General features: G+C 70.2%; 406 protein-coding genes, 17 tRNA genes, 3 rRNA genes, 1 other RNA gene, 3 pseudogenes and 1 riboswitch (2 of these 431 only partly in view). Of the genes and pseudogenes, 218 read left to right on the forward strand and 212 right to left on the reverse strand.

Annotation, left to right across the window (positions count from 1 at the left end; all coding sequences use genetic code 11):
• Positions 1 to 612, forward strand: partial view of a type I glyceraldehyde-3-phosphate dehydrogenase gene (gene gap, locus OHS59_RS21225; protein ID WP_328494998.1) — the 3' portion only. The gene continues 387 nt to the left of window position 1, outside the view; the window shows 612 of its 999 coding nt (coding positions 388–999); its start codon lies beyond the left edge, outside the window; the stop codon is at positions 610 to 612.
• 34 nt (positions 613 to 646) lie between these two features.
• Positions 647 to 1390, forward strand: coding sequence for a VOC family protein (locus tag OHS59_RS21230; RefSeq protein ID WP_328494999.1), 744 nt, complete (start codon positions 647 to 649; stop codon positions 1388 to 1390).
• A gap of 222 nt (positions 1391 to 1612) precedes the next feature.
• Here OHS59_RS21230 and OHS59_RS21235 read toward each other — a convergent pair whose 3' ends face one another.
• The 3 genes from OHS59_RS21235 to OHS59_RS21245 form a co-directional block, all read right to left on the reverse strand.
• A complete protein-coding gene (locus tag OHS59_RS21235; protein WP_328495000.1) occupies positions 1613 to 2503 on the reverse strand; it encodes an RNA polymerase sigma-70 factor in 891 nt (296 codons plus the stop codon).
• Positions 2500 to 3102, reverse strand: coding sequence for a carboxymuconolactone decarboxylase family protein (locus OHS59_RS21240; RefSeq protein ID WP_328495001.1), 603 nt, complete (start codon positions 3100 to 3102; stop codon positions 2500 to 2502). The genes OHS59_RS21235 and OHS59_RS21240 overlap by 4 nt, the downstream gene beginning before the upstream one ends.
• Before the next feature lie 92 nt (positions 3103 to 3194).
• Complete coding sequence (locus OHS59_RS21245) at positions 3195 to 3542, reverse strand: hypothetical protein (RefSeq protein ID WP_328495002.1); 348 nt, start codon at positions 3540 to 3542, stop codon at positions 3195 to 3197.
• 467 nt (positions 3543 to 4009) lie between these two features.
• Here OHS59_RS21245 and OHS59_RS21250 point away from each other — a divergent pair, with 467 nt between their 5' ends.
• Positions 4010 to 4873, forward strand: a complete 864-nt coding sequence (locus OHS59_RS21250) for a nitroreductase/quinone reductase family protein (RefSeq protein ID WP_328495003.1) — start codon at positions 4010 to 4012, stop codon at positions 4871 to 4873.
• A 74-nt stretch (positions 4874 to 4947) separates the two neighbouring features.
• On the opposite strand, the gene OHS59_RS21255 is transcribed toward OHS59_RS21250, so the two are convergent.
• From OHS59_RS21255 to OHS59_RS21265, 3 genes are all read right to left on the reverse strand, one after another.
• A complete protein-coding gene (locus OHS59_RS21255; RefSeq protein ID WP_328495004.1) occupies positions 4948 to 7134 on the reverse strand; it encodes a HelD family protein in 2187 nt (728 codons plus the stop codon).
• Between the two features lie 41 nt (positions 7135 to 7175).
• The gene (locus OHS59_RS21260) at positions 7176 to 7787 is read right to left on the reverse strand and encodes a TetR/AcrR family transcriptional regulator (RefSeq protein ID WP_328499296.1); all 612 of its coding nucleotides are present in this window, start codon (positions 7785 to 7787) and stop codon (positions 7176 to 7178) included.
• Between the two features lie 126 nt (positions 7788 to 7913).
• Positions 7914 to 8972: an aminoglycoside phosphotransferase family protein gene (locus OHS59_RS21265; RefSeq protein ID WP_328495005.1), complete on the reverse strand. Its 1059-nt coding sequence runs from the start codon at positions 8970 to 8972 to the stop codon at positions 7914 to 7916.
• Positions 8973 to 9297: 325 nt separating this feature from the next.
• Here OHS59_RS21265 and OHS59_RS21270 point away from each other — a divergent pair, with 325 nt between their 5' ends.
• Positions 9298 to 9993, forward strand: coding sequence for an HAD family hydrolase (locus OHS59_RS21270; protein WP_328495006.1), 696 nt, complete (start codon positions 9298 to 9300; stop codon positions 9991 to 9993).
• Here OHS59_RS21270 and OHS59_RS21275 read toward each other — a convergent pair.
• Positions 9928 to 10842, reverse strand: a complete 915-nt coding sequence (locus tag OHS59_RS21275) for a winged helix-turn-helix domain-containing protein (protein WP_328495007.1) — start codon at positions 10840 to 10842, stop codon at positions 9928 to 9930. The genes OHS59_RS21270 and OHS59_RS21275 overlap by 66 nt on opposite strands.
• Positions 10843 to 11011: 169 nt before the next feature.
• Between OHS59_RS21275 and OHS59_RS21280 the strand changes: the two genes are divergently transcribed.
• Positions 11012 to 11200 carry a hypothetical protein gene (locus tag OHS59_RS21280; RefSeq protein WP_328495008.1) on the forward strand — a complete coding sequence of 63 codons (189 nt, stop codon included), beginning with the start codon at positions 11012 to 11014 and terminating at the stop codon, positions 11198 to 11200.
• Here OHS59_RS21280 and OHS59_RS21285 read toward each other — a convergent pair.
• Both OHS59_RS21285 and OHS59_RS21290 read right to left on the reverse strand, forming a co-directional pair.
• Positions 11191 to 11898, reverse strand: a complete 708-nt coding sequence (locus tag OHS59_RS21285) for an HAD family hydrolase (protein WP_443061476.1) — start codon at positions 11896 to 11898, stop codon at positions 11191 to 11193. The genes OHS59_RS21280 and OHS59_RS21285 overlap by 10 nt on opposite strands.
• A 29-nt stretch (positions 11899 to 11927) precedes the next feature.
• The gene (locus OHS59_RS21290) at positions 11928 to 12806 is read right to left on the reverse strand and encodes a GntR family transcriptional regulator (RefSeq protein ID WP_328495010.1); all 879 of its coding nucleotides are present in this window, start codon (positions 12804 to 12806) and stop codon (positions 11928 to 11930) included.
• Positions 12807 to 13071: 265 nt separating this feature from the next.
• Between OHS59_RS21290 and OHS59_RS21295 the strand changes: the two genes are divergently transcribed.
• Positions 13072 to 13260, forward strand: coding sequence for a hypothetical protein (locus tag OHS59_RS21295; RefSeq protein WP_328495011.1), 189 nt, complete (start codon positions 13072 to 13074; stop codon positions 13258 to 13260).
• Positions 13261 to 13317: 57 nt separating this feature from the next.
• Here OHS59_RS21295 and OHS59_RS21300 read toward each other — a convergent pair whose 3' ends face one another.
• Complete coding sequence (locus OHS59_RS21300) at positions 13318 to 14169, reverse strand: winged helix-turn-helix domain-containing protein (protein WP_328495012.1); 852 nt, start codon at positions 14167 to 14169, stop codon at positions 13318 to 13320.
• Positions 14170 to 14434: 265 nt separating this feature from the next.
• Between OHS59_RS21300 and OHS59_RS21305 the strand changes: the two genes are divergently transcribed.
• Complete coding sequence (locus OHS59_RS21305) at positions 14435 to 14620, forward strand: hypothetical protein (RefSeq protein ID WP_328495013.1); 186 nt, start codon at positions 14435 to 14437, stop codon at positions 14618 to 14620.
• A 197-nt stretch (positions 14621 to 14817) separates the two neighbouring features.
• Here the strand turns inward: OHS59_RS21305 and OHS59_RS21310 are convergent, their stop codons facing one another.
• Both OHS59_RS21310 and OHS59_RS21315 read right to left on the reverse strand, forming a co-directional pair.
• A complete protein-coding gene (locus tag OHS59_RS21310; RefSeq protein WP_328495014.1) occupies positions 14818 to 16074 on the reverse strand; it encodes a GNAT family N-acetyltransferase in 1257 nt (418 codons plus the stop codon).
• A 72-nt stretch (positions 16075 to 16146) separates the two neighbouring features.
• On the reverse strand, positions 16147 to 16785 hold the full coding sequence (locus OHS59_RS21315) for an RsiG family protein (protein ID WP_328495015.1): 639 nt from the start codon (positions 16783 to 16785) through the stop codon (positions 16147 to 16149).
• A 203-nt stretch (positions 16786 to 16988) separates the two neighbouring features.
• Here OHS59_RS21315 and dtd point away from each other — a divergent pair, with 203 nt between their 5' ends.
• On the forward strand, positions 16989 to 17414 hold the full coding sequence (gene dtd / locus OHS59_RS21320; RefSeq protein ID WP_328495016.1) for a D-aminoacyl-tRNA deacylase: 426 nt from the start codon (positions 16989 to 16991) through the stop codon (positions 17412 to 17414).
• Positions 17415 to 17459: 45 nt separating this feature from the next.
• On the opposite strand, the gene ygfZ is transcribed toward dtd, so the two are convergent.
• From ygfZ to OHS59_RS21335, 3 genes are all read right to left on the reverse strand, one after another.
• Positions 17460 to 18452 (reverse strand): CAF17-like 4Fe-4S cluster assembly/insertion protein YgfZ, encoded by a 993-nt coding sequence (ygfZ, locus tag OHS59_RS21325; protein ID WP_328495017.1) that lies wholly within the window; start codon positions 18450 to 18452, stop codon positions 17460 to 17462.
• An 83-nt stretch (positions 18453 to 18535) separates the two neighbouring features.
• Entirely contained in the window at positions 18536 to 19024 is a 489-nt protein-coding gene (locus OHS59_RS21330) for a Fur family transcriptional regulator (protein WP_328495018.1), read from the reverse strand.
• Positions 19025 to 19039: 15 nt separating this feature from the next.
• On the reverse strand, positions 19040 to 19615 hold the full coding sequence (locus OHS59_RS21335) for an FABP family protein (protein ID WP_328495019.1): 576 nt from the start codon (positions 19613 to 19615) through the stop codon (positions 19040 to 19042).
• Between the two features lie 438 nt (positions 19616 to 20053).
• On the opposite strand from OHS59_RS21335, the gene OHS59_RS21340 reads away from it, so the two are divergent.
• Positions 20054 to 20416, forward strand: a complete 363-nt coding sequence (locus OHS59_RS21340) for a DsrE family protein (protein WP_328495020.1) — start codon at positions 20054 to 20056, stop codon at positions 20414 to 20416.
• A gap of 61 nt (positions 20417 to 20477) precedes the next feature.
• Here the strand turns inward: OHS59_RS21340 and OHS59_RS21345 are convergent, their stop codons facing one another.
• From OHS59_RS21345 to OHS59_RS21375, 8 genes are all read right to left on the reverse strand, one after another.
• Positions 20478 to 20741: a DUF3099 domain-containing protein gene (locus OHS59_RS21345; protein WP_328495021.1), complete on the reverse strand. Its 264-nt coding sequence runs from the start codon at positions 20739 to 20741 to the stop codon at positions 20478 to 20480.
• Positions 20742 to 20885: 144 nt separating this feature from the next.
• On the reverse strand, positions 20886 to 21173 hold the full coding sequence (locus OHS59_RS21350) for a DUF1416 domain-containing protein (protein WP_033324392.1): 288 nt from the start codon (positions 21171 to 21173) through the stop codon (positions 20886 to 20888).
• Positions 21174 to 21211: 38 nt separating this feature from the next.
• Entirely contained in the window at positions 21212 to 22057 is an 846-nt protein-coding gene (locus OHS59_RS21355) for a sulfurtransferase (RefSeq protein ID WP_328495022.1), read from the reverse strand.
• Positions 22058 to 22214: 157 nt separating this feature from the next.
• Positions 22215 to 22295, reverse strand: coding sequence for an Ms5788A family Cys-rich leader peptide (locus OHS59_RS44590; protein WP_356537092.1), 81 nt, complete (start codon positions 22293 to 22295; stop codon positions 22215 to 22217).
• Positions 22296 to 22570: 275 nt separating this feature from the next.
• A complete protein-coding gene (locus OHS59_RS21360) occupies positions 22571 to 23329 on the reverse strand; it encodes an LmeA family phospholipid-binding protein (protein WP_328495023.1) in 759 nt (252 codons plus the stop codon).
• 306 nt (positions 23330 to 23635) lie between these two features.
• A complete protein-coding gene (locus tag OHS59_RS21365; RefSeq protein WP_328495024.1) occupies positions 23636 to 24898 on the reverse strand; it encodes a hypothetical protein in 1263 nt (420 codons plus the stop codon).
• A 7-nt stretch (positions 24899 to 24905) separates the two neighbouring features.
• Positions 24906 to 25160, reverse strand: a complete 255-nt coding sequence (locus tag OHS59_RS21370; RefSeq protein ID WP_328495025.1) for a MoaD/ThiS family protein — start codon at positions 25158 to 25160, stop codon at positions 24906 to 24908.
• A 50-nt stretch (positions 25161 to 25210) separates the two neighbouring features.
• Positions 25211 to 26113, reverse strand: a complete 903-nt coding sequence (locus tag OHS59_RS21375) for an alpha/beta hydrolase family protein (protein ID WP_328495026.1) — start codon at positions 26111 to 26113, stop codon at positions 25211 to 25213.
• A 198-nt stretch (positions 26114 to 26311) separates the two neighbouring features.
• On the opposite strand from OHS59_RS21375, the gene OHS59_RS21380 reads away from it, so the two are divergent.
• On the forward strand, positions 26312 to 27142 hold the full coding sequence (locus OHS59_RS21380; protein WP_328495027.1) for a winged helix-turn-helix transcriptional regulator: 831 nt from the start codon (positions 26312 to 26314) through the stop codon (positions 27140 to 27142).
• A 23-nt stretch (positions 27143 to 27165) separates the two neighbouring features.
• Positions 27166 to 28185: a LacI family DNA-binding transcriptional regulator gene (locus OHS59_RS21385; RefSeq protein WP_328495028.1), complete on the forward strand. Its 1020-nt coding sequence runs from the start codon at positions 27166 to 27168 to the stop codon at positions 28183 to 28185.
• Between the two features lie 188 nt (positions 28186 to 28373).
• Here the strand turns inward: OHS59_RS21385 and OHS59_RS21390 are convergent, their stop codons facing one another.
• Positions 28374 to 30134, reverse strand: a complete 1761-nt coding sequence (locus OHS59_RS21390) for a trypsin-like serine protease (RefSeq protein WP_328495029.1) — start codon at positions 30132 to 30134, stop codon at positions 28374 to 28376.
• Positions 30135 to 30406: 272 nt separating this feature from the next.
• On the opposite strand from OHS59_RS21390, the gene OHS59_RS21395 reads away from it, so the two are divergent.
• The 4 genes from OHS59_RS21395 to OHS59_RS21410 all read left to right on the forward strand — a co-directional run bounded on the left by OHS59_RS21395 (position 30407) and on the right by OHS59_RS21410 (position 34078).
• The gene (locus OHS59_RS21395; protein WP_328495030.1) at positions 30407 to 31537 is read left to right on the forward strand and encodes a S1C family serine protease; all 1131 of its coding nucleotides are present in this window, start codon (positions 30407 to 30409) and stop codon (positions 31535 to 31537) included.
• A 46-nt stretch (positions 31538 to 31583) separates the two neighbouring features.
• Positions 31584 to 31772 (forward strand): hypothetical protein, encoded by a 189-nt coding sequence (locus OHS59_RS21400; protein WP_328495031.1) that lies wholly within the window; start codon positions 31584 to 31586, stop codon positions 31770 to 31772.
• A gap of 117 nt (positions 31773 to 31889) precedes the next feature.
• Positions 31890 to 32621, forward strand: a complete 732-nt coding sequence (locus OHS59_RS21405; RefSeq protein ID WP_328495032.1) for a response regulator transcription factor — start codon at positions 31890 to 31892, stop codon at positions 32619 to 32621.
• On the forward strand, positions 32618 to 34078 hold the full coding sequence (locus tag OHS59_RS21410) for a sensor histidine kinase (RefSeq protein WP_328495033.1): 1461 nt from the start codon (positions 32618 to 32620) through the stop codon (positions 34076 to 34078). The genes OHS59_RS21405 and OHS59_RS21410 overlap by 4 nt, the downstream gene beginning before the upstream one ends.
• A gap of 17 nt (positions 34079 to 34095) precedes the next feature.
• Here the strand turns inward: OHS59_RS21410 and OHS59_RS21415 are convergent, their stop codons facing one another.
• From OHS59_RS21415 to OHS59_RS21430, 4 genes are all read right to left on the reverse strand, one after another.
• On the reverse strand, positions 34096 to 35220 hold the full coding sequence (locus tag OHS59_RS21415; protein ID WP_328495034.1) for a CU044_5270 family protein: 1125 nt from the start codon (positions 35218 to 35220) through the stop codon (positions 34096 to 34098).
• Positions 35217 to 35894 (reverse strand): RNA polymerase sigma factor, encoded by a 678-nt coding sequence (locus OHS59_RS21420; protein WP_328495035.1) that lies wholly within the window; start codon positions 35892 to 35894, stop codon positions 35217 to 35219. Before OHS59_RS21420 ends, OHS59_RS21415 begins: the two co-directional genes overlap by 4 nt.
• Before the next feature lie 94 nt (positions 35895 to 35988).
• Entirely contained in the window at positions 35989 to 36660 is a 672-nt protein-coding gene (locus OHS59_RS21425; protein WP_328495036.1) for a histidine phosphatase family protein, read from the reverse strand.
• A gap of 124 nt (positions 36661 to 36784) precedes the next feature.
• The gene (locus OHS59_RS21430; RefSeq protein WP_328495037.1) at positions 36785 to 37252 is read right to left on the reverse strand and encodes a MarR family winged helix-turn-helix transcriptional regulator; all 468 of its coding nucleotides are present in this window, start codon (positions 37250 to 37252) and stop codon (positions 36785 to 36787) included.
• Positions 37253 to 37355: 103 nt separating this feature from the next.
• On the opposite strand from OHS59_RS21430, the gene OHS59_RS21435 reads away from it, so the two are divergent.
• Positions 37356 to 38570 carry an amidohydrolase family protein gene (locus OHS59_RS21435; RefSeq protein WP_328495038.1) on the forward strand — a complete coding sequence of 405 codons (1215 nt, stop codon included), beginning with the start codon at positions 37356 to 37358 and terminating at the stop codon, positions 38568 to 38570.
• A gap of 44 nt (positions 38571 to 38614) precedes the next feature.
• Here the strand turns inward: OHS59_RS21435 and OHS59_RS21440 are convergent, their stop codons facing one another.
• From OHS59_RS21440 to OHS59_RS21450, 3 genes and pseudogenes are all read right to left on the reverse strand, one after another.
• Positions 38615 to 38824, reverse strand: a complete 210-nt coding sequence (locus tag OHS59_RS21440; RefSeq protein ID WP_328499297.1) for a DUF397 domain-containing protein — start codon at positions 38822 to 38824, stop codon at positions 38615 to 38617.
• Positions 38825 to 38848: 24 nt separating this feature from the next.
• Positions 38849 to 39136 (reverse strand): annotated as a pseudogene (locus OHS59_RS21445) (helix-turn-helix domain-containing protein); the annotation flags it as partial.
• Between the two features lie 185 nt (positions 39137 to 39321).
• On the reverse strand, positions 39322 to 42282 hold the full coding sequence (locus OHS59_RS21450) for an NACHT domain-containing protein (protein ID WP_328495039.1): 2961 nt from the start codon (positions 42280 to 42282) through the stop codon (positions 39322 to 39324).
• A gap of 339 nt (positions 42283 to 42621) precedes the next feature.
• Between OHS59_RS21450 and OHS59_RS21455 the strand changes: the two are divergent.
• Positions 42622 to 43602: pseudogene (locus OHS59_RS21455) on the forward strand (pectinesterase family protein); the annotation flags it as partial.
• Between the two features lie 16 nt (positions 43603 to 43618).
• On the opposite strand, the gene OHS59_RS21460 reads toward OHS59_RS21455, so the two are convergent.
• The 4 genes from OHS59_RS21460 to OHS59_RS21475 form a co-directional block, all read right to left on the reverse strand.
• Entirely contained in the window at positions 43619 to 45409 is a 1791-nt protein-coding gene (locus tag OHS59_RS21460; RefSeq protein ID WP_328495040.1) for an ABC transporter ATP-binding protein, read from the reverse strand.
• Between the two features lie 135 nt (positions 45410 to 45544).
• The gene (locus OHS59_RS21465) at positions 45545 to 45679 is read right to left on the reverse strand and encodes a hypothetical protein (protein WP_328495041.1); all 135 of its coding nucleotides are present in this window, start codon (positions 45677 to 45679) and stop codon (positions 45545 to 45547) included.
• Between the two features lie 214 nt (positions 45680 to 45893).
• Positions 45894 to 47192: an LmeA family phospholipid-binding protein gene (locus tag OHS59_RS21470; protein ID WP_328495042.1), complete on the reverse strand. Its 1299-nt coding sequence runs from the start codon at positions 47190 to 47192 to the stop codon at positions 45894 to 45896.
• A gap of 74 nt (positions 47193 to 47266) precedes the next feature.
• The gene (locus OHS59_RS21475) at positions 47267 to 49087 is read right to left on the reverse strand and encodes a bifunctional metallophosphatase/5'-nucleotidase (RefSeq protein ID WP_328495043.1); all 1821 of its coding nucleotides are present in this window, start codon (positions 49085 to 49087) and stop codon (positions 47267 to 47269) included.
• A 236-nt stretch (positions 49088 to 49323) separates the two neighbouring features.
• On the opposite strand from OHS59_RS21475, the gene mshD reads away from it, so the two are divergent.
• On the forward strand, positions 49324 to 50289 hold the full coding sequence (gene mshD, locus OHS59_RS21480; RefSeq protein WP_328495044.1) for a mycothiol synthase: 966 nt from the start codon (positions 49324 to 49326) through the stop codon (positions 50287 to 50289).
• A gap of 140 nt (positions 50290 to 50429) precedes the next feature.
• Here mshD and OHS59_RS21485 read toward each other — a convergent pair whose 3' ends face one another.
• The 6 genes from OHS59_RS21485 to OHS59_RS21510 form a co-directional block, all read right to left on the reverse strand.
• A complete protein-coding gene (locus OHS59_RS21485; protein WP_328495045.1) occupies positions 50430 to 51077 on the reverse strand; it encodes an ABC transporter in 648 nt (215 codons plus the stop codon).
• Positions 51074 to 52606 (reverse strand): ABC transporter permease, encoded by a 1533-nt coding sequence (locus OHS59_RS21490; protein WP_328495046.1) that lies wholly within the window; start codon positions 52604 to 52606, stop codon positions 51074 to 51076. The genes OHS59_RS21485 and OHS59_RS21490 overlap by 4 nt, the downstream gene beginning before the upstream one ends.
• Positions 52603 to 53478 carry an ABC transporter ATP-binding protein gene (locus OHS59_RS21495; RefSeq protein WP_328495047.1) on the reverse strand — a complete coding sequence of 292 codons (876 nt, stop codon included), beginning with the start codon at positions 53476 to 53478 and terminating at the stop codon, positions 52603 to 52605. Before OHS59_RS21495 ends, OHS59_RS21490 begins: the two co-directional genes overlap by 4 nt.
• A gap of 64 nt (positions 53479 to 53542) precedes the next feature.
• The gene (locus OHS59_RS21500) at positions 53543 to 53734 is read right to left on the reverse strand and encodes a hypothetical protein (protein ID WP_328495048.1); all 192 of its coding nucleotides are present in this window, start codon (positions 53732 to 53734) and stop codon (positions 53543 to 53545) included.
• Positions 53734 to 54597 (reverse strand): zf-HC2 domain-containing protein, encoded by an 864-nt coding sequence (locus OHS59_RS21505; protein ID WP_328499298.1) that lies wholly within the window; start codon positions 54595 to 54597, stop codon positions 53734 to 53736. Before OHS59_RS21505 ends, OHS59_RS21500 begins: the two co-directional genes overlap by 1 nt.
• Positions 54598 to 54629: 32 nt before the next feature.
• Positions 54630 to 55172, reverse strand: a complete 543-nt coding sequence (locus OHS59_RS21510) for an RNA polymerase sigma factor (protein ID WP_328495049.1) — start codon at positions 55170 to 55172, stop codon at positions 54630 to 54632.
• A 147-nt stretch (positions 55173 to 55319) separates the two neighbouring features.
• Between OHS59_RS21510 and OHS59_RS21515 the strand changes: the two genes are divergently transcribed.
• The 7 genes from OHS59_RS21515 to OHS59_RS21545 all read left to right on the forward strand — a co-directional run bounded on the left by OHS59_RS21515 (position 55320) and on the right by OHS59_RS21545 (position 62592).
• Complete coding sequence (locus OHS59_RS21515) at positions 55320 to 55709, forward strand: GntR family transcriptional regulator (RefSeq protein ID WP_328495050.1); 390 nt, start codon at positions 55320 to 55322, stop codon at positions 55707 to 55709.
• Positions 55706 to 56671 (forward strand): ABC transporter ATP-binding protein, encoded by a 966-nt coding sequence (locus OHS59_RS21520; protein ID WP_328495051.1) that lies wholly within the window; start codon positions 55706 to 55708, stop codon positions 56669 to 56671. The genes OHS59_RS21515 and OHS59_RS21520 overlap by 4 nt, the downstream gene beginning before the upstream one ends.
• The gene (locus tag OHS59_RS21525; RefSeq protein ID WP_328495052.1) at positions 56668 to 57681 is read left to right on the forward strand and encodes an ABC transporter permease; all 1014 of its coding nucleotides are present in this window, start codon (positions 56668 to 56670) and stop codon (positions 57679 to 57681) included. Before OHS59_RS21520 ends, OHS59_RS21525 begins: the two co-directional genes overlap by 4 nt.
• Positions 57678 to 58463 (forward strand): hypothetical protein, encoded by a 786-nt coding sequence (locus OHS59_RS21530; protein WP_328495053.1) that lies wholly within the window; start codon positions 57678 to 57680, stop codon positions 58461 to 58463. The genes OHS59_RS21525 and OHS59_RS21530 overlap by 4 nt, the downstream gene beginning before the upstream one ends.
• Before the next feature lie 401 nt (positions 58464 to 58864).
• Positions 58865 to 61096 carry an RNA degradosome polyphosphate kinase gene (locus tag OHS59_RS21535; protein ID WP_328495054.1) on the forward strand — a complete coding sequence of 744 codons (2232 nt, stop codon included), beginning with the start codon at positions 58865 to 58867 and terminating at the stop codon, positions 61094 to 61096.
• Complete coding sequence (locus OHS59_RS21540; RefSeq protein ID WP_328495055.1) at positions 61077 to 62135, forward strand: CHAD domain-containing protein; 1059 nt, start codon at positions 61077 to 61079, stop codon at positions 62133 to 62135. The genes OHS59_RS21535 and OHS59_RS21540 overlap by 20 nt, the downstream gene beginning before the upstream one ends.
• 22 nt (positions 62136 to 62157) lie before the next feature.
• Entirely contained in the window at positions 62158 to 62592 is a 435-nt protein-coding gene (locus OHS59_RS21545; RefSeq protein ID WP_443061477.1) for an NUDIX hydrolase, read from the forward strand.
• A gap of 122 nt (positions 62593 to 62714) precedes the next feature.
• Here the strand turns inward: OHS59_RS21545 and OHS59_RS21550 are convergent, their stop codons facing one another.
• Positions 62715 to 62900 carry a hypothetical protein gene (locus tag OHS59_RS21550; RefSeq protein ID WP_443061478.1) on the reverse strand — a complete coding sequence of 62 codons (186 nt, stop codon included), beginning with the start codon at positions 62898 to 62900 and terminating at the stop codon, positions 62715 to 62717.
• A gap of 122 nt (positions 62901 to 63022) precedes the next feature.
• Here OHS59_RS21550 and OHS59_RS21555 point away from each other — a divergent pair, with 122 nt between their 5' ends.
• Together OHS59_RS21555 and OHS59_RS21560 are read left to right on the forward strand one after the other, a co-directional pair.
• A complete protein-coding gene (locus OHS59_RS21555; RefSeq protein WP_328495058.1) occupies positions 63023 to 63862 on the forward strand; it encodes a hypothetical protein in 840 nt (279 codons plus the stop codon).
• Positions 63863 to 63994: 132 nt separating this feature from the next.
• On the forward strand, positions 63995 to 64189 hold the full coding sequence (locus OHS59_RS21560; protein WP_328495059.1) for a hypothetical protein: 195 nt from the start codon (positions 63995 to 63997) through the stop codon (positions 64187 to 64189).
• A gap of 172 nt (positions 64190 to 64361) precedes the next feature.
• On the opposite strand, the gene OHS59_RS21565 is transcribed toward OHS59_RS21560, so the two are convergent.
• Positions 64362 to 64742, reverse strand: coding sequence for a metal-sensitive transcriptional regulator (locus OHS59_RS21565; protein WP_328495060.1), 381 nt, complete (start codon positions 64740 to 64742; stop codon positions 64362 to 64364).
• Positions 64743 to 64945: 203 nt separating this feature from the next.
• On the opposite strand from OHS59_RS21565, the gene OHS59_RS21570 reads away from it, so the two are divergent.
• Positions 64946 to 65566, forward strand: coding sequence for a DUF47 domain-containing protein (locus OHS59_RS21570; RefSeq protein ID WP_107015224.1), 621 nt, complete (start codon positions 64946 to 64948; stop codon positions 65564 to 65566).
• A 7-nt stretch (positions 65567 to 65573) separates the two neighbouring features.
• The gene (locus tag OHS59_RS21575) at positions 65574 to 66572 is read left to right on the forward strand and encodes an inorganic phosphate transporter (RefSeq protein WP_328495061.1); all 999 of its coding nucleotides are present in this window, start codon (positions 65574 to 65576) and stop codon (positions 66570 to 66572) included.
• Positions 66573 to 66866: 294 nt separating this feature from the next.
• On the opposite strand, the gene pstB is transcribed toward OHS59_RS21575, so the two are convergent.
• The 4 genes from pstB to pstS all read right to left on the reverse strand — a co-directional run bounded on the left by pstB (position 66867) and on the right by pstS (position 70997).
• Positions 66867 to 67643 (reverse strand): phosphate ABC transporter ATP-binding protein PstB, encoded by a 777-nt coding sequence (gene pstB, locus OHS59_RS21580; protein WP_328495062.1) that lies wholly within the window; start codon positions 67641 to 67643, stop codon positions 66867 to 66869.
• Between the two features lie 50 nt (positions 67644 to 67693).
• A complete protein-coding gene (pstA, locus tag OHS59_RS21585; protein WP_328495063.1) occupies positions 67694 to 68755 on the reverse strand; it encodes a phosphate ABC transporter permease PstA in 1062 nt (353 codons plus the stop codon).
• Positions 68752 to 69759, reverse strand: a complete 1008-nt coding sequence (pstC, locus tag OHS59_RS21590) for a phosphate ABC transporter permease subunit PstC (protein WP_328495064.1) — start codon at positions 69757 to 69759, stop codon at positions 68752 to 68754. Before pstC ends, pstA begins: the two co-directional genes overlap by 4 nt.
• Before the next feature lie 107 nt (positions 69760 to 69866).
• The gene (gene pstS / locus OHS59_RS21595) at positions 69867 to 70997 is read right to left on the reverse strand and encodes a phosphate ABC transporter substrate-binding protein PstS (RefSeq protein WP_328499299.1); all 1131 of its coding nucleotides are present in this window, start codon (positions 70995 to 70997) and stop codon (positions 69867 to 69869) included.
• 448 nt (positions 70998 to 71445) lie between these two features.
• Between pstS and OHS59_RS21600 the strand changes: the two genes are divergently transcribed.
• The gene (locus OHS59_RS21600) at positions 71446 to 73023 is read left to right on the forward strand and encodes an FAD-binding oxidoreductase (protein ID WP_328495065.1); all 1578 of its coding nucleotides are present in this window, start codon (positions 71446 to 71448) and stop codon (positions 73021 to 73023) included.
• Between the two features lie 369 nt (positions 73024 to 73392).
• Here OHS59_RS21600 and OHS59_RS21605 read toward each other — a convergent pair whose 3' ends face one another.
• Positions 73393 to 74094 carry a phosphatase PAP2 family protein gene (locus tag OHS59_RS21605; protein WP_328495066.1) on the reverse strand — a complete coding sequence of 234 codons (702 nt, stop codon included), beginning with the start codon at positions 74092 to 74094 and terminating at the stop codon, positions 73393 to 73395.
• Positions 74095 to 74276: 182 nt separating this feature from the next.
• The gene (locus tag OHS59_RS21610; protein WP_328499300.1) at positions 74277 to 75278 is read right to left on the reverse strand and encodes a bifunctional lytic transglycosylase/C40 family peptidase; all 1002 of its coding nucleotides are present in this window, start codon (positions 75276 to 75278) and stop codon (positions 74277 to 74279) included.
• Between the two features lie 184 nt (positions 75279 to 75462).
• Here OHS59_RS21610 and OHS59_RS21615 point away from each other — a divergent pair, with 184 nt between their 5' ends.
• Positions 75463 to 75741: a DUF397 domain-containing protein gene (locus tag OHS59_RS21615; protein ID WP_328495067.1), complete on the forward strand. Its 279-nt coding sequence runs from the start codon at positions 75463 to 75465 to the stop codon at positions 75739 to 75741.
• A 48-nt stretch (positions 75742 to 75789) separates the two neighbouring features.
• Here OHS59_RS21615 and OHS59_RS21620 read toward each other — a convergent pair whose 3' ends face one another.
• Together OHS59_RS21620 and OHS59_RS21625 are read right to left on the reverse strand one after the other, a co-directional pair.
• The gene (locus OHS59_RS21620; RefSeq protein ID WP_328495068.1) at positions 75790 to 76176 is read right to left on the reverse strand and encodes a DoxX family protein; all 387 of its coding nucleotides are present in this window, start codon (positions 76174 to 76176) and stop codon (positions 75790 to 75792) included.
• A gap of 77 nt (positions 76177 to 76253) precedes the next feature.
• Positions 76254 to 76901, reverse strand: a complete 648-nt coding sequence (locus OHS59_RS21625; RefSeq protein WP_328495069.1) for an SRPBCC family protein — start codon at positions 76899 to 76901, stop codon at positions 76254 to 76256.
• 491 nt (positions 76902 to 77392) lie between these two features.
• Here OHS59_RS21625 and OHS59_RS21630 point away from each other — a divergent pair, with 491 nt between their 5' ends.
• From OHS59_RS21630 to OHS59_RS21655, 6 genes are all read left to right on the forward strand, one after another.
• On the forward strand, positions 77393 to 77701 hold the full coding sequence (locus tag OHS59_RS21630) for a hypothetical protein (protein ID WP_107015212.1): 309 nt from the start codon (positions 77393 to 77395) through the stop codon (positions 77699 to 77701).
• A 192-nt stretch (positions 77702 to 77893) separates the two neighbouring features.
• Positions 77894 to 78739, forward strand: a complete 846-nt coding sequence (locus OHS59_RS21635; RefSeq protein WP_328495070.1) for a hypothetical protein — start codon at positions 77894 to 77896, stop codon at positions 78737 to 78739.
• Complete coding sequence (locus OHS59_RS21640) at positions 78729 to 80060, forward strand: hypothetical protein (protein ID WP_328495071.1); 1332 nt, start codon at positions 78729 to 78731, stop codon at positions 80058 to 80060. The genes OHS59_RS21635 and OHS59_RS21640 overlap by 11 nt, the downstream gene beginning before the upstream one ends.
• A complete protein-coding gene (locus OHS59_RS21645; RefSeq protein WP_328495072.1) occupies positions 80057 to 81616 on the forward strand; it encodes an SCO6880 family protein in 1560 nt (519 codons plus the stop codon). The genes OHS59_RS21640 and OHS59_RS21645 overlap by 4 nt, the downstream gene beginning before the upstream one ends.
• A 6-nt stretch (positions 81617 to 81622) precedes the next feature.
• Positions 81623 to 83047 (forward strand): ATP-binding protein, encoded by a 1425-nt coding sequence (locus OHS59_RS21650; RefSeq protein WP_328495073.1) that lies wholly within the window; start codon positions 81623 to 81625, stop codon positions 83045 to 83047.
• A 14-nt stretch (positions 83048 to 83061) separates the two neighbouring features.
• The gene (locus OHS59_RS21655) at positions 83062 to 84636 is read left to right on the forward strand and encodes a type IV secretory system conjugative DNA transfer family protein (protein ID WP_328495074.1); all 1575 of its coding nucleotides are present in this window, start codon (positions 83062 to 83064) and stop codon (positions 84634 to 84636) included.
• 10 nt (positions 84637 to 84646) lie between these two features.
• Here the strand turns inward: OHS59_RS21655 and OHS59_RS21660 are convergent, their stop codons facing one another.
• The 5 genes from OHS59_RS21660 to OHS59_RS21680 form a co-directional block, all read right to left on the reverse strand.
• Positions 84647 to 85201 (reverse strand): GNAT family N-acetyltransferase, encoded by a 555-nt coding sequence (locus OHS59_RS21660; RefSeq protein WP_328495075.1) that lies wholly within the window; start codon positions 85199 to 85201, stop codon positions 84647 to 84649.
• Between the two features lie 93 nt (positions 85202 to 85294).
• A 5S ribosomal RNA gene (gene rrf / locus OHS59_RS21665) occupies positions 85295 to 85411 on the reverse strand.
• 109 nt (positions 85412 to 85520) lie between these two features.
• Positions 85521 to 88643 (reverse strand): 23S ribosomal RNA (locus tag OHS59_RS21670).
• 317 nt (positions 88644 to 88960) lie between these two features.
• Positions 88961 to 90488: ribosomal RNA gene (locus tag OHS59_RS21675) — 16S ribosomal RNA — on the reverse strand.
• The 16S, 23S and 5S rRNA genes sit together here, the layout of an rRNA operon.
• A 691-nt stretch (positions 90489 to 91179) precedes the next feature.
• On the reverse strand, positions 91180 to 91728 hold the full coding sequence (locus tag OHS59_RS21680) for a MarR family winged helix-turn-helix transcriptional regulator (protein ID WP_328495076.1): 549 nt from the start codon (positions 91726 to 91728) through the stop codon (positions 91180 to 91182).
• A gap of 147 nt (positions 91729 to 91875) precedes the next feature.
• On the opposite strand from OHS59_RS21680, the gene OHS59_RS21685 reads away from it, so the two are divergent.
• Entirely contained in the window at positions 91876 to 93153 is a 1278-nt protein-coding gene (locus OHS59_RS21685; RefSeq protein WP_328499301.1) for an MFS transporter, read from the forward strand.
• Positions 93154 to 93186: 33 nt separating this feature from the next.
• On the opposite strand, the gene OHS59_RS21690 is transcribed toward OHS59_RS21685, so the two are convergent.
• A complete protein-coding gene (locus tag OHS59_RS21690; RefSeq protein WP_328495077.1) occupies positions 93187 to 94845 on the reverse strand; it encodes an ATP-binding SpoIIE family protein phosphatase in 1659 nt (552 codons plus the stop codon).
• A gap of 127 nt (positions 94846 to 94972) precedes the next feature.
• Positions 94973 to 96340 (reverse strand): NAD(P)/FAD-dependent oxidoreductase, encoded by a 1368-nt coding sequence (locus OHS59_RS21695; RefSeq protein ID WP_328495078.1) that lies wholly within the window; start codon positions 96338 to 96340, stop codon positions 94973 to 94975.
• A 379-nt stretch (positions 96341 to 96719) separates the two neighbouring features.
• Here OHS59_RS21695 and OHS59_RS21700 point away from each other — a divergent pair, with 379 nt between their 5' ends.
• Together OHS59_RS21700 and OHS59_RS21705 are read left to right on the forward strand one after the other, a co-directional pair.
• A complete protein-coding gene (locus OHS59_RS21700; protein ID WP_328495079.1) occupies positions 96720 to 97538 on the forward strand; it encodes a TetR/AcrR family transcriptional regulator in 819 nt (272 codons plus the stop codon).
• Positions 97539 to 97948: 410 nt separating this feature from the next.
• Positions 97949 to 99838 (forward strand): sigma-70 family RNA polymerase sigma factor, encoded by a 1890-nt coding sequence (locus OHS59_RS21705; RefSeq protein WP_328495080.1) that lies wholly within the window; start codon positions 97949 to 97951, stop codon positions 99836 to 99838.
• 52 nt (positions 99839 to 99890) lie between these two features.
• Here OHS59_RS21705 and OHS59_RS21710 read toward each other — a convergent pair whose 3' ends face one another.
• Positions 99891 to 103361, reverse strand: a complete 3471-nt coding sequence (locus OHS59_RS21710; protein ID WP_328495081.1) for a BTAD domain-containing putative transcriptional regulator — start codon at positions 103359 to 103361, stop codon at positions 99891 to 99893.
• A 162-nt stretch (positions 103362 to 103523) separates the two neighbouring features.
• Entirely contained in the window at positions 103524 to 105614 is a 2091-nt protein-coding gene (locus tag OHS59_RS21715; RefSeq protein ID WP_328495082.1) for an asparagine synthase-related protein, read from the reverse strand.
• 773 nt (positions 105615 to 106387) lie between these two features.
• Here OHS59_RS21715 and OHS59_RS21720 point away from each other — a divergent pair.
• The 4 genes from OHS59_RS21720 (at position 106388) to OHS59_RS21735 (ending at position 111901) form a co-directional block, all read left to right on the forward strand.
• Positions 106388 to 107812, forward strand: coding sequence for an MFS transporter (locus OHS59_RS21720; RefSeq protein WP_328495083.1), 1425 nt, complete (start codon positions 106388 to 106390; stop codon positions 107810 to 107812).
• Between the two features lie 410 nt (positions 107813 to 108222).
• Positions 108223 to 109434 carry an L-2-hydroxyglutarate oxidase gene (gene lhgO / locus OHS59_RS21725; RefSeq protein WP_328499302.1) on the forward strand — a complete coding sequence of 404 codons (1212 nt, stop codon included), beginning with the start codon at positions 108223 to 108225 and terminating at the stop codon, positions 109432 to 109434.
• A gap of 275 nt (positions 109435 to 109709) precedes the next feature.
• The gene (gene trmB, locus OHS59_RS21730; RefSeq protein ID WP_328495084.1) at positions 109710 to 110540 is read left to right on the forward strand and encodes a tRNA (guanosine(46)-N7)-methyltransferase TrmB; all 831 of its coding nucleotides are present in this window, start codon (positions 109710 to 109712) and stop codon (positions 110538 to 110540) included.
• 56 nt (positions 110541 to 110596) lie between these two features.
• Positions 110597 to 111901: a PrsW family intramembrane metalloprotease gene (locus tag OHS59_RS21735; RefSeq protein ID WP_328495085.1), complete on the forward strand. Its 1305-nt coding sequence runs from the start codon at positions 110597 to 110599 to the stop codon at positions 111899 to 111901.
• 89 nt (positions 111902 to 111990) lie between these two features.
• On the opposite strand, the gene OHS59_RS21740 is transcribed toward OHS59_RS21735, so the two are convergent.
• The 5 genes from OHS59_RS21740 to OHS59_RS21760 form a co-directional block, all read right to left on the reverse strand.
• A complete protein-coding gene (locus OHS59_RS21740; RefSeq protein ID WP_328495086.1) occupies positions 111991 to 112935 on the reverse strand; it encodes an aldo/keto reductase in 945 nt (314 codons plus the stop codon).
• 102 nt (positions 112936 to 113037) lie between these two features.
• On the reverse strand, positions 113038 to 114087 hold the full coding sequence (locus OHS59_RS21745; RefSeq protein WP_443061479.1) for a M23 family metallopeptidase: 1050 nt from the start codon (positions 114085 to 114087) through the stop codon (positions 113038 to 113040).
• A gap of 11 nt (positions 114088 to 114098) precedes the next feature.
• Positions 114099 to 114256: riboswitch (cyclic di-AMP (ydaO/yuaA leader) on the reverse strand.
• Positions 114257 to 114595: 339 nt separating this feature from the next.
• Positions 114596 to 115720, reverse strand: coding sequence for a PP2C family protein-serine/threonine phosphatase (locus OHS59_RS21750; protein ID WP_443061480.1), 1125 nt, complete (start codon positions 115718 to 115720; stop codon positions 114596 to 114598).
• Positions 115721 to 115924: 204 nt separating this feature from the next.
• Positions 115925 to 115998: transfer RNA gene (locus OHS59_RS21755), tRNA-Met, on the reverse strand.
• A 96-nt stretch (positions 115999 to 116094) separates the two neighbouring features.
• On the reverse strand, positions 116095 to 117234 hold the full coding sequence (locus tag OHS59_RS21760; protein ID WP_328495088.1) for a dihydrofolate reductase family protein: 1140 nt from the start codon (positions 117232 to 117234) through the stop codon (positions 116095 to 116097).
• A 103-nt stretch (positions 117235 to 117337) separates the two neighbouring features.
• Between OHS59_RS21760 and OHS59_RS21765 the strand changes: the two genes are divergently transcribed.
• From OHS59_RS21765 to OHS59_RS21775, 3 genes are all read left to right on the forward strand, one after another.
• Positions 117338 to 117853, forward strand: a complete 516-nt coding sequence (locus OHS59_RS21765) for a MarR family winged helix-turn-helix transcriptional regulator (protein WP_328495089.1) — start codon at positions 117338 to 117340, stop codon at positions 117851 to 117853.
• Between the two features lie 149 nt (positions 117854 to 118002).
• Complete coding sequence (locus OHS59_RS21770; RefSeq protein ID WP_328495090.1) at positions 118003 to 118632, forward strand: GTP cyclohydrolase II; 630 nt, start codon at positions 118003 to 118005, stop codon at positions 118630 to 118632.
• A gap of 78 nt (positions 118633 to 118710) precedes the next feature.
• Positions 118711 to 119154: a RipA family octameric membrane protein gene (locus OHS59_RS21775; RefSeq protein WP_328495091.1), complete on the forward strand. Its 444-nt coding sequence runs from the start codon at positions 118711 to 118713 to the stop codon at positions 119152 to 119154.
• Here the strand turns inward: OHS59_RS21775 and OHS59_RS21780 are convergent.
• From OHS59_RS21780 to OHS59_RS21795, 4 genes are all read right to left on the reverse strand, one after another.
• Positions 119147 to 119551: an AQJ64_40280 family protein gene (locus OHS59_RS21780; RefSeq protein WP_328495092.1), complete on the reverse strand. Its 405-nt coding sequence runs from the start codon at positions 119549 to 119551 to the stop codon at positions 119147 to 119149. The genes OHS59_RS21775 and OHS59_RS21780 overlap by 8 nt on opposite strands.
• Positions 119552 to 119649: 98 nt before the next feature.
• On the reverse strand, positions 119650 to 120579 hold the full coding sequence (locus OHS59_RS21785) for a transglutaminase domain-containing protein (protein WP_328495093.1): 930 nt from the start codon (positions 120577 to 120579) through the stop codon (positions 119650 to 119652).
• 145 nt (positions 120580 to 120724) lie between these two features.
• Entirely contained in the window at positions 120725 to 121033 is a 309-nt protein-coding gene (locus OHS59_RS21790; RefSeq protein ID WP_328495094.1) for a hypothetical protein, read from the reverse strand.
• Positions 121033 to 121293, reverse strand: coding sequence for a hypothetical protein (locus tag OHS59_RS21795; protein ID WP_328495095.1), 261 nt, complete (start codon positions 121291 to 121293; stop codon positions 121033 to 121035). Before OHS59_RS21795 ends, OHS59_RS21790 begins: the two co-directional genes overlap by 1 nt.
• 160 nt (positions 121294 to 121453) lie before the next feature.
• On the opposite strand from OHS59_RS21795, the gene OHS59_RS21800 reads away from it, so the two are divergent.
• From OHS59_RS21800 to OHS59_RS21810, 3 genes are all read left to right on the forward strand, one after another.
• Positions 121454 to 121750: a GntR family transcriptional regulator gene (locus tag OHS59_RS21800; protein ID WP_328495096.1), complete on the forward strand. Its 297-nt coding sequence runs from the start codon at positions 121454 to 121456 to the stop codon at positions 121748 to 121750.
• 195 nt (positions 121751 to 121945) lie between these two features.
• Positions 121946 to 122197, forward strand: a complete 252-nt coding sequence (locus OHS59_RS21805; protein WP_328495097.1) for a hypothetical protein — start codon at positions 121946 to 121948, stop codon at positions 122195 to 122197.
• Positions 122198 to 122200: 3 nt separating this feature from the next.
• Positions 122201 to 122956: a hypothetical protein gene (locus OHS59_RS21810; RefSeq protein ID WP_328495098.1), complete on the forward strand. Its 756-nt coding sequence runs from the start codon at positions 122201 to 122203 to the stop codon at positions 122954 to 122956.
• Between the two features lie 91 nt (positions 122957 to 123047).
• Here OHS59_RS21810 and OHS59_RS21815 read toward each other — a convergent pair whose 3' ends face one another.
• The 7 genes from OHS59_RS21815 to OHS59_RS21845 form a co-directional block, all read right to left on the reverse strand.
• Complete coding sequence (locus tag OHS59_RS21815; RefSeq protein WP_328495099.1) at positions 123048 to 123605, reverse strand: hypothetical protein; 558 nt, start codon at positions 123603 to 123605, stop codon at positions 123048 to 123050.
• Between the two features lie 132 nt (positions 123606 to 123737).
• Positions 123738 to 123810, reverse strand: a tRNA-Lys gene (locus tag OHS59_RS21820).
• A gap of 155 nt (positions 123811 to 123965) precedes the next feature.
• On the reverse strand, positions 123966 to 125501 hold the full coding sequence (locus OHS59_RS21825) for an amino acid permease (RefSeq protein ID WP_328495100.1): 1536 nt from the start codon (positions 125499 to 125501) through the stop codon (positions 123966 to 123968).
• A 105-nt stretch (positions 125502 to 125606) separates the two neighbouring features.
• Entirely contained in the window at positions 125607 to 127691 is a 2085-nt protein-coding gene (locus tag OHS59_RS21830) for a LamG domain-containing protein (protein WP_328495101.1), read from the reverse strand.
• Positions 127692 to 127872: 181 nt separating this feature from the next.
• Positions 127873 to 130113, reverse strand: a complete 2241-nt coding sequence (locus OHS59_RS21835; protein WP_328495102.1) for a DEAD/DEAH box helicase — start codon at positions 130111 to 130113, stop codon at positions 127873 to 127875.
• 334 nt (positions 130114 to 130447) lie between these two features.
• On the reverse strand, positions 130448 to 130966 hold the full coding sequence (locus OHS59_RS21840) for a hypothetical protein (RefSeq protein ID WP_328495103.1): 519 nt from the start codon (positions 130964 to 130966) through the stop codon (positions 130448 to 130450).
• A gap of 172 nt (positions 130967 to 131138) precedes the next feature.
• Positions 131139 to 131489, reverse strand: coding sequence for a metallopeptidase family protein (locus OHS59_RS21845; protein WP_189776386.1), 351 nt, complete (start codon positions 131487 to 131489; stop codon positions 131139 to 131141).
• Between the two features lie 136 nt (positions 131490 to 131625).
• Here OHS59_RS21845 and OHS59_RS21850 point away from each other — a divergent pair, with 136 nt between their 5' ends.
• The 4 genes from OHS59_RS21850 (at position 131626) to OHS59_RS21865 (ending at position 133557) form a co-directional block, all read left to right on the forward strand.
• Positions 131626 to 133179, forward strand: coding sequence for a metallophosphoesterase (locus tag OHS59_RS21850; RefSeq protein WP_328495104.1), 1554 nt, complete (start codon positions 131626 to 131628; stop codon positions 133177 to 133179).
• Between the two features lie 80 nt (positions 133180 to 133259).
• A tRNA-Glu gene (locus OHS59_RS21855) sits at positions 133260 to 133332 on the forward strand.
• A gap of 49 nt (positions 133333 to 133381) precedes the next feature.
• Positions 133382 to 133456, forward strand: a tRNA-Asp gene (locus OHS59_RS21860).
• 24 nt (positions 133457 to 133480) lie between these two features.
• Positions 133481 to 133557, forward strand: a tRNA-Phe gene (locus OHS59_RS21865).
• A gap of 385 nt (positions 133558 to 133942) precedes the next feature.
• On the opposite strand, the gene OHS59_RS21870 is transcribed toward OHS59_RS21865, so the two are convergent.
• The gene (locus OHS59_RS21870) at positions 133943 to 134533 is read right to left on the reverse strand and encodes a hypothetical protein (protein ID WP_328495105.1); all 591 of its coding nucleotides are present in this window, start codon (positions 134531 to 134533) and stop codon (positions 133943 to 133945) included.
• A 197-nt stretch (positions 134534 to 134730) separates the two neighbouring features.
• Between OHS59_RS21870 and OHS59_RS21875 the strand changes: the two genes are divergently transcribed.
• Positions 134731 to 135414, forward strand: coding sequence for a TetR/AcrR family transcriptional regulator (locus OHS59_RS21875; protein WP_328495106.1), 684 nt, complete (start codon positions 134731 to 134733; stop codon positions 135412 to 135414).
• A 23-nt stretch (positions 135415 to 135437) separates the two neighbouring features.
• On the opposite strand, the gene OHS59_RS21880 is transcribed toward OHS59_RS21875, so the two are convergent.
• On the reverse strand, positions 135438 to 136529 hold the full coding sequence (locus OHS59_RS21880) for an ABC transporter permease (RefSeq protein WP_328499304.1): 1092 nt from the start codon (positions 136527 to 136529) through the stop codon (positions 135438 to 135440).
• Between the two features lie 238 nt (positions 136530 to 136767).
• Here OHS59_RS21880 and hrpA point away from each other — a divergent pair, with 238 nt between their 5' ends.
• From hrpA to OHS59_RS21895, 3 genes are all read left to right on the forward strand, one after another.
• The gene (gene hrpA, locus OHS59_RS21885) at positions 136768 to 140772 is read left to right on the forward strand and encodes an ATP-dependent RNA helicase HrpA (RefSeq protein ID WP_328495107.1); all 4005 of its coding nucleotides are present in this window, start codon (positions 136768 to 136770) and stop codon (positions 140770 to 140772) included.
• 93 nt (positions 140773 to 140865) lie between these two features.
• A tRNA-Asp gene (locus OHS59_RS21890) sits at positions 140866 to 140940 on the forward strand.
• Positions 140941 to 141264: 324 nt separating this feature from the next.
• Complete coding sequence (locus OHS59_RS21895; protein WP_328495108.1) at positions 141265 to 141447, forward strand: DUF6274 family protein; 183 nt, start codon at positions 141265 to 141267, stop codon at positions 141445 to 141447.
• Between the two features lie 520 nt (positions 141448 to 141967).
• On the opposite strand, the gene bldC is transcribed toward OHS59_RS21895, so the two are convergent.
• Positions 141968 to 142174, reverse strand: coding sequence for a developmental transcriptional regulator BldC (gene bldC, locus OHS59_RS21900; protein ID WP_003949541.1), 207 nt, complete (start codon positions 142172 to 142174; stop codon positions 141968 to 141970).
• Between the two features lie 498 nt (positions 142175 to 142672).
• Positions 142673 to 143539: a hypothetical protein gene (locus OHS59_RS21905; protein ID WP_328495109.1), complete on the reverse strand. Its 867-nt coding sequence runs from the start codon at positions 143537 to 143539 to the stop codon at positions 142673 to 142675.
• Positions 143540 to 143772: 233 nt separating this feature from the next.
• On the opposite strand from OHS59_RS21905, the gene OHS59_RS21910 reads away from it, so the two are divergent.
• Positions 143773 to 144864: a Leu/Phe/Val dehydrogenase gene (locus tag OHS59_RS21910; RefSeq protein ID WP_328495110.1), complete on the forward strand. Its 1092-nt coding sequence runs from the start codon at positions 143773 to 143775 to the stop codon at positions 144862 to 144864.
• Positions 144865 to 145176: 312 nt separating this feature from the next.
• Positions 145177 to 145428 carry a DUF3073 domain-containing protein gene (locus tag OHS59_RS21915; RefSeq protein WP_143643689.1) on the forward strand — a complete coding sequence of 84 codons (252 nt, stop codon included), beginning with the start codon at positions 145177 to 145179 and terminating at the stop codon, positions 145426 to 145428.
• 210 nt (positions 145429 to 145638) lie between these two features.
• On the opposite strand, the gene purM is transcribed toward OHS59_RS21915, so the two are convergent.
• From purM to OHS59_RS21935, 4 genes are all read right to left on the reverse strand, one after another.
• Positions 145639 to 146709: a phosphoribosylformylglycinamidine cyclo-ligase gene (gene purM / locus OHS59_RS21920; protein WP_328495111.1), complete on the reverse strand. Its 1071-nt coding sequence runs from the start codon at positions 146707 to 146709 to the stop codon at positions 145639 to 145641.
• A 56-nt stretch (positions 146710 to 146765) separates the two neighbouring features.
• A complete protein-coding gene (purF, locus tag OHS59_RS21925; RefSeq protein WP_328495112.1) occupies positions 146766 to 148289 on the reverse strand; it encodes an amidophosphoribosyltransferase in 1524 nt (507 codons plus the stop codon).
• An 83-nt stretch (positions 148290 to 148372) separates the two neighbouring features.
• A complete protein-coding gene (locus OHS59_RS21930) occupies positions 148373 to 149257 on the reverse strand; it encodes an META domain-containing protein (protein ID WP_328495113.1) in 885 nt (294 codons plus the stop codon).
• Between the two features lie 96 nt (positions 149258 to 149353).
• Positions 149354 to 150151, reverse strand: a complete 798-nt coding sequence (locus tag OHS59_RS21935) for a maleylpyruvate isomerase family mycothiol-dependent enzyme (protein WP_328495114.1) — start codon at positions 150149 to 150151, stop codon at positions 149354 to 149356.
• Between the two features lie 111 nt (positions 150152 to 150262).
• On the opposite strand from OHS59_RS21935, the gene OHS59_RS21940 reads away from it, so the two are divergent.
• Complete coding sequence (locus tag OHS59_RS21940) at positions 150263 to 150847, forward strand: Uma2 family endonuclease (protein ID WP_328495115.1); 585 nt, start codon at positions 150263 to 150265, stop codon at positions 150845 to 150847.
• A gap of 97 nt (positions 150848 to 150944) precedes the next feature.
• Here the strand turns inward: OHS59_RS21940 and purL are convergent, their stop codons facing one another.
• The 3 genes from purL to purS are packed head-to-tail and all read right to left on the reverse strand — an operon-like array spanning position 150945 to position 154164.
• On the reverse strand, positions 150945 to 153203 hold the full coding sequence (purL, locus tag OHS59_RS21945; RefSeq protein WP_328495116.1) for a phosphoribosylformylglycinamidine synthase subunit PurL: 2259 nt from the start codon (positions 153201 to 153203) through the stop codon (positions 150945 to 150947).
• On the reverse strand, positions 153200 to 153904 hold the full coding sequence (gene purQ / locus OHS59_RS21950) for a phosphoribosylformylglycinamidine synthase subunit PurQ (protein ID WP_328495117.1): 705 nt from the start codon (positions 153902 to 153904) through the stop codon (positions 153200 to 153202). The genes purL and purQ overlap by 4 nt, the downstream gene beginning before the upstream one ends.
• Positions 153901 to 154164 (reverse strand): phosphoribosylformylglycinamidine synthase subunit PurS, encoded by a 264-nt coding sequence (gene purS, locus OHS59_RS21955; protein ID WP_055518089.1) that lies wholly within the window; start codon positions 154162 to 154164, stop codon positions 153901 to 153903. Before purS ends, purQ begins: the two co-directional genes overlap by 4 nt.
• 359 nt (positions 154165 to 154523) lie before the next feature.
• On the opposite strand from purS, the gene OHS59_RS21960 reads away from it, so the two are divergent.
• The 8 genes from OHS59_RS21960 to OHS59_RS21995 all read left to right on the forward strand — a co-directional run bounded on the left by OHS59_RS21960 (position 154524) and on the right by OHS59_RS21995 (position 159693).
• A complete protein-coding gene (locus OHS59_RS21960; protein WP_267028020.1) occupies positions 154524 to 154841 on the forward strand; it encodes a histone-like nucleoid-structuring protein Lsr2 in 318 nt (105 codons plus the stop codon).
• A 465-nt stretch (positions 154842 to 155306) separates the two neighbouring features.
• Positions 155307 to 155378, forward strand: a tRNA-Gly gene (locus OHS59_RS21965).
• 79 nt (positions 155379 to 155457) lie between these two features.
• Positions 155458 to 155530 (forward strand) — tRNA-Gly (locus OHS59_RS21970).
• Between the two features lie 162 nt (positions 155531 to 155692).
• Positions 155693 to 156733, forward strand: coding sequence for an ABC transporter ATP-binding protein (locus OHS59_RS21975; RefSeq protein WP_328495118.1), 1041 nt, complete (start codon positions 155693 to 155695; stop codon positions 156731 to 156733).
• Positions 156730 to 157536, forward strand: coding sequence for an ABC transporter permease (locus OHS59_RS21980; protein WP_328495119.1), 807 nt, complete (start codon positions 156730 to 156732; stop codon positions 157534 to 157536). The genes OHS59_RS21975 and OHS59_RS21980 overlap by 4 nt, the downstream gene beginning before the upstream one ends.
• A 121-nt stretch (positions 157537 to 157657) precedes the next feature.
• Positions 157658 to 158968 (forward strand): sensor histidine kinase, encoded by a 1311-nt coding sequence (locus tag OHS59_RS21985; RefSeq protein ID WP_328495120.1) that lies wholly within the window; start codon positions 157658 to 157660, stop codon positions 158966 to 158968.
• A complete protein-coding gene (locus tag OHS59_RS21990; protein ID WP_248778198.1) occupies positions 158965 to 159585 on the forward strand; it encodes a response regulator transcription factor in 621 nt (206 codons plus the stop codon). Before OHS59_RS21985 ends, OHS59_RS21990 begins: the two co-directional genes overlap by 4 nt.
• 35 nt (positions 159586 to 159620) lie before the next feature.
• Positions 159621 to 159693: transfer RNA gene (locus OHS59_RS21995), tRNA-Gly, on the forward strand.
• A gap of 83 nt (positions 159694 to 159776) precedes the next feature.
• Here OHS59_RS21995 and OHS59_RS22000 read toward each other — a convergent pair.
• From OHS59_RS22000 to ffs, 6 genes are all read right to left on the reverse strand, one after another.
• Positions 159777 to 160676, reverse strand: coding sequence for a phosphoribosylaminoimidazolesuccinocarboxamide synthase (locus OHS59_RS22000; RefSeq protein WP_328495121.1), 900 nt, complete (start codon positions 160674 to 160676; stop codon positions 159777 to 159779).
• Between the two features lie 107 nt (positions 160677 to 160783).
• Entirely contained in the window at positions 160784 to 162304 is a 1521-nt protein-coding gene (locus OHS59_RS22005) for a N,N-dimethylformamidase beta subunit family domain-containing protein (protein ID WP_328495122.1), read from the reverse strand.
• Positions 162305 to 162552: 248 nt separating this feature from the next.
• Entirely contained in the window at positions 162553 to 164469 is a 1917-nt protein-coding gene (locus OHS59_RS22010; RefSeq protein ID WP_328495123.1) for a hypothetical protein, read from the reverse strand.
• A 335-nt stretch (positions 164470 to 164804) separates the two neighbouring features.
• On the reverse strand, positions 164805 to 166064 hold the full coding sequence (purD, locus tag OHS59_RS22015) for a phosphoribosylamine--glycine ligase (RefSeq protein ID WP_328495124.1): 1260 nt from the start codon (positions 166062 to 166064) through the stop codon (positions 164805 to 164807).
• A 214-nt stretch (positions 166065 to 166278) separates the two neighbouring features.
• Complete coding sequence (locus OHS59_RS22020; RefSeq protein WP_328495125.1) at positions 166279 to 168717, reverse strand: DNA polymerase III subunit gamma and tau; 2439 nt, start codon at positions 168715 to 168717, stop codon at positions 166279 to 166281.
• A gap of 127 nt (positions 168718 to 168844) precedes the next feature.
• An RNA gene (gene ffs / locus OHS59_RS22025) (signal recognition particle sRNA small type) lies at positions 168845 to 168943 on the reverse strand.
• 71 nt (positions 168944 to 169014) lie between these two features.
• Between ffs and OHS59_RS22030 the strand changes: the two genes are divergently transcribed.
• The 3 genes from OHS59_RS22030 to OHS59_RS22040 all read left to right on the forward strand — a co-directional run bounded on the left by OHS59_RS22030 (position 169015) and on the right by OHS59_RS22040 (position 170037).
• A tRNA-Ser gene (locus tag OHS59_RS22030) sits at positions 169015 to 169102 on the forward strand.
• Positions 169103 to 169402: 300 nt separating this feature from the next.
• Positions 169403 to 169618 carry a type II toxin-antitoxin system VapB family antitoxin gene (locus tag OHS59_RS22035; RefSeq protein ID WP_328495126.1) on the forward strand — a complete coding sequence of 72 codons (216 nt, stop codon included), beginning with the start codon at positions 169403 to 169405 and terminating at the stop codon, positions 169616 to 169618.
• Positions 169615 to 170037 (forward strand): PIN domain nuclease, encoded by a 423-nt coding sequence (locus OHS59_RS22040; protein ID WP_328495127.1) that lies wholly within the window; start codon positions 169615 to 169617, stop codon positions 170035 to 170037. Before OHS59_RS22035 ends, OHS59_RS22040 begins: the two co-directional genes overlap by 4 nt.
• Positions 170038 to 170083: 46 nt before the next feature.
• On the opposite strand, the gene OHS59_RS22045 is transcribed toward OHS59_RS22040, so the two are convergent.
• Positions 170084 to 170536, reverse strand: a complete 453-nt coding sequence (locus OHS59_RS22045; RefSeq protein WP_328495128.1) for a PaaI family thioesterase — start codon at positions 170534 to 170536, stop codon at positions 170084 to 170086.
• A 94-nt stretch (positions 170537 to 170630) separates the two neighbouring features.
• Between OHS59_RS22045 and OHS59_RS22050 the strand changes: the two genes are divergently transcribed.
• Positions 170631 to 171101 carry a MarR family winged helix-turn-helix transcriptional regulator gene (locus OHS59_RS22050; RefSeq protein WP_328495129.1) on the forward strand — a complete coding sequence of 157 codons (471 nt, stop codon included), beginning with the start codon at positions 170631 to 170633 and terminating at the stop codon, positions 171099 to 171101.
• 13 nt (positions 171102 to 171114) lie between these two features.
• Here OHS59_RS22050 and OHS59_RS22055 read toward each other — a convergent pair whose 3' ends face one another.
• The gene (locus OHS59_RS22055; RefSeq protein WP_328495130.1) at positions 171115 to 172074 is read right to left on the reverse strand and encodes an AraC family transcriptional regulator; all 960 of its coding nucleotides are present in this window, start codon (positions 172072 to 172074) and stop codon (positions 171115 to 171117) included.
• Positions 172075 to 172236: 162 nt separating this feature from the next.
• On the opposite strand from OHS59_RS22055, the gene OHS59_RS22060 reads away from it, so the two are divergent.
• Positions 172237 to 173307 carry an aldo/keto reductase gene (locus OHS59_RS22060; RefSeq protein ID WP_328495131.1) on the forward strand — a complete coding sequence of 357 codons (1071 nt, stop codon included), beginning with the start codon at positions 172237 to 172239 and terminating at the stop codon, positions 173305 to 173307.
• Positions 173308 to 173377: 70 nt separating this feature from the next.
• Here the strand turns inward: OHS59_RS22060 and OHS59_RS22065 are convergent, their stop codons facing one another.
• The 5 genes from OHS59_RS22065 to OHS59_RS22085 form a co-directional block, all read right to left on the reverse strand.
• The gene (locus OHS59_RS22065; protein WP_328495132.1) at positions 173378 to 175324 is read right to left on the reverse strand and encodes a copper resistance CopC/CopD family protein; all 1947 of its coding nucleotides are present in this window, start codon (positions 175322 to 175324) and stop codon (positions 173378 to 173380) included.
• 153 nt (positions 175325 to 175477) lie between these two features.
• On the reverse strand, positions 175478 to 176335 hold the full coding sequence (locus OHS59_RS22070) for an SDR family NAD(P)-dependent oxidoreductase (protein ID WP_328495133.1): 858 nt from the start codon (positions 176333 to 176335) through the stop codon (positions 175478 to 175480).
• A complete protein-coding gene (locus OHS59_RS22075; RefSeq protein WP_328499305.1) occupies positions 176332 to 176811 on the reverse strand; it encodes a cupin domain-containing protein in 480 nt (159 codons plus the stop codon). Before OHS59_RS22075 ends, OHS59_RS22070 begins: the two co-directional genes overlap by 4 nt.
• Before the next feature lie 119 nt (positions 176812 to 176930).
• Positions 176931 to 177542, reverse strand: coding sequence for a GNAT family N-acetyltransferase (locus tag OHS59_RS22080; protein ID WP_328495134.1), 612 nt, complete (start codon positions 177540 to 177542; stop codon positions 176931 to 176933).
• Positions 177539 to 179728, reverse strand: a complete 2190-nt coding sequence (locus OHS59_RS22085) for a penicillin acylase family protein (protein WP_328495135.1) — start codon at positions 179726 to 179728, stop codon at positions 177539 to 177541. The genes OHS59_RS22080 and OHS59_RS22085 overlap by 4 nt, the downstream gene beginning before the upstream one ends.
• Before the next feature lie 158 nt (positions 179729 to 179886).
• Between OHS59_RS22085 and OHS59_RS22090 the strand changes: the two genes are divergently transcribed.
• The 3 genes from OHS59_RS22090 (at position 179887) to OHS59_RS22100 (ending at position 182074) form a co-directional block, all read left to right on the forward strand.
• Entirely contained in the window at positions 179887 to 180645 is a 759-nt protein-coding gene (locus OHS59_RS22090) for a siderophore-interacting protein (protein WP_328495136.1), read from the forward strand.
• Between the two features lie 24 nt (positions 180646 to 180669).
• Positions 180670 to 181275 (forward strand): HhH-GPD-type base excision DNA repair protein, encoded by a 606-nt coding sequence (locus tag OHS59_RS22095; protein ID WP_328495137.1) that lies wholly within the window; start codon positions 180670 to 180672, stop codon positions 181273 to 181275.
• Positions 181276 to 181402: 127 nt separating this feature from the next.
• Positions 181403 to 182074, forward strand: a complete 672-nt coding sequence (locus OHS59_RS22100; protein WP_328495138.1) for an HdeD family acid-resistance protein — start codon at positions 181403 to 181405, stop codon at positions 182072 to 182074.
• Between the two features lie 573 nt (positions 182075 to 182647).
• Here OHS59_RS22100 and OHS59_RS22105 read toward each other — a convergent pair.
• Positions 182648 to 182842 (reverse strand): hypothetical protein, encoded by a 195-nt coding sequence (locus OHS59_RS22105; protein ID WP_328495139.1) that lies wholly within the window; start codon positions 182840 to 182842, stop codon positions 182648 to 182650.
• Positions 182843 to 182941: 99 nt separating this feature from the next.
• Between OHS59_RS22105 and OHS59_RS22110 the strand changes: the two genes are divergently transcribed.
• Entirely contained in the window at positions 182942 to 183097 is a 156-nt protein-coding gene (locus OHS59_RS22110; protein WP_328495140.1) for a hypothetical protein, read from the forward strand.
• Between the two features lie 122 nt (positions 183098 to 183219).
• Here the strand turns inward: OHS59_RS22110 and OHS59_RS22115 are convergent, their stop codons facing one another.
• Positions 183220 to 184839, reverse strand: coding sequence for a helicase HerA-like domain-containing protein (locus OHS59_RS22115; protein ID WP_328495141.1), 1620 nt, complete (start codon positions 184837 to 184839; stop codon positions 183220 to 183222).
• A gap of 173 nt (positions 184840 to 185012) precedes the next feature.
• On the opposite strand from OHS59_RS22115, the gene OHS59_RS22120 reads away from it, so the two are divergent.
• Positions 185013 to 185309 carry a type II toxin-antitoxin system VapB family antitoxin gene (locus OHS59_RS22120; protein ID WP_003999914.1) on the forward strand — a complete coding sequence of 99 codons (297 nt, stop codon included), beginning with the start codon at positions 185013 to 185015 and terminating at the stop codon, positions 185307 to 185309.
• 267 nt (positions 185310 to 185576) lie between these two features.
• Entirely contained in the window at positions 185577 to 186191 is a 615-nt protein-coding gene (locus tag OHS59_RS22125) for a LytR C-terminal domain-containing protein (protein ID WP_328499306.1), read from the forward strand.
• Positions 186192 to 186277: 86 nt separating this feature from the next.
• On the opposite strand, the gene upp is transcribed toward OHS59_RS22125, so the two are convergent.
• A complete protein-coding gene (gene upp, locus OHS59_RS22130) occupies positions 186278 to 186913 on the reverse strand; it encodes a uracil phosphoribosyltransferase (protein WP_328495142.1) in 636 nt (211 codons plus the stop codon).
• Between the two features lie 256 nt (positions 186914 to 187169).
• Here upp and OHS59_RS22135 point away from each other — a divergent pair, with 256 nt between their 5' ends.
• From OHS59_RS22135 to OHS59_RS22175, 9 genes are all read left to right on the forward strand, one after another.
• Positions 187170 to 187352 (forward strand): hypothetical protein, encoded by a 183-nt coding sequence (locus OHS59_RS22135; RefSeq protein WP_328495143.1) that lies wholly within the window; start codon positions 187170 to 187172, stop codon positions 187350 to 187352.
• A 435-nt stretch (positions 187353 to 187787) separates the two neighbouring features.
• A complete protein-coding gene (locus OHS59_RS22140; RefSeq protein ID WP_107020535.1) occupies positions 187788 to 188342 on the forward strand; it encodes a tRNA adenosine deaminase-associated protein in 555 nt (184 codons plus the stop codon).
• A gap of 128 nt (positions 188343 to 188470) precedes the next feature.
• Positions 188471 to 188902, forward strand: a complete 432-nt coding sequence (gene tadA / locus OHS59_RS22145; RefSeq protein WP_328495144.1) for a tRNA adenosine(34) deaminase TadA — start codon at positions 188471 to 188473, stop codon at positions 188900 to 188902.
• Between the two features lie 99 nt (positions 188903 to 189001).
• Positions 189002 to 189086: transfer RNA gene (locus tag OHS59_RS22150), tRNA-Ser, on the forward strand.
• A 194-nt stretch (positions 189087 to 189280) separates the two neighbouring features.
• Positions 189281 to 189460, forward strand: coding sequence for a hypothetical protein (locus OHS59_RS22155; protein WP_267028048.1), 180 nt, complete (start codon positions 189281 to 189283; stop codon positions 189458 to 189460).
• Between the two features lie 112 nt (positions 189461 to 189572).
• The gene (locus OHS59_RS22160; RefSeq protein WP_328499307.1) at positions 189573 to 189866 is read left to right on the forward strand and encodes a Dabb family protein; all 294 of its coding nucleotides are present in this window, start codon (positions 189573 to 189575) and stop codon (positions 189864 to 189866) included.
• Positions 189867 to 190169: 303 nt separating this feature from the next.
• A complete protein-coding gene (locus tag OHS59_RS22165) occupies positions 190170 to 191048 on the forward strand; it encodes an RNA polymerase sigma factor SigF (protein WP_328495145.1) in 879 nt (292 codons plus the stop codon).
• Positions 191049 to 191292: 244 nt separating this feature from the next.
• Positions 191293 to 192192 carry an RNA polymerase sigma factor SigF gene (locus tag OHS59_RS22170; RefSeq protein WP_107020512.1) on the forward strand — a complete coding sequence of 300 codons (900 nt, stop codon included), beginning with the start codon at positions 191293 to 191295 and terminating at the stop codon, positions 192190 to 192192.
• Positions 192193 to 192349: 157 nt separating this feature from the next.
• Positions 192350 to 193072, forward strand: coding sequence for a hypothetical protein (locus OHS59_RS22175; protein WP_328495146.1), 723 nt, complete (start codon positions 192350 to 192352; stop codon positions 193070 to 193072).
• 81 nt (positions 193073 to 193153) lie between these two features.
• Here OHS59_RS22175 and OHS59_RS22180 read toward each other — a convergent pair whose 3' ends face one another.
• On the reverse strand, positions 193154 to 193351 hold the full coding sequence (locus tag OHS59_RS22180) for a hypothetical protein (protein WP_328495147.1): 198 nt from the start codon (positions 193349 to 193351) through the stop codon (positions 193154 to 193156).
• A 334-nt stretch (positions 193352 to 193685) separates the two neighbouring features.
• Here OHS59_RS22180 and OHS59_RS22185 point away from each other — a divergent pair, with 334 nt between their 5' ends.
• The 4 genes from OHS59_RS22185 (at position 193686) to OHS59_RS22200 (ending at position 198261) form a co-directional block, all read left to right on the forward strand.
• Positions 193686 to 194183 (forward strand): MarR family winged helix-turn-helix transcriptional regulator, encoded by a 498-nt coding sequence (locus OHS59_RS22185; protein ID WP_328495148.1) that lies wholly within the window; start codon positions 193686 to 193688, stop codon positions 194181 to 194183.
• A 23-nt stretch (positions 194184 to 194206) separates the two neighbouring features.
• A complete protein-coding gene (locus OHS59_RS22190; RefSeq protein ID WP_328495149.1) occupies positions 194207 to 196789 on the forward strand; it encodes an MFS transporter in 2583 nt (860 codons plus the stop codon).
• A 106-nt stretch (positions 196790 to 196895) separates the two neighbouring features.
• Positions 196896 to 197720: a YceI family protein gene (locus OHS59_RS22195; RefSeq protein WP_328495150.1), complete on the forward strand. Its 825-nt coding sequence runs from the start codon at positions 196896 to 196898 to the stop codon at positions 197718 to 197720.
• Between the two features lie 79 nt (positions 197721 to 197799).
• Entirely contained in the window at positions 197800 to 198261 is a 462-nt protein-coding gene (locus tag OHS59_RS22200; RefSeq protein WP_328495151.1) for a PPOX class F420-dependent oxidoreductase, read from the forward strand.
• Positions 198262 to 198506: 245 nt separating this feature from the next.
• Here OHS59_RS22200 and OHS59_RS22205 read toward each other — a convergent pair whose 3' ends face one another.
• The 6 genes from OHS59_RS22205 to OHS59_RS22230 all read right to left on the reverse strand — a co-directional run bounded on the left by OHS59_RS22205 (position 198507) and on the right by OHS59_RS22230 (position 207114).
• Positions 198507 to 199301 (reverse strand): TetR/AcrR family transcriptional regulator, encoded by a 795-nt coding sequence (locus OHS59_RS22205; protein WP_328495152.1) that lies wholly within the window; start codon positions 199299 to 199301, stop codon positions 198507 to 198509.
• Positions 199302 to 199380: 79 nt separating this feature from the next.
• On the reverse strand, positions 199381 to 200889 hold the full coding sequence (locus tag OHS59_RS22210) for an MFS transporter (RefSeq protein ID WP_328495153.1): 1509 nt from the start codon (positions 200887 to 200889) through the stop codon (positions 199381 to 199383).
• A gap of 96 nt (positions 200890 to 200985) precedes the next feature.
• The gene (locus OHS59_RS22215) at positions 200986 to 203217 is read right to left on the reverse strand and encodes a glycosyltransferase family 39 protein (RefSeq protein WP_328495154.1); all 2232 of its coding nucleotides are present in this window, start codon (positions 203215 to 203217) and stop codon (positions 200986 to 200988) included.
• Entirely contained in the window at positions 203214 to 204689 is a 1476-nt protein-coding gene (locus tag OHS59_RS22220; protein ID WP_328495155.1) for a glycosyltransferase, read from the reverse strand. Before OHS59_RS22220 ends, OHS59_RS22215 begins: the two co-directional genes overlap by 4 nt.
• Positions 204690 to 204703: 14 nt before the next feature.
• Complete coding sequence (locus tag OHS59_RS22225; RefSeq protein ID WP_328495156.1) at positions 204704 to 206377, reverse strand: sensor histidine kinase; 1674 nt, start codon at positions 206375 to 206377, stop codon at positions 204704 to 204706.
• On the reverse strand, positions 206374 to 207114 hold the full coding sequence (locus tag OHS59_RS22230) for a response regulator transcription factor (RefSeq protein WP_189776326.1): 741 nt from the start codon (positions 207112 to 207114) through the stop codon (positions 206374 to 206376). Before OHS59_RS22230 ends, OHS59_RS22225 begins: the two co-directional genes overlap by 4 nt.
• 192 nt (positions 207115 to 207306) lie before the next feature.
• Here OHS59_RS22230 and OHS59_RS22235 point away from each other — a divergent pair, with 192 nt between their 5' ends.
• On the forward strand, positions 207307 to 208683 hold the full coding sequence (locus tag OHS59_RS22235; RefSeq protein ID WP_328495157.1) for an outer membrane protein assembly factor BamB family protein: 1377 nt from the start codon (positions 207307 to 207309) through the stop codon (positions 208681 to 208683).
• Positions 208684 to 208755: 72 nt separating this feature from the next.
• Here OHS59_RS22235 and OHS59_RS22240 read toward each other — a convergent pair.
• The 8 genes and pseudogenes from OHS59_RS22240 to OHS59_RS22275 all read right to left on the reverse strand — a co-directional run bounded on the left by OHS59_RS22240 (position 208756) and on the right by OHS59_RS22275 (position 214183).
• Positions 208756 to 209678, reverse strand: a pseudogene (locus OHS59_RS22240) (amidohydrolase family protein).
• Positions 209679 to 209682: 4 nt separating this feature from the next.
• On the reverse strand, positions 209683 to 210030 hold the full coding sequence (locus OHS59_RS22245) for an antibiotic biosynthesis monooxygenase family protein (RefSeq protein WP_328499308.1): 348 nt from the start codon (positions 210028 to 210030) through the stop codon (positions 209683 to 209685).
• A gap of 170 nt (positions 210031 to 210200) precedes the next feature.
• Positions 210201 to 211115 (reverse strand): DUF2797 domain-containing protein, encoded by a 915-nt coding sequence (locus OHS59_RS22250; protein WP_328495158.1) that lies wholly within the window; start codon positions 211113 to 211115, stop codon positions 210201 to 210203.
• 129 nt (positions 211116 to 211244) lie between these two features.
• Positions 211245 to 212138 carry a hypothetical protein gene (locus OHS59_RS22255; RefSeq protein ID WP_328495159.1) on the reverse strand — a complete coding sequence of 298 codons (894 nt, stop codon included), beginning with the start codon at positions 212136 to 212138 and terminating at the stop codon, positions 211245 to 211247.
• Positions 212129 to 212704 carry a hypothetical protein gene (locus OHS59_RS22260; RefSeq protein WP_328495160.1) on the reverse strand — a complete coding sequence of 192 codons (576 nt, stop codon included), beginning with the start codon at positions 212702 to 212704 and terminating at the stop codon, positions 212129 to 212131. The genes OHS59_RS22255 and OHS59_RS22260 overlap by 10 nt, the downstream gene beginning before the upstream one ends.
• Positions 212705 to 212797: 93 nt before the next feature.
• Positions 212798 to 213109 (reverse strand): hypothetical protein, encoded by a 312-nt coding sequence (locus OHS59_RS22265; protein ID WP_328495161.1) that lies wholly within the window; start codon positions 213107 to 213109, stop codon positions 212798 to 212800.
• Positions 213110 to 213789: 680 nt separating this feature from the next.
• A tRNA-Arg gene (locus OHS59_RS22270) sits at positions 213790 to 213862 on the reverse strand.
• A gap of 230 nt (positions 213863 to 214092) precedes the next feature.
• Positions 214093 to 214183 (reverse strand) — tRNA-Ser (locus OHS59_RS22275).
• Positions 214184 to 214369: 186 nt separating this feature from the next.
• On the opposite strand from OHS59_RS22275, the gene OHS59_RS22280 reads away from it, so the two are divergent.
• Together OHS59_RS22280 and OHS59_RS22285 are read left to right on the forward strand one after the other, a co-directional pair.
• A complete protein-coding gene (locus tag OHS59_RS22280; RefSeq protein WP_328495162.1) occupies positions 214370 to 214831 on the forward strand; it encodes an SSI family serine proteinase inhibitor in 462 nt (153 codons plus the stop codon).
• Positions 214832 to 215076: 245 nt separating this feature from the next.
• The gene (locus tag OHS59_RS22285) at positions 215077 to 219600 is read left to right on the forward strand and encodes a PAS domain-containing protein (protein WP_328495163.1); all 4524 of its coding nucleotides are present in this window, start codon (positions 215077 to 215079) and stop codon (positions 219598 to 219600) included.
• A gap of 114 nt (positions 219601 to 219714) precedes the next feature.
• Here OHS59_RS22285 and OHS59_RS22290 read toward each other — a convergent pair whose 3' ends face one another.
• The 9 genes from OHS59_RS22290 to OHS59_RS22330 all read right to left on the reverse strand — a co-directional run bounded on the left by OHS59_RS22290 (position 219715) and on the right by OHS59_RS22330 (position 228979).
• A complete protein-coding gene (locus OHS59_RS22290; protein ID WP_328495164.1) occupies positions 219715 to 221373 on the reverse strand; it encodes a long-chain fatty acid--CoA ligase in 1659 nt (552 codons plus the stop codon).
• A gap of 179 nt (positions 221374 to 221552) precedes the next feature.
• Entirely contained in the window at positions 221553 to 222098 is a 546-nt protein-coding gene (locus OHS59_RS22295; RefSeq protein ID WP_328495165.1) for a SigE family RNA polymerase sigma factor, read from the reverse strand.
• Between the two features lie 247 nt (positions 222099 to 222345).
• Positions 222346 to 223230: a glycoside hydrolase domain-containing protein gene (locus OHS59_RS22300; RefSeq protein WP_328495166.1), complete on the reverse strand. Its 885-nt coding sequence runs from the start codon at positions 223228 to 223230 to the stop codon at positions 222346 to 222348.
• Positions 223231 to 223365: 135 nt separating this feature from the next.
• Positions 223366 to 224538, reverse strand: a complete 1173-nt coding sequence (locus OHS59_RS22305; protein WP_328495167.1) for a lipid-transfer protein — start codon at positions 224536 to 224538, stop codon at positions 223366 to 223368.
• Positions 224535 to 224933 carry a MaoC family dehydratase gene (locus tag OHS59_RS22310; protein WP_328499309.1) on the reverse strand — a complete coding sequence of 133 codons (399 nt, stop codon included), beginning with the start codon at positions 224931 to 224933 and terminating at the stop codon, positions 224535 to 224537. Before OHS59_RS22310 ends, OHS59_RS22305 begins: the two co-directional genes overlap by 4 nt.
• Before the next feature lie 17 nt (positions 224934 to 224950).
• Positions 224951 to 225979, reverse strand: coding sequence for an acyl-CoA dehydrogenase family protein (locus OHS59_RS22315; RefSeq protein ID WP_328495168.1), 1029 nt, complete (start codon positions 225977 to 225979; stop codon positions 224951 to 224953).
• Positions 225979 to 226977, reverse strand: a complete 999-nt coding sequence (locus tag OHS59_RS22320; protein ID WP_328499310.1) for a bifunctional MaoC family dehydratase N-terminal/OB-fold nucleic acid binding domain-containing protein — start codon at positions 226975 to 226977, stop codon at positions 225979 to 225981. Before OHS59_RS22320 ends, OHS59_RS22315 begins: the two co-directional genes overlap by 1 nt.
• A 164-nt stretch (positions 226978 to 227141) precedes the next feature.
• The gene (locus OHS59_RS22325) at positions 227142 to 228299 is read right to left on the reverse strand and encodes an acyl-CoA dehydrogenase family protein (protein WP_443061642.1); all 1158 of its coding nucleotides are present in this window, start codon (positions 228297 to 228299) and stop codon (positions 227142 to 227144) included.
• A gap of 368 nt (positions 228300 to 228667) precedes the next feature.
• The gene (locus tag OHS59_RS22330) at positions 228668 to 228979 is read right to left on the reverse strand and encodes a hypothetical protein (protein WP_328495170.1); all 312 of its coding nucleotides are present in this window, start codon (positions 228977 to 228979) and stop codon (positions 228668 to 228670) included.
• A gap of 410 nt (positions 228980 to 229389) precedes the next feature.
• Here OHS59_RS22330 and OHS59_RS22335 point away from each other — a divergent pair, with 410 nt between their 5' ends.
• The 3 genes from OHS59_RS22335 (at position 229390) to OHS59_RS22345 (ending at position 231114) form a co-directional block, all read left to right on the forward strand.
• Positions 229390 to 230256 (forward strand): bifunctional DNA primase/polymerase, encoded by an 867-nt coding sequence (locus tag OHS59_RS22335; RefSeq protein ID WP_328495171.1) that lies wholly within the window; start codon positions 229390 to 229392, stop codon positions 230254 to 230256.
• Positions 230257 to 230419: 163 nt separating this feature from the next.
• Positions 230420 to 230713 (forward strand): hypothetical protein, encoded by a 294-nt coding sequence (locus OHS59_RS22340; RefSeq protein ID WP_328495172.1) that lies wholly within the window; start codon positions 230420 to 230422, stop codon positions 230711 to 230713.
• Between the two features lie 95 nt (positions 230714 to 230808).
• The gene (locus tag OHS59_RS22345; protein ID WP_328495173.1) at positions 230809 to 231114 is read left to right on the forward strand and encodes a DUF7660 family protein; all 306 of its coding nucleotides are present in this window, start codon (positions 230809 to 230811) and stop codon (positions 231112 to 231114) included.
• Positions 231115 to 231178: 64 nt separating this feature from the next.
• Here the strand turns inward: OHS59_RS22345 and OHS59_RS22350 are convergent.
• Positions 231179 to 231265 (reverse strand) — tRNA-Ser (locus tag OHS59_RS22350).
• A gap of 41 nt (positions 231266 to 231306) precedes the next feature.
• Positions 231307 to 232884, reverse strand: coding sequence for a S1C family serine protease (locus OHS59_RS22355; RefSeq protein ID WP_328495174.1), 1578 nt, complete (start codon positions 232882 to 232884; stop codon positions 231307 to 231309).
• 278 nt (positions 232885 to 233162) lie between these two features.
• Here OHS59_RS22355 and OHS59_RS22360 point away from each other — a divergent pair, with 278 nt between their 5' ends.
• From OHS59_RS22360 to OHS59_RS22370, 3 genes are all read left to right on the forward strand, one after another.
• Positions 233163 to 233975 carry a glycerophosphodiester phosphodiesterase gene (locus tag OHS59_RS22360; RefSeq protein WP_328495175.1) on the forward strand — a complete coding sequence of 271 codons (813 nt, stop codon included), beginning with the start codon at positions 233163 to 233165 and terminating at the stop codon, positions 233973 to 233975.
• Between the two features lie 137 nt (positions 233976 to 234112).
• Complete coding sequence (locus OHS59_RS22365) at positions 234113 to 234742, forward strand: ATP-binding protein (protein ID WP_328495176.1); 630 nt, start codon at positions 234113 to 234115, stop codon at positions 234740 to 234742.
• 340 nt (positions 234743 to 235082) lie between these two features.
• A complete protein-coding gene (locus OHS59_RS22370) occupies positions 235083 to 236072 on the forward strand; it encodes a DUF5926 family protein (protein ID WP_328495177.1) in 990 nt (329 codons plus the stop codon).
• 253 nt (positions 236073 to 236325) lie between these two features.
• On the opposite strand, the gene OHS59_RS22375 is transcribed toward OHS59_RS22370, so the two are convergent.
• Both OHS59_RS22375 and OHS59_RS22380 read right to left on the reverse strand, forming a co-directional pair.
• Positions 236326 to 236679, reverse strand: coding sequence for a hypothetical protein (locus OHS59_RS22375; RefSeq protein ID WP_443061481.1), 354 nt, complete (start codon positions 236677 to 236679; stop codon positions 236326 to 236328).
• A 512-nt stretch (positions 236680 to 237191) separates the two neighbouring features.
• A complete protein-coding gene (locus OHS59_RS22380; RefSeq protein WP_328495178.1) occupies positions 237192 to 237857 on the reverse strand; it encodes a bifunctional DNA primase/polymerase in 666 nt (221 codons plus the stop codon).
• A gap of 473 nt (positions 237858 to 238330) precedes the next feature.
• Here OHS59_RS22380 and OHS59_RS22385 point away from each other — a divergent pair, with 473 nt between their 5' ends.
• From OHS59_RS22385 to OHS59_RS22400, 4 genes are all read left to right on the forward strand, one after another.
• Positions 238331 to 239842 (forward strand): PP2C family protein-serine/threonine phosphatase, encoded by a 1512-nt coding sequence (locus tag OHS59_RS22385; RefSeq protein ID WP_328495179.1) that lies wholly within the window; start codon positions 238331 to 238333, stop codon positions 239840 to 239842.
• 133 nt (positions 239843 to 239975) lie between these two features.
• Complete coding sequence (locus OHS59_RS22390; RefSeq protein WP_328495180.1) at positions 239976 to 241463, forward strand: aminopeptidase P family protein; 1488 nt, start codon at positions 239976 to 239978, stop codon at positions 241461 to 241463.
• A gap of 144 nt (positions 241464 to 241607) precedes the next feature.
• Positions 241608 to 242975, forward strand: a complete 1368-nt coding sequence (gene pdxR, locus OHS59_RS22395; protein WP_328495181.1) for a MocR-like pyridoxine biosynthesis transcription factor PdxR — start codon at positions 241608 to 241610, stop codon at positions 242973 to 242975.
• Positions 242976 to 243098: 123 nt separating this feature from the next.
• Positions 243099 to 244571, forward strand: coding sequence for an MFS transporter (locus tag OHS59_RS22400; protein WP_328495182.1), 1473 nt, complete (start codon positions 243099 to 243101; stop codon positions 244569 to 244571).
• On the opposite strand, the gene OHS59_RS22405 is transcribed toward OHS59_RS22400, so the two are convergent.
• The 3 genes from OHS59_RS22405 to OHS59_RS22415 form a co-directional block, all read right to left on the reverse strand.
• Entirely contained in the window at positions 244546 to 245388 is an 843-nt protein-coding gene (locus OHS59_RS22405) for a triphosphoribosyl-dephospho-CoA synthase (RefSeq protein WP_328495183.1), read from the reverse strand. The genes OHS59_RS22400 and OHS59_RS22405 overlap by 26 nt on opposite strands.
• 14 nt (positions 245389 to 245402) lie before the next feature.
• Positions 245403 to 246371: an intradiol ring-cleavage dioxygenase gene (locus OHS59_RS22410; RefSeq protein WP_328495184.1), complete on the reverse strand. Its 969-nt coding sequence runs from the start codon at positions 246369 to 246371 to the stop codon at positions 245403 to 245405.
• A 219-nt stretch (positions 246372 to 246590) separates the two neighbouring features.
• Entirely contained in the window at positions 246591 to 247043 is a 453-nt protein-coding gene (locus OHS59_RS22415; RefSeq protein ID WP_328495185.1) for an ATP-binding protein, read from the reverse strand.
• Positions 247044 to 247267: 224 nt separating this feature from the next.
• Here OHS59_RS22415 and OHS59_RS22420 point away from each other — a divergent pair, with 224 nt between their 5' ends.
• From OHS59_RS22420 to OHS59_RS22460, 9 genes are all read left to right on the forward strand, one after another.
• Positions 247268 to 248098 carry a hypothetical protein gene (locus tag OHS59_RS22420; RefSeq protein ID WP_328495186.1) on the forward strand — a complete coding sequence of 277 codons (831 nt, stop codon included), beginning with the start codon at positions 247268 to 247270 and terminating at the stop codon, positions 248096 to 248098.
• Between the two features lie 167 nt (positions 248099 to 248265).
• Positions 248266 to 249015 carry a YcnI family copper-binding membrane protein gene (locus tag OHS59_RS22425; protein WP_328495187.1) on the forward strand — a complete coding sequence of 250 codons (750 nt, stop codon included), beginning with the start codon at positions 248266 to 248268 and terminating at the stop codon, positions 249013 to 249015.
• Positions 249016 to 249188: 173 nt separating this feature from the next.
• The gene (locus tag OHS59_RS22430; RefSeq protein WP_328495188.1) at positions 249189 to 249863 is read left to right on the forward strand and encodes an SCO family protein; all 675 of its coding nucleotides are present in this window, start codon (positions 249189 to 249191) and stop codon (positions 249861 to 249863) included.
• Positions 249860 to 250438, forward strand: coding sequence for a copper chaperone PCu(A)C (locus tag OHS59_RS22435; RefSeq protein WP_328495189.1), 579 nt, complete (start codon positions 249860 to 249862; stop codon positions 250436 to 250438). The genes OHS59_RS22430 and OHS59_RS22435 overlap by 4 nt, the downstream gene beginning before the upstream one ends.
• Before the next feature lie 14 nt (positions 250439 to 250452).
• Positions 250453 to 252480: a copper resistance protein CopC gene (locus OHS59_RS22440; protein WP_328495190.1), complete on the forward strand. Its 2028-nt coding sequence runs from the start codon at positions 250453 to 250455 to the stop codon at positions 252478 to 252480.
• An 8-nt stretch (positions 252481 to 252488) separates the two neighbouring features.
• Positions 252489 to 253817, forward strand: a complete 1329-nt coding sequence (gene efeB / locus OHS59_RS22445) for an iron uptake transporter deferrochelatase/peroxidase subunit (RefSeq protein ID WP_328495191.1) — start codon at positions 252489 to 252491, stop codon at positions 253815 to 253817.
• A 68-nt stretch (positions 253818 to 253885) separates the two neighbouring features.
• Entirely contained in the window at positions 253886 to 254818 is a 933-nt protein-coding gene (gene pheA / locus OHS59_RS22450) for a prephenate dehydratase (protein ID WP_328495192.1), read from the forward strand.
• 537 nt (positions 254819 to 255355) lie between these two features.
• The gene (gene serS / locus OHS59_RS22455; protein ID WP_328495193.1) at positions 255356 to 256633 is read left to right on the forward strand and encodes a serine--tRNA ligase; all 1278 of its coding nucleotides are present in this window, start codon (positions 255356 to 255358) and stop codon (positions 256631 to 256633) included.
• Positions 256630 to 257487, forward strand: coding sequence for an HAD family hydrolase (locus tag OHS59_RS22460; protein WP_328495194.1), 858 nt, complete (start codon positions 256630 to 256632; stop codon positions 257485 to 257487). The genes serS and OHS59_RS22460 overlap by 4 nt, the downstream gene beginning before the upstream one ends.
• A 364-nt stretch (positions 257488 to 257851) precedes the next feature.
• Here the strand turns inward: OHS59_RS22460 and OHS59_RS22465 are convergent, their stop codons facing one another.
• From OHS59_RS22465 to OHS59_RS22485, 5 genes are all read right to left on the reverse strand, one after another.
• Positions 257852 to 258112 carry an SGM_3592 family protein gene (locus OHS59_RS22465; protein WP_328495195.1) on the reverse strand — a complete coding sequence of 87 codons (261 nt, stop codon included), beginning with the start codon at positions 258110 to 258112 and terminating at the stop codon, positions 257852 to 257854.
• A 148-nt stretch (positions 258113 to 258260) separates the two neighbouring features.
• Positions 258261 to 258980: an ABC transporter permease gene (locus OHS59_RS22470; protein WP_107020468.1), complete on the reverse strand. Its 720-nt coding sequence runs from the start codon at positions 258978 to 258980 to the stop codon at positions 258261 to 258263.
• Between the two features lie 11 nt (positions 258981 to 258991).
• Positions 258992 to 259903, reverse strand: coding sequence for an ABC transporter ATP-binding protein (locus OHS59_RS22475; RefSeq protein ID WP_107020467.1), 912 nt, complete (start codon positions 259901 to 259903; stop codon positions 258992 to 258994).
• Positions 259904 to 259955: 52 nt separating this feature from the next.
• Positions 259956 to 260873 (reverse strand): ABC transporter permease subunit, encoded by a 918-nt coding sequence (locus OHS59_RS22480; protein ID WP_328495196.1) that lies wholly within the window; start codon positions 260871 to 260873, stop codon positions 259956 to 259958.
• Complete coding sequence (locus OHS59_RS22485; protein ID WP_328499311.1) at positions 260863 to 261879, reverse strand: ABC transporter ATP-binding protein; 1017 nt, start codon at positions 261877 to 261879, stop codon at positions 260863 to 260865. The genes OHS59_RS22480 and OHS59_RS22485 overlap by 11 nt, the downstream gene beginning before the upstream one ends.
• A 282-nt stretch (positions 261880 to 262161) precedes the next feature.
• Between OHS59_RS22485 and OHS59_RS22490 the strand changes: the two genes are divergently transcribed.
• The 7 genes from OHS59_RS22490 to OHS59_RS22520 all read left to right on the forward strand — a co-directional run bounded on the left by OHS59_RS22490 (position 262162) and on the right by OHS59_RS22520 (position 269633).
• Complete coding sequence (locus tag OHS59_RS22490) at positions 262162 to 263010, forward strand: M24 family metallopeptidase (protein ID WP_328495197.1); 849 nt, start codon at positions 262162 to 262164, stop codon at positions 263008 to 263010.
• Between the two features lie 17 nt (positions 263011 to 263027).
• Positions 263028 to 264785 (forward strand): SDR family oxidoreductase, encoded by a 1758-nt coding sequence (locus OHS59_RS22495; protein ID WP_328499312.1) that lies wholly within the window; start codon positions 263028 to 263030, stop codon positions 264783 to 264785.
• A complete protein-coding gene (locus OHS59_RS22500; protein ID WP_328495198.1) occupies positions 264782 to 265681 on the forward strand; it encodes a metal-dependent hydrolase in 900 nt (299 codons plus the stop codon). The genes OHS59_RS22495 and OHS59_RS22500 overlap by 4 nt, the downstream gene beginning before the upstream one ends.
• A gap of 46 nt (positions 265682 to 265727) precedes the next feature.
• Complete coding sequence (locus OHS59_RS22505; RefSeq protein WP_328495199.1) at positions 265728 to 266684, forward strand: MerR family transcriptional regulator; 957 nt, start codon at positions 265728 to 265730, stop codon at positions 266682 to 266684.
• 122 nt (positions 266685 to 266806) lie between these two features.
• A complete protein-coding gene (locus OHS59_RS22510; protein WP_328495200.1) occupies positions 266807 to 267418 on the forward strand; it encodes an RNA 2'-phosphotransferase in 612 nt (203 codons plus the stop codon).
• Between the two features lie 158 nt (positions 267419 to 267576).
• Entirely contained in the window at positions 267577 to 268488 is a 912-nt protein-coding gene (locus OHS59_RS22515) for an LLM class flavin-dependent oxidoreductase (RefSeq protein ID WP_328495201.1), read from the forward strand.
• A 257-nt stretch (positions 268489 to 268745) separates the two neighbouring features.
• Entirely contained in the window at positions 268746 to 269633 is an 888-nt protein-coding gene (locus tag OHS59_RS22520; RefSeq protein WP_328495202.1) for a Cof-type HAD-IIB family hydrolase, read from the forward strand.
• 122 nt (positions 269634 to 269755) lie between these two features.
• On the opposite strand, the gene OHS59_RS22525 is transcribed toward OHS59_RS22520, so the two are convergent.
• From OHS59_RS22525 to hisC, 6 genes are all read right to left on the reverse strand, one after another.
• Positions 269756 to 270832, reverse strand: a complete 1077-nt coding sequence (locus OHS59_RS22525; protein WP_328495203.1) for a M23 family metallopeptidase — start codon at positions 270830 to 270832, stop codon at positions 269756 to 269758.
• 181 nt (positions 270833 to 271013) lie between these two features.
• Positions 271014 to 272594, reverse strand: coding sequence for a sensor histidine kinase (locus OHS59_RS22530; protein WP_328495204.1), 1581 nt, complete (start codon positions 272592 to 272594; stop codon positions 271014 to 271016).
• A 99-nt stretch (positions 272595 to 272693) separates the two neighbouring features.
• Positions 272694 to 276188 carry a thiol reductant ABC exporter subunit CydD gene (gene cydD, locus OHS59_RS22535; RefSeq protein ID WP_328495205.1) on the reverse strand — a complete coding sequence of 1165 codons (3495 nt, stop codon included), beginning with the start codon at positions 276186 to 276188 and terminating at the stop codon, positions 272694 to 272696.
• 102 nt (positions 276189 to 276290) lie between these two features.
• On the reverse strand, positions 276291 to 277295 hold the full coding sequence (gene cydB / locus OHS59_RS22540; RefSeq protein ID WP_328495206.1) for a cytochrome d ubiquinol oxidase subunit II: 1005 nt from the start codon (positions 277293 to 277295) through the stop codon (positions 276291 to 276293).
• 20 nt (positions 277296 to 277315) lie between these two features.
• Positions 277316 to 278821 (reverse strand): cytochrome ubiquinol oxidase subunit I, encoded by a 1506-nt coding sequence (locus OHS59_RS22545; RefSeq protein ID WP_328495207.1) that lies wholly within the window; start codon positions 278819 to 278821, stop codon positions 277316 to 277318.
• Between the two features lie 300 nt (positions 278822 to 279121).
• Positions 279122 to 280204 carry a histidinol-phosphate transaminase gene (hisC, locus tag OHS59_RS22550; RefSeq protein ID WP_328495208.1) on the reverse strand — a complete coding sequence of 361 codons (1083 nt, stop codon included), beginning with the start codon at positions 280202 to 280204 and terminating at the stop codon, positions 279122 to 279124.
• Between the two features lie 429 nt (positions 280205 to 280633).
• On the opposite strand from hisC, the gene OHS59_RS22555 reads away from it, so the two are divergent.
• The 4 genes from OHS59_RS22555 (at position 280634) to OHS59_RS22570 (ending at position 285532) form a co-directional block, all read left to right on the forward strand.
• The gene (locus OHS59_RS22555; RefSeq protein WP_328495209.1) at positions 280634 to 281746 is read left to right on the forward strand and encodes a LacI family DNA-binding transcriptional regulator; all 1113 of its coding nucleotides are present in this window, start codon (positions 280634 to 280636) and stop codon (positions 281744 to 281746) included.
• Positions 281747 to 281937: 191 nt separating this feature from the next.
• Complete coding sequence (locus OHS59_RS22560) at positions 281938 to 283143, forward strand: metallophosphoesterase (RefSeq protein ID WP_328495210.1); 1206 nt, start codon at positions 281938 to 281940, stop codon at positions 283141 to 283143.
• A gap of 183 nt (positions 283144 to 283326) precedes the next feature.
• Positions 283327 to 284199, forward strand: a complete 873-nt coding sequence (locus tag OHS59_RS22565; protein ID WP_328495211.1) for a hypothetical protein — start codon at positions 283327 to 283329, stop codon at positions 284197 to 284199.
• A 475-nt stretch (positions 284200 to 284674) separates the two neighbouring features.
• Positions 284675 to 285532, forward strand: a complete 858-nt coding sequence (locus tag OHS59_RS22570; protein ID WP_328495212.1) for a helix-turn-helix domain-containing protein — start codon at positions 284675 to 284677, stop codon at positions 285530 to 285532.
• 80 nt (positions 285533 to 285612) lie between these two features.
• Here OHS59_RS22570 and OHS59_RS22575 read toward each other — a convergent pair whose 3' ends face one another.
• Positions 285613 to 285813 (reverse strand): DUF397 domain-containing protein, encoded by a 201-nt coding sequence (locus OHS59_RS22575; protein ID WP_328495213.1) that lies wholly within the window; start codon positions 285811 to 285813, stop codon positions 285613 to 285615.
• 609 nt (positions 285814 to 286422) lie between these two features.
• Positions 286423 to 288303: a phosphomethylpyrimidine synthase ThiC gene (thiC, locus tag OHS59_RS22580; RefSeq protein ID WP_328495214.1), complete on the reverse strand. Its 1881-nt coding sequence runs from the start codon at positions 288301 to 288303 to the stop codon at positions 286423 to 286425.
• Between the two features lie 220 nt (positions 288304 to 288523).
• On the opposite strand from thiC, the gene OHS59_RS22585 reads away from it, so the two are divergent.
• A complete protein-coding gene (locus OHS59_RS22585) occupies positions 288524 to 289957 on the forward strand; it encodes a YibE/F family protein (RefSeq protein ID WP_328495215.1) in 1434 nt (477 codons plus the stop codon).
• Positions 289958 to 290006: 49 nt separating this feature from the next.
• Here the strand turns inward: OHS59_RS22585 and OHS59_RS22590 are convergent, their stop codons facing one another.
• The 4 genes from OHS59_RS22590 to OHS59_RS22605 form a co-directional block, all read right to left on the reverse strand.
• A complete protein-coding gene (locus tag OHS59_RS22590; RefSeq protein WP_328495216.1) occupies positions 290007 to 290447 on the reverse strand; it encodes an SsgA family sporulation/cell division regulator in 441 nt (146 codons plus the stop codon).
• 99 nt (positions 290448 to 290546) lie between these two features.
• Positions 290547 to 291344 carry an IclR family transcriptional regulator gene (locus OHS59_RS22595; RefSeq protein WP_328499313.1) on the reverse strand — a complete coding sequence of 266 codons (798 nt, stop codon included), beginning with the start codon at positions 291342 to 291344 and terminating at the stop codon, positions 290547 to 290549.
• A gap of 198 nt (positions 291345 to 291542) precedes the next feature.
• Complete coding sequence (locus tag OHS59_RS22600; protein WP_328495217.1) at positions 291543 to 291755, reverse strand: DUF5326 family protein; 213 nt, start codon at positions 291753 to 291755, stop codon at positions 291543 to 291545.
• 174 nt (positions 291756 to 291929) lie between these two features.
• Positions 291930 to 292247, reverse strand: coding sequence for a cupin domain-containing protein (locus OHS59_RS22605; RefSeq protein WP_210881421.1), 318 nt, complete (start codon positions 292245 to 292247; stop codon positions 291930 to 291932).
• A gap of 60 nt (positions 292248 to 292307) precedes the next feature.
• On the opposite strand from OHS59_RS22605, the gene OHS59_RS22610 reads away from it, so the two are divergent.
• The 5 genes from OHS59_RS22610 to OHS59_RS22630 all read left to right on the forward strand — a co-directional run bounded on the left by OHS59_RS22610 (position 292308) and on the right by OHS59_RS22630 (position 296043).
• Complete coding sequence (locus OHS59_RS22610; RefSeq protein ID WP_328495218.1) at positions 292308 to 292685, forward strand: phage holin family protein; 378 nt, start codon at positions 292308 to 292310, stop codon at positions 292683 to 292685.
• A gap of 9 nt (positions 292686 to 292694) precedes the next feature.
• A complete protein-coding gene (locus tag OHS59_RS22615; protein WP_328495219.1) occupies positions 292695 to 293186 on the forward strand; it encodes a low molecular weight protein-tyrosine-phosphatase in 492 nt (163 codons plus the stop codon).
• Between the two features lie 53 nt (positions 293187 to 293239).
• Entirely contained in the window at positions 293240 to 294376 is a 1137-nt protein-coding gene (locus OHS59_RS22620) for a cystathionine gamma-lyase (protein ID WP_328499314.1), read from the forward strand.
• 212 nt (positions 294377 to 294588) lie between these two features.
• On the forward strand, positions 294589 to 295494 hold the full coding sequence (locus OHS59_RS22625; RefSeq protein WP_328495220.1) for a LysR family transcriptional regulator: 906 nt from the start codon (positions 294589 to 294591) through the stop codon (positions 295492 to 295494).
• 66 nt (positions 295495 to 295560) lie between these two features.
• Positions 295561 to 296043: an NUDIX hydrolase gene (locus OHS59_RS22630; RefSeq protein WP_328495221.1), complete on the forward strand. Its 483-nt coding sequence runs from the start codon at positions 295561 to 295563 to the stop codon at positions 296041 to 296043.
• A gap of 68 nt (positions 296044 to 296111) precedes the next feature.
• Here OHS59_RS22630 and OHS59_RS22635 read toward each other — a convergent pair whose 3' ends face one another.
• Together OHS59_RS22635 and OHS59_RS22640 are read right to left on the reverse strand one after the other, a co-directional pair.
• The gene (locus OHS59_RS22635) at positions 296112 to 297938 is read right to left on the reverse strand and encodes a globin domain-containing protein (RefSeq protein WP_328495222.1); all 1827 of its coding nucleotides are present in this window, start codon (positions 297936 to 297938) and stop codon (positions 296112 to 296114) included.
• Between the two features lie 418 nt (positions 297939 to 298356).
• The gene (locus OHS59_RS22640) at positions 298357 to 298989 is read right to left on the reverse strand and encodes an HAD family hydrolase (RefSeq protein WP_328495223.1); all 633 of its coding nucleotides are present in this window, start codon (positions 298987 to 298989) and stop codon (positions 298357 to 298359) included.
• A gap of 76 nt (positions 298990 to 299065) precedes the next feature.
• On the opposite strand from OHS59_RS22640, the gene OHS59_RS22645 reads away from it, so the two are divergent.
• Together OHS59_RS22645 and OHS59_RS22650 are read left to right on the forward strand one after the other, a co-directional pair.
• Positions 299066 to 299602 carry a DUF2269 domain-containing protein gene (locus tag OHS59_RS22645; protein WP_328495224.1) on the forward strand — a complete coding sequence of 179 codons (537 nt, stop codon included), beginning with the start codon at positions 299066 to 299068 and terminating at the stop codon, positions 299600 to 299602.
• Positions 299603 to 299607: 5 nt separating this feature from the next.
• Positions 299608 to 300474 carry a GNAT family N-acetyltransferase gene (locus OHS59_RS22650; RefSeq protein ID WP_328495225.1) on the forward strand — a complete coding sequence of 289 codons (867 nt, stop codon included), beginning with the start codon at positions 299608 to 299610 and terminating at the stop codon, positions 300472 to 300474.
• 76 nt (positions 300475 to 300550) lie between these two features.
• Here the strand turns inward: OHS59_RS22650 and OHS59_RS22655 are convergent, their stop codons facing one another.
• Both OHS59_RS22655 and OHS59_RS22660 read right to left on the reverse strand, forming a co-directional pair.
• Positions 300551 to 300970, reverse strand: coding sequence for a GlcG/HbpS family heme-binding protein (locus tag OHS59_RS22655; RefSeq protein WP_328495226.1), 420 nt, complete (start codon positions 300968 to 300970; stop codon positions 300551 to 300553).
• A gap of 70 nt (positions 300971 to 301040) precedes the next feature.
• Positions 301041 to 302276: an MFS transporter gene (locus OHS59_RS22660; protein ID WP_328495227.1), complete on the reverse strand. Its 1236-nt coding sequence runs from the start codon at positions 302274 to 302276 to the stop codon at positions 301041 to 301043.
• 139 nt (positions 302277 to 302415) lie between these two features.
• Here OHS59_RS22660 and OHS59_RS22665 point away from each other — a divergent pair, with 139 nt between their 5' ends.
• Both OHS59_RS22665 and OHS59_RS22670 read left to right on the forward strand, forming a co-directional pair.
• The gene (locus tag OHS59_RS22665; protein ID WP_328495228.1) at positions 302416 to 302880 is read left to right on the forward strand and encodes a MarR family winged helix-turn-helix transcriptional regulator; all 465 of its coding nucleotides are present in this window, start codon (positions 302416 to 302418) and stop codon (positions 302878 to 302880) included.
• A gap of 60 nt (positions 302881 to 302940) precedes the next feature.
• Positions 302941 to 303393, forward strand: a complete 453-nt coding sequence (locus OHS59_RS22670) for a GNAT family N-acetyltransferase (RefSeq protein WP_328495229.1) — start codon at positions 302941 to 302943, stop codon at positions 303391 to 303393.
• Positions 303394 to 303511: 118 nt separating this feature from the next.
• On the opposite strand, the gene OHS59_RS22675 is transcribed toward OHS59_RS22670, so the two are convergent.
• Together OHS59_RS22675 and dnaB are read right to left on the reverse strand one after the other, a co-directional pair.
• On the reverse strand, positions 303512 to 304900 hold the full coding sequence (locus OHS59_RS22675) for a serine hydrolase domain-containing protein (RefSeq protein WP_328495230.1): 1389 nt from the start codon (positions 304898 to 304900) through the stop codon (positions 303512 to 303514).
• A gap of 73 nt (positions 304901 to 304973) precedes the next feature.
• Positions 304974 to 306455, reverse strand: coding sequence for a replicative DNA helicase (gene dnaB / locus OHS59_RS22680; RefSeq protein WP_328495231.1), 1482 nt, complete (start codon positions 306453 to 306455; stop codon positions 304974 to 304976).
• A gap of 459 nt (positions 306456 to 306914) precedes the next feature.
• On the opposite strand from dnaB, the gene OHS59_RS22685 reads away from it, so the two are divergent.
• On the forward strand, positions 306915 to 308252 hold the full coding sequence (locus OHS59_RS22685) for an MATE family efflux transporter (RefSeq protein WP_328495232.1): 1338 nt from the start codon (positions 306915 to 306917) through the stop codon (positions 308250 to 308252).
• Between the two features lie 202 nt (positions 308253 to 308454).
• Here OHS59_RS22685 and rplI read toward each other — a convergent pair whose 3' ends face one another.
• From rplI to rpsF, 4 genes are all read right to left on the reverse strand, one after another.
• On the reverse strand, positions 308455 to 308901 hold the full coding sequence (gene rplI, locus OHS59_RS22690; RefSeq protein ID WP_328495233.1) for a 50S ribosomal protein L9: 447 nt from the start codon (positions 308899 to 308901) through the stop codon (positions 308455 to 308457).
• A gap of 18 nt (positions 308902 to 308919) precedes the next feature.
• On the reverse strand, positions 308920 to 309156 hold the full coding sequence (rpsR, locus tag OHS59_RS22695; protein WP_003949403.1) for a 30S ribosomal protein S18: 237 nt from the start codon (positions 309154 to 309156) through the stop codon (positions 308920 to 308922).
• A 60-nt stretch (positions 309157 to 309216) separates the two neighbouring features.
• On the reverse strand, positions 309217 to 309843 hold the full coding sequence (locus OHS59_RS22700; protein WP_328495234.1) for a single-stranded DNA-binding protein: 627 nt from the start codon (positions 309841 to 309843) through the stop codon (positions 309217 to 309219).
• A 72-nt stretch (positions 309844 to 309915) separates the two neighbouring features.
• Positions 309916 to 310206 (reverse strand): 30S ribosomal protein S6, encoded by a 291-nt coding sequence (gene rpsF / locus OHS59_RS22705; RefSeq protein WP_328495235.1) that lies wholly within the window; start codon positions 310204 to 310206, stop codon positions 309916 to 309918.
• A gap of 275 nt (positions 310207 to 310481) precedes the next feature.
• On the opposite strand from rpsF, the gene OHS59_RS22710 reads away from it, so the two are divergent.
• The 3 genes from OHS59_RS22710 (at position 310482) to OHS59_RS22720 (ending at position 313263) form a co-directional block, all read left to right on the forward strand.
• The gene (locus OHS59_RS22710) at positions 310482 to 310796 is read left to right on the forward strand and encodes a hypothetical protein (protein WP_328495236.1); all 315 of its coding nucleotides are present in this window, start codon (positions 310482 to 310484) and stop codon (positions 310794 to 310796) included.
• A 238-nt stretch (positions 310797 to 311034) separates the two neighbouring features.
• Positions 311035 to 312156 (forward strand): peptidoglycan bridge formation glycyltransferase FemX, encoded by a 1122-nt coding sequence (gene femX / locus OHS59_RS22715; protein WP_328495237.1) that lies wholly within the window; start codon positions 311035 to 311037, stop codon positions 312154 to 312156.
• A gap of 75 nt (positions 312157 to 312231) precedes the next feature.
• A complete protein-coding gene (locus OHS59_RS22720) occupies positions 312232 to 313263 on the forward strand; it encodes an alanine racemase (protein WP_189771406.1) in 1032 nt (343 codons plus the stop codon).
• A gap of 150 nt (positions 313264 to 313413) precedes the next feature.
• Here OHS59_RS22720 and OHS59_RS22725 read toward each other — a convergent pair whose 3' ends face one another.
• On the reverse strand, positions 313414 to 314928 hold the full coding sequence (locus OHS59_RS22725; RefSeq protein ID WP_328495238.1) for a glycosyltransferase family 87 protein: 1515 nt from the start codon (positions 314926 to 314928) through the stop codon (positions 313414 to 313416).
• A 320-nt stretch (positions 314929 to 315248) separates the two neighbouring features.
• The gene (locus OHS59_RS22730) at positions 315249 to 316223 is read right to left on the reverse strand and encodes a hypothetical protein (RefSeq protein WP_328495239.1); all 975 of its coding nucleotides are present in this window, start codon (positions 316221 to 316223) and stop codon (positions 315249 to 315251) included.
• Between the two features lie 308 nt (positions 316224 to 316531).
• Between OHS59_RS22730 and OHS59_RS22735 the strand changes: the two genes are divergently transcribed.
• Positions 316532 to 316900, forward strand: coding sequence for a hypothetical protein (locus tag OHS59_RS22735; protein ID WP_328495240.1), 369 nt, complete (start codon positions 316532 to 316534; stop codon positions 316898 to 316900).
• Positions 316901 to 317126: 226 nt separating this feature from the next.
• Here OHS59_RS22735 and OHS59_RS22740 read toward each other — a convergent pair whose 3' ends face one another.
• Positions 317127 to 319835 carry a transglycosylase domain-containing protein gene (locus tag OHS59_RS22740; protein WP_328495241.1) on the reverse strand — a complete coding sequence of 903 codons (2709 nt, stop codon included), beginning with the start codon at positions 319833 to 319835 and terminating at the stop codon, positions 317127 to 317129.
• Between the two features lie 374 nt (positions 319836 to 320209).
• Between OHS59_RS22740 and OHS59_RS22745 the strand changes: the two genes are divergently transcribed.
• From OHS59_RS22745 to OHS59_RS22760, 4 genes are all read left to right on the forward strand, one after another.
• Positions 320210 to 320893 carry a PadR family transcriptional regulator gene (locus tag OHS59_RS22745; RefSeq protein WP_328495242.1) on the forward strand — a complete coding sequence of 228 codons (684 nt, stop codon included), beginning with the start codon at positions 320210 to 320212 and terminating at the stop codon, positions 320891 to 320893.
• Between the two features lie 44 nt (positions 320894 to 320937).
• Complete coding sequence (locus tag OHS59_RS22750) at positions 320938 to 322020, forward strand: inositol-3-phosphate synthase (RefSeq protein WP_328495243.1); 1083 nt, start codon at positions 320938 to 320940, stop codon at positions 322018 to 322020.
• Between the two features lie 80 nt (positions 322021 to 322100).
• A complete protein-coding gene (locus OHS59_RS22755; protein WP_328495244.1) occupies positions 322101 to 323366 on the forward strand; it encodes an MFS transporter in 1266 nt (421 codons plus the stop codon).
• Between the two features lie 114 nt (positions 323367 to 323480).
• Positions 323481 to 323954 (forward strand): LppU/SCO3897 family protein, encoded by a 474-nt coding sequence (locus OHS59_RS22760; RefSeq protein ID WP_328495245.1) that lies wholly within the window; start codon positions 323481 to 323483, stop codon positions 323952 to 323954.
• A gap of 123 nt (positions 323955 to 324077) precedes the next feature.
• On the opposite strand, the gene OHS59_RS22765 is transcribed toward OHS59_RS22760, so the two are convergent.
• Positions 324078 to 325544 (reverse strand): CCA tRNA nucleotidyltransferase, encoded by a 1467-nt coding sequence (locus OHS59_RS22765; RefSeq protein WP_328495246.1) that lies wholly within the window; start codon positions 325542 to 325544, stop codon positions 324078 to 324080.
• Between the two features lie 236 nt (positions 325545 to 325780).
• On the opposite strand from OHS59_RS22765, the gene OHS59_RS22770 reads away from it, so the two are divergent.
• From OHS59_RS22770 to trxA, 7 genes are all read left to right on the forward strand, one after another.
• Entirely contained in the window at positions 325781 to 328168 is a 2388-nt protein-coding gene (locus OHS59_RS22770; protein WP_328495247.1) for a DUF6049 family protein, read from the forward strand.
• A 46-nt stretch (positions 328169 to 328214) separates the two neighbouring features.
• Positions 328215 to 330428, forward strand: a complete 2214-nt coding sequence (murJ, locus tag OHS59_RS22775) for a murein biosynthesis integral membrane protein MurJ (protein ID WP_328495248.1) — start codon at positions 328215 to 328217, stop codon at positions 330426 to 330428.
• A 118-nt stretch (positions 330429 to 330546) separates the two neighbouring features.
• The gene (locus OHS59_RS22780) at positions 330547 to 332271 is read left to right on the forward strand and encodes a protein kinase family protein (protein WP_328495249.1); all 1725 of its coding nucleotides are present in this window, start codon (positions 330547 to 330549) and stop codon (positions 332269 to 332271) included.
• Positions 332272 to 332298: 27 nt separating this feature from the next.
• The gene (gene sigM, locus OHS59_RS22785) at positions 332299 to 333009 is read left to right on the forward strand and encodes an RNA polymerase sigma factor SigM (protein WP_328495250.1); all 711 of its coding nucleotides are present in this window, start codon (positions 332299 to 332301) and stop codon (positions 333007 to 333009) included.
• Positions 333006 to 333956 (forward strand): hypothetical protein, encoded by a 951-nt coding sequence (locus OHS59_RS22790; protein ID WP_328495251.1) that lies wholly within the window; start codon positions 333006 to 333008, stop codon positions 333954 to 333956. Before sigM ends, OHS59_RS22790 begins: the two co-directional genes overlap by 4 nt.
• A gap of 194 nt (positions 333957 to 334150) precedes the next feature.
• Positions 334151 to 335119: a thioredoxin-disulfide reductase gene (gene trxB / locus OHS59_RS22795; protein ID WP_328495252.1), complete on the forward strand. Its 969-nt coding sequence runs from the start codon at positions 334151 to 334153 to the stop codon at positions 335117 to 335119.
• A 43-nt stretch (positions 335120 to 335162) separates the two neighbouring features.
• Entirely contained in the window at positions 335163 to 335495 is a 333-nt protein-coding gene (trxA, locus tag OHS59_RS22800) for a thioredoxin (RefSeq protein WP_328495253.1), read from the forward strand.
• 99 nt (positions 335496 to 335594) lie between these two features.
• Here the strand turns inward: trxA and OHS59_RS22805 are convergent, their stop codons facing one another.
• The 9 genes from OHS59_RS22805 to rpmH all read right to left on the reverse strand — a co-directional run bounded on the left by OHS59_RS22805 (position 335595) and on the right by rpmH (position 342651).
• Entirely contained in the window at positions 335595 to 336212 is a 618-nt protein-coding gene (locus tag OHS59_RS22805; RefSeq protein ID WP_328495254.1) for a GNAT family N-acetyltransferase, read from the reverse strand.
• 325 nt (positions 336213 to 336537) lie between these two features.
• Entirely contained in the window at positions 336538 to 337641 is a 1104-nt protein-coding gene (locus tag OHS59_RS22810) for a ParB/RepB/Spo0J family partition protein (RefSeq protein ID WP_328495255.1), read from the reverse strand.
• Positions 337638 to 338711 (reverse strand): ParA family protein, encoded by a 1074-nt coding sequence (locus tag OHS59_RS22815; RefSeq protein ID WP_328499315.1) that lies wholly within the window; start codon positions 338709 to 338711, stop codon positions 337638 to 337640. Before OHS59_RS22815 ends, OHS59_RS22810 begins: the two co-directional genes overlap by 4 nt.
• Positions 338712 to 339085: 374 nt before the next feature.
• Entirely contained in the window at positions 339086 to 339802 is a 717-nt protein-coding gene (gene rsmG / locus OHS59_RS22820) for a 16S rRNA (guanine(527)-N(7))-methyltransferase RsmG (protein ID WP_328495256.1), read from the reverse strand.
• 139 nt (positions 339803 to 339941) lie between these two features.
• Positions 339942 to 340454, reverse strand: a complete 513-nt coding sequence (locus OHS59_RS22825) for a Jag family protein (RefSeq protein ID WP_328495257.1) — start codon at positions 340452 to 340454, stop codon at positions 339942 to 339944.
• A gap of 15 nt (positions 340455 to 340469) precedes the next feature.
• Positions 340470 to 341756 (reverse strand): membrane protein insertase YidC, encoded by a 1287-nt coding sequence (gene yidC, locus OHS59_RS22830; RefSeq protein ID WP_328495258.1) that lies wholly within the window; start codon positions 341754 to 341756, stop codon positions 340470 to 340472.
• Positions 341757 to 341759: 3 nt separating this feature from the next.
• Positions 341760 to 342125 (reverse strand): membrane protein insertion efficiency factor YidD, encoded by a 366-nt coding sequence (gene yidD / locus OHS59_RS22835; protein ID WP_328495259.1) that lies wholly within the window; start codon positions 342123 to 342125, stop codon positions 341760 to 341762.
• Positions 342122 to 342493, reverse strand: a complete 372-nt coding sequence (gene rnpA / locus OHS59_RS22840; protein WP_328495260.1) for a ribonuclease P protein component — start codon at positions 342491 to 342493, stop codon at positions 342122 to 342124. Before rnpA ends, yidD begins: the two co-directional genes overlap by 4 nt.
• 20 nt (positions 342494 to 342513) lie before the next feature.
• Entirely contained in the window at positions 342514 to 342651 is a 138-nt protein-coding gene (gene rpmH / locus OHS59_RS22845; protein WP_055512249.1) for a 50S ribosomal protein L34, read from the reverse strand.
• A 420-nt stretch (positions 342652 to 343071) separates the two neighbouring features.
• Here rpmH and dnaA point away from each other — a divergent pair, with 420 nt between their 5' ends.
• The 10 genes from dnaA to OHS59_RS22895 all read left to right on the forward strand — a co-directional run bounded on the left by dnaA (position 343072) and on the right by OHS59_RS22895 (position 356590).
• Positions 343072 to 344958, forward strand: coding sequence for a chromosomal replication initiator protein DnaA (dnaA, locus tag OHS59_RS22850; RefSeq protein WP_328495261.1), 1887 nt, complete (start codon positions 343072 to 343074; stop codon positions 344956 to 344958).
• A 1116-nt stretch (positions 344959 to 346074) separates the two neighbouring features.
• A complete protein-coding gene (dnaN, locus tag OHS59_RS22855; protein WP_328495262.1) occupies positions 346075 to 347205 on the forward strand; it encodes a DNA polymerase III subunit beta in 1131 nt (376 codons plus the stop codon).
• Between the two features lie 129 nt (positions 347206 to 347334).
• Positions 347335 to 348210 carry a phosphogluconate dehydrogenase (NAD(+)-dependent, decarboxylating) gene (gene gnd / locus OHS59_RS22860; RefSeq protein ID WP_328495263.1) on the forward strand — a complete coding sequence of 292 codons (876 nt, stop codon included), beginning with the start codon at positions 347335 to 347337 and terminating at the stop codon, positions 348208 to 348210.
• Between the two features lie 102 nt (positions 348211 to 348312).
• Positions 348313 to 349437, forward strand: a complete 1125-nt coding sequence (gene recF / locus OHS59_RS22865; RefSeq protein ID WP_328495264.1) for a DNA replication/repair protein RecF — start codon at positions 348313 to 348315, stop codon at positions 349435 to 349437.
• Positions 349434 to 349979 carry a DUF721 domain-containing protein gene (locus OHS59_RS22870; protein WP_328495265.1) on the forward strand — a complete coding sequence of 182 codons (546 nt, stop codon included), beginning with the start codon at positions 349434 to 349436 and terminating at the stop codon, positions 349977 to 349979. The genes recF and OHS59_RS22870 overlap by 4 nt, the downstream gene beginning before the upstream one ends.
• Positions 349980 to 350289: 310 nt before the next feature.
• Positions 350290 to 352350 (forward strand): DNA topoisomerase (ATP-hydrolyzing) subunit B, encoded by a 2061-nt coding sequence (gene gyrB, locus OHS59_RS22875; RefSeq protein WP_328495266.1) that lies wholly within the window; start codon positions 350290 to 350292, stop codon positions 352348 to 352350.
• Between the two features lie 42 nt (positions 352351 to 352392).
• The gene (gyrA, locus tag OHS59_RS22880; protein WP_328495267.1) at positions 352393 to 355008 is read left to right on the forward strand and encodes a DNA gyrase subunit A; all 2616 of its coding nucleotides are present in this window, start codon (positions 352393 to 352395) and stop codon (positions 355006 to 355008) included.
• Between the two features lie 18 nt (positions 355009 to 355026).
• Entirely contained in the window at positions 355027 to 355758 is a 732-nt protein-coding gene (locus OHS59_RS22885; RefSeq protein WP_328495268.1) for a DUF3566 domain-containing protein, read from the forward strand.
• 233 nt (positions 355759 to 355991) lie between these two features.
• Positions 355992 to 356065: transfer RNA gene (locus OHS59_RS22890), tRNA-Ile, on the forward strand.
• 171 nt (positions 356066 to 356236) lie between these two features.
• Positions 356237 to 356590: a VOC family protein gene (locus OHS59_RS22895; RefSeq protein ID WP_328495269.1), complete on the forward strand. Its 354-nt coding sequence runs from the start codon at positions 356237 to 356239 to the stop codon at positions 356588 to 356590.
• Between the two features lie 210 nt (positions 356591 to 356800).
• Here the strand turns inward: OHS59_RS22895 and OHS59_RS22900 are convergent, their stop codons facing one another.
• From OHS59_RS22900 to OHS59_RS22915, 4 genes are all read right to left on the reverse strand, one after another.
• The gene (locus OHS59_RS22900) at positions 356801 to 357139 is read right to left on the reverse strand and encodes a hypothetical protein (RefSeq protein WP_328495270.1); all 339 of its coding nucleotides are present in this window, start codon (positions 357137 to 357139) and stop codon (positions 356801 to 356803) included.
• A 440-nt stretch (positions 357140 to 357579) separates the two neighbouring features.
• On the reverse strand, positions 357580 to 358128 hold the full coding sequence (locus tag OHS59_RS22905) for a WhiB family transcriptional regulator (RefSeq protein ID WP_328495271.1): 549 nt from the start codon (positions 358126 to 358128) through the stop codon (positions 357580 to 357582).
• A complete protein-coding gene (locus tag OHS59_RS22910; protein WP_328495272.1) occupies positions 358125 to 359303 on the reverse strand; it encodes a BN159_2729 family protein in 1179 nt (392 codons plus the stop codon). The genes OHS59_RS22905 and OHS59_RS22910 overlap by 4 nt, the downstream gene beginning before the upstream one ends.
• Entirely contained in the window at positions 359300 to 359929 is a 630-nt protein-coding gene (locus OHS59_RS22915) for an RNA polymerase sigma factor (RefSeq protein WP_328495273.1), read from the reverse strand. The genes OHS59_RS22910 and OHS59_RS22915 overlap by 4 nt, the downstream gene beginning before the upstream one ends.
• Before the next feature lie 514 nt (positions 359930 to 360443).
• Between OHS59_RS22915 and OHS59_RS22920 the strand changes: the two genes are divergently transcribed.
• On the forward strand, positions 360444 to 360896 hold the full coding sequence (locus tag OHS59_RS22920) for a helix-turn-helix domain-containing protein (RefSeq protein ID WP_328495274.1): 453 nt from the start codon (positions 360444 to 360446) through the stop codon (positions 360894 to 360896).
• Between the two features lie 227 nt (positions 360897 to 361123).
• Positions 361124 to 361360, forward strand: coding sequence for a hypothetical protein (locus OHS59_RS22925; protein ID WP_328495275.1), 237 nt, complete (start codon positions 361124 to 361126; stop codon positions 361358 to 361360).
• Positions 361361 to 361574: 214 nt separating this feature from the next.
• Here the strand turns inward: OHS59_RS22925 and OHS59_RS22930 are convergent, their stop codons facing one another.
• Complete coding sequence (locus tag OHS59_RS22930) at positions 361575 to 362351, reverse strand: DUF6344 domain-containing protein (protein WP_328495276.1); 777 nt, start codon at positions 362349 to 362351, stop codon at positions 361575 to 361577.
• Positions 362352 to 362689: 338 nt separating this feature from the next.
• Here OHS59_RS22930 and OHS59_RS22935 point away from each other — a divergent pair, with 338 nt between their 5' ends.
• Both OHS59_RS22935 and OHS59_RS22940 read left to right on the forward strand, forming a co-directional pair.
• Positions 362690 to 362818 (forward strand): DLW-39 family protein, encoded by a 129-nt coding sequence (locus tag OHS59_RS22935; RefSeq protein ID WP_003999697.1) that lies wholly within the window; start codon positions 362690 to 362692, stop codon positions 362816 to 362818.
• Positions 362819 to 363184: 366 nt separating this feature from the next.
• Positions 363185 to 364504, forward strand: coding sequence for a hypothetical protein (locus tag OHS59_RS22940; RefSeq protein ID WP_328495277.1), 1320 nt, complete (start codon positions 363185 to 363187; stop codon positions 364502 to 364504).
• 38 nt (positions 364505 to 364542) lie between these two features.
• On the opposite strand, the gene OHS59_RS22945 is transcribed toward OHS59_RS22940, so the two are convergent.
• Together OHS59_RS22945 and OHS59_RS22950 are read right to left on the reverse strand one after the other, a co-directional pair.
• Entirely contained in the window at positions 364543 to 366021 is a 1479-nt protein-coding gene (locus OHS59_RS22945; RefSeq protein WP_328495278.1) for a serine/threonine-protein kinase, read from the reverse strand.
• Between the two features lie 131 nt (positions 366022 to 366152).
• On the reverse strand, positions 366153 to 366704 hold the full coding sequence (locus OHS59_RS22950) for a helix-turn-helix domain-containing protein (protein WP_328495279.1): 552 nt from the start codon (positions 366702 to 366704) through the stop codon (positions 366153 to 366155).
• 183 nt (positions 366705 to 366887) lie between these two features.
• Here OHS59_RS22950 and OHS59_RS22955 point away from each other — a divergent pair.
• Both OHS59_RS22955 and OHS59_RS22960 read left to right on the forward strand, forming a co-directional pair.
• Positions 366888 to 366960: transfer RNA gene (locus OHS59_RS22955), tRNA-Ala, on the forward strand.
• A gap of 546 nt (positions 366961 to 367506) precedes the next feature.
• Entirely contained in the window at positions 367507 to 367635 is a 129-nt protein-coding gene (locus OHS59_RS22960) for a hypothetical protein (RefSeq protein WP_328495280.1), read from the forward strand.
• A gap of 96 nt (positions 367636 to 367731) precedes the next feature.
• On the opposite strand, the gene OHS59_RS22965 is transcribed toward OHS59_RS22960, so the two are convergent.
• Entirely contained in the window at positions 367732 to 368445 is a 714-nt protein-coding gene (locus OHS59_RS22965; RefSeq protein ID WP_328495281.1) for a DUF5324 family protein, read from the reverse strand.
• Positions 368446 to 368782: 337 nt separating this feature from the next.
• Here OHS59_RS22965 and OHS59_RS22970 point away from each other — a divergent pair, with 337 nt between their 5' ends.
• Positions 368783 to 369310 (forward strand): peptidylprolyl isomerase, encoded by a 528-nt coding sequence (locus OHS59_RS22970; RefSeq protein ID WP_328495282.1) that lies wholly within the window; start codon positions 368783 to 368785, stop codon positions 369308 to 369310.
• Between the two features lie 137 nt (positions 369311 to 369447).
• On the forward strand, positions 369448 to 370344 hold the full coding sequence (locus OHS59_RS22975; protein ID WP_328495283.1) for a rhomboid family intramembrane serine protease: 897 nt from the start codon (positions 369448 to 369450) through the stop codon (positions 370342 to 370344).
• A gap of 381 nt (positions 370345 to 370725) precedes the next feature.
• Here the strand turns inward: OHS59_RS22975 and crgA are convergent, their stop codons facing one another.
• Entirely contained in the window at positions 370726 to 370980 is a 255-nt protein-coding gene (gene crgA, locus OHS59_RS22980; protein ID WP_055517312.1) for a cell division protein CrgA, read from the reverse strand.
• A 139-nt stretch (positions 370981 to 371119) separates the two neighbouring features.
• Here crgA and OHS59_RS22985 point away from each other — a divergent pair, with 139 nt between their 5' ends.
• The 6 genes from OHS59_RS22985 to OHS59_RS23010 all read left to right on the forward strand — a co-directional run bounded on the left by OHS59_RS22985 (position 371120) and on the right by OHS59_RS23010 (position 375949).
• Positions 371120 to 371899 carry a DUF881 domain-containing protein gene (locus tag OHS59_RS22985; RefSeq protein ID WP_328495284.1) on the forward strand — a complete coding sequence of 260 codons (780 nt, stop codon included), beginning with the start codon at positions 371120 to 371122 and terminating at the stop codon, positions 371897 to 371899.
• Positions 371900 to 372003: 104 nt separating this feature from the next.
• Positions 372004 to 372717 (forward strand): class E sortase, encoded by a 714-nt coding sequence (locus OHS59_RS22990; protein ID WP_328495285.1) that lies wholly within the window; start codon positions 372004 to 372006, stop codon positions 372715 to 372717.
• Between the two features lie 52 nt (positions 372718 to 372769).
• Positions 372770 to 372931: a hypothetical protein gene (locus OHS59_RS22995; RefSeq protein ID WP_328495286.1), complete on the forward strand. Its 162-nt coding sequence runs from the start codon at positions 372770 to 372772 to the stop codon at positions 372929 to 372931.
• A complete protein-coding gene (locus tag OHS59_RS23000; RefSeq protein WP_328495287.1) occupies positions 372928 to 373566 on the forward strand; it encodes an aminodeoxychorismate/anthranilate synthase component II in 639 nt (212 codons plus the stop codon). Before OHS59_RS22995 ends, OHS59_RS23000 begins: the two co-directional genes overlap by 4 nt.
• 98 nt (positions 373567 to 373664) lie before the next feature.
• Positions 373665 to 375071 carry a class E sortase gene (locus tag OHS59_RS23005; RefSeq protein ID WP_443061643.1) on the forward strand — a complete coding sequence of 469 codons (1407 nt, stop codon included), beginning with the start codon at positions 373665 to 373667 and terminating at the stop codon, positions 375069 to 375071.
• Between the two features lie 143 nt (positions 375072 to 375214).
• Positions 375215 to 375949, forward strand: a complete 735-nt coding sequence (locus OHS59_RS23010) for a class E sortase (protein WP_328495288.1) — start codon at positions 375215 to 375217, stop codon at positions 375947 to 375949.
• A 132-nt stretch (positions 375950 to 376081) separates the two neighbouring features.
• Here the strand turns inward: OHS59_RS23010 and pknB are convergent, their stop codons facing one another.
• From pknB to OHS59_RS23040, 6 genes are all read right to left on the reverse strand, one after another.
• A complete protein-coding gene (gene pknB, locus OHS59_RS23015; protein WP_328495289.1) occupies positions 376082 to 378073 on the reverse strand; it encodes a Stk1 family PASTA domain-containing Ser/Thr kinase in 1992 nt (663 codons plus the stop codon).
• 169 nt (positions 378074 to 378242) lie between these two features.
• A complete protein-coding gene (locus OHS59_RS23020; RefSeq protein WP_328495290.1) occupies positions 378243 to 379733 on the reverse strand; it encodes a peptidoglycan D,D-transpeptidase FtsI family protein in 1491 nt (496 codons plus the stop codon).
• Positions 379730 to 381166, reverse strand: coding sequence for an FtsW/RodA/SpoVE family cell cycle protein (locus OHS59_RS23025; protein WP_328495291.1), 1437 nt, complete (start codon positions 381164 to 381166; stop codon positions 379730 to 379732). The genes OHS59_RS23020 and OHS59_RS23025 overlap by 4 nt, the downstream gene beginning before the upstream one ends.
• A gap of 26 nt (positions 381167 to 381192) precedes the next feature.
• Entirely contained in the window at positions 381193 to 382770 is a 1578-nt protein-coding gene (locus tag OHS59_RS23030; protein WP_328499317.1) for a Stp1/IreP family PP2C-type Ser/Thr phosphatase, read from the reverse strand.
• A gap of 98 nt (positions 382771 to 382868) precedes the next feature.
• Positions 382869 to 383390: an FHA domain-containing protein FhaB/FipA gene (locus OHS59_RS23035; protein ID WP_328495292.1), complete on the reverse strand. Its 522-nt coding sequence runs from the start codon at positions 383388 to 383390 to the stop codon at positions 382869 to 382871.
• A gap of 10 nt (positions 383391 to 383400) precedes the next feature.
• On the reverse strand, positions 383401 to 384270 hold the full coding sequence (locus OHS59_RS23040) for a DUF3662 and FHA domain-containing protein (RefSeq protein WP_328495293.1): 870 nt from the start codon (positions 384268 to 384270) through the stop codon (positions 383401 to 383403).
• Between the two features lie 503 nt (positions 384271 to 384773).
• Between OHS59_RS23040 and OHS59_RS23045 the strand changes: the two genes are divergently transcribed.
• The 4 genes from OHS59_RS23045 (at position 384774) to OHS59_RS23060 (ending at position 386816) form a co-directional block, all read left to right on the forward strand.
• Positions 384774 to 384860, forward strand: a tRNA-Leu gene (locus OHS59_RS23045).
• Between the two features lie 409 nt (positions 384861 to 385269).
• Positions 385270 to 385734 (forward strand): hypothetical protein, encoded by a 465-nt coding sequence (locus tag OHS59_RS23050; protein WP_328495294.1) that lies wholly within the window; start codon positions 385270 to 385272, stop codon positions 385732 to 385734.
• 7 nt (positions 385735 to 385741) lie between these two features.
• Entirely contained in the window at positions 385742 to 385972 is a 231-nt protein-coding gene (locus tag OHS59_RS23055) for a hypothetical protein (RefSeq protein ID WP_328495295.1), read from the forward strand.
• 175 nt (positions 385973 to 386147) lie between these two features.
• Positions 386148 to 386816 carry an NAD-dependent epimerase/dehydratase family protein gene (locus OHS59_RS23060; RefSeq protein WP_328495296.1) on the forward strand — a complete coding sequence of 223 codons (669 nt, stop codon included), beginning with the start codon at positions 386148 to 386150 and terminating at the stop codon, positions 386814 to 386816.
• Positions 386817 to 386950: 134 nt separating this feature from the next.
• On the opposite strand, the gene OHS59_RS23065 is transcribed toward OHS59_RS23060, so the two are convergent.
• Positions 386951 to 387613 carry an FMN-dependent NADH-azoreductase gene (locus OHS59_RS23065; RefSeq protein WP_328495297.1) on the reverse strand — a complete coding sequence of 221 codons (663 nt, stop codon included), beginning with the start codon at positions 387611 to 387613 and terminating at the stop codon, positions 386951 to 386953.
• A 182-nt stretch (positions 387614 to 387795) separates the two neighbouring features.
• Here OHS59_RS23065 and OHS59_RS23070 point away from each other — a divergent pair, with 182 nt between their 5' ends.
• From OHS59_RS23070 to OHS59_RS23085, 4 genes are all read left to right on the forward strand, one after another.
• Positions 387796 to 388167 (forward strand): winged helix-turn-helix transcriptional regulator, encoded by a 372-nt coding sequence (locus OHS59_RS23070; protein WP_328495298.1) that lies wholly within the window; start codon positions 387796 to 387798, stop codon positions 388165 to 388167.
• Between the two features lie 225 nt (positions 388168 to 388392).
• Entirely contained in the window at positions 388393 to 389808 is a 1416-nt protein-coding gene (locus OHS59_RS23075; RefSeq protein ID WP_328495299.1) for a DUF2252 domain-containing protein, read from the forward strand.
• Positions 389809 to 390192: 384 nt separating this feature from the next.
• On the forward strand, positions 390193 to 391104 hold the full coding sequence (locus OHS59_RS23080; RefSeq protein WP_443061644.1) for a J domain-containing protein: 912 nt from the start codon (positions 390193 to 390195) through the stop codon (positions 391102 to 391104).
• 202 nt (positions 391105 to 391306) lie between these two features.
• Complete coding sequence (locus OHS59_RS23085; protein ID WP_328499319.1) at positions 391307 to 391636, forward strand: rhodanese-like domain-containing protein; 330 nt, start codon at positions 391307 to 391309, stop codon at positions 391634 to 391636.
• Between the two features lie 26 nt (positions 391637 to 391662).
• Here the strand turns inward: OHS59_RS23085 and OHS59_RS23090 are convergent, their stop codons facing one another.
• The gene (locus OHS59_RS23090) at positions 391663 to 392799 is read right to left on the reverse strand and encodes an acyl-CoA dehydrogenase family protein (protein ID WP_328495300.1); all 1137 of its coding nucleotides are present in this window, start codon (positions 392797 to 392799) and stop codon (positions 391663 to 391665) included.
• Between the two features lie 307 nt (positions 392800 to 393106).
• Here OHS59_RS23090 and OHS59_RS23095 point away from each other — a divergent pair, with 307 nt between their 5' ends.
• Genes OHS59_RS23095 through OHS59_RS23105 form a run of 3 tightly spaced genes read left to right on the forward strand, consistent with a single transcriptional unit; the run spans position 393107 to position 396221 of the window.
• Positions 393107 to 393946: a DUF5819 family protein gene (locus tag OHS59_RS23095; RefSeq protein ID WP_328495301.1), complete on the forward strand. Its 840-nt coding sequence runs from the start codon at positions 393107 to 393109 to the stop codon at positions 393944 to 393946.
• Positions 393943 to 395430, forward strand: coding sequence for an HTTM domain-containing protein (locus OHS59_RS23100; RefSeq protein ID WP_328495302.1), 1488 nt, complete (start codon positions 393943 to 393945; stop codon positions 395428 to 395430). Before OHS59_RS23095 ends, OHS59_RS23100 begins: the two co-directional genes overlap by 4 nt.
• On the forward strand, positions 395427 to 396221 hold the full coding sequence (locus OHS59_RS23105; protein ID WP_328495303.1) for a TrmH family RNA methyltransferase: 795 nt from the start codon (positions 395427 to 395429) through the stop codon (positions 396219 to 396221). The genes OHS59_RS23100 and OHS59_RS23105 overlap by 4 nt, the downstream gene beginning before the upstream one ends.
• Positions 396222 to 396284: 63 nt before the next feature.
• Here the strand turns inward: OHS59_RS23105 and paaN are convergent, their stop codons facing one another.
• Positions 396285 to 397976, reverse strand: a complete 1692-nt coding sequence (gene paaN / locus OHS59_RS23110; protein WP_328495304.1) for a phenylacetic acid degradation protein PaaN — start codon at positions 397974 to 397976, stop codon at positions 396285 to 396287.
• Between the two features lie 168 nt (positions 397977 to 398144).
• Here paaN and OHS59_RS23115 point away from each other — a divergent pair, with 168 nt between their 5' ends.
• Together OHS59_RS23115 and OHS59_RS23120 are read left to right on the forward strand one after the other, a co-directional pair.
• Positions 398145 to 399659, forward strand: a complete 1515-nt coding sequence (locus tag OHS59_RS23115) for a 3-hydroxyacyl-CoA dehydrogenase (RefSeq protein ID WP_328495305.1) — start codon at positions 398145 to 398147, stop codon at positions 399657 to 399659.
• Positions 399656 to 400246, forward strand: coding sequence for a TetR/AcrR family transcriptional regulator (locus OHS59_RS23120; RefSeq protein WP_328495306.1), 591 nt, complete (start codon positions 399656 to 399658; stop codon positions 400244 to 400246). The genes OHS59_RS23115 and OHS59_RS23120 overlap by 4 nt, the downstream gene beginning before the upstream one ends.
• An 87-nt stretch (positions 400247 to 400333) precedes the next feature.
• On the opposite strand, the gene OHS59_RS23125 is transcribed toward OHS59_RS23120, so the two are convergent.
• A complete protein-coding gene (locus tag OHS59_RS23125) occupies positions 400334 to 400819 on the reverse strand; it encodes an Lrp/AsnC family transcriptional regulator (protein ID WP_328499320.1) in 486 nt (161 codons plus the stop codon).
• A gap of 190 nt (positions 400820 to 401009) precedes the next feature.
• Between OHS59_RS23125 and pdhA (OHS59_RS23130) the strand changes: the two genes are divergently transcribed.
• The 7 genes from pdhA (OHS59_RS23130) to OHS59_RS23160 all read left to right on the forward strand — a co-directional run bounded on the left by pdhA (OHS59_RS23130) (position 401010) and on the right by OHS59_RS23160 (position 409242).
• Positions 401010 to 402185 (forward strand): pyruvate dehydrogenase (acetyl-transferring) E1 component subunit alpha, encoded by a 1176-nt coding sequence (gene pdhA, locus OHS59_RS23130; protein WP_328495307.1) that lies wholly within the window; start codon positions 401010 to 401012, stop codon positions 402183 to 402185.
• On the forward strand, positions 402182 to 403186 hold the full coding sequence (locus tag OHS59_RS23135) for an alpha-ketoacid dehydrogenase subunit beta (protein ID WP_328495308.1): 1005 nt from the start codon (positions 402182 to 402184) through the stop codon (positions 403184 to 403186). Before pdhA (OHS59_RS23130) ends, OHS59_RS23135 begins: the two co-directional genes overlap by 4 nt.
• The gene (locus tag OHS59_RS23140) at positions 403186 to 404688 is read left to right on the forward strand and encodes a dihydrolipoamide acetyltransferase family protein (RefSeq protein ID WP_328499321.1); all 1503 of its coding nucleotides are present in this window, start codon (positions 403186 to 403188) and stop codon (positions 404686 to 404688) included. Before OHS59_RS23135 ends, OHS59_RS23140 begins: the two co-directional genes overlap by 1 nt.
• 90 nt (positions 404689 to 404778) lie before the next feature.
• Positions 404779 to 405741, forward strand: a complete 963-nt coding sequence (locus OHS59_RS23145; RefSeq protein WP_328495309.1) for an NTP transferase domain-containing protein — start codon at positions 404779 to 404781, stop codon at positions 405739 to 405741.
• The gene (locus tag OHS59_RS23150; RefSeq protein ID WP_328495310.1) at positions 405738 to 407108 is read left to right on the forward strand and encodes a molybdopterin molybdotransferase MoeA; all 1371 of its coding nucleotides are present in this window, start codon (positions 405738 to 405740) and stop codon (positions 407106 to 407108) included. Before OHS59_RS23145 ends, OHS59_RS23150 begins: the two co-directional genes overlap by 4 nt.
• Positions 407096 to 408202 (forward strand): potassium channel family protein, encoded by a 1107-nt coding sequence (locus tag OHS59_RS23155; RefSeq protein ID WP_328495311.1) that lies wholly within the window; start codon positions 407096 to 407098, stop codon positions 408200 to 408202. Before OHS59_RS23150 ends, OHS59_RS23155 begins: the two co-directional genes overlap by 13 nt.
• A gap of 59 nt (positions 408203 to 408261) precedes the next feature.
• Positions 408262 to 409242 carry an NAD(P)H-quinone oxidoreductase gene (locus tag OHS59_RS23160; protein WP_328495312.1) on the forward strand — a complete coding sequence of 327 codons (981 nt, stop codon included), beginning with the start codon at positions 408262 to 408264 and terminating at the stop codon, positions 409240 to 409242.
• A gap of 123 nt (positions 409243 to 409365) precedes the next feature.
• Here the strand turns inward: OHS59_RS23160 and OHS59_RS23165 are convergent, their stop codons facing one another.
• Positions 409366 to 409761, reverse strand: coding sequence for a hypothetical protein (locus OHS59_RS23165; protein ID WP_328495313.1), 396 nt, complete (start codon positions 409759 to 409761; stop codon positions 409366 to 409368).
• A 146-nt stretch (positions 409762 to 409907) separates the two neighbouring features.
• Between OHS59_RS23165 and OHS59_RS23170 the strand changes: the two genes are divergently transcribed.
• Positions 409908 to 410495 (forward strand): PadR family transcriptional regulator, encoded by a 588-nt coding sequence (locus tag OHS59_RS23170; RefSeq protein ID WP_328495314.1) that lies wholly within the window; start codon positions 409908 to 409910, stop codon positions 410493 to 410495.
• Between the two features lie 86 nt (positions 410496 to 410581).
• Complete coding sequence (locus OHS59_RS23175; protein ID WP_328495315.1) at positions 410582 to 411124, forward strand: bacterial proteasome activator family protein; 543 nt, start codon at positions 410582 to 410584, stop codon at positions 411122 to 411124.
• Positions 411125 to 411248: 124 nt separating this feature from the next.
• Here the strand turns inward: OHS59_RS23175 and OHS59_RS23180 are convergent, their stop codons facing one another.
• Positions 411249 to 412895 (reverse strand): protein kinase domain-containing protein, encoded by a 1647-nt coding sequence (locus OHS59_RS23180; protein WP_328495316.1) that lies wholly within the window; start codon positions 412893 to 412895, stop codon positions 411249 to 411251.
• Between the two features lie 353 nt (positions 412896 to 413248).
• On the opposite strand from OHS59_RS23180, the gene OHS59_RS23185 reads away from it, so the two are divergent.
• Positions 413249 to 414814, forward strand: coding sequence for a protein kinase domain-containing protein (locus OHS59_RS23185; protein WP_328495317.1), 1566 nt, complete (start codon positions 413249 to 413251; stop codon positions 414812 to 414814).
• A gap of 122 nt (positions 414815 to 414936) precedes the next feature.
• Here the strand turns inward: OHS59_RS23185 and OHS59_RS23190 are convergent, their stop codons facing one another.
• From OHS59_RS23190 to OHS59_RS23200, 3 genes are all read right to left on the reverse strand, one after another.
• Positions 414937 to 415962: a phosphotransferase gene (locus OHS59_RS23190; protein WP_328495318.1), complete on the reverse strand. Its 1026-nt coding sequence runs from the start codon at positions 415960 to 415962 to the stop codon at positions 414937 to 414939.
• A gap of 45 nt (positions 415963 to 416007) precedes the next feature.
• Positions 416008 to 416442: a pyridoxamine 5'-phosphate oxidase family protein gene (locus OHS59_RS23195; protein ID WP_328495319.1), complete on the reverse strand. Its 435-nt coding sequence runs from the start codon at positions 416440 to 416442 to the stop codon at positions 416008 to 416010.
• A gap of 176 nt (positions 416443 to 416618) precedes the next feature.
• A complete protein-coding gene (locus tag OHS59_RS23200; RefSeq protein WP_328495320.1) occupies positions 416619 to 417281 on the reverse strand; it encodes a response regulator transcription factor in 663 nt (220 codons plus the stop codon).
• Between the two features lie 408 nt (positions 417282 to 417689).
• Here OHS59_RS23200 and pdhA (OHS59_RS23205) point away from each other — a divergent pair, with 408 nt between their 5' ends.
• Genes pdhA (OHS59_RS23205) through OHS59_RS23215 form a run of 3 tightly spaced genes read left to right on the forward strand, consistent with a single transcriptional unit; the run spans position 417690 to position 421370 of the window.
• Complete coding sequence (gene pdhA / locus OHS59_RS23205) at positions 417690 to 418862, forward strand: pyruvate dehydrogenase (acetyl-transferring) E1 component subunit alpha (protein ID WP_328495321.1); 1173 nt, start codon at positions 417690 to 417692, stop codon at positions 418860 to 418862.
• Complete coding sequence (locus tag OHS59_RS23210; RefSeq protein ID WP_328495322.1) at positions 418859 to 419839, forward strand: alpha-ketoacid dehydrogenase subunit beta; 981 nt, start codon at positions 418859 to 418861, stop codon at positions 419837 to 419839. Before pdhA (OHS59_RS23205) ends, OHS59_RS23210 begins: the two co-directional genes overlap by 4 nt.
• A gap of 10 nt (positions 419840 to 419849) precedes the next feature.
• Positions 419850 to 421370 (forward strand): dihydrolipoamide acetyltransferase family protein, encoded by a 1521-nt coding sequence (locus OHS59_RS23215; RefSeq protein WP_328495323.1) that lies wholly within the window; start codon positions 419850 to 419852, stop codon positions 421368 to 421370.
• A gap of 136 nt (positions 421371 to 421506) precedes the next feature.
• Here OHS59_RS23215 and OHS59_RS23220 read toward each other — a convergent pair whose 3' ends face one another.
• Complete coding sequence (locus OHS59_RS23220; protein ID WP_443061482.1) at positions 421507 to 422382, reverse strand: D-alanyl-D-alanine carboxypeptidase family protein; 876 nt, start codon at positions 422380 to 422382, stop codon at positions 421507 to 421509.
• Positions 422383 to 422606: 224 nt separating this feature from the next.
• Between OHS59_RS23220 and OHS59_RS23225 the strand changes: the two genes are divergently transcribed.
• Both OHS59_RS23225 and OHS59_RS23230 read left to right on the forward strand, forming a co-directional pair.
• The gene (locus OHS59_RS23225; RefSeq protein ID WP_328495325.1) at positions 422607 to 423269 is read left to right on the forward strand and encodes a GntR family transcriptional regulator; all 663 of its coding nucleotides are present in this window, start codon (positions 422607 to 422609) and stop codon (positions 423267 to 423269) included.
• A complete protein-coding gene (locus OHS59_RS23230; RefSeq protein ID WP_328495326.1) occupies positions 423266 to 424576 on the forward strand; it encodes an MFS transporter in 1311 nt (436 codons plus the stop codon). Before OHS59_RS23225 ends, OHS59_RS23230 begins: the two co-directional genes overlap by 4 nt.
• A gap of 147 nt (positions 424577 to 424723) precedes the next feature.
• Here the strand turns inward: OHS59_RS23230 and OHS59_RS23235 are convergent, their stop codons facing one another.
• Positions 424724 to 425548 (reverse strand): maleylpyruvate isomerase family mycothiol-dependent enzyme, encoded by an 825-nt coding sequence (locus OHS59_RS23235; RefSeq protein ID WP_328495327.1) that lies wholly within the window; start codon positions 425546 to 425548, stop codon positions 424724 to 424726.
• Between the two features lie 154 nt (positions 425549 to 425702).
• Between OHS59_RS23235 and OHS59_RS23240 the strand changes: the two genes are divergently transcribed.
• Positions 425703 to 426497, forward strand: coding sequence for a carbon-nitrogen family hydrolase (locus OHS59_RS23240; RefSeq protein ID WP_328495328.1), 795 nt, complete (start codon positions 425703 to 425705; stop codon positions 426495 to 426497).
• A 223-nt stretch (positions 426498 to 426720) separates the two neighbouring features.
• On the opposite strand, the gene OHS59_RS23245 is transcribed toward OHS59_RS23240, so the two are convergent.
• Together OHS59_RS23245 and OHS59_RS23250 are read right to left on the reverse strand one after the other, a co-directional pair.
• Complete coding sequence (locus tag OHS59_RS23245) at positions 426721 to 427215, reverse strand: LURP-one-related/scramblase family protein (RefSeq protein ID WP_328495329.1); 495 nt, start codon at positions 427213 to 427215, stop codon at positions 426721 to 426723.
• Positions 427212 to 428225, reverse strand: a complete 1014-nt coding sequence (locus OHS59_RS23250) for a GlxA family transcriptional regulator (protein ID WP_328495330.1) — start codon at positions 428223 to 428225, stop codon at positions 427212 to 427214. The genes OHS59_RS23245 and OHS59_RS23250 overlap by 4 nt, the downstream gene beginning before the upstream one ends.
• A 52-nt stretch (positions 428226 to 428277) precedes the next feature.
• Between OHS59_RS23250 and OHS59_RS23255 the strand changes: the two genes are divergently transcribed.
• A complete protein-coding gene (locus tag OHS59_RS23255; RefSeq protein WP_328495331.1) occupies positions 428278 to 428676 on the forward strand; it encodes a cupin domain-containing protein in 399 nt (132 codons plus the stop codon).
• A 277-nt stretch (positions 428677 to 428953) separates the two neighbouring features.
• Here OHS59_RS23255 and OHS59_RS23260 read toward each other — a convergent pair whose 3' ends face one another.
• The 4 genes from OHS59_RS23260 to OHS59_RS23275 form a co-directional block, all read right to left on the reverse strand.
• Positions 428954 to 429202, reverse strand: coding sequence for a DUF6458 family protein (locus tag OHS59_RS23260; RefSeq protein ID WP_328495332.1), 249 nt, complete (start codon positions 429200 to 429202; stop codon positions 428954 to 428956).
• A 111-nt stretch (positions 429203 to 429313) separates the two neighbouring features.
• Positions 429314 to 430669 carry a hypothetical protein gene (locus tag OHS59_RS23265; protein ID WP_328495333.1) on the reverse strand — a complete coding sequence of 452 codons (1356 nt, stop codon included), beginning with the start codon at positions 430667 to 430669 and terminating at the stop codon, positions 429314 to 429316.
• A gap of 110 nt (positions 430670 to 430779) precedes the next feature.
• Complete coding sequence (locus tag OHS59_RS23270; RefSeq protein WP_328495334.1) at positions 430780 to 432078, reverse strand: M18 family aminopeptidase; 1299 nt, start codon at positions 432076 to 432078, stop codon at positions 430780 to 430782.
• A gap of 237 nt (positions 432079 to 432315) precedes the next feature.
• Complete coding sequence (locus OHS59_RS23275) at positions 432316 to 434142, reverse strand: acyl-CoA dehydrogenase (RefSeq protein WP_328495335.1); 1827 nt, start codon at positions 434140 to 434142, stop codon at positions 432316 to 432318.
• Positions 434143 to 434444: 302 nt separating this feature from the next.
• Between OHS59_RS23275 and OHS59_RS23280 the strand changes: the two genes are divergently transcribed.
• Together OHS59_RS23280 and OHS59_RS23285 are read left to right on the forward strand one after the other, a co-directional pair.
• Positions 434445 to 434942 carry an SseB family protein gene (locus OHS59_RS23280; protein WP_055517152.1) on the forward strand — a complete coding sequence of 166 codons (498 nt, stop codon included), beginning with the start codon at positions 434445 to 434447 and terminating at the stop codon, positions 434940 to 434942.
• Between the two features lie 411 nt (positions 434943 to 435353).
• Positions 435354 to 436325: a pirin family protein gene (locus OHS59_RS23285; RefSeq protein ID WP_328495336.1), complete on the forward strand. Its 972-nt coding sequence runs from the start codon at positions 435354 to 435356 to the stop codon at positions 436323 to 436325.
• A 105-nt stretch (positions 436326 to 436430) separates the two neighbouring features.
• Here the strand turns inward: OHS59_RS23285 and OHS59_RS23290 are convergent, their stop codons facing one another.
• Both OHS59_RS23290 and OHS59_RS23295 read right to left on the reverse strand, forming a co-directional pair.
• Positions 436431 to 437444: a BRO-N domain-containing protein gene (locus OHS59_RS23290; protein WP_328495337.1), complete on the reverse strand. Its 1014-nt coding sequence runs from the start codon at positions 437442 to 437444 to the stop codon at positions 436431 to 436433.
• Positions 437445 to 437581: 137 nt separating this feature from the next.
• Positions 437582 to 439717 (reverse strand): ATP-binding SpoIIE family protein phosphatase, encoded by a 2136-nt coding sequence (locus OHS59_RS23295; protein ID WP_328495338.1) that lies wholly within the window; start codon positions 439715 to 439717, stop codon positions 437582 to 437584.
• Between the two features lie 200 nt (positions 439718 to 439917).
• Between OHS59_RS23295 and aspS the strand changes: the two genes are divergently transcribed.
• A complete protein-coding gene (gene aspS, locus OHS59_RS23300) occupies positions 439918 to 441681 on the forward strand; it encodes an aspartate--tRNA ligase (protein ID WP_328495339.1) in 1764 nt (587 codons plus the stop codon).
• A 155-nt stretch (positions 441682 to 441836) separates the two neighbouring features.
• On the opposite strand, the gene OHS59_RS23305 is transcribed toward aspS, so the two are convergent.
• A complete protein-coding gene (locus OHS59_RS23305) occupies positions 441837 to 442142 on the reverse strand; it encodes a hypothetical protein (RefSeq protein WP_328495340.1) in 306 nt (101 codons plus the stop codon).
• Between the two features lie 369 nt (positions 442143 to 442511).
• Between OHS59_RS23305 and OHS59_RS23310 the strand changes: the two genes are divergently transcribed.
• From OHS59_RS23310 to OHS59_RS23350, 9 genes are all read left to right on the forward strand, one after another.
• Complete coding sequence (locus OHS59_RS23310) at positions 442512 to 442682, forward strand: hypothetical protein (RefSeq protein WP_189771229.1); 171 nt, start codon at positions 442512 to 442514, stop codon at positions 442680 to 442682.
• Positions 442683 to 442769: 87 nt separating this feature from the next.
• Positions 442770 to 443024: a hypothetical protein gene (locus tag OHS59_RS23315; RefSeq protein ID WP_328495341.1), complete on the forward strand. Its 255-nt coding sequence runs from the start codon at positions 442770 to 442772 to the stop codon at positions 443022 to 443024.
• 1 nt (position 443025) lies between these two features.
• A complete protein-coding gene (locus tag OHS59_RS23320) occupies positions 443026 to 444729 on the forward strand; it encodes a B12-binding domain-containing radical SAM protein (protein WP_328495342.1) in 1704 nt (567 codons plus the stop codon).
• A gap of 3 nt (positions 444730 to 444732) precedes the next feature.
• On the forward strand, positions 444733 to 445644 hold the full coding sequence (locus OHS59_RS23325) for a multinuclear nonheme iron-dependent oxidase (RefSeq protein WP_328495343.1): 912 nt from the start codon (positions 444733 to 444735) through the stop codon (positions 445642 to 445644).
• The gene (locus OHS59_RS23330) at positions 445641 to 446468 is read left to right on the forward strand and encodes a hypothetical protein (RefSeq protein WP_328495344.1); all 828 of its coding nucleotides are present in this window, start codon (positions 445641 to 445643) and stop codon (positions 446466 to 446468) included. The genes OHS59_RS23325 and OHS59_RS23330 overlap by 4 nt, the downstream gene beginning before the upstream one ends.
• Positions 446465 to 447871, forward strand: a complete 1407-nt coding sequence (locus OHS59_RS23335; RefSeq protein ID WP_328495345.1) for an MFS transporter — start codon at positions 446465 to 446467, stop codon at positions 447869 to 447871. The genes OHS59_RS23330 and OHS59_RS23335 overlap by 4 nt, the downstream gene beginning before the upstream one ends.
• Positions 447868 to 450168: a JmjC domain-containing protein gene (locus tag OHS59_RS23340; RefSeq protein WP_328495346.1), complete on the forward strand. Its 2301-nt coding sequence runs from the start codon at positions 447868 to 447870 to the stop codon at positions 450166 to 450168. The genes OHS59_RS23335 and OHS59_RS23340 overlap by 4 nt, the downstream gene beginning before the upstream one ends.
• A gap of 150 nt (positions 450169 to 450318) precedes the next feature.
• Positions 450319 to 451341, forward strand: a complete 1023-nt coding sequence (locus OHS59_RS23345) for an intradiol ring-cleavage dioxygenase (RefSeq protein WP_328495347.1) — start codon at positions 450319 to 450321, stop codon at positions 451339 to 451341.
• A 270-nt stretch (positions 451342 to 451611) separates the two neighbouring features.
• Positions 451612 to 451995, forward strand: a complete 384-nt coding sequence (locus OHS59_RS23350) for a hypothetical protein (RefSeq protein ID WP_328495348.1) — start codon at positions 451612 to 451614, stop codon at positions 451993 to 451995.
• 13 nt (positions 451996 to 452008) lie between these two features.
• Here the strand turns inward: OHS59_RS23350 and OHS59_RS23355 are convergent, their stop codons facing one another.
• From OHS59_RS23355 to OHS59_RS23365, 3 genes are all read right to left on the reverse strand, one after another.
• The gene (locus OHS59_RS23355) at positions 452009 to 452485 is read right to left on the reverse strand and encodes a hypothetical protein (protein ID WP_328495349.1); all 477 of its coding nucleotides are present in this window, start codon (positions 452483 to 452485) and stop codon (positions 452009 to 452011) included.
• Positions 452486 to 452559: 74 nt separating this feature from the next.
• A complete protein-coding gene (locus tag OHS59_RS23360; RefSeq protein ID WP_328495350.1) occupies positions 452560 to 453141 on the reverse strand; it encodes a hypothetical protein in 582 nt (193 codons plus the stop codon).
• A protein-coding gene (locus OHS59_RS23365) for a sensor histidine kinase (RefSeq protein ID WP_328495351.1) crosses the window boundary here: on the reverse strand, positions 453138 to 453809 show its final stretch. The gene runs 882 nt beyond the window's last position; the window shows 672 of its 1554 coding nt (coding positions 883–1554); its start codon lies beyond the right edge, outside the window; it ends in the stop codon at positions 453138 to 453140. Before OHS59_RS23365 ends, OHS59_RS23360 begins: the two co-directional genes overlap by 4 nt.

Genomic DNA, 453809 nt, shown 5'->3' on the forward strand with positions numbered 1-453809 from the left:
CTCGCGTTCGGGGTCAACACCGACGCGTACGACCCCGCCGTGCACACGATCGTCTCCAACGCCTCGTGCACGACCAACGCGCTCGCCCCGCTGGCCAAGGTGCTCGACGATCTCGCCGGCATCGAGCACGGCTTCATGACGACGGTGCACGCCTACACGCAGGAGCAGAACCTGCAGGACGGTCCGCACCGCGACGCCCGCCGCGCCCGCGCCGCCGGGATCAACATCGTGCCGACCACGACCGGCGCCGCCAAGGCGATCGGCCTCGTGCTGCCGCAGCTCGACGGCAAGCTGTCGGGCGACTCGATCCGCGTACCGGTCCCGGTGGGTTCGATCGTCGAGCTCAACACGACCGTCGCCCGCGACGTGACGCGCGAGGACGTGCTGGCGGCCTACCTCGCCGCGGCGCAGGGGCCGCTCGCCGGTGTACTGGAGTACTCGGACGACCCGCTCGTGTCGTCCGACATCACGGGCAATCCCGCCTCGGCGATCTTCGACTCGGCTCTCACCCGCGTCGAGGGCCGCCATGTGAAGGTGGTCGCCTGGTACGACAACGAGTGGGGCTTCTCGAACCGCGTGATCGACACCCTCGAACTCCTCGCCGCGGGCTGACAGGAAACCGGGGCGGGTTCATAGGATCGCCCGCATGACAGTGCGACCCGCTCTGGTGAACATCAAGGCTGTTGACGACTCCGTGGTCGGCCGGTTCTGGGCACAAGCGCTCGGCTGGCACGCCGTCGTCGAGGAGCCCGGCGTGACCGCCGTGAAACCCGCCGGCTTCGACTGGCTGGACCCGGTCACCGTGTGCGTCGACGTCGTGGCGGTCCCGGAGCCCAGGTCGACGACGAAGAACCGTGTGCACCTGGATCTCGCGACCACCTCCGCGGCCCATCAGGCGGAGCTGGTCGCACGGCTGACGGCGCTCGGTGCGACGCCCGCCCACGTGGGCCAGGGCGATGTGCCGTGGACGGTCCTCGCCGATCCGGAGGGCAACGAGTTCTGCGTGCTGGAGCCCCGGGAGGTCTACCTGGACACCGGGCCGATCGCCGCGGTGGTCGTCGACTGCGTGGATCCGCGGGCCATGGCCCGGTTCTGGGGCGACGCGATCGGCTGGACCCTGCTGGAGGTGAGCGACGACCACGCGGTGTGGCGCTCCGACAAAGGGGTCGGCCCGTATCTTGAGTTCCTCCGCTCGCCCGACGTGAAGACCGTGCCGGACCGCGTCCATGTCGACCTGGTGCCGGACCCCGGTGACGACAAGGCGGCGGAGGTGGCCCGGTTGCGGGCCCTCGGCGCCACCGATCTCGACATCGGCCAGGGCGGCGACGTCCCGTGGACCTGCCTGACGGACCCGGAGGGCCACGAGTTCTGCGTCCTAGCCCGGTCCTGACGCCCAGTTTTGACGCCCAGTCCTGACGCCCAGTTTTGACGCCCAGTTTTGACGCCCGGTCCTGGCCTCCGGCCCTGACCTGCGGTCCTGACGCGGGGCCCGGGTGTTTCGGCGGCGGTCGCGACCACCGCCGAAACACCCGCCACTCCCCCGTTCCCCCGTTCCTCCGCTCCTCCGCTCCTCCGCTCCCCCGACTCCCCACCGCATCGGCTCGCGGCGGGACTACCTGGCGAGTTCCGCCGGCTCGTCCAGCCGAGTCAGCTTGTGCGGGTTGCGCACCACGTAGATCCGGGTGACCCGCCCGTTCTCCACCACGAGGCTCACCGCGGCCGACTCGCCGTCGATCTCGATGCGCACCGCGGGTGCGCCGTTGAGCCACACGGCCGTCGTCTCGGACACGGCCGCCACCTGGCTCACCCGCGCGAGCAGCGTGGTCACCGGTTCGAGCCCGTGGACCGGAGCCAGCGCGGCGGGCACCAGCCCACCCCCGTCGGCGATCAGGACCACGTCCGGCGCCATGATCTCCATCAGTTCCCGCAACCGCCCGGTGCGCAGCGCCACCAGGAACCGCCCCACCACGGCCTGTTGCTCCGACGGACTCACCCGCACCCGAGGCCGCCGGGCGGCCACATGCTCGCGGGCCCGCCGTGCGACCTGCCGCACCGTGGCCGCCGACTTCCCGATGGCCTCGCCGATCTCGCCGTACGGCATCTCGAAGACCTCGCGGAGCACGAACACCGCCCGCTCCGTCGGCCCGAGCGTCTCCAGGACGGTCAGCATCGCGATCGACACGCTCTCCGCGAGTTCGACGTCCTCGGCGACATCGGGGCTGGTCAGCAAAGGTTCGGGCAGCCACTCGCCCACGTACTCCTCGCGGCTGCGCGACAACGCCCGTAACCGGTTGAGCCCTTGCCGTGTGACGACCCGGACGAGGTACGCCCTCGGGTCACGGATCCGCGACCGGTCGACGTCGGCCCACCGCAGCCAGGACTCCTGCAGTACGTCCTCGGCGTCGGCCGCCGATCCGAGCATCTCGTAGGCCACCGTGAACAGCAGGGCGCGGTGGACGACGAACGGATCGGCGTCGGCGTCGGCAGCGGCATAAGCGGTCATGCCGTCGGCGCCACGCCGGACTTCTCAGGACGCGTGTCGGGACGCGTGTCGGGACGCGCGGCCAGGGGGATCCCGCACGCGTCGGAGAAGCCCTGTGAACTGATCCCGTGCGCCGAGTTGTTCCTGGTCGCCAGGTTGGCGAAGGCGATGGACGCGGTGAGTTCGACCATCGCCGCCGGGCCGAGCCGGTCGAGCAGGCTCGCGTACTGCTCGTCGGTGACGGTGAGCGGCGTGTTCGTCATGGCCTCGGCGTACTCCAGCACGTCCCGCTCCAGCCGGGTGAACACCTCCGACTCCCGCCAGCGCGGCACCTGGCTCGCCTTGGTCAGGTCCAGGTCCTTGTGCAGCGCCTGGAAGTAGTTGATGTCGAGGCACCAACCGCACCCGACCTGCGCCGCGACCGCCATGTGCGCGAACGTCTTGAGACCCTCGTCGGCCATGTCCCACCCGTTCACCTTGCCGCCCATCTCCGAGGAGTCCCGGGCGACCTCGGGGTTGTGCGCCGTCACCTCGAACGGTTCGGGGACCGCGCCGAACTGCTTGATCAGGTCTTCCCTCACCTCGGTGGGAAGTTCGGCCTTCGTGATGCGCAGTGCCATGGTGTCCAGTCCTCCTCGGACGTCTGCCGTTCCGGTTCGGCATGAAGACACCGGCGGGCCGCGGGATGTGACATCGCCCCGGCTCCGGTCCGCTACCAGATGATGATCCCGCCCCCGATGTCCGACGCCCGCCGGGCCGCGTCCTCGATGTTGTGCAGATGGCGGCTCACCTCGTCGGCGTGCTCGGCGATCCGCGCCAGGTGCGTACGGACCAGATCGCATTCGGCGAGGAAGGCGGCCACCTCGTCCGGCGCCACGGTGAGGTCCTCGGTGGCGAGCCGCGGAAGGAACCGCGCCCCCAGCGAACGGACCGGCTCCGATCCCCACACCTCGGTGCGCCAACGTTCCCGGCCCGCCGCGTCGGAGCATCCGGGCGGAACGTCCAGCACCTCGATGCCACCCTCCGCACGGGGCACATACACATCGACCGACAGACTCATGGCAGGGAGTCGACCACGGACGGGTGTCGGCGGTCCACCCTCGGCCAAGGCCCGAAAACAAATCATTGCCTGAATGCGCGAATTCCCTTAATGTTTTCGTCGTGACTGCCGGGTCGGCCATTGGCCAACAAACAGTAGGGTTCCCGGCCTCCGAGTGAGGCCCGGGCGGGCCAGAGGGCCGCCCTTTTTCCAGTGCGCGCGCCGAGTAGCCGCGTACCGTTCGCGCGCTCGCGACGGTCCGCCGCGCCGCGTCTGCGCCTCGCCATCAGCGTCCTCGCCACACCCGCGCTCCCTTTGCCGCGCCCACCCCATCGCGGGCTCCACCGCGGGTTCCACCACGGGTCCCACCGCAGGCTGAATCGAATTCGCCGCGCGGCGATTCCCCATGCCCTTTTCATTCCCCTTTCCGAAACGCACCTTTCCGAAACGCACCGAGAAGACCGATGAACCCGAGAAGAAAGAAGAGAATGCCCAACGACTTCAACCAGCAGATCATCGAAGAATTCCGGGCCAACGCCGGGGAGGTCGGCGGCCCCTTCGAGGGCGCCCGGCTGATCCTCCTGACCACCACGGGAGCCCGTTCCGGGGAGCGGCACACCACCCCGGTCGGCTACTACGCCGACGGGGACGGCGACGTGCTGGTCATCGCCTCGGCCGCCGGCGCTCCGAAGCATCCGGACTGGTTCCACAACCTGGTCGCGCATCCGCAGGTCACCGTGGAGAGCGGGGTGTTCACGTACGAGGCCGAGGCCGAGGTCCTGGAAGGCACCGCACGGGACGACGCGTTCGCCCGCGCGGTCGAGGCGGACTCCGGGTGGGCCGACTACCAGGCCAGGACCAGCCGTGTGATCCCGGTGGTCGTCCTCCACCAGATCGCGAGCGACGGTCCGCCGAACGTCAACGCCTCCTCGATGGGCCAGTACATGCAGGTGATCCACGACGCCTTCCGCCGCGAACTGGCCCTGATCCGCAAGGAGATCGGCGACGCGGATGCCACCCTCGGCGCCCAGCTCCGTATCAACTGCCTGACGTTCTGCCAGGGCCTGCACAACCACCACACCGGCGAGGACATCGCCATGTTCCCGTTCCTGGCCGACAGCCACCCGGAGCTCGGCCCGGTCCTCGACCGTCTGCGCGAGGAACACGAGCGGATCGCCGAGCTGACCGCGGAGCTGAAGCAGGTCATCGGCGCGGACCGGACGGACCCCGCGGACTCCCGGCACGTAAGCGAGGAGGTCGAGCGTCTCACCCTCGCGCTGGAGGCCCATCTGACGTACGAGGAGGCACAGTTGATCCCCGTACTGGACGCGCCGGCCGGGTCGGTCCACTAGGCCACGTCACCACCGGTGGACCCGGTGAGGCATGGACCGGCCCGCGGGGAAAGGGGGGACCCGCGGGCCGGTCCTCACTCGAACGGCAACGGCCGCGCGTGCACGACATCCAGCCTGGACACGGCCCGGGTCAGCACGACATACAGCCGATGCAACCCCCGCCCCGCCCCTGCCTCCGTCCCTGCTTCCGCCCCCGGCCCGTGCCCCTCCGCGATAGCGGCCGGCTCCACGGCGACGACGTGGTCGTACTCAAGGCCCTTCGCGACGCCCGCCCCCAACACCGTGACCCGGGCTCCGAGCCGGTCCACGTCGGCGGCCTCGATCCCGGCGGCGCCGAGCGCCTCCCGCACCCGTACGACGTCCGGGTCGGCCGCGATGACCCCGACCGACCCCTCGTACGCGAGCGCGCGGCGGACGCACTCGGCCGTCTCCTGAAGGAGGCCGGAGGGGCCCGTGGGGCGGATCCGCAACTCGCCGTCCTTCCGCAGGGAACGCCCCGGAGGCACCCCGACATCCAGCCGGGCCAGCACCCGGTTCGCCAGCTCGACCACCGCCTCGGGCACCCGGAACCCGGTGGTCAACGGCACCACCGACGCCTCGGGCTTCCCCAGGTGCGCGAGCAGCTCGCCCCACTCCCGCGCGGCCCACGGCGTGGTCCCCTGCGCGAGATCCCCGAGGACGGTGACCGACCCGAAGGCGGCACGCCTGCCGATCGCCCGGCACTCCATCGGCGACAGGTCCTGGGCCTCGTCGATGACCAAGTGGCTGTATCCGTCGGGGTGTTCGACCAGGCCGGCGACCTCGTCGAGCAGGACCAGATCGGCCGAGGACCAGCGGGCCGACTTCCACGAGCGGGGTGGCCGGGCCCACAGGACCGCCTTCTGCTCGTCCGGGTCCAGCACCCCGTCCGCCGCCGCGGCCAGCGCCGCCGGATCGGTGAGCAGCTCCGCGACGACCTCCTCCGGCCGCGCCTTGGGCCACACCGAATCGACGTACGCGCTGATGGGCCGTGCCCGCGAGACCTTCTGCAGCCAGGCGTTCGTCTGGGGCCCGGCCCGCCGTTCGGCCTGGTCCTGCACATACCGCACGACCCGGGTCCGTACCCGTTCGCGCCCGACGGCGTACGGCGGCTCCTCGGCCCGGACGCCCGCGACGATCCGTGCGAGCGTGCCGGCGGACACCCGCCAGCGGTACGAACCGTCGGGCACGGCGAGAGCGTCGGGGCTGTCGGCCGCGGCCGGGTTCACCCGGGCGTACAGGGCGCGCCGCAGCACCTCCGCCATGCGGGCGTCGTGCTTGACGACGGCGGTGCTCTCGTCGTCCTCCCCGCCGACCGGATGCCGGCCGATCTCGTCCCCGACGGTCGACTGCCGCACCCCGGTCTCGCCGAGCGCGGGCAGCACCTCCGAGATGTAGGAGAGGAAGGTGGGGTTCGGCCCGAGGATCAGCAGTCCGCCACGCCGGATGCGCTGCGGATGGGTGTAGAGCAGGTACGCGGCCCGGTGCAGCCCGACGGCCGTCTTTCCGGTGCCGGGAGCGCCCTGCACGCACACGGACACGGCGAGATCGGCCCGTACGAGGTCGTCCTGGTCCGGTTGGATGGTCGCCGCGATGTCACGCATCGGGCCGACCCGGGGCCGTTCGATCTCGCTCGCGAGAATGCGGCTCCCGGCCCGGAGGGTCTCCGGGCGAGGAGTCTGCGCCAGCGTCCCAGGGGTCCGCGGGCGTACGTCCGTGAGGTGTTCGTCCTCCAGTCCCGTGAGGTCGGCCGACTCCCCCAGGCTCCCCGGCGCCCAGCCGAACCGCCGCCGCACACCCACACCCTGTGGATGACGGGTGCTCGCCTGGTAGAAGGCGCGGGAGACGGGGGCCCGCCAGTCGACGACGAGGGGCGGGGCCGCGGGCTGCTCGCTGATCCGCCGCCGCCCGATGTGGTAGCTCTGCCCGGCGTGGTCGCCCGCGGTCCGGCTGTCCGTCCCGAAGTCCAACCGCCCGAAGAACAGGGGCCCTTCGGGCAGTTCGCGCATCTCCTTGGCCCGGCTCCGCAGCGCGTAGCCGAGCACTTCGGCGTCGGCGCCGGACGCGGACACGTCCTCTGCGGTGACGACGTGTTCCTGGGCCCCGTCGACCATGGAGGTGAGGGCGGCCCGGCAGATGTCGTGGTAGTCGCGTTCGCGTCGGAGGGAGGCGGCGAGGGAGCGATCGGGGGTGGGGGTCAGGGCTGGGACGGGGGCGGCGTGGGCAGGGTCGACAGACGTCATTCGGGCAAGGATACCGGAATAACGTAACCGAGTTACTTTTCTTACTCTGTCGCGTAAGCCCGGAGTCCCGCTCCCAGCCGCGCGAAGGCGGCCTCCGCCGCGGTGACGGCGTCCCGCCGCACCCGCTCGGCGTCCTCGCCCCGCGCCATCCGCCGCCAGTTGTCCATCGCCAGGATCCGCTGCACGGCGACCACCTGTCCGGCGGCGAGCCGTGCCTCCAGAGTCCCGCCGAGCGCGGCGGCGAGCGCGGCCTCGGAACGCTCCAGGTACTCGTACAGCCGGGCCACGAGAGACGGAGTCCCGTACAGCAGCCGGTGGAAGGCGAGAACCTGGGGATGGTCGTTGACCCCGGTCACGGGGTCGCTCCGCTCGATCCCGGCGAGGAAATGCAGACGCAGGGCGTCGATCGGGGACTGTCCGGGCGCCCGATCGCCGACCACCCGCGCGGCCTCGGCCTGGTGATCGGCGAACCGGTGCAGGACGAGGTCCTCCTTGGAGGAGAAGTACCGGAAGAGGGTCGGTTTGGAGATCTCGGCCGCGGCGGCGACCTCCGCGACGGAGACCCGCTCGAACCCCTTCTCCAGGAAGAGCGCGATGGCGATGTCGGAGACCTCCTGGTACATCCGCAGCTTCTTGCGCTCACGCAGTCCCATGGCGCCCGCGGCACCCACCGTGCTTCTCACACCGGACGCACCGCTCGCATCAGCCGCGCCCCACGCACCCGTCTCGCCCATGCCCCGAGCCTACGCATCTTCCGGACTCCCGCCCTCCCCTTGGGGTCAACCGGTTTGGAGACACGGCCCCTCCGCACGCTGCCGGTACCACCGGAGGAGGGAGACCGAGATCTCGGGCAGGCTCGGCACCTTCTCCAGCCCCAGCGGTTCCGCGGCGGCTGCCAGCACCTTCTGTATCTTGCCGCCCGCCCGGCCGAGGACACCGGTGTCCACGTCCGGCCCCGTGCCGAGCGAGAGAGACATACGGATGACGTCGGTGAAAACCGACTGGGCGCGTTTGTAGGCGAGCAGTTTCGGCAGGTCCTCTTCCCAGCCGGCCGAACTGCCGGGCGTGACGCCCTCGACCGTCTGGTGCCACCTCTCCTTCATACGGTTCTCCTGACCTCTCGGATACCGCATCAGGTAGAGGTGCGTCGCCAGTTCGTACAAGGGATCACCGACCATCGCCAACTCCCAGTCGATGGTCCAGAGCCGGCCTCCGGGATCGACGATGAAGTTCTCACGATGGAGGTCGGCGTGCAGCAGGCAGAAAGGGCGTTCGGTCAGCCCGGACACATGTTTTCTGAGGCGCTTGAAGGAGTCGCCGTCCACACCGAACGAGCCGAACAGTTCCTCGAAAGCGGGCAGGTTCTCCTGGTAGACACGTTCTTCGGTGAAACAGACGAGCCGCTCCAGGAAGTCCGAGGTGTCGCCCTCCCTCGCGCGGTCCCGGAGGTCGCAGCTCCTGTCCACCGCGAGCGCCTCGGATCTGACGCCGGCCAACTGCCGGAACACCCCGACGATCTGCTCCAGGACGGAGTCGGGAACAGCGCTGCCCGACCCGCACCGTGACCCCAGCGTCTCCCCCTCGATGAACCGCTGCAGACCGACCGGTCCGGCCTGGACGATCTCGGGGATGCCGTCGACGGTCCCCCGAAGGGCCCGCAGCAACTGCTCCTCGGAGGCGAAACAACGACGGTCGAACCAGAGCAGATTACTTCTCGGCTCACGGCACTTCACGCGGACCGGCGAATCCGCCTCCGCTCCGCCGGGCAGCGGAAAGACGTACGTTTCGTGGTGGTAGCCCTGAAGTGGCCCCTCGACCACGTCCGCGTCGCCACTCACCTCAACGGCTCGCCGCCGAGCCAGGGAAGCCGATTCGGGTGACATAGTTCGTTCTCTCGCATGTGCCGCACCGATGGTGAAAGAGGGGAGAGATTACTCTCCCGCGGTTGAGTATCACTCCAGGGGTCAGGTTGTCGACCGCATCCCTGCCCTGCCTGCGTATACGGAAGTCCGTTCGCGCAGAGGCGGGTGCCCACCCCGCCACGACAGTGCGGGGGTACGGAACACGGTGCTTCACACTGTCCCGGTGACGATCAGGTGGCCCTCGCACGGCAGACCCAGTGACAGACGGACCCTGCGACAGCTCCTGCGAGGTGCAGACGCGGTGTTCTTCGATTTCGACGGCCCTGTGTGCGACCTGTTCGGCGGGACACCGACCGCGCACATCGCCGAGGAGATCAAGGTCATGGCGCGGCTCGAATGGGGCGCTCTCGACCGTGCGGTCGAGGACTGCCACGACTCGCACGGGATCCTCCTGCGCCTCCGGGACGTACTCGACGGAGCGCCGGAACATCACGGCCGTGAGCCCCTGGCCCAGGCCGACGCCATCGTCACTCGGTACGAATACGCTGCCGTGGGTTCCGCCGTTCAGTGTTCGGACGTCGGACCCCTGCTGGATGCACTGCGCGATCTCGGCAAACGTCTGGCAATCGTGAGCAACAACGCCGAGGGCCCTGTCCTGCGGTACCTGGAGCGCACGAATCTGACGTCGAAGTTCGAAGTGGTCTGCGGCCGTGATCCGTACGAGCCGCGCCACATGAAGCCCCATCCCGACCCGGTGCGTCGCGCTCTGGCAGCCGTCGGCGTCCCGGCTACCGGCAGGGCCCTGCTGGTGGGAGACCAGCTGAGCGACCTCGCAGCGGCCAGAGCGGCCGGCGTCCGTTTCCTGGGACACACACAGGACGAGAGACTGCGACGGCGGATGAAGCAGACCGATGCGGACGGTGTGGTCGCGTCACACGCCTCGGTCCTGGCCGCGGCCAGGACCCTGGTGGGCGACGTCGGACGACACACTCCATAGAGAATCGAAATAGGTCTGCATGCTGTCCACGAAGAAGGAGCCCGGGGAGTTCGGATCCTCGTCGCTCACGTAGTGCATGAGGTTGGCGCCGACACCTTCGACATCCATGGCCGGCAGAACCTCGCCGTCCGCGAGCATGATCGGGCGATCGACCACCTGGTACAGCCCGAACAGCGCCTCCGAGCCGTTCAGCAGATAGAACTTGAAGTTCGGGACCACCGTTGTGTATCGGATCTGCAGATCGACCTCTGCCACGATCCCGTGGACGCGCAGCAGCTCAAGGATGTTGCGCAGCGAGGTGGTGGATCCGAGCACGATGGCCCGTACGTGCTTCGCCGGACGCGGGTCCGCCGGATCGTCCTTGGCCCGGGGAAAGGGCAGCTGCGCGTCCCCGGACGGCACCAGAACACGCATGGTGATGCGCTGCGGGGTGCGCCGGAGTTCGCGGCGCATCCTCTCGTTCTGCAGGCGGACATGGGTGACGAGGGATTCACCGGTCAGTGTGAAGACGTCCAGGCCGACCTCCGGCCGACTGAATGCCTCGGTCATGATCGGGCCGAGCGTCCTGGGACGAGGCGTCGTGTCCTGCGGGACCGCCGGTTGAATCCGCTGGGTCTTGACCACTCGTGATCCGCTGCCCTGCCGGGACTCGATGCGCCCCTCGGCAACGAGTGCCTTCACCACCCGCTGGACGGTGTCGCGGGAGACCCCGAACTCCTCGGCCAGCGCCCGCTGCGGCGGGAGGGCACTGTCCAGAGGGTAGATCTCGGTGATGATGCGGTTGCGCAGCTCCTCAAGGACGCGCGCGAACTCCTTGCCGCCTCCGTCACCACTCCGCTCTTCGCTCACACGCCGACCGTACCTCTCCCACCCATGGGCGGGCCGGTTTTAAGTCAACTCCACCGGCCAATCAGCCCGCCGGTTAAGGGATCTCCCGACAAGGGGAGACCAATTCAATACAACCAGTCCAATTGGACGGCTTGTTGATGGATTCGCTGAAGTGGATGGGGTGGGGAACATGCTCTTCTGCTTGCTGCTGGGTATCGGCGTCAAGTTCGCGATCACGCAACTGGTCCAGACACGGCTCGGTTTCGCGGGTCTGGTCCTGCTGGCCCTGCTGCTGGTGGGGGTACGGGCGGGGTACCCCCGATTGGCCTGGTGGTCGGCAGGCCTCTTCTTCCTGCTGACGCTCCAGCTTCAGGCCTGACCCCGCAGGACCTGCAGCACCGGTTCCAGCGAGCCCACGACATGCTCGGCTCCGGCATCCCGCAGCAGTTTCTCCTTCTGGCTGTTACGCGCGTAGCCGAGGAACTGGACACCGGCACTTCTCGCGGCCTGGTGGTCCGAGGGTGCGTCACCGATCATGAGGGTGGACCGCGGGGCGGCACCGAGGGCGTTCATGGCCCGGTTGAGGCAGTGCGGGTGCGGCTTGAGCTGGTCCAAGTCGTGGGTGCGGCCGTAGATGTTGGGCACGAAGCAGTCGGCCAGGCCGCGGCTCTCCAGGTAAGTGGCCGCCGTACGGGGCGAGTTGTTGGTCGCCACGGCCAGTCGCACGCCGACCGCGCTCCAGGTCCGGATCAGCGGGTCCGCGAATTCGGTGGGCCACGCGGAGGGCGCCGCCTTGAGTTCCTGCTGGGTGAGGCGGTCCTCCAGTTCGACCACGAGATCGCTGTGCGGATGACGGCGGTTGACCGCGTACAGGACCGCCATCGGGTCGGGGTGGACGCGCTCCTCCTCGGTGAGGAGTTCGCGGAGGCCCTGCTGTTCGAGCCATCTCACCAGGTCCTTCGCCACGTCCTCCGCCGAGTGCCCCGCGAAGAGCCGACAGATCGGCCCGTCGAAGTCGAACAGGACGGAACGGGCTTGCCCGACCACCGCGTAAAGGTTCTCTGTCTCTGCTGTCACCGGACCAGTCTGCTGCGTATCAGTAGTCACTAGGAGAGTGTCAGGTCCGTCGTGATGGTTTCCCAGAGCCCGTCGAACCACTTCTGGGACTCCTCCACGAACGCCGCGTCGCGCTGGCCCGACCGGGTCAGGAAGGAGAAGAGCAGGGACTCGGAGCCGAGGGCGTCGTACATCTCCAGGGTCTGGCTCTCGTACGGCTCCTCCCGGCGGGTGAGGACGTAGTAACCGATCAGCGCCTCCTGCCCGTTGAGCAGGTAGAGCTTCACGGGCGGGGTGAACGGCAGCGCGCGGAACGTGACGCGCACGTCGATGCCGTGCGAGGAGCGCAGGGAGCGCAGGTTGTGCCGCAGGACGTGCCCCTGGGCGTTGCGCATGTCCAGCCAGCGCTGGTGGACCGGGTCGTCGTCGGCGTCGCTGTCGACGGAGACGGGGAAGGCGAGGGTGATCTCCCGCGACGGCACCAGGATGCGGACGTCGATCGACTCGGGGCGCAGGCTGCCCTCGTGGATCCGGCGGACCGGGTCGCCGATGGCCAGCATCAGCGTCTCCGCCGTGTGACAGACGACGTCTATGCGCACGTGCTGCGCGGTGAACGCCTCGACCAGCCGCGGCGCCAGCGCCACCATCGTCGGCTGGGGTTCGTCCCGGGTGTGCGTGACCTCGGCGATCCGGGGCGGGCTGCCCTTGCTGACGTTGCTGAGCAGGCCGTCGTCCTGGAGGGCGCGCAAGGCCTGACGGACCGTGCCGCGCTCCACGCCGAACTCGTCGGCGAGCTCCGCCTGGGTGGGCAGGCGGTCGCCGGCGCGCAGGGCGCCCGCGCGGATGCGGTCCCGCAGGATGTCCGCGATCTCCTGCGGCGAGAGCTTTCTGCTGCCGTTCACTGCCACGTTCTCCTGGGTCACGACCAAACGCTACAACTTTGCCCCATCTAAGGGGAGTTGTTTGAAACTTGTTTTGAGATAGGTACCAACTGGGGATAAGTTAAGCATAGTTGGTTGCCAACTTGGTGAAGATGGCGGAAGTTCTCCTTCCTCTCGCAAGCAGTTGGCAAGTGGGAAGGCTCCGCGCCTCCTCGGCACCGGAGCACGGCTCGCGCACCACGGTTCTCCACCGCACCACAGCACCATCGCACTCCTCCCGCCCGCCCCCGCAAGACCCGAAGGAGGATCCACCATGCCCGCCATCGCCCTACTCTCCGCCCTCCTCGTCGTCGGATTCGAGCAGTTCGTGGAATGGCAGTACGGCCCCTGCGGCGCCGTCGGACTGCTGCTGCTCACCGTGGGCCTCAAGGTGAAAAGTCCCACCTGCAGCTCGATCGGAGCGGTCGTCCTCGCGCTGATGCTCGCGGGGCCGGCCCTGTGAGCTGCGGAAACAGCCCGCCCGCACGACGAGAACCACGCACCGGACCTGTGGGAGATCTCAGCCCGTGAGCACCAGCTCGGAGCTGATGGTCTCCCACAGTGCGTTGAACCACAGATGCGACTGCTCCACGAACGTCGTGGCCCGCAGTCCCTCCCCCTGCTCGAAGGCGAACAGCATCGACTGGGTCCCCTCGGCGTCGTACGTCTCCAGGTACTCACTGTCGAACTCCGCGTCCCGCCGCGACAGCGTGTAGTACGCGAAGAGCGCCTCCGCCTCGTTGAGCAGGTACAACTTCACCGGCGGGGTGAACGGCAGGGCCCTGAAGGTGATGTGCACGTCGATGCCGTGCGTCGCCCGTAACGCCAGCAGGTTGTGCTTCAGGACCTGGCCCTGGGCGTTGCGCTGGGCCAGCCACCGGCGCCGCACCCGCTCCCCGTCCTCCGTCGCGTCCACCGCCGCCGGAAAGGCGAGATCGATGTCGCGGGACGGCAGGAGCACGCGGACGTCGATCCTGGCCGGTTTCAATCGGCCCTCGTGGATGAGGCGCAGTGGTTCGCCCATCGCGAGCGTCAGGGAGACGGCCGTCAGGCACAGGGCGTCGATCTCCACGTGGGGCGCCGAGAAGGCGGCCGTGATCCGTGAGGACAGTGCCACCATGGTGGTCCGCGGAGGAGCCGCCGGCCCGGTCAGAGCCTTGTCCACGTCCTCTGCGACGGTCGCCGGACTCCCCTTGGAGATGTTGGACAGCAGGTTCTCCGACTGCAGTATGCGCAGCGCCTGCCGTACGGTCCCGCGCTCGACCCCGAACTCGTCGGCCAGCCTGGCCTGGGTGGGCATGCGTTCTCCCGCCCGCAGCTCACCCGACAGAATCCGGCTGCGCAGCTCGGCGGCCACCTCTCGGTGTGACATCTGTGGCCGCTGTGACCTGTTCCGCCCGTTGACGGCGACGTGTTCCGGGTCCACGGCCAAACCCTACAACTTCGCGCCATCTTTGGGCAGTTACAGAGAAGGTGGTTATGAGACGCATCCAAACGGAGATAACTTCATTGAAGTTGGTCACCAACTTGAGCAACATGGTCAGGCTTCCGGGGGGTTGGCTGCCAGAGTCGCACCAGGCGACCAGGCGGATCGGTCCCAGCGGGGGTCCGCCTCCCCGTCCCGAAGGAGGGACCGCATGCCGCTCATCGCCATCGTCGTAGCCGCCCTCGCCATCGGCCTGGAGCAGTTGCTCCAGAACAAGTACGGGGTGATGGGCGTCGTCGCCTTCGTCGCCCTCGCCATCGGCATCAAGGCCAAGAACTCAATGATCGGCGGCATCGGGGCAGTGATCCTCGTGCTGCTGCTCGCCCAGTCCGGCTGATCGGGCCTCACCCGCCCGACAGTCCGGCCGACCGGGTTCCCTTCCGGAGGGGAGCCGGGAGCCCGGTCGGCCCGCACCACCGCGGACAGGCACACCGCCCGCGGCAGCACGGAAAACAACTGAATCGCTACGGATGAACGGAACGAAGCAGCCAAGGAACGGAGCGGACGGAACGAACGGCGGAACAGGGAAGGGAATCAGAAGATGTCCGGGCACCACGGTCGCCTGGACGTACGCAGCAGGGCGTCGGCCACCAGGGCGGCGCCCGCTCGTTCTTCCCGGACCCGGCCCAGCGCCGCGAGCCGGACCGCGGACTCGCCCCCGAGCCACAGCGCTCCCAACTCGCCCACTTCCAAGGTGAGTTCGGCGCTCCCGGTGGTCCGGGTACAGCTCGCGCCCTCGGGGGAGGCATCCAGCCGGTACCGGCCCCCGGCCGACCCCTTCTCGTCGACCACCTCCAGGACGAGGGCGCCCGTCGCCCCGTACGTACGCGCTTCCAGCGCCGCCACGACGTCCAGGATCCGTACCCACAGCCAGTCCGCCTGTGAGGTGATCGCCGCCGCGCGCGGGTCCGGCAGCAGATGCGGCAGCAGATCGTCCGGAGCCCGCAGGCCCGTCTTCACGCCCGTGACCCAGTCGATCGAGCAGACGTACCGCCACAGCGCCCGTTCGGCGGCCGGCGAGACGGCGATCATGTCCGTGACCTTCGCGGTCTGCAGCGGCTGCTTCGCGTCCCCCCAGCGGTCGTCCACGGTGTACGTGAGCAGGCCTTCGGCCTCCCCCCGCGCACCGCGGTACACGGCGTGGAACGGCTCGGTCCACGTGACCCCGTGCCGTACCAGCGCACCGGTGGCGAGCTGCCACCAACGCTCGCTCCGGTCGATCGCGCCCGGCTGCGCCCGCCTGAACCGCTCGTACAGCTCCGGCCCGGTCTTGCGTACGTCGTCGCCGTCCACCAGATCGATACGGCCCCCGTCGTCGGGGCCGGCCAACCGGGGGTCGAGCCCCGACCGCGGGACGTCGATCGTCCACTCGGCGGCCGTCGTCGCCGGCCCGAACCCGTACCGGCCGTAGATCGGGTACTCCGCGGCGATCAGCGTCGCCACGACGTCACCGCGCTCCTTCGCGGCGGCCAGGTCCTGGGCCATCATCCGCGTCAGGACGCCCCGCCGACGGTGGGTCGAGGTCACGGTGACGCTCGTGATCGCGTCGGCCCGCACGGCCGCCCCGCCCACCGCCGTGATCTCCTGCGCGAACGACCGGAAGGTCCCCACGCACCGCTCGCCGTCGAAGGCCCCCAGCGTCCGCTCGGGCACGATGTAGGTGGCGCGGTCCGCGAGCTCGGCCTCCGACACGCTCGGCGGGCGCAGGAACCCGGTGTTCACCGCGCGGACCCAATCCGGGATCTCGTCGTCACGGATGGGCCGTACGTCGATGTCCTGGCGTGATCTCATGCGCCCACGCTAGGCATACGGTCCGAAGGCTGTCCTGCGGATTTCCGCGCCTCGCGCCCGGCGCCCGGCCGATCACATGAGCAGGTCGTCGACCTGGGCCTCGCCCTCGCGGTATCTGCGGGCGATCTCCGCGCTGCAGTCGTCGGCCGTCCGCTGCAACTGCTGCCGCCGCCGCGAGACCTGCTGCTCGTACCGCACGAGCCGCCCCATCGCGGTGCTCAGCTCCAGGTCCGTACGCGCCTCCAGGTCGGACAGCTCGACCTCGGAGAGCATCTCGGCGGCCAGCAGCCGGTACTCCTCGCTGTACGGCGTCCCCACGGTCACGTGCCGCGCCGACGAGCGGTGTCTGGCGGGTCCGTCCGTCAGGATCTCCGACAGCCGTGCGACGACCGACCCCTCCCCGGCGACCAGCGGCCCGTGGCCGTCGTCCCGGCCCTCCCGGGAGCCCGTACGCCGTCCCACCTCGGCCCGCAGGATGTCGATCCGCCCCTGCAACAGCCGCCGTACATAACTCAGATCGGCCTCGTCCCGCTGCGCGTCCCTGCGCAGGCCGCGCAGTTCGGGCAGGAGCAGGACGCCCAGCTCGGGCGTGGGCTCCGGCATCGGACTGTCCGTTCGCTGGGTGGGCGGACGCGGCGCCGACGATGACGGCGGCTCCCCCCGGATCAGCGAGACGAACCCGGGTGACTGCCCCGTACTCGGTGTGCTCATGTGCCTCAACCGTCCCCTCGACCGGCGCGTGTGAGCATCGTGCCACCCCAAGTGGCCGCTATGTGACCGAGTGCCCCCGATCGGCCCCAGATGGACTGTTAAGGATCAATAAGAAACACCCCGTACGGAGGTCGCACGGCGGCCGTCCCGAGGCCGTACGGGGGTGTGCCGCGGTCGGCGGGGCGCACGGCATGATGGTCCGCATGCGTGCGGTGGTGCAGAGAGTGGACGGCGCGAGCGTCGTCGTGGACGGTGAGACGGTCGGGGAGATCAGCGGCGAGGGACTGTGCGTCCTCGTCGGGGTGACCCACGAGGACACGAAGGAGAAAGCGGCCCAACTGGCCCGCAAACTGTGGTCCGTACGGATGCTGACCGACGAGAGGTCGTGCTCCGACATCGACGCGCCGCTCCTCGTCGTCAGCCAGTTCACCCTCTACGGGGACGCCCGCAAGGGCCGGCGCCCCACCTGGAACGCGGCGGCCCCCGGCGAGGTGGCCGAGCCCCTCGTGGAGGAGGTCGTGGCCCAACTCCGTTCGCTGGGCGCGACGGTGGCCACGGGCAGGTTCGGCGCGAAGATGCGCGTCTCCCTGACGAACGACGGCCCGTTCACGGTACTGATCGACATGTGAGCCCCGGGCCCGAGGGCTCGTACCAGGCCGGTCGGGCCCCGGAGCCTACGGCTCGACCACGACCTCCTGGGCGGCGGCCGTCGAGTCGGCCGTCAGCCGGGCGTCCAGGGGCACGTTCCTCTTGACGAGCGCCAGGGCGATCGGGCCCAGCTCGTGATGGCGTACGGACGTCGTGATGAAGCCGATCTTGCGTCCCTCGGCCCCCTCGTCCGCGAGGCGCAGCTCCGTGCCGTGCGGCGGCAGGTGGACCTCGCTGCCGTCCAGGTGCAGGAAGACGAGCCTGCGCGGCGGCTTGCCGAGGTTCTGGACGCGGGCGACGGTCTCCTGGCCGCGGTAGCAGCCCTTCTGCAGATGCACCGCGCTGCCGATCCAGCCCAGCTCGTGCGGGATGGTGCGGTGGTCGGTCTCGAAGCCGAGCCGCGGCCGGTGCTGCTCGACGCGCAGGGCCTCGTAGGCGAGGAGCCCGACGGCCGGGCCGTGCTTGACGGCGTCCGCGCCCCCGTCCTCGTCCCCGGCGAAGGACTCCAGATCCGCCCGCGGGAGGAAGACGTCCCGCCCGTACGGCGTCTCGCGTACGACGACACCGTCGGGGACCTGGGCGATGGAACCGGCCGGCAGGTGCACGACCGCGAAATCGCCGGTCCGGTCGGCGACCTCGACCCGGTTGAAGAACTTCATCGAGTCCAGGTACGCGATCAGCGCGTCCTGGGTGCCGGGCTCCACGTGCGCCCAGGTGGTCGTCCCGTCGTCGACGAGATACAGGGCGTGCTCGACATGGCCGTGCGCGGAGAGGATCAGCGCCTCGGTGGCCTGGCCGACCGGGAGCTCGCTGACGTGCTGGGTGAGCAGCAGGTGCAGCCAGCTGAGCCGGTCCGGACCGGTGACGGCGACCACCCCGCGGTGCGAGAGATCGACGAAACCGGTGCCGTCGGCGAGGGCACGCTGCTCGCGGAACAGGTCGCCGTAATGGGCGGCTACGCCTTCGTCCACTCCCTCGGCGGGAACGGCACCGGGCAGGGACAGCAGAGGGCTCTTCATATCCACACAGCCTACGACCGAGCGGTCGCCGATTTTATTTCCCGGTCCCGGCCGTATCCCCTGATACGGGGCGGATACGGGGCTTATTTCTCAGTGGTGCCGGGCTTCGCCGCGCAGTCCTCGCAGCGGCCGAAGATCGCGAAGTGCTTCATGTCGGTGACGAAGCCGAAGTCCTCGCGCAGCTTGGCCGTGAAGTCGGCGGCGACCTCGATGTCCGCCTCGATGACGTTCGTGCAGTCGCGGCAGACCAGATGGATGTGATGGTGGCGGTCCGCGAGGTGGTACGTGGGCGCACCGTGCCCCAGATGCGCGTGGGAGACCAGCCCGAGCTCCTCCAGAAGCTCCAGGGTCCGGTACACCGTGGAGATGTTGACGCCCGACGCCGTCTTCCGCACTTCCACGAGAAGGTCGTCGGGGGTCGCGTGCTCCAGGGCGTCGACCGCTTCGAGAACGAGCTGCCGCTGAGGCGTCAGCCGGTAGCCGCGCTGCCGCAGATCGCTCTTCCAGTCGGTACCGGCGTCAGGGCCGGTGCCTGTGTCCGTGCCTTCGGTGCTGCTTCCAGTGCTGACCACACCGAAAGTCTAGAACTACTTGAAGAAAGCGATCCCGTCGTCCGGCATGTCGTCCGGGAGTGCCTTCGCCCAGCGCTCCACGTCCTGCGGGCTGACGACCTTCTTGAGCTGCGCCGACATGTACGGGCGGAGCGAGACCTCGGGGGTCTGCTTCTCGCCGACCCACATGAGGTCGCCCTTCACATAGCCGTACAGGCGCTTGCCGCCGCTGTACGGGCCCGAGGCGGCCGTCCGTGCCACCGCGTCCGTGACGATGTCGACCTGGGGCTTCTTGGCGGCCAGCTCGCCGTACCAGACCTCCACCACACCGTCGTCGCGGACCATCACGACCTCGACCTTGCGGTCCTCGTCGATGCGCCAGAAGCCGGACTCCGACTCCAGCGGCCGCACCTTGTTGCCCTCGGCGTCGAGGACCCAGGTGTGCGAGTGGTACTCCAGGAAGTCCCGGCCGTCGTGGGTGAAGCTGACTTCCTGGCCGAAGTTGCACTTCTCTGCGCCGGGGAAGTCGTGAACACCCGCGCCGGTCCACTCGCCGAGCAGGAAGACGAGGGGGACGAGGTCCTTGTGCAGGTCGGACGGGATCTCGATCATGAGGTCGGCAGTTCCTTGGTGGGGGTCAGCGCTGGCCCTGGTACAGCTTCTTCACGGCGAGCCCGGTGAAGGCGAGAACGCCGACGCAGACCAGGATCAGCAGAGCTTCGAAGAAGTACTCAAGCACGGGGTGCTCCTCGGGTGACGCGGTGGTGGGCAGTACAGAGCCGGTCCCCACTCTAGACGGGCGGGGACCGGCTCTCTCTCCGAGGGCCGCCGGACGGCCGCCGGTCAGCCCGGAAGCCGGCTCTGCGGGACCACGGTCTGCTGGAACGGGACCGTCCTCGCGGGTCCGGCGCAGGGGCGCGCGCAGCACACGGCGGTCCTTCTTCACCTGTGCCCGCGGTGGCGCTGATCATCACGTCGCCCTTGTAGGCGGCTGCGGCCGGCCCCACGGCCGACGCTCCGGGTTGCAAGGGGGTTGATTACGATTCGGGGATGGCGAAGAAGCTAGTGATCAAGGTGACGGCAGGGGCCGACGCCCCCGAACGCTGTTCGCAGGCCTTCACGGTGGCGGCGGTCGCCGTGGCCAGCGGGGTGGACGTCTCGCTCTGGCTGACCGGGGAGTCGGCGTGGTTCGCGCTGCCCGGCCGCGCCGCCGAGTTCGAACTCCCGCACGCGGCCCCGCTGCCCGACCTGCTCGACTCGATCCTGGCCGGCGGCGGTCTCACCCTCTGCACACAGTGCGCGGCCCGCCGCGACATCTCGGAGAAGGACGTCATCGACGGCGTACGGATCGCGGGGGCGCAGGTCTTCGTCCAGGAGGCCATGGCGGACGGCACCCAGGCGCTCGTCTACTGAGGACCCCGGATCCGGTACCGAGAACCCCGGGCTCGGTACCGCGAACCCCCGCCCCGGACGGTCACTGGCGTCGCCGCTTCTTGCCGTCCAGCTCGTCCCACCACTCGTCGGACTTGTGGTCGCCCGAGGGGTCGTCCCACCAGCGGTCGTCGGGGCCCCGCCGGTTGGCCGTCATCGCCGCGAGCGGCGGGATCACCATCGCCACGACGCACATGCCGACGGCCACGGGGACCGACCAGAGCCGTACGACTCCCCAGGCCAGGACGAACAGCCCGACACACGTCCCCATCATGGCGAAGTAGACGTGCCGCCTTCGCGCGTACATATGTCCAGCCTAGACCGGTTCCGGGCAAGCCGAAGGGCCACACCCCGTACCGGAAAGCGTCCAACCCCCGGGGGTGCGGCCCTTCGGCCGTTCATACGGTGCGAACCGTCGGACGGTTCAGACGGTTCAGGTGAGGCGGGCGGTTCAGACGGCGATGGCCACTTCGGCCAGGCCGCCGGTCTGCGCGACGACCGTACGGTCGGCCGTGCCGCCCGGGACGAGGGCGCGAACGGTCCAGGTGCCCTCGGCCGCGTAGAAGCGGAACTGTCCGGTCGCCGAGGTCGGGACCTCCGCGGTGAACTCGCCCGTCGAGTCCAGGAGGCGGACGTAGCCCACCACCGGCTCGCCGTCCTTGGTCACCTGACCCTGGATGGTGGTCTCACCGGGCTTGATCGTCGAGGCATCGGGGCCGCCGGCCTTCGCTCCACACATGTTTCGTTTCCGTCCTTGAGTCCTTGGGGCCTTGAGGGTTACTTGTTGGCGCCGAGCTCGATCGGCACGCCGACGAGGGAGCCGTACTCGGTCCACGAGCCGTCGTAGTTCTTGACGTTCTCGACGCCGAGCAGCTCGTGCAGCACGAACCAGGTGAGCGCGGAACGCTCACCGATGCGGCACAGGGCGATGGTGTCCTTCGACAGGTCGACCTGCTCGTCCTCGTAGAGTGCCTTGAGCTCGTCGTCGGACTTGAAGGTGCCGTCGTCGTTGGCGTTCTTCGACCACGGGATGTTGCGCGAGGACGGCACGTGGCCGGGGCGCTGCGACTGCTCCTGCGGCAGGTGCGCGGGGGCGAGCAGCTTGCCGGAGAACTCGTCGGGCGAGCGGACGTCGACGATGTTCTGCTGTCCGATCGCGGCGACGACGTCGTCACGGAAGGCACGGATCGCCTTGTTCTGCGGCTTGGCCTTGTACTCGGTCGTGGCGCGCTCGGGCACCTGCGCACCGTCGACCAGGTCGCGGGAGTCGAGCTCCCACTTCTTGCGGCCGCCGTCGAGGAGCTTCACGTTCTCGTGGCCGTAGAGCTTGAAGTACCAGTAGGCGTAGGACGCGAACCAGTTGTTGTTGCCGCCGTAGAGGACGACCAGGGTGTCGTTCGCGATGCCCTTGCCGGAGAGGAGCTTCTCGAAGCCCTCCTGGTCGATGAAGTCACGGCGGACCGGGTCCTGGAGGTCCTTGGTCCAGTCGATCCGGATGGCGTTCCTGATGTGGTTCTTCTCGTACGCGGACGTGTCCTCGTCGACCTCGACGACGGCCACGTTCGGGTCGTCCAGGTGCTCCTGGACCCAGTCGGCGTCTACCAGGACGTCACTGCGGCTCATGCTCGTTCTCCTCCGGGGCAGTTACGGCGGGGCTGTGCGTCAGTGAGGGGTGCGGGTACGCGCTCGGCGGCCATGACCGCTCGGCGTACGCGGCGCGGGGGCGGCCCCGACAAGAGAGGTCGAAGGGCCCGGCTCGCGGAAGGACAGATGCTTCCGCTCAGAAAGTGCGACAGAGCATGGCGGCGACGCGGCACAGGTCTACTGCCCGCCGCTTCGTGAGGTCCGCCTGTTGCGTCATGCCGTCGATCGTAGGGACGGAAAGCCGGACATGTCACCGGCGTGTCGCATGCTGAGACGCGATCGTCCGCAATGTGGGATGCGAGGGAGCGCGCCCTGCCTCCGCACGCCCCCCGGGCGCGTGTAGCCCTTGTCACATCGCCCGCACATCTACTGGGCGGACGGGTCCGTCTCGCCTTTCGGACGGCCGGATGATCCGTACGGCAGCCTTACGGCGTCCGTTGCGGCCTTCGTTGCGGCCTTCGTACGGCATCCGTACGTGGGCCGTCCTGCCTTCTACCCGACGAGGCTGACGTCCGAACCCTTCACTCCGATGTCGACGCCCTTGGCCGCCGCCTCCACCTTGTCGAGCTTGATGCCGCCCGGCAGGCCGTCGATCTTCTGCTGGAAGTCGGTGATCAGACGGACCTTGTTCTCGGCGAGCTGCACGCCCAGGTTGGGCAGGGAGTCCGCGCGCACCTCGACGGTGTCGCCCTTGACGCTGACCGAGCTGAGCACGGAGACCGGGCGGGGGAGCTTCGTGCCGAGCACGGTGGCCTCCACCTCGACCTTGATCTTGCCGTTGCCGCCGTCGGAGAGGCCGACCACCTTGGCGGTGACGCCGGTCGCCACGTCCACGGGCTCGGCCTTGGCCGCCTTGAGGAGCTCGGCGTACGAGATCGTGGCCGTGCCGGTGGCGGTGGCGGCCTTCGCGGAGCTGTAGTCGCCGGAGAACGCGACGCCCCGCATATGGGCGGTGAGGTCGTCGATCCGGATCTTGGCGGGCACGTCGGCGCCCGTGCCGCCCGCCGCGCCGCTCGTGTCGGCCTCGTAGTCCTTGATGCCGACCTGCACCTCGTCCAGCTCGCCGCCGACCACCTGGGTGAGGAAGGGGAAGCCCTTGATCGATACGTCCGGGGTGGTGGCCAGGCCCTCGTTGGTCTTCAGCCGGTCCGCCGCCTCGTCCTCGGCGAAGCCCACGGCTACGCGGTCCGCGATGACGAAGAGTCCGCCCAGGACGATGGTCACGATCAGAAGTATTCGCAGTGCTCGCATTGTCTCCGTGTTCCCCCACCTCGGCGGTCTCCTGTGCGCGAGGGTAACCCCGTGGGGGAGCCGGTGGTCGGGGGACGGTTCTGTTGTCGATCACCTGTGACAGGGATCGCCCATGATCAGGCGTTTTCCGCCCCCGCCGCCCTTACCCTTCCCGTCACTGCATGGGGGCTCCGCCCCCTCGCCCCCGTATCGCGCTGCGCGCTCGTCCTCAAACGCCGGACGGGCTGAAACGTATTCAGCCCGTCCGGCGTTCGAGGACCGGGGGTTCGGGGGCAGCGCCCCCGAGTCAGTGGGGGCGAGAAAGACTCAGATCAGGGCCCGGCCCAGCAGATAGACCGCGGGGGCCGCGGCAGCGAGCGGCAGCGCCACCCCCGCCGTGAAGTGCACGAACTTCGACGGATAGTCGTAGCTGGCGACCCGGTGCCCGACGAGCGCGCAGACCCCCGCCCCCGCGCCGAGAACCGCCCCGCCCATCCCCAGATCGGTCACCCCGCCCACAGCGGCCCCGGCCCCCGCCGCGGCAAGCAGCGCCACAACCACCGACGCGGCCGTCGGCAACGGAAGCGCCCGCGCGAGGACGGCCGCCGCAACCGCCACCCCGCCCACGGTCACCGCATCCGGCTCCGCCCCCAGATACCCCGTCGCGATGATCGCCAGCGCCGCCGAGACGACCGTGGCCATCAGCCCGAGCATCCGCTCGTCGGCCCCGGCGTGGCTGCGCAGTTGGAGGACCAGGGTCAGCAGGACCCAGACGCCGAGCGTGCCGAGAATCGCGGCGGGCGCGTTCTCCCGCCCGGCCGCGAGCAGGGCCACGTCCGCGGTGAGCGCACCCGCGAAGGCGAGCGCGATGCCCTGCCGGGCGGGCCACATCCCGTTGAGCCGGAACCAGCCCGCCGCTGTCACCGCCTGGAGGATCACCAACGGCACGACCAGCGCGTACTGCCCAATCGCGGCCGCGCCGGCGATCAGCAGTCCGAGGACTCCCGTCAGCACGGCCGGCTGCCCGCCGGGCTCGATGATCGGCGAACGTCCCTCGGCACGGGCGCGCTGGGCGTCGGTGACCCGGGTGTTGCCCGTGACGGTGGCCGGACCGTAGCCGGAGCCGGCATCGCCGGGACCAGGGCCGGGACCGGGTGCGGGGGCAGGAACGGGCACGGGGTTTCCGCCGAACGGAGCCTGCTGGGCGTGCGGTTGCGACTGCGGCGCCTGGCCCCAGCCGCCCCCCTCCGCCGCCGCGGGCATCGGCTGCCCGACGACGCCGTACTGAGTCCCGGGCTGAGCCCCGTACTGCGACTGCGCTCCGTACGGCGCCTCTCCCGGACCCTGCTGCGGCAGGTACGCCGTGTCCGCGGCCGGAGCGGCCGGGCGGACCGACGGCTGGACCTGGGTCTCCCAGGTCTGCCCCTCCCACTGCTGGGTGTACTGCTGCTGCGCGGCAGCCTCGTCGTACTGCTGCTGCGCGGGCCACCCGGTGGGCGGTTGTTGCTGTTGCTGCTGATGCTGCTGCTGGTAGGGGTCGTAACCCTCGTACGGGCCCTCGTAGGGTCCCTCGTACGGCTGATCGCTCATGGTCCCGTCACCCTCCTGCGAACGGCGGGAGCACCTCGACCGTGCCGCCCTCGGCCAGCCGTACCGTCTCATGACCGCGGGTACCCACGGGATCGCCGTCGATGAGGAACGAGCATCGCCGCAGGACGCGGGTGAGTTCGCCGGAGTGTCGCTCGCGCGCCGCGTCGAGCGCCTGCGCGAGGGTCTCCGCCTCGTACGGCTCCTCGGCGACGCCTGCGGCGGCCTTGGCGGCGGCCCAGTAACGCACCGTGCCCTTTGCCATCTGATTCCTCGATCAACAGTGAAAGAAAACGGGTGACGGACCCCGTCAGGCTAGCCCGCGTGTGTGGCGGCCCATTCCCCGATGCGGGACAGCAGTTCGTCCTGCGCCGCGTTCTCGGCGTGGCCCATGCCCCGCTCCAGCCACAGTTCCGCGTGGTCGCCGGACGCGGCGGCCAGCATCCGCGGATGGTCCACGGGGAAATAACCGTCCTGGTCGCCGTGGACGATCAGGAGGGGAGTGGGGCCGATGAGGGGTACCGACTCCACCGGGGAGGAAGGGACCGGGTTCCATTCGCGGTGATGGATGCGGGTTCGCAGGCCGTAGCGGCCGACCGCACGGCCCACCGGCCGGGTTACCAGCCAGTGCAGGCGCCGCATAGGGGCCGTACCCCGGTAATACCAACGGGCGGGTGCGCTGACCGAAACCACCGCGTCCGAATGCGCTCCCGTGCGCCCCTCGTGCTCCTCATCGCTCTCCGTGTGCAGAGCCGCGTGCCGGAGCACCACCGAGCCGCCCATGGAGAATCCGACGGTGGCCACCCGGGTGTGACCGAGTTCTCTCGCCCACTCCACGGCCGCCGCCAGATCGAGCACCTCGCGGTCACCGACCGTGGAGCGCCCGCCGGAGGCGCCGTGCCCCCGGAAGGAGAACGTGACCACGGCCGCGTACTGCGCGAAGGCGGTCGCCGCCCGCCGGACGTGCGGGCGCTCCAGGTCGCCCGTGAAGCCGTGCGCCAGGACGATGGCGAGGTCGTCCGATGTCCCGGACGTGTCGGATGTGCTCGTTCCGGGCTGGTACGCGGCGTCGATCGTCACCCCGTCGGCGGTGCGCAGAAACCTTCGCAGCGCCCCTCGTGGAGATCTTTCCGAAGCACTTTCCGTACATCCACCCGCCGTCTCAGGTTCTGGACGAATGAAAGATCGCGTCACATGACCTGCCGGACCTTGGCTCATGTGGGCTATTCTCCTTGGCAGAGGACTCGGGCAGAGAAGCCCCCGGGTCCTTTTGCGCTTTCTGGAGCGTTGTATACGAACGCTGTATACGACGTTGAGCAGTGCCGAAAACGTCCTCGCAGGGACCGAGGAGGAACCAGACGTTATGGGCGAGCGAACCGTGCGTGACCGTAAGACGACCCAGGCAGGTGGGGTGCGATGAGTTCTCTGCTGCTCCTTACCAATGCCCTTCAGCCGTCGACGGAGGTGCTTCCCGCCCTCGGCCTGCTGCTTCACAACGTACGCGTGGCTCCGGCGGAGGGGCCCGCCCTCGTCGACACCCCGGGTGCGGACGTCATTCTCATCGACGGCCGGCGTGATCTGCCGCAGGTCCGCAGCCTGTGTCAGCTGCTGCGCTCCACCGGGCCCGGCTGTCCACTCGTCCTCGTCGTGACGGAGGGCGGCCTCGCGGCCGTCACCGCCGACTGGGGCATCGACGACGTACTGCTCGACACGGCAGGTCCGGCCGAGGTCGAGGCGCGGCTGCGGCTGGCCATGGGCCGCCAGCAGATCGTCAACGACGACTCCCCCATGGAGATCCGCAACGGCGACCTCTCCGTGGACGAGGCCACCTACAGCGCCAAGCTCAAGGGCCGGGTCCTCGACCTGACCTTCAAGGAGTTCGAGCTCCTCAAGTACCTCGCCCAGCACCCGGGCCGCGTCTTCACCCGCGCCCAGCTGCTGCAGGAGGTCTGGGGCTACGACTACTTCGGAGGTACGCGGACCGTCGACGTCCACGTACGACGGCTGCGCGCGAAGCTCGGCCCCGAGCACGAGTCGCTGATCGGAACCGTCCGCAACGTCGGTTATCGATTCGTTACTCCGGAGAAGGTGGACCGGGCGGCGGACGAGGCGAAGGCCAAGGCGGCCCAGCCAAAGCCGGAGGATGCGGACGAGACGGCGCACCTCGACGCGGCGGGTGCCGCGGAAGCCTCGGCCAAGGCCTCGGCGAAGGCACAGGAAGAAGCCGTACGACCTGCCCAGCGGTAGGTCCATCCGCGTAGACTCCGCGCGTGGCCAAGGTGACTCGGGATGATGTGGCGCGACTGGCGGGTACCTCCACCGCCGTCGTCAGCTATGTCATCAACAACGGACCCCGGCCGGTTGCCCCGGCCACGCGCGAGCGTGTACTCGCCGCCATCAAGGAGCTGAGTTACCGCCCGGACCGGGTCGCCCAGGCCATGGCGTCCCGGCGGACGGACCTCATAGGCCTGATCGTGCCGGACGCGCGCCAGCCCTTCTTCGGGGAGATGGCGCACGCGGTCGAACAGGCCGCGTCCGAGCGCGGAAAAATGGTGCTCGTCGGCAACTCCGACTACGTCGGCGAGCGCGAGGTCCACTATCTGCGGGCCTTCCTCGGTATGCGGGTCTCGGGGCTCATCCTCGTCAGCCACGCGCTGAACGATCTGGCCGCCGCCGAGATCGAGGCGTGGGACGCCCGGGTGGTGCTGCTGCACGAGCGGCCCGAGGCCATCGACGACGTCGCGGTCGTCACGGACGACGTGGGCGGCGCGCATCTCGCCACGCAGCATCTCCTTGAGCACGGGTACGAGTACGTGGCCTGTCTCGGCGGTGTCGCGGAGACGCCCACCGTCGGTGACCCGGTCTCCGACCATGTCGAGGGGTGGCGGCGTGCGATGCACGAGGCCGGGCGCTCGACCGAGGGTCGCCTCTTCGAGGCGCTCTACAACCGGTACGACGCGTATCAGGTGGGGCTGCGGCTGCTCGCCGGGCCGGATCGGCCGCCGGCGATCTTCTGTTCCACGGACGACCAGGCGATCGGGTTGCTGCGGGCGGCTCGGGAGCTGCGGATCGATGTGCCGGGGGAACTGGCTGTCGCCGGGTTCGACGACATCAAGGAAGCGGCGTTGACCGATCCGCCGTTGACCACGATCGCGAGTGACCGGTCCGCGATGGCCCGCGCTGCCGTTGATCTCGTTCTCGATGACGGGCTTCGGGTGGCCGGGGCTCGGCGGGAGCGGTTGAAGTTGTTCCCGTCCTCGTTGGTGGTTCGGCGCAGTTGTGGCTGTTAGCCGCGGGAGCGTTTGAGGGTGCGGGTGCGGGTGCGTCGTGGCTGGGCGCGCAGTTCCCCGCGCCCCTCAAGGCCAAAGACTGCGCCGTTCCCCGCGCCCCTGAAAGCCAAAGACTGCGCCGTTCCCCGCGCCCCTGAAAGCAGGCGGCCCCTGCCGCGTGGCAAGGGCCGGCCCGTGTTTCTGTGGGTCTAGAACAGCAGGTTGTACTGGTTGAAGCCGGTGCCGAGGCTGGTGCGGGTGGCGAACAGGTCCGACGAGGGCTTGTTCGTACCGCGGTAGAGCCAGAGCTTGCCCGCCGAGTCGCGGGTGATGACGTCGGCGATGCCGTCCCCCGTCACGTCGCCGTTGGAGACGTACGACGTGAAGTTCCAGCCGGTACGCGCCTTGATACGGGCCGACCAGGGGGTCTTCTCCTTGCCCGTGCCCCGGTAGAGCCACAGGGTGCCGTCCGTGGAGCGGACGAGCAGGTCGGGCTTGCCGTCGCCGGAGAGGTCGCCGTGGCCGAGGACCTTGACGTTCTTCCAGGCGCCCCCGACGACCTTGACCTTGCCGTAGAACTGGCCGTTGCCGCGGCCCGGGTAGAGGTAGACCGAGCCGTCGGCGTCCACCGCGACCAGGTCCGGGCGGGCGTCACCCGTCATGTCGCCGGGGATCGCGTAAGACTTGTAGCCGCCCCACACCGAACTGATCTGCATCCAGGTCCAGTCACCGACGGAGTGGTCCAGGTAGCTGCGGTACAGCTTGCCGTCGGTCCTGTCGCGGATGATCAGGTCCTGGTAGAAGTCCCGGTCCAGGTCGGCCTGCAGGGCCCAGGTGGCGGACTGCCAGCCGGTGCCCTGGTAGGCGCGCTGCGCGAGCGAGGTGCCCGTGCTGTTCTGCTGGAAGAGACCGCCCGAGGGCGTGCGCGCGAGCAGGTCGGCGCGGCCGTCGTACGACAGGTCGGCGTCGTCGATGCGCGGCTGGGCCGCCCAGGTGTACGAGCTGACCTTGGTGAAGACCGGGTAGGCGCCCTTCGCGGTGCAGCCCGCGACGCCCCAGGAGACGATGCCGACGATCTTGTTGCCGACGACCAGCGGGCCGCCGGAGTCGCCGTTGCAGGGGCTGTTCGTGCCCTCGTCGGCGCCGCTCGCGGGGGTGCCCGCGCAGGCCATCGAACCGGCGATGAAGTAGTCCCCGTCGAGGACCGACGCCATCGCGCTCTTGCAGGTCGCGTCGGCGACGAGCGGCAGGCTCGCCTTCTTCAGCTTCGTCGACAGGGTGGCGTCGTCGGCGCCGGAGGTCAGGCCCCAGCCGTAGACGGTGCCGGTGGTGCCGGTCTTGTAGAGCGCGCTGTCGTCGGACGCGGCCAGGCGCAGCGTCGGCACGTCCAGCAGCGGCCGGTCCAGGGTGAGCACCGCGATGTCGTTCTGCGTGGTGTCCGCGTTGTAGCGGGGGTGCGTCCACTGGCGGAACACGCCCGCGGGGGTGCCCGTCGTGTAGTCGTCGAGGTCGGTGGTGCCGGCCAGGACCGCGCCGTTGCCCACCCAGTCCAGGCCGGCGACGCAGTGCGCGGCGGTGAGGACCTTGTTCGGGGCGACGAGGGTGCCGCCGCAGAAGTAGCCGTCGCCGGTGGTCGGCTCGTAGTAGCCGAGCTGGACCATCCACGGGGCACTGGCGATGGTGGTCTCGCCGCCGCCGATGATGAACGGGGACTTCGCGGGCGAGGCGTCGACCGGGGTCTCGCCGGTCGCCTCGGCGGCGTCGACGATCCGGTCCCGCAGTTCCTTCGTCGCGGCGGCAGGCTTCACGGGCTGCGCGAGGCCCGCGTCGGGCAGTCCCCCGGCGGGACCGTCCGCCGCGGTCGCGGGCCCGGCCGCGAGGACGCCGGCGCAACTCAGCGCCAGCGCGAGGGCGGCCGCGGGGAGCGCCGTACCGGTGCGTCTCCAACGGCTGCGCAGAGCAGGTATCACTCAGGGCTCCTGAGGTGGTGGGGTGTGGACGTCCATGGCGGTGGCGTGTCCTGAACCCACCAAGCCTGCGGCCCGCAAACCCCTCCGCACACGCGCTTCACAGCAGACCGACAAGTGTTCGTCCGCCGCTTCCCTCACCTCACCGTGCGGCAACCCCTCGTTTCCCCGGTATCAGCGGGATCCGGCGTCTTTATATCGGGCATACGAGGTTCTGTCGGGCTTCTCAGGGAGCACTCAGGGAGCTCTCATGGTCGGGCGACAGAGTCTTACTCATGACCGAGAGCTTCCGCCGCAGCGGCGAGTACCCCCAGGGCGACCAGCAGCAGTCCGCGTACTCAGGACAGCCGTACGAGCAGTCGCACCACCAGCAGAACACCTCCTCCGTGAACCCGGAGTGGCCGCCCCCGCCGGCGTACCAGCCGGCCCCGGGCCCGACCCCGGCCTCGCACGGCGACGCTCCCACCGCGCTCCTCACCGAGCCGGTGTCCTCCGCGCCCGCCGCGCCCCGCAGGCGCGCCAAGGGGCCGCTGGCCCTGCTGGCCGCCGTGGCGATAGCCGCCGCGGCCGTGGGCGGAGGCACCGCGTACGCCTTCCAGGAGCTGACCGGCAACGACACCGCGGCCGGCAGCAGCACGAGCACCAGCGTGGTGCCCACCAGCAAGAAGGGCACCGTCGCCGGGGTCGCCGAGGCGGTCAGCCCGAGCATCGTCGAGATCGGCGCGACCTCGAACGCGGGCTCCTCCACCGGTTCCGGCGTGATCATCACGACCGGCGGCGAGATCATCACCAACAACCACGTGGTCTCCGGCGCCTCCCAGATCAAGGTGCAGCTGAGCAACGGCAAGTCGTACACCGCGAGCGTCGTCGGCACCGACAGCAAGAAGGACCTCGCGCTGATCAAGCTGGAGGACGCGCCGTCGGGTCTGACGCCCGCGACGCTCGGCGACTCCGACGCCGTCAAGGTCGGCGACGAGGTCGTGGCGATCGGCTCCCCCGAGGGCCTGACCGGCACCGTCACCAGCGGCATCGTCTCCGCGCTCGACCGGGACGTCACCGTCTCCACGGACGAGAGCCAGGGTCAGCAGCAACAGCAGGGCGGCGGCAGCGGCAGCGAGCAGTGGCCGTTCGAGTTCGGCGGCCAGGAGTTCAACGGCGACACCGGCTCGTCCACGACGACGTACAAGGCCCTCCAGACCGACGCGTCCCTCAACCCGGGCAACTCCGGCGGCGCGCTGATCGACATGAACGGCAACATCATCGGCATCAACTCCGCGATGTACTCGGCCGCCACGGACTCCTCGTCCTCGTCGAGCGCCGGCAGCGTCGGCCTCGGCTTCGCCATCCCGGTCAACACCGTCAAGGCCGACCTGGCCTCGCTGCGGGCCGGCGGCTCCGACAGCTGAGCCACGGTCACCCCCGACCGACCCGCCCCGGACCCCGGAGGTCGTCATGCAGATCAAGACCGTGTCCCACACCCTCGCGGGCGCCGACCCGGCCGGGTCGGCCCTGGCCCTCGCGGTGGCCCACGAGCTGCACGCGCCGGCGCCCCGCGCGCCCGAGATGGCCACGGCGCGGGCCGCGCGCGGCACCGCCCGCCGCAGCGGCGCCGCCCGCGCCCGCCGTACCGTACGAGGCTGATCGCTCCCGGGCCCCTCCCGGCTTCCCGGGCCCGGCGGCTCTACGAGAACAGCACTGAAACGTGCGAGGCTGAAAGCGCCCCGACCACGTCCCACCGCACCCGAGGAACTGACCGCGATGAGTCCCGCCGAAGGCGACCGTGAACCCCAGCGCATCCTGATCGTCGACGACGAGCCGGCCGTGCGCGAAGCACTCCAGCGCAGTCTGGCCTTCGAGGGATACGACACCGAGGTGGCGGTCGACGGCGCGGACGCGCTGGAGAAGTCCGTCGCGTACCAGCCCGACCTGGTCGTCCTCGACATCCAGATGCCGCGGATGGACGGCCTGACCGCCGCCCGCCGGATGCGCGGCGCGGGCACGACGACGCCGATCCTCATGCTCACCGCCCGCGACACGGTCGGCGACCGGGTCACCGGACTCGACGCGGGCGCCGACGACTACCTGGTCAAGCCGTTCGAACTGGACGAGCTGTTCGCCCGCGTACGGGCCCTGCTGCGACGCAGTTCGTACGCGGCCGCCGCGGTCGGCGCCCCGGCGGACGACGCGCTGACCTTCGGCGACCTGCGCATGGACCTCGCGACCCGGGAGGTCACGCGGGCCGGGCGGCCCGTCGAGCTGACGCGCACCGAGTTCACCCTGCTGGAGATGTTCCTGGCCCATCCGCGCCAGGTCCTCACCCGGGAGCAGATCCTGAAGGCGGTCTGGGGCTTCGACTTCGAGCCGAGCTCCAACTCCCTGGATGTGTACGTGATGTATCTGCGCCGCAAGACGGAGGCTGGCGGCGAGCCGCGCCTCGTCCACACGGTGCGGGGCGTGGGGTACGTCCTGCGGTCGGGCGGGGCGGAGTGAAGAGGGTCGTCCGCCGATTCACCTCCCTGCCGATCCGGGCCCGGCTGTCGCTCCTGGTGGCGTCGGCGGTGGCGTTCGCGGTGGCGGCGGTGTCGGTGACGTGCTGGTTCATCGTGCAGGGGAAGCTGTACGACGAGATCGACAGTGACCTGGAGTCGCAGAAGGCTCCGGTTCCGATCTCCCTGGCCCGGGACGCCCTCAGCAACTGCGGCCAGGACCCGACGGACACCACCGGCTTCCGTGGCCGGTCCGAGTACTACTCACAAGTGGTCCAGACGGACGGCACCGTGTGCGCGTTCGACGGCTCCGCGGGCACGGTCGAGGTCACCAGCGGCGACACGGACCTGGCCAAGGATCCGAAGATCGGTGCCGGCGAGATGCGCAACGGGACCGACAGCAACGGCCATGCCGTACGGGTGCTGACCATTCCGCTCGTCACCGACGGGCCCGGCGGCCAGTCCCTGGCCCAGGACGCCGCACTGCTCATCGCCTTCCCGCTCAAGAGCACCGAATCCACCCTCAATGAACTGGCTCTGCTCCTCCTCATCGTCTCCGGCATCGGCGTGGTCGGCGCCGGATTCGCGGGGCTCGGCGTCGCGCGTACCGGCCTGCGCCCCGTCGACAAGCTCACCGAAGCCGTCGAGCACGTGGCCCGTACCGAGGACCTCTCCGTCCGCATCCCCGTCGAGGAGGAGAGCGAGGACGAGATCGCCCGGCTCTCCCGGTCCTTCAACTCGATGACCGCCTCGCTCGCCAACTCCCGTGAGCTGCAGCAGCAGTTGATCGCCGACGCCGGTCACGAGCTGCGCACCCCCCTCACCTCCCTCCGTACGAACATCGAGCTGCTCACCCGCAGCGAGGAGACGGGCCGCCCCATCCCCCCGGCGGACCGCAAGGCGCTGCTGGCCTCGGTGAAGGCGCAGATGACCGAACTGGCCGCGCTGATCGGCGACCTGCAGACGCTGTCGCGGTCGGACGCGGGCACCCCGGCCGACCGCGTGCAGGTGGTGGCGTTGCAGGACACCGTGGAGTCGGCCCTGCGCCGGGCCCGGCTGCGCGGCCCGGAGCTGACGATCACGGCGGACGTGCACCCCTGGTTCGTCCGGGCGGAGCCCACCGCCCTGGAGCGGGCCATCGTGAACATCCTCGACAACGCGGTGAAGTTCAGCCCCGAGGGCGGCACGATCGACGTCGCCCTCAAGGACGGCGAACTGAAGGTACGGGACCACGGTCCGGGCATCCCCGCCGACGAACTCCCGCACGTCTTCGACCGGTTCTGGCGCTCCCCGAGCGCCCGTGCGCTGCCCGGCTCGGGCCTCGGCCTGTCCATCGTGGCCCGCTCGGTCCAGCAGGCGGGCGGCGAGGTGGCGTTGAGCCCGGCCGCGGGCGGCGGCACGGTCGCGGCGATCCGGCTGCCCGGCGCCCCGACCCCGCCGCCCACGCTGGACCGGGACTGACCGGGACCGACCGGGGCTCAGCCCGCCTGTGCCGGGGCCGAAGGGGTCTCCTTCATGCCGTCGACCACGGCGCGGTTCTTGATGGCCATGGTGAAGTTCACCGTGCCGGGCTTGACCACGACACCCTCTTCCTTGAGCTGCTTCACCTGGACGTTGCGCGCACCGAGGTAGACATGGGTCTTCTTGTCGAAGATCCACTCCTCGCGCTGCCCGCTGGTCTCGTCCAGCCGGGCCACCGCCACCCCGTGCCGGCCGGCCGCGTCCACCGCGTCGTCGACGACGACGACTCCCGGGATCTTCGCGGCGGCCTCGAACAGCGCCGGGTAGAGCTCCGCCGGCGGGTAGCTCTCGGAGAGCAGGTCACCGATGGTGGTGAAGGCCTGCTGGTCGGGGGTGTTCCCCTGGCCCTTGGTCTCCTTGTAGATCTTGGCCAGCAGTGCGTCGGGGTCGGTGGTCAGCTTGGTCAGGTAGTCGAACGACGGGCTGCCCAGGTGCGCCTTCGGGGTGTTGCCCTGCTCGTCGGGCAGGGTCAGGGTCTCGCCCTCCGGGCTCTCGTTGACGGCGGGGTCGATCAGCCAGCCCTTGACGCCGTCCGGGGAGTTCCAGATCTGACGGCGGTGCAGTTCCTCGCTGACCAGGCTGCTCTTGTCGTCGACGGTCTTCACGTGGGTGTCGGCCACCATGGACTCGATGTAGATGTACTGGCCGGCCTTCACGGTCGGGTGGTCGCCCTCGGCCGCCGCCAGGGAGATCTGGTCGAGCAGCTGGGGCACGCCCTTCGTGCTCGCGGTACCGACGTCGGTGGTCAGGGCGGGCCCGGTGGCGACTCCGCTCTCCTGTACGCCTTCATGGTCGCCGAAGGTCACGACTCCGGCGACGATCGCCGCGGACAGGCCGAACGCCATCGCGGGCAGGGTGATCGCGGGACGCGGCAGCCGGAACCGCCGCGCCTTCGCCGGTGCGGCCGGGGCCGCCGTGCGCTCTTCCCGCTGGACCTGCTCGTGGATCTGGGCCATCAGACGCTCCTTGTGGAACTGGTGACGGCCCGACGGCAGGTCGCGTGCCGTCCGGGTGAGGAGCTGTGCTTCCTGCTCCCACTCGGTCCCATCGGCAGAGTCCTGCCGGGGCGTGTTCGCGTTCATCGGTTTCCCTCCTGTGCGGGCCGGATCGCTTTTGCGTGATCGCCTCTTGTCTGTCGGGCGGGGCGGGGTCCTTCCCGATTTCCGCGAACTTTCTCGCCCGCGACCGCAAGCACGGGGTGTCTCAACTCCCCTTTGGGCAAGGAGAGTTGAGCCTCGGCGACCGTACGCAGCTTCTTGCGGGCCCGGGAGAGCCGGGAGGCGACCGTGCCGACGGGGATACCGAGCGCCTCCGCCGCGGCCTCGTAGTCCAGGCCCTCGCCCAGGCAGAGCGTGATGACCTCACGCTCCGGCCGGCGCAGGGTGGCGAGCGCGGTCAGGGCCGTGGCGAGCCGCCGGCGGTCGTCGAGCCGGCCGGCGACCTCGTCGGCGTGATCGGGCACGGCCGTCTCGGCCGCCGCCGCGGCGCCCGCGGCCCGGCGGTAACGCCGGTTGCTGCGGAACTGGTTGCGCGCGGTGTTGGTGGCGATGCCCAGCAGCCAGGGCCGCAGGGAACCGCCCTCCGGGTCGACTCTGTCCCGCAGCCGCCAGGCCTCCATGAAGGTCGAGGCCATCACGTCCTCGGCCGTCGACCAGTCCGCGGTCAGCCTGAACGCGTGGTTGTAGACCGCGCGGGCGTACGTGTCGAAAAGCTCGGCGAAGGCGCTCGGATCCCCGGCCCGTACCCGGGTTCGCATATGAGTGGTCACCTCTGTGAGCTGTGCGGAACCGGGGGTCGCCTTCCCGTGAGGTGCGTCACACCGGCTCGGGAGCGACCCCGTCACGACCGGGTCAGCCGTCGATGCCGCCGTCCACGGGCTCCCCCGTGGGCCCGCTCGCTTCGGGGAGGCCGCTCCCGGGGCCCAGCGACCGGCCTTCCCAGGTCCGGACGTGCCATCCGTCGGCGGGGGCGCCGTCGAGGACGACCACACCGGTGTTCTCCAGCGCGTGGGCGGCGGCGAACTCCACGTCGACGTTCCCGGCCCGGGCCGCCGTCCACATCCGGATGGCGGCGCCGTGACTGACCATCGCCACCGTCGGCACACCGCTGCCCGCGGCCTCCTCGATCACGGCGTCGAGCCGTCGCAGGGCCTCCACGCCGTTCTCCCCGCCGGGCATGCGCAGTTCGACGTCTCCGGCGGACCAGGCGAAAACGGTCCGCATGTACGTCTCGACGGCCTGGGCGTCGCCCCGCATCTCCAGGTCACCGGCGGACAGCTCCCGGATGCCGTCCCGCACGCGGACCTCCAGGCCGGTCCGGGCCGCCAGCGGGGCGGCGGTGAGCTGGGTGCGCAGCAGGGTGGACGCGTAGAGAGCGCCGATCTCCTCACCGGCCAGCGCTTCCGGGAGGGCGGCCGCCTGCTGCTGCCCCAGCGGGGTCAGCCCCGGTCCCGGTTCCGCGGTGTCCAGCAGGTGCTTGACGTTGGAAGGGGTCTGACCATGACGAATCAGCAGCAGGCGCATAGGAACGGTTCAGTCTCCGGAGTGGCTGGACGGGGGCTCCCACTCTGGCACTCCCGAACGGATTCGGCTCACCGCACCCCGCGCTCCATGATTCGGCGAGGGGCGCCACTCGTGCTGTCCTCGTTCAGTCGCGGCTCGCGGCCTGTTTCCTGGACCAGGCGGTGGCGTCAGCTCCGTATCGGGCAAGGAGGCGGGCGAACTGGATCCGCTCCTGCGGCGACCAGTCGGCGGTGATCTCCTGGAACGCTTTGCGCTGTTCAGCCGCGAAACGGCTGCGTTCGGCCTCGCCGTGCTCGGTGAGTTCGAGCACGGTGCGGCGTCCGTCGGACTGGGACACCGCCCGGCGCAGCAGCCCATCCTCTATGAAGGCGGCGACGGTCCGGCTGGCCACCGGCTGGGCGACGCCCATCTCCGCGGCGAGGCCACCGACGGTCGCCTCGCCCGGCGCATCGGCGATCACGTTGAGGACGAGGTTGCGGGAGAGGTCCTTGTTCGACGCCGGTGCGCGTCGCCGCATACGGGACAGCGCCGGCCCGATCTGGTCCAACGCCAGGTCGTCGGAGGGCTGCTCGGGGAGGGGCGCGCTACTCATGCGACTGAGTCTAGGCCCGGCCCGCACATTTGCATACCATCAGGTAAGTGCATAGCATCAGGTATGTAAATCTTGAACGAGCGAGGACACGAGGCGGATCACCATGGCGCTCACCGCGATCACAGGCGCGCAGATCTTCGACGGGGAGAAGGCGGTCGGCATACAGACCGTGGTCATCGACGGCGGGAGGATCGACCGCATCGGTGGCGAAGCTCCCGAGGGCAGCGAGATCGTCGACGGCGGCGGCGCCACACTGCTGCCGGGACTCATCGACGCCCACGTCCACTCCGCCCCGGGCTCCCTGGCGCTGGCCCTGCGGTTCGGGGTGACGACCGAACTGGAGATGCAGGGGATGAACACCCGGGAGAACCGGGCATCCGTCACCGCCGACGACACGCAGGCCGACGTGCGCTCCTCCGGCTTCGCCATCACGCCGCCCGGGGGCCACCCGAGCGAGCTGATGCCGGAAGGCTTCCGGCCCAAGTGGGACCTTCCCCCGGTGATGCCCCTGATGCCGTTCTCCACCACGCCCGAGGAAGCGGCCGCTTTCGTGCCGCAGCTCCTCGCCCGGGGCTCCGACTTCATCAAGTTCATGATCGACGACGGCAGCGTGGAGGGGCACCCCGGGCTGCCCGCGCTCGACCGGGCCACCGTGAACGCCGGCGTGGCCGAAGCGAAGAAGTACGGCGCCCTCACCGTGGCCCACGCGCTGACCTTGGAGGCCACCAGGATGGCCGCCGAAGCCGGCGTCGACGGCGTCACCCACGTGTTCATGGACCAGCCGCACACCGCCGAGATCATCGACCTGATCAAGGACGCGGGCATGTTCGTCATCCCGTGCATCACCCTCAACGCCTCGATGATGGGAATCACCGGCGGCGAACTCGCCGACGACCCCCGGGTCGCCACGCGTCTCGACGGCGACTGGGACCGGACCCTGCGCTCCAGCTACAACCGCTACCCGCAGGGCAAGCTCCACGACGTGTACGACACCGTGCGCGCGCTGGACGCCGCCGGTGTCGACGTGCTGGCCGGCACCGACGTCTCCATGCCCGAGACGTTCTTCGGCGGCCTGGCGCACGGAGCGAGCCTCCACCACGAACTGCAGTACCTGGTGGCGGCCGGCCTCACCCCCGCACGGGCCCTGCGCGCGGCCACGGCGACCACGGCCCGCCGCTTCCGCCTCGGCGACCGGGGCCGTATCGCCGAGGGCCTCCGGGCCGACCTCCTGCTGGTCGACGGCGACCCCGTCAGCACCATCGGCGACACCCTCAACACGCGTGCCGTCTGGCGCCGCGGCACCCGCCTGGCGGCGTGACCGGCCTGGAGACTCGCGTCAGGCAACCGGGCTGAGGTCGGGAGTCACTCCGACTCCCTCACCTTGCTCACGAACGATGCCCACGAAGCGGCGCCGAACACGACCGCCGGACCGTCCGGGACCTTGCTGTCCCGGACGGGGACGAGGCCGAGGCCGAGGTAACCGTCGGCCACCTCGACGCGGTTGTCGGCTCCCCCGTCGCTGTAGCTCGACTTGCGCCACGCAGCGGTGCTGAGGTCGGGGGTGTTCTTCATGACCTGTGGTCCTCCAGAACGCCCCAGTCCGGGCACACCGGGCGTGAACAGGTGCATGACCCGAGCCGTCGCCTCCAGCTTCATGAACTCCTTGTACCTGTCTTTGAACGCGTCGTGCCGTGCCACCTTCCAGAGCTGAACCAGCAGGTCACCAGACCCGTAGAAGCGGTCCAGGTCCTCCATGACCGCCATCTTGGACAGCCGCTTCCCCGCTTCCAAGCGGCTCAGATAGCTCTTGTCGTACGCCGTCGCCTGGGCCAGCTGCCCCAATGACTTGCCAGTCTTCTCCCGCAGGTGCCGGTGCCGACTCAGCGCGGCGCACGCATGACCGCCCCGCTCCGGCTGCTCCCGTGGACGACCCCGGAGGGCAAGCCCTGCTACCTGAGTACCGACAGCTCCGCCAGCAGGCTGTCCCGGCTCGCGGACGATCTGGAGGCGGCCCAACTGGACTCCGGCGCACAGGTCCTCGCGGGAACATCCTCTTGGTTTCGGCCGCCTCACGGGCCCGCCTCCCCGGGCGCGACGGCCGCAGAGGCGGGGGTGACGGGGCCGGAGGTGGGGCCGGAGGGCAGGACGGCGGGCGGGGTGCCTCCGCCGTGGCCGGTGATCGTCCCAGGCTCCTCCGCCGCCGCCAAGCTCTGCTGCAACCGCAGATGGCAGAACTCGTAATGTGCCCCCGACCGGCGCAGTACCCCGCGACGGTGGGCCTCCTCCAGGAACGCCATGAGCCGCCACGGCGCCCGGCCGGTCAGGGCCAGCCAGATCCTCGCCGGGCCCAGCCGGCCCCAGGCGCTCAGCGCGAGCGAGGACGTGCCGACCTGGACCCACACCTCGGTGTGCATGGTGCCCAGCGTGCCGCCGGGTGGCATCGCCGAGATCAGCAGCAGGCAGACCCCGCCCGTGAGGAGCGCGGCGATCGCGCTCCTGGCGAGCGTGGCGTCCCGGTCGGTGCGCAGGGTGCTGCGCGGGCCCGCCGCACGCATGGTGTCGGACGGGGTGTTCAGGGCCCGGTAGACGCCGGAGGCACAGCCCCCGATGGCACCGATCAGGACGCCGAACGCCACGAAAGGGCCCACCGCGTCCAGGACGACGACTCCGGCCGGACGGTGTACGAGCCAGACCTCGGCCTCGTGCGGCAGGGCGAGCACCAGGTTGTGGGCGTCGACGGATTTGTCCTTCCAGCCGTGAGGGCCGCCGGGCCAGTCGGTCACCCAGCCGCCGCCCCGCTCCTCGTAGATCCGCAGCGTCCCCGTGAACGTCCCGAGCTCCTCGTCCCGCGAGACCCGCGCGCCCCTTTTCACGGCGAACGGATCGTCGAGCCCTGTACGGCCCACCAGCAGGAACTCCCCGGGGACGACCGAGTGGACCGAGCGGACGGAGCGCTCGCCGTCGGCCGTCTGATTCTCATGGAGTTGCCAGCCTTCGATCACCTCACCGCTCGCGCGCGGCTCCGCCGACCGGATCTCGTACGCGGCGAAGGCACCGGCCACGCAGCCCACCAGCGCCCCCACACAGACCCCGATGAGCGTGCAGGCCACGAAGCCACGGAGCAGGCCCCTGCCGAAGCCGCGCAGTGCGGCACCCGGTCCGGTGTACGGCGCCGCCGTCCGTTCCCCGCGCCGCAGTCCGGCGAGGAGGAGCAGCAGTCCGGCCCCGAGACAGGTGAGGGCGGGGACCACCGCCGTCCGCCGCGAGTAGCCGTAGACCGCGAGACCGGCGAAGAGGACGACGGCGCCGAGCGCGCGCACGGTCCGCGGACCGCTCGGGCTGCCCGCCCACGGCAGACCCATCGGGAGGGGGCGCCGGGGCAGACCGGCGACGCCGAACATCATCGACAGGACCAGCCCGAAGCAGCAGCCGTTCAGGAACCAGGCCGGTCTCTGCGTGAGCACCGCGCCGAGCCGGGAACTCACCAGAGGCGGTACGAACAGCCCCATGCCCACCGCCACCACTGTGGCCGCGGCGGCCATCCTCAGGGCCAGCCGCCCCAACTGCCGTGGCCCCTGCGGACTCTGCGCCGTGGCGGGCAGCAGACAGGCCAGTCCGAAGCACAGGCCCAGCAGGATGCCCGCGTAGTTGAGGACGGTCGACGGCACGCTGTCCCAGTCGGCGACCACCCCGTGCCCCAACTTGGCCAGCGGTACCAGCAGCGCCGCCGAGGCGAGCAGCGCCAGTACGGCGGGGCCGAGCACGCGCAGCGCCCGGGGCATCGCCGCCGGGAACTCCCACCAGGCCAGCCGCCACGTGCCGGTCGTCCCGAGGTCGCGGGCAAGCCGGCGGAGCCAACGGTGCGCCGCGTCCGGACTCCAGGTGCCGCCGCCCCGGACCGCCTCGCCGAAGGCCGCCGGGACGCAGGCCGCCAGCAGGTGCTCCTCGACATGTCCCGCGGTGCGGAAGCGTTCGGTGTCCCGCAGTTCGAGCGGGTCGCGGGAGGCGTCCCGGTACACCGTGCGGGCCAGCGCCACCATCAGCGGTGAGGTCAGGACCTCCGTGAGGAGCGGGGGCGGGTCCGCCAGGACCGGGGTCCAGGGCGTGGAGCCGTGCGGGTCCGGTCGCGCGGTGATCTCCAGATAGCCGCGCGCGGTGGCGAAGTCCAGCGGTCGAAGCCGTACGACTTCGGCGGCGGTCAGCACGGCGCCGGCGTCCACGGCCCGGGCCCAGTCCTCCGTACGGCAGGTGAGCAGGACGGGCAGCCGGTCGTCGAGTTCATGGTTGATGTACCGCAGCACCTGCTCGTGCGCCGGTCCGGGGAGCTCGTCGAACCCGTCGAGCACGGGCAACAGGAGCCCGGCGTCGAGCAGTTCGCGGGCCATGGTGCGCTCGCCCGTGACGGCGGCCAGCGGCCGGTACTCCGCGGCCAGCCGGTCGGCCAGCCAGTCGCGCAGCAGCATGGACCTGGGGTCCCAGCCAGCCAGCGGGAACAGCACCGGCACCGGGTCACCGGGCTGCCGATCCGCGAGCAGCCTGAGCACGAACCGCACGGCGAGTACGGTCTTGCCCGCCCCGGGCTCGCCCAGGACGACCAGGCGGCGGGACGGCAGCGCCATGAACATCTCAACGATCCGGTCCAGCCCCTGGTCACCGTCGCGCGGCTCGGGCAGCGCGGCCCCGGGCCGCGACCGGCCGGCGAGCTGCGGGCCGACGCGCGACCAGTGGACGTCCAGCGGCTCGGGGTCGTACAGCCCTCGCAGCCGCGCCTCCTCCCGCCACTGGCGTTCCACCGCCTCGGCGAGTTCGTCGGCCGCCCGCTGCCGTCGGTCGGAGGCGGTGCCGGTGTCCGTCTGCTCGCGCAGCAGCTCCGTCAGGAACGCGCCGACCGAGACGAGCGCCGAGACCGCCGAGATCCACATCGACGTCCGGTCGGGACCCCCGCCGCCCGCCAGCGCGACGACCAGCGCGAGCAGCGCCGCGGCGCCCATGCCCAGCCCGAACCGCCGCCGCAACCGTGCCTCCCGCATGACCCGCCCCCGTCCGCCCCGGTCCTCCCAGGGGTGAACGAGGCGACAGGTGTCCGCGTACCGGCGTACCGGCCGCCGGGGGCGGGCGCACGGAAGCATGACGGGAGCACATGCCAGAGCTCGGCATCCAGCACCGGCAACCTCTGAACGGCCCCCCACGTGCCGCGGCAACCTTTCGCGCACAGGCGGCGACCAGCAACCGACCGGCTCCCTCCACCCCCACACGAACGGAAGCCGCCCGTGACTGTGAACCGCAGCAAGGCCCGCCCCCGCGTGCGCAGGACCGCCGTGGCCGTCGGCGTCCCGCTGGCCCTGGTCGCCTCCACCGCCAACACGGCGAGTGCCACGACCGCCGCCGCCGCGGCCACCACCCTCACCGTCGCCAAGGACGGCAGCGGCATGTACTCGACCGTCCAGGCCGCCGTGAACGCCGTCCCCGCGAACAACGCCTCGCGCGTGGTGATCTCCGTCAAGCCGGGCACGTACCGCGAGCTCGTCAAGGTGCCGTCCAACAAGCCGCACGTGACCGTCCAGGGCACCGGCGGCAGCCGCCGCGACACCGTCATCGTCCACAACAACGCGGCCGGGACGGCCAAGCCCGGCGGCGGTACGTACGGGACCAGCGGCAGTGCCACCGTCGCCGTCGAGGCCGACGACTTCCAGGCCCGCAACCTCACGCTCGCCAACGACTTCGACGAGGGCGCCAACCAGGGCCTCAGCGGTCACCAGGCCGTGGCCCTGCGCACCGCCGCCGACCAGGTCTTCCTCGACGGCGTCATCGTCGAGGGCGACCAGGACACCCTGCTCCTGGACACCGCCGCCAAGGAGAAGCTCGGCCGCGTCTACGTCCGCAACTCCTACGTCGTCGGCAACGTCGACTTCATCTTCGGCCGCGCGACCGCGGTGATCGACCAGTCCGTGATCACCCTGAAGAAACGCTGGGACGGCAGCTCGGCCGGTTACATCACGGCCCCCAGCACGGCCGCCGACCGCAAGGGCATCCTCATCAACCGCTCGGTCGTGAACGGCGACGTGTCCGCCGGGACCTTCCACCTCGGCCGCAACTGGCACGCGGGCGGCGACGCGACCCTCGACCCGCAGACCACCGTCCGCGAGTCCACGCTCAGCGCCGCCGTGCGGTCCACCCCGTGGGTGGACATGGGCGGCTTCTCCTGGAAGGACGACCGTTTCGCGGAGTACCGGAACACCGGCCCCGGCTCGGGCGCCGCGAGTGCCGACCGTCCCCAGCTGACCGACGCCCAGGCCGCCGGCCAGGAGGTCGCGGACTGGCTGGCCGGCTGGACGCCGACCGCCTCCTGACCCACGGGCCCGCTGCCTACGGGCTGGGCTGCAGCGGCCGCGTGGTCGTCTCCGCGTCCCCGGCCGCCTGCACGTCCGTCGGGAGCGGGCCCGCGAGCCGCGCGTACGTCCCTCCGCGTGCGAGCAGTTCCTCGTGCGTGCCCTGCTCCACCAGACGTCCGCCGTCCACGACGAGGATCCGGTCGGCGTCCGGCGCGAGCGTCAGATCATGGGTGATCATCACGGTCGTACGGCCGGACACCAGGCGCCGCAGCGGCTGTACGACCCGGCGGGCGGCGAGCGCGTCGAGCCCGGTGGTCGGTTCGTCGAGTACGAGGACGGGGGCGGCCCGGAGCATCGCGCGGGCGATGGCCACCCGCTGGAGCTGCCCGCCGGACAGCACGGCCGTGCCGGGCGTGATCAGCGTCTCGTACCCGTGGGGCAGCGCACGGACGAACTCGTGGGCGTCAGCTTCGCGCGCGGCCCGTTCGATCTCCTCGTCCGTCGCGTCCGGCCGCCCGCAGGCGATGTTCTCGCGGATCGTGCCGTGCAGGACGAGGGTCTCCTGGGGCAGCAGGGCGACGTTCTCGCGCAGGAACTCAAGGGGTACGTCCGCGAGCGGGACGCCGTCCAGGCGGATCACGCCCGCCGAGGGGTCGTAGAAGCGGGTCAGGAGCTTGGCGAGGGTGGACTTTCCGGCCCCGCTCGGCCCGGTGACCAGGACGAACTCGCCCGGCCGCGCGGTGAACGTCACCTCGTGCAGGCAGTCGCGCTCCGCGCCCGGGTAGCGGAAGGACGCGTCGTGGAAGGAGACCCAGCCCTGTACGGGCCACGCCCCGACCGGTTCGGCCGGGTCGGTGACGGCGGGCTCGGTGTCCAGGATCTCCTGGAGGCGCCGCGCTCCGGCGGTCGCGGCCGTCAGGGTCAGACCCAGTTGGCCGAGGTCGCGGATCGGCGGGTAGAGGTAGCCGAGGAAGGCGGCGAAGGCGAGCAACTGGCCCAGGGACATGCGGCCCTGCGCGATCTCCCAGGCGCCGAGCCCGATCACCGTGAGCACGCAGAGCGTCTCGACGACCTCGACGAACTGCTCGTACATCTCGCTCGCGCGGGCTCCGCGCACACTGGCCCGCAGCCAGGCGCGCGCCTCGCGGTCGAGCCGCTGCTCCTCCGCCCCGCGCCGGTTGTACGCCTGGGTGAGCACGATGTTGCCGAGGGACTCCTCGACGACCGAGGTGATCGCGCCGTCGGCGGTCCGCTCGTCCTGGGCTGCCGTCCTGACGCGGCCGGCGAAGCGGCGGGCCGCGACGAGGAAGAGGGGCGCGAGGAGGAAGGTGACCAGGGCGAGGTCCCAGCGCAGCCAGAGGGCCGCGACCGAATAGAAGACCGCCGAGAACACGGCGGAGACCGCTCCCACCGCGCCCGAGACCACCATCTGTTCGATGGCCTCGACGTCGCCGGTGAGCCGTTCCACCAGGTCGCCCCGGCGGTATTTCTGGAAGAAGTGCGGGGGCAGGTCCTGGACGTGGCGGAAGACGCCCGCGCGCAGCCGCAGCACGAATCCCTCGGCCGTGACGACGGCGAGGGAGTTGCCGAGGTAGCCGACGACCGCGCCGAGCACGGCCACCGCCAGCCAGGCACCGGCCGGACCCCAGAACGCGGCGAGCGAACCGGCCTTGAGCGCGTGGTCGGTGAGTTCCGCGAAGAGCAGGATGGAGGCCGTCTCCGCGAGCGCGGAAACGATCACGAAAGCGATGATCAGCAACAGCCGTCCGCGGTCGCCGCGCGTCAGCGGCCAGAAACGTGCGAATGCCTCCCGTACTTCCCGCATGGCGCTCAATTCCCTTTCCGTACCTGGGTCCTGCCCTGTACTGTCCCGCCCGGTTCTTTTCCATTTTCCGGGTCCGGGAAATGGCCGAGGCGGGGTCCCCGGATCGAATCCGGGGACCCCGCCTCGTGGCGTCGCCTACTTGTTGCCGACCGGGCGGCGGTTCTGCTGCTGCTTGGCGGCACGCTTCGGCGCGTGCTTCGCGGCCTGCTTCTTGGCGGCCGGGGCGGGCTTGCGGGACTTCTTGACCGGGGTGACCTTGTGGAAGCTCATGGGAATTCCTCTTTCTCTGTGATTGCTCTCTTGCGGTGGTTCCCTTTGCCGTAAGCCCTGTTCGGCTTCGACATGGAAAACACTACGGGAGCACGGGGACGGAAATCGCCAAATCCGCTGAGACCTCGATGAATTGCACCTGAGACGGTTTTCAGACGGAGGCGGGAACCACTTCCCTATTCACACAGAATTTATTACGCCGCTCATCCGGGGCTTATGTGTCCGCCGGTGCCCCGACGGCGAGTCCGGTGCCCGTCACCCGCACCCTGATCCCGTCCTTGTGGACGCGCACGTCCCGCAGCCGCAGATCGCCCTGGGGCGGCTTCGGCAGCCGGAAGCCGATGGAGAGGCGGTCGACGAGGGCCGGCCTGGTGAGGCGGGAGAGGCCGTCGAGGAGGGCCGGGTCGAAGCCGAGCCGCTTGAGGATCCCGGGGTTGTCCACGGCGAGGTCGATGAGGTTGACCTTCATGAGCTTGCGGACGAACCGCGGGGAGCCGGTGAACTCGGCGAAGTCGTTGTCGTCGCGCAGCGCCGCCCGCACCGCGCTGTCCGGCACGCCGAAGCGCTCGGCGATCGCCGGCACGGACAGCAGTTCCTTCGCCTTGCGCTTCTCCTTCGCGAGGCGGGCGGCGGACGCGCGGGTCAGGTGCAGGCCCTCGGACCTGCGGGTGCCGGGCCGGAAGGTGGCCAGGTCGCCGATGTCCAGGCGCATACCGCCGACCTCGGTCGAGATGCCGCGCTCGCCGTCCCGCCGGATCCGCGCGTCGGCCCGCAGCCGCAGATCGTGCCCGGCGACGGGCAGCGTGCCGCGCGCCCGCACCTCGTCGCCGTCGTGACCGGTGAACGTGACCTGTGACGCGCCCAGTTCACGGTTGAGGTCGTCGAAGGACAGCAGCACCTCGCCGTCGAGCGAGGGGATCCGCGCGCCGCGCGGCGAGGTCGGGCCGCCGTCGAGCCGGATGCCGGTGGCCGTGGCCGAGACCTTCGCCAGGGAGATCCGGTCCGCCGCCACGTCCGGGACGGTGACCGAGACGGAGTCGAGCCGCCGGTCGAGGACCTGGGTGACGAAGGGGAAGCCGTCGATCTCGACCTCGGGGGACGCGCGCAGGTCCAGCTGGTCCCGGACCTTCTCGGCCGCCGTGCGCTCCGCGTACAGGAGCGCCCAGCGGTCACCGAGGGCAAGGAAGGCGGCGAGGACGAGGACCGCGACGACGGCCTTCGCGGCCAGGGGCAGTGCGGCAAGGGGTCGTACGGAGAGGGGAGTTCGGCCACGGCCTCGACGCTGACGGCGGCGGCCGGTCCGGGCCCCGCGTCGACCGCCGGAGTCCTTGCGGTGGTTGGGGGGTGCCCACTCCGCCTCCGCCTCCTCCTCCGGTTCTTCGGCGGACGCGGGCTCCTCGTCGTGGAGGAAGTCCTCAAGGGGTCCGTTGTCGAAGGGTCCGTCGTCGAGGGCGGCGAGATCCTCGTACGGGTTCGGAGGGGCATGCGCCGCTATGGGGTGGGGGGTACGCATCGCCTGATTCGACCATGCGTACCAACCCCACCCGCAACTTCTGCCTGCGGTTCGCGATCTATCTCACGGCCGGGCTACTGGACGACGGTGATCCGGTTCGCCGCGGGCGGCGCGATCGGGTCCGACGCCGAGGAGTTGGCCAGCAGGTACGTCTCCAGGGCCGCGAGGTCGTCGTCGCCCACCAGGTCGTTCGTGCCCTGGCCCAGCGTGGTGAAGCCGTCGCCGCCGCCCGCGAGGAAGCTGTTCGTCGCGACGCGGTAGGTGGCGGCCGGATCGATCGCGGCGCCGTTCAGCAGAATCGAGTCGGTGACGACCCGGTCGGCGCCGCTCTTCGTCAGGTCGAGCGTGTAGGTGAGACCCGACGAGATCTGCAGCACCTTCGGCGAGGCCGCGTTCGTACCGCTGACCTGCTCCTTGAGTACCTGGACGACCTGGGCACCGGTGAAGCTCTGCAGGTTCACGGTGTTGGCGAACGGCTGGACGGTGAAGCCCTCGGCGTAGGTCACCACGCCGTCGCCCTCGGTGCCCTTGGACGCGTAGGTGAGGGGAGCCCGGATACCGCCCGGGTTCATCAGCGCGAGGTCGGTCTCGGGGTCCAGCTCCTTGCCGTACGCGAGCTGCGCGTCGGCGATCAGGTCGCCGATCGGGGACTCCGTGCCGACGTTGGAGATGTCACCGGAGATGTATCCGATGGGCTTGTTGCCGATCGGCGCCGCGAGGGTGTTCCACTTGGTGATCAGCTCGGTCATGTCCGGGGCCTTGGCCACGTCACGCGTCACCACGTGGTTCGCGGAGGCGACGGCGGTCCGGGCGATGTCCCCGGTCCGGCGGTCGTACGTCAGCGTCGTGTCGGTGTAGAGCCGCCCGAAGGACGCCGCCGAGGTGACCGTACGGGGCTTGCCCGACGGGTCGTCGATCGTGCACGCGTACGCGGCGTGCGTGTGGCCGGTGACCAGCGCGTCGACCTTCGGCGTGACGTTCTTCGCGATGTCCACGATGGGGCCGGATATGCCGTCGCCGCCACCGGGCGAGTCGCAGTCGTAGTTGTACGCCGCCGAGGCCGGGAGCCCGCCCTCGTGGATCAGCGCGACGACCGACTTGACGCCCTGCTTCTCCAGCTCCTTGGCGTACTTGTTGATCGTCTCGACCTCGTCCTTGAACTTGAGGCCCTTCACACCCTCGGCGGAGACGACACCCGGGGTGTCCTCCAGCGTGACGCCGATGAAGCCGACCTTGACGCCGTTCTTCTTCCACACCCAGTAGGGCTTGAGGATCGGCTTCTTCGTCTTCTCGTCGAGGACGTTCGCCGCGAGATACGGGAAGTCGGCGCCCTTGAACTTCCTGCCCGCCACGTAACAGCCGTCCGTGGGGTGGCAGCCGCCGTTCTGCAGGCGGCCCAGTTCCTTGGCGCCCTCGTCGAACTCGTGGTTGCCGACGCTCGTCACATCGAGGTCGAGCTTGTTCAGCGCCTCGATGGTGGGCTCGTCGTGGAAGAGCCCGGAGATCAGCGGCGAGGCGCCGACCATGTCACCGCCCGCCGCGGTGACCGAGTACTTGTTGCCCTGGCGGGCCTGGCGCAGATGCGTCGCCAGGTACTCGACACCGCCCGAGTCGATCGTCCTGGTGGTGCCGTCGGGCTGGATCTCGGTGACCCGGCCGGAGGAGCCGGACGGCGGCTCCAGGTTGCCGTGCAGGTCGTTGAAGGACAGCAGCTGGACGTCCTGGTAGCGGGACGGGCTCTGGTGTCCGTGCTTCTTCGCCGACTCGCCCGCGGACGCGGACGCCGACGACGGAAGCGCCGCGACCAGCGCGCCGATGGTGGCGACGCCCGCGACGCCCGCGAGGAGGCGGGTGGTGCGGCGTCTTGGGCGGTACGGCTGAGGTGTGGCTGACATGTGCCCCCCTGTGGGTCGGCTGATATGTGGGCCCCGTCCCGGCGCAGCCTAGAGTCAACGCGCGTAGCGCGACAGGGGGTTCGGGGTTACGGACTGGTTGCCACGAGGGGTTTTTCGCCACGAACCGGACAGCTCGCGCACCTGCCGCGCACTGACGTCCCACGGGCCCCGCACTCCCCCTGATGTCTCTTGCGGGCCACTTCGCCATGAACCGGACACGCCGTACCCTCGTACCCATGACCAGCGACGACACCGCACCGGCTGCCCGCAAGCTCTCGGCCTCGCTCGGCCAGGGCGGCATTCCCACGGCCCGCTCCATCGACGTCCTCACCACGCTGAGCCCGGAGCGGACCGAGGCCGTGCTGGCGCTCCTGGCGGAGGCCGCCCGGACCGACGGACAGCAGGCCGTCTCCGAGCAGGGCCGGCTGCATCTGCGCGGCGCCGCACGGGACGGAATCCGCCATCTGCTGCTGAGCTCCGAGGACCGGCTCGTCGGGTACGCGCAGCTGGAGGACACCGACCCCGTCGAGGCGCCCGCCGCCGAGCTGGTCGTCCACCCGGCGCACCGCGGTCACGGGCACGGCCGGGCGCTGGGCAGCGCGTTGCTCGCCGAGTCCGGCAAGCGGCTGCGGGTGTGGGCCCACGGCGGGCATTCGGCGGCCCGTCATCTCGCCCAGGTCCTCGGTCTCGCCCTCTTTCGCGAACTGCGCCAGATGCGGCGGCCCCTGACCGGCCTCGACCTGCCCGAGCCGGCGTTTCCCGACGGGGTGCGGGTGCGGACGTTCGTGCCCGGCGAGGACGACGCGGCCTGGCTCGCCGCGAACGCCGCCGCCTTCGCGCACCATCCCGAGCAGGGGTCGCTCGGGCAGCAGGACCTAGACGCGCGCAAGGCCGAGCCGTGGTTCGATCCGGCCGGGTTCTTCCTCGCCTTCCGCGGCGACGAACTGGTCGGGTTCCACTGGACGAAGGTCCACGAGGCCGAAGGGCTCGGCGAGGTGTACGTCGTCGGGGTGCGGCCCGACGCACAGGGGGGTGGCCTGGGGAAGGCCCTCACCACGGTCGGTCTCCGGCATCTGGCGGGTTCGGGCGTGCCTGATGCCATGTTGTACGTGGATGCCGACAACTTGGCCGCGGTGGCCGTGTACGAGCGGCTCGGGTTCGTCGTGCACGAGACGGATCTCATGTACCGGACCGAGTCCTGACCCTTTTCCTGGCCGGACGGGGCGGGGTCCCAGGGTCCGTTTCGGAGTACGGGCCGGTGGGGGCTTGTCGCGCCCCGCGGCGGAGCCGCAAATGTCACAGCCCCGCGCCCCTGAAGGGCCCCGCCCGAGCGGGCCCCTGCCTAGAAGGGGCCCAGCCTCAGCCTTGCTCGCAGGGGTTCCGCGCATGCCCTCGCCCCCGCTGCCGCCGCCACCGCCAGCAGCAGTGCCCAGCGGTCGTGGCTGGCTGACCAGTGGGGGTCGTCCGGGGTCACGAAGAGGGTCCAGCGGGTCGGCAGGAGGAGGAACGCGGTGGCGGCGGTGGCCAGCAGCCAGGCCGAAACCGCCGTTCCCGGCTCGGTGACCTGGGTGCGGCGTACGGTCAGGGCCGCCGCGGCGAGGGCCAGTGCCGCGGTGGCGGCGGCCTCCAGGGTGAGGGCACCGACCGGCGGCCGGGCCTCCTCCGGGACGAGGAGCACCGCCGCCGTCCAGCAGAGCGCGGCCCACGGGGCGACCAGCGCCACGCGCAGGGCGACCCGCAGCGGGCGCCGGGCCGGCACCGTCGAGGTGATGTGCCGGGCCGGGTCGTCCAGCAGGAACGCGAGGCCCAGGGCGAGGACCAGCGCGGTGGTCCGCAGCGCGTAGAGGCCGAGATACGGGTCCGGCGGGCCGGACCGCATGCGCGGGATGCCTGCCAGCAGCAGCCCCACGGCGGCGGCTGCCGCGAACGCGCGCCGGGGCAGCGCGTGCCACACGGGCGGCAGCAGAGCGCGTGTCGTGGCCGCCGTCATTCTTCCTCGCACGCGTCACCGTCCGTCGCCTTGCCCGCGGCCGGTACGCCCAGCAGTTCCGCCACCCGTGTCATCGACGTCCGGGGCGAGGTGAGCTCCGTCCACTTGGCCTTCACCTTGCCGGCGACGTCGTACCGCGGCTTCTTGAGCAACTCCACGACGATGCGGGTCTGTTCGGCGCTCATGCTGAACGGTTCGGTGGGTGACAGGACGAGGGCGCGGCCCTCGTCGCTGTCGTCGAGGCGGACGTGGCGCAGCGCGGACATCGGGTCGGACTCGCCGCCCAGCGCCAGCCACATGACCGTCACCACGCGGGCGTCGCACACCTCGCTGCCCGCCTTCTCGTCGCCCGCCACCAGCACGGACGCGACGGCTACGGCGAACTCGGGGACGCGGTTGCCGCCCCAGTCCGTGCCGACGGTCACGTGGCCGGGTGCGGTGGACGGGGAGATCAGGGTGTCGGACGCCAGCCCGTAGCGGGCGTCGAGGCGCTGTTCCACGGTCAGGCGCTCGCCGCCGGCCCTGCCGCCCGCGAGGTTCTGGACGCGGTCGACCACGGCGGCCCAGTCGGCGGTGCGGCCCGTCCACTCGGGGAAGGCGCAGTAGGAGGACCTGCCGTGCTCGACGCACGAGCGGACCTTCTCCGGGGTGACCGACGCCCGTTCACGGGCCGGCGTCGAACCGGACGGGGTGCCGCCGGACTGGCCGACCGCGCCGACCAGCGTGAGCGCGAGCGATCCCGCGACGGCCGCCTTGACGACCGTCGTGCGCCCGCCGCCGACCAGCACCGCGAGCAGGGCGACGAACAGGACGAGCCCGACGAGGTACAGGGCGTGCCAGGCGGCGGGGCGGGCCAGCAGGTCGGAGGGGAACGGGGAGGAACCGCTCTCGCTGACGACCGGGCCCAGCCAGGTCGCCCACGTGGACCCGGACGGACTCGCCACGAAGACCGACGCGAAGAGCAGGAGGACCAGGAGGACCGGCGCGGCGACGACCGAGGGGAAGAGGCGGGCGAGGAGGACGCCCACCACGCCGAACAGCAGGACCGTCAGCGGGCCGACGACGAGTTCGGCCGGCGAACCGTGCCCGACCGCCCCGGGCTTGAGCGCGGCCCAGGTGAACTGGACGGCCACGCAGACCGCCGTGAACAGGGCCACCGGGACGATCGACAGGACATGGGCGGCCGTACGCCGCCAGGGCTCGACGACCAGCACGTCGAAGTGACGGTCGGTGTCGCGTCGGCGGGAGCGCAGGACCGCCCGGTTGACGTTGAGCATGACGACCAGCCCGATCAGCATCGGCATGGTCTGTGTGTCGCGGTCGACGTCCTGGAGCACCGGGAAGTCGCCCTGGCGCTGCGTGGTCTGCCAGACGATCCAGGCCACGTACAGCACCGAGACGGCGAGGAAGGCGATGACCAGGCGCAGCTCGCGCGCCTCGAAGCGGGCGAGGGCGAACACGGCCGCCCAGGGGCGTGGCCGGTGCGTCGGCCCGGTGGTCCGCGCGGGTGTCTCGACTGCGGTGCTCATGCCGCCACCTCCGAGGACTCGCCGTCGAGGGTGAGCAGGTAGCCGTCCTCCAGGGTCGGTTCGACGAGTTCGGCGCCCGCCGGCGGTTCGCCGACGTTGCGGAAGGAGCCCGTACCGGTGCGCCATCCGGCCCACGCGCCCGGGTCGCGTTCGGCGCTGCTCCACACCCGGCCCGCCGCCCGTGCGGTCAGTTCGGCCGGGGTGCCCTCGAAGCGGACCCGGCCGCGGACCATGACGATCACCCGGTGGCAGAGCATCGCGACGTCCTCGGTCTGGTGGGTGGACAGCAGCACGGTCCGCCCCTCCCCGGCCCGGGCGATCAGCTCCCGGAACCGCATGCGCTGTTCGGGGTCGAGGCCGACGGTCGGCTCGTCGAGGACCAGGAAACCGGGATCGCCGACGAGGGCGGCGGCCAGCGCGACCCGCTGGCGCATCCCGCCGGAGAGCTTCTTGATCCGCTTGCTCCGTACGTCGGACAGCGCGACGGCGTCCAGGACCCGCCGCACCTCGCGGTGCCGGGCGGTGCGGTCCGTCAGCTCCTTCAGGATCGCCACGTAGTCGACGAACTCGAAGGCCGTGAAGTCCGGGTGGAACCCGGGTGCCTGCGGGAGATAGCCGAGCGCGCGCCGCACCTCCTGCCGGCCGGCCGACGTGCCCGGGTCGTTGCCGAGCACCGAGAACGCTCCCTTGTCCGGGGGCACGGCGGTGGCCAGGACCCGCAACAGGGTGGTCTTCCCGGCCCCGTTGGGCCCGAGCAGCCCGGTGACACCCTCGCCGAGCCGCACCGACACGTCGTCGAGGGCGGCCGTTCCGCCGTAGCGCAGGGTGAGCCCGGCGGCGGACACCGTCGGTACCGAAGCAAGGTCGGACATGCGTGACTCCAGTGGAAGAGGAGGAAGGCAAAAAGAACGAGGAACGGGAGAAGGGCGCGGGCCCTCACTCACCGCCCCCGCCCGAGGAATCGGAGGAAGAGGAGGAGAACGGACCCCGCTTGCCGGAGGAGGCGAAGGCCGAGAGGACCTCGGCGGCGAAACGGAGCACCCCGACGAGGACCGTGAGCAGGACCGAGGCGGTCATCAGCAGTGCGGCGCCGACCAGCTTGAACCGCCTGCGCCAGGCGGCCGACATCACGCCGGACCCCCGCCCTGGAAGCCCGCGAACGGGGTGTGCGCGGAGGTCGCGTCGAAGCGGTCGCGGCGGAGGTAGAAGAACCCGGCGGCGAGCACCGCGACCACGGCCGCGACGCCCTGGCCGGGCACCGTGTAGGGCGCGAGGGTGCCCTCGGCGCTCGTCGCCTGCCGCGCGACCAGCAGCACGGCGACCCACGCCCCGCCGACCAGGCTCGGCGCGAGGACCGGGCCCAGCCGGGGTGTCAGCGCGAGCCCCGACGAGGTCAGCGCGAGCGCGGGCAGCAGCCAGGCCATGGCCCGCAGTCCGTACGAGGGAAGCGCGAGCGACGCGAGGCCGTTCAGGACGAGCACGGCGGCCAGCACCGGAACGGTCCGGATCATCAGCAGCCGGAACCCGTGCATCGGAGACACCACGGTCATCTCGTACGTGGGGTCGAGCACCGGCCCGTACGACAGCGCGACCCCGGCGAGGGGCAGCAGCGGGGCGAGGGCGAGGAACATCCCCGGGCCGTCGGACGTACGGCCGGAGTTGGTCGCGATCACCGTGATGACGAGCACGGCCACGACCGCGGCCAGCCACGACCGGCGCAGCACCGGTGTCGCGGCCAGCAGGCGCGCGGTGTGGTCGGCCACCCCGAACCGCACGAGCAGCGACTCCATGAACCCCGGCCGCGGCACGTCCAGTTCGGCGTCGAGCCGCTCCCATCCCTCGTCCAGCGGGACCGGGTCGCCCACCTCGGCGAGCACCGCCCGGCAGCGTGCGCAGGCCATGAGGTGGGTGTCGGCCGACCAGAGCATCGGCGACGCCAGCTCGCCCCGTACGTACGCCCGGAGGTCGTCCTCCGCGACGTGCCAGGTCATGCCGCCCGGGTCGCGGGCCTCGTTCGTGTCGCTCATGCCAACTCCTCCCGCAGCTGCTTGCGGGCCCGAAGTGCCCGTGTCTTGACCGTCCCCGGCGGGATGCCGAGCAGGACGGCCGCCTCCCGGGTGGTCAGCCCGTCGATGACCGTGGCCTGGAGGACCGAGCGCAGTTCCGGCGACAGCCGGACCAGGGCGCCCGCGAGGTCCCCGTGCCCCACCCCCGCGAGCACGCGCTCCTCGGCGGACACCTCCTCGCGGTGCCGCAGCCGCGCGAGCGCCTGCCGCATCCGGCCCCGGGCGCCGTCGCCCCGCAGGGAGTCGATGAGCCGCCGCGAGCCGATGCGCCACAGCCAGCCGGCCACGTCGCCCTCCTCGCGGTAGCGGGCACTGCCGCGCCACACCGCGAGGAACGTCTCCTGCACGACGTCGTCGACCGTCCCCGCGTCGGAACAGCGGCCCCGCAGCCTCGCCCCGAGCCATGGCGCGTACCGCCGGTACAGCTCTTCGAAGGCGCGCCGGTCACCGTCCGCCGCGATGGCCCGCAGCAGCTCCCCGTCGCTTCTCGTTTCCCTCACGCCCCCTCATCGCACGAGCCCCACGGATCGGTTCACGCATCGGCCCGCACATCCTGGAAAAGTTTCCGGAACCCCGGATTCACCTTGACACGCACCCGGCCCTGCACCACCCTTTCACTACTCAATTAGTGAAAGGGTGGTTGTCGCGTGGTCGAGTACCGCATCGACCGGCGCAGTGGTGTCGCCACGTACGTCCAGATCGTCCAGCAGACGAAGCGGGCACTGCGTCTGGGCGTCCTCGAACCCGGCGACAAGCTCCCCACGGCCCGTGAGGTCGTGGAGGCCACCGCGATCAATCCGAACACCGTCCTCAAGGCCTACCGCGAGCTGGAACGCGAGGGCCTGGTCGAGGCCAGACGCGGCCTCGGCACCTTCGTGCGGCGCTCCCTGGGCTCCGCACCCGCCGACCACACCGCCCTGCGCTCGAAGCTCACGGCCTGGCTGGACGAGGCACGCGGAGAAGGTCTGGAGCGCGAGGACATCACCGCGCTCTTCACCGCCGTACTGGACGAGAAGTGCCCTGAGGGGGAGCGATGAACAGGGACGACGAAGGGACCGCGCTGGAAGCGGTCGGGCTGGGAAAGCAGTACCGGCGCAGGCGCGGCCCCGTACTGCGGGACTGTTCCTTCCGCCTGCCCACGGGCCGGATATGCGCCCTGGTCGGGCCCAACGGCACGGGCAAGTCGACCCTCCTCGCGCTGGCCGCGGGCCTGATACGCCCCACCGAGGGCACGGTGAAGATCCTCGGCACCACTCCCGCCCGGGCCCGCGAACGCTTCGCCTACGTCGCCCAGGCCAAGCCGCTGCCGCCCCAGCTCACGGTCGCCGCCACCCTGCGCCTCGGCGCCGAACTGAACCGCGCCCGCTGGGACCGGACGGCCGCGGAACGCATCGCGTACGGACCGGTGCACGGGGACACGTCCGGGCAGGCCGCACCGGGCCGGGACCCGGACGCGCTCCGCGAGGGCGCCCTACGCCCCGGCGACCGGATCCGCTCGCTCTCCGGCGGCCAGCGCACCCGCGTCGCCCTCGCCCTGGCCTTCGGCAAACGGCCCGAACTGATGCTGCTGGACGAGCCGATGGCCGACCTCGACCCACTGGCCCGGCGCGAACTCCTCGGCGCACTGCTGGGCGAGGCCGCCGAACGCGGCACGACCATCGTGATGTCCTCGCACGTCGTCGCCGAACTGGAGGGCGTCTGCGACCACCTGCTGCTGATGGGCGGCGGCCGGATCAGGCTCGGCGGCGAGCCCGAGCGGCTGCTCGCCGCGCACACCCTGCTCACCGGCCCGGCGCGCGACCTCTCGGGCCACACCGTCGTCGAGTCGCACTCCACGGGCCGCCAGCTCACCGCGCTGGTCCGGCGGCCGGGCGGCCCGGACAGCCCGCCGACCGACGGCTGGGAGACCGCCGCGCCCTCCCTGGAGGAGCTGCTCCTGGCCCACCTGCGCAACCCCGAGGCCCCGGACCTGTTCACCGAGGAGGACACGCGCCCGTGACGACTCTCCTCACCCCCGGGCGTCCGGCCCCCGCCCCAGGGACCGGCCTCGGGCTCGCCCGGTCGATCCTGCGGCTGCACCGGGCGGCCCTGTGGTGCTGGCTGCCGCTGGTGACGGCCCTCGCGGCGGCGATGCTGTGGGCGTACGGACCGGGCGTCCAGGCAGCCACCGCGGACGTCCGCGAACAGTGCCGGACGAACGTCGACGAGGGCTGCTACTTCCCCTCCGGCCCCTGGCTGAGCGGCTACAGCACGACCGTCGCGCTCACCACCCTCGTCGTCTCCTTCCTCCCCCTCCTGATCGCCGCCTGGGCGGGCGCGGCCCTCATCGGCCGCGAGCTGGAGAACGGCACCGCGCACCTCGCCTGGACCCAGTCCGTCTCCCCGGCCCGCTGGCTCGCCGCGAAACTCGCCGTCCCGGCGCTGTTCGTCACCGCGGGCACGGCCCTGCTGATCCCGCTGCACCGCCTGATGTGGAACAGCGGCGCCGAACTGCTCTGGACGGAATGGTTCGACGCGTACGACTTCCGCTCCAACGGCACCGTCGCCCTCGCGTACGCCCTCTGCGGCCTGGCCGTCGGCGTTCTCGCGGGCCTGCTCCTCGGCCGCGCGCTGCCCGCCCTGGGCGTCGCCTGCGCCGTCACGTTCGCCATCACCCAGTCGGGCGATCGGTACCGGCCGAGCATGTGGCCCACGGTCACGGTCTCCGGCACCGAGGCGCTGGAGCTGCCGGACAGGGCCCTCCAGCTCGACCGCGGCGTGATCACCGACGAGGGCGCCCGCATGGGCAACAACATGGCCTGCGCCGACACCGGCAGCGCGGCCGAACTGCGCAGCTGCCTGGCCCACAGCGGCCTCGACGAGATCTGGGCCACCTACCACCCGCGGTCCCACTTCTGGCCCCTGCAGCTCGTCGAGACCGGGATCGTCCTCGCCGTCGCCGCCCTCGCGGTCACCGCCGCGTTCGTCCTGCTCAACCGTCGTACCGCTGCCGCCGGAGCCGCCGTATGAAAACCGCGCCGTCGTTGAATACCGGACTGCCATGGGCCGTACTGCGGCTGCACCGCGCGGCGCTGACCGTGTGGGGCGCCTTCCTGCTGGCCGCCGTCGGCACGCTGGTCTGGGAGACCGGGATCACCGCTGACTCCGTACGGGAAGGGATGTTCACGTGCGCACGGCCCGACGGCCGCTGCCGGGTCGAGGCCCTGGTCAGCTTCGGCGGGGGGATCAGCTGGGCCTCCACCCTCGTCTACTACAGCTTCTTCGCCGTGGCCGCGTTCGCCGGCGGCGCGCTGACCGGGCGGGAGCTGGAGGCCGGCACCGCCCAGCTGGCCTGGACCCAGTCGGTCTCGCCGACGCGCTGGCTGGCCGCCAAGCTCGCGGTGCCCGCGCTGCTGCTGGTGGCCGGCGGCACGGTGTTCGTCCTCGTGTTCCGCTGGGCCTGGGCGGCCAACCGGGACCTGATGGGCGACGACTGGACCTTCAACGACGTGTTCGCCGCGCGGGGGCCCGCGCTGGTGGCGTACGGGCTGTGCGGGCTGGGGGTGGGCGCGCTCGCCGGGGTCGTGGTGCGGCGGGCGCTGCCCGCGCCGGCCGTCTCCTGCGGGGTGATGTACCTGGTCAACCACAACCTTGAGGTGCATCGGGAGGACCTCTGGCCGATGGGCGGGAGCGCCGTCCATCCCGAGTCCCACTACTGGCCGATGCATCTTGTGGAGACGGGGATCGTGCTCGGGGTTGCCGGTCTGGCCACCGGGGCCGCCTTCTTGGTGCTGCGCCGCCGTACGGCCTGAGATACGGGTGCCTACGGGTGCCTGAGGTGCGGATGCCTGTGCGGGGCCGCTGTGGCCGGCCGCGCGCACGCGGCGGAGCCGCACATGTCACGGCCCCGCGCCCCCGAAGGCGCCCCTGACCGGGCGCGGGCCCTTCCGGACGGCGCGGGTCGACACGTGGGGCAGCCATGTCGACGTCGGGGAGCCTCCCCCCGATATCCCGCACGTCATGTCTCCGTAACCAGTGATTCAGACAGGCTTGCGACCCTCTGGCAATGAACCCCGCCCCGCCCGAGCCCTCGCCTCCGCCGGAGCGCGAGCCCTCCCGCAAGAGGGAGAACGGGAGCCCGCACCTCCGCGCGGCGCTCCCGCCCGCTCTCTCCGACGCGCCTGTTTCCGGCCGGGCACGGAAGAATGGGTTCATGAGCCAGCCCAATGCCCAGGCACAGGTCCAGCACCCGCAGCCGTCCGTCGGCTCCATAGCCGCCCACCGCCCGCACACCGTGGCGGCGAACGTCTCCGACCTGGAGCCCGACCTCGACGCCGACCTCGACGAGTACGAGGATCTGGTGCAGGACGGTGTCCAGCTTCCGCAGGGCCGGTTCCTCGACCGGGAGCGCAGCTGGCTCGCGTTCAACGAACGGGTCCTCGAACTCGCCGAGGATCCCAACACGCCCCTCCTCGAACGGGCGAAATTCCTGGCCATCTTCGCCAGCAACCTGGACGAGTTCTTCATGGTCCGGGTGGCCGGTCTGAAGCGGCGCATCGCCACCGGCGTGGCCACCCGCTCCGCCTCGGGCCTCCAGCCCCGTGAGGTGCTGGAGATGATCTGGGCCCGCTCGCGCGAACTCATGGCCCGGCACGCCGCCTGTTACCAGGAGGACGTGGCGCCCCAGCTCGCGGAGGAGGGCATCCACCTCGTCCGCTGGAGCGAACTGTCCGAGAAGGAGCAGGCGCGCCTCTTCACGCTCTTCCGCCACCAGATCTTCCCGGTCCTGACACCCCTCGCGGTCGACCCGGCGCACCCCTTCCCGTACATCTCGGGTCTGTCCCTGAACCTCGCGGTCGTCGTGCGGAACCCGGTCTCCGGCCACCGCCACTTCGCGCGCGTCAAGGTCCCGCCGCTGCTCTCCCGCTTCCTGGAGGCCTCCCCGAACCGCTTCGTCCCCATCGAGGACGTCATCGCGGCCCATCTGGAGGAGCTCTTCCCCGGCATGGAGGTCCTGGAGCACCACACGTTCCGCCTCACCAGGAACGAGGACCTGGAGGTCGAGGAGGACGACGCCGAGAACCTGCTCCAGGCCCTGGAGAAGGAGCTCATGCGGCGCCGCTTCGGCCCGCCGGTGCGCCTGGAGGTCGAGGAGTCCATCGACCGGTACGTCCTGGACCTGCTGGTGAGAGAGCTGAAGATCTCCGAGGCGGAGGTCTATCCGCTGCCGGGTCCCCTGGACCTCACCGGCCTCTTCGGCATCGGCGCCCTCGACCGGCCCGAGCTGAAGTTCCCGAAGTTCATCGCGGGCACCCACCGCGACCTCGCCGAGGTCGAGTCGGCGTCCGCGCCCGACATCTTCGCCGCCCTGCGCGAACGCGACGTCCTGCTGCACCACCCGTACGACTCCTTCTCCACCTCCGTCCAGGCGTTCCTGGAGCAGGCGGCGGCGGACCCGGACGTGCTGGCCATCAAGCAGACCCTGTACCGCACCTCGGGCGACTCCCCCATCGTCGACGCCCTCATCGACGCCGCCGAGGCAGGCAAGCAGGTCCTCGTCCTCGTCGAGATCAAGGCGCGCTTCGACGAGCAGGCCAACATCAAGTGGGCCCGCAAACTGGAGGAGTCGGGCTGCCACGTGGTCTACGGCCTCGTCGGCCTCAAGACCCACTGCAAGCTGTCGCTCGTGGTGCGCCAGGAGGGCGACACCCTGCGCCGCTACAGCCACGTCGGCACCGGCAACTACCACCCGAAGACCGCCCGGCTGTACGAGGACCTGGGACTCCTGACCGCCGACCCGCAGGTCGGCGCGGACCTCTCCGACCTCTTCAACCGGCTCTCCGGCTACTCCCGCCGCGAGACGTACCGCCGCCTCCTCGTCGCGCCCAAGTCCCTGCGCGACGGCCTGATAGCGCGCGTCAACAAGGAGGTCCAGCACCACCGTGCCGGACGTCCCGCCCACGTCCGTATCAAGGTCAACTCGATGGTGGACGAGGCGCTCATCGACTCGCTCTACCGCGCCTCCCAGGCAGGTGTGCCGGTCGACATCTGGGTGCGCGGCATCTGCGCGGTGCGGCCGGGCGTCACGGGCCTGTCCGAGAACATCCGCGTACGGTCCATACTCGGCCGCTTCCTCGAACACTCCCGGGTCTTCGGCTTCGGCAACGGAGGCGAGCCCGAGGTGTGGATAGGCAGCGCCGACATGATGCACCGCAACCTCGACCGGCGTATCGAAGCGCTGGTCAGGATCACCGACCCGGCCCACCGGGCGGCCCTCAGCAGGCTGTTCGAGACCGGCATGTCCGACACCACCTCCTCCTGGCACCTCGGCCCCGACGGCGAATGGACCCGGCACGCGACCGACGCCGAGGGCCAGCCACTGCGCAACGTCCAGGAGATGCTCATAGACGCCCGGAGGCGCCGGCGTGGCACAGCAACACCTTGACCCGACGGCCGGACCCGTGGCCGGGGACGCCCTCGCGGCGTACCTCCGGGCCCAGGCCACGGAGTTCCTCCGCGCGCTGCGCCAGCACCGGGAGACCGGCGGCGCGGCGGGTGGGGGTCCCCCCGCGCGAGCGCAGTCGAGCGTGGGGGAGAACGGCTCGAAGGAGGCCGTGGACGCGGCGCGCGCCCTGCGCCGCTCGGCCCGCCGCATCAGCGGCACCCTGCACACGTTCCGGCCACTGCTCGACGAGGGCTGGTCGGAGGGCATGCGCCCCGAACTGGCCTGGCTCTCGGGCACCCTGGCCCGCGAACACGCGTACGGGGCCCGGCTCGATCGGCTGCTCGCGGCGCTGCACCGGCTCTCGGGCTCGGCGGCCTTCCCCACCCAGGCCTCCTCCGAGGTGCGGCCGGAGAAGGGCCAGCTGACCGTCGGCGCGGCCAAGGCCGGTGCCCTCCTGGAGCGCCAGCTGACCCTCGCCCGCACCCGCGCCCACTCGGCCGCGCTCCAGGCCCTGGGCTCCAGCCGCTTCCACGCCGTCGCCGACAACGTCGCCGTACTGGCCAGCGAGGTCCCGCTGACCGCGGGCGCGGCCGCCACGGGGCTGGGGCCCATGGCCGCGACCGCGGAGGACCGCCTCTGCGACGCCGTCACCGGGCTCCCCCTGGTCACCGCGGGCCACCCCTACAACTCGGAGGCCCTCGTCCACGGCCTCTCCGCCGACACCGCGCCGCAGCCCCAGGACGCCCCCTGGCACCAGGTACGCCTTCTGCTGCGCCTGCACCGCTACGCGCGCGAGGTCCTGTTCGGCGACGAAGTCCTCGTGGACGTCCGCCTGTTGAACGCCGGCCAGGCCCTGGACCGGCACCGCGACGCGGCGGAGGCGGCCGCGGCGGCGGCCTCGGCGGCCCGCACCCCACGGATCGCCCCGGCGACGGCGTACGCGCTCGGCGTGCTCCACGCCGACCAGCGGCACGAAGTGGAAGCGGCCAGATTCGCGTTTCAGCGGGCCTGGCTGAGGGAGACGGTCGGCACTCCGTGACCGACGGAGGTCACCACTCGCGATGGGAGGCCCAGTGCACACGACGAACCCGGACCCCGTTCTCGCGGCGGGCTGCGTACTGTGGCGCCGCTCACCGGCCGACGGCGAACTGCGGATCTGCCTGGTCCACCGGCCGAAGTACGACGACTGGTCGCACCCGAAGGGCAAGCTGAAGTCCGGCGAGGACACGCTCGCCGCGGCTCTGCGCGAGGTCGAGGAGGAGACCGGGCACCGGTGTGCGCCGGGGCCGCGCCTGGCGACGCTCCACTACGTGGCCAACGACCGGCCCAAGCGGGTGAGTTACTGGGCCGCCGAGGCGACGGAGGGGCGCTTCGTGCCCAACCGCGAGGTGGATCGGGTGCTGTGGCTCACGCCGGCGGCGGCCCGTACGCGGGTCACGCAGCCGCGGGACCGGGAGCTGGTGGATGAGCTGCTGGCGGTCCTCCGGCACGTGTAGCACGCATGCGGGTTGCAGCCGCGTGCGGCTGGTAGGGGTGGGGGTGGGGGTGTCGGCGCGTGTTCGACTGCGGGTGCGTCGGGGCTGGGCGCGCGGTTCCCCGCGCCCCTGAAGGGCGCGTCTCAGCGGGCCTCGGGCGGGAAGGTCCGGATGTGGTTCTCGGCGTCCGTGCGGGCCAGGCTGCGGGCTCTGCGGGCCGGACCGCTCCAGCCGCAGGTGCATCGCGCCAGGCAGAACGGACCCCGCTCGATCGTCGTCGTCCGGTGTTCCAGGGGAGTGATCTCTTCCTGTTGCGCCACGCGCCCCACCGTACCGATGCTTGGTAAACGCTTCCCCATGCCCGGGACCTGCGTGACAACACCTCCCACCCGTCGTTAAGCGGAACGACAGGCAGCCCGCCCAAGGACGTCCCGGCTGGGGGTAGCAGGCGATGGTGGAGCGGCAGCGGAAACGTAAGGACCGAGCGGTCGCGCTGGCCGCCGCGGCGACGGGGCTTTTGCTCTGCGCCACGGGCTGCTCGGGCGGCGGCGCCGCCTCCGACGACGCCCGGGCCGCCGAGGACCCGGTCGAGGTGCTCCACGGAGCGGCCGGGAACCTGGTCCGCGCCGGCACCTCCAAGGCGCGTACGTCCATGGAGATGGCCGCCGGCGGCACCCGCGTGACCATCCGCGGCGAGGGCGTCTACGACTTCGCGGGCCAGATGGGCCGGCTGAAGGTGCTCCTCCCGCAGGACCCGGCCGGCGACGACGGCCACCGCCCGATCACCGAGCTGCTCGCACCGGGCGCGCTCTACATGAAGAACCGCGGCGCGGGCGTGCCCGCCGACAAGTGGGTGCGCGTCGACACGGCCACGCTGTCCGACGGGAACCTGGTCACGGGCGGCGCGACCGACCCGTTCGCCGCCGCCGAGCTGCTGCGGGGCGCGCGGAAGGTGACGTACGTGGGCAGGACGTCGGTGGCGGGCACGGCCGTCCGGCACTACCGGGGCACCGCCGATCTCACGGTGGCCGCGCGCGACGCCTCGGCGGGCAACCGGGCGGCGCTGCGGGCGGCGGCGAAGGGCTTCGCCACGGCGAAGGTCCCCTTCGACGTCTACCTCGACGACCAGGGACGCCTCCGCAAGGTCCGCCACCGGTTCAGTTTCGTGAACGGGCAGCAGAAGGACACGGTCGCGGTGTCCTCCACCACGCTGCTCTACGACTTCGGGGCCGCCGTCGACGTACACCTGCCGAAGAAGAAGGACATCTTCGCCGGGCGGATCGCGGAGTGACGGAACGGCGGCGGAAGGGCGGCGGGACGGTGAAAGGCCTGAACGCGCGGGGCCGGAAATGGTCCGTTGGTGCCATGCGCTGTCCGTGGGCCGCTCCCTACTCTAGGAAGTCGGTGACGGCAGGAAGAGGTGATGTACGTGGCTCCGGCGCGCGGTACGGCAGTTCAGGACCACGTGGCCCTCGCCGAGATCGAGCTGTGCGGCGACCTGATCATCGCGGCCTCGGCCGCCCATGAGGACCGGCTCAGCCCCGACCGCATCGACGAGGTCCTGAAAGTGACCGAAGAACGCTCCCCCGACAACCAGGCCAAACCCCCCACCCCATAAGGGGCAGGCCCATAAGGAGCGCGGGGAACGGCGCAGTCTTTGGCTTCGAGGGGCGCGGGGAACGGCGCAGTCCTGTCGCTTTCAGGGGCGCGGGGAACGGCGCAATCCTGTCGCTTTCAGGAGCGCGGGGAACGGCGCAGTCTTTCACCGACCCCACCCCGCCCGGCAGGGCTCACGTGCGCAACAACCGGGCAATCGCCTTCGTCGCCTCCTCCACCTTCGCATCGATCTCGGCCCCGCCCTTGACCGCCGCGTCGGCGACACAGTGCCGCAGGTGCTCCTCCAGAAGCTGCAGGGCGAAGGACTGCAGCGCCTTCGTGGAGGCGGAGACCTGCGTGAGTATGTCGATGCAGTAGACGTCCTCGTCGACCATCCGCTGCAGGCCACGGACCTGCCCCTCGATCCGCCGCAGCCGCTTGAGGTGCTCGTCCTTCTGCTTGTGGTACCCGTGGATCCCGCGATCGTGATCCGTCACGATCGCCGCGGCACCAGCCTCCCCGGTGTCCCCGGTCTCCCCGGAGGGCGCCGTGGCGCCGGCCTCGGTGGTCGTCATCGCGTCCTCCTGCTGACTGATACCCCTACCGGGTATATCGTAACGAACTTTGCCGGGTATGGGGCCCTTGGCCAACGCCCTCGTGGGACCCCGTGCTGATCACTGTGCCCGATGGGCGACACTGGGGGGCGGCCGGTTAGCCGTGGCCGGATGATGCGCCTAGCATCAGCCTGACCGACACCGAAGCAATCCGAGGACCCCACGTGCGCTTTCGTCTGACCCCCAGGGAGACGAGCTTCTACGACATGTTTGCCGCGTCCGCGGACAACATCGTCACGGGCTCCAAGCTCCTGATGGAACTGCTCGGGGCGGACTCGTCCGGCCGAGCCGAGATCGCAGAGCGTATGCGGGCCGCGGAACACGCCGGTGACGACGCCACGCACGCGATCTTCCACCAGCTGAACTCCTCGTTCATCACGCCGTTCGACCGCGAGGACATCTACAACCTCGCTTCGTCCCTCGACGACATCATGGACTTCATGGAGGAGGCCGTCGACCTGGTCGTCCTCTACAACGTGGAGGAACTGCCCAAGGGCGTCGAGCAGCAGATCGAGGTACTGGCACGGGCGGCGGAGCTCACCGCCGAGGCGATGCCGAACCTGCGCACGATGGACAACCTCACCGAGTACTGGATCGAGGTCAACCGCCTGGAGAACCAGGCCGACCAGATCCACCGCAAGCTGCTGGCGATGCTCTTCAACGGCAAGTACGAGGCCATCGAAGTGCTGAAGCTCAAGCAGATCGTGGACGTCCTCGAAGAGGCCGCCGACGCGTTCGAGCACGTGGCCAACACGGTGGAGACCATCGCGGTCAAGGAGTCCTGACCCCTTCATGGACACCTTCGCTTTGATCGTGACCATCGGTGTCGCGCTCGGATTCACCTATACCAACGGCTTCCACGACTCCGCCAACGCCATCGCCACCTCCGTGTCCACACGCGCGCTCACGCCGCGTGCGGCACTGGCGATGGCCGCGGTGATGAACCTCGCCGGCGCCTTCATGGGCAGCGGGGTAGCCAAGACAGTCAGTGAAGGCCTGATCGAGACACCGCACGGCAACAGGGGCATGTGGATCCTGTTCGCCGCGCTGGTGGGCGCGATCGTGTGGAACCTCGTCACCTGGTACTTCGGCCTGCCGTCCTCCTCCTCCCACGCGCTGTTCGGCGGCATGGTGGGCGCGGCGCTCGCGGGCGGCATCGACGTCATCTGGTCCGGCGTCCTGGAGAAGGTCGTCATCCCGATGTTCATCTCCCCGGTCGTCGGCCTGGTCGCCGGCTATCTGGTGATGTGCGCGATCATGTGGCTCTTCCGCAGCTCCAACCCGCACAAGGCGAAGCGCGGTTTCCGTATCGCGCAGACCGTGTCCGCGGCCGGCATGGCTCTCGGCCACGGCCTCCAGGACGCCCAGAAGACCATGGGCATCGTGGTGATGGCCCTGGTCATCTCGGACGTCGAGGAAGCGGGCGACCCGATTCCGGTCTGGGTCAAGATCGCTTGCGCGGTGATGCTGTCGCTGGGCACCTACGCCGGTGGCTGGCGCATCATGCGCACCCTGGGGCGGAAGATCATCGAGCTCGATCCTCCGCAGGGGTTCGCCGCGGAGACGACCGGCGCGTCGATCATGTTCTCCACCGCGTTCATCTTCCACGCGCCCATCTCCACGACGCACGTCATCACGTCCGCGATCATGGGTGTGGGGGCCACGAAGCGGGTGAAGGCGGTCCGCTGGGGTGTCGCCAAGAACATCATCCTCGGCTGGTTCATCACGATGCCGGCGGCTGCGCTGGTCGCGGCGACCAGCTTCTGGCTCGTGAACGTGGCCTTCCTCTGAGCCTCGTTTCCCATCCCTGGGCCTGCGCCCCAGCCCCCCTTTCGCGCTGACGCGCTCGTCCTCAAACGCCGGACGGGCTGAAAGTTCCGCGGCCGAGCTGCGATCTCTCAGCCCGTCCGGCGTTTGAGGACCGGGGGTTCGGGGGCGGAGCCCCTGAGGCAGTGACGGGCGCAAACAAGCCAACGGGCCCACCCCCCGGAGAACCGGGAGGCGGGCCCTATCGGTCCCCGCGGTGGCACCGCCATGCAGCACCGCGAGGGGTCCAGAAGACGTACGAACCGAAAGAGCGTCGGCTCAGCCGAAACGCCCCGAGATGTAGTCCTCGGTGGCCTGCACGGACGGATTCGAGAAGATCCGCTCGGTGTCGTCGATCTCGATGAGCTTCCCGGGCTGCCCGACCGCGGACAGGTTGAAGAAGGCGGTCCGGTCGGACACACGGGCGGCCTGCTGCATGTTGTGCGTCACGATGACGATCGTGAAGCGCTCCTTCAGCTCCCCGATCAGGTCCTCGATGGCCAGCGTCGAGATCGGGTCGAGCGCCGAGCAGGGCTCGTCCATGAGCAGAACCTTCGGCTCCACCGCGATCGCCCGCGCGATGCACAGCCGCTGCTGCTGGCCACCGGACAGCCCGGAACCCGGCTTGTTCAGCCGGTCCTTGACCTCGTTCCAGAGGTTCGCGCCCTTGAGCGACTTCTCGACGACATCGCTCAGCTCGGACTTCTTGTAGCTGCCGTTGAGCCGCAGGCCCGCCGCCACGTTGTCGAAGACCGACATCGTGGGGAAGGGGTTCGGACGCTGGAAGACCATGCCGACCTCGCGCCGCACCGCCACCGGGTCGACCCCGGCGCCGTACAGGTTCTCGTCGTCGAGCATGACCTTGCCCTCGACGCGGCCGCCCGGTGTCACCTCGTGCATCCGGTTGAGGGTGCGCAGGAACGTGGACTTGCCGCAGCCGGAGGGGCCGATGAAGGCCGTCACCGAACGGGGCTCGACCGTCATCGAGATGTCCTCGATGGCTCGGAACGAGCTGTAGTAGGCACTGAGGCCGCTGATGTCGATTCGCTTGGCCATGGGGATCACTGCTTCTTTCGGGAAGGACTGCTGGTCGCTGGGTGGCCGCGTCAGCGACCGGTCTTGGGGGCCTTCCAGCGGGCGATGCCGCGGGCCGCCAGGTTCAGGATCATCACGAACGCGATCAGCGTGAGCGCCGCCGCCCAGGCCCGGTCGTACGCCGCACCGGAGCCGCCGCTGTTCGCGTACTGCTGGTAGATGTACATCGGGAGCGAGGCCTGCGGGCCCTCGAAGGGGTCCGTGTTGATGAAGGTCGAGCCCCACACCAGCAGCAGCACCGGAGCGGTCTCACCCGTGATGCGGGCGATCGCGAGCATCACACCGGTGGTGATACCGCCGATGGACGTCGGCAGGACCACCTTCATGATCGTGCGCCACTTCGGCACGCCCAGCGCCAGCGAGGCCTCGCGCAGCTCGTTCGGTACGAGCTTGAGCATCTCCTCGGTGGAGCGGACGACCACGGGAAGCATCAGGATGGTCAGGGCCATCGATCCGGCGAACCCGGAGTAGCCCATGTCCAGGATGATGATCCAGAAGCTGAGGACGAACAGGCCCGCGACGATCGACGGGATACCCGTCATGACGTCGACGAAGAACGTGACGGCCTTGGCCAGCTTGCCGCGCCCGTACTCCACGAGGTAGACGGCGGTCAGGATGCCGATCGGCACGGAGATCACGGTGGCGATGCCGACCTGCTCAAGCGTGCCGAGGATCGCGTGGTAGATACCACCGCCGGGCTCGGTGTCGGTGACCAGGCCCATCGAGTGGGTGAGGAAGTAGCCGTCGAGGACCTTCACACCGCGCTTGATGGTCTCCCACATGAGCGAGACCAGCGGGACGACGGCGAAGATGAACGCGACCCAGACCAGGCTGGTCGCCACCCGGTCCTTGGCCTGCCGGCGGCCCTCGACGCGCGCGGCGATGCCGTACGAGCCGGCCACGAAGAAGATCGCGGCCATCAGACCCCACTGGACACTGCTGTGCAGCCCGGCCGCGGCGCTGATGCCGAGGCCCAGGGCGATCGAGCCGACGGCGATCGCGTACGGGCTCCACTTGGGCAGCCGCGCGCCCTGCAGGGAGCTGGGACGCTCGTCGTTCACGGTCTGGCTCATGCGTTGGCCCCCGAGTACTCCGCGCGGCGGGCGATGATGAGGCGGGCCGCGCCGTTGACCAGCAGGGTGATGACGAACAGCACCAGACCGGAGGCGATCAGCGCGTCCCGGCCCATCTCACTGGCCTCACTGAACTTGCTGGCGATGTTCTGGGCGAAGGTGCCGCCGCCCGGGTCGAGCAGACTGGCGTTGATCTCGAAACTCGGGGAGAGGACCGTGGCCACGGCCATCGTCTCGCCGAGCGCGCGCCCGAGGCCGAGCATCGAGGCGGAGATGACACCGGAGCGGCCGAAGGGCAGCACCGACATGCGGATGACCTCCCAGCGCGTGGCGCCGAGGGCCAGCGCGGCTTCCTGGTGCATCAGCGGAGCCTGCCGGAAGACCTCGCGGCTCACGTTGGTGATGATCGGCAGGATCATGATCGCGAGCAGGATGCCCACGGTGAACAGCGAGCGCGGCGCGCCGCCCTGCCAGTCGAGGATGCCGGTCCAGCCGAAGTAGTCGTCCAGCCAGCCGTAGAGGCCGCTCATGTGCGGTACGAGGACGAGGGCGCCCCACAGGCCGTACACGATGGACGGCACGGCGGCGAGCAGGTCGATCACGTAGGCGATGGTGCCGCCCAGCCTGCGCGGGGCGTAGTGCGTGATGAACAGGGCGATGCCGACCGCGATCGGGACCGCGATGACCATCGCGATGATCGACGAGATGACCGTGCCGTAGACCAGGACCGCGATGCCGAAGCTCGGCGGGACGGCCGTCGGGTTCCACTCGAAGGTCGTGAGGAAGTTGCTCTCGTCCTTGCTGATCGCGAGCACGGAGCGGTACGAGAGGAAGACCGCGATGGCGGCCATGATCACGAGCAGGAAGATGCCCGAGCCGCGGGACAGACCGAGGAAGACTCGGTCGCCGGGCCGGGTGGCGCCGCGGGCCGCGCGCTTCTGCTCGGCGTCGGAGGGTGGGGAGAGAGGGGGAGGTGCTTCAGAGTTCTTGGTGGATATATCCATGAGGTTCTCCGGTCTGCGGGACCACACGCTGCGTGCGGCCCCAGGCGGCGGTGCACCGGACGGCGCGCGGTCCGGCCCCGGATCGGGGACCGGACCGCGCGCTCAGGTCAGCTCAGGCTCGCGACGGTCGTACGGACCTTGGCGATGATCTCTTCGGGGATCGGGGCGTAGTCGTTCTCGGCCAGGATCTTCTGGCCGTCCTCGCTGGCGATGTAGGTGAGGAACGCCTTGGTGGCGGCGAGGGTGTCCGCCTTGTTGCCCTTGTCGCAGACGATCTCGTACGTGACCAGGGTGATCGGGTAGGCGCCGTCGGCCTTGGTCGCGCGGTTCAGTTCGAGCGCGAGGTCCTTGCCCGTGCCGACGACCTTGGCGTCCGCGATGGCCGTGGTGGCGTTCTCGACGGTGGCCTCGACGGGTTCACTGGCGCCTGTGTTCAGCTTGGCCGCGGCGATGCCGTCCTTGGCGTACGACAGCTCCATGTAGCTGATGGCGCCGGAGGTCTGCTTGACCTGCTGGGCGACACCGGAGGAGCCGGACGCGGACTGGCCGCCCTTGGCCTGCCAGGCCTTGCCGCCCTCGTACTTCCACTTGGCGGGCGCGGCGGCGATCAGGTACTTGGTGAAGTTGTCCGTGGTGCCGGACTCGTCCGAGCGGTGGAACGCCTGGATCTTGAGGTTGGGCAGCGTGGCGTCCGGGTTCAGCTTCTTGATCGCCGCGTCGTTCCAGTTGGTGATCTTGCTGTCGAAGATCCCCGCGAGGGTCGTCGCGTCCAGGACCAGGTCCTCGACACCCGGGACGTTGTAGCCCACCGCGATCGGGCCGCCGACCATCGGCAGGTCGATGCCCTGGCCGCCCTTGCAGACCTCCTTGGAGGCGGTGACCTCTTCGGGCTTCAGCGCGGAGTCGGAACCGGCGAAGGCGACCTGGCCCTGGGTGAACGCGGTGACACCGGCGCCCGAACCCTCGGACTTGTAGTTGATCTGGACGTCCTTGCAGGCGGTCACGAACTGCTTGACCCAGGCGTCGATCGCGTTCTTCTGCGCCGAGGAGCCGTTGGCGAGGAGCTGGCCCTTGGCGTCGTCACACTTGATGGAGCTGCTGGCGGCGGTCGTGCCGCCGTCACTGCCGGAGCCGCCGCCGGTGTCGTCGGAGCCGCACGCCGTCAGCGCCAGGGCGCCGGAGACGGCGACAGCACCGAGGGAAAGGGCGCGAAGCCGGTTCTTGCGCTGAAGCTTCACTTTCGTGAGTTCCTTCCAGAAGCCACCGTTGCCGGCAGCGTGCGATGTCATGGAGCCTGCTGTTCATCGACCGGTACAGGCGCTCGCTTCCGTCCGCACCACGCACCGGGTAAGGCCGAAATTAGGCAGAACAGGTGAAGCCGCCGATGGCCGTGAGTGAACGCAGGGTGAACCCCTGCCGTCAGTGCGGTGAGGTCACGGAACGCTCACGGGGAGAACACGTGCGGGTCCCGGCTACCGGAAGCCCTTCCTTCGGTACTCCGACCCGATTCCGGCCCGTCTCTGCCCCGCTCACTCCCTCCTGGCCGGAACCCGCCGCCGCCCCTCCACACCCCTCACCCTCCCTGTACGCCCTCCCTTTACATCCTCATGGGATTGCCGGATGCGGCCTGTGGAACCCGCCGGGCGGTTGACCCGTCTCGTACAACGGGAGCACCGGGAGGCGCACATGCAACGGCGGACGTTCATAGGCGGCGCCGCCGCGGTCACGGTGACGGCGGCGTCGGCGTGCAGCGGCAAGGGATCGGGATCGCAGTCGGCCGCATCGACGCGCACGTCCGGCAGGACGACCGGGACGACCTCGGCCACCGCACCCTCCTCGACGGCCGAGGGCACCCCGGCCGCCGACCTGCGGGCACTGGCCAAGGACCTGGACGGCCCCCTGGTCCGCCCCGGCGACTCCGACTGGGCGGCGGCCCGCCAGCTCTACAACACCCGCTTCGACTCCCTGAAGCCCACGGCGGTCGCGTACGTGGCCGGCCCCGACGACATCCGTACGGCACTCGCGTACGCCCACGCCCACGGCGTCCGCGTCTCGATCCGCAACGGCGGCCATTCGTACGCCGGCTGGTCGTCCGGGAACGGCCGGCTGATCGTCGACGTGTCGAAGCTGTCCCGAATACGGGCGTCCGGCGACGAGGCGGTGATCGGCGCGGGCGCGAAACTGATCGACGTCTACCGCGCGCTCGCCGCGAAGGGCGTGACGATCCCGGCGGGCTCCTGCCCGACGGTGGGCATCTCGGGCCTGACGCTGGGCGGCGGCCACGGGGTGGTGTCGAGGGCGTACGGGCTGACGTGCGACAGCCTCACGCAGGCGACCCTGATCACGGCGGACGGCAAGCAGCTCACCGCGAGCGCGACCGAGAACAAGGACCTGTTCTGGGCGCTGCGCGGCGCGGGCAACGGCAACTTCGGCGTCGTCACGGAACTCCGCTTCAAGACGCACCCGGCTCCGCAGGGCGTCTCGGCGAACATGTCCTGGCCGTGGTCGAAGGCGGCGGCGGTCCTGACGGCCTGGCAGGAGTGGGGCCCCGACCAGCCGGACGAGATCTGGTCGTCGGCCCACGTCGAGAACGCAGCCGGCGGCACTCCCACCATCTCCGTCTCGGCGTTCTCCCTCGGCACGTACGGCGAACTCCAGAACGCCGTGGACCGCCTGGCCGACCGGATCGGCGCCTCCGCCCGCAGCGTCTCGCTCAGGCGCCGTTCCTACGAGGAGTCGATGGAGGTGTACGCGGGCTGCTCGTCCTTCTCGGCCGACGCCCAGTGCCACCTCCCGGGCCCGACACCGGGCCGCTCGCCCCAGGGAGCGCTGAACCGCGAGACGTACGCGGGCCGCTCGGACTTCTTCGACCGCTCGATCTCGGCGGCGGGCATACAGACGCTGCTGTCGCGGATGTCCGGGGTACGCGGCGGCACGGGCAGCATCGCGCTCACCGCCCTGGGCGGCGCGATCAACCGCGTCGACCCCACGGCGACGGCCTTCGTCCACCGCCGCTCGCGCATGCTGGCCCAGTACATCGCGGCCTGGCGCCCCGGCACGTCCGGCAGCACCTCGGAGTCCTGGCTGACGGCCACTCACACGGCGATGCGCCCCCACGCTTCGGGAGCGGCCTACCAGAACTACACGGACCCCACCCTCACCAACTGGCGCAAGGCGTACTACGGCCCAGCAGCATCCCGCCTGAAGACCCTGAAAACCCAGTACGACCCAAAGGACTTTTTCAACTACCCCCAGTCCCTCTAGCCCCCACAGAACCGCGGAGACCTACGCAGCCTTCGCCCCAGGGGCGCGGAGAACGGCGCAGCCTTCACCTCCAGGGGCGCGGGGAACGGCGCAGTCTTTTGCCTTCAGGGGCGCGGGGAACGGCGCAATCTTTTGCCTTCAGGGGCGCGGGGAACGGCGCAATCTTTTGCTTTTAGGGGCGCGGGGAACGGCGCAATCGTTTCGTCTTGAGGGGCGAGGGGAACGGCGCGACCAGGCCTCACGCCCCCACCCACCCGCACCGACCCACGGGCCGGTCCTCCAGGGGCGCGGGGAACGGCGCAATCCTTTGCCTTCAGGGGCGCGGGGAACGGCGCGACCAGCCACAACGGACCCGCAGCCCACAACTACCTACGCCGCAAGATCCCTCTCCGCAGGATCCACGTCACTACGAGACCCGGGAATCGCTTTCTCCCGCGCCCCCGCGGAGCGATCCGCCCGAACCAACCACCCCACCCGCCCAGACCGCTCAACCGCCTTGACCACAGGCATCAACAAAGCAGTCGCAAGCGGCGAAAGCAGCAGAACAACGGCCGTCCCGAGCGCGAATCCACCCACGACGTCAGTCGGATAGTGCACGCCCATGTAAATCCGGCAGAACCCGCCGAGCAGCGCGAGCCCTATCCCGACAAGCCCGAACTTCCGATTCGCGACGAACAGCCCGACACCCATCGCCATCATGAGGGTCGAGTGATCGCTCACGAACGAATAGTCGCTCTTGCCGCCGATGAGAACTTCGAGCCCCTCGTGGTCCACAAAAGGCCGGGGCCGCTCGACAAAGCCCCGTATCGGCACATTCACGAGTACGGCGACCCCGGCGGCCAGCGGCGCCCAGATCAGTGAGGCGACGGACGAGGCCGCATCGTCCCCACCCCGCCGCCGCACATTCCACCAGCACCAGAGCACCAGCAGGACCATGACGAGCAGGAGTCCCCACTCGCCCACGAACTCCATGACGCGGTCGAACCAGTGCGGCGCGTCTTTGGCGAGACCATTGATGTCGTAGAGCAAGTCGACGTCGGGGTTCGATCCGGAGTCGGCGAGTCCAGCCATGGTGCAACGGCTCCTTCGTCGTCATCTTTCCGACGCACCCACCGGATGCGTCGCGCCACAACCCCCGTCGTCGGCTTCAAGAACAGGAACGCACACTCCCCTTCAATACGTTCCGGCCTCCACCGAATGATCACGCAGACGTTATCGAAGAGAGATACATCGCTGCAGCTCAGGGGAGGGTTTCACACAGAGGTGGGCAATGCTTTCGCGCCATCTTCGGTCACGCGGGTCGCCCCGAAGTAGTCGGGGGTGTCGATGGAGTCGAACCGGATCACGGCCCCCGTCCGGGGCGCGTTGATCATGTACCCGCCGCCGACGTAGATGCCCACGTGCCGGATGGCCCGGGAGTTGGTGAGGTCGTCCGAGAAGAAGACCAGGTCCCCGGGCAGCAACTCGGACCGCTCGGGGTGCGGCCCCGCGTTGTACTGGTCGTTGGCGACCCGCGGCAGGGTCACCCCCACCGTCTCGTACGCGGCCTTGGTGAGCCCCGAGCAGTCGAAGCGTCCTCCCTGCTCAGCGGTGCCGTTGCCGCCCCAGAGATAGAGCGTACCGAGCTTCTTCTGCGCGAAGTAGATGGCGCCGGCGGCCTGCTCGGAGGGCCGCACACGACCGACCGGAGCGGCGAAGCTCTCCTGCAGCGTCGTGATCGTCTTCACGTAGTTCTGGGTTTCCTTGTACGGCGGGACGCCCCCGTATTTGATGACGGCGTACGCCCCCGCGTTGTACGCGGCGAGCATGTTGTGCGTCGGGTCTCCGGGCGCGTCCTTGACGTACTTCGCGAGCGTGCAGTCGTACTTCGCGGCCGATGGAATCGCGTCATTCGGATCCCACACGTCGCGGTCGCCGTCACCGTCACCGTCGATTCCGTGCGTGGCCCAGGTCCCGGGGATGAATTGCGCTATCCCCTGCGCGGCGGCCGGGCTCTTGGCGTCGGGATTGAACCCGCTCTCCTGATACAGCTGCGCGGCGAGAAGTGCCGGATTGATCGCGCTGCACAGATTGCCCCACTTCTGCACGAGCGGCTGGTACGCCGCGGGCACGGCGCCCTTGGCTAGACCGACGGCCCCCTTCCCGACACCGTTGGCGAGGTTCCCGGCAACCATGTAGACGCCGACCACCAGCACCATGACGAAGCCGAGCCCCGCCCCCACGGCGGCGGTCGCCAAGATCCAGCCCTTACGCACCGTCAACCGCCCCTCGCCGCACGGTAATCCGAACGTCAGTGTAGATGCGCGAGGCCCGCCGCGGAATGATCACCCACCGACCGCCCGGGACGGGGATACGGTTGTCACGCTCGGGACCACCCCACGCCTTCGGCGCCCTCGTCTCCGTACTCAGGAGAATCCGTACTCAAGGAGAAGCGGATCCATGTCCGACATCCCCTCGAACCTCACCTGGGAACGCGCCGCCCCGCCGGAGGCGACCGGCCCGGGCCCCTGGATCGAGCTCGCCTTCGGCGACCACGACCTCGTCTACATCCGGGAGACCAGCGCGCCGGAGACCGTCGTCACGACCACCCGGAAGAAGTGGGACGCCTTCGTACTGGGCGTACAGGCAGGCGAGTTCGACCACTTCGTGGAGGGCGTGGAGGGCATGGAGGGCTTCGAGGACGGCCTCGGGAACGAGCGGGGCGGCGCCAGGCCCTAGAGCCAGGCCCTAGAGGCCGATGCTCGAAGCATCAGCCTCACCGAAGCCCTAGACCGCCGCCCCCGCCGAACCGCCCTTCGCCACACCCCGCGCCCACAGCACCAGCGGCACCTGCAGCGGAAGCCGGGCCAGCGCCGCGGCCTTCTGGGGCGCCGGCCGGTGCCGCCAGTCCACGGCCATCTGGACATTGGCGGGGAACACCCCGACGAAGAACGCGGCGGTGGCCAGCGCGGCCACCCGCCTCGTACGGGGCACCGCCACCCCGGCCGCCAGCGCCAGCTCGACGACTCCGCTCGCGTACGTCCAGTTCCGGGGCGGCCCCGGCAGCGCCGACGGGACCATCGCGTCGAACTGCCGCGGCGCGGCGAAGTGGGCGGCCGCGGCGGAGGCCAACAGGCCTGCGAGCAGCAGGGGCGAGCGATCCGACCGTGACACGGTTCCTCCTCCGGGAGCCCATGAGGGCCTGTGACGGGGCTACCGCGCGAGGTTACTCGAAAGTAAGTAGCCGGATGTCAGGAGGGCTCCGCCCCCGTGTACGCCGCGGTCGTCCGGTCGGCCCTCGCGCGTGCGGCCTCCTCGGCCTCACCGCCGGCGACGCTCGCCGCATACCACCCCTCGCTGCTCAGCGTGACGAACCGGAGACCCTCCTCCGTCCCGAACCAGGCCATGGCCTCCTGGGGGTCGACGGCCTTGCCGGAGGACAGGTGGAGGGTGAGCCCGATGAGGGCCATGTCCCAGCCGACACCGACCGCCCCGGGCCCGAACTGCTCCCACTTCTCGTCGTCGTCCGGGGCGATGTGGTCCAGCTCGAAGCGCGTACCGCCGTCCGCCGCGGGGGTCAGCCGCAGCTCGATCCAGCTCACGTTCCCGTCGAACTCCCAGGTCGCGGTGAAGCCCTTCGGCGGATCACAGCGCTCGACGGTGCCGCCGGCGTTGCCCTCCAGCTGATACGTGCCGCCGGGGCGCAGTTCGCCGGTGACGGGCAGGAACCAGCGCGGGATGCGCTCGGGGTCGGTACAGGCCGCCCAGACGTCCTCTACGGCCGCGTCGTACGTCTGACTCACGCTCACCACGCGGGCCTCGCCCGCCTCACCCGCGTCGACGGCACGGCTGCCGACCCGACGCTGTACGGCGTTGATCTGATGGGTGACGTCGATCATGAGGCGCTCCTTCGCTTCGCACCGTGAGCCCTCGCCCCGGCACACCCCACTGTCCCGTCCGAGATAACCTTCACCAAGCACAAAACGGGTGGCGTCTACTCACCAGGAGACGCACGACCCGGGGCACATCGGCACGACGGACCGGCGCACTCGGGACGGAGTCGGGCTCGATGGACGGGCGGAATCGGCCACTATCAGTTGGCGTTCGCGTAAGAGGGGCTAACGACGGAACCACACCACAGGTTCCGCATCTACTTCATTGCCCGGCGTGACCTGCCGTGATACACAGAGTGACGATACGCCTCCCCCGTATACCGTTCTGCGCCCCCCTGAGGGGTCCCGCGAGCTCCGGTGACAAGGGATTCGTACGAAACCCGCCAATCAATGACGCCAAGTCGACATGCGACAGCATCATTGTCAGCGACAATAGCCGTGACCTCTGCGCAGAGTGGCAGAGGAGGCAGAACAACCCACTAGGGGCGGTGACTTACATGCTTTTCGCAGCCGAAAAGGGCGACATCAACACCATCATCGGCGGAATCGCTCCGGACTGGGGCCCGTTCGGCACCCTGGGCAACGAAGCCCGCGTGATGATCGAGGTCGTGATGGCGGTCGCCATCCTCCTGTGCCTCGGCATCGCGATCTGGGGAGCGGCGAAACAACGTATCGGCGCGACGGCCCTCCGCGACACCTTCAGCGCGGAACAGGGCAAGGGTCTGATCATCGCGGGTCTCACCGGGGTCTTCATCATCGGTTCACTGGGCACGCTCTTCACCATCGTGTACGGCATGGCCGTCTAGGCGGCCGCCGGTCCGGTGCCCCCGCACCCGGCCGGGCCCATTACGTCCTTCCTCTACCCCACCCGTCCGTCGTGCCCACCGGCTGAGGTTGCGTTTCCTGATGTCCAGTCACCACACCGCGCCCGCGCGGGAGCCAGCGGGGCTACCGTCGTATGACGCGGTTCAGCATGAGGTTGAGGGGGCGTACGCGGCATGAGTCTCGGCGACGAGCACGGAGCGCGCGGCGAGGACGGTGGGTACGGAGGTACCGGCCAGACGCGCACGCGGCTCCCCGACGGTGCCGGTGACGTCTACGGAGGGGCCCGACGCGGCGGCCGTTCGTCGTCGCGCAGCCTCGTCACGGTGGTGGGCGTCGTGGTCCTCCTCATTGCGGCCATCGCCTTCGCGAACCGTGGTGGCGGAGATTCCGGCTCGGACGACAACGGCGGCGGCAGCAAGGCGGACGCGGCCCCCACGGCCCCCTCCGGCGACCAGCCGGTGAAGTCGAAAACGGGCGGGATCCCGACCGGGTATGCGCAGGACGACCAGGGTGCGCAGAGCGCGGCGACCAACTACGCGGTGGCGCTGGGCTCGACCGACATGTTCAACACGGACCGGCGGCACGAGATCGTCGACACGGTGTACGCCCCCGATGTCGCCGCCGACCGCCGGTCCGGGCTGGACCAGGCGTACTCCAGCGAGAAGTTCCTGAGCAACATCGGCCTGGGCAAGGACGGCACCGCTCCGAGCGGCCAGACCTTCGTGTCACGCATCATTCCGGTAGGCACCAAGGTCAAGGCCGCGACCCCCGAGAGTGCCTCCGTGCAGGTCTGGTACACCTCGCTCTTCGGTCTCTCGGGCGACGGTTCCACGAACCCCGTGTCCGAGAGCTGGTACACGACGACGTACGAACTGAAATGGGTCGACGGTGACTGGAAGGTCACGGACTTCCAGCAGAAGGACGGGCCGGTGCCCGTCGGGCGCGACCAGAGGGCGTCCACGGCCGACGACATGACGAAGGCCGTCGAGGAGTACGGAGGGTTCACCTATGCCCGTTAGTCGTCGCGTACTCACGATCGCCGGGGCCGCAGCAGCCGTGCAGGCCACGGCGGTCCTGACGGCCACCCGTGCCTTCGCCGCGCCCACTCCTACGCCCAGCCCCGAGGGCAGCGACGACCCCTGCGACCTCATTCGCGGCCCCGCCAAGGACTACTGCGAACGCGGCAGCAACAATCGCAGCGGCCCCTCCCTCGACGACCCCACCACCACCCTCGACCCCCTCGCCTCCCTCGCCAAGGGCTGCGCCAAAGCCGCCTCCTGGACCATCGACAAGCTCAGCGACGCGGTCCAGAACACGGCGACGGTCGACTTCACGAACTCCACGTTCCTCCAGCAGTACGCGGTCGTCTTCGCCGCCTCGACGATCCTCACCCTCCTCCTGTGGCTGCTCGCGGTCGCCAAGCGCGCCGTGCGAGGCGTCCCCCTCAGCACGGCCATCGGCGAAGCCATCGGCTTCCTCTGGCTGACGGTGCTGGCATCGGCCTTCACCCCGCTCATCCTCTACACCGTCGTGTCGGCCACCGACGGCGTCGCCGAGGTCCTGGCCAAGACGACCGGCAACCAGACCGACCAGTTCTTCGGCAACTTCTCCGGTGCCCTGAACAAGGGCACCGACATCGGCGGCGGCCCGATCATGCTGATCGTGGTGTCCCTCGTGTCGATCCTGGCCGCGGGCGTCCTCTGGCTCGAACTGGTGATCCGTGCCGCGCTCCTCTACGTCGGCGCCCTGCTCGGCACGGTCGTCTACGCCGGCCTCGTCGACAAGAACCTCTGGGGCCACGTCCGCCGCTGGGCCGGCATCATGATCGCCGTCATCCTCGTCAAACCGGTCATCGTGATCGTGCTGGGCCTCGCGGGAGCCCTCTCCGCGGAGGACGGCCCGGACTCCTTCTCCGCCGTCGTCTCCGGCCTCGCGATCATCCTGCTCGCCATCTTCGCCAGCGCGATGATCTACCGCTTCGTACCGGGCTTCGGCGACGAGATCGCCAACGGCCGCAACAACCGCATCATGCAGGGCGCCGAGGGCAAGGCCGCGGCCGCCATCAGCTCGCCCGCCACCCTCGTCGCCCAGGGCATCAAGACCCACAGCACCCGGGCCGACAACAACGGCGGAGGCGGCGGCAACAGCGGCGCCCGCCCCTCGAACCCCGTCTCCGGCGGCGTCGCGGCCCACAGCTCACGCGGGTCCTCGGGCGGAGGAGGCGGTTCGGCCCCCGCCACCGCGCCCCCGCCCCGCTCCAGCCCGGTGAACACCCCCCACGCCGGAAACAACCGCAACGGCAACAGCAGCAACAACCGCACGGGAGGTGAAGGGCGTTGACGACCGAGTCCCACGTGTCCCACCAGATCACGCCCCGCCGTACATATCTGATCGGCCGCGCCCGGCCGAGCGCGATCGTCGGCCGCAACCGCGAGTCCGGCGAGATCGGGCTCATCATCGCGGGCGCGTTCCTCGGCATGATGTGCGGTCTGATCGTCCCCGTGCTCTCCCTGCGCATCGTGCTGCTCATGGGCTTCCCGATGCTCGCGCTGGCCGCGGTCTACGTCCCGTACAAGCGGCGGACCTTCTACAAGTGGTTCGAGATCAACCGCAGTTACAAGCGCAGCCTGCGCCGGGGCACCGCCTACCGCAGCAACGTCATGGAGTCGGGCACCCACGTCGACGGCCGCGAGGTCGAGATCGGCCCGCCCCCGGGCATCGGACGCATCTCCTGGCTGGCGGCGCCCTTCGGCCCGGACGAGATCGCCGTGCTCCTGCACGCCGACCGCAAGACCGTCACCGCCGCCATCGAGATCGAGGGACCGGGCGTCGGCCTGCGCGACAGCGAGGACCAGGAAGCCCTCGTCGACCGCTTCGGCACCCTCCTCAAGCACGTCGCGAACGGCGACGGCTTCGTCACCCGCATCCAGATGCTCGCTCGTACGCTCCCCGCCGACCCGGACGCCCACGCCAAGGACGTCTCCGTACGCGGCGACGAGAAGGCCCCCGGCTGGCTGCAGGAGTCGTACGAGCAGCTCTCGTCCATGGTGTCGACGAGCAGCGAGCAGCACCGCGCCTACCTCGTCGCCTGCATGCACTACTCACGCGAACTGGCCGCCGAGGCCCAGGCGATGGCCCGCGCCGCCCGTCCCAAGGGCGGCCGGAAGCTCGACAAGGACGCCGGGCTCGCCGTCGTCATGGCCCGCGAGCTCACCGACATCTGCTCCCGGCTCCAGGAGGCCGACATCCGGGTGCGCCAGCCGCTCGGCCAGGGCAGGCTCTCCTCGCTCGTGCACTCGATGTACGACCCGGACCACCCCATCGACCACATCCAGGCCATGACCAAGCGCAACGCCTGGCCGGCCGAGCTGGACGCCATGGAGCCGACCTACCTCCAGGCCAAGACCCGCGAATCCTCCACCCGCGCGCCCTGGTGCCACTCCACGGCCTGGGTGAAGGAGTGGCCGATGACCCCGGTGGGCGTCAACTTCCTCGCCCCGCTGCTCGTCCACACCCCGGACGTGATCCGCACGGTCGCCGTCACCATGGACCTCGAACCCACCGAGATCGCCATCGAGCGGATGCTGACCGAGAAGACCAACGACGACGCGGAGGCCAGCCGTCAGGCCAAGATGAACCGCACCGTCGACCCGCGTGACGTCGCCTCCCACAACCGCGTCGACCAGCGCGGCCAGGACCTCGCGAGCGGCGCCGCCGGCGTCAACCTCGTCGGCTACATCACCGTCTCGTCCCGCAACCCCGAGGCGCTCGCCCGCGACAAGCGGACCATCAGAGCCTCGGCCGGCAAGTCGTACCTGAAGCTCGAATGGTGCGATCGCGAGCACCACCGCGCCTTCGTCAACACGCTCCCGTTCGCGACCGGCATCCGGAGGTAGGACTTCATGCGGGATCCGCTGTCCGCCCTCACGGAAGGCTTCACCTCCTTCCTCTTCGGCAAGGTCGAGACGACCCGCCCACCGGTGCGCACCTCCACCGGCCAGGCCCAGGCCGTCTACCTGCCGACCGCGGCCCCCGGCCTCGGCGACTCCGGCGTCATCATCGGCCGCGAGGTCTACTCCGGGAAGGGCTACATCTACGACCCCTTCCAGCTGTACGGGCAGCAGCTCCCGGCACCCCACTGGCTGGTCCTCGGCGAGTCCGGCAACGGCAAGTCGGCGCTGGAGAAGACGTACGTCATGCGGCAGTTGCGGTTCAAGGACCGCCAGGTCGTCGTCCTGGACGCACAGGGCGAGGACGGCGTCGGCGAGTGGAACCTCATCGCCCAGGCACTGGGCCTCACGCCCATCCGCCTCGACCCGACCGCCGCCCTGGACATGGGGATCCGCCTCAACCCGCTCGACCCGGCGATCACGACGACCGGCCAGCTCGCGCTGCTGCGGACCATCATCGAGGTCGCCATGGGCCACGGCCTGGACGAGCGCTCCGGCTTCGCGCTGAAGGTCGCGCACGCCTACGTCAACGAGACGATCGTCGACCGGCAGCCCGTCCTGACGGACATCGTCGAGCAACTGCGCCACCCCGAACCGGAGTCGGCGGAAGCGATGAACGTCGCCATAGACGACGTACGGGCCTGGGGGCTGGACGTCGCCCTGGTCCTGGACCGCCTCGTCGACGGTGACCTGCGGGGCATGTTCGACGGGCCGACGACCATCGGCATCGACCTCGACGCCCCGCTCATCGTCTTCGACCTGTCCCACATCGACCGCAACTCCATCGCCATGCCCATCCTGATGGCGATCGTCGGCGTGTGGCTGGAGCACACCTGGATCCGCCCCGACCGGAAGAAGCGCATCTTCCTGGTCGAGGAGGCCTGGCACATCATCAACAGCCCCTTCGTCGCCCAGCTCTTCCAGCGCCTGCTGAAGTTCGGCCGCCGGCTCGGCCTGTCGTTCGTGGCGGTGGTCCACCACCTGTCCGACGTCGTGGACGGAGCGGCGGCGAAAGAAGCCGCGGCCATCCTGAAGATGGCGTCGACGAGGACGATCTACGCCCAGAAGGCGGACGAGGCCAGAATGACGGGCCGGGTCCTCGGCCTGCCCCGGTGGGCGGTCGAGATCATCCCCTCCCTCACGCCGGGCATCGCCGTGTGGGACGTCAACGGCAACGTCCAGGTCGTCAAACACCTGATCTCCGAGGCCGAGCGGCCCCTCGTCTTCACCGACCGCGCCATGACGGAGTCGTCGGCCGACCACCTCGCGGACGACGCCCTGCACGCGGCCGAGCTGGAGGCCGAGCAGCGGGCCGCCGCCTTCATGGAGCAACACCTGAGCGACCTCGACGATTCGTCCGAGTCCACAGTGGCGTAGAGGAGCGACCCGAGATGAGACCGGACGATCGCGACCGCCCCACCGGTGGCGGCCAAGGGGGCGTCCCCGACGGCCTGCTGCTCGGCATCCTGGGCTTCGTCCTCGGCATGACCGTCATGGTGTGGACGGCGACCGGCCTGGCCGGCCTCTTCTCCCACGGCTCCTGGCCCGCCCAGGTCACCTTCCGCCGTACGCCCCTGGCCATACGCCAACTCGTCGAGGCCCCCCACGACCTGCCGACCGCCTGGCCCGACACCCCACCGGACCAGCTCTCCGGGTACGGGCTCTTCTGGGGCCTGTTCATCGGCCAGCTGATGGTCCTGGTGGTCCTCACGGTGTTCGTGCTGGGCACGGTGGCCAGATGGCGGGCGGGCAGGGCGGCCCGCAGGGCGCTCGCCGCGGCGGGACCGGCTCTTCCGGCCAAGGACGGGACACCCGAGATCCCCCGGAGCCGGGCGGCGGAACGGCCCGAGACGGAGCGCCCGGCCCCGGCGGCATCACCGCCGGTGGAGCATGTCACGGCGCCGCAGCCGACGACGCACGGCCCCTCGGTCCCCCCGGTGCGGTCGGCGGAGCCGCCGCCGGAGCCGGTTCCTGTTTCGGGCCCTGTGGAAACCGCCGAACGGGTGGGTGGGTGGGAAAGCCCCGCCCCGCGGGGACCCGTCGTGCTCGGCCCGCCCGAAACCCGTCACCCCCTGGCCGTCCAGGCGATCCGGGACGCGGACGGCCCCGCCCTCGTCATCACCTCCGACCCCGCCCTGTGGTCGAGCACCAAGGACGCCCGCGCGAAACTGGGCCCCGTCCTCCTCTACGACCCCTCCCACCTCTGCGACACCCCGGCCCGCCTCCACTGGTCCCCCTCGGCGGACTGCGAGTCCAAGGACATCGCGAAGGCCCGCGCGGCGGCGCTCCTCGCCCCGGTCCGCCCCAGCGCCAAGATCGACCAGGCGGTGGCCGACACCGCGGAGACCCTCCTCCGCAGCTACCTCCACGCCGCGGCGGTGGACGGCCGCACCATCCGTCACGTACACCGCTGGGCCCAGGGCACCCAGGTCCAGGAAGCCGTACGCATCCTCCGTACCAACCCCAAGTCGGGCGCCGGCTCGGCGGGCGAACTCGAAGCCGCCCTCACCTCGCACCCGGAACGCCGTGACATCGCACAGGAGTTGACGGCCCGGGCGCTCTCCGCACTCTTCACCGTCAACGTCCGGGAAGCCTGCACTCCAAACCGAACCGACACCCTCACCTTGGATTCCTTCATCAACGAAGGGGGCACGCTTTATGTGGTCGGTGAACCCATCGAGGACCCGAAGTCGAACCCCGGCGCCATGCCGCTCCTGACGGCCCTCGCCTCAAGCGTGGTCGAGCGCGGCCGGCGCATGGCCGAACGGTCATCCTCCGGTCGCCTCGACCCACCACTTGCCCTCGTCCTGGACGACGTCGCCGCAGTGGCCCCGCTCCCCCAGCTCCCGGAGCTGCTCGCCACGGGCCGTGGCACGGGCCCGGACCGTGGCCTCCCGACCCTGGCCCTCCTCCGCTCCCGCGAACAGGCCCGCTCCCGCTGGCCCCACCACGAACTCCCGGTCTGACCCAGGACACCTAGGGCCGCTCGAACACGAACTCCAGCTCCCGCGCAGCCGAATCCCCGGGCACCGGGACACTCTCTCCCGTGGGCACGAACCCGAACTTCCGGTAGAAGGCCTGAGCCCGCCCATTCTTCTCGTGCACGAACAACCGCGCCCGCTCCAGGCCTGCGTCCTCCCAGGCCCACCGCAGCGCGTAAGCGAAGAGCCGCTCGGTGAGCCCACTCCCCCGCGCCTCGGGCCGCACATACACACCCACCAGATGCCCCTGCCGTACGTCGCTCACGGCCCCCAGCGCCCCGACGGCCCCGGCCTCCTCGACCAGCACGACCACACACCCGACCCACCGCCCGCCGGGCTCCTCCGCGATGACCTGCTGCCGCTCAAGCACCCCTCGCGCGGCCCCGGCCGCCCGCTCCTGCCAGAAACGATCGGGCCGGCCCACCGCGACCTCGTACGTATCCAGAAAGGCCAGGTGCGCCACCGGATCCTGAAGAGCGGTCAGCGCGAGTTCCTTCACCGCGGGCCACTCGTCACTGCCTATCGAACGGATCACGTACTCAGGGTTCATGAGAGTCACCGTAACGAAACCGCAGGCACCTACATGTGCCAGAACGCAGAAAAGCCCCCGCACCGAAGTGCGGGGGCTTTCCCATTAAAACTTGTTCGGCGGCGTCCTACTCTCCCACAGGGTCCCCCCTGCAGTACCATCGGCGCTGTAAGGCTTAGCTTCCGGGTTCGGAATGTAACCGGGCGTTTCCCTCACGCTATGACCACCGAAACACTTTGAAACTCTGATTCAAATCAACCGCACCACACCCCCCGTGACCAAACAAGGGAGTGCGGGGTTGTTCGTGGTTTCAGAACCAACACAGTGGACGCGAGCAACTGAGGACAAGCCCTCGGCCTATTAGTACCGGTCAGCTCCACCCCTTACAGGGCTTCCACATCCGGCCTATCAACCCAGTCGTCTACTGGGAGCCTTAACCAATCTAGTTGGTGGGAATACTCATCTCGAAGCAGGCTTCCCGCTTAGATGCTTTCAGCGGTTATCCCTCCCGAACGTAGCCAACCAGCCATGCCCTTGGCAGGACAACTGGCACACCAGAGGTTCGTCCGTCCCGGTCCTCTCGTACTAGGGACAGCCCTTCTCAATATTCCTACGCGCACAGCGGATAGGGACCGAACTGTCTCACGACGTTCTAAACCCAGCTCGCGTACCGCTTTAATGGGCGAACAGCCCAACCCTTGGGACCGACTCCAGCCCCAGGATGCGACGAGCCGACATCGAGGTGCCAAACCATCCCGTCGATATGGACTCTTGGGGAAGATCAGCCTGTTATCCCCGGGGTACCTTTTATCCGTTGAGCGACGGCGCTTCCACAAGCCACCGCCGGATCACTAGTCCCGACTTTCGTCCCTGCTCGACCCGTCGGTCTCACAGTCAAGCTCCCTTGTGCACTTACACTCAACACCTGATTGCCAACCAGGCTGAGGGAACCTTTGGGCGCCTCCGTTACTCTTTAGGAGGCAACCGCCCCAGTTAAACTACCCATCAGACACTGTCCCTGATCCGGATCACGGACCCAGGTTAGACATCCAGCACGACCAGACTGGTATTTCAACGACGACTCCACACTGGCTGGCGCCAATGCTTCACAGTCTCCCAGCTATCCTACACAAGCCGAACCGAACACCAATATCAAACTATAGTAAAGGTCCCGGGGTCTTTCCGTCCTGCTGCGCGAAACGAGCATCTTTACTCGTAGTGCAATTTCACCGGGCCTATGGTTGAGACAGTCGAGAAGTCGTTACGCCATTCGTGCAGGTCGGAACTTACCCGACAAGGAATTTCGCTACCTTAGGATGGTTATAGTTACCACCGCCGTTTACTGGCGCTTAAGTTCTCAGCCTCGCACACCCGAAGGTGCACTAACCGGTCCCCTTAACGTTCCAGCACCGGGCAGGCGTCAGTCCGTATACATCGCCTTACGGCTTCGCACGGACCTGTGTTTTTAGTAAACAGTCGCTTCTCGCTGGTCTCTGCGGCCACCCCCAGCTCACCGAGTAAATCGGATCACCAAGAATGGCCCCCCTTCTCCCGAAGTTACGGGGGCATTTTGCCGAGTTCCTTAACCATAGTTCACCCGAACGCCTCGGTATTCTCTACCTGACCACCTGAGTCGGTTTAGGGTACGGGCCGCCATGAAACTCGCTAGAGGCTTTTCTCGACAGCATAGGATCATCCACTTCACCACAATCGGCTCGGCATCAGGTCTCACCCTTAACGTCATCCGGATTTACCTAGATAACGGGCTACACCCTTACCCCGGGACTACCACCGCCCGGGCTGGACTACCTTCCTGCGTCACCCCATCACTCACCTACTACAGGTCTGGTCCGTCGGCTCCACCACTTTCCATTCCCCGAAGGGTCCGGAACGGCTTCACGGACTTAGCATCGCCTGGTTCGATGTTTGACGCTTCACAGCGGGTACCGGAATATCAACCGGTTATCCATCGACTACGCCTGTCGGCCTCGCCTTAGGTCCCGACTTACCCTGGGCAGATCAGCTTGACCCAGGAACCCTTAGTCAATCGGCGCACACGTTTCTCACGTGTGTATCGCTACTCATGCCTGCATTCTCACTCGTGAACCGTCCACCACTGCCTTCCGGCGCGGCTTCACCCGGCACACGACGCTCCCCTACCCATCCATACAGGCGTTGGCCCTATTGCATGAATGACACGACTTCGGCGGTACGCTTGAGCCCCGCTACATTGTCGGCGCGGAATCACTAGACCAGTGAGCTATTACGCACTCTTTCAAGGGTGGCTGCTTCTAAGCCAACCTCCTGGTTGTCTGTGCGACTCCACATCCTTTCCCACTTAGCGTACGCTTAGGGGCCTTAGTCGATGCTCTGGGCTGTTTCCCTCTCGACCATGGAGCTTATCCCCCACAGTCTCACTGCCGCGCTCTCACTTACCGGCATTCGGAGTTTGGCTAAGGTCAGTAACCCGGTAGGGCCCATCGCCTATCCAGTGCTCTACCTCCGGCAAGAAACACACGACGCTGCACCTAAATGCATTTCGGGGAGAACCAGCTATCACGGAGTTTGATTGGCCTTTCACCCCTAACCACAGGTCATCCCCCAGGTTTTCAACCCTGGTGGGTTCGGTCCTCCACGACCTCTTACAGCCGCTTCAACCTGCCCATGGCTAGATCACTCCGCTTCGGGTCTTGAGCGCGCTACTATATCGCCCTATTCGGACTCGCTTTCGCTACGGCTTCCCCACACGGGTTAACCTCGCAACACACCGCAAACTCGCAGGCTCATTCTTCAAAAGGCACGCAGTCACGACCCACCAAGTAAACTTGATGAGCGACGCTCCCACGGCTTGTAGGCACACGGTTTCAGGTACTATTTCACTCCGCTCCCGCGGTACTTTTCACCATTCCCTCACGGTACTATCCGCTATCGGTCACCAGGGAATATTTAGGCTTAGCGGGTGGTCCCGCCAGATTCACACGGGATTTCTCGGGCCCCGTGCTACTTGGGTGTCTCTCAAACGAGCCGTTGATGTTTCGACTACGGGGGTCTTACCCTCTACGCCGGACCTTTCGCATGTCCTTCGCCTACACCAACGGTTTCTGACTCGTCTCACAGCCGGCAGACTGTGAAAGAGAGATCCCACAACCCCGCATGCGCAACCCCTGCCGGGTCTCACACACATACGGTTTGGCCTCATCCGGTTTCGCTCGCCACTACTCCCGGAATCACGGTTGTTTTCTCTTCCTGCGGGTACTGAGATGTTTCACTTCCCCGCGTTCCCTCCACACACCCTATGTGTTCAGATGTGGGTGACAGCCCATGACGACTGCCGGGTTTCCCCATTCGGAAACCCCCGGATCAAAGCCTGGTTGACGGCTCCCCGGGGACTATCGTGGCCTCCCACGTCCTTCATCGGTTCCTGGTACCAAGGCATCCACCGTGCGCCCTTAAAAACTTGGCCACAGATGCTCGCGTCCACTGTGCAGTTCTCAAACAACGACCAACCACCCGTCACACACCACTCACGCGATGCTTTACCGGGGCCGGCACCGAAGGACGACCATGACGGCCGTACCCTCAGACACCCAACAGCGTGCCCGACACAATCCACCTGACCAGATCAGCTTTCCACGCCCCGAGGGACAGTACTTGCGCCTGATCCAAACTGGATCGTGCCGAATAATCAACGTTCCACCCTTGAGCAACCACCGTCGAACGTATGCCGACGTAATGGCCCTGGACCACCAAGCAATGCCTGGCGGCCTAGATGCTCCTTAGAAAGGAGGTGATCCAGCCGCACCTTCCGGTACGGCTACCTTGTTACGACTTCGTCCCAATCGCCAGTCCCACCTTCGACAGCTCCCTCCCCACAAGGGGGTTGGGCCACCGGCTTCGGGTGTTACCGACTTTCGTGACGTGACGGGCGGTGTGTACAAGGCCCGGGAACGTATTCACCGCAGCAATGCTGATCTGCGATTACTAGCAACTCCGACTTCATGGGGTCGAGTTGCAGACCCCAATCCGAACTGAGACAGGCTTTTTGAGATTCGCTCCACCTTGCGGTATCGCAGCTCATTGTACCTGCCATTGTAGCACGTGTGCAGCCCAAGACATAAGGGGCATGATGACTTGACGTCGTCCCCACCTTCCTCCGAGTTGACCCCGGCAGTCTCCTGTGAGTCCCCATCACCCCGAAGGGCATGCTGGCAACACAGAACAAGGGTTGCGCTCGTTGCGGGACTTAACCCAACATCTCACGACACGAGCTGACGACAGCCATGCACCACCTGTCACCCGACCACAAGGGGGGCCGTATCTCTACGGCTTTCCGGGCGATGTCAAGCCTTGGTAAGGTTCTTCGCGTTGCGTCGAATTAAGCCACATGCTCCGCTGCTTGTGCGGGCCCCCGTCAATTCCTTTGAGTTTTAGCCTTGCGGCCGTACTCCCCAGGCGGGGAACTTAATGCGTTAGCTGCGGCACCGACGACGTGGAATGTCGCCAACACCTAGTTCCCACCGTTTACGGCGTGGACTACCAGGGTATCTAATCCTGTTCGCTCCCCACGCTTTCGCTCCTCAGCGTCAGTAATGGCCCAGAGATCCGCCTTCGCCACCGGTGTTCCTCCTGATATCTGCGCATTTCACCGCTACACCAGGAATTCCGATCTCCCCTACCACACTCTAGTCTGCCCGTATCGAATGCAGACCCGGGGTTAAGCCCCGGGCTTTCACATCCGACGCGACAGACCGCCTACGAGCTCTTTACGCCCAATAATTCCGGACAACGCTTGCGCCCTACGTATTACCGCGGCTGCTGGCACGTAGTTAGCCGGCGCTTCTTCTGCAGGTACCGTCACTTTCGCTTCTTCCCTGCTGAAAGAGGTTTACAACCCGAAGGCCGTCATCCCTCACGCGGCGTCGCTGCATCAGGCTTTCGCCCATTGTGCAATATTCCCCACTGCTGCCTCCCGTAGGAGTCTGGGCCGTGTCTCAGTCCCAGTGTGGCCGGTCGCCCTCTCAGGCCGGCTACCCGTCGTCGCCTTGGTGAGCTTCTACCTCACCAACAAGCTGATAGGCCGCGGGCTCATCCTTCACCGCCGGAGCTTTCAACCCCCACCCATGCGAGTGGAAGTATCATCCGGTATTAGACCCCGTTTCCAGGGCTTGTCCCAGAGTGAAGGGCAGATTGCCCACGTGTTACTCACCCGTTCGCCACTAATCCACCCCGAAGGGCTTCATCGTTCGACTTGCATGTGTTAAGCACGCCGCCAGCGTTCGTCCTGAGCCAGGATCAAACTCTCCGTGAATGTTTTCCCGTAATCGGGATCACATCATGAGAGCGGAACGACCAACCGGAATAAGGAAGGCCGTTCACAGCGTCCTCGCTGATGCGCCTACCGTGCTTGCGCCCGGCAGGACTTTTTCAAAGGAACCTCGTCCCGACCGAACGGCCGGAGACGGGGTATCAACATATCTGGCGTTGATTTTTGGCACGCTGTTGAGTTCTCAAGGAACGGACGCTTCCTTTGTACTCACCCTCTCGGGCTTTCCTCCGGGCGCTTCCCTTCGGTCTTGCGTTTCCGACTCTATCAGACCGTTTCCGGTTCCGATTTCCTCGGTGCTTTCCAGGTTTTCGCTTTCGCGTTTCCCTTTCCGGCGATGTTGACTTTATCAGATCCTTTCGGGCCTGACTCCCAGTCAACCGGGGCTGTCTTTGCGGCTGTTGGGCCGTTCCGACGTCCAAAACTTTAGCGGATCCTCTCGGCAGTTCCTAATCGGAGCCGCCGACCCCAAATCGAAATGAATTCGGGCACGCCGAAATTCAATCCCGTTGGGAGATCGTGCTGGTGGTTTGGTGTGCCGCATCCGCGGCGGATGTGCTGTCGCAGAACCGTTACGGCTCCGTGGCAACTCGAAGAACCTTACGGATCCACGGGGTGAGTGTCAAGTCTGCCCCGGCCGCCTCGCCGTCAAACCCCAACTCGGGCCGTACAGGCCTCAGTCGAGGTCGGTGAGCCGGCCGCCGGCGTCCGGCTGGGCATCCTCCACGCGGCGCAGCAGCCGGGCCAGCACCTCTTCCAGGACACCGCGCTCGTCCCGCGAGAGGTCCTGGAGCAGGTCCTCCTCGAAGACAGTGGCGAGGCGCATGGCCTCCAGCCACTTCTCGCGGCCCTCGTCCGTGAGCTCCACGATGACGCGGACCCGGTTGGACTCGTCTCGCTCCCGGGTGACGAGCCCCTCCGCCACCATCCGGTCGATCCGGTGCGTCATCGCTGCCGGAGTGAGGCCGAGCCGCTTCGCCAGGTCGCTCGGGCCCAGGCAGTAGGGCGCACCCGACAGTACGAGCGCCTTGAGGACCTCCCACTCGGCGTTGCTGATGCCGAGAGCGGCGGTCTGGCGGCCGTACGCGACGTTCATGCGCCGGTTGAGGCGGCCGAGCGCCGAGACGATCTTCTCGACCTGGGGGTCGAGGTCCTGGAACTCGCGCTGGTAGGCGGCGATCTGCTCGTCGAGCGTCGGCTCGTTCACGGCGGGGGTGTCACCCATGGCCGCAGTATGGCACGCACCCGCTTGGCGTTGAAGTCCTTTGAGATGTACTGTTTAGCTTCGAACTTTAGCTTCGAAGTCTTCACCTCTAACTCCTGAGGCAAGCGTAAGACTTCTCGATCAAGGCAGGTGAAAGTGACCAGGGCGATGGGCGCGGAGATGCGCCGGATCCATGTGGGCAACGCACTCAGCGCGTTCGGCCTCGGTTTTACCGTCCCCTATCTGTACGTCTACGTGGCGCAGGTACGGGATCTCGGTGCCATGACGGCGGGGCTCGTGCTCGCCGTCTTCGCCGTGGCCGCGCTCGTGGTGCTGCCGTTCGCCGGGCGGGCCATCGTCCGGCGCGGCCCGCTGCCGGTACTGCTCCTCGCCCTGGTCACCGCCGCCGCCGGCTCGCTGAGCCTGGGGCTGGCGAGCAGCTCCACGGCCGTACTGATGTCCGCGGCCGCGCTCGGTGCCGGGCAGGCCGTGATGCAGCCCGCGCTGGCGACGATGATCGTCGAGTGCTCGACCGCCGAAACCCGCTCGCGCGCCTTCGCCACCCAGTTCTTCCTGCAGAACCTCGGCCTCGGGGTCGGCGGGCTCATCGGCGGTCACCTCGTCGACGCCTCGCGGGCGAGTTCGTTCACGCTGCTGTTCGCGATCGAGGCGGCGATGTTCCTGCTGCTCGTGGTGGTCATGGCGACCGTACGGATGCCGCGGGCGCCCAAGGTCGAGGGTGCGCCCGGGCAGGCCGGGGGCAGCTGGAAGCAGCTGCTCGGCAACCGGGCCATGGTGCAGCTGTGCGTGGTGGGCTTCGTGCTGTTCTTCGCCTGTTACGGACAGTTCGAGTCGGGGCTCAGCGCGTACGGCGTCGAGGCGGCCGGTATCTCCACCTCCGCGCTCGGTACGGCGCTCGCCGCGAACACGGCGATGATCGTCGTCGCGCAGTTCGCCGTGCTGAAGTTCGTCGAGCGGCGCAAGCGGTCCCGGGTCATCGGCGCGGTCGGACTGATCTGGGCTTTCGCCTGGGTCATCGCCGGGTACGCGGGGCTCGGGCACGGCAGTCAGGCCATGGCGACGGCCGCGTTCGTGTCGACGTACGCGCTGTTCGGGCTCGGGGAGGCGATGCTGTCGCCGACCGTGGCGCCGCTGGTCGCGGATCTGGCGCCGAGCGGGATGGCAGGCCAGTACAACTCGGCCTTCGCCCTGGTGAAGCAGCTCGCCCTCGCGGTGGGTCCGGCGGTGGGCGGCCCGATGGGTGCCTCGCTGCACGCTCCGTACATCGTGACGTTTCTGGTGTTCTCGCTGGGGATCACGTTCCTGGCGGTGCGGCTGGGGCGGCAGCTCACTCCTGTGCAGAACCAGCCCTCGCTGGCGAAGAGCCGGGTCGTGGTGCGGGGCGGGGCTCCGGCGGATTCGGATTCGGTCCGGACCGCGGCCTGACCCTGCTGCCGGACGGGGGCGCGCGGAAGCGCGTCAGGTGGTGCGGGGAAGCGCGAACTCGCACCAGACCGCCTTGCCGCCGCCCGGGGCGCGGCGGGAGCCCCAGTTCGAGGCGATGGTGGCGATCATCGCGATGCCGCGGCCCGACTCGTCAGCCGGTTCGGCGCGGCGGCGGCGCGGCAGGTGGTCGTCGCCGTCGGTGACCTCGACGATCAGCCGGCGGTCGGTGCGGCGGAGTCTGAGGCGCATCGGCGGGGTGCCGTGCTGGAGGGAGTTGGCGACCAGCTCGCTGGCGGCCAGCACGCCGAGGTCGTGCAGGTCGGGTGCGAAGCGCCAGCTGGTGAGGACGCCGGAGGCGAAGGCACGCGCGCGTGGGGCCGCTTCCGTGCCGCCGAGCAGTTCCAGGGCCGCGTTGCGGAAGAGGTCGCCGTCGGGGCCCGTACGCGCCGGGTGCTGGAGGACCAGGACGGCCACGTCGTCGTCGTGTTCGGCCGTCACGCCCATCGAGCGGACCAGTCGGTCGCAGACCACCTGGGGTGTGCCGGTGGCGCCGGCGAGTGCGCCCTCCAGGGTGGCGATGCCCTCGTCGAGGTCCGCGTCCCGGCGCTCGACCAGGCCGTCGGTGTAGAGCACGGCGGTGGAGCCGGGGCCCAGCGGCACCGAGCCCGAGGCGTGCATCCAGCCGCCGGTGCCGAGCGGGGGTCCGGTGGGCTCGTCGGCGCGCAGGACGGCGCCGCTCTCGTCGCGGACGAGGATCGGGAGGTGGCCGGCGGATGCGTACACCAGCCGTCCCTCGTTCGGGTCGTGGACCGCGTACACGCAGGTGGCGATCTGGTTGGCGTCGATCTCCATGGCGAGGCCGTCGAGGAGCTGGAGGACCTCGTGCGGGGGCAGGTCCAGGCGGGCGTACGCGCGGACCGCCGTGCGGAGCTGGCCCATGACGGCCGCCGCGCGGATCCCGCGGCCCATGACGTCGCCGATGACGAGGGCGGTTCGGCCGCCGCCGAGGGTGATCACGTCGTACCAGTCGCCGCCGACCGCGGCCTCCGTGCCGCCGGGGTGGTAGGTCGCGGCGACGCGCAGGTCGTCCGGCTCTTCGAGTTCCTGGGGCAGCAGGGAGCGCTGGAGGGTGACGGCGGTCTCGCGCTGTCTGCGCTCGCTGGCCCGCAGCCGCTCGGCGGCCTCGGCGTGGTCGGTGACGTCCGCGGCGAAGATCAGTACACCGCCGCCTTCCGGAGTGGCCGAGACCTCGACGGGGGTGCACGTGAACGTGTACGACCGGCCGCCGGGGACCTTGCGGGACTTGACCGTACGCGGCTTGGAGCTGCGCAGGACCTGGTCGAGGAGCGGCATCAGGCCGATCTCTGCCAGCTCCGGCAGCGCGTCGCGCGCGGGTTCGCCGGGCGGGCGGACGCCGAAGGCCGCCACATAGGCGTCGTTCACGTACGCGACGCGGTGCTCCGGTCCGTGGACCAGGGCGACGAGGGCCGGGATGCGGTCCAGGACCTCGCGGACCGGCAGCTCGTCCACGGCGGGGGCGAGCGCGACCGAGGTCCCTTCGGCGGTGGGTCGCTCGGCGCGTGCCGCGGGCACGGAGCCCTCCGAAGGGAGTGCCGTGGGCAGTCCGTCGGTCCGCGCTGCGGTGCGGCGCTGCGTTCCGGGGAGCCGAGCGCTCCAGCGCGTGAAGTTCACTGTGGGACAGGCCTCGTGGGATCGAAGGGCGAGCGGTCGGCCCGCCCATGGTCGTGATGGACCAGTGTGTCCGACCGGGCCGACATTCGTCAGACGCCGGTCCCGCGGGCGGAGTTCCTGGCTCCGGTCAGGACGACCCCTTCGGGTGGTCCCGAGGAGGCTTTCCACCGGCCGCGAGTTCGAACTCCGCACGGGGATGTTCGAGCGAACCGAGAGAGACGATCTCCCTCTTGAAGAGGCCCGACAGGATCCATTCGGCGAGCACGCGGGCTTTGCGGTTGAAGGTGGGCACCCGGCTCAGGTGGTAGACGCGGTGCATGAACCAGGCAGGGTATCCCTTCAGCTTGCGCCCGTAGACGTGTGCGACACCCTTGTGCAGCCCCAGGGAGGCGACCGAGCCCACGTACTTGTGGGAGTACGTCTCCAGCGACTCGCCGCGCAGGGAGTGCGCGATGTTGTCGCCGAGGATCTTGGCCTGGCGCACGGCGTGTTGCGCGTTGGGGGCCGTCTCCGTGCCGGGCTCTGACGCGGTCACGTCGGGTACGGCGGCGGCGTCGCCCGCGGCCCACGCGTGCGTGGTGCCGTCCACGGTCAACTGGGCGGTGCACCGCAGCCGGCCGCGCTCGTTCAGCGGCAGGTCGGTGGCCGCCAGGATCGGGTGGGGTTTCACGCCGGCGGTCCACACGACCGTGCGGGTCGGGAAGCGGGCCCCGTCACTGAGGACGGCGACGCGGTCGGTGCACGAGTCGAGTCGGGTGTGGAGGCGTACGTCGATATTGCGGCGGCGCAGCTGGGTGACGGTGTACTTGCCCATCTCCTCGCCGACCTCGGGGAGGATGCGGTTCGAGGCCTCGACGAGGATCCACTTCATGTCGTCGGCCTTGACGTTGTGGTAGTAGCGGGAGGCGTACCGGGCCATGTCCTCCAGCTCGCCGAGCGCCTCCACTCCGGCGTAGCCGCCGCCCACGAAGACGAAGGTCAGGGCGGCGTCGCGGATCGCGGGGTCGCGGGTGGAGGAGGCGATGTCCATCTGTTCGATGACGTGGTTGCGCAGGCCGATGGCCTCCTCGACGGTCTTGAAGCCGATGGCGAACTCGGCGAGGCCGGGGATCGGCAGGGTGCGCGAGACGGAACCGGGGGCCAGCACGAGTTCGTCGTACGCGATCTGGTCGGGCCCGGTGCCCTCCTCCTCGGTGGCCAGGGTCGCGACGGTCGCGGTGCGTTTGGCGTGGTCGATCGACCTGGCCTCGCCGATGACGACGCGGCACCGGTCGAGGACGCGGCGCAGGGGTACGACGACATGGCGCGGTGAGATCGAGCCCGCGGCCGCCTCCGGCAGGAACGGTTGATAGGTCATGTACGGGTCGGGGGTGACCACGGTGATCTCCACGTCCCCCCGCCTCAGCTCCGGTCTGAGCTTCTGCTGGAGACGCAGGGCGGTGTACATCCCGACGTAGCCGCCGCCGACAACGAGAATGCGCGCACGTTCCTTCACTCACCCATGACGCACCGGCTACCGGCGTTTGTCCACAGGCCCGTCAATTTGTGTGACCGGCCGTCGAAGACGCGCGGGCCGGGCCCGTTCGCCGGAGCGCGCGGAAGATTCGCAGGTCAGCAGGTGTGAGCGGGGTGGCATTAGGGGGCGCAACCGGGACGTAACCGGCCCGTACTCCGATCGGGGGGCGCTCCGTGCGGAACCTCCCCCTTCTGAATTGACTCCGCCTCAACTATGTTCGTGTGTCATCGGGGTGTAGGGGGATGCGCTCGACGGGTCCGTAAGGCGGGGTCCTACGGCGAAGGCTGTTCCACTGACTCCGGTCTGTCGATGGCGGGGAGAGTCTCCGGGGGGAGACGTCATTACCGGGGGAACACACATGCATATTCAGGACACTCATTGGACATCTGCGTCCGCCCTTCCAACGGGCGGCGCGGTCGGGGCGGCGGCGGGGAACGGACGCGCGGGGGACGTATCGCGCACGACGCCACTGCGCGTGGACGCACAGCGCAATCTGGAGCACGTACTTCGCGCGGCACGTGAGGTCTTCGGCGAGCTGGGGTACGGCGCCCCGATGGAGGACGTGGCACGGCGCGCGAGGGTCGGTGTCGGCACGGTGTACCGGCGCTTCCCGAGCAAGGACGTCCTGGTCCGGCGCATAGCCGAGGAGGAGACCTCCCGGCTGACCGATCAGGCGCGTTCCGCGCTCGGGCAGGAGGACGAGCCGTGGTCGGCGCTCTCGCGCTTCCTGCGGACGTCGGTGGCCTCGGGCGCCGGACGGCTGCTCCCGCCGCAGGTGCTGCGGGTGGGTGTCGGCGACGACGGTTCCGGCCTCGACGGGGCCTCGGTTCTCGACGGAGCCTCGGTGCTCGACGGGGCGCGGGTGCCGCAGCAGCGGTCCCAGCCCGCCGGGCCCGAACTGCGGCTCGTGGAGCAGCGGCCGGCTTCCGTCGGGGAGCCGGACGAGGACGACGCCGGGGCGGCCCAGCTCCTCGATGTCGTGGGCCGGCTCGTGGAGCGGGCTCGCGCGGCGGGCGAGCTGCGTACGGACGTGACGGTGTCGGACGTGCTGCTGGTGATCGCCACGGCGGCGCCCTCGCTGCCGGACGCGGCGCAGCAGGCTGCTGCGTCGGCGCGGTTGCTGGACATCCTGCTGGAAGGGCTTCGGTCCCGGCCCTCGTCGGACAGCCGGGTGTGACGTTGCCTCCGGCGAAGGGCGGATCGCCTCCGGCAGGGGCGGATTGCTCTCGGCGGGGGCGGGTTGGCTTGAGCCGAGGGTTCACGGCTTCTGACGGATGCGGGTCAGTGAGGGCTGGGCGCGCAGTTCCCCGCGTCCCTGACGGGGCGGGGTCCTTCGGGGGAGCCCCGGCTTCGTGAGGGCTGGGCGCGTGCTCTCGGCAAAGGCTCGTAGGTCACGGCGCCCCGCCCCTGACGGGGTCCGGCTTCGCCTCTGACGGGGCGAGGCGGGGCCCTGCCCGTTCGTCAAGCCCCGTTCGGGTGATCCATTCGGACGAGTGGTTACCGCGTTCCTGTGGGTAACAGCGGTGGGTCCCTGTGGCACGCTTTCCCGGTGTTCGGGTCCGAGTGTGCAGGCGGGGGCTTTCCGCGATGAGCGTTGACGATCAGGACGAGCCGCTCAGGAGCGCCGTACCGGAAGCCGTTGTCCCGCCACAGCGCGAGCGGCGTGAGTGGCGGGAGCAGCACGACGGCGGAGTGCTGCCGCCACCGGTCGAGCCGGTCGAACTGCCACCTGCCGACGCCGAGTTGATCGGCTGGATGCGCTCGGGCGACGACACGGCCTACGAGGAGCTGTACCGGCGGCACGCGGACGCCGTCCGCCGGTACGCGCGCACCTGCTGCCGCGACGCCCACACCGCGGACGACCTCACGGCCGAGGTCTTCGCCCGCATGCTCCAGGCCGTCCGCGGCGGCAGCGGCCCCGAGCACTCCGTACGCGCCTACCTGCTGACGACCGTACGACGCGTCGCCGCGGGCTGGACCAAGTCGGCGCGGCGGGAGCACCTGGTCGACGACTTCGCCGTGTTCGCGGCCCAGGCCGCGCGCGGCTCCGAGACGGTGGACGGCACCACACCCGGCGGTTCCTTCGAAGCGGGCCACGAGCTGGGCGCGGACGTACGGGCCATGCACGAGGCCGAGCAGTCCATGGCCATGCAGGCGTTCCGTTCGCTGCCGGAGCGCTGGCAGGCCGTGCTGTGGCACACCGAGGTCGAGGACGAGTCGCCCAGCGAGGTCGCCACGCTCTTCGGGCTGGACGCCAACGGCACGCGCGTACTGGCCAGTCGGGCCCGTGAAGGCCTCAAGCAGGCCTATCTGCAGGCCCATGTGAGCACCACGCTCACCATGGACGAGGAGTGCGCGCGCTACGCCGACCGGCTCGGCGCGTACGCGCGGGGCGGGCTGCGCACGCGCGCCGAGCGCGGGCTGCGCAAGCACCTGGAGGAGTGCGCCAGGTGCCGGCTCGCCGCCGGGCAGATCAAGGATGTCGCGAGCGGGATCCCCGCCGTCGTACCGGTGGCGGTCATCGGCTGGTTCGGTGCCGCCGGGTACGCGAAGGCGGCTGCCCTCATCGCCGGCGGGACCGGCGTGGGTGCGGCCGGGGCCGCGGGCGCCGCGTCCGCGGCGGGTGGCACCTCGGGCGGCGGCGCGGGCGCCGGCGGGGCCGCGGCGGAAGGGCTCGGCACACCCGTGAAGGCCGGGATCGTGGCAGGTGTCGTCGCGGTGGCCGTCGCCACGGTGGTGCTCGCGCTCGCGGGCGACGACACGGCGGCGAAGAAGGACGAGGCCGGGCCGCGCCCGCCCGATCCGGTCGTCGAACCGAAGGTGCCCACGCCGTCGCCGTCACCGTCCTCGGAGCCGCCGAAGGCCGGACCCGAGCCCGTGGTGGTCGCGGCCTCGCCGAAGCCGGAACCGACCCCGCCCCGCGCGCCCCGGCCCGCCCCGGAGCCGAAACCGACGCCCACCTCGACACCCACGCCCACGCCCGCACCGACGCCGAAGCCCACGCCGCCCCCCGCTCCCGCTCCCCCTCCGCCGCCACCGGCCCCCGAGGACTTCCGGTGGAACCAGCTGGAGTACGGCGTCACCGGGGACGGCACCGAGCCCGAGATGCGGCTCGGCGAGAGCAGCTGGGTCTGGCAGCGGTACGGCATGTCCGTCGCCGGCAAGCAGTACACGAACGGTGTCACCGTGCACGGCGCCTCCTCGGTCACCATCGACCTCAACCGCACGTGTTCCTCGTACGACGCGATGGTCGGTGTGGACGACCTGACGATGGGGCTGGGCCAGGTGCGGTTCTCCGTCTTCGCGGACGGTGTGCGGATGTGGCGGTCGGGGCCGGTCCGCGGAGGCGGGGCCGCGGTGCCCGTGCACGTGGATCTGACCGGCAGGAAGACGATCCGCCTGGTCGTCGAGCCGCACTCCTCCTTCGACTCGGTGGCACTGGCGGACTGGGCCGACTCACGGTTCAGGTGCCGGTGACCCTCGGCCGAATCCTCAGGAATCAGCTGTCGGTGACGCCTCGGCCGATTCCTCAGGAACCGGCCGCCGCCGATGCCTCGGCCAGTTCCCTCAGGACGTCGTCCAGGGTGAGCGCGTCACCGGCGGCGCGCTCGGTGTCGTAGGCCTGACGGCCGAGCTCGGCCAGAGCCGTGGCCTCGACGCGTTCGAGGTCCACCCGCTCGGGCAGCGGGCGCGGATGGCCTTCGCGCCAGCGGGAGGCGACCGTGAGAACGCGGACCACGCGCGCGTGATCGCCGACATCCGACAGGACTCCCGCCGCCTGCTCGGCCAGCGTGGCGAGGACCACCTCGGCGCATCTCCCCGCCGCGGCCTCGCGCAGACCGGCGGCCAGTTTGCGCAGCCCGTGCCCGGGACCCGACTCGACGGCGGTGAGAATCCCGTCGACGCCGTTGAGCGCGGCGATGAACTGGGGCGGCGGTGTGCCCCGGGTCGTCTCCAGGCGGGCCGCCTCCCACAACTCGCGCGCCCGGCCGAACTCCCGGTCGTCGACCGCCATCTGCGCTCGCACGAGGAGGACGAACGCCCGTGAGTCCGGCACGGCGTAGCGATCGGCCGCGGCCGTCGCCTCGTCCAGGGCGCCGAGGGCGGCGGTCCGGTCGCCCTGCCGGTAGGCGATCTCGCCGAGCCGGGCGATGAGAAACGGCTTCTCCGCGTTCGCACCCACCTCGTGGGCGAGCCGCAGCGCCTCCTCGAACTCCCCCTTCGCCTCCTCGAACCGACCGCGTGCCATGGCGGTCTCGCCGCCCACCCCGCACACCTGGGCACGCATCCACCGGTCGCCGACGCGCCGGGAGACGGCCCGCAGCTCCTCGGTGTAGGCGTCGACGTACCGCATGCCGCCGGGCAGGTCGACGGCCACGTGCACACAGAACAACAGGGCGATGCCGACCTCCCACTCGCCGCCGTACGCACGGCAGTTGGCGAGCGAGGTCTCCATCGTGTCGCGCACGCCGCCGGTGTTGCCCGCGCTGTCGGTGTGGCCGAGGCCGTCGGTGCCTATCAGGAACCCGATCAGCGGCCAGAGGATGCCGGGGAAGCTCGCCGCGTCCGGGCCACCGCGCGCCAGCGTGTCCCGCAGCCACGTGACGTACTCCACCGTCCGCTCGTCCTTCAGCGGCACCTTCCCGAGCTCCGCCGCCAGGAAGAGCTGCAGCAGCCGCAGCTTGACGCGGGCCCGGTGCGGGGGATGGCCGTCCCCTCCTCGGCCCCGGGAATCGGGATGGGGATCGGCGAGGAAGGCCCAGGTGGGGTCGACTAGGTCGAGACCTGCCCCCAGGGGGTCGGTGGAGTCGAGAAGCGCCTCGGCGAGGGCGACGGTGTCGAGGTGGGTGCCCGCGGAACCGCTGGTGGGGCCGAGATCCTGACCGGTGGTGGAGGCGAGGTCCCGACCGGTGGTGGAGGCGTCGAGTGCCGCTCCCAGGCGCAGGACCCGGTTGGTCCAGGTCGCGCCCTCCCGGCGGAAGTTGCGCAGCCACCAGAACCAGCCCATGGCGAGAACCAGTGCCGCCGCCTCCGGCTCGTCCGCGGCGACGACGCTGCGGTGGAGGGCCGCGCGGATGTTGTCCAGGTCGCTCTCCAGGCGGCCGATCCACCGGAGCTGGTCGGCGGACCTGAGGAGCGGGTCCGCCTTCTCGACCAGCGCGCGGACCCACGCGCGATGCCGTCGCTCGGCCGCGGCACGCAGCTCGGGCGTTTCGGCGACGCGCTCCACGGCGTACTCGTGGATCGTCTCCAGCATGCGGTAACGCATCCCGCCGACGCCTGGCCGGCCGGGCGTCGCGACGACCAGGGACTTGTCGACGAGCGCTCCGACGATCTCGGCCACGGGCCCGCTGCACACGGCTTCCGCGGCCTCCAGGTCCCAGCCGCCCGCGAAGACGGAGACCTCGCGCAGGACGGTCCGCTCGGGCTCGTCGAGCAGGTCCCAGGACCAGTCGACGACCGCGCGCAGGGTCTGCTGGCGCGGCAGGACCGTACGGCTGCCGGAGGTGAGGAGGCGGAAGCGGTCGTCGAGGCGGTCGGCGATCTGGCGCGGGGTGAGCATCCGCAGCCGGGCGGCGGCCAGCTCGATGGCCAGGGGCAGACCGTCCAGGCGTCGGCAGATCTCGTCGACGGAGTCGTCGCCGGTGACGTCGCCGTCCGGGTTGGCCGCCGCGGCGCGCTCCCTGAAGAGGCGGTGAGCGGGGTCCGGGAGGAGGGGCTCGACCGGGCGCACGGACTCACCGGGGACTCCCAGGGGTTCACGGCTGGTGGCGAGGATCGTGAGGCCCGGGCAGTGGGTCAGGAGCGTCTCGGCCAGCTCGGCCGCCGCGTCGATGACGTGTTCGCAGTTGTCGAGGATCAGGAGCTGGCTGCGCGAGGCGCAGTGCTCGACGAGCAGGGCGACCGGATCGTCCTGCTGGCCTGCCATCTCGTGGGTCATCAGCGCGGTCTCCCGCAGACCGAGGGCGCTGACGACCGCGCCGGGCACCGCCTCCGGCCGGTCGAGCGGGGCGAGCTCGGCCAGCCAGGCCTGCGGATGTCCGGAGGCGGCCTCCTCGGCGAGGCGGGTCTTTCCTGAACCGCCCGGTCCGGTGAGCGTGACGAGGCGGGCCCTGTCCAGTTCGGAACGAATCGCGTCGAGTTCGGATTCCCGGCCCACGAACGAGTTCAACCGGGGACGGATGTTGCCCGCCGGCTCGGGCTGGGCGGGGGTGACGGCCGCGGACGTGGACGCGTACGGGCTGGGTGGAGGCGTGGAAGCGGGAGTAGGTGCGGGCGTGGGCTGTGGGTTCAGCAGTTGGGCGTGCAGGGCGCGCAGCTCCGGGCTGGGGTCCGTGCCCAGGCCGTCGGCGAGGGCACGGCGGGCCCTCTCGTACGCCGCCAGCGCGTCCGCCGGGCGGCCCGTGTCACGCAGGGCCCGGACGAGGAGGGCGTGCAGCGATTCGTCGTACGGGTGGATCTCGGTGAGCGCCGTCAGCTCCGGTACGGCCTCGTGGGCGTGGCCGTCGCGCAGATCCGCCTCCACGCGCGCGCGTGTCGCCTCCTGGCGGAGGGACTCGGGGCGGGTCGCGGCGGTGGCGCGGTCGGGGAGGTCGGCCAGGGCCGGGCCCCGCCACAGGCCCAGGGCCTCGCGGAGGATCCGGGCGGCGGCGGCAGGCTCCTCGGCCAGGCGGGCCCTGCCCTCCCGGACCAGGCGCTCGAAGACGAACAGGTCCACGTCCTCGGGGGTGGCGTCGAGGCGATAGCCGCCCGGCTCCGAGGTGACGGCGTCCTTGCCCAGGGCTCGGCGCAGGCGGCCCACGAGGGCCTGGAGGGCGGCGGGGGCGTCGTTCGGGGGGTTGTCCGGCCAGACCTCTTCGATGAGGGTCTGCGGGGGTGTGGGGCGGGGTGTTCGGAGGGCCAGGGCCGTGAGGAGTGCGCGCAGGCGGGGGCCACTCAGGGGGAGGGTGCCGCCCTGGTCGTCCGTGGCCTGGGTGACGCCCAGAATTTTGTACCGCACGGGGGCATTGTCGCCGGTGCGGTGGGGGTGGGCGGGAGCTTTTGGTCGCCCCCGCCGCCCCTACCCGTTCCCGTCACTGACCTGAGGGCTGCGCCCCAGACCCCCATCGCGCTGAACGCGTTCGTCCTCAAACGCCGGACGGGCTGAAAGGTGAAGCCCTTCCTACCTGCCCGCGCCCGCTCCCAGCGCCCCCCGTTGCGGACGGATCCCCTCCGGGACGGCGCGTTGGCGGGCCGGGGTGCCTGTCCAGCAGGTTCCGCGGCGGTCCAGGAGGCGGCGGAGCCACAGTTCCAGGGAGACCAGGTCGGCGAGGCCCTCCAGGGGCAGGGGCTCGCCGTCGGCCGCCGCCCGGAGGGCCTTGCGGACGACGCGGGCCTCGACCAGGCCCGCCTGGGCGAGGAGAGGCGTGTCGAAGAGGGCGACCAGTTCGTCCACGGCGACCCGCAGCCCGGTGCGGGCGGCTGCGGTCGAGGACGCGTGGGAGGGGGCGCCCCAGCCGGGCGGCAGGTCGGCCACCCCGGCCCCCTCCAGGACCGTACGGAGGATCTCGGCCCGCGCCCCCGGCAGGACGCGCAGCGCCTCGGGAAGGGCACGGCACGCGCGTACGACCTGGTTGTCGAGGAACGGCGCGTGCAGTCGCTGGAAGCGGACCTCCGCGGCCTGCTCCAGGATCCGGAGGTCCGCGGCGTGCCTGGTGAGCGCGGAACGGGCTCGGAAATCGCCCGGCCGTTGACCGGGACCGATGCTCGCGCGGGTCGTCGCGCCCGTCAGGCGAACCGATACTTCAGCGAGGGCCTCACCGGTCAGCCAGCGCGCGGCGGGACCCGGTCTGGCCCACGTGAGCGCGGCGAGGGACGCGCCTACGGCGCCTGCCGGTTCGTCGAACCGCTTGTGCAGCAACTGGTCGGCCAGGCCGTCGACGCCTGCCAGGTAGGGCGTACGGGACAGCTTGCGCGCCGCGCCGTACACCCGCGCGGGGACCATGACGGAGCCGTCGGCCTTCGTGAGCGCCGCCACCGGACGCACCAGGTGGCGTCGTTTGCGGTCCATGAGCAGGTCCGCGAGGCGGGCCGGGTGTGCGTCCAGTACCTGTCGGGCGCCGTATCCCGTGAAGTGGTCCGCGCTGCCGGAGGCCAGGCGCGCGCGATGGCGGGCGGCCGTCACCAGGGAGGGGCCCGGCTCGTCGGTCAGCGGGCCCTCCAAATCGGCGTAGGGGAGGACCTCTTCGCCGCCGGCCACCACGACGTGGTGCAGGCGCGGGTTGGCGGCGAGCGTGCCGGCCCGTTCCAGTTCGGCCTCCCGGCCCTTCACCACCATGTCGTTGAAGGTGACTGCGAGGAGGCGTTCACCGGCGCCCGTGCCGTGCCCGAGGACGGTGCCGGGGGCGCCGGGCAGGCCGGCGGCGAGCAGGGCGAGCGTGCCGGAAGCGGGTCCTCCGGAGAGGTCGGCCCCGATGCCGGGCACGGGCATCCCGCGTGCGGCGCGCCGCTCGGCGGGCCCCATGCCGGGGACGGGTCCAGGGTCTATGTCGGCTCCCGGTACGTGCCTGGGGGCGGCGAGCCGGGTGCGTACGGCCTCCACGAGCGCGTCCCGGACGCCGTCCACCGCGCTGTCGGCGTCGGCGATGGGGGCCGCGACGGCGAGGGAGGCCACCGGCTCGTACCCGGCGATCTCCCGCGCCCCGGCGCGCAGGATCAGCGCGTGCCCCGGCGGAATGCGCCGCACGCCTTCGTAGGGGGTCGAGTCCTGGAGGGCGGCCGGTACGTCGGGAGCCGCGAGCAGGGCCGCCAGATGCCCGAAGTCGAGGTTTGCCTCGATGAGGTCGGCGAGGGGCAGGGCGGCGGTCGCGTAGGCCGTACCGCTGGCCCATGGTGTGTAGAACACCGGCCTTACGCCTGCCAGATCGCCGCAGACCATGACCCGTCGGCCCACCTGGACGACGGCCGTGTAGCTGCCGGACCAGGCCGTCAGATGCCGAAGTGCCCCGCCTCGCGCGGCGAACAGGCCCACGCGCAGTTCCTCGTCGGAGGCGCCGCAGGTACCGAGCACCGCCATCCGGTTCTGGTCGTCGGCCTTGACGACGCGCACCTCGTCGGGGCGCCAGTCGCCGACCGCCCAGAGCGGATCGGGGTCACCCCACAGGAGCTGGGACCCGACCGGATGCACCGTCTCCCCGTCGCCGCCGGTCGCACCCGCCGAACCGATCTCAGGCGCACGAGCGGCGGTGCTGCTCCATCCCACCAACCATCGCATCGCCGCCTCCACAGGCTGTGGACAACCAGTGCACCGCACGAACCGGTCACCATGCTGCCACGAAGAAAGCGCGCCGGAGGGCCGACGGGGCCGCTTGCGCTCCCCGGAGTGCGCCCCTTGGAGATGCCCCATCGGCGGTGAACTCACGCGCGATGAAAGGCGATCGCCGAGAATTGACTCAGGGGCTACGACGTGAATGCGCCCCCGATACGCTCCCCAAAAACACCCAACGCGCCCTCAAGTACCGTGGTAGACGCGGTTTTTGACCCAGGAAGGCAGGGGCGACATTCAGCCAAATCGGGGATGGACAGACAGCGGTGCACACGCTCCGTACAGGCCGTGCGCAATGCACAGTCCGGGAGGCGGACTCCGCCTCCCGGACCGGTCCGCCGCCCGCGGGGATGTAGGCGGCGGTGTCCCCCAGCCCACTGGATCCAGTACAGCGGGCCGACCCACGCAACATCCATGGAAGCGCTCCCCCGTTGGCCGGAGAAGAGCGCACGGACGGGCGCACTGCCACACAGCGGGAGCACGACACGACGCTCCGTGCTGACCCGCGGACCACAATCCCGCCATCCGGAACAATGCCCCTTAACGCTTGGGATGCGGCGAACTACCCTGTGTTTGCCTGTGTTTTCGCGGGAGGCATATTCCTGAGGGCTCAGCCACGTGCTTTTGCGGGTGAGGTTCCAGGGGCTGGCACCCGGGGAGACACAGCACGAATGCCGCGTGGCTGAACCCGCGCGGCAGCCGTCTGTGTCGAGGGGTGGCGCATGTCCAGGGAGCAACGCGGGCCGAACGAAAAACTCGGCACCGTTCTCGCCCTCGCGGGAATCAGCAACGCAGGACTCGCGCGTCGCGTCAACGATCTTGGCGCTCAACGCGGGTTGACTCTTCGCTACGACAAGACGTCGGTGGCGCGCTGGGTGTCGAAAGGCATGGTGCCGCAAGGTGCCGCGCCGCACCTCATCGCCGCTGCCATCGGCCAGAAACTCGGCCGCCCGGTGCCGCTCCACGAGATCGGCCTGGCGGACGCGGATCCCGCACCCGAGGTGGGCCTCGCCTTCCCCCGCGACGTAGGACAGGCCGTGCGGTCGGCGACGGATCTGTACCGCCTCGACCTCGCCGGACGCCGGGCGGGCTCCGGCGGCATCTGGCAGTCCCTCGCCGGATCGTTCGCGGTGAGCGCGTACGCGACCCCCGCCTCCCGTTGGCTGATAACCCCGGCCGACAGCTCGGTGGCACGGGACGCCGGCCCGCTGGAGGGTTCCGGAGCACCGCTGAAAGTCGGCCACAGCGACGTACTGAAGCTGCGGGAGGCCGCCGAGGACGCCAGGCGCTGGGACTCCAAGTACGGAGGCGGCGACTGGCGTTCGTCCATGGTGCCGGAGTGTTTACGGGTCGAGGCGGCACCGCTGCTCCTGGGCTCGTACTCGGACGAGGTCGGCCGCGCCCTCTTCGGAGCGAGCGCCGAACTCACCCGCCTCGCCGGCTGGATGGCCTTCGACACGGGCCAGCAGGAAGCCGCGCAGCGCTACTACATCCAGGCCCTTCGCCTGGCCCGCGCGGCGGCGGACGTGCCGCTCGGCGGTTACGTACTGGCCTCCATGTCCCTCCAGGCGACCTACCGCGGCTTCGGCGACGAGGGCGTGGACCTCGCGCAGGCCGCCTGCGAACGTAACCGCGGCCTGGCCACCGCCCGCACGATGAGCTTCTTCCGCCTGGTCGAGGCGCGGGCCCACGCGCGCGCGGGTGACGCCCACGCGGCCGGCGGCGCCCTGAAGGCGGCCGAGGGCTGGCTGGAGCGCGCCCGGGACGGCGACCAGGACCCGTCCTGGCTCGGCTTCTACTCGTACGACCGTTTCGCCGCCGACGCGGCGGAGTGCTACCGCGACCTGAAGGCTCCGCGCCAGGTCCGCCGCTTCACGGAGCAGGCCCTGTCGAAGCCGACGGAGGAGTTCGTACGCTCCCACGGGCTGCGCCTGGTGGTGTCGGCGGTCGCCGAACTCGAATCGGGCAATCTGGACGCGGCGTGCGAGCAGGGGGTGCGGGCGGTGGAGGTTGCCGGGCGCATCTCTTCCGCGCGCACCACCGAGTACGTGAAGGACCTCCTTCACCGCCTGGAGCCATACGGGGACGAGCCGCGGGTCGTGGAGCTACGGGAGCGGGCCAGGCCGCTGCTCATGGCACCGGCCTAGTGGTTGAGGCTTCCTTCGCGGCTGCGTGGCTGGGGTGGTTTCGTGGCTGCGGGTGCGCTGGGGCTGGTTGCGCAGTTCCCCGCGCCCCCGAGGACATGTGGCCGCGGTGGTCCTGTAGCTGCGGGTGCGTCGTGGCTGAGCGCGCAGTTCCCCGCGCCCCTAAAAAAGACGGGCGCCCCCAACCTCAATCGGTACCCGCACCCGCACCCCGGTCGTGACTGGCACCACGAAGGCGACCGGCACCACGAACACGACCGATGCCCATGACTGTCAATGACTGTCAATGACTGTCAATGATGACGTCGGGTGGGTGCGGATGGGGTTCGTCTGAATCGGTGGTTTGAAGGCGTTGTCAGTGGCGCAGTGCACTATCGGAGGTGGCTGAGTCGGAAGCGGAGGTGGACGGGCGGATGGTGCGGGAGATCGCTTACGACTGTGACGTGCTCGTGATCGGCGGCGGGATCGTCGGTCTGTCGACGGCGTATGCGATCACGCGTGCCGCGCCGGGCACGCGCGTGACGGTGCTGGAGAAGGAGCCCGGCCCGGCCCGGCACCAGACGGGACGCAACAGCGGCGTGATCCACAGCGGTATCTACTACCGCCCGGGATCCCTGAAGGCACAGTTCGCGGCGCGGGGCGCGGCCGAGATGGTCAAGTTCTGCACGGAGTACGACATCGCCCACGCGGTGACCGGCAAGCTGATCGTCGCCACGGAGCGGGACGAGCTCCCCCGCCTGCACGCACTCGTACAGCGCGGCCGGGAGAACGGCATTCCGGTGCGGGAGCTGGGTGCCGGCCAGATCGGCGAGTACGAACCGGAAGTACGGGGCCTCGCCGCGATCCACGTCGCCACGACCGGGGTGTGCGACTTCGTCGGGGTGGCCCGACAGCTCGCGAGCGCCTCCGGGGCCCAGATCCGCTACGGCACGAAGGCCGCGTACATCGACCGCCGCCCCGACCTCGGCGTGGCCGTCCGCACGGACGACGGCACGGTCGTCCGCGCCCGCGTCCTGGTCAACTGCGCCGGCCTCCACTGCGACGAGATCGCCCGCCTCGCAGGCGACGAGCCCGAGATGCGCATCGTCCCCTTCCGCGGCGAGTACTACACCCTGGCCCGCCCCGACCTGGTCCGCGGCCTCGTCTACCCCGTCCCGGACCCCGCGTTCCCCTTCCTGGGGGTCCACCTCACCCGCGGCATCGACGGCAGCGTCCACATCGGCCCGAACGCGGTCCTGGCCCTGGCCCGCGAGGGCTACGACTGGCGTACGGTCCGCCCCCGCGAACTGGGCTCGACCCTCGCCTGGCCCGGTTCCTGGCGCATAGCCCGCCGCCACTGGCGCTACGGCACCGGAGAACTGCACCGCTCGGTCTCCAAGGCAGCCTTCACCCACGCGGTCCGCCGCCTGCTCCCCGCGGTGACCCCCGACGACCTGGTCCCGGCATCCGCGGGCGTCCGCGCCCAGGGGGTCATGCGCGACGGCACCCTGCTGGACGACTTCCTGATCCAGGAGGGCCCCCGCACGGTCCACGTACTGAACGCCCCGTCCCCCGCGGCCACGGCCTCCCTCCCCATCGGCCGGGAAATAGCCCAGAGAGCCCTCAAGTCCCTGGCAACCACCTGACGCGTACGCGGACCCTCCGTACGGGCGGACCCTCCCCGAACGGGCGGAACCCTCGTACCGGCGGAAGGGGCCGTGCCGGTACGTCGCAGTCCGCCGCGTAGCTCTTCCGAACATGCCCTGCCCTGTCAGCAGAGTTCCGTATGCCCGGGGGCGGCGGACTCGACGTACCGGCACGGCCCCGACCCACCACGTACCCGCACCACCCCGACCCGCCCCGACCCGCTCCGCCCCCGACCCACGACGGACAGCCCCCCGACCCGTAAAATCGACACACTGTGTCTGACTCATCCAGAACCCCCCGCCCCAGAAACGAACCTCGCTTCCCCGACGGCCCCCAGCCCGACCCGGCAGGCTCGCACTTCGAGCGACGGATCCGCAGCTTCCAGCCCCGCCGCAGCCGCGTCACCCAGGGCCAGGCGGACGCGTTGCAGCGGCTGTGGCCCAAGTGGGGCCTGGACATCGACGGACAGCGGACCCTCGACCTCCCCGAACTCTTCGCGGCCGACATCCCGGTCGTCCTGGAGATCGGCTTCGGCATGGGCGAGGCGACGGCCCGCATGGCCGCCGACGATCCCGGCACCGGCATCCTCGCCGTGGACGTCCACACCCCGGGCCAGGGCAACCTCCTGAACCTCGCGGACCAGGCAGGCCTGTCCAACATCCGCGTGGCCAACGGCGACGCCGTCATCCTGCTCCGCGAGATGCTGGCACCGGACTCCCTCGCCGGCCTGCGCGTCTACTTCCCGGACCCCTGGCCCAAGAAGCGCCACCACAAGCGGCGCCTGATCCAGCCGGAGTTCCTCACCCTCGCCGCGTCCCGCCTCCGCCCCGGCGCACTGCTGCACTGCGCGACGGACTGGGAGCCGTACGCGGAGGTGATGCTCGAAGTCCTCACCGCGCACCCGGACTTCGAGAACACCCAGCCCGCCACACCAGCCACTCCGGACAGCCTCACGACTCCCGACAGCCCCACAAACGGCTACGCGCCCCGCCCCGATTTCCGCCCCCTGACCCGCTTCGAGTCCCAGGGCCTGGACAAGGGTCACGTGGTGAACGATCTCCTGTTCCGCCGCGTACCGCATGGCACGGACAGCACGGGCACCTGAGCCCCCGGAAGGGGCGCTCTCGCGGGCCACGCCCCTCCCTCGTTAGGGTTTTTGTCATGGCCACCAGCCCCCCACCCCCGACACCCCCCGGCTTCCCCGCCGGAGGCGCCCGTCGGCACGCACACTGGTGGAAGCGCAAGTGGGTGCGCTACGCCGCGCTGACCACCCTGCTCACCCTGTCGGGCCTCGTCATCCTGGCCCTCGTCCGCAAACAGACCGGCACGGAGGGCTTCCTGGTGGGCCTCGGCCTCGCCGTGCTGCCCGTCCCGCTCCTGGTCGCCGCGTTCCGCTGGCTGGACCGGGTCGACCCGGGGCCCTGGAGAAACCTGCTCTTCTCGTTCGCCTGGGGTGCCTGCGCGGCCGCGCTGATAGCCATCGTCGCGAACAGTTTCGCGACGCAGTGGATAGCGACGACCACCGCGGACCCGTCCCACGCGGACACCCTCGGCGCCACCGTGATAGCTCCGATCGTCGAGGAGTCGGCGAAGGCCGCGGCGGTCCTGCTCGTCTTCCTGTTCCGCAGACGGGACTTCACGGGGATAGTCGACGGCGTGGTGATAGCGGGCGTCACGGCGACCGGCTTCGCGTTCACCGAGAACATCCTCTACCTGGGCACGGCCTTCGGCACGGACCAGCTGACGGGCGACACCGGCATCTTCTCCGTCACGGCGGCGACCTTCTTCGTACGCGTGATCATGTCGCCCTTCGCGCATCCGCTGTTCACCGTGCTGACGGGCATCGGCTTCGGCATCGCGGCGCTCTCGGCGGAGCGCCACCAGGTGCGCCGCGTCCTCCTCCCCATCGTCGGGCTGCTGCTCGCGATGGGCATGCACGCGATGTGGAACGGCTCGTCGGCCTTCGGCGAGTACGGCTTCTTCGCGGTCTACGCGGCCTTCATGGTCCCGTCCTTCGGGCTGCTGACCTGGCTGGCCGTCTGGACCCGGCAGCGCGAACTGGGCACGGTCCGCACGGAACTGCCCTCGTACGCGGTGGCCGGCTGGCTGGCCGCACCCGAGCCGTTCGTACTGGGCTCGATGAAGGCGCGGCGGCTGGCCCGGGAGTACGCCACCCATCACGGCGGGCGGGACGCGGGGCGGGCGGTGGCGGAGTACGAGGCGTACGCGACCTCGCTGGCGTTCCTGCGGCACCGGGGGCGGCGGGGGCGTGCGGGTGCCGACTTCGCCGTGCGGGAGCGGGAGCTGCTCCACGAGCTGTGGGCCCGTCGGGAGCCGGCTCGGCCGGCCCTCGCGTATGCGGCGCGGGCCACGGCTTCGTCGGGGCCGGTGCCTGTGCCTGTGCCCTGGCCGGGCTATGGGTATCCGCCGCAGGGGTATCCGGCGTACAACCCGTACCGCTCCTGAGCCCTTGGCTGGTCGCGCCGTTCCCCGCGCCCCCAAGAGCCAAAGACTGCGCCGTTCCCCGCGCCCCTAAGAGAACGCGGTGTCGGCGCTCACTCAGACGCGCGGGTCAGTTTGGTGAGGTCGTTGTCCGTCAGGGCGAGGTCTGCCAGGGCCAGTAGGGCCGGGAGTTGTGACGGTGTGCGGGCGCTGGCGAGGGGGACGGCGACCGTGGGGCGGGAGGCCAGCCAGCCCAGGGCCACGGTCGCGACCTCGACCCCCCGCTCCTGCGCGACCTCGTCGAGCGCGGCCAGCACCCGCCGCCCCCGCTCGGACTGAAGGTGCTTGCCCGCCGAACCGGCCCGGGGACTGTCGACCTCGGCACCGGGCCGGTACTTGCCGGTGAGGAAGCCCGAGGCGAGCCCGTAATACGGTACGGCGGCCAGTCCGCCCCGCGAGGCGACGTCCCGCAGCGGACCCTCGTACGTGTCACGGGAGACGAGGCTGTACTGGGCCTGCAGCGCCACGTACCGCGGAAGACCCTCGCGGTCGGAGACGTCCAGGGCCTCCTGGAGCCGCTCGGGAGAGATGTTGGACGCGGCGATCGCGCGTACCTTGCCGGAGCGTACGAGTTCGTCCAGGGCCCCGAGGAACTCCTCGACCGGCACGGACGGATCGTCGTAGTGGGTGTAGTAGAGGTCGATGTGATCCGTCCGCAGACGGCGCAGCGACGCCTCGGCGGCCGCCTTCACGTTGACCGGGGACAGCCCCTTGTACGAGGGGTGGGCGCCGGCCTTCGTGGCGATGAGGACGTCGGCGCGGTTGCCGCGCGCGGTCAGCCAGTCGCCGATGACGGTCTCGGACTCACCGCCCGAGTTGCCCGGCGCCCAGGCCGAGTACGCGTCGGCGGTGTCCACGAAGTTCCCGCCGGCGGCCGTGTAGGCGTCGAGCACGGCGAAGGACGCGGCCCGGTCGGCGGTCCAGCCGAAGACGTTGCCGCCGAGGGCGATCGGAAAGACTTCGAGGTCGGAAGAGCCCAGCGCGCGAAGAAGCGTCATACGGGAATCAACGGCCAAACCGGACGGCCGTATTCCACAATTCCACAGATACGACCGCTGGATACAACCGATGGATACAACCGCTCCCGGGGGAGGAGCGGTTTACGGGTTGAGGCCCTTGCCGCGCAGCCAGGCCATCGGGTCGATGCCGGTGCCGCCGCTGGTGTGGACCTCCAGGTGGAGGTGCGCCCCGGTGACGTTGCCGGTCGCGCCGACCCGGCCGATGACGTCGCCCGTGCTGACCTTCTGCCCGACGCTGACGCCGATCGACGACTGGTGGGCGAACCACAGCTCCGTGCCGTCGTCGAGCGTGAGGACCGTGCGGTAGCCGTACGAACCGCTCCAGCCGGCCTCGGTGATCGTGCCGCTGTGAATGGCCTTGATCGGGGTACCCGTGGGAGCGGCGAAATCCAGACCCGTGTGCTGACCGGAGGACCACAGCGAGCCGGACTGCCCGAAGGTGGAGGTGATCGTGTACGAGGAGGTGGGCAGTGTGAACTGCTTGGCGAGCGTGGCGAGGCGCGCGGCCTCGGCCTTCGCCTTGGCCTCCTCTTCCTTCTTTTCCTTCGCGGCGGCGGCCTTGGCCTTCGCCGCGTCCTGCTCCTTGGCCGCGAGCGTGGCGGCCTTCTTCGCGGCGGCGGCCTCGGCGGCCGCCTGGGCCTCGCGGTCGACCTGGTCCTGCTGGAGCTCGGCCTGGAGCATGATGCGCGAGCGCAGGGCCTCGCCGGCGTCGGCGTTGCCTTCCTCGGCGTCGGCCGCGGTGAGGCCGGCGGCGGTGAGCGCCGTGCTGGAACCCTCGGGGGCCTCTTCGTCGGAGATCAGCGAGCCGACGTTCGGCAGGTCGGGGATCGAGATCGACACCGGCGGCTTGCCGGTCTGCGCGGAGGCCATGCCGCCCGCGCCGACGGCGGCTATGACACCGACGCCCAGAACGGTGGAGCTGCGGGCGAGTCCCCCGCCACGCTGCTTGGCGACCCGGTGCTTGCCGCGGACGGGAACGACGGTGTCCGCGCTGGGATTCCAGGGCTCCCAAGTCTCGTCGTCCTTGCGGGCGCCGAAGGCGAAGGTGTCGGGCTTCTTCTCGCCCGAGGTCTCTCCCGCCACCTCGTCAGGCATGAACGAGGGTGTGGGGGCAGGCCTGTTGAACGCCACGTGGGCGCGCTCCTTTCCTTCCTTCTCGCCTACCGGGTTAGCTGACGGGTTCGGAGCAGGAAGGTCTCCTACGCGCGTCAACCGCGGTGTTCACCACCACGAAAGACACGCGATTCACCCCATGTAGGTGGTTCCCCGGTTCCCTTGCGGGATTCGGCGCGTGCGCACGGAGCCGTCTCTTGTGACGGCTGGGACACCGCGCTGCGTTATCGAACGTTAATAGACGCAGGCACCGGATTCCAAGCTGTTCTTGATGATCGTTACGGCTTCTGGCCTGGACTTAAACGCCGTGAGCGGGGTAAATCGGGCGAGTTGATCGCCATTCACGGATGTCAGTTTTGTTGACGGTGTGTCAGTTGTTATGCGTAGGGGCGTCGTTCGACTACTGCAGGTGATATACGCCTCGAAGGTCACCCCCGAAGGTCCCGCGTGACGCATCGCGGGGCACGACGCGCACCGCATCGCGCGCCGCGCACCGCATCGCGTGCCGCGGGGCGCGCGTCGCGCGTCACGGCCGCCGGACCGCGAGCAGCGCCATGTCGTCCGCGCCCCCGCCCCCCGTGTACCGGACGACGTCGTCCACCAGCTCGGCGAGCAGCGCGTCGGGCCCGGCGAAGACCCGTCCGGACAGTTGTCGCACGGGGTCGAAGAAGACACCCCGCCCGTCCCGGGCCTCGGAGAGCCCGTCCGTGTGGAAGAGCAGCATCGCCCCGCACGGGAACTCCTCCTCCTGCGCGCGGTCGGGCCAGGCACCCAGGTCACCCATCCCGAGGGGCAGCGCGGGCTCCGCCGCGTCGAGCGTGCGCACGGTTCCGTCGCCGCGCAGCAGGAGCGGCCCGGGATGGCCGCGGTTGACGAGGCGTACGCCCTGGGCGCCGTGCGGGATCTCGGCGAGCACGGCGGTGATGAAGCCCTCGAAGACCTCGACGCTGTCGCGCCGCACCCCCTCGCGCATCAGCGACCGTTCGAGCCGCTGGGCGACCGCCTCCAGCGTGGTCTCCTGTTCGGCGGCCTCCCGGAAGGCCCCGATGACGACGGCCACGGCGCCGACCGCACCCATGCCCTTCCCTCGGACGTCGCCCACGACGAGCCGTACGCCGTGCGGGGTGTCCTGCACGGCGTAGAGGTCGCCGCCGATGAGCGCGTCGGTCTGCGCCGCCACGTATCTGACCGCGAGTTCGAGGCCGCCGGTCCGCGCGGCGGGTTCGGGCAGTACGGCCCGTTGGGCGGCCTCGGCGATCTCGTGCGCGGAGGCCAGGCGGGCGTTGCCCAGGCTCACGAGCCGGTTGATGACGACGGCGAGGCAGGCGACCACGGCCACGGTCGCGATCTCGGTGATCCCGCTCGCGTCGAGGGCGAACCGCAGGGTGACGAGGGTCATGGCCGCCGTCCCCACGACGCCCGTCCACACGGTGGCGCCGAGCGACAGCAGAGGTGCGGCGACGAGCGAGGCGGCCGTGAGGAAGGGGGCCGCGGTGAAGTACTGCGGGGTGAGGACGTCGTAGAGGACACCCGCGACGATCAGCAGGGCCGGCAGCACGCGGACGGAGGCGCGGGTGTACGAGACGCTCCGCCTCTCCGGCGGCTCGACGGAACCCGGCGCCCGCCGTCCGTCCGCTCGACGCCCGTCCACGTGTCTCCTGCCCTAGACCCCGGTCCGTCCAGAGTTCCGAGACCGGGGCCGGGGGGCGAGCGGACGGGGACCGGCCGGGTGAGCGCCGCCCCGTCGTGCACGAGGCCGTGCACGTCCTGGCTGTATGCAGCCAGTCTGTGTACGTCATACGTCCTGAAAACACCTGAGGCCGGAATCCATTGGATTCCGGCCTCAGGCCTTCAGTAGCGGGGACAGGATTTGAACCTGCGACCTCTGGGTTATGAGCCCAGCGAGCTACCGAGCTGCTCCACCCCGCGTCGTTGAGACCACTGTACGCCATTCGCGGGACCCGACGCACACGGGTAAACGGCCGGGCCCGGCCGACGGCCCGGCCGGGCCGCTCGGCGGACGGCTCAGCCCAAGTGCCGGTTGGGCGCCTTCGCCGCGTCCTCGTACTCCGGGAGTACGAGGACATCGGCGCCCTCCGCGGCGAGCAGACCGTTCCCGTCCGCGGCGGCCACGAACGTGTCGGGCTCGCGCCAGGCGGTGACGACCCGGCGCACGCCCGCGTCGAGGATCAGCCGGGCGCAGGGCGCGGGCCGCGAGGCGCGGCGGGCGCAGGGTTCCAGGCTGCTGTAGACCGTGGCGTCCCGGAGCCGGGGGTCGCCCGGCTCGATCTTGGCGAGGGCGGCCTCCTCGGCGTGCGAGACGGGGTCGGACTCACGGGAGTACCCGCGGGCCAGCTCCGTGCCGTCGGCCGCGACGACGACCGCGCCGACGCTGAAGGCGGTCCGCGAGGGCGGGCAGTCGGCGGCCAGTTCGCAGGCGAGCCGCAGCCATCGGCGGTCGGCGGCGGAGGGAACGGGTCCGGTGCCGGGCGCGGTGGGCACGTACCGCATGAGCACCACGTCTCCCACGGGCCGGGTCTCGATCAGCCGCAGCCGGTTGCGGGGGCCGCCGGGGTATTCGCCGGGCCCGAACAGCGTCGGCGCGTGCGGCTGCCCCACCACGAGGGGCGCGAGGGCGAGCTGCAGTTCGTCGGCGAGGCCCTGCTGGAGGAGCTGGGTGTGGACCCGGCCGCCGCCCTCGACCATGAGCCGCCGTACGCCCCGTACGTCGTGGAGGTGGGTGAGGACGGCCCGCCAGTCCAGGTCGGCCCCCACGGGGACGACGTCGACACCCAGCCCGTACAGGGCCTCGGCGGCCACCGGGGCGCCCTCGTCGGACGTATAGACGATCTTCTCGCCGCCGGTGGACCAGAAGTTGGCGGCGGGGTCCAGGTCGCCGGTGCCGCTGACGGTGACCTTCAGCGGGTACTCGGGGCGGCCAGCGGCGACACGGGCGGCGCGCCGCTCGGCGGAGTTGACGAGGAGGCGGGGGTTGTCGGCGCGCAGGGTGCCCGCGCCGACCAGGATGGCGTCGGACTCGGCCCGCACCTCGTCGACCCGGTCGAAGTCGGCCGGGCCGGAGAGCAGCAGCCGTTCGGGGCCGGTGTCGTCCAGGCGGCCGTCGAGGGAGACGGCGGCGGACAACAGGACGTAGGGGTGGGGCATGGACGCCCTTTCTTTCACGGTGCCCGGCCGGGGGCACTCACGTCGCCCGGCCGGGGCGGGGCCTGCGCTTGGTTCAAGTTTGAAGCAAACTTACACTGGAGGCATGACGACCCGCTGGCTCGCCCCCGAGGAGCAGCGCGCCTGGCGCGCCTACATCGCCGCCTCCCATCTTCTGGAGGACGCGATCGACCGGCAGCTCCAGCAGGAGGCCGGCATGCCGCACCTCTACTACTCCATCCTGGCCAACCTCTCCGAGGCACCGGACCGCCGGCTGCGCATGACCGATCTCGCCGAGCGGACGAAGATCACCCGCAGCCGTCTGACGTACGCGGTGACCCGTCTGGAGAAGGACGGGGCGGTACGCCGCGAGGGGTGCCCCAGTGACAAGCGGGGCAGTATCGCGGTCCTGACCGACGACGGTATGGCACTGCTGGAGCGGACGGCGCCCGGCCACGTGGAGACGGTGCGCGCGACCCTCTTCGACCACCTCACTCCGGAGCAGGTGGGGCAGCTGGAGGAGATCTTCGCGGGTGTCGCGCGGGGCCTGCAGGGCGACGACCCGCAGGCGGCCCCGGACGACGTCCCGTGGCGCCGCCGCTCGTCGGGACCGTGCGCCTAGGGCCTCCCGCACCCCGCGACACATCTCTCCGAGCTACCCCTGATCCACCCTCGACCCATTGCTTTAACTTTAAAGCATGGGTTAGGGTCTCGATTCGAGGATCTGCTTCAAATCTGAAGCAGATGAGGACCGTGGACCGGAGTACCCGCATGCCCGACTACCCCGCCGCCACCCTGCGCTCGCGCGTCCGGGTGCCCCTGCGCTTCCACGACGGCTACAGCGTCGACGCCGAACTGGTCACCTTCCACGGACTGACCGACGGCCAGGAACACGTGGCGATGATCCTCGGCGACCCCGCCGGCGCCACACCCCTGGTCCGCCTGCACTCCGAGTGCCTGACGGGCGACGCCTTCGGCTCGTCACGCTGCGACTGCGGCCCCCAGCTGCGTGAGGCCGTCGAGCAGATCGCCGAGCGCGGTGGCGTCCTCCTCTACCTCCGCCAGGAGGGCCGCGGCATAGGCCTCTACAACAAGCTCGACGCGTACGCCCTCCAGGACCAGGGGCTCGACACGTACGCCGCCAACACGGCCCTGGGCCTCCCGGAGGACGCCCGCGACTACACGGCGGCGGCCCAGATGCTCACGGCTCTCGGCATCACGGAGCTGGACCTCCTGTCCAACAACCCCGACAAGGCGGAACAGCTGCGCGCGCTCGGCATCGACGTACAGCACCGCGTCCCGACGGGCGTGTTCACCACGGCCCACAACGTCCTGTACCTCCGGGCGAAGGTCCTCCAGACCCAGCACACGCTCCCGCTGGCGGAACTCACGGCGGGCTGACGCGGCGGGCCGACAAGGCCGCCGGGCCACTGCTTCCGGAAGCGGTGGCTCCGCGCGACGGCTGGGCAGAACGGTGACATGGGGGACGACAGTGAGGCACAGGCACAGGCCCTGGCGCAGGCTCAGCGCGTAGCGGAGGACGGCCGGCTCTGGCAGCACACGCTGCACGAGAACACGATGCTGTTCCAGCGGGGCAACCTCTTCCTGGTGGGCCAGTCGCTCTTCGCCGTGGCGTACACGACGCTCCTCACCTCGGAGCAACACCTCGTGGCGGCACGCGTCCTGGCCGCCTTCGGCCTCGTACTGGCCCTCACCTGGCTGTACGTCGGCCACCGGCACCGTCTCTACTACCAGCACGTCCAGCGGCAGGCACTGCAACGCCTGCCGGAGTACGCGGCCACGTGGGCGGGTTGGTCCACTCGCGGGCAGGGCCGCGGCCGAGGCCGGTCGATCGTGCTGATCGCCTACCTGCTGCCGTCCCTGGCGGTCGTGATGTGGACGGCGCTGCTGCTGATCACGTGACGGGACGGGCGCCCCACGCGTCCCGAAGAGCCGGCCGCACGTCCTTCCCGAGAACGAGGTGCGTCGTGCCGCCCGGCAGGGTGGGCAGCGGGGCCCAGTGAGTCACCGTTTCCTCAGTGGTCTCATCGCTGGTTTCATCACGGGTTTCATCGTGGGTGGAGCCGTGGGGCAGACGGACGATCCCGTCGGAGTCGACGAAACAGTCTCTGTGCTCTGTCCGGTCCTCGCTGAAATGCAGAGTCGCGAAGTACATGGTCTTCACGAGCCAGAATTCCTCGGAGTCGGTGGAGTTCTGAGCTGGATATCGGCCAGTGATCGCCGCCGCCACCGGTATACCGTTCCGGGGCAGTCCGTCGCGTACGTCGACCCATGTCACCACGGTGTTCGGATTCGCCATTCCACCCTCGCTCAGGACCTCGGCACGTCGTCTTCCGATAAGACCGCCGGGCGTTCGAAGAGGTTGCCTGAGGTTGCCTGAGAACGGAACGCACCCCCTCACCGGAGTGTGACTTCGCGCGGTCCGATGAACGGTGCCAGTGACAGCACGGTCCTCGGCGTCCGCAGCTCCTGCTCCTCCGCGAACAGCTTCCGCACGGCATCGAAGGGAACGTCGTCGCCCAGCACGAGCGAGGCCCGGTCGTACTGCTCACAGACCGTATCCGTCATCCCCCTGTTGCCACCGCTGCCGCCCGAGCCCACCCCCCAGGTGTCCCACAGCAGTGTCTCCACCTTGTTCAGCGCGGCCAGGTCGATCCGCATGTCGTGGGCCACGAACCACTCCCCGAACATCGGCCCCTCCTCCGGGAGATGGAGTCCGAAGGTGCTGGCGTCCGCATCACCCGCACGGATGGCCCGCCAGGCCTTGCCCGCGACGAGAAAACGGTCGCGCGGTACGTCCATCGGGTCGAAGTCGACCGCCCACCTGTCGGCGACGACCGGGTCGGCCAGCTGAGGATCGGCGAGCAGCCAGCCGCGTGCGTCGTCCCAGTACTCGGTCACCATGTGGTCGCAGTGGAATCCGTCCGAGCCGAAGTAGTCGGCGAAGCCGGACCGCAGGCGTGCGGGTGTGCCCGCGTGGCGCAGGAACGAGCAGTGCAGCAGCGCGAAGTCCCGGCAGACCCCGACGAACCGGTCCCCGATCTCGCGCCGCTGTGTCAACGGGGCGTCGTCCCGCTCGATGACGAGCCGCAGGATGTCATCGAGGTAGCGCGTCTCGGCGTCGTTGTGCAGGCGTTCCGGCGTGACGGCATGACAGAAGATCTCGCCTTCCAGACGGTGAACCGTCAGATCACGGGCCGCACGGGCGAGTCGGCCCGGATCACGCGGAAGACCGCCATAAAGACGACCGAGATCGCCGGGTCCAGAGAAAGCGCTCTGCGCGGCGTAAAAGGCGAAGGAGTTTGGTTCGAGGCGGGCGAATGGCACAGCTGAACCTCCAGGAGGTATAGGCCGCATGTCCAATGAGCAATCCCTTGTCCAGCGCCCCTCACCGTGGCAAATTCTCCCGAAAATTGTCCAGGCTCCTCACGCCGATAAGTAAAGCTGGGGTGCGACACCCACCCCGGCCAATTCAGCTCGCCCTCTCCGGCACGGGCGGCAGACGCGTACCCCGGGACTCGGCGACGCGCAGGGCATCCGTCAGGCACTCGGCGAGCCGGAGCCCGGCGAAGCGGACCTCGGTGTACGGCGAGGCCGGGTCGTCCAGGAGCGGACGGGCGAGGGCGAGCACGTCGACGCCGGTGGCGAGCAGGACCGTCTCCAGATCGTCGGCGAGACGCGACAGATACCCGGTACCGTCGTCCGTCACCAGATAGCAGGGTTTGCCGTCGAGGGACTGCCAGGGCAGCAGGCGGGGCGTGGGGTTGCCGATGCGCTCCATCAGGCGGCCACCTCCCGCGCACCGATCAGATGCGAGTCGAGGTCGATCCCCAGATCGGCGGCGAGCACGAGGGCGAGACGGCGTCGCTGCTGAAGTGCGGCCTGCTGGTCGTGGGCGGCGAGTTGGGGACGCACGGGGTGCCGCACGGCGGTGATGTGAAGGCAGAGGTAGGTGCGATGCCGGATGCGACGCCGCCGACCCGTACCCGGGCAAAAGAGAAGCCGCATCCACTGGAGGGTGCGGCGGATAAGGTCGAGCACGTTGACGCTCCTTAGCTAAGCGTTGGCCACGCCCCGGGAGGTCTAGCCACCTCGCCGGGGTCTTTACGTCTGCGACGCTATATCAGGGTGCAGCCCTCTACATACAAGTTAAGAGGGATCCACACGTTCGTGCATATCGTTGCCGCTCTACGTTGGACACATGAGCGAAAAGGAAGAGCCGAGGGCTGTCCTGGATCCGATGAGCGCGAGGCCGCTCTACGTGCAACTGGCTGACGTGATCGCCAAGAAGATTGCATCCGGCGAGCTGGCACCCGACAGGCCCATCCCCTCCGAGAACCACCTCGCCGACGAATACGGCGTGGCCCGGCTCACCGCACGTCGCGCTGCCCAGGAACTGCGCGAGCGCGGGCTCATCGTCACGGTGCGCGGCAAGGGCTCCTTCGTCGCCGAACGGCCACCCAGCGGCGGTCCCGATGAGGGCGAAGCGAACGCCTGAAAGGGCTGGCTTGGCCGCATCGGCAGGACGAGCGCCGCGTCCATCGAGACCGACAGGAAGTTCGAACAGGCGTCTCACTGCCCACCCCTCCCTCGTGAATGGAGAAGAATAGGAGTACCTTTTGGTACCAGAGAGGGTGTGAGCATGAGGAGCACAGAGGAAGCCCGCAGTCGGACACCGCGAACGACAGCACCGTTGAAAGTCGACGCGGCCATAGACGAGCTGATCGCGGACGGCGCCCACTTTCTGGGGATGACGAAGAAGGACCTGGTCGCGGAGGCCGTCCGAACCTACCTGGAGCTCCGCCGCGAGGAGGTTCGGGCCAGCATGCTGGAGAAGATGCGCAAACTCGACGGTTCCGTGGAGTCGAGCGTCTCGCTGCTCACCGGACTGTCACCGGAGCGGATAAGGGAACTCGGCGGAGTGGGCGAGGACGAGGACGGCTGATCCGTGCGGCCCGCTCGACCCACCCTCCGCGCACTGCGCGAGGACCTGAAACTACCGCTTCCATCAGCCCGGGAACCGCTGGATGAGCTGGATCATCCGATCCTGATCAAAGCCAGGGAACACTTCGCCGACGACGAGACAGGACATGAGCGGATCCGCTCGGTCGATGATGAGGTGCTCTTCAAAGTCAAGGTCCGGCGCTGGCGCGGAGCGGTCTGGACCGACGAGGATCTGCCCTGGCTCATCGCTGCCGGGCAACGCGAGGACGGGTCACCGGACGACTTCTACTCAGCCCTGGAGACGACCGCGAGGGCTGCGCGAGCCCGCTACAACGCCGACAACCGCCAGCCTCTGAGCACCACCACATACGTCGGGCATCTTCTCCCTGACCAGAACGACCGTGATCGCTACCAACTCGAAGCCGGTACCCGGCTGGTCCGCCATCTCGCTGCGACCGTCCGGGAGCTGGCCCGCGGATCACTGCACGACGGGCATGAACACGCCGCCGACTTTCCCACTTTTCGCCTCGGCATCCTCGTCCGCGCCGACGACGGCCATGAGACCTACGCTGCCGTACGCATCACCGGATCCGTACCCGACGATCTCATCGCGGTCATCCTGCGCCATGTCCCCGGCTGCGATCCCACTGTCTGGTACCCCGAGTACGCCCTCCCCGGCCGCCTCCTTCTTCCCGCCGAGCAAGCCTGGTCGACCCTCATGGATCCGAAGGCCGCGGCTGAACTCCTGAACGAGGAATGAAACCGGGATCCCCACCCCCACCCCCACGCCGGCCCGGGGCGTGGCCAGCGGCACGACGTGACCCCTTCCTCGGTCCGCTCTGTGCCCGAGCTCAGTGCCCGTAGGGAGGCTCGAAGCAGCCTGTCTCCGGGTACGGGCCGTTGGTCTGCACGCTGTAGTCGGACTTCTGCACGAACGCGGTGACGCAGGCGTCGGGGTGGACGCTCAGGCCGACCATCGCCCCCTCGGGGGTGTTGTACTCGTCGTTCTCGAAACGCGGGAACATCTCCCGGACGGTCAGCGCGCCGTCACCCTCCTCGTACCCGAGTTCGAGCAGCGCCGCGCGCACGGTCGCTGGGTCCCACTTCCCCTGCTCCCACAGCCGCTTGAGCACCGGCTCGATACGGGCGGCCTCCCGTTCGGCATCCCGCTCGTGGGCGGGGGACATCTCGCCCGTGCGCCGGTAGGCGTTGTTCTCGTTGTAGTGCGGGGCCCCGTCACCGGCCCCCGGCTCCACGTACGGAGAGGCTCCTGGGGCGCTGGGTGTAGCTGTGCCGGAGCCGGAGCCCGCCGTCGCGTCCGCGGGCCTCTCCCGGCCACAGGCGCCGAGCGTCAGGATGAGCACCGCACCGACAAGTACCGCGCTCCGGACGGACGTTGAAGTGGGCATGGAGCAACTCTGTCATCGGGCGGCCGGCGGCGGCTGAGAACGCGTACTCAATCCGATCGTTCCGCGATCCCCGCCGACGCGAGAAAGACTGAGTCCCCAGCTCCTCATACCTCTGAGCTGGGGACTCCCGTGTAGACCCTGTGGGACTCGAACCCACAACCAATGGATTAAAAGTCCACTGCTCTGCCAATTGAGCTAAGGGTCCGTGCGCCGGCCGACGCCGACGCACGCAGCGACCACTGCCGATGCAGGAACGAGCATAGCCGGACGCGGCCGGGACTCCGATCGGGTATCGGTGTCCCGGCCGCGCCGGAGGGTCCGGAGGTCACGGATCGGCCGGCTCCGGGGCAGGCCGGGACGTCAGGGATCGAGTGGCTCCGGGGCGCCCGCGCGAGCCGCCTCGCGGGCGCGGGTGCGCTCGTGGTCCGGGTTCAGGAACCAGTGCCGGGCCGAGGCGAACCACCACGCCGCCGCGAAGCCGAGCACCGCCAGGACGGCGATGGGGGCGTAGTTGAACGTCTCCCAGGTGACCGGGGAGACCTGGGGCAGCATGAAGAGGATCGTGATCACGCCCACCCAGGCGACCGCCACGATGCCGATCGGGCGGGACCAGCGGCCCAGGTGCCACGGGCCGCGTTCGAAGGCCTCGCCCTTGCGCAGCCGGAGCAGGGTGGGTATGACGTACGCGATGTAGAGGCCGATCACCGCGATGGACGTCACCGCCGCGTACGCGGTCACGTTGATCAGGTACGGCAGGCCGAGGACCAGCGCGCTCAGCGCCGCGAGCCACACCGCCGCGACGGGCGTACGGGTGCGCGGGTTCACCGTGTGCCAGAGATGCGAGTACGGCAGCGCCCCGTCACGCGAGAAGGCGTAGATCATGCGGGAGTTGGCCGTCACCGACGCCATGCCGCAGAACAGCTGCGCGCCGATGACGACGAGGAGCAGGAGCTTGCCCGCCGTCGCGCCGAGCGCGTCCAGGAGGATCTGGGCCGGCGGCACCCCCGTCGGCGACGTGAGGGCTCCGTCGTACGACTGGATCGCGAAGGTGAAGCCGAGGAGGAGGACGAAGCCCGCGATCCACGAGGTCCAGATGGACTGGACGATGCCCTTCGGTCCGGCCGTGGACGCGTCGTGCGTCTCCTCCGTCATGTGCGCCGAGGCGTCGTACCCGGTGAAGGTGTACTGGGCCATCAGCAGGCCGAGCAGCACCACGTAGAAGCTGCTGCCCCAGCCCGTGTTGTTCACGAACTCCGTGAAGACGAAGGACGCCGACTGGTGGTGGTCCGGCGCGAAGGTCAGCGCGCCCACGATGACCGCCACGCCCACGACGTGCCACCACACGCTGACGCTGTTGAGGAGGCCGACGATGCGTACGCCGAAGGTGTTCAGCAGGCCGTGCAGGATCAGGATCCCGGCGAAGAGCAGGATCGTACGGCCGGGTGTGACCTCGAAGTCGAACTGGAGGTTCAGGTACGCGCCCAGGAAGGACGCGGCCCCGAAGTCGATGCCCGCGGTCACCGCGACCTGGCCGAGGACGTTGAACCAGCCCGTGAACCACGCCCAGGCCGCGGCCGTACGCGGCGGGGCGAGGCGGTGGGCCCAGAAGTACAGGCCCGCGGAGGTCGGGTACGCCGAACAGATCTCGGCCATCGCGAGTCCGACGAACAGGGTCATGAGCCCGACCGCGACCCAGCCCCAGGTGATCACGGCGGGCCCGCCGGTGTTCATGCCGAACAGGTAGAGCGTCAGGCAGCCCGACAGGACCGAGATGATCGTGAAGGAGACCGCGTAGTTGGAGAACGCCGACATGCGGCGGGCGAGAACCTGCGTGTAACCGAGCTGGGCCAGCCGCTCTTCGTCCGACAGCCCACTCACTCTGGCGTCTTCTGTCATGCCCCCAGCAATTCCCTCGCCGGGGGTATGACATGCGCCACAATGCGGTTCATCTGGCCGAAACACGGTCGGTGGGGTCCCGGCTCCACCGGGCCCCCGCCTCCGCTACACGTCCGCCATTCCCAGCCGCAGGTAGGTGACCTGGTCCGAGGTCAGCACCCCCGCGTGGACGTGCACCTCGTCGACCACTCCGTCCAGGTACTCGCCCCAGCCCCCGGCCACCCGCGACCGGCCGACCTGGATCCCGGTCCTCGCCGTCCAGCCCGGCCGGTACGACGTCCGCGCCGAGACCTCCCCGTCGACGTACAGCAGGATCTCGTCGGCCCCGTCGTCGTACACGAGCGACACGTGGTGGTCGTCGTCCGGGGAGGCCCACGCACTCTCCGCGGTGACTGTGGTCACCTCGCCGTTCGCGTCGGTCAGGACCGCTTCGAGGTGCTGCGAGGCCCCCGAGTAGCGCACCGCGACGAGGGAGCCGTCCGCACCCGGCAGCGACAGCACCGTCATCGGCCGGTCCTGTGACTCGCCGTCGACCCGCACGTGGGCCGAGAGCGAGAAGCTGTCCCCGGTGTCGACGACCGGCCCGTCCGCCGCGGCGAAGTCGCCGTCGCCGTCCAGCACCAGATGCCCGGCCCCGACGAGGGGCAGCGGCACCGGTACGCAGTCCGGGTCGGCCCCCGGGTCGCAGGAGTCGTCGCCGTTGTAGATCGTCGCGTCCCCGCCGAACGTCAGCGGCGGTCCGCCGTCCCGCTCCGGGCTGCCGCCGCCGGCCGCCTCGTCCAGCGCCCAGTACCCCTTGCTCGCGGTGCCGCGCTTCGCGAGCACGGCGGCCTCGGGAGCGACGACCACCCGGTCCCACACGCGGACGTCGGCCAGCGCGCCGTGCCAGTTGCCGCCCGCGCCGTCCCCGGCCCGCCCGATCTGGAGGTTCCCGGACGCCGGGGGCGCCGTGACGTTCTCGGCGGTGCCGACCGACTTGCCGTTCACGTACAGGCGGGCCGTCCCGGCCACCGGGTCGTGGACGCCCGTCAGCTGCGCCCACTCCCCGCTCTCCGGCACTCCGCCCCGTACGACCGAGTCGCCGACCGTGAACGACCAGGCGCCGTCGTCCGTCCCCAGCCCGAACGCGGCCGCGTCCGCGCCACCGCCCTGGCTCACCGCCGCCAGGTCCTCGGCCAGGGAGTCCGGACGCACCCAGGCGCTCACGCTGAAGGCCTTGCCCGGGTCCGTCGCCGGAGCGCCGCTGGTCAGGTACGCGGCGTCCGTTCCGTCGAACTCGGCCGCTCCCGTCACCGCGGTCCGCGAGGGACCCCCGGCGCCGAAATCGACCCCGCCGCCCGCCGTCGCGGCCCGGCCGCCCGCGTCGGCGGCGGCCTCGGTGGCCCCGGCCGTGTCGGCGAGCTTCCACGCGGCGACGGGCGTACGGCCCTCGCTCACGAGGAACGTGTAGTCGACACGGGCGCTCGCGTTACCCGCCCGGTCGACGGCCTGGACCGTCAGCCTGGGGATGCCCGAGGACTGCGGCAGCCAGTTCAGTACGACCGGGCCGCCGGGCTCCGCCGGCTTCACGGTCCGCGTGCCCTCGCCCTGGAAGTAGTAGAGGTACGACACCGTGTCGTCCGACGTGGAGTCGACGGTGAACGTGCCGTACGAGCCCACCCCGTCGCGCCACACATGGTCGTCGGGGTACTCGGGCGACGACACCGAGGGCTTCGCGGGCGCCACGTTGTCGTACACGAACACGCACGGCTGTCCTCCGCCGTCCGAACTCCACGCCCCCCACGCCGTGCCGTCGCCCGCCCGCACCCGCCAGCTCACGTCGGTGAACGCGGGTATCTCGGACGGCACGGTCCAGCTGAACGACGAACCGCTGGACTTGGCGGACGTCTCGACGGTACGCACCTGAGGTTCGCCCGCACCGTCCGTCCAGGACACCTCGAACTGGGCGCTCACCCGGTCCCCGTCCGGGTCACGCAACACCGCGGACAACGCCGGCACCTCACCCACGTACGTCGGGTCCGCCCCTCCCGCGCAGGCCGCGCCCCTGGTCGTGAGGTCGGCCGCCACCGGCTGCGACGGGGGCCGGTTCTCGGCCGCCGCGGCCGTCCACGGGGTGACCGCGACGGCCGACGACGCGAGCGCCACGGCGATCGCGCCGCGTACGAGGGCATGACGAACTGGTGGCTTCAAAGGGTCCCCTCCCCTGGGCCCGGCTGCCCGCCGGACCGTCCGATTCCGCGCCGGAGCGTAACAGCCGGGTCTGACAGGGGAGTTGGCATCTCCCGCCGCAGCGGGAACGCCGAAGGGCCCGGACGACCGAGGTCGTCCGGGCCCTTCGTGGTACTGCTACCTGCTACGGCGTCGGCAGACGTCAGCCGTTGCGCTTCCAGCGCGGCTTCTCGTCGCGGCGGCCGAAGGAGGAACCGGTACCCGAGCTCGAACCCGAGCCGGAGCCGGTGCCGCGGTGGTCGTCACGGCGGCCGGACGGGCGGTCGTGGCCGCCGGAGCGGAAACCGCCGCCGGTGGGACGGTCCTGCCGGTCACGGTTGAACGGACGGTCGCTGCCTCGGTGACCACCCGCGGGACGGTCGTCGCGGCGGAAGCCACCGCCGGTGGGACGGTCGCCCTCACGGCGGTCACGGTTGAAACCGCCGCCCGAGGAACCGGTGGGGCGGTCGTCGCGACGGAAGCCGCCACGGTCGCCACCACGGTCGTCGCGGCGGTCGTCCCGGCGGAAACCGCCCGAGGGACGCTCGTCACGGCGGTCACGGTTGAAGCCGCCGCCGGTGGGGCGGTCGCCCTGCCGGTCACGGTTGAAGCCACCCGACGGGCGGTCGTCACGACGGTCACGGTTGAAGCCGCCGCCGGTGGGACGGTCGCCGTCACGGCGGTCACGGTTGAAGCCACCGCCCGAGCCGCCCGAGGGACGGTCGTCGCGACGGAATCCGCCACGGTCGCCACCACGGTCGTCGCGGCGGAAACCACCGGACGGGCGGTCGTCACGACGGTTGTCACGGCGCTCGTAGTTGCCACGCTCGTCACGGCGCTGACGCGGCGCCTCGTCGCGCGACTCGGCGGCCTGCGCCACCGGCTCCTGCGCCACGGCCGCAGCGGCGGCCTCGACGACAGCGGCAGCCTCGGCCAGCGCGGCCTCCGGGTCCTCGCCACGCTCACGCGCGGAGCGGGCGACCAGGCGGTCGGCCTCCTCGCGCAGCTCGACGGCACGCCGCTGAGCGCGCTCCAGCTCCTTGGCGAGCTGCGACACCTCACGCTCGGCCTGCTGCGCCGCGTTGCCCGCGGACTCGGCCTGGACCTCGGTCATCGACCGGGCGCCCGTGATCTCGGCGACCTCCGGGTCGAAGGCCGCGCCGCCCTGGATGATGTGACGCGTGGCGTCGACGCCCGCGTCCTCCATCTGACGGAAGAGCTGGCGGCGCTGGTGCGGCAGGGAGAGCGACACGACCGTGCCACTGCGCCCCGCGCGGGCCGTACGGCCGGAGCGGTGCAGGTAGTCCTTGTGGTCACCGGCCGGGTCCACGTTCAGGACCAGGTCGATGCCGTCGACGTGGATGCCTCGGGCGGCGACGTCGGTCGCGACGAGCGCGTTGACGTAGCCCTTCTTGAAGTCTTCGAGCACGCGGGTGCGGGCACCCTGCGTCATTCCGCCGTGCAGCGCGTCGGCCTTCACGCCGGAGTCGCAGAGCTGCTCGGCGATGCGGTCGGCGCCCAGCTGGGTGCGGACGAAGATGATCGTGCGGCCCTTGCGGGAGGCGATCGCGGAGGTGACCGGCGCCTTGTCCTTGGGCTTCACGATGAGGATGTGGTGCGTCATGGTCGTGACGTTGCCCTGGGCGCTGTCGACCTCGTGCGTCACCGGGTTGGTCAGGTAGCGCTTGACCAGCGTGGAGATCTCGTTCTCCATGGTGGCCGAGAACAGCATGCGCTGGCCGCCGCCGGGGATCTGGTCGAGCAGCTCGGTGACCTCGGGCAGGAAGCCCAGGTCGGACATCTGGTCGGCCTCGTCGAGCACGGCGACCTGGACGTTCTCCAGGGAGCAGGCGCCGCGGTTGATGATGTCGCGCAGCCGGCCCGGGGTGGCGACGAGGACGTCGACGCCGCGCTCCAGGGCGTAGATCTGGTTGCCCATCGACGTACCGCCGCAGACGACCTTCATCTTGAGGCCGAGCACGTCGCCGTACGGCTGGAGGGCGTCCGCGACCTGCATCGCGAGCTCACGCGTCGGCGTGAGGATGATGCCGCGGGGCTTCTTCTTCTCGGTGTGGCCGCCGGAGAGCTGCGTGAGCAGCGGCAGGCCGAAGGAGAGGGTCTTGCCGGAGCCGGTACGGCCGCGGCCGAGGATGTCCTTGCCGGCCAGGGCGTCCGGGATGGTCGCGGCCTGGATCGGGAAGGGGCTGGTCACGCCGTTCTGCGCGAGCTTGCGCACAACGCCCTCGGGGAGACCGAGGTCGGTGAAGGTGACCTCAGGAGTCTCGGGAGCCGCGGAAGCCTCGGGGGCCGCGGTCTCTTCGGTCACCTCGGGTGCCAGGTTCTCGGGCGTGAGGGGCGCCTCGTTCTCGGGCACGACGATGTGATCAGTACTGGAAATGGACATGCGAATGCGAAACCTTCCGGAGTCTCTTCGGCACGCGCCCGTCAACTCCGTGATTTCGCAAACGACCGCCTCAATGCGGTCAGCCACGGCAAGGGAGAGTACGCGCCACGCGGCGCTCTGTGATGGCGCCGGGCGATGGGATCAAACGATCTACTACCATACGCACCCTCCGCCTCTCAAGGCAAACCGCCGACGAATTCGCAGGTCAAAGGCATGTACGCGACCCGTTGGACCCCCTTGGACGGCGCTCGGGCCCATCGGTGGGGCGCCCGTCGAGCCATCGATGGGCCACTCGTCAGGCCGCCCGCAAGGCCGGCCCGTCGGGCCGGGGGCCTCAGGCTTCGATCCCGGCCTCCGGCGCCGGCTCCCGGCGCTCGACCAGCTGCGGTTCGGGCTCCGGATGCGCCGAGGACGACGGCTCGGCGGTGGTCGGGTCCGGGGACGGCGGCGGGGTCTCCTTGGGAGGCGTCGGCTCCGGGTCCTGACGCGTCGGCGTGGGCTGCTCCTTCGTCGGCGAAGGCACCCCTGGCCTGGGCTTCTTCCCGTCGGTGCGGTCCTTGCCCGGCTTCTTCGGCCTGGCCGAACCGCTCTCCCCCGCCGACGGCGACGCCGACCCGGACGCGGACTTCCCCGGCTTCGCCCTGGCGTGTTTTCCGTCACTCGTCCCCTGGTGGCCGACGCCGCCGCCGCTCACCGCGGACCCTCCGTCGGGCGCCTCGCCGCCCCGCTGCCCCGCCGAGTGGGAGGGCTTGGCCCGGCCCCCGTCGTCGTCACCGACGCTCATGCAGCCCGCGGAGGCGGCGACTGCCAGGGCCGCGGCGGCCAGACGGACGGGTACGTACATGGCGCGCACGGGCAGCTACCTCCGGATGGGGTCCCCCCTTGCCCGGACGGAGCCGGCGGCGCGGGGAAGGGTACGAGGAGTCCCCCTGCCCAACTCCCGCCGCCCGCAAGAGGACACGCGGCCGTACGCGGAGAGCGGCCGTACGCCGAGAACGGCCGGACACCGAGAGCGGCCGGACGGGTCAGCCGTACCCGAGGGCGTGCAGCCGGGCGTCGTCGATGCCGAAGTGGTGGGCGATCTCGTGCACCACCGTCACCTCGGTCTCGGCCACCACCTCCTCGCGCGTCCCGCACATCCGCAGCGTGGGCCCCCGGTAGATCGTGATCCGGTCCGGCAGCACCCCGGCGTACCACTCACCGCGGTCGGTCAGCGGGGTCCCCTCGTAGAGCCCGAGCAGCTCGGGATCGTCGGCGGGCGGTTCGTCCTCGACGAACACCGCCACGTTGTCCATCAACCGCGTCAGCTCCGGCGGGATCCTGTCCAGCGCCTCGGCGACCAGTTCCTCGAACTCCTCGCGCGTCATCTCCAGCACATGACCATTGTCCGGTACGGACGCCAGGACGGTAGGCCCGGCGCACACGGGACCGCGGCGGCGGGCGGAGGCCGCCGGAACGGAACGGCGGCCGGGGCTCCGCATACCCGCCCCACCCCTTGGGCATACGGGCCCAATGGCCCGCGTCCCCGCTGCCGCCGCTCTGCTCCGCGTGCGAAAGGTTCCCCGCGTCCTCGTACGCCACTACCGCTCACGCCGTTCCCACCCCGTCATCGAACTCGTCCACCAGCCGCACCCGTACACCCGCGCGCTCGGGCTCGTCGCCGTCGTCCTGCTCGGCGCGTGGCTGGGTCTGCTGATCGTCGGGAACGTCCGCGCGCCGGTCGGCCCCATGGACACGACGATGACCCTGCGCCCCTCCCTCACCGGCGGCACGAAGATCAACGTCTCGCCGCTCGGCGCCCTGGAACTGCGCAGCCACACCGCCCCCCTGCGGCTCGACGTGGACGTCGACCAGCTCGACCCGGTCCGCTCGCAGGCCCTCGTCGACCACCCGGAACGGCTCTCCGGCCTTCAGGACGAGGTCGCCGAGGACGTCGGCGCCGGCACCCTCGACCTGGCCGTACGCTCCTGCGTCGCCGTGGTCGCCGGCGCGACGGGGCTGGGGCTCGCGGTCTACCGCCGCCCGCGCCGGGCCCTCGCGGCGGGCGGCCTGGCGCTGACCCTGCTGGCCGCCTGCGGAGCGACGGCCTTCGCCACCTGGAACCCCAAGTCCGTCCTGGAGCCGAAGTTCTCGGGTCTGCTCTCCTCGGCCCCCTCGGTCGTCGGCAACGCCCGCAGCATCGTCAGCGAGTTCGACGTCTACCAGAAGGAACTGGCCCGCCTGGTGACGAACGTGACGAAGCTGTACGACGTCACGTCCACGCTGCCCGCGTACGCGCCGGACCCCTCCACCATCCGGGTCCTGCACGTCTCCGACATCCATCTCAACCCGGCGAGCTGGAAGATCATCGCCTCGCTGGTGGACCAGTACAAGATCGATGTCATCGTCGACTCCGGCGACACGATGGACCACGGTACGGCCGCGGAGAACGGCTTCCTCGACCCGGCGGCCGATCTCGGCGCCCCGTACGTCTGGGTGCGCGGCAACCACGACGGACGGGTCACCCAGGACTACCTGAAGCGCATGAAGAACGTGCACGTGCTCGACGACGGCCGGGCCGTCTCGGTCGCGGGCCTGCGCTTCGCGGGCATCGGCGACCCGCAGTTCACCCCGGACCGCTCGGCCGCGGTGGGCGGCGGGCAGTCGGAGGTGCTCGCGGGCGCCCGCCTCGCCTCCTCCCTCCGCGACCAGAAGGCGGCCGGCACCCCGGTCGACATCGCCGTCGCGCACAATCCGACGGCCGCGCGCGAGACGGACGGCGACGTACCGCTGGTCCTGGCGGGTCACGTCCACCATCAGGAGATGGAGGTCCTGAAGTACGGCACCCGGCTGCGCATCGAGGGCTCGACGGGCGGCGGCGGCCTGCGGGCGCTGGAGGGCGACGATCCCGCTCCGATCGAGACCTCGATCCTCTACCTGGACCGCGACACCCGCCGTCTGCAGGCCTGGGACGAGATCAAACTCGGGGGCCTCGGGCTGACAACGGCCGAGGTCAGCCGCCATCTCCCCAAGGAGAACCAACCCGGCGCGCCCGCCTCCACGACCCCTTCCGCCCCCACCCCGTAAACCGTTTTGGCGATCCCTCCCGACATCCCATATGCTTCTCACGTCCCCGACGCGCTGCGAAGCGCCCAGGCGGGCCGATAGCCCTCATCGTCTAGCGGCCTAGGACGCCGCCCTTTCAAGGCGGTAGCACGGGTTCGAATCCCGTTGGGGGCACGCAACACCGTGTGCGAGACTGAGTTCGCTTGCTCGCGCACAACAGCTGGGTCCTGTGGAGCAGTTTGGAGTGCTCGCCACCCTGTCAAGGTGGAGGCCGCGGGTTCAAATCCCGTCAGGACCGCTGCGATTCTTCAGTGAATCGCGTGGCTGGGTAGCTCAGTTGGTACGAGCGATCGCCTGAAAAGCGATAGGTCGCCGGTTCGATCCCGGCCCCAGCCACCACCCCGAAGACCCCGCCCTCACCGGCGGGGTCTTCGTCGTTCCGTGCCCCAGAGCCCCGCTCACCGGTACGGAGCCCTTGCCGGGCACCGCGCGCGTGCGCCGAACACCCGGACCGCGGCACCCGCCTTCGGACTTCGGACTTCGTGCTTCGGGTTTCGGGTTTCGGGTTTCGGGTTTCGGGCTGTGGGCGAGTCCCGCGCCCGGCGACGACTCAGACCGTCGCCCGCCCACACCACGGCCGCCCTGTCGTGCCTGTCGTGCCTGTCGTGGCGGAGGCCGCCCCCGTGGCGCGGCCGCGATCGCGAAGACCCCGCCCACCGGGACGGGGTCTTCGCCGTGCGTCACGCGCTACGCGCCACGCACCGTGCGTCGGACGCGGCACAGGTCACGCCTTGGGCGTCGCGCGGTACAGGCGGATCGCCGAGACCAGGAAGAAGATCCCGCCGAGCGTGGCGTAGCCGGCGAGGCTGGTCAGCGAGGGGTTGTCCTGGGAGGCGCCCCGGATGAAGGACCCTCCGGCCAGCACCGAGATGCCGCCGCTGGCGATCATGGCCCACTGGCCGCCCATCGGTCGGCGCGCGACGCCCACGAGGAGCTGGACCAGGCCGGAGACGACCGCCCAGGCGCCCCAGACGCGCAGCACGTCGGCGACGCCCGAGGTACTGGCCACCGCGAGGCCGACGGCGGCGAGCGCGCTGACGGCCATGTTCAGGTACAGGCCCTTGACCGGCCCGGCGGCGCGCGCCGACCTGGCGTCGACGACGGCCGCGGCCACGTCGAAGGCGGGATAGAGGAACAGCAGCAGCTTGGCCCCGGTGCTGAGGTCGGGGCCCGCCACAACCAGGAGCCCCGCCCAGGCGGCCGCGAAGACGAAGCGGACGACGTACAGCCGGCGCAGGGCGGGCGTGCCGCCGACGTGCTCGTCGGATCCCGGGGAAGCGGCGGTGGAGGCGGTGGTGGAAGCGGCGGGCGCCATGGGTTCTCCAGTGTGTGCGGGGAGGGACGGAGGGATACGGAGGTGGGCCGGCCGCGCGACGGGTTCGGCCGTCCGGAGCCGGGGCAGACAGGTCACCTACACCCAGAGAGAACGGTCTCTCTTGTCTGCATCCGCAGCCTGACACATCCACCCCCTCAAAAACAAGAGAGATCGTTCTACCTGTTACTCTGGGCGATATGACGCAGACGGGAACCGGTACCGGCAAAAGAGTCTCCGAGGCCCGGGAGCGGCTCCTGAGGACCGCCGGGCAGCTCTTCTATTCGGAGGGCATCCACACGGTGGGCGTCGACCGCCTGGTCGCCGAGTCGAAGGTCACCAACGCCACCTTCTACCGCCACTTCCCCAGCAAAGAAGACCTGGCCGTGGCCTACATCGGAAGCGTCGACAAGGCGATCCGCGCCCAGCTCGCCGCCCTGACGGCCACGGACGCACCGGCCGACGACATCCTGCGGGGCATCGGCGCGTCCCTGGTCGAGCAGATCCGCTCACCCGGCTACCGCGGCTGCGCCTTCCTCAACGCGGCGGCGGAGTTCCCCGCCCCCGACCACCCGGTCCACCGGGCCGTCGTACAGCACCGCGAGTGGTTCCTGCAGACGATCACCGGGCTGTTCGCCGACATCACGGACGCCTCCGCCGAGTACGCAGGGCGGCACTTCGTCATGCTCCGCGACGGCGCGATGAGCGCCGGCTACCTCGGCGACCCCGTCCTGGCCGGCGCCACCCTGCTGCGCGGCATCGACGGACTGCTGCGGGTGCACGCCGCCCGCGGGCTCGACGAGGACGCCGCTCCCGCAGGCGGCCGGACGGCCACGACGGTGACCGCGGTCACCGACATCGACTGCTCACCGCCCAGCGCGTAACCGTCGGCGCGCCGCGCGGGGAGTCAGGCCGCCGCTCCGCCCGCGGAACTTTCCGGGGTCACCCGGCCCGCCGCGTGCGCCGGGCCGGCCTCGCGGCCCCCCGGGTGGCGGTGGCGCCAGATCCAGAAGACCGCGCAGGACACCAGCGCCCAGCCCCCGAGGACCAGGAACGGGAAAATGTGCTGGTGACCGGCGAAGTACACCGCCGTGTGCTGGGCGTTGACCGAACCGCCGGGCGGGAGCCAGCGGCCGATGACGCCGAGCGGTGAGGGCAGCAGCGGCCAGGAGACGGCGCCGCCCGAGGACGGGTTGCCGAGCAGGACCATCAGCCCCCAGGTGGGGAGCATCGCCCAGCGCCCGAACAGGGTGTTGAACATCGAGAAGACCATGCCGGACGTGAACATGGTCAGCGCGAGGATCAGCCAGGACTCCACGAACGGCAGATCCAGCGCGCCCAGCAACCAGTCGACCACCGCCGCGATCACGAAACCGCCGAGCAGGGAGTACGCGGCCGTGAACGCGATGCGCTCCATCGGGTTCAGCGCCCGCGCGTGCACGCTGAGCTGGATCGCCCCGACGAAGCCGATGATCACGGCCGCCAGGGAGATGTAGAAGATCGCCAGCCCGCGCGGGTCACCCTCCTGGAGCGGCTTGATGTCCCGGACCGTGACCGCCACCCCGGTGGCCTTGCCGACGGCCGGCGCGGCCTGTTCCAGCAGCTCCGCGACCGAGGCCCCGGACGCCCCGGAGACGTCGAGGATCACCGACTTGCCGTCGTCCCGGACATCGAGGATCGCGAAGACCTTCTGGTCGTCCACCGCCTCGACGGCCGCCGCCCTGCTGTCGTACGCGTGGATCTGCAGGGAGGCGTCGAGCGCCTTCTCCATCCCGTCGAGGAAGGCCCTGCCCCGCCCCTCCTCGTACGCGCCCACCGTCGCGGTCGGCACATGGCGCGGGGTCGGGTTCGCCATGGAATACGTGTACGAACCGGCGAAGAGGCCTGCCGCGGCGGCGAGGATCAGCACCAGCACGGACGCGGGCAGGAAGGGGGACTCCTTGAAGGAGCCCCAGCGTTCGCGACGCGTGGGCGGTCTGCCATGGGCACCGTGCGGCATCTCGGACATAGCCACACGCTAAAGGCACATAAGGGATATCGCTGCGCGACGGACGCACCGATGGACAGCCGGTGGACGGGCCGGCCGGTGGGCCGGCGGATGTGCTGACGGGTGGGCGGCGGACGGGCCGGGCGACGTCCGGCGGAACCCTCGGCGGACGCCCGGCCGCCGCGCTGTTCGCCCCCCGACGTAAAAGCGTTCGCCCCCGGTTTCCCCGAGGTGAGATCCTGGACCGCGTATGTCTACGCATCCTGCCCCCGCCCTCGGCGATCTCGCCTCCCGTCTGGCCGAGCTGTCACTGCGCGACGCGCACCGGCTCGGGCGCAGGCTCGAAGGCGCGCGCCGGATCCGCAAACCCGAGGCCCGCGCCGCCGTCACCGCCGAGATCGAGACGGAGGTGGCCAGGGCCGAGGTCCGCATGGCCGAGCGACGCGGCCTCGTGCCCACCGTCTCGTACCCCGAGCAGCTGCCCGTCAGCCAGAAGAAGGACGTGATCGCGGACGCCATCCGTGATCACCAGGTCGTCATCGTCGCGGGTGAGACCGGGTCCGGAAAGACGACCCAGATCCCCAAGATCTGTCTTGAGCTGGGCCGTGGGGTGCGCGGCATGATCGGGCACACCCAGCCCCGCCGGATCGCCGCCCGTACCGTCGCCGAGCGCGTCGCCGAGGAGCTGGACACCCCGCTGGGCGAGGCCGTCGGCTGGAAGGTCCGCTTCACCGACCAGGTGAACCCGGACGGCACCTTCGTGAAGCTGATGACGGACGGCATCCTGCTCGCCGAGGTCCAGACGGACCGCGAGCTGCGCGCCTACGACACGATCATCATCGACGAGGCCCACGAGCGGTCCCTGAACATCGACTTCCTGCTCGGCTATCTGGCCCAGCTGCTGCCGAAGCGGCCGGACCTGAAGGTCGTCATCACCTCGGCGACCATCGACCCGCAGCGCTTCTCGCGGCACTTCGGGGACGCGCCGATCGTCGAGGTCAGCGGGCGTACGTACCCCGTCGAGGTGCGCTACCGGCCGCTCCTGGAAGAGGACGGCGACGACGCCGACCGCGACCAGATCACCGCGATCTGCGACGCCGTCGAGGAGCTGCAGGGCGAGGGCAAGGGCGACATCCTCGTCTTCCTGTCCGGCGAGCGGGAGATCCGCGACACGGCGGACGCGCTGGAGAAGAAGAAGTACAGATTCACCGAGGTGCTCCCCCTCTACGCGCGGCTCTCGCACGCCGAGCAGCACCGCGTGTTCCAGCAGCACACGGGGCGCAGGATCGTTCTGGCGACGAACGTCGCCGAGACCTCCCTCACCGTCCCGGGCATCAAGTACGTGATCGACCCGGGCAACGCCCGCATCTCCAGGTACAGCCACCGCACCAAGGTCCAGCGGCTGCCCATCGAGGCGGTCTCGCAGGCCAGCGCCAACCAGCGCAAGGGCCGCTGCGGCCGTACGTCCGACGGCATCTGCATCCGGCTCTACTCCGAGGACGACTTCCTCGCCCGCCCGGAGTTCACGGACGCGGAGATCCTCCGTACGAACCTGGCGTCCGTCATCCTCCAGATGACCGCGGCCGGGCTCGGCGAGATCGAGAAGTTCCCCTTCATCGACCCGCCGGACCACCGCAACATCCGCGACGGCGTCCAGCTCCTCCAGGAGCTCAACGCCCTCGACCCGGCGGAGAAGGACCCGCGCAAGCGGCTCACGGACACCGGCCGCAAGCTCGCGCAGCTGCCCGTCGACCCGCGGCTTGCCCGGATGGTCCTGGAGGCCGACAAGAACGGCTGCGTGCGCGAGGTCATGGTGATCGCGGCCGCGCTGTCCATCCAGGACCCGCGCGAGCGGCCGTCGGAGAAGCAGACGCAGGCCGACCAGCAGCACGCCCGCTTCAAGGACGAGACGTCCGACTTCCTCGCGTACCTCAACCTCTGGCGCTACGTGCGCGAGCAGCAGAAGGAGCGCGGCTCGTCGTCGTTCCGTCGCATGTGCAAGCAGGAGTACCTGAACTTCCTGCGGATCCGCGAGTGGCAGGACATCTACACACAGCTGCGGACGGTCGCCAAGCAGATGGGCATCCATCTGAACGAGGACGACGCGCCCGAGCAGCAGGTCCACCTCTCCCTCCTGGCCGGCCTGCTCTCCCACATCGGCATGAAGGACGTGAAGGAGAGCGGGACCACCGGCACCGGGAAGGACGGCGGGCGCGAGGGGGGCCGCGGCACCACGAAGAACGAGTACGTGGGTGCCCGCAACGCCAAGTTCGCGATCTTCCCCGGCTCGGCCCTCTTCAAGAAGCCCCCGCGCTTCGTGATGTCCGCCGAACTCGTCGAGACGTCCCGGCTGTGGGCCCGCGTCAACGCGCGGATCGAGCCCGAGTGGATCGAACCGCTCGCCGAGCACCTGCTGAAGCGCACGTACAGCGAACCGCACTGGGAGAAGGACCAGTCGGCGGTGATGGCGTACGAGAAGGTCACGCTGTACGGCGTGCCGATCGTCGCCCAGCGGAAGGTCAACTACGGGCGGATCGACCCGGAGATCAGCCGCGAGCTTTTCATCCGCAACGCGCTCGTCGAGGGTGACTGGCGTACGCACCACAAGTTCTTCTCCGACAACCGCCGCCTCCTGACCGAGGTCGAGGAGCTGGAGCACCGTGCGCGGCGCCGGGACATCCTGGTCGACGACGACACGCTCTTCGACTTCTACGAGGAGCGGGTGCCGGCGCACGTCGTGTCCGGCGCCCACTTCGACTCCTGGTGGAAGCACAAGCGCCAGGAGGAGCCCGAACTCCTCGACTTCGAGCGCTCGATGCTCATCCGGGAGACGGCCGGTGCGGTCACCAAGGACGACTATCCGGACTCGTGGCGGCAGGGGCGGCTCAAGTTCCCCGTCACGTACCAGTTCGAGCCGGGCGCCGACGCGGACGGCGTGACCGTCCACATTCCGCTCCAGGTGCTGAACCAGGTCACGGACGAGGGCTTCGAGTGGCAGATCCCGGGGCTGCGGGAACAGGTCGTCACCGAGCTGATCCGCTCTCTCCCCAAACCGATCCGCCGCAACTACGTTCCGGCGCCCAACTTCGCGCAGCGGTTCCTGGAGCGGGCGGTGCCCCTGCAGGAGCCCCTGACCGTGACGATGGCGCGTGAGCTGAAGCGGATGGTCGGAGTGCCGCTCACCGCCGAGGACTTCGACTGGTCCAGGCTCGACGACCACCTGAAGATCACCTTCCGGATCGTCGACGAGCGGCGGCGCAAGCTGGCCGAGGACAAGGACCTGGAGGCCCTCAAGGTCCGGCTGAAGCCGAAGGCACGCCAGGCGATCTCGCAGGCCGCGGCGGCGACGGCCCAGCGGGAGGGCGGGGAGTCCCTGGAGCGCACCGGGCTGACCGACTGGACCATCGGCTCCCTCACCCGCCTCTTCGAGACGCGCCGGGCGGGCCAGCCGGTGAAGGCGTACCCGGCTCTGGTCGACGAAGGGCCGAAGGCGAACACCGTCTCCGTACGCCTCTTCGACACAGAGGCCGAGCAGCAGCAGGCGATGTGGAAGGGCACGCGGCGGCTCATCCTGCGCAACATCCCGGTGAATCCGGCGAAGTTCGCGTCGGACAAGCTCACCAACGCCCAGAAGCTGGCCCTGTCCGCGAACCCGCACGGGTCGATCCAGGCACTGTTCGACGACTGCGCGACGGCCGCCGCCGACAAGCTCATCGGCGACTTCGGCGGCCCGGCCTGGGACGAGGAGTCGTACCGGAAGCTGTACGAGAAGGTGCGCGCGGAGATCGTCGACACGACGGTCCGCACGGTCGGCCAGGTCGAACAGGTGCTGGCCGCCTGGCAGGCCTGTGAGCGCCGCCTGAAGGGCGTACGCAGCCCTGTGCTCCTGGCGAACCTGACGGACGTACGGACGCAGCTGGACGCCCTCGTGCGGCCCGGCTTCGTCACGGCGGCCGGACTGCGGCGGCTGCCGGACCTGATGCGCTATCTGGTCGCGGCGGACCGCCGGCTCCAGCAGATGCCGACGAACGTCCAGCGGGACACCAGCCGGATGGAGAAGGTCCACGAGATGCAGGACGAGTACGCCTGGCTGCTGGAACAACTGCCGCAGGGCCGCCCCGTCCCCTCCTCCGTCCGGGACATCCGCTGGATGATCGAGGAGCTGCGCGTCAGCTACTTCGCGCACGCGCTGGGCACGGCGTACCCCGTCTCCGACAAGCGGATCGTGAAGGCGATCGACGCGGCCGCACCGTAACGGCGTCCGCACACCGAGTGAGTTCGCCCAGGGGGCCAACCCTCCTGTAGAGTCCTGTCTCGCAGCGCAACGCAAGATCGCACTGCGAAACCTGGTCCTGTGGAGCAGTTTGGAGTGCTCGCCACCCTGTCAAGGTGGAGGCCGCGGGTTCAAATCCCGTCAGGACCGCAGAAGCAGAACGAAGGCCCCGCATCCACAACGGATGCGGGGCCTTCTGCATGCCTCCGGGCGGGCCCCGTCAGGGGCGCGGGGAACCGCGCGACAAGCCCCCACCGGCGGGCATTCGACCCCCCACGGCATCCCCACCCCCTGAGGGGCGCGAGGAACCGCGCGACCGGCCCCCACCGCCCCGCACAGACCAAAACACCGCCACAGATCCGAACACCACCCCCACCAGTCCCTCAGGCCCCGAGCAGCAACCTCACGCCCTTGACGCGGTCACCTTCCCCAAGTACCTACAAACCAGAGCCCCAGACCCCACCGGAGGTGACCATGGCGGCGACCGCTCGACATGAGACGCGAGCCCTGCTCCGCGCCCACCTGTCGGCCGCCTCCGGCCATCGTCATCGGACACGGCACTGCCCGATCTGCCACCGGCTCCTGCGACTGGCCTCGGAGTCCGGCCCGGAGGACCTGGAGAACGGCCCGGAGGACGAGAACCCCTCCCCGGCCTGAGCGACCGCACGGGTCACGCATGAGCGCCCGCCGCGCACCAACTGCCCCTCGCGCGGCCCCAGATGCGCGGGACCTCCTTTAGCGCAGGTACACCACGCACAACAAGGACCAGGACATGTGACGGGTGTCACCGCATAAGTTTTCAAACCTGCGGATCTTACCCCCCACCTACAACTGGTCAATTTAATATGTGCCATTGCACTCTGCCCCGGGATGACTCACAGCTGATCCGACAGCCTCGCCCAGACTGCGACAAGGCCACTCACAGACCGACCCGGTAGCCGCGCACACCCCATGACCAGCGCACAAAAAAGATCGCGCTGGACCCGGCGGAGTCCAGCGCGATCTACGACGCACCCACGTTGCTCATGGTTCTTGCTCGGGCGTGAACCCCGTTGGGGCGGGATCCGCGTCGCTCGGTACTCGGGTGGTGCTTGGGTGACGCTTGAGTGGTACTTGCGTCAGGGCCCTACCGACAAGTTGGGGGACCTGCCGAAATACCCTGCTATGTAGTTGTTGTTCAGGCTTCGCTGCGCTGCTGCGGGATGCCCGCGAGCAGAGCACGAACCTCTGCTTCGCGGTAACGGCGATGCCCGCCGAGCGTGCGGATCGACGTGAGCTTGCCGGCCTTCGCCCACCGCGTGACCGTCTTAGGGTCCACGCGGAACATCGTGGCGACCTCAGCCGGGGTCAGCAGCGGCTCGGCATCAGGGGTGCGAGCGGTCATGAGCGGCCTCCTCGGGAGAACCGATCGTTCTCGGTTCTTTCCTCTAAATTCTGCACCTTGACCCGCGTTGCCCGAAATGGCGGATGCGGGTCGAGTCGGTTATAGGACGAACGGCTTGTCCTCGGCACTACAACTACACCATCCGTCCAGCCACGTCGGCCAAACCGATGGAATTGCCCTCCCAGGTGTTCATCAGCGACGGAAGCCGATGGACCATGCCATAGCGGACAGTCACGCCTCTGTGACGATCAGTCACAGGACGATCAGGAGTCACGAGAACCCCCGTAACGCGCAATGCCGAGATTCCACCCATACATGGACAGAGAGAGCCCTCCCCGGACTCCTTGTCCTATTTTGGCATGAGGAGGGGCGTTGGGCGCAAGGTCCGGGTTAGTGCTGTCCGTCACGCTTACCCCGTACGACCCGGATCGGGACTTACGTCCTGTCAGAGCCCGTGACGCACAGGAACCGTCGGCGCCGAAGAGCCGCCGTACGGCCTCAGTTCGCCGACTGGCGGTCCCGGACCGAACGCCACCGTTCGACGAGCCGACCGTACGCCTCCCCCGCGCCGGGCCCGTCGCCCGTGCGCAGCGCCTCGATGCCCTCGGCGACGTCCGCGGCGGAGTGGTCGCCGTCGAGCTCCCCGGCGGGCAGGACGTGCACGAGGCCGCCGTAGTCCAGCTCCACCAGCGAGCGCGGGTGGAACTCCTCCAGCCAACGCCCCACATCCACCAGGCCGTCGATGAGCGGCCCCTCGTCGAGGGCGTCCCGCAGCGTCCGCAGGGCCCGCGCCACCCGCCGCCGCGCCTGCACCATCGGGGTGCGGTAGCGGAGCACGGGCGCGTCCTCCTCGGCCCGCGAACCGCCCCCGGACCCGGTCCCCTTGTCGTACTCGCGCTCCTCGTCCGAGACGAGCACGAACCAGTGCAGCGGGACCTGCCAGGTCGAGGTGCGGATCCAGGGGCGGGCGTCGGGGTTGCGGGTCAGCCAGCGCTCGTAGTCCTGGGTCGCCTGACGGCGCACGAGTTCCGGCAGTGCCGCGTCCAGCACCGGCGCCGGCAGCTCCTCCGCCAGTTCGCCCAGGGCCTCCCAGCCGCGCAGCCGGGTCCGCCAGGGGCACACGCACAGCACGCCGTCCACGTCCGCGACGAACGCGTCACCGCTCTCCTGCACCGGCACCGCGATCGGCGGCACGGGCAGCAAGTCGGCCAGCGAACGGCGCAGTTCGTCCTGGTACGAGGGACGCTCGGGGCGGCGCGCGTAGCGGGACCAGTGGCCGCGCTCCGATTCCGGGAAGGCCGCGAGCGGTTCGTACACCCGGAGATAGGACGCGTAGGGGACGATCAACGAGGACACCTTGGGCACGCTTGCTCCCTCCCCAGCCGACCCGGTGGACAACCGCGGACCCCCTGCGCGGATACGCGGGAAATCCCTGCAAATCGTCCCACGCCCGCTCGTGACCGTACTCCGGGAGGGGGTGATCCTGACCACTGCGCCGATGGCGGTCCAGCACAGGCTCTAATCTCGTGCCACACGGACCCCCGCCACCCGTACGAGGGCCGCCCCGACCCGCCGCTTCTTACCTGGGAGTCACCACCGTGACCGACGTAACCGGCAGCCCTGACGACGTACTGCACACCCTGTTCCGGTCGGATCAGGGCGGCCATGAGCAAGTCGTGCTCTGTCAGGACCGCGCCACCGGCCTCAAGGCCGTCATCGCCATCCACTCGACCGCCCTGGGCCCGGCCCTCGGCGGCACCCGCTTCTACCCGTACGAGAGCGAGGCGGCGGCCGTCGCCGACGCGCTGAACCTCGCCCGCGGGATGTCGTACAAGAACGCCATGGCCGGGCTCGACCACGGCGGCGGCAAGGCCGTGATCATCGGTGACCCCGAGCAGATCAAGACCGAGGACCTGCTCCTCGCGTACGGCCGTTTCGTGGACTCGCTCGGCGGCCGGTACGTGACCGCCTGCGACGTCGGCACCTACGTGGCCGACATGGACGTGGTGGCGCGCGAGTGCCGCTGGACGACCGGGCGTTCCCCCGAGAACGGCGGCGCGGGCGACTCGTCCGTCCTGACGGCCTTCGGTGTCTTCCAGGGCATGCGGGCCTCCGCCCAGCACCTGTGGGGCGAGCCGTCGCTGCGCGGCCGCACGGTCGGTGTCGCCGGCGTCGGCAAGGTGGGGCGCCACCTGGTCGAGCACCTGCTGGAGGACGGCGCCCGGGTCGTGATCGCGGACGTGCGCCAGGACGCCGTGGGCCGCATCGCCGACAAGCACCCCTCCGTGGAGGTCGCCGCGGACACCGAGCGGCTGATCCGGATCGAGGGGCTCGACATCTACGCCCCGTGCGCGCTCGGCGGGGCCCTGAACGACGACTCCGTGCCGGCGCTCACCGCGAAGATCGTCTGCGGTGCGGCCAACAACCAGTTGGAGCACCCGGGTGTGGAGAAGGACCTCTCCGACCGCGGGATCCTCTACGCCCCGGACTACGTGGTGAACGCGGGCGGTGTCATCCAGGTCGCCGACGAACTGCACGGCTTCGACTTCGAGCGGTGCCGGACGAAGGCGGCGAAGATCTTCGACACCACGCTGGCCATATTCGCTCGTGCGAAGGAAGACGGGATTCCGCCGGCCGCCGCAGCCGACCGGATCGCCGAGCACCGCATGGCGGAGGCCCGCCGCCCCTGAGGTCCGAAGGCCGTCCGGACGCCCTCCGGACGGCCCCGCGGGGTGCCCGTCGGCGGGTGTTGGAGAGAACTCTCACGTTCGTCGGCGGGTCGCTCGCCGAGAAGAGGTTAAAATCGCGGTTGACCAGCGAGGACAGGGCACCTCGCGGGTTCTGGGCACAGGCGCGTCCTGCGGGCGACGTACCGTATGGGCGTGGGCTCAGGTACCGTGGAAGCCCTACGGACCGGTCTCTCCGCGGAGAGACCGTTCTAGATCATGAACGCGTGTCAAGACTCTGGGGCCGTCGAGCCCCGTATCCGAGGGGGTCGAGCCATGGGGCGCGGCCGGGCAAAGGCCAAGCAGACGAAGGTCGCCCGCCAGCTGAAGTACAGCAGCGGCGGGACCGATCTCTCGCGTCTGGCCAATGAGCTGGGCGCTTCGACTTCGCAACAGCCGCCTAACGGCGAGCCGTTCGAAGACGACGACGAGGAAGATGACCCGTACTCCCAGTACGCGGATCTCTACAACGACGACGAGGACGAGGACGATGAGTCCGGTCCTACGTCGCAACGCCGCGGCGCTTGACGCACCTGCTGCGCTCGTCGTTCTAGCTGCGCTTCACCCGGTCCGGGGTTGGTTGCCGGACCGGGTTTTGTGCATGGCGCTCCGCGGACTCGCTCCGCTGTGATGGCGGGGGTGCACTGAGGATGCTTGTACCGCTGCGGGTGCGTCGTGGCTGGTCGCGCGGTTCCCCGCGCCCCTGACGGGGCGCCCCTGTGGGCGCCCCTTTCATGGCTACCGTGCCGCGTAGTCGCCGGTCAGGGCCGCGCCCGTCTCGTGGGTGCCGCGGTCGGTGATCTCGCCTGCCACCCAGGCTTCCACGCCTCGGTCCGCCAGGGTGGCCAGTGCGGCGTCCGTGGAGTCCTCCGGGACGATCGCGATCATGCCCACGCCCATGTTCAGCGTCTTTTCGAGTTCCAGGCGCTCGACCTGGCCGGTGGTGCCGACGAGGTCGAAGACCGGGGCCGGGGTCCAGGTGCCGCGGTCGACGATCGCGTGCAGGCCGTCCGGGATCACCCGGGCCAGGTTGGCCGCGAGGCCGCCGCCCGTGATGTGCGAGTACGCGTGCACGTCGGTCGTGCGGGTCAGCGCGAGACAGTCCAGCGAGTAGATCTTGGTGGGCTCCAGGAGCTCCTCGCCGAGCGTGCGGCCGAACTCCTCGACGTGCTGGTCCAGCTTCAGGTTTGCGCGGTCGAACAGGACATGCCGGACGAGTGAGTACCCGTTCGAGTGAAGGCCGGAGGACGCCATGGCGATCACCGCGTCACCCGTACGGATACGATCCGCGCCCAGCAGCCGGTCGGCCTCCACGACGCCCGTACCGGCGCCGGCGACGTCGAAGTCGTCCGGGCCCAGCAGACCGGGGTGTTCGGCCGTCTCGCCGCCCACCAGGGCGCAGCCCGCGAGGACACAGCCCTCGGCGATGCCCTTCACGATGGCCGCGACACGCTCCGGGTGGACCTTGCCGACGCAGATGTAGTCGGTCATGAAGAGCGGCTCGGCGCCGCACACCACGATGTCGTCCATGACCATCGCGACCAGGTCGTGGCCGATGGTGTCGTACACGCCGAGCTGCCGGGCGAGGTCGACCTTCGTGCCGACGCCGTCCGTGGCGGAGGCGAGCAGCGGGCGCTCGTACCGCTTGAGGGCGGAGGCGTCGAAGAGGCCGGCGAAGCCGCCGAGGCCACCGAGGACCTCGGGGCGCTGCGTCTTCTTCACCCACTCCTTCATGAGTTCCACGGCGCGGTCGCCCGCTTCGATGTCGACGCCCGCGGCGGCGTAGCTGGCACCAGTTGTCTCAGACATGACGGTGAGAACTTTCGTGTCGTACAGCGGTGTCGCTGCGATGTTGCTGCGAGGTCTTACGGGCGACGGATCGCGTCGGACGCGGCCGACGCGGGACCCGCGGCCAGCTCGGTCTCCAGGAGCTGCTTGCCGAGCAGCTCGGGGTCCGGGAGGTCCATCGGGTACTCACCGTCGAAGCAGGCACGGCACAGGTTCGGCTTGTCGATGGTGGTGGACTCGATCATGCCGTCGATGGAGATGTACGAGAGGGAGTCGGCGCCCAGGGAGGTGCCGATCTCCTCGATGCTCATGCCGTTGGCGATCAGCTCGGCGCGGGTCGCGAAGTCGATGCCGAAGAAGCAGGGCCACTTCACGGGCGGCGAGGAGATCCGGATGTGGATCTCGGCCGCGCCGGCCTCGCGGAGCATCCGCACCAGGGCGCGCTGGGTGTTGCCGCGCACGATCGAGTCGTCGACGACGACCAGGCGCTTGCCCTTGATGACTTCCTTGAGGGGATTCAGCTTCAGCCTGATGCCCAGTTGGCGGATGGTCTGTGAAGGCTGGATGAAGGTCCGCCCGACATAGGCGTTCTTCACCAGACCGGCACCGAACGGGATGCCGGAGGCCTCCGCGTAACCGATCGCGGCGGGCGTGCCCGATTCCGGAGTCGCTATGACCAGATCGGCCTCGGCCGGAGCTTCCTTGGCGAGACGGCGGCCCATCTCGACGCGGGAGAGGTACACGTTCCGGCCGGCGATGTCGGTGTCCGGGCGGGCCAGGTACACGTACTCGAAGACGCAGCCCTTGGGCTTCGCTTCCGCGAATCGGGAGGTTCGCAGGCCGTTCTCGTCGATCGCGACGAACTCGCCCGGCTCGATCTCGCGGACGTAGGCCGCTCCGCAGATGTCGAGGGCGGCGGACTCGGAGGCGACGACCCAGCCGCGCTCCAGCCGGCCGAGGACCAGCGGGCGGATGCCCTGCGGGTCACGGGCGGCGTAGAGGGTGTGCTCGTCCATGAAGACGAGCGAGAAGGCGCCCTTGACCTGGGGGAGGATCTTGGCGGAAGCCTCTTCCACGGTCAGCGGCTTGCCGTCGTCGTCGACCTGGGCGGCCAGCAGGGCCGTGAGGAGGTCGGTGTCGTTGGTCGCCGCCACACGCGGGGTGCGGCCCTCCTGCTTGGGAAGGTCGGCGACCATTCCGGCGAGCTCCGCCGTGTTGACGAGGTTGCCGTTGTGGCCGAGCGCGATCGAGCCGTGCCCGGTGGCACGGAACGTCGGCTGGGCGTTCTCCCAGGTGGAGGCACCGGTGGTCGAGTAGCGGGCGTGACCGACCGCGATATGACCGAGCAGGGAGCCGAGGGAGGCCTCGTCGAAGACCTGGGAAACGAGCCCCATGTCCTTGAAGACGAGGATCTGAGAGCCATTGCTGACCGCGATACCCGCGGATTCCTGGCCTCGATGCTGGAGGGCGTAGAGCCCGAAGTAAGTGAGCTTGGCGACCTCTTCACCGGGAGCCCAGACTCCGAAGACGCCGCAAGCGTCCTGGGGTCCTTTCTCGCCGGGGAGCAGATCATGACTGAGTCGACCGTCACCACGTGGCACGCCACCGAGTGTAGGCGAGATCGACCACTGGTCCGAATTGGGGAAGCGCCCGAGCGGCGCCGTGAGACGCCGCCCGTCCGGGGTCACTTCGCGGCGACTGCTTCCAGGCCAGCGCCGTTTTCGCTGGTCAGCGTGAGATTGCCGCCCTTCAGCGTGTACTTCACGGTGCCGTCGAAGAGCGCCAGCAGGGACCTCTCGGTGTCCATGAGTGAGTCGGAGCACATCTTGCGGGTGGTACCGGGCGTGCCCAGAGTGATAGTGCCGTCGCCGACCGTGGCCTTGGCGGTCACCTTGTTGCAGCCGAGCTCGCCGCGGACGGTGCCCTTCTCGTCGAAGGTGAGGTGGACCTTGCCCTCGGCGGCGGAGGACAGGGCGACGGCGGAGCCGCCCTTGGAGTCACCCTTCTCGTCGACCTTCACCGTGCCGGTGACGTTCCACTTGGTGCCGTAGAGGTCGGCGGGCTTCTCGGCCGTCAGCTTCACGGTGTACCCGTCCTCGGTCGTGAGCGTCAGTTCGTCGTCGTTGACGTCGGCCTTGATCTTGCTGTCGGAGATGGCCTCGCCCAGCTTCGACTCGAAGCTCATGGCCCCGTCGGCCGTGCAGGCCATCTTCGTCTTGACGGTGTCGTCGCCGACCGTGATCGTGTCGCCCTCGATCTCGGCGGTGGCCCCGAAGTGGTTGCAGCCGTAGTTGCCACCCACCTTGCCGTCCTTGCCGAACTCGATGTGGGCGCCGGCCGGGGCTTCCTGCGTCTTGCCGCCGGCCGTCACGCTCTCGACGTTCCACTGCTTGCCGGTGATACCGGTGTCCTGCCGGGTCCCGACGGAACTGGAACCGGAATCCTCCTTCCCGTTTCCGTCGCCGCTCTCCGTGCCGCAGGCGGCCGTGGCGAGGAGTCCGGTGACCGCCAGGGCGCTGAGGCCGACCCGCGGGCTGAGGGCGCTGAGGTTGCGTCGCTGCGTGTGCATGCCGCTTTGACGGGGCGGGTGGGGTGCTTGGTTCCCTCCACGGGTGCCTCACCGAGTAACGGCCGCGCAACGGCCGGCCCGGATCCGGGCTCCGGGTCAGCTCATGAGGGGAAGCAGACCGCCCAGGTCGGCGCGCTCTCCGCTCGCCCTGACCTTCGCGTCGTCGAGGGCGGCCTGCCAGCGCCTACGGCCGGTCGCGAGGCGGATCCAGGTGAGCGGATCCGTCTCGACGACGTTGGGCGGGGTGCCGCGGGTGTGGCGCGGGCCCGCCACGCACTGCACGACCGCGTACGGCGGTACGCGCACCTCGGTGGAGGCGCCGGGCGCCTTCGCGGCGAGCGCGTCGGCGAGCAGGCGGGTGCACGCGGCGAGGGCCTGGCGGTCGTACGGGATGTCGAGTCCCGGGACGGCCGCGTTGAGGTCGTCGGTGTGGACGACCAGCTCCACCGTGCGGGTGACGAGGTGGTCGGCCAGGTTCATCGCGCCCACGCGGGTGGTGAGCAGCCGTCCGCCGGGGGCGTCCTGCAGCCGTTCGCCGAACCGGGCCTCCGTGCGCTCGTACAGCGCGTCGAGGTCCGGTTCGGCGGCGGCGAGCGCGTGTACGTCGTCGTCGACCTCGCCGGCTCGCGGGGCGGTGGTGGAGGGCCAGTCGAGCAGGGCGAGCGCGGGTCCGGCGGGCTCGTCGCGGTCCAGGCCCCGGCTCACGGCCTCCAGCGCCATGGTCAGGTGCGCGGCCAGCTCCCGTACGGTCCAGTCCCCGAGTCCGGCGGGTGCCGCGAGCTGTTCGGGGGTGAGGGTGCGCACGGCCGCCCGTACGTTCCCGAACTGGGCGAGGACCGCGGTGCGGGTCTTTGCCGGGTCGTAGGTGCGGGGGCGTCTCTTGGGCGGGGGCATGGGGGGAAGCGTACGGCGGGGGCGGTCACCCGTGAGTGTGATCGACTCCGGAAGCCACCCAGCCCCGAGCACCCCGGACAACACTGGCCTTCGCCTGGAAAGGGAGGCAACATGACGGCTATGGCCGAGCGCACGTCTCAGATGTCGGTGGAGGAGTTCGAAACGATCGCCGCAGCCGCTCCCGAGACCGTCACGTTGGAGTTCATCGACGGACGGATCGGAGTCAAGAAGGTGACGGACGGGGACCACGACACGATCGTGTCCTGGCTGACCAAACGCTGTATCCAAGCCCGACCGGACCTGGACGTGTACCACGGTCGAGGCCTCCGGGTGGCCGCGTATCGGCAAGGCCGGGCGAAGCCTGACGCCGCGCTCACGCCCGAAGCCCACTTTGCGGCATACGGCGAATGGGCCGACCCGGACGGGGTGCTCATGGTCGTCGAGGTCACCTCGTACGACTCGGACACGGACCGGCGGGACCGGTACGAGAAGCCGGCCGCGTACGGCCAGGCCGGGATCCCCTTGTATCTGCTGATCGACCGGGACTCCTGCACGGTCACCGTGCACAGCGCTCCGGACCGCACGGTCGGTGGATATCGCGCCATGCACACGGCGAAGTTCGGCGAGACCGTTTCCGTCCCCGATCCGGTCGGCATCGAACTCGACACGGAGATCCTGAAGAACTACGTCCGCTGAGCGCTCGATGAGCATGCGATGAGCAGAGAAGCCCCCGCTTGGAAGCATCCTTCCAAGCGGGGGCTTCGCCCTGTACGCGCCATACGAGCCGAACCGGTTACGCGAACAGCGCCGGGATCGTCTCCGTGTGGGCCGTGCGCAGGTCCGTCAGGGACAGGGTGAACTCGCCCTGGACCTCGACCGCGTCCCCGTCGACGACACCGATGCGAGCGGCCGGCAACCCCCGCGCACCGCACATGTCGTTGAACCGGAGCTCCTCCGAGCGCGGGATCGCCACGACGGCGCGGCCCGCGGACTCGGAGAACAGGAACGTGAACGCGTCGAGCCCGTCGGGCACGACGAGCCGCGCACCCTTGTCGCCGAGCAGCGCCGACTCGACCACGGCCTGGATCAGACCGCCGTCGGACAGGTCGTGCGCGGAGTCGATCATGCCGTCGCGGGAGGCGGAGATCAGGATCTCGCCGAGGAGGCGTTCGCGCTCCAGGTCGACCTTCGGGGGCAGCCCGCCGAGGTGGTCGTGGACGACCTGCGACCAGGCCGACCCGCCGAATTCCTCGTGGGTGTCGCCGAGGAGGTAGAGGAGCTGGCCCTCTTCCCGGTAGGCGACGGGAGTGCGGCGGGCGACGTCGTCGATGACGCCCAGGACCGCGACCACGGGCGTGGGGTGGATGGCCGCCTCGCCCGTCTGGTTGTAGAGCGAGACGTTGCCGCCGGTGACCGGGGTGCCCAACTGCAGGCAGCCGTCGGCCAGTCCGCGGATGGCCTCCGCGAACTGCCACATGACGGCCGGGTCCTCGGGCGAACCGAAGTTCAGACAGTCGGAGACGGCGAGCGGCTTGGCACCGGTCGTCGCGACGTTCCGGTACGCCTCCGCCAGCGCCAACTGCGCGCCGTGGTACGGGTCCAGCTTGGTGTAGCGGCCGTTGCCGTCCGTGGCGATGGCGACCCCGAGACCGGACTCCGCGTCGATGCGGATCATGCCCGAGTCCTCGGGCTGCGCCAGCACCGTGTTGCCCTGCACGAAGTGGTCGTACTGGGAGGTGATCCAGGACTTGGAGGCCTGGTTCGGGGAGGAGACGAGCTGGAGGACCTGCTTCTTCAGCTCCTCCGAGGTCTCGGGCCTGGGCAGCTTGTTGGCGTCGTCCGCCTGGAGCGCGTCCTGCCACTCCGGACGGGCGTACGGACGCTCGTAGACCGGGCCGTCGTGCGCGACCGTGCGCGGGTCGACGTCGACGATCTTGCCGCCGTGCCAGAAGATCTCCAGGCGGTCGCCGTCGGTCACCTCACCGATCACCGTGGCGATGACGTCCCACTTGTCGCAGATCTCCAGGAACCGGTCGACCTTCGACGGCTCGACGACCGCGCACATGCGTTCCTGCGACTCGCTCATGAGGATTTCCTCGGGCGAGAGAGTCGAGTCGCGCAGGGGTACGTCGTCCAGCGTCACGCGCATGCCGCCGGAGCCGTTGGACGCCAACTCGCTGGTGGCGCAGGACAGTCCGGCGGCTCCCAGGTCCTGGATGCCGACGACCAGCTTCTCGGCGAAGGCCTCCAGGGTGCACTCGATGAGGAGCTTCTCCTGGAAGGGGTCGCCGACCTGGACGGCGGGACGCTTCGACGGCTTGGCGTCGTCGAAGGTCTCGGAGGCCAGGATGGAGGCGCCGCCGATGCCGTCGCCGCCCGTGCGGGCCCCGTACAGGATGACCTTGTTGCCCGAGCCCGACGCCTTCGCGAGGTGGATGTCCTCGTGCCGCATGACGCCGATGGCACCGGCGTTGACCAGCGGGTTGCCCTGGTAGCAGGCGTCGAAGACGACCTCGCCGCCGATGTTGGGCAGGCCCAGGCAGTTGCCGTAGCCGCCGATGCCCGCGACGACACCGGGCAGTACGCGCTTGGTGTCGGGGTGGTCGGCGGCGCCGAAGCGCAGGGGGTCGACCACCGCCACCGGGCGCGCGCCCATCGCGATGATGTCGCGCACGATGCCGCCGACGCCGGTGGCCGCGCCCTGGTATGGCTCGACGTACGACGGGTGGTTGTGCGACTCGACCTTGAAGGTGACCGCGTAGCCCTGGCCGACGTCGACGACGCCCGCGTTCTCGCCGATGCCGACGAGGAGGGCGTCCGACTGGGGGGCCTTCTCGCCGAACTGGCGCAGGTGCACCTTGGAGGACTTGTAGCTGCAGTGCTCGGACCACATGACCGAGTACATGGCGAGCTCGGCGCCGGTCGGGCGACGGCCGAGGATCTCCACGACCCGCTCGTACTCGTCCTTCTTCATGCCCAGTTCGGCCCAGGGCAGCTCGACGTCGGGGGTCTCGGCCGCGTGCTCGACCGTGTCCAGAGGCGTCCGGCTCATGCGTTGACCAGCTTCTTGAGGATCGAGGTGAAGAAGGGCAGGCCGTCGGTGCGGCCGGACCCGACGAGGGGCTCGACAGCGTGCTCCGGGTGCGGCATCAGACCGACGACGTTGCCCGCCCCGTTCGTGATGCCGGCGATGTCCCGCAGCGAGCCGTTGGGATTGCCGAAGCCGTCGGCGAACTCGCCGCCGACCACGTAACGGAAGACGACGCGGCCCTCCGCCTCCAGCATGTCGAGGGTGCGCTCGTCGGCGACGTACCGCCCGTCCATGTTCTTCAGCGGGATGTTGATCTCCTGGCCGGACTCGTAGTCCGCGGTCCAGGCGGTCTCCGCGTTCTCCACCTTCAACTTCTGGTCACGGCAGATGAAGTGGAGGTGGTCGTTGCCGAGCATCCCGCCGGGAAGGAGATGTGCCTCGGTGAGGATCTGGAAGCCGTTGCAGATGCCGAGCACCGGCATTCCCGACTTCGCCTGCTCAATCACCGTCTCCATGACCGGCGAGAAGCGCGAGATCGCACCGGCACGCAGATAGTCGCCGTACGAGAAACCGCCCGGCAGGACAACGGCGTCGACCTGGTTGAGGTCCTTGTCCTTGTGCCAGAGAGCGACGGGTTCGGCGCCGGCGAGCTTGATCGCCCGCTGGGTGTCCCGGTCGTCGAGGCTTCCGGGGAAAGTGACGACGCCAATACGAGCGGTCACTTTCCGGCCTCCGCGACTTCCTCGACCTTGACGGTGAAGTCCTCGATCACGGTGTTGGCGAGGAAGGATTCGGCGAGTTCATGGATGCGGGCGAGGGCGGTGTCGTCCACCGGTCCGTCCACTTCCAGTTCGAATCGCTTTCCCTGACGGACGTCGGAGATGCCTTCGAAACCGAGGCGCGGCAGTGCACGCTGCACCGCCTGGCCCTGGGGGTCGAGGATCTCCGGCTTGAGCATGACGTCGACTACGACGCGTGCCACTGGCACTCCCGGTGTGTGGTGCTGAGCAGGTTCGTTCAGACTACCCGCACAAAATTTCTACGCGGGTAGATTCGTAGGAATCTACGTGACGGTCATCACGATTACGCATCGAGGACCTATCGTCGGGCTGCCTTCACGAAAAATTCTGGGAAAGATCCGGATCGAGACCAGGGTTCCTATTGCCTGGAGACACGCCAACAGATTTAGTCGAGCTTCACATTGGATTGCCGGGCACTGTACAAATGAATTGGCAATAGCCGATACTTTGCCCAATCACCCATAAAAGCAGTCGGACAGCCGGCATCTCGGCACGTCATCGCACGTGCTCGGATAGGTGCCGCACGAAGGGACCGATATTCGTGGCGCAGCGTGTCGTAGTCACTCTCTCCGACGACATCGACGGCTCGGAAGCGGCGGAAACGATCGCCTTCGGTCTGGACGGCAAGTCGTACGAGATCGACCTGAATCCGGCCAACGCCGAGCAGTTGCGCAGGGCGCTGGAGCCGTATGTGGAGGCCGGCCGGAAGCGGTCGCGCTCCGGGAAGGCGTACCGGCAGACGGCGGTGGCTCCCGATCCGGCGGCCGTCCGGGCGTGGGCGCAGTCCAACAAGCTGGAGGTGCCTGCGCGAGGGCGGATTCCCAAGAGGGTGTACGAGGCGTTCACTGCCGCGCAGTAGGCGGGGCGGGGTCTTGGGGTTGCGGTGCCTTGCGGGCTGCCGGGGTGCTGCGGGCCGCTGGGGAGTCCGGCCGCTCGGGGGTCGGACTCCTGCCTGTGCCCTGGCCCGGCGGGCCGGAGCCGGGGGTCGGTCGTCGGGTGCGGCCGAGTGGGGGCTTGTCGCGCGGTTCCCCGCGCCCCTCGGGAGCGGGGCTGCGCCCCGGCTCGGGGGATGGCCGGGTGCGGGTCGGCGGGGGTGGGCCGCGCCGTTCCCCGCGCCCCTCGGTCGGTTCGTCGGGGGCGGGTTCGTGAGGGCTGGGCGCGCCGTTCCCCGTGCCCCTTCGGGGCGAAAGGGGCGTGTCGGTCGCCGGGTTCGGGGGGGCATCCGGCCCTGGGGGCAGTCGACTTGCGCTGCACCCCTGCCGATCAGCTAGAGTCTGGAGCACGCCGAGGGGCAAGGCCGAAAGGCCCGGCTCACCGGAGTCACGCGGGTGTAGTTCAGTAGCAGAACATCCCCCTTCCAGGGGGAAGGCGCAGTGTGCAATTCCTGTCACCCGCTCTGCATCGCCGGTCTGATCGCTCTTTGGATCAGGTAGGCTGATGCTCGCGCCGATCGGTGAAAGCCGGTCGGAGGCAATGCGGACGTAGCTCAGTTGGTAGAGCGCAACCTTGCCAAGGTTGAGGTCGCCAGTTCGAACCTGGTCGTCCGCTCAGCGCAAGAAGCAGTGAAGTAGTAGCGATCAAAGGCTCCGGTCAGGCGACCGGGGCCTTTGCCGTGTGTCCGCATGCGTTCAGAACCACCCTGACATTTGTCATGTGCAGCGGTGACAGCGTGCACTGCCGAGCGCAGTCCCCGGCCGAGACGCTTGAGTCATGAATACGAATGAGCCCGTGATCGAGGTCACTGATCTACGACGCGTCTACGGGGGAGGGTTCGAGGCCGTCCGGGGAGTCTCCTTCGAAGTCGGCCGCGGCGAACTCTTCGCACTGCTCGGCACCAATGGCGCGGGCAAGACCTCCACCGTCGAACTCATCGAGGGCCTCGCGCAGCCGTCCGCCGGCCGGATCCGCGTCCTCGGCCACGACCCGTACACCGAACGCTCCGCCGTCCGCCCGCGCATCGGCCTCATGCTCCAGGAGGGCGGCTTCCCGTCCGAACTGACCGTCTCGGAGACGGTCAGGATGTGGGCGGGCTGCACGAGCGGAGCACGGCCGGAGAGCGAGGCCCTGTCGCTGGTCGGCCTCACTCGCAGGGCGGGCGTACGGGTGAAGCAGCTGTCCGGGGGCGAGAAGCGGCGCCTCGACCTGGCACTGGCGCTCCTCGGGCGGCCCGAGGTGCTCTTCCTGGACGAGCCGACGACCGGCCTCGACGCCGAAGGCCGCCAGGAGACCTGGGAGTTGGTTCGCGAACTGCGCGCGACCGGCACGACCGTGCTGCTCACCACCCACTACCTGGAGGAGGCGGAAGGCCTCGCCGACCGGCTCGCGATCCTGCACGCCGGACGGATCGCGGTCGCCGGCACCCCGGCCGAGGTGACCGCCTCCCAGCCGTCGCGGATCTCCTTCGAGCTGCCCGACGGCTACTTCCCCGGCGACCTGCCGCCGCTCGACTCCCTCGGCGTCACCGGGCACGAGACCGTCGGGCGGGTGCTCCGGCTGCGTACGAACGAGCTGCAGCGGGCCGCCACCGGGCTGCTGACGTGGGCCGAGCGGACCGGCGTCGAGCTGCGGGGGCTCGACGTGCGGTCGGGGTCCCTGGAGGAGGCGTTCCTGCGGATCGCGCGTGACGTCTCGGAGCAGGACGCCCAGGCGGGACAGGCAGGACAGGCAGGGCAGGCGGGACGGGCGCGGGAAGCGGTCGATCCGACGGGCTCGAAGGACGCGCAGCACTCGAAGAAGGAGCACGTGGCATGAGCGCCGGAACCGTGACCAGTACCGCTCCCGTGAAGTCGACGGTGACCGCGGTCGGGCGCATGACCTCCCTCGCCCGGGCCGAACTCACCCTCCTCGCGCGCAGCAGGGCCACCTTCTTCGCCGCGGTCTTCGTGCCGCTGGTCCTGCCGCTCAGCCTCCGCTCGACGGTCGAGGACATGGACCTGAAGGGGTCGGGCCTGTCGGTCGGCTCGGTCATCCTGCCCTCCGCCGTCGGCTTCTCCCTGCTCTTCGCCGTCTACAGCTCGCTCGTGAGCGTCTACGCCGCCCGTCGTGAGGAGCTGGTCCTCAAGCGGCTGCGCACCGGCGAGCTGCGGGACATCGAGATCCTCACGGGTGCCGCCGTCCCGTCGGTCCTCATCGGCCTGACGCAGTGCCTGGTGCTCACGGCGGCCTGCGCGGCGCTCATGGACGTGGACGCGCCCGAGGCGCCCCTCCTCGCCGTACTGGGGCTGCTGCTCGGGCTGACGATGTGGCCGGCGCTCGCGGCGGTGACCGCGAGTTTCAGCAGGAGCGTGGAGGGCGCCCAGGTCGCCGCGATGCCGCTGCTGCTCCTGTCGATGATGGCCTCCGGCACCGTCGTGCCCTTCGAGGTCATGCCCGACCGGCTCGCCTCCGTCTGTGAGCTGCTGCCGCTGTCCCCGGTGATCACGCTCATCCGCGGCGGCTGGACCGGGAACCTCTCCGCGTACGAGGCCCTGGGCGCGCTGGCGACGGCGCTGGCCTGGATCGTGCTCGCGGTGTTTGCTGTGCACAAGTGGTTCCGCTGGGAGCCGAGGCGCTGACCCGGACCGGCGCAGAACGCGCGAAAGGAAACGGGAATGTCCACGGAGACGTATGCGAAGACGTGGGCGGGCCCTTGTACGGGAACGGGGACGGTCGGCGATGGGAATCGGGACTTCGGGAATGCGCAGGCCGCGTCTGTGGTGGCGCGGCAAGAGCACGCTGGCGAAGGTCGAGACGTACACCCGTTGGTCCTTCCACGTCTTCCCGGTGGTGGAGCTCACCGCGATCGGACTTCCGGTCCTCGGACAGGTGCGGGCCGGCCTGGCCGTGTGGGTGCTCCTGCCGCTGTGCGGGCACGCCGTGCTGTGCGCGGTGACCGCGTCCAAGGCGATCGACTGGACGCGCGGCACCCGTGAGCAGCCCGTACGCCTGCTCGTCGTGCTCGGTGTGATCTCCGCGCTGCTCGGGACCGCCGCGCTCGGCCTCGCCGAGTACGGGCCGGACGGCGACGACCCGGCATCGGCGGCGGTCTCGCTCTGCGTGGGTGTGGTGGCCTTCGGGGTCGGCACCATCGCGCTCGGCGTACGCGGCCGGGGGCGCGTCCTGGGCATCGTGACCGGCTTCGCCGCGGGTACCGGAGTCGTGGCGTCCGCCCTGGGCCTCGCCGGGTCCGCCGCGCTGGGGGTGGCGTTCGCGGCACTGCTCGGCGGCGGCTTCCTCTCCTTCACCTCCGTCTTCTCCGTCTGGCTGCTCGACGCCGTGTACGAGCTCGACGCGGCCCGCGAGACCCGTACCCGCCTCGCCGTCGCCGAGGAGCGGCTGCGCTTCGGACGCGACCTGCACGACGTGATGGGCCGCAACCTCGCGGTGATCGCCCTGAAGAGCGAGCTGGCCGTCCAGCTCTCCCGCCGTGAACGCCCCGAGGCCGTGGACCAGATGATCGAGGTGCAGCGGATCGCCCGCGAGTCCCAGCGCGAGGTCCGCGAGGTCGTACGCGGCTACCGCGAGGCCGATCTCGGCGCCGAACTCTCCGGCGCGCAGGGCGTCCTGACCGCGGCCGGGGTCGAGTGCACGGTGACCGGTTCCGCGACCGGGCTGCCCCCGGCGGTCCAGTCGGCGCTGGGATGGGTCGTACGGGAGGCCACCACGAACGTGCTGCGGCACGGGGACGCCCGGCGGTGCCGTGTGTCACTGGAGCCGGCGGGAAACCGTGTCGTCCTCACGGTCGAGAACGACGGGGTGGAGCGGGCCGCGGCGGGGGAGCCCGGTGCGCCCGGCGGCGGGACCGGTCTCGCCGGGCTGCGGGAGCGGCTCGCCGCGGTGGCCGGGACGCTGGAGGCGGGGCCCGTCGACGGCGGCCTGTTCCGGGTCGTGGCCGAGGTGCCACTGCCTCCGTCCGCCTCCCGCCTCACCTCCGCCTCCCGTCCTTCTTCCGCCGGGTCCTCGTCGTCCGCCGGTCCGCGCTCAGTGAGTGAAGAGGTCAACCCATGACATCCGTACGACCCATCCGGTTGCTGCTCGCCGACGACGAGCACCTCATCCGGGGGGCGCTCGCCGCGCTGCTGGGTCTTGAGGACGATCTGCTCGTGGTGGCGCAGGCGGCCGGCGGACCCGAGGCGCTGGCGATGGCCCGGGCGCACGAACCCGATGTGGCCGTACTGGATCTTCAGATGCCCGGGGCCGACGGTGTGAGGGTGGCCACATCGCTGCGGACCGAACTGCCCGCCTGCCGCGTGCTCATCGTGACGAGCCACGGGCGCCCCGGGCATCTCAAGCGGGCGCTGACGGCGGGTGTGCGTGGTTTCGTCCCGAAGACCGTGAGCGCGCAACGGCTCGCGGAGATCATCCGTACCGTGCACGCGGGAAACCGTTACGTCGACCCCGAGTTGGCCGCCGACGCGATCTCCGCCGGTGACTCGCCGCTCACCGCGCGCGAGGCCGAGGTGCTGGAGCTGGCCTCCGACGGGGCGCCCGTCGCGGAGATCGCGGAGCGGGCCGCGCTGTCGCAGGGGACGGTACGGAACTATCTGTCGTCGGCCGTGTCCAAGCTCGGAGCCGAGAACCGGCACTCCGCGGTGCGTCTCGCGCGCGAGCGAGGTTGGGTATAGTTGCTCTCGCGCCACGGCGAAAACCACGGCGCGGTGCGGACGTAGCTCAGTTGGTAGAGCGCAACCTTGCCAAGGTTGAGGTCGCCAGTTCGAACCTGGTCGTCCGCTCAGAGTAAGTGGAAAAGGCAGCGCGAGAAGCCCCCGGTCATCGGCCGGGGGCTTCTTCGTGTGCGCTCGTTCCTGCCGGGCCCTCAGGCCCAGGGGGTGCCCGTCAGACGCTCGTACGCCTCCACGTACTTGGCGCGGGTCGCGTCCACGACCTGCTGGGGCAGGGCGGGCGGCGGCTGCTCACTCCTACGGTCCCAGCCGGACTCGGCGGAGGTCAGCCAGTCGCGTACGTACTGCTTGTCGTACGACGGCTGCGCGCGGCCCGGCTCCCACTGGTCGGCGGGCCAGAAGCGCGACGAGTCCGGGGTCAGCACCTCGTCGGCGACGACCAGCGTGTCGCCGTCGAAGCCGAACTCGAACTTCGTGTCCGCGAGGAGAATGCCCCGGTCGCGCGCGATGTCACGGCCTCGGCCGTAGACGGCGAGCGTCGCCTGCCGCAGCTGGGCCGCGGTCTCCGCGCCGACCTGCCGGGCGACCTCCTCGTACGAGACGTTCTCGTCGTGCTCGCCGACGGCGGCCTTGGTGGCCGGGGTGAAGATCGGGGCGGGCAGCTCCGAGCCGTCGGTCAGCCCGTGCGGAAGAGCGAGGCCGCAGACCGTACGGCTCTCGTTGTACTCGACGAGACCCGAGCCGGTGAGATAGCCGCGGGCGACGCACTCGACCGGGACCATCCGCAGGGACTTGCAGACCAGGGTGCGGCCCTGCCAGTCGGCGGGGGCGCCGGCCGGCGGTTCGGTACCGAGGACGTGGTTCGGCATCAGGTCGGCGAGCTGGTCGAACCACCAGAGCGAGAGCTGCGTCAGTACGCGGCCCTTGTCGGGGATCTCCGTGGGCAGCACCCAGTCGTACGCGGACATGCGGTCGCTGGCGACCATCACGAGGTCGCCCGCCTCGTTCTGGTACAGGTCGCGCACCTTGCCGGTGTGCAGGTGCACCAGGCCCGGAACCTGAGGAGGCTCGGGCTTTTCTACGAATCCGGACACGGTTCCTCCCCGTGGTTCTGACTGAATGGCTCGATTCTCCCGTATGAGAGGTCCGGGCTCGGCCAGGGGTCGGTTTGGGGTTGTGGGTGGTGCGGAGGGGCGCAACCTCAGTCGCGTTTGCAGATGCGGTCCAGGAGGTTGGCCGTGGCGCGCTGGACACGCGCGTCGGTGTGACCCGGGCGGTCCAGGGCCGGGGACCAGGCGAAGGTGCCGGCCGCGAAGACGAGGGCACCGGAGTGCGCGCGGTACAGGGACGTCTCCTGGTGGCGGATCGCTCCCTCCGTGTCCCGGTACGGGGAGTGGGAGAGAAGGATGCGGCCCTGGTGCTCGGGGAGCGCGATACGGGGGAAGTAGCGGTCGGCCTCGCCCGCGACCATGCCCTCCAGCTCATCGCCCTCGTGGGCCCCGGTCGCCTCCCACAGCCAGTGGTCGGCGTTGCGGACGACGAGCGGATGGGCCTCGGGGACCCGGCCCGCGTACTGGATTCCCAGGACCTCCTGCTCCGGGCGGTCGGCCTCCCGCCACAGCGCGGGTCTTCCCGGTCCACGGCGCTTCAGGCAGGTGAGCAGCCGGTCGGCGGCCCCGGACGCGGAGGGCGCCAGATCCACCTGCCAGTACATGGTGTTGGCGGAGAGGAAGACGAGGGAGGTGCCCTGCTCGCGGGCGACGTCCACGGTACGGCGCATGGTCGTCGACCAGTACTCGTCGTGCCCCGGGAAGACCAGGCCGCGGTAGCGCGTGGGGTCGATGCGGCCCGCGTGCAGGTCGCGGGCGTCGGCGTACGCGAGGTCGTAGCCGTAGCGCTCGGCCCAGCGGATGAAGTCGTAGGCGTGGCCCACGTGCAGGGGCAGGCCCGCGCCCGCGTACGGGCGGTCGAAGGAGACCGTCGTCGCGGCGTCGGCCTCGCCGAGCAGCCGGCCGTCCTCGTCCCACGCGTGGTAGAGACTCGCGCCCGTGTGCCCGTCCTCCGGGTAGAGGTTGTACGCCTGCCAGGTGATGTCCGGCAGGACGAGCAGCAGGTCGGCGGGGTGGTCGTCGCGGACCGTGAACGGGATGTGGGAGCGGTGCCCGTCGTCGGTGGTGAGGACGGCGACGTACGCGCCGATGCTCCAGTACGACGGGATCTGCAGCCGCCACGAGAGCCACCAGTGATGGCACGAGACCGTGCGGTCCGCGGTGAGCGGGGCCGGCTGGACGATCCCGGAGAGGCGCGGACTGGTGGTGATCTTGCTGGCGCCGTCGCCGCCGTAGTGGCCGATGCGGTAGATGTCCACGCCGAACTGCTGGGGCGGGTCCACCGTGATGTGGAAGTCGACGGCCTCGCCGGGCGCGACCGCGCCGACGGAGGCGAAGCCCTTGATCTGCCGGTGGACGTCGTCGGCCGAGCGGGGGGCTCCGTCGGTCCCACGGGGGGTGGGGACCCGCGGTCCGGAACTCCGGTAGCGGTCGCGGGTGGTGGTCGCGCCGGGCGGCGGGGTGTGGTCGACGTACCAGGGGACGACGTGCCCCGTGTCGTCGAAGTACTGCTCGCTGCCGCGCAGCCAGGGGACGGGGCCCAGGCCGAAGGGGTCCGTGACGGCGTGCGCCAGCGCTCCCGACTCCCACCGGCGGATCTGCTCGGTCCCCATATGGCGTTCCCTCCCTCGTACGTCCTTGCGCTTCTAGCGCTTGTACGCCCCTGCGCACGGCTGGGCCCAGCACATCACATTACGCATGCGCGCCGTCACCGTTCGTTGCTAATTGCCTTCGGGCGGTGGGGAGATGGGGTGGTTGGGAGATTTTTGTGACGTGCGGGGCGTGGGGTCGGGTGTGGGGTCGGGCTCGCCCTGGCGCGGTGCGGGCCGCCGGGGAAAGCGAAAGCGCCGGCCGGCCGGGCTCAGACCAGCCTGACCGGTTTCTCCGGACGTACGCCCAGGTCCAGGAGCCAGGCCCGGAGGGGGGCGGGGTCGCCCTCCTCGATGAGGCTGAGGACGCGGGGGCCCAGGTCGACGGCACGCTCACCGTCGACGAGGAGCGACGGGCCGTCCAGCCAGTCGAGCCCCGGCATCGCCCCGGCCGTGTCCATCGCCGCGCAGCAGACCATCGCCGTCACATGGTCGCCCAGCAACTCGCGGCCCGTCCGCGGCGGTTGCAGGGGCAGGAGGGGCAGCGCGCCGTCGTCCCAGAGCGCCAGGTCGGGGCCGCCCTGTCCCGCGGCGGCCACCGACGGCGACGTGGGCTGGGAGCTCACCGCGGCCTCCTCGCGGGCCAGTTCGGCGCTCAGCACCGCCGCGAGCTCCGCGCTCCGCTCGGTCGCCGGGACGCCGTCCTCGTCGTTCCCGGGGGCGCCGTCAGCCTCGTACGCTGTCGCGCCGCTCACGGTCGCGTGGCCGCTGTCCGGGGCGTCGGTGCCGTCTGTGGCCTCCGTGGCCGCTACGGTGCTCCGCTCGCCCTCAGCGATGCCGGTGATGCTCTGCTCGGCCACGGGCGGGGGTGTCTGCGCGGGCGGAGGTGTCTGCGCGGGCGAGGTCAGGTGGTCCATCACCCGGTCCAGGGTCGGCCCCTCCGGCTCCGAGGTCCCCGGCCCCGAGGCACGGCTCACGCCCAGCCTGTCCAGTACGCGATGCAGCCGCGCCGCGTCCGTACGCCACTTGCGGTCGACGACCTCGTCCGGGTACTCGGCCCAGTCGACCGGGGCCCAGTCGGGTCCGGTCTCGGCGGGTCCGCCGTGGAAGAGGCGCGCTGCCAGCAGGGACGTCGCCTCGTCGATCGCGCCCGGCTCCTCCAGAAGATCGCAGGCGGGGCGCTCGCCGAGCCGCGAGGTGAAGCCCTCGGCGAGCCGGTCGCGCCGGGAGAGTTCGGTGAGTGCCGCGACCACGCCCGCGTCGAGCCGGGACGGCCAGCGCCCCATGCGCCAGGCGGGCAGCGCGACCCTGGTCAGCAGGCGGTCCCAGCCCGCGTACGCCAGACCCACCTGTTCCTGGGCGACGATCCGCAGGCCGTAGTCCACAGCCTGTGCGCGCTCCGCCGCGGCGGTCGCCACTCCCCGCTCCATCTCCGCCGCGTGCCCGCGGCAGCTGCGCAGCAGAATCCGCGCCACCCAGCCGGCCACGCCGAGCACCATGCGGATCAGGGGCCCGCGGGTGGGCGCCGACGTGACCGCGACGGCCGCGTCGAGACCTCGTACGAAGCGCCGGGCCGCGGCTATGTCGGGGTGCGCCGACGGTCCCGTACCCGCGACGACCGGGGCGAGGACGGCACGCAGCTCGCCGACCCGCATCCACCACAGGAAGGGCGAGCCGATGACGAGGACGGGCGCGGCGGGCGTACGCCGGTGTGCCGATGCCAGGCCACGGCCGCCGCCCTCCATCTCGTCCCCGGACTCCGCGCGGGGCGGGCCGTGGGCCGGATGGGTGCGGTCCTCCAGCCAGCTGTCGCAGTCCGGGGTGAGCGCTATCGCGGAGGGCGCGGGCACTTCGAGGCGCTCGGCCAGATCCCGCACCATGCGGTACAGGTCCGGCGCCGACTCCTCGGCGACCGGGACCGTGGGGCTCATGGCGGGCCTGGCCCGGGCCACGATCAGCGCGATGCCCGCCGCCGAGAGGAGCACGAGCGCGGCAAGGCCCGAGACGATCCAGCGCACCGTGCCCCAGCCCGGGCCGTCGATGTGCCCGGTCGACCCGCCGACGAGCAGGACGACGGCGACGGCCGCGGGCAGCAGGGCGACGGCCAGCGCCCTGCTGCGGATGCGCAGCACGGCGAGAGCCCGTGAGCGCGCGGTGTGCGCACCCAACTCCACTCCCAGACCGGACACGACCGGTGTCACCCCCTACTGCCCGCCCGGCGCGTGCATACCCAGCCACTGCCGGCGGACGTCCATGGCGTTGCTCACTCCCCCACTGTGGCACCCACGACAGACATCGCAATGCCGGTGGGCCAAGTGCCGGAACGCTTGCGCCGCACCCTAGTTGGGGCCCCGGCCGTCGTCAGCCGGATGGGGGATCGGTCACTCGATGGAATGGCTTTGGCTAGAGGTGGCTGACGAAAGGGCCCCGGATCCGTTGCTGGATCCGGGGCCCGAAAGTGCCGGGTGGCGCTGTGCGCTCGGAGACGGTGCAGGTGAAAGACCGTAACCGATGGTTACTGAAGTTACTCCGCGGCGGCTTCCGCCACCTTCGCCGCGATGTCCGTACGGAACTGGGAGCCGTCGAGGCGGATCCGGTTGACCGCCCTGTACGCACGGGTGCGGGCCTGCGTGAGATCCGTACCGCTCGCTGTGACCGAGAGCACCCGGCCGCCCGCGCTGACGACCGCGTCGCCGTCACGCTTCGTGCCGGCGTGCAGGACGTACGCATGCGGGGCGTCCTCGGCGGCCACGTCGCCGAGGCCCTCGATGGGGTCGCCGGTGCGCGGGGTGCCGGGGTAGTTGTGCGAGGCGATGACCACGGTGACGGCCGCGTTCTCGCTCCAGCGCAGCGGTTCGAGGTCGGCGAGGGTGCCGTTCGCGGCCGCGAGGAGGATGCCGGAGAGCGGGGTCTTCAGCCGGGCGAGGACGACCTGGGTCTCGGGGTCGCCGAAGCGGGCGTTGAACTCGATGACCCGCACCCCGCGCGAGGTGATCGCGAGACCGGCGTAGAGCAGCCCGGAGAACGGGGTGCCGCGGCGGCGCAGCTCGTCGACGGTCGGCTGCAGAACGGTCTGCATGACCTCCTCGACCAGCTTCGGATCGGCCCACGGGAGGGGCGAGTACGCGCCCATGCCGCCGGTGTTCGGACCCGCGTCGCCGTCGAGGGCCCGCTTGAAGTCCTGGGCCGGCTGCAGCGGGACGACCGTCACGCCGTCGGTGATCGCGAAGAGGGAGACCTCGGGGCCGTCGAGGAACTCCTCGATGACCACGCGGTCGCAGGCGTTGGCGTGGGCCGCGGCGGCTGCCAGGTCGTCGGTCACGACGACGCCCTTGCCGGCCGCGAGACCGTCGTCCTTCACGACGTACGGGGCGCCGAAGGCGTCCAGCGCCTCGTCCACCTCGGCGGGGGTCGTGCAGACGTACGAGCGGGCGGTGGGTACGCCCGCGCCCGCCATGACGTCCTTGGCGAAGGCCTTGGAGCCCTCCAGCCGCGCGGCCTCCTGCGAGGGGCCGAACACCGGGATACCCGCCTCGCGCACGGCGTCGGCGACCCCTGCCACGAGGGGCGCCTCCGGGCCGACGATCACCAGCTCGGCGCCGAGGTCCGTGGCCAGGACGGCCACGGCCTTGCCGTCGAGGGCGTCGACCTGGTGCAGCTCGGCCACCTCCGCGATGCCCGCGTTGCCGGGGGCACAGTGCAGCGCGGTGACGTCGGGGTCGAGGGACAGGGAGCGGCACAGGGCGTGTTCGCGGGCACCGCCGCCGATTACTAGGACCTTCACGGGGGTCAGCCTAGCGGGGCGCCTGGCCGGCGGGGTTTTGGTGGGGTTGCCTGGGGCGGGGCGCCTGGCCGGCGGGGTTGCCCGAGGCGGGGCGGGAGTGGGGGTGGGGGGCGGCGGTTTTTGGGTGGGGGCACGTCGGTGGAGGCTGGGCGCGCGGTTCCCCGCGCCCCTTCGGGGCCCCTGGGGCCCGGCGGTTGTCGACGGTTGTCGACGGTTACTCGTGGGAGAACTCTTCCAGCACCGTTGCGCCCAGTTCTCGGACGATCAGTTCGTGGCCCGACAGTGCCGACTCGTCGAGGTCGGGATCGTCGTCCTCCGGGGTGTCGTCCTCCGGGGAGATGGGGGGCGGCTCCGGGGCGGAGGGGCGGGGCGGGGGCTGGTGGGCCGGCCCGGACGAGGACGCGGAGCCGCCCCCGGACGCCGACCGGTTCTGGGACGCGGAGGCGGCCGACGGTCCGGGAGCCGGAGCAGCGGGCTGCTGCGGGGCGGGGCGGGGCGCGCCCGTGGCTGTGCCCATGCCCGTGCCCTGAGTGGCGCCGCCACCCGAGGAGTAGCCGCCTCCGCCTCCGCCTCCGTAGCCGCCACCGCCGAAGCCACCGCCGGGTGCGGGCGGCGGTGCCGAGCCTCCGGACGGATCGATGACCGCTTCGATCTTCCAGTTCACGTTGAACAACTCGGACAGTGCCTGCTTCAGCACGTCCTCGCTGCCGCTGCTCGCGAAGTTGTCCCGCGCGCCGACGTTGACGAAGCCGATCTGGAGGGTGGTGCCGTCGAAGCCGGTCACCTGGGCGTTCTGACTGAGCAGGATCCAGGTGAAGCGGCGGCGGTTCTTCACCGCGTCCAGGATGTTCGGCCAGAGCATGCGGGGGTCGGGACCGCCGCTCGGCGCGGCGGGCCCCGCGGGACCCTGAGAGGCGGGGGCGGAGCCTGGGGCAGGGGCTTGGGCGGGCGCGGACGCCGGAGCCGGGCGGGAACCGGACTGGGGCGGCCCCCCGCCGGTGGCTGCCGCGGTCGGCCAGCCGCCCGGCCGCCGTCCGCCGCCCACGGCTGTCGCGGCGGGCCAGGCACCGGGCGCACCACCGGCGCCCGGCTGCTCCGCGGCGGGAGCAGGGACTTGGGCGGGCGCGACCGGAGCGGGCTCGGGAGCGGCCTCGACGGGAGCGGGCGGAGGCGTGTACGCGGCGGCGGGCGCCGCCGGAGCCTGGGCCGGTCCGGGCCCGGCATCGCCGCCGGGACCGAAGCCGGTACCGCCGGGACCGGAACCGGTACCGCCGGGAGCTCCGGGTCCCGGTCCCCCTCCCCGCACGGCGGCGCGGGCGGCGGCGGCCCCGCCGCCCTGCATCCCCGCAGGGCCCGCAGATGCTGCCGGTCCCGCAGATGCTGCCGGGTATCCCGCGGGTGCTCCGGGGTGGGCATCGGGCCCGGGCACGTACCCCACGGCAGGCCCGCCACCCCCAACCCCGACTCCGCCGACTCCCCCGGCTCCGGTGAAGTTCACGCCGCGCTCGATGCGGTCGAGCCGGGCCATGACGGACCGCTCGTCCCCGTAGGCCGTGGGCAGCAGCACGCGGGCACAGATCAGTTCGAGCTGGAGACGGGGCGAGGTGGCCCCTCGCATCTCCGTCAGCCCCGCGTTGACGAGGTCGGCGGCGCGGCTCAGCTCGGCGGCGCCGAACACTCCGGCCTGGGCCGTCATCCGCTCCACCACATCCACCGGGGCGTCGATGAGGCCCTTCTCACCGGCGTCGGGCACGGCGGCCAGGATCACGAGGTCGCGCAGGCGCTCCAGCAGGTCGGCGACGAACCGCCGGGGGTCGTTGCCGCCCTCGATGACCCGGTCGACGACCTCGAAGGCCGCGGCACCGTCACCCGCGGCGAAGGCCTCGACCACGGAGTCGAGCAGCGACCCGTCCGTGTAACCGAGGAGGGAGGTGGCCATGGCGTACGTCACACCGTTGTCCCGGGCTCCCGCGAGGAGCTGGTCCATGACGGACATGGAGTCACGCACGGACCCGGCGCCGGCCCGCACGACGAGCGGCAGCACCCCGTCCTCGATGGGCATGCCCTCACGCCCGCAGACCTCACCGAGGTACTCCCGCAGCGTCCCGGGCGGAACCAGCCGGAACGGGTAGTGATGCGTACGCGACCGGATCGTCCCGATGACCTTCTCGGGCTCGGTGGTGGCGAAGATGAACTTGAGGTGCTCCGGCGGCTCCTCGACGACCTTCAGCAGCGCGTTGAAGCCCGCCGACGTGACCATGTGGGCCTCGTCGATGATGTAGATCTTGTACCGGCTGCTCGCGGGCCCGAAGAAGGCCTTCTCTCGCAGGTCACGGGCGTCGTCCACGCCACCGTGGGAGGCCGCGTCGATCTCGATGACGTCGATGGAACCGGGCCCGTTGCGCGCGAGGTCCCGGCAGGACTGGCACTCGCCGCAGGGCGTGGGCGTGGGTCCCTGCTCGCAGTTCAGACAGCGCGCGAGGATCCGCGCGCTGGTCGTCTTCCCGCAGCCGCGCGGCCCGCTGAACAGGTACGCGTGATTGACCCGGTTGTTCCGCAGCGCCTGCTGCAACGGGTCGGTGACATGCTCCTGCCCGATGACCTCGGCGAACGACTCCGGGCGATAACGGCGGTACAGCGCGAGGGACGACACACATACGAGGTTATAGGCGCCCACTGACAACGAGCACCGCCCGTGGGTACCTGTCCGCCCCACCCCACCGACACGGGCCCGCGCCCCCGGGCCAACTCACCCGGATCCGCCCCCGACCCGCCCCGCAAACGCAAGCGCCCCCCACGCACCCGCCAGAGCCAACCTACCCTTGCTGCCTTCCGGCCCTGGGGGAGTTCAGTCAGATAGCGCCACGTGAGGGGCTGCGCACACAGTACCCGATCCGAGCGGGGGGAACGAGTTCGCGAGCACTCCTCAACGTCTTGTATTGTTTGCCGCGGAGGATTCGCCTAGTGGCCTAGGGCGCACGCTTGGAAAGCGTGTTGGGGGCAACCCCTCACGAGTTCGAATCTCGTATCCTCCGCCAGTGCCTCACCGGGCACTAACGCGAAGGGCCCCACCGCTCGCGGTGGGGCCCTTCGCGTTTTCCGTCTCAGTCGGACTCTCCGTCGGCTTCGGAAGCTCCGGCAGATCCGGGCGGCGCCCGGAGCGCGTCTCCGACTTGTTCGGCCACCTTGCGCGGCACGGTCCCCGTCATATGCACGTACCGAGCGCGTATACGGGCCGCTCCCCGGGCTCCCGTCCCATGATCGAGGGCATCTGCATCCCAGGGCGGTGCCACCTTGCGAGATATACTTGGTTCCACATTTGATATCAGGGAGGCGACATGAGTCGGACGGTCATCGACCTGGACGACGAGCTGGTCGCGGACGTGGCGAAGGCTCTCGGGACGAGCACCAAGAAGGAGACCGTCAACACCGCTCTTCGCGAGGTGCTGGAGAACCGGCGTCGTGCCCTCGCTCTCACCCGGCTGCGGGCCGCGGCCGACGACGGCGCGTTCGATCTGGAGCTGTTCGAGAGCAAGGAGAACTACCGTCGGTGAACGCGGCCCAGTTCCTGATCGACACCAGCGCGCTCGCGCGGTTCATGCGCGGGGACGCGGAGCAGTACGGCTGGGACCAGGCCGCCGCGGCCGGACTCATCGCGACCTGTCCTGTCACCGAGCTCGAGTTCTTCTACAGCGCCCGGTCGGCCGCCGACCGGGCTCGCGGCATCGAGGACATGCGGCTGATCTTCGGCTGGGTTCCCGTCGACGACCGCGCCTACGACCGCGCCTGGGATGTGCAGGAAGCCCTCACCAGGCAGGGGAGACACCGAAGTGCGGGAGCGGTCGACCTCGTCGTCGCCGCGACGGCTGAGCTGCAGGGGCTCACCCTGCTCCATCGCGATCACGACTTCGAGTGCATCGCCGCGGTGACGGGGCAAGCCCTCCAGTGGTACGGCCCGGAGCACGGCAAGTAGTAGGTCGTCGCGGGGTTGCAGCTCCGGTCGCGTGCACTGCCGTGCATCACCGTTCAGCTGCCTCGTCCGTACGGACACGTGTCGTCGGTACCGCGATCGTTCCCTGGGCCACCGCGCACAGCGTCTGTGTTCCTGTCGCGTTCAGCGTCGACAGGTCGCAGCGGCAGACCACTCGGGTTCGGCCGGCTCGTACTACGTGGGCGTGGGCCCGCAGCAGCGTGCCGTCGGCCGGGCGCAGGTAGTCGATGGTGAAGCCCGAGGTGAGCAGGCGGGACCCGGCGACGCTGCCCGCGGCGAAGGTCAGGGCGTTGTCGGCCGCGTAGCCGAGTACGCCGCCGTGCACGAAGCCGTTCTGCTGGCGCAGGTCGTCGCGGATGTCCAGTTCCAGCACCGCCTCGCCCTCTCCGAAAGCCACCAGGCGGGTACCGAGCAGGGTGCTGAAAGGCTGTGCCGCCAGCGCCTTCTGGGCTGCGGCCAGGTCCAGGGAGTCGTCCTTCACAGCTGCACCTACCTGCCACCGGGCCGTCGTCGGGTCTTACTTCACTAGTGAAGTGAGAGTCCCGTACCGGCGTCGCGTCTGTCAATATCGGGCCATGTCCCAGTCCGAGGCCGAGCCCCACTCCGAGTCCGAGACCGGGACCGGGGCCGATCAGCGGCTGTTCTTTCTGTTGCAGCGGGCCGCGCACCGGCTGCGTACGACCGCGGATCGTCGCTGTGTCGCCGCCGCCGGGGTCACCACGGCCCAGCTCGGCGCGCTGTTCGCCGTGCGGGAGCGGCCGGGCGGCACCCAGCGGCAGCTCGCGCGGACCCTGGGGCTGCGCGAGTCCGCCGTCACCGCCCTCGTCGCACGGCTCACCGCGGCCGGGTTCGTCGTCCGACGGGCCCATCCGCGTGAGCACCGGGCCGTCACGTTGGAGCTCACCGACGAGGGCGTCGCCGCTCTTCTCGCCGCCCAGCCCGAGATCGATCGGTTCAACGGTGAGCTGCGGCTTCTGCTCGGGGATCAGGGGTTCGCTCGCACCTCGGCCGCCCTGTACGAGCTTGCCCACTGGGATCCCGAGTGAGGGCGGGGTCGTCCTACGCGCCCCGGCCCGCGTCCGCCAGGCGGTTGCGCAGGCGGGCCGCGTCCCGGCCGGGCGGCAGACCGTAGGCCCGCCGGTACTCGCGGTTGAACTGGGTCGCGCTCACATAGCCGACCTTCTCCGCGACCAGCGCCGCCGTGGTGTCACCGGCGAGGAGCAGTCGGCGGGCCTCCTGGAGGCGGAGGTGCTTCTGGAAGGTCAGCGGGCTCATACCGGTGGCGGCCTTGAAGTTGCGGTGCAGGCTGGCCGTGCTCATGTGCGCCGTCGCCGCGATCTCGTCGATGCCGAGCGGCTCGGTGAAACGGGCGCAGATCCAACGGGCCGCCGTACGCACCCTGGCCGCGGCCGAGTCGTCCAGGGTGAAGTGCCGCAGGGTCGGACCGAGTGCGGTGCCGAGCAGGCGGTAGAGGATCTCCGTCTCGGTACGGCCCGCCAGCGGACGGATGTCCCGCGGGGTGTCGAGCAGCCGTACCCAGCGGGTCACCACGTCGATGATCTCGGGCGTCATCGGTGCCGTGACCGGGCCGACGGGGCCCGGGCCGGAGGCGGCAGGCTGGTCCGTGCCGTCCGGTTCCAGTTCCAGCAGGAGTTCGGCGAGCTTGCCGCCGTCCAGGCGCAGCACCGCCGAGCGGTACGGCACCTCCTCGAACGTGGCCGTGACCGGCAGGACCAGCGAGTTGAGGAACACCTGCCCGCGACCGGCCGTCCAGCTCCGGTCGCCCGCCACGCTGCTCTTGGAGCCCTGCACGACGAAGCAGATCATCGGTTCGTAGAGCAGGTCGAGCGGCGCCCCGGGTTCGTCGATCGTCACCAGCCGTTGGCGTGGCACCGCGGTGTCGGACCACATGTCGCTGCCGTGCCGGGCGATGGCTGCGGCGAGTTCGTCCAGCTTGTCCAGCTCACCCGACCTGTCCAGATCATCCAGCTCGTCCAGCTCGTCCAGCTCGTCCAGCATGAGCGCTCCCTGCCTGGGTCGGATCGGATGGCGACGGCGACGGCCTCGGAGCGAGTCCGGTCCGGTTCCGGTTCGGTTCGTGTGCGGGCCTGAGAGGATCAGGCAATCCTATGCGGCCGTCGGCCCATGACCCGTGGCGTGCGCGCTCCTAGCGTTGGCCGCATGACACAGCAAGACGACGGACCGAACGAAACGCAGGGCACGGACCAGCAGGGCAAGGACCGGCAGGGCAGGAGTGGTGGGCCGGCCGTTCGCGCTCTCGGTGGGCAGGGGCTGACCGTCGGGGCGATCGGGCTCGGCACCATGGGCATGACCATGGCGTACGGCGCCGGTGACGAACCCGGTGGCATCGCGACCATCCGCCGGGCCTACGAGCTCGGCGTCACCCTCTTCGACACCGCCGAGCTGTACGGCATGGGCACCGGCAGCAACGAGCAGCTGGTCGGCCGGGCCGTACAGGATTTTCGCGGCGACGTCGTGATCGCCACCAAGTTCGGCTTCGACATGGACGCGCCGCAGAACGCCGAGGGCTACGCCCTCAACAGCCGTCCCGAGCACATCCGCGAGGTCACCGAGAACAGCCTCCGCCACCTCGGCACCGACTACATCGACGTGCTGTACCAGCACCGCGTCGACCCGGATGTACCCATCGAGGACGTGGCGGGCACGATCGGCGAGCTGATCGCCGAAGGCAAGGTGCGGTACCTGGGGCTGAGCGAGGCCGGGCCCGACATCCTCCGGCGCGCCCACGCCGTCCACCCCGTGTCCGTGCTGCAGACCGAGTACTCCGTGTTCGAGCGGGCCGTGGAGGCCGACGTGCTGCCCGTGGTGCGCGAGCTCGGCATCGGCTTCGTACCGTATTCGCCGCTCGGGCGGGGGTTCCTGACCGGCGCCGTGAAGCCCGCCGCCGAGTATCCCGCGGACGACATGCGCAGCTGGGACGACCGCTGGCAGCCCGGCAACTACGAGCGGAACCTGACCGCCATCCGCGAACTGACCGATCTCGCGGCCACCAAGGGGATCTCCGTCACGCAGCTGGCCCTGGCCTGGCTGCTGGCCCAGGGCGACGACGTCGTCCCGATCCCGGGCACCCGCAGCCCGGAGCGCCTCGCCGAGAACGTGGCCGCCGCGGACGTCACGCTCACCGCGCGGGACCTGGCCCGTGTCCAGGAGATCCTGCCCAAGGGGGCCGCCGGGTCCCGGTACCCCGAGGCGATCATGCCCTCCTGGTGACACCCGGGCCGCGGTCGGCGAGTCGACGGCCCAGCGGCCCAGCGGCTCAGCTGCTCAGCTGCTCAGCTGCTCAGCGGGCGATCTTCACCTGCCGGGTCTCCGACACCTGGTCGATGTCCGACGTACGGATGGTGACCTTCATCGTCCAGGTGCCGGCCAGGGGCAGGTTGAGGGACCGGGTCCCCCAGTAGCCGCCCTGGTCGGTGAGCTTGGCGTCGATGGGGCCGATCTTCTGGGCCTTGAGGGTGAAGGAGAGCCGGATCTCGGGGACGGTGGCGATGCCTCCGTCAGGGCCGATGACGACCGCCTCGACGGTGTTCTCGCCGACGCGGCCCGGCTCCAGGACGATCTGGACCTTGCCGTGGCCGCCCGGGGTGCCGACGTCGAAGGGGATCAGGGTCGTGGACGCGGTCGGGGCGCCGCCCGCGCCGCCGGCCGTGGTCTCGGCAGCCGCCGCCGTCTCCAGCTCGGCTCGGCCGGGCTGGGTGCCCGTCAGCACCGTCGTGACGACCAGTACCGCCACACCCACGACGACTTCGGCGAGGACCGAGCGGCGCAGCTGCCGGTGCCGGGCGCCGGCCTCTTCACCGGCGCTTGGGCCCCCTTCGCCGGTATCAGGGGTGTCAGGGCCCTGGCCCTCTCCACCGGCATCCGCGCGGTCAGCCTTCTTCGGAGCCGTGTCGGAAGTCGCGTCCGAGGCCGTCTCGGAAGTCGTCTCGGAAGTCGCGTCCCCCGGGGCTCCGGCCATCGCCGGCACGCGTACCTTCGACGGCCGTCGTGCCACGTCGTCCGTCGTCAGACTGGCCGTCCATCGGCGCGAGAAGCCCGCCGCGGCCAGCAGCAGCACCACCGTGCACACCTTCGCGACCAGGATCCGGCCGTACGAGGTGCCGAACACCGCGTCCCAGGAGCCGAGTCCGCGCCAGGACTGGTAGACGCCGGTCAGCACCAGGACCGTCACCGAGATGAACGCGAGACGCGAGAAACGGTGCACGGTGTCGGCCGGGAGCGGGGTCTCCGAACGGTGGAGCGCGGTGAGCAGCGCGCCGAGACCGCCCAGCCAGACCGCCATCGCCAGCAGATGCAGCACGGTCGACGTCATCGCCACCGGCACCTGGATGCCCGCGGACGCGTGCTCGGCGACGGCCCAGGTGCCCGCCAGGGCGACGGCCAGGAACCCGCCGACCGCGAGAACGACAGGCGCCGGTGCCGGTGCCGGTCCCGCGGACCCGGACCGTCGCAGTGCGGCCTCCGTCCGTACGAGGAAGACCGCCGCCCCCGCCAGCAGCACCAGCCGCGCGAGCAGCGCCCAACCGGGCCTGGTGGTCAGGGTGTTCTCGATGAGGGCCGGGTCCAGGAGGGTCGACGGGCCGGTGCCGCGTTCGTACGGGCCGCGCAGGAGGACGAGGACGACGGTGGTGCCGAGGAGGGTCCACCAGCCGGCGCGGACGAGTCCTCGCAACGGTTCCGGGCTCGGCGGCCGGCAGGCGAGGACGAAGACGGCCACGCCGATGAGCAGGGCGACAGCGGCGTACGCGGCGTAGCGGGCGATGTCGTAGAGGGCGCCCGAGGCGGGGTTCACGGCGGGCTCGGCGGAGATGGCCGCCGTCGTCTCGGAGGGCTCGCCGATGGAGAAGGTGAAGGCGCCGGAGATGGGGTGGCTGTCCGCCGAGACGACCCGCCAGGCGACCGTGAACGTACCGTCGGGCAGACCGTCGCGGAGCCGTACGCGGACCTTGTCGGAGCTGCCGGGGACGTGCTCCGTGTCGCCGGCGTTGACCCTGCGGTTCTCGGGGCTGAGGACGCGCAGCGAGTCGTCGGTTATGCCGACCGACTCGGTGAAGGTCATGGTGACCTCGCGCGGCGCGCTCTGCAGGACGGACCCCTCACGGGGGTCGGTGTTCCGCACGGCCGAGTGGGCGGACACGGAGGTCGCGCCGCCCAGCAGAAGCACGAACAGCGTGCCGAGCAGGGTGACGAGGGCCGCGGCCCGGTGTGTACGGCGCACTCGGCCCACGTCGGCTCTCCCTGCTTGTCGTGCTTCCCGTGCTCGCGTCCTGCGGTTTCGTGCTCGTCCTGCGGTCCCGTGCCCGTCGCGCGTACGTCCGCGGCCTCTGGGGGAGTACGGATGTACGCGGCACGTTGTTCAACACGGTCGTCGCCCCGCGGCTCACCACGTCGGCCGTGCCGAGACCCCTCCGTCCACGACCAGGTCGTGCCCGGTGATCCAGGAGGCCATCGGCGAGGCGAGGAACACACAGGCGTCGCCCACGTCCTCCGGACGCCCCAGCCTCCCGGTGGGGACCGCCTGTCGCCAGCGCCGTACGCCCTCCGGCCACGCCTGCGCGAGGCCTTCGCGGTCGATCAGCCCCGGGGAGACGGTGTTCACGCGGATTCCGTAGGGACCGTACTCCAGGGCCGCCGAGCGGGCGTGCATGACGACGGCGGCCTTCGACGCGGAGTAGTGCGCGTGGTGCGGGGCGGGGTGCGTGGCCTCGATGGACGCGATGTGGGTGATGCTGCGCACACGTCCACCGGGTTCGCCGCTCCCCTCACTCCCCTCGTTCGCCTCACTCCCGTCACTCCCGTCACTCCCGTCACTCTCGGCCCGCATCAGTTCGGCGGCGGCCTGCGTGCACGCGAACACGCTCGACACGTTGGCGTCGACCACCGCGCGCCAGTCCGCCACCGTCATGCCGGGCAGTTCCTGGACCGGTTGTACGCCCGCGTTGTTGACCAGGGCCGTCAGCAGCCCGCCTCCCCAGTCCGCGGCCTCGCGCACCACCCGGCGGCACTCGGACTCCACGGTCAGGTCGGCCCGCAGGGCCACCGCGCGGCCGCCCGAGCCCGTGATGAGGGCGACGACCTCGCCCGCCGCCTCCGCGTTCGTACGGAAGTGGACGGCCACGGCCGCGCCCGCCGCCGCGAACCGCAGCGCGATCCCCCGCCCGATGCCGCCCCCGGCCCCGGTGACCAGCGCCACCTGGCCGTCGAGCAGGCCGTCGGCGTGACCGGACGCGCCCGTCACGGCCGGCTCAGCGCGGTGATCCGCGCCGCCTCCGCCGGGTAGCGGGCGGCGAGTTCGGGGCCGTTGCCGTGCTCGTACCCCTCGTAGGTGAAGCCGGGCGCCATCGTGCAGCCGAAGAACGACCAGGCGCCGTCCCCCGCGACCCGCGCGCCCATCCAGCTGAGCGCGGGCACGGTGAACTGGACGTGCTGGCCGCCGAGGACGTCCGGGCCGAGCAGGACCGTACGGGACGTGCCGTCGGGGGCGAGGAGCAGCAACTCCAGCGGGTCCCCCAGATAGAAGTGCCAGGTCTCGTCGGCCGGAAGGCGGTGCAGGGCGGAGAAGTCGCCGGGCCGCGAGGTCAGGAGGGCCACTATCGCGGTCCCCTCGGGCCGTCCGTCGGGGAGTTCGGGGCCCGCCCAGGTACGGCGGAAGAGACCGCCCTCCTTGGGGATGGGCTCCAGTCCGTAGTGAGCGGCTAGGGCTTCGGGAGTGATGTCATCGGCCACCCCCCGACCATGCCCCACGGGGAGTCGCCGACGCGTCCTCCGGCGCGCGGCCCGCGGCTCGTGGCGTGCCGCGCACGGCGTGCGGCATGCGGCATGCGACATGCGATCTACGTGACGGCGTCCACCCTTGTGAGGAAGGCCAGTCGGGCCTTCTTCTCCGGCAGGTGCACCTCCGGGAGGTCGATCTCCGGCAGCACGATCGGCGGGCCGAGCACGAAGCCCTGACGGAGCAGGCGGGTGATCGCCTTCTCGTTGCGGATGTCGGGCTCGACCACGACCCGCGGCCGGTCGAGGACGCGCAGGACGTACGTGGTGAAGGCAGTCAGCAGGGCGGTGCTGTGGCCGGACCTGCCGGTGCCCTCGGGTGGCGGGCCGATCAGCAGGTGGACACCGATGTCGCCGGGCTCCACCTCGTAGCACTCGCTGACGCGGTCGGCCTCCGGTTCGTACGTCTGGAAGAGCGCGGCCGGTTCGCCGTCCAGGACGGCGAGGAACGCGTGGTGCGTGTCGAGCGAGCCGAGGTGCCGGTAGGTCTCCAGCACCTGCTCCCTGCTGAAACCGCCCATGCCCCAGAACCGGGCGCGTTCGGCCGTCACCCAGGGGTGGAGCACGTCCAGGTCGGCTTCGGCGTCCACGGGCACGATGCGGACGGTGCCGAGACCGTCGACGGCCTCCTCGTGGACGGCCGCGCGGTCACGGAAGGTCGCGTACGACGTCATGCGTTGCCCTCGTTCTCGTTCTCGTACTTGTAGTTGTGCTGGTTCGCGTACTCGTCGCTCTTGCTGAGCTGGTCCCAGTCGGTGATCACGGGGGCGAGTTCTCCGCCGAGCCACAGGGGGAGCTGGTCGCGGTGGTGCGGGGCGCCCGGTACGCCCGAGGTGCCGAACGGCACCACCCAGAGGCTGTCCTCGCGCCGTGCCACGTCCCAGACGTAGCGGGCCGCCGGTCCTCGCGCGGCCCGGTCGGTGAGACCCGGCACGGCCGAGGTGCACAGCACGCAGTCATGATCGCCGGCGAGCCCCGGCTCACTTCCGTCGTACGCGGGGTCCGGCACCGCCCGCCACGGAGCGAGGCGGTGGGTGTCGCCCCAGACCCCTTCCGGCGGGTCCCCGGCGACCTCCTCCACGGCCGCCCTGACGACTTCGGCGCGGTCGATCCCGTACAGCTTCTCCGTGCTGAGGAGGTTTTCGAGGGCGAAGGCGACCCGGGGGAGGAGCGCGAGCCAGGGGCGGAACACCTCGGCGTACGGCGGGGGTTCGGTCAGCGGGGCCAGTGCGGGGTGGGCGGCGAGGCGGCGTACGACGGCGCTGCGGATCGCCGCGTAGACGGCCGCCTCCGTGCTGTCGGCGGCCATGTGACGGTCCCAGCGCCGGAGCTTCTCGCGCAGGGCGGCGGCTTCCGGGCTGAGGCCGTCGAGGGCGGCGAGGTGGTTGAGCAGCGGGGCCGCTGAGGCGAGATGGGTGTCCATGTGGAGGGCTGCCATGTCGGCGGCCCTCCAGTCCTTCCTCGCGTCGAGGAGTGCGCGCAGGCGGTCGGCCCGGTGCGGCGGCGCGAACTCGACGCCGAGGGGGGTGGCGGGGCCCCGCTGGTTGGCCATGACCGCGATGCCGTCGTCGACCGTGCCGCGCGGCATGGGGGCGTACCAGCCGTGCCATTCGTGGCCGGGCTGCCAGGCCGGGACGATCCGGGTGCCGTTCCGCGGGTCCCGCACCGGCACCCGGCCCGCGACGCGGTGCAGGAGGCCGCCCTCGGTGTCGGCCGCCTGGACGACGTTGACGGGCTCGGCCCAGTCGTCGAGGGCGCGGTCGACGTCGGCGACCCGGCGGGCGCGCAGGAGGGGGAGGAGGGCGCCGAAGCCGAGGTCCTCGCAGACGCGGGGCGGGTGGCGGAGGCTGATGGGGCCGGTCCGGTCCCCACGGTCGTCGGCGTCGGCATCGACATCGACATCGGCGCAACCGTCCGCGTCGGCGTCGATGACGACCGGGCCGCGGTCGGTCTCGATCACCTCGATCTCGACGGGGTCGCCGCCGGCCACTTCGATCAGTTCCGTGTGACGGGTGGCGGGGTGCCATTCCCCGTCCGGGCCGAGGGCCTCGACCGGTTGGCCCCCTCCGTGTCGGCCGCCGCCGGGCGCCCGCCGGAGCCGCTCCCGGTACAGGTCCTGGTAGTCGGCCATGGCGTTGGTGATCGCCCAGGCGACCGTGCCGGTGTGGCCGAAGTGGGCGATGCCGGGGACGCCCGGTACGGCGAGGCCCACGACGTCGAACTCCGGGCAGGAGAGGCGGACTTGCTGGTATACCCCCGGCGCCTCGATGTACCGGTGCGGGTCGCCCGCGATGACCGGCTGCCCGGTGGCGGTGCGCTCGCCGGTGACGAGCCAGCCGTTGCTGCCGGAGGTGCCGGGCCCGTCGGTGGCGAACAGACCCACGGCGTCCGGACCGAGGTGGCGTACGACCTCCTCGCGCCACAGCTTGGCGGGGAACCCGGCGAACAGGATGTGCGCGGCCAGCCAGACGCCCAGCGGTGTCCACGGTTCCCACCGGCCGGGCGCGAGCCCGACGACCGCGAACTCGGGTGCGCGGCGGGCGCCTTCGGGCAGGCCCTGGTTGACCCCGTCGACGTACGCCCGGACCCAGGCGGCCGTCTCGGGGTCCCGTCTCTCCAGGGCCGTGAAGCACCGTCTCGCCGTGTCGTCGAGCAGTGCCTGTCTCGCGAACCGGTCCCAGCCGAGCGCGTCCGCGCCGAGGAACGCGGCCGAGGTGCCGCGTGCCCTGTGCCGCTCGACCTCGATCTGCCAGGCGCGGTCGAGAGCGGTGGCCCGGCCCTGGACGCGGGCCAGTTCGAGCACGTCGTCCGCGCGCAGGTGCGGGACGCCCCAGGCATCGCGGTAGATCTCGGCAGTCATCCTGCGGCTCCTCTTGGTCTCGACTGTGGTCGCGACCGGTGTTCTCGAACGTCGCTCGAACGTTGATCTCGACTGTTGTTCTCGAACGATGGTCTGGATTTAGGTTAGGCTCACCTAAGTAGGGTGTGTCGGAATCGTACGCGAAGGGTGAAAACGCCATGGGGCAGGGGCAGGGGCACGGCTGGGAGGGCGCGGTCCTCAAACTGTTCCGGGGCAAGGACTTCACGTTCACGGTCCTGGGCGCGGAGGACGTCACCGAGCACTACCGCAGGCTGCGTCTCTCCGACGGCGGCATGCTCGCGGCGACCGGGACGCACCCGACGATGTGGGTGCGGCTGTGGTTCGACAACGCGGGCAAGCCGCACCAGCGGGCGTACACACTCGTGGACCCCGATCCGGCCGCGGGCACCTTCGGCCTGGAGTTCGCGCTGCACGAGGGGTGCGCGAGCGACTGGGCGCGGTCCGCGAAGGCCGGGGACACGATCGAGGCCACGATCCAGGGCACGGGCTTCACCGCGCCCGACCCGGCCCCCTCCCATGTGCTGGCCATCGCCGACACCGCCTCGCTCCCCGCCCTCAACTCCCTGCTGGGCGCGGTGGGTCCGGCGCCCGCGACGATCTGGTTCGAGACCGCCGGGAGTGGTGTGGACGGCTCAGCGAAGGGCACGGACGGTCTGCCTCTGCGGGTGGACCCGGCCCGGCACGACCTGCGTACGGTCCCCCGGCTCGACCGGGGCGCGCACCTGGTGGCGCAGGTGCGGGCGGCCGTGCCGGAGCTGCTGAAGGGGACCGCCGACCCTTACGTCTGGATCGCCTGCGACACGGCCACGACCCGGTCGCTGGCCGCGTACTTCCGCAAGGAACTGGCCCTGCCGAAGCAGCGGGTGAACGCGCTGGGGTACTGGCGAGCGGCCTGAACCCGCACGCGCGATGATCGGGACATGGACGTCACCCTTCATCTCGCCCAGCAGCCCGAGGCCGACGAACTCCTCGGGCGCAGCCCGCTCGCCGCGCTCGTCGGCATGCTGCTCGACCAACAGGTCCCGATGGAATGGGCGTTCGCGGGCCCGTACACGATCACGCGGCGGCTCGGCGGGGACGATCTCGACGCGCACGAGATCGCGGCGTACGAGCCCGAGGCCTTCGCGGCCCTGCTGTCCGCGAAACCGGCCGTGCACCGCTACCCGGGCTCGATGGCCAAGCGGATCCAGCAGCTGTGCCAGTACCTCGTGGAGCACTACGAAGGGGACGCGGCGAAGGTCTGGGAGGGCGCGGAGGCGGGCACGGAGACGGGTGCGGAGCTTCTGCGGCGGCTCAAGGAGCTGCCCGGGTTCGGTGCCCAGAAGGCCCAGATCTTCCTCGCCCTGCTGGGCAAACAGCTGGGCGTGCGCCCGACGGGCTGGCGCGCGGCCGCGGGTGCCTACGGCGAGGCCGAGTCCTTCCGCTCGGTCGCGGACATCACCGGCCCGGAGTCACTGACGAAGGTGCGCGCGCACAAGCAGGAGATGAAGGCGGCGGCGAAGGCGGCGAAGGCCTCCGGCGGGTGACGCGGCCGAGCAGGGCGGGGCGGGCGTTCGGCTCCGTACGGGATCCGGAGGCGGGTCCGCCGGCCGTCCCGAGTGACGGAGCCCGCGCCCGAGTGGCGGGAGCCTGCTTTCCGGCTGAGCATGAGGCATGGCCGAGGTACCGAGTGGCGGCCCCTGGGGGCCTGAATACGACGACCGTCGGGTCCACGCGACCCGTGACCCGCGCCGGACCGGTGATCTCCACGGCCCGGACCGACTCGAAGGTCCCCTCTTCCTGCTCTCCCGCACCGCCTGGCAGGCCGTGCTGGTCGCCGGGATCGCAGCGCTGGTGCTCGGCGTCCTGATGCTGGTGTGGCCGGAGGCGACGCTGCTCGCGGCGGGTGTGCTCTTCGGGCTCTACCTGCTCTTCAGCGGCGTACTCCAGCTGGCCTCCGCCTTCGGGACGCACACGGCGACCTCCCTGCGGGTCATGGCCTTCATCAGCGGAGCGCTGTCGATCCTGCTGGGCCTGTTCTGCTTCCGCGGCGCGATGCAGTCGATCCTGCTGCTCGCGCTGTGGATCGGCATCGGCTGGCTGTTCCGCGGAGTCACGCACACCCTGGCCGCCGCGTCCGACCCTTCCGTGCCCGCCCGGGGCTGGCAGATCCTCCTCGGGATCCTCAGTTTCCTCGCCGGTGTCGTCCTGATCGTCTCCCCCTTCGAGTCGGTGGCCGTCCTCACCGTCGTCGGCGGCTGCTGGCTGCTCGCCCTCGGCATCACGGAGATCATCACGGCATTCCGCATCCGCGCACGGGCCCGAGCGGTGCCGCACACGGTCTGAGCGGGGGCCGGGGCCTCTGGCCCCCGGACTCCCGGACTCCCGGACTCCCGGACTCCCGGACTCCCGGACTCCCGGACTCCCGGGGTCCCGGGGTCCGGAGACCCGGACCCCGGGGCTCAGAGGCCCGGACGCCCGGCGTTACGGAGGCCCGGGGCCTGGAAACCCGGACGCCCGGCGTTACGGAGGTCCGGGGCTCGGAGACCCGGACGCCCGGCGTATCGCGGCCCGGGAGGTCGGAGACCCGGACAGCCGGTGTTTCGCGGGCCCGGAGGCCGGAGACCCGGGGCTCGGAAGCCCGGACGCCCGAACGCCCCGCGTTTCGGAGGCCTCGCGCTCGGAAGCCCGGACGCCCAGACGCCCGCGTTCCGTGAGGAGGCCTACGCCAAGCGAGCGGTTCTCGGGGTGCGGCCGATGCACCGGGCACCCCGACCGGGGACATGACCTCTCATGAGCCCCGACCGGTTCGTCCCGGGTACTCCGCGCCGGCCCGCCCGGCAGCGGTTCCTCGTGACGCTCGCCGTGCTGCTGTGTGCGCTGTGCGCACTGTGCGCGGCCGGTTCGGCGGGCGGGCACTCAGGCGTCCGTACGGCCCCGCCCGCCGCCGTCTCCACCGAGTCCGGTGCCGAACTCCCCCACGACGCCCAGGACACCGCCCTCCGCCCGGCCGCCCGCCAGGGCCACCGTTCCCTCGTACCCCTGCGCCCAGCGCACCGGCCCGCCGCCGGGCGCCCCCGCCCGCGGCCCCGCTCCCTCCCCGCGCTCCACCACGCCCCCTCCCCACGTGCCCAGCGCTGCATGGTCCTCCGCTGCTGAGAAGTCCGGCTCCGACCGGACCGCTCCCCCCAGCAGCACGAGAGGACCCTTTTCATGCCGATGGACCCGTACGCGATCCTGCGCGCCCTGGTACGCGCCGAATCCCTCCGCAACGCCCCGAAGCCGTCCCCCGAAAATCGTCAGGCCGCACCGAAACCGCCCTCCGAGCAGCAGACCCCGCCCCGCCGGGCGGACGGCGACCACGGCTGAGGCTGAACCGGCCGGTCCTGGCGGCGGGGGCAGAGGTGGGGCGGGGGTGGGGCGGATTGTTCCGCCCAAGCTTGTTCCGCCCCCGCTGTTCCGCCCCCGCCGCCAGGGGCAGGGAACGCCGGCTACCGCCTGCGCCGGGCCGTACCGAAGACCGACCGGGTGATCTCCCGCCCGATCTGCGTACCCAGGCTGCGGGCCAGCAACTTGAAGACACCGCTGCCGACGACCTGCTGGACGACGGAGGGGTTCTCCTCAGCCTCACCCTCCGCCTTGCGGGCGCGGCCCCCACCCGCACCGGGAGCCTGCGCCGCGGACTCCCCACGGCCCTCCGCCCCCGCACCCGCCGCCCCGGCCGGACCCGACGCCGTCTCCGCCCCCGTGGCAGCGGCCGTCTCCGCCGCCGTCAGCTTCTCGTACGCCGATTCGCGGTCGACCGCCTGGGCGTAGCGCGCGTACAGCGGCGACCGCTCGACCGCCCGGTCGAGGACGGCCGGGTCCACCGGACCCATCAGGGACACCGGTGCCCGCAGCCGCGTCGCCGCGACGGGTGTCGGCGCGCCCTTCTCGCTGAGGACGGTGACGACGGCCTCCCCGGTGCCCAGTGCGGTGAGGACCTCCTCCAGGTCGTAAGGGGAGTCGGGGAAGGTCTTCACCGTGGCCTTGAGCGCCTTCTGGTCGTCGGGGGTGAAGGCGCGCAGCGCGTGCTGCACACGGTTGCCCAGCTGGGCGAGGACGTCCCCGGGTACGTCCTTCGGGGTCTGCGTGACGAAGAAGATGCCGACCCCTTTCGAGCGAATCAGCCGGACGGTCTGCGTGATGGCGTCCAGGAAGGCCCGGGAGGCGTCGCCGAAGAGCAGATGCGCCTCGTCGAAGAAGAAGACGAGCTTCGGCTTGTCGACGTCACCGACCTCCGGAAGGTCGTGGAAGAGGTCGGCGAGCAGCCACATCAGGAACGTGGAGAAGAGCTGCGGCTTGTCCTGCACCGCGGGCAGTTCCAGGACCGAGACCGTGCCCCGGCCGTCCTGCGCCACCTTCAGCAGCTCGTTCGTGTCGAACTCGGGCTCCCCGAAGAACGGGCTCATCCCCTGCGCCTCGAACGCGGTCAGCGAGCGCAGGATCACCCCGGCCGTGGTCGTGGAGAGCCCGCCGATGCCCTTCAGCTCGGACTTTCCCTCGTCGGAGGTCAGGAAGGTGACGACCGCGCGCAGGTCCTTCAGGTCGACCAGCTCCAGGCCCTTCCGGTCGGCGTAGTGGAAGATCAGGCCGAGCGACTGCTCCTGCGTCTGGTTGAGCCGGAGCACCTTGGACAGCAGGACCGGTCCGAAACTCGTGACGGTCGCGCGTACGGGGATGCCGTGGCCCATGCCCCCGAGGGCGTAGAACTCGCACGGGAAACCGGCCGGCGTCCACTCCTGGCGGACCTCCGAGGCCCGCGCCCGCACCTTGTCGTTCTCCTGCCCCGGCGCCGAGATCCCGGAGACGTCACCCTTCACATCCGCAAGGAACACCGGCACCCCCTGCGCCGACAGCTGCTCGGCGACGAGCTGCAGGGTCTTGGTCTTGCCGGTGCCGGTGGCTCCGGCCACCAGCCCGTGGCGGTTGAGCATCCCCAGCGGGATCCGGATCTGCGCGTCCGGCAGGCACCGGCCGTCCCACAGGAGGGCGCCCAGATCGAGCGCGGGTCCCGGGAAGGCGTACCCGGAGGCGATCTCCAGAGCCGGCTGCGGGTCACTGTCAGTCATTCAAGGCCCCTGTTCCCGGTTTCCCCGAGACCGTCCTGGACCCGATTCCGAAAGGATCATGAACGGGTGATCCGGGAGAATTACCGGTTTGCCCATATTTACGACGTCATTTCCAGCGTCGCACTCCGGCGCCATGGCTGCGCCCGGAAGCTCTTGGCCGGTAGGCTTTCCGTGTGATCTTCAAGCGCATCGGAAACGGACGGCCGTACCCCGACCACGGCCGGGAAAGCACCCGGCAGTGGGCGGATGTCGCGCCGCGCCCGGTCCGCCTCGATCAGCTGGTGACGACCAAGGGCCAGCTCGACCTGGAAACGCTGCTCGCCGAGGACTCCACGTTCTACGGCGACCTCTTCGCACACGTCGTGAAGTGGCAGGGCGATCTGTACCTGGAGGACGGCCTGCACCGCGCCGTCCGCGCCGCGCTCCAGCAGCGCCAGGTGCTCCACGCCCGCGTCCTCGAACTGGACTGAGCTCCTCCCTCACCCGGTTCCCCCCTGGGTCGCCCGGGACCCGGTGCCCCGCGGGTCGCTCACGCGTGCACGGAGCCGTCCCGAGGGCGACCCCTGCCCGGATCCCACGCCCGGGTCACCCACTGCTCGGGCCACCCCCTGCTCGGGTCATCACCTGCCCGGGTTGGCCCTTTTGGGTTGGACTGAGCCCCGGTCAATGATCATCTAGTAGGCATCGCCGCTTCGGCGCACTACGCTGCGCCCATGAGCATGCTCACTCCCCCTGGCATGGGCGGCCAGTACCGGATCACGGGGGACAAGTACCCACGGATGCGCAGAAACCGGGGGCGCCGCAGGATCGTGCTCGCGGTGGTCGCCTCCGTCGCCGCACTCGGACTGGCCGGCTGGGGAACCCTGCAGCTCATCGACGTCTTCACGGGCGGCGGCGACAAGGCGTCCGCGGCCGGTACGGCGCCGGGCTGCAGGACGTCGCCCTCGCCCTCCGCGAGCCCGGTCAAGGCCGTGCCCGAGCCGGGCCGGATCACCGTGAACGTCCTCAACGCCACGGCCCGCAAGGGCCTCGCCAAGGCCACCGCGGACGAGCTGAAGAAGCGCGGCTTCAAGATCGGCTCGGTGGGCAACGCGACCAAGGCGTACGACAAGAAGGTCGACGGGCCCGGCATCGTGCTCGGCGCGAAGGCCGCCGCCGACGCCGCCCTCCCCGTCCTCGCGACCCAGCTCACCGGTGCCGAGCTGAAGACCGACACCCGGGCCAGGGCCGCGGAGGTCGACCTGATCCTCGGCAAGGGCTACAAGGCCCTGACGACGAAGAAGGACGCCGACAAGGCCCTGACCACTCTGGCCAGGCCCGCACCGGCGCCCTCGGCGAAGAAGGACTGCTGACGGCACCGCCGCCCAGGACTGCTGACCGACGAGGCTGAGGACCGCGGGTCCTCGGCCTCCTCGCGTCCTCGGCCGATCGGGTCCGGCTATTCGGCCGTGCCGTACATACGGTCGCCCGCGTCGCCCAGGCCCGGGACGATGTAGCCGTTCTCGTTCAGGCGCTCGTCGACCGACGCGGTCACGACCGTGACCGGGGCGCCCGCGAGCTCGCGCTCCATGACCTCGACGCCCTCGGGGGCGGCGAGCAGGACCACGGCCGTCACGTCGTCGGCACCGCGCTTGATCAGTTCCTGGATCGCCGCGACGAGCGTGCCGCCGGTGGCGAGCATCGGGTCCAGGACGTACACCTGGCGCCCGGAGAGGTCCTCCGGCATACGGGTCGCGTACGTGGACGCCTGGAGCGTCTCCTCGTCGCGGATCATGCCGAGGAAACCCACCTCGGCGGTCGGCAGGAGACGCACCATGCCGTCGAGCATGCCGAGACCGGCGCGCAGGATCGGTACGACGAGAGGCCGCGGGTAGGACAGCTTGACGCCCGTGGTGCCGGACACCGGGGTCTCGATGTCGACCTGCTCGGTGCGTACGTCCCGCGTGGCCTCGTAGGCGAGCAGGGTGACCAGCTCGTCGGCGAGCCGACGGAAGGTCGGGGAGTCGGTGCGGCGGTCGCGCAGCGTGGTGAGCTTATGAGCGACCAGGGGGTGGTCGACGACGAGGAGACGCATGCCCACCAGGGTATCCGGGCCCGTCCTGGCCGCCTGTCGCCCGTCACCACCCGGTTCGGATCCGGTGCACGGTCCGGTTGCACTGTCCGGTGCTCTGTCCGGTGCGCGATCCGGTTCGAGAACCCTCGCCGATGGGGTCGGGAGCACTTCGCCGATGCCGTCGAGAACGCTTCACCGATGCCATCGCGCAAACCTCCGCTGGCATCAAACCGCCCGACGGGGGGAAAGTGGGAGGGACCGACTGGGGGTGTTGCCGATGCCGGACCCGGAGCAACGAAACCGGGAAGACCTGGAGAGCGACGCCCAGCGCCGCAGGCGCCGGGCCCAGTTCCTGCGCGAGCTCACGGAAGCGCGCGAACTGCGCGACCGGGTGCAGCCGCGGCGGGCGAAGACGGCCCGGCTGCGCCACGCCATGCGCATGCGCACGTTCCGCTGGTGACCGTGCGCCCGGCAGCCGCTCCCGCCGCCCTCGCCGTCCGAGGGGTCTGTCCGGCGATTCCCTTCCGGCAGGCCCTTTCGACGGCCCCTGTGCCGGGCCCCTCGGGCCCGCCCCCGGCACGCCCGTAGGGGCACCGCGCCGCGACCCGCCGGGCAGCCTCCGGACAGCCGCGTACGAAGCCGGGTCCCGGCGGCGTACGATCCCGCTGTCGGTGGGCGCCGGGCGCCCAGGTGAGGCCGTGCGGCGGTGTGACGCGAGCGCCACGCGACCGGGCGCGAGGACGCGACCGGGACACAGCGAGCCGAAGACCTCTCCTGAACGCTCTGTTTCTGCCACGATTCCGAGTGGGCGGGGCTCGGAGCACGTACCCCCCGCCCGCAACCTCCGCCGGGGGGATCCCCAACCGGCACGCCTAGGACCAGTGGGAGAGTCACGGTGTACTTCGCCGCACTGCTCGCGCGCACCGAAGACGGGTGGGAAGCGAGCGACACAGAGCTCGACGATGTGGAGACCCTGTCGGATCTAGCCGACCTGGCCCGCGAAGCCTCGGTCGACGACGACACGGTGCTCGTCTTCATCGAGCAGGAGGACGCTTGGTTCGGAGTCGTCCGCGTGGACGGCGAGGAGGACCCTCGCATCTACGTCTCGGACGGCGCGGCCGCCGCCCGCAGTTCGTACGGCGAGATCCTGCTCACGGACGAACTGCTCGGAAGGGAGCCCGGCGACGACGACGTCGCCGACCTGGACTCCCTCGACCTCGACGGTACGGAGGACGGTGAACCCGAGGACGAGACCGACGACGACGAAGAGGACGACGTCGGCACCACCTCCAAGGGTGAGACCGTGCCGTCCGGACCCATCGGAGACCGCGAGGTCCTCACCGACCTCGGTGTGAGCGAGAAGGAGTTGCTGGCCCTGGACAGCACCGACGCACTCGGCGAGATCGCCGAGGTCCTCGGGGCGGCAGAGGTCCTGGAGACCGTCCGCTGACTCCGTCGACCCCACCGCAAGAACAGGATCCCGGACAGGACCCTGTACCTGTCGACCCTGTACCCGTCGACCCTGCGCCCGCCGGCTCCGTACCCGTCGATCCCGTACGCGACCGGTGGCGGCCCGCGATGCGGCTCGCCCTGGACGAGGCCGGAATCGCGGGCCGGGGCAAGGACGTACCCGTCGGTGCCGTGGTGCTGGCCCCGGACGGCACGACCGTGCTCGCCACCGGGCACAACGAGCGTGAGGCGGCCGGTGACCCGACCGCCCACGCCGAGGTGCTGGCGATCCGGCGGGCCGCCGCGAGGACCGGGGAGTGGCGGCTCAACGGCTGCACGCTCGTCGTCACCCTCGAACCCTGCACGATGTGCGCCGGCGCGATCGTGCAGTCCCGCCTGGACCGGGTCGTCTACGGCGCCCGGGACGAGAAGGCGGGCGCGGCCGGCTCCCTCTGGGACGTCGTCCGCGACCGCCGGCTCAACCACCGGCCCGAGGTGATCGCCGGCGTGCTCGACGAGGAGTGCGCCCGGCTGCTCACGGAGTTCTTCCGCGGCCGCTGAACCACTCCACCGCCCCCTTCCCGCCTCCCTCGTCCCGCCCGGACCGACCGCCGCATACGGATTTCCGAGCACGGCCCATCGTGGGCTAGGATCTCTCTCGGTAGCGTGTCCGAGCGGCCGAAGGAGCTCGCCTCGAAAGCGAGTGTGGCGCAAGTCACCGAGGGTTCAAATCCCTCCGCTACCGCAGGTAGATGAAGGGCCCGGTCCATTGGACCGGGCCCTTCGTGCGTCCCCGTTCCCGGCCTTTCCCGCGCTGCCGAAAGATCGTCAGATCAACTGCCTGGGGATACACTCGCCGCCGACAACAGGGCCCCCAACAGGCACAGCGGACACTGCGGGCACTGCGGACACAGACAGCAGGCACAGGGGGAGGCCGCGATGGCGGTGAATTCGAAGAAGATCGCCGTCTACGTGGTCGTGGTCTTCGCGCTGTACGTGATCATCACTGACCCCGAAAACGCGGCGGACTACGTCCAGATAGGCTTCGAGGGCATCTCGAACGCCGCTCAGTCCGTCGGTGACTTCATGACGTGGATAGCCGACGGGGCCAAGGACTAGCCAGGCCCGCACGGCCGGTACGACGGGCAGGACCGGCTCGGCCCGCACGGCCGGCGTCGGGAGGCGAGCGGCCGCCGCCGTGGCCGTATCCCCGTTCGCCCTGGGAGTGCACGTGATCCGCCACCTGGTCCTCTTCAAGCTCAACGAAGGCGTCGAGCGGGAGACCCCGCGCGTCGTCGCGGGCGTCGCCGCCTTCCGCGCGCTCGACGGGCAGATTCCCGAGCTGAAGTTCTGGGAGTGCGAGTGGAACATCACCGACCGCCCGATCGCGTACGACTTCGCGATCAACTCGGCGGTCGAGGACACGGACGCCCTCAAGCGGTACATCGAGCACCCCGCCCACCAGGCGGGCGTCGCACTGTGGCGCGAGTTCGCCACGTGGGTGATCGCCGACTACGAGTTCTGAGCCGCGCCCCGCACGGACCATCGGCCCCTCGCCCGAACGGCGGGGGGCCGTTCCCTGTCCAGGACCCGGTCCGGGCCTCACTCGAAGCCGCCCCGAGGCCGGCTCGAACCCGCTGCGGACCGGTCCCGGATCCCGTTGCGGCGCCGCTCCGCGCTCAACACGGAGTGATGAGGTGCTTGCACACAGTGCACATGTCTTGTGATGCTATGACCGCTTTTGACCGATGAGTTGACGCATGTGTCTGACGGACGTCGTTCGGACTTGTGTTTTCACGGGTTGACGGACCCAGAGGTGGAGTTGACCGTGCCGGCCAGTACCGCGCCTCAAGCACCTCCCCAAGCACCTTCACAGCAGAAGCCGCAGGCCCTCGAACGGCTCGACGAGCCGGGCGACCCCCAGGAGCCGAGTCCGCAGCGGCGCCGCGGGGCCGACACCCGGGCCCTCACCCAGGTCCTCTTCGGCGAGCTCAAGAACCTGGAACCCGGCGCCCCCGAGCACGGCCGGGTACGGGCCGCGCTGATCGAGGCGAACCTCCCGCTCGTGCGGTACGCCGCCGCCCGCTTCCGGTCGCGCAACGAGCCCATGGAGGACGTCGTCCAGGTCGGGACCATCGGGCTGATCAACGCCATCGACCGCTTCGACCCCGACCGGGGCGTGCAGTTCCCGACCTTCGCGATGCCCACCGTCATCGGGGAGATCAAGCGGTACTTCCGCGACAACGTCCGCACGGTCCACGTACCGCGCAGGCTGCACGAGTTGTGGGTGCAGGTGAACAGCGCCACCGAGGACCTCACGACGGCCTTCGGGCGCACGCCCACGACCGCCGAGATCGCCGAGCGCCTGCGCATCGGTGAGGACGAGGTCCTGGCCTGCATCGAGGCCGGACGCTCGTACCACGCGACCTCCCTGGAGGCCGCCCAGGAGGGCGAAGGGCTGCCGGGCCTCCTCGACCGGCTCGGCTTCGAGGACCCCGCGCTGGACGGCGTGGAGCACCGGGACCTCGTACGGCATCTGCTCGTCCAGCTCCCCGAACGCGAGCAACGCATCCTGCTGCTGCGCTACTACAGCAATCTGACGCAGTCACAGATCAGCGCGGAACTCGGAGTCTCACAGATGCATGTGTCAAGGCTGCTCGCCCGCAGTTTCGCTCGGCTGCGATCCGCAAACAGGATCGAGGCGTAACTCCGGGGAGCGAATCGCTTCCAAGGCCTTTTCCCGACGTTTCTGCGTCGAAAAACTGTCAGACCCCCCTTTTCCAGGGCCTATTCACCCCTCTTGTGTCGACATGTCACTACAGCGTGTTGCCGACATGTGACATTCTTCCGGTGAAGCGTTTGCCGCGGCCCCGCCTCCGGTATTCAGGTGGAGGCTGCGTTCCTTCGACGGGAGCGTCCGCCGCGACCGTCCGCGACCCAAAGGGGGTGGCATGTCCGCAGACCAGGGCAGCTCGAAGGTGCTCACGCTCACGAAGAGCGAATCCGCGCCCGACGTGCTTCACAGTGTCGTTGTCGAGGTACCGGCCATCCCGGCCGCGGAAGCCCCGGCCTTCCCCCCGACCCCGGAAGTGATCGACACCCGCACTCTGTCCCGTTCCCTGTTCCTGCGGCTCGCCGCACTCGACGAGAACAGCCCCGAGCGCGGCTATGTGCGAGACACACTCATCGAACTCAACCTCCCGCTGGTGCGTTACGCGGCCGCTCGTTTCCGGTCGCGCAACGAACCGATGGAGGACATCGTCCAGGTCGGCACGATCGGGCTGATCAAGGCGATCGACCGCTTCGACTGCGAACGGGGCGTGGAGTTCCCGACGTTCGCGATGCCCACCGTCGTGGGCGAGATCAAGCGGTTCTTCCGGGACACGTCGTGGTCGGTGCGCGTGCCGCGCCGGCTCCAGGAGCTGCGACTCGCGCTGACCAAGGCCAGTGACGAGCTCTCCCAGAAGCTGGACCGCTCGCCGACCGTCGCCGAACTCGCGGTCGTGCTCGGGGTGTCCGAGGAGGACGTGGTCGACGGCCTGGCCGTGGGCAACGCCTACACGGCCTCGTCCCTCGACTCCCCGGCTCCCGAGGACGACGGCGGCGAGGGCTCCCTCGCGGACCGCCTCGGCTACGAGGACACGGCACTGGAGGGCGTCGAGTACCGCGAGTCCCTGAAGCCCCTGCTGGCCAAACTCCCGCCCCGCGAGCGGCAGATCATCATGCTCCGCTTCTTCGCGAACATGACGCAGTCGCAGATCGGCGAGGAGGTCGGCATCTCACAGATGCACGTCTCCCGGCTGCTCACGCGGACGCTGTCCCAGCTGCGGGAAGGCCTCATCTCCGACTGACCGCCGTACCTCCCACCCGGGGCTTCATAATTGACGGACCGTCAGTCACACTGGCGCGATGCGTCGACGGGTGGGACAGCAGTCGATACGCGGTCCGATACGTGGCCGCCGAGGTGCCCTTGGGGTTGCCTCGGCGGCTGCGGTCTGTCTGGGGGCGGTGACGTCGGCCGCCTGCGGCAGTGGTGGCGGCGACGGTGACGGGTACGTCGCCGTGCAGCGCCCTTCGTCGTCCGCGGGGGCGGTGGCGCCCACGGGGGACGTGGAGTTGGTGCCTCTGGAGAGCGCCGACGCGCCCAAGGGGACTGCGGGAGAGGCGAGTTCAGCACCTGCGGACGGCGGCGCTCGGTCGAGCGCGGGCACCGACGCGGGCTCGGACGAGGGCGGGGACGGCACCGGCGGCTCGTCCCTGTCCGGTTCGTCCGGCGCACACGGCAGCGGTCGTACGAGCCCGTCCTCGGGCGGCGGGGACGGCGCGGCCGATGCGGGTGGGGCGGGCAGCGCGGGCGGCACCGGTGGGAGTTCAGGGGCCGGAGGGGCCGAGGGGTCGACGCCGGGGCCGGGCGGGTCCGCCGGTCCCGCCGTGCTGGCCGTCGGCGATCCCGAGCGGGAGCCCGCCGACAGGCGCTGGTGCGAGAAGGTCACCGTCGGGTTCCACAACACCGGGGGCACCGCGGTGCGTTCGGGCACGGTGACCTTCGGGACGCACATCATCGGCGCGCTCGGGATCGACTGGGCGACCGTCGAGTCGGCCGAATGGCTGCCCGTGCCGATCGCGCCGGGCAGCCGGATGAAGAGGACCTGGACGGTGTGCGTCGACGCGTGGCGCGTACCTCTCGGCATGCACGTGGAGACGCGGGACTTGTCCGTCAGGTGGGAGTAGGGCGCCCCATGGCGCCCCCGCCCACTCGCGCAGCTGCCTGAGCCGCTGTTCGGGCGGCTGCTTGAGCAGCTGCCCGAGCGGCTACTTGAGCGCGAGCCAGGCGACCACGGCGACGACCGCGACGGCCACGATCACACCGATGATCAGGCCGACCCGGGGACCCCGGGCGGTGGCTGCCTGCTGCTGCTGACGGCTCTGCGGGTCGTCGACGAACGCTCGGAACATCTGGGTGCTACCCGCGGGGTCGTAGTTGCCCTCGGGGCCCTGGGTGTTTGCCATGCGCGTGACCCTATCGGGTGCGATCTGTGGCCCCAAGTTTTGGGGCCCTCTTCTCTTGGCGGGCACCGCCCAGGGGCTCCGCCCCCGGACCCCCGTATCGACCCTGCGGCCTCGTCCTCGAACGCCGGACGGGCCGAGTGGGCGCGGTCGGCCCCAGAACGGAGCGCAGCCCCCGACCACGGCCCCCGGCGACCCGGAAACCCGCCTCACCTGCGAGTTTACGTTTGCCAATACTTGCCTTTGCCAAGGTTTTAGGCCGTGGGGTCCCATTTAGTTTGCCTGCAGCAACCAACAGTATTTATGGTTGCCTAAAGCAACAAAAGAGGGAGGTGCGATGGCCGCTCGACGGCAGTACGAGGAGCTGGCCCAGCAGCTGAGCGCCATCGGCGCCGTGAAGCGGGGCCTGGGCCGGGTCCTCCCGCACGAGTGCCCGGCGGGATCCGCCGCGGTGCTCACGCTGCTCGACCGGCACGGCGAGATGCGGATGAGCCGCCTCGCCGAGCTGATGGCCATCGACATGTCGGTGACGAGCCGGCATGTGGCACACGTCGCCGAGCACGGCTGGATCGACCGGTCCCCCGACCCGGCCGACAAGCGCTCCCGCATCCTGCGGCTCAACCCCGCCGGACGGGCCATGCTCGCCGACCTCTCCGAGCGCTATATGAACGCGCTCGCCCACTACCTGGCGGACTGGTCCGACGACGAGGTCGACCAGCTCAACACCCTGCTCGGACGACTGCGCGCCAGCTTCGGCGACTGCCGGCCCGTACCGGCCACACCGGCCGTGCCCGCCGCGGCGCCCTCCGGGCGGACCACCCGTACACCTGTATGACGCAACACAAGAAAAGGAAGCCCATGGCAACGACCACACCAGCCGGTGTGCGGGGCTCACACGCCAAGCACGGAGGCGCCCCCGACGGCGCTCCGATGACACACCGGCAGATCATGGAAGCCCTCTCCGGGCTGCTGCTCGGCATGTTCGTCGCGATCCTGTCGTCGACGATCGTCTCCAACGCACTGCCCGAGATCATCGGCGACCTGGGCGGCGGCCAGTCCGCCTACACCTGGGTCGTCACCGCCGCCCTGCTGTCGATGACCGCGACCACGCCCCTGTGGGGCAAGCTCGCGGACCTCTACAACAAGAAGGCGCTCGTCCAGATAGCGCTCGTCGTCTACGTCCTGGGATCCGCCGCCGCGGGCCTGTCGCAGAACGCCGGCATGCTGATCGCCTGCCGCGTGGTGCAGGGCATCGGCGTGGGCGGTCTGTCCGCCCTCGCGCAGATCGTCATGGCCGCGATGATCTCCCCGCGTGAGCGCGGCCGGTACTCCGGCTACCTCGGAGCCACGTTCGCGGTCGCGACCGTCGGCGGCCCGCTGCTCGGCGGTGTCATCACCGACACGAGCTGGCTCGGCTGGCGCTGGTGCTTCTACGTCGGTGTCCCCTTCGCGATCATCGCGCTGATCGTCCTCCAGAAGACCCTGCACCTGCCCGTCGTGAAGCGGGACGTGAAGGTCGACTGGGCCGGCGCGTTCTTCATCTCCGCCGCGGTCTCGCTGCTGCTCCTGTGGGTCACCTTCGCGGGCGACAAGTACGACTGGGTGTCGTGGCAGACGTACGCGATGGTCGGTGGCTCGATCGTGCTCGGGCTGCTGTTCGTGCTCATCGAGTCGAAGGCCAAGGAACCGATCATCCCGCTGCGGCTCTTCCGCAACCGGACCATCGCGCTCTCCTCGATCGCCTCGCTCTTCGTCGGTGTCGCGATGTTCTCCGGCACCGTCTTCTTCAGCCAGTACTTCCAGCTGGCCCGGGACGAGTCGCCCACCATGTCCGGTGTGCTGACGATCCCGATGATCGGTGGTCTGTTCATCTCGTCCACCGTCTCCGGCCAGATCATCACCAAGACCGGCAAGTGGAAGGCCTGGCTGGTCGGCGGCGGCGTGCTCATCACGGCGGGCCTCGGTCTGCTGGGCACCATCCGTTACGACACGGACTACTGGAAGACCGGCGTCTTCATGGCGCTGCTGGGTCTCGGCATCGGCATGATGATGCAGAACCTGGTGCTCTCCACCCAGAACCAGGTGGCACCCCAGGACCTCGGCGCGGCCAGCTCCACGGTGACCTTCTTCCGTTCCCTCGGTGGCGCGATGGGCGTCTCCGCGCTCGGCGCGGTGATGGCCAACCGGATCACCGACTACGTCAAGGACGGCCTCACCGGGATCGACCCCAAGTACGCGGCCGCGGCGAGCCATTCGACCGGCAGCATCCCCGACATGGACTCCCTGCCCGCGCCGCTGCGCACGGTCATGGAGAGCGCGTACGGGCACGGCATCGCGGACGTCTTCCTGATCGCCGCCGCCATGGCCCTGCTCGCCTTCCTCGTCACGCTGTTCATCAAGGAGGTCCCGCTGCGTACCTCGGGCGGGCTGGCGCAGGCCGCCGAGGCACAGGCCCAGGCGGAGGTCACGGCCGTCGCCGAGGCCTCCCCGGCAGCGGCCGGCTCGGCCGACGGCTTCCCGCCGGAGACCGAGGAGCGCGTACCGAGCTGGGCCGTCACGGACAACGGCGCGGGTGACGTCACCGGCACCGAGCCGGGGCCCGCGGGCACCCAGCGGCTCTCGTCGGTCGCCACCCTGGCGGCCGCGACCGACTCCGGCACGGCTGCCGGTGCCGGTTCCGGCGGGGTCCCGGTCCACGGGTTCGTGCGGGGCGCCGAGAGCGCGCCCGTGCCACGGGCCGCCGTCACGCTGATCTCCCTCGCGGGCCGTCAGCTGGGCCGCTCGGTCGCACAGGGCGACGGTGCCTACGCGGTGGACGCGCCCGGCACGGGTTCGTACGTGCTGATCGCCTCGGCGGACGGGTTCCAGCCGCAGGCCTCGACGGTCGTCGTGAACGGTGAACCGCTCGCGTACGACATCCTGCTGAGCGGTACGAGCGGGCTCGCCGGCGCGGTGAAGGCCGCCGAGGGCGGGCGGCCGGTCGTGGGCGCGATGGTCATCGTGACCGATGTGCGCGGTGACGTGCTGGCCACCGGGACCACCGGTGAGCAGGGCGAGTTCGCCTTCGCCGAGCTGGTACCCGGTGCCGTGACCGTCGCGGTGAACGCCGCCGGACACCGGCCCCGCGCCCTGCCCGTCGAGGTCGGCGGCACCGGCGTCACCCGGGTCGAGGTCGAACTGACCGCCGGAGCGCAGCTCCAGGGCGTCGTGCACGCGCCCACCGGTCCGCTGGGCGACGCCCGGGTCACGCTCGTCGACGCGGCGGGCAACGTGGTCGGCAGCGCCACCACCGGGACGGACGGGGCGTACGCCTTCACCGACCTGGACGGCGGGGAGTACACGGTCATCGCGACCGGCTACCCCCCGGTGGCCACGGCACTGACCGTCAGCGGCAGTGGCGTCGACGGCCACGACATCCGGCTCGCCCACCCCGGCGAGTAGTCGCGGCCCACTTGAAAAGGCAGTAGTCACAGACCCCGGCCCGTGGAGCGCGTTCCGAGCGGAGGCGCGCTCCACGGGCCGGTTCCATGGAACGAGGTTGCTTGAAATGGGACTGACCGCGCGGATCCGTACGCGGGACGGCTGGGCCGTGTCGCACGCGGTCGTCACCGTGACCGACATGACGGGCGCCCAGGTGGCGCGTGCCGAGGCGGACGAGGAAGGCACCGTGCGGGACGCGGTCGCGCTCGTGCCCGGCGCGTACACGGTGATCGTCACGGCCGTCGGGTACGCGCCCGTCGCGTCCAGCGCCATCGTCACGGCGAGCGGCCGGGCCGAGATCGGCACCGTGACCCTCGCCCGGCAGGGCGGCACGGAACTGCCGCCGCCCGGCCCCTGGACGGTGGACCCGGCCCACTCCTCCGTGGGCGCCGTCGCCCAGCACCTGGGGATCTCCAGCGTGCACGGCCGGTTCACGCAGTTCGCCGGTTCGATCGAGATCGCCCCGGACGAGGTCGCCAAGTCCCGGGTGGAGGCGGTGATCCGGGCCGACTCGATCGACACGGGCAACGCCATGCGCGACGGCCACCTCAAGTCGCCGGACTTCCTGGACGTCGAGCGCCACCCGGAGATCACGTTTGTCTCGACGGGGCTGACCCCGGCCACCGGGAGCGACCGCTGGACGGTCCACGGTGATCTGACCCTGCACGGGGTCGTACGCCCGGTCGACCTGGACCTCGCCTACCTGGGCACGGGCGCCGACCCCTGGGGCGGCACCCGGGCGGCCTTCCGCGCGACCACGGAACTGCGCCGCGAGGACTTCGCGATGAACTACAACCAGGTCGTGCAGGCGGGCATCGCGGCGATCGGTACGACGCTGAAGGTGGAGCTGGACATCCAGGCCGTGCAGGGCGAGACACTCCCGCAGGCATAGCCGTCGCCCCGGGCATCGACACAGGCGTAGGCACGGCAGGGTCAGCCTCAGCGGGTGCCTGTGCCCCTAGGCTGCCCCCATGGCACCGAACATCGCTACGAACACCTCCGTGTCGTCGGCCGAGTTGCTCGACTTCGTACGCCCCCGGCACCGCGCGATCCTCCTGACCCGCAGGTCGGACGGAAGCCCGCAGGGGTCACCTCTGACCTGTGGAGTCGACGACTCGGGCCGCATCGTCGTCTCCACCTACCCGGAGCGCGCCAAGACCCGCAACGCCAAGCGCGACGAGCGGGTCAGCCTGATCGTCCTGAGCGACGACTGGAACGGCCCCTGGGTCCAGATCGACGGCACGGCCGAGGTGATCGACTCCCCCGACTCGGTCGAGCCGCTGGTCGAGTACTTCCGCAACATCTCGGGCGAACACCCGGACTGGGACGAATACCGCCGGGCCATGCTGAAGCAAGGCAAGTCGATCATCCGCATCACCCCGGAGAGGTGGGGCCCGGTGGCCACGGGCGGCTTCCCGCCCCACCTGGCATAGCCCCACCCCGACCACCCCAGGGACACGGGGAACGGCGCAGCCGCTGGCTTCTCGCCCTCAGGGGCGCGGGGAACGGCGCAGTCTTTTGTCCTTGCCGTCGGGGGCGCGGGGAACGGCGCAATCCTTTGCCTTTCACCCTCAGGGGCGCGGGGAACGGCGCAATCCTTTGTCTCTCGCCCTCAGGGGCGCGGGGAACGGCGCAATCCTTTGTCTTCGAAGGGCAGCGCCCAAACACCCCGCACCCCCTACACCTCCCCGCGGAGCACCACCGTCTCGATCCCCGCGATCACCAGATCCAACGCAAAGCGGAAGTCCCGCTCATACATCTCCTCCACCGTGCTCCCCCCACGCGCCCGCATGATCTCCGTGCTCTCCTCCAGCACGTCATCAAGCTCGGGCGCCCCCTTCAACGCACTCAGCGCCTGCTGGAAGTACGCGTCAGGACTCATCCCGGCCTCGGCCGACCGCGCGGTGAAGTGCCCCTCGATCGTGCCGAACCCGTACACGAACTGGAAGACGGCCGAGATGGCCCCCGCCAGCCGGTGCGTGGGCAGCCCCGTCCTGCGGATCACCCGCTGCACGGTCCGCGAGAAGGCGATGGACCTGGGCCCGATGTTGAGGAACGTCCCGGCGAGCGTCGACGCCCAGGGGTGCCGTACGAGCAGGGCCCGGTAACCGGAGGCGATCACCCGGAGCTGATCCCGCCAGTCCGCGTCCGCCTCGGCGCCCGCGTCGGCGTCCAGATCCGGCAACTCCAGTTCCCCGTAGATCGCGTCGAGCGCGAGCTCAAGAAGGTCGTCCTTGGTGTCCACGTACCAGTAGACGGACATCGCGGTCACATTCAGCTCGGCGGCCAGCCGTCGCATGGAGAACTTGGCCAGCCCGTCCGCGTCGAGCAGCCGTACCGTGACCTCGGTGATCCGGTCCCGGTCGAGCGACGACGGCTGGCCGCCCCGGGCTCCACCGCCTCGCGGGGCCTTGCCCTCCAACCACACGCTGGTCCGTGCCGGGCGCTCGGCCCGGTCGACTGCCCTCACCATGGCGCACCTTCCTCGGAACTCCTGCAGCGGGCCGTCCCGGAAACCCGGGATCCGCCCCAGCCCTGACACCGGGCGGCCCTCACATCGGCACCGCCACCGCGGAGTCTGCCCTCTCGGCCCGCCGAAGCAACGCGGCGGCCAGCAGTCCACCCAGGAGCACGGCCACCGCGCCCACCAGTTGGCTGGTCTCCAGGCCCGACGCGAACCCGTCCGTGATCCGCGCGCGCTCGTCCGCCGAGTCCGCGCCCGCGAGCGTCGCCGGGAGCGAGGCCGCGGCGAACGGGATCAGCGCGGCGAAGCGGGCGTTGAGGACCGCGCCGAGGACGGCGACGCCGAGGCCGTTGCCGAACTCGGCCAGCGTGCCGTTGATACCCGCGCCCACGCCCGCCTTCTCCGGCGGGATCGCGCTCATGATGGCGTGCGCCATGGCGGGGTTGGCGACCGCGCAGCCCGCGCCGATCAGCAGCAGGCCGAGCAGGGTGCCGGCGTAACCGCTCGACACGAGGGTCGCGATCGACACCAGTCCGCCCGACATCAGCATCATGCCGAGGGCGATCGAGACGGGTGTGCCGAGCCTCGCGGTGAACTTCGCCGACAGACCGGTGAAGTTGAGGGCCACCACGGTCAGGGCGAGCGGCGCCGTGCGCAGGCCCGCCTCCAGGGGCCCGTAGCCGAGGACGAACTGGAGGTGCTGGGTCAGCAGGAAGAGCGCGCCGCCCATGCCGAAGGTGATCAGCACGGCACCGGCGACGGCCCCCGTGAAGCGCCGGTCCCGGAAGAAGTGCAGGTCCAGCATGGGATACGGGATCCGGCTCTCCCAGTGGGCGAAGAGGGCCAGCACCAGGAGCGCCAGGGCCGCCGTGGTGAGGACGCGGGCGGAGGTCCAGCCGTGTTCCGGACCCGAGATGATCGCGTACACGAGGGCGGTCATGCCGATCGTGGAGAGCAGGGCGCCGAGCAGGTCGGGGCGGTCGCCGCGCGGGTTCTTGGACTCCGGTACGAGGCTGATCACGGCGCAGAGGGCCAGGGCCACCACCGGCAGGTTGACCAGGAAGATCGCGCCCCACCAGTAGTGGTCGAGCATGAACCCGCCGAGCAGCGGGCCGGTTGCGAACCCGAGGGCGTTGACGGCGCTCCAGATGCCGATGGCCTTCGGCTGCTCCTCGGGTGCGAAGATCTGCATCGCGACGGCGAGTGTGGTGGTGAGCAGGAGCGCGCCGCCGACGCCCATGCCCGCGCGGGCGGCTATCAACTGGCCGGTGGTGTCCGCGAGTCCGGCGACCAGCGAGCCGATGCCGAAGAGCACGAGACCGGCGACCAGCATCTTCTTGCGGCCGTAGCGGTCGGCCGCGCTGCCCGCGCTGAGCAGCAGGCCCGACTGCACCAGCGAGTACGCGTTGATCATCCACTGGATGTCCGAGGTGCCCGCGCCCAGTTCCTCGGTGAGGGTGGGGATCGCGACGTTCAGCACGGTGTTGTCGAGCAGCACGGTGAGCTGGGCGAGGCAGATGACACCGAGGATCAGCCACCGCTGGGGGTGGCCGCCGACGGAGCCGACTTGGCCGGCTTGGCCTTGCGAGGTTGGCATGCCTTACACCGTAGAACAGCCCCTATACGGCGTACAACAACAAAAAAGGTGGCCCGGGCGCTCGTTCGCCCGGGCCACCGCTTTCGGTGAAGTACGTCAGCTGCTCGTGGCCTGCGTCAGGTCGTAGAAGGTGGACGAACCCACCGTCACCTTCTTGAAGTTGGCCTCCACCCATGTGCTGATCCGGGTCCCGGTGCCGGAGCTGTCGCTGCCGCCACCGCCGCCCATGGAGCCGGAGGAGATGAAGTAGTGGATCTTCCCGTCCGCCACGTACTTCTTGAACTGGGCCAGCGTCGGCGACGGGTCGCTGCCGTTGAAGCCGCCGATCGCCATCACCGGGTCGCCGGTGGAGAGCTGGTAGCTCGCCGCGTTCTGCGCGCCGATGGCAGCCGCCGCCCAGGTGTAGTCCCCGGAGTTCTTCTCCAGGAGCGCCTTGGCCTCGGAGCTGACGGTCGCGCCGTTGAGCAGGCCGCCCATACCGCCGCCGCCTCCGCCTCCCATGCCGCCACCGTCACCGGTGCCGCCCGCGGTACCGCCACCCGGCTGGGTCTGGCCGTTCTGACCCGTCTGGCCATTGCCGTTCTGCTGGCCTTGCTGGCCGCCGCCGGGGAAGCCGCCGGTCGGGGGTTGACCCATGCCGCCGCCCTGCTGGTTCTGACCGGTGCCGCCCTGCCGGTTGCCGCCCGGCATACCGCCGCCACCCGGTCCGCCGCCCATGCCGCCACCGCCGGGACCACCGCGACCGCCCGAGACCGAGGGCCCCGCCGTGACGATCGAGCCGCTGTGACCCTCGTCCAACGTGGTCAGCGTGTACGCCGTCGGGCCCGCGAGGGCCGCGACGAAGCTGAGCCCGACCACCGCGAGGGACAGCCTGCGGCCGAGCCGCGCGATGAAGATCAGACCGAGTGCCGCGACCAGACCGCCGACCAGGACCAGCCACTTGAGCCAGGGCAGGTAGTCGGAGGAACGGTTCAGGAGGACGTACCCCCAGACCGCGGTGGCCGTGACTCCGGCCGCCATGGTGAGCGAGATCCACATCCGGCCGCGCTCTTCCCACAGCACGCTCGCGCCCATCCCGACCACGGCGGCGACGTACGGGGCGAGGGCCACGGTGTAGTACTCGTGGAAGATGCCCTGCATGAAGCTGAAGACCACCATGGTGATCAGCAGCGAGCCGCCCCAGGCGAGGAACGCGGCACGGGCCGTGTCGGTCCGCCGCGCCTTCCAGGTCAGCGCGATGCCCGCGGCCAGCACGATCAGCGCCGCCGGGATCAGCCAGGAGATCTGACCGCCGATGGAGGAACTGAACATCCGGTCCCAGCCGGTCTCGCCCCAGCCGCCGCCTCCACCGCCGCCGCCGACGCTGCCGGTCTCCTCGCCGTTGATCCGGCCGAGTCCGTTGTAGCCGAAGGTCAGTTCCAGGAAGGAGTTGTTCTGCGAGCCGCCGATGTACGGGCGGGAGGACGCGGGCCACAGCTCGACCAGGGCCACCCACCAGCCGCCCGCGACGATCATCGCCAGGCCGGAGAGGAGCATCTGCCCGACGCGCCTGCGCACAGTCGTCGGCGCGAGGACGGCGTAGAGGATCGCGAGGGGCGGCAGGATCAGGAAGGCCTGGAGGGTCTTCACCAGGAAGGCCAGCCCGACGGCCGCGCCCGCCCACACCAGCCACTTCGTCTCGGCCTTCTCCATGGCGCGCAGCACGCAGTAGACCGTGACGGCCATCAGGAGGGCGAGGGCCGCGTCCGGGTTGTTGAAGCGGAACATCAGCGCGGCGACGGGCGTGAGCGCGAACACCGCCATGGTGATGAAGCCCGCCGCGGGGGTGAACCGGCGGCGCACGGCCCCGTACAGCACTCCTGCCGTGGCGACGGCCATCAGGACCTGCGGGAACAGGATCGCGAAGGAGTTCAGGCCGAACAGCCGTACCGACAGGGCCATCGGCCACAGGGAGGCCGGGGGCTTGTCGACCGTGATGGCGTTGGCCGAGTCGAGCGAGCCGAAGAAGAAGGCCTTCCAGGACTGGCTGCCGGCCTGCGCCGCGGCCGAGTAGAAGGAGTTGGCGTACCCGGAGGCCGTGAGGTTCCAGGTGTAGAGCGCGCCGATCAGCAGCAGCGCGCCGAGGAACGCGGGGCGCACCCAGCGGTTGTCCTCGGGCCGCCCGCGCCACAGCCTGCGCGCGAAGGGCTGCTTGTGGCTGCCGTCCTCGGGAGCGGCGGGCTCCGCCGGAACGACCGGTTCCTGTACGGCTGTCGGGGTCGGGCCGGGCGGGCTCTCGCCGGGACCGGCGGCCCCCGTACTCGCGTAGTCGTGCTGAGTCGTCGTCATCGCGCGTTCCCGTTCTCGTTCCGGTTCCTCGGATCGTGATCGTTCGGGCGCACCGGCTGCAGTCGCATCGTCGGGTCCCCCCAGGTCTGGTGGCTGTACGAGGAGTTGGTCGTGCCGTACGGGGACCGCGGCGCCGTCGCGTAGACGGGCGACGCGGGTCCGGCCGGTACGGTCGGCGGCATCGTCGGTACGGCGGGTGTGTGAGAGGCGACGACGGTCGACGGTGACGCGTCGTGCCGGTCCGGGAACACCCAGGCCCGGAAGAGCAGGAACCGCAGCACGGTCGCCGCGAGGTTGGCGACGATCAGGACCGCGAGTTCGGTGGCGTGCGCCGGTTCGGTCGTCGCCGCGTTCAGGGCGGCGAGCGAGCCGCTGGTGAGGGCGAGTCCGATGGCGAAGACGACCAGGCCCTGCGCCTGGTGCCGTACCGCGCCGCCCTTGCCCCGTACGCCGAAGGTCAGGCGCCGGTTGGCGGCGGTGTTGGCGACCGCCGAGACGAGCAGGGCGAGCGCGTTGGCGATCTGCGAACCGGAGAACGTACGGAAGCCGCTGTAGAGCACCAGGTAGAACAGCGTGGACAGGGCGCCCACGACACAGAATCCGACGAGCTGGCGGGCCAGGCCCTTCGGTACACCGCTGATCTCGCGGTCGCGCGGGTCGTCGCCGAACGGCCGGGCCAGCCGGTCGAGCGCCAGTGAGCCGGTGGCGAGGGCGCGTCCCACGCGCCACACGCCCTTCAGGTCGTCGGTCGCGGTCTTCACGATGTGGACGGTCGAGTCCGGGTCGTCGACCCAGTCGACCGGCACCTCGTGGATGCGCAGCCCGGCCCGTTCGGCGAGGACCAGCATCTCGGTGTCGAAGAACCATCCGGTGTCCTCGACGAGCGGCAGCAGCACCTGCGCGACATCGCGCCGGATCGCCTTGAAGCCGCACTGCGCGTCGGAGAACCGGGCCTGCAGCGAGCCCCGCAGGATCAGGTTGTACGTACGGGAGATGAACTCCCGCTTGGCGCCCCGCACCACCCGTGAGCTGCGGGCGAGCCGCGAGCCGATCGCCAGGTCGGAGTGACCGGAGATCAGCGGGGCGACCAGCGGGAGCAGCGCGTTCAGATCGGTGGACAGGTCGACGTCCATGTAGGCGAGGACCGGGGCGTCCGAGGCGGACCAGACGGTCCGCAGCGCCCGGCCGCGGCCCTTCTGCTCCAGCCGGAACGATCTGACCTCGGGCAGTTCCGCCGCCAGCCGCGCCGCCACCAGGGGAGTGGTGTCCGTGGACGCGTTGTCCGCGACGGTGATGCGGAACGCGTACGGGAAGGTGCGGGAGAGGTGCTCGTGGAGTCTGAGCACACACGGCTGGAGGTCCTTCTCCTCGTTGTAGACGGGGATCACTACGTCCAGGACAGGCGTACCGGCATTTCCGGCCGGGAGGTGCTCCCGCGCCGGCAGGTTGCCGGGAGAAGGTTCGGTTCGCATGACAACGACTGTCGTCAAGCGCCCTGTTGCACCCATGTGGTCGTGCTGTGCTGTGCCTGTGAGTACGGTTGTGAATTTGTTTCGGAAATGAACGCCTCATGAGAATGCGGCGCTTGAGGGGCCGGCGCGGGCAGATGCACGGTGAAGACGGTGTGCCCGGGGACGCTGTCGACGGTCACCGCACCGCCGTGCGCGGCGGCGACGGCCTGCACGATGGCGAGTCCGAGTCCGGTCGATCCGGAGGCGCGTGAGCGCGAGGAGTCGCCGCGCGCGAAGCGTTCGAAGACGTGCGGCAGGAGGTCCGGTGGGATGCCCTGTCCGTCGTCCTGCACGTCCACGCACACCCAGGCCCCCTGGCGGCGCACGCGGGCGGTCACCGTCGTGCCGGGTGGTGTGTGGGTGCGGGCGTTCGCGAACAGGTTCACCATGACCTGCTGGACGCGGGCCGCGTCGGCCAGCACCAGCGCGGGTTCGTCGGGCAGCTCCAGCCGCCAGTTGTGCTCGCGTCCGGCCGCGCGGGCGTCGCTCACGGCGTCCACGACCAGCGGGGAGAGGTCGGTGTGCTCGTAACTGAGCGGCCGTCCCGCGTCGAGGCGCGCGAGCAGCAGCAGGTCCTCGACGAGGCCCGTCATCCGTCCGGCCTCGGACTCGATCCGGCCCAGCGCGTGCCGGGTGTCGGGCCCGGTCTCCTCGCGTCCGCGTCTGGTCAGCTCGGCGTATCCGCGGATGGACGCGAGAGGGGTACGCAGCTCATGGCTGGCGTCCGCCACGAACTGCCGTACGCGGGTCTCGCTCTCCTGGCGCGCGTGCAGGGCGCCGTGGACGTGGTCGAGCATGCGGTTGAGCGCGGCCCCGACCTGGCCGACCTCGGTGTGCGGATCGGTCTCGGACTCGGCGACCCGCTCGTTGAGGGTCACCTCGCCCGTGTGCAGGGGCAGTTCGGAGACACGGGTGGCGGTGGAGGCGACTTTTCGGAGGGGGCGCAGGGCCACGGTGACGATGGTCGCGCCGGCGATACCGGCGGCGATCAGGCCGGCCGCCGTGACGCTCACCTCCACGAGGATCAGGGTGTTGATGGTGCTGGTGACGGACTCGGTCGGCAGGGCGATGTAGAAGCTGCCCTTGCCGCCGCTGACGTACATGACGCGGTACTCGCCCATGCCCGGGATGTCGACGGTGTGCTTACCGGTCTTGGGCACGGAGCCGAGCGCGGCCTTCGCCGCGTCGCTGAGGTTCTTGGAGCCCATCTGGTCGAAGGCGCCGTCCGTGGACTTCTCCACGGCGACGACCGCCCTGGCGATCCCACCGTTGGTGCCGACCTCGGCAGCGATGGTGTCCTTCTGCGTCGGCCCCCTGGTGACGAAGTCCGTGAGCCTGTCGTCACCCGTCGAGGAGCCGCCTGAGGAACCGGGCGACGAGCCGCCGCCCGGGTTCCTGGGCAGATCCTCCGGCGGCGGGCCCCCGGCACGCTGGGCGGCGTCGGTGACCTGGCTGTCCAGCTGGGTGTACAAGTGCTGCTGCAGCGCGATCGTCGTGACCGTGCCGATCACCGCGCACACCACCGCGATCAGCGCAACCGCCGAGACGACGAGCCGCGTCCGCAGGGTCCGAGGCTGCCGGCGCCGCAGCGCGTGCGGGGCTCCGGCCTGTCGGCGCCGCTGCGTACGCGGCCGTCGTCGCCCGCTCACGACGTCGCGGGCTTGATCAGGTAACCGGCGCCGCGCCGGGTGTGGATCATCGGCTCCCGGCCGGCGTCGATCTTGCGGCGCAGGTACGAGATGTAGAGCTCGACGACGTTGGCCTGCCCGCCGAAGTCGTACGACCACACGCGGTCGAGTATCTGCGCCTTGCTGAGCACCCGGCGCGGATTGCGCATCAGGAACCGCAGCAGCTCGAACTCGGTCGCGGTGAGGTGGATGCCGTCACCGGCGCGCGACACCTCGTGGCTGTCCTCGTCCAGGGTGAGGTCACCGACGACGAGCACCGAGTCGGAACGGCGGTCGGCGGCGCCGGAACGCCGGATGAGACCGCGCAGCCGGGCCACGACCTCCTCCAGGCTGAAGGGCTTGGTGACGTAGTCGTCGCCGCCGGCCGTCAGCCCCGCGATCCGGTCCTCGACCGCGTCCTTCGCGGTCAGGAAGAGAACGGGCACTTCGGGCAGCTCGCGGCGGAGCCGGCCGAGGACGGCGAGACCGTCCATGTCGGGCAGCATCATGTCGAGAACGACGGCGTCGGGCCGGAACTCGCGGGCGGTCTGCACCGCACCGGTCCCGTCGGCCGCGCTGCGGATCTGCCAGCCTTCGTAGCGCAGGGCCATGGACAGCAGCTCGGTGATCGACAGCTCGTCGTCCACCACAAGCACGCGGACGGGGCTCCCGTCCGGCCTCAGCAGTTCGGTGCGCCCCTGGGGCGAGGTCGTGGTCATAGCCAACACATTGGTGGCCCGCCCTGAGAGCACGCTTTCGGGAACCTGTGAATCCCCTGAGAAACACACAGCCGCCTCTCAGGGAACACCGCGCGACTCTTCGAAACTCCTTGCCCGGGGGAACGGCCGCGGGGGAAGACCGTCAGCCTCCGGGTCGCGGCGATCAGGGGCATCGGTCTGTGGGGGGCTGCTGTGACTGGTGCGAACGATCCCGGAAAGCCGCCGAAAGCGGACGAAGAGCCGTCGGAGGCAACCGGGAATCCGCCGACGGAGCCGGGTCGCCCGCGCAGCCGCGACAAGCCGCTCTTCCTGGTGCTGGGCCTCGTGCTGATCGTGCTCCCCGTGGTCCTCCTCCTCTTCCGGTGGTACGAGGAACGTGACCTGGTCACCGGCGCGCAGGGGCCGTTCCCGGCATCGTCCGCGGCGGGCCCGGTCGCGCCGGCCCACGTCAGACATCAGACGACGGACTACGACGAGGTCGTGGTCCACGGCCTGGGCGTGCGGACCACGGACACCGGTGTGAAGGCGGTGTACCTGCGCACCGGCAAGGAGTACTGGCGCTACGAGCGACGGGACGGGGGAGACGCCCTGACCACGCCGGCCGTGACGGGGCGCACCGTCGCGATCTGGTACCCGGACGGGCGGCTCGTCGCGATCGACCTCCGTACGGGCGAGCCCCGGTGGCACACGAAGTCCCGGTACGGCAAGGGCTACCAGTCCCTCCAGGTCGTGGGCGGCCGGATCGTCACCGACGCCGAAGGCCACGTGCGCGCCTTCTCCGAGGACGACGGCAAGCACGTGTGGACGCTCAAGGAGCCGTCGGACTGCACCAACATGTCCCTGCGCATGGGCGCCCACGACCAGCCCGACCATCTGAGTGTGGTCGAGGCCGTCTGCAACCGCTGGGACTACCTCAAGGACAAGGACAAGGACAAGGACGGGGACGCCGAGTACACGCTCCTGCTCGGGATCGACGACCGCACCGGCGACGTCCTCTGGAAGCGACGCACCGCCGGACTGTGGACGCAGTTCCTCCAGGGTGACGAGGACACGCTGGTCGGCGCGCTGGAGTCCCCGGAGGGCCGCTATTCCACCCGCTTGCTCGACGTGAACCGCGAGGGAGTCCGGCCGCGCTCCGAAATCGCCGCGGACGCGTGGGATCCGGTCGACTCGGGCAGCGGCATCGTGCTGTCGTCCACCGACCCTAAGAACCCGGACGCCGATCACGACACCGCTCTGGACGCCTACGACACCCGGGACGGACACCACGCCTGGCGGCTGCGGGCGCCCTCCGGCCAGCAGTTCGGTGCCGCGCGGATCGCCGACGGCCGGGTGTACGTCGTACGCCATCCGGTCCACCGGAACGCGGATCGGGGCAACCGGGTCCGGGGCGAACTCCTCGTCCTCGACGCCGACAGCGGCCGACTGCTGCACACCCTGCGGCTGACGCCGATGACCGTGACCGAGTACGGCGAATCGGCCGTGCTCGACGTGTGGGACGTCGCCGACGGCGTCGCCACCGTCCAGTGGCGCGACGAGACCGAGGACGAGCTGGTCGTCACCGACTGATCCGGCCGGGCGGGCGTACGGGCGGGCGGTCCCGGCCTACGTGCGGTCCCGGCGTGTAGGAGGTCCCGGCCCTCACAGGCCGAACAACCGCGCCCCGTTGTCATGGCAGACCGCCCGCAGCCACTCCTCCCCCAGCCCGAGCCGCTCCAGCGCCCGCAGCTGATGCACGTACGGATAGGGGATGTTGGGGAAGTCGGTCCCGAGCAGGATCCGGTCGCCGAGACAGAGAGGCGGGAGAGCCGGGGGAGCGCACGCCGGGGAAACGGCGCGAACCCCTCGCTGAAGTCGGTGAACGCCATCGTCGTGTCCAGCCGCACTTCCCCGAACCGCTCGGCGAGGTCCAGGAAATCCTCGTACTCCGGCATGCCCATGTGCGCGAACACCAGCCGCAGCCGCGGATGGCGCGCGAGCACCCGTCCGACCGGCTCCGGGCCGGTGTGCTTGCCCGGCGAGGGTCCGGAACCGCAGTGGATCACGACGGGGATCCCCGCCTCGGCGAGCAACCCCCAGGCCGGATCGAGCAGTTCGTCAGCAGGGTCGTACGCCCCCACCTGGACGTGGGCCTTGAAGACCCGCGCCCCTTCGTCCAGCGCCCTGCGCACATACGCGTCCACGCCCGGCTCCGGGAACAGCGTCGCCGTGTGGAGGCAGTCGGGGGTCCGCCGGGCGAAATCGACGGCCCACCGGTTCAGCCACTCGGCCATGCCCGGTTTGTGCGGGTAGAGCATGGCGGTGAAGGCACGCACGCCGAACTCCCGCAGCATGCCGACCCGTTCGTCCTCCTCCGCCCGGTAGGTGATGGGCCACTCGACACCGCCGGTGCGCGGCCCGAGCGCGTCGAAGTACGCCCAGACCTTCCTCAGGACGGACTCGGGCATGAAGTGGGTGTGGACGTCGACGAGTCCGGGAAGGCCGAGCCCCTCCCAGAACCGCCGTACACCGGCGGCCTCGTCCCCCGCCCCGTGCCCGGCCTCGAACTCCACCGCGTTCCTCATCCCGTCAGCCCTGCCCTCGCTCGAAACCGTGGCTCCGCTCGACCTTGGCGACATGCAACGTGTAGCGCTCGTACCACTCGGCGCGCCCGCGCTTCTGCGCCGCCCGGTGCTCGACGTTGCTCCGCCACTCCTCGATGGCGTCCGCGTCCCGGAAGTACCCGACGGTGATGGCCGGCCCGCCCGGCGACCCCGCGTAGTCCATCCCGAGATACCCCGGAATCTCCCTGACCAGCTCCTCCATCCGCTCGTTGGTCTCGCCGTACTCCTCGGCCCCGCCGTCCTGCGTCCTCACCGAGGTGAAAACGACCGCGTAGTACGGAGGTTCGTACGCACGGACGGGCATGACGGGCATGACGGGCAGGACGGCCGCGTCAGGGACAACGGCAGCGGCGACAGGCGCTATTGGCTGATGGCTCATGTCGCCCACCCTCGGTCCGGCCGCCGCGCCAAGTCCAGGGCGTTTACCGAAGGGGATCCCTAGGGATCGATCTCTTTGCCATCCGGTCACTCCCCTCGGCCGCCTCAGAAAAGCCCGTCCTGGACACCACCGAACTCCCGCACAGGCACGGTGACCTCCCCCCGCCCGCCCCTGGCCCCCCGCTCGCCGGGCTCCCCGTCGCCCTGTCCGGCCACCTCGGTCACCCCGGTCAGTTCCCACCCGGTCATGAGCCGCGTATCGAGCACGACGACGCCCCGACCGGTCCGAAGATGCAGATCGGGCCCGGCGACGGCGACCAACTCCCCCCGCACGACGCCTCCCGGCACCAGCTCACCGACGACGGCCACAGCCGACGGCAGCCCGTCGAGCCCGAACGCGTCCGTGTGATCGACGGCCTCGAACGGCATCCGCTCCAAGGCGTCCGGCCACCCGTCCAGCCCCACGGCCCGCGCGTGCAGCCCCCGAATCTCCGCCACCCGGGCCGGCACCTCCGGCAGCGCACTCCGTACGGCCCGCTTGGCGTCGTACGCGATCCGGTCCGGCACTCCCAGCGCCGTACGCAGCAACTCCTCACTGCGCCGGGCCGACATCAGCGGCCCCCGCCCCAGCCAGGTGAAGGCGACGGCCCCCTGCTCCAGGAGCCGGGCCGACCCGCGCTCGACGGCGGTGATCCCCACCTTGACCATCCCGGGTCCGAACCAGGCCAGATAGACGGAGTAGGGCCGGGGGTCGTCGGCGATGGTGTCCGCCGCGACGGAATGGGCCCGGTCCAGCCGCGAACACTCCTCGCACCGGGCCCCGACACTCCGCCCGGACACCGCGGCCCCCGCGAAACAGCTGTGCCCGCGCGCCCCCACACACCGCCGCTCACCCCCGCCCACGACGGCGAACGCAACCTGCTTCCCCCACGGCAACGCACTGCTCCGCCCCCCGTCCCAGGTCAGCACAGGCTCCCGCCCGGCCCACCGGAGCCCCTTGCATCTCCACACCTGTGCCATCACTCAAAAGCGTAGAGGCCACCACTGACATCGGGGCTCTCCCCTCTCCTCGCGGCCGGGCCCCGGACAGCAAGAAATCCCCGCTCGTCGAGCAGGGATTCCGTTTGCCACAGCGCACTCACCAGGAACCTAGGAACGGTCCCGCAGCACACGCCGGATGGACCCGATGACCTCGTCGATGCCACTCGACTGCAGCCTGGCCTTCTTCGAACTGTCGTCCTCGTCCGTGATGCCGACCGTGACACCCATGGACTGGCCGTTCGAGACACTGACCTCCAGCCGACGCCGCTGGACCTTGCTGAAGCGGACCGTGTCGTCATCGGGGGCACGAGTGTTCAACTCGTCCAGCGAGACGTGGTCGGGGGCCGGCGTGGTCCGCGTCGAGACGGCGACCACGTGGTTGTACTGGTACTCCTCCGTGTCCTCCTTGGACAGTCCCCCGGAGAGGAAGTCCAGCGTGCAGTGGAAGAGCGCGAGGTGGTGCAGGGCGGGACAGACGACGAGGACCTCGTACTCCTTGAACCGCCACACCCCGTCGTCGCCGATTCCGAACCCGCTGAACTTCGGCCCGTACAGCACCAGCGGCCTCTTCTTGGGGCGCTCGGCAGGACTGCCGCCGAGCAGGGCCATCACCGGGTCCCAGGACTCGGCACCGATCTCCAGGTGGTCCGCGGTGATGCCCAGGCGGCGCATCGCACGGTCCTCGATGATCTTCAGATCCCCGGCGAGGAGCCGGTCCATCTCACGGTCGGACGGTTTGGGTTCGGCCTTCTCGTACGCCTCTCCGTACTCCTTCTTCTTCTGGCCGCCCCGGATCGCGGCCCAGATACCACCCGCCATCAGCAGTACGCCGACGAACGTGTTGCCGCTCATGGTGATCAGCCCCACCAGCACCAGGACACCGCCGCCCACGAGCAGGGCCGTGGCGATCTGGTCGAGGCTCTGCTCGGGGGTGGGATGGAAGTACTTCTCGACCTTCTTCTTCCGCTCGGTCGCTTCGGTCTCGGCCATGGTCACGGACATGGGGTGGTTCCTCCTGCACGCTCGTTGAGTGCTTGCCAGACACGGCTCTCCGATGCGGGCACGTGCCGGCGGATGAGATCCGCGTACAGCCGGTCGACCTGCTGCGCCTTCCACCGCAGGCTGTCCGGGACGGCCAGGGACCCCATCCACGCGTTGGTGCGGTCCTCCTCCACCAGCACCGCGAGAAAACGCGCGTGCGGTTCGCGCAGCGGGCCCAGCAGGGCCAGGGCGGAGGCGAGTTCGGCGTTGGTGCACAGACTCGGGCGCTTTCCCCCGAGGCCGGCCAGGGCGAGAAGGAAACGCGCGTGTGCGGCGGCCGAGGGGTCCAGCGCTCCGAGGCCGACGCATTCCGTCAGATGGGTGACCGCGGAATCGTAGAGCCCTTGATGCAGCGAAGTCTCACCGAGGCGGAGGCCGTCCTGTGCGCGCTCGTACGGGGTCGGCTCTCGGGGTCCGAGATGAATCGCACCGATCTGGTTGACCGTATCCGCATTGTTGATCGTCCGGGCTTCCTGCTGACCGATGTGATAGGTGGACGAGGTCTCACGATCTCTATTACCGGCCACCGATCCTCTCCCTTTCGGATATCTCGACCGTCTCGGCGATCTCGACGCCGGTCGAGAACGCGATTTCCGGATTCCGTCGGATCACGGCTCGGCTCACTGCACGAAGGAGCCGATCACGGTGGAGATGGCGGCGACGATGGACGTGGCCCGGAGGCTGCTGGCGACCTCGCGGGCCCGCTCCAGCGCACTGATGGCCGGGGTGCTCTCGGGCAGCGCGCGCCGGGCGTTCTCGACTTCGGCGCGCAGGTCCGCCCACTCACCCGTCGCGGTCCGCTCCCTGTCGATGCGGTCGAGCAGGGCGTCCAGGCGCGCGGCGGTAGCGCCCGACTGCTCGGAGCCGATGAAGAGCGTCTCGCCCTGATAGATGCTCTCGGCACTCTGCTTTGTGATCTTGAAGTCAGCCATATGCCCCCCTGTGAAGATCTCCCACGGAAGCCGCCGTCACGGCCCACCGAATTCACCGATTCCCGGTCGCGGCACCGACCCCCTGAACCGCCTGCGCCGCCGCACTGAACTGATGCGAATCCGATCGTAGAACGAAATATAAACACACGAGAGACACATATCAGTTATGATCAAATTTGAGCATTATGAATTCCTCCCCATGGAAGACATTTCAATTTTGATCAACATCTCTCCACTTCACAGCGATGCCTGATCAGTCCCCCCGGGGGGGGCGGCGAGTGGGGCGGGTTCATGGGCCACATCTGTGGAGTTCCGGAGGACTGTGACCCTCCGCGGGACTGGTCCTCGCGTGCGTGCAGAGTGGCAGCCCGCTCCAGGGCATCCGGCCGGACTCGTCTTCACCACGGTGACCGGACGGTTGACGGACCCGCGCAACCTGAACCGGATGCTCACCGTCCTGCGCCGTGACGCGAAGGCGAGACGCGCGACACCTACGCCCACATGATGGGGTCGACGCTGCGGGCGGCTGCCGAGCGGATGGATGACACGCTCGGACTCGAAGATGTGGACGACGACCCGGAGGGCGAGAACGCCGCCTGAGCGGCCATTGCGGGGGCGTTGATGTCACCCGCTGATGTCAAAGGCCCCGCCGGGCGAACCGGCGGGGCCTTTGACCTGTGTGCACTCGGCAGGATTCGAACCTGCAACCTTCTGATCCGTAGTCAGATGCTCTATCCGTTAAGCTACGAGTGCTTGTGTGTTCTGTTGTGTTTGCTCTTCCTTCCGGACTTTTCTGCCCGGTTGGCGTTGCGGGAACAACATTACATGACTGGCGGCGTGAGGCGAAATCCGTTTGCCAGACCATGCCTGACCTGCGAAAACGACCCCCAGACGGCCCCTGACGCGGTCCCGTGAAGTGGCGGGAACGATCAAGGAACGGCCGAAGCCCCGGTCGTGGACGACCGGGGCTTCGTGATCTTCTGCGGAGGCGGAGGGATTTGAACCCTCGATGGGATTTGCGTCCCAAACCGCATTAGCAGTGCGGCGCCATAGACCGGACTAGGCGACGCCTCCAGCACAACCACCTGCGCGAGCGCGAAATGGTGCGTGCAGATGATGACACAGCCGAGCGGGCTGTCACCAATCGGTTCCTACGGTACTAGGCGCAAAGGCCCGAGGGCAAAGCCCCCGCCTGCGGCGCAACGTCAGGGGGCGGGCGGCGTTAGAGCAGTCGTCAGCACTGTCGTCAGAGGAGCCCCCATGCTGCGTCGCATCGCCCTCACCGTCGCCACCTCCGCCGCGGCCTCCCTCGCCGCGCTGTCCGCCGCCGCGCCGGCGGTCGCGTACGCCGATTCGTTTCCCCTCATGCCGCCGCCGGTGAGCGACGCGGACGGCGCCGACCACCTCACCGTGACGGTGAGCAAGGCGGGCGACGGCAAGGACGGGACGTTCGAGCTCGACTGTCATCCGGTGGGCGACAGTCATCCCGACGCCCGGGCCGCCTGCGAGCAGTTGGACCGGAACACCTCGTGGGGCAGGAGCCCGTTCGCGCCGGCGCAGGAGCGCGGGATGTGCACGATGCAGTACGGCGGTCCGGCCACCGCGCACGTCACGGGCACCTGGGCCGGCCGGCCCGTCGACGCGACGTACCGGCGCGGCGACGGGTGCGAGATCGCCCGCTGGGACGCCCTCGTGCCCGTGCTCCCGAACCTCGGCGCCTAGCGGCACCTGGGCAGGGCACGGCGGATTCGTGGAGCCGGCCGGCGGTCGGGGCGGTGAAGCGCACGGTCACAGGTTCTCCGTGCCTTCTGCGTGCGTTCTGCGTCGCCTCTACGTGCGACCTCCCTCTCATCCGGCGCCGCGAGCGCAACCACTGCCCGTAGACTCCCTCGCGTGACACGTCGCGGACCCGTTGGCAAGATGGCTACCGCGGTCGGCAAGGAGCGGTAACAGGGAGGAAGCGTCTCGTGAGCAGCAGGCCATCCCGAGGCGCTGCTCGCCTCGCAGCGATACTCGACGCACTTCCCGACGCGTTGGTGCTGGTCAACGCCAACGGAACGGTCGTCAACGCCAACACCATCGCCCTGGAGGCCTTCGAGACCCCGGGCACCGCCCTCGTGGGGCGCGGCCTGCTCGATCTGCTGCCGCAGTTCGACTCCCGGCTCATCCCCGGCACGATGCGGCGGGCCGAGTCCGTCGACGAGAACGGACGCACCCGGCCGACCCGCATGATCGCCCGCCGCACCGACGGCAGCGAGTTCCCCGTCGAGGTCACCAGCGCGAACCTGGAGAACGGGCAGCAGGCGTACGACGGTTACGGCTACACCGGCGACGAACTGCTGATGATCGTCGTACGGGACCTCTCCGGCACCGTCGACACGGAGGCGGAGCTCGCCCGCTCGCAGCGGCAGACGGAGATGATCCTGCGTGCCGCCGCCGAGGGCGTGGTGGGCACGGACACCGAGGGTCGGGTCGTCCTCGTCAATCCGGCCGCCGCGCAGATACTCGGTTTCCGGGCCAGCGACCTCGGCGGGCAGGAACTGCACCCGCTGATGCTGCACTCCCGCGCCGACGGCGAGCCCTTCCCGTACGAGGAGTCGCCGCTCGCCGACACCCTGCGCTCCGGGCGCAAGCACCGGGTGCGCGGACAGGTGCTGTGGTCCAAGAGCGGCGACCGGGTGCCGGTCGACCTGACCACCGCGCCGGTACGCGACGGCGACCAGCTCGTCGGGGCCGTGATGACCTTCACGGACCGGCGGCCGTACGACGCGCTCGCCGAGGAGAAGGACGCCGAGGCCGAACGGCACCAGCAGGAGCTCGCGCAGGCTTCCGAGACGCACGCCGGGGAGCTGGCCGCCCTCCAGGAGGAGCACGCGAAGGCGCTCGCCGAGCTGCGCGAGCAGCACGAGGAGGATCTGGCCGCCGGGGACGACCGGTACGCGGCCCTCGCCGAGCGCGAGAAGGACCGCTACGAGGCTCTGTCCGCACGGCACGAACAGCTCCTGGCCGTCCTGGGCCGCTCCCTGCGCGGACCGCTCGACCAGCTGCGCGGCGAACTCGCCACCCTCGCCGCCGACGACGCCGGACAGTTGTGGCCCGAGGCCAACCAGGTGCTGCACCACCTCTCCGCCGGCTACTCACGCATCACCACACTCGTCGACAACGTGCTCGCGTACCAGCGCCTCGACTCCGGGACCGAAGGCGTCACCCGTACGAAAGTGATGCTGGACGCGGTCGTCGCCGCCGGTGTCGACGGGGCCGTCGAGCTGATCGGGCCGGGGCGGGTGCAGTTCGCCGTGCACGCGCCGCCCATCGAGGCCGAGGTCGATCCGCAGCGGCTCGCGACCGCGCTCGCGCACCTCATCGCGGACGTCGCGGGCGTCGACTCCACGGGCAACTCACCGGCCTCGGCCGGTGGCTACATGGACAACACGGTCGTCGTGGCGGCCGCGCAGCGCGGTGAGGGCGTACGGATCGAGGTACGCGGGCCCTACGCCGGGGGAGACCCGGTGCACGAGCCGATCGTGCGCGGAATCGTGCGTGCCCACGGCGGAGTGCTGCAGACGCACGAGGTTCCCGGGATGAGCGGCAGCGCGTTCGTCCTCGAAGTGCCCATCGGGGGCGGAGCCGGATCCGTCCCCGCCGCCGGCCCCGGCGCGGACGCGAGCTTCGGTTCGGGTGCCGGTACGAGTGCCGGTCCGGGTGGAGACGCGGGCGTCGGAGCAGGCCCGGGCCTCGGCGGAGTGCCGGACGGTACGCAGGCCGCGGGGGCCGGCGCCGGTGCGGTCGGGTCCGCGCTCGCGTTGCCCGAGCAGGCTTCCTCCCAGGGGGGCGGGCGGCGGCGGGCCCGGCGCCCGTCCGTCGACGCCTTCCTGGAGAGCGAGGTCGGACCGCCGACGGAGAAGGCCGTGCCCACCGGACGGCGCAGGCGCGCCGCGGAGGAGGGGGGCAGGCCCGCCCTGCCGGCCCAGGTCTCCGAGGACGAGGGTGCCTCCGAGGGCAGCGGTGGGACCGGACGCCGGCGTGGGCGGCCGAGCCCCGTCGAGGGCGGCGTCTCCGAGGGCGCGGTCGTGACCGCCGCCGAGCATGCGGCCGGTACCGCTGCCACGGGGCTCGGGGCGACCGTGCCTCCGCAGGGCGTACCCGCGCCCGCCGACGGACGACGTGCGCTGCAGGACGGCGGCCGGCAGGCCCTGCCGGCAGCACTGCCCGCCGCCTCCCCTTCCGCCCCGGACACGGGTGCGGATGCGACTGGGAACGACGCCGATGATGGCGGAGCCCAGCCCACCGGTCGGCGTCGGCGCGCGCTGGCCGCCGCGGCGGAGCGTGCGGCGGCCCAGGAGGCGGGGCCGCGCGCGGTGTTCGCGCTGCCGCCCGCCGAGGCGGACCGCTCTCCCGACTACGCCGCCCAGTTCGCCGAAGGCCACGGTCCGGCTCAGTCCCAGCCCCAGTCCGCCGCGGGGCGCCACGACGTGGCCCTCCGCAACCCTGCCGACGACCACACCCCGCCCCAGCCTCATCCGATCGAGGCACCCAGCGGGCGCCGACGGGCTCGGCAGGGCGAGGCGGCAGCAGGCACAGGCGTGGGCGCAGGCCCGGGCAATGTGACGGCCGAGGGAGCAGCCGGGGTTCCCGGGCAGCAGCCCATGCCGGGCCACCTGCCCCCCGCACAGGCCCTCCCCGCACAGGGCCCGCCCGCTCAGCCCGTCCCCGGACAGCCCACACCCGTACCCGTACCCGCTCAGGGAACCCCAGGTCACGGCACCCCTTCGGCCGTCTCCGCCGTGGGACAGGCCGTTCCCCCACAGGGCGTTCCCCCGCAGGCCCTCCCGCCTCAGGGCGTCCCCCAGCAAGCCGTCGCCGGCCAGGCCCTCCCGCCGCAGGCAGGTCCCGTCCCCGGGCAGGCCCTTCCGCCGCAGGTCGCCCCCGGCCAGGTCGCCCCCACCGGTCTCACGGGACCTGTGGCACCCGCGACGGCCGAGGGCGTCGCGGGCCACGTCGGCGTCCCGGCAAGCGGCATGCCTGTCCAGGGCACCCCGGCCGCGGGTCCCGCCCAGCCGCAACCGCGGTCCCGGATGCCCGCGGACGCGACCGCGCCCCCTCAGCCGTGGCCCGGCGCCGCCGACACCTCAGGCGCCGGAGTGCCCGTACAGCCGGAGACCGGCGCCGCGCCCCAGCCGTGGCCGGGAACGGCCGACACGTCGGCCGCTCCTGAGCCCGCAGCGGCCCCGGAACAGCCGCGGGTCGCGCAGCCCCTCCCCGCCGAGGCGGCGCCCGCGGAGGCCGCGGCGCCGCCCATCGACCCCAACTCGACCCAGGGCCGGGCGATCAGCGTCCGTACGCTCGGGCAGGGTGTCCCGTTCGGCCGCCGCATGATCGACGCCCAGCAGGCCAAGCCCGGCCGGACGGCGTCCACCGCCCCCCAGGCCCAGGCGCAGGCACAGGCGCAGCCCGTGGCACAGGCGGGGACCGCGCCGCAGCCCCAGGCGCCCACGCCTCCCCCGCACGCGACCAACGGTTCCGGGCGGCGCCGCAAGCTCGGCACCCGGCCCGAGCCCGTGGCCGAGCAGACGGACACGGCGGCGCGCTCGCACCCGGGTGCCGGCGGGCAGCAGTCCCGGCTCGCCCACGGCACCGAGGGCACCGGCCGTTCGTACGCCATAGGAGCACCGGACCAGAACGCCGACGAAGGCCCCGAGCCGCTCGACGGCCCCGGTGGCGCGGTGGAGGTCGCGAACCAGCCCCACCCGCAGCCGATGGACGACGAGCTGCCCCCGGAGCCGCTGGACAACCCGCGCCGGCTGCTGGTCTGGCCCGCGCCGGACATCACCACGCAGCAGGCGCTGAGCGACCGCGGCTACCGGCCCGTCATCGTGCACTCGCGCGAGGAGGTCGACGCGCAGATCGCCGCCTTCCCGGCCGCTCTGTTCGTCGACCCGCTCACCGGCCCGATCACGCGCACGGCGCTCCAGTCGCTGCGTCAGGCCGCCGTGGCCGCCGAGGTGCCCGTCCTGGTGACGGCGGGCCTCGGTCAGGCGACACGCGAGGCGGCGTACGGCGCCGACCCCGCCGTACTCCTCAAGGCGCTGTCGCCGCGCGACAGCGAGCAGCATCCGCCGCGGGTTCTCCTCATCGAGGAGCACGCCGAGATCGCGCTCGCGCTGACCTCGACGCTGGAGCGGCGCGGGATGCAGGTCGCACGGGCCTCGTCCGACGAGGACGCGGTCACGCTGGCCGGGCAGATGCGGCCGAACCTGGTGGTGATGGACCTGATGCAGGTACGCCGCCGACGCGCCGGGATCGTCGACTGGCTGCGCGCGAACGGCCAGCTCAACCGCACGCCGCTCGTCGTCTACACCGCGGCCGTCGACCAGAGCGAACTGCCGCGCCTGGCCGCGGGGGAGACGGTGCTGTTCCTGGCCGAGCGGTCGACCAGCGCCGAGGTGCAGGACCGGATCGTGGACCTGCTGGCCCGGATCGGCACGAACTGAGCGTCTGTAGACACGGGTTGGGGCGTTGTTTCACGTGAAACAACGCCCCAACCCGTGTATCGCCGCCGTCTGAACTGTCAGAGCCTTTCAGAGCCGCCTGAACTGTCAGAGCTGTCAGAGCTGGGTGACGTCCAGCTCGCCCGCCGCGTACTGCCTGCGCAGCACCTTCTTGTCGAACTTGCCGACACTCGTCTTCGGCACCGACTCGATGATCGTCCAGCGCTCGGGGAGCTGCCACTTGGCGATCTTGCCCTCGTCGGCGAGGAACGACCGCAGCGTGTCGAAGTCGGCGCCGGCGCCCTCCTTCAGCACGACGGTGGCGAGCGGACGTTCGCCCCACTTGTCGTCCGGGACGGCGACGACCGCCGCCTCGGCGACATCGGGATGGGCCATGAGGGCGTTCTCCAGGTCGACCGAGGAGATCCACTCCCCGCCGGACTTGATGACGTCCTTGGCGCGGTCGGTGAGGGTCAGGAAGCCGTCGGGGCTGATCGTGCCGACGTCACCGGTCTTGAGCCAGCCGTCCTCGCTGAACTTGTCCTCGGGGCGCAGGACTTCGGCGCCCTGACCGCCGTAGTACGCGCCCGCGATCCAGGGGCCCCGCACTTCCAGCTCGCCCGCGGACTCGCCGTCCCACGGCAGCCGCTCGCCGCCCGGGCCGGTCAGCCGGGGCTCGACACCGGCCGGGAAACGGCCCTGGGTGAGCCGGTACGCGAACTCCTCGTCCGATCCCGCCCCGACATGGGCCGGGGGCCGCGCGATGGTGCCCAGCGGCGAGGTCTCCGTCATGCCCCAGGCGTGGCAGACGCGCATGCCCAGCTCGTCGAACGCCTTCATCAGGGCGGGCGGACACGCGGAGCCGCCGATGGTGACCTGGGTCAGCGAACTCACGTCACGCGGCTTGCCCTTGAGCTCCGCGAGCAGTCCCTGCCAGATGGTGGGGACGGCGGCCGCGTGCGTCGGACGCTCGCGCTCGATCATCTCGGCGAGCGGTGCGGGCTGCAGGAAGCGGTCCGGCATCAGCACGTTCACGCCGGTCATGAACATCGCGTGCGGCAGGCCCCAGGCGTTCACATGGAACTGCGGAACCACGACGAGGGAGGTGTCCCCGTCGGTGAGCCCCATGGACTGCGTCATGTTGACCTGCATCGAGTGCAGGTAGATGGAGCGGTGCGAGTAGATGACGCCCTTGGGGTCGCCGGTCGTACCGGAGGTGTAGCACATGGCCGCGGCCTGGCGTTCGTCCAGCGCAGGCCAGTCGTAGCTGTCCGGCTTGTCCGCGATCAGATCCTCGTACTCGTGCACCTGGACGGCCGCGCCGTCGAGCAGGGAACGGTCACCCGGGCCGGAGAGGACCACGTGCTCGACCGACTTGAAGTGCGGGAGCAGCGGAGCGAGCAGCGGGAGCAGCGAACCGTTGGCCACGATCACGCGGTCGGCGGCGTGGTTGACGATCCAGACGAGCTGCTCGGGAGGCAGCCGGAGGTTCAGCGTGTGGAGGATCGCGCCCATGGCCGGGATCGCGTAGTACGCCTCGACGTGCTCGGCGTTGTTCCACATCAGCGTCGCGACCCGGTCGTCGTCCCGGACTCCGAGGTCGTCACGCAGCGCGTGCGCCAGCCGGGCCGTCCGTGCTCCGATCTCGGCGAACGAGCGTCGCTGTGGCTCGCCCTCACCGGTCCAGGTGATCACCTGAGATGCCCCGTGGATCGTCGACCCGTGGGTCAGGATCCTTGAGATCAGCAGCGGTACGTCCTGCATCGTGCTCAGCACGGCGTCCTCCCGGGGGCGACATTGCCTACGCGGTAGTAAGGGTTGGGCTGATTCTGCTCACATACCGCGCGGTATGTCACTACTCCTGGGCGATCGATCACATCACGGCAAGCATTGCTTGCCCAGTCCGGCGCTCTGTGGTGCGCTTTGTGCCGCGTTCTGCGCCTCCGCCGTGCCGGTCAGCGCACGGGGCCCAGCTCAGGGTCCTCACGGAGCTTGCCCAGCGCACGCGACACGGCCGACTTGACCGTACCGATCGACACGCCCAGCACCTCCGCCGTCTGCGCCTCGCTCAGGTCCTCGTAGTACCGCAGGACGACCATCGCGCGCTGCCGTGCGGGCAGCTTCATGATCGCGCGCCACATCGCGTCGTGCAGCGCCTGCTGCTCCGCCGGGTCCCCGGCCGGCGGAGCCTGCGGCTCCGGCAGTTCCTCGCACGCGAACTCGTCGACCTTCCGCTTCCGCCACTGCGACGTCCGCGTGTTCAGCAGCGCCCGCCGCACATAGCCGTCGAGCGCCCGGTGGTCCTCGATCCGCTCCCACGCGACATACGTCTTGGTGAGGGCGGTCTGCAGCAGGTCCTCCGCATCGCACGGGTTCGCGGTCAGCGAGCGCGCGGTACGCAGCAACACGGGTTGGCGGGCCCTCACGTACGAGGAGAACGACGGGTACGCATGGGTCCGCGTCGCTGCGTTCGAAGCGCTGGTGCAGACGGGTGTGGTCATGGCTCCACGCTAGGATCGCCCCCTACTCCAGCGGATCGGCCGCAGGTCCCGAAGCCGTGTCCGCCTCAGGTTGTAGGAGGGGGGCAGGCCCCACCTCCTGAAGGTGGACGCGAGGCTCAGGACCCCTGAGGGTTCACCCCTGAGAGACGCCTCCCCGCGCACTCCTCCCGCAGTAGCCCGGCCCCCGGCATGATGCCGGAGGAGTACGCCCCCACACGAGAGCCGCTCCGACCGGCACCCCGGCTGCTCATTCGATGCGAGCGACCGGCGCGTGCATCACATTGCGGTCGATCAGCAGCGTACGGCCGCCGTGCCGTTCCCGTACGTTCCCCGCGTACTGGTGGATGCGTCGCGCGGGCGTCCACGCGGTCTTCCGCAGCGCGGGCTCGCGGTTCAGCCCGTTCTTCACGCCCCAGCGCGCGAACCACACCACCGACGGCAGATCCCGCACTCCGGCCCGCCGCGACAGCTCCATGTGGCGGACGCCCGACGCGGCGCTGCTGTAGAACCCCGGCAGGTACCCCCGGCGCGACACCTCGCGGTTCCACCCCCGCACGAACAGGAGCGTGGTGCGCGCGCACCTCTTGTTCCGGTACTCGTAGGCCTCCATGTCCAGGAAGAGCGGGCTCCCCTGCCCGATACCGAGCGCCGACGCCCTTTTCACCGCGTCGCGGGCCTCCGCCGTCCCCTGCTTCCAGGGGTGCCGCCCGATCCGTACGTTCTTCTTGTGCCGCGCGAACACACAGGTCGACTGCGAGCCCACGTACAGGGGCAGCACCCGCCAGCCCTGGTCCTCCACCGTCCGCATCCAGCGGTGGCTCAGATGGGGCTGTGACCGGCAGGCCCGTCCGCGCCCGCCGAAGTAGACACCCACGGCCCGGTACTGGGACGCCCGCCAGCGCCGCATGGTGTCCGCGGACGGCGCCCGGCAGGTGTCGAACGCACGGCCCTTGAACGTGAGAGCCGCGGGTCTCGCGCCGGACTCCCGGACGGGGGAACCCTCCGGAGCGGCGGCACCCGCGGCACCCGGCGACCAGGACCCCGCCTCCGCCGGTGGTGCCGCCGTGAGCCCCAGCAGGAGCAGCACGAACCCGAATCCGACGATCATCTTGTGACATCGCAGCCAACGCATGGGCCGAGTCAACGGCCCAGCCCGCGATGTCGGGCCCGGACACGCACCACGTTCATCCGTCCGCCCCGCAATCAACCCGATCGCCCGAACCGGCGAGCAGTACCGGGGGTCGACAGCGACGGTCCGAACCGAGGCTCAGCCCCGGTCGTCCGACCCCAGGATCAGACCCGAGGTCGGGACGCCCGTCCCGGCGGTCACCAGGACCCGCCGGGCTCCTGGTATCTGGTTCACGGCCGAACCGCGCAGTTGCCGGACCCCTTCCGCGACTCCGTTCATCCCGTGCAGATACGCCTCCCCGAGCTGCCCTCCGTGCGTGTTCAACGGCAGCCGCTCCTCCGCCACGAAGTCCGCCGCCTCACCCGGCTTGCAGAACCCGAACTCCTCCAGCTGCGTCAGCACGAACGGCGTGAAGTGGTCGTACAGGATCCCGACGTCGATCCCGGCCGGCGTCAGCCCCGACGTACGCCACAGCTGCCGCGCCACCACGCTCATCTCCGGCAGCCCCGTCAGATCGTCCCGGTAGAAGCTCGTCATCTGCTCCTGGGCCCGCCCCGCGCCCTGGGCGGCCGCGACGATCACGGCCGGCGGCTGCGGCAGGTCGCGCGCCCGCTCCACCGAGGTGACGACCAGGGCCTGACCGCCGTCGGTCTCCTGACAGCAGTCGAGCAGCCGCAACGGCTCCACGATCCAGCGGGATGCCGCGTGATCCGCCAGCGAGATCGGTCTTCCGTGGAAGTACGCCGCCGGGTTGGTCGCCGCGTACTTCCGGTCGACGACCGCGACCTGCCCGAACGCCTCGGACGTCAGCCCGTACGTGTGCAGATAGCGCTGAGCCGCCATCGCCACCCAGGACGCGGGCGTGAGCAGTCCGAAGGGCAGCGCCCAGCCGAGCGCGGCGCCCTCGGCGGACGGCTCCCGGCGCTGGACCCCGGAGCCGAATCTGCGCCCCGAGCGCTCGTTGAACGCCCGGTAGCAGACGACCACGTCGGCGACGCCCGAGGCCACCGCCAGGGCGGCCTGCTGGACGGTCGCGCAGGCCGCCCCGCCGCCGTAGTGGATCCGGGAGAAGAACGACAGCTCGCCCATGCCGGCCGCCTGGGCGACGGTGATCTCGGGGCTCGTGTCCATCGTGAACGTCACCAGGCCGTCCACATCGCCCGGCGTCAGCCCCGCGTCGTCCAGCGCGGCCCGCACCGCCTCCACCGCGAGCCGCAGCTCGCTGCGCCCCGAGTCCTTGGAGAACTCGGTGGCCCCGATCCCGACGACGGCAGCCCGGCCGCCGAGGCTGTCCCTCGTCCGTACGCTCACGACCGGCCCCCCTGGTTCCGCATCGTGACCGTGACCGTCCCCGTGACGTGTTTGCCGAGACTGTTGGCGCCGACGATCCGCACCGTCGCCGTGTCGTCCCGGACGTCCTCCACCACCCCGGTCAGCACCATGGTGTCGCCCGGGTGGTTGGGGGCGCCCAGCCTGATCGCCACTCCGCGCAGCACGGCCCCGGGCCCGAAGTGGTCCGTGATGTAGCGCCCGACCAGCCCGTTGGTCGTCAGGATGTTCATGAAGATGTCCGGCGAACCCTTCTGCCGTGCCGCTTCCGTGTCGTGGTGCACGTCCTGGTAGTCGCGCGACGCGATCGCCCCGGCGACGACGAGCGTGCGGGTGATCCCGATCTCCAGCGGTGGCAGCGCGTCACCGGCCCGCACCGGTCCGGCATCGGTGGTCATGCCTCCCCCTCCCCGTGCACGATCGACTCCCCCAGTTCCTGGAGCAGTTCGCTCCCGCATCCCAGATACGCGTCCAGCTGCCGTCCCCACAGGAAGTGCCGGTGCACGGGATGCTCAAGGTCGGCTCCCGTACCGCCGTGCAGGTGCTGCCCGGCGTGGACGACACGGTGCCCCGCCTCCGACGCCCACCAGGCGGCGGTCAGCGCGTGCGTGGCGTAGTCCAAGCCCTCGTCCCGCCGCCAGGCCGCCTCGTACGCCGTGACCCGTATCGCCTCGGTGTCCATGTGGGCGTCGGCCGCGCGGAGTTGCACCCCCTGCTTGGCCGCGAGCGGCCGGCCGAACTGCTCGCGGGTGTTGGTGTGGGCCACGGCCCGGGCGACCGAGCCCGCGCACACTCCGGCCTGCAGCCCCGCGAAGGCCGTACGCGCGGTGGCCAGCACGTCGTCGTACGCGTCGGCGCCACCGAGCCGTTCGGCCGGTGCGGCGTCCAGGATCAGGCGTCCGGCCGACCACGGAGCCGTCAGCTCCACGGGCTCGCACCGGGCGTCGGCGGTCCGTACGAGCCACAGTCGGTGCTCGTCGTCCGCGACCAGCACGTGTGTGGCGTCACGGAGCCACGGCACCACGGGGACCACCCCGCTCAACTCGCCGGTCGGGCCCGCCCGTACCGCGGTCGCGGGCAGGACGCCGGCCACCACGACCGACCCGTCCGCGATCCCGGGCAGCAGCCGCTCCCGCTGCCGCGCCGAACCGTGCGCCGACACCGCCAGCAGCCCGTGGACACAGCTCGCCGCGAACGGCACCTGGGCCGTCGTCCGCCCCTGCTCCTCCAGCAGGAGCACCAGCCCGAGGAGCCCGATGTCCTCGACGGCGGCCGGCAGCCCCGCCTCGCACAGCGCCTTCCACAACTCCCCGTCACCGCCCGTCCCGAGGGCGGTCAGCCGCTCGTGCGTGGACAGGTCGCCGAAGATCCGCGCGGCCAGCTCACGGGCCGCCGTCTGCTCCTCCGTCGGCGTGAAGTCCATCAGCCCCCGCTCCCCTCGACGGCCCGGAAGACCGGCAGCTCCAGCTCCTCGTCCACCCACTCGAACTCCAGCCGCACCGGCATCCCGATCCGCACCCGGTCGTGCGGCACCCCCACCACATTGCTGATCATCCGTACGCCCTCGGCGAGTTCGACCAGTCCCACGGCGTACGGCGGATCGAAGGCCGGGAAGGGCGGATGATGCATCACCACGTACGAGTAGACGGTCCCCTCGCCGGCCGCCTCGACCGTGTCCCACTCCTGGCCGCCGCAGGAGTTGCACCCCGGCAGCCAGGGGAAACGCAGGGTCCCGCACTTCTCACAACGCTGGATGAGCAGCCGGTGCCGGGACACGCCCTCCCAGAAGCCCGCGTTGTCCCGATTGACGACGGGGCGTGGCCGCCTGGGACGGAAGTCCGCCGCGGCCTCCCCGGCGGGCGCCACGGCCTCTCCGGTGGGTGCCGCCACGGCCTTCCCGGTGGCCGCCGCCGCTCCGCCCGTCGTGGTGCCCGTCGCGCCGTCCCCCCGGCGGCGCCCCGCGGGTACGTACTTGAGGATCCGGAACCGGTGTGTCCCCGCCGGCTCGCCCTCCGCCTGCACATCCGTCCGCGTCGTAACGAAGTACCCCGTGCCCAACTTGGTCCTCTTGCGCTCGGAGACCGACTCGATCACCGAGTCGAAGGTGATCCGGTCCCCGGGCCGAAGCGGCCGCAGATACTCCTGCTCGCAGTCGGTGGCGACCACCGAGGTGTACCCGGCGTCGTCGAGCAGCCCGAGCATCTCGACGTACGCCTCCGAGCGCCCCCCGTGGCCGGACAGTCCCCCCATCGTCCAGGCCTGGAGCATGGTCGGCGGCGCGACGGCGTCCGCGCCCGCGTACGCCGGATTCGTGTCCCCCATCGCCTCGCACCAGTGCCGGATCATCGGCTCGTTGACCAGGTCCTTGCCCACGCCGCCGACGGCCACCAGCCCCTCGTACGCCTTCAACCGCGCGTGGATGTCCTCGTATCCCCCCTCGGTGCGTCCCCCCTCGGTGCGTCCCGCTTCGTTGTGTCCCGCTTCGTTGTGTCCCGCTTCGGTGTGTCCCGCCTCGGTACGGCGGCCCTCTTCGGCCGCGTCCACGGACGCCGTCGCCTCATCCCCGCCCGACGCGGCCCTCTCGCTCACCGCCGCCCCCTCGTCATCCCGAGCCGCATGGTCGCCACGATCTCCCGCTGCACCTCGCTCACCCCGCCCCCGAACGTGTTGATCTGCGCCGCCCTGTTCATCCGCTCCAGCTCGCCGCCCTCGAACACACCCGGCGAACCGGAACGGACCAGCGCGTCCGGTCCGACGATCTCCTGACACATTCGATAGACCGCGACCGCCGATTCGGTTCCCATGACCTTCACGCCGCTGGCATCGCCGGGTGCCAGTCGGCCGGACCCCACGTCTCCCACCAGACGCCAGTTGAGCAGGCGCGTCGCCGCCAGCCGGGCATGCACCTCGGCCAGTCTCGAACGCACCCACGGCTCGTCGGCCCTGCGCCGGCCGGTCACCGGATCGGCCGCGCCGGCCGCGGCCAGCGCGGCCCGGTAGAAGTCCTCGGCCTGCATGCCGATGGCCGCGAGCGCGACCCGCTCGTGGTTCAGCTGGTTGGTGATGAGCCCCCAGCCGCCGTTCTCCTCGCCGACCAGACGGGAGGCCGGGACCCGGATTCCGTCGTAGTACGTGGCCGTCGTGGTGAGCCCGCCCACCGTTTCGATCGGCGTCCACGAGAACCCGGGAGCGTCCGTGGGGACCAGCAGGATCGAGATGCCCTGGTGCTTCGGCGCGTCGGGGTCCGTTCGGCAGGCGAGCCAGATCCAGTCGGCATGCTGGGCGTTGGAGGTGAACACCTTCTGCCCGTCGACGAGCCACTCACCGCCGGGCTCCTGCCCGCGCCCCGCACGGCCGCCGACCCGCACGGCCCGCGTCCGCAGCGAGGCCAGGTCCGTCCCCGCCTCCGGCTCGCTGTACCCGATCGCGAACACGAGCTCCCCGCGCAGGATCCGCGGCAGGAAGAAGTCCTTCTGTTCCTCGGTCCCGTACTTCATGAGCGTCGGACCGACCGTGTTGAGGGTGACCATGGAGACCGGAGCGCCCGCCCGGTAGGCCTCGTCGAAGAAGACGAACTGCTCGTCGGCGCCGCGCCCTTGGCCGCCGTAGGCCTCCGGCCAGCCGAGACCGAGCCACCCGTCGGCGCCGATCCGCCGCAGCAGCGCCCGCTGTCCCACGGAATCGGACCGCGAATCGGACCCGGAATCGGACCCGGACCCGGACCCGGAGCCGGACCCGGGCATCGGCCTGGGACGGGACCTGGAACCGGCAGAACCTGCTGAACCGGCTGAACCGGCAGGGGGAGGCCCGTCCGGCATCAGGTCCCGGAAGTACGCGCGGAGTTCGGCGCGCAGTCGTCGCTGGCGCTCGGTGGGGGCGAGATGCACGACGACGGCCCTCCCGGACCTCGTACGAACAAGGGTTTCTGACTGTCCGTCAGATGTATTCCACTGTCAAGGTTCAAGGTCGCTCGCGCGCTCCACGCCGCACGCGCAAACGTCTGCGCGGCGATGCCGAAGCACCGCCGCGCAGACGTGTTACCACCCCACAAAACACCCCACCAAGGAGGCGTACGGCCGTCGGGGGTCTCCAGTCCCCGCCGGCCGCCGGCTCACCAGAGGTCGGTGAAGTTGACGGCGACGTTGTCGTTCGACTGGTCGATGGCCGTGAACGCGGAACCGTTCACCTGAGCCGTGTTGCTCTGGTTCGAGGCGCCCGAGCCGACGGCCTGCTGCTGTGTCGTGGACGAGGTTCCGAAGTTGTCACCCCCGACACCGCTGCCACCGACGGTCGCCACCGCGGCGTTCGATCCGTTGTCCGCGAAGGAGCCGTTGTCGGCCACTGCCACTCCCGAGAAGAGGGCTGCGGCGAGCGGCAGGGCCGCCACGGCGGCGAGAACGCGGGCGGTACGGATGCTTGCCATGTGCTGTTCCTCCAGAAGCGAGTAGTACATGCCGGTCAGACCGGCTGAGTACGGCTGGTTCCGGGGCAGTTGGCCGACCGCCTCGGTGTTCGTTCACGACGTCGCGAGATCAGAATTGCCCACCGAATCCCCGGCGAACCACCCCGGAAGCCGCTATTCGCTCGCAAGCGTGAGTACATGTCGATAAACCCCCTTCACGCCCCCGAAACCGCAGTTCAGGATGGTGCGGACATCTCAATCCCGTACGCCGCAAGGGATGAAGCGTTCCGTCACTTTTTCAGCCAATCTCCCCGGGCGGGTTCTCACACCGGGCTCCGCCCCAGGTCAAGCCCTCCGCGGGCCACCGCGGAGGGCCTCTCGGACCCACCCCACCCCTTCCCTTTTTCGAACACCCGTACGAACATAGAAGCATGGCCACCATCGACCGGCAGGCCACGACGCTGGCCCTCGCACACGCCCTGTCAGCCGCCGAGCGCGGACTGGCCGTCATCCCGCTGTCCCGGACCAAGCTCCCGGCGCTGCGCTCACCCCACCGCGACGACCCGACCGCGCCGCCCTGCCACGGCGAGTGCGACCGTTTCGGACACGGTGTGTACGACGCCTCGACCGACCCCCGCCGCATACGCGCGCTCTTCGCCGCCGCCCCCTGGGCCACCGGCTACGGCATCGCCTGCGGCCTGGCCCCCCACCACCTCATCGGCATCGACCTGGACACCAAATCCGGTACGGACTCGTCCGCGGCCCTTCGTGAACTGGCGCTGCGCCACCTGTTCACGATCCCCGAGACGGTCGTCGTGCTGACCCCCAGCGGCGGTCGCCACCTCTGGCTGAGCGGCCCTCCCGACGCCGTCGTCCCCAACTCCGCGGGCCGACTGGCCCCGGGCATAGACATCCGCGGTGCCGGCGGCTACCTCGTCGGCCCCGGCTCACGCACCGAGCACGGCGTCTACAGCACGGCCCCGGGCACCGCACACCTGGCGCCCGCCCCCTGCCCGACCTCGCTGCTGCGCCTTCTCACGCCACCGCCCCGCACGCCCGGCCCGACGGCCGCCACACAGAGCCAACAGGGCCAGGGCCTCGTCCAGTTCGTCCTCGCCGCCCACGAGGGCCAGCGCAACACCCGCCTGTTCTGGGCGGCCTGCCGCGCCTACGAGAACGGTCTCGGCCCGCAGTTGACCGAGGCGCTCGTCGACGCCGCCGTCCGCACGGGTCTCACGGAACGCGAGGCCCGCTCGACGGTCACGTCGGCGTCCCGCATGACCGGCCACCACCCGTAACCCACGAAACCGGAAGCCCGCCTCTCCGGGAACGTGGGGAGCCCCGTCCCGTCCGCCGCCGCCCCAGACAGAGCCGAGCAGACTCCAAGTCGCTGGTTGACCTGCTGCCATCCCTCGTGAGGAAATCACTCGCACATTCGGATCTTGCAGGGGGAGACACCTGATGCAGTGGCACGCGGCAGCGCAACTGTCGTCACCTGAAACGTACTTCCAGACAGCGGCTTTCTGCCTTGTCGTGGCGGTGACGCTCATCGCGGCCGGCCGTCATCAGCGCCGGACGGGGCGCAGCATCATCAGTCCGGACAGGCCCGTACGCGTGGCCGATGTCCTGCTCCCCGAGGCGCCACCCCGCAAGAGCAAGCGAGTGACGGGCCGGGTGTATCTCTTCGTCGGCTGGTTCCTGGTTCTGGGTGTGGTCGTCAACCTGGTCAACGGCATCAGGGCAGCACGCAGCTAGCCAGTACGCAGCGATCGACCTGATGGCGAGGCGACCGGCAAGACGGCGACCTACCACCGGATCACCACCGGACACCAACTGAGCGGGGCTCTTCCGTGACCATTCCTCTGGCACCCGAAGATCGCATCACCGATCACGAGGCCCTGTGCGCCTTCCTGACGCGCCTACGAGCCGACTACGAGAGTGGCGCCGGGTGGGAGAATCGGACGCTGGGGCCCTTCCTGGAGGCCCTGGAGGCCTGGGTCTCGGACGCGTCCGGATGGTATGCCGACCATGGGCAGGATCTGCCACCCCAGGGCGACTGGACGTTCTTCGCCCGCGCACTGGCTGCCGCCCGGATCTACGAGTGGCCGTGCCTCGCCATGCCCGATGGACCGGTGTCTGACGGGGAATCACGGTGACCGGCGGACAGCGCGCATGAGAACGGCCCCCGACCGATGTACCTGGTCAGGGGCCGTTCACCTGCGGTGGGTGTGGGATTTGAACCCACGGTCACATCGCTGCGACGACGGTTTTCAAGACCGTTCCCTTAGGCCGCTCGGGCAACCCACCCCGCGCCGCTGAGAGATCGGCGCGGGGACAAGACTAACCGGTCAGCTGTCGCCCTCGCGCTGGCCCAGGGTCACTTCGGCCGTCCGCTGCTTGCCGTCGCGGGTGTAGGTGAGCTTGACGGTGTCGCCGGGCTGGTGGGTCCAGATCTCGCCGATGAGGGTCGGGCCGCTGTCGATCACGCGGTCGTCGAGCTTGGTGATGACGTCGCCGGGCTTGAGGCCGGCCTTGTCGGCGGGCCCGTTCGGCGTGACCGCGTCCGAGTTGTTCGCGCCCTCTTCGGTGATCTTCGCGCCCGTGCCCTCGTCCAGGGCGACCGAGGCGCCGATGACCGGGTAGACGGGCTTGCCGGTCTTGATGAGCTGCTGGGCGACGGTCTTCGCCTGGTTGACCGGGATCGCGAAGCCCAGACCGATGGAGCCGGACTGGCTCGTACCGCTGCCGCCGCTCGTGGACTGGATCGCGGAGTTGATGCCGATCACCGAGCCCTTGGCGTCCAGGAGCGGGCCGCCGGAGTTGCCCGGGTTGATCGAGGCGTCGGTCTGCAGGGCGCTCATGTACGAGGCCTTGCTGCTGGAGCTGCCGTCGCTGGAGGCCACCGGGCGGTTCTTGGCGCTGATGATGCCCGTGGTCACCGTGTTCGAAAGCCCGAAGGGAGCGCCGATCGCGATGGTCGAGTCGCCGACCGCGATCTTGTCCGAGTTGCCGAGCGGCAGCGGCTTGAGGTTGTCCGGCGCGTTCTTGAGCTTGATGACCGCGACGTCGTAACCCTGGGCGTGGCCGACCACTTCGGCGTCGTACTTCTTGCCGTTCGAGAAGGTCGCCGACAGCTTGCCGCTCTCGACCGCCTCGGCCACCACGTGGTTGTTGGTGAGGATGTGGCCCTGGGTGTCGAACACGAAGCCGGTGCCCGTGCCGCCCTCGCCGTTGCTGCCCTCGGCCTCGATGGTGACCGTGCTCGGCAGCGCCGTGGCGGCCACGCTCGCGACCGTGCCCGCGTCGCGCTTGAGGTCGCCGCCGCTCTCGGACGAGGAGACCGTCGTCGAACCCGAGGAGTCGTCGTTGCGGTCCGCCGCCCAGTAGCCGATGCCACCGCCGACGCCGCCCGCGATCAGCGCGGCCACCAGGACCGCGGCGACGAGGCCACCGCGCCCGCCGGACTTCGGCTTCGGAGCGGGCTGCTGGTACGAGGCGCCCCAGACATCACCGGAGCCGCCCTCGCCCCCGCCCCCGCCCGCACCACCGTACGGCCCCGAACCGCCCTCGCCGCCGCCTCCGTACGGACCGGAGCCGCCCTCGCCCGCGCCCCCGTAGGGACCCGAGCCGCTCGCGTTCGCGTACGCGGGCGTGGTCGGCGGGGGAGGCGGCCAGGCGCCCCCCTCCGGAGCGGGGGCGGCGCCCTGCGGAGCCCCGGGAGGCGTCGGCGGCAGCGTGGCCGTCGGCGCGTCTCCCTGGAAGGAGCCCTGCCCCTGGGGCTGATTCGTGCCCTCATGGGGACCCGCGGGGCCCGCTCCCGGCGAAACCGCCTGCCCCGGGGGCACGGAAGCAGCGGGAGTAGCCACCGGCACGGGAGGTGCAGACGGGGCCGGGGGTACTGCGGTGCCCTCGTTCTCGGTGCTCACAGCTCTTCCTCTCGATCCACGGCTGTTCAGTAAGTACGCATCCGGTCACGTTCGGTCGCGTGTGTTCAGGACTCCGCCACGCGTGTTCGGGGACCGGCACGATTCAGCTGTGCATGTGCTTTTGTATGCCGTCAGCTTTTCCCACGGGACGTCAGGGCGCCATAAGCGGCACCTGTGACTCCGAGATCTTTATTTATATAGGACAGGTCTGACAAAACCACTGCACGGCCCGTGCCGCCGACCCCACGCGTACCCACTCGCAGTGGCACCATGACGCGGTGACCCACGCACGACAGCACCTGACCCAGGTCGTCGCTCACCGCGGTGCCTCCGAAGAGGCCCCCGAGCACACCCTGGCCGCGTACGAGAAAGCGATCGAGGACGGGGCCGATGCCCTTGAGTGCGATGTACGGCTGACCGCGGACGGGCATCTCGTCTGCGTCCACGACCGCCGCGTCAACCGCACCTCCAACGGCCGCGGCGCCGTCTCCGCCCTGGAGCTCGCGGATCTCGCCGCCCTGGACTTCGGCTCCTGGAAGAACCGCGACGAGGCACCCGAATGGGAGCAGCAGCGGCCCCCTTCATGGGAGCAGCAGTCCGTCCTCACCCTGGAACGCCTGCTCGAACTCGTGGCCGACGCCGGCCGCCCCGTACGGCTCGCCATCGAGACGAAACACCCCACGCGCTGGGCCGGCCAGGTCGAGGAACGCCTGCTGATCCTTCTGAAGCGCTTCGGCCTCGACGCACCGCCCTCGCCCGACGAGTCACCGGTGCGCGTCATGAGCTTCTCGGCGCGCTCCCTCCAGCGCGTCCGCGCCGCGTCCCCGACGATGCCGACGGTCTATCTGCTGCAGTTCGTCTCACCCCGGCTGCGTGACGGACGGCTGCCCCCGGGGGTCCGGATCGCCGGGCCCTCGATGCGGATCGTGCGCAATCACCCGGCGTACATCGAGCGCCTGAAGCGGGCCGGTCACCAGGTTCACGTGTGGACGGTGAACGATTCCGAGGACGTCGACCTCTGTCTCGGGCTCGGCGTCGACGCCATCATCACCAACCGCCCGCGCGCGGTGTTGCACCAGCTCGGACGCTGAAACCGGTCCCCTCACGGCCCCCACAGGCCCCGCACGTTTCGCCCGCGGGGCGCCACATCTCGGCCATTCCGTCGAATTCGGGCCACTCGATTACAGGGAGTGCTCCGGCGCACTCGTTCCGTGTTCGATCGTTACGAGTGCGTCACTGCACGTGCATTGGCCGGTTTCCGGTCCATCCCAGGAGGGCATCCACACCGTGGCGTGGGGCAAAGGAGGTCTCGGGGGTGGCGTTGGTGGTGGCACAGGAGGTGCCCACGTCGTCGAGCATGGCCGTACCCCATGGCCCTGCGGGCGTGGGAGAAGCAAGACACCGGATGCGGGATCAACTGCGCACGGGAGGTGTCACGGAAACGGTCATCGACGATGCCGTACTGATCCTTTCCGAACTACTGAGCAATGCCTGCCGGCACGGCAGGCCGTTGGGTGACGCCCTGGCCGGGGACGGCGACGTCCGGGCCGCGTGGCGTGTCGAACCGACCGGCAGACTCACCGTCGAGGTGACGGACGGCGGTGGTCCGACCCGTCCGGTTCCGGCCACGCCCTCGGTCACCGCGCGCGGCGGTCGCGGGCTGAACATCATCACGGCGCTGGCCGACGACTGGGGTGTCCGGGACGACACCCGCGGTGAGGTCACGGTGTGGGTGGTCGTGCACAAGGACGCCTGCGCCGTCCGCCGGCGGGACGACTTCGCCGCGCGGGTCACGGCCCCCGCGGTGTCCGCGATATCCGACCTGGGCTTCGGCGAAGCCTTCGAGGGTCTGGACTGAGGCGGGCCACGGCAGCACGCCCGACCCGGGCGGAGCCACCGGCCCGCAGCAGTCCGCAGCAGTCCACGGCAATCCACAGCAGGTGGAGCGGGTGGAGCACCGACCGATCAGTCCGTGACAGTCCGGAGCAGGCGGAGCCGGCCGACCCGCACCGGGCTCCCGACAGCCCGGAGCACCCCGAGCACTCGGGCCGAAGCAGACGGAAGTGCTGGTTCCGGGACGAACCGAAGCGCCGCCCAGGCGATGACCCGGCACGTTGTCCACAGGGTCCCGTGGGTCCTCGTACGAGCGGCTAGGCTCGCGCCCGTACGAGTCGAGCCGTAACCGGGAGACATCCACGATGGCCAAGAAGCGACCCCAGACGAAGGCCAAGCAGCCGCAGCGGCAGGATGGGGCCCGCGCCGCCGGCGCAGACGGACACGTCCCGGTTGTCGGAGCACGCGAGCCCTGCCCCTGCGGCAGCGGCCGCCGCTACAAGGCGTGTCACGGCCGCGCCGCCGCGCACGCCGTGACCGAGCTGGTCCACCGGCCGTTCGAGGGCCTGCCGAGCGAGGGCGACTGGATCGCGCTGCGCGAGCTGGTGCCCGCGGCGACCGTCGCGCTGCACCTGAAGGAAGCCCTCCCGGAGGGCGTCCCCTCGGTCACCCTCGCGACGGTGCTGCCGATGGCGTGGCCGGCGCTGCGCCGCGAGGACGGTTCGGTCCTCATCGGCCTGCAGAACGACACGGCGTCCGGTGACATCAGCCGCGACCTGGCCGACACGCTCCAGCGCGCGCTCACCGCGGAGCCCGGCACTCCGGTGCAGGGCCGCCGCGCCCCGAGCGACGGAGTGCGCCTGCAGGATCTCCTCGACCCCGAAGGCGCGTTCGAGCCAGTTGTGCACGCGGGCTTCGAATTCTGGGTTCCGGACGCGCAGAACGCGACCACGGAGGTGTCCGCCTCCCTGGAGCGGGCCAACGCCGCCGCCATCCCGACGGTGAAGCTCGCCGGCGTCGACGCGGCGTACTGGTGCGAGACCCCCGACAAGAACCACCTGCGCTGGGTCATGCCGCACCCCGAGGAGCAGCTTCTGGACGCGCTCGCGCGGCTGCACGCGGAGGGCCGGTCGAGCCTCGGGGAGGGCACTCGTCTGGTCGGTTCCTTCCGTGCCCACGGCCTCACCGTCCCGGTCTGGGACCTGCCGACGGGTGTCGCTGCCGAGGACATCGAGAAGCCGGCGTCCGAGTTCGCCGAGCGGCTCGCCGCGGCGCTGGCCACGGACGCGCCGCTCACCGCGGACGAGCGCCGGGCGCGTGGCGGCCTCACCAACCGCCAGGTCACCCTCAGCTGACCTCGGCCGACGCCCGGCGGAAACCCGCTCCCGGCTGACCGACCGGTCAGCCGGGCGACAGGTGTACAAAGCGGGTGACTCCTGTCACAACTCCCGGTCGTGACAGGCGAATCGGTGTCTGAATAGCCGAGATCGAATTTGCGAACCGCCGATCTCTTGTTACCGTTCCAATAGCCCGGTTGCTGGTGCATCCCCCGTCGCCAGCAACCGGGTCTTTTCATGTCCGGATACGGGACCGTCGTCGGCGATGTTCTCAACGCCCGTTCTGCGCAGGCGAGTTGCTCCCCGAGCGCAGAAGCAGCGGTCCGTCGGCGTCCTTCGCGAACTCGGCGACCGCCGTGTACCGCGACGCCTCGCCGGCCGTCCGCTCCCGGGGTGTCTCGCACACCTCCGGCTCGTCGTCCGCGCCCACCGCGCAGTACATCCGCACCGTGCGGTCGCCGGGCGCCATGAGGGTCAGTACGGACCTGAGATCGTCACCGGTCGCGTTGCGGTAGTAGGTCCGCGCCCATGTCTCCCGCCCCTGTGTCAGCACGCACGTCTGTGCCTCGATGCCGTCGGGGGAAGCGAGTTCGGGTCCGCAGCGGGCGGCGGTGGCGAGCCCCACGCCGAGCGTCAGAGGGCCCCTGGGTGCCGCGGGGCGCGCCCCGGGCGCCCTGCCGTCGGCGCGACCGGAGACGGGCGCCTCGCCGGAGCCATGACCGCCGGAAAGAGGACCGCCGGAATCGGAGCTGTGGAAACCAGGACCACCGGATCCAGAACCGCCGGAACCGGAGCTGTCGGATCCAGCGCCGCCGGATCCAGGACCACCGGCGTCACGACCACCGGCGTCACGGCCGCTGTCGTCCGAGGAGTGTGCCGATGCGCGTGCGGAAGAGGATGCGGATGCGGGAGCCTCGCCACCCGTCGGCCCCGCGGAGGCCACGGCCAGCGGCAGCGCGGCCGTGAGGACGACGATGCCCGCCAGCACCGTCAAGCGGACTTTTCGGGGGTTCAGAGGGTCCGGGAGGCCAAGAGGGTCCGGGAGAGAGTCCGGGGGTCGTCCCCCGGAGTGACGCAGCATGAAAGGGACGATAACGAGCGAGGGCGGGCGCGCGGCGAACCGCGCGCCCGAGTCCCCTACAACTCGGGGGCGCTCACACCCGTACGAGTGAGAGCCTCCACCACCGCGTCCACCACGGCCTCCACATCGGGCACCCAGGGGGCGGCCGAACCCGGCAGCGGAGCCCGCTCCCAGCGGATCCCGCCCTGACCGGTCTCCGACGGAGGCAGGGCCACGTAGCCGCCCTCGCCGTGGAAACGCAGCGAGCCGGGCACGAAGTCCTTGGCGTAGAGCAGCTCACCCAGCTGCTCCAGGGAGTACGGCTTCACGAGCAGCGCCCAGCGCGTGGGGGCCGCGATCACGGGGCCGAGGCGCATCCCCTGCAGATCGAGGGCGGCCAGCGCCCGGGCCGCGGCCGGTGCCGGCAGGCTCACCGCGCACGGCGCCTTTCCTCCGGTGGCGAGGATGATCGGGGCTGTCGGCCTGTTCGTCCACCACCAGCGCGCCATGCGCTCGTCAGCGGTGGCCGCGAGCAGGCCGGGGTCGAAGGGGTGGGCACCGGGCACCGTGCACTCCGGGTCCGGGCACCCGCATCGGGCCCGCCCCTGCGGGTCCGGGGCCACACCCGGGAGTACGGGCCACTGCCATTCGGTCGCGAAGGTCAGGGCCGCGCTGAGCATCTCAGGCCTCCCGTCGTTTCGCCTGGACAGGAGCCTGCGTCGCCTTCCGAGGATCTCGCGCATGTGCGCTCGTTCCTTTCCGTTGAACGCCGAGGAACCACATCACACCATGTGTCGATCACTTCACTGTGCGTACCTACTGGCGCATCACACCCTCGTCAGAGACAAGGGGAACCCCTATGGGCCGAGCGTTGGTTACGTCCGCATCCATACTGCGTCTGGCTGGAGCACGGGCATGGCGTGGGGTGGCGGCGCCTGGCGTTTGCTGTCCCGCGTATTTCTCGCCGCCTCCGCCACGGGAGGATGGGGCACGGTCGTCGGTGGTTAAGACGCCCGGGTCCGTCGCCAGGTTCCGGGAGGGTTCCGTGAGGATCCCCACCACACCTGGCTTTCACCGAGTACGTACCCATCACGACCGCTGTGACGCTCTGTCGAGCTAGGCCAGTCGACCGCAATACGCCGTGACTTGAGTCAGTTTTAAGCCAACTTTACCTTTCCGCAGCGGTCCCACGGACACCAGGAATCCCAGCAGGACAATGCTGGACATCCCCTCACGAGTGCGTGTACATGTGGAGACACTGCTAGCGGCGCAGAATGACATGGGGGTTTGCGATGCTAATGAGCAATACGCACCGGTCGGAAAGCCGGACACCATGAACGCCCCTCACCTCCCGAAAGTGGCCGGAATCGATTCAACGGTTCCCTCACCCACACACACTGTCGCGCCGACACGTGCCACCACGGGTTCCCCACCGGCCACTTCTCCACACGCGCCGGGGGCCGTCCTCCAGGACAGACTCGCAGGCTGGGTCTCCGACCTCACCACTCTGCACGAGCTGACCGAGCGACTGGCACGCACCGCCTCACTGGCGGACGCCCTCCAGGAACTGCTGCGCGCCGGAGCCGCCCTCGTGGGCGCCCGGCGCGGTCTCGTGGTGCTGGAACCGGGCGACGGCCTCGGCCCGGACACCACGATCGGCCTGGGCCTCGCCCGGGCGGATCTCGGGCACATCGAGACCGTCCCGCGCAGCTCCATGTCGTACGGCAAGATCCTCGACGGGCTGCCCGGGGGCGAGGGTGAGATCGCCCAGCCCGACCTGCTCTCCGAGGACGGGCTCGATCCCCGGCACCGCGAGGTGGCCGCCCGGCTCGGCTATGCCGCGAGCTACGCGCTGCCGCTGTCCACGGACGCGTCGGGCCGGCTGGGCGCCGCCGTGTGGCTCTACGACGAACCCGCCGAGCCGGTCGAGCGCCAGCGCCACCTGGTCGGCCTCTACACGGCGTACGCGGCCGAGCACCTGGCCCTCCTGGTGGAGCTGGAGCGCACGCGCGCGTGCATGACGACCATCTCGGAGGAACTGCTCCCCTCCCGGCTGCCCCGGGTCTCCGGGGTCCAGCTCGCCGCCCGGCACCGCACGGGACCGCGCGGCGGCGGCGACTGGTACGACGCGCTGCCGCTGCCCGACGCCGCGCTCGGCCTCGCGGTCGGGTCCGTCACCGGGTCAGGACCCAGCGCCGTCGCGGCGATGGGCCGGCTGCGGGCCTCCCTGCGGGCGTACGCGGTGATGGAGGGCGAGGACCCGGTCGCCGTCCTGTCCGACCTGGAACTGCTGCTGCGGCTCACCGAGCCGGCCCGCTCCGCCACCGCCCTGTTCGCGTACTGCGAGCCCGCCCTGCGCAAGATCACGCTGGCCGGGGCCGGACACAGCCCGCCGCTGGTCATCGGCGAGCGGCGCACCGAGTACGTGGAGACGTCGCTCTCGGCGCCCCTGGGGATGCTCGCCTGCTGGGAGGCCCCCAGCGTGGAGTTCCAGGCGGAGGCAGGAGAGACGGTTCTGCTCTACACGGACGGGCTGCTGCACCGTACCGGTGACCCCATGGACCGGGCCTTCTCGCGGCTGCACGCGGCCGCAACGAGCGTGCCCAGGGCACTGCGGGCGGATCCGGGCGCCGTCGCCGACCACGTCCTGCGGACCATGCTGCCGGACGGCCTCGACGACGCCGACAGCGACGAGGACGTGGTGCTTCTCGCGGCCCGCTTCGAGTGAGCCGCGCGCGCCGCCCCGGCTGAGCCGCGCGCCCCGCGTGTGAGCCGCACGTCATCAGGTCTTCCGGCCCTGGGCGTCCTTCCCCCCGACCGTACGATGGAGGGCGTCCAGAGTCGTATCGAGGAGGCAGATCGTGTCGGAGGCGCTCAACCCGGAGACCCCGGAAGCCGTGCTTGACGATGCCGCTGACCAGGCGGACGAAGAAGAGCCCATCAAGCAGCGCAAGAACGGCCTGTACCCGGGCGTGTCCGACGAACTGGCCGAGAGCATGAAGTCCGGGTGGGCCGACACCGAGCTGCACGGCCTGGAGCCGATAGCTCAGGCCGCGCACACCGCCGCCCGCCGCGCCGCGCTCTCCGCACGCTTTCCGGGCGAGCGTCTGGTCGTCCCGGCGGGCAACCTGAAGACCCGCTCCAACGACACGGAGTACCCCTTCCGTGCCTCGGTCGAGTACGCGTACCTGACCGGCAACCTCACCGAGGACGGCGTCCTGGTGCTGGAGCCGGCCTCGGACGGCCATCGGGCCACGATCTACCTGCTGCCGCGCTCCGACCGCGAGAACGGCGAGTTCTGGCTCTCCGGCCAGGGCGAACTGTGGGTCGGCCGCCGCCACTCCCTCACCGAGGCCGAACAGCTGTACGGCATCCCCGCCTCGGACGTCCGCGAGCTCCCCGAGAAGCTGCGCGAGGCGACCGGCCCGGTCCGGGTCGTGCGCGGTCACGACGCCGGGATCGAGGCGGCGCTCACCGACAAGGTCACCGCCGAGCGCGACGCCGAGCTGCGGGTCTTCCTCTCCGAGGCCCGGCTGGTCAAGGACGAGTTCGAGGCCGGCGAGCTGCAGAAGGCGGTCGACTCGACCGTGCGCGGCTTCGAGGACGTCGTACGGGTCCTGGACCGGGCCGAGGCGACCAGCGAGCGCTACATCGAGGGCACGTTCTTCCTGCGCGCGCGGGTCGAGGGCAACGACATCGGTTACGGCTCCATCTGCGCCGCCGGACCGCACGCGTGCACGCTGCACTGGGTGCGCAACGACGGCCCGGTGCGCTCCGGCGATCTGCTCCTGCTGGACGCGGGCGTGGAGACCCACACGCTCTACACGGCCGACGTCACGCGCACGCTGCCCGTCAACGGCACGTACACGGAGATCCAGAAGAAGATCTACGACGCCGTGTACGAGGCCCAGGAGGCCGGCATCGCGGCCGTGCAGCCGGGCGCCAAGTACCGGGACTTCCATGACGCCGCCCAGCGTGTGCTGGCCGAGAAGCTCGTCGAGTGGGGGCTCGTCGAGGGCCCGGTCGAGCGGGTCCTGGAGCTGGGGCTGCAGCGCCGCTGGACGCTGCACGGCACCGGTCACATGCTCGGCATGGACGTCCACGACTGCGCGGCCGCGCGGACGGAGACGTACGTGGACAGCACGCTGGAGCCGGGCATGTGCCTGACCGTCGAGCCGGGGCTGTACTTCCAGGCGGACGACCTGACCGTGCCGGAGGAGTACCGGGGCATCGGCGTCCGTATCGAGGACGACATCCTCGTCACGGAGACCGGCAACCGGAACCTGTCCGCCGGGCTTCCTCGCCGGTCGGAAGAGGTCGAGACGTGGATGGCCGCGATCACGGCCTGACCTGCGGTCGGTCGGTCGGCAGACGGTGACATGAAGTGACGTGAACGGTCGGGCGCCGACGGGGTGGCCGGCCGTTTTCGTCCGCGGGCGCGCCGGGGCGTGTCGCACAGTTCCCCGCGCCCCCGGCAGAAGGAGATCTGGTCGGTGGACTCGTTCCGGGCCGGTGTCGGTGTCGATCTGCATCTCGAACCCGATGTCTCGGACGGGCGTCGCGCCGGACTGGAACGGGCGCTCCGTGACGCCGTCCGGGACGGTCGGCTGGCTCCCGGTACGCGGCTGCCGGCGACCCGGCGCCTCGCCGTCGAACTCGGGATCTCACGGGGGACGGCGAAGGCGGCCTACGACCAGCTCGTCGCCGAGGGGTATCTGACCGCGCGGCAGGGCGCCGGCACCGAGGTCGCCCTGCCGCCCTCCGCGGACGCGGCGTCCCCGGAGGCGTCGCCACGCGCGCGTGCGCCCCGTTTCGATCTGCGGCCCGGCAGCCCCGACGTCGGTACGTTCCCGGCGGCGGCCTGGTCGCGGGCGCTGCGCCGGGCGATCGCGGGCGCGCCCTCCTTGGCGTACGACTACGGGGATCCGCGCGGCCGGATCGAACTGCGGACGGCCCTGTCGAGCTATCTGGGGCGGGCCCGCGGGGTGATCGCGCCGCCCGAGCGGATCGTCGTCACGACCGGATACGTACAGGGGCTCGCGCTCCTCACCCGGGTGCTGGACGGCGGGGCGATCGCCATGGAGGACCCCGGACTGCCCTTCCACCGGGACGTGGTGCGGCACAACGGCGGGACGGTGACCCCCGCGGAGGTCGACGAACGGGGCGTCCGTGTACGGGGGCTCGGTGACGCGGCGGCCGTCGTCGTCACGCCTGCGCACCAGTACCCGACCGGGGTGACCCTGCACCCCGAGCGGCGGCGGGCCCTCACCGACTGGGCACGCGCGCGTGGAGGCGTGATCGTCGAGGACGACTACGACGGGGAGTTCCGTTACGACCGGCAGCCCGTGGGCGCCCTCCAGGGGATGGCCCCCGGGCAGGTGGCCTACCTGGGGACGGTGTCCAAAACGCTCGGGCCCGCTCTGCGGCTCGGCTGGATGGTGCTGCCGCCGCATCTCGTCGACGCGGTCGCCGACGCCAAGCTGCACAGCGACCACCACACCGAGTCCATCGGCCAGCTGGCCCTCGCCGAGCTGATCACCGGCCACGCCTACGACCGGCACGTACGCGCGTGCCGGCTGCGCTACCGGCGCCGCCGGGACCAGTTGCTGGACCGGCTGGGCACGCGGCGGGGCGTACGGGGCATCGCGGCGGGGCTGCACGCGCTGGTCGACGTGGCGGACGAGGAGGCGGTGCTGGCACGGGCCGCCGAGAAGGGCCTCGCGGTGGGGCGCCTCGGCGAGCACTGGCACACGTCGGGCGACGGACGGCCGCAGGGACTCGTGGTGGGGTACGGGACACCCCGGGAGCGGGTCTATCCGCAGGCGTTGGAGGTGCTGGGCCGGGTGCTTGAGGAGGCCTGAGGCGGGTGCCGGAAGAGGCCCGGGACGCGACAGAAATCCCGGAATCGGGGCGGTGATTGGGCCAGGAAACAGCACCGGGATTGGGCCTGCCCGGTGGTCCACCGCGCCCATAGCGTCGTGGTCATGAGGAACCGATCAGCAGCATCCGGGGCCGGGCGGAAGGCTCCCGCGCGGGCGAGCCGTACGGTCCCGCCCGCGGGGCCGCAGCGGGTACTGGCCCTGGCCCAGTTGAGCAACTCCGTCGGGGACGGCGCCTACTTCGTCACCTCCGCCCTCTACTTCACGCACGTCGTCGGGCTCGCGCCCGCGCGCGTGGGGCTCGGGCTCACCATCGCGTGGGCGGTCGGCTCGGTGGTGGGCGTGCCCCTGGGCCGGCTCGCCGACCGTCGGGGGCCGCGCGGCACCGCGGTGCTCCTGGCGCTGGCCACGAGTGTCGCCGTGGCGTCCTTCCTCGTCGTACGGGGCTTCGTGCCGTTCGTGCTGGCCGCGTGCGCGTACGCGACCGCGCAGTCGGGGCTCGCGGCCGCCCGGCAGGCGCTGCTGGCCGGGCTGGTGTCCCGCCAGGAGCGCACGGGGCTGCTCGCGCACCTCCAGTCGACGCTCAACGCCGGGCTCGCGGTGGGCGCGGGGCTCGGCGGACTCGCGTTGCACGCCGGGTCGCGGGCGGCCTACCTCGGGGTGTTCGCGCTGGACGCGGCGAGTTTCCTGTTGTGCGCGGCGGTGCTGCTGCGGCTGCCGGCCGTCGACGGGACGCACGCACGCGTGGAGGCCGTCAAAGGGCCGGGACGGTGGCGCGGGCGGGGGCACGGACGGGGCGCGCCCGGCGTGCTGCGCGACCGTCCCTACGCTGTCGTGGCCCTCCTCAACACCGTGCTGCTGCTGCGGATGCCGCTGCTGAGCCTGGGCGTCCCCCTGTGGATCGCCGAACGGACCGAGGCCCCGACGTGGGTGGTGTCCGCGCTGTTCGTGCTCAACACCGGTGCGGTGATGCTCTTCCAGGTACGGACGGCCCGCGGGGTGACGGGCACGGCGTCGGCCACGCGCGCGGTACGGCGCTCGGGGTTCGTGATGCTGGCTTCGTGCGCGGTGTTCGCCCTGTCCGCCGGGGTGCCGCCCTGGACGGCGGTCGGCGTGCTGACGGTCGGCGCGGTACTCCAGGTCGTCGCCGAGATGCAGCAGTCGGCGGGGTCCTGGCAGCTCTCCTTCGACCTCGCGCCTGCCGACCGCGTGGGCGAGTACCAGGGCTTCTTCGGTACGGGTGTGACGGTGGCGCGGACGCTCGGCCCGCTGGTGCTGACGGCGCTGCTCGTCGGGTGGGGGACGCCGGGCTGGCTGCTCCTGGGCGGGCTGACGCTGGCGGCCTCCTACGTGATGGGTCCCGCGGTGCGGTGGGCGACGGAGAATCGGCCCGCCGCCCGGACGGACGGCCCGGTCGCCGCCGCACCGGCGGACAGCACCGCCATGGCGTCGGCGGACAGCACCGCCGTCGTGTCGGCGGACAGCCCGGCCACCGGTGCGGTGGACAGCCGGACCGCCGAACTGTCCGACGGCCGGACCGCCTCACCGCCGGTCAAGCGGCCGGTACCGGTGGACTGACCGCCACCGGAAGCGAGTCCGCGAACAGGGCCCCCGCGAGCAGCCCGCTGCTTCCCCGGGGGCTCCACGCGCGCGCGTGGAGGTCCTCGTCGAAGGCCGCCAGGGCCGCCCGGCCCGCCCCGGTGGACGTGCTGCCCGCCTCGATGACCCCGCGGGCACCCGCCTGCACGTGCCGCAGTCCGTGCGGTCCTGCCGTGTACAGCAACCCGGTGTCCTGGAGCGTCGACATGACGGCCAGCAGCGCGTCGAGCCGCGCGTACGGCTCGGGTACGCCCGCGGTGCGCGCCGCGGCCAGCGTCTCCAACGCCCGGCGCACATGCGGGAATCCGGCCTTCGCCTCGCCCCGGGCGCCCGCCGCGCCGTACTTCGCGGAGACCGACGAGCCGCGGGAGGGCCTTCGTGGTGCCCGCCGGTCGGAGTGGGCCGCGATCCGCTTGGCGGCCGCGGTCAGGTCCCGTCCGCCGGCCCGGGGTTCCAGGGCCGCGGCGGCGACCAGCAGGCCGAGCACCCACAGCGCTCCGCGGTGCCCGCCGCCCGCCAAGGTCACCGAGTGCTCGGTGGAGCGTCCGATCGCCCCGAGTTCCGCCCGGAGTCCGGGGGTCGCCGCGCCGGTGCGGCGGGCGGCGGCGGCCATCGCCGCGAGGCCCGGCTCCAGTGCCTTGGCCGACCAGCGCAGCGAGCAGTGGTCCTCGCCGGTCACGCGGGCGCCGAGATCACGCGGGTCGGGCAGTCCTGGTTTGGGTGCCAGCGCCAGCTGGCCGGTGAGCGCGGTCACGGCGGCCCGCGCCAGCGTCTCGTCCGCACGGCTGCTGCTCATCGTCCGCGACCCCCTTACGAGGAGGAGGAAGAGGAAGAGGCGGCGGAGGAGGCGGAGGAGGCCGACGCGCTCGGGGCGCCGCTGGGGGCATCTCCGGGCGCGCCGCTCGGGGGCGTGCCGCCGCCACCGCCGCCGCTGCCCGCGCCGCTGTTCTCGGCGTCCGGGTCGACCCCGAGCGTGATGGACCCCTTGTAGCCCTTGGAGGGGTCCTTCTTGTGCACGGGCTTCAGGGTGAGCAGGCCGCCGGAGGCGCCCCCGCCGTCGTAGACCATGTCGTCGTCGAGCTTGGTCCAGGTGCCCGAGTGCTTGGAGTAGGGCTCCAGTTCGAAGATCTGCTCGGCGATGTCGTCGTCGAAGAAGAGCTGGCCGGTGTAGTTGACCTTGCCGCCCTCGTAGGTGCCGTCCTCCTTCTCGCCGCCGGTGTGCACCTTCACGTGGATGTGACAGGTCCGCGGCGTGTACCAGCCGGGGACGATGGTCTCGAACGTGACGACCCCGTCGGCATCGGCGACCTGGTAGCCGCGCAGGTAGGTCTTGTCGTCGGCGGTCGAGCCGTCCTCGCTCTCGGCGGGCGCGGAGCCGCCGGGGTTGGCCGTCGTGTAGCCCGAGTAGTAGCCCCAGGCGTCGCAGTGCCAGATCTCCACGGCCGCGCCGGCGACCGGGGCGCAGGACTCGGTGGTGTCCCGCACGGTGATCCGCAGTGTCAGCGGGATGCCGCTCTTGCCCTCGGTGATGTCCTTCCTCACCAGGGCACCGTCGAGGTAGTACGGGCCTTCGGTGACGCTGGACATGAGGACGCAGGTACCGCCGCCCGAGGTGGCCGACGCGCTCGCGGCGGCCGTCTCCGTGGCCGCGGCCGTCGTCCCGTCGGCGAAGGCGGCCTGGTATCCGACGATCGCTAGACCGCCGACCGCGGCCGTACCGCCGGTGACCGCGATCACCCGGCGCCGCGTGATGCTGGTGCCTTTGTGTGTTCCCGTCATGACGGAAAAGCTAGGGAGGCCACCAGTCAGGGACATGGGTGAAGCCTGTGATCCCCCTGAGAATGCTGGGGAAGCTGAAATCGGCGGGAAACCACCCCTCTTGCGGGGCGTCAGGGGCCCGCCCTCGGGGCCCGTCGTCGAGGCAGTCGAGGCCCGTCGTCGGAGCCCGCCCTCGGAGCCCGGGGGCGTGCCCTCAGACCGTGCCTCAGGGCCGTGCCGTCAGGTGGCCAACAGCGGCGTGCCCTCGCGCCACTTGAGGATCTTGTCGAAGCTGACCACGGCCCCGCCCCTGACGGAGCTGCCGATGTGGACGTGGTCGGCGAGTTCCTGGATCAGACACAGGCCCCGGCCGTTCTCCGCGTCGCTGTGGGAGGGGCGCATGGGCGCACGCCCACGCCCCGACGGGAATCCCGGGCCCGAGTCGGTCACCTCGATGCGGCATTTCTCGCCGTCCAGATAGGCGGTGACCCGGTAGGCCTCGGTCGGCTTCCCACGGTCCGTATCGCCCCCGTGCTCGACGGCGTTGGCGCAGGCCTCGCTCAGCGCGACGGAGATGTCGTAGGAGATGTCAGGATCCACCCCCGCCGACTCCATCGTGCCGATCAGCAGGCGCCGGGCGAGCGGAACACTCGCCGCCTCACGCCGGAGATGGAGGGACCACCAGATGCTCATGCTCCAGCCTCCTGGCCGCGGCTCGACATACCGTTACGTATTGCCGCCGGGGGCCGCATGTAAGCGTGCTGATGACGTGACGCCGCCCATACGGGGGATGTGCCGACGCCATCTGCCGGTGTATGTAGGGGCGACTCACCCCAGAACCTGATCTTCCGGACCGTACGTCATCTTGTGGACCTGCCGTATGGGGCGGGTAAGGCCAGTGCGATGATGAGCCCGCCATGACTGCCTCCCACCAGCGCGCGCGCACCGGAGGTGATCTCCGGGTCCTGAGGGCCGCGGTGTTCACCGCCGTCTGTGTCGTGCTGGCCGCGGCCGGACACTCCATCGCCTCCTGCGCGTCGGTTCCGCTGTGGTCGCTGGGGGCGGGATTCCTCGCCGTCTTCGCCGTCGCGGCGCCGCTCGCCGGGCGCGAGCGCTCGCTGCCGGGCATCACCGTGCTCCTCGCGACCGGCCAGACGGTGCTGCACACGCTCTTCGGACTCGGGCAGCACGGCACGGCGGCCACCGCGTCCACGGGCGTGGACACCTCGCTCGTGGCCCGGGCCTCACGGCTGGTGTGCGGCGCGTCCGTCGCGACACTCAGCCCCGCCCAGGCCCAGCGGATCCTCGCCGACGCCCAGCTGGGCACCGGCGGCACGGGCGGCACCAGTACGGGCGCGGGCTCCTCACACGCCATGCACGATCAGGCGGGCGCCATGTCGGCCGCCGTCGGAGCACCGGCGTCGGTGCTGCCGTCGCTGCCGATGCTCCTCGGTCACGTGCTCGCGGCGGCCGCCACCGGGTGGCTGCTGCGCCGCGGAGACATCGCCCTGCGGCGCCTCCTGCGGCTCTCGGCGCACGGGGTGGCGGAAGGGCCGCTGGTCTCCCTGCGCGCAGCCCTGGCGCTCGTCCGCGCCCTCCTGGCGGGCCTGCCCGGCGCGACCCCGGCGGTGCCCGGCACACCACGCACCTGGGCGTACGAGCCACCGGTCCCGCGTACGACCGCTCTTCAGCACTCGGTCAGCCGGCGCGGGCCGCCGGCCGGCGAGGCGTTCACCCTCGCCGTCTGACACGACGCGCTCCCTCGGACGTACTCCTTCGGACGTCCCACTCCAGGGGTGCCGTCGTGCGGCACGCGCGCGTGCCCGCCCTTTCGGGCTTCCACCCGCGCGACCCCCCAGTTCTTCACCGAACGGTTCCTCACCGAACCAGTGCTGAAAGCGAAGTGTTTCCTGCCATGAAGGCTTCTCGTATCGCCGCGACCGGTGTCGTCGCCGCCTCCGCCGTCCTCGTCCTGTCCGGCCCCGCGTTCGCGCACGTCAGCGTGCAGCCCGAGGGCACGGCCGCCAAGGGCGGCTACGCGACGGTCAACTTCAAGGTGCCGAACGAGCGCGACAAGGCCTCGACCACCAAGCTGGAGATCAACTTCCCGGCCGAGCACCCGCTCGCCTCGGTCATGCCGCAGCCCGTCGACGGCTGGAACGTCAAGGTCACCAAGTCCAAGCTCGACAAGCCGCTCGAAATGCACGGCGAGAAGATCAACGAGGCCGTCACCAAGGTCACCTGGACCGCGGACGGCAAGGGCATCCAGCCCGGCTTCTTCCAGAAGTTCCCGCTCTCCATCGGCGCGCTGCCCGAGGACACCGACGAGCTGGTGTTCAAGGCGATCCAGACGTACTCCAACAACGAGGTCGTGCGCTGGATCGAGACGCAGAAGGACGGCGAGGAGGAGCCCGAGACGCCGGCTCCGGTGCTCGCGCTGTCCGCCGCCACCGACGACCACCACGGCTCCGCCGCCTCCGACGACGACGCCGACGCCAAGGAGAGCGACGACGCGAAGGCCGCCGCCAACGCCTCGACGACCGAGGCGGCCTCCACCGACAGCAGCGACACCACGGCCCGTGTGCTGGGCGTGGTGGGCATCGTCGTCGGCGTGGCGGGCGTGGCGTTCGGTGTTCTCGCCGGCCGTCGGCGTACCAACGCATAAGCCCAGTCCGGGCCGCGCGCGAGTCCCGTACGACCTCCGTACGGCTTCCGCGCAGGTCCAGTCCGAACGACCCAACGTCGGACGCCCACCGCGATCCCCGGCCGGTTCCCTTCCGGCCGGGGTCCGGGCCCGTACACAGGAAATCGGGTGCGGCGTCCCCGGGAGAATGCACTATGCGCAAGAAGACGTACGCCGTGGCCGCACTGTTCGCCGCGGCCGCTCTGACCCTTTCCGCCTGCGGCAGTGGCGACAGCGGCAGTGACAACGCCGTCGCCGAGGTGTCCACCGAAACCGGCTCGGACAAGGCCGCCACGGTCCTCGACAAGCCGTTCGAGAAGCCGGACCTGGTCCTCACCGACACGCACGGCAAGAAGTACGACCTCCGTGAGGCGACCGAGGGCAAGCCGACGCTGATCTACTTCGGCTACACCAACTGCCCCGACGTCTGCCCGCTGACGATGAACAACATCGCCGTCGCCAAGAAGCAGCTCGACCAGGACAAGAAGGTGTCCCGGGCCGAGAAGGACTCGCTCCGCATCGTGTTCGTCACCACCGACCCGGAGCGGGACACCCCCGCCGCGCTCGGCAAGTGGCTCAAGGGCATCGACTCGGACGTCGTCGGCCTGACCGGCTCCTTCGACACGATCCAGGCGGGTGCCAGGACGCTGGGCATCTCCATCGAGGCTCCCAAGAAGGGCAAGGACGGCAAGGTCACCTCCATGCACGGCACGCAGGTCATCGCCTTCTCCCCGAAGACCGACGGCGGTTACGTGCTGTACGGCGAGGACGCCACCGTCGACGACTACACCAAGGACCTCCCCGAACTGATCAAGGGCGAGACGCCGTGACACGTCGTACGGCGTCCTCGGCCGCCCTCGTCCTGGCGGCCGCCCTCACCCTGGCGGGCTGCGGGGACCCGGACTCCGGCGACTCGGAGGGCGGGCTGTCGGTGAACTCCGCCTATATGCCGCAGCCGGTCTCGGACTCCATGGCGGCCGGTTTCCTGGTCATCGCCAACGGCGGCGACGCTGGCGACAGGCTGTCCTCCGTCACCAGCGACCTCGCCGGCGAGGTCACCATCCACACCACCGTCGGACAGTCGATGGAACAGGTGAAGGGGCTCGACGTCCCCGCCCACGGCAAGCTCGTCCTCGACAGCGGCGGCGACCACCTCATGTTCGAGAAGCTGAAGCGCAAGCCGAAGGAGGGCGACACGGTGTCCCTGGAGCTGCGCTTCACGAAATCCGATCCGGTCAAGGTCGAGATGCCGGTGAAGTCGGCCACCTATCAGCCGGCGTCGGTGACCAGATCGTCCGCGCGGTCGTCTACACACTCGACGTCGCAGTCGACGGCACGCACGACTTCGTACTCGACGTCACGCTCGGCCTCGTACTCGTACTCGTCCACGACATCGCACCACTGAGGGAGGGACCACCGTTGAGTCAGACCATCGCTCCCCGTGTGCGGACGTTGCTGTTGCTGCTCCTCGCCGTCACCGGCGCGCTCCTCGCCGGGGCCGCGCCCGTCTCCGCGCACGCCGCGCTGACCGGGAGCGACCCCCAGCAGGGAGCGGTGGTCGCCGAGGCCCCGGCCCAGGTGTCGCTCACCTTCTCCGAGCAGGTCGCGATGTCCGACGACTCGGTGCGCGTGCTGGACCCCAAGGGCAAGCGCGTCGACACCGGCAAGACGTCCGGGCAGGGCGGCAACACGTACGCCGTGAAGCTGCACTCCGGCCTGCCCGACGGCACGTTCACCGTCACCTACCAGGTGGTCTCGGCCGACAGCCACCCCGTCGCCGGCGCCTTCACCTTCTCCATCGGGGCACCCTCCAAGACGTCCGTCGCCGTGTCCGACCAGGAGGCCGGCGGCGGGGTCGTGGGCGGCCTCTACGGCTTCGCCCGCTATGTGTCGTACGCGGGATTCATCCTGCTCGTCGGCGGCTCGGCCTTCGTGCTGGCCTGCTGGCAGGGCGGCACCGGCGTGCGTGCGGTGCAGCGGCTCGTGGTCTCGGGCTGGCTCGCCCTGACGGGGGCCACGCTCGCCATGCTGATGCTGCGCGGGTCGTACACCGGCTCGGGGACGGTCGGGGACATCTTCGACCTGAACCTGCTCAGCCAGGTGCTGCAGACCAAGACGGGCGCCGCCCTGGTGTCGAGGCTGCTGCTGCTCGCCGCGGCCGCGCTGTTCATCGCCGTGCTCTTCGGGGCGTACGAGAAGCGCGAGGACGAGGAGGAGAAGGGCGATCTGACCTTCGGGCTCGCCATCGGCGGGTTCGTCGTGGCGGCCGGTCTCGCCGCGACGTGGGCCATGGCCGAGCACGCCTCGACCGGTCTCCAGACGGGGATCGCGATGCCCGCCGACGTGCTGCACCTGCTCGCCGTCGCGGTCTGGCTCGGCGGGCTTTCGACACTGCTGGTGGTGCTGTACCGCGCCCCGTCGTCGATCGGACGGTCCGCCGTACAGCGCTTCTCCCAGGTCGCGTTCGGCAGCGTGGCCGTGCTGGTCGTAACCGGGATCTACCAGTCGTGGCGGCAGGTCGGCTCCTGGTCCGCGCTCACCGGGACCTGGTACGGACAGCTGCTGCTGATCAAGGTCGGCCTGGTGGTCGTCCTCGTCGGCATCGCGTGGATCTCACGTCGCTGGACCACCCGGCTGGCACAGGCACCCGCCAAGGAGCAGGCGAAGCCCAAGGCCAAGGTCGGGGCTTCGACGTCGACGCCGAAGAAGTCGAACAGCGCGAAGTCGAAGGGGTCCAAGGCCGCCAAGGGATCCCAGACGGCCAAGGGGTCCCAGGCGGCCAACGGGTCCGCGGGGCCTTCGGACGACTCGGACACATCCGACACCTCGGACGACAAGGAGACGGTCTCCGTGGGCGGCGCGGGCGGTGGCGGCAAGCGCGCCGCCCAGCTGGCCCGGCAGCGGGCCGCGGTGGCCATCACGCGCGAGAAGCGCCTGCGGGACGCCGACCCGCTCCGCACCGGCCTGCGCCGCTCGGTGCTCGCCGAGGCGGGCGTGGCCGTCGTCCTGCTGGCCGTCACCACCGTGCTCACGTCCACCGAACCCGGGCGTACGGAGGAGGAGGCGAAGGCCGCCACCGCCGCCGCCACCTCGGAGCAGACCGGTGAGGCGCTGTCGCTTGACATCCCGTTCGACACGGGAGGCCAGGACGGCAAGGGGATAGCCCGCGTCGAGCTGGACCCGGCCCGCGTCGGCGGCAACGACATGCACGTCTACGTGGAGCGGCCGAACGGCAAGGCCTTCGACATTCCCGAGGTCAAGATCGCCTTCACCCTCAAGGCGAAGGACATCGGTCCGCTGCCCGTGGTCCCCGACCGCATCGCCACCGGACACTGGACGGCGAGCGGGGTGCAGATCCCGATGGCGGGCAGCTGGCAGATCGCGGTGACCGTGCGGACCTCCGACATCGACCAGGTGACCGTGGACAAGAACGCGCAGATCGGCTGAACGACACCATGGCTGAACAGTCCACTCCGAAGCCCTCCCCTTCACGGGAGACCTCACCCCCACGGGAGACCTCGGGCTCAGGGGAGGCCTCACCCTCACGGGAGACCTCGGGCGCCGTCTCGCGACGGCGCCTGCTCGGCACCGCCGGTGCCACGGGCCTCGCGCTCGGCGCGGCGGGCGGAGCCGCCGGGTACGCATCCGCGCCGTCCGCGCCCTCCGCCGACCGGGCCGCGCTCCTCAATTCCGTGGGTGCGGGCGAGGTGATGTTTCACGGGAAACATCAGCCGGGCATCACGACCGCCCTGCAGGCCAACGGCCATCTCGTCGCCTTCGACCTGAGGGCGGGCGCGGGCCGCGAGGAGGCGGCCGCCCTGCTGCGGCGCTGGTCGACGACCGCCCGGCGACTGATGGCGGGCGAGGCGTCCGCGAACGGCGACACGGACGTGGCGCGTGACGCCGGGCCCTCGTCCCTCACGGTCACCTTCGGCTTCGGCCACAGCTTCTTCGCCCGTACGGGACTGGAGAAGCAGCGCCCGGTCTCCCTCGACCCGCTGCCCGACTTCTCCTCGGACCATCTCGACAAAGCCCGCAGCAACGGCGATCTGTGGGTCCAGATCGGCGCGAACGACTCCCTCGTCGCCTTCCACGCCCTGCGCGCGATCCAGCAGGACGCGGGCCGGGCGGCCAGGGTGCGCTGGCAGATGAACGGCTTCAACCGCTCGCCCGGCGCCACCACCCGCCCGTTGACGGCCCGCAACTTGATGGGGCAGATCGACGGCACCCGTAATCCCAAGCCGTCGGAGTCCGACTTCGACCGGCGGATCTTCGTGCCCGACGCCGGCGAGCCGTCGTGGATGGCGGGCGGCTCGTACGCCGTCGTACGCCGTATCCGGATGCTCCTCGACGACTGGGAGAAGCTCCCGGTCAAGGACCAGGAGGACGTGATCGGGCGCCGGAAGTCCGACGGGGCACCGCTGTCCGGCGGCACCGAGACGACCGCGATGGATCTGCAGAAGACCGACGGCGAGGGCAAGCTGGTGGTCCCCATCAACGCGCACGCCCGCATCACCCGGCCCGACGAGAACGGCGGCGCGGCGATGCTGCGCCGGCCCTTCTCCTTCCACGACGGCATCGACGCGGACGGCGTGCCGGACGCGGGCCTGCTCTTCGTCTGCTGGCAGGCCGACCCGTTGCGCGGTTTCGTCCCGGTGCAGCGCAAGCTCGACCGCGGGGACGCGCTGTCCACCTTCATCCGGCACGAGTCGAGCGGACTCTTCGCGGTGCCCGGCGGGGCCGCGAAGGGCGAGTACGTGGGACAGAAGTTGCTGGAGGGCTGAGATCGGCTCGGTGGGGCGTGGTTCCAGAAGCGTGGGCCCAGTTCCGCAGGGCCCATTAGGGTGAGGCCATGCCAGCCAGCTACGCGTATCTCGGCCCCGAGGGCACCTTCACCGAAGTGGCCCTGCGGACTCTTCCGGAGTCGGCCACCCGGCAGCTCGTCCCGATGGTGTCCGTCCCCGCGGCGCTCGACGCCGTCCGGGCCGGCGAGGCCGAGGCCGCGTTCGTGCCGATCGAGAACTCGGTGGAGGGCGGCATCACCACCACGATCGACCAGCTGGCCGTGGGCGAGCCGCTGATGATCTACCGCGAGGTGCTCCTCTCGATCACCTTCGCGCTGCTGGTCCGCCCCGGCACGAAGCTGTCCGACATCAAGACGGTCAGCGCCCACCCGGCCGCCCAGCCGCAGGTGCGCAACTGGATGAAGGCCAACCTCCCGGACGTCGTCTGGGAGTCGGCTGCCTCCAACGCGGACGGCGCCCGCCTGGTGCAGGAGGGACGGTACGACGCCGCCTTCGCGGGCGAGTTCGCGGCGGCCCGGTACGGGCTGGAGGCCCTGGAGACCGAGATCCACGACGCGGAGAACGCGCAGACCCGGTTCGTCCTGGTGGGCAGGCCCGCCCGGCCCGCGGCGCCGACCGGCGCCGACAAGACGTCCGTGGTGATCTGGCAGCGTGACGACCATCCTGGCGCTCTGCTCGAACTGCTCCAGGAGTTCGCCGTCCGCGGGGTCAACCTGATGCTGCTGCAGTCCAGGCCGACCGGCGAGGGCATCGGCAACTACTGCTTCGCCATCGACGCGGAGGGTCACATCTCGGACCGGCGGGTGGCCGAGGCGCTGATGGGGCTCAAGCGGGTCTGCCCGAAGGTGCGGTTCCTCGGGTCCTATCCGCAGGCCGACGTCGATCCGAAGGACGCGCGCGCACCGCGGGCCGGTACGTCGGACGGCGAGTTCGCGGCGGCCTCGGACTGGCTGGCGCGCTGCCAGGACGGCCGTTTCTAAGTCGGTCCTACCTGCAGATTTTCTTCATCCACAAAGTTATCCACAGGATCGCTTCTCGACCTGGGGACAAGTCGACAACAAAGCCCGACGTAGTCGACAAATCGGCCTACAGCCCACAACTGCGTCCACAGCCCCGCGGGTCACCCTTCGTCCACCCGTTTCATCGACCAATCCCTTAGAGGGAACCATTTCCACCCGAACGTGGGTGTAGAGAGGGTTTGACCCAGGAATTCTTCGTCCCGGATGCGGCTTTCGGAACGATCACTTCCGATGTCCACAGATCTTTCGCACAGCCTGTGGATAACTTTTCCGGAGTGCGAATTCCTGTGGACAACCTCCACGCCAAGTCCCTTGTTCCACAAGGGAATCGAGTCAACTCACCGCACCCAGCCTGCCCCTTGCAGGGAACCGGGCCCCTTTCGATTGACGCGAACCGACACAATTCAAGTGAATCGACATTTCCACCAAACTATGACAGAAGCGACAGATCGGAATACCGAGTCGTGTCCCGGAACCCCGCACCGGTAACCTTGTGGGGTGATTGACCTTCGCCTGCTCCGTGAGGACCCCGACCGTGTTCGCGCCTCCCAGCGCGCCCGTGGAGAGGACGTCGCGCTCGTCGACTCCCTTCTCTCCGCCGACGAGCGGCGCAGGTCGTCCGGCGTCCGCTTCGACGAGCTGCGCTCCGAGCAGAGGGCGCTCGGCAAGCTCATCCCCAAGGCTTCCGGCGACGAGAAGGCCGAGCTGCTCCGGAAGACCGGAGTGCTCGCGGCCGACGTCAAGGCGGCGGACGCCGAGCAGCACGAGGCGGACGAGGAGACCAAGCGCCTCCTCAAGCAGCTCGGCAACCTCGTGCACCCCGACGTCCCGGTCGGCGGCGAGGAGGACTTCGTCGTCCTGGAGACGCACGGAACGATCCGCGACTTCGGCGCCGAGGGCTTCGAACCCAAGGACCACCTGGAGCTCGGCGAGGCGCTCGGCGCCATCGACGTCGAGCGCGGCGCCAAGGTCTCCGGCTCGCGCTTCTACTACCTCACCGGTGTCGGCGCGCTCCTGGAACTCGCCCTCGTCAACGCGGCGATCGCGCAGGCCACGGAGGCCGGCTTCATCCCGATGCTGACCCCGGCGCTGGTCCGCCCGCGCGCCATGGAGGGCACCGGCTTCCTCGGTCAGGCCGCGGAGAACGTGTACCACCTGGAGAAGGACGACTTCTACCTGGTCGGCACCTCCGAGGTACCGCTCGCCGCGTACCACATGGACGAGATCCTCGACGCGGACAAGCTGCCGCTGCGCTACGCGGGCTTCTCGCCGTGCTTCCGCCGCGAGGCCGGCACGTACGGCAAGGACACCCGGGGCATCTTCCGCGTGCACCAGTTCGACAAGGTCGAGATGTTCTCGTACGTCGATCCCGCGGACGCGGAGAACGAGCACCAGCGGCTCCTCGACTGGGAGAAGCAGTGGCTGACCGGCCTCGGGCTGCCCTTCCAGGTCATCGACGTGGCCTCGGGCGACCTGGGCTCGTCCGCCTCGCGCAAGTTCGACTGCGAGGCGTGGATCCCGACCCAGGGCAAGTACCGCGAGCTGACCTCGGCCTCGAACTGCGACGGCTTCCAGGCCCGCCGTCTTTCGGTGCGCATGCGGGACGGCAAGAAGGTGCAGCCGCTCTCGACGCTGAACGGCACGCTGTGCGCCGTCCCGCGCACGATCGTGGCGATCCTGGAGAACCACCAGCTGGCCGACGGCTCCGTACGGGTGCCCGAGGTGCTGCGTCCGTACCTGGGCGGCCGTGAGCTGCTGGAGCCGATCTCCAAGTGACCGGCACCGCTGGGTCGACCGGGTCCACCGGGTCGGCCGGATCCACGGGGGCGTTCCCCTACAAGCTCGTAGCGACCGATCTCGACGGAACGTTGCTGCGCTCCGACGACACGGTCTCGGAGCGCACCCGCGCGGCACTCGCCGCGGCCACCGTGGCGGGTGCCGCGCACCTCGTCGTCACCGGCCGGGCGGTCCCCTGGACCCGACACATCCTCGACGACCTCGGGTACGAGGGACTCGCGGTGTGCGGCCAGGGCGCGCAGTTGTACGACGCCGGGGCGCACCGGCTGCTCACGTCGGTGACCCTCGACCGGCAGGTGGCGGGGCTCGCGCTCGCCAAGATCGAGGCGGAGGTCGGCCCGCTGGCCCTCGCCGCGAGCCGCGACGGCCTCGACGGCGACGTGCTGGTCGGCCCCGGTTACCGGGTGCAGGGTCTGCTGCAGTCCGTGCCGTTCACCGATGTGGCCGAACTGTGGGCCGCGCCCCTGACCAAGATGTACATCCAGCATCCCCGCCTCACCGACGACGAGCTGGCGTCCGCGGCGCGGGCGGCGGCGGGTTCCCTGGTGAACATCGTGATGGCGGGCGAGGGCATCGTGGAGATCCTGCCGCTGGGCCTGTCGAAGGCCACGGGGCTCTCCCTGGCGGCCCGCCGCCTGGGCGTGAAGGCCGCCGACACGATCGCCTTCGGCGACATGCCGAACGACATACCGATGTTCGCGTGGTCGGCACACGGCGTGGCAATGGCCAACGCCCACACCGAACTCAAGGCCGTGGCCGACGAGATGACCCTGTCGAACGACGAGGACGGCATCGCTGTGGTGCTGGAGAGGCTGCTGGGCCGGCTGCCCTGAAACAGCGGGGCAGCCGGCTCGCCTGAAAAGAGTGGGTGGGCGGCCCGCGCGGAGGTACGCGCTCGAAGCGGCCGCCCCGGGCAGCTCCCGTACGGGGCGGACTCGACGGAGCCGACTGCTCCGGAGCCCGCACGCTGCCCTGCCGGGAACTCGACGAACTGCCACTGACAGGCGTCGTCGTGCTCCTCTCCCGGACCGCGGCACCGGAGGAATCCGGCGACCTGGACATAACCACTGTGCCCGTACGCCGAGTTGGGCGCCACCGAATAATCGGGCGCCACCGAATGACGGGTGCCCCCAAGCCGTCACCTGTCAGCCGTCAGCCCTCCAAGGGCACCCGGCGACGCGGGTCGCCCCGCAGGCGTCAGCGGCGCCGCCACCTGCGCCGCCGCGCCTTGCTGAAGAACCATCCCGCGGGCGGCTCGTCGGAGCGCCAGGGCTGCGGATCGGGGCCGCCCTCGCGCCAGCGCTCCGCGAGCATACGGGCGCGCGCGGACGGCTCGGCCGTACCGGCGGACCGTATGAAGTCCTCGTCGAGGACGAGGTCGTCCCAGACCTCCTCGGCGGTCTCCCCCCGGCCTTCGCCGGGGTCCTGTCCGTCGCTCCGTGGTGCCTGCGCCGCCATCCCCGTTCCTCCTCGTCGCATCCCCTCGGGCAAGTGTGCCGTCACCCGCGTAAAACCTGCTTCAAGATCACAAATGGCCGCGGCTCCACGCACGCGTGGAGCCGCATCGACCGTCCGGGCCCCCGCACCCGCCGGGGCCCGGCAGGGGCTACTCCTCGCCCGCCAGCGTCAGCGTCCGCAGTTTCTGCCCGGCGAACCAGGTGGCGGCGACGGTCACCACGACCAGGAGCACCGTGCCGGTGGTGAGACTCACGTCCGAGGTGACGAGATCCCCGCCGGACACCTTCTGGGCCACCGCGAGCGACCACTGCTGGACGCTGAGGGTCCTCGCCCCGGAGACCAGCGTCCCGAAGAGCGCCTCCCACACGAGGGCGTAGACGAGCCCGAAGACCACCGCGTGCCGCGTGATGGTGCCGAGCAGCAGGAAGAGCGCGGCGTACGCGATGGAGGCGACCAGCGCGGCCACGGTGTAGGCGACGGCGACCTGCTGGCCGTTGCCGTTGAGGATCAGGCCGGCGAGGAACGTCGGGACCGCCGAGAACACCATGGTGACGGCGACGGCGACGATCAGCTTGGTGAAGATGATCGTGGGGCGCTTGACCGGTTTGGCGAGCAGGTAGACGACCGAGCCGTCGTCGATCTCGGGGCCGATCGCTCCGGTGCCGGCGATGACGCCGATGATGGGCACCATCGTGGCGAGGGCGAACCCGCCGAGGACGTCCGCGGCCACCTGGTCGTCGGCGCCCGTGAAGCCGCGTACGGCCGCGGAGATGACGATCAGCAGGACGGGCAGGGCGCCCAGGATGAGGGCCCGGCGGCGGCCGAGAAGGCCGCGGTAGGTGAGCCGGGCGACTGTGGGGTCGTACATCTTTCGGCCTCCTACGCCGCGACGAGATACGAGAAGACGGACTCAAGGGACTCGTCGGACGGTGAGACCGTGAGCAGTCGGATGCCGTGGTCGCGGGCCACCCGCGGCAACAGGGCCGTGAAGCGGGGGAAGTCGACGGCCTGGATGCGCAGCGCGCCCTCCTGGAGGTCCACCTCGATGCCGGACGTCGACGGGTCGGCGATGAGCGCGGCCGCGAGCGCGCGGTCGTCGCTGGAGCGGACCAGATAGCGGTGCGGGCGGTCGGTCATCAGGCGGCGGATCCGGCGGAAGTCGCCGCTGGCCGCGTGCCGTCCGGCGACGATCACCTCGATGTGCGAGGCGAGCTGCTCGACCTCCTCCAGGATGTGCGACGAGAAGAGGACCGTGCGGCCCTCGTCGCCCATCCGCCGCAGCAGTTCCATCAGTTGCATGCGCTGGCGCGGGTCCATGCCGTTGAAGGGCTCGTCCAGCAGCAGCAGCGACGGGTTGTGGACGAGCGCGGAGGCCATCTTCACGCGCTGGCGCATGCCCTTGGAGTACGTGGAGATCTTCCGGTCCTGCGCGTACTCCATCTCGACCGTGGCGAGGGCCCGGTGCGCGGCCTTGTCGCCGAGGCCGTGCAGCTCGGCGTTGGCGACGACGAACTCGCGGCCCGTGAGGAAGTCGTACATCGCCTCGCGCTCGGGGACGATGCCGATCTGCTTGTAGATCTCCTCGTTGCGCCAGGTCGGCCTGCCGTCGAGGGTGACGGAGCCGGTGGAGGGGGCCAGGAAGCCGCCCATCATGTTGATGAGGGTGGATTTCCCGGCGCCGTTCGGGCCGAGCAGACCGGTGACGCCCGGGCCGATGGTCATGGTGATGTCGTTGACGGCCACCACGTTGCCGAACCAGCGTGAGACGTGATCGATGGTGAGGGTGCTCATGGGCGCGGCCCGTTCCTTGGAAGGGTGGTGGTGGCGGACGACGGGCGGGCGGTCACAGTCCGACCTTTCGGTAGCGGCGCATCAGGAGGCCGTAGCAGCCTGCGATCAGTCCCAGGACGACGACCAGATAGACGACGCCCTGGGCGCTCGACGGGCCGTCGCCGCCGGGGAAGGCGGAGGTGGCGCCCAGGAAGGCGGTCTGCACCCCGTCGATCAGCGTGATGGGCGAGAAGAGCCCGAGCCAGGCGATCGCGTCGCTGCTGGACTGGTCGTAGGCGATGGCCTGGACCGTGGAGACCGCTCCGTAGGAGATGGTCAGCACGGCGATGACGGCGGCGATACCGAAGCCGCGGCGCGGGGTGACGGCCGAGATGACCAGGCCGATGCCGGCGAAGAGCAGCGAAAGCAGTGCCACGGAGACGAGCCCTTGTCCGAAGCCCTTGGTCTGGTCCCAGAAGTCGAGCTTGGCCAGCAGCGCTCCCACGTACAGCACGAGCAGCGGCGCGGCGGTGAGCATGAACAGCGCCGAGGCCAGTGCCGCGTACTTGGCGCGTACGTAGTCGGCGGTCTCGATGGGGCGCGAGAAGTACAGCGGGACGGTCTTGAAGCGCAGGTCGCGGGAGACGGACTGCGGTCCCTGGGAGGCGACGTACAGGCCGATGACGGCCTGCATGATGACCGCGTAGCGCGTGTAGTCGACGGGCAGGTCCTTCGCCTTGGTGGCGACGGCGACCGCGACCATGATCAGTGCGGGGACGCACATCACCACGAAGAGCAGCATCGGCAGCACTTTGGACTTCACCGAGCGGCCGAGGCCGTACGAGCCGCGCAGGGACATCGAGTAGAGCGAGCGGCGGGCGTACGCGCGTCCCAGGCGCGGGCCGTCGTAGTTGCGGTAGCCGATGTTGTGGATCTGCGTCTGCTCGCCCGCGCGAGCCGGAGCCTGTGCCTGGGGCTGCTCAACCGCCATGGCCGACCGCCTCCTTCCGCTGTTCGTCGCCGTCCTTCAGGGCCGCCGCCTGCGCCTGGGCGTCCCTGGCCGCCTGTTCGTCGCTGTCCTTGAAGACCTCCGCGATGTGGTGCCTGCGCTGCTCCATGCGCACCAGACCGAGGCCCAGGTCGGCGACGACGTCCCGTACGAGGTCGTACGTCTCCTCGCCCTGCGCGGTGAGCAGGAGGATGTGGCCCGCGCCCGGCAGGCCGCTGCCGTCGTGGGTCTCGACCCCGCGCGCGTGCAGCACCTCGCGCAGTGCGCCGGTGCCGTCCGGGTGCTCGTCCGTGTCGGTGACCTCGACCGCGAGGATCGCCGTGCGCTGCGTGAAGTCCGTGGTGGAGCTGGACCGCAGGAGCTTGCCGCCGTCGATGACGACGACGTGGTCGCAGGTGCGCTCCAGCTCGCCGAGCAGGTGCGAGGTGACCAGGACGGAGATGCCGAAGTCGGTGTGGATGCGGCGGATGAGGCCGAGCATCTCGTCGCGGCCGACCGGGTCGAGGCCGTTCGTCGGCTCGTCGAGGAAGACCAGCTGCGGGTCGTGGACCAGCGCCTGCGCGAGCTTCACGCGCTGCTTCATGCCCGTCGAGTAGCCGCCGATGGGGCGGTACCGCTCCTCGTAGAGGCCGACGTGGCGCAGCGTGTCCGCGGTGCGCTCGCGGGCCGCCGCCGGGGGCAGGCCGGACATGCGCGCCATGTGGACGACGAACTCGGTGGCCGAGACGTCGGGCGGCAGACAGTCGTGCTCGGGCATGTACCCCACGCGCTCCCGGATGTCGCCGCCCTTGGTGGCGACATCGAGTCCGAGCACCGCGGCGCGGCCCTCGGTGGCGGGGGACAGACCCAGCAGGATCTTGATCAGTGTGGACTTGCCGGCTCCGTTGGCTCCGACGAGTCCGGTCACACCGGGTCCGACGTCCACGGAGAGCCGGTCAAGAGCGGTCACCCGGGGGAACCGCTTGCTCAGGCTTTCGGTCGCGATCACAGTCACATTCCGAAGGTAGTGGCGCAGACCACATCAGTCGTCAGACCTGGGAGCTGTATCGCCGTCACTCTCCAGTCGTACGGGCCCGTAGGGGTCCCCCTCAGGTCGAACAACCCGCGGCCACCACAGTGCCCGGGTCGCCCGGGTCGGCCGGGTTGTCCACAACCACACGGTTTTCCACAGGCCTCGCACCCACCTATTGACGCAGCCGCCAACAATTGTCACATTCATCAGTGTCAAGTTACGGGCGCGTACGGCAGTGGGCTTGGAACGGACGGTGACATGACCTCAGCAGTGGCCCCACCGGGCCCGCTCGCGGCGGAGCTCAGCGGATTCAGAGAGGTGCAGCGGCTCGCGTACGCGTGCGCCGAAGCGGTGGCCGCGCAGCTGAAGCCGGGTGTGACCGAGCGCGAGGCGGCGCGGATGCAGCGCGACTGGCTGCGTGAGCGCGGGGTCCGGGACTGGTTCCACCTGCCCTTCGCGTGGTTCGGGGACCGAACGGCGTTCACGGGCTTCCGGATCCCGCTGCAGTTCTTCCCGACGAACAGACGCCTGGAGCCGGGGATGCCGTTCATCCTCGACACGGCTCCGGTGCTCAACGGCTGCACCGCGGACATCGGGTACTCCGGCTCGCTGGGGCCGAACCCCGTGCAGGACCGGCTGCTCGCCGATCTGGAGGCGCACCGCGAGCTGCTCCTGCGCGAGGTGCGCGAGCGGCGCCCGCTGCGGGAGATCTACGAGGACGTGGACCGGCTCATGGTCCGCCAGGGCTACGCGAACCGTCATCGGGCGTATCCCTTCGGCGTGATCGCGCACAAGGTGGACCGCGTCCGCGAGCGGCGCTGGTCACCGCGCCTGTTCGGATTCGGCACGCAGTCCCTCAAGGGTCTGGCGAGCGACGCGCTCCACGGCCACCGCGACGGCTGGTCGCCCCTGTGGTCGCCGTACCGCTTCTCCGACCACCCGCCGCATCCGGGCCTGTGGGCGGTCGAACCGCACCTCGGATTCCGGGGCACGGGCGCGAAGTTCGAGGAGATCCTCGTGGTCACCGATTCCCGGGACCCCGAGCAGAGCGCGTTCTGGCTGGACGACGATCTGCCGCACGTGCGGCGCTGGGCGGAGGACAAGTGACCCATGGCGAAGAACAAGTGACCCTCCGGGGTGCGCGCGAGCGGTGGGTGCGCACGGGCGGGGTCGAGCTGTGTGTCGCCGAGTGGGGTGATCCGGCGACACAGCCGACGGTGGTGCTCGTGCACGGCTACCCGGACTCCAAGGAGGTGTGGTCCGAGGTCGCGGGGCGCCTGGCCGAGCGCTTCCATGTCGTGCTGTACGACGTGCGCGGCCACGGCAGGTCCACCGCGCCCCGGCCCCTGCGCGGCGGATTCACCCTGGAGAAGCTGACGGACGACTTCCTGGCGGTCGCGGACGCGGTCAGCCCGGACCGGCCGGTGCACCTGGTGGGCCACGACTGGGGTTCGGTGCAGGCCTGGGAGTTCACCACGGTCAAGCGCACGGAGGGGCGGATCGCCTCCTTCACGTCGATGTCCGGGCCTTCCCTCGACCACTTCGGGCACTGGATCAAGAAGCGGGTGTCCCGCCCGACGCCCCGCAGGGTCGGTCAACTGCTCGGCCAGGGCGCCAAGTCCTGGTACGTGTACCTGCTGCACACCCCCGTCCTGCCCGAACTGGCCTGGCGCGGCCCCCTCGGCAAGCAGTGGCCGAAGATCCTGCGCCGGCTGGAGAAGGTCCCCGCGGGCGACTATCCGACCTCGTCGCTGCCCACGGACGCGGCCCACGGAGCATGGCTGTACCGCGACAACGTCCGCCCGCGCCTGCGCAGGCCCCGCGACGACGCGTACGCGCACGCGCCCGTGCAGCTCATCACTCCCCTCGGGGACGCGTTCTTGTCGGAGCGGCTCTACGACGAACTGGAGCAGTGGGCCCCGCGGCTGGTGCGCCGCACCCTCCCGGCGAAGCACTGGGTCCCGCGCACCCGGCCCGACCAGCTGGCCGCCTGGATCACCGAGTTCGTGAACTCGACCGAGGGCGGACGGCCCACGCCCGCGGTGAGCGGCCCGCACGCCGACCGCTTCGGCGGGCAGCTCGTGCTGGTCACCGGCGCGGGCAGCGGCATCGGACGGGCCACCGCCTTCGCGTTCGCCGAGGCCGGCGCGCGCGTGGTGGCCGTCGACCGGGACGCGGAGAGCGCGGCGCGCACCGCGGAGCTGTCCCGCCTCGCCGGCGCCCCGGAGGCCTGGGCCGAGACGGTCGACGTCTCGGACGAGCGGGCCATGGAGCAGCTCGCCGCGAAGGTCGCCGCGGAGTACGGGGTGGTGGACGTCCTGGTGAACAACGCCGGGATCGGACTGTCCGGCTCCTTCCTCGACACCACCGTGGAGGACTGGCGGAAGGTCCTCGACGTCAATCTGTGGGGTGTGATCCACGGCTGCCGGCTCTTCGGGAAGCAGATGGCCGAGCGCGGGCAGGGCGGCCACATCGTCAACACCGCGTCGGCGGCCGCGTATCTGCCGTCGAAGGCGCTGCCCGCCTACAGCACCTCCAAGGCGGCGGTGCTGATGCTCAGCGAGTGCCTGCGCGCCGAGCTGGCGGGCCAGGGCATCGGCGTCTCGGCTATCTGCCCCGGGTTCGTCAACACCGCCATCACCTCGACCGCCCGCTTCACGGGAGTCGACGCCGCCGAGGAGAAGCGGCGCCAGAAGAGGTCCGCGCGGCTGTACGGGCTGCGCAACTACCCGCCGGAGAAGGTCGCCGAGGCCATCGTGCGGGCCGTCGTCCGCAACCAGGCCGTGGTGCCCGTGACCGTGGAGGCGCGCGGCGGCCGACTCATGTCCCGTTTCGCCCCCAGGGCGCTGCGCGCGATCGCACGGATGGAGCCACCGCTGTGACCGAGCACCACACCATCACGCCCCGCCGGGTCTCCTTCGACTGGGAGGAGACCCCGCTCCACTGGATACCGGACGAACCGACCGCCACCCACGTCATCAACGTGCTGCATCTGCTGCTGCCCGCGGGGGAGCGGTGGTTCGTCAAGGTCTTCAAGGAAGGCCTGCCGCTGGTCACCGACCCCGAACTCCTCAAGGACGTCAAGGGGTTCATGGGCCAGGAGGCGACGCACAGCGTGCAGCACTCGTACGTGCTGGACCATCTGGCGGCGCAGCGGCTGGACACGGACGCGTACACCAGGCACGTCGAGTTCCTGTTCCGCAGGATCCTGGGCGAGACTCCGCCGCTGGGCCGGATACCGGCCCGGGAGTGGCTGTGCTTGAGGCTCTCGGTGGTCGCGGCCATAGAGCAGTTCACCGCGGTGCTGGGCGACTGGGTGCTGGCCGCCGGGGGACTGGACGATGCGGGCTCCGACGAGGTCATGCTCGACCTGCTGCGCTGGCACGGCGCGGAGGAGGTCGAGCACCGCGCGGTCGCCTTCGACATGTACCAGCACTGCGGCGGCGAGGGCCTGCCCCGGTATGCGCGCCGGGTGGCGGGCATGGCGGTCACGGCTCCTGTGATGCTGTACATGTGGGCGTGGGGCGCGGCCTATCTGATACGCCACGACCCGCGGTTGGCGGGCCGGCTGCGTTATTCGCTCAAGGAGCACAACCGGGCGGTGCGCAAGGGGCTGCTGCCCACGTGGAAGGAGCTGGGCTCGGCCGTGCCGCGCTATCTGCGGCGCTCGTACCATCCCTCGCAGGAGGGTTCGATGCGCCGCGCGGTCGAGTATCTGGCGCTGTCGCCCGCCGCTCGGGCGGCGGCGGGGGCGATCGGCAGGGCAGCGATCGCATAGCGACGAGGACCCGGGAGGGCCACGGGGACTCGGGAGGGCAGGAACCGTGATCGACGAACCGGCCGGCGCCGCGTACCGGATCGAGGACCTGGCGCACCGCAGTGGCGCCACGGTCCGGACGATCCGCGCCTATCAGGACCGCGGGCTGCTCCCCCGACCGGAGCGGCGCGGGCGCGCCAACGTCTACGCGGACACGCATCTGGCCCGGCTGCGGCAGATCGCGGACCTGCTGGACCGCGGCTACACCCTGGCCTCCATCAAGGAGTTGTTGGAGGCCTGGGACGCGGGGCGTGGCCTGGGAGGCGTGCTCGGCCTGGTCGCCGAGGTGGACGGGCCGTGGACGGACGAGGAGGCGGTCCGTATCTCGCGGGCCGAGCTCGACGAACGGTTCGGCGGGCGCTCGGACGACGCGGCGGTCGCCGAAGCGGTCGAACTGGGAGTGCTCGAAAGAATTCCGGGCCAGAATCCGGGCCAGGAGGACATGTTCCTCGTACCGAGCCCCCAGGAGCTGGCGGTGGCGGCCGAGTTGTACGAGGCGGGCGTTCCGCTGTCCGCGATCGCCGGCCATCTGCGGGAGTTGAGGGGTCAGGTCGAGCACATCGCCTCGCGGTTCCTGGAGTTCACGGCCGAGCACGTCTTCGCCCGTTATCTCGGCGAACATCCGCCGAACGACGCCGACGCCACGGAAGCGGCCGATCTCGTACGTCGGCTGCGGCCGCTCGCCCGTCAGACGGTGGACGCCGAACTGGCTCGGGCCATGCAGTTGTTCGCCCACCGGGAGCTGCGCCGGCACCTGGGTGTGGAGCAGGTCCGGCCAGGTGTGGACGGGACACGCACCGTGGCGGTACCCGCGACGACAATGACCGCTGTGGAAAGCCTTGTCGGCGCGGAGCACGCGGCCGAGTTCATCGCGCTGGCCGCCGAACGCGAGGTCAGGGCAAGAGGCTTGGACGCGCTGGCCGCACAGGGCCCTCGGACGGCGGAAGTTGACGAACCCCTGTGAATGAGAAGGAAGTTGTCCACAGAATCCCCAACTGAGCCTGTGGATAACGCATTTGGCTGTGGATCAAACCTCCGGGCCAAAATCAATCGCGTGATCAGTGTCTCTCCAGGCACCCTGACGGGATGAACGAAAACGACCGCGCGGGAAATGATCCGACCGCCGGGACCGACCCGAACAGAAGCGGTCTCGACGAGAGGCGCACCGTAAAGGTGTCGAAGTACCTCTCGAAGCATCTGCGGCATCAGCCCGAGCGGATCGGGCTCACGCTCGACGAGGGCGGCTGGGTCGAGATCGGCACGCTGATGGCCGCGGCGGCGGCACACGGCTTCCGCTTCACCCGGAGCGAGCTCGACCACGTGGTGGCCCACAACGACAAGCGGCGCTTCGCGATCGAAGGCACCCGGATCCGCGCCAGCCAGGGCCACTCCGTGGAGGTCGACCTGGGTCTGCCGTCGGCGACCCCGCCCGCGTACCTCTATCACGGCACCGTCGCCCGCAGTCTGGACGCGATCCGCGCCGAGGGCCTGCGGCCCATGAACCGGCACGACGTGCACCTGTCGGCCGACCGCGAGACGGCGACCCGCGTCGGAGCGCGCCGTGGCCGCCCCGTCGTGCTCTCCGTGGACGCCGGCGCCATGAGCCGCGACGGCCATGTCTTCACGGTCAGCGCCAACGGCGTCTGGCTCACGGCCGCCGTACCCCCGCGCTACCTGCGGTTTCCGGCCACGCACTGAGGCCGGGGAACCGGGCCGCTCGCGGGAGCCAGACACCGGGAGTCGGGGCCTGATGGGGCCACGTACCGATTACTCGCCGATCACTCACCGACCGCTCGCCGGTCAACCGCCGGTCGGCCGCTTCGGTGTGCCGCACGGCTGCGCTTAGGCTCTGCGACATGAGTCTGCGTCTGAGCACCGTGATCCTGCCGTACCTCCGCTGGCACGAGGGAGGGCGTTCCACCTGGCAGCGCGCCGAGCAGCTCGGGTTCCACACCGCTTTCACGTACGACCACCTGGCATGGCGGACGTTCCGCGAGGGCCCCTGGTACGGCGCCGTGCCGACGCTGACCGCCGCCGCGGGCGCCACCGACCGGCTGCGCCTCGGCACGCTGGTCACCTCCCCGAACTTCCGGCACCCGGTGGCCCTCGCCAAGGAACTGATCTCGCTCGACGACATCTCCGGTGGCCGGATCACGCTGGGCATCGGCGCGGGCGGTTCCGGCTTCGACGCCACGACGCTGCTGCGCACCGGCGAGGAGCCGTGGACGCCGCGCGAGCGGGCCGACCGCTTCGCCGAATTCGTACCGCTGCTCGACCGGCTGCTCACCGAGGACACCGTGTCGTACGACGGCACGTTCTACTCGGCGCGTGAGGCCTACAACATCCCCGGCTGCGTCCAGCGCCCCCGGCTGCCCTTCGCGGTGGCCGCCACCGGGCCGCGCGGGCTGCGGCTCGCCGCCGCGCACGGGCAGGCGTGGGTGACCACCGGGGACCCGAAGCTCTTCGAGGCGGGCACGCCCGACCAGTCGGTGGACGCCCTCCGTGGTCAGCTGGAGAAGCTGACCGCCGCGTGCGAGACGGCCGGCCGCGATGTGCGCGAGCTCGACAAGGTCCTGCTCACCGGCTTCACCCCGGACCGCGGACGTCCGTTGGAGTCTCTCGACGCGTTCGTCGACTTCGCGGGCCGCCACAAGGAGCTGGGCTTCACGGACATCGTGATCCACTGGCCCATCCCGGACTCCGACTTCGCTGCGGACGAGAAGGTCTTCGAGCAGATCGCGCTGGAAGCGGTGTCGCAACTGGGCTGACGCCCGGTTGCCCAGCTGGGGCGGACACCCGGTTGCTCAACCGGGTCGCACGCCCGGTGGGGAGGGGGTACGGCCCGGTACGCGGCCGCAGGTCGTTCCGGGTTGCTCGCGGCGTTCCCCCCCCCCCCCCCACCACCCCCACCCCCTACCGGGCGCGCCCCCGACTGCCGTCCGCCCACCGGGCTGCGTCTGGCAAAACTGCAGGTCAAGGGCTGTGTCACTCACATGTGCGGACCGCCGCACGCCCGTGCGCGCATATGCGGGAGAATGACGGAGTGACCTCAGCGACCCGACGGCCCGGGATTCCGGCCTCCCCCCTCCCGCCCCGCCTGATCGCCACGGACCTCGACGGCACCCTGCTGCACGACGACAAGTCCGTCTCGCCGCGCACGGTGGCCGCCCTGGCCGCCGCCGAGGAGGCCGGCATCGAGGTCTTCTTCGTGACCGGGCGCCCGGCTCGCTGGATGGACGTCGTGAGTGATCACGTCCATGGTCACGGACTTGCCATCTGCGGAAACGGCGCCGCCGTGGTCGATCTGCACGGCGGCCCCGGCGCCCACCGCTTCGTCAAGGTGCGGGAACTGGCGCGGGAGAACGCGCTCGACGCCGTACGGCTGCTGCGCGACGCCGCTCCGGGCACCCTCTTCGCCATCGAGCAGACGTACGGCTTCTACCAGGAGCCCGCCTACCCGAAGCTGCACCTGGAGGCTCCCGACTCCCTCGCGCCCGCCGAGAAGCTCTTGGCGCCGGATGCCCCGGGGGCGGACGAACCGGTGCTCAAGATCCTCGCGTACCACCACGAGATCGCCCCGGACGACTTCCTCATGACCGCCCGGCTGGCCATCGGCGACCGGGCCAACGTGACCCGGTCCAGCCCCAGCGCGCTGCTGGAGATCAGCGGCCCCGGCGTATCGAAGGCCAGCACCCTCGCGCTGTGCTGCGCCGAGCGCGGTATCTCGCACGAAGAGGTCGTCGCCTTCGGTGACATGCCGAACGACGTGGAGATGCTCACCTGGGCGGGCACGTCGTACGCGATGGGCAACGCGCACCCCGACGTGATCGCCGCGGCGTCCGGACGCACGGCCGCCAACACCGAGGACGGCGTGGCCGTGGTGATCGAGCGGATACTCGCGGAACACCGGTAGAAGCGGAACACCGGCGGGGGCGGAACACCGCCGGGAACGGGCCCCCGGCCGTCGGTGGCCGCGTTCGCCGGCCACGGGCGGCCATCGGCTCGCCCCCGGCCACAGGCGACCCCCTTCCCGGCCTACAGCTCGACTCCCCGCTCGGCGAGCCACTCCCGCGGATCGATCGCCGAGCCCGACCGCGGGGTCAGGCGTACCTCGAAGTGCAGATGCGGGCCCGTCGAGTTGCCGGTCGTGCCCGACTGGCCGACCCATTGCCCGACGGACACCCGCTCCCCCTGGTCCACGGTGACGGCCGCCAGATGGGCGTACTGCGTGTAGTAACCGCCCGCGTGCCTCACCACGACCTCGATGCCGAACGGCCCGCCGCACGACACCTTCACCACCCGCCCCTTGCCCACCGAACGCACCGGCGTACCGATGTCCACCGCGAAGTCCTGCCCGGTGTGCCGGCTCGCCCAGCGTTCACCGCCGCTGCCGAATCCCGCGGAGAGCCCGTACGTCTCCACCGGCGGGACCCATCGCCGGGTGAAGGCCGTGTCCGGCTGGTCCAGCCGCGCGGAACCCCGGCAGGCGCCCGCGGCGACCGAGGCGTCCGCCTGCCCCTGGAGCGTCCCCTGGGCCTCCTCCAGCTTGCGTTCGATGCCCTGCTTGATCTCGGCGAGTTCGTCGTTGCGCCGTTCCAGCGCCCGCCGGGCGGAGGCCGCCCTCGACTCGTCGGCGGCGAGCCTGCTCTCGGCCCGGCGGCTCCTGGTGACGGCGTTGTCGACCGCGAGGTCCGCCTGCCGGACGGCACGCTGACCGCGCATCAGCTCCTCGGGGCTGTCCGCGAGCAGCATCCGCGCGGTGTGCGGGAGTCCACCGCCGTCGCGGTACTGGGCGCGCGCGATGCGGCCGAGGTCCCCGTGCAGCAGGGCGATGTCCTGCCGCTCCCGGTCGAGAAGCCGTTCCAGCCGCTGGGTCCGGCCCCGCTGTGCCTCGGCCTCGCGGCGCCCCGCCTCGTACTGCTGCGTCGCCAGGGACACCTCCTCGTACAGCCGCACGACCTCAACGCCGACCCCGCCGGTGCTGTCTGAACTGTCGGAGCTGTCGGAGCTGTCGGCGTCTCCGGTGGCCGCCGTGGGTCCGGCCATCAGAACGGCCAGCGCGCACGACAGCAGCGTGACGAGCAGGGGACGGTGACGGCGACGTGAGCGCATGACATGGATCGTGTCGCGCGGGGACGCCTCCGGTCCTGTTCACCTCGTGCACCTGGGGGAGCGGTCGGCACGGACGGACCACTGCGTTGGGCCGAACAGGGGTCCCGCCGAGGCCGTTTCGGCGAGCCGCTCCACGCGTCCGCCCGGCAGTCCGGCCGACAGGGCCCGTCCCGCCCGGGGTTCAGTACGGCGCCTCCCAGACCACCGATGTGCCGCCGCCGTCCTTTCCGGACCCCGGGCCGTACCAGCTGTCCCCGCCGAGCGACTCCGCGCGCCGCTTCAGGTTCTTCAATCCGCTGCGTCGACCCCCTTCGGGGATACCGACACCGTCGTCCGCGACCGTCAGACGTACACCGGGCTCCTCGTCCGGGAGCCGTACCGTCGCGTCCACGGTGACGTCGATACGGGACGCTCCCGCGTGCCGGAAGGCGTTGGACAGGGCTTCGCGGAGGGCCGCGATGAGGTTCTTGGCCGTGAGTTCGCCGACCACCGTGTCGACGCGGCCGACGAATCGGTGTGACGGCTTGAAGCCGAGCGGCACGGCGGCCATGTTGATCTCACGCAGAACGCGCGTCCGCAGCCCCGTGGGAAACTCCGCCGGTCCCTGCTGGAGCGCGAAGATGGCCGTGCGGATCTCCTGGATGGTGACGTCGAGTGCGTCGACCGCCTTGCCGACGCCCTGGCGCACCTCGGGCAGCACGGACCGCCGTTGTGCGTTCTCCAACAGCATCCCGGTGGCGAACAGCCGCTGGATGACGAGATCGTGCAGGTCACGGGCGATCCGGTCACGGTCCTCGTAGACCGCGAGCTGTTCCCGGTCCCGCTGCGCCTCGGCCATCATCAGCGCGAGCGCGGCCTGCGAGGCGAACTGCGCGGCCAGGGTGCGCTCGGCGTCCGTGAACGGACGCGCGCCCGCCGCGCGCGCCATGACGAGGGTCCCCAGGACCCGGCCGCCGCTCCGGAGCGGAAGGAGCATCGTCGGCCCGTAGCCCCGGGAGAGGTCGGCGAGCATCCGCGGATCCGAGGCCGCGTCCTCGACGAACACGGCCTTCCCCGCGAGGATCTGGCCCGCCACCGCGTTCTCGGGCGGCACGACGAGGCCCAGTGCCCTCGCCGGGTGCTCGGACGCGACGGCGACGATCTCCAGTCCGCCCGCCGCAGCGGGCAGCAGCACGAGTCCGGCCATCGAGTCGGAGAGTCGGCGGGCCTGTTCGGCGACCACCTGGAGGGCTTCGTCGGCGTCTCCTCCGGAGAGCAGCGCGGTGGTGACGGCCACGGATCCGTCGATCCAGCGCTCACGCCGTTTGGCGGCCCCGTACAGTCGCGCGTTCCCCACCGCGATGCCCGCCTCACGCGCCAGTACCCGCACCATGTCGAGGTCGTGCTCGCCGAACGGGCCCCCGTCGCGCTTCTCGGCGAGGTAGAAGGTGCCGAGGCTCTCGCCCTGCACGCGGATGGGGACGCCCAGGAAGCCGGCCGCGGACGGCTGCGAGACCTCCTCGTACCCGTCCGGCAGCCGCCCGATCCGCCGGACCGCCCGCCCGTCGGTGTCCTTGTCCGCATGCTCGGCGAGGCCGTCCCCGCACTCCGCCGTCAGCTCCACCGCCGCGTACCGCGCGTCCGCCAGCTCCGCCGCGGTCTCACAGATCCGCTCCAGCGTGGACCTCAGCTGCAGACCGCTTCCGACCGCCCGCATCGCGTCCAGCAGGCGCGGTACGTCGTCTGGGTTCGGGGTGCCACCGGGGTCCGGCTCGACTGACATGCACCGAGCCTAGTTAGTCCCATTTGCCAGGGAAAGTCGAACCCTGTCCGATCGTCCGTCGCCCGTCGTTCCGTCGTTCCGTCGTCCCGCCAGAAGTCCTCACCGTGCGAGGAGCGCCATCTCCGTCCTGCTCTCCCGCTCGGACATCTCCCGCAACGGCCCCTGCGCGCGCACCAGCTCGTCGAACGCGCCCCGCTGCACCACATGTCCCCCGTCCAGGACGATCACCTCGTCCACCGCTTCGAGCCCTGCCAGCCGGTGCGTGATCATCAACGTCGTACGCCCCTCGGTCGCGGCCAGCAGGTCGGCGGTGAGCGCGTCGGCGGTGGCCAGGTCGAGGTGTTCCGCGGGCTCGTCGAGGACCAGCACGGGGAAGTCCGCGAGCAGCGCACGGGCGAGCGCCAGCCGCTGCCGCTGTCCCCCGGACAACCGTGCGCCGTGCTCCCCGATCAACGTGTCGATCCCGTCGGGCAGGCCGTCGGCCCAGTCGAGCAGCCGCACCCGCCCCAGTACGTCCCGCAGTGCGGAGTCGGTCGCGTCCTTCCGTGCGAGCAGCAGGTTCTCCCGCACCGAGCTGTCGAAGAGATGCGCGTCCTGCGCGCAGAGCCCGACCATGCGCCGCACGTCGTCGCCGTCCATGCCGAACGCGTCCACTCCGCCCAGCGTGTACGTCCCCCCACGTGGGTCCAGGAAGCGCAGCAGCACCTGCGCCAGCGTCGTCTTGCCGGATCCGGACGGCCCGACGACGGCGGTCCGGCGCCCGCGTTCGAGCACCAGGTCCACCCCGGCGACCGCGTCCCGCTCCTGTCCTCCGTGGCGGGCGGCCAAGGCCTTCACCACGACCGGGAACGGCGATTCGGGCGCCTTCGCCGGCCGCTCCGGCTCCCGTACGGGCTCGGGCGCGTCCAGTACCTCGTACACGCGCTCCGCGCTCTTGCGCACCCGCTGTCGGTACTGGGCGGCGAGCGGCAGCCCCAGGACGGCCTCGAAGGCGGCCAGTGGGGTGAGGACGACGACGGCCGTCGCCACGCCGCTGAGCCGTCCGTCGGCGACCGCCTGGGCGCCCACGAGTGCGGCGGCCGTGACGGTGAGGCCTGAGATCAGCGCGGTCAGTCCGTCGCCGAGCGCGGTGGCGGTGGCGGCCCGCGAGGTGATGCGGGTGAGTTCCGCGTCGGCCCGCCGCGCCTCCGCGGTGCGGGCGGGGAGCGCGCCGGCGACCGTCAACTCGGCCGTTCCCGTAAGGAGATCGGCCACCCGGGTCGCCAGTACTCCGCGTGCCGGTGCCAGCCGGCGCTCGGCGCGGCGCGCGACCGCGCCGGTCAGCAGCGGAACGCCCACACCGGCGGCCAGCAGCCCCACGGCGAGAACGGCACCCGCCTCGGGCAGCAGCCAGGCCGTGAACCCGACCGAACCGGCGGACACGACGGCCGCCGCGGCGGCGGGCAGCAGCCAGCGCAGCCAGTAGTCCTGCAGCGCGTCGACATCGCTGACGAGCCGCGAGAGGAGGTCACCGCGCCGGGTCGTACGCAGTCCCGCGGGCGCCAGCCGTTCGAGGCGCCGGTACACGGCGACCCTGGTGTCGGCGAGCATCCGCAGCACCGCCTCGTGCGACACCAGCCGCTCGGCGTACCGGAAGACGGCCCGCCCGATCCCGAACGTCCTTGTGGCCGTCACGGCGATCATCAGGTACAGCACGGGCGGCTGCTGTGAGGCCCTGGAGATGAGCCAGCCCGAGGTGGCCATGAGGCCGACGGCGCTCCCGAGCGCGAGGCTGCCGAGCAGCAGGGCCAACGCGAGCCGCCCACGGCGCGGCCCGGCCATGGCCCGAACGCGCGCGAGCACGCCACCCCGCCTCTCCGGGAGCGGTGCCGCCTTCTCCGTGCCTGCCGTGGGCTCGGACGCCACCACATCGGAGCGACGCGTCCCCGTACCGCCGGACCACGCGGCACGGTCCGGCGAAGCCACGGGTTCCAGCCGCACCACCCGGTCGGCCACCCCCAGCAGGGCCGGCCGGTGGACGACCAGGAGCACGGTCCGTCCTACGGCGAGGCGCCGGACCGCCTCCACGACCTCGGCCTCGGTCGCCCCGTCCAGCGCGGCCGTCGGCTCGTCCAGCAGCAGTACCGGCCGGTCCGCGAGGAACGCCCGGGCCAGCGCGAGCCGTTGCCGCTGCCCGGCGGACAGCCCGGCACCGTCCTCGCCGAGGACCGTGCGCACCCCGTCGGGCAGCGCGTCCACGAACTCCAGGGCCCCGGCGTCGGCCAGCGCCTCCCGCACCGCGGAGTCGTCCGCGCCCGGCCGCGCCGGCCGTACGTTCTCGGCGACGGACCCGGCGAACAGATGGGGCCGCTGCGGCACCCAGGCGACCTGCGAACGCCATTCCGCCAGGTCGGCTTCCGCGAGATCGACTCCCCCGACGGCGACGCGCCCCGCTGTGGGCCGCACGAACCCCAGCAGCGCGTTCAGGAGCGTCGTCTTGCCCACGCCGCTGGGGCCGACGAGCGCCACCGTCTCTCCGGGCCGGACCTCGAAGGACACGTCCGACACCGCGTCGGACGACCGCTCGGGGTACCGGACCGTCACGCCCTCGAAGCGCAGTCCCCCGGTTGCGGGCACTGCACCGGCCCCGGACTTCCGCACAGGCGTCTCCAGGACCGAGAAGATCTCCTCGGCGGCCGACAGCCCCTCCGCCGCCGCGTGGTACTGCGCCCCGACCTGCCGCAGCGGCAGATAGGCCTCGGGCGCGAGGATCAGCACGACCAGCCCGTCGTACAGCGCCATCTCCCCGTGGACGAGCCGCATTCCGATGGTCACCGCGACCAGGGCGACCGAGATCGTGGCGAGCAGCTCCAGCGCGAAGGACGAGATGAAGGCGATCCGCAGGGTCCGCATGGTCGCCTGCCGGTACTCCCCGGTGATCCGCCGGATGGACTCGGCCTGCGCCTTGGCCCGTCCGAAGACCTTGAGCGTGGGCAGTCCCGCGACCACGTCCAGGAAGTGCCCCGAGAGCCGGGACAGCAGGTGCCACTGGCGGTCCATCTGGGACTGCGTGACCCAGCCGATGAGCATCATGAAGATCGGGATGAGCGGCAGGGTGCCGACGATGATCGCCGCCGACACCCAGTCCTCGGTGACGATCCGCGCGAGCACGGCGACGGGTACGACCACCGCGAGCCCCAACTGCGGCAGATAGCGGGAGAAGTAGTCGTCCAGAGCGTCCACCCCGCGGGTGGCGAGCGCGATCAGGGACCCGGTCCGCTGCCCGCTCAGCCACTCCGGGCCGAGCGCGCCGGCCCGCTCCAGCAACCGCCCCCGCAGCTCCGACTTGACCGCCGCACTCGCCCGGTGCGCGGCGAGTTCGGTCAGCCAGGAGATGAGCGCGCGACCGACCGCGACCGCCGCCAGCAGCAGGAGTGGCGTGCGGAGTTCACCCGTCGACAGCCCGTGCTGGAAAGCGCCGACCACTACTTCGGCGATGAGCATGGCCTGGGCGACGACCAGCGCCGCCCCCACAACCCCCAGGCCGACGACCGCCATCAGGAAGAGGCGGGTGGCTCGGGCGTACCGGAGAAGTCGCGGGTCGATCGGTTTCACGTGAAACACACCCTCGGGTCAAGCAGGCATGTTTCACGTGAAACACACCTTCTTCTCATGGGGCATGTTTCACGTGAAACATACCCCCGGATTCATCGGGCCTCAGTGCACGGTTTCGGCGATGTGCTGGGTGCCGATCCGCTTGCGGAACACCCAGTACGTCCAGCCCTGGTAGAGCATGACCACGGGTGTCGTGATCACCGCACCCCACGTCATGATCTTCAGCGTGTACGGGCTCGACGAGGCGTTGGTGACCGTCAGGCTCCACTCGTCGTTGAGCGAGGACGGCATGACGTTCGGGAAGAGCGTCAGGAAGAGCATCGCGACCGCGGCGACGATGGTGAGGCCGGACAGTGCGAAGGCCCAGCCCTCACGCCCTGCCTGGTTCGCCCCGATCGCCACGACCAGCGCGACCACCGCCACGACCAGTGCGACCAGGCTCTTGCCGTCGCCGCTCTCGGCCTGGGTCCAGAGCAGGAAGACCAGTGCGAGTACGGCCGTCACCAGTCCGAGTCGCAGAGCCAGCTTCCGCGCCCGTTCCCGGATGTCACCGAGGGTCTTGAGCGCCGCGAACACCGCCCCGTGGAAGGTGAACAGCGTCAGCGTCACCAGACCGCCCAGGATGGCGTACGGGTTGAGCAGGTCCCCGAGGCTGCCCACGTACTCGAAGTTCTGGTCGATCTTCACGCCTCGGACGATGTTGCCGAAGGCCACGCCCCACAGGAAGGCCGGGAGCAGCGAGGTCCAGAAGATCACGTTCTCCCAGTTGCGCTGCCACTGCTCCTCGGGCCGCTTCGCCCGGTACTCGAAGGCGACTCCGCGCAGGATCAGGCAGACGAGGATGAGCAGCAGGGGCAGGTAGAAGCCGGAGAAGAGCGTGGCGTACCACTCGGGGAAGGCGGCGAAGGTCGCGCCTCCCGCCGAGAGCAGCCACACCTCGTTGCCGTCCCAGACCGGGCCGATGGTGTTGATCAGCACCCGCTTCTCGGTCCGGTTGCGGGCGAGCAGCTTGGTGAGAACACCGATCCCGAAGTCGAAGCCCTCCAGGAAGAAGTAACCGATCCACAGGACGGCGATCAGGACGAACCAGATGTCGTGAAGTTCCATGACTCAGCAGCTCCCTGGGCCTAGTACGAGAAGGCCATCGGCTTGTCGGCGTCCCTGGGGTCGCCGCCGATCTTCGTGGGCGGGTTGAGGTCGGCCTCGGTGAGCTCGGGCGGCCCGGCCTTGATGTACTTGGCGAGCAGCTTCACCTCGACGACGGCGAGGATCGCGTAGATCGTCGTGAGGACGACCAGCGAGGTGATCATCTCGCCCTGCGACACACCGGGGGAGACCGCGTCGCGGGTCTGCATGACGCCGTAGACGACCCACGGCTGGCGGCCCATCTCGGTGAAGATCCAGCCCCAGGCGTTGGCGATCAGTGGGAAGGCCATCGTCCAGACGGCCAGGAGCCAGTACAGCCGGGTGAGTCTGGATCCGAGCGGCTTCTTCAGCAGCACCAGATGCGGGACCTCGTCCTCCCCCGTTCGCCGGGCGGCCGGCAGCAGGAACCGCTTCCGCGTGAGCCACAGCCCCAACAGGCCCAGGGAGAAGGACGCCATTCCGAAGCCGATCATCCACCGGAAGCCCCAGTAGGCGACGGGAACGATGGGCTTGTAGTCGCCCGGGCCGAACTTCTCCTGCTCGGCCTTGTTGGTGTCGTTGATGCCGGGCACGTACGAGTCGAAGTCGCTGTGGGCGAGGAAGGACAGGAGCCCGGGGATCTCCAGGGCCACGGAGTTGTGCCCCTTGTCGACGTCCCCGTACGCGAAGACCGAGAACGGCGCCGGCTGCTCGCCGTCCCACAGGGCCTCCGCGGCGGCCATCTTCATGGGCTGCTGCTCGTACATGACCTTGCCGAGGGTGTCCCCGCTGATCGCGGTGAGCAGACCGCCGACAGCCATGGTGACCAGGCCGAGCCGGAGCGAGGTCCGCATCACCGGGATGTGCTTCTTGCGCATCAGGTGGAACGCGGCGATGCCCACCATGAAGGCGCCGCCCGTCAGGAAGGCCGCCGAGAAGCTGTGGAACACCTGGTTGAGCGCCGTGTTCTGGGTCAGGACCAGCCAGAAGTCGGTGAGCTCGGCGCGCCCCTTCTTCTCGTTGATGCGGTAGCCCACGGGGTGCTGCATCCAGGAGTTGGCCGCCAGGATGAAGTACGCGGACAGCAGCGTGCCGATCGAGACCATCCAGATGCAGGCCAGGTGGATCTTCTTCGGCAGTTTGTCCCAGCCGAAGATCCAGAGCCCGATGAACGTGGACTCGAAGAAGAAGGCGATCAGGGCCTCGAAGGCGAGCGGAGCACCGAAGACGTCACCGACGAAGCGTGAGTAGTCGGACCAGTTCATGCCGAACTGGAACTCCTGCACGATGCCCGTGACGACACCCATCGCGATGTTGATCAGGAAGAGCTTGCCCCAGAACTTGGTGGCCCTGAGGTACTTCTCCTTCTCCGTGCGCACCCATGCGGTCTGCAGGCCCGCGGTGAGCGCGGCGAGCGAGATCGTGAGCGGGACGAAGAGGAAGTGGTAGACGGTGGTGATGCCGAACTGCCATCGCGCTATCGTCTCCGGCGCCAATGCCAATTCCACGTCGTCAACTCCTTACGTCGCCGTGGTAACCGCGGCAGTTTGCCCCACTTGCCCCAGACATCCAGAGGCAAATGGGACGCGCTTGTGAACGCGTTCACATTCACAAGCAATTATGACGCATGGCCGTTCGAGCGGTGACAGGTGGGGGTACCTAGCTGCGGGCGCCTCCGTGTCGGGCCCAAAGCGCCAGGTCAGAGGGCGTGCGCGGGCACCGGAAGAGACGAACGCCACAAGGCCCCGGCGCCCCGCGGAGTGCGGGGTGCGCCGGGGCCTTGATCGACCGCTTGGGCGACGGCTCGGCTAGAACTCCTTGCGGAAGCCCTCCGCCGTCTTCAGGAAGATGTCGTTGGCCTCGGTCTCGCCCACCGTCACCCGGACCCCCTCGCCCGCGAACGGCCGCACGACGACCCCGGACTGCTCGCACACGGCGGCGAAGTCGACGGTGCGCTCCCCGAGCCGCAGCCACACGAAGTTCGCCTGGGTGTCCGGCACCGTCCAGCCCTGGCCGCGCAGCGTCTCGACCACGCGCGTGCGCTCGGTCACCAGCGACCCGACCCGGCCGAGCAGCTCGTCCTCGGCGCGCAGCGAGGCGACCGCCGCGTCCTGCGCGAGCTGGCTCACCCCGAAGGGCACCGCCGTCTTGCGCAGCGCCGCCGCCACCGGCTCATGCGCGATCGCGAAGCCGACCCGCAGCCCGGCGAGACCGTACGCCTTGGAGAACGTACGCAGCACGCAGACGTTCGGCCGCTCCCGGTACAGCTCGACACCGTCCGGAACCTCGACATCGCGCACGAACTCCCGGTACGCCTCGTCGAGAACCACCAGGACATCGCCCGGCACCCGGTCGAGGAACCGTTCCAGCTCGGCCCGCCGCACCGCCGTACCCGTGGGGTTGTTGGGGTTGCAGACGAAAATCAGCCGCGTCCGGTCGGTGATCGCGTCCGCCATCGCGTCGAGGTCGTGCACGTCCCCCGGCGTCAGCGGCACCTGGACCGGCGTCGCCGCGCTGACCCGGGTGATGATCGGGTACGCCTCGAAGGACCGCCAGGCGTACATCACCTCGTCGCCCGGTCCGGAGGTCGCCTGCACCAGCTGCTGGGCCACGCCGACCGAGCCGGTGCCGGTCGCCAGATGCGTGAGCGGCACCCCGAACCGCTCCGCCAGCTCGCTCATCAGCCCCGTGCACGCCATGTCGGGGTAGCGGTTGAAGGCCCCCGCCGCCGCGGTCACGCTCTCCAGCACGCCCGGCAGCGGCGGATAGGGGTTCTCGTTGGAGGACAGCTTGTACGCCACCGGACCGTCCGAGACCGCCGCGGGCTTCCCGGGCCTGTACGTGGGGATACCCTCCAGCTCGGCTCGCAGCTTGGGGCTCGTCTCGCTCACCGCAGTCCTCCTCGTGACCGTCTCCGGCTCATCTCACCACCGGCTCAATACTGCTCACCTTAAGAGGATTCGGCGCCGCTGCGTACGGCCCGGGAGCGGTCTCCCGGCCGGCACCGAAGATCCGTGTGCGCACTCCCGGGCATCACCGCCCGAAGGCGTACGAAAGAGGGGGCGCGCTGCCCATCACAGCCTGCGCCGGTAGCTCACGCCGTGGCGCGCATCCCCCGTGAAGGTGAGTTGAGACCTCTTCGAGACATGGCCTCTTTGGCAGGCTCATGCGCGTCGACAAGTGACGTACTGCCATTGTATCGGTCAACACCCTTGCATTCCAAGGGAGTTGAGTGCAGATGACCATGCAGAAACGTGCCTGTCAACGAGTGCATATGCGTCCGCACTACCCCACCACATGAGCCCTACTATCGGCTCGCCATGACAGCAGCAGGGAAGCACCAGGTGAGCCGGTCGGAAACCTCTCGTCGAGGAAACCGGCCGGGCCGGGCGGGCATCAGAGACGTGGCCGCGGCCGCCGGAGTCTCCATTACGACGGTCTCCGACGCCCTCAACGGCAAGGGACGGCTCCCGGATGCCACCAGACGCCATGTCCGCGAAGTCGCCGATCGGCTGGGCTACCGGCCCTCCGCGGCGGCCCGAACCCTCCGTACCGGCAAGTCGGGCCTCATCGGCCTGACCGTGACGACCTACGGGGACGAACCTTTCACCTTCACGGAGTTCGCGTACTTCGCGGAGATGGCCAGAGCCGCCACCTCGGCCGCGCTCGCCCGGGGCTACGCCCTGGTCATCCTCCCGGCGACCTCGCGCCACGACGTGTGGTCGAACGTGGCCCTGGACGGGACGGTCGTCATCGACCCCTCCGACCAGGACCCTGTCGTCAGCGAACTGGTCCGCCAGGGCTTACCGGTGGTCTCGGACGGCCGCCCGGCCGGCTCGCTGCCGGTGACCGCCTGGGTGGACAACGACCACGAGGCCGCGGTGCTGGGCATCCTCGACCACCTGGCCGCCGCCGGAGCCCGCAGGATCGGCCTGCTGACCGGGACGACCACGGACACGTACACCCACCTCTCCACGACCGCATACCTGCGCTGGTGCGAGCGTGTGGGCCAGGATCCCGTGTACGAGGCCTATCCCGCGCACGATCCGTGCGCGGGGGCCGTGGCGGCCGACCGGCTGCTCGCCCGGCCCGACCGGCCGGACGCCGTCTACGGGCTGTTCGACCCGAACGGCACCGACCTCCTCGCGGCGGCCAGACGCTATGGACTGCGCGTACCGGAGGATCTGCTCCTCGTGTGCTGCAGCGAGTCCACCGTCTACGCCAACACCGAGCCGCCCGTCACGACGCTCTCTCTCAAACCGAGACGAATCGGTACGGCCGTGGTCCAGCTCCTCATCGACGCCATCGAGGGGGTCGAATCGGACCAACCGGTCGAGCAGGTGATACCGACGGAGCTGATCGTGCGCACCTCCTCCGAGCGCCGACCGCCACGGACGACCGTCAGCCCGCCGAGGTCTCCGGAGAAGGGGTGACCTCCAACGCGGAAAGCCCCTCCCAATTCGGGAGAAAACCACGGTGAACTGGGGTTCTGCTCCGATTCACCACCCCTGGGTCATCACATGGCGCGATCCGCATTCCTATGATGGGCGGACGACACCGCGGGCCGCTGCGACCAGGCAGTCCGACGCGGTGCAGATGCGGCGCGATGGTGGTGGAGGGGTCGATGACTCAGGGGGCCGGTCAGGGACCCGAGATGCGGACGCCGACGGTGCGGACGCCCACGGTGCGCGACTTCCGCGTACCGGCGTACGTCCACGACGCCGGTCCGTACGCGCAGCCGCCCGGACCTCAGCCGGCACCGCCCGGGCCGTACCACCGGCCGGCCGAGCCGTACGACCAGAACGCCGACCCGTACACCGGGCCCCAGGAGCAGTACGGCGGCACCGGCCCCTACGCGGCCCAGCCGCCCCGTGGCGAGGTCGGCGTCCCCGCCGCGGAGCCGGAGGGCTACACGCCGACGGAGCGCGATCTGCCGGTCATCAACCGCGGTGACACGGTTCAGGTGCCGGTCGACCCCGAGGCCGGGCAGATTCCGCAGCCCGAGGAGGGGCCGGGTCCGCTGTACGTCGTCGGTGACGTCCACGGGTACCTCGACGAACTCGTCTCCGCGCTCCACGAGAAGGGGCTCATCGACATCGAGGGGCGCTGGGCGGCCGGCACCTCCCGGCTGTGGTTCCTCGGCGACTTCACCGACCGCGGACCCGACGGCATCGGCGTCATCGACCTCGTGATGCGGCTGTCCGCGGAGGCCGCGGCGGTCGGCGGCTACTGCAAGGCGCTCATGGGCAACCACGAACTGCTGCTCCTCGGCGCCAGGCGGTTCGGGGACACCCCCGTCAACTCCGGCGCGGGAACGGCCACCTTCCAGGCCGCCTGGCTGCTCAACGGCGGCCAGAAGACCGACATGGAGCGCCTCCAGGACCATCATCTGCAGTGGATGGCCCGCCTGGACGCGATGGAACTGGCCGACGGACATCTGCTCGTGCACTCCGACACGACCGCCTATCTCGACTACGGCGACTCCATCGAAGCGGTCAACGACACCATCCGCGAAACCCTCACCCGCAACGACGCGGACGAGTGCTGGGACCTCTTCCGCAAGTTCACCAAGCGCTTCGCGTTCCGCGACGACGGCGGTGCGCAGGCGGTCCGCTCGCTGCTGGAGACGTACGGCGGTTCGCGCATCGTCCATGGTCACAGCCCCATTCCGTACCTCAGGGGCGAGGTCGGCTCGGAGGACGGGGAGAACTCGCCGCCGCTCGCGGTCGAAGAACCTCATGTGTACGCCGACAAACTCGCGATCGCGATGGACGGCGGCGTGACCATGGCCGGAAAACTGCTGGTCCAGCAGCTTCCTCTGGATAGCTGAGCGTTCTCGGGGCAGACGTCCTCCGATGGAGGACACGTGCGGTCCGGGGGCAAATTCTGGAAACCCCCTGTCACCCTGTGCCGTCACCGCTCTACCATCGGCTTATCCGTAGCAGGCTCCCCTCCGTTTCTGCCCGACGGCTCGTCAGCATGCCGAGTCCCAAGCCCTACGGAGCATCGGGGGATGCACATGAACAGCGTTCCGCAGCACCTGCTGAGCGAGGACCGCCAGGATTACGAGCGGCTCCTCGACGAGGCGCTGCGCTCCGCACCACACCGCCCGGAACTCGCCGCTGTCGGTCAGCGGCTCAACCCCGAACAACTGCGCACGATGGCACTCAACGCCACGGCACTCATCACGGCGGCCGCGGCGACCGAGTACCAGCACTATGTGAAGGTCCGCGAGGAACTGCGCCAGCCGGCGCCGTCCACCCCTCCCGTTCGCGAAGGATCCACCAGTTCCTCGGATCCGGGCACGAGCGCGGTGGGGCTCGCCGCCACCATGGGGGAAGTCGCCGAGACCGCCGGGGCCGGTGTCGCCGCGGTCGTCGCCGTGCTCGCCCCGGTCCTCGCCGGCACAGCAGCGGTGATCTTCCTGCTCGTCGGCTACATCCTGAAGATGCTCGCCCCCGAACCGGGCATCGCCCGCACCCTCCTCACCACCGGATGGGTCTTCGGCGCCATCACGGCGGCCTCGATCCTGGTCGCCGCGGTCGGACTGCTGCTCGCCGCCCTGCGCAACGGCTCCAGCTCGCTCCAGGCCGGCGCGCAGGGCGAACTGAGCGAGGAGGTCTCCCTGGCCAGGGAAGCCTGGCACGGCGCCCTCCTGGAGCACGGCATCATGCCGTTCCTCAGGGAGGCGCTCGCCGACCCGGGTACGGCGGCCCTCGGCCGTACGAAGCCGTCGGCATCGACCAGCCGGATGCCGCAGCTCGGTTACAACCGCCCGGGCTTCAGCAGCCCCGACGGAGGCCCGGCGGCGGGTCCCCGACCCAGCTACTCGAGCCCGGACTTCAGCAGCCCGGACTTCGGGGGCCCGGAGCACGCCCCGGAGTAGGGCCGGCCCGCCGACACTGCCGGCCCCGGCCGGCACTGGCAAGAATGATCGACGACGGAAATCCGTCGTCGATCTTTTCTTTTTACATTCTGCTCAATTGTGTAGCCATTGCGACTCTCACGACTCTTACGTCATTCAGCACCACACGGAGGAAAAGAGCGCTCCAGCGTAAATCGAGCCCCAATGCATGACTCTCCTACACAGATTCGCAGGTGGGCTTGTTTTATCCGCACGTGCGCAGGATCCTATATGCCATGTGGCAATCGAGCATGACGCAGTTCGCACCCGGGCAGGGAGGCTGGCGGCGTTGAGCCAGCACACGCTGAGACATGGGGCTCATCGAAGCCTGGCGTTCAGGTCGACAGCAGAAAGTGTCCTCACCATGCGCCGAGCAGCCGTAAGCGGCGTGCCTGGTCGCCGTGAGGCCACTAGCCTACTGACGGACAACGCCATCTGCCTCAGGACGGAGACCTCGGTGCCACAGGAAGAGCCCGGATTCCAGCGTGCACGACTGCGCGACCGCCTCAAGAAGGCGAGGGAGAGCGCGGGACTGAAGCAGCGCGAGGTGGCCGAGCAGCTCGACTGGTCACCCTCAAAGGTGATTCGGATCGAGGCCGGCACCGTCGGCGTGTCGGTCACCGATGTACGGGTGCTCGCGGAGCACTACGGGATCACCGACCAGGCTCAGATCACGGCGCTGACCGGGATGGCACGGGCCGCTCGCCGGCCACCGTGGTGGGATCAATATCGCCCCTGGGTGACGCAGGACTTCGAGACGTACCTCGGATACGAGAGCTCCGCGTCGATCATCAGGAATTTCGAGCCCAACCTGGTGCCCGGCCTGCTGCAGACCGAAGAGTACATGCGCGTGGTTCTGAACCAGCTCAGTTTCGGGACGGAAAAAACCGAGCAGCTCGTGCAACTACGCCTGGAACGCCAGGACCGTCTTATTCAGTCAGACGGCCCGGAGTCCTTCTTCATCCTGGACGAGGCTGTGATCCGCAGGACTGTGGGATCGTCCGAGACGATGCACAAGCAGTTCGAAAGACTGCTGAAAATCAATGAAATGTCGAACGTCAGGGTACTGACCGTTCCCTTCAGCGTCGGCATCTATCCGCGTTTCGGATCACCTTACGCCCTCTTCGAGTTCCCCGATGACGAGGACGACATGGTCGTCTATCTGGAGAACCCGGACGGTGAAGCGATTTTGAGCGAGAAAGCCCTAGGGCGCACGTCACAGCGTCGTCCGACCGACTATCTCGATATCTTCTGGGAAGTGGAGAGGGGGGTTGCGACTGAAGTGACGAGAGAGTTCCTGTTCGGCCAGGAGTGACGCTGAAGACAGCAGGGGAGCGTGTCACGGAGCGTCACCAGGCGACACGGAACCAACCGAAGAGCCAGCAGAGTTAACTGCTAGGAATTAGGAACGGAATCAGAAATCTTCAGATCCGAAAGGAACGATCGCCAGGCACGTGAACTGAACCCCAGGAGCGCCCGGTCGGGATAATGTGAATCGCGAACGGCTACGTGATCAGCGAGAGCCACCTCGACACAGTTCCCTCCGCTAGTGGCCGAGCTCTTCCGCCAGCGCACCTCAGCATCCTCAAGTCGCATGCAACCCCCACGTCTGCGCCGGCCAATGGCTGGCGATGCCGAGCCATTTCGGCATCCAAATCAGTATGGGCGCCGCCATCAGCACTGCCAAGATGCACGTGAGCGCCCAGCACATTCCGATAAATGGAGGTATATGGCTCGTAAAGATAATAAAATGCCAGCCGCGCCGCACAAGCGGCTGGCCGAAAAGAAACCAAGATTGTTCCGAATGAACACAGCAAAAGGGAGCCCTGCGACCCGGCCGGCAAGCTTCAGGTCGCGGACTCCCTTGCGCCAAGCACCCTCGTCTGCGAAACCGAAAGGAGCTCTGCCATGGAGTCTACAGACTCCATCTCGGAGGGCTACTCACCACACAAGACCAGCTCAACGAACTGGAAGCAATGGGCGCGCTCCGCGGGCGCCAACGCATTCAAGGGAGCTTGCACGGCACTTGGGGCCGGCGCAGTCTCCCTGCTGATCTGGTGGCTCGAAAGGAAATAGCGCCCCTTTTTCACCACCGGCCTCACCCGCGCGTCGGACGGGCCTGATCACCGAGGTCCTGGAAATGATCGTCCAGGACCTCGGCACCGCAGCACCACGACCGTTCGGTCGGCCAAAGGTGAATGAACCCTATTCGCCCGTGGCCATGGGCAGGTAGACGCGGTTGCCCGCGGCGGCGAACTCCTTCGACTTCTGGAGCATCCCGTCGGCGATCTCCTCGGGTGAGGCCCCCGCGGCCGCCGTACCGCCGAACTGCTCGTTGATGCTGTGGCTGATCTTCATCGAGCAGAACTTCGGCCCGCACATGGAGCAGAAGTGCGCCGTCTTGGCCGGCTCGGCGGGGAGGGTCTCGTCGTGGAACTCGCGGGCGGTGTCCGGGTCGAGGGCCAGGTTGAACTGGTCCTCCCAGCGGAACTCGAAGCGGGCGTCCGACAGCGCGTCGTCCCACTCCTGTGCGCCCGGATGCCCCTTGGCGAGGTCCGCCGCGTGGGCCGCGATCTTGTAGGTGATGACGCCCGTCTTGACGTCGTCACGGTTGGGCAGGCCCAGATGCTCCTTGGGCGTGACGTAGCAGAGCATCGCCGTGCCCCACCAGGCGATCATCGCGGCACCGATGCCGGAGGTGATGTGGTCGTAGGCCGGCGCGATGTCGGTCGTCAGCGGACCGAGCGTGTAGAACGGCGCCTCCTCGCAGATCTCCTGCTGAAGGTCGATGTTCTCCTTGATCTTGTGCATCGGGACATGCCCCGGGCCCTCGATCATGGTCTGCACGTTGAAACGCTTCGCGACCTTGTTGAGCTCCCCGAGGGTCCTCAACTCCGCGAACTGCGCGGCGTCGTTGGCGTCCGCGATCGACCCGGGCCGCAGACCGTCGCCGAGCGAGTACGTGACGTCGTACGAGGCGAGGATCTCGCAGAGCTCCTCGAAGTGCTCGTACAGGAACGATTCCTTGTGGTGCGCCAGGCACCAGGCCGCCATGATCGAGCCGCCGCGCGAGACGATGCCGGTCTTGCGGTTCGCGGTGAGCGGGACGTACGGCAGGCGCACACCCGCGTGGACGGTCATGTAGTCCACGCCCTGCTCGGCCTGCTCGACGACCGTGTCCTTGTAGATCTCCCAGGTGAGTTCCTCCGCGCGCCCGTCGACCTTCTCCAGCGCCTGGTAGAGGGGGACCGTGCCGATGGGGACGGGGGAGTTGCGCAGCACCCACTCGCGCGTGGTGTGGATGTTGCGGCCGGTCGACAGATCCATGACCGTGTCGGCGCCCCAACGCGTCGCCCAGGTCATCTTGTCGACCTCCTCCTCGATGGAGGAGGTGACCGCGGAGTTGCCGATGTTGGCGTTGACCTTCACCAGGAATCGCTTGCCGATGATCATCGGCTCGATCTCCGGGTGGTTGACGTTGGCCGGCAGAACGGCCCGGCCCGCCGCGATCTCCTCGCGGACGACCTCGGGGGCCACGTTCTCCCGGATGGCCACGTACTCCATCTCCGGCGTGACCTCGCCCCGCCTCGCGTACGCGAGTTGCGTGACCGCCTGCCCGTCACGGCTGCGGCGGGGCAGGCGCGGACGCCCCGGGAAGACCGCGTCGAGGTTGCGCAGTCCGCCGCGCGGCGAGGTGTGCTTGATCCCGTCGTCCTCGGGGCTCACGGGACGGCCCGCGTACTCCTCGGTGTCGCCACGGGCGATGATCCAGTTGTCGCGCAGGGGCGCCAGACCCCTGCGTACGTCGGTGTCGACGACCGGATCGGTGTACGGACCGGAGGTGTCGTACAGGGTGACCGACTCTCCATTGGTGAGGTGCACCTGACGGACCGGCACCCGCAGATCGGGGCGCGAGCCCGCGACATACGCCTTGTGCCAGCCGATGGACCTCCCGGCCTCGCCGTTGTCGGGCGAAGCGGCTGCCCCGCCGTTCTCGGTCGCTGCGGACACCTCGGTGCCGTCGGCCTGGGCAAACGCCCCGGCCGTCGCACTGGAGGCAGGCGTGCGTACGTCCTTGTTGGTCATGAGACCTACTCCCTACGCCGGCATTACCCGGTAACAGGTTCGGCGGTCGACGCAGCGTTTCCCGTCCGGCGATGTTCCACGTGAAACATCGCGGATGCGGAGGTCAGCGTCCTCTCAGCCCGGTGCTCCGAGCTCCCGCGTGTGCAAAGGTGCTTCCACGCTAGCGTCACAATGGGCGCGGTGAACAGTGGGCCCCTCTCGTTCTTGCGATGATCGGTCGGTGACCACGACGCAGCAGCCCCCACTTCCGCCGTCCGAACCGCCCCACGGACACGGCCACGACGGCCACGGTGACGACGGCGGACCCGCCGGCGGTGGGCACGGCCACTCGCACAGTCATGGCCCCGCGGCGCCTGTCTCCATGCATCTGCGAAAGATCATCGCCGCGGTGCTGATCCCCTTCGCCGCGGCGGTCGTTGTCGGTCTCGCGGTGCTCTGGCCCGGCGGCGCCCCGGGACACGAGCGCACGGGTGTCGGCTTCGACCGGCAGACCCAGCAGGCCACCGTGACCAAGGTCGACGAGGTCGACTGCAAGTCCGTGAACGCCTCGGGCGGGACTCCGACCGGCGACACCTCGACGGCCGAGGGCTCGTCCGCGCAGCAGCAGGCTTCGGGCACCTGCAAGAAGGCGACGATCCGGGTCGACTCCGGCAAGGACAAGGGCCGTACCTTCACGGAGATCGTCCAGCCGGACTCCTCACGCCAGTTGGAGCAGGGCCAGGAGGTGATCGTGGCGTACGCGCCCGACGCCCCCAAGGAGCTCCAGTACTCGGTCACCGATGTGAACCGCAAGCTCCCCATGACGCTGCTCGCCGGCATCTTCGCCGTCGCGGTGGTCGTGGTGGGCCGGATGCGCGGCGTCATGGCACTGATCGCGCTGGCCGTCAGCTTCCTGATCCTGACGTTCTTCATCCTGCCCGCGATCCTGCAGGGTTCGAATCCGCTGGTCGTGGCGGTGGTCGGGGCCAGTGCCATCATGCTGATCGCGCTCTACATGTGCCACGGTCTCTCGGCGCGGACGTCGGTCGCCGTGCTGGGCACGCTGCTGTCCCTGGTGCTGATCGGGCTGCTCGGCTCACTGTTCATCGACTGGGCCGCGCTGACCGGCAACACCGACGACAACACCGGCCTGATCCACGGTCTCTACCCGTCCATCGACATGAGCGGTCTGCTGCTCGCGGGCATCATCATCGGTTCGCTCGGAGTCCTCGACGACGTCACGGTCACGCAGACGTCGGCGGTCTGGGAGCTGCACGAAGCCAACCCGACGATGGGCTGGCGAGGGCTGTACCGCGCGGGAATCCGCATCGGCCGCGACCACATCGCGTCCGTCGTCAACACGCTCGTCCTGGCCTACGCCGGCGCGGCGCTGCCTCTGCTGCTGCTCTTCTCCATCGCGCAGAGCAGCGTGGGGACGGTGGCCAACAGCGAGCTGGTGGCCGCGGAGATCGTCCGCACGCTCGTCGGTTCGATCGGGCTGGTCGCCTCGGTGCCGGTCACGACGGCTCTCGCGGCCCTCGTGGTCTCGGCCGACCGCCCGGGTGCCGCCGCCGCGGCTCAGCAGCCGCAATCACAGGCGCAACCGCAGTCTCAGTCCCAGACCGGCTCGAAGGCACCGCTGCGCGGCGGGAGCGGCCGCCGTCGCAAGCACTGAGGCCGGCTCATCACCGAGCCCGGCTTCACCGAGGCCGGCCTCCGCGGTGTCAGCCCGCGCTCTGTTCCTCCGCCAGGATGCGGTCCAAGGCCTCGTCCAGATGGGTGTCGAAGTCGGCGAGGGAGCGCTCCTGCCCCAGCGGGACCAGCCGGTCCGTTCGGTCGAGGAACGCCAGCAGAGGCGCCGTACCGCAGCGGAACAGGGCCTGGTCGACGCCCACCTGAAGCCGGATCAGCACGTCGCCGAACCCGTCGGAGTCCGAGGGGGTGATGTGCACGTCTCCGTCCCCGCACGGCCGGCCCACTCCGTCGATCAACAGCTCCCGGCCGAAGGCCCAGGTCACCGGAGCGTCGCCGGGCAGGTGGAAGGTCAGACGCACGGCATAGGGATCACAGGTCGCGTAACGCAGTTCCACCGGAATTCGGAAGGAGAGCTCTTCCGAGACGACGAAACTCATCATGACCTCTGCCTGCACTACCGACTCGCGCATCGCCTACCCCGTCGTTCGCCGTCCATGGCCGGGAATCGTCCACCTAGACACTTCTGGCATCTTGCTGAACGTATACACCAGATCACAAGGAGTGAGTTTTCAGATGCTGATAGAGACCGAGAGTGTCCCCAGCAGCGCGCCGATCTCGCTCTGCAGTTGCCGGGCCGCGGGCAGCAGCCGGTCTGCCTGGTGGGAGGGCATGGAGATGGCCACCGTGGCGGCCGTGCTGCCCAGCGTGAGGGGGATCGCGGCGCAGACCGTACCCAGCGCGTACTCCTGACGTTCGATCACAGGTTGCATGCGTCCGGTCGATTCGAGGCGGCGAATCAAGGCGTGATCGTCACGCACCGTGTACGGCGTGACCGATTGAACCGGGTAGCGGTCGAGGTGGTCCCTGCGCGCCTCCGCGTCGAGCTGGGACAGCAGACACTGCCCGATCGCGTGCGCGTGCCCCGTCTCGCGGAAGTCCGCCCACTCCTCGACCGCGGGATTGCCCGGGGTGTCGGCGACGCACTGGACCTCGATCTCGCCGTCGCGGTAGACCGCGTAGTAGACGGGAGCACCGATCGAATCGCGCCAGCTTCCCAGGGCGTCGGCGATCGTGCTGCGACGTTTCTGCCGGGCGCCGCCGCGGCTCAGCCGCTCGGCCGCCTCGCCGAGGAAGAACAGCCCCTTCTCGCGGCGCAGATAGCCCTCGTGCACCAGGGTGCGCAGCAGGTGGTACGCCGTGGGGAGAGCGAGCCCGGCCTCGCGGGCCAGTTGCTTGGCGGGCGCCCCGTGCTCGTGCCGCGCTACGGACTCCAGGAGGCGCATCGCACGCTGCACCGATCCGATGAGGGTCGTGGGGTGCAGCTCGGAGGCGGGACCTTTCGGTCCTGCGGGTGCGGTGTCGACCATGGCCAAGGGGCACTCCCGAAGCGCGAGGGGGGCCGCCCGTGCGGGGGTGTGACACGGGAGGGTTCGGAACGCCGCTCGCGAGGATCAACCCCGCGACGGGCTCCGGACTTTAACCGTCTGCCACCGATCCCTGACTACATGCTTCGAAAACTTCCCCCGCCCGAGGGAACCGCCGGTTCCCGTACCGGGGCCGACCGTCTACCAGTCGCTGCGCGACGAGGAGCTCGACGTGAACTTCCGTACGACGTAGATCAGTCCGCCGACCAGGGCCACGAAGAGCAGCAGCTTGAAGAGCAGGCCGATCACGAACCCGACGACGCTGGCTATCAGACCGCCGAACACGACGAGAGCGATGACCGGCACCGCGACCCACTTGATCCACCACGGCATCCCCGCGAAGATCTCTCGCATCGCACTTGTTCCTTGTCTCTCTGCCCGTTCCGAGTGCGGTTCCCGCTGGTCTCCGCACTGCTGACGGGTCACGTATGTCCTGCCTCCGATGCTAGGGGCAGCAGGGGTGCCGGCGGGGGCCTCGCACCCCTTGTCCTCCCCTGATCGTTCCCCTAGGGAACCCTGAGGCGGACGTCAGCTCTCCGGCGGAGAGAAGACCACGACGACCCGCAGATCCTCGCTGATGTGGTGGAACTTGTGAGCCACCCCGGCGGGTACGTACACGACGCTGCCGCGCGCCACCTGGGTCGTCTCCATGCCGACGGTGATCGCGGCACGCCCGCTGACGACCAGGTACACCTCGTCCTGGCGGTGGGGCTGTTGCGGGTCCTGCGTGCCCGCGTCCAGCGCGTACAGGCCCACCGACATGTTCTTCTCGCGCAGGAACTGGAGGTACGCGCCGTCGTTGGCGGCGCGCTCCGCCTCCAGTTCGTCCAGCCGGAATGCCTTCATCGCCCTGGTCCGCCCCTGCCCCGCTGCTCGTAGCCGATCTCGTCTGTCACGATCACACACATGAAGAATTTCGTAGTCAAGACGATCGCCAACGCGGGTGCCCTGGCAGTGGCGGTGTGGCTGCTCGACAAGATCACCCTGTCCGGTGACAGCACCGGCAAGGAGATCGGCACGCTGTTGCTCGTCGCGCTGGTCTTCGGACTGGTGAACTTCCTGGTCAAGCCGATCGTGAAGGTCCTCACCTTCCCGCTGTTCATCCTCACGCTCGGTCTGATCACGCTGGTGGTCAACGCCCTGATGCTGCTGCTCACCTCGTGGCTGGCGGACAAGCTCGACCTGAGCTTCCACGTCGACGGCTTCTGGACCGCCGTCCTGGGCGGCCTGATCATCTCGATCGTCTCCTGGGCCCTGAACGTCGTCCTCCCCGACGAGGACTGAGCGACCCCGATGCCCTATCGCGTGTGCTTCGTATGCACCGGCAACATCTGCCGCTCCCCGATGGCCGAGTCCGTCTTCCGCACGCGGGTGGCCGAGGCCGGACTCGACGGCCTGGTCGAGGTGGACAGCGCGGGTACCGACGGCTGGCACGAGGGTGACGGCGCGGACCCGCGCACCGTCTCCGTTCTTGGGACGAACGGCTACGACAGCGACCACACGGCCCGCCGCTTCCGGACCGACTGGTTCTCCCGGCTCGACCTGGTGATAGCCCTCGACGCCGGCCACCTCAGGGCCCTGCGCAGCCTCGCGCCCACCGCGGCCGACGCCGAGAAGGTCCGGCTGCTGCGCTCGTACGACATCGCCGCGGGCGACGATCTCGACGTACCGGATCCCTATTACGGGGGGATGGACGGTTTCGAGGAGTGTCTTGAGATGGTGGAGGCGGCGAGCTCCGGACTGCTCGCCGCTGTACGTGAGCAAGTGGAGGGACAGGCGGCATGACGGATTCTTTCGAGGGAGCGGGTTCCTCCGAGGCAGTGGGCTCTTCCGAGGTGATGGGTTCTTCCGAGGGCGTGGGTGACGGCACGCGTGCCGTGCGGGCGGGGCTGCCCGAGCCGGTCAAGCACGAGCCGACCCTCCCGGGCCCGGTCTTCGCCGCCCACTTCCATCTGCCGGGCGACCCCACCGGCCCGTACACCTACGGACGTGACGAGAACCCGACCTGGACCCATCTGGAGCGCGCCATCGGCGAGCTGGAGGGTCCGGGGCGGAACGACGTCGAGACGCTCGTCTTCGCCTCCGGCATGGCCGCCGTCTCCGCCGTCCTCTTCTCCCAGCTGAGCGCCGGCGACACGGTCGTGCTGCCCGACGACGGCTACCAGGTCCTGCCGCTCGTCCGCGGACAGCTGGAGGCGTACGGGATCGAGGTGCGCACCGCGCCGACCGCCGGCAACGCCCAGCTGGACGTCCTCGACGGAGCGAAGCTGCTGTGGATCGAGACCCCGTCGAACCCGGGGCTCGACGTGTGCGACGTGCGGCGGCTCGTCGAGGCGGCCCACGCGCGCGGCGCTCTCGTGGCGGTCGACAACACCCTGGCGACCCCGCTCGGACAGCGTCCGCTGGAGCTTGGCGCCGACTTCTCCGTGGCCAGCGGCACCAAGCAGCTCACCGGGCACGGAGACGTTCTCCTGGGGTACGTCGCGGGCGTCGACGCCTCCGCGATGACATCCGTACGGCGCTGGCGCAAGATCGTCGGGGCGATCCCGGGGCCCATGGAGGCCTGGCTCGCGCACCGCTCGCTCGCCACGCTGCAGATGCGCGTGGACCGGCAGAACGCGAGCGCGCAGGTGATCGCCGAGACGCTGCGGGACTGGCCGGAGGAGCTCGGGGTCCGCTATCCCGGGCTGCCCGGCGACCCTTCGCACAAGATCGCCTCGCAGCAGATGAGGCGCTTCGGGTGTGTGGTGTCGTTCACGCTGCCCACCCGCGCGCGTGCCGATCGTTTTCTCGACGCGCTGCGGCTCGTGGACGACGCGACGAGCTTCGGCGGGGTGCGGTCCACGGCCGAGCGGCGCGGGCGCTGGGGCGGCGACGCGGTCCCGGAGGGCTTCATCCGTTTCTCGGTCGGTGCCGAGGATCCGGAGGATCTGGTCGCGGATGTCCTGCGGGCGCTCGAAGAGTCCGCGAAGTGAGCGCCCGCTGAACGGTCGGCCAGTTGCCGTACTACGCACGGGCGGTCCGAGCCTCCCCCCTCGTGGCTCGGACCGCCCCGGTTCTCCGCGCGAAGAACCGCGCGAACAAGGCTAGTTGACTCTGTGTCAGTGTCCAATCACGGTAGCGACAGCAGCCTATCGACTTATTTATAGTTGGGAGCTTCCGGGAAGCTGGAGATAGAAGGGACGCCATGGATCTGGCCCTCCTGCGGACCTTCGTGACCGTGCACCGGGCCGGCTCCTTCACCCGAGCCGCCGCCCTGCTCGGTCTCTCCCAGCCGGCCGTCACCTCACAGATCCGCACGCTCGAACGACAGCTGGGCCGCCCCCTGTTCCTGCGCCAGGCCCGGGGAGTGACCCCCACCACCATCGGCGACGAACTCGCCCACAAGGCCGCTCCGCATCTCGACGCCCTGGTGGAGATCGCCGAGACCGGCCTCGACGCGAACTTCTCCCTGCGCACGCTCCACCTCGCCGGGCCACCGGAGTTCACCGCCGAACGCGCGCTGCCCGCACTCACCGAGCTGATCGGCGACGACGGCCACGGCTTCGCGCTGCGGGCCTCCTTCGGCAACGCTGAGGAAACACTGGAGGGGCTCGCCGCCGGGCATCATGATCTGGCCATCAGCACGGCACGCCCCCGGGGTTCCCTGCTCACCGCGACTCCGCTCTGCGACGAGGAGCACGTGCTGGTCGCCGCCCCCCGCTGGGTCTCCCGCATCGGCTCCGACAAATTGCGGGACCAGGGTGCGCCCGCGCTGGAGAACCTGCCCGTGGTGGAGGTGCACGAGTCGCTGCCGTTCATCGCCCGCTACTGGGCCTCCGTGTTCGACTCGCTGCCCGCCGCATCGGGCACCGTCATCGTTCCCGACCTGCGTGCGGTGCTCGCCTGCGCCACCACCGGCGCGGGACTCGCCGTACTGCCCCGCTATCTGTGCGGACAGGCCCTGGAGCGCGGTGACGTGGTGGCGCTGACCGAACCCGCGATCCCTCCCCTTCGTACGTACTTTCTGGTGGTACGGACCGGCACTCTTGCCATGCCGCATGTCGCGCGGGCACACGAGTGGCTGCTGCGCGCCGCTACCGGCTGGTCGTGACGCAGATGCTTCGCCTGGTCGGGACGACGATGTTTCACGTGGAACCAACCGGGCCACATTCCTCCCATGACCGATCGACCCGTGGTCAAGCGCACCGCCCGAGCCGTCCTGCTGGACGGCGACGACTTGATCCTGATCAAGCGGACCAAGCCCGGCGTCGATCCCTACTGGCTGACGCCCGGCGGCGGGGTCGAGCCGGAGGACACGACCGTCGTCGAAGCACTCCATCGTGAAGTGGACGAGGAGCTCGGCGCCAAGGTCACCGATGTCGTGCCCTGCTTCGTCGACACCGTCGAGCACATCGGCGAGGACAGCAGCTCGACCGGAGTGAAGGTGCAGCACTTCTTCGTCTGCCGCCTGGAATCCATGGACCCCGCGCTCCGCCACGGCCCCGAGATCGACGAGCCCTGCGGCGACTACGAGATCGTCCGGATCCCCTTCACCCGGGTGGGCATCGCTTCCGTCCACCTCGTACCGCTGTCGCTGCGGCACTATCTCGACGGGAACATCGAGGGCGTACGGGCGATGCAGGCACCCGACCTGGGCTGACGGCCCTCTGCTGCGGGCCGGGCCGGGCCGGGCCCGCTCCGGCGTCAGGCCCTTTCCGCGAGGGGGCGTCAGTCCCGTGCCGCGACCAGGTCCTCCACCGCGTCGTGACGGATCCGCTCCGACGGGACACCGATGTCCCGGAGCGCGTCCACACCGTTGCGGATCATGCCGGGCGGGCCTGAGAGGTAGGCGTCGTACTCGTTCCACGGACCGTATTCGCGTACCGCGTCGGGGAGCTGGAGATGCGCCTGCTGATCGACGATGGGACGCACCGAGAGCCATGAGTGGCTCTGCTGGAGCCGGAGCATGGTGTCGATGTCGTACAGGTCGTGATCGGTTCGGGCGCCGTAGAACACCTCGACCGGGCGCCTCTGCCCGTACTCAGCCACGTCCTCGACCAGTGCCTTGATCGGCGCGATGCCGGTGCCGCCGCCCAGGCAGAGCAGTCCGCTGTCGGTGGTGTGGTCGACGGTCATCGAGCCCGCGGGCGGGCCCAGTCTGACGATGTCGCCGGGGCGGGCCCGGTGCACCAGCGCGCTGGAGACCCAACCCGCCGGAACCGCCTTCACGTGGAACGACAGCAGCCCGTCCGACCGGGGCGCGGAGGCGAAGGAGTAGTGCCGCCAGACGCGGGGCCACCAAGGGGTCTCCAGGCTCGCGTACTGCCCGGCGAGGAAGGGGTACGGCTGGTCGGGGCGGACCGTGACGACTGCGACGTCCGGGGTCCTCAGGTCGTGCGAGATCACCTCGGCGTACCACCAGGCCGGCGCGCGCAGTTCGTCCACGGCCGCGGCGTCGATCATGACCTGGGAGATCTTCGTGTACGCCCTGACCCAGGCCGCCTCCGTCTCCCTGTCCCAGGCCGCCTCGGCGAACCGGCTGAGCGCGCCCAGGAGGCACTCCCCGACGGCGGGGTAGTGCTCGGGGCGCGTGCCGTACTTGCGGTGACCGCGGCCGAGGTTCTGCAGATACGAGACCAGGATCTCGGTGTTGTCGATGTGCTCGGCCGCCGTCAGCAGGGCCTTGAGCAAACGGTCCCGCTGGGTGTCCATCGCGGCCGGGAACAGGGGGCGCAGGTCGGGATGGCGCACGAAGAGCAGCGCGTAGAAGTACGAGGTGACCTTGTCGGCGACAGGCCCCACCTCGGCCATCGTGCGGCGGATGAGAACGGCGTCCGGGGAGGCGGGCTTAGCGGGGGCGGGCGCGGGTGCCGGGGCCTGTGGCGGGGCGGACGCGGAAGCCGGGGCGGAGAACGCCGTGGGGGCAGATACCGCCGTGGGTGCGGCTGCCGCGCGCGCGGTCGCTGTGGGGGCGGCTGCCGCGGGGGCGGAGATGCCAGGGGGCCGCTGACCGGGGACGGGAAATTTGTGGTCGGGCTTCGGCGGAGCGGGGGGCCTGTTGTGCGCCACGGCCGAGGGCATCGCCTCGCGCGTCGCCACCGGGGGCGCGGACGAGTCGGCGCGGGCGGCACCCTCGCCGCGGACGCCGACGGACGGGGGTCCGGAGCCGGTGGGCCTCTCATGAGAAGAGCCGTCGTCGAGCGAGCTGCCGTCCGTGGAGCCCGCGTGACGGCCGCTCACAGGGCTGTAACCGACGTCGGCCCGATCGGCGTCAGCCTGGTCGGCAACGGCTTGGTCGGCAACGGCTGGATCGGCGTCGGCTCGACCGGTGTCCGATCCGGGCCCCGCGTTCGGGGGTATTCGCCGTCGTGTCGGGCCGCCCTCTCCCGCCGCGGACCTGCCGACGGGTCGCAACGCGGCCAGGCGCCGCCCCTCGGTCGCCCCCTGCTCGCCGCCCGCGGGCGGCTCCGGTGGCGTGTGCGGTGTGAACCAGCCGCCTCCGCCGCCACCCCCTGAAGTGCCGTTGTCGGCCGACGTGGTGGTCGGAGCGTCCATGCTGTGCCTCGCCTCGAACATCTTTCGGTCGGTCTGCGCACCTCCTCATTCGGAAGATGCCTGCTTTCCCCCCGCAGACTGCTTACTTCGCCCCGTTCCGTTCTGGTAGGCCAATGCGGCCATATTGAACCGCGTCACCACACAGCTGCGGACAAGCAGGCCGAGAATGTGACATTGGCCGCACTACAGCCATCTCAGCATCCCACCAGTACCAACAGCCCGGTCGCATAACCGGAAATGCGGTTCTTCGATCTTTCTGTCCCGTTAGGCTGCATTGCCCTGTGATCGCCCCGGCAAGATGTGCGGACATCCTGTCGGACACGAACCGGAGTCGACCATACCGGCCGCGGTCCGACACACAAGTCCCCGCTTCCTTACGTCAGGAATTGCGTGGTGGACGTCTCACCAATTCGTTCAACTACCGGTCGGGACACACCAGTTCATAGGCATCCCTCAGATCCCGCCCCACATAGGAGTAGGTGGCCAGACCCTCCAGATGCCGGTCCGCGTTGACCGCGACGGACACCGGGACCACCCTGAACAAGTCCCTGTCGGACATCGAGTCTCCGTATGCGACGCAGTCAGTCCGCTTCACCCCGAACTCTTCACACAGCCGGTCCGCGATCAGAACCTTGGCCGCCGCGCTGAGGAGCCCCGCCGGATTCACGGGCTCGGTGAACGGCACCGCCGGAAAGCGTGAGCCGTACGCAGCGTGCGCGCCCCACAGAGTCAGCCTCTCCACGAAGAACGAGGGCGAGAGCGAGACGACGGCGCAGTAGTCACCGCTCTCTCTGATCCGCGCCCAGACGTCCTCGATGCCCGACAACCACGGCGCGCTCGCGAAGGCCGCCGCCACATGGGCCTCCGTGAGGTCCGTCCAGAGGGCACGCACCTGCGCCGCGTACTCCGGCGGGCCTATGAGTCCCGCGCCGATCGCCTCGTCGAGCGCCACGGCCTCGGCTTCCAGTCCGAGCTGCCGGGAAATCTCCACGGGCGCCGACGAGCCGTGCAGCAGCGTTCCGTCCAGATCGAAGAGATGAAGTCTCGCCATGTACGCCGAGGTTAGTACGCGGGCTTACTCCCGCTGTCAGACGCCTCGATCGCTCGCGCCCGGCACGGTGTTTCACGTGAAACTAAGCCGTCCCGCACGCCGGGCCAACCTCGTCGTCCATGTAGCCGCATCCGCGTGCTGGCTGGGGCTCACGCTCGGGCTGCTCGCACTGGGGATCACCGCGACCACCACCGGGTCCGCGGTGACCGTGGAAGCCTCTGTCCGTGCCATGAAGACCTTCACCGACTGGCTCCTGCTCCCCCTGGCGTTTCTCACGCTCCTCACCGGCATGGTGCTGTCCCTGGGAACGCCGTGGGGGCTGGCGAGGCACCGGTGGGTCTACACCAAGTTCTGGCTGACGCTGGCCACGACCACAGCCACCGTCTTCGCCCTGCGCCCCGGGGTCGGCGCCGCGGTCGCCGCGGTGTCGGACGGCGGTTCACTGCCCGATCCCGGTGACATCCTGTTCGGGCCGATCGTCTCGCTGTCCGCGTATCTCTTCATGACGGTGATCTCGGTACTCAAGCCCTGGGGGCTGACCCGGCGCGGGCAAAGGATCCGTACGTCCGCCCGCAAACCGGTGGACGTGGCAGCCACCCGTCGGACAGCCTGACCTGCGTGCCGACTCCTTCCCCCGCCGCTCTGCCCATCCGCCGTCTGACGCCGCGCGACCTCGCCGCCTGCGCCGACCTCGCCGAGAACCGGGGCTGGCCCCGCGAGGAACACAAGTGGGGTCTGCTGCTCGCGGCCGGCACGGGGTACGGCATCGACGACCCCGGCGGTGGCCTCGTCACCGCATGCGTCCTGACCGCCTACGGGCCGCGGGAACAGCCGGATCTGACAGCGATCGGCATGGTGCTGGTCGCCGACCGGTACGCCCGTCAGGGCATCGGACGCCGCCTCATGCGCCATGTCGTGGCCGAGCTGGGAACCACCCCGGTGACCCTGCACGCCACGCCGTACGGACGCCCTCTGTACGAGGAACTGGGCTTCAAGACCATCGGACGTGCCGAGATGGTCCGTGGCCGCTTCAGCCCTCTCGGCCCGGAGCCCGAGGTCGCCACGCGCTCCGCCACGGCCGAGGATCTCGTCGCGATCCTCCGCCTCGACGAAGAGGTCTTCGGCGCGGACCGGACACACATGATCACGCGGCTGCCCGCCTTCTCCGACCAGCTGCGCGTCGCCGAGGAGGACGGCCGGATCATCGGGTACGCGGCCGCCTGGCCCAATATGGACAACCATGTCGTGGGTCCGCTGATCGCTCGGGACACCGAGACGGCAAAGGCCCTGATCGCCTCGCTTGCCGCCCGTACCGACCTCCCCCTGCGCACGGACATCGATGTACGGCATGAGGAACTGCTGGCATGGGTGAAGGAGCGCGGGCTCGCCTCCCTGGCTTTCAACGCGGTCATGACGTACGGCATCGGGGAGTTGCCCGGCGACTGGACGCGGCGGTTCGCTCCCCTGACCGTGGCCGCAGGCTGAAACACCGACAGCGCACTTCCTGCCCGGGTCCGGGCAGGAAGTGCGCTGTTCCAGAACGCTCCGGGCGCCGGTCCTCCTAGGCGAGGGCCTTCACCGCGGTGGTGGCGAAGCCGTGGTCCTGCTCCGGTGCACCGCCACCGACTCCGATCGCGCCGATCAGGCGGCCGTCACGGTGGACCGGTACACCGCCGGCGATGAACAGCAGCGGGCGGTCGAGCGCGGTCGGCAGGGTGTGGAAGAGCCCTCCGGGCTGGACGGCTTCGACGAGGTCCGCGGTGGGGGCGCCGAGCTGCAGTGCCGTATAGGCCTTACGGGTGCTGGTCTCACCCGAGATCAGGACCGCTCGGTCGTCCCGCCGGAAGGCGAGCAGGTGGCCGCCCGCGTCGAGGACCGTGACGCTGACCGTGACGCCCGCGGCTTCCGCGGCCTCACGGGCGGCCGTGATGAGGGCCTCGGCGTCCTGGGTGGTCAGCGGGGTGACGGTGGTGGTGCTCATGAGGGGTTTCTCCTTGCGAGTCGGTGCGTGTGGGGGACTTTGAAGCGGTGTGGGGGATGACGGCCGACGCTCAGTTGTGGACGACGGCCTGCTGCTGCACGGCCTGCGCCTGCTCCGCCTTCGCGGCGACCGGGGCAGCCGGGTCGGCCGGGTCGGCCGCGTCCGCACGGCGCTCCAGCGCGGCCGAGAGGACGGCGAGCAGCAGGGCGGCGGCGGCCAGGACCGCGCCGACCCAGTTGGGGGCGGTGTAACCCATGCCGGCCGCGATCACGACGCCGCCGAGCCAGGCCGACAGGGCGTTGCCGAGGTTGAAGGCACCGATGTTCACGGCGGAGGCGAGTGTCGGGGCGCCGTGCGCCTGGTCGAGCACCCGCTTCTGCAGCGGCGGAACGGTGGCGAACCCGAGAGCGCCGATCAGCGCGATGGTCACGGCCGCCGCGATCTTGTTGTGCGCGGTGAGGGTGAACAGGGCGAGTACGACCGCGAGGGCGCCCAGTGACACGTACAGCATGGGCATCAGGGCGCGGTCGGCGAACCTGCCGCCGACGAGGTTGCCGCCGACCATGCCGAGGCCGAAGAGGACGAGCAGCCAGGTGACGGAGCCGTCGGCGTAGCCGGTGACGTTCGTCATCATCGGCGCGATGTAGGTGATCGCCGCGAAGACTCCGCCGAAGCCGAGCACGGTCATCGCCATGGCGAGCAGGACCTGGACGTTCTTGAAGGCGGCCAGTTCGTGACGCAGCCGTACGCCTTCCGGCTTGGGCATGTCGGGCACCAGCCTGGCGATGCCGGCCAGGCCGAGGACGCCCAGTGCGGCGACGGCCGTGAAGGTCACACGCCAGCCGGCCGACTGCCCGATGAGGGTGCCCAGCGGTACGCCGACGACGTTGGCGACGGTCAGGCCGGTGAACATCATCGCGATGGCGCCGGCCTTCTTGTCCGGCGCGACCAGGTCGGCGGCGACGACCGCGCCGATACCGAAGAAGGCACCGTGCGCGAGGGAGGCGATCACGCGTCCGATCAGCATGACGGTGAACGTGGGGGCGATCGCGGAGATCAGGTTGCCGACGATGAACAGTCCCATCAGCAGCATCAGCATCCGCTTGCGGGACACCTTCGTGCCGAGCGCGGTCATGAGGGGCGCGCCGAACATGACTCCGAGCGCGTAGCCGGTCACGAGGAAACCCGCGGTGGGGATGGAGACACCGAAGTCGCCGGCGACCTCGGGCAGCAAGCCCATGATCACGAACTCGGTGGTTCCGATTCCGAAGGCCCCGATCGCGAGGGCCAGAAGCGCGAGAGGCATGGGGGACGACCTTCCCAGAAGATTGCAGGAGCGCTTTACGTGCGTTCACAATAGTTGCAGACGCGGGTTAAGTGCAAGCGCAGGATATTGCGGACGTGTCCTATCCTGGTGTCAGCCACTCCGGGACGGAGAAATTGCCATGACAGCGACGGACCCCGCGCTCACCGCTCTCGCCCAGGGCTGGTGTGCTCTCTCTCTGCTGCACGGGAGGATCGAGGCGCACATCGAACGGGCCCTGCAGACCGGGCACGGCCTGAGCGTGCGTGAGTACTCACTCCTCGACGTCCTCAGCCGCCAGCACGACGGCGACGGCGGCCATCTGCAGATGAAGCAGGTCGCCGACGCGGTCGTCCTCAGCCAGAGCGCCACCACCCGCCTGGTGACCCGGCTGGAGGACCGCGGCCTGCTCTCGCGCTACCTGTGCCCGACCGACCGCCGTGGCATCTACACGAACGTCAGTGAGGCAGGGCTCAAGCTTCTGGAAGAGGCCCGGCCCACCAACGACGCGGCCCTGCGCGAGGCGCTGGACGAAGCGGCCAGGAGCCCCGAGCTGGCCCCGCTGGTCCGCGTCGTGGAGTCGGCGAGCCTGCCCACGCCCGCGTAGGCAGATCCGCCGTGAATGCGCTGTGCCGCTCGCGTTCAGCACAGTGCATAGGCTGCCGCCATGGGAGATCTTGAGATACGACCCGCGGCCGCCGAGGACATCCCCGCCATCGTCGCGATGCTCGCCGACGACCCGCTGGGCTCGCGGCGCGAGTCACCGGACGACCTGACCCCGTATCTGACCGCGCTGGAACGCCTCAGTGGTGATCCGAACCAGCACGTGGTCGTCGCGGTGCGGGAGGGCCGGGTCGTCGGAACACTCCAGCTCACGATCGTTCCCGGACTGTCCCGCAAGGGAGCGACCCGATCGATCATCGAAGGCGTTCGGGTCCATGCCGACGAGCGAGGCAGCGGTCTGGGCACCCGCTTCATCGAGTGGGCCGTGGACCGTTCCCGGCGCGAAGGCTGCCAGTTGGTGCAGCTGACCTCCGACGCCACCAGGACCGATGCCCACCGGTTCTACGAGCGTCTCGGCTTCACGGCGTCGCACGTCGGGTTCAAGCTGCAGCTCTGAGACCCGCCCAGCCGGCGCCGGATCCATGGCTCATCACATGACGAGGGGCGTTCTGGTTTCACGTGAAACCAGAACGCCCCTCGTCATCCCACTCCCTGCGGCGCGTCCAGGAAGGCGCCTACTTGATCCCGCGCCACCCCTCGGGGTCCACTCCACCCGGGACGGGAGCGCCCTCACCGTACGGCTGCCGCGTGAACACGAACGAGCCGAGGTCCAGGTGGCTCACCGACCCGTCAGGGCCCTCAACGGCCCGTAGCGGCTCGCCGGCGTAGTAGCCGTCGAGCCCGGTCCAGGTTCCGTCGGCCTCGGCCCGAAAACGCGAGCGCCGGCCGTTGCCCGCCAGGGGTCCGAGCGTCACGTCCCCGTCGGACGTGAGACGCAGCGCGAAAGCGTGCGTCCCCCAGTACCACGGCCCGGCCAACTCCAGTACGCCCCGGTCGACTTCGGGAAGCGGCCGCCACGGCTCGGGAATCCGCGGCTCGGCCTCCGCGACGATGTGTACGAGGTCGGCGGCGACCGTAGACACCGGCGGACCCGAGGTGCAGTTCGCGAGCACCACGGCGGCCAGGTCGTCCTCGACGCTGATCATGAGCCCGGCGAGAAAGCCCGGCAGGGAACCGCCGTGCCCCACCAGAGTCCGGCCGTTCCGATGCTGAACCTGCATACCGAGCCCGTACGCGGCACCGGCCGCCACCTCTTCCGGTTCGGCCGGCGCGGCGGGTGTACGCATCTCCCGTACGGACTCCGCGCTCAGCACCCGGTCGTCGCCCCGGGCGAGGAAGACGGCGAAGCGCGCCAGGTCGCCGCTGGTCGACCAGAGCTGACCGGCCGGTGCCATCCGCCCCAGGTCCTCGATCGGCTCGGGAAGCATGACGTCCGCCCAGGGATGCACGGCCCAGCCGCCCGCGTGAGGCGCCTGCGGCTGTCCACCCGTCCGGTGCAGTCCCAGCGGTTCGAGCACCTCGCTCCGCAGGACCTCCTCCCACGGGGCGCCCCGCAGCTCCTCCACCAGCGCGCCCAGCAAGGTGTAGCCGGGGTTCGAGTAGTGGAACCGCCGGCCGACCGGATGCCGGTGCGGCTGCTCGCCCAGGACGTCGGCGAGTTCGGGGCGCAGCGACCCGGGAGTGCGCTCCCACCAGGGGCCGGGCGACTCGGCTGCCAACCCGCCCGTGTGCGCGAGGAGTTCGGCGATCGTCGCCTCCCCCGCGCCGGTGCCCGGAAGGTGCTTCTCCAACGGATCGCCCAGGTCGAGCACGCCCTCGTCCCGCAGCCTCAGGACGAGGACGGCGGTGAACGTCTTGGTGATCGAACCGATGCGGTACTGCACGTTCTCGTCGGGTCCGTGCCCGTCCACCGAGGTGCGGGACCCGTGCCACACGGTCTCCCCGCCCCGCACCACCGCGGCGACCAACGACGGCGCCCGCCCTCCCGCCTGGGCAGTGGCGATTCTGTGCAACAGGGCCCGGCGCGTGGCGGGCAGCAGCTCTTCCGCAGGTGTCGTCGTCATGGCCCCAGTCCACCTGCCCCGACGTCCCGCGTCGAGCGCATTTGTCCCCACCCCGGTCGTTCCTGGGGAGGGATCAGGTCTGTGCCATGTCCACGAAGCGGGAGTAGTGGCCCTGGAAGGCGACCGTGATGGTGGCCGTCGGGCCGTTTCGGTGCTTGCCCACGATGATGTCCGCCTCGCCCGCGCGCGGCGACTCCTTCTCGTAGGCGTCCTCGCGGTGCAACAGGATCACCATGTCCGCGTCCTGCTCGATGGAACCGGATTCACGGAGGTCGGAGACCATCGGCTTCTTGTCCGTGCGCTGCTCGGGACCACGGTTCAGCTGGGACAGCGCGATGACGGGCAGCTCCAGCTCCTTGGCCAGCAGCTTCAGGTTTCGCGACATGTCCGAGACTTCCTGCTGCCTGCTCTCGGAGCGCCCCTTGCCGCCCGACTGCATCAGCTGCAGATAGTCGATGATGACGAGCTTCAGGTCGGCACGCTGTTTGAGGCGGCGGCACTTGGCCCGGATCTCCATCATCGAGAGGTTCGGGGAGTCGTCGATGTAGAGGGGAGCGGCCGAGACGTCCGGCATCCGGCGGGCGAGCCGGGTCCAGTCCTCGTCGGTCATCGTGCCGGAACGCATGTGGTGCAGGGCCACACGCGCCTCGGCGGACAGCAGACGCATGGCGATCTCGTTGCGGCCCATTTCGAGCGAGAAGATCACGCTCGGCATGTTGTGCTTGATCGAGCAGGCTCGGGCGAAGTCCAGCGCCAGCGTCGACTTACCCATGGCGGGACGAGCCGCGATGATGATCATCTGGCCGGGGTGCAGACCGTTCGTGAGCTGGTCCAGGTCGGTGAAGCCGGTCGGCACACCGGTCATCTCCCCCGACCGCGAACCGATCGCCTCGATCTCGTCGAGCGCGCCCTCCATGATGTCGCCGAGCGGCAGATAGTCCTCGGTCGTGCGCTGCTCGGTGACCGCGTAGATCTCGGCCTGGGCGCTGTTGACGATCTCGTCCACGTCGCCGTCGGCCGCGTATCCCATCTGCGTGATGCGCGTACCGGCCTCGACCAGGCGGCGCAGGACCGCACGCTCGTGGACGATCTCCGCGTAGTACTCGGCGTTGGCCGCCGTCGGGACCGTCTGGACGAGGGTGTGCAGATACGACGCGCCGCCGACCTTGGTGATCTCGCCGCGCTTGGTGAGCTCGGCGGCGACCGTGATCGGGTCGGCCGGCTCGCCCTTGGCGTAGAGGTCGAGAATCGCGCCGTAGACGGTCTCGTGCGCGGGCCGGTAGAAGTCGTGGCCCTTCAGCACCTCGACGACATCGGCGATGGCGTCCTTCGAGAGCAGCATGCCGCCGAGGACGGACTGCTCGGCGTCCAGGTCCTGGGGCGGCACCCGCTCGAAGGACGAACCCGCGCCGTCCCAGCCACCGCTGTCCGAACCGCGGTCGTGCTGGTCCTCCCGGCCTCTGCCGCCACCGTCGCGGCGCTGTCGGGAGGCGGGCAGACGGTCACTGGGACCGCTGTCGGCCCACGGGTCGTCCAAGGGCTCGGAAATACTCACCGGGCCACCTCCTCCCGTCCGCCGAGCGGACCTCGCCGTGCCCTTCATTCCTACGGCACGACACTGACAAATGAGACGCCCAACTCCGGTTCTGACGCGTCGGTTTTGCGAGGTTTCCGAGGACGGAGGAGGGAGAGGGTGCCGCACCACGGTAGGCCCGCGGGCACCGTCAGCCAATCTGGTTATCCACAGGCCATGTGGACGACGGCCCCGATGCTGTGGAGAACTCCGCAAAACCTGTGCACGACCCGGTGGACAGGCCTGTGAACAAGCACTCAGCTTCTTTTCCACACCAGCCCTGACCTGCACGTATCCCGTCCACCGGCTGTGCAGAAGAAAAACTTTCCGACTCGGTCCAAGATCGACGCGAATGGCGCGTGGTGGTACGTCGCACGAGTTTGCCAGTAAGGGTCAGTCAATAGTTGCATCTCTTACCTGTGGAAGATTAGATTGATGCGCATGACACAGGCTCCCGCGTCCCCCCGGGCCACCCGGCGACGGCACGATCGTGAGATCGTCGCGCTGGCCGTTCCGGCCTTCGGCGCGCTCATCGCCGAGCCTCTTTTCCTCATGGCCGACACCGCCATCGTCGGCCATCTCGGCACCGCTCAACTCGCCGGCCTCGGAGTCGCCTCCGCTCTCCTCACCACAGCCGTCAGCATCTTCGTCTTCCTCGCCTACGCCACCACGGCCGCCGTCGCCCGCCGGGTCGGGGCAGGCGACCTCCAGGCCGCCATCCGCCAGGGCATGGACGGTATCTGGCTCGCCCTGCTGCTCGGCGCCGCCGTCATCGCCGTCTTCCTGCCCACCGCACCCGCCCTGGTGGAACTCTTCGGAACCTCGGACACCGCCGCGCCCTACGCCATCACGTATCTGCGTATCTCGGCGCTCGGCATCCCCGCGATGCTCGTCGTCCTCGCCGCCACCGGGGTGCTGCGCGGTCTGCAGAACACGAGGACACCCCTCTACGTCGCCATCGCCGGCTTCGTCGCCAACGCCGCCCTGAACGTGGGCCTCGTCTACGGCGCGGACCTCGGCATCGCCGGCTCCGCCTGGGGCACCGTCATCGCCCAGTTCGGAATGGCCGCGGCCTACCTCTTCGTGGTGGTCCGCGGCGCCCGCAAGCACGGCGCCTCCCTGCGGCCGGATGCTGCCGGGATACGCGCCTGCGCCCAGGCCGGTGCACCACTGCTCGTCCGTACCCTCTCCCTGCGCGCGATCCTGATGATCGCAACCGCCGTCGCCGCTGGCCTCGGAGACGCCGACATCGCGGCCCACCAGATCATCCTGTCCCTGTGGAGCCTGCTCGCCTTCGCGCTCGACGCCATCGCCATCGCGGGACAGGCCATCATCGGGCGCTATCTCGGCGCGGGCGACACTCAGGGGGCCCGTGAAGCCTGCCGTCGGATGGTGGAGTGGGGCATCGCCGTCGGTGTCGTACTCGGCGGCCTGGTGATCGCCGGCCGTCCCCTCTTCCTCCCGCTGTTCACCAGCGACTCCGCCGTCCACGACATCGCGCTGCCCGCTCTGCTCATGGTGGCGCTCTCCCAGCCGATCTGCGGCATCGTCTACGTCCTGGACGGCGTACTGATGGGCGCGGGAGACGGCCCGTATCTCGCACGCGCCATGGTGCTCGTCCTGGCGGTCTTCGCTCCGGTGGCGCTGCTCATACCCACCCTCGGCGGCGGCCTGACCGCTGTCTGGGCCGCGATGACCCTCATGATGACCGTGCGCATGCTGACCCTGTGGCTGCGCACCCGCTCCGGCCGCTGGATCGTCACGGGCGCCACGCGCTGACCGGCGTCCGTGTTTCACGTGAAACAGGACAGGGCCGACCGTGTTTCACGTGAAACAGAGCCACGCACGCCACTCTGTTTCACGTGAAACGGGACTGCCGGCCAACACGGAACGAGCCGTCGGCCCAGCACACCGAGCGCAGCAAGAAGGGCCGCACCCACGCGGGGTGCGGCCCTTCTCTCAGCTCTGCCGAGCGCAGCGATCAGGCTGCGACAACCTCGATGTTGACCTTGGCGGCCACCTCGGGGTGCAGACGCACGGACGTCTCGTGGGCGCCCAGCGTCTTGATCGGCGCGCCCAGCTCGATGCGGCGCTTGTCGACCTCGGGGCCACCGGAAGCCTTGATCGCCGAAGCGACGTCGGCCGGGGTGACGGAGCCGAAGAGACGGCCGGCGTCGCCGGAGCGGACGGCCAGGCGGACCTTGACGCCCTCAAGGCGCGCCTTGATCTCGTTGGCCTGCTCGATCGTCGCGATCTCGTGGATCTTGCGAGCACGACGGATCTGCTCGACGTCCTTCTCGCCACCCTTGGTCCAGCGGATGGCAAAGCTCCGCGGGATCAGGTAGTTGCGAGCGTAACCGTCCTTGACGTCGACGACGTCGCCCGCGGCACCGAGGCCGGAGACCTCGTGGGTGAGGATGATCTTCATGTTTCGGTCACCCTTCCCTTATCGCGCGGTGGAGGTGTAGGGCAGCAGCGCCATCTCACGGCTGTTCTTCACTGCCGTGGCGACGTCACGCTGGTGCTGAGTGCAGTTGCCGGTCACGCGGCGGGCACGGATCTTGCCGCGGTCGGAAATGAACTTCCGCAGCATGTTCGTGTCCTTGTAGTCCACGTACGTGACCTTGTCCTTGCAGAATGCGCAGACCTTCTTCTTAGGCTTGCGCACAGGCGGCTTCGCCATGTGTGTCTCTCCTGTTTGATCAAGAAGTGTGGGTACGACCCACCCTCATCGGCCCTGGGCCTAGAAGGGGGGCTCGTCCGAGTAGCCGCCACCGGAACCGCCGGAGCTGCCGGAGCTGCCGGAGTTTCCACCCCAGCCACCGCCGCCGCCACCGGCCTGGTTGCCGCCGGCAGGAGCGCCGGTCGCCCACGGGTCGTCGGCGGGAGCACCGCCGCCGCCCTGCGGCTGACCGCCGCCGGAGTTTCCACTCCAGCCGCCGCCACCCTGCTGGCCGCCCCCGAAGCCGCCGCCACCACCCTGGCCTCCGCCACGACCACCACCACCGGGGGCCTTGGCGACCTTGGCAGTGGCATAGCGCAGCGAGGGGCCGATCTCGTCGACCTCAAGCTCCACGACGGTCCGCTTCTCACCCTGCTGGGTCTCGTACGAACGCTGCCGCAGTCGTCCCTGAGCGACGACGCGCATACCCCGCGTCAGCGACTCGGCGACGTGCTCCGCGGCCTGACGCCAGATCGACGCACGGAGGAACAGCGCGTCGCCGTCCTTCCACTCGTTGGTCTGGCGGTCGAACGTTCGAGGCGTCGACGCGATCGTGAAGTTCGCGACGGCCGCGCCGGACGGGGTGAAGCGCAGCTCGGGATCATCGGTCAGGTTTCCGACGACGGTGATGACGGTCTCGCCTGCCATGGAGGAACCTCTCGGCGGTTTTGCTGCGGGTGTGCTGCTACTCGGATCTCAAGCACCAATGAACTGGGAGGTTCAGTGGGTCTCGGGACGGAGGACCTTGGTCCGAAGGACCGACTCGTTCAGGTTCATCTGGCGGTCGAGTTCCTTCACGACCGCAGGCTCGGCCTGCAGGTCGATGACCGAGTAGATGCCCTCGGGCTTCTTCTTGATCTCGTACGCGAGACGACGACGGCCCCAGGTGTCGACCTTCTCGACCTTTCCGTTCGCCTCACGGACGACGGAGAGGAAGTTCTCGATCAGCGGCGATACGGCACGCTCTTCGAGCTCGGGGTCGAGGATGACCATCACTTCGTAGTGACGCATGTGTAACCCACCTCCTTTGGACTCAGCGGCCACGGTCGTTCCGTGGCAGGAGGGTTGTGATGCGTTCGCAACGGTATCGGCAGCCACTGACAATCGGACCGCCGATCAGCGAACTGAGCGAGGGTCCATGCCGTGGCCTGGGCAGACACCGGTGCAGACGGTACAGACTACCCGCTGACCGGCTTCCGGTTGAAATCCGGGCCCGGTGACCGTCAGTCTGTACCCATCGGGTGTGTATGGCGCTACGATGCGCCACCTTCCGCAGGAGGTGCCTCATGGCACAGACATTGCGACCCAACACCGTCGGTTCCCTCTTCGCCACCGACCACAAGCCCCATCCGCTCCAGGACACGCTGCTCGCCGTGACACTGGTCCTCGGAGTGACGGCCTTCGTCTCCGCGATGTTCCACAGCCTCCATCTGCTCAGTTCGTGGGCGGGGCTCATCGGCATCATCACCGGCGCGTACGGCCAGTTCGTCTCCGAGACGACCCGGGAGCGGTTCGGGTTGGTCCTCGGCCTGGGTGCCGCCGCCGTGGGCTTCTTCCTCGGTATGGCACACGGCGGCCTCTTCGGCGGTGTCATCGGCTGACGGCGGCCGGGAGTCGGCTGTCCCGGGCCGGCTCTCCCGGCTCCCGGCCGGTCCGCCCACCACTCCTCGGTGCGTCCCGGCCGGCCCACCGACCACACCTCGGTGCGTCCCGGCCCCGTATCGGCCGGGCCCGGGATGCATACGGCCAGACGGGGCGCTCGCAGGGCGCAGTAGGCTTCGGCGCGAGAGCCGGAGCCCCTGTACCCATGGGGACACACCAGCCGAGGAGCGCCCCACAATGAGCCTGACCCTGAGGACCATCAGCCGCGAGCAGCATCTGGCGTACATCCAGAGCCTGCCCGCGGCCAGCCACATGCAGGTCCCCGCCTGGGCGGATGTCAAGGCGGAGTGGCGCTCCGAGAGCCTCGGATGGTTCGACGACAGGTCCGGCGAGATCGTCGGTGCGGGCCTGGTGCTGTACCGCCAGCTGCCCAAGATCAAGCGTTATCTCGCCTATCTGCCCGAGGGCCCGGTCATCAACTGGTTCGCGCCGAATCTGACCGAGTGGCTGGATCCGATGCTCGCGCACCTCAAGCAGCAGGGTGCCTTCTCCGTGAAGATGGGCCCGCCGGTGATCATCCGGCGCTGGGAGGCCACTTCGATCAAGAGGGGCATCCAGGACCCGGACGTGAAGCGCCTGCGCGACATCGAGGCCGACTTCATCGAGCCGCGCGCCTTCGAGGTCGCCGACAAGCTGCGGCGCATGGGCTGGCAGCAGGGCGAGGACGGCGGGGCGGGCTTCGGCGACGTACAGCCCAGGTACGTCTACCAGGTGCCGCTGGCCAACCGGTCGCTTGAGGATGTCCACAAGGGCTTCAACCAGCTCTGGCGGCGCAACATCAAGAAGGCCGAGAAGGCCGGTGTCGAGGTCGTCCAGGGCGGCTACCAGGACCTGGAGGAGTGGCAGCGCCTGTACGAGATCACGGCGCTGCGCGATCACTTCCGGCCCCGACCGCTCGCGTACTTCCAGCGGATGTGGACGGCTCTCAACACCGAGGACCCCAACCGCATGCGGCTGTACTTCGCCCGGCACGAGGGTGTGAACCTGTCCGCCGCGACGATGCTGGTGGTGGGCGGGCACGTCTGGTACTCCTACGGCGCCTCCGACAACATCGGGCGCGAGGTCCGGCCCTCGAACGCGATGCAGTGGCGGATGCTGCGTGACGCCTACGCGCTCGGCGCCACCGTCTACGACCTGCGTGGCATCTCCGACTCGCTGGACGAGACCGATCACCTTTTCGGCCTCATCCAGTTCAAAGTGGGTACAGGCGGGCAGGCCGCCGAATACCTCGGTGAGTGGGACTTCCCGCTCAACAAACTGCTCCACAAGGCTCTCGACATCTACATGTCGCGCCGCTGACGCACCAGAATTCGTCCTCGTACCACCGACATACGCTGCTACACCGCTGCCACGAGAAAGGTTCCAGGTCCGGCCATGGCGCTCACGCTCTACGTCGACACCGCACGCTGGCGGGCGCACCACAAGCACGTGTCCGAGCAGTTCCCGGGACTCGTCCCCGTCTGCAAGGGCAACGGCTACGGCTTCGGCCATGAGCGGCTCGCCGACGAGGCCACCCGCCTGGGCTCGGACGTCCTGGCCGTCGGCACGACCTACGAGGCGGCACGGATCAAGGACTGGTTCGGCGGCGACCTTCTGGTGCTGACGCCGTTCAGGCGGGGCGAGGAGCCCGTACCGCTGCCCGACCGTGTCATCCGGTCCGTCTCTTCGGTCGACGGGGTCTACGGCCTCGTGGGCGCCCGTGTCGTCATCGAGGTCATGTCCTCCATGAAGCGGCACGGGGTGAGCGAGCGTGACCTGCCCCAGCTGCACGCCGCCATAGAGAACGTGCGCCTGGAGGGCTTCGCGATCCACCTGCCCCTGGACCGTACCGACGGCTCGGACGCCGTCGAGGAGGTCATCGGCTGGATGGACCGGCTGCGCGCGGCCCGCCTGCCGCTGCACACCATGTTCGTCAGCCACCTCAAGGCCGACGAGCTCGCCCGGCTGCAGCAGCAGTTCCCGCAGACCCGGTTCCGGGCCCGTATCGGCACGCGGCTCTGGCTGGGGGACCACGACGCGACCGAGTACCGCGGAGCCGTGCTGGACGTCTCGCCCGTCGCCAAGGGCGACCGTTTCGGCTACCGGCAGCAGAAGGTCGCCTCGGACGGCTGGCTGGTCGTCGTCGCGGGCGGTACGTCGCACGGTGTGGGTCTGGAGGCCCCCAAGGCCCTGCACGGCGTCATGCCCCGCGCCAAGGGCGTCGCCCGGGCCGGCCTCGCCACGGTCAACCGGAACCTCTCGCCGTTCGTCTGGGGCGGCAAGCAGCGCTGGTTCGCGGAGCCCCCGCACATGCAGGTCTCGATCCTCTTCGTGCCCTCGGACGCCCCCGAGCCGAAGGTCGGCGAGGAACTGGTGGCCCATCTGCGGCACACCACCACGCAGTTCGACCGCGTCGTCGAGCGCTGACCGCGCCGCGCCTCGCGCGCAGGACCCGCACACAGCAGGGCCCGCACACAGCCGAAAGGCCGTACACGGAATCCGTGTACGGCCTTTCGTGCGCCTCGCCCCCGCCTTCACCCGCTCACTCGGAGGCTGTTCGCCCAGGCTGCTGTTCGCTCAGAGCGAACGGGTGGTCTTCCCCGGCTCGCCGCCGCCCCACTCCACGTACGGACCGTCGAAGTGTGCCGCGTGCCGCGGGGGATGGGCCGCGGGACCCAGGACGAAGACGTCCTCCGCGCCGTCCAGCACACCGCCCGACGGATCGTCGTCCCCGGAGCGGCGCACCACGTCCCGTTCCGGCATGAGGACGTCGCGCACGATCACGGCGCAGAGGTACAGCGTCCCCAGCAGGTGGACGGCGATGGCCAGTTGGTACCCCTCCTGCGGCAGTCCCTTGTGGGCGTCTCCGCTGGTCGTGTACGCGAGGTACATCCAGATCCCGAGGAAGTACGCGACCTCGCACGCCTGCCAGACCAGGAAATCCCGCCACTTCGGGCGGGCCAGCACCGCGAGGGGGATCAGCCACAGTACGTACTGCGGCGAGTAGACCTTGTTGGTGAGGATGAAGGCCGCGACGATCAGGAACGCCAACTGGGCGAAGCGGGGCCGGCGCGGTGCGGTCAGCGTGAGGGCCGCGACGCCCACGCAGGACACCAGCATCAGTACCGAGGCCCACGTGTTGACGGTGTCGGTGACGAGCGGCTTCTCCAGGCGCTGGGAGAGGATCAGCCAGAAGGAGCCGAAGTCGACTCCGCGTTCCTGGCTGAACGTGTAGAACTTCGACCAGCCCTCGGGCGCCAGCAGCATGACCGGAAGGTTCACGACGAGCCAGGCCCCGACGGAGCCGAGCAGGGCGGTGCCGAACGCCCTCCATCTGCCCGCCCGCCAGCACAGCACGAGCAGGGGCCCCAGGAGCAGCACGGGGTACAGCTTGGCGGCCGTGGCGAGCCCCAGGAGGACGCCGAAGGCGAGCGGACGGCTCCGGGACCACATCAGCATCGCCGCGGCCGTCAGAGCGACCGCCAGCAGGTCCCAGTTGATGGTGGCGGTCAGCGCGAAGGCGGGCGCCAGAGCGACCAGCAGGCCGTCCCAGGGCCGCCGACGGTGGGTGCGGGACACGCAGACCGCGATGACGGCCGTGCAGGCCATCAGCATCCCGGCGTTGACCATCCAGTAGACCTGCTCCTGGTCCTGGATGCTGCCGCTGCCCGGCGTGAGCCAGGAGGCGACCTCCATGAACACGCCGGTCAGGACCGGGTACTCCAGGTACTCCATGTCGCCTTCGAGCTTGTCGAAGTACGGCACGAGTCCGTCGGCGAAGCCCCGCCCCTGGTAGAGGTGCGGGATGTCCGAGTAGCACGCGTGCGTGTACTGCGAACTGGCCCCGAAGAACCAGGCACCGTCGTAGCAGGGCAGTTTCTGCACCATGCCGAGGGCGAACATGCCGATCGCGACGAGCGCGACGACCCGCACGGGGGTCCACCAGGACGTCCCCGTCAGCGCACGCCGTCCGAGAGGACCTCCGAACAGTTCACTGCCGGTCGCCGCGACCGGGTCCTCCTTGGTCGGCGGCACCAGATCTGGCTCGTGCACGCTCGCGCGCGTCGTTTCTGCACTGGGCATGCCGCACATCCTGCCGTACGTGCCTGAGAGCCGGACCTGCCGTACGTGTCTGAGAGCCGAACCCGACACCCGCGGCGTCGACAGCGAGCCGAAACGGTTGCCGGGCTTCGCCGCCCGCCTCGGACGGCGGCGGGGGAGGCCGACCGCCTCGGCCCCACCGTCCGCTTCGAGCCCGCCGGGCCCATGGACCCGCCGGCGCGCTCACTCGACTCCTGATATCAGAGCCACGGAATTGTTTCGGAACACCGATTTCATGCTCCGTTGCATGAAGTCACGGAAAACGGGGGAGGTTTACATCGAAACTCTGCTCTTCTCCACCGCCATCCGGCTCACTGCTTCTTCGGAGCGTCCGGAACAATGGACACGGCTCGCTCGATCATGCGCTGCTTGCGCTTCATCACGGCATCGAGAACGCTCCGGTTCTCCTCGATCAGTTTCTGCTGATGGCGGGCCTCAATGGCATATCGCCCGGTGACGTAGCCGGTCCTTCCTTTGCACCGCACATCGGCTTCCGCCACCTCTATCTCCTTCGCGGACGGCGCCGGGAAGTTCGGGTGCGGGCCATTCACGCTCGTCTTCTGGGTCTGCCACGTCGAGTCGTCCACCGCCGCGAGTGGATTCGAGTAATTCATCCCGGCGCCTCGCATGCAAACGCTCCACTTCTTGTCCAGCGCGACCGTTCCCGGATCCTTGCGGGTGGTGCCCGACGCCCGGAAGAACAGTTTCTGGATCACCAGCAGGTCAGCGCCCGCCTCGTCGGCCCGCACCTCGCTCTGCGCGAGTCCGTGGCAGCCTCCCTTCGGGACACCGGGCGGGACCTCGACCGCGGTCCCGCCGCTCTTGCCCGCCGCCTGCGCGACGCCGGTGTACACGACCTCCGACGCGGGAGTGATCGCCCTCTCCGCCGCCAGGGCCCTGCGCTGTGCCGACACGACCTCCTGCCGGGTGATCCCGTCGGGCAGCGGCGGCTTGTAGCCGTAGACGCGGACCGACTCCAGGTCGGTCGGCCCGTACTTGCGGGCGTTGAGCGGAAAATACCCTCGCGGTGCCTCGTAGGCGGGCCGGGTCTCGCCGAACTTCTTCATGCAGGCGCGGGCCAGAACACTGATCGCACGGTCGACGTCCGCCTGTTCCCCGGCCGTCGTCCTGTAGACGTCCAAGGGATAGCTCTCGGGCGCATGGGCGAACGACGTGGCGACCCGCGCCGTGTCCCCCGCGCGCTCCTCCTCCGGCGAACGGTCCTGGGGCCGCGAAGGCTGTCCGCCGCTGCAGGCCGCGGTGAGAAGAGCGACCGCGGTCGCCATGACGGCAATGCCGGCTGTGCCCTTCGGCGGACCTTCGCACGTCCTTTTCTGCATGCGGGTCAGGTGATCATCCCGACCGCGCAGCGTCAAGCCTTTCAGGAGGCGGAAAAACCGGCGGTGAAAGGATCAAGTCAGGCCGAACATGTTTTCGGCCATTGGTCGGACACGTGATCCACAAGCCCTCTTTTCCATGCCAGGGTCACATGGCCTGCACAGGGATCCGCGCATCCGCGGCGCTCTCTCCGCAGTCACAGGGGAATAGAGAGGGAGAAATGAAAAAAGGACGTAGCTTCCTGGCTGCAACACTGATGTCCGTCGCAGTCGTCTTCACCGCGGTTTCACCGGCACAGGCCGACAGCAATAACGGCCGTTGCGACGTCGGCGAAGCCTGTCTCTATCGCTACGCGGACTCGGCGGGTGGCCACTACGACACGCTCTCCAGCAAGAAGAACTACAGCGGGATGGTGTACTACGGCACCTCCGTCGCGGTCGACAACACGGTCAGCTCGGCCTTCAACTACGACGTCGACAGCAACCTGTGGTTCTACCAGTACAACAACTGGTCCGGGGACTACTGGGGACTGACCGCGATAACGGGCACCAACTTCGGCAGCGCGTTCGACAACAAGCCGTCCTCGCACTGCTGGTCCTCGACTTCGGGGTGTCCGACCGGCTGACCGGGGTGTCCGACCGGCTGAGAAGCCGGGACGGTCCGGCACGGCGCCGGGTGCGCTCGTCTCCGGCCACGGCCGCGCCGCGGTCACCATCGTCCGGGAAAAGGGAAAAGGCACCCGTGTCCGGCCCGGAGAGGCGCTGTGGCCCCTGAGGCGCGGTTCGAGTGCCGCTCCACCCTGCACATGCGGTGGCCCCGCGCTTCTGTCGAAGCGCGGGGCCACCGTGGTGTCAGCCCGAGGACCCTTGGAACAGGCCCCCGTTGTTGTTGCCTCTGCTGTTCCCGCCGTCCGCTTCCTCGGATTCCGAGGTCGAGGGACTCGCGCCGCCGTCCGTACCGCCGGCGTCGGTCTCGCCTTCGCTGGTTCCGCCGTCGTCCTCGCACCCGAAGCCGAAGGCACCACAGGACTCGCTCGTGGTGGGGGTGGGAGACGTCTCGGGCTTCGTCGGTGTGGCGCTCGGCGACTCGGTCTCCTCTTCCTCCTCCGTCTCGGTGGGCGTCGGGCTCACCGTCGGGGTCGGCAGGTCGTCGACGACCTCGCCGATGGGCTCGGGCGTCGGGAACTGCACGACCTTCGCGCCCTTGAGCGCCTGCTCCATGTAGTCGTGCCAGATCTCGGCCGGGAACGAGGAACCGTGGATCTTGTCCTGGTCACCCGTCCCGTACATCTCCAGGAACTCGCGCTTCTTGTTGGACTCGTCGTCGTCCATGCGGTACATGGAGATCGCGGTCGAGAGCTGCGGGGTGTACCCGACGAACCAGGCGGACTTGTTGCCGTCCGTCGTACCGGTCTTGCCCGCCACCGGCCGGTCGCTCAGCTGCGCCGAGGTACCGGTGCCCTTGTCGACGACGGTCTTGAGGACGTCGGTGACGTTGTCGGCGACCTGCGAGGTGTAGGCCTGCTTGGCCGCGTTGTCGTGCTGGAAGACCGTGCCGTCCTTGTCGGTGATCTCGTCGACCGAGTACGGCTCGTTCTGCTTGCCGCTCGCCGCGAAGGTGGCGTACGCGCCGGCCATCCGGATCGCGCTCGGGTCGGAGGTACCGATGGAGAAGGACGGGAAGCTGGCGCTGGCCAGGCTGCCTTCCTTGATCCCCGCGTCCACGGCGGACTCCCTGACCTTGTCGAGGCCGACGTCCATGCCGAGCTGGACGTACGCGGAGTTCGAGGAGACCCTCATCGCCTCACGGAGGTCGATGCGGAAGCTGGGCGCGTTGTACGACTTGTCACCGTCGTTCCGCTGCAGCCACTCCTTGTCGTCCTTGTCCTTCCAGACGGTCCCGTCGTAGTTCTCGATCTTCAGCTTGTTCTCGCCGCTGTAGATGCTCTTGGGAGAGACCCGCTTCCGCTCGTCCTGCGCCTGGATCGGCTTCAGCTCGGGGTCGCGGATGCCCCACTTCATGGCTGCCGCGAGGACGAACGGCTTGAAGGTCGAACCGACCTGGGCACCGGTCTGGTCGGCGTTGTTGGTGAAGTGCTTGGTCGCGTCCTTGCCGCCGTAGATGGCCTTGATGGCGCCGGTCTTCGGGTCCACCGAGGCCCCGCCGAACTCGACGTCCGTGTCCGTCTCCGGGCGCGCCTTCGGGTCGATGTTCTCCTTCTGGACCTTCTTCACCGCGGCTTCGAGCTGGCCGACCTTCTTCTTGTCGAAGGTCGTGTGGATCTCGTAGCCACCGTCACGCAGCTGCTTCTCGGTGATACCGGTCTTCTCGCTGTTGTTGACGATGTACGCCTTGGCGAGGTCGACCAGGTAACCGACCTGACCGCCCAGCTGGGCGTTGGACCGCGGACTCTGCAGCTTGGGGAAGTCGGAGTACTTACTGCGTACCGACTCCTCCAGGTGCCCGTCCTTGACCATCTCGCCGAGGATCCAGCGCCACCGGGTCTCCGCGCGCTCACGGTTGGCCGCGGGGGTGGCGGACGGGTCGATCGACTCCGCGCCCGCAGGGTCGTAGTACGTGGCGCCCTTGAGCACGGCGGCCAGGAAGGCGCACTCGCTCGGGTTGAGGTCCTCGGCGTCCTTGTCGAAGTACGTGCGTGCGGCGGCCTGGATCCCGTAGGCACCGCGGCCGTAGTAGGCCGAGTTCAGGTAGCCGGCCATGATGTCTTCTTTGTCAACATTGGCGCCGACCTTGATCGAGACGAAGAGCTCCTTGAACTTACGGGAGATCGTCTGCGACTGGTCCTCCAGCATGGCGTTCTTCACGTACTGCTGGGTGATCGTGGAGCCACCCTGCGTCTGACCGCCCTTGGCCATGTTGAACAGGGCCCGGCCGATACCCATGGGGTCGACGCCCCGGTCGTTCTCGAACGTCTTGTTCTCGGCCGAGATGACGGCGTAGCGCATCTCCTTGGGAATCCGGGAGTAGTCGATGATCTGCCGGTTCGTCTCACCACCGGTGGCGACCATCTGCGTGCCGTCGGCCCAGTAGTAGACGTTGTTCTGCGCCTCCGCCGTCTTGGCGACGTCCGGCAGGCCCACCAGCGCGTACGCGACTCCCGCGACGGCCATCATGCTGCCGAAGAAGCCGATGAACAGTCCCGTCACGAGCTTCCAGGAGGGCACCCAACGTGCCGCCCCGTACTTGCCCGCGCGCGGGTAGTCGATGATCCGCTTCTTCGGCGGCACGGACCCACGCCCACGGCCCCGGCCGGGGCCGGTGGGCCCGCCTCGCCGGCCGCCGCCATGGCCTCCCTGCCCCGCGCCGTCGGCCGCTCTGCGTCGACCGGCGCCACTGCTGTTCCTCTGTGACGCCCGCCGGGCCTCGGCGCGGCTGCCGGACGGGCGTTCCTCACCCCCCGAGTCGTATGAATCGGAAGGAGACTCGGTTGCTCCTCGCGGTGCCGCACGGCGGCCGGAGGACGAGCCGGTCTGGCCGCGTCGGGCCGCGGCACGTCCGCCACCCTGCGGCTGCTGCGATTTGCGACGGTGCTCGCTCATCGAACGATTACTCCTCGGGCAGGCGCACCTGAGCGCACCTGGAAACGGCGGCTGGTTTCCGGTCCCCCCGAAGTACGGATGCGGTCGTTTTTACATTCATCCGTACTGCACCGAGGACAAGGACGTCCCCAGGCGTCACTCGGTTCCCGGTGGTTTGCATGGCGGACAGACTACGCACCGTCAAAACCTGCCTAGCACCGAAGTTCACCCCAAACCAGGCAACTTGCTTCCTACGAATCGGTGATGTGACGCCGTTCACCGTGCCCCCTCTTGTCGCAGGGGGAGGACCGATCTATCGTGTCGATGTATCGAGTCGATACATCAGCTCGGCATAAAGACCGTCACGGCAGGACCGCGGCAGAGAGGAGGCGACGATGAGCCGGCGTGCCGGAATCCTTGAGTTCGCCGTCCTCGGCCTTCTCCGCGAGTCCCCGATGCACGGCTATGAGCTGCGCAAACGTCTCAATACGTCACTGGGTGTGTTCCGTGCTTTCAGCTACGGAACGCTCTACCCCTGCCTCAAGACGCTGGTCACCAACGGCTGGTTGATCGAGGAGCCGGGGAACACCTCCGAGGACGCCCTCGCGGCGCCGCTCGCAGGACGTCGCGCCAAGATCGTCTACCGGTTGACGGCGGAAGGTAAGGAACACTTCGAGGACCTCCTCTCGCAGACGGGTCCCGACGCGTACGAGGACGAACATTTCGCTGCTCGTTTCGCCTTTTTCGGCCAGACGTCACGGGATGTACGGATGCGGGTCCTCGAAGGCCGCCGCAGCCGCCTCGAAGAGCGCCTGGAGAAGATGCGCGCCTCGCTGGCGCGCACCCGGGAGCGACTCGACGACTACACGCTTGAGCTCCAGCGCCACGGAATGGAGTCCGTGGAGCGCGAAGTGCGCTGGCTGAACGAGCTCATCGAGAGCGAGCGGGCGGGACGGGACCATCGGCGTCCCGGACCCGACGGCTCCGCTCAGCAGGACAACACATCTGGGGAGTCGGGCGGCCTGCCCCGGCCCGGGGTCACCCCCGGGCCGGATCCGTCCGACGACACTGCCACGTGAAGTCCTCTCAGGGCTTCACCGAGTACACACAGGGAGCAACCGGAATGGGTTCGGTTCGCGTAGCCATCGTCGGCGTGGGCAACTGCGCCGCCTCGCTGGTTCAGGGCGTCGAGTACTACAAGGACGCCGACCCGGCGTCCAAGGTGCCGGGCCTGATGCACGTTCAGTTCGGCGAATACCACGTGGGTGACGTCGAGTTCGTCGCCGCCTTCGACGTCGACGCGAAGAAGGTCGGCCTCGACCTCTCGGACGCCATCGGCGCCAGCGAGAACAACACCATCAAGATCTGTGACGTCCCGAACAAGGGCATCACGGTCCAGCGCGGCCACACCTATGACGGGCTCGGCAAGTACTACCGCGAGACCATCGAGGAGTCGACCGAGGCTCCGGTCGACATCGTCCAGATCCTCAGGGACAAGCAGGTGGACGTCCTCATCTGCTACCTGCCCGTCGGTTCCGAGGACGCGGCGAAGTTCTACGCCCAGTGCGCCATCGACGCCAAGGTCGCGTTCGTCAACGCTCTGCCGGTCTTCATCGCCGGCACCAAGGAGTGGGCGGACAAGTTCACCGAGGCGGGCGTCCCGATCGTCGGCGACGACATCAAGTCGCAGGTCGGCGCCACCATCACGCACCGTGTGATGGCGAAGCTGTTCGAGGACCGCGGTGTCCGTCTTGAGCGCACCATGCAGCTCAACGTCGGCGGCAACATGGACTTCAAGAACATGCTGGAGCGCGACCGCCTGGAGTCCAAGAAGATCTCGAAGACGCAGGCCGTCACCTCGCAGATCCCCGACCGTGACATGGGCGCGAAGAACGTCCACATCGGTCCCTCGGACTACGTGGCCTGGCTCGACGACCGCAAGTGGGCGTACGTCCGTCTTGAGGGCCGTGCCTTCGGTGACGTCCCGCTGAACCTGGAGTACAAGCTGGAGGTCTGGGACTCCCCGAACTCCGCGGGTGTCATCATCGACGCCCTGCGCGCCGCGAAGATCGCCAAGGACCGCGGCATCGGCGGTCCGATCCTCTCCGCGTCCAGCTACTTCATGAAGTCCCCGCCGGTCCAGTACTTCGACGACGAGGCCTACGACAACGTCGAGAAGTTCATCAAGGGCGAGGTCGAGCGCTGAAGGCTCGTCCCACGCACGGCTGTTGAGGGTCCCCGGAGCGATGCTCCGGGGACCCTTTCCCTTGTGCGAGGCTGTAACCCATGGCTGTCGTAGGTGACCTGCGCGTACTCCTGCGCTTCCACAATTTCCGGCGTCTGCTCGCCGTACGGCTGCTGTCGCAGGGCGCCGACGGGGTCTACCAGGTCGCTCTCGCCACCTACGTCGTCTTCTCACCGGAGAAACAGACCTCGGCCGCCGCGATCGCCTCCGCGATGGCGGTCCTGCTCCTCCCGTACTCCCTCGTCGGCCCCTTCGCTGGCGTCCTCCTGGACCGCTGGAGACGCCGCCAGGTCTTCCTGTACGGAAACCTGCTGCGGGCGCTCCTCGCGGCCCTGACGGCCGTTCTGATGCTCAGCGGGGTGCCGGACCAGCTCTTCTACGCCTCCGCGCTGTGCGTGACCGCCGTCAACCGGTTCGTGCTCGCGGGCCTGTCCGCCGCCCTGCCCCGCGTCGTCGACCCCGAGCGCCTGGTGATGGCCAACTCCCTGTCGCCCACGGCCGGAACACTCGCCGCGACCCTCGGCGGCGGCCTCGCCTTCGTCGTACGCCTCGTCGGCTCCGACTCCGACGCGGTGGTCGTCCTCGTGGGAGCGGCCCTGTACGTGTGCTCCGCGCTCGCCTCGCTGCGCCTGGCCCCGGATCTGCTGGGACCCGACCGGCAGTCGGCGCGACCGCGGCTGAGGGCGGTGGTGCTCGGCACAGCACGCGGCATGGTGGCGGGCGTACGTCATCTGACCGAGCCCGCACGCCGGGAGGCCGCCTGGGCGCTGACCGCGATGACCCTGATGCGCTTCTGCTACGGAGCGCTGACGGTCATGGTGCTGATGCTCTGCCGGTACGCCTGGTCGTCCGGCCCCGACGACGACGGGCTCGCCCTGCTCGGCCTGGCCGTGGGGTTCTCCGGAGCGGGCTTCTTCGCCGCGGCCCTGCTGACGCCGGCGGGAGCGAGCCGGCTCGGGCCCGGTGGCTGGATCATCGCCTGCGCCGCTTCCGCCGCGGTTCTGGAACCGGCGCTGGGCCTCACGTTCGCCGAAGTCCCGCTCCTGATCGCGGCCTTCGTGCTGGGCCTGACCACCCAGGGCGCGAAGATCGCCACGGACACCGTGGTCCAGTCGTCCGTCGAGGACGGCTTCCGTGGCCGGATCTTCGCCGTTTACGACGTCCTGTTCAACGTCGCCTTCGTCGGCGCCGCCGGAGTAGCCGCCCTGATGCTGCCGCCTGACGGCCGATCCGTGGCGCTTGTGGTCACGGTGGCCGTTATCTACGGGGCAGTTGCTGCGGCTATGGCCCGCTTTGCGCGCCAGTAAGTGTCACATCAAGGACACAGAGCCCCTCCGGGCTACGGAGTTGTCAGTGGGGCCCGGTAGCTTACGTGCGTCTTATTTCGCGCCACGCGCTCCACGTTCGAGGGGGACCCCCAAGTGACCACGCCGCCGCCGCAGGGCCAGAATCCGTTCGCTCAGGGCCAGCCGCCCCAGGGCCAGCCGCCTCAGGGGAATCCCTACGCGCAGCAGCCGCCGCCGGAGGGCTACCCCCAGCAGCCGAACGCTCCGTACGCGCCGGTCCCGCCCGAGCCGCCGAAGCGCAACCTCAAGAAGTACCTGCGTTTCGCAGTCCCCGTCGTCGTCCTCATAGTCGCCGTCGGTGGCTGGCTGGCGAGCCGTGACGATGCCGCGCAGGCCAAGGTCGGCGACTGCATGAGCATCGGCAACCCGAACAGCACCACCGACCCGGAGCTTGAGGTCGTGGACTGCGGCAACTCCAAGGCCGCGTACAAGGTCGAGCAGAAGAAGAGCGACGACTCGGGCTGCGACCGCACCAAGTACGCCGAGTACACCGAGACCGGCGGCAGCAGCGACTTCACCCTCTGCCTGTCGGAGTACTCCTCCAAGTAAGAGCCCGCTGACGCGCGAAGGCCGTTGTTTCACGTGAAACAACGGCCTTCGGCGTATCCGGCTTCTGTCGGCTGGGGTCATGTTTCACGTGAAACATGACCCCAGCCGATCGCGCCCGCGCTCTCAGCTCTGCTGCGCCCACCACTCCTTGAGGGCCGACACCGCCGCGTCGTACTCCATCGGCCCGTTCTCCAGACGCAGTTCCAACAGGAACTTGTAGGCCTGGCCGATGGCCGGGCCCGGCCCGATGTCCAGGACCTTCATGATCTGGTTGCCGTCGAGGTCGGGCCGGATCGCGTCCAGCTCCTCCTGGTCCTGGAGCTGAGCCACGCGCTCCTCCAGACCGTCATAGGCGCGGGAGAGGGCGGTGGCCTTGCGCTTGTTCCGGGTCGTGCAGTCGGAGCGGGTCAGCTTGTGCAGGCGGTCGAGGAGCGGACCCGCGTCCCGGACGTAGCGGCGGACCGCCGAGTCGGTCCACTCGCCGGTGCCGTAGCCGTGGAAGCGCAGGTGCAGCTCCACCAGCCGCGAGACATCCCTCACCAGCTCGTTGGAGTACTTGAGCTCGGTCATCCGCTTCTTGGTCATCTTGGCCCCCACCACCTCGTGGTGGTGGAAGGAGACCCGCCCGTCGTCCTCGAAGCGACGCGTCCGCGGCTTGCCGATGTCGTGCAGCAGCGCGGCCAGACGCAGAGTGAGGTCCGGGCCGTTCTCCTCCAGCGCCATCGCCTGCTCCAGGACGATCAGCGAGTGGTCGTAGACGTCCTTGTGCCGGTGGTGCTCGTCCCGCTCCAGACGCAGCGCCGGCAGCTCGGGCAGCACGCGGTCGGCGAGCCCCGTGTCGACGAGCAGCGTCAGCCCCTTGCGCGGGTGCGCGGAGAGGATCAGCTTGTTCAGCTCCTCACGCACCCGCTCCGCCGAGACGATCTCGATACGGTCGGCCATGGCCTTCATGGCCGCGACGACGTCCGACGCCACCTCGAAGTCGAGCTGCGCCGCGAAGCGCGCGGCCCGCATCATCCGCAGCGGGTCGTCGGAGAAGGACGACTCGGGCGTCCCGGGGGTCCGCAGGACACGGGCGGCGAGATCGTCGAGCCCGCCGTGCGGATCGATGAACGTCTTCCCGGGAAGCGCCACGGCCATCGCGTTCACCGTGAAGTCACGGCGCACCAGGTCCTGCTCGATGGAGTCCCCGTAGGACACCTCGGGCTTGCGCGAGGTCCGGTCGTACGCCTCGGAGCGGTACGTCGTCACCTCGATCTCGAAGCTCTGCACGACGTCACCGACGCGGGCGTCCTTCTGCGCCCCCACCGTGCCGAAGGCGATACCGACCTCCCACAGGGAGTCGGCCCAGGGCCGCATGATCTTCAGTACGTCGTCGGGGCGGGCGTCGGTGGTGAAATCCAGGTCGTTGCCGAGCCGGCCGAGGAGGGCGTCCCGGACCGAACCGCCGACGAGGGCGAGAGAGAAGCCGGCCTCCTGAAAACGGCGGGCGAGTTCATCCGCGACGGGGGACACCCGCAGCAGCTCGCTCACCGCGCGGCTCTGCACCTGACTCAGTGCACTGGGACTGTCTTCGTTGGCGTTCGACACAACAGAAAAGGGTACGTGGCCCCGATGCCCGAGGGCGCCTTCATTAAAAGTGCACAGGTCTCTCCCCCTGTTCAGGGTGGGGACACTGCCCTAGATACGCCCACATAGAGGGACAGCGGGCACTCTTCTTCCGATCTTGTGGAGCGGACCGCGGCACTTACCCTCCGCGCGCATCGTTACCATGCGTGGACGCACATTCCGACGACCACTGACGACGACGAGGGACGGGCGAGCGCGTGGCCGAGGCGGCAGACTTCCAGGGGACCAGTCCCTCACCTGCCCGCCGGTGGCTGCGGCGCACGGGAGCACTGCTCGCCGGGGCGCCTCTGCTGGCCGGTGTCCTTCAGATGCCCACAGCTTCGCCCTCGTATGCCGCGGAGCCCGGTGCCGCTGCCGAGGCCACCGGCTCCCGTACGGTCGATGTCTCGCTGGACGCGCTCAGCCCCCGCGTTCCCGCCGACGGTGACACGCTCACCGTCTCCGGCAGGATCGTCAACAAGGGCAAGCAGGCGGTCACCGCCGCGCACGTCGGACTGCGGGTGGGTCCGACGCTGAACGGCCGCTCGGCGATCGACGACGCCGCGAAGAGCAACCCCTACGCGGGCACGGAGGTCGGCGGCAAGTACGTGGCGAAGTTCGCGAAGCTGGCCCCGGGCGTCCCGCAGACCTTCAGCATCTCCGTGCCCGTCGACAAGCTGGACCTCGGCGCCGACGGCGTCTACCAGCTCGGTGTGACGCTCACCGGCCGGACCACCGCTGCGGCGTACGACCAGATCCTCGGCATCGAGCGGACCTTCCTGCCGTGGCAGCCCGAGGCCTCGGACACGAAATCCAGGACGACGTACCTCTGGCCGCTGATCTCGACCTCCCACATGACGGCCGAGACGGGGTCGAACGAGCAGCAGACCCCCGTCTTCGCGGACGACGACGACCTGGCCGCCGAGCTCTCCCCCGGCGGCCGTCTGGAACAACTCCTCAGCCTCGGCAAGGATCTCGACATCACCTGGGTCGTCGACCCGGACCTGCTGGCCTCTGTCGACGCGATGACCCGCAGCTACCGGGTCCAGGTGAACGGCTCCAGCAGCACGACCACGGCCGGCACGCACCAGGCGGTGGCCAAGAAGTGGCTCGGCGAGCTGGAGAAGGCGGTCGAGGACGAGGAAGTCGTCGCGCTCCCCTTCGCCGACCCGGACCTGGCGTCCCTGGCCCACAACGGCACGCCGGTGACCGGATCGCTGAGCCACCTCAAGGACGCCACCACGGTGGCGGCGACGACCGTGGAGTCGATCCTCCACGTGACCCCCAGCACGGACTACGCATGGCCCGTGGACGGCGCGATCGACCCGTCGATCGTCAAGGTCGCGACCTCGGCCGGCGCCGACGCGGTGCTCTCCCGCAGCGACAGCCTCCAGGAGACCGGCGCGCTCCCGTACACGCCCTCGGCGGCCCGGCCGATCGGCGGCGGCACCACCGCGGTCGTCGCGGACGCCCGTCTGTCGACGGCTTTCCAGGGCGACATGACGGTGGCAGGCAACTCCACGCTCGCCGTGCAGCGGTTCCTCGCGCAGAGCCTGATGCTCACCCGCCAGGCGCCGGACAAGCAGCGCAGCGTCGTGGTCGCCCCGCAGCGCATGCCGACCGCCAGCCAGGCCCAGACGATGGCGCAGGCACTGACAGCGCTCCAGGACGGGAACTGGTCGGAGTCCGCCGAGCTGTCCGCGGCCACGAAGGCGAAGCCTGACGCGGGCGCCACCACGCGGGTCCCGGCGGCGTCCTCGTACCCCCGCTCGCTGCGCAAGCAGGAGCTGCCGGAGGACACCTTCGTGCAGATCGAGCGGACGCAGAAGAAGCTCAACAGCTTCCAGGTGATCCTCTCCGACAAGTCCCGGGTGGTCACCCCCTTCGGGCGGGCCGTGGACCGGTCGATGTCCACCTCCTGGCGCGGCCGTGCCGTAGAGGCGCAGGCGTACCTCGACGGTGTGGAGGACTACCTCGACGGCCTCATCGAGGGCGTCGGACTGATCGACAAGTCCGAGGCCAAGCTCTCGGGCCGCAGCGCCACGATCCCGGTCACCGTGCAGAACAACCTCGTCCAGGGCGTCGACCACCTGGTGCTGCGTCTGACGTCCACGCAGCCGAGCCGCCTCAGCATCGGTGACGGTCCCTTCCAGGAGCAGCCGGTCGCGGTCTCGGGCGGGCACAGCCAGTCGGTGAAGTTCACCACCAACGCCCACGCCAACGGCCGGGCCGGAGTGATCGCCCAGCTGTACACCGAGGACGGCCGGGCGTACGGGCCCCCGGTGGCCTTCGACGTGAAGGTCACCGAGATCACGGCCACGGTGATGCTGGTCATCGCCGGCGGTGTCCTGCTCCTCGTGCTCGCCGGGTTCCGGATGTACACGCAGCGCAAGCGGGAGGCCGCCCGCCAGGCCGCCCTGGAAGCGGACGGCGCCCCCACGGACGAGTCGGCCGAGCACACCGCCGACGGGACGGAGGGCGGTCGCGACCAGGCGTCCACGACCGAGTCGAGGGCTCCCGACCCGGAGCACCCGAGTGACCCTTCACCGGACACCGCACCGGAAATCACCGACCCGTCCGGCACGGGTGAGAGAGTGGACCGTTGAGCGATGTCGTGGCCGGTGGGCCCGGGGACGATGAGGTGGGGTAACCATGAACGCGCCGTACGACGGTGACCGCGGTCAGGGCGCGGGGGGCTCCGGCCACCCCGACGACCCGCCGCAGGGCCCGCCGGATCCAGGCGAGGTGCCTCCGCAGCCCGCGGCCGAGGTGTACTTCCAGGATGCCTACGCCCAGGATCCCTACCGGGCGCAGGACCTGTCGGCCCAGGACCCGGTCACGGAGGCCCTCTACGACCGTGCCGCGCATCCTCCGCCGCCGCCCGGCTCCTACCAGCCGCAGCCACCGCTCTACGCCCAGCCGCCCCAGTCCCCGTACGCCCCCGATCCCCGGGTGTGGGCACAGACCCCGGCGCCCGAGCCGGAGGGTCCCACTCAGTACCTGCCCTACGGGGACGACCCCCGTACGACGCAGTTCGTGGGTGTGGACGACCTGGTGACGCAGGCCGGCGAGCAGCGCCACGAGCCGGACGCGTTCGCCCATCTCTTCCGGGACCAGCAGCAGGGCGGCGCTCAGCCCCCCGCCGGGCCGCCCAGCGTGCCCCCGCCCGCAAGGGAATCGGCTCCGGCCGCCGCGGCGCCTCCCGCGCCCGCGCCGGCCCCCGCCAAGAAGTCCGGGGGCCGTGCGTCGGGTCTGCTGAAGTCGAGCGCCGTGATGGCGGCCGGGACCATGGTCTCCCGCCTCACCGGCTTCGTCCGCTCCGCGCTGATCGTCGCGGCTCTGGGTGTCGGTCTCCTCGGCGACACCTTCCAGGTCGCATACCAGCTGCCGACGATGATCTACATCCTGACCGTCGGCGGCGGCCTCAACTCCGTCTTCGTACCGCAGCTGGTACGTGCCATGAAGGAGGACGACGACGGCGGTGAGGCATACGCCAACCGGCTGCTGACCCTCGTCATCGTGGTGCTCGGCGCACTCACCGCGCTCGCGGTGTTCGCCGCGCCGCTCCTGGTCCGCGCGCTGTCAGCTCCTGTGGCAGGCAACGCAGCGGCCAACGACGTCGCCGTCACCTTCGCCCGCTACTTCCTGCCCACGATCTTCTTCATGGGCATCCACGTGGTGATGGGCCAGATCCTCAACGCCCGCGGGAAGTTCGGCGCGATGATGTGGACCCCGGTCCTCAACAACGTCGTCATCATCGTGACGCTCGGCCTGTTCATCTGGGTGTACGGGACCGCGAGTACGTCCGGAATGAAGGCCTCGACCATTCCGCCGGAGGGCGAGCGACTGCTCGGCATCGGTGTACTGCTCGGCCTCATCGTCCAGGCCCTGGCGATGATCCCGTACCTGCGTGAGACCGGCTTCCGGCTGCGGCTGCGCTTCGACTGGAAGGGCCACGGACTCGGCAAGGCGGCGATGCTCGCCAAGTGGACCGTGCTCTTCGTCCTCGCCAACCAGGCGGGCGCGATCGTCGTGACCCAGCTGTCCACCGCGGCGGGCAAGGACTCCCCGGTCGATGGCACCGGCTTCGCCGCCTACGCCAACGCTCAGCTCATCTGGGGTCTTCCGCAGGCCATCATCACGGTCTCCCTGATGGCGGCCCTGCTGCCGCGACTCGCCCGCTCCGCCCACGAGGGCGACACCGGGGCCGTCCGCGACGACATCTCCCAGGGACTGCGCACCACGGCGGTGGCGATCGTGCCGATCTCCTTCGGCTTCGTCGCACTCGGCATCCCGATGTGCACGCTGATGTTCGGTGCCTCCGGAACCAGCGAGGCGACGAACATGGGCTTCATGCTGATGGCCTTCGGCCTCGGCCTGATCCCCTACTCCGTGCAGTACGTGGTGCTGCGGGCCTTCTACGCGTACGAGGACACCCGCACCCCCTTCTACAACACGGTCATCGTGGCCGTCGTCAACGCCAGTGCCTCCGCGCTCTGTTTCCTCCTGCTTCCCCCGCGCTGGGCGGTCGCGGGCATGGCCGCCTCGTACGGTCTCGCCTACGCCATCGGCGTCGGAGTGGCATGGAGCCGGCTGAGCAAGCGGCTGGGCGGCGACCTGGACGGCGGCCGTGTCCTGCGTACCTACGCGCGGCTCGCGATCGCCGCGGTACCGGCGGCGCTGCTCAGCGGCGCGGCCTGCTACGGAATCAGCAACACGCTGGGACAGGGCGTCGGCGGCTCGTTCGTCGCCCTGCTCGCCGGTGGGGTCGTACTGCTCGGTGTCTTCTTCGTCGCGGCGCGGCGGATGCGTATCGAGGAACTGAACGGAATGGTCGGCATGGTCCGCGGGCGCCTTGGGCGTTGAGAGCGGGGTAGGCGCACAACCATCGTCCGCCACCGCGTGTCGTGCAGAGGGGCGGACTGTGGGCACAATTGGCTTTGGCGTCGGACAGCGTGCAACGGATGGGGAGGCAGGAGCGACGGTGGCGGAACGGAGCACGGCTGCCGTCGACGTGGCGGACAGCAGCGGCGATGAGCCGCTGACCGCGAAGGCGGACCAGTCCACGGCCGACGGGGTGGCCCAGAACCGGGAGCGGGACACGGACAGCTCGGAGAGCGAAGAGGCACAGGGGAGCGGGGCGAACGAGAGCCCCGGCAGGACTTCACCGCCCGAGTTGCACAGTGGTCACAAACTCGCCAGGCGCTATCGCCTGGAGGAGTGCGTCACCCGTCTGGACGGTTTCAGCAGTTGGCGTGCGGTGGACGAGAAACTCCGCCGCGCGGTCGGTGTGCACCTGCTGCCCGCCGACCATCCACGAGCGCGTTCCGTCCTCGCGGCGGCCCGTTCGTCCGCCCTGCTGGGCGATCCCCGGTTCGTCCAGGTCCTGGACGCGGTCGAGGAGAACGACCTCGTCTATGTGGTGCACGAATGGCTGCCCGACGCCACGGAGCTGACGACGCTCCTGGCCGCCGGAACGCTGGAGGTGCACGAGGCGTACCAGATGGTCAGCCAGGTCGCCCAGGCGATGGCCGCCGCGCACCGCGAGGGGCTGGCCCATCTGAAGCTGACCCCGGGCGCCGTGCTGCGCACCTCGTCCGGCCAGTGGCGCATCAGGGGCCTCGCCGTGAACGCCGCGCTGCGCGGCATCACTTCCGACACCCCGCAGCGCACGGACACAGAGGCGATCGGCGCCCTGCTGTACGCCACGCTGACCCAGCGCTGGCCGTACGAGGACGACGCGTACGGACTGTCCGGGCTGCCTAAGGGCGTCGGTCTCATCCCGCCCGACCAGGTACGGGCAGGCGTGCACCGCGGCCTGTCCGAGCTGGCGATGCGCGCGCTCGTCAACGACGGTGCGACCGCGTCCCGCCAGGAGCCTCCGTGCACCACGCCGGAGGAACTGGTGAAGGCGATCGGTGAGATGCCCCGCATCCGTCCGCCCGAGCCTGCGTTCACCGCGCCGCCCGAGTATCAGCGCACGACGTACCAGCAGGGCAACTACGGCCGCCCGGCGCCGCACCCGGGGGCCACCCAGGCGATGCCGGCGCCGATTCCCCCGCTGCAGACCCGCACCGGCAAGGCCCTCAAGTGGGCCGTGTCCGCGCTGCTGATCGCCGCGCTGGGCCTCGGCAGCTGGCAGCTCGCCGACGCGCTCATGGACCACGGGAAGTCCGACGAGACGGGCGACACCCGGACGACGGACGACAACGACAAGAGCGGCGACAAGACGAAGCCGGCCAGGCCGCTCACGATCCAGGACGCCGCGGAGTACTACCCGGACGGCAAGCCCCAGCACGCGGGTGACGCGGGCCTGACGTACGACAAGGACAGTTCCACGTACTGGAGGACGTACTCCTACAGGGGCGGTCCCAAGCTGGCGCCCTTCAAGCAGGGCGTCGGAATCGTCTACGACCTCGGGTCCAAGAAGGACGTGTCGGCGGCCTCGATAGGGCTGTACTACGCGGGCGACCACACGACGGCCACGCTGTACGCGGCCAACTCACTGTCGTCCTCCCAGAGTCTGGGTTCGATGACGAAGATCGCGTCCGGCACGACCAGCACCACGGACTTGAAGATCTCCGCCAAGAAGGCAGTGAAGACCCGGTACGTTCTGGTCTGGATCACCGCGGTACCGAATGCGGCCGGCGACCAGTTCAGCGGCGCCGGTTACAAGCAGGCGATCACCGACGTGAAGTTCACCGGCTGAGCAGTTCACCGAGGGGGAGGGGGTTCGATGGCGGACGGCGCCTACAGCGAAGTAAGCGATCAAGACCTCCTCGCCCGTCATGTCGAGGGCGACCCCGACGCCTTCGGTGAACTCGTGCGGCGTCACCGCGACCGGCTCTGGGCGGTGGCCCTGCGGACGCTGGGCGACCGTGAGGAAGCCGCTGACGCCGTCCAGGACGCTCTCGTCTCCGCCTACCGGGCCGCACACACCTTCCGCGGCCAGTCGGCCGTCACAACCTGGCTGCACCGGATCACGGTGAACGCCTGCCTGGACCGCGCCCGCAAGACGGCCTCCAGGAAGACCTCTCCCGTGGACGACACCGAACGCCTGGAGCAGCTTCTGGAGCCGCACGAGTCGGCCTCCGCGCCGGCCGAGCGCAATGATCTGCACCGTGAGCTGGTGGCGGCGCTGGGCACCCTGCCCGCCGACCAGCGGGCCGCGCTCGTCCTGGTGGACATGCAGGGCTACCCCGTGGCGGAAGCCGCCAGCCTGCTCGACGTGCCGACCGGCACGGTCAAGAGCCGCTGTGCCCGTGGCAGAGCCAGACTTCTCCCGCTGCTCAAACACCTGCGCACGGACAGCGGGAGCGACAGACCGAGCAAGAAGTCGAGCGAGGTAAGGAACCGTACGCAGGGGACATCCGTCCCACCCGCAGCGGGACCACATGACGGACCAAGCGATTCAGCTGCTGTGAAGGGCGGAGGTGGGCGAGCGTGACATCCACGACCGACACGGCCGGGCACCCGGAAGTCACGGAGATCTCCGACCTCACCGAAGGTCTGCTCCCCCCGTCCCGTTCAGCGGATGTACGACGCCACCTGGACGACTGCACGCTCTGCGCCGACGTGTACGACTCGCTGGAAGAGATCCGCGGCATGCTCGGCACACTGCCGGGCCCCCTGCGCATGCCCGATGACGTCGCGGGACGCATCGACGCCGCTCTCGCCGCCGAAGCCCTGCTGAATGCCACGGCTCCCGGCGCCTCAGACGCGGGCGCCCCGTCGTCCGCGAGTGATTCCCGCCCGAAGGCCGACGACGAACGCGAGGGCGCGAGCGCCGGTGGTCATGTTTCACGTGAAACATCGACCGTGACCGACCGCCCCGCAGGACACTCCCGTGCCGCCACCGGACCCGGTCGTACGAACCGTCCGCGTCGTGGTCGCCGCAGCACCGTCGTCCTGGGCGCCATGTTCACGGCTGCCGCACTGGGCCTCGGAGGTCTGCTCATCCAGTCGATGGGAAGCGACGGCTCGGACAACGATTCCGCGTCCGCATCCCCGACCCAGAGCGACTCCGTGAACACCTTCGCCGGGGAGAAGCTGGAGAGTCAGGTCGCGGATCTCCTTGCCAAGGCGGAGGAAGAGAAGGACAGCGGTCCTCGCAGCTCCCGCCCCAATGGCTCCGCATCCGCCGATGGCCCGAGGATCCTGAACACACCCACGGAATCGGTGCCCGGCTGCGTCATGCAGGGGATCGGCCGCGATGCGGATCCGCTCGCCTACAAGAGGGGTGCCTACGAGGGCACGGAGGCGTTTCTCGTAGTGCTGCCGACCGCCACCGACAGGACCCAGGTCACGGCGTACGTCGTCGACTCCGCCTGTGTGGACAAGCCGTCGATCTCCGCCGGCAAGGTCCTGCTGGAGCACTCCTACCCGCGCGACTGAGCCTGCTGGGCTTCGCCACCGACCGCCGTGGGCACGCTTCGCCCCGGTCGTGGCCTCCCTGTGCGGTGACTCCTCTTCGTGTGCCCGGACACAGTGGGAATGCGCGCCCCTTAGGATCCGTTGGGTGGGGTGAGAGTTCCGAAAGAAGCTCCCCCGGTCGTACGTAGCAGTCCCCAGAGACGAGGAATCAAGCCGTGACCGACGTCCGTAACGTGATCATCATCGGCTCCGGGCCCGCCGGCTATACGGCGGCGCTCTACACCGCGCGCGCGTCACTGAAGCCGCTGGTCTTCGAGGGCGCCGTCACCGCGGGTGGTGCCCTCATGAACACGACCGAGGTGGAGAACTTCCCCGGCTTCCAGGACGGCATCATGGGCCCCGAGCTCATGGACAACATGCGGGGACAGGCCGAGCGCTTCGGTGCCGAGCTGATTCCGGACGACATCGTCTCGGTCGACCTCAGCGGTGAGATCAAGACCGTCACGGACACCGCGGGCACCGTGCACCGGGCGAAGGCCGTCATCGTCACCACCGGCTCGCAGCACCGCAAGCTGGGGCTGCCCAAGGAGGACGCCCTCTCCGGACGCGGCGTCTCCTGGTGTGCGACCTGTGACGGCTTCTTCTTCAAGGACCAGGACATCGCTGTGATCGGCGGCGGCGACACCGCCATGGAGGAGGCCACCTTCCTCTCCCGGTTCGCCAAGTCCGTGACCATCGTCCACCGCCGCGGAACGCTGCGCGCCTCCAAGGCGATGCAGGAGCGTGCCTTCGCCGACCCGAAGATCAAGTTCGTCTGGGACAGCGAGGTGGCCGAGATCCAGGGCGACCAGAAGCTCGCCGGCCTGACGCTGCGCAACCTGCAGACCGGTGAGACGTCCGAGCTGCCCGTCACCGGCCTGTTCATCGCGATCGGCCATGACCCGCGCACGGAGCTCTTCAAGGGCCAGCTCGAACTGGACGGCGAGGGCTACCTCCAGGTCGAGGCGCCTTCGACCCGCACCAACCTGACGGGTGTCTTCGGCGCCGGCGACGTCGTCGACCACACCTACCGCCAGGCGATCACCGCGGCCGGCACCGGCTGCTCCGCCGCTCTCGACGCCGAGCGTTTCCTCGCCGCCCTCGCGGACGGCGAGGCTGCGGAGCCCGAGAAGACCACCGTCTGACCCCCCGTCCGCCCCACCGCACCAACCAGTTAAGGAGCCCGCCGTGGCCGGCACCCTGAAGCACGTGACCGATGACTCTTTCGAGCAGGACGTCCTGAAGAGCGACAAGCCCGTACTGGTGGACTTCTGGGCCGCCTGGTGCGGTCCGTGCCGCCAGATCGCGCCGTCCCTTGAGGCGATCGCCGCCGAGTACGGCGACAAGATCGAGATCGTCAAGCTCAACATCGACGAGAACCCGGGTACGGCCGCCAAGTACGGCGTCATGTCCATCCCGACCCTGAACGTCTACCAGGGTGGCGAGGTCGCCAAGACCATCGTGGGTGCGAAGCCGAAGGCCGCGATCGTGCGGGACCTTGAGGAATTCATCGCCGAGTAGTTCGGCAAGCCGTCGCTCGCGGGCGGCGATGTTTCACGTGAAACATGGATGGGCCAACCCGGACGGGTTGGCCCATCCGCATGTTCAGCGCAGCGCGCTCTACAAAGGGCGCAGGGCTGGTTCCTTCTGTACGGCCCCCAGCAACCGGTCGAGCGCCAGCTCCACGTCTTCCTTCCAGGAGAGCGTCGTTCGTAGCTCCAGACGCATACGCGGGTACGTCGGGTGCGGCCGGACGGTCTTGAAGCCCACCGCCAACAGGTGATCGGCGGGAAGGACACAGGCGGGCTCCTTCCACCGGGCGTCCCCAAAAGCCTCGATGGCCTTGAAGCCCCGCCGCAGCAGATCCTTGGCGACCGTCTGGACCATCACCCGCCCGAGCCCCTGCCCTTGGAAGTCGGGCAGGATGAAGGCCGTCATCAACTGGATCGCGTCGGGCGAGACCGGGCTGGTGGGAAATGCCGTCGAGCGCGGTACGTAGGCGGGCGGTGCGTACAACACGAAGCCCACCGGCATGTCGTCCACGTAGACGACCCGGCCGCAGGATCCCCACTCCAGCAGAACGGCGGAGATCCACGCCTCCTTCTCAAGATCCGGAGTGCCTGCCTTTACCGCGGCCTGGCCGCTGACTGGGTCCAACTCCCAGAAGACACACGCGCGACAGCGCTGGGGAAGGTCCTGAAGGTTGTCCAGCGTGAGCGGTACGAGCCGGCGCCCCATGAAGGCAGTTCCTCGCTTCCTTCGCCTGCGGCATCGCGGGCGGCTGTCAGAGCGCTCCGTTCCCTGAGCAGGCTGCCGACGAACCCGCCGACCGCACCGAGCCCCAGACCCGCGCTCACCAGTCCTGTGCGGCTCACCGTTCGCATGGCCTCCGCCTCCCCACAGAAGGTACTGCCAGGTGAATGCGCCATACCCGAACGCATCGTATCCACGATGCGATTCCATCGATACCGACAGAAAGCAAAGAGCGGGCCGTGTTCCGGTACACACCGGACATGGCCCGCTCCGCAGGTCGGCCGGACGGAATAGACCGACCGGCCGAAACTCAGGACTCCGTGTCCTCTGAGTCGTCGTCCACGAGACTCTTCTGCAGAACCGGCCCCTCACCAGGAGCGAGTGAGCCGAGGATCCGCTCAAGGTCCTCCACCGACGCGAACTCGACGGTGATCTTGCCCTTCTTCTGGCCGAGGTCGACCTTCACCCGGGTCTCGAAACGATCCGAGAGACGAGTCGCCAGATCGTTCAGCGCCGGGGAGAGCAGGGAACCGGCCCGTGGCCCCTTGGAACGCGGAGCCGCCTGCGGCCGTGAACCCATGAGGGTGACGATCTCCTCGACGGCCCGGACCGACAGACCCTCGGCCACGATCCGATGAGCCAGACGGTCCTGCTCCTCCGAGTCCGCGACAGAGAGCAGAGCCCGCGCGTGCCCGGCAGAAAGAACTCCGGCAGCCACACGACGCTGAACCGACGGCGAGAGCTTCAGCAGACGCAGGGTGTTGGAGACCTGAGGGCGTGAGCGCCCGATGCGGTCCGCCAGCTGGTCGTGCGTGCAGTTGAAGTCCTGGAGCAGTTGGTCGTAGGCGGCAGCCTCTTCCAGCGGATTCAGCTGAGCCCGGTGCAGGTTCTCCAGAAGAGCGTCCAGGAGGAGCTTCTCGTCGTCCGTGGCTCGCACGATCGCCGGGATGGCCTCCAGCCCCGCCTCACGGCAGGCCCTCCAGCGCCGCTCGCCCATGATGAGCTCATAGCGCGTCGGTCCCGCCTGCCGTACGACAACCGGCTGGAGAAGACCGACCTCCTTGATGGAGGTGACGAGTTCGGCGAGAGCGTCGTCGTCGAACACGTCTCGGGGCTGACGCGGGTTCGGCGTGATGGAGTCGAGAGGCAGCTCAGCGAAGTACGCTCCCACAGGCTCTGCCGGAGCCTCCCCGAACACGCTCACCGACGGCTCTTCTGTTTCACGTGAAACCTGCGCGGGCGGAAGTGCGGCGACCTTGGCCGCCGCCACCCCACGCTCCGCGGTGAGCACCGGTACGGCTCCCGGAGACGCGGACGCTCCGCCCATCGCCGGAGGCACCGCCTTCTCCCCTGTCGGGGCAGCAGGGATCAGTGCGCCGAGACCACGGCCCAACCCCCTCCGTCGCTCGCTCACTGGATCCCCTCCACCATGCTCTGTTCGTTGTGTGCGCCCATGTGGGCATGCTGCGCTTCGTAGGCCACGCCGGCTCCGCGCAGTGCGATCTCCCGTGCCGCCTCAAGATATGAGAGGGCGCCGCTCGATCCTGGGTCGTAGGTCAGCACCGTCTGCCCATAGCTGGGGGCTTCAGAGATACGGACCGAGCGCGGAATGCTCGTTCGCAGTACCTCTTCACCGAAGTGGGTGCGCACCTCGTCGGCGACCTGAGATGCCAGGCGGGTCCTGCCGTCGTACATGGTGAGCAGGATCGTCGACACGTGCAGGTTGGGGTTGAGGTGCCCCCGTACAAGGTCCACGTTGCGCAGCAGCTGGCCCAGACCCTCCAGGGCGTAGTACTCGCACTGGATCGGGATGAGAACCTCGGCACCCGCGACGAGCGCGTTGACCGTCAGCAGTCCCAGGGAGGGCGGGCAGTCGATGAGGATGTAGTCCAACGGCTGCTCGTACGCCAGGATCGCTCGTTCCAGGCGGCTCTCACGTGCCACCAGGGACACCAGCTCGATCTCCGCACCGGCGAGATCGATCGTGGCCGGCGCACAGAAGAGACCCTCGACGTCGGGGACCGGCTGGACAACCTCGGAGAGCGGCCTGCTGTCGATCAGCACGTCATAGATGGATGGAACTTCGGCGTGATGGTCGATCCCCAGCGCAGTGGACGCGTTGCCCTGAGGATCCAGATCGATCACCAGGACCCTGCCGCCGTGCAGCGCGAGGGAGGCAGCAAGGTTGACCGTGGTCGTGGTCTTTCCGACCCCGCCCTTCTGGTTGGCAACCACCATGACGCGGGTCTGCTCGGGCCGTGGCAGGCCCTCGCCGGCTCGACCTAGAGCCTCCACAGCAAGTTGGGCAGCACGACCGATCGGAGTGTCGTCCATCGGGGGCGGTGTTTCACGTGAAACATCGTCCCCCATCGACTCGGTTCGGGGACCGGGGACCGGATCGGTCATCGGTCCCGCGATGTTGGCGTCGGACCGCAAGGATTCACTCTCCTCGACTTCAGGCTCGCAATGAACAGAGCCTCCCATGCCTTCGGGGTCGTGAACCAGCGAGGCCCGTGCTTCTGTGGAGAAAACCACCTCTGTGGACAACTCCGTGCCCTCTCCGGGGGACATGTTCGTCTCGGGAGAGGGTCTTTTCTTGTGAGACCCCAGGGATCCCAGAGGGTTGCGGTCGCGGGGTTCGGCCGCGGCGCGGCCGCGACTGATGATGCCGTGCAGCAGTGAGCGACGTTTCACGTGAAACACGATGCACAGCGCGCAGGGCCGCCACCGCGCGACACTCCGGCGTCCATAGGTTGGGCAGCTTGTGTGGAGTACGTCTCGTCGTCAGGACGGATCATTCCGCGAGGTTCCGTCCTGACGACGTACAGCCGGAATCCGGAATCCTCGCCGGACGGCCGTCAGCGACGCCTCCTGGTCCTTCCCGTCCGTGCTGCCTTCGCCCGTTTGGCCGCGAACCGCACACCGCCGGGGCTTTCCCCGACCTCCACACGCACCACGGTGGCCAAAGGCTCCACGACGCCCTCACCGACGTGCAGCACAGAGGTGTCGACGGCTCCGAGCTTGCTCAGTGCGGCTCCGGCGCTCTTGACCTCTTCCTCCGCCGTGTCGCCCTTGAGGAGCAGCATTTCCCCGTAGGGACGCAGGAGCGGGACTCCCCAGGCCGCGAGGCGGTCCAGTGGAGCCACGGCCCGGGCCGTCACCACGTGGACCGGAGGCAGCGTGCCGAGGACCTCCTCGGCACGACCACGGACGACGGTGACGTGGTCGAGCCCCAGCAGCTCGACCACCTCGCTGAGAAAGTTCGTGCGCCGCAGCAGTGGCTCAAGCAACGTGATCTTGAGGTCTGTGCGGACGAGGGCCAGGGGGATGCCGGGCAGACCGGCTCCGGAGCCGACGTCGCACACGGTCACACCCTCAGGAACCACTTCCGAGAGCACGGCGCAGTTCAGCAGGTGCCGTTCCCACAGACGAGGCACTTCACGGGGACCGATCAGACCGCGCTGAACTCCCACGTCGGCCAGCAACTCCGCGTAACGAACCGCGTCCGCGAAGCGATCACCGAATACCGCCCGAGCCTGCTCGGGCGCAGGGGGGAGCTCCGCTGCCTCCGTCACGGGGAACCGTCCTTCCGTACCGCTTGAGCGCACTGCGCGCTGACTACCAGGACTATCAGGAACTATCGAGAAACATCGGGCTGACAGAACTCGGCCCCGCCTGCGGACACAGACGGGGCCGGGAGTACGACGTGCTTGATCAGGCGGGGAGCACGACGACGAAGCGCTGCGGCTCCTCGCCCTCGGACTCGCTGCGCAGGCCGGCCGCCTTGACGGCGTCGTGCACCACCTTGCGCTCGAAGGGCGTCATCGGCGCCATCTTCACCGGCTCGCCGGAGCTCCTGACCTCGGCCGCGGTCTTCGCGCCCAGCTCGGAGAGTTCCTCGCGCTTCTTGGCGCGATAGCCCGCGATGTCCAGCATCAGTCGGCTGCGGTCCCCGGTCTCCCGGTGCACGGCCAGGCGGGTGAGCTCCTGGAGTGCCTCCAGCACCTCTCCCTCGCGCCCGACCAGCTTCTGCAGGTCGCGGCTGTTGGAATCACTGATGATCGAGACAGCCGCACGGTCGGCCTCGACATCCATGTCGATGTCGCCGTCGAGGTCGGCGATGTCCAGCAGACCCTCAAGGTAGTCGGCCGCGATCTCGCCCTCCTGCTCCAGGCGGGTCAGGGTGTCGCCACCCTCAGGGGCAGCGGAGGTGGTGCCTTCCGTCACGGGATGGACTCCTTCTTACTTCTTGGACGGGGACTTGGGCCGCTGCGGGCCCTTGCGCTGTCCGGACTGGGCCTTGCTGCGGGTGCCACCGGACGCGGACTTGCCGCCCGCCGGCTTGGGGCCGGGCTTGGCGTCCTGCGGTTCGTCGGACTTGGTGAGGGAGGTCTTCGGCTCGGACTCGCCCGCCGCCTTGCCACCGCCCTGGACCGTGCCGGCCTGCCGCTGGGACTTGCTCTGGCGCTTGGGCTGCTGGCGCTTGGGAACGGCGCCGGTCGCCGGGGTGCCGTCCTCGGTCTCGACCAGGGTCGAGGCCTCGCTCTTCACCACAGTGCCGTCGGCCTGTGCGGCCAGACCCGCCTTGGTCAGGCCGTTGATGAACTTGCGCTCGAAGTCGTTGCGGTCACGGCCCTTGGCGACGATGGCCTTGACGATGGCCTTCTCCCCGCGTCCGCGCGTCTTGCCGTGCTGCGTGACGTGCTTGTGCAGGCGCTCCAGGTAGGAGGCCTGGGCCTTGGAACCCGGCGTCGGGTTGTTGTGGATCACGTACATCTGCTGGCCCATGGTCCACACGTTGGTGGTCAGCCAGTAGACGAGGACACCGACGGGGAAGTTGATACCGAAGACGGCGAACATGATCGGGAAGACGTACATGAGCATCTTCTGCTGCTGCATGAACGGCGTCTTCACCGTGGTGTCGACGTTCTTCGTCATCAGCTGACGCTGCGTGTAGAACTGCGAGAACGACATCAGGACGATCATGATCGCCGTGACGACGCGCACGTCGGTGATCGAGGAGCCCAGTGCCTGGACCTTGGCGTCGCTGTCCGTGAACTTCGCGGCCAGCGGAGCCCCGAAGATGTGCGCCTTCTGCGCACTCTCCAGCAGTCGGTTGTTGATCACGCCGATGGTGTCGTTCGACGCGATGCTGTTGAGCACGTGGTACAGGGCGAAGAAGAACGGTGACTGCGCCAGGATGGGAAGGCACGAGGAAAGCGGGTTGGTGCCCGTCTCCTTGTACAGCTTCATCATCTCTTCGGACTGACGCTGCTTGTCGTTCTTGTAGCGCTCCTGGATCTTCTTCATCTCGGGCTGCAGCGTCTGCATCGCCCGAGTGGCCTTGATCTGCTTCACGAAGAGCGGGATCAGGCAGATACGGATCAGGATCACCAGGGACACGATGGACAAGCCCCAGGCCCAGCCCGTGTCGGGGCCGAAGATGGCGCCGTACACCGAGTGGAACTGGACGATGACCCAGGAAACGGGTGTCGTGATGAAGCTGAAAATACCGGCAATCGTGTCCACTAATCAGGCTCCTTGAGCATGGGACGGGGTCTCGGCGGCCGGGCTTGAGGGATGGTTGGACATACCGTGCCCCTCGGTGGCCGGTTCGGCGGCGGAGTTCCCGCCCTTGCGTGCACGCCAGGCGTTGCGCGGCATTTCGTGCCACCGCGGACGCTTGCGCGGCGGGACATGGTCCACACCGCCCGGCGACCACGGATTGCACCGCAGGATGCGCCAGGCGGTGAGTGCCGTTCCCTTGATCGCACCGTGCCGGTCGATGGCCTGGTACCCGTAGTGGGAGCACGACGGGTAGTACTTGCACACCGGCCCGAGCAACGGGCTGATGGTCCACTGGTACATCTTGATGAGAGCCAGCAGCGGGTACTTCATCGCGCGCCCCCTCCCGTCAGCCGCTCCAGGGCGGCGTCCAGGTCTCGGGCCAGCTGTGCATGGTCGGCGTCGCCCGCACCGGGCAGCGCTCGTACGACTACCAGGCTACCGGGGGTCAGCTGAGCCACTCGCGTGCGCATCAGATGGCGAAGCCGACGCTTCACCTTGTTGCGTACGACGGCTCCGCCCACGGCTTTGCTGACAACGAAACCCGCACGCGTCGGGGGAGTGCTCTCCCCCGGCACGTGCGGGTCCGTTGCACCGCTACGAAAGTGGACGACGAGGAGCGGGCGTCCGGCCCGGCGTCCTCGGCGTACCGCGGTCGCGAAGTCCTCGCGCCGCCTCAGCCGATGCTCGGAAGGCAGCACGTCATGACCTGTTTAGGTAATCAGGCGGACAGGCTGCTGCGACCCTTGACACGGCGGTTCGCGAGAATCGCGCGGCCGGCACGGGTACGCATCCGCAGGCGGAAGCCGTGGGTCTTGGCACGACGGCGGTTGTTCGGCTGGAAGGTGCGCTTGCTCACTCGGGGGCTCCAGAAAGAATCGGTGGCGGCGGAGGTGCCGTCCTGGCTGTCACCGTGCGCCCACGAGTAGCTCGCATTACGCCCGAGTGCACCGCTTCCCGATCACTTCTTCGCGATCTGTGCCCATCGGAGGCAGGCGGCAGCAGCCATCGACAACTCGACCTGGTCACGGTACGCGCGGCTGCGCCATCCGGTCAAACCGGCGTTGCCCAGGAGACACTATCCACAGGCTGGGGACAACAACTTGAACCGCATGGGTCGCCCTGACTACCGTGGCCGGACTCCGGTTCGTTCCCTTCTCTCCGTTCCAGCTCATTCGTTCCGGCCGCTCCAGCTGCTTCGTCCACCCCGCCCACCGAGTTCCAACCCAACCCGTCCCAGGAATCACACGTTCGTGGGACCCGTGAGAGAGCGTGCCCTGTGGCTGACGTACCTGCCGATCTTGCCGCAGTGTGGCCACGAGTATTGGAGCAACTTCTCGGCGAGGGCCGCGGCCAGGGTGTCGAGACGAAGGACGAGCACTGGATCAAGCGCTGCCAGCCGCTGGCGCTGGTGGCGGACACCGCACTGCTCGCGGTCCCGAACGAATTCGCCAAGGGCGTTCTCGAAGGGCGCCTGGCGCCGATCGTCAGCGAGACGCTGACCCGCGAGTGCGGCCGTCCGATCCGGATCGCGATCACCGTCGACGACTCCGTCGGGGAGTCCCCCACGCCGCCGGCGCCGCCCGTCCAGCAGTCGCAGCAGCGATACGAGGAGCCCGAGCGCCCTCCCTCGCAGGACCGCGACGGCTACCGCGGATACGGCCGCCACCGCGCGGACAGCCGTATGGACGACCGTCCGCAGGGCCGCCCCGACCAGCAGCAGTCCTCCCACGAGGACCAGCTCCCGACGGCCCGTCCCGCGTACCCCGACTACCAGCGCCCCGACCCCGGCGCCTGGCCGCGCCCCCCGCAGGACGACTACGGCTGGCAGCAGCAGCGGCTCGGCTTCCCCGACCGTGACCCCTACGCGTCCCCTCCGCGGGACTACCGGCAGCAGCCGGGCCGCTCCCCGTACGACCAGCGCTCCGACTACGAGCAGCAGCGGTCCGACTACGACCAGCGTTCGGACTACGACCAGCGCCAGGACCGCCGTGACCGGTCCGAGCCGCCGTCCCCGTCCGGCATGGGCCATGTCCACCGCGGCGGCCCCGTCGGCTCCTCGCTGCCCGCCTCCAGCGGCGCACCGGGCCCGCTGGCCGCGCAGCCGGCGCCCGCGACGGGTCCCGGTGAGCCCACCGCGCGCCTCAACCCGAAGTACCTCTTCGACACCTTCGTCATCGGTGCCTCGAACCGTTTCGCGCACGCGGCCGCGGTCGCCGTCGCCGAAGCGCCGGCCAAGGCGTACAACCCGCTGTTCATCTACGGGGAGTCGGGTCTCGGCAAGACGCACCTGCTGCACGCGATCGGGCACTACGCGCGCAGCCTCTACCCGGGCACGCGGGTGCGCTACGTGAGCTCCGAGGAGTTCACCAACGAGTTCATCAACTCCATCCGCGACGGCAAGGGCGACAGCTTCCGCAAGCGGTACCGCGAGATGGACATCCTGCTGGTCGACGACATCCAGTTCCTGGCGGACAAGGAGTCGACGCAGGAGGAGTTCTTCCACACCTTCAACACGCTCCACAACGCGAACAAGCAGATCGTGCTCTCCAGCGACCGGCCGCCCAAGCAGCTGGTGACGCTGGAGGACCGCCTGAGGAACCGCTTCGAGTGGGGTCTGATCACGGATGTCCAGCCGCCCGAGCTGGAGACCCGTATCGCCATCCTCCGTAAGAAGGCGGTGCAGGAGCAGCTCAACGCCCCGCCCGAGGTGCTGGAGTTCATCGCGTCCCGCATCTCGCGCAACATCCGCGAGCTGGAGGGCGCGCTGATCCGGGTGACGGCGTTCGCGTCGCTCAACCGGCAGCCGGTCGACCTCGGTCTCACCGAGATCGTCCTCAAGGACCTGATCCCCGGTGGCGAGGACTCGTCACCGGAGATCACCGCGCCGGCCATCATGGCGGCCACCGCCGACTACTTCGGCCTCACGGTGGACGACCTGTGCGGCTCCTCGCGCAGCCGGGTCCTGGTGACGGCCCGCCAGATCGCCATGTACCTCTGCCGCGAACTCACGGACCTCTCCCTGCCGAAGATCGGGGCGCAGTTCGGCGGCCGCGACCACACGACCGTCATGCACGCCGACCGCAAGATCCGCGCGCTGATGGCCGAGCGCCGCTCGATCTACAACCAGGTAACCGAACTCACGAACCGCATCAAGAACGGCTGACACCCACGGCGGTACGTCACTGGAGGCGCCCCGGGACTCGTTCCCGAGGGCGCCTTCGCCGTCCCGGCGGACGTCCTCAGCAGATGTCCTCGACCGGGGTCCTCGGCACGGGTCCTCGCAGGGGTCCGCGCACGGGTCCTCGCAGGGGTCCGCGACCGTCTCGGACACCCTCGGACTCCCTCAAGCGCTCCCGTACGTGTCCTGAGGACCGCTCCCTTGAGGCTCCGGCACCCTCTTCAGGCCCTCGGAACCCCTCCGAAATGCCTCCCGGGGCCCTCCCGGACCCGGTCCGCACCCCGTCCGGAGCCGTTCCGCCGTTACCCGACAGCCATCGGCTGTTCGAATACGCGCCGGGTTACGGCCGCCCTCCACAGATTCGGGTACTTTTTCGCGTCCACACCCTGGGGACTGGGAAGTTGTCCAGATCGTGTCCACAGGGTCACCTGCTGAAAAGGCATCAGCCCAGCTCAGCCGCCTGTGGATCCGTGGACAAAAGATCTCCACAGGCTGTGGACAAAGAATTGATCCACAGGCTGTGCGGTCAGTTGTCCACCGGCGACCCACAGGCTAGGGCCAGTTGTCCCCAGTGATCGTCAGCTTCTCCACATCGCTGTCCACTGTTCGGCAACGCGACGCGCGATCTCACCGGGTCGAGTGAAAGGCGTCACACGAAGGTGCCGGGTTGGGCTGTGGGGAACGTGGGTAAAGCTGGGGACGGCGCTGGGGAGAACTACCCCCCGCCTGTGCACGGAGTGTGCAGAACTTTTCGTCGTCCACAGAAGAGGCGTGTTATCCACCGCCTCCACCCACAGGGTCGGTGGACAAAAAACCTGCTCTGAGCTGCGAAAACGGGGTTATCCACGGTATCCACAGCCCCTACTACTACTAGCAACTAGAGAGAGCATGGGAATCGTTTAGAAGCCTGGGCTGTGCACAACTCACGCTCGGCGCCTCGGCTGCCGCTCGGAACGACTTGACCCCGAGGGGCACCGACTGTCAGTGCGGTGCGTCAGACTGGTCCCCGGCGACCGGCCCATCGGTGGGCTGAGCGACGCCGAGTCAGACGACCAAGGCCAAGCAGGGCGAGAGCGCCGGCAACAGACGGAGGCGGCAACGGTGAAGATCCGGGTGGAACGCGACGTACTCGCGGAGGCAGTGGCCTGGGCGGCACGCAGCCTCCCGGCCCGTCCACCGGCGCCTGTGCTCGCCGGCCTCCTTCTCAAGGCCGAGGAGGGCGCACTGAGCCTCTCCAGCTTCGACTACGAGGTCTCGGCACGCGTCTCCGTGGACGCCGAGATCGACGAGGAGGGCACGGTGCTCGTCTCCGGCCGCCTCCTCGCCGACATCTGCCGCGCCCTCCCCAACCGGCCGGTGGAGATTTCCACAGACGGTGTACGGGCGACCGTGGTCTGCGGCTCCTCACGCTTCACCCTCCACACACTGCCTGTGGAGGAGTACCCGTCGCTGCCGCAGATGCCGGTCGCGACCGGCACCGTCCCCGGTGAGGTCTTCGCCTCGGCCGCGGCCCAGGTGGCCATCGCGGCGGGCCGTGACGACACGCTGCCCGTCCTCACCGGTGTGCGCATCGAGATCGAGGGCGACACGGTCACCCTGGCGTCCACCGACCGCTACCGCTTCGCGGTCCGCGAGTTCCTGTGGAAGCCGGAGAACCCGGAGGCGTCCGCCGTCGCCCTGGTGCCCGCCAAGACGCTCCTGGACACCGCCAAGGCGCTCACGAGCGGCGACAGCGTGATCCTGGCGCTGTCCGGCTCCGGAGCCGGTGAGGGCCTGATCGGCTTCGAGGGAGCGGGCCGGCGCACGACCACGCGTCTGCTGGAGGGCGACCTCCCGAAGTACCGCTCGCTGTTCCCGACGGAGTTCAACTCGATCGCCGTCATCGAGACCGCCCCCTTCGTGGAGGCCGTCAAGCGTGTGGCCCTGGTCGCCGAGCGGAACACCCCGGTGCGCCTGAGCTTCGAGCAGGGCGTGCTGATCCTGGAGGCCGGCTCCAGCGACGACGCACAGGCTGTGGAGAGGGTCGACGCCCAGCTGGAGGGCGACGACGTCTCGATCGCCTTCAACCCGACGTTCCTGCTCGACGGTCTGAGCGCCATCGACTCCCCGGTCGCGCAGCTCTCCTTCACGACCTCCACCAAGCCGGCGCTCCTCAGCGGCAAGCCCGCGCTGGACGCCGAGGCGGACGAGGCCTACAAGTACCTGATCATGCCGGTGCGGCTCAGCGGCTGACGAAGAGCCGCAGGTGGGGGCGTACGTCTGAGCGGCTATGCCCACAGGTGTGCAGGAGAGTCCGGGTTTAGGCTCGGACGCAGGTACGAAAGTGCCCTCCTGCCACATCGCTAGTGAAGGAACAACCTGATGGAGCTCGGTCTCGTCGGCCTCGGCAAGATGGGCGGCAACATGCGCGAGCGCATCCGCCGCGCAGGTCACACCGTCATCGGATACGACCGCAACCCGGACCTCGCCGATGTCCACAGCCTTGAGGAGCTTGTGGGCAAGCTCGAAGCGCCGCGGGTGGTGTGGGTGATGGTTCCGGCCGGTGCCGCGACGCAGTCCACCGTCGACGAGCTGGCCGACTTGCTGGAGCCCGGTGACGTGGTCGTGGACGGCGGCAACTCGCGCTGGACGGACGACGAGAAGCACTCCGAGGAGCTGGCAGCCAAGGGCATCGGCTTCGTCGACGCCGGCGTCTCCGGCGGCGTGTGGGGCCTCAAGAACGGCTACGCGCTGATGGTCGGCGGCGACGCCGAGCACATCGCCAAGGTCCAGCCCGTCTTCGACGCCCTCAAGCCCGAGGGCGACGCCGGGTTCGTGCACGCCGGCAAGGTCGGCGCCGGGCACTTCTCCAAGATGGTCCACAACGGCATCGAGTACGCCATGATGCAGGCCTACGCCGAGGGCTGGGAGCTCCTGGAGGCGGTCGACTCCGTCACCGACGTGCGCGAGGTCTTCCGCTCCTGGCAGGAGGGCACCGTCATCCGCTCCTGGCTCCTCGACCTGGCGGTCAACGCCCTCGACGAGGACGAGCACCTCGCTCAGCTGCGCGGCTTCGCGCAGGACTCCGGCGAGGGCCGCTGGACCGTCGAGGCGGCCATCGACAACGCGGTCCCGCTGCCCGCGATCACCGCCTCCCTCTTCGCCCGCTTCGCGTCCCGCCAGGACGACTCGCCGCAGATGAAGATGATCGCGGCACTGCGCAACCAGTTCGGCGGCCACGCCGTAGAGAAGAAGTAACCCGGAGGCGGCCGGGAGGATTCCGGCCGCGGTTCGGGAGAAGAAGCAGTCCACGGGTCCGCTCCGCGGATCCACAGCTCCGGGGGAGGTCGGCGAACGACCATGCACGTCACGCATCTGTCGCTGGCCGACTTCCGCTCGTACGCCCGGGTCGAGGTTCCGCTCGACCCGGGCGTCACCGCGTTCGTGGGGCCCAACGGACAGGGCAAGACCAACCTCGTCGAGGCGGTCGGCTATCTCGCCTCCCTCGGCAGCCACCGGGTCTCGTCCGACGCGCCTCTGGTACGGATGGGCGCCGAGCGGGCGATCATCCGGGCCAACATCCGCCAGGGCGAGCGCCAGCAGCTCGTGGAGCTCGAACTCAACCCCGGCAGGGCGAACCGCGCCCGCATCAACAGGTCCTCGCAGGTCAGACCCCGTGACGTGCTCGGCATCGTACGGACCGTGCTGTTCGCGCCCGAGGACCTGGCGCTGGTCAAGGGCGACCCCGGGGAGCGCCGGCGCTTCCTCGACGAGCTGATCACCGCGCGCTCTCCGCGGATGGCGGGCGTGCGCTCGGACTACGACCGGGTCCTGAAGCAGCGCAACACGCTCCTGAAGTCGGCGGCGCTCGCCCGCCGCCACGGCGGCCGCACGATGGACCTGTCCACACTCGACGTGTGGGACGAGCACCTCGCGCGCGTCGGCGCCGAGCTGCTCGCCCAGCGACTCGATCTGATCGCCACGCTCCAGCCGCTCACCGACAAGGCGTACGAGCAGCTCGCGCCCGGCGGCGGCCCGGTGGCCCTGGAGTACAAGCCCTCCTCGCCCGGGATCACCGGCCACGCGCGCGAGGAGCTGTACGAGCAGCTGATGGCGGCCCTGGCGGAGTCCCGGAAGCAGGAGATCGAGCGGGGCGTCACGCTCGTGGGCCCCCACAGGGACGAACTACTGCTCAAACTCGGCCAGCTGCCCGCGAAGGGATACGCGTCGCACGGCGAGTCCTGGTCGTACGCGCTGTCGCTGCGCCTGGCCTCGTACGACCTGCTGCGGGCCGAGGGCAACGAGCCGGTGCTGGTCCTCGACGACGTGTTCGCCGAGCTGGACACCCGTCGCCGCGAACGCCTCGCCGAACTGGTGGCCCCCGCCGAGCAGGTCCTGGTGACGGCCGCGGTCGACGACGACGTGCCGGGGGTGCTGACGGGGACGCGGTACGCCGTGTCCGAGGGCACGGTGGAGCGGGTATGAGCGAGAACACACCGGGGCCCGGGGACAAGCCGAAGGACGCTCCCGAACCGTCCGGTGTCGACCTCGCGCGCGTGGCGCTGCGCGCGGCGAAGGAGCAGGCACGCGCGCGTGGGAACGCCGTGCAGGACAAGAAGCAGGCGCGTCGTGGAGGTTTTCGCTCCGGCGCGCACGCCGACGGGCGCGATCCCATGGCCCTCGGGTCCGCCATCAACCGCCTCATCACCGAGCGCGGCTGGGAGGCCCCGGCCGCCGTCGGCGGGGTCATGGGCCGCTGGCCGGAGATCGTCGGGGACGACCTGGCCAAGCACTGCGTACCGGAGAAGTACGACGAGGACGAGCACGTACTGATCGTGCGGTGCGACTCGACGGCCTGGGCCACCAACCTGCGGCTGCTCGCTCCGCAGCTGGTCGCGCGCCTGAACGAGGACCTCGGTCACGGCACGGTGCGGCTGATCAAGGTGCTGGGCCCCGGGGGCCCCGTGCACCGCTACGGCCCCCTGCGCGCCCCTGGCAGCACGGGCCCCGGTGACACCTACGGGTGAGCCAGACCGGGCGGTATGCCCTCCGTAGCGGGGGGTTGACATCCCGAAGCGCTGAGTGCCGCTCTGCGCCTCTTTGAGCCCGGGTCCACATATGGGGAGTCGGTGGAGACCGGTTCAGGGCGGCACATGCGGACTCAGGTACCGGCAAACCCCCATCACTGTCGGCGCTACCGGTAGACTGGAAGCTAATCCCGCCCCAGTCGTGGGTCACACCGAGCAACGCTGACAAAGGCTTACCAACGCAACACGCCGCAGCCGCTCCGGCCAACCGCCCGGAAGCCGGCCTGTGCTGTGCCAGAAAGGGCGCTTCGTGGCCGATTCCGGCAACCCCAACGAGAACATCCCGTCCACCGACGCGGCCGCGAAAAGCGGGTCCCACTCCTCGAACGGCGAGGTCACGGCCTCGTACGACGCCAGCGCCATCACCGTCCTCGAAGGTCTGGACGCGGTCCGCAAGCGACCCGGTATGTATATCGGCTCGACCGGTGAGCGCGGACTCCACCACCTCGTGTACGAGGTGGTCGACAACTCCGTCGACGAGGCGCTGGCCGGTCACGCGGACACGATCGACGTCACGATCCTTCCCGACGGTGGCGTGCGCGTCATCGACAACGGCCGCGGCATCCCGGTGGGCATCGTCCCCTCCGAGGGCAAGCCCGCCGTCGAGGTCGTCCTGACCGTGCTGCACGCGGGCGGCAAGTTCGGCGGCGGCGGTTACGCGGTCTCCGGTGGTCTGCACGGCGTGGGCGTCTCCGTCGTGAACGCGCTGTCCACCAAGGTGGCCGTCGAGATCAGGACCGAAGGACGCCGCTGGACGCAGGACTACAAGCTCGGCGTCCCGACGGCCCCGCTGGCCGAGCACGAGGCCACGGACGAGACCGGCACGTCGGTCACCTTCTGGGCCGACGGGGACATCTTCGAGACCACGGACTACTCCTTCGAGACGCTGTCGCGGCGCTTCCAGGAGATGGCGTTCCTCAACAAGGGTTTGACCATCAAACTCACTGATGAGCGCGACTCGGCGAAGGCCACGGTAGGTGCCGACGAGGCCGGTGCGGACGAGCCCGTGGAGGTCAAGTCCGTCACGTACCACTACGAGGGCGGCATCGTCGACTTCGTGACGTACCTCAACTCCCGCAAGGGCGAGGTCATCCACCCCACGGTGATCGACATCGAGGCCGAGGACAAGGAGCGCATGCTCTCCCTCGAAGTCGCGATGCAGTGGAACGGCGGCTACAGCGAAGGTGTGTACTCCTTCGCCAACACCATCCACACCCACGAGGGCGGTACGCACGAGGAGGGCTTCCGTGCGGCGCTCACCGGTCTCATCAACCGGTACGCGCGCGACAAGAAGCTGCTGCGCGAGAAGGACGACAACCTCACGGGCGACGACATCCGCGAGGGTCTGACGGCGATCATCTCGATCAAGCTGGGCGAGCCGCAGTTCGAGGGCCAGACCAAGACGAAGCTGGGCAACACCGAGGCGAAGACCTTCGTGCAGAAGGTGGTCCACGAGCACATCAGCGACTGGCTGGACCGCAATCCGAACGAGGCCGCGGACATCATCCGCAAGTCCATCCAGGCGGCCACCGCGCGCGTGGCGGCCCGCAAGGCGCGTGACCTCACCCGCCGCAAGGGGCTCCTGGAGACGGCGTCGCTGCCGGGCAAGCTGAGCGACTGCCAGTCGAACGACCCCACCAAGTGCGAGATCTTCATCGTCGAGGGCGACTCCGCCGGCGGTTCGGCCAAGTCCGGCCGGAACCCGCAGTACCAGGCGATCCTTCCGATCCGAGGCAAGATCCTCAACGTCGAGAAGGCGCGGATCGACAAGATCCTGCAGAACCAGGAGATCCAGGCGCTGATCTCGGCCTTCGGTACCGGGGTCCACGAGGACTTCGACATCGCGAAGCTCCGCTATCACAAGATCATCCTGATGGCGGACGCCGACGTCGACGGCCAGCACATCAACACCCTGCTGCTGACGTTTCTGTTCCGCTTCATGCGGCCGCTGGTCGAGGCCGGGCACGTGTTCCTGTCCCGCCCGCCGCTCTACAAGATCAAGTGGGGTCGCGACGACTTCGAGTACGCGTACTCGGACCGTGAGCGCGACGCCCTGATCGAGCTCGGCCGACAGGCCGGCAAGCGCGTCAGGGAGGACTCGATCCAGCGCTTCAAGGGTCTCGGTGAGATGAACGCCGAGGAGCTGCGCATCACGACCATGGACCAGGAGCACCGCGTGCTCGGCCAGGTCACGCTCGACGACGCCGCACAGGCCGACGACCTCTTCTCGGTCCTGATGGGCGAGGACGTCGAGGCACGCCGCGCGTTCATCCAGCGCAACGCCAAGGACGTCCGCTTCCTCGACATCTGAGTCGGTCTCAGCTGACCGCGTCAGAAAGGATCTTCACCAGCAATGACCGACGAGACACCCATTCCCCCCACCGGTCCGGGCATCCCCGCAGACATCCCTGTGGGTGAGGGCGGGACCATCCAGCGTGTCGAGCCCGTCGGGCTCGAAACCGAGATGCAGCGCTCGTACCTCGACTACGCGATGTCCGTCATCGTGTCGCGCGCGCTGCCCGACGTACGGGACGGTCTCAAGCCCGTCCACCGCCGCGTCCTGTACGCCATGTACGACGGCGGCTACCGGCCCGAGAAGGGCTTCTACAAGTGTGCCCGTGTCGTCGGCGACGTCATGGGCAACTACCACCCGCACGGCGACTCCTCGATCTACGACGCGCTGGTCCGCCTCGCGCAGCCGTGGTCGATGCGGATGCCGCTGGTGGACTCGAACGGCAACTTCGGTTCCCCGGGCAACGACCCGGCCGCCGCCATGCGGTACACCGAGTGCAAGATGATGCCGCAGTCCATGGAGATGGTCCGCGACATCGACGAGGACACCGTCGACTTCACGGACAACTACGACGGCCGCTCCCAGGAGCCGACCGTCCTGCCGGCCCGCTTCCCGAACCTGCTGATCAACGGTTCGGCGGGCATCGCGGTCGGCATGGCCACCAACATCCCGCCGCACAACCTGCGCGAGGTCGCCTCCGGTGCCCAGTGGTACCTGGAGAACCCCGACGCCTCGCACGAGGACCTGCTGGACGCGCTGATCGAGCGCATCAAGGGCCCCGACTTCCCGAGCGGCGCCCTGGTGGTGGGCCGCAAGGGCATCGAGGAGGCGTACCGCACGGGCCGTGGCTCCATCACGATGCGCGCGGTCATCGAGGTCGAGGAGATCCAGAACCGCCAGTGCCTGGTGGTCACGGAGCTCCCCTACCAGGTGAACCCCGACAACCTGGCGCAGAAGATCGCCGACCTGGTGAAGGACGGCAAGGTCGGCGGCATCGCGGACGTCCGGGACGAGACCTCGTCGCGTACGGGCCAGCGCCTGGTGATCGTCCTGAAGCGGGACGCGGTCGCCAAGGTCGTCCTGAACAACCTGTACAAGCACACCGACCTGCAGACGAACTTCGGCGCCAACATGCTGGCGCTGGTGGACGGCGTGCCGCGCACCCTGTCGCTCGACGCGTTCATCCGGCACTGGGTGACGCACCAGATCGAGGTCATCGTCCGCCGTACGAGGTTCCGGCTGCGCAAGGCCGAGGAGCGTGCGCACATCCTGCGCGGCCTCCTGAAGGCCCTGGACGCCATCGACGAGGTCATCGCGCTGATCCGGCGCAGCGACACCGTCGAGATCGCGCGCGAGGGCCTGATGGGCCTCCTGGAGATCGACGAGATCCAGGCCAACGCGATCCTCGAGATGCAGCTGCGCCGGCTGGCCGCCCTGGAGCGTCAGAAGATCGTCGCCGAGCACGACGAGCTCCAGGCGAAGATCCGCGAGTACAACGCGATCCTGGCCTCGCCCGAGCGCCAGCGCACCATCATCAGCGAAGAACTCACCGCGATCGTCGACAAGTTCGGTGACGACCGCCGCTCCAAGCTGGTGCCCTTCGACGGCGACATGTCCATGGAGGACCTGATCGCCGAGGAGGACATCGTCGTCACCATCACGCGCGGTGGCTACATCAAGCGCACCAAGGCCGAGGACTACCGGTCGCAGAAGCGCGGCGGCAAGGGCGTACGGGGCACGAAGCTCAAGGAAGACGACATCGTCGACCACTTCTTCGTGTCGACGACGCACCACTGGCTGCTGTTCTTCACGAACAAGGGCCGGGTCTACCGCGCGAAGGCGTACGAGCTTCCCGACGCCGGGCGTGAGGCCCGCGGGCAGCACGTGGCGAACCTGCTGGCCTTCCAGCCGGACGAGGCGATCGCCGAGATCCTCGCGATCCGCGACTACGAAGCGGTGCCCTATCTGGTGCTCGCCACCAAGGGCGGGCTGGTGAAGAAGACATCCCTGAAGGATTACGATTCACCGCGTTCCGGCGGTGTCATCGCGATCAATCTCCGTGAAACGGAGGACGGTTCCGATGACGAACTGATCGGAGCCGAGCTGGTTTCGGCAGAGGACGATCTGCTTCTGATCAGCAAGAAGGCCCAGTCGATCAGGTTCACCGCGACGGACGACGCGCTGCGCCCCATGGGCCGTGCCACCTCGGGAGTGAAGGGGATGAGCTTCCGCGAGGGGGATCAGCTGCTCTCGATGAATGTTGTTCGACCCGGTACGTTCGTGTTCACTGCCACAGACGGTGGGTACGCGAAGCGGACCGCCGTCGACGAGTACCGCGTCCAGGGTCGCGGTGGCCTGGGTATCAAGGCCGCCAAGATCGTCGAGGACCGCGGCTCGCTCGTCGGCGCGCTGGTGGTCGAGGAGACGGACGAGATCCTCGCCATCACACTGTCCGGCGGTGTGATTCGTACGCGAGTCAACGAGGTCAGGGAGACGGGCCGTGACACCATGGGCGTTCAACTGATCAACCTGGGCAAGCGCGATGCCGTCGTCGGTATCGCACGTAACGCCGAGGCCGGTCGCGAAGCCGAGGAAGTCGACGGGCTGGTCGACGACCCGGACGAGGTCGAGACGGCCGCCGGCACGGACGAGGGCGAGCCGTCCTCGGACGAGTAGCGCGAGGAGTGAGTCATCGTGAGCGGAGCCACGGGCGCCGGTTCGACCGATACGGAAACGGACGGCGGCCGTGGCTCCGCCACGGAGGCGACTGACTCCCATGACTCTCATGGATCCCAGGGGGGAACTGTGACGGACACCCGAGGCCCACAGACGCCGCAGTACGCGGCCGGTGCGGCCCCAGGCTCACCGGTGCCTCCGGGCCCGGCGGCACCTTCGGGCGCGGCGGCGCCACCGGCGCCGGGCTCGCCCCTGCCCGGTGAGCGGCAGCCGCAGCAGGCCGCCCAGCCGTACCACCCGCCGCAGGCGTATCCGGCGCACACGGCGCCCGTCGCGGGCACCGTCCGCCGGCCGCGCACCGGGGCGCGCACCACGCCCCGTACCCGCAAGGCACGGCTGCGCGTGGCCAAGGCCGACCCCTGGTCGGTGATGAAGGTCAGCTTCCTGCTCTCCATCGCGCTCGGCATCTGCACGATCGTCGCGGCCGCGGTGCTGTGGATGGTCATGGACGCCATGGGCGTCTTCTCCACCGTGGGCGGCACGATCTCCGAGGCCACCGGATCGAACGAGTCCAACGGCTTCGACCTGCAGTCGTTCCTGTCGCTGCCGCGGGTCCTCATCTTCACGTCGATCATCGCGGTCATCGACGTCGTCCTCGCCACCGCGCTCGCCACGCTCGGCGCGTTCATCTACAACCTCTCCGCGGGCTTCGTCGGCGGTGTCGAGCTCACGCTCGCAGAGGACGAGTAAACGTTGTCATCACCGCTTCACCGCGAGAGCGCATCCCGGCCGGGGGTGCGCTCTCGTGCTGTCGGCGGTGTGTTTCCACGCCGTCGCCGGGTGCCGTTCCGTGCCGTCGGCGGGCGGGCTTTCGCGTCGTCCGGGCAGGCTGGGACGGGCGCCGGATACCGATTTTGGGACTGACCCCGTCGTGCGCTAATCTTCAGAGGTCAGCGCGCGGGACATACACCGCAGAGCGCGGCGGGGCTATAGCTCAGTTGGTTAGAGCGCATCCCTGATAAGGATGAGGCCACAGGTTCAAATCCTGTTAGCCCCACACGTACGAAGACCCCCAGTCGATTGCGGCTGGGGGTCTTCGGCATTCGTGGCTCCACAACCTGCATGGCTTACGGGGCATCCGTGGCATCCGTGGCTGACATCAGCCGTGGAAGCACGTCAGCGGATCCGGCGCCTGTTCCCGATGTCCCGGTGGGCCTAGGCTCTGCGGATGACCTTGGAATGGGAACAGGTAATCGTTCACTCGGTGGATCCGACGGCCTTGGGCCAGTGGTGGGCCGAGGCTCTCGGCTGGGTGGTGGTCCACGCCTCCGACGAGGAGTTCGAGATCCGCCCGGCGCCGGATCGCATGCCGGGGTTGGACTTCGTCAAGGTCGGCGAGAGCAAGCAGGTCAAGAGCCGGCTGCATCTCGACTTCAGGCCCGATGACCAGGCCGCCGAGGTGGCTCGCCTTGAGGCGCACGGCGCGAAGCGTGTCGACATCGGTCAGGGTGAGCAGTCGTGGGTCGTTCTGGCGGACCCCGAAGGCAATGAGTTCTGTGTCCTTGGCCAACGGCAGCGGTGAGCGTGCCTGAGCGCGCGTCCACGGCGGTTGGCCGGCTGACCACCTGAGGGCCTGACCGCCTGCCGGCCGACCGGCTGAGGGCTCGTCAGGGAGCGCGCAGCGCCCCCCTGCTGTCCGATGCGCAGGGGGGCGCTCACAGTCCGGTCGACGTGCCTCCCGAGCTTGTCGGCCGGAGTCCGGGGGTGGGGCGGGGCGGGGGCCGGATCCAGGTCAGTCGACGCCTCGCAGCTCCTCGACGACCCGGGCCAGGTCGTCCTCCAACGCGAGCATGCGTGTGTGGCGGTGGATGTGGGCGTACTGCGCCTCGATCTCCCTGGCGTCCCTCCACGCGCGCGTGCCGGTGTCCCCGGCACGGCGCACGTGCTGGAAGAGAGGGACCTCCCGGGGCGCCAGCGCCCAGGAGAGCGGCCGGCCCCCGGCGACGAGGCTCAGGACGTGCCAGTCGCCTGCCGTGCCGTCCGGGGAGGGTGCGGGTGTCGGTGCCACGACGGCTGACGACGGGTGCAGTGCGGCCAGCCAGGAGAGGAGGTACGCCCTCTCGCGGGCCATGCTTTCGCGCTCGCGTGCGTACGCGTCGGCGTGCCGCTGCCAGCGCGCTGTCCGGGCCCTGGACGCGCTCAGGTCGTTCGTGAGGCGCTGGAGGCGGTCGATCAGCCGGTGCGTCGTGTCGGGGGCCGCGGGGGGAATCCGGAGGACGGTTCCGACGAACCGGCGGAAGCGATACGACCGGCCTGTGGACGCGTGGGATCCGCTTCGGCCGAACCGCTTACGGCCGAACCACCTTCGGTCGAACCGCTTTCGGCTGGGCTCTGACACGGCCGGGAGGGGCGGGGCGGCGGGTGGTGCCGGGGGCGAGGCCGGGGAGAGGGACATGGAGTGCTCCGGGTGCAGTGGGTCTGAGGAGGGCGTGGAGGGGTGTCTGAGGGGGGAAGGCGTGAGGTGGCCGCGTGCTTGAGGCGGCTGTCTGTGTCCGGGGGAGCTGGGGCGGCCTAACCGGTCGGGCGGAGGAGCGTGGTGCCCGTTCGCCGGTATTGGCTGGCCCCCCGGGCGTTGGCGGCCCGGCAGGCGTCGTCCACGGGCTCGCCCCTGCGTACGTGGCGCTGGTACGCCGAGCGTGTGCCGCAGGGCGCCGGCTCGCTGCGGAGCCGGGGTGCTCGGGCCGGAGGCGGCTGCTCGGGCGGGAGTATGGGTACCCGTTCGAGCCGCTTCTCCAGTGCGTGGCGCTGAGGGCCGGTCAGGCCCGCGACGATGCCCCCTCGATCACACTTCGGCAGGCCGTCCTCGCGTCGCATGACGGCCACCCGGCACTCCTCGAGGACCTCGCAGGAGTGGCACAGGGCCCTGGCGACGGCGCGGGTTCTGTCGGAGAACCACAGCTCGGGGTCCTCGTTCCGGCAGAGGGCGTTCAACTCCCACGTCCTGCTGCGGCTGTCACGCCGGTCCTGGCCCCGGTCCCGCCCCTGGTTCCGCCCCCGGTCGCGGCCCGGAGCACCGGCCCCGGTGGTCGGCGCTCCCGTTCCGGCCGCTGCCTCGATCACTTCTCGCTCCGTGCCGCAGCCCGGTCCGCGGCCTCCCACGTGGCAGGGCCGGTACGTACGAGCCCTACGCGTCGGTTCCTCGGGACAGGCGGCCCGCTTGCCGCGTGGGCCAGGGCGGCCGAGGCCGGGAGCGCGGGGGCGGGCAGTTCCCTCACCGGCGTCGGCGTCGGCGTTGCCCGTGCCGGTGCCGGTGCCGGTGCCTGGGTCGGGGTTGACGGTGTCGGTGTCGGTGTCGGTGTCGGTGCCTGGGTCGGCGTCGGCGTCGGCGTCGGGACGATCGTGAGTCGGGCCGCGGTGAGCCGGACCGTCCGGGACCGGCGCCCCGCGGGCGGGGACGGAGCCTCCGCGGAGGCACCCGGTCGGGCTGTCACGGCCTCGTCGGGCCGGCCCGACGAGGCTTCTGGCTCCAGTGCCACCAAAGGCCCCAGCAGAGACGTCACATTGGCGAGCGTGCACCGCTCGGAACGCCCGTCCAGCGACAGCAGCGGCATGCCGCCCGGCGTCCGGTCACCGTGGAAGTACCAGACGTCCCCGTGTACGTCCCGCTGCGGTAACGCCAGGTTGTAGGTGAGCCCCTCGTGCCCGTACTCGTACGTCCGCGGGCCGGAGTCGGCGCCCGGCGCCGTGATGGGAGCCGTGGCGGTGGGGGGAGCCGCGGCCGTGACGGGAGCGGCGGCGGGCCTGGACCAGGGCGTCTGCCGCCGCTTGTACGCGAGCACCGACACGCGCACGCCGGCATGACGGCTCTCGCCGACGACCGCGTTCCGCAGAGGCGTCTCGGCGTCACGCCTGATGCCGAAGTGCGCGCGCCACCGCCGCCACTGCTCCTGGTCGGTGACGTGGAGTTCGACGCGTACGCAGTCTCCGTCCGCCCGGATGCCGTGGACGTCCGGATGCCCGCCGATGTGCTGTGCGACGGTGGCCGCCACCAGTCTGGCCCGCTCGCACGAGTGGTCCCAGGCGAAGGCCTGCTGCTCCAGTTCCGTCACCTGTCCGGGCACACGGGCCCAGCCGCCGCTCGGCGTGCGGTGCAGGACCAGGCCGAACGTCCGCTCCGGATCCACCAGGAGGCGTGCCACGTCGAGGGCGTGGGCGACGGCCCTGGCCTGGTTCGAGGTGCTGACGGAGAGCGCCGTACGGATGACGCGTTCGGCGTGGGGCAGGTTCCTGTTCATGCCGCGGCCCCCCTCTCCGACGCCGCACGCAGTTTCTGCCTGGCCCGGAAGGTGAGCGCCTTGACCGCGCCGACGGTGCGCCCCATGGCCCAGGCGGTCTCCTCGGGCGACATCTCGCCGATGAACCGCAGCTCCATGCACTGCCGTTGATGGGGATTCAGCGTGTGCAGGGCGTTCCGTACGGCTTCGTGGGTCTCGATCGTCTCCAGTGCGCGCAGCGCGCCCGGTTCGGCGCTGCGGTCGTGCGTGCCGCTGTCCCTCGGTTCGGAGACCAGCGTCTCCAGACGGGAGCGCTTGGTCCGCACCTCGTCCAGGTGCAGGTTCTTGGCGATGGTGAGCAGCCATGCGGTGAAGGCCGAGCCCTGCCAGGTGAAGCTGCCGATGTGACGCAGCGCCCTGACGAAGACCTCCTGGGTGAGGTCCTCGGCCAAGTGCCGGTTCCGGGTGCGGAAGAGGAGGTACCGGTACACGAAGCGCTGGTGATCGACGTATAGGGCCGCGAATGCCTCGCGGTCGCCGGCCCGGGCTCGGTCGATCACGTCGACCACATCGGCCATGTCGATCACGTCGACCACATCAATCACGTCGACTACTTCGCTGGCATCTCGTCTGATCTGTGCGGACACGGGCGGAGTGCTCCTTCGTACGAGGACTTGTGGGTTTCGTAGAGGCCCTGGGATCGGGTTCTGGCGTCGGGCCGTGGGATCTGGCCGTGGGGCTGGAGGCCCCGCCGGAGTACGCTCCCGGTCGCGATACGCGATATTCATGTAGATGTAGATTCCTGGCGGAGGGTCGGGCCGGGTCGAGTCGGGCAGGGCGGAGTGAGCCGGTGGCGGTCGGCGATGACCACGGGAGGGCTCGCGAGAGGTGAATGCGTGGCGCTCGATCCGCCCGGTGTCACGCGTGGATGCTCCGCCGCGTGAGTGATGTGAGGTGCCTGGGGGGCGAGTGATCGATGTTATCTACAGTATGCGTGTAGATGTAGATTCGTCAAGCCGCGATGTCAACGCGGCTCAAGGCGTGAAGAGGGGGCGTGCGGTAGCACTTCAAAGCCGCACGATGCTTCCAGTTGCGAAAACTCGACTGATCGATCTGCGATCTACTTGCACATGTAGATGCCGATGGTCGATGCTTGAGCGTGTGACCAGCAACTTTCATCCGAGCGGCGAGCCCGACGTGGGTGAGCCCGACATGGTCCGGCCAGACCTGGGCGAGGACTTCGCCGTCGAGGGCGAGGACCTGTCCGCGCTGCTGGAACGCCTTCTCGGTGAATCGCAGGGCAGGACCCAGAAGGACCTTGCCGCGGAAGCCGGAATCTCCTATCCGACGCTCAACGCCTGGATGAACCGGACGCGCGGGACGTCCCGTATCGATCCGGAGCGGCTGCGCGCGATGGTCGAGGTGTTCCGTCGCTGGGGTGTGAAGACCACGCCGCGGGAGTTCTTCGCCTCCGTCGGCCGACCCGTGCCCGGGCCCAGTGGGGACGAACGCGAGGCCCAACTGCTGAAGCTGTACCGGCAGTTGCCCGAGTCGAGACAGCGTGCCCTGGTCAAGAACGCCGAAGCGATGCTCCAGCTCAGTCGCACCGTCTGACGGGGTCCCCGACACCCTGGTGGTTCAGGGTGTCCTGTGTGTCGTCCTTCCCGTCGTGAGTGGCGGAGGGGCGTTTTCCGGACTGGCAACTCTCAATGGAATATCCCAACAACTCTCACTCAGAGAACACGCGCGGGTACGATCGGTGTGCCGCTGACCTCCCGTAGCGGGACTTCTGCATGCCCTCATGCATCCCTGGGGAGATTCCTGTGTGCATCGTGATTTCTGTGGCGGACGACCTTCCGAAGATCGCCATCTGGGACCCCGATGAAGTGAGCATCCTGGTGGCGCGCGGCACGGCCACCGGTGAACTCCTTCGCGAGGTCAGGGCGATCCTGACGATCGACCTCGGTGCGCCGGCCTCGGCGGACGATCGTTTTGTCTGCTTCTGCGGCACGCTGGTCGAGCTACCGGGTGAACTGAGAGCCCTGGCCGCCGTCGACTCGTCGTGTGAGCCCGTCTGACCGGAGTCACCGGAGCTACCGCAGTCACCGGAACTCGTCCGTCTCTCCTGTGACCGCCGCGGGGCGCCGGCCGTTCGGTCGTCGATGCCCGGATCGTCGAAGTCCCGGATGTCGGCCTGCCGGAGAGCGGTCGATCTTGTGTGGAGTCCTGGGGTGCGGGATCGCTCGGCCGAAAGCGATGGCATATGCCTGTGGCGACGTCGAGGGAGGGAGGTCATCCCTGGGTCGCCGCGCCGACAGAGGCCAGTACCGGAGCCGAGTCCGGGACCGGCGCCGGGAGTTGGGCCGGGAGGGCGGTGAGTTGGGCCAGGGCCGAGGACTGCGAAGGAAGACTCACGGCGGTGACGGGTGCGGCATCCATGGCGGGTGCTTCGAGCGCCACGAGTGCTTCAGGCGCTTCGGATGCTTCGGGTGCGCATTCGTCGGGTGTCGCGTGCGTGAGGAACTCGCCGACGTGTCCTGCGGTCGACCCAGGCGTGCCGCTGCTGGTGCCGGTACCGGTGTCGATGACGCCGGTCGTCGTCCCGGTGATGCCGGCGGGACGGGCCGGCGCCGAGGTGATGTCCCGCGTGGCGGGTTTCCTCGCACCGGAGCCGGTCGCACCGAGGGCGGTCGCTGCGGAGCCCGTCGCACCGACGACGGCGTCCGTCGTGCTGCGGTCGGCGGCGGGGGCAGTGGCGACGGCTTGTGCGACGGCGGTGTCCGTGTCCATGGCGTCCGTCGGCGGGCGGTGCCGGCAGGACGGTGAGGAGCCGTGCGCCTCGGCGTGGATGCGCTGCTTCATCGTGGGTGGCAGGGATTGAGCCCGGGGCCGGGTCCGGATGGGCTCCTCCTGCGCCGCCGCGTTCCGCAGGTTGTCGGTGTTGCGTGCCGACTCCGTCGCGGGTACGGCGGCGACGGCGGTCGTCGTGATCAGTCCGAGCGACGTGCACAGCGCGAGGAAGGCGGCGACGACCGCGGTCCACAGGTTCATGACCGGGTTGCGAGTCATGGTCCCTCTCTTTCGGGTGGGTGGATTTGCATACTTTCCTCATGATGTGTATGTCGGTTGCGAAGTGACGGACCGACGCCCGTGGCGCGGCGATCTTCTGATGAACACCACTCGGATGGGCTCAATGCTCATGAAATGAGCAGAAGCATGAGGAAAGCGGGATGAAATCACCCTCGGTGAGGATGTGATCACCCTCCGATCGGAGCGGACGGCTCCGGTCCTACTGCGCTCTCCCGGAGGGCAGTTGAGGCCCCGACGCAGGTCACCGATCGGTCTCGGCCGGTGTGTATAGTCGGGCGCCAGAAGTCCCCAACGCCAAAGAAAGACGAGGTCTCGCGGTGAAGAAGCTTCTCCTGGTCGCACTGGCCGCCATCGGCGGGCTCCTCGTGTACCGCCAGATCCAGGCGGATCGCGCCGAGCAGGATCTGTGGACGGAGGCGACCGACTCCGTGCCCACGGGTTCGTGAGTGTCGACGACAGTCTCAGTACAAACCCCGGCCGCCTTGCGGTCGGGGTTTTGTGTTGCCCCGGCGCGCGGGTTCCGGTACGCGCGGATTCCGGTACTCGCAGGTCCCGGTACAAGCGGGTCCCGGCAGGAGACGGCGGGAGAGCACTGAACGTCACAGGAAGCGCTTGTGTCACCGAAGAAGGGGGTGGCGCGGCGATCCGAGGGGCAGGATGGTCGAGGCTTCGCGGGGGTTCGGGACAGTCGGGCCGGTGACGGTCGGCCAGTGACGGTCGGCCTGTGAGGTCGGCCGGTGCGGGGACAGCGACGGCGCCGGTCCGCGGAAGCCCGGTGGGTGACGGTCCGGATTACGGCGAGGGGGCGCGTGATGGGGCGGCGCACGGGACGGTGGCGCGGCCGTACGGTCCTGGCCGGGGCGGTGGCGCTGCTCTCGGCCGTGGCGTCGGCGGGGCACGCGACGGCGGCCGGCACTCCCCCTCCCTACCGCTTCGCCGCCGACGCCGAGCGGGTCGAGGGCGCGACGGGGGCCACCGACGCCGTACGCCTGACACCCGGGACGAGCTACCGGAGCACCATCCGCGACAACGGAAAGCTCTACTACGGGCTGCGGCTCGACGAGGCGTCCAGCGCGTACGTGTCGGCCACCGCCGTTCCCAAGCCGGGTACGAAGGTCGTGTACTCGGACGGCATCAAGGTGTCCCTCCAGGACGCCGACGGTCACAGGTGCTTCTCCGGGGATGCCGGCATCGCCCGTTTCGGGCCCACCGAGAGCCCGCGCCCGATCACTGCCTGGGCGTCACGAAGGGCCGGCCCCGGCGCGTACACCTGCGAGGGCGCCGGTACGTACTCGGTGCTCGTCGAGCGTACGAGCGGGCCAGGCTCCTCGTTCGACGACTGGGAGCTGGAGCTCCGGTACGTGTCGGAGCCCGCTCTGGCGAAGGCCACTTCGACGGCCGCCCCGCGGGTGTGGGACTCCGCCTCCCCCCAGGCGCTCGACGGCTCGGCCGGGACTCGCGAGGGCGGTCCGGGCTTCAGCGCGGCACGCTCGCTGGAGCGGGGCGTCTGGAAGGACGGGATCCAGGCCGGGCAGACGCTCTTCTACCGCGTTCCCGTCGACTGGGGGCAACAGATCGACGCCACCGCCGAACTGGGCCCGTCCGACGGCGACGGCTTCCTGGGGAACGCCCTCGTCATGTCCCTCTACAACCCCGTGCGCGCGCTGGTGGACGACGCCGACGCCGGATACGACGGCTCGCGGAAGCAGACCGCGCTGGAACCGCTGCCTCCGGTGGCGTACGAGAACCGGTTCGCCGTCGACGACCAGGTCGGCGGTATGCGGTTCGCCGGCTGGTACTACCTCGTCGTGCATCTCACGGCGGACATGGCCGACAAGTTCGGCGACGGGCCGTTCGAGCTGACGCTGCGCGTGCGGGTGAGGGGCGCGGCCGGGACGGCGCCGGCGTACGGCGCAGCCGCCGTACCGCGCGATGTCTTCGAGGTCACCGCGCGGGACCGGGGCGCGGCGGCGAGCGGCAGTGCGGCGACCGGCGGGCACGGCGGTTCGGACGAGAACAGCGCGATGAAGGCGCTGGCCGTGGGCGGCATCGGTGCGGGGTGTGTCCTTGTGCTGGGGCTCGCGGTGTGGACGGCGGTCGCTCGGCGGCGGGCGGGGACGGACACCGCCTAGGGCGCCGGGCCCGGTGGGCCGGCCGTGCCGCGCCCGGTTCAGATCTGCGTCAGCGCCCAGAATCCGACCGCGAAGCAGACCAGCGCGAGCAGGAGCACCGGAACCGCCACCGCCGGGGGCGGTCCGGGCCGCCGCCGCGCCCGTCTGCCGCGGTGGCGTGCGACCGGCTGCGCCTGTGACGGAAGTTGGGACGGGGGCTGAGCCGGAACCCGAACGTCCTGAGCGGTGTACGAAGCAGTAGAGGCTGCCTCACGCGGCCGGGGCTGGGGCTGCGGTGGTGACTGCGGCTGAGGCAGCGATTGCTGCTCCGCCTGCGCCTGCACTTGTGGCTGAGGCTGCGGCTCTGGCCGCGCCCGCGGCATGGGCGCAGGGGTGGGAGGTGGTGGATACGCGGCCTGGGGGGAGGGCACGTGAGTGGGTTCGTGCGACAGCGACGGGGAGTAGGCGGAATTCGGCAGCTCGTGCGGCGGTGGGGGAGCGAGGGGCCGCTCGGCCTGCGATGGGGGCGGCAGGTGGAAACTGCCGGTGTCCGACGGGGTGAGGGGCTGCGCGGGTACGGGGTCGGCGGCCGGCCGGGGCGGTATGCCACCGGTCCGCTGCGCCTGTCCTTGGGGCCGGCCGGAGACCGTCGTGGTCGTGAGGGGGCCTTCGGGCCCGAACTCGGTGGGAAGCGGGCCGAGTTGGTCGAATATCTCGATCAGCTCGTCGTCGGGGCCGGGCTCCGGGAGGAGTTCCCTGGCCGAGACGAGCGCCTTGCGTGCCCCGTTGGCCGTGCGGAACCTGGCCCGCGGGTCCGGTTCGAGCAGTGACGCCACGACCTGCCACAGAGGCTCGGGGATTCCCTTCGGGGCGCCCGGTGTGCCGTGCGCCGCGAAATGCTCGATCAGTGCCTTGGCGTCGGGTTTGGCGCCTTCCAGGAGATAGAGGGCCACCAGGCCGACGGCGAAGAGGTCGGCGGGGAAGTCGGGGTCCGCGCCGAGCATCTGCTCGGGCGCGAAGTAACCGGGTGTCCCCACCACGTAGTTGGTCTCGGTGAGCCGCGGCTCACCGAGGCGCATCGAGATGCCGAAGTCGGACAGCCGCAGCCGCGGACGGCCCGTTCCGGTCGCCTCCAGCAGGATGTTGGCGGGCTTGATGTCCCGGTGCACGATCCCCTCCGCGTGCACCGCGGCGAGTCCCGACAACAGCTGGTCGAGCAGGGTGCAGACGAAGGCCGGCGGCAGGGGGCCGTAGTCCCCGATCAGGTGGACCAGCGAGCCTCCACCGACGAGGTCCATGGTGAACAGGACCTTGTCGTCGTCGGCCGCCCAGCTGGCGGGAGCGAGCACATGGGGGTGGTCGATCCGCACCGCCTGCTCGCGCACGAACCGCAGCAGCGAGTGGGCGTCGCTCTGCTGGAGCACCTTGGCGGCCACATACCGGCGCCGCCGGTGGTCCCAGGCGCGCCAGACCGCACCGACTCCCCCGCGTCCGATCGGGTCGACCAGTTCGTACCGGCCGGCGAAGACCTCACCCATGGTCGTGCGTCGCTCCCCCTTCGGCGGTCGGTACGGCGCCCTTTTTCCCGAGGTGCCCGGCTGCCTGGCTTCCGGCTTCCGGAACTCCCGCAGGGCTCCGGTGGCAGGGCGTTCGGCTGCCGGGCGGGTACTCAGTTCTGGTGGGACTGGTAGTGGGCGACCGCGTCGGAAGTGCGGCCGGCTCCGTACACCCGGAGGAACTCTGCCAGTTCCGGGTGCGTCGGGGCGAGGGTGTTCGCCGCGTCGATGATGTCCCCGGCCGCGGACACCGAGCGCAGCAGCGACTGGATCTCGCGCACCACGCGCTTCACCGTGGGCGCACCGCCCGAAGTGGTCGTCGACTGCGTGGTGTTGCTGAGCACCGAGCCCCCCTGGGACTTCTTGATCTCGTCCATTCGTTCGGTCGCTTCGGCGGCGCTCACGCTGCCGTCCGCGACCTGACCTGCCAGATCCTGCAGCAACTGCACGCGCTGGACCACCGCGGGATTGCCGATCTTGGCGCGCTGGCCGCTCATCAGCTGAGACAGCATGGGCGCGGACAGGCCGAGCACCCCCGCCAGGCGGGCCTGGTTGAGACCCAGGTCGTCTATGAGCCTACGGAAGAGCGCCCCCAGCGGCTCCCCGTACCAGTTCCGCTGCAGCTCCCGGGCTCTCGCGGTTGCTTCCTGCTGTGCGGCGTCCATGCGCGTCTCCCCATCGCTTCCCCAAGTACCGCGGTTCGCTGTAGCGAACCACGTCGAGCATCTTACGGAGAGTGGTCGTGCACGGGGACCCCCAATCTTTTTGCGGGATACCCCGGGTGACCCGGTACTCTGGTCTGCGGTGGCGGTTCAGAGGGAGATCCTTCTGGCGCACGCCTCCCTTTCGGGGCCTTAGCTCAGTTGGTAGAGCGCTGTCTTTGCATGGCAGATGTCAGGGGTTCGACTCCCCTAGGCTCCACGGAAAGAACCCCCTCGGACCGGCTTTACGCAGGCCGGAGGGGGTTTTCTCATGTCGCGGGGTGAGGGGACCGGCTGCGGGCCGGCTCTTCCGGGGTCTTGGCGGGCAGGCCGCGCTCGCGCCCGGCTGTCGGCTGTGGTGCTGAGCGCATCGCCTGTGAATAATTTTTGGCTCACGCGTTTTCGCGATGATCCCGTCCGGCGCCGGCCCGTTCAACAGGCCCGGAGTGGAAGGGAATTGGCACTCCGTCGTGACGTGACGTGGCCTCATCAACCTTCAAGATGCACCTTTCTCGGGCGCCGAAACCCCATCGGGTGTATGTCCGGTGATGTGCGTCACAGGATTTTCGTTGCGATATTTGCGATTGTTTGCGCAAAGGGTCGCTCGGGGGAGGGGTCGGGTGGGTGTCGCCCGGGGGGTTCGGGTGGCGTGGGGGTGGCATGCAGAAGTCGTGAAGGCATGTGTGAGCTGGCGTGAACGAAGGTGCGTAACCAGAACGCTGCGCTCCGTTAAGCGGATCGATGCGAATGTTGCACAGTCGGTCAGTTGCAAACGTCATCGCGGATCGAGGAGCGGATCGGAGACGTGAACGGCACGCTCGCGGGGCTGAGGAGCGGCTGTCACCTCGTCGGATCGACGGCGTACTCCTCGCAGGGCGGTGTCTGTTTCACGTGAAACATGGCTGTGGGGCAGGAGACTTCGAGCCTCCTGCCCCACGGCTTTTCAACAGGTTCGGTATCGACGCCGTGCACGCCAGGCGTGCCGGTCGCGTCAGCCGCGTTCCGTGCGGTCCGCTGCCTCTGCCTCGGCCTGCTTGGCCTGGACCTCGGGGTCGAGGTCTTCCTGGCCACTGCCGTCGACCGAGGTCAGACGACCGGTCTCCGGGACCTCGGTGGCGGCCGGCGGTTCGACCAGCCAGTCGGGGTTGGCCTGCTTGTCCCACCACTTCCAGGCGGCGAAGGCGCCACCGGCCAGCAGGCCCAGTACGGCCAGCCTCTTGGCGAGACGGCCGTTCCTGGCGCGCCGCTGGTGCTTGCGGACCAGCTTGTCGATCTCCTTGGCCGAGACCTGGCCGCGCAGCGCTGCCAGCGCCGCCGTGCTCCGGGACGCGGCCTCCTCGCGGACGGGACCGGCCGCGGCCCTGGCCTGCTCGATCCGCGGGCGGGAGTAGTCCGCTGCCTGCTTGGCGGCCTTGCGGGTACGAACGGCTGCCTCGTGCGCGGCCTGGTCGACCTTCGGCGGCACATGCGTACGCGCCTGCTCGATACGTGGTGCGAGATGGGCGTCGTACTGAGTGCGTGCCTGTTCAGCTGCTGTGACGGCGGCGGACGACACCTTGGGCGCGAGCTTTACGCGTGCTTCGTGTGCGTAATGGGTGGCTCGGTCCTTTGTCGTGTCGGCGTAGGGCGCCACCACTTCCGCGGCGTGCCGCACGCTGTCCTTCGCCGACTCGGCCGCCGCGCGCACGCTGTCCTTGCGGGTCACGGGATCCTCCTCCTCGGTGGCGTACATGGGGGCTCGGGGGCCGTCCCCCGGAAAGTCACAGTTCGCCTTTCCACCCTTATCCGGATCATGCCTGCCGGAGCACTGCGGGGCATGCGAGGGCAGGCATCCGGGTCATGAATGGTGACTCCGGGTGTACTTGGTGCAATAACCGATCAATACGGTGCAACGGGAGCTTGTGACGACAATGTCACGGATCCATGGGGCGCGCGCCTGTTTGGTACGAAGCGGCTGAAGGGTCCGCACGGCGGTGACGGAGGACTGGCGGCGCGGTCCGTGCGAGGATCGGAGAGTCACAAAGGACAACGGAAGGCAGATCGTGGCCGAGCAGCTTTACGCCACCCTGAAGACCAACCACGGCGACATCGAAGTGCGGCTCCTGCCGAACCACGCGCCGAAGACGGTCCGGAACTTCGTGGAACTCGCCAAGGGCGAGCGTGAGTGGACCAACCCGGCCACGGGTGTGAAGTCGACGGACAAGCTCTACGACGGCACGGTCTTCCACCGGGTGATCAGCGGCTTCATGATCCAGGGCGGTGACCCGCTGGGCAACGGCACCGGCGGCCCCGGCTACGAGTTCGAGGACGAGTTCCACCCCGACCTCGCCTTCGACAAGCCGTACCTGCTGGCCATGGCGAACGCCGGCCCGGGCACCAACGGCTCGCAGTTCTTCATCACCGTCTCCTCGACGGCGTGGCTGACCCGCAAGCACACCATCTTCGGTGAGGTCACCGAGGGGGCCAGCCAGAAGGTCGTGGACGCCATCGTGTCGCTGGAGACCAACCCGCGCACCGACCGTCCCGTCAACGACGTCGTCATCGAGTCGGTCGTCGTCGAGACCCGCTGAACCGTCGCCCGTCGGCGAGACCGCTCCGGTCCGGTGCCGAGGGGCTCCCGCAGGGAACCAAACGCCCCGCCCGTCCGTAAGGATGAGCGGGGCGGTGCGTTGCGTACCCCGTGCGTACAGAAGGATGAGGGGACCCGATGGATCAGGTGCCAGGCAGCCCGCAGGGGCCGCAGGACGCCCCGAGCCTGCCCACCTGCTACCGGCACCCGGACCGGGAGACCGGCGTCCGCTGCACCCGGTGCGAGCGCCCCATCTGTCCCGAGTGCATGATCAGCGCTTCGGTCGGCTTCCAGTGCCCCGAGTGCGTACGGGAGGGTTCCGGCACCGGGCACGCGCCGGACGCCTCCCGGCCCCGCACCCTCGCGGGCGGCACGATCGCCTCGGACCCCCGGCTCGTCACCAAGATCCTCATCGGGATCAACCTCGCCGTCTTCCTGGTGCAGCTCCGCGTCGGTGACCGCTTCACGGACAGCTTCGACCTGATCGGCCGGGCGTACGTGCCGGTCCTCGGAGATGTCGAGGGTGTCGCCGAGGGCCAGTGGTACCGGATGGTCACGGCGATGTTCCTGCACGGCAGCTATATCCACATCGCTTTCAACATGCTCAGCCTGTGGTGGATCGGCGGTCCCCTGGAGGCGGCGCTCGGCCGAGCCCGTTATCTCGCCCTGTACGGGGCGGCCGGCCTGGCGGGCAGCGCGCTCACGTATCTGATCGCCGAGCCGAACCAGCCCTCGCTCGGCGCCTCCGGAGCGATCTTCGGCCTCTTCGGCGCGACCGCCGTCCTGATGCGGCGGCTCAACTACGACATGCGCCCGGTCATCGCCCTGCTGGTGATCAACCTGATCTTCACCTTCGGGTGGCCCAACATCGCCTGGGAGGCCCACGTCGGCGGTCTCGTCGGCGGTGTCCTCGTCGGTTACGCGATGGTGCACGCACCCCGGGAGCGACGGGCGCTCATCCAGTACGGCGCCTGCGCGCTGGTGCTGCTCGCGGTGGTGGTCATGACACTCGTGAGGACCGGCCAGCTCACCTGAGCGAGGCTGTCGGGCTGCCTGAGCGAGGCAGCGCCGCCCGCTGGGGAAGACCCACAGTGACACCGGCGAAAGTCATCGGAAGTCCACGTTGTCCACAGACCGTGGCGGATCTTGTGCACGCTGTTGGGGAACAAGTGTGCCCCCTGTCGCTGACCTGGGTTTCCCCAGGCAGGACAGGGGGCGAACACGCTTCCGGATCCCGGTAGGTCAGTCACACCGGCGTCAACACGGCGTCACCGTCCGGAGGGTTATCCACAGATCTTCTGACCTTTTCCCCACTGTGGAAATCGCTGTGGATAACTCAGTGGACAGCTTGGGCCAGGGCTTGCGGACAAGGGCTTGTACGTGATCCGTACAAGCCCTCGTCATCCCGGGTGGGAGTTACTTCCACTGCGTGGAAACGCCGAATCCCGCCGCGATGAAGCCGAAGCCGACCACGATGTTCCAGTTGCCCAGTGAGTCGATCGGCAGCGAACCGTCCGTCACGTAGAACACGACGATCCAGGCGAGTCCGATGAGGAACATGGCCAGCATGACCGGGGCGACCCAGGCACGGCTGTTCAGCTTGATGTTGGTCGCCTGCTTCGCCGGAGGCGGCGTGTAGTCGGCCTTCTTGCGGATACGTGACTTCGGCACGAGGGTCTCTCCTGTCGATGCGCTGCGTGGCCGCGCAGGGAACGTGGGCTGCCGGGGCAGCGTACAAGGGGACTCTTAGTGCTCCCCCGGGCGTCCGTTAGCGTAGTGCTTCCGCGGCGCCGAAGGAGATAAGGGTACGTTGAGCAATTCTGCCGACTCTCCCCAGTCGGGTTCCAGCCCAGACCGTATCCGGCGATTCCGGCCGGTGCGGTTGTTGACCATGGCCGTCTTCGCGCTGGCCGGGCTGATCTTCTTCACCAGTTTCGACACGGCCGACGGCACCGACATCCGCACCGACGCCTCGCTGCTGAAGCTCTCCGACCTCATCCAGGAGCGCAGCCACAAGAACGGGCAGCTCGACGAGAGCAACGGATCGCTGCGCGACGACGTCGAGAGCTTCGCCGAGCGGGACAACGGCAGTACCACGGCGGAGGCGGCCAAGCTCGCCGCCCTGGAGAAGCGCGCCGGTACCCAGAAGCTCAAGGGCAAGGCCCTCACCGTCACCCTCGACGACGCGCCTCCGAACGCGACCGCCAAGCTCCCCGGTTATCCCGAGCCGCAGCCCGACTACCTGGTCATCCACCAGCAGGACCTGCAGGCCGTGGTCAACGCCCTGTGGCAGGGCGGAGCCAAGGGCATCAAGGTCATGGACCAGCGGCTGATCTCCACCAGCGCCGTCCGCTGCGTCGGCAACACCCTGATCCTCCAGGGCCGCGTGTACTCACCCCCGTACAAGATCCAGGCGGTCGGTGACCCCGAGAAGCTCCAGAAGTCCCTCTCGGCGTCCGCGGCGATCCAGAACTACATGGTGTACGTGAACGTCTACGGGCTCGGCTGGAAGGTCGAGGAGGACGGGACGACCACGATGCCCGGTTACTCGGGCACGGTGGACCTCCACTACGCGAAGCCCGTGGAGTAGCGGACCCGGAGCCGAATTCCCAGGAGTTCCCAAGAGCCTGTGGAGCGCGGGCCGTTGGGGTAGAAGGCTGTGGAGTACGGGAACAGCTGCCGCTGGGGGACCTTGTGTCGGTGCGAGTGGTCGTCAGGACGTTCAGCGAGCTGTGCATCACGGTCGGCACCGTGATCGTGCTCTTCGTGGTCTACGTGCTGTTCTGGACGGGCGTGAAGGCCGACACCGCGATGGACGACCAGATCGAGCAGCTCCGGAACCAGTGGGCGAGGAATTCTGCGACGGCCGAGCCCGGCGGATCCACGGCCACGGAGAGCCCGGGCGCGGCACCGGCACCGGCGAAACCCGCCGCGTACGAGGACGGCAGGCCCTTTGCCGTCATGTACATCCCGCGGCTTGGTCTCACGTGGAACAAGCCCGTGCTCGAAGGCACGAGGACCAAGACCCTCAAGAAGGGTCTGGGCCACTACGCGAGCACCGCGCGGCTCGGTGAGCGGGGCAACTTCGCCGTCGCCGGCCATCGCCGGACGTACGGGGACCCGTTCAAGGACTTCCCGCGGCTGCGCCCCGGGGACCCGGTGGTGCTGACCGACGGCACGTCCTGGTTCACGTACCGCATCGACACGAAGCCCTACAGGACGCTGCCCAGTGACACAGCAGTCATCGACCCCGTACCGAGGAAGTCCGGGTACACGCGAGCGGGCCGTTATCTGACGCTGACCACGTGCGACCCCGAATGGGGCCACAGTCACCGGTTGATCGTCTGGGCCCACCTTGACGAAACCCAGCCCGTGGAGGCTGGGAAACCGGAGGCTCTGCGCCGTTAGTCTGGGTGGGTACGGCGTGAGTCTGGTGCCGTGGTGCGACGGAAGGGACGGCATGTACGGCTTTATCTGGCGGCTTCTGCCGGGGAACACGTGGATCAAGGCACTGCTCTCGATCGTGCTGGTCCTCGCGGCGGTCTACGTGCTCTTCCAGTACGTCTTCCCGTGGGCCGAACCGCTGCTCCCCTTCAACGATGTGACGGTGGACAACCAGTGACCGCGCGGATCCTCGTCGTCGACAACTACGACAGCTTCGTCTACAACCTGGTCCAGTACCTCTACCAGCTCGGCGCCGAGTGCGAGGTGCTGCGCAACGACGAGGTGGCGATGGCACACGCGCAGGACGGGTTCGACGGAGTGCTGCTGTCGCCGGGACCGGGCACTCCCGAGGAGGCCGGGGTCTGCGTCGACATGGTGCGCCACTGCGCCGCGACCGGGGTCCCCGTCTTCGGGGTCTGCCTGGGGATGCAGTCGATGCAGGTGGCGTACGGCGGCGTGGTGGATCGCGCGCCCGAGCTGCTGCACGGCAAGACCTCGCTCGTCGAGCACGGGGGCCGGGGCGTGTTCGCCGGGCTGCCGTCGCCCTTCACCGCCACGCGCTACCACTCGCTGGCCGCCGAGCCGGGGACCGTGCCGGCCGACCTGGAGGTCACGGCCCGTACCCACGACGGGATCATCATGGGTCTCAGACATCGCGAACTCCCGGTCGAGGGAGTGCAGTTCCACCCCGAGTCCGTGCTGACCGAGCACGGTCACCGCATGCTGGCCAACTGGCTGGCCGAGTGCGGCGACCAGGGAGCCGTGGCCAGGTCGGTGGGGCTCGCCCCGGTGGTGGGCAGGGTCACGGCGTGACCGCCCTGCGCCCCGAGCGCGACAGTGCCGCCCCGTACGGCGACGAGGCCGCGTACGGGGGCGCTGCGGCGTTCGAGGCGCCGGGCGCCGGCGGTGCGATGCGGGCCGCCGTCGACGGGCTGGCCGACCCGCTCAGCGACCCCCTGCCCGGGGCCGGACGGCAGCCGGCGGCGCCGGAGCAGGGATGGTACGACCCGCAGACGTACGCACCGGAGTGGAGCGTCGGGCAGAACGCCTCGACGTACGCGGAGCAGGCGGGCCGTGGACAGGCGGAGCCCTCGCACGGCTACTCCGCACCGGCCGCACCGCAGCAGCCGTACGCGGTGCCCCAGCCGCAGCAGCCCTACGCGCAGCCCCAGCGCTCGCAGCAGCCCTACGCCCAGGCGGGGCCCGCCCAGGCTGGGCCCCAGTCGGCGTACACCGGGGCCCAGCAGTCGTACGGGCAACCGCAGGCGGCGTACACCGGATACCAAGAGGTTCGGCCGCCGTACCCGGAGGCGCCACAGGCCCCGTACGCGCAGGCGCCCGCGACGGCGCGGATGCCGTACGCGGCTTCTCCGGACGCCGACGAGACGGTCGCGTTGCGCGTCGCCGACGTCACCGAGTCCATAGCCGGCTCTCCGACGCCCTCAGCGCCCTCTGTGGGCCCCGTGGCGGCTCCGGGGCCCTCGGATACCCCGGGAGGCCGCGCGGCCCGGCGTAAGGCCTCCAGGCGCCACGGGCGGCACGGCGGGCCCGACACCGGCGGCGGGCACGAGGAGCAGGCGGCCGGCGACGCGGCCGGCGCACCCACCTCGCGCGCGGCGGCGCGGCGCGCGGCGAAGGCGCGCAAGCCCGGGGCGGCCGTGATGGCCAGCCGGGCGATCGGCGAGGTGTTCATCACCACCGGCGTACTGATGCTGCTGTTCGTGACCTACCAGCTGTACTGGACGAACATCCGGGCCCACGCGCAGGCCGACAGCGAGGCGAGCAGCCTCCAGAACGACTGGGCGAGCGGCAAGGGTGCTCCGGGCACGTTCGAGCCGGGCCAGGGCTTCGCCCTGCTGCACATCCCGAAGCTCGACGTGGTGGTGCCGATAGCGGAGGGCACCGACAAGAAGCGGGTCCTGGACCGCGGCATGGTCGGCCACTACGCCGAAGAAGGCGTGAAGACCGCGATGCCGGACGCCAAGAAGGGCAACTTCGGGCTCGCGGGTCACCGCAACACTCACGGCGAACCGTTCCGTTACATCAACCGTCTCAAGCCGGGCGACCCGATCGTCGTGGAGACGCAGGACAAGTACTTCGTCTACAAGATGGCCTCGATCCTGCCGGTGACCTCGCCGAGCAACACGTCGGTCCTGGACGCGATCCCCAAGGGGTCGACCTTCAAGTCGGCGGGCCGCTACATCACTCTCACCACCTGCACCCCGGAATTCACCAGTAAGTACCGGATGATCGTCTGGGGCACGATGGTCGAGGAACGTGCGCGCGACAAGGGCAAACCGGACGCGCTCGTCGGCTGAGCACACGGGCGGGCGACCTTCCTGAACGACTTCCTGAACAGATTCCTGAACAGATTCCTGAACACATTCCTGAACAACTTTTCGTACAGCTTCCTGAACAGTTTTCTGAGACACCAGCTGAGACACCAGACGGGGAACACGCAGTGGCAGCGACGACCGACCACGAAGAACACACGGACGCGCCGGCGTCCTCGCCCGCGCCGCGGCGGCGCGGCGGGATCGCGGCGGCCGTCAGCTTCTTCGGTGAACTCCTCATCACGGCAGGACTGATCCTCGGCCTGTTCGTCGCCTACTCGCTGTGGTGGACGAACGTGATCGCGGACCGCGAGGCCCACAAGCAGGGCGACAAGGTGCGCGACCACTGGGCCGAGGACCGCGGTCCGGTCGGCCTGGACACCAAGGACGGCATCGGCTTCCTGCACGTCCCGGTGATGAAGAACGGCGAGGTGCTGGTCAAGAAGGGCACCTCCACGAAGCTGCTCAACAACGGCATCGCCGGTTACTACACGAACCCCGTCAAGTCCGCGCTCCCGCAGGACAAGAAGGGCAACTTCTCGCTGGCCGCACACCGCGACGGCCACGGGGCGAAGTTCCACAACATCGACAAGCTCAAGAAGGGCGACGCGATCGTCTTCGAGACCAAGGACGACTGGTACGTCTACAAGGTCTACGCGACCCTCCCGGAGACGTCGAAGTTCAACGTCAACGTCCTCGGTGCCGTCCCCAAGGAGTCGGGCAGGGCGAAGGCGGGCCGCTACATCACGCTGACGACCTGCACGCCGGTCTACACGTCCCGCTACCGGTACGTGGTCTGGGGCGAGCTGGACCGCGTGGAGAAGGTGGACGACGAGCGGACGCCCCCGGCGGAACTGCGCTGACGTCTTCGTACGACGAAGCCCCCGACGACCTCTCCGTACGACGAAGCCCCCGGTGACGTCTTTGTACGACGAAGCCCCGGCACCCTGAGAGGGTGCCGGGGCTTCGTCGTACGGTCAGGCGGTTGCCGGGCGTCAGCCCGAGCCGCCTCCCAGGAAGCCGCCTCCGTTGCCGCCGTTGTTCCCACCGGCGTCGACCGTGACGAGGTTGACCTTGTCACCGGCCTTCACCTCGTTGCCCTGCCCCGGGTCGCTGGCGAGGACGATGGCGTTGTCGTCCTGTGAGCCCTGGATGTTGCCGACCTGGAGCTGGCTCTGCGCGAGGACCTGCTTGGCCTGGCCGAGCGTCATCTGGGTCACCTTCGGCATGGCGAACTTCTGCTCTTCTTCCTTCTTCGCCTTGCCGATCTGGATGGTGACCGTGGACCCCGGGTCGGCCGGCGAGCCCGCCTGCGGCGAGGTCGAGATGACCTTGCCGACCAGGTTGTCGTCGTCGGTCTCCACCTCGGTGCAGGTACCCGTCAGGTCGTTCTGCTCCATCTGGGCCTTGGCCTGGTCACAGCTCTGACCGCCGACGTCGGGAACGGTGGACTGTTCCTTCTCCTTGGCGACGGTGAGAGTGATCGTGGAGCCCTTCTCCACCTCTTCGCCCGAGGACGGGTCCTGGTCGAGGACGGTGCCGGGGTCCTCGCTGGACTCCTTGCTCTCCGTCTTGACCTCGAACTCGTACTTCTCGCCCTCAAGCTTCTTGGTCGCCGTGTCCACCGGGTCGTCGATGACATTGGGAACCGCCACCTTCGGCGCCCCCGTCGACACGGTCAGCGTGATCGTGTCGCCCTTCTTGACCTCGGTCTTCGCGGCCGGGTTCTGGTCGCAGACGCTGCCCTTGACCGTGTTCTCGCACGGCTTCCTGTTGATCGTGAGTTCGAGCTCGCGGTTGGCCGCCTGCTGTTTGGCGTCGGCCTCGGTCCGGTTCACGAAGTTGGGCGCGCCGAACGTGTCGTTCCCGCCGCCGCCGTCCCCGGTGAACGCCCACTTGCCGATGAGGATCGCGCCGATCAGCACGAGCACACCGGCGACGACCAGGAGGATCGTCGAGGTGTTGCTCTTCTTCTGCTGGCGGCGCCGGCCGGCCCGGTCGTCGTAGCCGAAGGCCCCGTCGTCCGGGTTCTGCGGCGGCAGCATCGTGGTGTGCTGGCCGTCCGAGGAGCGCAGGGCGGTGGTCGGCTGGTCGTCCGGGTAGCCGCCGTAGCCGACCGAGCCCATGGCGGCGGTGGCCGCGACCGGCTGGCCGTCGAGGCAGGCCTCGATGTCGAGGCGCATCTCGTCGGCGGACTGGTACCGGTAGTCCGGGTCCTTGGTCAGCGCCTTCAGGACGATCGCGTCCATCTCGGGCGTGATCTCGGGGTCGAAGACGCTCGGTGCCTGCGGTTCCTCGCGCACGTGCTGGTACGCGACCGCCACCGGGGAGTCCCCGATGAACGGCGGACGCACCGTCAGGAGCTCGTACAGCAGACAGCCCGCCGAGTACAGGTCGGAGCGGGCGTCGACCGGCTCGCCCTTGGCCTGCTCGGGCGAGAGGTACTGCGCCGTCCCTATGACCGCGGCGGTCTGCGTCATCGTCATGCCGGAGTCGCCCATGGCGCGGGCGATGCCGAAGTCCATGACCTTGACCTGGCCGTTGCGCGTCAGCATGACGTTCGCGGGCTTGATGTCGCGGTGGACGATGCCGGCGCGGTGCGAGTACTCGAGGGCCTGGAGGATGCCGATGGTCATCTCCAGGGTGCGCTCGGGCAGCAGCTTGCGCCCGGAGTGCAGCAGCTCGCGCAGCGTGGACCCGTCGACGTACTCCATCACGATGTACGGGATGGAGATGCCCTCGATGTAGTCCTCACCCGTGTCGTACACGGCGACGATCGCGGGATGGTTGAGCGAGGCGGCCGACTGGGCCTCCCGGCGGAACCGGGCCTGGAACGACGGGTCGCGCGCGAGGTCCGCTCGCAGCGTCTTCACCGCCACCGTGCGGCCGAGCCGGGTGTCATGGGCGAGGTGTACCTCCGCCATGCCACCACGGCCGAGCACGTGGCCCAGCTCGTACCGGCCGCCGAGGCGACGCGGCTCTTCCATAGCTACCTACCAGCCTTTTCCGACGGTCCTGACCACACCACGTGTGGTCCGGCGGTGTGCTGTCCGGGCATACCGTACCCGGACCGCCTTGACTGACCTGGCCACAACCGTCACCCGATGCAGGACCGGTATCGCAACGTGCACCGATGTGAAGGAGACGTGAGCGGGGTCACTTCTTGCTGTCGATGACTGCCTTCATCACGTCCCTCGCGATCGGAGCGGCGAGACCACCGCCGGAGATGTCGTCACGGTTGGCGCTCTCGTCCTCGACGACCACGGCGACGGCGACCGGAGAGCTGCCGTCGTCGAGCTTCGCGTACGAGATGAACCAGGCGTACGGGTTCTCGCTGTTCTCGACACCGCGCTGGGCGGTACCGGTCTTGCCGCCGACCGTGACGCCGCTCTCGTTGATCTGGGCGTTGGTGCCGGTGCCCTTCTCGACGACCGTCTCCATCATCGACTGAAGGATCTGGGCGTTCTTCTCGGACAGCGGCTCGCTCATCTTCTCGGGGTCGGTCTGCTCGATGACGTCGAGGCCCGGCGCCTGGAGCTTGTCGACCATGTAGGGCTTCATGAGCGTGCCGTCGTTGGCGACGGCCGAGGCGACCATGGCCATCTGCAGCGGAGTCGTGGCGGTCTCGAACTGGCCGATCGAGCTGAGCGCGGTCTGCGGCCGGTCCATCTTCTCGGGGAAGTTGGAGGCGCTGGAGCGGATCGGCACGAACTGCTCCTCGTTGAAGCCGAACTTCTTGGCCGTCTCCAGCATGTCCTCCTTGCCGACGTCGACGCCCAGCTTGCCGAAGACGGTGTTGCAGGAGACGCGCAGCGCCTCGCGCAGCGTCGCGTTCTTGCAGGGGATGTTCCCCTCGTTCTTCAGCTCGGTGGTGCTGTCCGGCAGGGTGTACGGCAGCGGCGAGTCGGTCTTCTCGTCGGCGCTGTCGACGATGCCGTGCTCCAGCGCCGCCGCGGCCGTGACGACCTTGAAGGTCGACCCGGGCGGGTAGATCTCGCGCAGCACGCGGTTCTGCATCGGGTCGTCGGGGTTGTTCTTCTTCTGCAGCTTGGTCCAGGCGCTGCCGTCGACCTTGGTGGAGTTCCCGGCGAACGTCGAGGGGTCGTACGAGGGAGTGGAGGCCAGCGCCAGGATCGCGCCGGTCTCCGGGTCGATCGCGGCGACGGCGCCCTTGCCCTGCTTCAGCAGACCCTTGTACGCGGCCTTCTGTGCGGCGGCGCTGAGCGTGGTGATGACATTGCCGCCCTCCTGCTTCTTGCCGGTGATCATGTCGAGCGTGCGGCGGAAGAAGAGCCGGTCGTCGTTGCCGGTGAGGATGCCGTCCTCGATGCTCTCCAGCTGCGTGGCACCGAAGGCCTGCGAGGCGTAGCCCGTGACGGGGGCCCACATCGCGCCGTCCTTGTAGGTGCGCTTGTACTCGAAGTCGTTGAAGTCGTCGCCGCTCGTCTTGGTGGAACCGGTGATCGGGTCGCCGTCGACGATGATGTTGCCGCGCGGTGTGGCGTAGCGCGCGATGGCGACGCGGCGGTTCTTCGTGTCGTCCTTCAGCGAGTCCGCCTGGACGTACTGGATCCAGTTGTCGCGGATGAGCAGGGCGAGCACGAGGAGCCCGCAGAAGATCGCGATCCGGCGCAGGGGCTTGTTCACGGTCGGACCACCTGGGTCATCTCGGCGTCGGGGTTGGGCGCGGGGGCCGGCGCTGGCCGGCGGGCGGTGTCGCTGATGCGGATCAGGATGCCGACGAGTGCCCAGTTGGCGATGACGGAGGAACCTCCGTACGCCAGGAACGGCATCGTCATACCGGTAAGCGGGATCAGGCCCATGACGCCGCCGGCGACCACGAAGACCTGGAGGGCGAAGGCGCCCGAAAGACCGATGGCGAGCAGCTTGCCGAAGGGGTCGCGGGCGGCGAGGGCGGTGCGTACGCCGCGCTCCACGATCAGGCCGTACATCAGCAGGATCGCCATCACGCCGGCCAGGCCCAGCTCCTCGCCGAAGGTGGCGAGGATGAAGTCGGAGTTGGCGGCGAAGCCGATGAGGTCGGAGTTGCCCTGGCCGAGCCCGGTGCCGAGGGTGCCGCCGGACCCGAAGGCCCACAGGGCCTGCATGGACTGCTCGGTGTGGCCGATGACGCCCTGCTGGCTGAGCTCGTACTCGCGCATCGGGTCGAGCCAGGCCTGGACGCGCTGCTGGACGTGCGACTCGAAGGAGGCCACGCCGACGGCACCGGCCGCGGACATCAGCATGCCGAACACGATCCAGCTGGTCCGCTCGGTGGCGACGTACAGCATGATCACGAACATGCCGAAGAAGAGCAGCGAGGTACCGAGGTCGGTCTCGAAGACCAGGATCAGGATGGAGATGATCCAGACGACGATGATCGGGCCCAGGTCGCGTCCGCGCGGCAGGTAGATGCCCATGAAGCGGCGGCTGGCCAGGGCGAGCGCGTCGCGCTTCACCATGAGGTAGCCGGCGAAGAAGATCGCGAGGACGATCTTCGCGAACTCGCCCGGCTGGATGGTGAATCCGGCGATCGAGATCCAGATCCTGGCGCCGAAGACGTTCAGGCCGAGGCCCGGGACCAGGGGCAGGAGCAGCAGGATCAGCGCGCCGACCATGGAGATGTAGGTGTAGCGCTGCAGGACGCGGTGGTCCTTGAGGAAGACCAGCACGACCACGAAGAGGGCCACGCCCAGCGCGGAGTACAGCAGTTGGCGGGGGGCCGCCTCGACGAACGTGCTTGCGGCCTGCAGCCGCTTGGACTGGTCCAGGCGCCAGATGACGACCAGACCGATGCCGTTCAGCAGCGTCGCCAGCGGCAGCAGCAGCGGGTCCGCGTACGGCGCGAACTTCCGTACGACGATATGGCCGACGCCGGCGAGCAGGCCGAGGCCGAGCCCGTAGCTCAGCAGGCCCGGCGGCACCGAGTCGTTGATCGCCAGTCCGACGTTGGCGTAGGCGAACACCGGGATGGCCACCGCGAACACCAGGAGCGCGAGCTCGGTGTTACGTCGGCTCGGTGTGCCGATCGAGCCGATCGTGGACGTGTGGTGCGTCGACGTGTTGGAAGTACTGCTCATCGTGTGACAGGGCCCCTCACGGCTGCTTACTGCTTACCGCACAGCGAGACCAGCTTCTGCTCCTCGTCGGAGAGGCTGGGGCCGGGTGTGGGAGTGGGTGCGGTCGTGGACTTGGACGGGTCGGGCGACGGCGACTTGTCTCCCGTGGGGGGCGCCGTCGGCGTCGGTGTGGCCTTGGACGCGGCGGAGGTCCGTGTGGTTCCCGTGACCCCGCCGGCCTCGCCCTCGCCGGTCTTCGCGTTCTGCTCGCTCTCGGCCTTGCGGCGCTCGGCGTCCTTCTTGCACGCGGACGCCTGCGTCTTCAGCTCGTCGATCTTCGACCGGGCGTCGCTCAGACCGCCCTCGGCGATCGTCGCCTCGACCTGCTTCTGCTGGTACGGCGGCAGGTACTTGAGTTCGATCTCGGGGTGGTCCTTCTCCACCTTCGAGAGCGAGACCCAGGCGAGGTCCTGGCTGATGCCGCGGTACAGCGCGACGTGCTTGTCGTTGGCGCCCACGTAGTACTGCGTCTGCGTCCAGCGGTAGCCGCCGTACAGCCCGCCGCCGATGACGCCGAGCGCGAGCACGATGTAGAAGGATCTCTTCAGCCACTTCCGGCCGGAGCGCGGCTTGACGAAGTCCTCGTCGGAGTAGTCGCCGAACCCTCCGGTGGGTACGTAACCGGTGGCGTCGCCGCTGCCGGGCGGACCGAACTCGCCGCCGCCCTGTCCGGGCACCTGACGGCCGAGGCTGGAGGCGCGGCCCGCGGGCGTCTGCATGGCGCCGTTGTCGTGCTGCTGGAGCTGGTTCTCGGCGACCGCGCCCACGACGACCGGGGTGTCGGAGAGCTGCCCGGCGAGGGTGTCCCCGCCGTCGATGTCGAGGACGTCGGCCACGATGACGGTGATGTTGTCGGGGCCGCCGCCGCGCAGCGCGAGCTCGATGAGCTGCTGCACGGTCTCCTGGGGACCCTGGTAGCTGGCGAGGGTGTCCTCCATCGTCTGATGGGAGACGACGCCCGAGAGTCCGTCGGAGCAGATCAGGTAGCGGTCGCCGGCGCGGACCTCACGGATGGAGAGATCGGGCTCGACGTGGTCGCCGCTGCCCAGCGCGCGCATGAGGAGGGACCTCTGCGGGTGGGTGGTCGCCTCCTCCTCCGTGATGCGTCCCTCGTCGACGAGGCGCTGCACCCACGTGTGGTCCTGCGTGATCTGCGTGAGCACGCCGTCCCGCAGCAGGTAGGCGCGCGAGTCGCCGACGTGCACGAGGCCGAGCCGCTGACCGGTCCACAGGAGGGCGGTGAGGGTGGTCCCCATGCCTTCGAGCTGGGGGTCCTCCTCGACCATCATCCGCAGCTGGTCGTTGGCGCGCTGCACGGCCGTGCCCAGCGAGGTGAGGATGTCGGAGCCGGGCACGTCGTCGTCGAGCGCGACGATCGTGGAGATCACCTCGGACGAGGCGACCTCACCGGCGGCCTGGCCGCCCATCCCGTCCGCGATCGCCAGCAGCCGCGGCCCGGCGTAACCGGAATCCTCGTTGCCCTCTCGGATCATGCCCTTGTGCGATCCGGCGGCGAAGCGCAGTGACAGACTCATGCGCACCTCGCCCGTCGGCTCCGGGTACATCCGCACGGTGCCCACCCTCCGGTCGGGAGCGCGCCGGGGTCCGTCGTGGGGACCGCCGCTGCTCGCTCGCTCCGCTCGCGCTCATTCATGACGTGGCACTACTTCCGAAGCTCGATGACGGTCTTGCCGATGCGGATCGGCGCGCCCAGCGGAACCGGCGTGGGAGTCGTCAATCGGGTCCGGTCGAGATACGTGCCGTTGGTGGACCCGAGATCCTCGACGATCCACTGGCCGTCACGGTCCGGGTAGATCCTGGCATGCCTGCTGGATGCGTAGTCGTCGTCCAGCACGATGGTGCTGTCGTGTGCGCGTCCCAGCGTGATGGTCTGCCCCTGAAGGGCAACCGTCGTGCCCGTGAGGATGCCCTCGGAGACGACCAGCTTGGTGGGAGCGCCGCGGCGCTGACGGCCGCCGCTGGGCGCCGCCTGCTGCTGACGCTGTGGTGGTGGCGCGGTCTGGCGCGCGGCCTGCTGCGGCCTCTGCGCTTCCCGCCGCGACCCGCGCTGTGTGACACGCGTTCCGAACAGGTCGCTGCGGATGACCTGCACGGCCACGATCACGAACAGCCACAGTACGGCCAGGAAACCCAGCCGCATGACCGTGAGGGTCAGCTCTGACATTGCCCCCGCTTCACCCTTCGGCTTGCCGGTAAATGATGGTGGTGCTGCCCACGACGATCCGCGAGCCGTCGCGGAGCGTAGCGCGGGTGGTGTGCTGCCCGTCCACCACGATGCCGTTGGTGGACCCGAGATCCTGGATCGTCGAGGGCGTTCCGGTCCGGATCTCACAGTGCCGGCGCGAGACGCCGGGGTCGTCGATCCGCACGTCGGCTTCGGTGCTGCGGCCGAGCACCAGCGTCGGGCGGGAGATCTGATGGCGGGTGCCGTTGACCTCGACCCAGTGCCGTGTCCGTCCGCCCGGCTGCGGGGCCGCGGCGGGCCGCTGGCCCGCGGGTGCGGCTCCCGGGCGCCCGCCGGGCGGCGGGGCGGCAGGCATGGGAGGAGCGGCCGCGGGCGGATAGCCGTAGCCACCTGCCTGGCCTGCTGCCGGACCGCCTGCCTGGCCGCGGGCGCCCGCCGGGGGCGGGCCCGCGGGGGCGCGCTCGGGAGCGGCCTGCTGGTTGGTGGAGGAGGCCAGCGTGCGACTGCGGACCCGGTACAGACCGGTGTCGAGGTCGTCCGCCTTCTCCAGGTGGACCTTGATGGTGCCCATGAACGTGTAGCGCTGCTGCTTGGCGTAGTCGCGCACCATGCCGGCCAGCTCGTCGCCGAGCTGGCCCGAGTAGGGGCTGAGACGCTCGAAGTCCGGCGTGCTCAGCTCCACGATGAAGTCGTTGGGGACCACGGTCCGGTCGCGGTTCCAGATGGTGGCGTTGTTGTCGCACTCGCGCTGGAGCGCGCCTGCGATCTCCACCGGCTGGACCTCGGACTTGAACACCTTGGCGAAGGTGCCGTTGACCAGACCTTCGAGGCGTTGCTCGAACTTCTTCAGGACTCCCATGGGGCACCTCCTCCTTCGTCGTCGCCCTGGTACTGCTTACTGATCGTATCCACGCGCCGGGAAATCGGCTGGTTCCCCCTGTCGGCCCGGTCGACAGATGTCGACGCCCTTGAGAAGTCCCCTCCCGAAGTTCCCTCCGAAGCTCCTCTTCGAACTCCCCCGCGGCAGTCCGTATGGAGAGGATCGTAGAGGTGGCTTCACCACAGTGTCCCGCACCGGACAGCGGACCCCGGCCCCCTGAAGGGGAGATGGCCGGGACCGGTACGAGGTTGATACGTGAACCGGTTCCGCTTGGTACGTGGAAGCTGGGGGCGGTGGGATCCGGGACGCCACGGGAGGCGGTCGCGCCGGTGACGGCGGGGTGGCGCGGAGGCCGTTCGCCGTGCCGCTTCCCTCCTGCTGCCCCTCGGAAACGGATGTGAATCCACCCCGACCACCGTGCTAATCTTCTGCATGTCGGAAGGCGCTCACCCACCAGGTGGGACACGGAAGACACACCCAATGCGCGGGTGGCGGAATAGGCAGACGCGCTGGATTCAGGTTCCAGTGCCCGAAAGGGCGTGGGGGTTCAACTCCCCCCTCGCGCACCAGTGGAGACGGGTCTCCGCCAGGACGAAAGTCCGGGCGGGGGCCCGTCTCTCGTTGTCACCCCACCGGACAGCGACATGGCAGGGCCCCGACGGTGAGGTATCTCACGGTCGGGGCCTTGTGTGGTTTGTGGGGTGGTTGGGCTTTGGGTGGGGCTGGTCGGGCCCGGCCGGGGGCATGGGGTGGCCGTCGGCGGGCTCAGTAGGTAAAGGCAGCGGCCGGCGTCCGGGGGCTCTGCCTGGGAGGGTCCGAGAGGCAGTTCGACGGGCTGGACCGGAGAAACGAATCAGCTGGTCAGCGCATTGCCTCTTGATCGCTCAAGCCGGTGAACCATCTCATCAGCCAGAAACATGATCGCTGCGGCGGAGTTCTTCCGGTCGAAATAGATTCTCCGCCGGAAGGAATGCGTTCATGGTCAAGCTTTTACGGTCCGGGCTCCTCGCAGCTGTCGCTGCCGCGTGTGCTCTCGTGCTGGCGAGTTCCTCGGTCGCGCAGGCCGGAGCCGTCGGGTCGACCCCGGTGCGGACCTTCGAGTACAGCGTCGGCGGCATGACCATGAAGGTCCCGACCGGCTGCCTGTTCACACACATCATCCGTGGTGGTGGGAAGAGGATCACCTACCAGAACGCCGGCGTCGACTGCGCCTTCGTCGCCGCGCTCGGCAGTGGGTTCTGCAACTGGCGGATCGACTTCACGTACGCCAACACCAACAACAAGACCTACCGCACGTCCCGAGGGCGGACGCACCCTGAGTGCAAGATCGATCCGATGCGGAACAACTCTCCTCGGACGTTGCCTCGTTATGGAAAGGCGTGCGCGCATCTCTATGTCACCGGGGTGCGGCGAGTGAGTCAGTGTCATCACATTACGAAGTGAGCTGTTCATGATCGATCAGCAGCAGGGGCGGGAGCCGTCGGAGAAGGTGCGAAGGCGCTCGGCCGGGGTGGCCGCGTTCGTGGCGGGCCTCGTGGCGACGTTGGCCTTCTTCGCCTTCTTCCCCGGGCTTCCGCATGTCATCGACTGGGGGGCGATCGTTGTCTCCGTCCTGGTGGGGGCGCTCGCCCGATGGGGCTGCGAGTACTGGACGGGGAGGGGCGGCCGAGAAGGCGGGTGAGGTCGGGCATCGGGATGCGGGCCTGCACCTGTTTGTGAGGTAGCTCACGGCCGGGGTCGCGCGGGAGAGGCGCCGGTGGCGGCCGGGGATCGGCGGTCGGCTCCGTGCCGTGTGGCCCGGGCGGGCGGGGCGGCCTAGGGTGCCGATCCGGACTACGTGGTGGGAGTGGGGCTCTGTGAAGGTGATCCTCTTCGGGGCGACCGGGATGGTCGGACGCGGAGTTCTGCGGGAGTGTCTTCGGGACGCGGCGGTCGAGAGCGTGCTCGTGGTCGGCCGTACGACGGTGGGCGTCACGCATCCCAAGCTGAGCGAGGTCGTACGGTCCGACCTCACCGATCTCGGCGGACTGGAGAAGGAACTCTCCGGATACGACGCCTGCTTCTTCTGCCTCGGCGTCTCGTCGGCGGGCATGAAGGAGGCCGCGTACCGCAAGGTCACGTACGACCTCACGCTCGCGGTGGCGGGCTCACTGGCCGCGTCGAGTCCGGGGCTGACCTTCTGTTACGTGTCGGGGCAGGGGACCGACAGCTCCGCGCGCGGGCGGCTGATGTGGGCGCGGGTCAAGGGGGAGACCGAGAACGCGCTGCTCGCGCTGGACGGCGTGGACGCGTACATGTTCCGGCCGGGACTCATCCAGCCGCTGCACGGGATCACGTCCAAGACGCGGGCCTACCGGGTGATCTACGCGACGACCGGGCGTCTGCTGCCCCTCCTGCGGAAACTGGCGCCCAACCGGATCACCACGACGGAGCAGGTCGGTCTGGCGATGATCGCGGTGGCTCGGGGCGAGTCCGAGGACCGGGTGCTGGAGACCGAGGGGATCAACCGGCTCGCGGGGGTGTGAAACTCTCGGGGGTGTGAACGGGGTGGTTCCGCCCCGAGGGGGCTCAAGAAGGCCCCGGGAGTCGTGCGGGCGTGACGCGCGCCCCGCCCGTGGTGGCCCGGCCGGGCCGGGGCGCGCGTCCGTTCGGTGAGGCGTCAGGCCGCGGCCTTCGTGCCGAGCTGCTCGGCGAGGGTCCGCCCCCTGGTGGCCGCTTCCTCCAGGGCCTTGGCGCGGGACGCCTCGAAGAGCGGGACCAGCTCGGCCAGCGCCGGCATGTGCGGGGCCATCGTGAGCTCCGGGACGATGAATTCGAGGTCCAGGCCGAGCATGTCCTTGAAGACGGCCTCCAGGTAGTTCTGTACGTACTCGTAGCCCTCGCGGGGCGTGCCCGGCCCGTAGGCGCCGCCGCGGCTGGCCACGACGGTGACCGGCGTGCCCTTGGCGGACTGGGTGTCGCCCGCGGTGCGGCCGACGACGATCACGTTGTCCAGCCATGCCTTCAGGGTCGACGGGATCGAGAAGTTGTACATGGGAGCGCCGATCAGGATGGCGTCCGCCTGCTCCAGCTCCTCGATGAACTCCAGGCGCCCGGCGAAGGCCGCGGCCTGCTCCGGGGTGTGCTCCGACGGGTCGGCGAACGCGGCGCTGTGGGCGTCCGCGGTGATGTGCGGGACGGGGTGCGCGGAGAGGTCGCGGTAGATCACGGTGCCCTCCGGGTGCTGCTCCTCCCAGGCCTTGCGGAAGGCGTCCGTGACGGCGCGGGACGCCGAGGCGGGACCGGGGAGGACGGACGAGTCCACGTGCAGCAGGGTGGCCATGGGTTTCTCCATTGGGGTGTGCGTCGAAGGCGTTCGAAGGGGGCGCTTCGAAGAGAGCGCTGTTGACGTGGGCGGGCCGGGTCAGGGCCCGCCCACGGCTTTGCTTTTTCGTTCGTAACTATGAATAACACAGGAGCTTACTTTTTTTCATCCCCGTACGGGAGGGCAAGTACCCTGAGGGCATGGCGGTCCAGGAAAACCACGACGCTGCGTCGTGCAGGCGGGTCGACGACGGCATCACCCGTGTCTTCCAGGTGCTCGGAAAGCGCTGGACGGGCCCGATCGTGGCCGTGCTCCTGCCCGCCCCCGTGCACTTCGCGGACCTGCGCCGGGCCATCCCCGGCATCAGCGAGCGCATGCTCTCCGACCGGCTCACGGAACTGGCGGGGGTCGGAATCGTCGTGCGCGAGGTCGACGACGGGCCGCCGCTGCGCGTCTCCTACCGGCTGACGGAGGCCGGGTCCGCGCTGGAGCCCGCGCTCTCGGAACTGGGCGCGTGGGCGGAGAAGTACCTGTTGGAGGACGGGCGTTGCGCGGAGCGGTTCCGGAAATAGCGGAGCTGCTCGGGACCTGGTTCGGACTTGGTCCGAGACCTGGTTCGGGATCTGCTCGGGGACTTGGTCCGGGATCTGATCCGGTGCTTGGCGCAGGGCCCGTTGTCACCGTTGAGCTGGGGTGTTTTCCACAGCTGTGGAGTTGTCCACAGGGGCTCACACGAATCGGCGCCCGGCGGTACGGTCGTCACGAGTTGATGTTCGTGCGCGGGGGAGGCGGTTCGAGTGAGCGAGACCGGTGGAGCAGTGGCCGGAGCGGCGAGGATTCCGGCGGTGCGCGGGTTCGCGCGGTGGCCGGCGGAGGAGTCGGCCAAGAAAGAGGGCAAGGCCCTCAGGGCCCGCGTCCCGCGCGGCGCCCACGCGTCGCTCGACACGAACGGCGACCGCCCGGACGCGGTGACGGCCGTCGAGGAGTCCGGCCGGGGCCGTATCCCCGAGCTCACACCGATACGGGTGGGCAGGATGGCGGCCACACCGTTCGCCTTCCTGCGCGGTTCGGCCGGCCTCATGGCGTACGACCTGGCGCGCACGCCCGTGACGGGCATAAGCGCCCAGATCTGCGGTGACGCGCACGCGGGCAACTTCGGCCTGTACGGGGACGCGCGCGGCGGCCTCGTCATCGACCTGAACGACTTCGACGAAACGGTGCAGGGACCGTGGGAGTGGGACCTCAAGCGCCTGGCGACCTCGCTGGTGCTCGCCGCGCGTGAGGCGGGAGCGGACGAGGACACCTGCCGCAAGGCCGCGCACTTCGCGGCGGGCTCCTACCGGCGCACGATGCGGCTGCTCGCCAAGCTCCCGGCTCTGGACGCGTGGAACGCCATCGCGGACGAGGCCTTGGTCTCGCACGCCGACGCACACGACCTGCTCGGCACCTTGGAGCGGGTCTCGGAGAAGGCGCGGTCCAACACCAGCGGGCGGTTCGCGGCGAAGTCGACGGAGACCGTCGAGGGCGGCGGACGCCACTTCGTCGACGCCCCGCCGGTGCTGCGCCGCGTCCCGGACGGCGAGGCCGCCGCGGTGGCGCTGGGGCTGGAGGAGTACCTGGGCACGCTCTCCCCGGACCGGCTCCCGCTCCTCGCGCAGTACGCGGTGCACGACGTCGCCTTCCGCGTGGTCGGCACCGGCAGCGTGGGCACCCGCTCGTACGTGGTGCTGCTGCTGGACCACGTGGACGAGCCGCTCGTCCTTCAGGTGAAGGAGGCTCGTGCGTCCGTCCTGGTGCCTCATCTGGAGACGGCCGGCCTCCCGGTGCCGGAGACCGAGCACGAGGGTCGCCGGGTCGTCCTCGGCCAGAAGCGCATGCAGGTCGTCAGCGACAACCTTCTCGGTTGGACCACTGTCGACGGACGCCCCTTCCAGGTGCGGCAGTTCCGCAACCGCAAGGGAAGCGTCGACCCCGCGGCACTGGCCGCGGACCAGATAGACGACTACGCGCGGATGACGGGTGCGCTGCTGGCGCGGGCCCACGCCCACAGCGCGAATCCGCGGCTGGTCTCGGGGTACTGCGGCAAGAACGAGGAACTGGACGAGGCGATAGCCGGCTTCTCGATGGCGTACGCGGACCGGACCGAGGCCGACCACGCGGAGCTGGTGGCGGCCGTGCGGTCGGGGCGGATCGTGGGGGAGCTGGGGGTCTGACGGGTCCCGTGCCGCCCTTGCCCCGGATGGGCAAGGGTCCCGTGCCCCCCTTGCCCCGAATAGGCAAGGGGCTCGGGTCGCGCTTGCCCCGGGCGGGCCCCGGTTGCTGGTGGAGGCGTGGCCTAGGCTGGGCGGGTGACGACCCCGGAAGCTGAGCAGTCCCCGTCCGAGCCGCCGTCCGAGCCCTCCGCGGAGCCGGTCGCCGGTGATTCGCGTGCCGGTGAGGCCGGTTCGGCCGGTACGGAGGAGGCGCACGTCCGAGAGGCGAGCGCCGATGAGGCGAGTGCCGAAGAGACGAGTGCCGAAGAGGCGCTTGCTGGTGAGGCGGGTGTCGAGGAGGTCGCGGCCTCGGAGCCGTCCGGCGAAGCGGGTGTCGGGGCGCCTGTGGGCGGGGGTGCCGGTGACGATGGCGCCGAATCGGGTGTGGGTGCGGTCGGAGGCGAGCAGTCTGCTGCGGACCAGCCCGTTGCCGACCAGGCCGTGGGTGGTGCCGATGCCGGGAGCGGTGAGGGTGAGCGGCCCGAGGCGCGGCTGGAGCGGGCCGTGCGGGCGGCCGAGCAGGCGTTGATCGAGTTCGAGATCGCGGTGGAGACGTTCCGGGTCGAGGTGGAGAACTTCTCCCGGCTGCACCACCAGCGCCTCGGCCCGATGTACGCGCGGCTCGACGAGCTGGAGGCGGAGATCGCCGAGGCGCGGGCCGCGAGCACCGGTGACCCGGAGGATGTGCGCAAGGCGAAGGAGGCCCGGGCCAGGGTCATGCCGATGCCGGGTATCGAGGAGCTGTTCCACGACTGGCTCGACTCGGACGGACTGTCCCCGGAGGCCTCGGCCATGCTGACCGATCAGCCGGTGCGCCCGCCGCAGCGGGTGCGGCCGAGCGACGAGGCCCGCAAGCTCTACCGGGAGCTCGTCCGCAAGGCGCACCCCGACCTGGCGCAGGACGACGCGGAGCGCGCGCGGCGCGACGAGTTCATCGCCCGCGTCAACGCGGCCTACGGCCGTGGGGACGAGGCCCTGCTCCGGGAGCTGTCGCAGGAGTGGGCCGCCGGTCCCGTGCCGGAGGAGTGGCGGCCGAGCCGCAGCGAGGAGCTCTACGCCCGTCTTGAGTGGCTCGCCCAGCGCAAGGAGCTGCTCGCGTTCGTGGCGCGCGACCTGGAGGAGAGCGCGATCGGCGGGATGCTCAAGATCGCTCCGGACGACCCCGACCGGCTCCTGGAGGAGATCGCCGAACAGCTGCTGGCGCAGGTGAGCGAGCGGGAAGCGGAGCTGGCGGGCCTGCTCGGCGACGGTGCCTGATCGCTCGGCTGAGGTTCAGCACTGCTGGAGCGCTTGAGCCCTCGGTTGCGCGGTGACGGGTGCTCGGCCTCCGCGGTGACGGATGCCTGGCCGTCTGCGGGCCGGTGAGGGCTGGGCGTGCAGTTCCCCGCGCCCCCGAAAGGCGGGGCTGATCGCCCGGTGGCGGTCGGGTAGCGTCGGGGCCATGAGTTTCGGAGCTGGTGTGCCCACGGTCGAGGTCGGGGATCTCGCGGACGGAGACTTCCTGCTGGACGTCCGGGAGGACGACGAGTGGCAGGCGGGTCACGCCGAAGGGGCACTGCACATCCCCATCAGTGAATTCGTGGCCCGCTACGGCGAGTTGACCGAGGCGGCCCCGCAGGACGGCAAGGTCAACGTGATCTGCCGCTCCGGTGGCCGGTCGGCGCAGGTCGCCATGTACCTGAACCAGCAGGGCGTCGACGCGGTGAACGTCGCCGGCGGCATGCAGGTCTGGGCGGCCAAGGGCCGCCCCGTGGTGAACACGGAGGGCCAGCCGGGGTTCGTGCTCTAGCGGACGGCGGAAGCGGGCTTGCGGGCTCACCCCAGTGGGTGGGCCGCCAGCAGGTCGCCCAGCGCCTCCTCGTGTGCCGCCGCCGGGCCGAGCGAGAGCTCCAGGTGCTTGGCCCAGGCGTGGTACCGGTGCAGCGAGTAGTCGGTGTCCGCGCCGAAGCCCCCGTGCAGATGCTGAGCGGTCTGCACGACACGGCGTACGCCCTCGGAGGCCCAGACCTTGGCGACGGCCACGTCACCGGACGCGGGCAGCGCTCCGCCCGCCCCCGTGCTGATCCGCCACGCGGCCTGCCAGAGGGTCGCCTCCATCGCGCGCAGATCGATGTAGCGGTCGGCGGCCTGCACGGCCACGGCCTGGAACGTGGCGACCGGGAAGCCGAACTGCTCCCGCTTGCCGGTGTATTCGCTCGTCATGCCGAGTACGCGCTCGCCCAGACCGAGCGCCAGCGCGCACGTTCCGGTGGTGAGCAGGTTCCGCAGCCACTCCCAGGCACCGTCGGCGTCGATGACGTCACGGGCGGGGATCCGTACGGAGTCCAGGCGGAGTTCGCCGAGAAGTTCGCCCGTCGTGGAGATCTGCTCGGCGAGGACCGCGCCCTGGTGGCCGCGGGGCACCAGGGCGAGCACGGAGCGGCCCGAGCCGGTGCTCAGCGCGGGTACGAGGACGAAGTCGGCGTTCCGCGCCCAGGGGACGGCCGTCTGCAGCCCGTCCAGTACCCACGCGTCGTCCTCCTGCCGCGCGGTCACGGCGAGTTCGGCGCCGTCGTGTCCGGTGCGTCCGTTCGCGGCGACCGTCAGCACCGACTCGCCCCGGCCGGTCCGTGCGAGCAGATCGGCCTTCAACTCCTCGCCACCGTAGGCCTGTACGGTCACGGCGGCCGCCGTGCTCTCCAGCAGCGGGACCCTGGCGAGTACCTTCGCCGACTCCCGCAGCACCAGGCACAGGGCGACGGTGTCGAGGCCGGCGCCGCCGTGGCGCGCGTCGAGCAGCAGGCTCAGCAGGTCCGCGTCGGCGAGCCGGGCCCACAGGACGCGGTCGAAGTCGTCCGCGACGGCCCCCGCGGTGAGCGCGGGACTCGGTACGCCGTCCGGCGCGACCCCCGCGAAGACCGCCTTCGCCGCCTCCACGGCCGCCTGCTGTTCCTCGGTGAAGGTGAAGTCCACGGTCGCGTCCTCCCGGTAGATCTGTCGGGTCGGTCGATCTGTCGAGTCGGTCTGGCGGAGCGTCAAGATAGAACAGGTTCTACAAGAAGGGAACGGTGGCGACCCGGCCGCTGTCCGTGCACCGCGGGACGTCCGGGATTGCCCGACCGGGCGTTCGGTACCTTCGAGCAGGGGAAAGGGCGGGCCGTAAGGTGTCCACCGCTGTGCCCCCTGGGCTGTGCCGGGCGGGTGGGGCTGAGTACCGTTCCGGTGCGGCCGTCGCGGAACGGGCGGCGACAACCGGGCAGACATGGGGAAACGGGGCGCGATGGATGCGTACGACGAGGGCTCGAACGCCCGTCCCGTGCCGGGCGAGCCCTCGGCCGTCGCCCCCCTCACCGGCGCCGGTCCGCGTCTCCCCGCCGACCCGCCGCCCCCTGCCGGCTCCGTTCCCTCCGCCGGTCCTCCCCCGGCCGGTCCTCCGGCGGAGGGCCTCGCGGCCCTGTCCCTCCCCTTCCAGATCGCCGCCGCCCTCGCGGTCGCCCTGGTCGCGGTGGTCGCCTGTGTGCACCTCGGCATGGTCTTCCTGCATGTCGCGCCGTCGAACACGGTCACCAAGCAGCACGGGCGGGCGGTCGACGACTGGGTCTACCCGGAGTTCGAGCAGAACTGGAAGCTCTTCGCGCCCAACCCGCTGCAGCAGAACATCGCCGTCCAGGTCCGGGCCGAGGTGAAGAGCCCGGACGGCGCCGTCCGGACGACCCGCTGGTACGACCTCTCCGCGCTGGACGGCCGGGCCATCGACGGCAATCTGCTGCCGAGCCACACCCAGCAGAACGAGCTGCGCCGGGCCTGGGACTTCTTCGCGGCCACCCACGACAACACGAACCGCCCGAACGGCATGCGCGGCGACCTCTCCGAGCGCTATCTGCGCCGGATCGTGGTCCTGCGCCTCGACCGCGAGGAGGCGGGCGGCCCGGGCGCCGTCGTCCAGCAGGTCCAGGTCCGTTCCCGTACGACCAATGTGCCGCCGCCCGAGTGGAGCCAGGAGCAGGTGTCCGACAAGCCCGTCCTGCGTCAGCTGCCCTGGTGGCCCGTGTCGGAGTCCGACCGGGCGGCCGGGACCCGGCCCGCGCACTCCACGGGGACGGCGGCGAGCGCCCGATGAGCAACCACGAGAGCGGTCCGGTGAGCGACCAGGACGACATCCCCGTGCGCGACCACGGCGCCGCCCCCGCGGACGACCGCGATGACTCCCCTGTGGGCGAGCCCGGACGTGCCCCGGCGGGCGCCGACGATCCCCGGCCGACGCGCAGCCCCGGTCGCGAGCGGCTGGCCGGGCGGATCAGCCGTTTCGACCGCAGGCACCGGCTCGACCGGAAGCTGGCGCACGCCGTCTCCAGCCTCACCGGGCGGTCCCTGGGGCCGTACCAGACCGCGGTGATCCGCATAGGCTTCGCCGGGACCTGGCTGCTCTTCCTCTTGCGGGAGTTCCCGCACCGCCAGGAGATGTACGGGCCCGACGGCCCCTGGAGCTGGGACCTGGCCCAGCAGCTCACCGCGAACAACCACGCCTTCACGGCCCTGATGTGGGCCGACGGGCAGGTCTGGTTCGAGATCGTCTTCGCGCTCGCCGTGCTCTCCGCCGCCCTGTTCATGCTCGGCTGGCGCACCCGCACCATGTCCGTGCTCTTCCTGCTCGGCGTGCTCTCCCTCCAGAACCGCAGCATCTTCATGGGGGACGGCGGCGACAACGTCATCCACCTGATGGCGATCTACCTGGTGTTCACCCGCTGCGGCCAGGTGTGGTCGCTGGACGCGCGGCGCGAGCGCCGGGCGGCAGCGGCGGGGGCACGCGCGCGTGAAGGGCGTTCCCACCCGGTCCGGGTCGATCCGGACCGGACCGACCCGGACCGGGTCGGTATCGCCCTGTGGGCCGTGCTCGGCCTGGCCCTGGCGGCCGCCACGCTCGCGGGGAAGATCGACGGCGGTCTGTTCGGCGGCTGGCGGACGGTCTACTGGGGGCTGTGGGCGGTCCAGGGCCTGTGGTGGCCGGCCCGCCGGTACACCCGGAGTGCCCAGCCGCGCGTCTTCCTCGACGTCCTCGCCAACCTCCTCCACAACGCGGCCCTCTTCGTGATCATGGCTGAGGCCTGTCTGATCTACGCGACCGCCGGCTGGTACAAGATCCAGGGCTCGCGCTGGCAGGACGGCACGGCCGTGTACTACCCGCTGCACCTGGACTACTTCTCCCCCTGGCCCGCCCTGTCCGACACGCTGTCCGCGAGCGGCACGATGGTGATGCTGGTGACGTACGGGACGGTGGTCGCGCAGGTAGCCTTCCCCTTCACGCTGTTCAACCGGCGGGTGAAGAACGTTCTGCTGGCGGGCATGATCACCGAGCACGCCGTGATCGCCGTCGTGCTGGGTCTGCCGTTCTTCTCCCTCGCGATGATCGCCGCCGACGCGGTCTTCCTGCCGACTTCCTTCCTGCGCCGCCTCGGCGGCTGGGTCACCCGCGCGCGTGAGCGGCTGTCCTCCCGCCTCGGGCGGAACCTCCCGCGCCTCGGGCGTACGCTCCCGGGTCCGCGCGAGGAGGACCCGCGGCCCCCGGAGACGGCCGAGCACACGCACGTAGGCTTCACGGCATGAGGGACCCCCGCGACCCCCGTGACCACCGCGAATCCGAGCCCCTGAGCGCCTGGCACCGGCTCGCCGGCACCGCCGTGCTGCTCGACGGCTTCCACGCCCTCAAGCACGCGCTGCGCTTCCACGCCGAGGTCCCGGTGGCCGTCACCACCGACCGGGCGGCGGCGCTCGCCCTCGCGGACGAGCTGGCCCCGGACGTACGGGAGACGCTGGACGCCCTCCTGGTGGAGGTCCCGGAGGCCACGTACCGGGCGCTCGTCGCGCGTCCGCATCCCACCGCGGTGGCCGCCCTCGCGGTACGGCCCTCGCGCGAGGCCAACCTGCGGGCGCTGGCCCGCACGCCCCGTACCGCGCCCGTGGTCGTCCTCGACCAGCCGCGCAACCTAGGGAACGCCGGGGCGGTGATCCGGCTCGCGGCCGGGTTCGGCGCGACCGGGGTCGTCACCACCGGCACGCTCGATCCTTGGCATCCCACGGTCGTGCGCGGTGGGGCGGGGCTGCACTTCGCCACGGCCGTGGAGCGGCTGACCGTGGACGAGCTGCCCTCCGGGCCGGTGTTCGCGCTCGATCCGGAGGGGGAGGACATTCGGGGGGTGAAGATTCCCGATGACGCGGTTCTTGCCTTCGGCTCCGAGCGGAGTGGGTTGTCCGGTGAGTTGCGTGGTCGGACGGACCAGCTCGTCTCGCTGCCGATGAAGCCGCAGGTGTCCAGTTACAACCTCGCCACCAGTGTGGGGATGGCGTTGTTCCACTGGAGTGCGTCGTCGGGCCCGCAGGCCCCGCAGGTCTCGTAGGCGTTCGGCTGCGGGGCGGTTGTGGCTGAGCGCGCAGTTCCCCGCGCCCCTTGCGGGCCGGGGCTATGCCTCCTTGCGGATCTCCACCACTCGGAAGCGGTTGGACACGAATGCTCCGTCGCACAGGGCCGCGTTGGCCGCCGGGTTGCCGCCCGAGCCGTGGAAGTCCGAGAAGGCGGCCGTCTGGTTGACGTACACCCCGCCGGTCAGGTTCAGGGAGAGCTGGGCCGCCTCGTCCAGGCAGGCCTCCCGCACGGCCTCCTCGACCTCGTCCGAGGTCGTGTACGCGCCGACGGTCATCGCGCCCTTGTCGCGGACGGTGCGCCGCAGCAGCTCCACCGCGTCGGCCGCCGAGTCGACCGCGACGGCGAACGAGACCGGGCCGAAGCACTCGCTCATGTAGGCGGCCTGGTCGTCGGGCTTGCCGCCGTCGAGCTTCACGATCACCGGGGTGCGGACCACCGCGTCGGGGAATTCGGGGTTCGTGATCTCGCGTGAGGCGAGGGCGACTTCGCCGAGGCCCGCCGCCGCCTCCACTCGGGCCTTCACGTCCGGGTTCACGATCGCGCCCAGCAGGGCGTTCGCCCGGGCGTCGTCCCCGAGGAGTCCGTCGACCGCCCTCGCGAGGTCGGCGACCACCTCGTCGTACGACTTGGGGCCCTCCTCCGTACGGATGCCGGCGCGCGGGACGAGGAGGTTCTGCGGGGTCGTGCACATCTGGCCGCTGTAGAGGGACAAGGAGAAGGCGAGGTTCGACAGCATTCCCTTGTAGTCGTCGGTCGACTCCACGATCACCGTGTTGACGCCGGCCTTCTCCGTGTAGACCTGCGCCTGGCGGGCGTTGGCCTCCAGCCAGTCTCCGAACGCCGTCGAGCCGGTGTAGTCGATGATCCGGATCTCGGGACGGGTGGCCAGGGTCTTGGCGATGCCCTCGCCCGGCCGCTCGGCGGCCAGCGCCACCAGGTTCGGGTCGAAGCCCGCCTCGGCGAGCACCTCGCGGGCCACCTGGACGGTGAGCGCCAGCGGCAGCACCGCGCGCGGGTGGGGCTTCACCAGCACGGCGTTGCCCGTGGCGAGGGAGGCGAACAGGCCCGGATAGCCGTTCCACGTCGGGAAGGTGTTGCAGCCGATCAGCAGCGCGATGCCGCGCGGCACCGGGGTGAACTGCTTGGTCAGCGCGAGCGGGTCGCGCTTGCCCTGGGGCTTCGTCCACTCCGCCGTGTCGGGGGTGCGGACCTGCTCCACGTACGCGTACGCCACCGCCTCCATGCCGCGGTCCTGCGCGTGCGGGCCGCCCGCCTGGAACGCCATCATGAAGGCCTGGCCGCTGGTGTGCATGACCGCGAGCGCGAACTCGTGCGTGCGGTCGCTGATCCGCTTGAGGATCTCCAGACACACCACCGCGCGCGTCTCCGCGCCCGCGTCGCGCCACGCGCGCTGTCCGGCGCGCATGGCGGGCAGCAGCGTGTCGATGTCCGCGTGCGGGTACGTGACGCCCAACTCGATCCCGTACGGCGAGACCTCGCCGCCCACCCAGTCGTCGGTGCCGGGCTGGTCCAGGTCGAGGCGGCCGTTCAGCACGGCGTCGAAGGCGGCCTTGCCCTCGGCCGTCCCCAGGCTGCCGTTCTCCCCGTACGCCTTGGGGTGTTCGGGGTGCGGCGACCAGTACGCGCGCGTGCGCATCGCCTCCAGCGCCTGGTCGAGCGTCGGCCGGTGCTTGGCGATGAGCTCGTGCGCGGTCAGTGCGGCGGCCATGCGGAACCATCTCCTCGTTTCATGAACTCTTCGTCGAGCTCAGGACCTGGCAGTCCAGCTCATGACCTGGGCAGAAACAGCCGGACAGAGTTAGAGTAACCGAACGATCGGTCGGGACAAGGGGGTCCGCTGAACCTGTGGAAAACCCCGTGCGGGAGGATCGCGAGCATGACAGCACTCGACCTCGCCGGCCCCGTGGCCGTCGTCGGCACCGGCACCATGGGCCAGGGCATCGCCCAGGTCGCCCTCGTCGCGGGCCACCCCGTGCGGCTGTACGACTCCGCCCCCGGCCGGGCCCGGGCGGCGACCGAAGCGATCGTCGCCCGCCTCGACCGGCTCGTCGAGAAGGACCGGCTGACCGGCGCCGAGCGCGACGCCGCCCGGGCCCGGCTGCGCCCCGCCGAGAGCCTCGCCGACCTCGCCGACTCGGGCCTCGTCCTCGAAGCCGTCCTGGAGCGGCTGGACGTCAAACAGCAGCTGTTCCGCGAGCTGGAGGACATCGTCCCGGACGACTGCCTGCTCGCCACCAACACCTCCTCCCTGTCGGTGACCGCGATCGGCGGCGCCCTGCGCAACCCCGGCCGTTTCGTCGGGCTGCACTTCTTCAACCCCGCACCGCTGCTGCCCCTCGTGGAGGTCGTCTCCGGGTTCGCGACCGACGTCACGTCGGCCACGCGCGCGTACGAACTGGCCCGCGCCTGGGGGAAGACCCCGGTCGCCTGCGCGGACACCCCGGGTTTCATCGTCAACCGCATCGCGCGGCCCTTCTACGCCGAGGCCTTCGCGGTCTACGAGGCCCAGGCCGCCGACCCCGCGACGATCGACGCGGTGCTGCGCGAGTCGGGCGGCTTCCGGATGGGAGCCTTCGAACTGACCGACCTCATCGGCCAGGACGTCAACGAGTCCGTCACCCGCTCCGTGTGGGAGGGCTTCTTCCAGGACGTGCGGTTCGCTCCCTCGCTGGCCCAGCGCCGGCTCGTCGAGTCGGGCCGGCACGGCCGCAAGTCGGGGCACGGCTGGTACGACTACGGGGACGAGGGCGAGCGGCCCGAGCCGCACACCGCGGAGAAGGTCCAGCCGCCCGCGTACGTCGTCGCCGAGGGCGATCTGGGCCCCGCCGCCGAACTGCTCGCGCTGATCCGCGAGGCGGGCATCCAGGTCCGTGAGGACGAGGAGGACCACGGCACGCGCCTGGTGCTGCCGGGCGGCGGCCAACTGGCCCTCGCGGACGGCCAGACCGCCGTCGAGTTCCGTGACGTCGTCTACTTCGACCTGGCGCTCGACTACCGCAGGGCGACCCGGATCGCCCTGTCCCACTCGCAGGACACCCAGACGCAGACCCTCGCCGAGGCCACCGGCCTCTTCCAGGCGCTCGGCAAGGACGTCAGCGTCATCGGGGACGTGCCCGGCCTGATCGTCGCCCGCACGGTGGCCCGCATCGTCGACCTGGCGCACGACGCCGTCGCCAAGGGCGTGGCCACCGAGGAGGACATCGACACGGCGATGCGCCAGGGCGTCAACTACCCCCTGGGCCCGTTCGAATGGAGCCGCAGGCTCGGCCGGAGCTGGGCCTACGACGTCCTGGACGACCTGCACATGCGTGACCCGTCGGGGCGTTACGCGCCGTCCCTCGCGCTCTACCGCCACGCGTACGCCTCCGAGAAGCGGGAGGGCACCCCATGACCACCGCCAAGCGCGACACCTACACGCCGGAGACCCTGCTCTCCGTGGCCGTGCGGGTCTTCAACGAGCGTGGCTACGACGGCACTTCCATGGAGCACCTCTCCAAGGCGGCCGGCATCTCCAAGTCGTCGATCTACCACCACGTCACGGGCAAGGAGGAGCTGCTGCGCAGGGCCGTCAGCCGGGCGCTCGACGGCCTCTTCGGGATCCTCGACGAGGAGCACGCGCGCGAGGGGCGTGCCGTGGAGCGCCTGGAGTACGTCACCCGGCGCATGGTCGAGGTCCTCACCGCCGAACTGCCGTACGTGACGCTGCTGCTGCGGGTGCGCGGCAACACCGACACCGAGCGCTGGGCCCTGGAGCGGCGCCGGGACTTCGACCACGAGGTGGCCGCGCTCCTGAAGGCGGCGGCCGCCGACGGGGACGTACGGCCCGACCTGGAGGTCCGGCTCGCGACCCGGCTGGTCTTCGGGATGATCAACTCGATAGTCGAGTGGTACCGGCCGGACGGGCGGGGCATGGGGGAGCGCGAGGTCGCCGACGCGGTGGTGCAGATGGTCTTCGGAGGCCTCAGACAAGCGGGCTGAGCGCCACGGACGAGCAGGCCGCGACGGACGGGGAAGAAGACCGAACCAGGCTCAGGGGGCGGGCCGGGCGAGCGGCGCGCCCCCCGTTCATCCCTGCGGTTCCAGGTCCTCCTCCTCGAAGACCAGCAGCGTGCGGGTGCTGAGCACCTCGGGGATGGCCTGGAGCCGGGTGAGGACCAGTTCGCGCAGCGCCCTGTTGTCCGGTGTGTGCACCAGGAGCAGGACGTCGAAATCTCCGCCCACCAGCGCGATGTGGGACGCCCCGGGGAGCATCCTCAGCTGCCCGCGCACCGTGCGCCAGGTGTTCTGCACGATCTTGAGCGTGATGTACGCCGAGGTGCCGTGTCCCGCGCGCTCGTGGTCGACCCGGGCACCGAAGCCGCGGATCACGCCGTCCTCGACGAGGCGGTTGATACGCGCGTAGGCGTTGGCGCGGGACACGTGCACCCGTTCGGCGACGGACCGTATCGAGGCGCGGCCGTCCGCCTGGAGCATCTGGAGAATGTCCTGATCGATGGAGTCGAGCGGACGCGGCGGCGGCAGGGCCGAGCCGGGGTCCGGCCCCTCGGCCATTTGTTCAGGTGCCATGTCCCCCCGCCTCCCTACCATGGACGTACTGCACCCATCTCAGGCTGTGGAGAACCGTTTGTCCACAGCCTGAAGGTGCCTGTAGCCAAAATGTGCCGACGACCGAACAATCGGTAGGTGAGGCGCGTCACTCTCGGCGGGCCTCTCGAAGCGACTCCCACGAGGAGGTGCCGACATGACGGTCATGGAGCAGCGAGGCGCATACCGGCCGACGCCGCCGCCCGCTTGGCAGCCCCGTACCGACCCCGCGCCGCTGCTGCCCGACGCGCTGCCCCACCGCGTCCTCGGCACCCGGGCGGCCGAACGGGTCGACCCGGAGCTGCTGCGCCGTCTGTACGCGGAGCTGGTCCGGGGCCGCCGGTACAACGCGCAGGCCACCGCCCTCACCAAGCAGGGCCGCCTCGCGGTCTACCCCTCCTCCACCGGCCAGGAGGCCTGCGAGGTCGCCGCCGCGCTCGTCCTCGAAGAGCGCGACTGGCTCTTCCCGAGCTACCGGGACACCCTCGCGGCGGTCGCCAGGGGCCTCGACCCCGTCGAGGCGCTGACGCTGCTGCGCGGCGACCGGCACACCGGCTACGACCCCTACGAGCACCGCATCGCGCCCCTGTGCACGCCGCTGGCGACCCAGCTGCCGCACGCCGTGGGTCTCGCGCACGCCGCCCGCCTCAAGGGTGACGACGTGGTCGCGCTCGCGCTCGTCGGCGACGGCGGCACCAGCGAGGGCGACTTCCACGAGGCGCTGAACTTCGCCGCCGTCTGGCAGGCCCCGGTGGTCTTCCTGGTCCAGAACAACGGCTTCGCCATCTCCGTCCCGCTCGCCAAGCAGACCGCCGCACCCTCGCTGGCCCACAAGGCCGTCGGGTACGGGATGCCGGGCCGGCTGGTCGACGGGAACGACGCCGCCGCCGTGCACGAGGTCCTCGGCGAGGCGATCGCCCACGCGCGCGCCGGTCTCGGCCCGACGCTCGTGGAGGCGGTGACGTACCGCATGGAGGCCCACACGAACGCCGACGACGACAAGCGTTACCGCGACGACGCGGAGGTCGAGGCCTGGCGGGCGCACGACCCCATCGCTCTCCTGGAGCGGGAGCTCACCGAGCGCGGACTGCTCGACGAGGACGGCATACGCGCCGTGCGCGAGGACGCCGACGTGATGGCCGCTGACCTGCGCGAGCGCATGAACCAGGACCCGGTGCTCGACCCGATGGACCTGTTCGCGCACGTCTACGCCCGGCCGACCACGCATCTCCTGGAGCAGGAGGCGCAGCTGCGGGCCGAGCTGGACGCCGAGGCGCGCCACCACGAGTACGACGAGAACGACGAGCACGACCCGGAAGGAAACACGCGATGACCACCGTCGCGGTGAAACCGGCCACCATGGCGCAGGCCCTCGGACGGGCCCTGCGCGACGCCATGGCCGACGACCCCGCCGTCCATGTCATGGGCGAGGACGTCGGCGCCCTCGGCGGCGTCTTCCGCGTCACCGACGGGCTCGCGAAGGAGTTCGGCGAGGACCGGGTCACGGACACCCCGCTGGCCGAGGCGGGCATCCTCGGCACGGCGGTCGGCATGGCCATGTACGGGCTCAGGCCGGTCGTGGAGATGCAGTTCGACGCCTTCGCGTACCCGGCCTTCGAGCAGCTGATCTCGCACGTGGCGAAGATGCGCAACCGCACGCGCGGGGCGATGCCGCTGCCCCTCACCGTGCGCGTGCCCTACGGCGGCGGCATCGGCGGGGTGGAGCACCACAGCGACTCCTCCGAGGCGTACTACATGGCGACTCCGGGGCTGCATGTCGTGACACCGGCGACGGTCGCGGACGCGTACGGCCTGCTGCGCGAGGCCATCGCCTCCGACGACCCGGTCGTCTTCCTGGAGCCCAAGCGCCTGTACTGGTCGAAGGACTCCTGGAACCCCGACGAGCCGCGGTCCGTGGAGCCGATCGGCCGCGCGGTGGTCCGCCGTCAGGGCCGCAGCGCCACGCTCATCACGTACGGGCCGTCCGTGCCCGTCTGCCTGGAGGCCGCGGACGCGGCGCGGGCCGAGGGCTGGGACCTGGAGGTCGTCGATCTGCGCTCGCTGGTGCCCTTCGACGACGAGACGGTCTCCGCGTCCGTGCGCCGCACGGGCCGGGCCGTCGTAGTGCACGAGTCGAGCGGCTACGGCGGGCCCGGCGGGGAGATCGCCGCGCGGGTCACCGAGCGGTGCTTCCACCATCTGGAGGCGCCGGTGCTGCGGGTGGCCGGGTTCGACATCCCGTATCCGCCGCCGATGCTGGAGCGGCACCATCTGCCCGGCGTCGACCGGATCCTGGACGCGGTGGCGCGGCTGCAGTGGGAGGCACAGAGCTGATGGCCCAGGTCTTCGAGTTCAAGCTGCCCGACCTCGGTGAGGGGCTCACCGAGGCCGAGATCGTCCGCTGGCTCGTCCAGGTCGGAGACGTCGTCGCCGTCGACCAGCCCGTCGTGGAGGTCGAGACGGCCAAGGCGATGGTCGAGGTCCCCTGCCCGTACGGCGGTGTGGTCACGGCCCGCTACGGCGACGAGGGCACCGAACTGCCCGTGGGTTCCCCGCTGCTGACGGTCGCGGTGGGGGCGGCGGCTTCCGGCACGCCGGGACTCGGCGCGGCGGACCTCGGCGCACCGGGCGGGGACGCGGCGGGATTCGACGCGTCGGTATCCGGCCCGCGGGGAGCCGGTGGCGGGGACGAGAGCTCCGGGAACGTGCTCGTGGGGTACGGCACCCAGGCGCCTCCGGCCCGGCGCCGCCGGGTCCGGCCGCCCGCACCCGGCGCGGCTCGGGGCCACCGGGCTCCGGGCTCGCCCTCCGGCGCGGACCGGCCCGGCGTGTCGGCGCCCGCCGCCTCGCCCACCCACTCGCTCGGCGCCGGGGCGGGTAGCGACGGCGGCCCCCGGGGCGACGGCCCCGTGGCGGTGATCTCTCCGCTCGTGCGCAGGCTGGCCCGGGAGAACGGGGTCGATCTGCGGGAGCTGGCGGGCTCGGGACCCGAGGGCCTGATCACGCGCGCGGACGTGGAACACGCCGTGCGGGCCGGTGCGTCCGCCCCGGCCGTCGCACGACCGCAGCAGAGCCCGGCGGCGCCGGCGTCCACTCCGGCCACCACCGCGGCACCCGCGCGTGCGTCCGGCACCGCTGCCGCCCTCAAGGGCACCCGTATCCCCCTCAAGGGCATCCGGGGTGCCGTCGCCGACAAGCTCTCCCGGAGCCGGCGCGAGATCCCCGACGCGACCTGCTGGGTGGACGCCGACGCGACGGAACTGACGCACGCGCGCACGGCGATGAACGAGGCCGGCGGGCCGAAGATCTCCCTCATCGCGCTGCTCGCCCGTATCTGCACCGCCGCTCTCGCCCGGTTCCCCGAGCTGAACTCGACGGTCGACATGGACGCCCGCGAGGTCGTCCGGCTCGACGAGGTGCACCTCGGGTTCGCCGCGCAGACCGAGCGCGGACTCGTCGTGCCGGTGGTGAAGGGCGCGCACACCCGGGACGCGGAGTCGCTGAGCGCGGAGTTCGCCCGGCTCACCGAGGCGGCCCGGACCGGGACGCTCACCCCGGCGGACCTCACCGGCGGGACCTTCACGCTGAACAACTACGGGGTGTTCGGCGTCGACGGCTCGACGCCGATCATCAACCACCCCGAGGCGGCCATGCTCGGCGTCGGCCGGATCGTCCCCAAGCCCTGGGTGCACGAGGGCGAGCTGGCGGTGCGGAAGGTCGTCCAGCTCTCGCTCACCTTCGACCACCGGGTGTGCGACGGTGGAACGGCGGGTGGTTTCCTGCGGTATGTGGCGGACTGTGTGGAACAACCGGCGGTGCTGCTGCGGACCTTGTGACGCCCCGGGCCCGTACGGTCCCGTCGCCACCCCCGTCCACATGCTGTGCGCGGGGGTGGAAATGATCCACCGGACATCCATACTCGTGGGGTGACCGAGTTCGAGCCACCCAGCGCACCCGGTTCCCCCGACGCGTCCGGTTCCTCCGACGCCCTCGGTACGGACGGCCATGACGCCGTCGTACTCGCCGGGGGCGCCGCCCGCCGCCTCGGCGGCGCGGACAAACCGGGCGTCCGCGTGGGGGGCCGCGCTCTGCTCGACCGGGTGCTGGCCGCCTGCTCCGGCGCGGCCGTCACCGTGGTCGTCGCGGAACCCCGGCCCACCGCGCGCCCTGTGGAGTGGGCGCGCGAGGACCCGCCCGGCGGGGGCCCGCTCGCCGCGCTGGACGCCGGCCTGCGGCACACCACCGCCGAGTACCTCGTCGTACTCTCCGCCGACCTGCCGTTCCTGGACCGGGAGACGGTGCGAAGGCTGCTGACCGCCCTTCACGAGAGCGGCGGCGACGGCGTGTTGCTCACCGACCCCGGCGGCCGGGACCAGCCCCTCGTGGCCGCGTACCGCCGTTCCGCGCTGCGCCGCGAACTGGCCGCCCTGCGCGCCGAACACGGCGAACTGACCGGTCTGCCGCTGCGGCGGCTCACCGGCGCGCTCGAACTGACCCGTATCACCGACTCCGTCGCGTCCTTCGACTGCGACACCTGGGACGACATCGCCGCCGCCCGGGCACGTATCAGGGAGCATGGGCACGTGTTGGATGAATGGATTACCGCAGTCAAGGACGAACTGGGCCTCGACCTGGACGTCGACACCGGCATCCTGCTCGACCTCGCCCGCGACGCCGCCCACGGCGTGGCCCGACCGGCGGCACCGCTGACGACGTTCCTCGTCGGTTACGCGGCGGGCCGGGCCGAGGGAGGCCCCGAAGCGGTCGCCGAAGCCTCCCGCAAGGCGACGGCTCTGGCGCTGCGCTGGGCCGCGGAGGCGGCGTCCGACGCCGACGCCACGGCGACCCCGCCGGGCCCGGCCGGTGCCGCCCGCCCGGACGCCGGATGACCGCCTCGGGGCAGTACGAGGAGGTCGACTTCGACGTCGAAGAGGCCCTCGCCCTGGTCAAGGAAGGCGGTGCCCCGGTGCCCGACCACTCCGGATCCACCGGAGCCTCCCGTCCGGCGCACACCCCGCCCGCGGAAGCCGGGAGCCGGCAGGACGACGCCGCCGGGCAGCACGCCGCCACGCCCTGGCAGCGGGCCCGCGCCATCGCCGGGCGGGCCCCCCGCCGTCCGGACACCCCTGTCTCCGTCACCCTGGACGCCGCGCTGGGCCTCGTCCTCGCCGCCCCGCTGGCCGCGCTCTCCGACCTCCCGTCCTTCGACACGTCCGCGATGGACGGCTGGGCGGTCGCCGGCCCCGGCCCGTGGGACGTACGGGCCGAGGGTGTGCTCGCGGGTCACCACCGGCCCGAGCGGCTCACCGACGGCGAGGCGGTCCGGATCGCCACCGGGGCGCGGATCCCGCTGGACACCTCCGCCGTGATCCGCAGTGAGCACGGCCGCACCGACGAGAAGGACCGGCTGTACGCGACCCGGGACGTCGTGCACGGGCAGGACATCCGCCCCCGCGGCCAGGAGTGCCGCTCCGGCGACCCCCTGCTGCCGCTCGGCACGCTGGTCACCCCGGCGGTTCTCGGCCTCGCCGCCGCCGCCGGTTACGACACCGTCGCCGCCCTCCCCCGGCCGCGCGCGGAGGTCCTGGTCCTGGGCGACGAGTTGCTCACCGAGGGACTGCCCCACGACGGCCTGATCCGGGACGCGCTCGGGCCGATGCTGCCGCCCTGGCTGCGTGCGCTCGGTGCGGAGGTCATCGCGGTGCGCAGGCTGGGCGACGACGCCGAAGCCTTGCGCAAGGCACTCAAGAACTCCGACGCCGACCTCGTCGTCACGACCGGCGGCACCGCCGCCGGCCCCGTGGACCACGTCCACCCCATCCTCGGCCGCCTCGGCGCCGAGCTTTTGGTGGACGGCGTAGAGGTGCGCCCCGGCCACCCGATGCTCCTGGCCCGGCTCAAGGAGAACCAGTACCTCGTCGGGCTGCCCGGAAATCCGCTCGCGGCGGTCTCCGGCCTCCTCACCCTCGCCGAGCCGTTGCTGCGCACCCTCGCGGGACGCACGGCCCCGGAGCCGTACACGCTGCCCCTCAAGGACACCGTGCACGGCCACCCGTACGACACCCGGCTGATTCCCGTCGCTCTGCGCGGGGACCGGGCCGTGCCGCTGCACTACAACGGGCCGGCCATGCTGCGGGGGATCGCGGTGGCCGACGCGCTCGCGGTCGTTCCGCCCGGCGGCGCACGGCCGGGTCAGGAGCTTGAGATCCTCGACCTGCCCTGGGCCATGGCCGGGATCGAGGTGTGTTTCACGTGAAACTTCCGGGCCACGACGCGATCGCCCGCCAGGCGGACGAACGGCTGATCACCCATCGGGTGTCACTGCCCCGCCAACGGGTGGAACGCCCCATCCTCCAGGTCACCAAACGCGTCCTCATGGCGCTGCTGGTGCTGGTGGGCACGGCGTTCATCGTCTATCTCGACCGGGACGGTTACACCGACAACTCCGACAAGTCGGTCGACCTGCTCGATGCCTTCTACTACGCGACCGTCACGCTCTCCACCACCGGATACGGCGACATCACCCCGGTCAGTGACGGCGCCCGCTTGACCAATATCTTCCTGATCACGCCTCTGCGCGTGCTCTTCCTGATCATCCTGGTCGGCACCACTCTCGAAGTTCTCACCGAACGGACCCGGGAGGAGTGGCGACTGAACCGCTGGAGGACCGCTTTGAGGGAGCACACCGTTGTCATCGGGTTCGGCACGAAAGGCCGCTCGGCGATTCAGACCGTGTGCGCGACGGGGCTGAAGAAGGAGCAGGTCGTGGTCGTCGACCCCAGCTCCAAGGTGATCGAGGCGGCGACGGCCGACGGGTACGCGGGTGTGGTCGGCGACGCCACGCGCAGTGACGTGCTGCTGCGGGCCGAGGTGCAGCGGGCCCGGCAGATCATCATCGCGACGCAGCGCGACGACACCGCCGTGCTGGTCACGCTGACCGCCCGGCAGCTCAACCGCAAGGCGAAGATCGTGGCCGCCGTGCGCGAGGAGGAGAACGCACCGCTGCTGAAGCAGTCCGGCGCCGACGCGGTCATCACCAGCGCGAGTGCGGCAGGCCGCCTCCTCGGGCTGTCCGTGCTCAGCCCCAGCGCGGGCATGGTCATGGAGGACCTCATCCAGCAGGGCAGTGGGCTCGACATGACCGAGCGACCCGTCATAAAGGCCGAGGTCGGCAAGGGCGTACGGGAGATCGAGGACCTGGTGGTCAGTGTCGTACGAGGACATCGGGTGCTCGGCTACGACGACCCGGCCATCGGGAAGGTGCAGTTGACGGACCGCCTGATCACCATCGTGCGGGTCAGCCCCCACAGCCAGGTCGCACCGGACATGAAGCCGCTGCCGCAGGACTGAATCCCCACGTGGCGGGCTGTATCCCCACGTGGCGGGCCGTCGGGAGTAGCCTCGCCCGCATGCGAGCGATCACTATTCCTGAACCTGGTGGGCCCGAGGCGCTGGTGTGGGACGAGGTCCCGGACCCGGTGCCCGGCGAGGGCGAAGTGCTGGTCGAGGTGGTGGCGAGCGCGGTGAACCGCGCCGATCTGCTCCAGCGGCAGGGCTTCTACGACCCACCGCCCGGCGCGTCCCCGTACCCGGGGCTCGAATGCTCCGGACGGGTCGCCGCGCTCGGACCCGGTACCTCGGGCTGGGAGGTCGGGGACGAGGTGTGCGCGCTGCTCTCGGGCGGCGGGTACGCCGAGAAGGTGGTCGTCCCGGCCGGGCAGCTGCTGCCCGTGCCCGAGGGCGTCGACCTCGACAAGGCCGCCGCGCTGCCCGAGGTGTCCTGCACGGTCTGGTCCAACGTCTTCATGATCTCCCACCTGCGCCCCGGCGAGACGCTGCTGGTGCACGGTGGATCGAGCGGTATCGGCACCATGGCGATCCAGCTGGCCAAGGCCGTCGGCGCGAAGGTGGCCGTCACCGCGGGCAGCAAGGCGAAGCTGGACTTCTGCGCGGAGCTGGGCGCGGACGTGCTCGTCAACTACCGCGAGCAGGACTTCGTCGAGGAGATCAAGGCCGCCACCGACGGGGTGGGGGCCGACGTCATCCTCGACAACATGGGCGCGAAGTATCTCGACCGCAATGTCACCGCGCTCGCCGCCAACGGGCGTCTCGCGATCATCGGCATGCAGGGCGGCGCCAAGGGCGAGCTGAACATCGGCGCGCTGCTGAGCAAGCGGGGCGCTGTCACCGCGACCTCGCTGCGGGCTCGGCCGGCCGGTGAGAAGGCGGCGATCGTCGCGGCCGTACGGGAGCATGTGTGGCCGTTGATCGCGGGCGGGCATGTGCGGCCGATCGTCGACCAGGAGCTGCCGATGAGTGACGCGGCCGCTGCGCATCGGGTGCTGGAGGAGAGCAGCCATATCGGGAAGGTGCTGCTCACGCTTGCCTGAGGCCTGAGGCCTGAGGCCTGAGGCCTGAGGCCGGAGGGCGGGCCGGGGGCCGACCGGTGGGCTTCCGGGTGCGGGCCGGTGGGGGCTTGTCGCGCGGTTCCCGCGCCCCTGAGGGCGCAAGCCCTAGAGGCGGCGGGCTCGCAGGGCCAGGAAGGCCAGGCCCAGGCCCAGGCCGATGAGGACCAGGCCGCTGCCCAGGGGCAGGACCTTGAGGACGGGTTCCGGGGTGCGCACGGGGCGGTCGGCCGCCTCCCGCGCGTCGACCGGGCGGGCGGGCGCCGGAGCGGTGTCGCGGGGGGCTTCGGGCGCGACGGAAGCCTCCTGGCTCGCTGCGCTGTCCGGGTGAGCCGTCGGAGACGTCTCCCGGCCCGGACGCTCGCGTCCCTCTCCCGCCCGGCTGCCCGCCCGCGACTCCGCGGGGACGGGTTCGTACGCGGCGGCGTACGACGTGGACGCGGGGCCTGCCAGCAGGGGCAGCAGCAGGCCGGTCACGCGAAGGGTGCGAAGCCATGGAGTCACGTCGGTGACCCCCTCCCGTACGGAGAAGCCAAGATCAACGGCTTCAGCCTCACACGGGGTGCCCGCACCGGCATCCGGAACCCGGACGCCTGGTCACCCTCAGTGACAGCCGTGGCGTGCGCATCTGTACGGGGTACAGATCGGGTATGTCGATACGCCATGGTCTGCTGGCGCTCCTGGAGCGCGGCCCCCGTTACGGATCGCGGCTGCGCACCGAGTTCGAGGCGCGCACCGGCTCGACCTGGCCGCTGAACATCGGCCAGGTCTACACGACCCTCGCCCGGCTGGAACGGGACGGCCTGGTCGTACAGCAGGGCGCGGACGAGGCGGGACACGTGCTGTACGCGCTGACGGACGCGGGCCGGAGCGAGCTGCGGTCCTGGTTCATCCGTCCCGTGGAACGCTCGAACCTGCCGCGCGACGAGCTGGCGATCAAGCTGGCCGTGGCGGTCGGGGCGCCCGGGGCCGACATACGGGCGACAGTCGAGGCACAGCGCCGGTATCTCTCCGAGTCCATGCACACGTACACCCGGCTCAGGGCCAGAGCGCTCGCGGAGGCGCCCGCACACCGTGACGAGGTGGCCCGGCTGTTCGTCCTGGAGCATCTGATCTTCCGCGCGGAGGCCGAGATCCGCTGGCTCGACCACTGCGAGGCCCGGCTGCTGCGGCTCGCGGAGGCGGCCGCCACGGAGCCGCCGCTTCCGCCGTCACCTCCGCAGACGCCGCCCGCCTGACGCGGAGCGCCGTTCCGTACAGGGTGGATCACGCTCTGGAGGGGGCACCACGGTGGTGAGATGTGCGGGTGCGAGAGAATGGCGGCATGGAGATGCCGAGGAACGAAAGGTCGCCGGAGAACCCTCAGATCCTGGTCGTAGGCCAGGACGGGATGTCTCTCGGCGGCGGTGGAGACGAGGACTCCCGTGAGGTCCCGGTGACGGAGATGGTGGAACAGCCAGCCAAAGTCATGCGTATCGGGAGCATGATCAAGCAGTTGCTTGAGGAGGTGCGTGCGGCACCCTTGGACGAGGCGAGCCGGGTACGGCTCAAGGAGATCCACGCCAGCTCGGTGAAGGAGCTGGAGGACGGGCTGGCTCCCGATCTCGTCGAGGAACTGGAGCGGCTCTCCCTGCCGTTCACGGACGACGGTATCCCTTCCGACTCAGAACTGCGGATCGCGCAGGCTCAGTTGGTCGGCTGGCTGGAGGGTCTCTTCCACGGGATCCAGACCACCCTGTTCGCCCAGCAGATGGCGGCCAGGGCCCAGTTGGAGCAGATGCGCAGGGCGTTGCCGCCGGGCGCGGGCGGCGAGGAAGAGCTGGTGGATCCGCGGGCGGGCGGCCGTTCGGGCGGTCCGTACCTGTAGGTCCGCGCGACGCGCGGACAACCGCGCGGAGCGGCGTCACGAATCCATGTGAAAGGGGCCCGGCAGAGATGCCGGGCCCCTTCGACCGTTCAGGACGGCGGACGGACGGGATCGGGCGACGGGATCAGGCGGGATCGCCGGTCGACACGTAGAGCTGGATCTTGGGCATGTTCTTGGGGTCGACGTCCGACTCCGCCTCGGGGATCTGGGTCATGACCGTGCCCTCGCCGTAGGCGTTCTCGTCCACGGGCTTGGACTCGTACTGCCAGCCCGCCGCCTGGAAGCACGCCTTCACGGAATCGATGTTCTTGAACTTGAAGTTCGGGACCTTGATTTTGTCGGCGTCGTTGTACGACTCGTCGGGCTCCGTGCACGCGGTCGTGTCGATCTTCTTCGTGGTGTCCGGTCCCTTGTGTCCGGACACCTCCTCGGAAGCCGAGGCGCGGGCGCTGTTCGCGGCGTCCGTCTTCTTCTTGTCGTCGTCCCCGCCGCCCATCGTCAGAGCGGCGATCAGCCCGCCGACGGCGACGAGCGCGACGACGATCGAACCCACGATCACCGGCATGTTGCTCTTGCGGCCACCGCCGGAGGACTGCTGGGCGGAGTGCGGGGACATCGTGTACGGCGGCGGGGTCGACAGGCCCTGCTGCGGGGCGTACGCGGCGGTCTGGGCCGGTGTCTGGTAGCCGCCCTGCTGCGGGTAGCCGTACGACGGAGCGGGGGTGTGCGAGGGCGCCGGCGTCGGATGGCCGTAGGGGTTGGGCTGGTACGGCGTCTGTACGTTGCCCTGCGGTGCCTGGGCCGACTGGTCGACCGGCGGGAACACCGCGGAGGCCACACCGGCTCCGCTCGACGTCTGCGCGCCCGGCACGATGCTCGGGGCCACGGCCTGGACGGACCGGGCCACCCGCAGGCACTCGTCCCGCATGGACTCGGCGTTCACGAAACGCTCGTTAGGGTTCTTCTTCAGCGCACGGGCGATCAGCGCGTCCACGGCCGGCGGCAGCGAGCGGTTGACCGAGGAGGCCGCGACGGGCGTCTCCTGGACGTGCGCGTACGCGATGGCCAGCGGCGAGTCCGCCTCGAACGGCAGCCGCCCGGTGACCAGTTGGAACAGCATGATGCCGACCGAGTACAGGTCGGAGCGGGCGTCGACACCGCGGCCGAGGGCCTGCTCGGGGGAGAGGTACTGCGGGGTGCCGACGACCATGCCGGTCTGGGTCATGGAGGTCACACCGGACTGCATGGCGCGGGCGATGCCGAAGTCCATCACCTTGACCACGCCGCGCTTCGTCATCATGACGTTGCCCGGCTTGATGTCGCGGTGGACCAGACCCATCTCGTGGCTGATCTCCAGAGCCGCCAGCACATCCGCGGTGATACTCAGAGCCTTGTCGACGGGCATGGCGCCCTGCTCCGTCACGTCCTGGTCGAGGACCGAACCGAGCGGGCGGCCCTCGACGTACTCCATGACGATGTACGGGGTCGTCACTCCGTCCAGGCTGTCCTCACCGGTGTCGAAGACCGAGACGATGTTGGTGTGGGTGAGCTTGGCCACCGACTGGGCCTCGCGGCGGAAGCGCTCGCGGAAGGCCTGCTCACGCCCGAGATCGGTGTGCAGTGTCTTGATCGCGACCTGTCGGTCGAGCACCGAGTCGTATGCGAGATGGACCGACGCCATACCGCCCTCGCCGAGCAGGTCGCGCAGCTGATAGCGCCCGCCCGCGACCGATCGCCCCACGTACCGGCCATGTGCGCCGTCCTGGCTCATCTTTCTGCGTCCCCCATCGGCCGTGCGCCGTCACGCGGGCGAAAGTTGCTTGGTGTGGCTCCCGCGGCCGGTGATCTCTGGTGTTATTCCGGCCAAGTCTGCCGGAGGCCACTGACACGTCAAGCTCGGTGCCCGTTCCGTGACCGTACGCGAAAGAAGAGTCGCGGAAGCGTTACAGGTGCTGTACGGCCGGTACACAGAATGTGCACCCGCGGACCGGCCGCGGGTCCGGCGACCGGGTCCATCACGGACCGGCGTTTCGCGTGGAGGCTGTAGCGTGGCCCGACGGAGACCGTAACAACCACCGCGCGTACTACGTCGACCGGTGTGGACAGAAACGACGGCGAGGACTGATGGCACAGCAGCAGCGCGCTCAGGGCCCGTCCGACCCCGAGGCGGCTGGCGGCGGTATGTCAGATGCGCCGGAGTTGTGGGGTAACGGCGGACTGGTCGGGGACGGCCGGTATCGGCTGACCCACAGACTCGGCCGGGGTGGTATGGCCGAAGTGTTCGCGGCCGAGGACGTCCGTCTGGGGCGGACCGTGGCGGTCAAGCTGCTCCGTTCCGACCTGGCCGAGGACCCGACCTCGAAGGCCCGCTTCACACGCGAGGCCCAGTCGGTCGCCGGCCTCAACCACCATGCGGTGGTGGCGGTTTACGACTCGGGGGAGGACGTCCTCCCCCACCAGGTGGTCCCGTACATCGTGATGGAGCTCGTCGAGGGCCGCACGATCCGCGACCTCCTCATCAACGCCGAGGCGCCGGGCCCCGAGCAGGCGCTCATCATCGTCTCCGGTGTGCTCGAAGCGCTCGCCTATTCGCACCAGCACGGCATCGTGCACCGGGACATCAAGCCCGCGAACGTGATCATCACCGACACCGGTGCGGTGAAGGTGATGGACTTCGGCATCGCGCGCGCCCTGCACGGGGCCCAGTCGACGATGACCCAGACCGGCATGGTCATGGGCACGCCCCAGTACCTCTCCCCGGAGCAGGCGCTCGGCAAGGCGGTCGACCACCGCAGCGACCTGTACGCGACGGGCTGTCTGCTCTACGAACTCCTCGCGCTGCGGCCCCCGTTCACCGGTGAGACCCCGCTGTCGGTGGTCTACCAGCACGTCCAGGACATTCCGGTGCCCCCGTCCGAGGTCTCGGACGCGACGCCGCCGGAGCTCGACGGCCTGGTCATGCGCTCGCTCGCGAAGGAGCCGGACGACCGGTTCCAGACCGCCGAGGAGATGCGCGGACTCGTCCAGTACGGGCTGCAGATGCTGTACGACCAGGGCGGCCACACCGGCACCTGGAACACCGGCCCGGTGGTCGCGCACGAGGGTCTGAGCACCCCGGCGCGGGGTCTGGGTCTCGCGGGCGCGGCCGGGCTGCCGCACCCCGGCGACTCGGGCACCGCCCAGATCCCGTCACCGCTGCTGCCCCCGGGCCGGGGCGGAGGCGGCGACGACGGCGGCTTCGAGGGCCACGGCAACCGGGGCAGCGGCCGCGGCAAGATGTGGATCCTCGCCGTCCTCGCGGTCATAGCGATCGCGGCGGGCGTGGCACTGGCGCTGAACGGCGGCGGTGGCGGTGGTGGAGGGGGCGGCACGAAGACGTCGCCGACCGCCTCGGAGACCGAGAAGGACACCACACCGAGCGAGGACACCTCGGACGAGCCGACGGACGAGCAGACGGACGAGGACACCAGCACGGGCGGCAACTCGGACTACACGCCGTCCTACGAGCCGTCGCCGACCTACTCGCCCACGCCCACCGAGACGAAGCCTTCGGACAAGCCGACGACCAAGCAGCCCACGCCGACGGAGACGGAGGAGGAGCCTTCGGAGACGCCGGACGAGGAGACCTCCGCGCCGCCGGCAGGCGATGACGGCGGCACAAACGGGGAGCCGGGCGGCGTCGAGGGCTGACCCGTCGTCCCTGTACGACCGGTGCCAGCCGCCGCACCACACACGATCGTGCCCCCGCGCGCGTGGAACCCGGAAACGGGCTCCACGCGCGCGTGCCGTTTGACGGGCCCTTCGCAAGAGCGTCACCCCACGAACGCCTCGCACACCGCGCCGTACTCCCGCGTCCACCACACCGCCAGCGCGGAGGCCGCGGGGAACTGCGGGTCGGCCCGGGTGTCCCCGCGCTCGTAGTGCCAGCGCAGTATCCAGAAGTCGTTGAGCCGTTCCCACCACACCCGGTGCACGGCGGCCGAGAGTTCGGCCGGGGTGGCCCGCGCGGAGCGGCGGTACGCGCGCGCGTAGGCCCGTACCTTCGTCAGGTCGAGCGTGCCGGCGGGGCGTACGAAGAAGATCACCGCCGCGCGCACCGCCTCCTCGGCCTGCGGCTGGACGCCGAGCCGGTCCCAGTCGACGATCGCAGCGGGGGCACCTCCTTTGTAGAGCACGTTGAAGGGGTGGAAGTCGCCGTGTACCCAGCCCACCGAGCCGCCCTGCGGGGGCCGTCGGTCCGCGTGCCGTTCCAGGAGGGTGCGCCGTTCCAGGAGGCGGTGGCGGGCCAGTTCGTCGAAGGTGTCCGCCGGATGGTGGCGGCGTACCCGGGCGAGCAGGTCGTCGATGAGCGCGAAGGTGTCCACGGGGTCGGCGCTGTCGGCCCGCTCCTCGGGCTCCCGCGGTGGCATCACCCGCTCCAGGGAGGCGTGGACGACGCCCAGGAGGGCGCCGAGACGTCTGCACTGCTCGGGGGTGAGCTGGGCGCCGTTGCGGTGACCTCCGTCGATCCAGGGATGGAGCGCGTACGCGTGGCCGCCGATGACGGCGACCGTGCGGCCGTCCGTCCCGGTCAGCGGAGGGGCCACCGGGACGCCCAGGTCGGCGAGGCGCTGGGTCGCGCGGTGCTGGCGGGCGATCGCCGCCGGGTCGGCCGTCTCGGGGTCGAAATGATGCTTGAGGAAGTACCGGCCCCGGGTGGTGGCGAGCCGGTAGCCGCGGTTGAGCAGCCCTTGGTCGACGGGTTCACAGGCCAGCGGGACCCCGGCGGCGTACCGCCGCAGCAGGGCGTCCAACGGGGGTGCGGGGGAGAGAGTGGGTGAAACAGATGAGCGCGGCACGCGCCAGATGTTAGGGCAACGGAGGAACCCTCCGTATCGGGATCATTACTTAATGTGCTCGTTCGGGTGCTCCGCGGTGATGTCCACGGCGATGCCCATGGAGTGCACGGTGGCCAGGCGCGGTGCGATCTCCAGATAGACGGCTTCGAAGGGGGCGCCGTCCACGCGCAGGGGGCCGGGGCCGAAGCGTTCGAGCTGGGCGTCGGTCGGCTCGACGGCCTCGCACACGCCGACGACCTGGACGGACCATCGTTCCACGCCGTCGGGGGCGGAGTTCATGTTGTCCGCGCCGTACGCGACGACGGTGCCCGCGCACACCAGGTGGTGGCCGTGCCCCTTGTGCATGCGCAGCAGGACGCGGCCGTCCGCGACGATGTGGCGGGCCGGCGCGAGGAAGGGCAGGGCGCGCACGCTGGCCGCCACCCTGCCGTACGCGACGCGGCCGAGCAGGCCGGCGGCGATGTGCTGGTCGGTCGGCATGCCCCCAATCTGCGGCATCCGGGGGAGGCGGGAGAAGGGCCGCCGGGCCCCGGCACGGCGGGCCGTAGGTCCCGCTTGCTCCGACCCGTCCCGACCTGCCCGTCCAGACCGGATCCGTCCCGACCGGATCCGATCCGGCCGGGCGTCCGCTGCGCGTCAGCTCGCGGCCGTGCCGGTCACTGCTGTCTCTCCGCCTGCAGCCGGGCCACGTAGGCGGCGGCCTGCGCGCGCCGCTCCATACCGAGCTTGGCCAGCAGGCTGGAGACGTAGTTCTTGATCGTCTTCTCGGCGAGGTGCAGCCGCTCGCCGATCACGCGATTGGTGAGCCCCTCGCCGATCAGATCGAGGATCCTGCGCTCCTGGTCGGTGAGCTTGGCCAGCCTGGTGTCCCCCTTGGGGCCGCCTCCGTCGCGCAGCCGCTCCAGGACGCGGGCGGTCGCCTCCGGGTCGAGCAGGGACTTGCCCGCCGCGACGTCCCGGATCGCCGAGAGCAGTTCGTCGCCGCGGATCGCCTTCAGCGCGTAGCCCGAGGCGCCCGCCATGATCGCGTCGAACAGGGCCTCGTCGTCGGCGTAGGAGGTCAGCATGAGGCACTTGATCGACTCGTCCTTGGAGCGGATCTCGCGGCAGACCTCCACTCCGCTGCCGTCCGGCAGCCGTACGTCCAGGACCGCCACGTCGGGACGTGTGGCCGGAATTCGCGCCAGCGCGTCGGCGGCCGTGCCGGCCTCGCCGACCACCTCGATGTCGTCCTCCATGGACAGCAGATCGTGGACTCCCCGGCGGACTACTTCATGGTCGTCGAGAAGAAATACCGTGATTTTTCCTTCTTCGCGCACGGAGTCAGTTTCACACACGATCTTTCCGCTTGCGCCAGTCGAGCCCTTCCCGTCCCCGGGGTGACCGGGATAACGTGCCGGTGTTCCGGCCCCCTGCCAGGCTGTGACCAGTGCTGTGACCAGCGACTGTTCCCGACTCTTGCGAAGTAGTTGGAAGTCCGAGTGGAAAGTACTTGGAACTCCGAGCAAAATCGCAGGTCAGGAGGGGTTTCACAGAAATGTGAAGCACTGGGTAACGTGCTTGTTGCAGGGCGCTCGCCGGGGCACCTGTCACGCCTGTTCCCGGCCGAGGGCACCCACCCCGTGCACGGGTACGAGGACCAGGCGAGCCGCTCCCCCGGTTCTCGACGAGCTGGGGGAACCCCAGTTCCCGGCAACCCCGGGGGCCGGACCGACGGAGGAGCACACGTGACCGTGGAGAGCACTGCCGCGCGCAAGCCGCGACGCAGCGCCGGTACAAAGCGCACCGCTGCGAAGAAGCCGCCGGGCGCCCAGCCGGACCTCGTACAGCTGCTGACCCCCGAGGGGAAGCGCGTCAAGAATGGCGAATATGACGCGTACGTAGCCGACATCACCCCCGAAGAGCTGCGCGGGCTGTACCGCGACATGGTGCTCACCCGGCGCTTCGACGCCGAGGCCACCTCTCTGCAGCGCCAGGGCGAGCTGGGCCTGTGGGCCTCGCTGCTCGGCCAGGAGGCCGCCCAGATCGGCTCCGGGCGGGCCACTCGCGCGGACGACTACGTCTTCCCGACCTACCGCGAGCACGGCGTCGCCTGGTGCCGCGGGGTCGACCCGGCCAATCTGCTCGGTATGTTCCGCGGCGTGAACAACGGCGGCTGGGACCCGAACAGCAACAATTTCCACCTGTACACGATCGTCATCGGCTCGCAGACGCTGCACGCCACCGGCTACGCCATGGGGATCACCAAGGACGGCGCCGACTCGGCCGTGATCGCGTACTTCGGGGACGGCGCCTCCAGCCAGGGCGACGTGGCCGAATCGTTCACCTTCTCCGCGGTCTACAACGCGCCCGTCGTGTTCTTCTGCCAGAACAACCAGTGGGCCATCTCCGAGCCCACCGAGCGCCAGACCCGCGTCCCGCTCTACCAGCGCGCGCAGGGGTACGGCTTCCCGGGCGTCCGCGTCGACGGCAACGACGTCCTCGCCTGCCTCGCCGTCACGAAGTGGGCGCTTGAGCGGGCCCGCCGGGGCGAGGGGCCGACGCTCGTCGAGGCGTTCACGTACCGCATGGGCGCCCACACCACCTCCGACGACCCGACCAAGTACCGGGCCGACGAGGAGCGCGAGGCATGGGAGGTGAAGGACCCGATCCTTCGCCTGCGCACGTACCTGGAGGCCTCAAACCACGCGGACGAGGGATTCTTCGCGGAACTCGAAGCCGAGAGCGAGGCGTTGGGCAAACGAGTACGCGAAGTCGTCCGCGCCATGCCGGACCCGGACCGCTTCGCCATCTTCGAGAACGCGTACGCGGACGGGCACGCGCTCGTCGACGAGGAGCGGGCCCAGTTCGCCGCCTACCAGGCGTCGTTCGCCGATGAAGGGGAGGGCAAGCAGCGATGACAGCGGAAAAGATGGCGCTGGCCAAGGCGATCAACGAGTCGCTGCGCACGGCCCTCGACTCGGACCCCAAGGTCCTGATCATGGGCGAGGACGTCGGCAAGCTCGGCGGCGTGTTCCGGGTGACGGACGGCCTGCAGAAGGACTTCGGCGAGGACCGGGTCATCGACACCCCGCTCGCCGAGTCGGGCATCGTCGGCACCGCGATCGGGCTCGCGCTGCGCGGCTACCGCCCGGTCGTGGAGATCCAGTTCGACGGATTCGTCTTCCCGGCCTACGACCAGATCGTCACGCAGCTCGCGAAGATGCACGCGCGGGCGCTCGGCAAGATCAAACTCCCCGTCGTGATCCGCATTCCGTACGGCGGCGGCATCGGCGCGGTGGAGCACCACTCCGAGTCCCCCGAGGCGCTCTTCGCGCACGTGGCGGGCCTGAAGGTGGTCTCCCCGTCGAACGCGGCCGACGCCTACTGGATGATGCAGCAGGCCATCCACAGCGACGACCCGGTGATCTTCTTCGAGCCGAAGCGGCGCTACTGGGACAAGTCCGAGGTGAACCGCGAGGCGATCCCCGGGCCGCTGCACAAGGCGCGCGTGGTCCGCGAGGGCACCGATCTGACGCTGGCCGCGTACGGGCCGATGGTGAAGGTCTGCCAGGAGGCCGCGGCGGCCGCCGCGGAAGAGGGCAAGTCCCTCGAAGTGCTGGATCTGCGGTCGATGTCCCCGATCGACTTCGACTCCGTCCAGGCCTCGGTCGAGAAGACCCGGCGCCTGGTCGTGGTGCACGAGGCGCCGGTGTTCCTGGGGACGGGCGCGGAGATCGCGGCCCGGATCACGGAGCGGTGCTTCTACCACCTGGAGGCACCGGTGCTGCGGGTCGGCGGCTATCACGCCCCGTATCCGCCGGCCCGCCTGGAGGACGAGTACCTGCCGGGCCTGGACCGGGTGCTCGACGCCGTCGACCGCTCGCTGGCGTACTGAGGAGAGGGTCGTGACGACGATGACTGAAACGGCCTCGGGGCTGCGTGAGTTCAAGATGCCCGACGTGGGCGAGGGCCTGACCGAGGCGGAGATCCTCAAGTGGTACGTCAAGCCCGGTGACACGGTGACCGACGGGCAGGTGGTCTGCGAGGTCGAGACCGCCAAGGCCGCCGTCGAGCTGCCGATCCCCTACGACGGGGTGGTGCACGAGCTGCGCTTTCCCGAGGGGACGACGGTGGACGTCGGCCAGGTGATCATCGCGGTGGACGTGGGCGGCGGAGCCGCTCCGGTCGCTCCGGTGGCCCAGGCCGAGGCACCCGCTCCGTCCGTGACGGCTCCGACGGCACCCGCGGCGGCTCCGACGGCGCCCGCAACGGCCTCGGCGGTACCCGCGGCGCCCGCCGGGGAGGCCGGTACCGCTTCGGAGGAGCCCGAGCCGGAAGGCCGCAAGCCGGTCCTCGTCGGGTACGGGGTCTCGGTGGCCTCCACCAAGCGCCGCCCCCGCAGGGGCGTTCCGGCCCAGCAGCCGGAGGTGGCCGCGGCGACCGCCGCGGTCAACGGCGAGCTGAACGGACACGCGGCTCCCGCGGCCCGTCCGCTGGCCAAGCCTCCGGTGCGCAAGCTGGCCAAGGACCTCGGGGTCGACCTGGCGGCGGTCACGCCCTCAGGACCGGACGGGATCATCACCCGCGAGGACGTGCACGCGGCGGTGGCCCCGGCCGCCGTCCAGGAGCCCGCGGTCACCGCGGCGCCCCCGGTGACGGCTCCCGTCAGCGCCCCGGCCGCGGCTTCGACCGCTGCTCCGCTCGCCTCGTACGACGGTGTGCGGGAGACCCGTGTGCCGGTCAAGGGGGTCCGCAAGGCGACCGCGGCCGCGATGGTCGGCTCGGCGTTCACCGCGCCGCATGTCACCGAGTTCGTCACGGTCGACGTGACGCGCACGATGAAGCTGGTCGAGGAGCTCAAGCGGTCCGACGAGTACGGGATGCAGGGGCTGCGGGTGAACCCGCTGCTGCTGATCTCCAAGGCCCTGCTGGTCGCCATCAAGCGCCACCCGGAGGTCAACGCCTCATGGGACGAGGCCAACCAGGAGATCGTGCGCAAGCACTACGTGAACCTGGGCATCGCGGCGGCCACTCCGCGCGGCCTGATCGTCCCGAACATCAAGGACGCCCACGCCAAGACGCTGCCCCAGCTCGCCGAAGCGCTCGGGGAGCTGGTCGGCACCGCTCGCGAGGGGCGCACCTCGCCGGCGGCCATGCAGGGCGGGACGGTGACGATCACCAACGTCGGGGTGTTCGGCGTCGACACGGGCACGCCGATTCTCAACCCCGGTGAGTCCGCGATCCTCGCCGTCGGATCCATCAAGCCGCAGCCGTGGGTGCACAAGGGCAAGGTCAAGCCCCGTCAGGTGACCACCCTCGCGCTGTCCTTCGACCACCGGCTGGTCGACGGGGAGCTGGGGTCCAAGGTGCTTGCCGACGTGGCTGCGATTCTGGAGCAGCCGAAGCGGTTGATCACCTGGGGGTAGTGGCTCGGCTGCGGGCCGGTGGGGGCTGGTCGCGCAGTTCCCCGCGCCCCTGAAAGACAAAAGACTGCGCCGTTCCCCGCGCCCCCTTGTCGGGGGCGCGGGGAACGGCGCAGTCAGTTGGCCGTCTACTGGTCCGCTACTTGGCGAAGCCGTAGTTCATGAGCTTCTTCGCGTCCGACTCGCGGGCGGTGATGGACGTCGAGGCGAGCACCGTACCGATGACGGTCTTGCCGTTGCGCGTCGCGGCGAAGACCAGGCAGTACTTGGCCTCCGGGCCGGAGCCCGTCTTCACACCGATCGAACCGGAGTAGCTGCTGAGCAGACCGTTGGTGTTGGTCCAAGCGGCCATCGTGCGGGTGCTGCCGGTCTTCGTGATGGTCTTGGCCGTGTACTTCTTCGTCTTCACGATCGCGCGGAAGTTGGCACTCTTCATCGCGCTGCTGGTGATCTTCGTGAGGTCACGCGGCGTCGAGTAGTTCGAGCCGTTGCCGATGCCGTCGAACGAGTCGAACTTCGTGTTCGTCAGACCGAGGTCCTTGGCCTGCTTGTTCATCTTGCCGATGAACGACTTCACGCGGGCGGCACGCGTCGAGCCGGCGCCGAACTTGTCGGCGAGCGCGTACGCGGCGTCGCAGCCGGACGGCAGCATCAACCCGTACAGGAGCTGGCGGACGGTGACCTTGTCGCCGACGATCAGCCGGGCCGAGGAGGCGGTGTTGTTGACGATGTAGTCGCTGTACGCCTTCTGGATGGTGACCTTGGCGTCCAGGTTCAGGTTCGGCTGGGACAGCACCACCTTCGCGGTCATGATCTTCGTCGTGGAGCCGGTGGAACGGCGGGTGTCCGCGGCCTTGGTGTAGAGCGAGGTACCTGTGCCGTTGTTCATCACGAAGCCGCCCTTGGCGGCGATCGTGGGCTTCGTGAGGGCCTGGGCGGGCGCCGTGCCGAGGGCGCCGGTCGCGAGCACGGCTCCGGTGGTGAAGACCACGGCGGCGGCTCTGCGGACGCGCATACCCTTAATGGCAGTTATCAAGTCGATTACCCCGATTGCGTTGGAAACACCGAACAGGTGTCAAATGCCCCAAGAGAGCGCCGACTTGGCAGTGGCGCCTTCTCTTCAGACACACGAGTAGCACAGAAGGATGTGCAGTTCCTGGACCGGGGTGCCCCTTTTTACCTCGTCCATATCCTGGACCCTCCGAGACGATGCGTACGTGTTGTATCTATGCTGTGCGCATGCCTTCAGCCCCGTCCCCCGCCGTGAAGTCGCCTCCCGCCGCCGAGCGCGTCTACGCGCACGTCAAGCGGGCCGTGCTGGAACGCCGGTACGAGGGCGGGACGCTGCTCACCGAGGGCGAGCTGGCCGACGCCGTCGGTGTCTCACGGACCCCGGTGCGCGAGGCGCTGCTCAAACTGGAGGTCGAGGGCCTGATCCGGCTCTACCCGAAGAAGGGCGCCCTCGTGCTGCCCGTCTCCGCGCAGGAGATCGCGGACGTGGTGGAGACCCGGCAGCTCGTCGAGGAGCACGCGATCCGCAAGGCGGTACCGGCCTCGCCCGCGCTGATCGAGCGCCTCACCGAACTCCTGGCGAAGCAGCAGGAGCAGGCCGCCGCCGGGGACCTGGCCGGAGCCGCCGTCACCGACCGCTGTTTCCACGCCGAGATCGTCCGCAGCGGCGGCAACGAGATCATCTCCCGCCTCTACGACCAGCTGCGCGACCGCCAGTTGAGGATGGGCGTCGCCGTGATGCACGCCCACCCGGACCGGATCACCAAGACGCTCAGCGAGCACCAGGAGATCCTCGACGCGCTGCGCTCCGGTGACGCGGAGGCGGCGGTCGACCTGGTCCACCGCCATGTCAGCTGGTTCTCCAACCTCGCCCGGGGAGACGTCCGATGAGCTCGTCCTCGTCGTCCTCGCTCACGCTCCCCGGCGACCCGCCGGGCGGCCGCAGAGCCGTCACCGTCTGGTCCGTCGGCGTCTCCGTCTACTTCGTCGCGGTCATCTTCCGTACGTCGCTGGGGGTGGCGGGCCTCGACGCCGCCGACCGCTTCCACGTCAACGCCTCCGCGCTCTCGACCTTCTCCATCCTCCAGCTCCTCGTCTACGCGGGCATGCAGATACCCGTCGGCCTGATGGTCGACAGGCTCGGCACCAAGAAGGTGCTGACCTTCGGCGTCGTGCTGTTCACGATCGGACAGCTGGGCTTCGCGTTCTCACCGACGTACGGAACGGCGCTGGCCTCGCGCGCGCTGCTCGGCTGCGGGGACGCGATGACGTTCATCAGCGTGCTGCGCCTGGGCTCGCGCTGGTTCCCGGCCCGGCGCGGGCCGATGGTCGCGCAGCTCGCGGGTCTGGTGGGCATGGCGGGCAACCTCGTCTCGACGCTCGTACTGGCCCGGCTGCTGCACGGAGTCGGCTGGACGGCCGCGTTCGCGGGCAGTTCGGTCGCCGGTGTCGTCGTCCTCGTCCTGATGCTGGCTTTCCTGAAGGACCACCCCGAAGGCCACGAGCCGGAGCCGTTCCCGCACCGGGGGGCCGCCTACGTACGCCGTCAGATCGCGGCGTCCTGGCGGGAGCCCGGCACCCGGCTCGGACTGTGGGTGCACTTCACGACCCAGTTCCCGGCGATGGTCTTCCTGCTGCTGTGGGGGCTGCCGTTCCTGGTGGAGGCCCAGGGCCTGTCCCGGGCGACGGCCGGCGAACTCCTCACCCTCGTCGTGCTCTCCAACATGCTCATCGGCCTGGTGTACGGGCAGATCGTCGCCCGGCACCACGCGGCGCGGTTGCCGCTGGCGCTCGGCACGGTCCTGTCGACGGCCGTCATGTGGGCCGCCACGCTCGCGTACCCGGCCGATCACGCGCCGATGTGGCTGCTGATCGTGCTGTGCGTGGTCCTCGGGGCGTGCGGGCCCGCGTCGATGATCGGGTTCGACTTCGCGCGGCCCGCGAATCCGCCCGAGCGGCAGGGGACCGCGTCCGGCATCACCAACATGGGTGGGTTCGTCGCGTCCATGACGACGTTGTTCGCGGTGGGGGTGCTGCTGGACGCCACCGGGGGGAGCTACACCGTGGCCTTCTCGGCGGTGTTCGTGCTGCAGGCTCTCGGGCTGAGTCAGATTCTGCGGTTGCGGAAGCTGGCGGCTCGGCGGGAGCGGGAGCGGTTGGTCGCCAGTCGGGTGGAGACGGTGCACGTGCCGGCGTAGCCGGGCGGGTGTGCGGGGGGTTTCGCCCCCGCCGCCCCTACCCGTTCCCGTCCACGTATGGGGGCTGCGCCCTCTCGCCCCCCTTGTCCTCAAACGCCGGACGGGCTGAGATGTTGCCGGGCGGGCTGAAAGACAGGGCCGACCCGACTACGGCGTGACCGTGAAGTTGCGGAGGATCGCTGCTGTCAGTTCCGGGTCGCCCTCTGTCTTCAGGCGGTCCGAGACCGCTTCCGGGGTCACCCGGCCGCAGGCCAGGCGGAAGTAGGTCTCCCAGTCGAGCGCGAGGGTGGCGGCCGGGCCGAGTGAGGGGGCGCCGTCTATCGAACCGACACCGTCGGCGTCGACGCGGACCGTGCGCAGGAACTCGACGGGCCCGTGGACGTCGAAGACGACCGCCGAGTTCGCCGGTGCGCCCGCGTCCTTGGCGACGACCTTGGGGAGTCTGCTGAGCAGGACGTCGCGGGCGATGTACGCACCCGGGGAGTCGAGGTTGCCCGGCCGGCCGAGGGTGGTGCGCAGGTCCTGTTCGTGCACCCAGAGGTCGAACGCCCGGTTGCGCATGGACTCTTCGAGGGTGACCTCGGTGCCGAGCGGGCCGCGCACGAGCGCGTCGGGCCGGCGCGACTCGTTACGCAGCTGACGGTTGCGGCGGATGATCGTGTACTCCAGCTCGGAGGTCATCTCCGGAGCGGTGTGGTGACGGCGGACGTCGACCTGCATCTCCATGTACCGCTGGTGCTCGTTCGTCACGTGGTACAGGTCGCGGGGGAGCGTGTGGATCGGCCGGGGGTCGCCCAGCATCTCGCAGTCCAGACCGATCACATGGGAGATGATGTCGCGCACCGACCAGCCGGGGCATGGAGTCCGCCGATTCCATTCACCCTCCACCAGTGGGGACACGAGATCGGATATCGCGTCGATGGAGTGCGTCCAGGCGTCGGCGTAGGACTGAAGGCTGGGATGCAGACTCACGGAACGGGACCCCTCGGGCGGTTGGGCGCGGGCAGTACACAGGCTGCGGGTGTCTTGGGACGCTAAGTTACGCTGCTGTGAGGCACCCCGGCAGTGCTTTCGTGTGACGATCGTAGGCCCGTATCAAAGGCTCGAATGCCAGGACGGTGGTAGTGTGCGCGCCTCTCTCCTCCAGATCGCCGTGGACGAAGCCGAATCGGTCGACGCCCGCAGGCAGCGAGTCGCCTCGCTGGTACGCCGCCAGACCGGGTCCGACCTGGTGATCCTGCCCGAACTGTGGACGACCGGCGCCTTCGCCTACGAGTCGTTCGACACCGGGGCCGAGCCGCTCGAAGGGCCCACCTACGAGGTGATGGCCAAGGCGGCGAGCGACGCGGGCGTGTGGCTGCACGCGGGATCGATTCCCGAACGGGTGATGGGCGGGGGGCTCTACAACACCTCTCTCGTCTTCTCCCCCTCCGGTGAACTCGCCGCCACGTACCGCAAGATCCACCGCTTCGGCTTCGACAAGGGCGAGGCCGTGCTGATGGGCGCCGGCTCCGAACTGGTCACCGTCGCGCTGCCGGAGACCACGCTCGGGCTGGCCACCTGTTACGACCTCCGCTTCCCGGAGCTCTTCCGCGGGCTCGTCGATGCCGGGGCCGAGACGCTCGTCGTCTCCGCGGGGTGGCCCGAGCGGCGGCGCTCGCACTGGACGCTGCTCGCTCAGGCGCGGGCCGTGGAGGATCAGGCGTATGTGCTCGCCTGTGGAACGGCCGGGGCGCATGCGGGGGTTCCGCAGGCCGGGCACTCGATCGTGGTCGATCCGTGGGGTGAGGTTCTCGCCGAGGCGGGGGGTGGCGAGGAGGTCCTCACGGTGGAGTTCGACCCTGCGAGGGTCGGGGCCACACGGGAGCAGTTTCCCGCGCTGAAGGACCGGTTGCTGGGGGTTGCGACGCCACGGCGGTGAGGTGGGCGTTTTTCTCGCCCCCGCCGCCCCTACCCGTCCCGTCACTACTCGGGGGCTCCGCCCCCGAACCCCCGGTCCTCGAACGCCGGACGCGCTGAATACCTTTCAGCCCGTCCGGCGTTTGAGGACGAGCGCGCAGCGCGATGGGCGGGGGCGAGGGGGCGCAGCCCCCATGACAGGGACGGGAACGGGTAGGGGCGGCGGGGGCGAGGGAAATGTGGTGTCAGTCCGACTCGGACTCCCGTTCCGCCAAGTGGATCACGCAGACCGCCACCGCGATCAGCAGTGCCGGATCCGCGTCGTCCCGTACGACCTCGACGCCGTACGTCTCCCGCACCCGCAGCCAGCGGCGCGAGATGAGGGCCAGCAGTTCGTCGTCGTACTCGACGACGAACTCCCGGTCGAGGATCTTGCCGCTGACATCCAGCTCGGTGCCGTCCGCGAGGGTGACGCGGTAGTGGTTGCGCAGCAGCGACAGCCGTTTGCGGCGGATGGTCGCCAGCGGCTCGCCGTCCCGCTCGACGACCATCGTGTCCCGCAGGGCGAGCATCTTCTTGTGGATGTCGATCAGCACGCGCCCCTGCGGGTCCTTCAGCTCGAAGGTGTCCCGCAGCCGCATCGCCTTGCCGTCGACGAGGAAGGCCTTGCGGCCCTGCTCGTCCTCGATCCAGTAGTCGTCACCGATACCCAGGAGCCGGTCGCGTACGAGGAATTTCATGCCCTTAGCGCTTCCCCGGCGGAGGGCCCGAAACGCCGCCGGTAGGCCGTCGGGCTGAGTCCCGTCTCGCGGCGCAGCCGTACGCGCAGGTTGGCGGCGGTGCCGAGGCCGCTGCGCCGCGCCACGATGTCGAGCCGTTCCTCGCCGCGCTCGATGAGGCGGCAGGCCAGCGCCACCCGCTCGCCCGTCAGCCAGGCCAGCGGGGTCGTACCGAGCTGGGCCCGGAAACGGCGGTGCAGCGTGGCCGGGCTGACCGCCGCGTGCGTCGCGAGGTCCGTGACCGTGAGCGGCTCGCCGATCCGTTCCCCGGCCCAGGCGAGCAGCGGCGCCAGGGATTCGTCCGGTACGTCGGGCACGGGGCGTTCGACGAACTGCCGCTGCCCGCCGTCGCGATGGGCGGCGAAGAGGAGGCGCCGCGAGACGGCGTTCGCGATCTCGGCGCCGTGGTCGCGCCGGATGATGTGGAGACCGAGGTCGAGGGCCGCCGCGCTGCCCGCCGCCGTCAGTACGTCTCCCTCGTCCACGAAGAGGACGTCCGGTTCCAGGAGGACCTTCGGGTGCAACTCCCGGAAGAGGTCGGCCCAGCGCCAGTGGGTGGTGGCCCGGCGTCCGTCCAGGATGCCGGCCTCGGCGAGCGCGAAACTTCCGGTGCACAGGCTCACGACGCGCGCGCCCCGCGCGTGGGCGCGCCGGACGGCGTCGAGCACGGCCTCACCGCGCGGTACGACATTGTCGGGGCGGCCGGGGACGACGAGGGTGTCCGCGGTGTCCGCCGCTTCGAGTCCGGGCACTCCGCTCAGCGTGAAGAAGCCGTGGTTCATCCGGATCCCGGGGGTCGGCGTGCACAGCGTCAGCTCGTACAGGGGGAGCGAAAGCCCGAGTTCGGGGCGGGGCAGGCCGAACAGCTCGGTCGCGATCCCGACCTCGAACGGGTTGGTGCCCTCGTCGACGATCACGGCGACGCGGTGCGAGGACCGGTGCGCGGCCCGGTGCGAGGATCCTTGCGGCATGTGCGATTTCTAGCACTCGTCCGAGCCGTGCGCCATCGCCGACGATGACGGTATGAGCGCACCCACGGAACCCGTTGCCCTGTCCGCCGCCCTGGCCTCGTTCACCGAGCGGTGGAGTCCTCGCATCGTCACCGCCGTCAACGACTACGACGTCCGCGTGGCCAAGGTCGAGGGTGAACACCTCTGGCACGTTCACGACCACACCGACGAGTTTTTCCTGGTCCTGGACGGCGAACTGCACATCGCGCTGCGCGAAGCGGCCGGCGAGCGCACGGTCGTACTGCCCAGGGGCAGCGTCTTCACGGTCCCGCGCGGCACGGAGCACAAGCCGTACGCCCCCGTACCGACCGAGATCCTCCTCCTCGAACCGACCGGGACGTCCACGGTCGGGGACCGCCACGACGAGGTACCGGACCATGTGGACGCGACGACGGGGCACGCGTTGCGCTGAGCCGTCACCGACGGGACGTCGTGGCGGCGCTTTCCCAGCGGGCTCGGTAGCGGTGTGCGTCGACGGGTCGGCGGCCTCGTGGACGACGCGATCCGCCGTACCTCCGAACTCGTCACCCACGCCTGCGTACACGCCAAAGGCGACGGCGGGAGCGGGAGCCGGTCGGCCCACCCGCCCCGGCCCGGACGTACCGCGGCGACCTGAGTCCCTCGGTCGACGCGAAGTCGCCTCGGGTGACGGATGCCAGGTGTCGGGTATCAGGTGACGCGTACGGCCGTCAGCCGCCGTAGCCGTCGCTGTAGCCGCTGTGGCGACGGTCGTCGACCACCGTCGTGGTGGTGGTCGGCGGCGCTATGACGCCCCTCCGACGCTTGGAGATGCTGACGAAGGTCGCCACGCCGATCAGACCGACGATCATGAAGATGACGCCGACCAGGTCGAGGTTGACCCCCTGCATGTCCCAGTCGGTCGCGAAGGTGAGGATCGCCCCTGCGGCGATCAGAATGATGCATCCGCCCAGGCCCATGGATGTCGCCTCCTGTTGCGCACGGTCTCGTGCCGGGCCCGGAGACCGTACGTCCCCGGGCCCAGTGCGGGTACCCGGACCCGGCCCCTCCATGCAGGGGCGGACGGGATGTCAGGGAACGGCGACGAAGACCGATTCGCTGTACGCGGCCTGCCAGTTGGGACTTCCCGCGAACTCGGCCCGGTAGTGCCCCTGCCCGGCGGGAGCGGTGAACGTGCCTTGGAAGAGGGCGCCTTCCTCGGGATCGGCGGAGCCGGGTACGACCGTGGCCACCGTGGTCCAGCCGGTGGCGCCGTCGGCGGAGTACTGGATCCGCACCTTGTTGTCGCCCTCCGAGGGCGTGCTCTCGCCGGTGTACAGGCGGCCCTGAGCGGTGAGCCGGGAGTCCTTGCCGACGGACACGGTGAACGAGCCGACGGAGGTGGCGCGGGCGACGTTCACCCTCAGCGGCTCCTCCCCACTGGCGTCGAGATACGTGCCCCCGAGGACCCGTACCTGTGCCGTTCCCGAGCGGGGCATCAGCAGTTCGCCGGAGAACCGGCCCTCGGAGTCGGTGACGGGGCGCGTCACGGCAGCCCCCGAGTCGCTGTCCCACAGGGCCCGGACGGTGGCTCCGGCCAGCGGCTCCCAGTCGTCCTCGCCCATCACCTCCGCGCGGCCCGAGACGGTCACCGGCTCGCCCTCGACGGTGCTCAGTTCGTCGGTGTCGAGCAGCACCCGCGTGGCCGACCGGACCGGTGTGACGTAGGCGGTGGCGCCGTTCTGCTGCCCGGGCGGGGTCAGGTCGAGGTCCGGAGTGACGAGGCCCCGGCCGTCGTACGTGTGGGTGTACGCATAGGTGAACCGGCCGTCGGTGTCCGTGCGGACCGGCACGGGGGAGCCCCAGTTCGAGGTGACGAGCCGCACGTCGCTGTCGGCGGCGGGGGCTGTCAGGCCCGTACGGGGATCGGTGACCGTGTACCGGCCGGAGACGGACACCTGCTGGTGGCTGTGGTCCGGATGCTCGGGTGCGACCTCGAAGTCGAGCAGGTCCGCCGTGCGCCAGTACGCGAATCCGGTGGTGCTCTGCGTCGTGGACGTGTCCCTGTCGGCGTCGGTGAGGTCCACGACGACGCGGTAGGTGTCGAGTTCGGCGAGGCGCAACGGTGTCGTCGTCGTCCAGCGGCCGTCCGTGTCGCTTCCGGAGCCGAGGTGGAAGCCGTCGACCGTCGCGACCTCTTCGAGGCCGCCCGAGCCGCCTGAGCCGTCCGAGGCGTAGAGGTGGGCGGTGATGGCGGTGATCGGGCTGTCGGACCGTGCGGTGACCGAGAGCAGTCCGCTGGACGGTTCGCCGGAGCCGCCCGCGGCCACCAACTCGGGCGCCGCCGTGGCCGCGGACGCCGTCGGTACCGTCCCCAGCAGCAACCCGGCCGCGACCGACGCGCAGGCGAGCACCATGGAACGCCGCTTCACGTACAGCTGTCTCATGTTCAAGTCCCCCCGTGGACAAGCTGATCAAGGGGGCATCGTAAGCAGGAGAGGGATGTCATGAACAGGCTCAAGGAGGTGCGGGGCGGATTTCCCGTCCCGCCGCCGCCCTAGCCCTCCAGGAAGGCCACCAGCGCGTTCGCCAGCAGGAACGGGTCGTCCGCGGCGCACAGTTCGCGGGCGCTGTGCATCGACAGGATGGCCACGCCGATGTCGACCGTCTTGATGCCGTGGCGGGCCGCGGTGATGGGCCCGATGGTCGTGCCGCAGGGCATCGAGTTGTTCGAGACGAAGGTCTGGAAGGGCACGCCGGCCTTGTCGCAGGCCGTGGCGAAGACCGCGCGACCCGAACCGTCCGTGGCGTAGCGGTTGTTGACGTTCACCTTGAGGATCGGGCCCTTGCCGGCGCGCGGGTGGTGCGTCGGGTCGTGCCGCTCCGCGTAGTTCGGGTGCACGGCGTGACCCGTGTCGGAGGACAGACAGATCGTGCCCGCGAAGGCACGCGCCCGGTCCTCGAACGAGCCGCCGCGCGCGAACACCGAACGCTCCAGCACGCTGCCGAGCAGCGGGCCGTCCGCTCCCGTGTCGGACTGCGAACCGTTCTCCTCGTGGTCGAACGCCGCGAGGACCGGGATGTACGGCAGGGGCTCCTCGGCGCTCGCCACGGCCGCCAGCGCCGCCGTACCCGCGTGCACGGACAGCAGGTTGTCCATGCGCGGGCCCGCGACGAGGTCCTTGTCGCGGCCCAGGTAGGCGGGCGGTTCGATCGAGTGGACCATCAGGTCCCAGCCGATGGTCTCGCCCTCGGAGATGCCGGACTCCTGCTCCAGGAAGCGGATCAGATCGCCGTCGTGCACGTCGTCGCCCAGACCCCAGACGGGCTGCAGATGCCGCTGCTTGTCGAGCTTGAGGCCCTCGGCGGTGACGGAACGGTCCAGGTGGATGGCGAGCTGCGGCACCCGCAGCAGGGCCCGGTCGATGTTCACCAGCCGCGTCGAACCGTCCCGCAGCGACAGCCGGCCGGCCAGTCCGAGGTCGCGGTCCAGCCAGGAGTTGAGCAGCGGACCGCCGTAGACCTCGACCGCGACCTGTCTCCAGCCGTGCGCGCCGTTGTCGGGGCGCGGCTTCACCCGCAGGTTGGGGGAGTCGGTGTGCGCCCCGACGATGCGGAAGGAGGTGTGCGGCTCGGCGTCCTCCGGCACGTACCAGGCCACGATCGCCCCGCCGCGCAGCACGTACTTGCCGCCCGTGGTCCCGTCCCACGCGTCGGTCTCCACGACCTGGCGGAAGCCTGCCTTCTCCAGCCGCTCGGCGGCGTTCGCCACCGCGTGGTACGGGGACGGGCTCGCCGCCAGGAAGGACATGAGGTCGTCGGTGTGGCCGCGGTCGAAGCGTGGGGGTGTGCGCATGGGTTCACCTTAACGACGTACGAAGGCCCGCTCCCGGGGATGGGAACGGGCCCTCCGGCCGGGAAGCGGCGGGGGTGCGCTGTCGGGTGCGGGCCGGTGGGGGCCGGTCGCGCAGTTCCCCGCGCCCCTGAAGAGCGGGGCTGCGCCCCAGCCCTTCAGCCCGTCCGGCGTTTGAGGACGAGCGCGTTCAGCGCGATGCGGGGCCCCGGGGGCGGCAGCCCCCGAGGTGGGCCCCAGTCAGAACGCGGCCTCGTCCAGCTCCATCAGGTCCAGCCCGACCGCCTCGGCGAGCTTGCGCTCACCGGTGACGCCCGGCAGCACGTTCGCGGCGAAGAACTTGGCCGCCGCGATCTTGCCGGTGTAGAACGCGACGTCCTTCGCCGAGGCCGTCTCCAGCTTCTCGGCGGCGACGGCCGCGCCCTTCAGGAGCAGGTAGCCGACGACGACGTCACCGGAGGCCATCAGCAGGCGGGTGGTGTTCAGCCCGACCTTGTAGATGTTCTTGACGTCCTGCTCGGTCGCCGCGAGGTCGGTGAGCATCAGGCCGACGATGGCCTCCAGCTCGACGGCCGCCTTGGCGAGGTGCTCACGCGCGCCGGACAGCTCCTCGCCGCCGGTGCCGAGCGCCAGGAACTTCTTGATGTCCTCGGCGAGCGAGTTCAGCGCGGCACCCTGGTTGCGGACGATCTTCCGGAAGAAGAAGTCCTGGCCCTGGATCGCGGTCGTGCCCTCGTACAGCGTGTCGATCTTCGCGTCGCGGATGTACTGCTCGATCGGGTACTCCTGGAGGAACCCGGAGCCGCCGAAGGTCTGCAGCGACTGGGCGAGCTGCTCGTAGCCCTTCTCGGAGCCGTAGCCCTTCACGATCGGCAGGAGCAGGTCGTTGAGCGCTTCGAGGGTGGACGCGTCCTCGCCCTCGGCCTCCTTGACCTGGATCTCGTCCTGGATCGCGGCGGTGTGCAGCACGAGCGCGCGCATGCCCTCCGCGTACGCCTTCTGCGTCATCAGCGAGCGGCGCACGTCCGGGTGGTGCGTGATGGTGACCTTGGGCGCGGTCTTGTCCATGAACTGCGCGAGGTCGGGGCCCTGGACGCGCTCCTTGGCGTACTCCAGTGCGTTCAGGTAGCCCGTGGAGAGCGTGGAGATCGCCTTCGTGCCGACCATCATGCGGGCGAACTCGATGATGCGGAACATCTGGCGGATGCCGTCGTGCTTGTCGCCGATGAGCCAGCCCTTGGCGGGGTGGCGGTCGCCGAACGTCATCTCGCAGGTGTTGGAGGCCTTGAGGCCCATCTTGTGCTCGACGTTCGTCGCGTACACGCCGTTGCGCTCGCCCAGCTCGCCGGTCTCGAAGTCGAACTCGAACTTCGGTACGAGGAAGAGGGACAGGCCCTTGGTGCCGGGTCCGGCGCCCTCCGGCCGCGCGAGGACGTAGTGGAGGATGTTCTCCTCCATGTCGTGCTCACCGGACGTGATGAAGCGCTTGACGCCCTCGATGTGCCAGGAGCCGTCCTCCTGCTGGACCGCCTTGGTGCGGCCGGCGCCGACGTCCGAGCCGGCGTCCGGCTCGGTGAGCACCATGGTGGAGCCCCAGTGCTTGTCGACGGCGATCTTCGCGATGTGCTTCTGGACCTCGTTGCCCTCTTCGAAGAGGATGCCCGCGAAGGCGGGGCCCGAGCAGTACATCCAGACCGCGGGGTTCGCGCCGAGGATCAGTTCCGCGTACGCCCAGATCAGGGAGCGGGGCGCGGTGGTGCCGCCGATCTCCTCGGGCAGGCCCAGCCGCCAGTACTCGGCGTCCATGAAGGCCTTGTAGGACTTCTTGAAGGACGCCGGGACGGGCGCCGTGTTGGTCTCCGGGTCGAAGACCGGGGGGTTGCGGTCGGCGTCCGCGAAGGACTCCGCCAGCTCGTTCTCCGAGAGGCGGGTCAGCTCTTCGAGGATGCTCTTGGCGGTCTCTGTGTCCATCTCCGCGAACGGGCCGGTGCCGTACAGCTTGTCGCGCCCGAGCACCTCGAAGAGGTTGAACTCGATGTCGCGGAGATTCGACTTGTAGTGCCCCATGGCGACGGCTCCGTTAAGGGATCGGGGAGGTGGTGAGTCCTCGTACCTGGTTCGCGCTACCTGATTCGAGTCTGGTGCGCATCTGGTTCGCGTACCAACTAGTAGCTACGATGATGCTACCCGTCGGTAATAAGACGCAACCCCTGTTCGCCCAAGTGTGAGCATGGTCTACGAGCCGGGCCTGCCGGCGGCGCTCCCGGGCAGGACCTACATTCGGGTGCGGGCCGACGGGTCCGCCACCTGTTCGAGGAAATACGGCCGGGACGACCTTGGGCCCCCGTGCCCTCGGTACTCTTGCCCCCATGTACGGCTACGACCAGAACGTGGGACCGGGGCAGCAGCAGTACGCGCAGTCCCAGCCGCCGCCGCAGCAGCAGATGCCCGGTGGTGTCGGCGGGGTCGGCGGGTACGGCCAGCAGCCGCCGCTCTACCCCGAGCCGTCGCCGCCGTCGCTCGCGGACGCGGTGCGCGCGTTCACCACGGGGTCGCTGACCCCCGAGGACTTCCAGCAGGTCTTCGCCACGTCCAAGGTCTACTGCCCGCGCGGCGACAATCCCGGGTTCCTGGCGCTGCACAACACCCAGCAGCCCGTGATCCCGATGTTCACCTCGCTCAAGGAACTGCGCCGGTACGCAGGCAAGGAGTCCAAGTACTTCGTGATCACCGGAGCCGAGGTGATCGACCTGCTCCCCACCGGCTACGGCTTCGTCCTCGACATGGAGGGCGAGCACCGCATCGTCTTCGACGCGAAGGCGGTCGAGCAGATGGTGGACTTCGCGATGCGCCGGATGTACGGCTGAGCCTTCGGCCGGAGGGCCCGGGGTGGCCCGGGCGCGTGATGAGCCGCGTCCCGGCGGGGACCGATCGCGCAGTTCCCCGCGCCCCTTCCCGGGCCCCGGGAACTGCCCGGTCTTCCAGCCGCACCCCTTCCGCTGCCCGGGGAACCGCGCGGTCCCTTAGGGGCGCGGGGAACTGCGCAGTCTTTTGGGGCGCGGGGAACCGCGCGGTCTTTTGGGGGGGCGCGGGGAACTGCGCAGTTTTTCAGGGGCGCGGGGAACTGCGCGAACAGCCACAAACCGGCCGCAGCCGTGCCACAGCACCACCCCGACCACACGCAGGACGCCTGGAGGGAATTCCCTCCAGGCGTTCCGTGTTCCGGGTGGCAAGAAGTTCTACGTTCAACTAAACTCCGAGCACAAGGAGGTACCGACATGCCTGCAGTGACCGTCGAGAACCCGCTGACCCTGCCCCGTGTGGCGGCATCGGCAGAGGCCGTCGCCCGTCCCGTGCTCACCGTGACCAGCGCACCGAGCGGCTTCGAGGGTGAGGGTTTCCCGGTCCGACGCGCGTTCGCCGGGATCAACTACCGCCACCTCGACCCGTTCATCATGATGGACCAGATGGGTGAGGTGGAGTACGCGCCGGGAGAGCCGAAGGGCACCCCCTGGCACCCGCACCGCGGCTTCGAGACCGTGACCTACATCATCGACGGCGTCTTCGACCACCAGGACTCCAACGGTGGCGGCGGCACGATCACCAACGGCGACACCCAGTGGATGACGGCGGGCTCCGGCCTGCTGCACATCGAGGCCCCGCCGGAGTCGCTCGTCGTGTCGGGCGGCCTCTTCCACGGGCTCCAGCTGTGGGTGAACCTGCCAGCCAAGGACAAGATGATGGCGCCGCGCTACCAGGACATCCGCGGTGGCTCCGTGCAGCTGCTCAGCACCCCCGACGGCGGTGCGCTCCTGCGGGTCATCGCCGGTGAGCTGGACGGCCACGAGGGTCCCGGCATCACGCACACGCCGATCACCATGATCCACGCGACCGTGGCGCCCGGCGCCGAGCTCACCCTCCCGTGGCGCGAGGACTTCAACGCCCTCGCGTACGTGATGGCGGGGCGCGGCAGTGTCGGAGCGGAGCGCCGACCGGTGCACACCGGGCAGACGACCGTCTTCGGCGAGGGTTCCTCGCTGACCGTCCGCGCGGACGAGAAGCAGGACGCGAACACCCCGGACCTGGAGGTCGTCATCCTGGGCGGACAGCCGATCCGTGAGCCGATGGCCCACTACGGCCCGTTCGTGATGAACACCCGCGACGAGCTCCAGCAGGCGTTCGAGGACTTCCAGAAGGGCCGGCTGGGCACGGTCCCGGCGGTCCACGGGATGTCCGAGGGTGGAATGTAGCGTTTCCCGTACGACCGACCCGCTCGGTCCGATACGGTACGGAAAGGCCCGAAGCCGCAATCTCGTTTTGCGACTTCGGGCCTGTTTCGTATGCCTCCCTCAGCACTACGGCAGCACGTAGACCGGCGCCCCGTCCGCGTCACAGCCCGCCTGCCGCACACACCGCCGCTTGATCAGCATCCGTACGCAGTCATGGACACGCTCCTGCGACAGACCCGTACGGGCGGCGATCTCCTCCAGTCGGTGGCGGGCGCCGCCGCGCAGAAGGGCCGGAGCCAGGTAGGCGGCCACCGCGTGGACGTCTCCCGTGACGACGAGGTTCTTCGCCTGCCAGGAGGCGAGGAGTTCCTGGGGCGTCAGCTCGGGCTGCGACTCCGGCTCCGGCGCGGGGGTCGGCCCGGGGCTGCTGTGGGGCCGCCCGAGGGCCTCGGCGATCTGCTGCAGCGCCTCAGCCATCAGATTCTGACTGCGGCTGATCTGCCGCTGCGTCTCGGCCATCGCGTCCTGGCTGTCGCTGATCCGCCGCAGGAGTTCGCCGCGCTCCTCCTGGCCGGCGAGCAGCAACTCGTCCGCCCGGATGTTCCGCTCTTCGAGCCGCACGATCGCGTCGGCGACCTGCTGCGGCATGACGTACGCGGTGGCGGCGTCGGGCGTGGGTTGCGCGGCGGCCGGTTCCAGGGAGTAGGAACCGTCGCGCTGGATGGTGGCGACGACCTTGGAGACCCATGCTTTGAAAGGCTGCGACTGCGGTTTCGTACAGCCGTTGACCAGTCGGATCAGCCCTTCGAGGTTCACGAGATTCATGTCTCTTCGCCACTCTCTACCTGCGGGAACGCTGAGAGAGTGTCTCCCAAGTACGGTCTCGGCACTTCCAAAACTTCCTTTGTCCGCGACATTTCGCAGAGCCGAGCCGGTGTGGACGTAGCCCAGTTCCCTGCACACGTCGACCGCGGGAAACCAGTGCGATCCGTCCGGCAGGGTCAGCCTCCGCACGCGCACACCTGTCGCCGCGTAGACGAAGTCGTTGATCTCGATCGCGTCCCGCCGTGGTGCCGCTGCCGTGTTCCGCGGCGGGTTGTTCTGCTTGTCCTGCTCGTGCATCTTGTTCTGCTCGTCCATCGAGCATCACCTCCGCCTCGGAAAGTAGGCACGCGGGGAGGCAACTCATGTCCACAGCAAGGATGTTCACCCGATAGGGGCGGGGGGTATCGATTCTGCGAATCGGGACCCGGCCCCCTGCTGGCGGGGGCCAGGCGTTACGCGTCCTCGTACAGCTCGAACCAGATGCTCTTGCCCTCGCCTCGGGGGTCAACCCCCCATGCGTCGGCGAGGAGTTCCGTCAGGACCAGGCCCCGGCCCGAGGAGGCCAGTTCGCCGGGGTGGCGTTTGTGGGGGAGGTCGTCGCTGCCGTCCGTCACCTGGATGCGTATCCGGCGGGCGCCCGCCGCGCCCGTCATCTCGGCGGCCAGCAGCGCGTCCGCGTCCGTGTGGACGAGTACGTTCGTGACCATCTCGGAGACCAGCAGGACCGCCGAGTCGACCTGGTCGGCGGAGGTCCAGTCGTGCAGGAACTCCCGCAGCTGCTGCCGAGCCATCGCGACCTTGTGCGGCTCGGCCTGCGCAACGGTCAGCATGGTGCGCCGTACGGTGACCCGTGTGGGCGCCGAGGCGTCGGGATCGCAGCCCTCCTCCCCCACCCGGCACAGCAGCAGCACCGCGATGTCGTCCTCGCGGCGGTCCGCCAGCGGCCCGGTCGTGTGGTGCGAGGAGGGCCCGTGCACGGCCTGGACCAGCGCGTCGGCGAGGACCTCCATGTCACCGTCGTGGCTCTCCAGGATCTTGCGGATCCTGAGCCAGCCGGTCTCCAGGTCGTGCCCGCCGGTCTCGATCAGCCCGTCCGTGCAGATCAGCATCGTCTCGCCGGGCTCCAGCACGAGCCGTGTCGTCGGATAGTCGGCGTCCGGGTCGATGCCCAGCGGCAGCCCGCCCGCGGTGGGCCGGGTCAGCACGGTCCCGTCCGCCATGCGTATCGCCGGGTCCGGGTGCCCGGCCCTGGCTATCTCCAGCACGCCGCTCTCCGGGTCCACCTCCACGTACAGGCAGGTCGCGAAGCGCGCGTCCAGGATCTCCTCGTCGGACGTGATCCCGTACAGGAAGCGTGAGGCGCGGGAGAGGACCGCGTCCGGGCGGTGGCCCTCCGAGGCGTACGCCCGCAGCGCGATCCGCAGCTGCCCCATCAGCCCCGCGGCGCGTACGTCGTGGCCCTGGACGTCGCCGATGACCAGCGCGAAGCGGCCGCCCCCGGGGCTCGTCCGCGAGGTGCCGCCGGGCAGCGGAATCATGTCGTACCAGTCGCCGCCCACCTGAAGCCCGCCGCCTGTGGGCACGTACCGGGCCGCGACGCTCATCCCGGGGATCTTCGGCCCAAGGGTCGGCAGCATCGACCGCTGGAGGCCGTCGGTGAGTTCCCGCTCGGACTCGGCGACCCCGGCCCGCGAGAGGGCCTGCGCCAGCATCCGCGCCACCGTCGTCAGTACGGACCGCTCGTCGGGAGTGAAGGTGACCGGATACGTGAAGGCCGCCATCCACGCGCCCATCGTGCGCCCCGCCACCGTGAGCGGCAGGAACGCCCAGGACTGGCGGGCGAAGCCCTGGGCGAGCGGCCAGGCGGCCGGATAGCGGCCCCGGTAGTCGTCCGGGGAGGACAGATAGACCGCGCGGCCGGTACGGACGACCTCCGCGGCCGGGTAGTCCGTGTCCAGCGGCATGTGCGAGAACGGCTCCTCGTCCCCCGGCTGCTGGCCGAAGTGGCCGATGACGGTGAGCCGGTCGGCCTCCGCGCCGAAGACCGCGAGCCCGTCCGGCGAGAACCCGGGCATCGACAGGCCGGCCGCGACCCGCAGCACTTCCTCCGTGTTCCGTGCCTCGGCCAGCGCACGCCCCGCGTCCAGCAGGAACGCCTCGCGGGAGCGCCGCCAGTCACCGGTCACGGGCGAACGCGCCGCGGCGCCCGGCGGCGGTTCGGTGACCTCCTGGAGGGTGCCGATCAGCTGGTACGCCCCGGTGGCCGGGTCGATCGAGGGCTTGGAACGGCTGCGTACGGTACGGATCACGCGGCCCTTGTCGTCCATGACGCGCAGCCGCAGCTCGGCGAGTGTTCCCTCGGCGGCGGCGAGCTGGACGACCCCGTTGACCTCGTTCCAGTCGACGGGGTGGAAACGGGCCCGTACGCCTGCCTCGGTCAGCACGGTCGGTTGCGAGAGCAGGCCGAGGAGCCGGGCGGCCTCGGCATCGAGGGTGACCTTCCCGGCGGCGTCGTCCCACCTCCACAGGCCGGTGGCGAGGGTGGCGAGGACGTCCCCCACGGAGGGAAGGGGATCACCTGTGCGCATTGACCCACTGTATGAACAGGTGAACGAAGGATGCCACCGAGGGAGGTCGGACGTGGGTGGGCGCCGACGCCGGCCCGGCCAGGGAGCAGTCCGGGAGCGGCCCCGCGAACTATTGCGGACGGCGATCACGGGGCGGCCGGTACGCTTGCACGTGTTTCACGTGAAACATGTCCCCGATCGCGAAGACTGGATGAACGACGATGCATCGGTACAGGTCCCACACCTGCGGCGAGCTCCGCGCCTCTGACGTCGGCAGCGACGTCCGGCTGAGCGGCTGGCTGCACAATCGGCGCGACCTGGGCGGCATCCTCTTCATCGATCTGCGGGACCACTACGGCATCACGCAGCTCGTCGCCCGCCCCGGCACCCCCGCGTACGAGGCCCTCGACAAGGTCTCCAAGGAGTCCACCGTCCGGGTCGACGGCAAGGTCGTCTCCCGCGGCACGGAGAACGTGAACTCGGAGCTGCCCACCGGCGAGATCGAGGTCGAGGTGAGCGAGGTCGAGCTGCTCGGCGCCGCCGCCCCGCTGCCCTTCACGATCAACACCGAGGACGGTGTGAACGAGGAGCGGCGCCTGGAGTACCGCTTCCTCGACCTGCGCCGTGAGCGCATGCACCGCAACATCCTGCTGCGCACCTCGGTCATCTCCGCCATCCGGCACAAGATGACGACGCTGGGCTTCAACGAGATGGCGACGCCGATCCTCAGCGCCACCTCCCCGGAGGGCGCGCGCGACTTCGTCGTCCCGTCCCGCCTCAACCCGGGCCGGTTCTACGCGCTGCCGCAGGCCCCTCAGCAGTTCAAGCAGCTGCTGATGATCTCGGGCTTCGACCGGTACTTCCAGATCGCGCCCTGTTTCCGTGACGAGGACGCCCGCGCGGACCGCTCGCCGGGCGAGTTCTACCAGCTCGACGTGGAGATGTCCTTCGTCGAGCAGGAGGACATCTTCCAGCCGATCGAGAAGCTCATGACCGAGCTGTTCGAGGAGTTCGGCAACGGCCGGCACGTCACCTCCCCCTTCCCGCGGATCCCGTTCCGCGAGTCGATGCTGAAGTACGGCTCCGACAAGCCGGACCTGCGGGCCCAGCTGGAGCTCGTCGACATCACCGACATCTTCGAGGGCTCGGAGTTCAAGGCCTTCGCGGGCAAGCACGTACGGGCCCTGCCGGTGCCGGACGTGGCCGCGCAGTCCCGCAAGTTCTTCGACCAGCTCGGTGACTACGCGGTCTCGCAGGGCGCCAAGGGCCTCGCCTGGGTGCGGGTGGCCGAGGACGGTTCGCTGACGGGCCCGATCGCCAAGTTCCTCACCGACGAGAACGTCGCCGAGCTGACGAAGCGCCTGTCGCTGGCGGCCGGCCACGCGGTGTTCTTCGGCGCGGGCGAGTTCGACGAGGTCTCCAAGATCATGGGCGCCGTGCGCGTCGAGGCCGCCAAGCGCGCCGGGCACTTCGAAGAGGGCGTCTTCCGCTTCTGCTGGATCGTCGACTTCCCGATGTACGAGAAGGACGAGGAGAGCGGGAAGATCGACTTCTCGCACAACCCGTTCTCGATGCCGCAGGGCGGTCTGGAGGCCCTGGAGACCCAGGACCCGCTGGACATCCTGGGCTGGCAGTACGACATCGTCTGCAACGGTGTCGAGCTGTCCTCCGGCGCCATCCGGAACCACGAGCCGGAGATCATGCTCAAGGCCTTCGAGATCGCGGGCTACGACCGTGAGACGGTCGAGGAGCAGTTCGCGGGCATGCTGCGCGCGTTCCGCTTCGGCGCCCCTCCGCACGGCGGGATCGCCCCCGGCGTCGACCGCATCGTCATGCTCCTCGCCGACGAGCCGAACATCCGGGAGACCATCGCGTTCCCGCTGAACGGCAACGCGCAGGACCTGATGATGGGCGCGCCGACGGAGCTGGACGAGGCGCGGCTGCGTGAACTGCACATCTCGGTGCGCAAGCCGCAGCCGAAGTAGGACCCCGCGGGTCCGGCCCTCGGGCCGGACCCGCGGAGCGCTCCGCCGGAGTGCGCTGTTTCGTCCGCAGGTTCGTCGTGGCTGGGCGCGCCCACGCGGCGGAGCCGCGAATGTCACCGCCCCGCGCCCCTTCGGAGCACGCCGGGCTTGCCTGCTCAGCCCGGGTCCTGGTCGTTCTCGTCGTCCGGGAGCGGCGGAAGGCGGAGGTCGCCCGGGAGCGGGCCCTCGCCGTGGCTGCGGGCGTAGCGGTGCACCCGTACGTCGAGGTTCATGCGCCGGGACTCCCTGCTGAGGCGGCGCTTCTCGCGGCGCCCCGCCTCGTCGTCGTCCAGGTCGTGGTACCGGCGACGGGTCTCCCAGAAGGAACGCTCCTGGGCGGCCGCGGCCTCACCGGGAGTCTCGCCGTCGGTCTCTCCGGGCGCAGCGGTGTCGGGCGCGGTGGCGTCGGGGTCGTCTGCCATGAGTCACACAGTGGCATGGATGGGCGATGACGAGCAGTGAATCCTCAATGACCCCCATACGGGTGATAGTGGTTTTTCTCAGGACGTAAGGATTCGGACAGTACGCGTCCGTCGTAACCGTGAGTCACCCGGGCGGGCCGAGGCTCCGTCCTGGCCGGCACCCCGTTGCGGGGCCTGACCCGGTGGAGAACGCGCCCCCTCGCACGCTCCTCGACGCTTCGCCGCGCGACGTCACTTACCGGCCATACACCTCATTGACCGCGAACTGCCCCTCCCCGCACGCTCCTCCAGCACGCGGTCTCCCCGTTCCCCGGGGCGACTTCGGATGGGCCCCAGGCTGCCCGGGGCCGGACGAGAGGAAGACCAACGATGGCCCGTAGCGCGGAGAACCAGCACAAGCCGGTCCGCAAGTCGCTGACCGAGCGCACCCAGGACGAACTTGAGATCGCAGGGTTCGACGAGGTCGAGACCCCCGAGGCGGACATCGTCAGCCTCGGCGGCGCCAGCTACACCAAGATGCTCGGCAAGATCTACGCCTGACCGCTCCCTCGGGGCCCCGGCGTGCGATTGGGAGACGCCGGGGGCCCGAGATCCGTCGTGCCGGACCGGAACTCGGAGAGCCCGCCGATGCAGCGCATCACCTCGGAACTGCCCTACTTGGACCAGGCAGGCCATGTCTACGTGCCGCTCGCCGGACCGGCACGGTCCTGTCTGAAGCTCAACCGCCACGCGTCCCGGGTCTGGCGCGAGGCCCTGCGCCGCCCCGTGGACCTCGAAGCCCTGTCCGCACCGGACCGGGACTTCCTGCTCGGCCTCACCCGGCGTGGCGTCCTGCTCGCCGTGCCCGTGTCCGTGTCCGCGTCCGCGTCGGAGGGAGTGTGAGATGGGCACGCTGACCCGGCCGGCCATCGCCTTCGTCAACCCCTCGGTCGGGTTCTCCGACCGCCGCAAGTCCAAGCCCATCGGGCTGGCGTACATCATGGCCTACCTGGAGAGAGCCGGTTTCCCCAGCTCGGGCTTCGACTTCGGGGACTCCGAGGACGACGCCGTCGAACTGGCCGCGCTCTACGGGCTCGACCGCTTCGACGTCGTCGGATTCTCCGTCTACAACGAGTCGTTCCGCGCGGCGGTCGCCATGGCCGAGTGGATCAGGAGCCGTCGCCCGGAGTGCCTGATCGTCCTCGGCGGCCCGCACGCCACCGCCGTGCACGAGCACATCCTGCGCCGCCACCCCTGCGTCGATGTCGTGGTCCGGCGCGAGGGCGAGGAGGCCATGCTCGAACTCGTCCGCGGCCTCGACGACCGCGCCGGACTGACCGCGATCAAGGGCACGACCTGGCGTGCTCCCGACGGCACCGGCACCAGCAGCGGCACAGGAGACAGCGACGGCAACGGTGACGGCGGTGACCTCCTGGTCAACGCGGACCGGGACTTCGTACCCGATCTCGACCTGATCCCGTTCCCCGACGCCGAGTTCACCTCGCACTCCGGCTACCCCGACCTCACGTACTACGACGAGGTGCAGGGCCGGCTGAAGGCGGCGCTGACGATCTGCAGCAGCCGCAGCTGCCCGTACGACTGCTCGTTCTGCGGGGTGCTCACCATCGGCCGCAAGTACCGCTCGCGCGAGGCGGAGCGGGTCGTCGCCGAGCTGCTCCACTTCCGTGAGCGGCACGGCGTCAACTACGAGCACGTGTACTTCAGCGACGCCAACTTCTTCGTCTCGCCGGCCCGTGCCCTGGAGGTCGCCGAGGCGCTGTACGAGGCAGATCCGCAGGTCACCTTCAGTTTCGGCACCCGGGTCAACCAGATCCTCAAGGCCGCCGAGGTGCTGCCCCGGCTGAAGGAACGCGGGCTGCGGTTCATCGAGCTGGGCATCGAGTCCGCCTCGGAACCCGTCCTGGAACGGCTCGCCAAGCATGTGAAACCCGAGGTCAACGTCGCGGCCGTACGCCTGCTGAAGCGCCTCGGCATCGAGATCTCCCTCGACTTCATCATGCTGGACCCGGCCACCACCCTGGCCGACATCCGCGCCAACACGGAGTTCCTGCGCGAGGCCGGCTTCTACGACTACGTGCCGCACGACCACCTCTACACCGCGCTCGTGCTCTACGAGGGCACGCCGATCCGCGACTTCTACGCCCGGCGGTTCGGCGTCGTCTTCGACCCGGACGAGCTGCCCAGCCCCTTCACGCTCTTCGAACTGCCCGAGGTACAGCGGTTCAGCGACACGCTGAGGGCCTTCCGCAAGCAGTGGCAGGACCGTATCGACGGGGCGTTGGCGCAGGGAGAACTCGCGCTCGCCTCCATCGGAGACGACACGGACCTCCCTCGCGCGTCGCACGCCCGGCTGCAGCTCGACGTGGTCTCGCTGCGGCATGCGCCCAACCTCTTCACCGAACGCCTGCTGGAGGACGCCGAAGCCGGGTTCCCCCTGCTGGACGGAGGCGGCCTCGAAGCGCTGCTGCCCCGCCCGGGACACGACCGGGTCCCGCTGCACGACCTGATCGAACGCACCGAGGCCACGGCGCGGGAGGCGGGCTTCGCGCAGACCCCGGGCGCCGTCGGCCCGCACGGGAGGGACTAGCGCATGGGAGGCACCGACCACATGCCCACAGCCATCGGCACGGATTCCCCGATCCCCGCACTGGGCCCGCCCGGCGTCCACGGGATCTGCTTCAGCTGCGACTCGATCAAGGACATGGACATCGCGGAGGAGACGGCCACCCGGCTCGGCTCCACCGCCACCTGGTACAGCGTCGGGATCCTCGCCACGGACCAGGAACTCGCCCTGCGCTGCGCCGAGTTCTGCCGCCGGCACGGGCTGCACGCGCTGTTCCACCCGCTGGACCTGGACGTGTGCGGCACCGACCCGCTCGACGACCGGCTGCTGCGCCTCCTCGGGCAGCGCGCCGACGAACTGGACTCGCCCTGGCTCAACGTCGACCTGGCGATGTGGACGCGCGAGGGGGAGACCCTGCTGGAGTCCCTGGTGCCCATGCCGCTCGTCGACGAGGCCGTCGACTGGGCGGTGGACCGCGTCAAGCACGCCCAGGACGTCATCGGCCGCCCGCTGACCATCGAGAACGCGCCCTACCCCTTCGTGGTCGGCGACCGGGACGTCCTCACCCTGATGACGCGCATCGCGGAACGGGCCGACTGCCTGATGACCATCGACGTCGGACACCTCTACGGCCTGCGGGTGCAGCGCGGGCTGCCGCCGGTGCTGCCGAGCGACGACGACATCGCCTGGGACCGGGTCGTCGAGGCGCACATGAGCGGCACGTTCGTCCGCCGCTTCGAGGGCGGAGTGCGCCTGGTCGACGACAAGCACGACTGGCCGGTCGGCGACGAGGTCTGGGAACTCGCCGACGCGCTGCTCCCCCGCGCTCCCCACCTGCGGTCGGTGATGGCCGAGGCGGAGGGCATGAGCGCCGACGAACTGACGGACAGCGTGCGGCGCTTCGCCCGCCGGGCCGGCCACTGGTGGAGTGCCTCATGACCCGTGACACCGGCTTCGACACCCGGCTCGACTACGCCCGGCTGACCGACACGACCTGGCGCGTCCTCAACGCGACCCCCGGCCGGCGGGCCGAACTGCTCGCCGCGCTGCCCCCGGCCGAGCGCGCGGTCGTCGCCGAGGGCACCAGCGGGCCGGGCTTCGACATGGAGCAGGCCCGCCGTCGCAAGACCCTCGCCGACGTGCTGAACGTCAGCTTCCCGGTCACCTTCTTCGCGTACTACGGGCGGACCGGCGCGGAGGGCCTGCACACCTTCCTGGACAGCGAGTTCTGGCAGCGGCGGCCCGCCCAGCCCGGGTCGGTGTTCCCGCCCGCGGCCACCGCGTCGGCCGCCTTCGCCGGGTTCCTGCACGCCTGCGACTGGATCGCCCGGCAGGAGGACTGGGTCGCCGAGGCCTTCGCCTTCGAGGACGCCCACCTCTTCGGCGGCGCCAAGGCCGACGCCACGGCCCGCCCGTACCCCTCCGGCCGCCCCCGTCTGGTGTCCGGCGCCTGGACCGCGGAGGCCACGTTCGACGTACCCGGGTACGGCAGGCTGCTGCGTGAGCGGGGCACCGTCGACCCGTGGACCGAGGCCCTGCTGCTGGTCAAACGCCGTCCCGCGCCGCTCGCCGTCATCTCGGTCCCGGCCGGCGAACGCGTCCGCCGGGTACGCCTCACGGGTGACACCGTCGCCGCACTGCGCTGGCTGTGGGACACCGGGACGCCGGTGCCCGAGGGCGCCGCAGGGACCCCCGCCTACGCCAGGGCGGTCGGCGCCGGACTGGTGGAGGGTGCCGGACCGGTGGACGGGGCCGCTCGGTGACCTCCCGGTCCTCTCAGGACGCCGACCGGGATCGCGCCGCCCGCGCCGCCCGCGTCAGCCGTGTCCGCCGCGGCTATCTGCTGGTGTCCGGCCTCGACTACTTCGCCGACATGCTCCTCACCGTGACGTCGGTCCTGCTGCTGCAGTCGCTGGGCATGGGCTCGGGCGCGGTGTTCGCCCTGATCGCCGCGGTGTGGATCGTCGAAGGGGTCTCCGAGATTCCGACGGGCGTCCTCGCCGACCTGCTCGGCCGCCGCGTCTCGGTCGCGATCAGCTTCGTACTGCGGGCGGTCGGCTACAGCGCCCTCTTCTTCAGCGGCAGCGTGTACGTCGCCGCCGCCGGGGTCCTCCTCGCCGCGCTGGGCGGCACCTTCGCGTCCGGCGCCCTGGAGGCCTGGGCCGTGGACGAGACCGGTGCCGGTGATCCGCGCGGCCTGGACCGTCTCTTCGCCCAGGGAAAGATCGCCGAGAACGCCGGCCTCGTACTGGGCACGCTGACCGGCGCCGCGCTGGGCACGCTGGACCTGGCGCTGCCCCAGATCGTCGCGGGCGTCTCCTGCGCGCTGGCGGCCGTACTGTCCCTGCGGCTCATGACCGGGCAGGGACGGCGGCCGAGTCCGGAGCGCCCCCGGGAGGCCTTCGCGCCCCAGGAGGCCCGCACCTCCCGGGAGGCCTTCGTGCCCCGGCTGCGGGAGTCGTTCGGCGAGGTCATGGCCGGGACCCGGCTCACCCTGCGGGGCGACAAGGTGCTGATCGCCCTGATCGTCGCGACCGCCCTGCTGTGGCTGTTCCGGGGCATCCCCGGCGTGCAGTGGACAGTCGTGTACGAGGGACTGGTCGGCGGCGATCTGCTGGTGCTCGGCGCGATGCGCAGCGTCGGCTCGCTGCTGGAGATCCCGCTGCTCGGCTGGACCCTGAGCCTGCAGAAGCGCCGGGCCTCGGCGCGCCGGACCGTCATCGTCACCGCGTCCACGGTCGGCGCGCTCGCCCTCGGCTGCGCCGCGGCCGTGCGGGAACCGGCCGTCTCGATCGTCTGCTATGTCTGCTTCTCCACGGCGTTCGGCCTGTGCATGCCCGGCGTCCGGGCGGCCATGAACGAACGGATCGAGAGCGGCCACCGCGCCACCGTGCTGTCCGTGGCCTCGCTGTTCAACAGCCTGTTCACCGGGGGCGGCCTGATCCTGACCGGTCTGGCCGTCGGCGACCTCGGCAGCGCGGCCGTGGCCTGGCCGCTCGCCGCCGTGGGCTTCGGCGTGGCGGGCCTGTGGGTGGCCTCCCTGGCCGTACGGCAGGGGGCCGTGCCGCCGACCGGACCGCCCCGGCCGCCGACTTCGACGACGCCCGAGCCGACGACGACCCGGGGGCCTTCGGCGACGGGACCCCAGGAGGTGCCCGCACCGTGACCGCCGCCGCCCACCCGGCCCCCATCGAGGATCTGCTCGCCGACCTCCAGCTGGAGCGTGCCGGGCTCCCCGGCCGGGATCCGGTGCCGGCGGCCCAGCGCGCCCGGCGGGCCGCCGATGAGCTGGCCGGCCTGGGCCTTTCCCGGTTCGTCGCCGAGCTCCTGGGGGAGACGGCACCCGTGCCCGCCCCCATGGCCGTACTCGATCTGGAGGCCGACGAGGACGGTCGGCGGGCCTCGTACGAGATCTGGTGCGCCGAGGCCCGTGAGCTGACCGGGGAGGTGTGGCGGTGGCTGGCGGACCGCCGCCGCACCGCCGGTGAACTCCCCGCCCCCGCTGAACTCCCCTGGTGGTGCGGCGAGTCGGCGCTCCCGCTGCCCCGCGACTCCGTACGGCGGCTCGCCGGGGTGACCGCCCCGGTGCCGGATCTGTCGGAGACCGCCGAGGCCTGGGCCCGCCCGGCCGGGCTGCGCGGCCGGGCCACCGCCGAGTACAACTGGCGCTGGCTGCTGCTCGGCAAGGGCCTGCTCGGCCCGTCCGGCGGGACTCCGCCCCGGTCTCTGTCCCCGCCCCTGCCTCTGCCCTTGCCTCCGCTGAACGAGCTGATCACCCTGCTCGTCGGGGAGGCGCGGCGGCGGGGGCTGCTGCCGCCCGGCCACCGGGTGCGGGTGCTGCGGCGTCCGAACACCCCGTCCATGGTCATGCCCGTACGGCTGCCCGGTTCCTCGCTGCTCTCCCTGCCGACCGCGGTCACTCCGGTGACGGTCCAGTACCTGCAGCACGAGCTGGCCCATCTCGCCGAGCACGGGTCGCGTCCGGCGGGGGCCCCGCTCGCCGAGCGGTGGACGTTCGACCCGTTGCGGTCGGAGGGCTGGGCCCTGCTGCTGGAGCAGCTGGCCGGGTCGACCGCGTTCCTCGCCCGGCTGGGGATCGACGGGGAGAGCGCCGAGGTCCTCGCCCGTTTCTACGCCGAGGAGGAGCACTTCAGCCGCGGGCTGATGGCGGCGGACCTGGCCCTGGACGCGGACCTCGCGGGCTGCCGAACGGCGGCCGAGGCACTGGAGGCCGCGTCGGCCGTGGCCGCCCGCACCGGACTGCGGTGGGCTCCGGAGCTGCTCCTGTTGCGGCAGACCCGCGTCCTGCACTGGCGTTCCTATCTCGCGGGTTACGTCTGGCGGGACGCCGTCCGCGCCGAGCTGGTCGCCCGCTTCGGCGCCGACTGGGCCGACCGGGAGGAGGCCTGGACGCTGCTGCGGGGCGCGCTGGCCCGTACGGGACCGGTGGCGGGATCGGCGGCCGGATTCCTGGCCGCGCTGGGCGTTCCCGATCACCCGCGGGCGCCGTACGCACCGACTCATCGAGGAGACCGGATGACGACGACCGGGACGACGACACCTGGGACGACAGCGGCCGGTGGAGCACGGGACGCGCTGCGGCTGCTCTGCCGTGACCCCCGTGCCGCGGACGGCCTGCCGTGGGGCGAGGCGCACGCCGTCCTCGACGCCTCGCCGGACGTCGCCGGGATCGTCTCCCGGCAGGATCTGGAGGACTGGCTGGACTGCGGCCTGCTCCACTACCCGGTGCTGAACGCGATGCGCGGCGGCACCCCCGTGCCGCCCGAGGAACTGACCCGGGTCATGCACGTGTCCGGCGACCCCCGGGGCGGCTACGTGGACGGGGCGAAGGTCCGTGCCCAGTTGGCGGCCGGGGCGACCGTGGTCGTGCAGAACCTGCACGAGTGGCACCGACCCGCACAACAGCTGTGCCGACGGCTGGCACGACTGTTCTCGGCCAGGACAGGGGCCGTTGCGTTCTGGACGAGGGCGGGCCAGGACGGCCTGCGCGTCCACCGGGACGACGGCCATCTGTTCGTCGTGCAGATCACCGGGACCAAGCGCTGGTACCTGTACGACACGCCGCGCGAGGCGGGCGACTGGAGCCCCGGATACGTACCGGAGCAGGACCTGGCGGGTGCCGGGACCGTGGATCTGCGGGCCGGCCAGGTGCTGTATCTGCCGGAGGGCATCGCCCATCACACCCGCACCCTCGACGCGGAGTCCGTGCACGTCACCGTCGCCGTCCGGGAGCCCCGGCTGCGGGAAACGGCCGAACTGGCCGTACGCGCCTGCCTCGCCCGTATCCCCGAGCACGCCACCCTCCCCGGGACCGCCGCCGAACGCGAAGAGGCCGCCGACGACCTGCTCACCCGGCTCGCCGAAGCGCTCGGACGCGTGGACCGGACCGCCCTGGTCCGTGACGTGTCGCGGCGGGCGGCCGAGACACGCGGCAGCCGCTGACCGCGGCCGACCGCACCGGCTGAACCGCGTCCGCCGAACTCCCGCCGCCGACTCGCGGGACGGCCGATTCGCGCCACGTTTCCGGCGCGAACGGCAATCCACAGTCCGCGCCCACGCTGTTGACAGCCTTCTTGCCTAGCTTCCTCGCTCATGACGGGAAACCTGACAGGAAGCCAGTCGGCCCAAGGGCCGAAACACAAGCGGAACGTGACGCGCCGCAAGGTGGTCGTGGCAGGTGGCGCGGCGGTCGCCGCGGTGGGTGTGGGCGGCACGGTCGCCGCGACCGCGAACGCCGGCCAGACGACGAAGGGCGCCTCGCCGACCGCCACCTCGACCTCCTCGGAGGGCTGCTACAAGCTCACCTCGGAGACCACCGAGGGGCCGTACTACATCGACGCCGACAAGCTCAGGCAGGACATCACCGAGGACAGAGAGGGCATTCCCCTGACCCTCCGTCTCAAGGTGATCGACAACGAGACCTGCAAGCCCGTCAAGAACGCCGCCGTCGACATCTGGCACTGCGACGCGCTGGGCCTCTACTCCGGCTACGAGGACCTCTCCAGCGGTGGCGGCGGTGGCGGCACACCGCCCAGCGGCACGCCCACCGATGTGCCCACCGGCACCCCGACCGGTTCCCCGCCCGAGGGTGGCGGCGGTGGCGGTGGCGGCCACGCGGAGCCCACCGACGACAAGCGCTACCTGCGCGGCACGTGGAAGACGGACAAGCAGGGCTTCGTCACCTTCAAGACGGTCTTCCCGGGCTGGTACCGGGGCCGTTGCGTCCACGTCCACACCAAGGTGCACGTCGGCGGCACCTGGACGGACGCCGGTTACGAGGGCGGCAACACCTGCCACACCGGCCAGTTCTTCTTCGACGAGGAGTCGGTGCTCGCCTCGGCGGAGGTCGAGCCGTACTCCACGTCGACGACCGAGCGCACGACGCTCACCGAGGACACGATCTACGACCAGTCCGGCACGGCCGGCGGTCTCCTCAAGCTCAAGTACAAGAAGAACGGCATCGCGAAGGGCGTCCTCGGCAGCATCACGATGGGCGTCGACCCGGACGCGACCCACGAGGGCACGGACGACGCGGTGCAGCCGGGCGCCTCGGAGACGGCCTCCGAGACGGCCACGGCCACGGCCACGGCCTCGGCTTCGGCTTCGGCGAGTTGAGCGGTCGGGCGGTTGCTTGGTTGCTTGGTTGACCGGTTGACCGGTTGACCGACATGACCGTCGACTGAGTCGGCAGTGGGGCGAACGGGCCCGGAACGAAGGCGGTTCCGGGCCCGTTCGCCGTGCGCGACACCCATCGGGCGGAGGTGATCAGGTGACACACAGGGTGCTCGTCGAACGGGCACAGCCCCAGGGCGTCTGATGGCGGGTGCGAGGTGAGAACATCTCGCAGGACGCCGGCGGCGCCGGACGAGATCACCGGAGGGGACCATGGGATTCGCCGTGCTGCTCGCACTGTTGCTGATCGTCGGAGCGGTGGTCGCGCGGCCCCGTCCGGGCCGGGCGCGCGGGATGTCCGACCTGGACGCGGAGGCCGACGCCAACCGCTGGGTCGTACGGCTCGGGGGCAGCCTGTCCGCCCCCGACGTACGGACCCGGGCGGGAGCCGACGTGATCGCCTCGCAGGCCCTCGCCGCCGCCTCCGAACGTCTGCGCACCGCCAGGGAGGAGCTGGCCACCGCCCGCACGGCCGCCGAGTACGCCTTGGTGACACGGACGGCCGTCGAGGGACTCCGTCACGTGAGCACGGCCCGCACGTCCCTCGGCCTCGACCAGGCGGAGGCGGAGCCGGACGCCCTGACGCGGATCGGCTGACGCCGGGGCCCGCTCAGGTGTCGTACGTGCCGTCCCACGGCGGGCCGAAGCCCAGCTGGTCCGGGTAGAGCTCGGCCCACGGCTCGCCCTCGTCCTCGCCGGTCAGCAGGCCGAACAGCACGCCGTCGCGGGTCAGTCGGAAGGGCTGGACCGCGATGTCCGTGTAGCGGCGCCGCGGGAGGCTGCGGAGCAGTTTCGCGAGGTGGGCCTGCGCCTGGGCGAGGACCGAGTCAGGACCCTGCGGGTTGCGCTGCTGCTCGGCCCAGGTGCCGGCGCACCAGATCTCCGAATCACGGTGCCGACCCTGCGTATCGAAGGTGTGGAGCACCGTGAAGAGTCGTTTGTGCTCTTCCCAGCCGTCGTCGGGGCGGTAATCCTCAGGGAAGGCGTAGGTGACCGACCCCAGGAACTGCCCCTCCGCGTAGTGCCCGATGGCATCGGTGCGGTGGCGCGGCTCGTACGCGATCGGGATGACCTGGGGGACTGCCATGACGAAACCATACGGTGAATCGTGCACATGCCAGGAACGGGGTCCCGTAACGGGAGCGCGGGCCCCGGGCAGCGTCACCGGGAGCCGGCGACACGCCCCGGACCAGGCGTGTCCAGGGCCCTCTGCGCGCCGGCTCCGGGGCACGTCTCGTCGGAACCGGCGCTGTGCCAGGTGCCGGGGATCGTCACCGACACCATGGCCCCGGGTGCCGACCCGGCACTTGTCCCCGGGGACGCGACGAGTTGGGCTTCGTTGACCGTGCACGTCAGTTGGGCGAGGCCCGTGCTGGTCAGGGGCTCGGTGCCCGGGGGCAGCAGGACCGACACGTTCCCGTCGTCCGTACCGACCGTCGGCGCGGCCGACAGCGGAGGAAGCTCCGTGGTCAGTCCCTTCTGGAGGCCGCCGATGTCCGGCCCCCGGAACAGCGTCTCCACGGCCGTCCTGATGTCGAGCGTGCCGGCCTGGGGGCGGACGCCGATCAGGTTGCCGTCCCTGAGGAAGTAGACGACCTGGGAAGGCAGGATGCCGGTGGCCGCCTCCCCTGCCTCCACGACACCGGTCGAGGGGATACCGGTCGAGGGGAACCCGCAGGAGGAGAGCAGCAGGGTGACGGCGGCGGCCGTGCCGAACAGCCCGATCCCTCTGCCCCTGCTCATGCCTTCTCCCCTTCTTTCTCCATCTCTTTTTTCTTCTGCTGCTCCTGCTCCTGCTGCTGCTCCTGGTTCGGGTCCGCGTCGTGCGGCAGCGGGATCTCCACCGTGAACACCGCCCCGCCGCCCTTTTCCCGATTCCCCTCCCGGTTCGCGTCCCGGTTCGCCGCCCGGACCGTACCGCCGTGCAGCCGGACGTTCTCCGCCGCTATCGAGAGGCCGAGGCCGCTGCCCTCCGAACGGGTCCGGGCCGTGTCCGACTTGTAGAAGCGGTCGAAGACGTGCGGCAGGACGTCCGCGGGGATGCCTGACCCGCTGTCCAGCACCTCGATGACCGCGACCCGATCGGCGCCGGGCGACTCCCGCGCGTACAGGCGCAGTTGTACGGGGCGGGCGCCGTGCCGGAGTGCGTTGCCGACCAGGTTGGCGACGACCACGTCGAGGCGGCGTGGGTCGGCCCGGCCGCGCAGTTCGCCGGGTGCCGGGAGCCCGGCGCTGTCCACCGTGTCCAGCCAGGCGCGGGCGGCGAGGGTGTGGCGAAGGCACTCCGCGAGATCGAGGTCGTCGAGTTGCAGGCCTGCCGCGCCCGCGTCGAAGCGGGAGATCTCCATCAGGTCGTCCACCAGCCGGGTCAGTTTCACGGTCTCCGAGCTGATGAGCCGTACGGCCGTGGC

The organism is Streptomyces sp. NBC_00414 (genome assembly GCF_036038375.1).
Lineage (GTDB): Bacteria > Actinomycetota > Actinomycetes > Streptomycetales > Streptomycetaceae > Streptomyces.

What these genes read in the sequence shown, in the direction of transcription:
- OHS59_RS22900 (WP_328495270.1), bottom strand. Translation starts at nt 357,139, where the DNA reads ATGGCCCGCGAGAGGGCGTACCTCCTCTCCTGGCTGGCCGCACTGCAC.
- OHS59_RS23100 (WP_328495302.1), top strand. Translation starts at nt 393,943, where the DNA reads ATGAGCAACCACGAGAGCGGTCCGGTGAGCGACCAGGACGACATCCCC.
- OHS59_RS21740 (WP_328495086.1), bottom strand. Translation starts at nt 112,935, where the DNA reads ATGACGCTTCTTCGCGCGCTGGGCTCTTCCGACCTCGAAGTCTTTCCG.
- OHS59_RS21440 (WP_328499297.1), bottom strand. Translation starts at nt 38,824, where the DNA reads ATGAAGAACACCCCCGACCTCAGCACCGCTGCGTGGCGCAAGTCGAGC.
- OHS59_RS21685 (WP_328499301.1), top strand. Translation starts at nt 91,876, where the DNA reads ATGGGCGCGGAGATGCGCCGGATCCATGTGGGCAACGCACTCAGCGCG.
- OHS59_RS21505 (WP_328499298.1), bottom strand. Translation starts at nt 54,597, where the DNA reads ATGACCTGGCACGTCGCGGAGGACGACCTCCGGGCGTACGTACGGGGC.
- OHS59_RS21370 (WP_328495025.1), bottom strand. Translation starts at nt 25,160, where the DNA reads ATGGCAAAGGGCACGGTGCGTTACTGGGCCGCCGCCAAGGCCGCCGCA.
- OHS59_RS22100 (WP_328495138.1), top strand. Translation starts at nt 181,403, where the DNA reads ATGGCCGAGGTACCGAGTGGCGGCCCCTGGGGGCCTGAATACGACGAC.
- OHS59_RS21800 (WP_328495096.1), top strand. Translation starts at nt 121,454, where the DNA reads ATGAGCGAAAAGGAAGAGCCGAGGGCTGTCCTGGATCCGATGAGCGCG.
- OHS59_RS23210 (WP_328495322.1), top strand. Translation starts at nt 418,859, where the DNA reads ATGACAGCGGAAAAGATGGCGCTGGCCAAGGCGATCAACGAGTCGCTG.
- OHS59_RS22300 (WP_328495166.1), bottom strand. Translation starts at nt 223,230, where the DNA reads ATGCGTTGGCTGCGATGTCACAAGATGATCGTCGGATTCGGGTTCGTG.
- OHS59_RS21495 (WP_328495047.1), bottom strand. Translation starts at nt 53,478, where the DNA reads ATGTCCGACCTTGCTTCGGTACCGACGGTGTCCGCCGCCGGGCTCACC.
- OHS59_RS44590 (WP_356537092.1), bottom strand. Translation starts at nt 22,295, where the DNA reads ATGACGCAACAGGCGGACCTCACGAAGCGGCGGGCAGTAGACCTGTGC.
- OHS59_RS21765 (WP_328495089.1), top strand. Translation starts at nt 117,338, where the DNA reads ATGACGACCCGCTGGCTCGCCCCCGAGGAGCAGCGCGCCTGGCGCGCC.
- OHS59_RS22660 (WP_328495227.1), bottom strand. Translation starts at nt 302,276, where the DNA reads ATGCCTCTCGCGCTTCTGGCCCTCGCGATCGGGGCCTTCGGAATCGGA.
- OHS59_RS22625 (WP_328495220.1), top strand. Translation starts at nt 294,589, where the DNA reads ATGGATCTGGCCCTCCTGCGGACCTTCGTGACCGTGCACCGGGCCGGC.
- OHS59_RS22195 (WP_328495150.1), top strand. Translation starts at nt 196,896, where the DNA reads ATGGGACTGACCGCGCGGATCCGTACGCGGGACGGCTGGGCCGTGTCG.
- OHS59_RS22525 (WP_328495203.1), bottom strand. Translation starts at nt 270,832, where the DNA reads ATGCGCTCACGTCGCCGTCACCGTCCCCTGCTCGTCACGCTGCTGTCG.
- OHS59_RS23270 (WP_328495334.1), bottom strand. Translation starts at nt 432,078, where the DNA reads ATGCGCACACCCCCACGCTTCGACCGCGGCCACACCGACGACCTCATG.
- OHS59_RS21470 (WP_328495042.1), bottom strand. Translation starts at nt 47,192, where the DNA reads ATGCGTACCCCCCACCCCATAGCGGCGCATGCCCCTCCGAACCCGTAC.
- OHS59_RS23260 (WP_328495332.1), bottom strand. Translation starts at nt 429,202, where the DNA reads ATGGGCCTGGGCGGATGCATCATTCTGATCGCCGCAGGGGCGATCCTC.
- OHS59_RS21260 (WP_328499296.1), bottom strand. Translation starts at nt 7,787, where the DNA reads ATGGGACTGCGTGAGCGCAAGAAGCTGCGGATGTACCAGGAGGTCTCC.
- OHS59_RS22245 (WP_328499308.1), bottom strand. Translation starts at nt 210,030, where the DNA reads ATGCCCGTCATGCCCGTCCGTGCGTACGAACCTCCGTACTACGCGGTC.
- OHS59_RS23125 (WP_328499320.1), bottom strand. Translation starts at nt 400,819, where the DNA reads ATGGCCGAGGGGCCGGACCCCGGCTCGGCCCTGCCGCCGCCGCGTCCG.
- hrpA (WP_328495107.1), top strand. Translation starts at nt 136,768, where the DNA reads ATGTCTACGCATCCTGCCCCCGCCCTCGGCGATCTCGCCTCCCGTCTG.
- pstC (WP_328495064.1), bottom strand. Translation starts at nt 69,759, where the DNA reads ATGGATATATCCACCAAGAACTCTGAAGCACCTCCCCCTCTCTCCCCA.
- OHS59_RS21625 (WP_328495069.1), bottom strand. Translation starts at nt 76,901, where the DNA reads ATGATCGACGTCACCCATCAGATCAACGCCGTACAGCGTCGGGTCGGC.
- OHS59_RS23220 (WP_443061482.1), bottom strand. Translation starts at nt 422,382, where the DNA reads ATGCGCGTCCGCAGAGCCGCCGCCGTGGTCTTCACCACCGGAGCCGTG.
- OHS59_RS22995 (WP_328495286.1), top strand. Translation starts at nt 372,770, where the DNA reads ATGTACGGCTTTATCTGGCGGCTTCTGCCGGGGAACACGTGGATCAAG.
- OHS59_RS23135 (WP_328495308.1), top strand. Translation starts at nt 402,182, where the DNA reads ATGACCACCGTCGCGGTGAAACCGGCCACCATGGCGCAGGCCCTCGGA.
- OHS59_RS22295 (WP_328495165.1), bottom strand. Translation starts at nt 222,098, where the DNA reads ATGACCACACCCGTCTGCACCAGCGCTTCGAACGCAGCGACGCGGACC.
- OHS59_RS22700 (WP_328495234.1), bottom strand. Translation starts at nt 309,843, where the DNA reads ATGGCAGGCGAGACCGTCATCACCGTCGTCGGAAACCTGACCGATGAT.
- OHS59_RS23245 (WP_328495329.1), bottom strand. Translation starts at nt 427,215, where the DNA reads ATGAAATTCCTCGTACGCGACCGGCTCCTGGGTATCGGTGACGACTAC.
- OHS59_RS21630 (WP_107015212.1), top strand. Translation starts at nt 77,393, where the DNA reads ATGCTTTTCGCAGCCGAAAAGGGCGACATCAACACCATCATCGGCGGA.
- OHS59_RS22220 (WP_328495155.1), bottom strand. Translation starts at nt 204,689, where the DNA reads ATGCGAACCGAACCTTCTCCCGGCAACCTGCCGGCGCGGGAGCACCTC.
- OHS59_RS22250 (WP_328495158.1), bottom strand. Translation starts at nt 211,115, where the DNA reads ATGGCACAGGTGTGGAGATGCAAGGGGCTCCGGTGGGCCGGGCGGGAG.
- OHS59_RS21660 (WP_328495075.1), bottom strand. Translation starts at nt 85,201, where the DNA reads ATGAACCCTGAGTACGTGATCCGTTCGATAGGCAGTGACGAGTGGCCC.
- OHS59_RS22115 (WP_328495141.1), bottom strand. Translation starts at nt 184,839, where the DNA reads ATGACTGACAGTGACCCGCAGCCGGCTCTGGAGATCGCCTCCGGGTAC.
- pstA (WP_328495063.1), bottom strand. Translation starts at nt 68,755, where the DNA reads ATGAGCCAGACCGTGAACGACGAGCGTCCCAGCTCCCTGCAGGGCGCG.
- OHS59_RS22370 (WP_328495177.1), top strand. Translation starts at nt 235,083, where the DNA reads ATGGCCAAGAAGCGACCCCAGACGAAGGCCAAGCAGCCGCAGCGGCAG.
- OHS59_RS23355 (WP_328495349.1), bottom strand. Translation starts at nt 452,485, where the DNA reads ATGGCAGTCCCCCAGGTCATCCCGATCGCGTACGAGCCGCGCCACCGC.
- OHS59_RS21985 (WP_328495120.1), top strand. Translation starts at nt 157,658, where the DNA reads ATGCGCAGGCCGCGTCTGTGGTGGCGCGGCAAGAGCACGCTGGCGAAG.
- OHS59_RS21360 (WP_328495023.1), bottom strand. Translation starts at nt 23,329, where the DNA reads ATGCGAGCACTGCGAATACTTCTGATCGTGACCATCGTCCTGGGCGGA.
- OHS59_RS21600 (WP_328495065.1), top strand. Translation starts at nt 71,446, where the DNA reads ATGCAACGGCGGACGTTCATAGGCGGCGCCGCCGCGGTCACGGTGACG.
- OHS59_RS21615 (WP_328495067.1), top strand. Translation starts at nt 75,463, where the DNA reads ATGTCCGACATCCCCTCGAACCTCACCTGGGAACGCGCCGCCCCGCCG.
- OHS59_RS22125 (WP_328499306.1), top strand. Translation starts at nt 185,577, where the DNA reads ATGGGCGGCCAGTACCGGATCACGGGGGACAAGTACCCACGGATGCGC.
- OHS59_RS22950 (WP_328495279.1), bottom strand. Translation starts at nt 366,704, where the DNA reads ATGGACGCCGCACAGCAGGAAGCAACCGCGAGAGCCCGGGAGCTGCAG.
- OHS59_RS21545 (WP_443061477.1), top strand. Translation starts at nt 62,158, where the DNA reads ATGGGAGGCCCAGTGCACACGACGAACCCGGACCCCGTTCTCGCGGCG.
- OHS59_RS22230 (WP_189776326.1), bottom strand. Translation starts at nt 207,114, where the DNA reads ATGACCACGACCTCGCCCCAGGGGCGCACCGAACTGCTGAGGCCGGAC.
- OHS59_RS21435 (WP_328495038.1), top strand. Translation starts at nt 37,356, where the DNA reads ATGGCGCTCACCGCGATCACAGGCGCGCAGATCTTCGACGGGGAGAAG.
- OHS59_RS21720 (WP_328495083.1), top strand. Translation starts at nt 106,388, where the DNA reads ATGTCCAGGGAGCAACGCGGGCCGAACGAAAAACTCGGCACCGTTCTC.
- OHS59_RS21255 (WP_328495004.1), bottom strand. Translation starts at nt 7,134, where the DNA reads ATGACGTCTGTCGACCCTGCCCACGCCGCCCCCGTCCCAGCCCTGACC.
- OHS59_RS23065 (WP_328495297.1), bottom strand. Translation starts at nt 387,613, where the DNA reads ATGGCCACCCTGCTGCACGTGGACTCGTCCGTCCTCCCCGGTCCCGCC.
- OHS59_RS22060 (WP_328495131.1), top strand. Translation starts at nt 172,237, where the DNA reads ATGACACAGCAAGACGACGGACCGAACGAAACGCAGGGCACGGACCAG.
- OHS59_RS23150 (WP_328495310.1), top strand. Translation starts at nt 405,738, where the DNA reads ATGACCGCCTCGGGGCAGTACGAGGAGGTCGACTTCGACGTCGAAGAG.
- OHS59_RS22110 (WP_328495140.1), top strand. Translation starts at nt 182,942, where the DNA reads ATGCCGATGGACCCGTACGCGATCCTGCGCGCCCTGGTACGCGCCGAA.
- OHS59_RS23330 (WP_328495344.1), top strand. Translation starts at nt 445,641, where the DNA reads ATGACCCGTGACACCGGCTTCGACACCCGGCTCGACTACGCCCGGCTG.
- OHS59_RS22085 (WP_328495135.1), bottom strand. Translation starts at nt 179,728, where the DNA reads ATGACTGCCGAGATCTACCGCGATGCCTGGGGCGTCCCGCACCTGCGC.
- OHS59_RS23105 (WP_328495303.1), top strand. Translation starts at nt 395,427, where the DNA reads ATGAGGGACCCCCGCGACCCCCGTGACCACCGCGAATCCGAGCCCCTG.
- rpsF (WP_328495235.1), bottom strand. Translation starts at nt 310,206, where the DNA reads ATGCGTCACTACGAAGTGATGGTCATCCTCGACCCCGAGCTCGAAGAG.
- OHS59_RS22750 (WP_328495243.1), top strand. Translation starts at nt 320,938, where the DNA reads ATGGGTTCGGTTCGCGTAGCCATCGTCGGCGTGGGCAACTGCGCCGCC.
- OHS59_RS23350 (WP_328495348.1), top strand. Translation starts at nt 451,612, where the DNA reads ATGGGATTCGCCGTGCTGCTCGCACTGTTGCTGATCGTCGGAGCGGTG.
- OHS59_RS21575 (WP_328495061.1), top strand. Translation starts at nt 65,574, where the DNA reads ATGGACACCTTCGCTTTGATCGTGACCATCGGTGTCGCGCTCGGATTC.
- OHS59_RS23185 (WP_328495317.1), top strand. Translation starts at nt 413,249, where the DNA reads ATGGCACAGCAGCAGCGCGCTCAGGGCCCGTCCGACCCCGAGGCGGCT.
- OHS59_RS22470 (WP_107020468.1), bottom strand. Translation starts at nt 258,980, where the DNA reads ATGTACGACCCCACAGTCGCCCGGCTCACCTACCGCGGCCTTCTCGGC.
- OHS59_RS21650 (WP_328495073.1), top strand. Translation starts at nt 81,623, where the DNA reads ATGCGGGATCCGCTGTCCGCCCTCACGGAAGGCTTCACCTCCTTCCTC.
- OHS59_RS22170 (WP_107020512.1), top strand. Translation starts at nt 191,293, where the DNA reads ATGTCCGCAGACCAGGGCAGCTCGAAGGTGCTCACGCTCACGAAGAGC.
- OHS59_RS23140 (WP_328499321.1), top strand. Translation starts at nt 403,186, where the DNA reads ATGGCCCAGGTCTTCGAGTTCAAGCTGCCCGACCTCGGTGAGGGGCTC.
- OHS59_RS22400 (WP_328495182.1), top strand. Translation starts at nt 243,099, where the DNA reads ATGAGGAACCGATCAGCAGCATCCGGGGCCGGGCGGAAGGCTCCCGCG.
- OHS59_RS22530 (WP_328495204.1), bottom strand. Translation starts at nt 272,594, where the DNA reads ATGTCAGTCGAGCCGGACCCCGGTGGCACCCCGAACCCAGACGACGTA.
- OHS59_RS23120 (WP_328495306.1), top strand. Translation starts at nt 399,656, where the DNA reads ATGACCACCGCCAAGCGCGACACCTACACGCCGGAGACCCTGCTCTCC.
- OHS59_RS21315 (WP_328495015.1), bottom strand. Translation starts at nt 16,785, where the DNA reads ATGAGCACACCGAGTACGGGGCAGTCACCCGGGTTCGTCTCGCTGATC.
- OHS59_RS23305 (WP_328495340.1), bottom strand. Translation starts at nt 442,142, where the DNA reads ATGGCAGACGACCCCGACGCCACCGCGCCCGACACCGCTGCGCCCGGA.
- OHS59_RS21280 (WP_328495008.1), top strand. Translation starts at nt 11,012, where the DNA reads ATGCTCTTCTGCTTGCTGCTGGGTATCGGCGTCAAGTTCGCGATCACG.
- OHS59_RS22560 (WP_328495210.1), top strand. Translation starts at nt 281,938, where the DNA reads ATGACTCAGGGGGCCGGTCAGGGACCCGAGATGCGGACGCCGACGGTG.
- OHS59_RS22515 (WP_328495201.1), top strand. Translation starts at nt 267,577, where the DNA reads ATGAGTCTGCGTCTGAGCACCGTGATCCTGCCGTACCTCCGCTGGCAC.
- OHS59_RS22635 (WP_328495222.1), bottom strand. Translation starts at nt 297,938, where the DNA reads ATGGACGCTCCGACCACCACGTCGGCCGACAACGGCACTTCAGGGGGT.
- OHS59_RS22610 (WP_328495218.1), top strand. Translation starts at nt 292,308, where the DNA reads ATGAAGAATTTCGTAGTCAAGACGATCGCCAACGCGGGTGCCCTGGCA.
- OHS59_RS21240 (WP_328495001.1), bottom strand. Translation starts at nt 3,102, where the DNA reads ATGGCACTGCGCATCACGAAGGCCGAACTTCCCACCGAGGTGAGGGAA.
- OHS59_RS23295 (WP_328495338.1), bottom strand. Translation starts at nt 439,717, where the DNA reads ATGCGCACAGGTGATCCCCTTCCCTCCGTGGGGGACGTCCTCGCCACC.
- OHS59_RS21500 (WP_328495048.1), bottom strand. Translation starts at nt 53,734, where the DNA reads ATGTCGGCCGCCTGGCGCAGGCGGTTCAAGCTGGTCGGCGCCGCACTG.
- OHS59_RS22055 (WP_328495130.1), bottom strand. Translation starts at nt 172,074, where the DNA reads ATGCTGGACGAGCTGGACGAGCTGGACGAGCTGGATGATCTGGACAGG.
- OHS59_RS22180 (WP_328495147.1), bottom strand. Translation starts at nt 193,351, where the DNA reads ATGGCAAACACCCAGGGCCCCGAGGGCAACTACGACCCCGCGGGTAGC.
- OHS59_RS22330 (WP_328495170.1), bottom strand. Translation starts at nt 228,979, where the DNA reads ATGGCAAGCATCCGTACCGCCCGCGTTCTCGCCGCCGTGGCGGCCCTG.
- OHS59_RS22255 (WP_328495159.1), bottom strand. Translation starts at nt 212,138, where the DNA reads ATGTCCGTGACCATGGCCGAGACCGAAGCGACCGAGCGGAAGAAGAAG.
- OHS59_RS22910 (WP_328495272.1), bottom strand. Translation starts at nt 359,303, where the DNA reads ATGAACAGGAACCTGCCCCACGCCGAACGCGTCATCCGTACGGCGCTC.
- OHS59_RS22005 (WP_328495122.1), bottom strand. Translation starts at nt 162,304, where the DNA reads ATGGGGACCGAGCAGATCCGCCGGTGGGAGTCGGGAGCGCTGGCGCAC.
- OHS59_RS22670 (WP_328495229.1), top strand. Translation starts at nt 302,941, where the DNA reads ATGGGAGATCTTGAGATACGACCCGCGGCCGCCGAGGACATCCCCGCC.
- OHS59_RS22930 (WP_328495276.1), bottom strand. Translation starts at nt 362,351, where the DNA reads ATGACTCGCAACCCGGTCATGAACCTGTGGACCGCGGTCGTCGCCGCC.
- OHS59_RS21915 (WP_143643689.1), top strand. Translation starts at nt 145,177, where the DNA reads ATGGGGCGCGGCCGGGCAAAGGCCAAGCAGACGAAGGTCGCCCGCCAG.
- OHS59_RS21520 (WP_328495051.1), top strand. Translation starts at nt 55,706, where the DNA reads ATGAACAGGGACGACGAAGGGACCGCGCTGGAAGCGGTCGGGCTGGGA.
- OHS59_RS22815 (WP_328499315.1), bottom strand. Translation starts at nt 338,711, where the DNA reads ATGGGAGGCTCTGTTCATTGCGAGCCTGAAGTCGAGGAGAGTGAATCC.
- femX (WP_328495237.1), top strand. Translation starts at nt 311,035, where the DNA reads ATGAGCCTGACCCTGAGGACCATCAGCCGCGAGCAGCATCTGGCGTAC.
- OHS59_RS23280 (WP_055517152.1), top strand. Translation starts at nt 434,445, where the DNA reads ATGTACGGCTACGACCAGAACGTGGGACCGGGGCAGCAGCAGTACGCG.
- OHS59_RS21375 (WP_328495026.1), bottom strand. Translation starts at nt 26,113, where the DNA reads ATGAGCCAAGGTCCGGCAGGTCATGTGACGCGATCTTTCATTCGTCCA.
- OHS59_RS21975 (WP_328495118.1), top strand. Translation starts at nt 155,693, where the DNA reads ATGAATACGAATGAGCCCGTGATCGAGGTCACTGATCTACGACGCGTC.
- OHS59_RS22280 (WP_328495162.1), top strand. Translation starts at nt 214,370, where the DNA reads ATGCTGCGTCGCATCGCCCTCACCGTCGCCACCTCCGCCGCGGCCTCC.
- OHS59_RS21345 (WP_328495021.1), bottom strand. Translation starts at nt 20,741, where the DNA reads ATGTACGCGCGAAGGCGGCACGTCTACTTCGCCATGATGGGGACGTGT.
- OHS59_RS22265 (WP_328495161.1), bottom strand. Translation starts at nt 213,109, where the DNA reads ATGGCTGACTTCAAGATCACAAAGCAGAGTGCCGAGAGCATCTATCAG.
- OHS59_RS21605 (WP_328495066.1), bottom strand. Translation starts at nt 74,094, where the DNA reads ATGGCTGGACTCGCCGACTCCGGATCGAACCCCGACGTCGACTTGCTC.
- OHS59_RS23170 (WP_328495314.1), top strand. Translation starts at nt 409,908, where the DNA reads ATGTCGATACGCCATGGTCTGCTGGCGCTCCTGGAGCGCGGCCCCCGT.
- OHS59_RS21420 (WP_328495035.1), bottom strand. Translation starts at nt 35,894, where the DNA reads ATGCGAACCCGGGTACGGGCCGGGGATCCGAGCGCCTTCGCCGAGCTT.
- OHS59_RS22575 (WP_328495213.1), bottom strand. Translation starts at nt 285,813, where the DNA reads ATGCGACTTGAGGATGCTGAGGTGCGCTGGCGGAAGAGCTCGGCCACT.
- OHS59_RS22675 (WP_328495230.1), bottom strand. Translation starts at nt 304,900, where the DNA reads ATGACGACGACACCTGCGGAAGAGCTGCTGCCCGCCACGCGCCGGGCC.
- gnd (WP_328495263.1), top strand. Translation starts at nt 347,335, where the DNA reads ATGGAGCTCGGTCTCGTCGGCCTCGGCAAGATGGGCGGCAACATGCGC.
- OHS59_RS21850 (WP_328495104.1), top strand. Translation starts at nt 131,626, where the DNA reads ATGGCCCGCGTCCCCGCTGCCGCCGCTCTGCTCCGCGTGCGAAAGGTT.
- OHS59_RS22185 (WP_328495148.1), top strand. Translation starts at nt 193,686, where the DNA reads ATGGCCGCTCGACGGCAGTACGAGGAGCTGGCCCAGCAGCTGAGCGCC.
- OHS59_RS21535 (WP_328495054.1), top strand. Translation starts at nt 58,865, where the DNA reads ATGAGCCAGCCCAATGCCCAGGCACAGGTCCAGCACCCGCAGCCGTCC.
- OHS59_RS22430 (WP_328495188.1), top strand. Translation starts at nt 249,189, where the DNA reads ATGCGCAAGAAGACGTACGCCGTGGCCGCACTGTTCGCCGCGGCCGCT.
- OHS59_RS21835 (WP_328495102.1), bottom strand. Translation starts at nt 130,113, where the DNA reads ATGTCCATTTCCAGTACTGATCACATCGTCGTGCCCGAGAACGAGGCG.
- OHS59_RS22605 (WP_210881421.1), bottom strand. Translation starts at nt 292,247, where the DNA reads ATGAAGGCATTCCGGCTGGACGAACTGGAGGCGGAGCGCGCCGCCAAC.
- OHS59_RS22480 (WP_328495196.1), bottom strand. Translation starts at nt 260,873, where the DNA reads ATGGCGGTTGAGCAGCCCCAGGCACAGGCTCCGGCTCGCGCGGGCGAG.
- OHS59_RS21405 (WP_328495032.1), top strand. Translation starts at nt 31,890, where the DNA reads ATGAGTCCCGCCGAAGGCGACCGTGAACCCCAGCGCATCCTGATCGTC.
- thiC (WP_328495214.1), bottom strand. Translation starts at nt 288,303, where the DNA reads ATGACCAACAAGGACGTACGCACGCCTGCCTCCAGTGCGACGGCCGGG.
- OHS59_RS21350 (WP_033324392.1), bottom strand. Translation starts at nt 21,173, where the DNA reads ATGTGTGGAGCGAAGGCCGGCGGCCCCGATGCCTCGACGATCAAGCCC.
- OHS59_RS21475 (WP_328495043.1), bottom strand. Translation starts at nt 49,087, where the DNA reads ATGTCAGCCACACCTCAGCCGTACCGCCCAAGACGCCGCACCACCCGC.
- OHS59_RS22725 (WP_328495238.1), bottom strand. Translation starts at nt 314,928, where the DNA reads ATGTGCGGCATGCCCAGTGCAGAAACGACGCGCGCGAGCGTGCACGAG.
- OHS59_RS23285 (WP_328495336.1), top strand. Translation starts at nt 435,354, where the DNA reads ATGCCTGCAGTGACCGTCGAGAACCCGCTGACCCTGCCCCGTGTGGCG.
- pknB (WP_328495289.1), bottom strand. Translation starts at nt 378,073, where the DNA reads ATGGAAGAGCCGCGTCGCCTCGGCGGCCGGTACGAGCTGGGCCACGTG.
- OHS59_RS21990 (WP_248778198.1), top strand. Translation starts at nt 158,965, where the DNA reads ATGACATCCGTACGACCCATCCGGTTGCTGCTCGCCGACGACGAGCAC.
- OHS59_RS22095 (WP_328495137.1), top strand. Translation starts at nt 180,670, where the DNA reads ATGGACGTCACCCTTCATCTCGCCCAGCAGCCCGAGGCCGACGAACTC.
- OHS59_RS23115 (WP_328495305.1), top strand. Translation starts at nt 398,145, where the DNA reads ATGACAGCACTCGACCTCGCCGGCCCCGTGGCCGTCGTCGGCACCGGC.
- OHS59_RS22945 (WP_328495278.1), bottom strand. Translation starts at nt 366,021, where the DNA reads ATGGGTGAGGTCTTCGCCGGCCGGTACGAACTGGTCGACCCGATCGGA.
- OHS59_RS22755 (WP_328495244.1), top strand. Translation starts at nt 322,101, where the DNA reads ATGGCTGTCGTAGGTGACCTGCGCGTACTCCTGCGCTTCCACAATTTC.
- OHS59_RS21425 (WP_328495036.1), bottom strand. Translation starts at nt 36,660, where the DNA reads ATGCGCCTGCTGCTGATTCGTCATGGTCAGACCCCTTCCAACGTCAAG.
- OHS59_RS21940 (WP_328495115.1), top strand. Translation starts at nt 150,263, where the DNA reads ATGACGGCTATGGCCGAGCGCACGTCTCAGATGTCGGTGGAGGAGTTC.
- OHS59_RS23290 (WP_328495337.1), bottom strand. Translation starts at nt 437,444, where the DNA reads ATGGACGAGCAGAACAAGATGCACGAGCAGGACAAGCAGAACAACCCG.
- OHS59_RS21380 (WP_328495027.1), top strand. Translation starts at nt 26,312, where the DNA reads ATGAGTTCTCTGCTGCTCCTTACCAATGCCCTTCAGCCGTCGACGGAG.
- OHS59_RS22615 (WP_328495219.1), top strand. Translation starts at nt 292,695, where the DNA reads ATGCCCTATCGCGTGTGCTTCGTATGCACCGGCAACATCTGCCGCTCC.
- OHS59_RS23005 (WP_443061643.1), top strand. Translation starts at nt 373,665, where the DNA reads ATGCGGGCCGCCGTCGACGGGCTGGCCGACCCGCTCAGCGACCCCCTG.
- OHS59_RS21400 (WP_328495031.1), top strand. Translation starts at nt 31,584, where the DNA reads ATGCAGATCAAGACCGTGTCCCACACCCTCGCGGGCGCCGACCCGGCC.
- OHS59_RS23265 (WP_328495333.1), bottom strand. Translation starts at nt 430,669, where the DNA reads ATGAGACAGCTGTACGTGAAGCGGCGTTCCATGGTGCTCGCCTGCGCG.
- OHS59_RS22640 (WP_328495223.1), bottom strand. Translation starts at nt 298,989, where the DNA reads ATGGCGAGACTTCATCTCTTCGATCTGGACGGAACGCTGCTGCACGGC.
- OHS59_RS21430 (WP_328495037.1), bottom strand. Translation starts at nt 37,252, where the DNA reads ATGAGTAGCGCGCCCCTCCCCGAGCAGCCCTCCGACGACCTGGCGTTG.
- OHS59_RS21735 (WP_328495085.1), top strand. Translation starts at nt 110,597, where the DNA reads ATGGCCACCAGCCCCCCACCCCCGACACCCCCCGGCTTCCCCGCCGGA.
- OHS59_RS23035 (WP_328495292.1), bottom strand. Translation starts at nt 383,390, where the DNA reads ATGTCAGAGCTGACCCTCACGGTCATGCGGCTGGGTTTCCTGGCCGTA.
- OHS59_RS21335 (WP_328495019.1), bottom strand. Translation starts at nt 19,615, where the DNA reads ATGATCGAGATCCCGTCCGACCTGCACAAGGACCTCGTCCCCCTCGTC.
- OHS59_RS21450 (WP_328495039.1), bottom strand. Translation starts at nt 42,282, where the DNA reads ATGCGGGAGGCACGGTTGCGGCGGCGGTTCGGGCTGGGCATGGGCGCC.
- OHS59_RS23255 (WP_328495331.1), top strand. Translation starts at nt 428,278, where the DNA reads ATGAGCGCACCCACGGAACCCGTTGCCCTGTCCGCCGCCCTGGCCTCG.
- purM (WP_328495111.1), bottom strand. Translation starts at nt 146,709, where the DNA reads ATGTCTGAGACAACTGGTGCCAGCTACGCCGCCGCGGGCGTCGACATC.
- OHS59_RS22475 (WP_107020467.1), bottom strand. Translation starts at nt 259,903, where the DNA reads ATGAGCACCCTCACCATCGATCACGTCTCACGCTGGTTCGGCAACGTG.
- OHS59_RS22720 (WP_189771406.1), top strand. Translation starts at nt 312,232, where the DNA reads ATGGCGCTCACGCTCTACGTCGACACCGCACGCTGGCGGGCGCACCAC.
- OHS59_RS23025 (WP_328495291.1), bottom strand. Translation starts at nt 381,166, where the DNA reads ATGAGCAGTACTTCCAACACGTCGACGCACCACACGTCCACGATCGGC.
- OHS59_RS23030 (WP_328499317.1), bottom strand. Translation starts at nt 382,770, where the DNA reads ATGTACCCGGAGCCGACGGGCGAGGTGCGCATGAGTCTGTCACTGCGC.
- OHS59_RS21635 (WP_328495070.1), top strand. Translation starts at nt 77,894, where the DNA reads ATGAGTCTCGGCGACGAGCACGGAGCGCGCGGCGAGGACGGTGGGTAC.
- ygfZ (WP_328495017.1), bottom strand. Translation starts at nt 18,452, where the DNA reads ATGAAGAGCCCTCTGCTGTCCCTGCCCGGTGCCGTTCCCGCCGAGGGA.
- OHS59_RS23315 (WP_328495341.1), top strand. Translation starts at nt 442,770, where the DNA reads ATGCAGCGCATCACCTCGGAACTGCCCTACTTGGACCAGGCAGGCCAT.
- OHS59_RS23325 (WP_328495343.1), top strand. Translation starts at nt 444,733, where the DNA reads ATGGGAGGCACCGACCACATGCCCACAGCCATCGGCACGGATTCCCCG.
- pheA (WP_328495192.1), top strand. Translation starts at nt 253,886, where the DNA reads ATGCCAGCCAGCTACGCGTATCTCGGCCCCGAGGGCACCTTCACCGAA.
- OHS59_RS21465 (WP_328495041.1), bottom strand. Translation starts at nt 45,679, where the DNA reads ATGAGCTTCCACAAGGTCACCCCGGTCAAGAAGTCCCGCAAGCCCGCC.
- OHS59_RS21565 (WP_328495060.1), bottom strand. Translation starts at nt 64,742, where the DNA reads ATGACGACCACCGAGGCCGGCGCCACGGCGCCCTCCGGGGAGACCGGG.
- OHS59_RS23040 (WP_328495293.1), bottom strand. Translation starts at nt 384,270, where the DNA reads ATGGGAGTCCTGAAGAAGTTCGAGCAACGCCTCGAAGGTCTGGTCAAC.
- OHS59_RS23050 (WP_328495294.1), top strand. Translation starts at nt 385,270, where the DNA reads ATGGTCAAGCTTTTACGGTCCGGGCTCCTCGCAGCTGTCGCTGCCGCG.
- OHS59_RS21870 (WP_328495105.1), bottom strand. Translation starts at nt 134,533, where the DNA reads ATGGCGCCCGCCGCTTCCACCACCGCCTCCACCGCCGCTTCCCCGGGA.
- OHS59_RS21460 (WP_328495040.1), bottom strand. Translation starts at nt 45,409, where the DNA reads ATGCGGGAAGTACGGGAGGCATTCGCACGTTTCTGGCCGCTGACGCGC.
- OHS59_RS21250 (WP_328495003.1), top strand. Translation starts at nt 4,010, where the DNA reads ATGCCCAACGACTTCAACCAGCAGATCATCGAAGAATTCCGGGCCAAC.
- OHS59_RS22420 (WP_328495186.1), top strand. Translation starts at nt 247,268, where the DNA reads ATGACTGCCTCCCACCAGCGCGCGCGCACCGGAGGTGATCTCCGGGTC.
- OHS59_RS22080 (WP_328495134.1), bottom strand. Translation starts at nt 177,542, where the DNA reads ATGACGTCGTACGCGACCTTCCGTGACCGCGCGGCCGTCCACGAGGAG.
- rpsR (WP_003949403.1), bottom strand. Translation starts at nt 309,156, where the DNA reads ATGGCGAAGCCGCCTGTGCGCAAGCCTAAGAAGAAGGTCTGCGCATTC.
- OHS59_RS22190 (WP_328495149.1), top strand. Translation starts at nt 194,207, where the DNA reads ATGGCAACGACCACACCAGCCGGTGTGCGGGGCTCACACGCCAAGCAC.
- upp (WP_328495142.1), bottom strand. Translation starts at nt 186,913, where the DNA reads ATGCGTCTCCTCGTCGTCGACCACCCCCTGGTCGCTCATAAGCTCACC.
- OHS59_RS21395 (WP_328495030.1), top strand. Translation starts at nt 30,407, where the DNA reads ATGACCGAGAGCTTCCGCCGCAGCGGCGAGTACCCCCAGGGCGACCAG.
- OHS59_RS23195 (WP_328495319.1), bottom strand. Translation starts at nt 416,442, where the DNA reads ATGCCGACCGACCAGCACATCGCCGCCGGCCTGCTCGGCCGCGTCGCG.
- sigM (WP_328495250.1), top strand. Translation starts at nt 332,299, where the DNA reads ATGGCGGACGGCGCCTACAGCGAAGTAAGCGATCAAGACCTCCTCGCC.
- OHS59_RS21305 (WP_328495013.1), top strand. Translation starts at nt 14,435, where the DNA reads ATGCCGCTCATCGCCATCGTCGTAGCCGCCCTCGCCATCGGCCTGGAG.
- OHS59_RS22405 (WP_328495183.1), bottom strand. Translation starts at nt 245,388, where the DNA reads ATGAGCAGCAGCCGTGCGGACGAGACGCTGGCGCGGGCCGCCGTGACC.
- aspS (WP_328495339.1), top strand. Translation starts at nt 439,918, where the DNA reads ATGCATCGGTACAGGTCCCACACCTGCGGCGAGCTCCGCGCCTCTGAC.
- OHS59_RS22155 (WP_267028048.1), top strand. Translation starts at nt 189,281, where the DNA reads ATGGCGGTGAATTCGAAGAAGATCGCCGTCTACGTGGTCGTGGTCTTC.
- OHS59_RS21235 (WP_328495000.1), bottom strand. Translation starts at nt 2,503, where the DNA reads ATGACCGCTTATGCCGCTGCCGACGCCGACGCCGATCCGTTCGTCGTC.
- OHS59_RS22415 (WP_328495185.1), bottom strand. Translation starts at nt 247,043, where the DNA reads ATGAGCATCTGGTGGTCCCTCCATCTCCGGCGTGAGGCGGCGAGTGTT.
- OHS59_RS21780 (WP_328495092.1), bottom strand. Translation starts at nt 119,551, where the DNA reads ATGGCGAATCCGAACACCGTGGTGACATGGGTCGACGTACGCGACGGA.
- OHS59_RS21490 (WP_328495046.1), bottom strand. Translation starts at nt 52,606, where the DNA reads ATGAGCACCGCAGTCGAGACACCCGCGCGGACCACCGGGCCGACGCAC.
- OHS59_RS21640 (WP_328495071.1), top strand. Translation starts at nt 78,729, where the DNA reads ATGCCCGTTAGTCGTCGCGTACTCACGATCGCCGGGGCCGCAGCAGCC.
- OHS59_RS21355 (WP_328495022.1), bottom strand. Translation starts at nt 22,057, where the DNA reads ATGAGCCGCAGTGACGTCCTGGTAGACGCCGACTGGGTCCAGGAGCAC.
- OHS59_RS23225 (WP_328495325.1), top strand. Translation starts at nt 422,607, where the DNA reads ATGCCTTCAGCCCCGTCCCCCGCCGTGAAGTCGCCTCCCGCCGCCGAG.
- OHS59_RS21530 (WP_328495053.1), top strand. Translation starts at nt 57,678, where the DNA reads ATGAAAACCGCGCCGTCGTTGAATACCGGACTGCCATGGGCCGTACTG.
- OHS59_RS22210 (WP_328495153.1), bottom strand. Translation starts at nt 200,889, where the DNA reads ATGCCAACCTCGCAAGGCCAAGCCGGCCAAGTCGGCTCCGTCGGCGGC.
- OHS59_RS21310 (WP_328495014.1), bottom strand. Translation starts at nt 16,074, where the DNA reads ATGAGATCACGCCAGGACATCGACGTACGGCCCATCCGTGACGACGAG.
- OHS59_RS21935 (WP_328495114.1), bottom strand. Translation starts at nt 150,151, where the DNA reads ATGCCCCCGCCCAAGAGACGCCCCCGCACCTACGACCCGGCAAAGACC.
- OHS59_RS21245 (WP_328495002.1), bottom strand. Translation starts at nt 3,542, where the DNA reads ATGAGTCTGTCGGTCGATGTGTATGTGCCCCGTGCGGAGGGTGGCATC.
- OHS59_RS21815 (WP_328495099.1), bottom strand. Translation starts at nt 123,605, where the DNA reads ATGCCCACTTCAACGTCCGTCCGGAGCGCGGTACTTGTCGGTGCGGTG.
- OHS59_RS21230 (WP_328494999.1), top strand. Translation starts at nt 647, where the DNA reads ATGACAGTGCGACCCGCTCTGGTGAACATCAAGGCTGTTGACGACTCC.
- OHS59_RS22600 (WP_328495217.1), bottom strand. Translation starts at nt 291,755, where the DNA reads ATGCGAGAGATCTTCGCGGGGATGCCGTGGTGGATCAAGTGGGTCGCG.
- OHS59_RS21790 (WP_328495094.1), bottom strand. Translation starts at nt 121,033, where the DNA reads ATGGAGCGCATCGGCAACCCCACGCCCCGCCTGCTGCCCTGGCAGTCC.
- OHS59_RS22665 (WP_328495228.1), top strand. Translation starts at nt 302,416, where the DNA reads ATGACAGCGACGGACCCCGCGCTCACCGCTCTCGCCCAGGGCTGGTGT.
- OHS59_RS22205 (WP_328495152.1), bottom strand. Translation starts at nt 199,301, where the DNA reads ATGGTGAGGGCAGTCGACCGGGCCGAGCGCCCGGCACGGACCAGCGTG.
- OHS59_RS22335 (WP_328495171.1), top strand. Translation starts at nt 229,390, where the DNA reads ATGGCCACCATCGACCGGCAGGCCACGACGCTGGCCCTCGCACACGCC.
- OHS59_RS21980 (WP_328495119.1), top strand. Translation starts at nt 156,730, where the DNA reads ATGAGCGCCGGAACCGTGACCAGTACCGCTCCCGTGAAGTCGACGGTG.
- OHS59_RS22090 (WP_328495136.1), top strand. Translation starts at nt 179,887, where the DNA reads ATGGGGCAGGGGCAGGGGCACGGCTGGGAGGGCGCGGTCCTCAAACTG.
- murJ (WP_328495248.1), top strand. Translation starts at nt 328,215, where the DNA reads ATGAACGCGCCGTACGACGGTGACCGCGGTCAGGGCGCGGGGGGCTCC.
- rplI (WP_328495233.1), bottom strand. Translation starts at nt 308,901, where the DNA reads ATGAAGATCATCCTCACCCACGAGGTCTCCGGCCTCGGTGCCGCGGGC.
- OHS59_RS22620 (WP_328499314.1), top strand. Translation starts at nt 293,240, where the DNA reads ATGGGTTCTTCCGAGGGCGTGGGTGACGGCACGCGTGCCGTGCGGGCG.
- OHS59_RS21655 (WP_328495074.1), top strand. Translation starts at nt 83,062, where the DNA reads ATGAGACCGGACGATCGCGACCGCCCCACCGGTGGCGGCCAAGGGGGC.
- tadA (WP_328495144.1), top strand. Translation starts at nt 188,471, where the DNA reads ATGCGGCTCGCCCTGGACGAGGCCGGAATCGCGGGCCGGGGCAAGGAC.
- OHS59_RS21770 (WP_328495090.1), top strand. Translation starts at nt 118,003, where the DNA reads ATGCCCGACTACCCCGCCGCCACCCTGCGCTCGCGCGTCCGGGTGCCC.
- OHS59_RS21760 (WP_328495088.1), bottom strand. Translation starts at nt 117,234, where the DNA reads ATGCCCCACCCCTACGTCCTGTTGTCCGCCGCCGTCTCCCTCGACGGC.
- OHS59_RS21715 (WP_328495082.1), bottom strand. Translation starts at nt 105,614, where the DNA reads ATGCGATGGTTGGTGGGATGGAGCAGCACCGCCGCTCGTGCGCCTGAG.
- OHS59_RS21775 (WP_328495091.1), top strand. Translation starts at nt 118,711, where the DNA reads ATGGGGGACGACAGTGAGGCACAGGCACAGGCCCTGGCGCAGGCTCAG.
- OHS59_RS23250 (WP_328495330.1), bottom strand. Translation starts at nt 428,225, where the DNA reads ATGCCGCAAGGATCCTCGCACCGGGCCGCGCACCGGTCCTCGCACCGC.
- OHS59_RS21485 (WP_328495045.1), bottom strand. Translation starts at nt 51,077, where the DNA reads ATGACGGCGGCCACGACACGCGCTCTGCTGCCGCCCGTGTGGCACGCG.
- dtd (WP_328495016.1), top strand. Translation starts at nt 16,989, where the DNA reads ATGCGTGCGGTGGTGCAGAGAGTGGACGGCGCGAGCGTCGTCGTGGAC.
- OHS59_RS23180 (WP_328495316.1), bottom strand. Translation starts at nt 412,895, where the DNA reads ATGAGCCAGGACGGCGCACATGGCCGGTACGTGGGGCGATCGGTCGCG.
- OHS59_RS21300 (WP_328495012.1), bottom strand. Translation starts at nt 14,169, where the DNA reads ATGTCACACCGAGAGGTGGCCGCCGAGCTGCGCAGCCGGATTCTGTCG.
- OHS59_RS22410 (WP_328495184.1), bottom strand. Translation starts at nt 246,371, where the DNA reads ATGACGGGAACACACAAAGGCACCAGCATCACGCGGCGCCGGGTGATC.
- OHS59_RS22425 (WP_328495187.1), top strand. Translation starts at nt 248,266, where the DNA reads ATGAAGGCTTCTCGTATCGCCGCGACCGGTGTCGTCGCCGCCTCCGCC.
- OHS59_RS22740 (WP_328495241.1), bottom strand. Translation starts at nt 319,835, where the DNA reads ATGAGCGAGCACCGTCGCAAATCGCAGCAGCCGCAGGGTGGCGGACGT.
- OHS59_RS22745 (WP_328495242.1), top strand. Translation starts at nt 320,210, where the DNA reads ATGAGCCGGCGTGCCGGAATCCTTGAGTTCGCCGTCCTCGGCCTTCTC.
- OHS59_RS22565 (WP_328495211.1), top strand. Translation starts at nt 283,327, where the DNA reads ATGCACATGAACAGCGTTCCGCAGCACCTGCTGAGCGAGGACCGCCAG.
- paaN (WP_328495304.1), bottom strand. Translation starts at nt 397,976, where the DNA reads ATGGCCGCCGCACTGACCGCGCACGAGCTCATCGCCAAGCACCGGCCG.
- OHS59_RS22655 (WP_328495226.1), bottom strand. Translation starts at nt 300,970, where the DNA reads ATGAGCACCACCACCGTCACCCCGCTGACCACCCAGGACGCCGAGGCC.
- OHS59_RS22050 (WP_328495129.1), top strand. Translation starts at nt 170,631, where the DNA reads ATGTCCCAGTCCGAGGCCGAGCCCCACTCCGAGTCCGAGACCGGGACC.
- OHS59_RS23345 (WP_328495347.1), top strand. Translation starts at nt 450,319, where the DNA reads ATGACGGGAAACCTGACAGGAAGCCAGTCGGCCCAAGGGCCGAAACAC.
- OHS59_RS21415 (WP_328495034.1), bottom strand. Translation starts at nt 35,220, where the DNA reads ATGAACGCGAACACGCCCCGGCAGGACTCTGCCGATGGGACCGAGTGG.
- OHS59_RS23160 (WP_328495312.1), top strand. Translation starts at nt 408,262, where the DNA reads ATGCGAGCGATCACTATTCCTGAACCTGGTGGGCCCGAGGCGCTGGTG.
- OHS59_RS22215 (WP_328495154.1), bottom strand. Translation starts at nt 203,217, where the DNA reads ATGACGACGACTCAGCACGACTACGCGAGTACGGGGGCCGCCGGTCCC.
- yidD (WP_328495259.1), bottom strand. Translation starts at nt 342,125, where the DNA reads ATGAAGTACCCGCTGCTGGCTCTCATCAAGATGTACCAGTGGACCATC.
- OHS59_RS22200 (WP_328495151.1), top strand. Translation starts at nt 197,800, where the DNA reads ATGGCACCGAACATCGCTACGAACACCTCCGTGTCGTCGGCCGAGTTG.
- OHS59_RS21680 (WP_328495076.1), bottom strand. Translation starts at nt 91,728, where the DNA reads ATGGGTGACACCCCCGCCGTGAACGAGCCGACGCTCGACGAGCAGATC.
- OHS59_RS22325 (WP_443061642.1), bottom strand. Translation starts at nt 228,299, where the DNA reads ATGCCCGGGTCCGGCTCCGGGTCCGGGTCCGGGTCCGATTCCGGGTCC.
- OHS59_RS22940 (WP_328495277.1), top strand. Translation starts at nt 363,185, where the DNA reads ATGGGGCGGCGCACGGGACGGTGGCGCGGCCGTACGGTCCTGGCCGGG.
- OHS59_RS21705 (WP_328495080.1), top strand. Translation starts at nt 97,949, where the DNA reads ATGAGCGTTGACGATCAGGACGAGCCGCTCAGGAGCGCCGTACCGGAA.
- purL (WP_328495116.1), bottom strand. Translation starts at nt 153,203, where the DNA reads ATGAGCCGGACGCCTCTGGACACGGTCGAGCACGCGGCCGAGACCCCC.
- cydB (WP_328495206.1), bottom strand. Translation starts at nt 277,295, where the DNA reads ATGGAACTTCACGACATCTGGTTCGTCCTGATCGCCGTCCTGTGGATC.
- recF (WP_328495264.1), top strand. Translation starts at nt 348,313, where the DNA reads ATGCACGTCACGCATCTGTCGCTGGCCGACTTCCGCTCGTACGCCCGG.
- OHS59_RS21365 (WP_328495024.1), bottom strand. Translation starts at nt 24,898, where the DNA reads ATGAGCGATCAGCCGTACGAGGGACCCTACGAGGGCCCGTACGAGGGT.
- OHS59_RS23070 (WP_328495298.1), top strand. Translation starts at nt 387,796, where the DNA reads ATGGCGGTCCAGGAAAACCACGACGCTGCGTCGTGCAGGCGGGTCGAC.
- OHS59_RS22385 (WP_328495179.1), top strand. Translation starts at nt 238,331, where the DNA reads ATGCTGGACATCCCCTCACGAGTGCGTGTACATGTGGAGACACTGCTA.
- OHS59_RS22340 (WP_328495172.1), top strand. Translation starts at nt 230,420, where the DNA reads ATGCAGTGGCACGCGGCAGCGCAACTGTCGTCACCTGAAACGTACTTC.
- pstB (WP_328495062.1), bottom strand. Translation starts at nt 67,643, where the DNA reads ATGGCCAAGCGAATCGACATCAGCGGCCTCAGTGCCTACTACAGCTCG.
- OHS59_RS22520 (WP_328495202.1), top strand. Translation starts at nt 268,746, where the DNA reads ATGCGGGAGAATGACGGAGTGACCTCAGCGACCCGACGGCCCGGGATT.
- lhgO (WP_328499302.1), top strand. Translation starts at nt 108,223, where the DNA reads ATGGTGCGGGAGATCGCTTACGACTGTGACGTGCTCGTGATCGGCGGC.
- OHS59_RS23275 (WP_328495335.1), bottom strand. Translation starts at nt 434,142, where the DNA reads ATGGGGCACTACAAGTCGAATCTCCGCGACATCGAGTTCAACCTCTTC.
- OHS59_RS22685 (WP_328495232.1), top strand. Translation starts at nt 306,915, where the DNA reads ATGACACAGGCTCCCGCGTCCCCCCGGGCCACCCGGCGACGGCACGAT.
- OHS59_RS22035 (WP_328495126.1), top strand. Translation starts at nt 169,403, where the DNA reads ATGAGTCGGACGGTCATCGACCTGGACGACGAGCTGGTCGCGGACGTG.
- pdhA (WP_328495307.1), top strand. Translation starts at nt 401,010, where the DNA reads ATGACGGTCATGGAGCAGCGAGGCGCATACCGGCCGACGCCGCCGCCC.
- OHS59_RS23360 (WP_328495350.1), bottom strand. Translation starts at nt 453,141, where the DNA reads ATGAGCAGGGGCAGAGGGATCGGGCTGTTCGGCACGGCCGCCGCCGTC.
- OHS59_RS23095 (WP_328495301.1), top strand. Translation starts at nt 393,107, where the DNA reads ATGGATGCGTACGACGAGGGCTCGAACGCCCGTCCCGTGCCGGGCGAG.
- OHS59_RS23055 (WP_328495295.1), top strand. Translation starts at nt 385,742, where the DNA reads ATGATCGATCAGCAGCAGGGGCGGGAGCCGTCGGAGAAGGTGCGAAGG.
- OHS59_RS22805 (WP_328495254.1), bottom strand. Translation starts at nt 336,212, where the DNA reads ATGGGGCGCCGGCTCGTACCGCTCACGCTGGACAACCTTCAGGACCTT.
- OHS59_RS21295 (WP_328495011.1), top strand. Translation starts at nt 13,072, where the DNA reads ATGCCCGCCATCGCCCTACTCTCCGCCCTCCTCGTCGTCGGATTCGAG.
- OHS59_RS23175 (WP_328495315.1), top strand. Translation starts at nt 410,582, where the DNA reads ATGGAGATGCCGAGGAACGAAAGGTCGCCGGAGAACCCTCAGATCCTG.
- bldC (WP_003949541.1), bottom strand. Translation starts at nt 142,174, where the DNA reads ATGACCGCTCGCACCCCTGATGCCGAGCCGCTGCTGACCCCGGCTGAG.
- OHS59_RS21560 (WP_328495059.1), top strand. Translation starts at nt 63,995, where the DNA reads ATGTACGTGGCTCCGGCGCGCGGTACGGCAGTTCAGGACCACGTGGCC.
- OHS59_RS22380 (WP_328495178.1), bottom strand. Translation starts at nt 237,857, where the DNA reads ATGCGCGAGATCCTCGGAAGGCGACGCAGGCTCCTGTCCAGGCGAAAC.
- OHS59_RS23320 (WP_328495342.1), top strand. Translation starts at nt 443,026, where the DNA reads ATGGGCACGCTGACCCGGCCGGCCATCGCCTTCGTCAACCCCTCGGTC.
- OHS59_RS22630 (WP_328495221.1), top strand. Translation starts at nt 295,561, where the DNA reads ATGACCGATCGACCCGTGGTCAAGCGCACCGCCCGAGCCGTCCTGCTG.
- OHS59_RS22710 (WP_328495236.1), top strand. Translation starts at nt 310,482, where the DNA reads ATGGCACAGACATTGCGACCCAACACCGTCGGTTCCCTCTTCGCCACC.
- OHS59_RS22555 (WP_328495209.1), top strand. Translation starts at nt 280,634, where the DNA reads ATGACAGCAGCAGGGAAGCACCAGGTGAGCCGGTCGGAAACCTCTCGT.
- OHS59_RS21555 (WP_328495058.1), top strand. Translation starts at nt 63,023, where the DNA reads ATGGTGGAGCGGCAGCGGAAACGTAAGGACCGAGCGGTCGCGCTGGCC.
- OHS59_RS22315 (WP_328495168.1), bottom strand. Translation starts at nt 225,979, where the DNA reads ATGGACTTCACGCCGACGGAGGAGCAGACGGCGGCCCGTGAGCTGGCC.
- OHS59_RS22735 (WP_328495240.1), top strand. Translation starts at nt 316,532, where the DNA reads ATGTCCGTCGCAGTCGTCTTCACCGCGGTTTCACCGGCACAGGCCGAC.
- efeB (WP_328495191.1), top strand. Translation starts at nt 252,489, where the DNA reads ATGGCTGAACAGTCCACTCCGAAGCCCTCCCCTTCACGGGAGACCTCA.
- OHS59_RS22895 (WP_328495269.1), top strand. Translation starts at nt 356,237, where the DNA reads ATGACCTTGGAATGGGAACAGGTAATCGTTCACTCGGTGGATCCGACG.
- OHS59_RS22730 (WP_328495239.1), bottom strand. Translation starts at nt 316,223, where the DNA reads ATGGCGACCGCGGTCGCTCTTCTCACCGCGGCCTGCAGCGGCGGACAG.
- OHS59_RS21895 (WP_328495108.1), top strand. Translation starts at nt 141,265, where the DNA reads ATGGCGGCGACCGCTCGACATGAGACGCGAGCCCTGCTCCGCGCCCAC.
- OHS59_RS23230 (WP_328495326.1), top strand. Translation starts at nt 423,266, where the DNA reads ATGAGCTCGTCCTCGTCGTCCTCGCTCACGCTCCCCGGCGACCCGCCG.
- OHS59_RS22135 (WP_328495143.1), top strand. Translation starts at nt 187,170, where the DNA reads ATGCCGGACCCGGAGCAACGAAACCGGGAAGACCTGGAGAGCGACGCC.
- OHS59_RS21700 (WP_328495079.1), top strand. Translation starts at nt 96,720, where the DNA reads ATGCATATTCAGGACACTCATTGGACATCTGCGTCCGCCCTTCCAACG.
- OHS59_RS21880 (WP_328499304.1), bottom strand. Translation starts at nt 136,529, where the DNA reads ATGCCGCACGGTGCCCATGGCAGACCGCCCACGCGTCGCGAACGCTGG.
- OHS59_RS21875 (WP_328495106.1), top strand. Translation starts at nt 134,731, where the DNA reads ATGACGCAGACGGGAACCGGTACCGGCAAAAGAGTCTCCGAGGCCCGG.
- OHS59_RS21825 (WP_328495100.1), bottom strand. Translation starts at nt 125,501, where the DNA reads ATGACAGAAGACGCCAGAGTGAGTGGGCTGTCGGACGAAGAGCGGCTG.
- mshD (WP_328495044.1), top strand. Translation starts at nt 49,324, where the DNA reads ATGACCAGCGACGACACCGCACCGGCTGCCCGCAAGCTCTCGGCCTCG.
- OHS59_RS23310 (WP_189771229.1), top strand. Translation starts at nt 442,512, where the DNA reads ATGGCCCGTAGCGCGGAGAACCAGCACAAGCCGGTCCGCAAGTCGCTG.
- OHS59_RS22975 (WP_328495283.1), top strand. Translation starts at nt 369,448, where the DNA reads ATGGATCAGGTGCCAGGCAGCCCGCAGGGGCCGCAGGACGCCCCGAGC.
- OHS59_RS22590 (WP_328495216.1), bottom strand. Translation starts at nt 290,447, where the DNA reads ATGCGCGAGTCGGTAGTGCAGGCAGAGGTCATGATGAGTTTCGTCGTC.
- gyrA (WP_328495267.1), top strand. Translation starts at nt 352,393, where the DNA reads ATGACCGACGAGACACCCATTCCCCCCACCGGTCCGGGCATCCCCGCA.
- OHS59_RS22870 (WP_328495265.1), top strand. Translation starts at nt 349,434, where the DNA reads ATGAGCGAGAACACACCGGGGCCCGGGGACAAGCCGAAGGACGCTCCC.
- OHS59_RS22595 (WP_328499313.1), bottom strand. Translation starts at nt 291,344, where the DNA reads ATGGTCGACACCGCACCCGCAGGACCGAAAGGTCCCGCCTCCGAGCTG.
- OHS59_RS21930 (WP_328495113.1), bottom strand. Translation starts at nt 149,257, where the DNA reads ATGCACACGCAGCGACGCAACCTCAGCGCCCTCAGCCCGCGGGTCGGC.
- OHS59_RS21340 (WP_328495020.1), top strand. Translation starts at nt 20,054, where the DNA reads ATGGCGAAGAAGCTAGTGATCAAGGTGACGGCAGGGGCCGACGCCCCC.
- OHS59_RS22490 (WP_328495197.1), top strand. Translation starts at nt 262,162, where the DNA reads ATGACCTCAGCAGTGGCCCCACCGGGCCCGCTCGCGGCGGAGCTCAGC.
- OHS59_RS22510 (WP_328495200.1), top strand. Translation starts at nt 266,807, where the DNA reads ATGAACGAAAACGACCGCGCGGGAAATGATCCGACCGCCGGGACCGAC.
- OHS59_RS22465 (WP_328495195.1), bottom strand. Translation starts at nt 258,112, where the DNA reads ATGGCGGCGCAGGCACCACGGAGCGACGGACAGGACCCCGGCGAAGGC.